This is a genomic window from Pseudoduganella sp. jia 9 (assembly GCF_055502615.1).
Window position 1 is genome coordinate 1 of the sequence record NZ_JBUPWE010000005.1, and the last position, 361,418, is coordinate 361,418.

The window sequence follows — 361,418 nt, forward strand, 5'->3', positions numbered from 1 at the left end:
CGGCGCAATTCATATCCAGAATGTGAACGGATGGCATAGCCGCTTCAAGACATGGCTGCGGCGATTCAACGGCGTCGCCAGCCGCTACCTGGCCAACTACACGGGTTGGCGACGGGTACTCGATGCCGCCGTGCTGACAATGCCCAGGGATTGGCTACGCGTTGCCGTGGCGAAAAATTAGGGGTAGGGCCCGACGCCCCGACAACAGCATATGGAAAAAGTTCCACACCGCTATGCAATGTCGAGCTAACGCGAACAGCGCCATAAAAAAAGCGGCATCGGCCGCTTTTCTTGCTGCTTTCGGATAGGGCCTACTTCAGCCAGCCCCGGTGCCGGAAGTACAGGAACGGCGCAATGGCGCTGGTGATCATCAGGCCCCATGCCCAGGGATAGCCGAACTTCCAGTTCAGTTCCGGCATGAAGTCGAAGTTCATGCCGTATACGCTGGCGATCAGGGTCGGCGGCAGGAACGCCACGCTGGCCACCGAGAAGATCTTGATGATCTTGTTCTGGTTGATGTTGATGAAGCCGACGGTAGCGTCCATCAGGAAGTTGATCTTGTCGAACAGAAACGAGGTGTGGCCGTCGAGCGATTCGATGTCGCGCAGGATTTGCCGGGCCTCCTCGAACTGCTCGGAATTGAGCAGGCGGCCGCGCATCAGGAAGCTGACAGCACGCCGCGTATCCATCATGTTGCGGCGGATGCGGCCGTTCAGGTCTTCCTCGTGGGCGATGGCCGACAGCGCATCGGCCGCGTCCTTGTCGGTGAATTCTTCCTGCAGCACGCGGAACGATACTTCTTCCAGGTTCTGGTAGATGCCTTCCAGCGCATCGGCCGAGTACTCGGCATCGGTGGCATAGAGGTCCAACAGCACGTCCATATAGTCGGCGATCGAGCCGGGGCGCGAGCGGGCGCGCATGCGCACCAGGCGGAACACGGGCAGGTCGTCGGTGTGGACGGAGAACAGCATCTTGCGCGCCAGGATGAACGCGACCGTGATGACGCGGGACGGGCCGTCGTCTTCTTCCAGCAGGAAATCGGTGCGCAGGTGCAGGTCGCCGTTTTCGGCTTCGTAATAGCGGGCCGAAGCCTCGATATCCTTGACTTCGTCCTCGCCCGGCAGGATCACGCCATAGATCGCCTTGACCCAGGCGCGTTCGTCATCGGTGGGGTCGGTCAGGTCGACCCATACCGGTGCCGCTCGTTCAAGGTCTTCGCGCGTTTCGATGGGAACCTGGTTCAGCCGGCCATTTTGTAGAACGAAGACATTAATCATAGGCACTCTCAGCCGGCTGGGATTCTGGATACTTGCAGGACGCAAAAAATAAAACAGCGCAAGTGTACAGGCAAAGCCCCGGCCGGGACCAGACCGAAGGACCACTTTTACCGGTGGATCTATTTAAATAGGCCGGTTTGTCGCTTTATTCATGGCAGCTCGGCCGAATTCATGCGCCGCAGGATGATCTGGGTGCGCCGGTTCAGGTAGCGTGTATCGCGGTGGGCATCGTAATAACGGGGATTGGGCAGCATCACGGCCAGCCGCGCTGCCTGCGCCGCGCCGAGTTTCGCCGCCGGCACCTTGTAATAATGCCGCGCCGCCGCTTCGGCGCCATAAATGCCGCGGCCGAATTCGACGACGTTCAGGTAGATCTCGAAGATGCGGCGCTTGTCCATCAGCGTTTCCAGCATGTACGCGATGATCAGTTCCTGGCCCTTGCGCAGGTAGCTGCGCGAGCCGGAAAGGAACAGGTTCTTCGCCAGCTGCTGCGTGATCGTGGATCCGCCGTGCGTGACCTTCCTGCGCTTTTCATTGCGTTCATAGGCCTTTTCCAGCGCTTCCCAGTCGACCCCGTCGTGATCGGAAAAATTGGCGTCTTCGGAGGCGATGACGGCGCGCTTCAGGTTGTTCGAGATGCGTTCGTATGGCACCCATTTCTGGACGATCTTCGCCTTTGGGTCCTTTTCCTGCATGACCGCCAATTGCTGGCGCATGAACGCCGTCATGCCGGGTTCATGGTCGCGCCACCACCAGATCTGCACGACGAAATACAGTTGCACCGCGACGAACAGGGCGATGGGAACGATGAACAGCCATTTGACGAAGGACCAGCGGCCCGGGGACTTGCGCGTTTTTTTCATTCTTTATGTATACGCAGGAGAAATCAGCAGATGCGTCGGCAGATGCGTTCAGCAGATACATTCATCAGATACGTTCGTCAACGCAGGTTCGCCAGCACCTCCGCCGTGCGCGGACGCACGCCGCGCCAGCCGTGAAATGCCTCGGCGGCCTGCTCCACCAGCATGCCCAGGCCATCGCGCACGCTGGCGCCATGGCTGGCGGCGAACCGCATGAAGACGGTCGGTTCTTTTCCGTACATCATATCCAATGCCAGCGTGCCTTGGTGGAATACCGATGGCGCCACGGGCGGCAGGTCGGCCTGCAGGCTGGCCGACGTGGCATTGACGACGATATCGAAGCTGCCGGCGATGCCGTCGAATCCGCATGCGGTAACGACGCCCGCGCCACCCAGCGGTGCAAACTGCTGCACCAGCGCTTCGGCGGTGGCCACGGTGCGGTTGGCGATCACCAGCGCGGCGGGGCGATGCTCGAGGATCGGCAGCACGGCGCCGCGCGCGGCGCCGCCGGCGCCCAGCAGCAGCACGCGCTTGCCGGCGATCGGCACGCCGGCATTGACGGTGATGTCGGCCACCAGGCCGGCACCGTCGGTGTTGTCGCCGGTGATGCCGTGTTCATCGAACAGCAGCGTGTTGACGGCGCCGGCGGCCTGCGCGCGTACCGTCAGCGCATTGGCCAGCCGGTAGGCTTCGAGCTTGAACGGCAACGTCACGTTGGCGCCCCTGCCGCCTTCGGCGATGAACGCGTGCACCGCCTGCGCGAACCCGTCCAGCGGGGCCTGCCGTCTTTCATACGTCAGCGGCTGGCCCGTGGCCGCGGCGAACGCGGCATGGATGTCGGGCGATTTGCTGTGGGCGATCGGATTGCCGAACACGCAGTATTTGTCCACGCGGTGAATCTCCATGGTTCAGTGTTTTTATCGTGCTCCACCCAGCTGGGCTTCGAGCTTTTGTTCGCGGGTGAATTTGAAGCGGGTGATGATGACCCACAGGTCGTCGCGGTCGTTCGACAGCATGTTCGGCGGGAACTTGCCGAACGGCGCCGCGCGGCGCACGATCGCGATCGCCGCCTGGTCCAGCGCCGGATTGCCGGAACTGGTCTGCACGGTGATGCCGCCTTCCTTCATGTACAGCGTGCCGTCCTGGAAGATCGGGATCGACAGCACCAGCTCGCCATACAGCTTGCGGCCGTTTTTCTGGGGGAAGTTCAGCGTACCCACCTCTTCCACCTTGCGCTGGAAGGTCTTGTAATACATCGCGTAACCCACCTGCTGCGTGCTGGGCGTGATGTAGGTGCGGCGCGGGCGCTTGTTCTGGTCCTCGATGGTTTGCGCGATCTCGGCGGCCATGCGGGCGATCGCCCGGCTGCTCTCGATCAGCTCGGCACCGGTGGGCGTGGGATCGGGCTTGCTGTTCTCGGTCACCGGCGCGGCGCGGTAAGGCGTGGTCTTCACCTGCGTCAGCAGCTTCTTCTGCACCTCTTCGAGCTGCTCGATGCGGCGCCGCGATGCTTCGATGCTGTCGCCGTCGGCCACCCGGCGCATGTCCGGCAGCGGCGACTTCGAGCGGCCCTGGTCGGCCATGCCGCCGCCGTCCAGGTTGGCCTGGGCCAGCGCCTCGGCCTTCAGCGGCCGGTTGGCGTGCTTGGCGTTGACGAGGATGACTTCCAGCGTCGGATCGGTGGGCGTCAGCTTGAATTCCTGGGGCGCCACGAAACGCACCGCCAGCAATGCCGCATGTGCGAGCACCGACAGGGCCAGGGCGATCGCGAGGAACCGGTTTTCTTGTAAATACTTCACGCAGAGGAAGGAAAAGCGTCGGCGAAAGGCATCATTCTACCGCCGGAAAACCGGTGGCGGAGCGGGGATTTCGTGGCGCATTGCTCCACACCCGCGTAGCAGCGATGACTTGCAGGCCATCTCCCCGTCCAGGCACCGTTTTTTTTCAGTGGCCGGCAGTCGGCGGGGCTTCTGCATCGGCTTCGTCGGCCGCTTCGGCCACTTCCACCTTCTCGTCGGCGGGCTGGTCAGGATCGGGTACCAGTTCCGGCACGGTTTCGCCGGCCAGCGCCTTGTCCTGATCCTGCCCTCCTCCTTCTTCCTCTTCTTCCTCGAAGTCGACGGCAGCCGGGGCGGCTTCCTCGATTTCCAGCAGGCGCGTCTCGATCGTCAGGTCGACTTCGTCCCAGCGGATCACGTCGAGCTTGACGGCGGCGCCGCGCGCGGCCGACGGCATGCCGGGCAGGCGGATCACCAGCGGGATGTCGGTCAGGCGCAGCACTTCATCCTTCAGTACCACGGCGTCGACCTGGTGCTTGTTTTCCTGGCCGAGCCAGCGCAGGCACCAGTAGCGTTCCATATTGGCCTGGAAGTCGGCATAGGCGGCATACGCGGCGTCGAACGCGGAGACGATGGCGAACAGGTTCGCATCCTTGTGCTTGAACGGCGCGACCAGCGGTGCCATCACGCCCTTCTCGGCGACGGCCAGGATCTGCCACTGGTTGACCAGGTCCGGGTAGCGGCGCAGCGGCGACGTGCTCCAGGCGTACTGGTCGACGCCGAGGCCTTCGTGCGGCGCGGCATGCGTCAGCATGCGCACCTGCATCTTGGCGTTCCAGCCGCCGACGCCGCGGCCCTGGCTGCGGTAGATGCCCGGCACGCCGTGGTCGTGCATCAGCTTGCCCCAGGTGCTGTTGGCGAAGATCATCAGCTCGGCCACGATCTTGTCCAGCGGCGCGCCGCGCTTGCGGCGCGTGATCGTGACGACATCGTCCTCGACATAGAAATTGAAGTCGACGCGGTTGTTCTGCTCCGGCTTCAGCCCGAAGGCCTCGCGCTTGACCATCCGGCCCGCTTCCAGGTGTTGGGCCCAGGCCCACAGCAAGGTCAGCTCGGCCTTGCGCGGATAGTCGCCCTCGCCGCTCGCGAGGGTTTCTTCATTCACGACGTCGTCGAGGTCGTTATGGCGCAGGTTGTTCGCGATCGGCACCATCTCGGCGCGCGTCTCGGTCGAGATCACGGTCCAGTCGGCAGTATCGAGCGTGGCGTACAGCGACAGCGCCGGGCAGGTCTTGCCCTCGGCCAGCGTGTAGGCATCGACCACCGAATCGGGCAGCATCGTGATCTTGTCGCCCGGCATATAGACGGTGGACAGGCGCGCGCGGGCGATCTTGTCGATCGCATCGTCCGGCCGGATGCCGAGGCCCGGCGCGGCGATGTGGATGCCGATGCGCACCTTGCCGCCGTCCAGGTGGACGATCGACATCGCATCGTCGATCTCGGTGGTCGTCACGTCGTCGATCGAGAACGCCTCGACGTCGGCGACCGGCAGGCCGGCCGGCGGCGGCGGCACCGCCACCTCCGGGAAGCCATGGCCGCGCGGGAACGACTCGAACAGGAAGCGGGCCATGTGCAGGTCCTTGGCCGAACCGATGCCGCCCACGGCCAGCATCAGGCGCGCCGGCGTGGTGTGCAGTTCGTTGCAGGCCGCTTCCAGCGCCTTGTATTCGATGGTGTTCTTGTCCGGCTTGAACAGCAGCTGGTGCACGATGCCGGCCATGGACGGCGGCAAGCGGTCTGCCTTCAGCTCGTCCACGTAGCCCTGCTGGACGATGGCCTGCTGCTTCTTCTTCTCGATGCCGGCCAGCGCCGCCTTCAGGGTCTGTTCCGGCGCGGCCTTGTAGCGTCCGCGGCCCTTCTTGTGGAAGTACACCGGCGCCGTGTGCAGCGCCAGGATCAGGCCGGCCGCCTCGGCGGGCAGCGGCGCATGGCCGAAATACTCGGCGCCCAGTTCCGCGAAACCGAATTCCTCCTGGCCGGCCACCTCCCACAGGAAATCCAGGTCGACATCGGCCGCCACCGCGCGCGCCTGCTCCAGCAGCTCCTCGGGCGCCGGCTTGTCGTACTGCAGCAGCACGTCCTTGGCTTTCACCTTGCTGCGCTTGCCGCTGGCCATCTCGACCTGGTAAGCCTCGCCGGCGGTGGACAGCACTTGTCCGACCTTGAAATCGCCGGATTCTTCAAAAAAGACATTCATGATTATCTCGAGTTGGAGGTTTTCGGCACCAGCGCCGCGACCTGGGGCAGGAACACCTCGGTCACCAGCAGCGTGCCCTGGCGCCGCCGGTACAGGCAGCGCCGTGCATACAGCAAAAGTTCGTCGGGGACGGCGATCCCCTGCGCCGCCAGCGCGGCGCGGGCCCTGCGCGCCAGCGGATGGCTGCCGCGCAGGCGCGCATATTCGAGCGGGCCGCGGTCCACCATGGGGTCGCCGAACAGCGTAGTGCCCAGCGACCGTTCGCCCAGCGCGGAAAACAGCGGCCAGTCGGCAGCGTCCGCGCTCATCGGCACCACGGTGTGCGCGAACACCACGGGCGTATTATCACACCGCAGCAGCACTTCCCGTTCCCAGCAGCGGCTGCGCACGTTGCCCATGCGGTGCAGGCCCAGGGCGGCCGATTCGTCCGCCAGGCACTGCGCGGGACGCTGGCGCAGCACCTGCACCCGGAAAGCACCGGCATGGGCTTTCAGCCTGGCCGTCAGCGATCCGCCGGACGTCAGCCAGCACGCCAGCGCCGCCGGCGCGTTCACCGCCAGCACATGCCGGTACCAGTTGGCCCGGCGCAGCGAGCGCTCCCTCATCCGGCCCCGATTCCGCAAAAATCCAGCACCTCGTCCACGTAGCCGGCGAATTCGGCGATGCCGTGGTCGGAACCGTCGATCACGTGCTGCCGGGCGCCCGGGTAATGGGCGACCATGGCGCGCCAGTCCAGCACCTCGTCGCCGGTGGCGGCCATCAGGTAATAGCGTTCCGGCCGCGTGATCGCCGGCACCGCCAGCTCGCCCAGCTCGGCGATGTATTCGCGCTTGAACTCGAACGGCTCGCCGCTGTGGAACATGGTTGTCATGCCGACGTATCGCTCGAGGCTTTGCAGCGGCGTGACGGCGGGATTGAGCAGCGCGGCGCGGCAGCCCAGCCGCTCGGCCATCCAGGTGGCGTAATAGCCGCCCAGCGAGGAGCCGACGATGGCCAGCTCATTGGCCACTTTATCGGGCGGCATGCCCGCCACCAGCGCCATCGCCTGTTCCATCGCCTGTTCCATCGCCAGTTTCGGCGACGCCGGCAACTGCGGCGCCACATACTCGGCGGCACGGCCCAGCTGCGCCATCCGCTCGCCCAGCAGCCGTCCCTTCATCGACAGCGGCGACGAGCGGAAGCCGTGCAGATACAGGATCACGCTCAGACCTTCAGTGCCTGCAATGCCTCGAGCAGCTTGGCATGCACGCCGCCGAAACCGCCGTTGCTCATGACGACGACATGGTCGCCCGGCCGCGCCTGGCCGACGATGGCCTTTACCATCAGGTCGATATCCTCGTACGCGGCAGCCTTCGAGCCCATCGGCGCCAGCGTGGTGGCCAGGCTCCAGCCCAGCGCTTTTTCGCTGCCGAAGCCGAACACGAAATCGGCATCCCCCAGGCTGGCCGGCAGCGCATCCTTCATCGCGCCCAGCTTCATCGTGTTCGAACGCGGTTCCAGCACGGCGAGGATGCGCGTATCGGTACCGAGCTTCTGGCGCAGGCCGCCCACCGTGGTGGCGATCGCGGTCGGATGGTGGGCGAAATCGTCGTACACCGTCACCCCGCTCACCACGCCGCGCACTTCCATGCGGCGCTTGACGCTCTCGAATGCTTCCAGCGCTTTCGCCGCCTGGGCGATCGGCACGCCGACGTTGCGCGCGGCGGCGATCGCGGCCAGCGCGTTGTAGCGGTTGTGGCGCCCGGTCAGCTTCCAGTTGATCAGCGCTTCGAACTTGCCGTTGAACAGCACGTCGAAGCTGCCGTCCGGGTGTTCCTTCAGCGTCCAGTTGGCATTGCCGTCGTTGCCAAAGCTTTCCTTCTCGCTCCAGCAACCGCGGCGAATCACGCGCAGCAAGGACTCCTCGTCGCCGTTGACGATGACGCGGCCGATGCCCGGCACCGTGCGCACCAGGTGGTGGAACTGGGTTTCGATGGCGCCGATATCGGGGAAGATGTCGGCATGATCGTATTCCAGGTTGTTCAGGATCGCCGTCTTCGCGTGGTAGTGCACGAACTTGCTGCGCTTGTCGAAGAAGGCGGTGTCGTACTCGTCGGCCTCGATCACGAAGAACTCGGATTCCTTGCCGGGGGCGGACAGGCGCGCCGAGATGCCGAAGTTCATCGGCACGCCGCCGATCAGGAAGCCCGGCGCATAGCCGGCATCTTCCAGGATCCAGGCCAGCATCGACGAGGTGGTGGTCTTGCCATGCGTGCCGGCCACCGCCAGCACCCATTTGTTGCGCAGGATGTGCTCGCCGATCCACTGCGGCCCGGAGACATACGGCAGGCTGCGGTTGAGGATCTCCTCGACCAGCGGATTGCCCCGCGAAACCACGTTGCCGATCACGTACAGGTCGGGGTTCAGCTTCACCTGGTCGGCGTCGAAGCCCTGGATCAGTTCGATGCCCTGGGCTTCCAGCTGGGTGCTCATCGGCGGGTAGACATTGGCGTCGCAGCCGGTCACCTTGTGGCCGGCTTCCTTGGCGAGTACCGCGAGGCCGCCCATGAAGGTGCCGCAAATGCCGAGGATGTGAATATGCATGGTGGATCGTGCTCCGTGGTGCTGCGTGGTCAAGGACGCGATTTTACCCGACGCGCTGGCTTTGGCCGGTTCAGAGTATCATTCCGGCCATGATGCCGAACCATGATGTCAACGACCAGGTAGCGCTCCTGCGCGCCGAAATCGCCGCCGCCGCGGCGCGGATGGTTGCGCAGGACGGCGCCGACTACGGCACCGCGAAGCGCAAGGCGGCCCGCCGCATCCTCGGCGACGCGCAGGCCAATTCGCTGCGCGACGCGCTGCCGGACGATGCGCAGATCGAGGAAGAGGTGCGCCAGTATCACGCCCTGTTCAATGCCGCCACGCAGCCGGCCCGCCTGCTGAAGCTGCGCACCATCGCGCTGGAAGTGATGGAGCGGCTGGCCGAGTACCAGCCCTTCCTGACCGGCCCGGTACTGAACGGCAGCGCCGGCGAACACGACGACATCCATCTGCAGCTGTTCGCCGACAGCGCGAAGGAAGTGCAGATCTTCCTGCTGAATAAGAACGTCGAGATCGAGATCTCGGAAAACGAGCATTTCAAGGGGCCGCGCCACGATCCGGTCGAGACCGTGAGCTTCCTGTGGCATGGCGAAGGCGTGCATGCGGAACTCTATGAGCAGCACGACTTGCGCGGTGCAAAGAAACAAAAGGCCGGCGACCGCCCGGTGCGGGCCGGCATCGCCGAGCTGCGCGCCCTGATCGCCGCTGAACATCCTGAACACGGAACCGAATGAAGACATCCCACCTGCTGGCCTGCGCCGGCATCGCCATTCTCTTTGGCGCCGTCGGCGCCTGGGTCGGCGTCAACAAGAAAGAACCTGCGCCACCGATCACCACCACCATCCCGCCCGAACAGGCCGCGGCCGGCAGCGCCGTCGTCAACGCCCTGCTGGCACGCACGATGGCCGATGCCCAGGGCACGCAACAGCCGCTGGCGCAGTGGAAAGGCAAGCCGCTGCTCGTCAATTTCTGGGCCACCTGGTGCGCACCGTGCGTCAAGGAGATGCCGGAACTGTCGGCGCTGCAGGCCAGCGGCAAGTACAAGGACCTGCAGGTGATCGGCATCGGCATCGACTCGCCGGCCAATATCGCCGAATTCACCAAAAAATTCCCGATCGCCTATCCCCTGTACGTGGATGGCGTGGCCGGCACGGAACTGTCGCGCCAGTTCGGCAACGCCCAGGGCGGCCTGCCATTTACCGTGCTGATCGGCGCCGACGGCCAGGTGAAGAAGACTTACCTGGGCCTGTTGAAGTTCGAGCAGCTGCACCGGGATCTGGCCGCGCTCTGAGCAACGGTGCCGCCGCCGGGGTGCCGTGCACCACCGCGCGGGTAACGACTCAATTTACTGTTTGGCAAGTTCTTTTTTCTTGCCAAATAGTCGCGTCAGGCGGCAAAATGCGGAACTTTCGCTGGACTTAGGTCACAACATGGCAAAACACCTGCTGCTGCTGAACGGCCCCAACCTGAACCTGTTGGGCACCCGCGAGCCCGGGATCTACGGGGCGACGACACTGGCACAGGTGGAACAGGCGGCACGGGACCAGGCCGCGGCGTCGGGCGCGCAGTTGCATGCTTTCCAGAGCAACCATGAAGGCGCACTGATCGACCGCATCCATGCCGCGCGCGACGAAGGGGTGGACTTCATCGTCATCAACCCCGGCGGTTATACGCACACCAGCGTCGCCTTGCGCGATGCGCTGGCCGGCGTGGCGATCCCGTTCGTCGAAGTCCATATATCGAATATTTATCAGCGCGAAAGCTTTCGCCACCACTCATATCTCAGCGCGATTGCCAAGGGAACGATTTGCGGCCTCGGCACCGAGGGATACCGCTTTGCCATCGACTTTGCATTAAAAAGCAGTTAATCTACGCGATCTGCGCGCTATTTACAGCGTAGTCGCTTATGTTCTCGTTCTCGATTGTATTCGTCCTCGATTAACATGGCAGCCGCGCCCAATTTCACAAAACAAGATTAGACGGGAGTCTCAGATGGATCTACGCAAGCTCAAGACTTTGATTGACTTGGTTGCCGAATCGGATATTGCAGAACTCGAAGTGACCGAAGGCGAGAGCAAGGTACGCATTGTCAAGTCGTCCGCCATGCCGCAGAACCAGGTCGTGATGATGCCGCAGGGAGGCGCCCCGGCCCATTACATGCCCGCCGCCGCGCCCGCACCGGCCGCTGCCGCCGCACCGGCCGTGCCGGCTGCCGCCGAGCCGACCGGCCATGTCGTCAAGTCGCCGATGGTCGGCACGTTCTACCGCTCCAACGCACCGGGCAATGCGCCGTTCGTCGAAGTCGGCGCGACGGTGAAGGAAGGCGATACGCTGTGCATCATCGAAGCGATGAAGCTGCTGAACGAGATCGATGCGGACAAATCCGGCACGATCACCCAGGTTCTCGTGGAGAACGGCCAGCCGGTGGAATTCGGCCAGCCGCTCTTCATTATCGGCTGATCACTCGCCGGCAAGTCATTCGTCGGCTGGAACCAGGGCCGATGAAACGAAGGCTGAATGCAAGCTGATTGAAAAAACGGCCCAAAGCGTGGCCATGCATGACCGGCAATAATGCGGTCCGGCGGCCCGCCGCCATGTTAGCTCCCTCTCCCAGGACACCCGGCAAGCCCGGGTGTTCGCAAACATAGAACTAGCCATGTTTGAAAAAATCCTCATTGCCAACCGTGGTGAAATCGCGCTGCGTATCCAGCGCGCCTGCCGCGAGATGGGCATCAAGACGGTCGTCGTGCACTCCGAAGCCGACAAGGACGCGAAATACGTCAAACTGGCCGATGAATCCGTCTGCATCGGCCCGGCCTCGTCGACCCTGTCGTACCTGAACATGCCAGCGATTATCAGCGCGGCCGAAGTGACCGATGCCGAAGCGATCCATCCGGGCTACGGCTTCCTGTCCGAAAACGCCGACTTCGCCGAACGTGTCGAAAAATCCGGCTTCGTGTTCATCGGCCCCCGTTCCGATTCGATCCGCCTGATGGGCGACAAGGTGTCGGCCAAGCAGGCGATGATCAAGGCCGGGGTGCCGTGCGTGCCCGGTTCCGACGGCGCGTTGCCGGACGATCCGAAGGCGATCGTGCAGATCGCCCGCAAGATCGGCTATCCGGTCATCATCAAGGCGGCCGGCGGCGGTGGCGGCCGCGGCATGCGCGTGGTGCATACCGAAGCGGCGCTGCTCAATGCCGTCACGATGACGAAGAGCGAAGCCGGCGCCGCGTTCGGCAATCCGGAAGTCTATATGGAGAAATACCTGGAGAATCCGCGCCACGTGGAAATCCAGATTCTCGCCGACGAGCACAAGAACGCCGTGTGGCTGGGCGAGCGCGACTGCTCGATGCAGCGCCGCCACCAGAAGGTGATCGAGGAAGCGCCGGCGCCCGGCATTCCAAGGAAGCTGATCGAGAAGATCGGCGACCGCTGCGCCGAGGCATGCCGCAAGATCGGCTACCGCGGTGCCGGCACGTTCGAATTCCTGTATGAGAACGGCGAGTTCTACTTCATCGAGATGAACACCCGCGTGCAGGTGGAGCACCCGGTGACGGAAATGATCACCGGCATCGACATCGTGCAGGAACAGATCCGCATCGCCTGCGGCGAGCGCCTGCGCTTCCGCCAGCGCGACGTGATGCTGTCCGGCCACGCGATCGAGTGCCGCATCAACGCCGAAGACCCGTTCAAGTTCACGCCTTCCCCCGGCCGCATCACGTCGTGGCACGCGCCGGGCGGCCCTGGCGTGCGCGTCGACTCCCATTCGTATGCGGGTTACTATGTACCGCCGCACTACGATTCGATGATCGGCAAGGTCATCACCTACGGCGCCACGCGCGAGCAGGCGATCCGCCGCATGCAGATCGCGCTGTCGGAAATGGTGGTCGAGGGCATCCTCACCAACATCCCGCTGCACCGCGAGCTGATGGTGGATGCCCGCTTCATCGAAGGCGGCACCAACATCCACTACCTGGAACAGAAACTGGCGGAAATGCCGAAGGCGGGTGCATGAGCTGGAATGAAATCGTCATCGAAGTCGCCCGCGAGCATGCCGAGGCGCTGTCGGACGCGCTGATGGAAGCGGGCGCGCTGTCCGTGTCCGTCGAGGATGCGGACGAAGGCACCGATGCGGAACAGCCGCTGTTCGGCGAGCCGGGCATGGAGCCGAAGGAAGCGGCGTGGGAACACAGCCGCGTGGTGGCCCTCGCCGACGTCGATGCCGATCACTCGTTCATCGTGGCCGCCGCGGCCCGGGCCGTCGGCCTGAAGTCGCTGCCCGCCTACACCACGCGCAGCGTGGCCGATGAAGACTGGGTGCGCCTGACGCAATCCCAGTTCGAGCCGATCCACATCGGCAAGAACATCTGGGTCGTGCCGAGCTGGCACGAGGCCCCCGATCCGTCCGCGCTGATCCTGGAACTGGACCCGGGCCTGGCATTCGGCACCGGCAGCCACCCGACCACCCGCCTGTGCATGGAGTGGCTGGAAGCCCATCCGGCGCCCGGCAAGACGGTGCTCGACTACGGCTGCGGTTCCGGCATCCTGGCGATGGTGGCGCGCAAGCTGGGCGCCAGCCCGGTCGCCGGCGTCGACATCGACCCGCAGGCGATCGAGTCGGCGCGCGACAATGCCGCGCGCAATAAGGTCGAGGACATCGCATACTTCGTGCCGGAAGACTTCGCGCAATCGACATATGCCACCGCGCAGTTCGACATCGTCGTGGCCAACATCCTGTCGTCGCCACTGAAACTGATGGCGCCGATGCTGTCCGGCCGCGTGGCCGACGGCGGCGCGCTGGTGCTGTCCGGCGTGCTGGCGCGCCAGGCCGAAGAAGTGGCGGCCGCGTATGCGCCGTTCATCAAGATGTCGGTCTGGGCCGAGCACGAAGGCTGGGTCGCCCTGTACGGCCGCAAGGGCGCCGATAGCGCTCCGCCTTCACGCCAAGGGTAACGACCTTCGCATGGCGCTCGCCACGAAATGCCCCCACTGCCATACCGTGTTCCGGGTCGCCCTGGACCAGTTGAAGCTGCGTGGGGGCATCGTGCGTTGTGGGGCCTGTAACGAGATTTTCGACGGCAATGCGGCACTGATGGAGCCGGCGGCGCCATTGGCCGTGGCGCCGGTCGCGCTTGCGCAGCCGACGCTGGATCTCGAGCTGGACCTCGATGAGGTGGCGGTCCAGGTGCGGGAAGTGCCGGCATCGGCACCGGTGCCAGACCGCGAGGATCCGGCGCCCGGCACCTCCCCTGTTGCCGGGCCCGCCGACGATACGCATGATGAAAACCATGCGCTGGCCGATGAGCCGGAAGCCGGGCAGGAAGCCGAACCTGAACCTGAACCTGAACCTGAACCTGAATCTGAGCCTGAGCCTGAACCTGAGCCTGCGCCTGAGCGCGAGCCTGAGCGCGAATCGGAACCCGAGCCGGCGCCCGCCGACAGCCACCGCCATGAACCCGCGTTCGACATGCCGTCCGAGCATATCGTGGCGGTCGCGCTGGATGACCTGCATCATTTCGACGACACCCCCGAACCGATCGTTCCCGCCGCGGAACCGAAGGACACCTCCGCACACGCCGCCAACGAAGCGGCCGAACGCGCTGCCGACGACGCTTCCGCCGCCGACCTGTTGACGGCCGCGCCGGAAAGCGCGCTGCTGGCGGCCGGTGCCGGTGCGGCTTCGTCCCATGCAGGCGCTGCCGAAGATACCGGCGTACAGGATGACGAGGAACCGGAATTCGTCCGCCAGGCCGCGCGCCGCGAGCGCACACGCCGGCATGTGCGCCTGGCGATGATGGCCGGCATCCCGTTGCTGCTCGTCGTGCTGCTGGGCCAGGGCGTCCATACGCTGGGCAACCGGCTGGCCGCCGACTACCCGGCCATGAAACCGGCGCTGCAGGCGCTGTGCGCTCCGCTGCGCTGCACGGTCGAGCTGCCGCGCCAGATCGATGCGCTGGCGATCGAACGGGGCGAGCTTCAGACGCTGGCCCCGGACACCTTCAGCTTCGTCACCGTGCTGCGCAACCAGTCGCGCTCGGTGCAGGCATGGCCGCACATCGAACTGGTGCTGAACGATGCCGCCGACAAACCGGTGCTGCGCCGCGTGTTCGCGCCGCGCGACTACCTGGGCAGGAACGCGGACGTGGCCGAAGGCTTCCGGCCCCGCAGCGAGCAGGCCGTCAAGCTGTATTTCCGGCTGGACCGGCTGCGCGCCTCCGGCTACCACATTGCGATTTTCCACCCCTGAACTGATCATCCTACATCCATGAACCAGACTTCCCTGATCTGTGGCTCGCTCGCCATCGACATCATCATGCAATACGAGGGCCGCTTCGGCGACACGCTGCTGGCCGACCAGCTGCACAAGGTGAACGTGTCGTTCCTGGTGCCGACGATGCGCACCGAGTTCGGCGGCTGCTCCGGCAACATCGCCTACAACCTGAAGCTGCTCGGCGGCGATCCACGCATCGTCGGCGTGATGGGGCAGGATTGCGCGGCCTACCTGGAGCGCCTGCAAACGCTCGGCATCAGCACGCAGAACATCCTGATCAAGAAGGATGCGTACAACGCCCAGTGCTTCGTCACGGCCGATTCGGACAACAACCAGATCAACGCCTTCCACCCGGGCGCCATGTCGTTCGCGCACGAGAACGACATCGAGGCGGCCGGCCCGGCACGCATCGCGATCATCTCGCCGGACGGCCACCTGGGCATGCTGAAGCATGCGGAAGACCTGGCGCGCCTGGGCATTCCCTTTGTTTTCGACCCGGGCCAGCAACTGCCGATGTTCACGCCCGAGCAGCTGGTGAAGTTCATCGACCAGGCCACCTACGTGACCTGCAACGACTACGAGATCGAACTGCTGATGGACCGCACCGGCCTGGCGCTGGAGGAGATCGCGGCACGCGTGGAAGCGCTGATCGTCACGCGCGGCGAAAAGGGTTCGGAAATCTATACCGGGGGCCAGCGCATCGACATCCCGGCCGTGGAAGCCGCCGTGCTCGACCCGACCGGTTGCGGCGATGCCTACCGCGCCGGCCTGCTGTACGGCCTGTCGCACGACCTGGGCTGGGAAACCACCGGCCGCCTGGCCAGCCTGCTGGGCGCGATCAAGATCGCCCACAAGGGCGCGCAGAATCACCTGTTTACCCGGGAAGAGATCGGCGACCGGTTCGAGCAGGCGTTCGGGTACCGGTTCTGAAGAGCTTGAGGCTCGTAGAGCAAGAGGTCGCGGACGGCGGCTGCGTACTGGGGTCTGTCCCCGGTAAGTGGCAGCACAAGCGCTTGCCAGCGGCGTGCTCAGGGGACTGACCCCGGTTTTCGCAGGCGCCGCCGAAACGCTGGCCAAAATCCGGGGTCAGTCCCCTGGATCAACGACTGCGGCTTCGCTCCCTGCCAACGACTGGCGGGGACAGACCCCTGACTATCGGCTGCCATCTGCGGCATCCAGCATCCCAAAAACAAAAAGGCGCCATCGGCGCCTTTTTTCGTTGAACCGTAATACCTCACCGGAACAGCATGTCCAGCACGAGCTGGGCGATCTGCAGCAGCACCAGCGCCACCAGCAGCGACAGGTCGAGGTTTCCGACCAGCGGCACCACGCGGCGCACCGGCTTGAGGATCGGCTCGTTCAGCGCGCGCACGAACGGTGCCAGCGGCGCGTGCGGGTTGACCCAGCTGAAGATCGCCTCGATCACCAGCAGGATCATGAAGCCATACAGGATCCACTGCAGGAAGCGGTGCAGCGCCATCAGCATGATGAGATCGAACGGGTAGCCGGCGAACCAGCGCACCGACGTGGCCAGCACCACGATCAGGAATGCGCCGAGCAGGCTGGCCCAGTCGTAGCCGCCCACGCCGGGCACCAGGCGGCGCATGGGCCGCACCAGCCAGTCGGACAGCTGAAACGTAAATTGCGCCACCGACGACGGCGGGCGCACGCGTATCGCCTGCATCCAGAACCGCAGCAGCAGCACCCCGCCGAGCAGGACGGCAACGGTATCGACGATCAGCATCACAATACTAAGCACGAGCATTCTCCATAAAAAAAACCGCCGTGCGATTGTCTCACACAGCGGTATTCGCGCCCATCAAGCCGCTAATCGGATCGCCAACCCGGATCGATGACCCGGATCGCGACCGCGATCGGCGGCCGGGATCACGACCGGGACGGGCGGCCGGCATGGCGCCGGTGCTCGCCCGTCGCCGCTCAGGAAGGACGGGTGCTGGTCGGGAACGGCCATGCGGCCGCCGGTGCCAGCGTGGTCTTCGCCGATGGCACGGAAGCGGCGGCCGGAGCCGCTGCCGGCGTTGCCGCCGGCGTATCCTTCTTCGCTGCCGAATCCTTCTTCGCTGCCGCCTTCTTCGGCGCAGCGGCTTTCTTCGCTACTGGTTGTTCCGCGGGCTTGTCGGCCGTAGTCGCTGCCGGGGCGGTGGCCGGCGCGGCCTCAGGCTTTTTTGCTGCGGCCTTTTTCGCTGCTGGCTTGGCGGCTGGCTTCGCTGCTGCTGCCGGAGCCGGCTTGGCTGCCGGCTTGGCTACAGCCTTGGCGGCTGCGGTCTTGGTCGCGGCAGGCTTGGCTACCGCCTTGGCGGCGGACTTGGTTGCCGCGCCCTTGGCTGCCGGCTTGGCTGCGGCGGTCTTGGTGGCGGCCTTTTTCGCTGCAGGCTTGGCTGCTGGCTTGGCTGCTGGTTTGGCAGTGGCGGTCTTGGTGGCGGCAGCCTTTTTCGCTGCCGGCTTGGCTGCAGCGGTCTTGGTGGCGGCCTTTTTCGCTGCAGGCTTGGCGGCCGGCTTGGCGGCCGGCTTGGCGGCGGTCTTGCCAGCGGCTTTCTTGGCTGCCGGCTTGGCTGCGGCGGTCTTGGTCGCGGCCTTCTTCGCTGCAGGCTTGGCTGCTGGCTTGGCAGCAGCGGTCTTGCCAGCGGCCTTCTTGGCTGCCGGCTTGGCTACAGCCTTGGTGGCGGCGGTCTTGGTCGCTGCTTTTTTCGCTGCAGGCTTGGCTGCCGGCTTGGCTACTGCCTTGGCGGCGGTGGTTTTGCCAGCGGCTTTCTTGGCTGCCGGCTTGGCTGCCGCCTTGGTTGCCGATTTCGCTGCCGGCTTGGCTACTGCCGTCGACTTCTTCGCTGCCGTCGACTTGGTTGCCGTCGACTTGGTTGCCGTCGACTTGGTTGCCGTTGCCGACTTCGCTGCCGTCGACTTCGCTGCCGTGGACCTGGTCGCCGTGGTCGACTTCTTCGCTGCGGCCGGCTTTGCTGCCGCCGTGGTCTTCTTCGCCGCCGCCGGCTTTGCAGCCGCCGTGGTCTTCTTCGCTGCAGCAGGCTTTGCCGCGGCCGTGGTCTTCTTCGCCGCAGCAGGCTTGGCAGCCGCGGTGGTTTTCTTCGCAGCGGCGGCCGGCTTGGCGGTCGCAGCTTTCTTGGCAGGAGCGGCAGCGGCCTTGGCGGCGGCTGGCTTCTTCGTATCGGTCTTCTTGGTGGCGGTAGCCATTTTATTTCTCCTTCATCCGGGATGAAAATACGCACATAGTTGAAACCCGTCCGGCATACCCGTCGGCATGGCGGGCGAATTATTCATCGGCACAAGCATTTCGATGTTTGCGCTAATGAATTCGGCACCCGGCTGAACTGCTGCAGCTCCTCACGACTGCAGCACTTCAGCCATTCGACCAACGCCACCGCCCGGTACTTTGTACGTCGTACCTGCTTCGTGCCTCATGCACGGGCGCGCGGCGCCGGTCTGAAAATTCTTGTTCTTTGTGTCTCCGGGTCGGGCGTGTACTCAGCGCCGAACCTTTGCCCCTGCTCACATCGTGTCCTGGCTCTCAAAGAAAAAACCGCCCGGCCTGACTATGTTCAGGCGAGGCGGCCTACCAGTTAACCGTGTGGTCGTCGTGCATATCTGTGCGAACTTTTGTCCTGTTGTTCTTGGCTGCTTTTCAGCCGTGCTTAGTGGCTGCGTTCTTGGCTGCATTCCTGGCTGCGTTCTTTGCTTTTCGCGGGAATCGCATACTTGAAAAAGAGTGCTTGCAAATACCCCTCTTTTCAAGCTCGTAAAGTACACGAAAACCTTTGTGAAGCGCAACCGGCACGCATGCTTTTCGCGCTCTTTTTTTACTGCGCTGCGCGAGGTAACGCACATAGCCGAGTGCCCCTTGCACGTCGCGCAGCCTTGCGCGGCTTGACCGCACAGCCATCGGCGCCGCATGCCGCTTCGCATAGCGCCTTTACCTAAAGGCGCTATGCGAAGCACCGCGACCGCTGCACATGCATGAGCCGGCATGCATGCGATGCGCGATCGCGTCGCCGGCATCGCGCGGCATGGATGACGCCGCACGAAAAAAAAGTCCGCGCCAATGCACACGCGATGGCGCGCGCTCCCCCGAAAGCGCCATGCGGCAGCGGTATCGCGCCCCGATGAAGACGGCCTGCGCGCTGCACATGCCGGGTCCGAAGACGGCATGCGCCGATGCGCCGCGGACCGGCTACACTGCCGCTTCACATATCGAAAGACGAACCATGCATATCGACGCCGCACGCCATCTCGTCACCCACGCACTGCTGCCGCGCTGGCCCGACGCCAGGGTGGCGATCATCGGCGGCTCGATCGCGCGCGGCGAAGCCACGCCGACTTCCGACATCGACCTGCTGCTCGTATTCGACCGCGTCGACCAGGCATGGCGCGACACGCTGAAGGTGGGCACTCAAACGGTCGAGCTGTTCGGCCACGATCCCGCCACGTTCGACTACTTCTGCCGCGAGATCGACCGGCCCGGTGGCCGCATGCCGCTGGCGAACATGGTGATCGACGGCGTGAGCGTGCTGCCCGACGTGCCGCCCTATCGCGCCGCCACTGCCTGGCTGCGCACTCATGCGCAGCGGCTGATCGATGGCGGTCCGCCACCGCTGACGCCGGCAATGCTGGCCAGCCGCCGCTACGAGATCACCACGCTGCTCGAGGACCTGATCGATGGCACCGAACCCGACGAAACGCTGGCCACCGCGGTCAAGCTGTACGACGCGCTGGCACAGTTCGCGCTGCGCGCATCCGGTGCCTGGACCGGTGTCGGCAAGCACCTGGCGCGCCGGCTGCGCGCCACCGATCCCCAACTGGCCGCCGGCCTCGTTGCCGCGATGAACGCGATCGCCTCGGAGCCGGCCACCGGCAAGGCGCTGTTCGACGCGGCGGTGCGGCGCACGCTGGCACCGCATGGCGGCTTGCTGCTGGAAGGCTTTGCGCTGCCGGCACCGGCGGCATGGCGCAGCGAAGGGGTCGCATTTCCCGCCACGCCAGGCGATATCCAACTGCATATGGATGAGCGCTAAAAATTGATTGGCTCCCGGCGGCCATTGGGGTTATGTTGGGCGCCCCGCCATTCACCGGATCCTGCCATGCCGACACTCCTCCCACTGCGGCTCGCCGCCGCGCTGGCCCTTTCTTCCACCCTGCTTGCCGCGCCCGCGCTGGCCCAGCATGAAGCGCGGCCCGCGCAAGGACTGTCGACCAAGACCTGGACGCCGGACAACGGCAACGGCACCTTCACGAACCCGCTGTTCTACGACGAGTTCTCCGACCCGGACATGATCCGCGTCGGCGACTACTTCTACCTCACCGGCACCACGATGCACGCGATGCCGGGCCTGCCGGTGCTGCGCTCGAAGGACCTGGTGAACTGGGAGTTCATGAGCTACGCCTCGCCGAAGCTCGACTTCGGCCCGCAGTTCCGCCTGGAAGACGGCAAGGCGATCTACGGCCAGGGCATCTGGGCGCCCAGTTTCCGCTTCCACGACGGCACCTTCTACATCTTCACCAACATCAACAAACGCAGCACGCAGATCTATACGGCCACCGACCCGAAAGGGCCCTGGACGCACCGCGAGATGAAGCGCAGCCTGCACGACCTGTCGGTGCTGTTCGACGACGACGGCAAGGTCTACGTGGTGTGGGACCACCAGGAAATGAAGATGGCCCAGCTCACCGCCGACCTGACCGACCTGGTGCCGGGCACCGAGAAGGTCATCTTCGCGAAGGACCAGGGCATGGGCGAAGGCGCCCACCTGCTGAAGATCGACGGCAAGTACTACATCCTCAGCGCGAACTACGCCGGCGGCTTCCGCATGCCGGCCGCACGCGCCGACCACCCGTTCGGCCCGTGGGAGGTGAACCACTCCATCAGCACCAACGAGGGCTTCGGCATGGCCCAGGGCAACCGGCTGAAGAAGAACACGCCGCCCTTCGACGTGGCGGCCGGCGATCCGAAGCGGCACGATGCCACCGCGATCCACCAGGGCGGGATCATCCTGACCCCAGCCGGCGAATGGTGGGGCTACTCGATGATGGACTACAACTCGGTGGGCCGCCTGCTGTCGCTGTCGCCGGTGACATGGAAGGATGGCTGGCCCTACTTCGGCCTGCCGGGCAACCTGGGCCGCAATCCACGCACGTGGGTCAAGCCGAAGACGGTCAAGCCAAAGACCGCCGGGCCGCAACCGGCGACTGAACAAATTCGTGTCCCCTTCGAACGCAGCGACGACTTCAGCGGCACATCATTGAAGCCGGTCTGGCAGTGGAACCACGTGCCGGTGGACGGCAAGTGGTCGCTGGCCGAACGGCCGGGCTACCTGCGGCTGCATGCGCTGCCGGCGAAGTCGTTCTGGGAAGCGAAGAACAGCCTGACGCAGCGCGCGATCGGGCCGAAGTCGTCGCCCACCGTCGCGCTGGACCTGGCGGGCCTGAAGGATGGCGACGTGGCCGGCCTGGCCCTGCTGAACCTGCCCTACGCGACCCTGGGCGTCGAGAAGACCGCCGCCGGGCTGTCGATCGCCATGTTCGACCAGGCGCGGAACGTGACGAAGCGCGTGCCGGTCAAGCCGGATGCCAATGCCGCGCGCGTGTGGCTGCGCGCCGATGCCGACTTCCTGACCGAGAAGGCGCGCTTCTCGTACTCCGTGGACGGCAAGAACTTCGTGCCGCTCGGCGACGAGTTCACGATGATCTTCCAGCTCGTGACGTTCCAGGGGGTGCGCTATGCCCTCTTCAATTACAACACGGCCGGTGTCGAAGGAGGCGTGGCCGACTTCGACAGCATCGACGTCTATCAGCCCTACCCGCACGGGCTGATGCGGGCGATCCCGTTCGGGAAATCGATCTCGCTGACCTCTTTTGGTGCAAAGACCGGTTTGAACGCCGGCGGCGCCCGCCTGTCGGTCGGCGTGCCTTCCCGGTTCGCCGTGCAGGACATGAAGCTGGGCCGGGTGGCGCTGCGTGCCGGCAGGCAGTACCTGACGGTGGGTGCGGATGGCGCCGTGTCGCTGGCCGATGGCGCACCGGGCGAGGCGCAGAGCTTCCAGTGGATCGAGACGCCGACCGGGGAGCTGGTGCTGATGTCGATCGCGAACAACCGCTTCCTGCGAGTGGATGCAGCCGCCGGGGCGGTGGCGGCGGATAGCCCGGGGCCGCTGACGGAAAGTGGGGATGGGACGCGGTTTATCTGGTCGCGGTGAGCTCGCGATCGCCTGGCGTCTAGATAAAGAATGCCAACCTGTCGGGTTGGCGTTCTTTGTAATGGCTCACCGTATTGCCGATGCTCTAGGCGCCATCTCCCTTGTTTGCAGACCGCTGCAGGGCACGGCGCAGCCGCCAGTTATCCGTGATCGTACCTATCAGCGTCGCGAGAACGAGGACGTCGAGCGCATCCTGCCCCAGGAAGTGCCAGAAGGCCCATGCCCCCGAGGCGCTTGCCAGCGCGGCGGCGATCAGCAGAACGCGGTCGTTCATCGCTGTGACGCCAAGCAGTACGCTGGCAGCACAAGCGCATCCATGCTCTCCTTGAAGTAGTGATCGAAGCCCGACATGCTTTCTCCTTGTTAAGTGAATGTCTGGGGATCGTATCGTTGGGAATGATCGGCAATTTGCGCTGCGACAGCCCCGCTTTTGTTTTGTACTTGGATTAAGGGTCAAGGACTAAGGGATAAGGGCGAGCTCCTGTTCAGCCTGCAATACCGATCGGTGGCGTCGACGGAGGGTGTGCTTCCCTCACCCAGGGTCCTAGCGGAGAATTTCGCCATCCCCCTGCTTTTTTCGACTCTTTGATGATGCTTTGCGCTTTCCAGCTTGTTCGAAGAAGCCGCGCAGCAGAAAGCAGCGCGTTCGAGTGTGAGTCCGCAGCGAATGGACGTACATCGATTGCGGGCGCTTACAGACGCCGGAGACCTTCAGGCTTCCTCGTAGTCTTCCCCCACCAGGAGGTTACGCCCCTTCCGGCGTTCCTCGCTGAAGGCCCGGCGCTCGCGCTCCTGTTCCGGCAATGCCGGCGGAATGAACCGCACTGGCGGTGCAGCCGCCGACACGGCCGATTCCGCCGCCAGCTTTTCCGCCCGCTTCAACTCGTTCATGCACACGCGGGCGATCTTCCAGAATTTCGCGCCGGGGAAAAGCAGGGCTACAGCATGCCAGGCGTTGCGCGGCGCGCCTGCGCAGGCCGCGGCAAACTGGTTGGGCGACACGCTCCGGCCGTCATGCAGGATCTCGTCGCCAACGACTTCGGCGATACAGGTTTGCAGGTGTGACGTCGTGCGCAACCTTGTGCCCGCCGGAAGAAACAGCTCCTTCCACTGGTAGCCATGAACCGGCGATGGCTCGCGCAGGGCGCCCGTGCCGCGAGCGACAAGCCAATCGCGGATCGCCTCGTCGGCCGCTTCCGATGGCTCCGCACCCGGGCGCCAGTCCAGGTGCCGTAACAGTGCAAGCATCGTCGTGCCGGATATTTCTATGCTAACTCTGGGTAACATACTCAATCCTCCTTCTTTTGATTAGAAATCCGCTCGATTGCGCTGTGGCGTCTATCTATTGGACAGAAAAAGCAAGGAAGAGTTCCAGAAAGCGGGATAGAGGATCCGTGTTGAGTAAATCTCCCCTATAGCGCTGGGCGGGGTAACCACCTCTGCACCGGTGCACCGAAGAGGCTGCCCACCATCAGGCGGCAGACGGCAAAAGCCTCGCAAGCCGCTTCTCCCCGGCCTTCGCGGTTCGCGCCGCCCACCAATGCAAAAGGCCCGTCTCTCGACAGGCCTCCATATAAAACGTACAGCTACAGGATTACATCAATCCCAGTTCAGCGCCCCACCCGTCTGGTACTCGGTCACGCGGGTCTCGAAGAAGTTGCGTTCCTTCTTCAAATCGATCATCTCGCTCATCCACGGGAACGGGTTCTCGTCCTGGTCGAACATCGGCTCCAGGCCGATCTGCACGGCGCGGCGGTTGGCGATGAAGCGCAGGTAGCCCTTGAACATGGCCGCGTTCAGGCCCAGCACGCCGCGCGGCATCGTGTCTTCGGCGTAGCGGTACTCCAGTTCCACGGCTTCCTGGAACAGCGCCTTGATCTCGTCGCGGAACTGCGGCGTCCACAGTTGCGGGTTTTCCAGCTTGATCGTGTTGATCAGGTCGATGCCGAAGTTGCAGTGCATCGATTCGTCGCGCAGGATGTACTGGTACTGCTCGGCGGCACCGGTCATCTTGTTCTGGCGGCCCAGCGCCAGGATCTGCGTGAAGCCCACGTAGAAGAACAGGCCTTCCATCAGGCAGGCGAACACGATCAGCGATTTCAGCAGCGTCTGGTCGCTTTCGGTCGTGCCGGTCGTGAAGGCCGGGTCGGTCAGCGTATCGATGAACGGGATCAGGAACTGGTCCTTGTCGCGGATCGACTTCACTTCGTTGTAGGCGTTGAAGATTTCCTGCTCGTCCAGGCCCAGCGATTCCACGATGTACTGGTAGGCGTGCGTGTGGATGGCTTCCTCGAAGGCCTGGCGCAGCAGGTACTGGCGGCATTCCGGCGCCGTGATGTGGCGGTAGGTGCCCAGCACGATGTTGTTGGCGGCCAGCGAGTCGGCCGTCACGAAGAAGCCCAGGTTGCGCTTGACCAGGCGGCGCTCGTCCTCGGACAGGCCGTTCGGGTTCTTCCACAGCTCGATATCGCGCTGCATGTTCACTTCCTGCGGCATCCAGTGGTTGGCGCAGCCGGCCAGGTACTTGTCCCAGGCCCACTTGTACTTGAACGGCACCAGCTGGTTGACGTCGGTCTTGCCGTTGATGATGCGCTTGTCGTCGGCGTTGACGCGGTGCGAGATCTGCTCGGCGGTGGTTTCCGGCTCGGCCGCCTGGACGGCTGCAGGCGCGACGGGCTTGGCCACGTCATCTTCCCAGTTCAACATATTGTTCTTCCTTTGATCGGTAACGGGACCGCCGCCATGTTCAGGCGGCCCCTGTTTATATTAGATGGCGACTCGGCAGCGCGGGGGCAAGGGCCCCCGGCTGGCTCGGCGGCAACCGGCGGCAGCCGGCGGTGCGGCTTACTGGCAGGCTTCGCACTCTTCGAAACCGGCGTCGCCCGGACGCAGGTAGCAGGCGGCGCCTTCTTCCACTTGCTGCACCGTATCCGGTGCGCTGTGCGTCGGCACTGCCGGCGCTGCCGATTGCTCGGCTGCCGCGCTCGAAGTTGCCGAGGAAGAGCCGATGGCGGCCGGCGACACGGCGTTCAGCGCGCCGGTCTTCGACGTGGATTTCTCCATGTGCGACGCGGCGATCGTGCGCAGGTAGTACGTGGTCTTCAGGCCGCGCAGCCATGCCAGCTTGTAGGTCTCGTCCAGCTTCTTGCCCGATGCGCCGGCCATGTAGATGTTCAGCGACTGGGCCTGGTCGATCCACTTCTGGCGGCGCGAGGCGGCTTCCACCAGCCAGCTCGGCGACACTTCGAAGGCCGTCGCGTAGATGTCGCGCAGGTCCTGCGGCACGCGGTCGATCTTGGTCAGCGAACCGTCGAAGTACTTCAGGTCGGCGATCATCACTTCATCCCACAGGTCGCGCGCCTTCAGGTCGCGCACCAGGTAGGAGTTGATCTCGGTAAATTCGCCGGACAGGTTCGACTTCACGTACAGGTTCTGGAACGTCGGTTCGATGCAGGCCGACACGCCGATGATGTTCGAAATGGTCGCGGTCGGAGCGATCGCCACGCAGTTCGAGTTGCGCATGCCGAACTGCTTGATGCGCTCGCGCAGCGGCGTCCAGTCCATCGACGACGACATGTCCTGCTCCAGGTAGCCGCCGCGTTCCTCGGCCAGCAGCTTCACGGAATCCTGCGGCAGGATGCCGCGGTCCCACAGCGAACCCTTGTACGACGCGTACTGGCCGCGCTCTTCGGCCAGCTCGGTCGACGCGTAGTAGGCGTAGTAGCACACCGCTTCCATCGACGTATCGGCGAAGTTCACCGCTTCCTGGGAAGCGTACGGCACGCGCATCATGTGCAGGCAGTCCTGGAAGCCCATCACGCCCATGCCCACCGGACGGTGGCGCATGTTGGCGTTGCGCGCCTTGTCGACGGCGTAGTAGTTGATGTCGATGACGTTGTCCAGCATGCGCATCGCGGTGCGGATCGTCTTCTGCAGCTTGACGTGGTCCAGCTTGCCCTCTTTCATGTGGGCCGGCAGGTTCACGGAACCCAGGTTGCAGACCGCGATCTCGTCCGGGCCGGTGTTCAGCGTGATCTCGGTGCACAGGTTCGAGCTGTGCACCACGCCCACGTGCTGCTGCGGCGAGCGGATGTTGCACGGATCCTTGAACGTGATCCACGGGTGGCCGGTCTCGAACAGCATCGACAGCATCTTGCGCCACAGGTCCAGCGCGGCGATCTTCTTGAACACGCGGATCTCGCCGCGCGCCGCCGCGGCTTCATAGCCGAGGTAGGCGGCTTCGAAGGCCTTGCCGACTTTATCGTGCAGGTCCGGCGTTTCGGACGGCGAGAACAGCGTCCATTCGCCCTTTTCCATCACGCGCTTCATGAACATGTCGGGAATCCAGTTCGCCGTGTTCATGTCGTGCGTGCGGCGGCGGTCGTCGCCGGTGTTCTTGCGCAGGTCGAGGAATTCCTCGATGTCCATGTGCCAGGTTTCCAGGTAGGCGCAGACGGCGCCCTTGCGCTTGCCGCCCTGGTTCACCGCCACGGCCGTGTCGTTGACCACTTTCAGGAACGGCACCACGCCCTGCGATTTGCCGTTGGTGCCCTTGATGTGGGCGCCCAGCGCGCGCACCGGCGTCCAGTCGTTGCCGAGGCCACCCGCGAATTTCGCCAGCAGCGCGTTTTCCTTGATGGCGTCGTAGATGCCTTCCAGGTCGTCGGACACGGTGGTCAGGTAGCACGACGACAGCTGCGAACGCAGCGTGCCCGAGTTGAACAGCGTGGGCGTCGACGACATGAAGTCGAACGAGGACAGCAGGTTGTAGAACTCGATCGCGCGCGCTTCGCGGTTTTCCTCGTTCAGCGCCAGGCCCATCGCCACGCGCATGTAGAACGCCTGCGGCATCTCGATGCGCACGTCGCGGATGTGCAGGAAGTAGCGGTCGTACAGCGTTTGCAGGCCGATGTAGCCGAACTGCAGGTCGCGGTCGGCAACCAGGGCCTTGGCCAGCTTCTGCAGGTCGAACTCGGCCAGCTTCGGGTCCAGCAGCTCGGCGGCGATGCCCTTGGCCACGTATTGCGGGAAGTACTCCACGTAGGCCGCGGCGGCTTGCGCCTGCGGGGTTTCCTTGCCGAAGACTTCCTTGCGGATCGTGTGCAGCAGGATGCGGGCGGTGACCTGCGAGTAGGCCGGGTCCTTTTCCATCAGGGCTCTAGCAGCCAGGATGGCGGACTTGTACAGCTCTTCGACGGGCACGCCGTCATACAGGTTGCGGAACGTTTCGGAGAGGATCGCGTCGGCATCGACATGCTTTTCCAGGCCGGAGCAGGCGGCGTCGATCAGGTCGCGCACTTCCTGCACCACCAGCAGGCGGCGCTGGCCGTTTTCGGTGACGTGCAGTTGCGGCTCGACCACGTCGCCGGCACCGGTGGCGGCCTTCTTGGCGCGGCGCTCTTCCATCTGCTTGGCGCGGTACAGCACGTAGGCCTTGGCCACGTCGTGCTCGCCGGAGCGCATCAGCGCCAGTTCCACCTGGTCCTGCACGTCTTCGATATGGAACGTGCCGCCGGAAGGCTGGCGGCGCACCAGGGCATTCACCACGTTGTTGGTCAGCTGCTCGGCCAGGTCGCGGATGCGCGCGGAGGCGGCACCGGGGCCACCCTGCACGGCCAGGAAGGCCTTGGTCATCGCGACGTTGATCTTCGATGGCTCGAAGGCAACGACGGCGCCGTTGCGGCGGATGATACGGTAGTCGCCCAGGGCGGCTGCCGTGGCCAGGCCGCTGGCCGGCTGCGCTGCGGCCGCTGGAACTTGCTGGGCCGGTTGAGTGGTGATGTCTTGGTTGGATTGCATGTGTCTTCAGCTCCCGATTAAGTGTTCGGAACAAATTCTTCGCCACAAAAAAACGGAATCGAAATGGCAATGCCGGGGCCCTCGAAACGGATGTTCGAATGACTCGCCGGCTGCCGGTTTCAACCCGGTGGCTCATGCGTGGTGCCGGCTAGGGCGCTATCGGGGAACGGCTGGCATCCGGGCAACCTGCGGCCAGGTGATCAACGCAGTTAGCAACGCAGTTATCAACTGGGTTATCAACGCAGTTATCAACGTAGTTATCAACCGGGTTATCAACCGATATCGGCAAGTTACCCACCAACTTATCCACCAAAGCACTAGATTTAGTGCACCACACAATCTACGACACTAATTGTAGTGAGCGCGATAGCCCACGACAAGCGCTACGGCCGGAAATTTTTTGCCAGAACGGCTAATAATTCTGTTGACTTTTGAAGCCTTCGATAAGAACAGGCGTTCTTGCGTAAGCACACGCTAACCTTGGAAATATGCTAGAACCGGGTGCCTGCCCAAGCATTCAGCAGGGTGCCCCGCAAAGCGCGCCCGAGTTGCCGTTTTGATACCGCAACGCGCACTTTCCGGCCCGCGGAGCATCTCAACGTTCACCCCTCCGGCTCCTGGATCCCCAGTTTCTGCATCTGGTAGCGCAGCTGCCGGAAACTGATGCCGAGCAGTTGCGCGGCCTGGGTGCGGTTGTATTGCGTCTGGTCGAGCGCGCGCACGATGATCTCGCGCTCCACCCGCTCCAGGTAGGCCGGCAGGTTCGAGGGCAGGACCGACAGGTCGGGCAATGGCGGCATCCGCTCGCCGGCCGGCGCAGCAGCTGGCGGTACGGCTACGGGCGGTACGGCTACGGGCGGTACGGCTACGGGCGGCACGGCTACGGCCGGCACGGCAGTGGCTGGCGCGGCGATCGCCGGCGCGGCGGCTGGCGGTGCGGCACCCGCCGCCAAAGGCCCGGCCGCCTCGGCCAGCCTGGCCCCCTTCAGCGCCAGGTCGGCCACGTCGATCACGCCGTCGTTGGAAAACGCCAGCGCCCGTTCCAGGATGTTTTCCAGCTCGCGTACGTTGCCGGGGAAACGGTAGCCGCGCAGCGCCTCCAGCACGCCCGGCCCCAGCGTGGCCGGCTGGCCGCCCGCGGCGCTCAGCCGGGCCAGGATCGCCCCGGTCAGCACCGGCAAATCGTCGAGCCGGTCGCGCAGCGGCGGCAGCGACAGCTCGATCACGTTCAGCCGGTAGAAAAGGTCCTGCCGGAACCGGCCCTGCTCCACGCAGCGCGCCAGGTCCTGGTGGGTGGCGCTGACGATGCGCACGTCGACCGCTTCCTCGGCGGTGGCGCCGATCTTGCGCACGCGCCGCTCCTGGATCGCGCGCAGCAGCTTGACCTGCATCGGCAACGGCAGGTCCGCCACTTCGTCGAGCATCAGCGTGCCGCCGTTGGCGGCCTGGAAGAAGCCGTCGCGCTCGTCCGCCGCGCCGGTGAAGGCGCCCTTGCGGTAGCCGAAGAATTCGGCTTCCATCAGCGCCTCGGGGATCGCGCCGCAGTTCACGGCAATGAACGGCTTGTCGGCGCGCGCGCCCTGCGCGTGGATCTCGCGGGCCGCTAGTTCCTTGCCGGAACCCGACTCGCCGGTGATGGCGATCGGCGCCATCGAACGGGCCAGCCGGGCGATCTGCGCGCGCAGCGCCTGCATCGCCGCCGATTGCCCTTTCAGGCGGCTGTCCACCGGTTCCGTGCCCGGCACCGCGGGGCCGGCCGGCATGGTCAGCTTCAATGCCGACTGCACCATCAGGCGCAGCTGGTCGAGCTGCACCGGCTTCGTCACGTAATCGAAGGCGCCGGCCTTCAGCGCCACCACGGCGTTTTCCGCGCTGCCGAAGGCGGTCACCACGGCCACCGGCAGGCTGCGGCCGCTGGCGGCGATCTCGCGCACTAGGTCGAGGCCCAGGCCGTCCGGCAGGCGCATGTCCGTCAGAACCAGGTCGTAGTCGTGCGCGGCCAGCAGCGCGCGGGCGCTTGCCAGGTCGGCGGCGCCATCCACGTCCAGGCCCATCTTGAGCAGCGTGATCTCCAGCAGGTCGCGCAGGTCGTCCTCATCGTCTACCACCAGCACGCGGGGAGAACTGCGGGGGGAGGAACTCATGCTGTATCGTCTCGTGACAGGTGTGCGAACGTGATGACGAACCGGCCGGATGACAGCGGCGCGGTCACCGGGCCGGCATCTAGGCGGTACTCGTAGTCCAGCATCGCCTCGTTGTTCAGGCACAGTTCCCGCGCCAGGTACAGGCCCAGGCCGGTGCCTTTCGACGAGGTAGTGTAGAACGGTTCGAACAGGTGGGCCCGCACGTCTGTGGAGATGCCGGGGCCGTCGTCCTGCACGTGCAGCTCCGGCGGGCGGCCCGGCACCCCCACCACGAACAGCCGGATCGACGCCGGCTGCCGGCTGGCATAGCGGATCGCATTGCCGAGCAGGTTGAGCAGCACCTCGCGCAGGTGCAGCGGGTCGAAACGCACGGTGACGCCGCTCACCCGTGAGATGTCGAGTACCCGCGGGTCGAGCCGGTGCGTTTCGTCGAACTCGGCTTTCAGCTCGGCCACCAGCGCGGCCAGCGCCAGCGGCTCGCCATGCACGTGCGCCTTGCGCGACAGCTGCAGGATGTCTTCCACCATGCGGTTCACGCGCGCCACGTTGTCGCCGATGATCTTCAGCAGCCGGGCATGCACCGGCGTTTGCAGGTCCTCGGCCAGCAGCGAATTGGCATGGCCGATCGCCGACAGCGGGTTGCGCACTTCGTGCGCGATGCTGGCGGTAAGGCGCCCCATCGATGCCAGCTTCAGTTGCTGCGCCTGGTTTTCGATCGCCGTCACGTCCTGCAGGAAGATCACATTGCGCTCGGTGCCCGGCTCGACGGTTTCGGCAGCGGCGAAGCGCACTTTCAGGTGCGCGGCCAGGTCGGTGCGCACGCTCCAGGCCGTGGTCAGGTCGCGCAGCGCCGGATCGGTGTAGGGCTTGATCGTGACATAGACGGTATGGCGGGCCGGGTTGGCGCGCCAGTCCTCGTAGGCCTGCGCGACCGGATGCAGCGACGGCATGGCCCCCAGCCGCAGGCCCAGTGCGCCGGACAGGCCCAGCATCTGGCGCGCCGCCGGGTTGCCGGCCAGCAGGTCGCCATTCGGCCCGACGACGACGATGCCGTCGCCCGCCTGCGACATCACGAGCCGGTTGACCGCTTGCTGCACGCCGATCTCGATGCCGCGCTGCACCGCCAGCGCTTCCTGGTTGATCAGCCGCGCCGCCATGCGGTTCACTACCAGCACCGCCGCGAAGAACGCCGCGCCATACAGGCCGGCCTGCAGCAGGGCCTTGTCGCCGCCGCCATCCAGGGCGCGCCAGGTGCTCTCGGCCAGCATGAACAGCGATGCCAGCGCGGCCCAGAACAGTGCCAGCACCAGCGGCGCGAGGATCGCGCAGCCGGCCAGCGGGAACAGGTACAGGATCGCCAGCCCGCTGCGCACCCCGCCGCTCGCTGTATACAACAGCGAGATGACGACGAGGTCGCAGGTGACCTGGGACAGCAGCTGCAGCATGAACCGGCGGCGCCACCAGGCGGCCGAGAGCGCGAACAGGATTGCCAGGAACAGGTAGGCGGCGCAGGTTTGCGCGTACAGGAAGTCGCCCGTGGAATGCAGGCCGCGGCTGTCGAGGCTCAGGTAGACCAGCAGCACCAGCGCAATGACGACGCGCGTGGCGTTCAGCGTTTGCAGCGAGCGCCAGAACGTGTCGCGGGCTGCGGGAGACAGCGCCGGCAGCGGGCCGGCCGCGTTCGATCCCGGCGTGCGTCCCGGCTCGAATCCCGGCTCGAATCCCGGCTCGAATCCCGGCTCGTATCCCGGCTCGTATCTTGAGTCGGTCACCGGTGTTCGAGCCGTTGCGCGGACCGCTGCGGCGTCATTTCAGCGGTGCGTGGGCGGGACTGCAGTAATCGCGCCCGTTGGCGGGCACGTTTTCCGAGGCCGGGAAATGCACGCCGCACTGGGCGCAGCGCAGCATTGCCTCGGGCGGCGCCACCTGGCGCGACGTCGATTGCGCCTGGCGCTGCTGCTCGCGCTGCTGCTGCTCCCACTGCTGCTGCTGCTTGCGCTGCGACTGCTTCAGCTTGGAACGGATGGCGAAATACACCAGCAGCGCGAGCGCCAGCCAGAACAGGATACGTGTCATGCGAAACCTCGGTGTAGCACTACTTCCAGAACGAAACGGCTGCCGACATAGGCCAGCAGCAGCGTGGCGAATCCCGCCAGCGTGAACGACAGCGCCGTCTTGCCGCGCCAGCCGCGGAAGTGACGGCCGGCCAGCAGCGCCGCGAACAGTATCCACGACAGCAGCGTGAACACGGATTTATGGTCCCATTTCAGTGCCTGGCCGAACAGCTGCTCGGAAAACACGATGCCGGAAAGGACGGTAAGGCTGAGCAGCGCGAAGCCGAAGCCGATCAGGCGGAACAGCAGCTTTTCCATCGTCAGCAGCGCCGGCAACTGGTCCAGTGCCGAGGACAGGAACGTGACCTGCTCGCTGCGGGTATGCAGCCGCGACTCCTGCAGTGCCATCAGCACGGCGTGGAACGCGGCGATCGTCAGCGTGCTGTAGGCCAGCGTGGCCACCGCGATATGCCAGCCGAACATCGGCGAGCGGCCTTCCAGCGCGATCAGCGCGCCCGGGAACAGCGCCTGCAGCGCGCAGGCGATGGCGGCGCACGGCATCACCATGCGGCGCAAGCCGTCGAGCGCGAAATTGCGGTTTTCGATCCAGTAGGCGCCCACCGAGATCCACAGCGCCGACGACAGCATCGCCGCGAAGCCGAGCCGCAGTGAGCCGGGCACCACGACATCCATCCAAAGGCCCGCGCCATGCACCAGCCAGGCCAGCGCCGTGGCCGCGGCAATCGGCCTCGCCTTCGCGGCAGGCAACAGGGCGCACACGATGTACAGCACCGCGGCGGCGATCAGGAGAATGGTCTGCATCCGCGCAGTTTACACTAACGCGGCCTTGCCGGCGGGAGGGCAATGTTTCCTAAAAAATGGGGACGGACCCTGTTTTTAGGGAAATTTCCTGAGAAACAGGGTCCGTCCCCATTTTTGTCCGACGTCCCGGTCCATCCCTATTTTCTGATTCGCGCAGCTAGTCCACCGCGGCCAGGCGCAGCTCGTCATGGTGATGGCGCTGCTGCTCTTCCATCACCAGCTGGCCCAGCTCGCGCTTGAGGGCGTTGAAGTCGGCGGCGGCGGGGTCGCGCAGCCGCGGCAGGTCGACCAGGATATCGCGCTTGATCGTGCCGGGGCGGTAGGTCATCACCACGATGCGGTCGGCCAGGTAGATCGCTTCCTCGATCGAGTGCGTGACGAAGATGATCGTCTTCCTCAGTTCGGACCAGATGCGCAGCAGCTCGTCCTGCAGGTTGCGGCGGGTGAGCGCGTCGAGCGCGCCGAACGGTTCGTCCATCAGCATGATCGGCGAATCGAGCGCCAGCACGCGGGCGATGGCGACGCGCTGGCGCATGCCGCCGGAAAGGTCCTTCGGGTAGCGCTGCCGGAAGTCCGCCAGCGACAGCATCGCCAGCAGCTTGTCGACCGTGGCGCGGACCTGCCCCTTCGGCTGGCCCTTGATTTCCAGGCCGAAGGCGATGTTGTCCTCGACCGTCATCCATGGGAACAGTGCGTATTCCTGGAACACCATGCCCCGCTCCGGGCCGGGTGCGGCGACCGGCTGGCCGTCGGCCACGATGGTGCCGGATGACGGCAGCGCGAAGCCGGCCACCGCGTTCAGCAAGGTCGACTTGCCGCAGCCGGAAGGCCCCAGCAGGCAGACGAACTGGCCGCGCGGGATCGCCAGGTCGATATCCTGCAAGGCCACGATCTCGCGCCCGCCGGTGGCGAACACCTTGCCGACACCCGAAACGATGATGTGGGGATCGCCCATGCCTGCGCTCATGTCAGTTCTCCAGGCCGCGGTGCCAGCGCAGCAGGTGATTGTTCAGGCGGTTCACGCCCACGTCGATGGCCAGGCCGAGCACGCCGATCGTGAACATGCCGGCGATGATCTTGTCGGACCAGAAGTACTCGCGCGCCTCGGTGATGCGGAACCCCAGCCCGTTGCTGACGGCGATCATCTCGGCCACGATGACGACAATGAACGCCGTGCCGATGCCGATGCGCACGCCCGACAGGATGTACGGCACGGCCGCCTGCAGGATCACGCGCACGAACAGCGTGCCGCCCGAAGCCCCCAGATTGCGCGCCGCGCGGATATAGATGCCATCGACCTGCCGCACCCCGGCGATGGTGTTCATCAGCACCGGGAAGAACGCCCCCAGCGCGATCAGGAACACGGCCGGCGGGTTGCCGAGTCCGAACCAGAGGATCGACAGCGGAATGTAGGCGATCGGCGGGATCGGCCGCAGCAGCTGCACCAGGGGGTTGAGCCAGGCATACACGCGCGGGCTGGCCCCCATCGACAGGCCGATCGGCAGGGCCAGCCCGGCGCCGATCAGGAATCCCACCACCACTCTATATAGAGAGCCGAGCGAATCGTGGATCAGCTCTCCGGAGAAGGCCCATGCCAGCCACGATTGCGTGGCCGGATCGTGCGGCTGCAGCGGCAGCAGGTATTCGACCCATTTCGTCACCACCGCCCACGGCGACGGCAGCACTTGGGGATTGACCCACCCCTGGCTGGACGCCAGCTGCCACACGGCGACCACGGCCACCGGCACGACCATGCCGATGCCCGCTTCGCGCCAGTCGATGCGCGCCATGCCGCCTCCTACTTGACGCCGAGGCTCTTGCGGGCCTGCTCCAGCAGGTCGGTGCGGACCCAGTCCTTCGCCACCGGCGGACGGCTCATGCGGCCGACGCCGGTCTTGACCATCACGTCCGTCGTGGTCTGGATATGCTCGACCGAGATGTCGTGCGCATACGGCGAATTGCCGATCGCGTCCTCGAAGTCATCCTTGGTGATCTGGCCCTTGAACACCACCTCGCGCACGTATTTTTCCGCCACCGCCTTGTTGTCGATGAAGGTACGCGTGGCTTCGACGAAGCAGCGCATGAACTTCTCGGCCACCGGCCGGCGCTCCTTGTAGAATTTTTCCGTCATCACCATCGTGCGCACCGGCTCGCCGATCGGCGTGTTGTACGGCTTCATGATCTCGTTGCCGAAGCCCTTGTTGATGGCCTGCGACGATTGGGGTTCGGACTGCATCATGGCGTCGATGTTCTTGCCCAGCAGCGCCTGGTTCAGGTCCGCGTAGGCCAGGAACACCAGACGCACGTCCTTGCCCGGCTGGTCGGAGGCGGTCAGTCCGGCCTGCTGCAGCTCGGCCAGCAGCAGCACTTCCTGGATGCCGCCGCGCGTGACGCCCACGCGCTTGCCCTTCAGGTCCCGGATCGATTTCATGGCCAGGTCGGTGCGGCCGACCAGCCTTGCGCCGCCCTTGGCGAAGCCGGCCACCACGTAGATCGGTGCGCCGCCGGCGCGCCCGGAGATGGCCGCCTCGGATGCGGTGGCACCCACGTCCAGTTCGCCGGCGATGATCGCCTGCATCACGTCCAGCCCCTTGGCGAAGACATGTTCCTCGACCTTGATGCCGCACTTCGGCGCGATCTCCTTGATATAGGAGACCGCCCCGTAATGGGCGAACTTCAGGTTGCCCAGCCTGACCACGTCCTGCGCCTGCGCGCCGTGGACCGTGCCGAGCGCCATCAATGCCATGACCACCATCGACTTCAGCTTCATCCGCGTCTCCCCGATTGTTTGACCAGCACGGCCATCATAGCAAGCCCGGCCATGCAAATGTCGGTTGTCGGTTAATTGCGCTGGCCGTGCTGCCGCACGCGCGCCAGCCGGTCGGCCGTATCGGGATGGCTGGACAGGTAGGCGGGCACCCGGACGCCTTCTTCTTCCAGTCCATGCAGCGCCGAAAACACCCGCTCCAGGTGCGCCAGCGGCATGCCGTTGCGCTCCAGCAGCGCGATCGCGTAATCGTCGGCCTCGCGTTCCGCTTCGCGCGAATGGCGCAGGTCCAGCGCCAGCGCCGGCAGGCCGGCCACCAGCGAGCTGGCGTCGCCATACAGCACCAGCGTGGCGGCGGCCACGATGGAGCCCTGCACCAGCCGCCGTGTCAGGTGCCGGCCATGCAGGTGGCCCAGTTCGTGCGCCAGCGTGGCCATCACGGCGCCGTCGTCTTCCAGCAGTTCGACCATTTCATCGGTCAGCACGATATGGCCGGACGGCAGCGCGAACGCGTTCGGCCCGATGCGGCTCTTGCGGAACACCAGCTGCCAGCCGGGTGCCGGCCCCTCCAGCGTTTCCGGCGGCACCAGCCGGGCGAAGCGCGCCGCCAGTTCGCCGCGCCGCGCTTCGGGCAGGCAGCTGGGCGAGAACACGTGCCGGTCCAGCAGCGCCAGCGTGCCCTGCCCCATCTGCCGCTCGACCGATACCGGCAGGTTGCGCGCCACCAGGTCGGCGCCGGCCGGCAGCACGAACAGGTAGCCCAGCACCAGCACGCCGGCCGTCACGCACAGCGCCGCGAGCGCGCCGCGCCAGCTTTGCTGCGCCCGCACCACCCTGCTGTCGCGGTGGCCGGTAGCGTGCAGCAGCGCATCGAGCGCCTCCTGGTCGTCCGCCTCGAACGTGGCGGCGTCGGGGAAGGTCAGCTTGCGCGGTGCGCGGGCGATGCGCTCGGCCACGCGCATCTGCGCCAGCGGCGCGCTGCGCTCCACGTCGCCCGTCACGTGCACTTCGCCATCGCGTACCGTCAGCGTGACGCGGTGCGCCCGCGACGTCAGGCCGTCGAAGTAGCTGCCGTCCAGTTGCCGGTCCATCGTCACAGCGCCAGGTCGAAGCCGCCCAGGTCGGCGGCGCCCTCGCCGATCGCGCCGATCTCGGCGCGCTGGCCCGCCGTGATGTCGTCCAGGCTGCCGTTTACCACCAGCGACGTGCACTCGAGGCGGTACTTCATCGCGCGCACGGTGGCGAACGGGATGTACAGGCCCAGCGTGAAGATGATCGCCAGCGTGTTGGTGAGGTAGATCGCGGCGATGCGCCCGGTCGCCATCGTCGAGCGGAAATGGTGCGCACCCAGTTGCGTGTGGTTCCAGATCAGGTTCTGCAGCGCGGCCATGAAGACCCACAGCACGCACAGCATGTAGGGGTAGAACACCACCACGCCGACGATGCTGCCCAGGGCGCCGGCCTGCTCTTTCGATGTCGCGGCGATGCCGACCGTCAGTGCGACGGCGGCCACCAGCATGCCGGCGCCCATCAGCATCAGGCCGAACAAGACCAGGTACCACTTGTAGAAACTGCCCACCGGCGCGTCGAACGTGAACGGCACGCTGCCGTAGCGGCTCTGCGTGTGCTGGAAGCGCTTGATGCGCTGGTGGACGAACGGGTACAGCAGGCCGAGGCTCAGCACGCCCAGCAGCGGCAGCAGCAGGTAATGGAAGTAGGCGCCCCTGGCGCTGCCGGCAAAGCCGAAGCGGATGCCGCGGTAGCTGCTGTTATACAGCGAGAACTGCAGGCTCTTCCAGATCAGCCAGGGCATCACGGCCATCACCAGCGCCAGCATCGCCAGGCCGGCGGTCAGCGATACCTGCAACGCCAGGTTATAGCCGCCGAACAGCGCGGCGGCCACGATGCGGCCCTTCAGGATCGCGCCCGGCGTGGCGTGGTACTCGAAACCGCCGCCGGCCAGCCGCGTATTGGCATAGAAATACTGGTTGCGCCGCACCTTGGCCCAGGCCGAATAGATGCCCAGCGTGACGACCGTCAGCAGCAGGTTGACGATCCAGATCCGGAAATACTCGCCGCCGGTCGCGGTGAAGACAAAGCCCTCTTCGCGGCTCGCCGGCTCCTCCTGCTGCAATGCACCGCCGCTATATATGCTGCTCATGATGCTCCCCAAGTTGGAAATGAACAAGCACGATGCAGGGCCTTGCAATTGTTGTCAATTGGAAATGACAAACGTTCTCATCGCGTGTGCACGACTGTGACAATTGGAGAGCATCGCCGCCCGCGACGATGAAACCGGCACTGCCACACTCATGTAAAATGGCACGATTCCGGGCACCGCCCGCCCCTCTTATCTGATCACCCGACATGCTAGACAATCTGACTCAACGCCTTGCCAAGGTCGTCAAGACCATGCGCGGCGAGGCCCGCCTGACCGAGACCAATACCGCCGAGATGCTGCGCGAAGTGCGCCTTGCGCTGCTCGAAGCCGACGTGGCGCTGCCCGCGGTGCGCGAATTCATCGCCAAGGTCAAGGAAAAAGCGCTGGGCGAGGAAGTGGTGGGTTCGCTGTCCCCGGGCCAGGCGCTGGTGGGCGTGGTGCAGCGCGAACTGGGCGCGCTGATGGGCGCCGACCTCGGCCCCGAAGCCGCGCAACTGAGCTTTGCGCAGCAGCCGCCGGCGATCATCCTGATGGCCGGCCTGCAGGGTGTGGGTAAAACCACCACCGTCGGCAAGCTGGCCAAGTACCTGCGCGAGCAGAAGAAGAAAAAAGTGCTGACCGTCTCGGCCGACGTGTACCGCCCGGCGGCCATCGCGCAGCTGCAGTCGGTCACCGGCCAGGCCGGCGCCGACTTCTTCCCGTCGACCGCGCAGGACAAGCCGGTGGACATCGCCCTGTCCGCGCTGGACTGGGCGAAGAAGCACTACCACGACGTGCTGATCATCGACACCGCCGGCCGCCTGGGCATCGACGAAGAGATGATGAAGGAAATCGCCGCCGTGCACGGCGCCGTCAAGCCGGTCGAGACACTGTTCGTCGTCGATGCGATGCTGGGCCAGGATGCGATCAATACCGCGAAGGCCTTCAACGACGCGCTGCCGCTGACCGGCATCGTGCTGACCAAGCTCGATGGCGATTCGCGCGGCGGCGCCGCGCTGTCGGTGCGCCACATCACCGGCAAGCCGATCAAGTTTGCCGGCGTGTCGGAAAAGCTCGATGGCCTCGAAGCGTTCGATCCGGCGCGGATGGCCAACCGTATCCTCGGCATGGGCGACATCCTGGCGCTGGTGGAAGAAGCACGCAAGGGCGTCGATGCCAAAGCGGCGGCGGACCTGGCCGCGAAGGTCAAGGCGGGCGGCAAGTTCGACATGAACGACTTCAAGGCCCAGCTGGGCCAGATGAAGAAGATGGGCGGCATGGCCGGCCTGGTCGACAAGCTGCCGGCCCAGTTCCAGCAGGCCGCCGGCAACGCCAACATGGACCAGGCGGAAAAGCAGGTACGCCGCATGGTCGGCATCATCGATTCGATGACGCCGGCCGAACGCGCCAAGCCGGACCTGATCAAGGCGGCCCGCAAGCGCCGTATCGCGGCCGGCGCCGGCGTGCAGGTGCAGGAAGTGAACCGCATGCTGAACCAGTTCGAGCAGATGCAGACCATGATGAAAAAACTGCAGGGCGGCGGCATGATGAAGATGATGCGCAGCATGAAGGGCATGATGCCGGGCCTGCGCTGAAACGCGGCCATGGCGGCGGCGCCGCGCCTTGCCCTGACCACGTTGCAGCACAGTCCTCAACGACTGTGTTCGGCGTTCGCAAAGCCTGCTGCCACAGGCGTTATTCCCTCGAAACCGCCCTGTGCGCAAGCCCAGCGGCGGTTTTTGTCATTATTAACCTTTCCTTACGTGCCGTTTCCCACAAATAAGACGAAAAACGCTTGCATCCTTGTAAAAAGCCCACCAATATTAGCCGTGCGATTGTAGTGCGCAAATTTCCATGTGTTTGTTAAGGAGGCTCGAATATGGCAACAGCCAAGAAATCCACGGCAGCACCTGCCAAGAAAGCCGCAACGAAAGCGGCTCCGGCAAAAAAGGCCGCCGCTCCAGCGAAAGCTGCAGCCAAGCCGGCAGCGAAAAAGGCAGAACCCGCAGCACGCAAGCCCAATGCAGCATTCATGAAAGAGATGACTCCGTCCGCAGAGCTGTCCCCGGTAGTAGGCGCCTCCCCGCTGCCGCGTACGGAAGTCACGAAGAAAGTCTGGGAATACATCAAGAAGCACAATCTGCAGGACGCCGCCAACCGCCGCATGATCAACGCAGACGACAAGCTGAAAGCTGTCTTCGGCGGCAAGGCCCAGGTATCCATGTTCGAAATGACGAAGCTGATTTCCGATCACCTGAGCTGACCATGCACCGGCCAGTCCGGTACCGAACACCATCCCCGGCGTGTCATGCGACCGGGGATTTTTTTTGGGGCGAACAATTGCGTGAACCGATGCTGCTGGCCGACGAACACCGGTGTCACACACCGGTGTTGCTACTTCCAGTTGTTCCAGGCTTTCAGCACCGCGTTCGGATAGGCCGGCTTGCCGCGGCTGCCGTTGTAGCGGCCCAGCGCGAGATAGAGATCGCCGCGCTCCATGTCCAGGTACATGCGCAGGATCGCGCAGCCATAGCGCAGGTTGGTCTGCATGTTGAACAGCTTGCGGCGGTCGCTGTCGCCGATCACGTTGGTCCAGAACGGCATCACCTGCATGTAGCCGCGCGCACCCACGATCGACACGGCGTACTTGCGATACGCCGATTCCACCTGGATCAGGCCCAGCACGAGCGACGGTTCGAGGCCGGCGCGGCGCGCTTCATACCACACCGTCTCGAGGAATTCGCGGCGGTGCAGTTCGTCCGGCAGCTTGCGTTTCAGGCGGCCGGACATCTCGGCCAGCCAGGCATCGTAGCGCGCCTGGTCGGCCGGATTGGTGAACACCGGCTTCGGCGCACGGGCGTCGAGGATCGCGTTGGACAGCGCCACCCGCACCGAGTCGGCCAGCGCTTCTTCCTTCTGGTTGCCGGCAAAGCCGAACGGCGCGCACAGCACGCCGGTGGCGAAGGCCAGCGTGTGCCACCAGCGCAAGGGGCGCGCCCACCAGCGGCGCCGTTCCCGGCCCGCCTGCATTACTGCTGCACTCGGGCCTTGATGAAGGCCACGATGTCCGCCAGCGGCACGTTGGTGGCCTCGGTATCGCGGCGGCCCTGGTATTCCAGGTTGCCTTCCTTCAGGCCACGGTCGCCGATCACCACGCGATGCGGCACGCCGATCAGTTCCCAGTCGGCGAACATCGCGCCCGGGCGCAGGCCGCGGTCGTCGACGATCACGTCGATGCCGGCCGCCAGCGCCGCCGCGTACAGCTTCTCGGTCTCTTCCTTCACCAGCTCGCTGCGGTCGTAACCCATCGGGCACAGCACCAGCTCGAACGGCGCGATCGAGGTCGGCCAGATGATGCCCTTGTCGTCGAAGTTCTGCTCGATCGCCGCGCCCAGGATGCGCGTGACGCCGATGCCGTAGCAGCCCATCTGCAGCGGCGCCGGCTTGCCGTTCTCGTCCAGGTAGGTGGCATTCATTGCAGCCGAGTACGCGGTCCCCAGCTGGAACACGTGGCCCACCTCGATGCCGCGCTCGATCGCCAGCACGCCCTTGCCGTCCGGCGAAGGATCGCCTTCGACCACGTTGCGCAGGTCGGCCGTCACGTGCGGCTCGGCCACGTCGCGGCCCCAGTTGGCGCCGGTGAAGTGGAAGTCTTCCTCGTTCGCGCCGGTGACGAAATCGGCCATGTTGGCCACGGTGCGGTCGGCCACGATGGTAACCGGCGCCTTCGTGCCGATCGGGCCCAGGTAGCCCGGCTTGCAGCCGTACACTTCCAGGATTTCCTCTTCGGTGGAGAAGCGGTACGCGCCCTGCAGGCCCGGTACCTTCGAGGCCTTGATCTCGTTCAGTTCATGGTCGCCGCGCAGCAGCAGCATGAAATACTGCTTGGCCAGTTTGCCGTCGGTTTCCGTTTCAACCGTCAGCGCCAGCGTCTTCAGCGTCTTCGACAGGTCGATGCCCAGCAGTTTCGCCACATCTTCGCACTTGGCGGCCTTCGGCGTGGCCGTCTTCACCAGCTCGGCGGACGGCGCCGGACGGGTGCCGCTCGGCACCGCCTCGGCCGCTTCCATATTGGCCGCGTAGTCGGACGTGGGGCAATACACCAGCGCATCCTCGCCGGTACTGGCGATCACGTGGAATTCATGCGAACCGGTGCCGCCGATGGCGCCGTTGTCGGCCGCCACGGCGCGGAACTTCAGGCCGAAGCGCGTGAAGATCTTCGTGTAGGCATCGAACATCACCTGGTAGGACTTTTGCATGCCTTCCAGGTCGCGGTCGAACGAGTACGCATCCTTCATCGTGAATTCACGGCCGCGCATCAGGCCGAAGCGGGGGCGGCGCTCGTCGCGGAACTTGGTCTGGATGTGGTAAAAATTCAACGGCAGCTGGCGGTACGACTTGATTTCGCTGCGCACGACATCCGTGATCACTTCCTCGGAGGTGGGCTGGATCGCGAATTCGCGGCCATGCCGGTCCTTCACGCGCATCAGTTCCGGCCCCATCTTGTCCCAGCGGCCGGTTTCCTGCCACAGCTCGGCCGGCTGGACCAGCGGCATCAGCAGCTCGATGGCACCGGCGCGGTTCATCTCCTCGCGCACGATCGCCTCGACCTTGCGGATCACTTTCAGGCCCATCGGCATGTACGTGTAGATGCCCGAACCGAGGCGCTTGATCATGCCGGCTCGCATCATCAGTTTGTGGCTGACGATTTCGGCGTCGGAAGGCGCCTCTTTAAGTGTGGAAATAAAAAACCGTGACGCACGCATATCTGTGAATTCTTTTCAAAAAGAGAGGGTTATAATCAACCTAATTTTAAAGGATTAGCTGGCTGATGCATCCATCATTTATACAACGCGTTCAACTGCGGCGTTCAACTGCGGGCTTGCTGGCCGCCTCCGTACCAGGGGGGCTGTGCCGATAGGCGCATTTGTGGGCAACAATGTAAGAAGATAGATGTATGAGGGCTGCGTCGGCACGCAGAAAGTTTGAGGTGCACTATGCTCGATCGGGAAGGGTTCCGCCCCAACGTCGGCATCATCCTGCTCAACTCGCATAACGAGGTGTGGTGGGGCAAGCGGGTGCGCGAGCACTCATGGCAATTTCCGCAAGGAGGGATCAAGTACGGCGAAACACCCGAGCAGGCCATGTATCGGGAGCTGCAGGAAGAAATCGGGCTGAAGCCGGAACACGTGAAAATCGTGGGCCGCACGCGCGACTGGCTGCGCTACGAGGTACCGGACCATTTCATCAAGCGCGAGATCCGCGGCCACTACCGTGGCCAGAAGCAGATCTGGTTCTTGCTGCGCATGTGTGCGCGCGACAATGAAGTGAACCTGCGCCTGACGGACCACCCCGAGTTCGACGCCTGGCGCTGGCACGAATACTGGGTGCCGCTGGACGTGGTCATCGAATTCAAGCGCGAGGTGTACCAGCGCGCGCTGCAGGAACTGTCGCGTTTCCTCACCTGGCCCGCGCACGGCGAACGCCGGCATTCGTCGCGCTACCTGCGCCAGCCGCACGGCCGCGGCCAGCAGGGGCAGCGTCCGCCGCAACAGGCCGCCGCGGCGCCGCCGCAGGAACTGGCCGGCTGCGACGGCGCGGCCCTGGCCGGTTCCGCCAAGCGCTGACGGGTTCGCTGGTATTCCGCTGGTGCCCGATGCACCGGTGTCGGTCATCCTGCCTCCGGCAGGGTGTCCGACACCGGTTCTCCCCTGCCGCTTCGTGCCGCCGCCCGGCACCGGCCAGCGTTTCTTTGTACAATGTGCGCCTCCCCGCACAATGCCCGCCTCCGCCAGCACATGTTCACCCCCTCTTCCCACGACGTACGCCGCTTCTTCTGCGAAGTGTTCCGCAAGGACCGCGCCCATGAAATCCTGACCCCGCTCGAAGCGATGGCGCTGGACTGGGTGCGCCTGCATCCCGAATACGACGAAGCGCTGACCGACGTGGACGCCGCGCTGGCGCGCGATTATTCCGTGGAGGGCGGCCAGGCCAATCCCTTCCTGCACCTGGCGATGCACCTGTCGATCTCCGAGCAGGTATCGATCGACTCGCCGCGCGGCATCCGCGCCGCCTACGAAGCGTTGTCGAAAAAGCGCGACTCCACGCACGAGGCGCAGCACGAAATAATGGAATGCCTGGGGGAAATGATCTGGAAGTCGCAGCGCAGCGGCCTGCCGCCGGACGGCGAAGCGTACATCGACGCCGTCAAGCGGCGCGTGCAGCAATAAAAAAAACTGGGGACGTACCCCTGTTTGGAGGAAATTTCCTCCAAACAGGGGTACGTCCCCAGTTTTGTTGTAGTGGAATTACCGCTTGACGACCATCGTGCCTGGCAGGCTGTGGAAATACGCGGCCAGGTCCTCGATATCCTTGTTCGACAGCGGCTTCACCAGCCCGCCCATGATCGGATTATTGCGGCCGTTCGGGCCGTCGCCGCGCTTGTAGGCGGTCAGCGCGTGGGCCAGGTAGTCCTTGTGCTGGCCGGCCAGCTTCGGATAGCTCGGGTCGATCGGCGAGTTGTAGTCCTTGCCATGGCAGGTGGCGCAGGCGTATTTGTCGGCCAGCGCCTTGCCGTTGTTGATGTTGCCGCCGGCGGCACAGGCGGCGGCGGAGGCGAGGCAGCAGGCCACGGCGAGCAGGGTTTTCTTCATCGTGGTCGTCCTCATTTCTGCTTGGCGTAATAGGCGGCGATGTCGGCGATGTCCTGGTCGGACAGGCTGACGGCGATGCCCTTCATCGAGGGGTGCTTGCGATCGCCTTTCTGGTAGGCCTTCAGCGCCGCTTCGATGTACCGGGCGTTCTGGCCGCCGATCTTCGGCACCTGGAACACTTCCGGGAAGGTGGCCTTGTAGCCGGGGATGGCATGGCAGCCGATGCACATTTCGATCTTGGCTGGCGCGGCGGCCGGGTTGCCGACGATGTCCGCGGCGACGGCGACCTGGGTTGCCTGCGTGGCGCCGGCAAGCAGGAACACTGCTATGAGTCTATTCATGGGTGGCTAGTCGAATCCAAAAGAGTAATTGGAGGGGACTCATTCTCATCGCGGTCTCCTTGTCCCCCTTGCTGCTTGCATAAAGACTTGCTTTTCGTGCTACCAGCGGCCGATTCTAGCGCAGCTGTTTCCGGTCGTCCACCACGATTCCAGTACGTTCTGGACTGCTCTGAACTACCGTATACTGGCCTTTTCCCCTCCGTTCCGGAAAGCTTTTCCATGACCGTTCCCCACCAGAACCCACGTTTCGAAGGCTCCGCGCACTACGTTGCCACCGCCGACCTGCAACTCGCCGTGAACGCGGCGCTCACGCTGCAGCGCCCGCTGCTGGTCAAGGGCGAGCCGGGCACCGGCAAGACCATGCTGGCCGAGGAAGTGGCCGCGGCGCTGGACCGGCCACTGTTGCAATGGCACGTCAAGTCGACCACCAAGGCGCAGCAGGGGCTGTACGAATACGACGCGGTGTCGCGCCTGCGCGATTCCCAGCTGGGCGACGAGCGTGTGCGCGACATCCACAACTACATCGTCAAGGGCGTGCTGTGGCAGGCATTCACCGCGCCGGAACCCGTGGTGCTGCTGATCGACGAGATCGACAAGGCCGACATCGAATTCCCCAACGACCTGCTGCGCGAACTGGACCGGATGGAGTTCTACGTCTATGAAACGCGCGAGATGGTGGTGGCGAAGCACCGCCCGCTGGTCATCATCACGTCGAACAACGAGAAGGAATTGCCGGATGCCTTCCTGCGCCGCTGCTTCTTCCACTACATCGCCTTCCCCGACAAGGATACGATGGAAGCCATCGTCAAGGTGCATTTCCCGCACCTGAAGCAGGAATTGCTGGCGCAGGCGCTGCAGACGTTCTACGAAGTGCGCGATGTCTCCGGCCTGAAGAAGAAGCCGTCCACGTCGGAATTCCTCGACTGGCTGAAACTGCTGCTGGCCGAGGATATCCCGCCCGAAGCACTGCGCAGCAAGGACAGCAAGGCGATCGTGCCGCCGCTGCACGGCGCGCTGCTGAAGAACGAGCAGGACGTGCACCTGTTCGAACGCCTGGTCTTCATGTCGAGGACCAACCGGTGATCGACGTCCAGCCCGTCACATTGGCGTTCAACGGCGTGCGCCTGGAGCCGCTGGGCCAGGAGCATGCCGACGGCCTGCGCGCCGCCGCCCGCGACGGCGAACTGTGGAAACTGCGCGTCACCTCCGTGCCCGAGCCGGAAAACGTGGCGGCGTACATCGCCACCGCGCTCGAGATGCGCCCCGGCCGCCTGGCCTTCGCCGTGCTGGATGCCGCCACCAGAGAGGTACTGGGCACCACCAGCTACCACGACATCGTGCCCGCCATCGGCCGCCTCGAGATCGGCTATACCTGGTATGCGAAAAGCCGCCAGCGCAGCCACGTGAACACCAGCTGCAAGCGCATGCTGCTGGCCCACGCGTTCGACACGCTGGGCTGCGCCGTCGTCGGCCTGCGCACCGACAACTTCAACCATGCCTCGCAGGCCGCCATCGAACGGCTCGGCGCGAAGAAGGACGGCATACTGCGCCACCACGCGATGCGGCGCGACGGCACCGTGCGCGACACCGTCATGTACAGCATCGTGCGCGGCGAATGGCCGGAAATCCGCGCCCATGTCGACGACCTTCTGCAACGTCCACGGCCATGCTGATCGACTTCTTCTTCACGCTGAAGGATGCGAAAATCCCCGTCACCATCAAGGAGTTCCTGACCTTGCTGGAAGCGATGGAACGCGGCGTCGTCACGCAGTCGCTCGACGATTTCTATTACCTGGCGCGCCTGGTGCTGGTGAAGGACGAAGCCCACTACGACCGTTTCGACCGCGCCTTCGCCCAGTACTTCAACGGCATCGACGGCGCGTTCGACGGCAAGGCCTCGATTCCCCTCGACTGGCTGCTGCAGCGGATGAAGCGCGAGCTGACCGACGAGCAACGGGCCGCGCTGGAGAAATTCGGCTACGACAAGCTGATGGACCGGCTGGCCGAACTGCTGAAGGAACAGAAGGAGCGCCACGAAGGCGGCGGCAAGTGGATCGGCACCGGCGGCACGTCGCCGTTCGGCAATGGCGGCACCAATCCGGAAGGCATCCGAATTGGGGGAAATGAGGGCGGAAAAGGCGGCAACCGCACGGCGGTCAAGGTGTGGGAGCAGCGCACCTACAAGGATTACGACGCCGCCAAGGAGCTGGGCACCCGCAACATCAAGGTGGCCCTGCGCCGCCTGCGCCGCTTCGCGCGCGACGGCGCCCACGAAGAGCTGGCGCTGGACCAGACCATCCGCGCCACCGCCAACAATGCCGGCTGGCTCGATATCCGCATGCAGCCGGAGCGCCGCAACAACGTCAAGGTACTGATGCTGTTCGACGTGGGCGGCACGATGGACGACCACGTCGAGCGCACCGAGGAACTGTTTTCCGCCGCGAAGTCGGAGTTCAAGAACATGGAGTTCTTCTACTTCCACAACTGCGTCTACGACTACCTGTGGAAAAACAACCGGCGCCGCAACGCCGAGCGCTTCTCCACCTGGGACGTGCTGCGCAAGTATCCGCCCGATACCAAGCTGATCTTCGTGGGCGACGCCACCATGAGCCCTTATGAAATCCTGCAGGCGGGCGGCTCGGTCGAATACAACAACGAGGAAGCCGGGGCCGAATGGCTGGCCCGCTTCACGCACTCCTTCCCGATGTTTGTCTGGCTCAATCCGGAACCGGAACAGTACTGGCAGTACCGGCAATCGATCGCCATCGTCCGGCAGATCGTCAACGGCCGCATGTTCCCCACCACGCTCGAGGGGCTGGAGCGGGCGATGCGGGTGCTGAGCAAGTAATAGGGTAAGGGAAACGGTTGACTGGTTCGCTGGGATTCAACGTTTGCGCAGCATTGGCGCGTTCGAAGCCATCCCTTATTCAGCCACGGTATCGGTCATGCCAATCCGATTCCCCAGCCGCGCTTTCGATAACGCCACTGCCTCGTGCAGCTTTTGCTCCAATACTTGCCTGGATGGCAAACCGATCAGATACTCGGCGACATGAATGCCGCTTTGATCGAGCTCCAGCAACTCGATCTGTTCACGATTTTTACCTGTACAAAGAATAATTCCCAGCGGCGGTGCCTCGCCCGGTTCTTGTTCATATTTGGCCAGCCATCGGAGGTAGAGCTCCATCTGGCCTTTGTCAGCCGCCTTGAATTCTCCAAGCTTGAGTTCAATGGCGACCAAGCGCCGCAAGCGGCGGTTATAGAACAGCAAGTCGATATAGAAGTCAGTATTGTCGATTTGCAGCCGCTTTTGGCGGGCTACGAAACTGAAGCCAGCCCCTAGCTCCAGCAGGAAATTCTCCAGTTCTCTCAGGATGGCATCTTCGAGGTCCTTTTCGAGGTAGCGATCATGTAGCCCGAGAAAATCCAGCACGTAGGGATCCTTCAGCACGAGGTTCGGCCCTATCACGCCCTGATCGCGCAGAGAGGTCAGCTCGTTCTCCAGCAGCTCATCGGGCTTGCGGGAAAGCGCTGTGCGCTCAAACAACATGGAATCGAGGCGCCCCTGCAAGGTACGGGTGCTCCAGCCTTCGCTGCGGCACATTTCCAAGTAAAAATCGCGTTTGAGGGGATCGTCTATGTAGATCAGACTGCGCAAATGAGTCCAGCTCAATTGTCTACTCAGTGAGTAGACAATTTCCTCAGTTTCGAACACTTCACCAAAACGCATCATGTGGCGCAAATTCTTGGCACCGAAGCCACGCCCATGATCAGCTTCCAATTGCCGAGCCAGCGAAACGACAATCTGTTCGCCATACCCTGCCCGTTCTCCATGGAGCACCTCTGCGCATATGCGCCGGCCAATACGCCAATAGAGCATCGTCAAGGCCGAGTTAACCGTAGCGGCCAGCCCTGCCCGTGCTTCACCGATCAGCACACGGATATCGCCAACCAGAGCGGGTGCAGCAGTCGCAGCTTGTACATTTTTCGGTTCCACAACTTGCTCCTCGATACAGGGAGTCGGCACGCATCTGTTGCCAACCACAATAATTATGCAACACATTGACGCGCCATATAAGCCCACAGCGAACGGCCGCTAGCCGCAGACGACAGGCCACATCAAGCGAGGCCTGCTGTCTCCAATATCCACATCTAACAATTCGCCACCAAGCATGGACGAAACGAACGATGATGGTGCTGTCGAATTAGCATTACGGCTTTTACACGGCGATTACACGAGCTCCCCTCTTCTTTACAGACCCGTCCAGGGCGTACTGCTATCGTGAATCCAGTCCAACTGCACAGCGATGGCCACCATGACCGATACCGTACCCTGCCCCACCCGGCTCCTCCAGATCACCGTCGACAGCGCCTGCATGCTCGACCTGCGCCGCCTCATCGTGCGCCATTGCGGCAGCATGCTGTCGTTCATGCGCATGCAGCCCATCGAGCATGCGACGAGGATGGTCGTGTGGCTGCGTGTCACCGAGCCGGCGATGCGCGCGCTGATGGCAGCGGTGATGCAATCACTGCCCTCCGCCCAGTTCGGCCGCATGGTGAAATCATGATCGTCACCGTCATCAGCGAGGGCGCCTGCGAAGCGAAGATGCTGCTGGCCGAACGGCTGGCCACCCAGCGCGGCCAGGCCGGCCGCAAGGTACTGTTGATGGACGCGGACTCGCAACCGCACCCCCCGCTGCCCTTGCCTGCGCGGACCGTCAACGGCAAGGGCGTGGGCGCGGAGCTGGAAAACCTCGGGCAGCGCTTCCAGGACATCGTCGTCGATGCCGACGGCCGCGATTCCCTGGGCAGCCGGGCCGCGCTGGTCGCCGCCCGCGTGGTCGTGATCCCCGCCGACAACCTGCAAGGCGACGCCGTCCGCGCCGCCCGGCTGGCCGAGCGAATCGACAACGCACGGCTGTTCAACCCGGGCCTGCGCATCGTCATCGTGCCCGGAGTATTGCCGATCTCCGCCACGCTGCGTGAGCGCCTGCCCGGTGCCGAAGTGACGGCGGGCGGCGACGCGCTGTATGCCTGCGTGTTCCGTAACTGACCCGTCAGCGAACGGTCAGAACACCTTCGACACCGTTACCACCACGCCATCCCGCCCCGTGAACTTGCCATTCACGGGCGACGCGTAGGCGGATTCACTGGCGTTGGTGCCAATATATGCCAGCGCCACGGCGACAACGCCGAAGTCCCCCGTCACGCCGGCCTTCCAGTCCGTGTAGCTGGCGGCATCGTGGTTGCGCACTTTCTGCCGGCCGGCGTGCAGGTTGATGGTCCAGCCGTTGCCCAGGTCCTGGTTGACCGAGGCATCCAGGTAGCCGCTGTGGCGGCTGTCCGCAAAACCGAACAGGTTTGTCGCCGCATGCGAATACTTCAGCGTGGCGGGGCCATAGCCCAGCTGGCCGTAGAGCTCCAGCGTATCGGCGTCCGGATGCAGGCCGTTCGACGGGTAGGCGTAGCCCAGTACTCCCACGTCATACGTGAAGCCGTTCGCGAACTCGCCGCGCTTGCCGGCATAGACGTCGATCTCCACGCTGCCGTCGCCGCCCGCATCCTTCGTCCACTTGATCGTCGAGGCCCAGGCGCCCACGTAGAAGCCATTGGCGGTCCAGTCGGCACCGCCCTGCAATGCCGGTTGCAGCCGGGTCTGCGAAATGCCCCGGTAGCGGTAGTCGGAGACGCCGGCCACGTTGTACGTGACCTGCGCCGAAGCGCCTGACGCAAACAGGAAGGCAAGGGAGAGGCCTGAAATCAGTCGTTTCATGATGGTCTTTCAAAATAGTGGGATGTACGGGGCCTTCGCCGTCGCGCGAAAGCGCACGGCGCAGCTGGCCCGGTGCTGCCTGGTAAAGACTTCTAGCCGGGTGCGAGCAGCAGCCGGTAGCCGACCGCCGTCTCGGTCAGCAGGTGCGCCGGCTGGGCGGGATCGCGTTCCAGCTTCTGGCGCAGGTGGCCCATGTAGATGCGCAGGTAGTGGCCGTTTTCGGCATTCGAAGGCCCCCATACCTCGCGCAGCAATTGCGGATTCGTCACGACCCGGTTGGCATTGTTGACCAGGACGGACAGCAGCCGGTACTCGGTCGGCGTCAGGTGCACCATCTGGCCGGTGCGGGTGACCATGCGTGCCGGCAGGTCGACCTTCACGTCGCCGAACTGCACCACGCCGGCGGTATCCTGTTCCGGCGCGCGCCGTCGGCGCTGCAGCGCCCGTACCCGGGCCAGCAACTCGCCCACGCCAAACGGTTTCGTCAGGTAGTCATCGGCGCCGGCGTCGAGCGCCCGGATCTTGTCTTCTTCGCTGACGCGGGCCGACAGCACGATCACCGGCACCGGGGACCATTTGCGCAGGTCGGCGATCAGGTCCACGCCATCGCCATCGGGCAGGCCCAGGTCGACGATCACCAGGTCGGGGCGGCGCGTGCCGGCATCTATCAGGCCGCGCTGCATGGTTGCCGCCTCCTGCACGTTCCAGCCCGCCTCCTCCAGCGCCAGCCGCACGAAGCGGCGGATCTGCGGTTCGTCTTCGACCAGCAAGGCGGTCGGCATCAGCTTGTCTGTCAACTTATCGGTCATCCAAAGATTCCTCCGGCAGCGCGGGCGGGGTGCCCAGCGGCAGCGCGAAGACCAGGGCCGCGCCGCCGCCGTCGCCGCGCCGCGCGGAGATCGCGCCGCCGTGTGCCTCGACGATCGCGCGGCAGATCGCCAGCCCCAGCCCGACGCCGGGCTTGGCCGACTCGCGTTCGCCGCGCGTGAATTTTTCAAAGATCGCTTCTTCCTGGCCGGCTGGCAGGCCCGGGCCGTCGTCGGCCACCGTCACTTCCAGTTTGCCGTCGCCGACCTGGGCGGACAGCGTGATCGTGCTGCCCGCCGGCGTGTACTTCGCCGCGTTCTCCAGCAGATTGCCGAGCACGCGTTCGACCAGCACGGCGTCATAGCGCACCAGCGGCAAGCCGGCCGGCAGTTGCGTCGCGATACGGTGCCCGGCCAGCAGCGCGCGGCTGGCGCGCAGTGCGCTGCCCACGGCTTCCTCGATCGACTGCCACTGCAGGTTCAGCCGCACGGCGCCACTTTCGATGCGCGCCATGTCGAGCAGATTGGCCACCAAGGTGCTCATGCGCACTGTTTCTTCCTGCAGCGCGCGCGCCAGGTCCATCTGCGCGGCGGACAGCGCCGGCTTCGACATCGCCAGCGATTCGGCCAGCCCCACCAGCGACGTCAGCGGCGTGCGCAGGTCGTGCGACAGCGCCGCCAGCAGCGAATTGCGCAGCCGTTCCGACTCCATCTGCACCAGCGCATGCTGCGCCACGTCAATGTAGTGCACGCGCTCCAGCGCGATCGCGGCCAGCGCGGCGAACGTGTCCAGCTGGCGGCGCTGCTCGGGAATCAGCAGCCAGCGGCGCTCTTCCGGTTGCAGCGCCAGCACGCCCCGGGTACGCATCGGCGCGACCAGCGGCAGGTAGAACAATGGCGAGGCCGGCAGCGTGCCGGTGCCGATGCCGGCCGGCTCGGCGTGGTCGAATGCCCATTGCGCGATGGCCGGGTCCGGGACGGCGGCACTGCCGTCACCATCGGCACCATTGGTACCATCGGCCGCCTCCGCCGGTTCCAGGCGGCCCCCGGCGTCCGGCAGCAACAAGGCCACGCGCGCGCGGAACGCCTGCGCCAGCGTGCGCTGCGTGATCTCGAGCACCTGCTCCGCCTGCAGCACGCCGGTCAGTTCACGCGCATATTCGTACAGTGCGCGCACGCGCTCTTCGCGGTGCGATGCCACCCTGGCCTGGAAGCGCAGGTTCGCCGTCAGGTGGCTCGTGATCAGGCCGACGACCAGCATCACGGCAAACGTGATCAGGTACTGCAAATCGCTGACGGCAAACGAGAACGCCGGCTGCACGAACAGGAAATCGAACGCCGCCACGCTGGCAAAGCTGCACAGCACGGCCGGCCCGCGGCCCAGGCGGAAGGCCACCACCAGTACGGCGAGCAGGAACAGCATCGCGATGTTGGTGATTTCCAGCGCCCCCGCCAGCGGCAGGCCCGCCAGCGCGACCGTGCCGCTGGCCGCCAGCGCCAGCAGGTAGGATTTCACGCCCGTTCCGTCCGGAATGTTTCCAAATAACTGGAGCCTGTCACCGGTTTTGCTAAATAACTGGAGCCTGTCAGCGGTTTTGCTGGAACTATTCTCGCTGGCAGCGACTTCGATGAGGTCCAGCGCCGGTGCGGCGGCGGCGATGCGGCGCAGGTGGGGTGTGCGCCACGGCCAGGTGGGCGCCGCGCGGCCCAGCACCACTTTTGCGATGTTCTGCGCCAGCGCGTAGCGGGCGATGGCGGCACCGATGTCGTCGCCGGCCAGCACCGCCGTCGTGGCGCCCAGGTCCTGCGCCAGCTTCAGCGTCTGCAGGATCCGCTCGCGGCGTTCCGCGGGCAGCCGTTGCAACGCCGGTGTCTCCACGTAGACGGCATGCCAGTCCGTATTCAGCTGGCTGGCCAGCCTGGCGGCGCTGCGCACCACCTGTTCGCCGCCGGGACGCGGGCCGACGCAGGCCAGCAGCGCGACACCCGATTTCCACAGCGGACGGATGGATTTTTCCACGCGGTAGGCCTGCACGTCGTCGCCGATGCGGTCGGCGGTGCGGCGCAGCGCCAGTTCGCGCAGCGCGATCAGGTTGCCCTTGCGGAAGAAGTTGCTGGCAGCGCGCCCGGCCTGTTCGCCCTGGTAGACCTTGCCTTCCTTCAGGCGGCCGAGCAGTTCATCGGCGGGCAGGTCCACCAGCACCACTTCGTCGGCGCGGTCGAACACCGTGTCCGGCAGCGTTTCGGCCACGCGGATGCCGGTGATGCCGCCAACCACATCGTTCAGGCTTTCCAGGTGCTGCACGTTCACCGTGGTGAACACGTCGATGCCCGCTTCGAGCAGTTCCTCGACATCCTGCCAGCGCTTCGGGTGGCGCGAGCCGGGCGCGTTGGAGTGCGCCAGCTCGTCCACCAGCACCAGGTCCGGCCGCCGTGCCAGCGCGCCATCGAGGTCGAACTCCGGCAGCGTCCTGCCGCGCCACGCCGTCCCCTTCAACGGCAGTACGTCGAGCCCGTCGAGCAGCGCGGCGGTATCGGCGCGGCCATGCGTCTCGACGATGCCCACCAGCGGCCGCACGCCCCCGGCCTGCAGCTTGCGCGCGGCCGACAGCATCGCGTACGTCTTGCCCACGCCGGCCGACGCACCGAAATAGATGCGCAGCCGGCCGCGTGCCTCGCGCTGCTCGCGGGCCTGCACCCGGGCCAGCAGGGCATCCGGGTCGGGGCGTTGGCTGTCGATGGGAATCATGCGGGGCAGTGTAGACGATTACCGCGCAGCGGGAGCGACCTGGTCGGGCGCCAGCCTGTCGAGAGCTAAATTCAGCGCCAGCACGTTCACCTTCGGCTCGCCGAGAAAGCCGAACGATGGCCGCTCGGCATGCCGTTCGACCAGGGCCTGCACGCGGGCCGGTGCGATGCCGCGGGCGCGCGCCACCCGGCCGGCCTGGTAATGCGCCGCGGCCAGGCTGATGTCCGGATCCAGGCCGCTGGCCGACGCGGTCACGAGGTCCACGGGCACCGGCGCGCTATTGCCCGGATCGGCCTCGCGCAATGCCGCGATGCGGCCCTTGACGGCGTCGAGCAGCGCCGGGTTCGCCGGGCCCTGATTCGAGCCGCCCGACCCGGCCGCGTTGTTCGGCGCCGGCGCCGTGGCCGACGGGCGTCCCCAGAAGTAGCGCGGCGACGCAAACGCCTGGCCGACCAGGCGCGAGCCGATCGCCTTGCCGTCACGGGTGGCAAGGCTGCCGGCGGCCTGGCCGGACCAGGCCAACTTGCCGAAGCCGGTCACGACATAGGGATAGACGACGCCGCACAGCAGCGTCAGCGTGGCGAAGATGGTTGCCGCGGGGCGGAGATGGGAAATCATGGTAGATCCTTTCAGACGAAATTCAGTGCGGCGAGCGCCATGTCGACCAGCTTGATGCCGACGAACGGCAGCAGCAGGCCGCCCAGGCCATACACCAGCATGTTCCGGCGCAGCAGCACGGCCGCGCCCAGCGCCCGGTACTTCACGCCCCTCAATGCCAGCGGGATCAGGAACACGATGATCAGCGCATTGAAGATCACGGCGGACAGGATCGCGGAATCGGGGCTGGCCAGGTGCATGACGTTCAAGGCGCCCAGCGCCGGATAGGTGCCGGTAAAGGCGGCCGGGATGATGGCGAAGTACTTGGCCACGTCGTTGGCGATCGAGAACGTGGTCAGCGCGCCGCGCGTCATCAGCATCTGCTTGCCGATTTCCACGATCTCCAGCAGCTTGGTCGGGTTCGAATCCAGGTCGACCATGTTGCCGGCCTCTTTTGCGGCCTGGGTACCGGTGTTCATCGCCACCGCCACGTCGGCCTGGGCCAGCGCCGGCGCGTCGTTGGTGCCGTCGCCCGTCATCGCCACCAGCCGCCCCTCGGCCTGCTGGCCGCGGATCAGCTTCAGCTTGTCCTCGGGCGTCGCTTCGGCGAGGAAGTCGTCGACGCCCGCCTCGGCGGCGATGGCCGCCGCCGTCAGCCGGTTGTCGCCGGTGATCATCACGGTGCGGATGCCCATCTGGCGCAGCTGGGCGAAGCGTTCGCGGATGCCGGCCTTGACGATGTCCTTCAGCTCGATCACGCCCATCGCCCGGCCATCGTCGACGACGACCAGCGGCGTGCTGCCGCGCCGCGCCGCATCGTCGGCCAGGCGCGCCACGTCGGCCGGCCAGCGCCCGCCCTGCCCTTCGAGGTACTTGCGCATCGTGTCGGCCGCGCCCTTGCGCACCTGCCGCGCGCCGACATCCACGCCGCTCATCCGGGTCTGCGCCGTGAATGCCACGAACGCGATCTCGTCGCCGCCATCGGCCAGCGCCAGCTGATGTTCTTTCTCGTCGATCCGCTGCTCGGCCGGAAACCGCTGGCGTGCCAGCACGGCGATGCTGCGCCCTTCCGGCGTTTCGTCGGCCAGCGACGCCAGCCGCGCCGAGCGGGCCAGCTGCTCTTCCGTCACGCCGGGCGCCGGCAGGAACGCCGCCGCCTGGCGATTGCCGTGCGTGATCGTGCCGGTCTTGTCGAGCAGCAGCACGTCGACGTCGCCGGCCGCTTCCACCGCCCGGCCGGACGTGGCGATCACGTTCGCCGCCATCATGCGGCTCATGCCGGCCACGCCGATGGCCGACAGCAGGCCGCCGATGGTCGTCGGGATCAGGCACACGAGCAGCGCGATCAGCACCGTCACCGTGACCGGCGTGCCGGCGCCGGCCGCGTTCACCGCGAACAGCGAGAACGGCAGCAGCGTCACCGTCACTACCAGGAACACGATCGTCAGCGCGACGAGCAGGATCGTCAGCGCGACTTCGTTCGGCGTTTTCTGCCGCTTCGCGCCTTCCACCATCGAGATCATCCGGTCGATGAACGCCTCGCCGGGGTTGACGGCGATGCGCACCACCAGCCAGTCCGACAGCACGCGGGTGCCGCCCGTGACGCTGGCGAAGTCGCCGCCCGATTCGCGGATCACCGGTGCCGATTCGCCGGTGATCGCGCTTTCGTCGACCGAAGCGGCGCCCTCGATCACTTCGCCGTCGGCGGGCACCACGTCGCCCGCTTCGACCAGCACCGTCATGCCCTTGCGCAGGTCGGATGCGGGCACCGGCAGCCATGGGGTGCCGTATGCCGGCGTGGCCAGCTTCTTCGCCGTGACCGTGGTTTTCAGCGCCCGCAGCGATGCCGCCTGGGCCTTGCTGCGTCCTTCGGCCAGCGCCTCGGCGAAGTTGGCGAACAGCACGGTGAACCACAGCCAGACGGCGATTGCCGCGGTGAAGCCGGCGTCGTCGCCGGCGGCGGCGGCCATCACGGCCAGCAGCGTGGTGGCGATGCTGCCGGCGTAGACGACGAACATGACGGGACTGCGCAGCTGCACGCGCGGGTGCAGCTTGCGGAAGGCGTCGCCCAGCGCGGGAACGGCCAGCCGCGCATCGAAAAGTGCCAGCGGAGTGCGTGACATGGAATCCTCTTACTGGAAAAGTTGCAGGTGTTCGACGATGGGACCGAGCGCCAGCGCCGGCACGTAGTTCAGCACCCCGACCAGCACGACGGTGCCGATCAGCAGGAACACGAACAGCGGGCCGTGCGTGGGCATCGTGCCGCCCGTGACGGGCAGGCGCTGCTTGCCGGCCAGCGCGCCGGCGATCGCCAGCACCGGCACGATCACGGCGAAGCGGCCGAACCACATGGCGATCGCCAGCATCGCGTTGTAGAAAGGCGTATTGGCGGAGAGGCCGGCGAATGCGCTGCCGTTGTTGTTGGCGGCCGAGCTGAACGCATACAGGATCTCGGAGAAGCCATGCGCACCCGGGTTGGCGATGCCCGCCGTGCCGGCGCCGGTCACGACCGCGATGGCGGTACCGCACAGCACCAGGGTCGGCGTGACGAGAATGGCGAGCGACGTCATCTTCATCTCGTAGGGGCCGATCTTCTTGCCCAGGTATTCCGGCGTGCGGCCGATCATCAGGCCGGCGATGAACACCGCCAGGATGGCGAACACCAGCATGCCGTACAGCCCGGAGCCCACGCCGCCGAAGATCACTTCGCCGAACTGCATCAGCAGCAGCGGCACGGCGCCGCCCAGCGGCATCAGCGAATCGTGCATCGCGTTCACGGCGCCGCAGGACGCGGCCGTGGTCACGGCCACGAACAGCGCCGACCCGTTGACCCCGAAGCGGGTTTCCTTGCCTTCCATATTGCCGCCAGACTGCAGCGCGCCGGCCGCCTGGTCCACGCCAAGTGCCTGCAGCGCGGGGTGCGCGGCCTGCTCGGCGGCGAACACCGCGAGCGTCATCAGCACGAATACCACCGTCATCGCCGCCAGCACGGCCCAGCCCTGGCGGATGTCGCCCACCATGCGGCCGAACGCAAAGCACAGCGCGGCGGGAATCAGGAAGATCGCGAGCAGCTCGATGAAATTGCTCAGCGCCGTCGGGTTCTCGAACGGGTGCGCGGAATTGGCATTGAAGAAGCCACCGCCATTGGTGCCCAGCAGCTTGATCGCCTCCTGCGAAGCGACCGGGCCCATGGCCAGCGTCTGCACGCCGCCTTCCAGCGTGGCGACGGCGCGGTAGGCGTCGAAGTTCTGGATCACGCCCTGGCTCATCAGCAGCACGGCCAGCAGCAGCGACAGCGGCAGCAGCACGTACAGCGTGGCGCGGGTGATGTCGACCCAGAAATTGCCCACCGATGCGCTCGACCGGGCCGCGAAGGCGCGCACCAGTGCGAACACGACGGCGATGCCGGTGGCCGCCGAGAAGAAATTCTGGCCGGCCAGCGCCACCATCTGCGTCAGGTAGCTCATCGTCTGCTCGCCCGCGTAGCCCTGCCAGTTGGTGTTGGAAACAAAGCTGACGGCCGTGTTGAACGACGAATCGGGGCTCACATTCGGCAGGTTCTGCGGATTCAGGGGCAGCCAGGCTTGCAGGCGCTGCATGGCGTAGACGAACAGCGTGCCCAGCGCATTGAAGACGACCAGCGCGACGGCATAGGTCTTCCAGCCCATCGCCCGGTCGGCGGGCAGGCCGGCGGCGCGGTACAGCGCGCCTTCGAGCCGGTACAGCCAGCCCAGGCCGCGGATTGCGCCGTCGCCCTCGCCCACCCGGGCCAGGAAGGCGCCCAGCGGCCAGGCGAGCAGGAACAACACCCCCAGGAAGGCAAAGAGAAGAAGTAGCGATGGGGTTGTCACAGGTCCTCCGCCTTCAGCAGCGCCACCAGCAGGTAGACCAGCAGGCCGACGGCGGTGACGGCGCCGGCTACATAGATGAGATCAGCGCTCATGGCTGCTGTCCCGCGCCGGTCCGCAGCCGGGCGCAGCCCGCTGTCATGCCGCATGCCAGCGCCGCGAACGCGCCGATCAGGGCCAAAAACACGATATCCATCGCTTTCCTTCCAGCTGTTGTAATGGAAGGCAGGTTATCGACGGGGGTCTAAAAACGGGGTAAAGACTTGCCGCCCCAGTGTAAACAAGGTATAAAAACGCCTTTTTACTGTATATTTATACAGATGTTTCGCGGGAGTACTTGCTTTCCCGCCCGGCCCCTCGGATAGAATGCCGGTCTAACCCAATCTGCACTTCTTGTGTCAATCACCACGTATGGCCACCAAAAAACCTGTTTCCGACTACAGCGAATCATCGATCCGCGTGCTGAAGGGCCTGGAGCCCGTCAAGCAGCGCCCCGGCATGTATACCCGCACGGAAAATCCGCTGCACATCATCCAGGAGGTGATCGACAACGCATCCGACGAAGCACTGGGCGGCCATTGCCGGAACATCGTCGTCACGCAGAACGCCGACGGCAGCATCACCGTCGAGGATGACGGCCGCGGCATCCCGGTCGGCCTGCACCCGGAAGAAAACGTGCCCACGGTGGAAATCGTGTTCACCCGGCTGCACGCCGGCGGCAAGTTCGACAAGGGCTCGGGCGGCGCGTACGCGTTTTCCGGCGGCCTGCACGGCGTCGGCGTGTCCGTCACCAACGCGCTGTCGAAGCGCCTGGAAATCAATGTCTGGCGCAAGGACGACAAGGGCAACGGCTACCACACCATCGCTTTTGAAAACGGCGACCTGGTCCAGCCCCTGACCTCCGGCCCTGCGCCCAAGGACGGCAAGAAATCCGGTACCCGCGTCACCGCGTGGCCGGATGCCAAGTATTTCGACTCGCCGCTGATTTCCCAGGTCGAACTGCAGCGCCTGCTGCGCTCGAAGGCCGTGCTGCTGCCGGGCGTGACCGTCACGCTGAAGAACGGCAAGACCGGCGACGTGCAGACCTGGCAGTACAACGACGGCCTGCGCGGCTACCTCACCGAAGCGCTGGCGCAGACGGGCAACGGCGAAACCTTCGTGCCGCTGTTCGAGGGCGAGCAGTTCGCGGGCCCGGACGCGGAAGGATTCGCCGAAGGCGAAGGCGCCTCATGGGTGGTGGCATGGACGGAAGAAGGCGCGATCATGCGCGAATCCTACGTCAACCTAATTCCCACGCCGAATGGCGGCACCCACGAATCGGGGCTGCGCGAAGGCCTGTTCGGGGCGATGAAGAACTTCGTCGAACTGCATTCATTGTTGCCTAAAGGCGTCAAACTCCTGCCCGAAGACGTCTTTGCGCGGGCGTCGTTCGTGTTGTCGGCCAAGGTGCTGGACCCGCAGTTCCAGGGCCAGATCAAGGAACGCCTGAACTCGCGCGACGCGGTGCGGCTGGTGTCCACGTACAGCAAGCCGGCACTGGAACTGTGGCTGAACCAGCACATCGACTGGGGCAAGAAGCTGGCCGAACTGGTCATCAAGCAGGCCCAGTCGCGCCTGCGCTCGGCGCAGAAGGTGGAAAAGAAAAAATCGTCCGGCGTGGCCGTGTTGCCGGGCAAGCTGACCGATTGCGAATCGAACGACGTGTCGCGCACCGAACTGTTCCTGGTCGAGGGCGACTCGGCGGGCGGCTCGGCGAAGATGGGCCGCGACAAGGAATTCCAGGCCATCCTGCCGCTGCGCGGCAAGGTGCTGAACTCGTGGGAAACCGACCGCGACCGCCTGTTCGCCAACAACGAGATCCACGATATCGCGGTGGCCATCGGCGTCGACCCGCACAGCTTCACCGATACGCCGGACCTGTCGAACCTGCGCTACGGCAAGATCTGCATCCTGTCGGACGCCGACGTCGACGGCTCGCACATCCAGGTGCTGCTGCTCACGCTGTTCTTCCGCCACTTCCCGGGGCTGATCCAGAACGGCAATATCTGCGTGGCGCGCCCGCCGCTGTACCGCGTGGATGCGCCGGCGCGCGGCAAGAAGCCGATCCAGAAGCTGTACGCGCTGGACGACGGCGAACTGACCGCGATCGAGGACAAGCTGCGCAAGGATGGCCTGAAGGATGGCAGCTGGAGCATTTCCCGCTTCAAGGGCCTGGGCGAGATGAACGCCGAGCAGCTGTGGGAAACCACGATGAACCCGGATACGCGGCGCCTGCTGCCGGTGGCGCTGGGCGACTTCGCGCACACCGAGGCGGCAGCCCGCTTCAACATGCTGATGGGCAAAGGCGAAGCCGCCGCCCGCCGCGCATGGATCGAGGAACACGGCAACGAAGTCGAAGCCGATATTTAATTGAACGAGCACCATGAGCCAAGCAAACCTCTTTGACGCGCCGCCGCCGGATGATCCGGCCAATGGCGCCAATAATGGCAACAGCGGCAACGGCGGCGACGGCGGCGAATCGCTGACGCTGTCCACCTTCGCCGAACGCGCCTACCTCGATTACGCGATTTCCGTCGTGAAGGGCCGCGCCCTGCCCGACGTGTGCGACGGCCAGAAGCCGGTGCAGCGCCGCATCCTGTATTCGATGAACGAACTGGGGCTGAACGCCACGGCGAAACCGCGCAAGTCGGCCACCGTGGTCGGCGACGTGCTGGGCAAACTGCACCCGCACGGCGACCAGTCGGTGTACGACGCGCTGGTGCGCATGGCGCAGGACTTTTCGCTGCGCTACCCGCTGATCGACGGCCAGGGCAACTTCGGCTCGCGCGACGGCGACGGCGCCGCGGCGATGCGTTACACGGAAGCGCGCCTGACGCCGATCGCCAAGCTGCTGCTGGACGAGATCGGCCAGGGTACCGTGGACTTCATCCCGAACTACGACGGTTCGACGGAAGAACCGGCGCTGCTGCCGGCGCGGCTGCCGATGGCGCTGCTGAACGGCGCCTCCGGCATCGCCGTCGGCATGGCCACCGAAATCCCGTCGCACAACCTGCGCGAAGTGGCCGCGGCCACCGTGGCGCTGATCCGCAATCCGAAACTGTCGCACGCCGAACTGATGGACATGATGCCGGGCCCGGACTTCCCGGGCGGCGGCCAGCTGATCACGCCGCAGGCGCAGATCGCCGACATGTACGCCTCCGGCCGCGGCAGCATGAAGGTGCGGGCGCGCTGGAAGATCGAGGAACTGGCGCGCGGCCAGTGGCAGGCGGTCGTCTACGAACTGCCGCCGGGCACGTCGGCGCAGAAGGTGCTGGAAGAAATCGAGGAACTGACCAATCCGAAGGTCAAGCTGGGCAAGAAGGCGCTGTCGCCGGAACAGCTGGCGCTGAAGCAGCAGATCCTCGGCGCGCTGGACACGATCCGCGACGAATCCGGCCGCGCCGCACCGGTGCGCCTGGTGTTCGAGCCGAAATCGAAGAACCAGGACCAGAACGAATTCATGCTGATGCTGCTGGCGCATACGTCGCTGGAAACGTCGGCGCCGATGAACCTGGTGATGATCGGCGGCGATGGCCGCCCGCGCCAGAAGGGCCTGACCGAAATCCTCACGGAGTGGATCGCCTTCCGCTTCGCCACCGTGACGCGCCGCACGCAGCACCGCCTGGCCAAGGTCGACGACCGCATCCATATCCTGGAAGGCCGCGAAACGATCCTGCTCAACATCGACGAGGTGATCCACATCATCCGCAATGCGGACGAACCGAAGCAGGCGCTGATCGCCCGCTTCAACCTGTCCGACCGGCAGGCCGAGGATATCCTGGAAATCAGGCTGCGCCAGCTGGCCCGCCTGGAAGCGATTAAGATCCAGCAGGAACTGGCCGAGCTGCGCAAGGAAAAAGGCACGCTGCAGGACCTGCTCGACAATCCTTCGTCGATGAAGCGCCTGATCATCCGCGAGATCGAGGCCGACGCCAAGCAGTATGGCGATGCGCGCCGTACGCTGATCGAGGAAGCGCAGCGCGCCACCGTCGAACAGAAGATCGTCGACGAACCGGTGACCGTGATCGTCTCGCAGAAAGGCTGGGTGCGCGCGCGCACCGGCATCGGCCATGACCGTGGCCAGTTCACGTTCAAGGCCGGCGATGCGCTGCACGACGCGATCGAATGCCGCACCGTCGACACCCTGCTCGGCTTCGGCGACAACGGCCGCGTGTACTCGGTGCCGGTGGCCGCGTTGCCGAACGCGCGCGGCGACGGCGTGCCGATCACCACGCTGGTCGACCTGTCCGGCGGCGCGCGCCTGCTGCACTACTTCGCCGGCCCCGCATCGACGCAGCTGCTGATGGCGTCCGACGCCGGCTTCGGCTTCATCACGAAGGCGGGCGACATGGTCAGCCGCCAGAAGAGCGGCAAGTCCTTCCTCACGCTGGACGACGGCGCGAAGCCGCTGGCGCCCACGGTGGTGCTGCCCGATGCCAGCGCGATCGCCGTGGTGTCCGAAAAGGCACGCCTGCTGGTGTTCGGCATGGACGAGATGAAGGTACTGGCGAACGGCGGCCGCGGCGTGACGCTGATGGAGCTGGAACCGAAGGAAAAACTGGTGGCCGCCTGCGCGATCACGCAGAAAGGCGTGACGGTGCTGGGCATCGGCAACGCCCAGAAGGCGAAGGAAGAACGCATGACGTCGCACGCGCTGGCCGAGGGCGAACACTTCGGCAAGCGCGCCAGGAAGGGCAAGCCGATGCCGACCCGGATCAAGCCGACGGGGTTGCTGCCGAACTGATTGTCGGGCGCGGTCTTCGCGCTGCCGATACGAAAAGCCCGGGTCGATCCCCGGGCTTTTTCTTTTACGCCGCCGACCGCAGCAGTGGGCGCGGCGCCGAACGCGCCAGGTATTGCTGCGCCGCCGCGTAGCCCGCCTCGTAGCGCTCGGCCACGCCGTGCTGCGAAAAATCGTGATCGCCGCCGGCCGGTGCCGGCGTGGCGGCAATCACGTGCAGGTTCTTCAGCGCGCGCAGGCGCATCAGCCAGGCAAATGCCGGCATCCCTTCGACAGCCGTGCCGGCCGCCACCGTCTCCAGTTTTTCAAGCATCGCCACGAAGCCGTCGAGCTTGCCATCGCCGCCATACTGATCCCAGAAACGGTTCTGGTATTGCAGCGCGATCGTGCGCGTCTGCACTTCCTGCATCGTGGCCGGCGTTGGCTGGCCATCGGCCGGGAACAGGTCGACGACGAAGATCGGCAACGAGCCGATTTCGTCCGGTTCCAGCAGGTTCAGCAGCGAATCGATCGGCGTGTTGGAAAACAGGCCGCCATCCCAGTAATCGGTGCCGTCGATGCGGGTGGCGGGAAAGCCCGGCGGCAGGCTGCCGCTGGCGACGACGTGCAACGGCGTGAGTTTCGTGCGCACCGCCCGGTGGTGGCAGCTGGCGGCGTGCGCGCCGTGGGCCACGTGGTTGGAAAACGTGGTTTGCCCGCCCGTGTGCAGGCTGGTGGCCGTCACGCCGAAGCGGATATGGCCGGGATCGTTGAGCTGCTCGAAATCCAGGTGGCCAGCCAGCGTGGCCAGCATCGGCGCCGTGGTGCAGAAGCTGGTCCAGCCAGCCATGTTCCAGTAATCGGTACGGGACAGCCAGAAGTTCGGATTGCCCAGCAATGACAGGTTGGCCTGCTTGTCCGCCGGCAGGAAGGGGATGGTCGGCAGCGTGATCGCCTGCCAGATCTTCTTCAGGCTGGCGGCGATATCGCCCTCCTTCGCGCCGGCGACCGACGCCGCGTTGATCGCACCGATCGACACGCCGGTGACCGCCTTCGGATACCAGCCCTCGTCGACCAGCGCCGTCACGACGCCATACTCGAACGCGCCCAGCGCGCCACCACCCTGCAGGATCAATGCCATCGGCCTTTTCATGACTCCTCCATATCGAACAGATCAAGAGAAGTTCCAGATTGCCGGGCGGAAGGTTAGCGGTATTGATCCGTATCAATGACTCACGGAAAGCAACAGCGGCGTAAAAACGGCTGGGGCCGTGTCTTTCAACACGGCCCCAGCCGTTCTCTACCGCGCGGCCAGCTTAGTGCTTGGCAGCTTCCTTCTTCACGTCGGCATTGGCCTTGGCGATGGCTTCGCTGGTCTTGGCAGCGGCCAGTGCTTTTTCCTTGTCGGCTTCGACCACTTCCTCGGCTACCTTGGCATCGGCCTTGGCGATCTTCTTGGCGGCCTTGGCATCGGCGGCGGCGATTTTCTTGTCGGCCTTGGCTTCCGCTTTCAGGCGGTCTTCCGGATCGGCATCGGCTACTTTTTCACCGGCCTTCAGGTGTTCCTTGTTGGCTTTCGCCTCGGCCTTGGCGACTTTTTCGTTTGCCTTGGACTGGGCTTTCGCTACGTCTTCATCCGCATTGGCCACTTTCTTGGCTTGTTTCTGCTGTGCCTTGGCGATGTCTTGCTGGGCTTCGGCCTGGGCCTTGGCGACGTCGTTCGACTGGGCATAGGCAGCGGTTGCAAAGACGCCGGCGATCAGGGTTGCGAGCAGTTTGTTCATGATTGACACCTTTCAAGTGGTTATTGACTACGTATCTGGATGCGTTTCGTTCTGACACGTGCTCAGATTAAAGTTTCCAAACGATATCCACTGTGCGGTACCGAACCTAGTAACATTTTGTTATCTTTCTTACTTTCCTCCCGGCCGCGAGTACAGGTCGATCGTGTGCCCCACCGCCTCGGCACACACGGCGCAGAACGCTTCGCTGCGGTCGAACATCAGGCACTGCTGCTGCGAACGGTAGTAACCCTTGGCTTCATAGTTCGCGCCTTCGAACGCGCCCACCGTGTGCGCATGCGGGGCCTTCGAGAACAGGCGCCCCGTCCACGCCAGGTCGTCGGCGAACAGCTTGCTCATCTCCGCCTCGGGCCGGTTGTCCTTGCGCAGTTGCGCGCGCACCTTCTGGTACTCGCGCGAATGGGCCTCGTATTCCGCTTTCGGCCACGGCGTCGGCAACGGCGTGCCCGGCTTCACGAAGTGCCGCCACTTCACGTTGGCGGGATCGTGCAGCGCCGTCACGTTCGGCTCCCACGGTTCCGGGCGCCCGGCGCTGGCCTGGTAAGCCACCGGCGACGTGTAGTACTCGTCCGCCAGTCCGGCGAAGTGGTGGCCGAACTCGTGCACGAACAGGTAGTTGGCCCAGTCGTTGTTCGCCGCGGCCGTGCTGAACTGGCCGTAGATGCCGCCGCCGCCGTAGGTATCGTTGTTGACGAGGATCTCGATGAATTCGTATGGCGCGTGCTGGGCGATGTCGCGCAGCGCGCGGTTATCCGTGGTCAGCACATAGCGTTCGCTGCCGAAGATGTCGTAGCGCGTGTTCAGCGCGGACGCATGATGCGTGTTCGTCGACGGGCGGCTGACGCCGGATTCCTCGGTCGGCACGGCCAGGCCCCACACATTGAAATCCTGCGCGCGCTCCTTGAACGGCGACACGGTGAACAGGTAGTCGGCCAGCCGCTTCGCGGTCTGCTCGAACTTGCCCAGTTCGGCGCGCGTATAGCCGTCGCCGAGGATCAGCAGGTCCACCTTTTGCGGCGACGCTCCGCTGACCCGGATGGGAACCGGCTTCGCCGGCGCCGGCGGCTGCCTGCGCACCACGTCGAGCGCATCGGTGTCGACGTCGGCCGTCCACACGATCGAGAACTGGTTGCGCTCGTCCCGTTTCAGGATGCGCACCTTGACCGGCGCATCCGGCTTGGGGAAGCGCACCGATTCGCCGAAGGCGCGCGTCGCCTTCGCCGCCTCGTCCGTCGTTTTCCACTCGCCGAAGATGGTGGAAAAGCCGCGCGAGTACAGCAGCCGGCCCGTCTTCGCATCGACCACTTCGACCTTGTTGATGCCGCGGTCGGTGTCGTCCAGCGTGCGCGTCATGTCGCCCGGCCAGGGCAGCGGTTCGATCACCACGCGGTCCATCGCGTAATGCTCCGACAGCGCATTGCCGCTGTGGATGTAGTCGACGCGCACGGTGGCGGGTTGGGCGGCAAAGGCCGTGCCGGCGCATGCGAGCCAGGCCAGGCCGGCGAAGGAAAACGCGCGCATAGGAGCTCCTGTGAACAAATGTGGCGGCCATTGTAACCGCGGCACCGGCCGTCCTTGCCCGGCCGGACAAAGCAGGATAACCTGCTGTTACCACCTGCCAGCGACCGAGCGCCGTGCCCTACGACACCCCGAAAGATCCGGAACACCTGCATGGTCTGCTGCTGGCCGCCGCCCGCCGCGACGCGCAGGCATTCCGCACGCTGTACGACGCCACCGCGCCAAGGCTGTTCGGCTTTGCCCTGCGCATCCTGCACAAGCGCGAACTGGCCGAGGAGGCGCTGCAGGATGGCTATGTGGCGATCTGGCACTCCGCCGGCACTTACCAGGCCGCGCTGGCCGCGCCGATGACATGGATGGCGACCATCGTGCGCAACAAGGCGCACGACATCCGGCGCCGCCAGGACACTGCCGTGGAAATCGACGCGGACGGTTTCGACAGCGACATCGTCGCCGCGCTGGCTACGCCCGGTCCCGGCCCGGAAGACGCGCTGCAACGCTCGGCCCAGGCGCAGGCCCTGGCGCGCTGCCTGGCCACGCTGGAACGCCGCCACCAGCAGGCCATCGGCCTGGCCTTCTTCCATGAGCTCACGCACGGCGAGGTGGCGCAGCAGCTGGCACTGCCGCTCGGCACGGTCAAGACCTGGATTCGCCGCGGCCTGGACCGGCTGAAGACATGCCTGGCACGCGGGGAGGCGCCATGAACCATCGCGACCATCCCGACCTGTGCGACCGCCTCGCCGCGGAATACGTGCTCGGCACGCTGCAGGGCGGCGCCCGGCGCCGCTTCGAAGGCTGGCTGCATGGCGACGCGGCGCTGCGCCGCACCGTGGCCGAATGGCGGGAGCGGCTCGTGCCGCTGGCCGAATTCGCGCCACCGCAGGATCCACCAGCCCGCGTGTGGCGCGGCATCGCCCGGCGGCTGCGGCTGGAAGGCGCCGCCGCGCAGCCGTGGTACCGCGAACCGCTGCAATGGTGGCGCATGCTGGCCGGCGCTGCCACGGCGGCGGCCGTGGCCCTGGCGGTGCTGCTCACCGTGCAGGAGCCGGCGCCGCGCATCGACACCTTCGCCGCGCTGACGGACGACGGCGCCCGCGCCGCGCTGCTGGTGACGGCGGACCGCCGCAACAACGTGATCGCCATCCGCACCACGAGCGGCACGCCGGTGCCTGGCGACCGCACGCTGCAGCTGTGGGCCATCACGCAGGCCGGCACGCCGCGCTCGCTGGGTATCCTCGACGAGCGGGGTACCGCCACGATCGCACTCAGCGACCGCGCGCTGGGCGCCGACGTCGCGGTGCTGGCCGTCAGCCTGGAACCGAAGGGCGGTTCGCCGAACCCCGCCGCGCCAACCGGGCCGGTGCTGTACAAGGGTGCCTGGGTACGGGTGCTGTGATCAGAATGCATGGCTGAGCGTCAGCCGCACCGTGCGCGGTTCGACCGGGTGGAAATGCACGTCGTCGCGCGCCGGTGTGCCGGCCCGCGCTTCGCCCGGTAGCCGCGATGCATAGTAATACTCGATGTCGCTGGCCCGGCGGTCGAACAGATTGAATACGTCCAGGGTGAGCCGGGTATGCCGGCCGAACCGGTAGCCGGCGCGTGCCGCGGCCAGCGTGGCGGCGCGCGAACGCACGCTGCCATCTTCGACCAGCGCACGCGGCCCCAGGTGCCGCACGTTGAAGCCGGCCGACCAGCGCGCGCCGGCGGGTGCATGGCTCACGTCCAGCGCCGCCATCCGTTCCAGCGCGCCGGGCACGCGGTCGCCTTCCTCCGCCTGCTGCCTGTAGCGGGCCCGCGAAACGGCCAGGTCAAGGTCGGCCCGCCATGGCCCGCGCGCCAGTTGCGTGTTCCACTCGATGCCGCGCCGCCGGCTGGCGCGGCTCGGCTCCGTGGTACCGGCATCGCCCACGTAGACCAGCTCCGAAGCGCTGGCCAGGCCCCATGCCGTCAGCGATGTCTCCAGCCCCGGCGCCAGCTCGCTGCGCACACCGGCCTCGATGCCGCGCGTGCGCACCAGTGGCGTCACGCCATCGACCACGCCGCGCGCATCGTTGCTGTGGAAGCCATGCCCGGCATTGAAGAACAGCTGCGTACCGCGCCATGGGCCCGCGATCACGGAAAGCTTCGGCGTGGCGATCGTGGCATCGGTGCTGTGCCCGTTCACGCTGAAGCGGTAGGCATCGCCGCGCAGCCCGGCCACGGTGCGCAGCCAGGGCAGCCACTGCACCGAGGTCTCGGCAAACACGCCGGCGCTGGTCTCGCGCACGCGGTCCTCGCGCACGGTGGCCGTGGTGCGGCGCGCCACGGTCGTGTACAGCCCGACCGGCGACAGCCGGTCGCCGCGCACCTGCACGCCGGCGCGGTTGTCCAGTTCCAGGCCGGCGAGCGTGCCGCGCCACGCATACGACGCATCGGCCCCCAGCATCAGGCGCCGCTCGCTCTGGCGGAACTGGTCGCCGTCCTCCGGCCGGTCCAGGGCATAGGTGAAATTGCTGTACAGGTCGAGCGTCGAGCGCACCGCCCAGGCGTTCAGTTCGACGCGGCCGCCGCCCCAGGGGCCTGTCCGCCCGGCGGACAGGCTGTAGCGCGAGGCACGGCCGCCGTCGCTGGCATCGAGGCTGCCGAAGCGGCCGACCTGCGCCACGGCGCGCTGCGGGATCTGGTCGGTTGCCTGCCAGCGGTTGCGGTAGGCCATGGCCGTCACGTGCCAGCCATCGCCGGCGCCGCCCCCCTCGCCGCCGCTCCAGCGCAGCACGCCGGAAAACCGGCGCACGTCTTCTGGAACCGTCCATGGCCCGTCGTTGCGCTGGACGTCGAGGCCATACAGCAGGCCGCCGGGGGTGGTGCCGGCCAGCAGCGCGCGCCGGTAGCCATGCCGGCCGGCCGTGACGCTGGCGGTATCCGGCACCGCGTCGGCCAGCGCCATGCGCGCGCTGCCGGCGGAAGCGAAATCGCCGTCGCCGGCGGCATACGGCCCCTTGCGGTAGTCGATGCGCCGCACCAGTTCCGGAATCACGAAGTTCAGGTCCGAATAGCCCTGGCCGTGCGCATGGCTGCGCATGTTGACGGGCATGCCATCGACGAAGGTGGCGAAATCGGTGCCGTGGTCGAGGTTATAGCCGCGCAGGAAGTACTGGTTGGCCTTGCCGTCGCCGCTGTGCTGGGTGACGGCCAGCCCCGGCACGAACTCCAGCAGCTCGCCGGTGCGCAGCAGCGGCCGGGCCGCGATCTCCGCCGCGCCCACGCTGCCGGCGCTGGCGGCATCGGTCGCGCCATCGCGCTGGCCAGTCACCTGGACAACGGCCATGCCGGGTTCGGCGGCGACGCAGGCCGCCGCCGCGAGCAGGCCGCCCGCGGTGAAGATGGTTCGCCACATGGTCAAGCTCCCGGAGAAAGGAAATTCGATGCGAGGAGATCGGCGGCGCGGACATCGAAGGCGCGCTCGCCCAGCCAGACCACGGCGACCAGGGCGATCGCCAGCGAGCCGGCCGGCAGCAATACGCGGCGGTAGGCGCGCGTGGCGCGCAGCGCGAACGCCAGCGGCAGGACAACGGCCACGATCGCCAGCTGGCCCAGTTCCACGCCGAGATTGAAGCCGGTCAGCGACGCCGCCAGTGCCCCGCGCGGCAAGCCCAGGTCGGCCAGCACGCCGGCAAAGCCGAAGCCGTGCACCAGCCCGAACAGGAATGCCGCCGCCCAGCGCGGCCCGGGAATCACGGGCCATACATTGTTCAGGGCCGCCACGGCAACGGAAGCGGCAATCGCCGACTCGACCCAGCGCGACGGCGGCGCAACCACGCCCAGCGCGGCCAGCGCCAGCGTCAGCGAATGGGCCAGCGTGAAGGCGGTTACCGTCTTCAGCACGTCGGTGGCGGCGCCGCGGAATGCCGGCACATGCCGCCAGCCGCCATCGCGCCGCACCAGCACGGCGGGCAGCAGCAGCGAGACGAGGAACAGCACGTGGTCGTAGCCGATCCAGATATGCCAGGCACCGTGCCGGAGGTAGGCCAGGAACTGGCCTGCCGCGTGTGACGCGGCGCCAGCCTGCGCCAGCGGTACCGTCTGCACCGGCCGTTCGCCGCCGAGAATGGCCGTGTGGTTTTCCCCGATACGCAGCAATCCGCGGTGCTGCGCATCGACATCGCCGAACAGGCGGTACGCGACGGTCAGTTCGGTTGGCGCCACGGCACAGGTACCCCGCAGCGGCAGCACCGTGTAGGCGCCGTCCGTATGCTCGTCGACCTGCTGGAGGCCGGCGGCCAGCGTGCACGGCGCGCCGCCGGCGGCAATGCTCAGCCGGGACAGCGCGTAGGCTTCGATCGCGCCGTGCCGGGCACGCAGCTCGTTCCACGTCAGCCGGCCGTCGCCGTCGCCATCGAGGCCGATGGCCAGGTCGAGGTCGCGCAGTGCGATGTCCCAGTGCCCTTCGATGCGGGCGCCGTCGACGCGCAACACCAGGTAACTGTCGCTGGGCTTGTGCGCGTGGGCCGGCAGCGCCAGCAGCAGAAGGAACAGCAGCGGGAGCGGTCGCAAGAGCGGCAGCAAGAGCGGGAGCGGGAGCGGGAACGGAGGCACGAAGCGGGCGAAGAGCGCTTTCACGATGCCTGCTCCGCCAGCCGCGCGACAACCACGTCCTGCAGCCCCTGCTCGCGGATCCAGCGCAGCACCGGCCGCAGCGCCGTCCGGTCGCCTGCCGCCAGGCCCGCCTCGAGCAGCAGGCGGGTATCGGCCAGCTCCTTCTGCACCTGCCAGTTGCGTTGCGCCAGCGCCAGGGCGCCACGGGCATCGCCGAGCAGGTGGAGCGTGAAGCGGCCCTGTTCGCGCAGGTGCACCGCGTCGCCGCGCAGCGCCGCGGCAGCAAATCGTGCCTGCAGCTCGGCCCGCACCGGCCCCAGCGCGTCCTGCCTGCCGAGTGCCCGTAGCGCCAGCGCGTGCCGCAGCAGCAGCGCGTCGTTGCGGTGATGGTCGCGCAGCAATGCCGGCACCTCGGCGGCGCGGCCCCGGTCCAGCAGGAAGTCGGCGTAGGCGCCCAGCAGGTAGCTGTCCGCGGGGGCGCCGCGCAGCGCGTCGATGAAGCGCTGCCGCGCCAGCGGCGCGTCGCTACGCCGTGCCGCGAATTCCGCCAGCATGGTCTGTGCCCAGGTCCTGATGTCCGGCGCGGCATCGCCTTCCCTCTCGAGGCCGAGCGCGAGCAGCCGCTCCGCGCCGCGCATCCGGCCCGTATTGGCACCGGCCACGGCCAGGCAGGCGAACGTCTCCAGCTGGCTGGCCAGCGACGACACCCGGCCGCAACTGGCGATGGCACCGGCGGCATCGCCCTGCACCGCCTGCACCGTCGCCAGCGTCAGCCAGGCCTGGACGGCGCCCGGATCGCCGGCGACGATCCGGCGCAGCTCGGCCTGCGCCGCGGTGAAATGGTGGCCGTTCTGCAGCAGCGTCGCGCGCAGCAGGCGCACGCCGTCCGGCGCATCGGCTTTGTCCCACCACGGCGCCAGCACCGCCTGGGCCTGCCCGTAGTAGCGCGGATCGGCGCTGGCGCGGCCCAGCGCCACGTAGCGCCGGGCCAGCGCCAGTGCCGGCACCGGGTCGCGCGGCGCCGCCGCCACGGCAACCCGCAATGCGCGCAGGCCGTCGTCCTGCCGCGGCAGCCCGGCAATCACTTCGGTGCCGGAACCCGGCGTGCGCGGCGCCGCCGCCCCCTGCACCAGGGGCAGCAGCGCCAGCGCCGCGGTCGCGATCATGCGTTTCACGGCGCCCCCGCTAGTTCACGGCCTGCGGTTCGAGGCCTTCGGCCGGGGTGCCCTCGCCCTCGACCGCCACCGGTTCGCCGTCGGCATCGCGGCCCAGCAGTGCCTGCACCCCGGAGAAAAACGCGTCGGCCATGGCCGCGGGAACCGGCGCCGGTGCCGGCGCGGGACCGGCCGCCCCGGCACCGGCGAACGAATCGCCGCCGCCGCCGCAACCGGCAAGCAGCAGGGCCGCCACGAAACAAGCCGTCTTCATGGTGCTCTCCCTACTGGCGCGACGCCACCGATTGCGGCGAACCCGGAATCGGCGTGGTCAGGTAGGGGAAGGCCGCGTCGAACGCGCCATCGTCGAGGTAGGCGCCATCGGTGAAGCGGATCGCGCCGGATGGGGCATTGGCCGGCGCGCAGCCCAGGTTCAGCGTGCACAGCTTGCCCATCGCCACGCGCAGTTCGATATCCACCACGTCGTCGCCGGGCCGGCGGCCGTTCGGGAAGCCGGCGTTGTCGCCATCGATCACGCCGAGGCGTTTCTGCCCGCCTTTCGGTACCGGCGCGATGGCCGTGTTCAGCCGCAGCATCTCGGACGGCGTCACCCTGGCCGGCTGGTTCAGGCCCGCCACGCCCGTCAGGAACACGGTCACCAGGTCGTTGCGGGGGAAGTTCGTGGGCGCCTTCACGCCGGCGCTCGCGAACAGCGTTTCCACCAGCGCGGGCAAGGTGGGATTGGTCACGTAGGGCAGGAACTGCGTGTCGCCGCTGGGGCGGCTGTGGTTGAAGCGGTCCTTGTCCTTCAGCCCGATCACCACTTCGTTCACCAGCGGCATGCCCAGGCGCGATACCTGCGTCCACGCGCCGCCCTCCTTCGCCGCATTGTTCGTGTTGGACGGCACCGGATTGACCAGCCGTGCCTGCGGCACGCTGGCCGTGGTCCAGCCGCCGATGACGGGATCGGCGCCGCCCGGCGCCACCAGGCAGCCGGCGGCCACTTCCAGCGCGATCGTCGTCACGTTCTTGTCGGCCAGGTCGTCGCGCGCGCTGCGCTCGGCGTTCGCATCGAACTCCACCGCCGGCGACTTGTAGTTGACCAGGTCGAACGTTTCGCCCAGGTTGACGGCGAACGGATCCTTGCGCTGGCCCACGAACATCCGCGCGGGCGTATCGCAACCCGGGATGCTCACTTCATACACGTGCCGCGCCGCATACCCGGCATAGTCGGGAATGGCCTTGTTGCCGATATTGTCGACCGGCTTGTCGAACATCTTCGCGCCGCTGGGATTGGCGATGCGCTCCCGCGCGCCGGTGCGGCGGTCGCCCCGCACCACGTTCACGATATAGGTTTCGCGCACGTTCAGGCCCGGCGGATTGACGTCATTGATCGCGCCGCCGTTGATGATCAGCGGAATCGGCACTTTCTTGCCGCCGACGGCGAACGTGTCATTCGCGTTCGTGTTCGTGAAGCGGAACTGGAACGTGATGTCTTCCCTGGCGTCGCCGTTGTTGTCGAGGTGGATCTCGTACAGCGCATTCGGGTCCAGCTGGAAATAGTTTGGCCCGCCATAGGCGTCCTGCAGCGGCAGGTAGTTGGCGACCAGCGTCACGAATTTCTCGCGGCCGGGCTCGTAGCTGCGGAACATGTAGAAATCCGTCGCGTCGGCGCGCGGCATGCCGGCGATGAACGGCGCCTCGCGATGGCTCGACGCCTGCACCGGCGACGACAGCAGCGCGAATGCGAACGGGAGTGCTGCGGGTAAGGAACGTTGAATCAGGTTGACCACGATATTCCCCTTTATGTTGTGGAGACAGCGTGGCCTTGTACGCACCGGCGCGCCGGGCGGATTCAATTATTTTAAATTTATTGTTTTATGCTCAGCAATATTCGCGAAACGCCATGCTCTCAGCGGTATTTATAGAGCGGACGGGGAATATCGATCGGCCGGATGTCCAGCCGCACGTTGAGCACCGAATACGCTTCGACGGTGCTGGAGATGTAGCCGACCGTTTCCGGTGTCTTGGTGAAGCGGAATTCGAAGCCCACTTCCGGCGTCGTCGAGCGGGGATTGCCGCTGGCGATGCCGATCGCCTCGTTCTGGTCGCTGTCGATCAGACGTTCCATGATGTTGACGACGGCGTTGTTGCCGAGGATATCGTTGGTGAACACGGCGCCGCGCAGCGCGGTACGGGCCGGGTCGAGCCGGCCGCCGGCCTTGTCCGGCGACGGCGTGTAGCTTTGCGTGATGATGTTGAACTTGTCGCCCCGGTCGAGGTAGCTGATACGCACGTTGCTGACGTTGAAATCGGGCTTGCTGGTATCCGTCACCGCCAGCGACAGGTCCATCAGCAGCGCCCCCGTGTAGCCGATGACTTCCACTTCGCGCTGGGCATTGATGACCATCGCGCTGTCCTCGTCCACGCCCAGGCCCAGCTTGTAGTTCTTGGCCAGCATGACCGGGATCATCCGCGCGAAGCGGCCGCGCACCAGCAGGTGCTGGTCGACGAACACGTCGTCGCCGATGAAGCCCAGGCCGGGCGCGATTTCCTGCCCGTCGCGAACGCCGCCGCGCAGCATCGCCAGGATCGCGTCGGGCCGGTAGAACATGGTGCTGCTCATGATGGCGGCGCCGGCGCTGGTGCCGGCCACCACGCCGCCGCGGCGGTACAGGTCCCAGATCGCCTCGAGTGCCCGCGTGCGCGTGCCGTTCTCGCGGATCAGCGCCTGCGTGATGCGGGCCTGGTCGCCGCCGGCGAAATACACGCCGTCGGCCTTGCGGATCTTTTCGGCCAGCGCCGCGTCGTCCGCCGCCTTGCGGTAGTCGCTGTTGGCGAGCCGCTGCGCCACCGGCACGGCGAACGGCTCGGCGCCGTATTTCTTCAGGTAGGCGATGCTGGTGGCCGCGGCGCGCTCGGGGGTGCCGGACGCCGAGGGAAACACGGCGATCCGCGCGCCCTTGCCGCCCGCCAGGCTGACGATCTTCTGCCACACGTCGGCATTGTCGGCCCGCAGGCCGCCGCCGATGATCACCAGCGAACCCTTGGCGGGAGGCAGTGGCGCGCGCGCCTCCGCCGGCTCCTCGGGATGGGTTGCAAGCGTCTGCGCCGTGGCTGCAAGGCCGGTCAGGGCAACGAACATGGTGAAAGTCGCGGCGAAGATCGGCTTGAACATCGGCTCTCCTTACTTGAAGGCGTAATTCACACTCGCATAGAAACGGCGGCCGCGCGGGTCCGTGTACGTGGGGTCGTAACCCGAAAGGAAGTGGTACGCCTGGTTCGAGTACGGCGGGCTGCGGTCGAACATATTCTGCACCCCTGCCCGCACTTTCAGCGCACGGCTCGCCTGCCAGGCGGCCGACATGTCCCACAGCGAATACGAAGTCACGCGATTCGGCTCCACCACGCTGCCGTCATCGGTGTTGATGGCCGAATTCTGGTCTTCGTACGACGACGAGAACGTGTTCGACAGGCTGGCCGAGAACGGTCCTTTGTCCCAGTCGAACGTGATCGTGTGGCGCCAGCGCTGCACCACGCCGTCGGTGACGAAGCGGCCAAGATTGCTGATGAACGGATCGCCGGGCGAGGTCTGGATCTTCGAATCGAGCACGTAGGTGCCGGTCAGCCGGCCGCCCAGGCGCCCGGCCGCGGTGTCGATGCCATGCAGGTCGACCACCAGGTCGATGCCGCTGGCGACCTGCGCGCCGCGGTTTTCCTTGAACAGGTCGATGTACTCGATTTCATTGTCTTCGTCGCGGTGCACCAGGTCGCCGTACTTGTCCAGGTTGGACAGGATGATGTCGTCGCCGATCTCGCTGATCAGGTTGGTGCGCTTGATCTTCCAGTAATCGATGCTGGTGGTGATATTGCGGGTCGGTTCCAGCACCGCGCCGATCGAGTACTGGCGGCTGCGCTCCGGCTTCAGGTTCGGATTGCTGTAGCGTCGCGTGTCCCAGTTGAGCGCGCAGTCGGCATAGTTGTAGTCGACCTCCGCGCACAGTACCGGGTCGGGCAGCGTGGCGGTGGCACTGTATACAGTGGGGCGGTGCAGGTCCGTCATCGACGGGGCGCGGAAGCCGCGGCCGGCCGAGGCGCGCAGCATCGCCCACTTCACCGGCGTGTACGACAGGCCGGCCTTCGGGCTGAAGGCGCGGCCTACCGCTTCGTAGTGATCGTAGCGCGCCGAGAGCTGCGCCTGCCAGTCCTTCGCGAACGGCGCCTGCAGCTCGCCGAACACGGCGGCCACCTTGCGGCTGTCGTGCGTGGCGCGCCCGCCTTCCGGCGCGAAGTCGTCGTTGATATTGTCCGACAGGAGAAGTTCGGATGGCGTGAAGTCGGTTTTCTCGCGGCGCCACTCGCCGCCCACGGCCATGGCCAGATCGCCGCCGGGCAGTGCCATCAGCGTGCGCGAGGCCTTGAAGTCGACCGAATCCATCACGCCCTTGGCATGGCGCACCACGTCGTTGACCTGGATGCTTTCCAGGTACGCGCGTCCTTCCGCGCTCGATGGACCGAAGGGATTGATCAGGCCCGCCGTGATGCCTTCGATCAGCTCGTTGTACAGCACATAGCCGTGGGTGTCCCGGTCCTTCACGGTGCTGACGCTGTGGTTGTACGCCACGTCGTAGTCCCACGCGCCGAACGTGCCGTTCACGCCCACCACGTAGCGCTGGCCGATGCTGGTCAGCTCACTGGTGCGGTTGCCAGCCTCGAACAGGCGCATGCGCAGCTGCAGCATGCGGTCGCCGTCTTCCGAGTTTTCCAGCCCCGTACCGGCCAGCGCCGGCACCAGGCTGTAATCGATGTCGCCGGTGACGCGGGTCGACGAGCCCACGTAGTTGCTGCGCGCGCGGCTCAGCATCACTTCGCCGTACAGCTGGTGGCCGCCACCCAGGTCCAGCACGCCGCGCGACAGGAAGCTCTGCTTGTTCGATTTCGGATACAGCTCCGTGTCGCCCATGTAATCGTAGGTGCACGCATCGATGCCGCCGGTGCCGGCCGGCAGGTACAGGTTGGCCGGCGGATTGCAGTTCGGGATCGACAGGTTGATCGTCTGGTTCGTCAGCGGGCGGCCGTTCAGCGTCCAGCCGATGGAGTTCAGGTAATCGCGCTGGTCCCCCGACAGGCGGATGTTCGCCGGCCCCGTATACCCGGACAGCAGGTGGCCCAGCCGCTCGGGAATGCGCAGCTCCTCGATGAACTTGCGCTGCGACGAGCGCAGGCCCTGGGTACCCTGCGCGTCGAACGTGGCAAACAGGTTGTAGCCATCCTTCTGCAGGTTGCCGATGCCGCCGCTGATCGTGGCCTGGCGCTTGGAGGCACCGCCTTCGTCGGTGCCGAGGCCGTAGGCATTGACTTCCACGCCCTGGAAATCCTTGCGCGTGATGAAGTTGATCACGCCGCCGATCGCGTCGGTGCCGTACAGCGCCGACGCGCCATCGAGCAGCACTTCCACGCGCGCCAGCGCCGCGGCCGGGATGTTGTTCAGGTCGACGCCGGTGTCGTCGCCTGGCGAGGCGAAGTTGGCCATGCGCCGGCCGTTCAGCAGCACCAGCGTCGACGACGTGCCGATGCCGCGCAGGTTGGCGCTGTTCATGCCGCGCTGGTCGACACCGCCGACATTGATCGACACACCGTCCGTCAGGCCGCCGACGTTGGCCGAGATGCGCGTCATCAGTTCGGCCGCCGTGGTCACGCCGGCCCGGTCGATCTCCGCGCGCGTCACGACCTGCACCGGCAGCGGGGTTTCCGATTCGATCTGCTTGATCGCCGAGCCGGTGATTTCAACGCGCGGCACCACCTGGGCGATGGCCGAATCCTGGGCCCAGGCGCCATGCACCGCCAATGCCATGACGGCACCCGCGGCGAAATGTCCGCGAACGGGACGACGAACTTTATTTTGTGTTTTTTGATGGTGACGCTTGCCCATGATCCCCGTGCTCCGATTTTCGAGTGTTATTTGCCAAAATGCCATTGCGTCCCAATGTACGCAGGTCGGCGGCAAAACTCAAACGTGCCAGGGGCGGGCGTGGTGCACAAGCGTCAAACATGCCATCGATGTTATTTTCGCCGGCGGCATCTCCGTGCCTATTTCAGATAGCGATCGGGCAGCGGATTGTGATCCGTTTCCGCCTGCCATACCAGGGACTGCACCCACCAGCGCCGGCCGTCGTTGACCAGCTGGATGCTGTTGATCCCGCGCTGGAACGGTTTCGCCTCCTCTTTCGCATGGCGCGATTCGTAGGTGGAGAACACGTGGGCGATCTGGCCGAACTGCTCGGTCCTGCGCGCCAGTTCCGACTCGAAGAAGCCCTCTTTCGCGAACAGCGGCGTGACACGGGCGATGTAATCGTCCACCGACAGCACGCGCGTCATGAACACGCCCTCCTTGTTCCTGCCATGGACGATCATCTTTCCATCGGCGCGGAACAATGCGCGCAGGCGGTTCCAGTCGCGCGGTTTGCCGGCCGGCCCGGAGATGGTGCCGTACAGGGCGGCGATCACGGCATCGATGCTGGCAGCGTCCGCAAGGGCCGTCGCCGCAGCCGGTTTGGCCGGTGCCTGCTGCGCAAATGCGCTTCCGGCCATGGCCGTCAACAACGCGAACATCGCAATCGACTTCTTCATCACGGGCTCCTGTCGTCAAAAACACAACAATAGCACCGGCAGGTAAAAGCCCGGCGGGGATGCAACGTTGGCTATAATCGCCGGATTACCTGGACCCTTCCCATCATGACTGAACAACTCTCCAAAAAAGGCGAGGCCTGGTCGGCCCGCTTCTCCGAACCCGTTTCCGATCTCGTCAAGCGCTACACCGCCTCGGTATTCTTCGACAAGCGCATGTGGAAGGCCGACATCGAAGGCTCGCTGGCCCACGCCGAGATGCTGGCCGCGCAGGGCATCATCCCAACCGCCGACCTGGACGCGATCCGCAGCGGCATGGCGCAGATCACCGCGGAGATCGAAGGCGGCCAGTTCGAATGGCTGCTGGACCTGGAAGACGTACACCTGAACATCGAGAAGCGCCTGACCGAACTGGCCGGCGACGCCGGCAAGCGCCTGCACACGGGCCGTTCGCGCAACGACCAGGTGGCCACCGACATCCGCCTGTACGTGCGTTCCGCCATCGACGACATCACCGGCCTGCTGACGCAACTGCGCAGCGCCCTGGTCGACCTGGCCGAGCAGCATGCCGATACCATCCTGCCGGGCTTCACGCACATGCAGGTGGCGCAGCCGATCACCTTCGGCCATCACATGCTGGCCTATGTCGAGATGTTCGGCCGCGATGCCGAGCGCATGGCCGACTGCCGCAAGCGCGTCAACCGGCTGCCGCTGGGCGCCGCCGCGCTGGCCGGCACCACGTTCCCGATCGACCGCCTGCGCGTGGCGCAGGGCCTGGGCTTCGACGACGTGTGCCACAACTCGCTCGACGCCGTGTCGGACCGCGACTTCGCCATCGAATTCACGGCCGCTGCCTCGCTGATCATGATGCACGTGTCGCGCATGTCGGAAGAACTGGTGATCTGGATGAGCCCGCGCGTCGGCTTCATCGACATCGCCGACCGGTTCTGCACCGGCTCGTCGATCATGCCGCAAAAGAAGAACCCGGACGTGCCGGAGCTGGCGCGCGGCAAGACCGGCCGCGTCTACGGCCACCTGATGGGCCTTCTCACCCTGATGAAAGGCCAGCCGCTGGCCTACAACAAGGACAACCAGGAAGACAAGGAACCGCTGTTCGACACCGTCGACACCGTGGTCGACACGCTGCGCATTTTCGCCGACATGGCCGGCGGCATCACCGTCAAGCCGGAAGCGATGCGCGCCGCCGCGCTGCAGGGCTATGCCACCGCGACCGACCTGGCCGACTACCTGGTCAAGAAGGGCCTGCCGTTCCGCGACGCGCACGAAGCCGTGGCGCACGCCGTGCGCACCTGCGTGGATGCGAACTGCGACCTGGCCGATCTGTCGCTGGAGCAGCTGCGCGCCTTCTCGCCGCTGGTTGGCGAGGACGTCTTCGAGGTGCTGACGCTGGAAGGCTCGGTGGCCGCGCGCGACCACGTGGGCGGCACCGCGCCGAACCAGGTGCGCGCCGCGATTGCCCGCGTGCGTGCCCAGCTGGGCGCGTAACCAGGCCTTTCACCGCACAGGAGCCCCCGCCATGTAAACCATCGCCCCGTCACCGCATCACCCACGCGATCCGGACGCCAGAGCAGCGTCCACTCAAAGGAAGCAAAGGAGACAACGATGTTGATGGCAATATCCCGGGCAATCGATGGACTGAACGACAGGATCGCGGCGGTGGTGGCCTGGGGGCTGCTCGTCGCGGTGCTGGTCTGCGCGGCCAATGCGCTGGTCCGCTACTCCCTGAACACCAGCTCGAATGCGTGGCTGGAAATCCAGTGGTACCTGTTCGCCGCGGTCTTCCTGCTCGCGGCTCCTCACACGCTGAGGCGCGACGAGCACGTTCGCATCGACGTGATCGTCGGCCGCTTCTCGCGCCGTACCCAGGTCTGGATCGACCTGTTCGGCTTCTTCCTCTTCCTGCTGCCGATCTGCTGCGTGATCCTGTATTACGGCATCCCGTTCGGACTGGAATCATTGCGCAGCGCCGAGATGTCCAGCAACTCCGGCGGCCTGATCGTCTGGCCGGCCAAGATCCTGGTACCGATCGGCTTCGCGCTGATGATCCTGCAGGGGCTTTCCGAAATCATCAAACGCATCGAATACCTGCGCGGGCGGCTCGACGAGAGTGCGTTCACGAAGCAGGCCTCCCCGGCGCGGCAGGAGATCGACGCCATCCGGCAAGCCAACCGCATCGATTGAGGGGAGACGGCACATGGAAGCATTCATCATCGCCAACATCGCGCCGATCATGTTCGGCACCCTCGTGCTGTTCCTGCTGTGCGGCTTCCCGGTGGCGTTCGCGCTGGCCGCCAACGGCCTGTTCTTCGGCATCGTCGGCATCGAACTGGGCCTGCTGAAGCCGGAACTGCTGCAGGCGCTGCCGAACCGCATCTTCGGCATCATGGCCAACGACACGCTGCTGGCCATCCCCTTCTTCACATTGATGGGCCTGATCCTGGAACGCTCCGGCATGGCCGAGGACCTGCTCGACACGATCGGCCAGCTGTTCGGGCCGATCCGCGGCGGCGTCGCGTTCGCGGTGATCTTCGTCGGCGCGCTGCTGGCGGCCACCACCGGCGTGGTCGCCGCCTCGGTGATCTCCATGGGGCTGATCTCGCTGCCCGTGATGCTGCGCTATGGCTACGACAAGCGGCTGGCATCCGGCGTGATCGCCGCCTCCGGCACGCTGGCGCAGATCATTCCGCCCTCGCTGGTGCTGATCGTGATGGCCGACCAGCTGGGCCGCTCGGTCGGCGACATGTACAAGGCCGCGTTCATTCCCGGCCTGCTGCTGACGGCGATGTATGCCGGCTACGTGATGGCGATCGCGATCTTCCAGCCGCACAAGGCGCCGGCACTGCCGCTGGAAGCGCGCAACCTGCGCGAACCGAACGGCGATTCCGGCGTGCGCTCGCTGCTGGTGCTGCTGGCGGTCACGGTGGCGGCATCGTATGCCTTCGCCTGGTGGTACGACGCGCGCCACCCGGACGCCCACCGCGACGAAGTGGGCATCTTCTCCGCCGCGCTGGGCATCGCCGGCGCGTTCCTGTTCGCGCTGGCCAACCGCCAGCTGAAACTGGGGCTGCTGTCGCGCATGGCCGAGAAAGTGGTGTTCGTGCTGATCCCGCCGCTGGCGCTGATCTTCCTCGTGCTGGGCACGATCTTCATCGGCCTGGCCACGCCCACCGAGGGCGGCGGCATGGGCGCGGTGGGCGCCATCGTGCTGGCGCTGCTGAACCGGCGCCTGACCTGGCCGCTGCTGACGCAGGCGATGATGTCGACCACGCGCCTGTCGTGCTTCGTGATCTTCATCCTGATCGGCTCCACCGTGTTCGCGCTGGTGTTTCGCGCCGTGAACGGCGATTTGTGGGTGGAGCACCTGCTGACCAGTCTTCCGGGCGGCTCGACCGGCTTCCTGATCGCCGTGAACATCCTGTTCTTCGTGCTGGCCTTCTTCCTCGACTTCTTCGAGCTGGCCTTCATCCTCGTGCCGCTGGTGGGCCCGGTGGCGGAAAAACTCGGCATCGACCTGATCTGGTTCGGCGTGCTGCTGGGCGTGAACATGCAGACCTCGTTCATGCACCCGCCGTTCGGCTTCGCACTGTTTTATTTGCGCTCGGTAGCGCCGAAGGCGGTAAAGACGTCGGATATCTACTGGGGCGCCATCCCGTTCGTCTGCATCCAGGTGGTGATGGTGGCGCTGATCATCGCGTTCCCGAACCTGGTCTCCGTGGAAACCCGCACCGACATGACCGAGGAGGTCGAGCTGAAGATCGACGCCCCGGCCGACTATGGCGCCCCAGCTGAAGATGGCACGCCGCAGCTTGACTTCTCCACCGACAACGACGAAAAAACGCCGGCCCGCTGACGTTTCTCCACAGCCGCCCCGGATCGATAATTTCCTCCCACCGGGGTCAGACCCCGAATTCAGGAAATATTTCCCGGAACCGGGGTCAGACCCCGGTTTTTGGAAACATTGCAAACTGGCACTGCTATTATTGCCGGTTTCGCATTCTGGAGGCAGCATGGGTATCGGCGGCAAGAGCATCGAACAGGCATTGGCAACGCTGTCGGACATGACGGCGGGGGCGGTGCCGATCGGGCGCGAGGAGCACCTGGCGCGCATCGCCAGGGCGCAGGCGTTCATGCGGGCGCAGGGCATCGCGGCGGTGTGGCTGAACGCGGGTACCAGCCTGCTGTACTTCACTGGCATGAAATGGCATGCCAGCGAGCGGATGGTGGGGGCGATCCTGCCGGCGGACGGCGGCCTGGCCTACCTCGCGCCAGCGTTCGAGGAAGCTACGCTGCGCGATTTCATGCTGGTCGATGCCCCGGTGCACACGTGGCACGAGCATGAGAACCCGTGCGCGCTGTTCGTCGACACGCTGAAGGTGCTAGGCATCGAGCCGGGCGCGCGCATCGGCGTCGACGAAAGCACGCCGTTCTTCACCGCCGACGGCATCCGCCAGCAGGCGCACGGCTACATGCTGGAGAACGCGAAGAGCGTGACGGCGCACTGCCGCACCCGCAAGTCGCCGGCCGAGATCGCGCTGATGCAGCGCGCCAAGGACATGACATTGGCAGTGCACGTCGCCACCGCCAGCATCCTGCGCGAAGGCATCACCACGGTGGAGGTGGCCGATTTCATCGACCGCGCGCACAGGAAAGTTGGTGCCCCGGCCGGTTCGTACTTCGTCATCGTGCTGTTCGGCGAAGCCACCGCTTTCCCGCACGGGGTGTCGTACGTGCAGACGCTGAAGGATGGCGACACGGTGCTGATCGACACCGGCTGCAAGCTGCACGACTATATCTCCGACATCACCCGCACCTACGTGTTCGGCACGCCGAGCGAACGCCAGCGCGCCGTGTGGAATGCGGAGAAGGCGGCGCAGCAGGCGGCATTCGATGCGGCGCAGCTGGGCGTGCCGTGCGAGGAAGTCGATGCGGCGGCGCGCCGCTCGCTGGAAGCGGCCGGCTTCGGCCCCGGCTACAGGCTGCCCGGCCTGCCCCACCGCACCGGCCACGGCATCGGCCTCGACATCCACGAGTGGCCGTACCTGGTGGGCGGCGACAAGACCCCGCTGGACGTCGGCATGTGCTTCTCGAACGAGCCGATGATCTGCGTGCCGGGCGAATTCGGCATCCGTCATGAAGATCACTTCTACATGACGGAAAACGGGCCGCGCTGGTTTACCCGGCCGGCCCGCTCGATTGACGATCCTTTCGGCCTGGCCGGCTAGGCCTTCTTGGAGACCAGCGTCAGGATGTCATAACTGGCCACCAGCTCCTCGTGCTGGTTGGTCACCTGCACGTCCCACGCCACCACGCCCTGCCCCACGCCCTTGTCGTCGCTGCGGTTGCGGTCGACCTTGCGCTTGCAGGTCAGCCGCGCGCGGATCGTGTCGCCGATGGCCACCGGCGTGATGAAACGCAGGTTGTCGAGGCCGTAGTTGGCCAGCACCGGGCCGGGCGCGGGCGAGACGAACAGCCCGGCCGCCGCCGACAGCACGAAGTAGCCGTGCGCGATGCGCTTGCCGAACTGCGTCTCCTTCGCGGCGATGTCGTCGAAGTGCATGTAGAAGTAATCGCCCGAGACGCCGCCGAAGTTGACGATGTCCGCCTCGCTGACGGTGCGGCGGTGCGTCAGCAGCGAGTCGCCCACCTGCAAATCCTCGAAGTGGCGCCGGAACGGGTGCACTTCGGATTCGCGTACCGCGCCACCGCGCACATATTCTCCGGTGATGGCGGACAGCATCGTCGGCGAGCCCTGCACCGCCGTGCGCTGCAGGAAGTGCTTGACGGCGCGGATGCCGCCCAGTTCCTCGCCGCCGCCGGCGCGGCCCGGACCGCCATGCTTCAACTGCGGCAGCGGCGAACCGTGGCCGGTCGAATCGACCGACGCCTCGCGCTCCAGCACCAGCACGCGGCCGTGATGCGATGCCGCCACCGGCACCGCGTACGCCGCGATACGGGGATCCTTCGTCACCAGCGTGGACACCAGGCTGCCCTTGCCCTTCGCCGCCAGCGCCAATGCTTCTTCAATGCCCTCATACGTCATCAAGGTGCTGACCGGCCCGAACGCTTCCACGTCATGCACGGCATCGTTGTCCATCGCATTGCGGCACAGGACCAGCGTGGGCGCGAAGAAGGCACCATCGTGCACGCCGTTGCCGACCAGTTCCAGTTCGCCGCCGTGCAGCAGCTCGTTGCCGGCCAGCAGGCGCTCGACCTGCGCCGCCACGTCGCGCTGCTGGTCCTTCGAGGCCAGCGCCCCCATGCGCACGCCGTCGACCGAGGGATCGCCGACCGTGATCTTCGCCAGCCGTTCGCGCAGCCGTTCGGCCACGGCGTCGGCCTGCGTGCGCGGCACGATGATGCGGCGGATCGCCGTGCACTTCTGCCCCGCCTTGCCGGTCATCTCGCGCGCCACTTCCTTGACGAACAAGTCGAACTCGACGTCGTCCGGCGTCACGTCCGGCGCCAGGATCGCGCAGTTGAGTGAATCGGCTTCGGCGGTGAACGGCACCGAGTTCGCGATCAGGTTGCGGTTGCTCCGCAGCTTTTGCGCCGTGTCGGCGGAGCCCGTGAAGGTCACCGCATCGAAGCCGGTCAGCCGGTCCAGCAGGTCGCCGGTGCTGCCGATCACCAGTTGCAGCGCGCCGTCCGGCAGCAGGCCGGATGCGTGCATCATCCGCACCAGCGCTTCGGTGAGGTAGCTGGTTGCGGTGGCCGGCTTGCCGATGCACGGCATCGCGGCCAGGAAGCTGGGGGCGAACTTTTCCAGCAAGCCCCAGATCGGAAAGTTGAAGGCATTGATGTGCACCGCCACGCCACCGCGCGGCACCAGGATGTGGGTTCCGGAAAAGCCACCGCGCTTGCCGAGCGCCATGGCCGGGCCTTCGTGCAGCACGTTCGACGACGGCAGTTCGCGGCTGCCGATGCTGGCGTAGGCGAACAGCGTGCCGATACCGCCTTCGACATCGACCCAGCTGTCCGGCCGCGTGGCGCCGGTGAAGCGGGAGATTTCGTACAGCTGCTCCTTGCGCTCCATCAGGTACACGGCGAGCGCCTTCAGCCGCGCGGCGCGCTGCTGGAAATCCAGCGTCATCAGCGCCGGGATGCCGGTCTTGCGGCCGTACTCCAGCACTTCGCCGAAGTCGATCGGCTCGGCGTGGGTGTGATAGATCAGGCTGTTGTTCAAGGCGCTGTGCAGCGGCTGGTGCGTTTCCTTTCCATGCCAGCGGCCGCCGATAAAACTCTGCAACGTTCCCATGTTCGTCTCCGTTCAGCGTGTATTCAGTTCGTTGTCTTGTGCACGTGCAGCGGCCCCACGCCCTCCCAGGCGATGCGGGGGCGGTCGGGCTCGGGCTCCGCGAACGCCTCGACTTCACGCATCGTCTCGCGCGAACGTACCGCAAGCTCGTGGTACTGCGCGGTACCGACGTTTTTCCACACGATCTCCGCATCCGTCACCTCGCGAACGACCCGCGCCGGCGTGCCCATCACCATGCTGCGCGGCGGAATCGCCATATTGGCCTTCACGAAGCTCATCGCCGCGACGATGCTTTCGGCGCCCACCACGGAGTTATCCATGACGACGGCGTTCATGCCCACCAGCGCATTGCGCCCGATCCGGCAACCGTGCAGCACGGCGCCGTGCCCGATATGGCCATCCGCCTCCACCACCGTGTCGGTATTCTCGAAGCCGTGCATCACGCAGCTGTCCTGCACGTTCGAACCTTCTTCCAGCACGATCCGGCCGAAGTCGCCGCGCAGCGATGCCAGCGGGCCCACATAGCAGCGCGGGCCGACGATCACGTCGCCGATCAGTACCGCCGTCGGGTGCACGTAGGCGGTCGGATGCACCACCGGCCGCACGCCATTGATTTCATAGACTTTCACCATGAACCTTCAGCTCCTCGGCCGTTTGTCGACCACGCGCCGGGCCTTGCCGGTCAGCGTACGTTCGATGCCGTCGGCGCCCACCACGCTGACGCGGGTGGTGACGCCGACATGGGTCTTGATGCAGTGTTCCAGCTCCCGCGCCAGCGCATCGGCTTCGCTGCCGGGCGTTTCCGGACGCAGCTCGGCGACGACGTCCAGCTTGTCCAGGTGGCCGTCGCGCGTGACGACCAGCTGGTACTGCGGCGCCAGCTTCGGCATGGCCAGGATCAGTTCCTCGATCTGCGTGGGAAACACGTTGACGCCGCGGATGATCAGCATGTCGTCCGAGCGGCCGGTGATCTTGTCCATCCGGCGCATCGCGCGGGAAGTCGGCGGCAGCAGCCGCGTCAGGTCGCGCGTCCGGTAGCGGATCACCGGCATCGCCTCCTTCGTCAGCGACGTGAATACCAGTTCGCCTTCGGCGCCGTCCGGCAGCACCTCGCCCGTTTCGGGGTCGATGATCTCCGGGTAGAAATGGTCTTCCCAGATCGTCGGGCCATCCTTGCTCTCGATGCATTCGCTGGCCACGCCGGGGCCCATCACTTCCGACAGCCCGTAGATGTCCACCGCATCGATGCCGGCGCGCGCCTCGATCTCGCGGCGCATCGCATCGGTCCACGGCTCGGCGCCGAAGATGCCCACCTTCAGCGAGGAGGCGGCCGGATCGATGCCCTGCCGGTGGAATTCCTCGATGATGTTCAGCATGTACGACGGCGTGACCATGATGATCGACGGCGCGAAGTCGCGGATCAGCTGCACCTGCTTCTCCGTCTGCCCGCCGGACATCGGGATCACCGTGCAGCCGAGCCGCTCGGCGCCGTAGTGCGCGCCCAGGCCGCCGGTGAACAGGCCATAGCCGTAGGAGATGTGCACCATGTCGCCGGCGCGGCCGCCGGCGGCGCGGATCGAGCGGGCCACGACATCGGCCCAGGTATCGATATCGCTGCGGGTGTAGCCCACCACCGTTGCCTTGCCGGTGGTGCCGCTCGACGCATGGATGCGCACCACCTGCTCGCGCGGCACGGCGAACATGCCGAACGGGTAGTTGTCGCGCAGGCTTTTCTTGTCCGTGAACGGGAATTTCGCCAGGTCGGCCAGCGTGCGCAGGTCTTCGGGATGCACGCCTTTCGCATCGAAGGCGGCGCGGTAGTGCGCCACGTTGTCGTACGCGTGCCGCAGCGTTTTCTTCAGGCGCTGCAGTTGCAGTGCCTGCAGTTCGTCGCGGCTGGCGCGCTCGATCGGTTCGAGGTCGCCGGGCGCGGGCGTGCGCGCGGTTGCAAATTCAGCCATTGTCTCCTCCAGTATTTCTTGAAACTCTCTTGAAACTCTCTTGAAACGTCAGGGCTCAGACCACCGTGCCCGCCACGCGGTGCGACTTGCCCCGGAACGTGGCGACCAGCCGGCCATCCTGGTCGGTCACGTCGACGTCGTAGATGCCGGTCTTGCCGGCCAGCGCCCGCTCGACCGCTTCAGCGGTGAGCAGGTCTCCCTCGCGGCCGGGTGCCAGGTAGTCGATCGTGCAGCCGGCGCCCACCGTGTTGTGGTTATGGCTGTTGCAGGCAAAGGCGAACGCGCTGTCCGCCAGCGTGAAGATGAAGCCGCCGTGGCAGCTGCGGTGGCCGTTCAGCATATCCTCGCGCACGCGCATCGACATGCGCGCATAGCCGGGGCGGATCTCGTCCAGCGTCATGCCCAGGCCGCGGCTGGCCGGATCGCGGCCGAACATCGCCGCGCCGGCCGCTTCGGCCAGCGCCTGCGCATCCGGGTGCATGGAATCATTCGGCATGGATCGGCTTTCGGCTGGCTTGCCGGCGGCGCAGCAGCGGCGACACGCGGTAGCGGCCGTCGCCATACGCGGCAGCCAGATTGTCGAGTACCTTGACGATATGGCCGGCGCCGATCGCATCCGCCCACGCCAGCGGACCGCGAGGGTAATTGACGCCGTTGCGCATCGCCGTGTCCACGGCCTGCGCGCTGCACACGCCCTGGTACACGGTGTCGGCCGCCTCGTTGGCCAGCATGGCCACGGTACGCATCACCGCCAGCCCGGGCACGTCGTCCAGCCGCGTCACCGCAAAGCCCGCGGCCTGGAACAGCCCGACGGCGGAGAGATAGGCCGCCTCGCTGCACTGGTCGGCGCGGGCCACGGCGATGCGCGCGGCATTGCCGGCGTCGAGCACCAGGTCGAAGACCACGGTGTCGTCATGCCGGTTGGTGCGGGCGCGGGCGGTGGCGGTGCGGCCGTCCGTCAGGTAGATCGCCGCGCCGTTGCAGTGGAATGCCGGGGCTTCGCCATGCTGGTGGCCTTCCGCCGAGGTGCGCCGTGTCACGTGCAGGCCATGCGCCTCGAAACGCGCCAGCATCGGCTCCGTCAGCGTGCCGCTGGCGCCCGCTTCCAGGCTGTAGCCCACGTATTCCGGCCGCGGGCAGTTCGGCTCGGATTGCGCCGCCGGCGGCACGGCACTCTCGGCATAGCGATAGAAGCCGCGGCCCGCCTTGCGGCCGAGGAAGCCGGCATCGACCATTTCGCGCTGCAGCACTGATGGCGTGAAGCGCGGATCGCCAAAATATGCGTCGAACACGGATCTGGTGACGGCGTAGTTGACGTCGTGCCCGATCAGGTCCATCAGTTCGAAAGGCCCCATGCGGAAGCCGCCGGCCTCGCGCATCACCGCGTCCAGCGTTGCGGCGTCGCCGGCGCCTTCGGCCAGCAGGCGCCACGCCTCGGCGTAATACGGCCGCGCAACGCGGTTGACGATGAAGCCGGGCGTGGAGCGCGCATGCACCGGGCTCTTGCCCCAGGCGGCGGCGGTGTCATGCACGGCTTGCGCGGCGGCGCGGTCCGTCGCCAGGCCGCTGACCACTTCCACCAGCGCCATCAGCGGTGCCGGATTGAAGAAATGCATGCCGACCAGGCGTTCCGGCCGGCGCAGCGGCGCGGCGATGGCTGTCACCGAGATCGACGAGGTGTTGGTGGCCAGGATCGCGTCATCGCCGACGATGCCTTCCAGTTCGGCGAACAGCGCGCGCTTGGCCTCCAGGTTCTCGGCGATCGCCTCGATGACGAGCGCGGCATCGGCCAGGTCGCCCAGCGACGCCGCCGCATGCAGCCGGCCGCGCGCCGCCTCCGCGTCGGCGGCGCCCATCCTGCCTTTCGCGGCCAGCTTGCCGAAGCTGCCGGCGATGTCGTCGATGGCCTTGTCCAGCGCTTCCGGGCGGGCATCGTACAGTTTTACCGTGTGGCCGGCGGCGGCGGCCACCTGGGCGATGCCGGCGCCCATGGCGCCGCTGCCGACGACGGCAACGATGGAATCAGGTGTCAGCGCGGCCATCATTCCCCCTTGAAGTGCGGCGTGCGCCTGGCCACGAAAGCGGCCACGCCTTCGTGGTAATCGTGGCTGTTGCCCAGTTCGCGCATCATGTCGGTCTCCAGTTTCAGCTGGGCGTGCAGGCCGTTGCAGGCGCTGAGCTGCATGGCCCGCTTCGTGAAGGCCAGGCCCTTGGTGGGCGCGCAGGCAAAGTGCTCGGCCATGGCCCTGGCTTCGGCCATCAGCGCGTCGTCCGGCAGCGCCTTCCAGATCAGGCCCCATTCCTCGGCGCGGTCGGCACTGAGCTTGTCGCCCAGCATGGCCAGCCCCATCGCCCGCGCCGGGCCGACCAGCCGCGGCAGGTGCCAGGTGCCGCCCGTGTCGGGGATCAGGCCCAGCTTGCAGAACGACTGGATGAACGATGCCGATTTCGCCGCCAGCACGATGTCGCAGGCCAGCGCCAGGTTGGCGCCGGCGCCGGCGGCCACGCCGTTGACGGCGCAGATCACCGGCATCGGCAAGTCCTTGATCGCCATGACCAGCGGCGCATAGTACTGTTCCACCGAGTCGCCCAGGTCGACGGGCGCGCCGCCCGGCGCCACGGCGCGGTCCGAGAGGTCCTGCCCGGCGCAGAAGCCGCGTCCGGCGCCGGTCAGCACCAGCACGCGCACGCCCTGGTCGGCGCGGATCCGCTCGAACGCATCGCGCACTTCGCGGTGCATGGCCTGCGTAAAACTGTTCAGTTTGTCGGGACGGTTCAGGGTCAGCGTCGCGACGCCGCCTTCGATACCGAACAGGATGTCTTGATAGCTCATTGGCTGTCTCCTCCGGTGAATGGTCATTCAGCCTGGTCGAAATCGATCACGACCCGGTCCGTGGCGGGAAAACTCTGGCAGCTCAGCACGAAGCCGCGGGCGATCTCGTAATCCTCCAGCGCATAGTTGACGTCCATGTCCACCTTGCCGTCGACGACCTTGCAGCGGCAGGTGGAACAGACGCCGCCCTTGCACGAGTAGCGCATGTCCAGCCCGGCGCGCAGGCCGGCGTCGAGGATCGATTCCTTGTCCTTTTCCATCGTGAACGTGGCGGCGTTGCCGTCCTGGATCACGGTGACTTCGGTGAGGTGCCGCGCCGCCTGCGCGTCGTGCTGGGCGCGCGGCTGGTGCTGGTGCTTCGGGATCGAGGCGGCGAAGAGTTCGATCCTGATGGCCGATTTCGGCATGCCCGCTTCCTGCAGCGCTTCGGAAACGCCGAGCATCATGTCTTCCGGGCCGCAGATGAAGGCGGTGTCGTAGTCGGCGATGTCGATCCACTGGCGCAGGAACTGCTGTGTCTTGTCCTTCGTGATGCGGCCGTTGAACAGTTCGATGTCCTGCTGTTCGCGGCTCATCACATAGACGATGTTCAGGCGTGCCAGGAACAGATCCTTCAGCTCCGCCAGTTCGCCGCGGAACATCATCGACGAGGACGAACGGTTGCCGTAGACGAGCGTGAAACGGCTGCGCGGCTCCGTCATCAGCGTGGTCTTGACGATCGACAGGATCGGCGTGATGCCGCTGCCGGCGGCAAAGGCCAGGTAATGGCGTTCGCTGTCGGCCTGCAGCGGCACGTTGAAGTGGCCCATCGGCGGCATCACCTCGAGCACGGCGCCGGCTTTCAGCGATTCGTTGGCCCAGCTGGAAAACATGCCGCCCGGCGTGCGCTTGATGGCCACGCGCAGCGCGCCGTCCTGCACGGCCGAGCAGATCGAGTAGGAGCGGCGCACGTCCTCGTCGCCGATCCTGGCGCGCAGCGTCAGGTGCTGGCCCTGCTGGTAGCGGAAATCGCCGGCCAGTTCGGGCGGCACGGCGAACGTGACGGCGATGCAGTCGCGCGTTTCGTTGACGACGCGGGCGACGGTCAGCGGATGGAATTTGCTCATCTCATTGGCTCATGTTGGAAACTGAGGTCAGTGGCACTTGAAGTAATCGAACGGCTCGCGGCAGGCGCGGCAGCGGTACAGCGCCTTGCAGGGCGTGGAGCCGAACTGGCTCGTGAGCTCGGTGTGCGGCGAACCGCAATGCGGGCAGGCGACGGCCGGTACGGCGCTGGACGCTCCCCCGGCGCGGCGCGAGACGGCCGCGGCCAGCCCGCCGCGCAAGCCGGAGATGTCGATCACCTGCTGCGCCGGCGGGGCGATGCCGTAGCCCTTCAGCTTTTGCCTGCCAGCTTCGCTGAGCCAGGCGGTGGTCCATGCCGGCGACAGTTGCGTGACGATGCGGACATCGTCCACGCCGTGCGCCTGCAGCGCCTCGCGCACGGCGGCCTCGATCACATGCGTGGCCGGGCAGCCGGAATACGTGGGCGTCAGCGTGACCGTGACGCTGTCGTCATCGACGCCGACGGAGCGCACGATGCCGAGGTCGACGACCGAGATCACGGGAATCTCCGGGTCGGCCACTTCGGCGAGCCACGTCCACACGGTGGCCTCGTCCAGCGCCGTCGTCATCGTCGCCGTCACCACGTTGCACCCGGATAGGCACGCTGCAGGAACTGCATCTCCGCCAGCAGGTAGCCGAGGTGCTCGCTGTGGCGGCCCGTCTTGCCGCCCTTCTGCATCCAGGCGTCCGGCGAGGGCATTCGCAGGGTTGCCTCGGCGAAGATATCGCCCACGTGGGCCAGCCATTGCGCGCGCAGCGTGGCGGCGGGCGGCGCGATGCCCGCCGCCACCATCTGTTCGTCGATGGCGTCGTAGTTGAATGCTTCGCCGGTGTACATCCACAGCTCGTCGGCGGCAGTCTGCGTGTACTCGTGGCTGAGCGCGGTGCCGTCGCCGAGGCGAACCACCAGGTCGCCGCTGCGGCGCAGGTGATACGTGACCTCTTTCAGCGCTTTCCCGGCGATGTCGGCGATGCGTGCGTCGGCCGACTGCACCAGCGCGCCGATCAGAAAGTAGTGCCACGTGTCGAAGTAGAACTGGCGCACCAGCGTGTGCGCGTAATTGCCGTTCGGCTGCTCGACCAGCAGCACGTTGTGGAAATCATGCGCGTCGCGCAGGTAGGCCAGCGCATCCTCGTCGCGGCCGCGGCCTTCGAGCTCGCCGGCGTAGGTAAACCACAGGCGCGCCTGGCCCAGCAGGTCGAGCGCCACGTTCGTCAGCGCCATGTCTTCTTCCAGCGCCGGGCCCTTGCCGCACAGTTCGGACAGGCGCTGGCTCAGCACCAGGGCGTTGTCGCCCAGGCGCAGCAGGTATTGAACTTTCGCATCCATGCGCGGCCTTTACAGGTTCTTCACTTCTTCCGGCATCGGGAAGAAAGTGGGGTGGCGGTAGACCTTGCTGTTGGCGGGCTCGAACAGGGCACCCTTGTCGAACGGGCTGCTGGCCACGATGTCCGCCGCGCGCACCACCCAGATCGACACGCCTTCGTTGCGCCGTGTATAGACGTCGCGGGCGTTATTGAGCGCCATTTCCGCATCCGGCGCATGCAGGCTGCCCACGTGCTTGTGGGCCAGGCCGTGCTGGCTGCGGATGAAGACTTCCCACAGGGGCCATTCCTTGCTCATTGCTGTCTCCTCAGGCTGCGTGTTTTTCGGCCGCCTTTTCCGCATGCGCGACGAGCGCGTCGCGGAACCATTGCCCGTCGTCCCAGGCCTTCACGCGGGTGCGCAGCCGCTCGCGGTTGCACGGGCCGTTGCCCTGCAAGACGGCGTGGAATTCGGCCCAGTCGATCTCGCCGAAGTCGTAGTGGCCCCGCCCGGCGTTCCATTTCAGGTCGGGATCGGGAATCGTCAGGCCGAGGAATTCGGCCTGCGGCACGGTCTGGTCGACCATGCGCTGGCGCAGTTCGTCGTTGGAGAACAGCTTGATGCGCCATTGCGTGGATTGCGCGCTGTTGACGGAGCTGGCATCCGACGGACCGAACATCATCAGCGACGGCCACCACCAGCGGTTCAGCGCATCCTGCGCCATCGCCTTCTGCTCGGCCGTGCCATTGCACAGCGCCAGCATGATGTCGTAGCCCTGGCGGGCGTGGAACGATTCTTCCTTGCAGACCCGGATCATGGCCCGGGAATACGGGCCGTACGAGCAGCGGCACAGCGGGATCTGGTTGATGATCGCCGAGCCGTCGACCAGCCAGCCGATGGCGCCCATGTCCGCCCACGACAGCGTGGGGTAATTGAAGATGCTCGAGTACTTGGCCTTGCCCGCGTGCAGGGCCTGCAGCAGTTCGTCGCGCGACACGCCCAGCGTTTCGGCGGCGCTGTACAGGTACAGGCCGTGGCCCGCTTCATCCTGGATCTTGGCCAGCAGGATCGACTTGCGCTTGAGCGTCGGTGCGCGCGTGACCCAGTTCCCTTCCGGCAACTGCCCAACGATTTCCGAGTGGGCGTGCTGCGAAATCTGCCGGATCAGCGTCTTGCGGTAGGCCTCGGGCATCCAGTCCTTCGGCTCGATCTTGATGCCGTCGTCGATGCGCTGCTGAAAGGCGCGCTCTTCGGCGCTCATGTCATCGACGGTGCGGACGTTCTTCAGCCCGGTCTCCACCATTTGTGCGTACATGCTCGTCTCCTCGTGTACCTGTGTTTGCACTCATAATACGATACACAATTTTAAATGCAAGCTGTTTTTGTGTGTCACATTGAAAGCCCGTATCTTGTCCGGCTCGGTACAATGCGGGGATGAACAATGATTTGAATGCCTGGATTACCGCCTTCCTGCAAGAGGACCCGCCCCGCTCGAAATCGCTGGTGATGACCGTCTTCGGCGATTCCATCGTGCCGCACGGCGGCCTGGCCTGGCTGGGCAGCCTGATCGACCTGCTGGCGCCGTTCGGCGTCAACGACCGGCTGCTGCGCACGTCCGTGTTCCGGCTGGCGCAGGAAGGCTGGCTGGTGTCGCAGCGCGATGGACGGCGCAGCCATTACACGATCACGCCGGAAGCGGCGCAGCGTTTCGCCCGCGCCTTCCGGCGTGTCTACGCGGCGCCCAGTGTGCACTGGCATGGCAGCTGGACATTCGTGCTGGGCACCAGCGGCCTGTCGACCGCGGAACGGGCGGCGCTGCGCAAGGAACTGCTGTGGGAGGGCTACAGCATGGTGGCGCAGGGCATCGCGGGCCATCCGGCCGGCGATGCCGAGGCGCTCGACGACCTGCTCGGCCGCCTGGACATGCGCGGCAAGGTGTACGTCGTGCAGGCCGCGCAACTGCCCGGCGTGCAGGGCAAGCCGCTGGCCGACCTGATCGCCGAAGGCTGGGATCTGCGGGAAGTGGCGGCAGGCTACGAGAAATTCATCGAAAGGTTTGCACCGTTGCGCGCCCTGCTTGCCGGCGGCGCCGCCCCGGAACGGGCATTTGTCGTGCGCACGCTGCTGATCCACGCCTACCGGCGGGTGCAGCTGCACGACCCGCAGCTGCCCGTCGAGCTGCTGCCCGAGCCGTGGCCCGGCGCCGCCGCCTATGCGCTGGCGCGCGAGCTGTACCTGTTGACGCATGCGCCTGCCGAAGAGCACGTGCTCGGCGCGCTGCGGCAGGAGCAGGCGGACGTGCCGGATGCCGGGCCGGCGTTCTTTGAACGCTTCGGCGGACTGGCCTAGACTGGAACGCGCCGGCTTATTTGCCGATCGGCTTGTTGAGCGAATCGTCGATCGGATCGCCGACCGGTATGACGAATGCCCTGAGCTCGGCCAGCTTGCCATCGCGCAGCCGCCACACGTCGCAGTAGGCGTTATGCAACGCATTGCCGGCTTCGTCCCGGCTGTCGATATCGCCGAGCGCGATGACATGGTCGCCCTCCGCCACCAGTTCGCGCACGGTGAACGCGGGCGGCTGCACGTACTCGGTTGCCATCCACGCGCGCACCGCCTCCTTGCCATGCAGCGTGTCGCCGCCCACGGTGGACCAGACCACATCGTCCACACAGAACGACAGGAAGCCTTCATTGTCGCCGGCGGTGACCGCCGCATTCGCCTGTTGCAGCACACGCTTGTTCGCATCGGACATTTGCATTCTCCTCGTGACGGTTCACCCTCGATTCGACCGGCCGGCTGGCCGGCCCCGAGGTTAGCAGACCCTCGCCGGGGGCGGCGCAGCTGTATTGCAGCTGAACTGCGGCGGCCCGCGGGCGGATCCCTATCCGAACACCAGCGACTGGTGCGCATGCACGCCGGCCAGGACGCCGGCCGCGGATGCCAGCGTCGCACTGTGCATCGGCGTTGCCGCGTCGCCGGCGGCGAAGACGCCGGGCACGGTGGTCTGCTTGCGCTCGTCGACGCGCAGGTACGGTCCGGTCGGCCCGTCATCGAACGCGCAGCCCAGCTGCCCGGCAAGCGGACTGGCCGGCACCGTCATCGGCGACACGAACAGCGCCCCCAGCGGCACCACGCGGCCGTCGGCCAGGCACGCCGCGTCGAGGCCGGGCGCGCTGCCCAGCAGCGCGACGATGGGCGTGCGCTCGATCGTCACGCCCCGCGCCGCCAGCAGCGCGGCCTGTTCCTCCGCCGGCTCTTCGCCGCCTTGCGTGAACAGCGTTGCCGGCCCCCAGTCCGGAATCATCGCCGCCTTGTGCGCGGCCATCGCATCGCCGCCCAGGATGCCCAGCGGCTGCCCCGCCACTTCATAGCCATGGCAATAAGGGCAGTGGATGACGGTTTGCCCCCAGCGCTCCGCCAGGCCCGGCAACGCGGGCAGTTCGTCGCGCACGCCGGTGGCCAGCACCAGGCGTGCGCCGCGCTCCTGGCGCTGGCGGCCTTCGCTGTCGATCGCGACGAGGAAGCCTCCTTCGGCACGGATGGCGGCGGTGGCCGCCCCGTCGGCGAACGTCACGGTGGGATAGCGGGCCAGCTGCTGCCGGGCTTCCGCGCGGATCTGCTGCGGCGGCTTGCCGTCATGCCCCAGGAAGCCGTGCGCGCTGGTGGCGAAACGGTTGCGCGGCTCGCCCGCGTCGACCAGCAGCACGCTGCGGCGCGCCCGCGCCAGTTGCAGCGCGGCCGACAGGCCGGCAAAGCTGCCGCCCACGATGATGGCATCGAACATGATCGCTCCTTATGTACTTTATGGAGTTACATGATAACGCAAAAAGCCCCATCAAGAAACTTCATTTGTTACTTGATCCGGGTTTGCTATGATCGCGCCATGAGACACGACAGCCGCCTTTCCCGCATGCTCCATGTACTGATCCACATGGACAGCCTCGACGTGCCCGCCACATCGGAAACGATCGCCGGCATGCTGGGCACCAATCCCGTTGTGGTGCGCCGGACGATGGCAGGCTTGCGCGAGCAGGGCTATGTGCAGTCGGGCAAGGGACATGGCGGAGGCTGGATGCTGACGCAGCCGCTCGACCGGATCACGCTGCTCGACATCCACCGCGCGCTGGGCGAACCGCCCGTCTTTGCAATCGGCACGACCAACGAACACGCGGATTGCCTGGTCGAACGCGCCGTCAATGCGGAGCTCGGGGAGGCGATGCGGGAAGCGGAGCGGATACTGCTGGAGCGCTTCGGCAGCGTCACGCTGGCCGACCTGGCAAAGGGTGTGAAGACGCACACGAAGGCGCTGACTCCGGCCGGCTAGCGGCGCCTGTGTGGCCGGGCTGGACAGCCTGACCGATGCAGGCCTGCGCCCTTATGGCCGGATCGGGGATTGCCGCACGTCGGTCACGATGACCGGCAAGGACCAGGCACCGCCCATGTCGATGCCCCGGCACATGCCCGTCGTGCCTTTCCTGGTCTGCACGAAGCGTTTGCCGTCCCACGTCCATTCGTCGATCTCCATGCAATCGAAACCGCTGGCCCGGTGCGAGGCGTCGATCTTCCCTTTCGAATATTCCGCGCCATTTGTCGTAACGATACTGGCCGCGAAGGGTGGTGCCGGGTTGATCGTCCAGTATGCTTCCGCGACGGCGGATGCCCCCGCCCAGCAAGTCGTCGAGGCCAAGAGCCTGGTGCGCGACAGACGGATCACGTGGATGGGATCGGGCTCCCGGGCAGGTTCGGCAAGGGCAGGACATTCGTCGCCGGCAGACGTGGCCAGGGCTTTGCGCAGGGCCGCCAGCTCCGGCGCGGAAAAATGGACGCGATCTTCATCGCCCGGCATGTCGGGGACGGCGATCACGGGCGCCGGCACGGCGGGCAACACATGGCGCTCGTCCTTGCCGCCCTTGGCCACCAGGGCTCCAGGCGTGCCGAGGCGCCCCTGGAACTCGTCCATCTTCAGCATCACCGCGGTGGCGCCCTTGTTCGACAGTTTCCACGTCCGCTTGCCATCCGTCCATTCGACGTTGCCGTGATGGGGAAGCGCCGCCAGCAGTGCAGCCGTTTGTCCAGGCGTCAGCCTCGCGGTCCAGTGCCCTTGCGCGAGCGCGACCTGGCCAAGCGGTGCCGTGTCGACCAGCATCGTCAACGATCGCTTCGCCGGATAGGTTTCCATCGTTTCCTCTCCGTAATGGCCGATCTGGAGCTCGCCCTGTACAGGCTGGTTCGGTCCGGCTTTCCGGGTCAGCAGAATGGATACCGGTAATCCCTCGCTGCCATGGTTACCATCGTCATCGTCGTTTGATTGGGGGTGATAGCCCGCGGCACGGCAGGTGCGCGTGTTATCGCAGGCAAGTTCCCAGTCGTGATGGGCGAACGCGATGCCTTGTGGCTTGCCAGCCATGACCGGGCTGCCCGATACGAGCAGGGCCAATGCCGCTACGGCGGCGCGGGCCGTTCCTGCTTTTCTCAAGGTCAGCTCTCAGCGTCGTAGTAAAACTCGCGCAGCTCCTGGGCACAGCGGCAGGCGGCGGCGAGCCTGGCCGCCCACTGGACGGCATCGGCCCTGGACGGCAGTTCCAGCACACAGAAGCCCCCATCGAACTCCCTGGTCTGGGGATAGGTCCCGGCCGCGCAGCTTCCGTCCGCCGACACCATTACCGGCGCGGCCTCGCTATTGATGCCGCCGCCGAACACGTAGGCCCCGGCAGCCTTGGCTTCCCGGATCACCGCGCGCGACGCTTCGCCGACGGCGGCCATGTCCTCGGCGGGAACATTCATCGCATTCGCGGGAAAGGAGACAAGAAACTTGGCCATGGTGCGATCCTCTATGGTGACGTTGGTGTTCAGCGCCGCCCGGCGGCGATCAGGTAATTCTGCATGGCCGCCTCGGCCACCGAAGCCCACTGGTTCTGGTCGTGCCGGAACTTCTTCCATGGCGCGTAGATCTTCCTGAACTTCGGGTTTTTCGCGGCTTCCTCTTCCATCACCGCGGTGGACTGCCGATACGCGGCATCCATCACGTCCTTGCTGAAATTGTGCAGCTTCGCGCCGTTGTTCAGCAGCCGGGCCAGCGCAGCGGGATTGCGGGCGTCGTAGCCGGCCTGCATGCGCACGTGGCATTCGTACGCGGCCGCTTCCAGCGCGGCCTGGTACTGTTTCGGCAGCTTGTCCCACCCCTTGCCGTTGACGTAGAACGACAGCTGCGGCCCGGTTTCCCACCAGCCCGGCGAGTAGTAGTGGGGCGCCACCCGCACCAGGCCGAGCTTTTCATCGTCGTACGGCCCCACCCATTCGGCGGCGTCGATCGTGCCCTTCTCCAGCGCGGCATACACGTCGCCGGCGGCGATCTGCTGCGGCACCACGCCCATGCGCTCCATCACGCGCCCGGCAAAGCCGGCCACGCGCATCTTGAGGCCCTTCATGTCGGCCACCGAGCGGATCTCCTTGCGGTACCAGCCGCCCATCTGCACGCCGGTATTGCCGCCCATGAAGTTGACGATGCCGTAGCCCCGGTAGAACTCGCGCAGCAGTTCGCGGCCCCCGCCCTGGTCGAACCACGCCGTCTGCTGGCGCGACGTGAGCCCGAAGGGCACCGCGCAGTCGAACGCAAAGGTGGGGTCCTTGCCGAAGTAATAGTAGGCCGGCGTGTGGCCCATCTCGACGGTGCCGGCTTGCACGGCATCCATTACCTGCAGGCCGGGCACGATTTCGCCGGCGGCGAACTGGCGGATCTGGAACTGGCCGCCGGTGAGCTGGGCCACCCGTTTCACGAAGTTCTCGGCCGCGCCGTAGATCGTGTCCAGCGTTTTCGGGAAGCTCGATGCCAGCCGCCAGCTGACGGCGGGCCGGGCCTGCGCGAAGGCCGGCGCGGCGATGCCCGTGGCGATGGTGGCGGTGCCGGCCACGGTGGCGGAGCTGGTCAGGAAGGAACGGCGCTGCATCGTCGGACTCCTTGGAATGGATGGGCCATTGTAGTACCGAAAATACAAAAGCCGTTATCATGTCGGCCTCGCGCCACACGGCGCTTCCCCTCATCACAGGACACACAATGTCTATCAAGATCAGCAGCCAGTTCGACGCTGGTGCCATCGAGTTCGTCAGCGCCACCAGCGTTGGCGACATCGACCTGAACATCCGCAAGGATTCCCACGCCGACATCACCCAGTGGTTTTATTTCCGCGTGCAGGGTGCTGGCGGCATGCCGCTGACGATCCGCTTCCTGAATGCCGGCCAGTCCGCCTACCCGGATGGCTGGAAGGATTACCAGGCGGTGGCCAGCTACGACCGCGACACGTGGTTCCGCGTGCCCACCAGCTTCGACGGCGAAGTGATGACCATCGAGCACGAACCGGAATACGACAGCGTGTACTACGCCTACTTCGAGCCGTATTCGTGGGAACGCCACCTGTCGCTGCTGGACAATGCCCAGCTGTCGCCGCTGGCCGAACTGGTCGACCTGGGTTCCACCGTGGATGGCCGTGACCTGAACATGCTGGTCATCGGCGACCCGGACGCGCCGAAAAAAGTATGGGTGATCGCGCGCCAGCATCCGGGCGAAACGATGGCCGAATGGTTCGTCGAAGGCATGGTCGAAGCGCTGCTCGACCCGGCCGATCCGTTCGCCAGCCAGTGCCTGAAACAGGCCGTGTTCTACGTGGTGCCGAACATGAACCCGGACGGCTCGGTGCGCGGCAACCTGCGCACCAACGCGGCCGGCGCCAACCTGAACCGCGAGTGGAACACGCCGACGATGGAGCGCAGCCCGGAAGTCTTCCTGGTCAAGCAGGCGATGCAGGAAACCGGCTGCGACCTGTGCCTCGACGTGCATGGCGACGAAGGCCTGCCCTATGTGTTCGTGGCCGGCAGCGATTCGCTGGAAAACTTCACGCCGGAGCAGAAGGCCGCGCAGGATGCCTTCATCGCCGACTTCAAGGTTGCCAGCCCCGACTTCCAGAGCGAGTTCGGCTACCCGGACGCGCCGTTCACGCCGGAAGTGCTGACGATGGGTTCGCCGCACATCACCCACCTGTTCGGCTGCCTGTCGCTGACGCTGGAGCTGCCGTTCAAGGACAACGCCAACGACCCGGACCCGGTCAACGGCTGGAACGGCGCCCGTTCGATGAAGCTGGGTGCCGCGGTGCTGCAGCCGGTGCTGGGCGCGCTGCGCCGGTAGTTTCCCCGCGCCGGAGCGCCGCGAAGGCCTCCGGCATCCACGGCCGCGCGGCCAGCAGGAACGTCACCGACTGCCGCGCCTCGTACGGCAACCGGGCATCGGCCTGGTGCTGCTGCGAAAAATCGTCCGCCACCTGGCGCAGCCGCTCCAGCAGCGCCACGGTGGACGATGGCGACAGCATCACGCTGACCAGCCGCAGGATCTCGCCTTCGCCGTCGAAGCGGGCATCGAGGTAGTCGCCCGCCGCCTCCCGCCGGAACCAGGTCTGGATCGGGCCGTTCGGAATCCAGTCGAACGTGCGCGCCACCAGCAGTTTTACGCGGTTGTTCGGCTTCAGCACGAGGAAGCCGATTTTATCCAGCCGCAGCAGGTGCTTCACCGCTTCGGCCTGCGTCAGCGCGAAGGTGGCCACCAGTTCGTCGACCGGCACGCCGTTCAGCGCCGCCACCGCCACCAGCAGCAGCTTCGGATCGCCGATCAGTTCCTCTTCCTGCGCATAGCTCAGTTGCGCGATCAGCCGTGGTGCCTCCAGCGCGGAGCGGGTCAGGTCGAGCAGGTCGATGCCGGCCGCCACCAGCACCTCGTCGAGCCGCTGCAAGGTAAACGTGCGCTGCGCGAACATGCGCTTCACGCTGGCCTCGGACATGCCGATGCGCCGCGCCAGCTCCGCATACGTGATGCCATGCGCCTTCAGTTCGCGCTTCAGGCCTTCCACCAGCATCATGCTGCTCGACATGGCTCACCTTTCATTAGTATCGTTATCCGATACTTTAACAGCAACCGTCCGCCACCATGGCCGGACTGCTTGCCCGCCGTTCCGCCACGGCCGATGATGCGTCCACCTTCACTTATACGGAACGAATCATGAAAAGCCTGCTGCTCGCCACCCTGCTCTCGCTGGCCTGCGTGAATGGCCACGCGGCCGATGCATCGAGCCCGTCGCAGGCGGTCGGCGAAGCGTCCGGGATCGTCGTCGCCGGCTCGCTGGTGACGGTGCTGGTCGGCGGCAGCGTCGTCGTGGTGGCGCTGGAAAAGGCCGGCGAAGGCGTCGACCTGCTGCTGCAAAGCGCGGCCGACGGCAGCCGCGCCACGGTGCGGCTGTCCGGCAAGGCGGCCGCGGGCCTGTCGGTGGCCGCCGGTAGCGCAGTGGACGTGTCGGCGACGGCCACCGGCCACCTGCTGGTCGCCTCGGGCAAGGCCATCGCCTTTATTCCCAATGAAGCCGGCAAGGCGCTGCTGCACAGCCGGAAGGTGAGCTGACATGCGCCTGTCGATCCGCCGGGTTCCGGCCCGGCAGCTGCTGACGCGGCGGCTGTGGACGCGGCGCCTGCTGCTGTGCGCGTGGCTGGGTGTCACGCTCTTCCTCGGCCTGTTCGCTTCGCTGCCCGCATGGGCCGGTCAGGCCTGCGAGGACAAGCCGCTGGCGGCGGCCGACGCGGCCCGCTCGCTGGACCTGGCGCAGCGCACCGTGCAGGCCCTCGAGGCCAGCGGCGCGCAGGTGGCGCTGGTGTCGCGCGCCGGCCAGGACCTGGGCAAGTACGGGCTGCGCTATTCGCACATGGGCATCGCGCTGCGCGACCACCCGGCCGGTCGCTGGACCGTCGTGCATGAACTCAACGAATGCGGTACCGCCTTTTCCGCGCTGTACGAGGAAGGCATGGGCAATTTTTTCCTGACGGACCTGGTGCGCCACGAAGCGCAGCTGGTCATTCCGGGACCGGTGGCGCAGGCCCGGCTGGCGCAACTGCTGGCCGGGCGCACGCCACGGCGCCTGCACGAGCCACGCTACAACATGCTGGCTTACGTGTTTGCGACGCAATACCAGAATTCCAACGGGTGGGTGCTGGAGAACTACGCGGCGGCCAGTGCGCCGGCGGGTGACGTGGCGACGCGCGAGGAAGCGCAGGCCTGGCTGAAAGGCGCCGGCTTCGCGCCGATCACGGTGCAGATCCCGTCAGCCACGCGGCTCGGCGCGCGGATGTTCCGCGCCAACGTGGCGTTCGACGATCACCCGTTCGAGCGGCGCATGGCGGGAAGGATCGATACGGTCAGCACGGATGCGGTGGTGCGGTTCGTGCAGCACTCTGATCACGCCGCAAAGGTGATCATCGTCCAATGACGGGCGACCGCATGTTGCCTTAGATCAGTACCGGCGGGCAAGGCGGACGGGATGATGGCGGCACCTCAACCCTGGAGAATCGCCATGAAACGCCTGCTCGTCCTGTCCATTGCCCTGTGCTTTTCCACCGCCGCCGTCCACACTGCGGCATTTGCCCAGTCCGGCCTGTCGCACTCGGCAGGAGAAATTTCCGGTGTTGTCGTCTTCGGTTCGCTGGTGGCCGGAAGCGTTATCGTCGCCGGGTCGGAGCGAGTCAGTGACGGCGTCGAACTGGTCGTCGAAAGCGTGGGCAATGCCAGCCGCTCGACGGTGCGCCTGTCCGGTGAGGCGGCAACCAGCCTGTCGATTGCGGCCGGCACGATGGTCGACATCGTTGCCATGTCCACGGGCCACGCGCTCGTCCTGTCGGGCAAGGTCATCGCCTTCATTCCGAACGAACTTGGCAAAGCACTGCTGCGCCGCGAAAAGGTGCCGCAATGAAGGCGGCGGTGCTGGTGGCGCTGGTATTGCACTCGCCGTTCGCGCTAGCCGGGCGCAGTTGCGAAGAAACCCCGCTATCGATCGAAGAAGTGGTGACGACGATGAACCTGGCACAGCGCACGCTGAAAGCGCTGGACGATAGCGGCGCAACCGTGGCGATGATTTCCCGCGCCGGACAGGACTTGAGCAAGTACGGCCTCACGTACTCGCATATGGCGTTCGTGGTGCGCAACCATGCCGCCGGCCGCTGGACCGTCGTGCATGAGCTGAACGACTGCGGCACGGCCGGCTCGGACTTGTGGAACGAAGGCGTCGGCAATTTCCTGCTGATCGGCCTGCACCGCCACTCGACGCACGTGCTGGTTCCGGCGCCGCAAGTGCAGGCACGGCTTGCCGCATTGCTCGCCTCGCGCACGCCGAGACGGCTGCACGAGCCGCACTACAACATGCTGGCGTATGCGTTTTCCACGCGCTACCAGAACTCGAACCAGTGGGTACTGGAGACTTACGCCGCCGCCAGCGCGCCAACGGGCAAGGTGGAAACGCGCGCCGAAGCGCAGGCCTGGTTGAAGGGTGCAGGCTTCACGCCGCTGACGATCGAGGTGCCGACGTTCACGCGGCTGGGTGGCCGGATGTTCCGTGCCAACGTGGCGTTCGACGATCATCCGTTCGAGCGGCGCATGGCGGGCCAGATCGACACCATCACCACCGACGCGATCGTGCGCTTCGTGCGCACGGCGGATAGCGCGGCGAAAGTGTTCGTCGTCGATTGACCGCATCCGTGCGCGTGGTTTGATCTGGCGCAAAAAGATTGGAGGCCGTCACGGTTTACGACAAAAAAAACCGGTGCAGGAAGGAGAGATGGCCTGCAGGCCATCTCCGCTACGCAGGCGCCGAGCGATGCTCCGCGAAACCCCTGCTCCGCCACCGGTTTTTTTCTTGCAACTGCTACGCCATCAATTACGCAGGTTGATACCGAACATCAGCTTGCGCCCAGCATACGCATAGTCGAGGATGCTCTGCGTGCCGTCCGCGAAGCGCGAATAAGCGCCCTGGCTGTTCGACGTGGTTTCCTTGCCCAGGTTGCGGGCTTCGGCGAACACCTCGATGTTGTCGTTGAAGCGGTACGCGACCTTGGCGTCGATGAACTTCGAGGCATCCTTGAAGTTCGGGGAGCCAGGGTTATAGGGCAGGAACGCGGTGCGGCCGCCGCCCGCGTTCGGGTAGTTGTTCACCGTATTCGCTCCACATGCGGCGATACAGGTGAAGTAGCCGGTATCGGCCTGCACGGCCACGCGGGCCGACAGCTTGCCGTCGTCGTACCACAGCGACCAGTTGTACGAGTACTTCGATTCCCGCACTGGCGGCAGTGCATCGCCGGTGATCAGGTCCACGACGTCGACCGCCGTGGTGGCCGAACGCACGCGGGTGTAGTTGATGTCCAGACCCGTGTAGCGCAGGTACCACGGCAGGAACGTGAACGCCGTCTTCGACGAGAACTCAAAGCCCTTTCGCGTGGAGGCGGCGCCGTTTTCCCACGTGTTATAGCTGAAGCCGACATCGTCGAGCGCCTGACCGGTGATCGGATCGACCAGGTTGGAACCCTGGAATACCTTCACGCCGCTGACGCCGGTGGTGCGCGACGGGCCGATCTTGCCGCGCTGGCGGAATCCAGCCAGCGAGAACTGCGTGTCGGCGTTCGGATACCATTCCAGCGTCAGGTTCTGGTTGATGTTCGTCTGCGGCCGCAGGGCAGGGTTGCCGACCGTGCCGGAGCAGCGCATGTCGGCATCGTCGCTATTGGAACTCAGCTGCGTCGCGTCGAACGTGCAATTGCCGGAAGGGATCAGATTGCCGACGGCTGGACGGGCCACCGCCTTGCCCTGGTTGTAGCGCAGCACCCACTCGTTTGGCACCACCCACAGCGCCAGGTTCCAGATCGGCAGGTAGTCGGTCTCGCTCGACTCCAGCGTGGTCAGCTTCGACACGGTGGCCGTCGTCCGGCCTGCCGGGGCGGACGGATTCGCTGGATCGAAGTTTGCGTTCGGAACGATCGACGTGAACTGCATGCGGCCCGTCGCTTCGACACGGGTATTCACGATGCGGTAACCCGCATTGCCTTCGAGCTCCATGCCGAACGGCAGCGGCCGCTCCGTGAACGGGATATGGTCGAGCGCGAAGTCGGTCATCAGGTAGCCGGACTTGGTGCGTTCGCGGAACGTGTTCACCGGCTGTGCATACATCTGGCCATCGCTGCCGACGCACTCCTTCACGCAGTTGAAGTTCACGTTCGGCAGGTTCGCCATGGCGAATACTTTCTCGACGTCGATCTCGGTCCAGCCGTTGATCAGCTCCGCCGGACGGTCCTTGGAGCCGTTGAAGAAGTTGGTGGTGGCCGTATGCATCGACTGGGCGATGATGTCCTGGAACTGGGCTGGCGTCAGCACCATCTGGCCGGACTGGTTCGTGGTGACACCATGGGTATTGCTTGGCACATAACCGTACTGGCAGGGCTTGCCGCCCGCGCCCAGCGACCCGGGCGTATCCTGGCAGCCGACGAAGGAGCTGCGCACGTTGGCCGATGGCACCATGATGGCGCGCTGGAAGCCCGGCTGGCCAAAGCTGCCTACTGCTGTCTGCGCCTCGAAGCCGCCGGCACCCCAGCTGCTGCCCTTGGTGTCGCGGAAGTTGAAGCCGGACTTCAAGCGGGTCAGGAACGGGATCGAGTCGGGCAGCGCATACGTCAGGTCCAGCTTGGCGGTGCGCTCGCCCGTTTCGTTGATCTTCGGCGTCCAGGTGATCTGTGGTGCCTGCGTCAGCAACGGCTGCTGGGCGATCGTATAGGCGGGCGAGCTGTTGATGGTCGTGGCATTCGCCGCCACCGCGTTCTGATTTACCGAGGCGGGACGCAGCGTTGCATACTGCGCCGCCGTGACGGCCGACGGACCGCCGCCTTGCGGGAATTGATACGTCCACAGGCCGTTCGGCAGCGCGGACATGGTGGCCGGGCCGTAGTTGTAGCTCCAGCTGGTGCGCTTGTCGCCGCGCGTGAAGTCGGACTTCGCGTCGCCCAGCAGGAATTCGGCGAACAAACCGCCCTTGCGGTAGCTGCCGCCCAGCTGCAGGTAGCGGGCCGAGGTTTCCATGACGTTGTGGATCTGGTCCGTGCCCACGTTGCCGTCGGCGATCGTGAACTTCGTCACGTGGTGGTTCGCATCGACCTCGACCGAGGCGGGATCGATGTTGACCACCGAGTTCGACCATGGGTAGTTACCTGAGCGGAACGACGGCGAAGCATAGCTGAAGTAGCCGGAACCGGGCACTGGCACCAGCCGGTTGTTGGCGACGTCTTCGGTGTAGGCCGCCCCGGCGTAGTTCGGGCCGGCAGTAGTTGCCGGGTTGATGGCCACGCCACCCAGGTTATAGGTGAGGAAGTTGTCGTCCACGCGGCGGCGCTGGTAGCTGCCCTTGCCGTACACGGTCAGTTCGTTGTTGACCTTGAAGTCCACGCGCAGGTCGAGCGAGCGGCGCTTGTCGATCTGGCGCTTCTGGATGTAACGGACCAGCGATGGCGTATAGTCGTTCCATTGGTTCAGGCACGACATCTGCTCGTTGCCGCGGTGGTTGATGGCCGCGGTGCGGGCATTGCCCGCGGTGATCGCATTGACCTGCGCTTCGGTCAGGTTCGGGAACGCCGCATAACAGTCCGCCTTGCTCTGCGCGGCCGCCGAGCGGGTCACCACATCGAGCGGCGAGGAGGCATCGAAGAAGCCGCCGGCGGACAGCGGGCTGCGCAGCGCCGGCTGCGTCGCGGTCGCATCCGTGGTGGAGACGGTGGAAGGATTATAGGCAAAGGTCTTTTCAGGCGAACCGTCGAAGTCGATGGCGCGGGCATAGCCCTGACTGGCGCTGGTTGCCACCTGTGCGAAATGGCCTTCGTTGCGCACCTGCGAAGCGGAGCCGTTCAGCACCACGCCCAGGCGGCCATCCATGAACTGGCGGGCGATCACCAGGTTGCCGTCCGGCGTCCAGTCCTTGTTCAGCGAGTTCTGCGCGCCCGACAGGCGCAGCGAGTAGAACGGCTTCTTGAAGTCGAGACCGGTACGGGTCTTGATGATGACGCTGCCGCCCAGGCCGCCTTCGGTGCCATCGGCGGTGGCGCCCTTGACGATGTCGACGCTCTTGATCAGGTCGGCGGAGATTTCACGCAACTCGACGCCGCGGCCGTTGCCGCCGCCGTTCAGGTCGGTACCGCCGCCGGCCTGCACGCCCTGGCCGTCGATCTCTACGCGGGTCAGGTCCGGGCCGTTGCCGCGCAGGGCGACGTTGACGCCCTCGCCGAAGTCGCCGCGGTCCACCGCGATACCGGCGATCCGCGAGATCGCTTCGGCCACGTTACGGTCGGGGAAGGCGCCGACGTCCTCGGCGACGATCGAATCGATCGCCGTGGCGGCATTCTTCTTGCGCTCGATGCCCGATTGCTGCGATGCGCGGGTGGCCACCACCTGCACCTTCTGGATGGGCGCCTCGGCCTCGGCGGCCGTTGCTGCCTGCTGCGCCATGACAGGCGCGCTGGCCGCCATCGACGCCAGCGCCAGCGATACCGCGGCACTCAGCGTACTGAGGCGCAGTGGTTGGAACTCGAACCGTTGCATTCTCTTCTCCACACTTTTTAATTGATTTATTTAATTAGATTCCCTGCAATGGAAATTTAATCGGCGGAGAGGCTTTTTAACTTTCGGCAATTTCAATGCTCAGCAAGTTGATCAAATAAAAAATGCCGTAGGTGCAGCAAAGGCTGCTGTGCTATGCACGCTACCACGCAGGGGAATGGACGCATGAAATCGATTTCACAATCATTTCGGTGATCTTTTCGCGGTAATCGATCAGATTCATGATTGAGAAATGCCTGCTGCAGTGCAGCAAAGAAAAGTGGTGCCAGAAAACTATCTGTTGTAAAAAGCCAAAAACATTTATCGATATCTGGCGCTTTGAATGGTTCTGAGGTATTCCAAATCATCAAAAATGTATATGAATTCGATATACATTCCAAAGATGGCTTTATCTCCCTGCGATAAAAAAGCCGGAACGGATGGCGAATCCGTTCCGGCTTTTTATGACTTCTGGCACACGCTGAATTATTTCCCGCGCCCGGCATTGATCAGGTAATTCTGGATCGGCGCCTCGGCCACCGACGCCCACTGGTTCTGGTCCTGCCTGAACCTTTTCCACGGGTCGTAGATCTTGCGGAATTTGGCGTTCTTCGAGGCTTCCTCTTCCATCACGGCCACGGACGTCTTGTAGCAGGCATCCATCGCGTCGCGCGGATAGGTGCGCAGCTTGACGCCGTTCTTCAGCAGCCGGGCCAGCGCAGTGGGGTTCTTCACGTCGTATTCGGCCTGCATCGTCACGTGCGCTTCGTAGCTGGCCACTTCGACGGCGGCCTGGTAATCCTTCGGCAGCTTTTCCCATTCCTTGATGTTCACATAGAACGTGAACGACGCCGACGGCTCCCACCAGCCCGGCGCATAGTAGAACGGCGCCACCTTGAAGAAGCCCAGCTTTTCATCGTCGTACGGGCCGACCCACTCGGCCGCGTCGATCGTGCCCTTTTCCAGCGCCGGATAGATGTCGCCGCCGGCCAGCTGCTGCGGCACCACGCCCAGCCGTTCCAGCACCTTGCCGGCGAAACCGGCCACGCGCATCTTGGTGCCCTTCAGGTCAGCCACCGACTTGATCTCCTTGCGGAACCAGCCGCCCATCTGCGTGCCGGAATTCCCGCCGAGGAAATTGACGATGTTGTAGTCCTTGAAGAACGCCCGCATCAGTTCGCGGCCGCCGCCCTGGTCGTACCAGGCGGTATGCTGCCGCGACGTGAGGCCGAACGGCACCGCGCAGTCGAACGAAAAGGTGGAGTCCTTGCCGAAGTAGTAGTAGGAGGCGCTGTGGCCGCATTCGACGGTGCCGGCCTGCACCGCATCGAGCACCTGCAGGCCCGGCACGATTTCGCCGGCCGCGAACGAGCGGATGGTGAATTTGCCGTTGGTGAGCTGTGCGATGCGCTTGGTGAAGGTGTCCGAAGCGCCGAAGATGGTGTCCAGCGATTTGGGGAAGCTGGAGGCGAGGCGCCAGCTGATGGTGGGCTGGGACTGCGCCAGCGCGGGAGCGGCGATGATGCCCGCACCAGCGCCCGCGGCAGCCTTCGCAATGAAGCGTCGACGTTCCATACGGTCTCCTGAGATTTTTTGTAACGTAAGGAAAAACGGCTACTGCTCAGGACAGTGTAGGGAAACGCCGATGGCGTGGCAACTGTTCAGTTGCCGGCGACGACCATCTTCTCGATCAGGATGGAACCCGTCTGTTTGGTGCCACGGATCAGCACGTCGTTGCCGATGCCGACGATCTGGCGGAACATTTCCTTCATGTTGCCGGCGATGGTGATTTCCTCGACCGGGTACTGGATGATGCCGTTCTCGACCCAGAAGCCGGACGCTCCGCGCGAGTAATCGCCGGTCACGTAGTTGGTGCCCTGCCCCATCAGTTCGGTGACCAGCAGGCCGGTGCCCATCTTCTTCAGCATGCCGGCGAAATCGTCTTCCGGCTGCGTGAGGCTCGACGTGAGCGACAGGTTGTGCGAGCCGCCGGCATTGCCGGTGGTTTGCATGCCCAGCTTGCGGGCCGTGTAGGTGGACAGGAAATACCCCTGCAGCACGCCATCCTTGACGACGTCGCGGTACTGCGTGCGCACGCCTTCCTCGTCGAACGGCGCCGAACCGATGCCGCCCGGGACATGCGGATCTTCGCTGACCTGGATGTGATCCGGGAACACCTGCTGGCCCAGCGTATCGAGCAGGAAGGTGGACTTGCGGTACAGCGCGCCACCGGAGGTGGCTTGCACGAAGGCCCCCAGCAGGCCGGCGGCCAGCGGCGCCTCGAACAGCACCGGGCAGGTGCGCGTGGTGATCTGGCGTGCGTGCAGCCGGGCCAGCGCGCGTTCCGCGGCGTAGCGGCCGATCGCTTCCGGCGTGGCCAGTTTCTTCGGATCGCGCACCGAGCTGTACCAGTCGTCGCGCTGCATATGGGCGCCCTTGCCGGCGATCGGCGTGGCCGAGATCGTGTGGCGCGAATACGGATAGCCGCCGATGAAGCCGCGCGAATTGGCCGCCACGAAGTGCGACTGCTGCACGTGCACGCCGGCGCCTTCGCTGTTGGTCACGCGCGGATCGACGGCGAAGCCCGCGGCCTCGGCGCGCTGCGCCAGCACCACCGCTTCCTCGGTGCTGATCGGCCATGGATAGAACAGTTCCAGGTCGCGCGGTTCGCGCTCGAGCAGGTGTTCCTCGGCCAGGCCGGCCGCTTCGTCGTCCGCCGTGAAGCGGGCGATGTTGTAGGCCGCTTCCACGGTGGCCTGCAGCGATGCGGTGGAAAAGTCCGACGTCGAGGCATTGCCGCGCTTCTGGCCGACGAAGACGGTGATGCCGAGGCCCTTGTCCTTGTTCTGTTCGATCGTTTCGATCTTGCCCTTGCGCACCGACACCGACAGCCCGCTACCTTCGCTGATCTCGACGGCGGCATCGGTGCCGCCGGTCTTGCGCGCGTAATCCAGTACATCTCGCGCGATCTGTTTCAACTGGTCCTGGCTGTGGGTGAAATGCGATTCGCTCATAGGGTGCTTTTAGTAGGCTAATCTTTAAAACAGTTATCATAGCAGCCGTTTACCGTTTTTACAGGCGCGCCTGAAGTGGCGCGTTCTTCATCATGCCAAATGCAAACCGCGGGGCCGTCGGCTTCGATTCCTCCGAATTCCAGGAAAAATACGAGCGCCCTTCCAAGACCGAAATGAAACGCCACTCCGACGCGCTGCAAGCCCTGGGCCTCGAACTGGTGGAACAGCCGCGCGACCGCGTGAAGCGCGTGCCGATGCCGGAGGATGTCAAGGATGCCATCCTGGAATGCCAGAACATCAAGAACCACGAAGGCCGCCGCCGCCAGCTGCAGTTCGTCGGCAAGAAGATGCGCACGCTGACCGAAGAGGAAGTGGCCATCATCCAGCGCACGATCGAAGGCTGGAAAGGCGCGTCGAAAGCCGATACGGCCGCGCTGCATGCGCTGGAACGCCGCCGCGACAAGCTGCTGGCCGACGACCAGGCGCTGACCGCGCTGCTGGCCGAACACCAGGAACTGGATGCGCAGCACCTGCGCACGCTGATCCGCAATGCGCGCAAGGAGCAGGCCGAGAACAAGCCGCCGAAGGCGTACCGCGAGATCTTCCAGCTGCTCAAGGAACTCGATGCCAAGACGCGCGGCGCGGCCAAGGCGGCGGCCGATGCCGACGCCGAGGGCGAGGACGACGAAGATGACGAACGCGACGAATAACGACGCCATCGCGGAACCACGGGAACTGGTGATCGGCCTGGTGTCGGTCTCCGACCGCGCCAGCGGCGGCGTCTACCAGGACCTCGGCATTCCCGCGCTGGAAGACTGGCTGAAGAGCGCGATCACCACGCCGTTCCGCGTGGAGACGCGGCTGATCCCGGACGACCGCGCCACCATCGAGGCAACGCTGGCGGAGCTGGTCGATACGGTGAAATGCCACCTGGTGCTGACCACCGGCGGCACCGGCCCGGCCCGCCGCGACGTGACGCCCGAAGCCACGCAGGCCATCGGCACAAAGGAAATGCCGGGCTTCGGCGAGCAGATGCGGCAGATCAGCCTGCGTTTCGTGCCGACCGCGATCCTGTCGCGGCAGGTGGCCGTGATCCGCGAGACGGACGGGGTATCGCCACCGCATGCTGCGCTGGTGATGAACCTGCCCGGCCAGCCGAAGTCCATCAAGGAAACGCTGGAAGGACTGAAGGACGACGCCGGCCACCAGGTCGCCGCCGGCATCTTCGCCGCCGTGCCCTACTGCATCGACCTGATCGGCGGCCCGTATATCGAGACCGATGCCGCCGTGTGCAAGGCATTCCGGCCGAAGTCCGCGCTGCGCAATCCACCCGACAACAAGGCGGCCGCCACGCCACTGCAATGACGAGGAATCCATGATCGACGTCTTACCGAATATCGAAGTTTCCACCAACGACGCTCCGCAGGTTGCGATCATCTGGATGCACGGCCTGGGCGCGGACGGCAACGACTTCGTGCCGTTCGTGAAGGAGCTGAACCTGTCCGGCCTGCCCGGCATCCGCTTCATCTTCCCGCACGCGAACACCATGCCGGTGACGATCAACGGCGGCTACACGATGCGCGCGTGGTACGACATCATCCATACCGACCTGGGCCGCCAGGAAGACGAGAAAGGCCTGCGCGCATCGCAGCTGCAGGTGGAAGCGCTGATCGAGCGCGAGAAATCGCGCGGCATCCCGGCCAGCCGGATCATCCTCGGCGGCTTCTCGCAGGGCTGTGCGATGACGCTGCAGACCGGCCTGCGCTACAAGGAAAAACTGGGCGGGCTGTTGTGCCTGTCCGGCTACGTGCCGCTGGCCGACAAGGTGGCCGCCGAGCGCAGCGCCGCCAACCAGGACACGCCGATCTTCCTCGTCCACGGCCGGCTCGACCCGGTGATCCCGCTGGCCCGCGCCACCGCCTCGCGCGACCTGCTGCAATCGCTGGGCTATAACGTCGAGTGGCACGACTACTACATGCAGCACTCCGTCTGCCCGGAAGAAGTCAGCGACATCTCCGGCTGGCTGAACAAAATCCTGAAGTAAGGCAAAACTGGGGACGTACCCCTGTTTTGAGGCAACACCAGCGTCCCGAATCGTCACGTCGGCGCAAGACGCAAACAAACTGGGGACGTACCCCTGTTTCGAGGAAATACTTGCATGACGCACCGTCACGTTTGTGACTGCGTTCACGCAATTAACTTTCCGCTAAACAGGGGTACGTCCCCAGTTTTATTCGCTAAGGCAAGAGATAGATCAATACCAGGGTGTTTCCTGCGGGCTACTGTCGTGCGAACGATCAACCACGACGAGGACATCATGACCCAAATGATCCACCGGAACCTGCGCCGGACACCCCCGACCGCCGTGTGCGCGTTCGGCATGTACCTGCGCGACAGCAATGGCAATACCTATCTCGATGCGAGCGGCGGCGCGGCGGTGTCGTCGCTGGGCCACAGCCACCCGGACGTGCTGGCCGCGATGGGCGCGCAAATGAAATCGACGGCCTATGCCCACTCGGGCTTCTTCACCACCGACGTCGCCGAGGAACTGGCGCAGCGCCTGGCCACCGATGCGCCGGGCGACCTGAACAACGTTTACCTGGTCTCCGGCGGTTCCGAGGCCATCGAATCGGCGCTGAAGATGGCGCGCCAGTATTTCGTCGAGAACGGCGAACACGAGCGCCGCGTGTTCATCTCCCGCCAGCAGAGCTACCACGGCAATACGCTGGGCGCGCTGGCCCTGGGCGGCAACGAGGCACGCCGCAAGCAGTTCGAACCATTGCTGATGGACGTGGCGCGCGTCTCGCCGTGCTATGAATACCGGCACCGCCCGGCCGGGCAGGATGTCAACGAGTACACCGCCGGCCTGCTCGACGAACTGGAACGGAAAATCCTCGACGTGGGCCCGCACAACATCATCGGCTTCTGCGCCGAGCCCGTGGTTGGCGCCACGCTCGGCGCCGTGCCGCCGACGCCCGGCTACTTCAAGGGCGTGCGTGCGCTGTGCAACAAGTACGGCATGCTGTTCATCGCGGACGAAGTCATGTGCGGCATGGGCCGCACCGGCACCTTGTACGCGATCGAGCAGGATGGCGTGGTGCCCGACCTGGTCGCACTGGGCAAAGGCCTGGCCGCCGGCTACCAGCCGATCGGCGCGGTGCTGGCGCGTGACCATGTGGTGGAGCGGCTGCGCAGCGGCAGCGGCGTGTTCCAGCACGGGCATACGTACAACGCGCACCCGGTTGCGGCGGCCGCCGCGCTGGCGGTGCAAAAAGTGATCAGGCGCGATTGCCTGCTGGGCGCGGCCACGGTGCGCGGCACCACCCTGCGGCGCATGCTGCGCGACGCGTTCGGCGCCCATCCCCATGTCGGCGACATTCGCGGCCGCGGCCTGCTGGTGGGGCTGGAACTGGTGCAGGACCGCGAGAGCAAGCGCCCGTTCGACCCGGACCTGAAACTGTTTGCGGCGGTGAAGGAAAAGGCGATGGACTGCGGCCTGATGGTGTACCCGATGGGCGGCACCGCGGACGGCAGGCGTGGCGATCATATCCTGCTGGCGCCGCCGTTCATCGCCACCGAGGCGGACCTGGCGCAGATCGTCAACCGGCTGTCCGATGCGATGGGGCGGGCACTCGAGGCGATCCGGCCGGCTTGATGGTACGTGCCGGGACGGTATTTCCTGAAAAACAGGGTCCGTCCCTATTTTTAGAACTGCTGGAACCCGATCACGTCCTGCTGCTGCTCGCCCAGCCCGGCGATGCCAAGCCGAAGGAAATCGCCTTTCTTCAGGAAGCGCTTGCGCGCCATGCCCACGCCGGGCGGCGTGCCGGTGCAGATGATGTCGCCCGGTTCCAGCGTCATGAACTGCGACAGGTACGCGACGATCTGCGGCACCTTGAAGATCATCGTCGACGTGTTCCCGGTCTGCATGCGCTTGCCGTTCAATTCCAGGTACAGGTCGAGGTCGTTGACGTCCCACACTTCGTCGCGCGTGACGAGCCAGGGGCCGACCGGGCCGAACGTGTCGCAGCCCTTGCCCTTGTCCCACTGGCCGCCACGTTCGAGCTGGAATTCGCGCTCGGAAACGTCGTTGACCACGCAATAGCCGGCCACGTATTTCTCGGCATCGGCTTCGCTGACATGGCGCGCACGGGTGCCGATGACGACGCCCAGCTCCACTTCCCAGTCCGTCTTCTTCGACCCCTTGGGCAGCATCACCGGATCGTCCGCGCCGGACAGGCTGGTGACCGCCTTCATGAACACGATCGGTTCCTTCGGCACCGGCAGGTTCGATTCGGCCGCGTGGTCGGCGTAATTGAGGCCGATGCCGATGAACTTGCCCACCTTCCCCACCGGCACGCCGAAGCGCGGATTGCCGCGCACCAGGGGCAGTGTGTCATACGGGATTTTGGCGATCTTCTTCAGCACCTTGTCCGCCAGGTTGGCGCCGGCGAGGTCGCCGATCACGCCCGACAGGTCGCGCAGCCTGCCTTCTTCATCGATCAGGCCAGGCTTTTCCTTGCCGACGCGGCCATAACGAACCAGTTTCATTTTCTCTCCTGCTTGTGATGCGGCGGAAGCCTGGCAAAAGCCCGCTTCCGGTCAAAGCGGAGATTCTACAGGGTTCGCGGGAAGCGGCCTGCGCCGGCGCCAGAAGAACCGGGCGATGCCTGGCAACTGCAGCAGCACCAGCACGAAAAACGCGGCCTGGTAAGCAGCGGCAGGATAGTGCTGCGCGGCGTCCGGCTGCCACAGGCCGACGATCATGCCGAAGCCCGCCTGCACGGCGAACGCGCCCAGGAAGATCAGCAGGTTCAGGCACGTGGATGCGCGTCCCGTGAGCGATGGCGGCATGGCCTGCGCCACGATCGTGTATTCGATGCCGGTGATCGTGCCCACCAGCGCGAACAGCACGGACAACGTCGCAAATCCAGGGAAGCCAGCGGGCTGCCAGCCCAGCACGAAGCCGCACTGCACGGCGACGAACAGCGCCACGCCCACGCCGGCCACGGTGATCGGTTCGGCGCCGCGCCGGCCGGCCCATTCGACCACCATGCCGACGGCGAGCGCGCCGGCGATCACGGCGCCCATGCCGATCGACAGCAGCCATGCCACGTCCTGTTCGGAGTAGTGCCCCACATCCGCCAGCCAGCGCCCGATCCACAGTCCCTGGATGCCGAAGAACACCGCGTGCGGCACCAGCACCAGTGACGCCGTTTCGCGGAACGCCGGGTGGCGCAACACCTCGGCGATGACCGCCACGCCGAACGGCTGCCTTGGCGCGGCCGCCTGCGTGGGCGCCACCAGCAGGATCAGCAGCGCCACCGCCACGCAGCACAGCGCCAGCAGCACGAACAGCACGCGCCAGTCGGCGTGTTGCAGGAAAAGGCCAACCGGCAGCGCGGACGATGCCGCGCCCAGGCCGCCCGCGGCGATCAGGCAGCCCTGCACCGACGGCATCCTGGCCGGCGGCACCCACGTGGAGATCGCCTTCACGGCCGCCATGAAGCAGCCGGCCAGGCCGAGGCCCATCACCGTGCGCGCAACGAGCAACTGCACGAAGCCGGTGCCGAACGCGAAAGCGAACGTGCCCGCTGCCGCCAGCAGCAGCATCGGCACCTGTACCGCGCGCGGGCCGAATCGGTCCAGCGCGATGCCGACCGGCAGCTGGGCCAGCGCGAATGCCAGGAAGTAGGCACTGGTGAGCAGCCCCAGGTCGCCCGGCGTCAGCGCCGCCGCATCCACCAGTTGCGGCGCCAGCACCGCGTTTACGGTGCGCAGCAGGCAAGACAGGTAATGCCCCAGCGCATAGGGCAGCAGCACGAGGCACAGCAAGGCCGGGCCGGAGAGCTGGCCCGGCCGTGCCCTGCGCCCGCCGGAGACGAAGCCGGCCAGCGATGCCGGTGCCGGTACGGCCGCTGCTGCCGTTGCCGGTACCGATGCCGGTGCGGGCGCCGGTGCGGATGCGGATGCCGATGCCGATGCCGATGCATCCATGCTCAGGCGGCGTTGCCCTGCGATGTGCACGAGCGCGCGCTGGTGATCGGAATGACCTTGCGCTGCTGCGGCAGGTGCAACGCTGGCGCGTCGTCGGTCTCGAAGAAGAATTTCTCCTTGCCGAAGGCGGGCTTCAGGTGGTCGAGCCAGGTCGCGTTCTCGTCGTATTTCGCGAAGAACGGCTTCCTCACCCAATCCGGGTTGCGGGCCTGCAGGAACTGCAGCGCGAACAGCTTCTCGCCATTGATCGTGACCACGCCATCGATCGCGACCTTACCGGGGAAGGCGCTCATCGACGGGCCGCGCACCGTGCGCGCCAGGCCGGACACCATCTGGTAAGCCTGCTGGAAGATTTCGTGCGCGCGCGCCAGCGGCAGCTGGAAGTACTCGCTCGGGCCGGTGTCGCGCTCGACGAACATGTAGTACGGGATCGCGCCCAGGCGCACGCCGGTGCTCCACAGTTCGGCCCAGCTGTGCGGATCTTCGTTGATGTGGCGGATCAGCGGGCCCTGCATGCGCAGCGTGGCGCCGGTGCCGACGATGCGCTTGACGGCCTTCTGCGCGATGTCCTGGCGCAGTTCGACGGCGTGGTTGTAGTGGCCCATGATCGCCAGGTTCTTGCCGCTTGCCACCACCTTCTCGAACAGGCGCAGCAGGTCGTCGGCATCCTTGTCGGTGACGAAGCGCTGCGGCCAATACGCCACGGACTTGGTGCCGATGCGGATGTTCTGGATATGCGCCAGTTCCGGCCCCAGCAGGGGTTCGATGAACTCGGCCAGCGAACGGGTATTCATGATCATCGGGTCGCCGCCGGTGATCAGCACGTCCGTCACTTCCGGATGGGTCTTCAGGTAGGAAACCAGTTCCGTGGTTTCCCTCGCATCGAATTTCATGTCGTCCATGCCGACGAACTGCGGCCAGCGGAAGCAGAACGTGCAGTAGGCGTGGCAGGTCTGGCCGGCGCTGGGGAAGAACAGCACCGTTTCCTTGTACTTGTGCTGCAGGCCTTTCAGCACGTGATCGTTCACGCGCGGCACGTTGTGCGTCATCTGGCCGGCCGGGTGCGGATTCATGCGCATGCGGATCTTGTGCACCATCGCGGCGATCGCCGCATCGTCCTGCTTCACCATTACCAGGTCGCGCAACTGGCGGTACTCATCCACCGGCAGCATGTCGCGGTGCGGGAACACCAGGCGGTAAATGGGATCGTCCGGCACGTTGCGCCAGTCGATCAGGTTCTCCAGCACGTATTCGTTGGTGCGGAAAGGCAACACGTGCGATATCACCTGCACGGCTTCCTGCTGGTCCGGCGGCAGCCATTGCCACTGGCGGGCCTGGCGAATGCTCTGGCAGGTGTACGGCTTGAATTTCTGCGGGGCGAAGTCGACGGTCATTTTAGTTTGCTCCTGAAAAAGGAATGCTCATCGTAGGCACCTGCCACGGCAGCGTGTTGCCAAACATCAATACCCACGTGGAAATTTTGCGTCGGTCTTCTTTACACCTTGCGCTAGCGCAATTTCCCACCGGCAGCACCGGAGCACAATGATTTGACCTTAACCAACCACGGGAGCTCCTCATGAAACAAGTACTGATCCGCAGCATGGCCTGCCTTGCCATTGCCAGTATCGGCGCCGCCGCATTGGCCGCCCAGCCGGCCCAGCCCACCGAAAAGGATGCGATCGCCATGGCCGAGCGCGGCGCCGCGTTCATGAAGGCAAACGGCAAGGAAGCACTGATGAAGAAGCTGGCCGTCAAGGATCCGGAATTCGTGCAGGGCGAGCTGTACGTGGACATGCGCGACATCAACACCGGCATCGTGATCGCGCACCCGATCAACCCGTCGATCGTGGGCAAGAACCTGACCGACGTGCCGGATGCCAGCGGCAAGGTGTACCGCCGCGAGATCATCGAGCTGGCCGCAAAGCAGGGCAAGGGCTGGGTCGACTATATGTACAAGAACCCGGTCAGCGGCAAGATCGAACCGAAGACCACGTACATCCTGCGCGTTGGCGACGTGGTGCTGGAAGCCGGCATCTACAGGAAATAACCCCCGTCACGCATCGCCACGCGTCGCTCGACAATTCACTCATCCATCATCCCTGGCGGGAGCAGTCATGCTGAACAAATTACGAATCGGTCCCAAACTGTTGCTGGCACCCAGCGTCGTGCTGGTCTTGCTGGTCGCCATCACGGCTTGCGCCTGGGTCGGCATGGTGCGTCAGAACGCATCGCTGGAAAACCTGGTGCAGGTGCACGCGGCGCGGCTGAAGGCCACGGCCGACATCGCGGGCGAAGCGAGGTTCGCCCATGCCAACATTTATCAATTGCTGGCGTGGGTCAACGGCAGCTTCGCGAAGACCCGGCTGGACGAGCTCACCAACCGGATCCATACCCGCCACCGCAGCATCGAACAGCAACTGGTGCAGCTGGCGCGGGTGTCGGACCAGGAAGAGCGCAAGCTGGTCGACACGTCCAGCCAGGCGCTGATCGCCTACCGCAAGGGCGTGCTGGAAACCATCGAGATGGCGCAGATGGACCAGTCGATCGCCACCAATTCGATGCAGAAGGCGGAGCGCCAGTTCGTGCTGCTCGAGCAGGACCTGCAGCGGCTTTCGGCGCGGGAGCAGGCGCTGTCGGCCGCGGCACACGCCGAGGCCAAGGCCGAGTTCCGCCAGCTGGGCATCGCCATGGCGGGCTTGTGCGTACTGTCGGTAGCGCTGTCATTGCTGGTCTCGATGCTGGTGCGTGCGGCGCTGCTGCGCGATATCCGCTCGATCGCCGACGTGGTGCGCAGCCTGGCCGCGGGCCGGCTGACGTCGGCGAAGCCGAATGACGGCCGCGACGAAATCGCCGAAACGGCCCGGGTGCTGGACCAGAGCATCGCCAACCTGAACCAGACACTGCGCACCATCCGCGGCGCGGTGCAGTCGATCGACACTGCTTCGCATGAGATCGCGGTGGGCAACCTGGACCTGTCCAGCCGTACCGAGCGCCAGGCCGGCTCGCTGGAAGAAACCGCCAGCGCGATGGCCAGCCTGACGAAGGCCGTGCGCCAGAACGCCGACAATGCCCGCGAGGCATGCCGGCTGGCGGCTACCGCCACGACGATGGCGGAAAAAGGCGGCAACGCCGTGTCCGAGGCCGTGACGACGATGGAATCGATCCGCGCCAGCTCGCGCAAGATCGTGGAAATCACCGGCGTGATCGACAGCATCTCGTTCCAGACCAATATCCTGGCGCTGAACGCGGCCGTGGAAGCGGCCCGGGCCGGCGAGCAGGGCCGCGGCTTCGCCGTGGTGGCCAGCGAGGTGCGCACGCTGGCGGCGCGCTCGGCCGCCGCCGCCCGGGAAATCAAGGAACTGATCGCCCAGTCGGTGGCCACGATCGACGATGGCGCCGCCTCCGTCAGCCTGGCGGGCCGCAGCATGGGCGACATCGTGTCGTCGGTGCAGCAGGTCGATCACATCATCGGCCGCATCAGCGCGGCCAGCGCGGAACAGGCGCAGGGCATCTCCGAAGTGAACCAGGCGGTCGGCCAGATCGACGACGTCACGCAACAGAACGCGGCCCTCGTCGAACAGGCCGCCGCCGCGGCCGAAAGCCTGCAGGAGCAGGCCGTGAGCCTGTCGCGCGCGGTGAACGTGTTCGAACTGGACGCCCTGGCCGAGCAGCCGGTCCATGCGCTGCACCATGCCGGCGCCGCCCACGGCGGCGAACGCCGCGCGGGGGACAGCGCGATGCGCGGACTGCGGCTGGGCGCGCCGGCCCATGACGGCGGCCGCGCCCAGCGCTGTGGCTGATTGCCTCGGCCGGTCAGTGTGCCTCGGCCGGTCGGTGGCCCATCAGCGGCCGGCCCGGCGGGTCACGGCCGGAACGGCTTGCTCAGGTAGGGCGAACGGGCCACGCCGAAGCGCCAGGGCGTTTCCATCGCCTTCGAGATGCCGATGCGGGGGCCGGCCGCCACCGTCAACTCCATGGCCGCGGCGTCACGCGGCAGCAGCTGGAACGGCGGCAGCGCCAGCGGCTTGCCGTTGTGCTCGCGCGTGATGCCCAGTGCCTGGCAAACCCGCCCCGGGCCCGAGCACAGCAGCCGCGGGTCCGTCAGGCTGCGGCGCACCGCCATCACATCCAGCCCGTGCAACGGTTCGATAGCGCGGATCAGCACGCCGGCACCGTGGCCTTCCTCGCGGCACACGAAGTTCAGGCACCAGTGGATGCCGTACGAGCGGTACACGTAGGCATGCGCGGGCGGGCCGAACATCGCGGCATTGCGTTCGGTGGGGCCGTTATACGTGTGCGAAGCGGGATCTTCGCGGTCGTAGGCCTCGGTTTCAACGATGCGGCCGCCCACGCCATCCACCAGCACCGTCACCCCGATCAGCAGCCGTGCCACCTCGTGCGATGGTGCGCTGAAGTCGATTCCTGCAAGAAAAGTCGTCATCCACGGATTGTAGCGCCGCCGCGCGCGGCCCAGCGCCGGGCTTGGCACCATTGCCTTTCCGGTAAACAATCTGTCTGTTTCGCTATCGAAACGGCGCGGATCGGCAACATCGGCCCCTCGTTCGTAACAAAAAAGAAGGTAAAGTGATATTGCCTTACCGAAACAAGCGATAATGGCGCGTTCGACGTTCCTCCTCACAACCATGACCACCGCCACCGCCCATGCCAGGGAAGCCACTGTAGAAGACGCGCTGCTGCGTTCGATCCGCATTCCGCCGCGGCCGAGCCTGCTGGTGGACCTGCAGGCCGAGCTGGCCGAGGACGACCCGTCGCCGCGCCGCATTGCCCGCATCATCGGCAACGACGTGGGCATGTCGGGCGCGCTGCTGAAACTGGCCAACTCGCCATTCTTCGGCGCGGCCCGCAAGGCCAAGTCGGTCGAACAGGCGATCAATTTCCTGGGTCTCAACCAGTGCGCGGCATTGCTGACGGGCCTGCTGGCGCGCCAGGCGATCGATGGCGGCAGCAATGCGTTGAACCAGTTCTGGGACACCAGCGCGCGGCGTGCCGAGTCGCTGGTATTCATCGCCCGCCGGCTGCGCATCGCCCCGCCGGACATTGCCCATACCTTCGGCCTGTTCTGCGACATCGGCGTGCCGCTGCTGATGGACCGCTTCGCCGATTACGCCGACACGCTGGCGATCGCCGGACAAGACACGCTGCGCCGTTTCACCGAAGTGGAAGATGCGCGCCACAGCACCAACCACGCCGCCATCGGCTGCCTGCTGGCCCGCAACTGGGGGTTGTCGCCGGACGTTTCCTGGGCGATCCTGCACCATCACGACTACGCGGTGCTGGACGACGACGCCACCGACGACGCGATCCGCTCCCTGGTGGCCGCCTCGGTGCTGGCTGAACGGGGCATTGCGCGCTACCATGGCAACCGCGATTCGCTGGAGTGGGAAAAAGGCGGTGAACCGGCCTGCCGCCACCTGGGCCTGGATGCCGAGGAAATGGAAGACCTGCTCGAGGAATTGCACGACACTTTCCACATCGATCACTGACGATGCCCTTCCGGGCCTCGAAACCCATGCCCAAGAATAAAAAGCCCGTTCCCCGCAAGTCCGCCATCCCCGCAGAAGAAAAAGAAGAAGTGCAGATCGCGGCACTGTGCGCGCTGGCGCTCGAGCTGGCAGAACAGGAGGACAGCGACACGCTCGGCGATGCGCTGCACCAGAAGGAAGCCGATTTCAACCGCCTGCTGCGGCGCTACCTGAACGGCAACCACGACGACGTGCTGTACGGCGCCATCGACCAGGCCAGCCACGAGGATATCGGCGCCTGGCGGCTGCTGCGCACCGCCGTCGAGGAAGCGGCGGCTTCGCTGCAGATCCGGCGCGAAAATGCGCCCGCGCTGGAAATCGATGTCTTTGCGATTCCCGTGTTCGTCGGCAGCACCGGCGGCCTCGTCGAGGCGGAGGGCTTCCAGGACGACGCGGCCTACGACGCGCTGCTCGAAAGCATGAAGAGCGCGGGCCTGGAAAGCCCCAGGGCCAAACTCGTGCTGGTGCGCCATGCGTACGATGCGGCCGAGGCCAGCCGCATTACCTACAGCCAGCTGCATGCGATGGCGCGCGAAGCGTCCGCCGTGCTGGGCAACAGGAAAGTCGCCGAGGCGCCGGCCCTGGAGCGCAGCATCACCGGCTGGACCGGCACCGCGTTCGGCCCGGACGATGCGGCGGTGGAGCTGCGCTTCCTGGTCGGCTTCTCGCAAAAGCACGCCGACGACCCGTTCTACGCGGTGCCGGAAGACGAAGAACGCGCCGAAGCATGGTTCGACGCGCGAACGGAACGCTTCCGCCGCTGGACCGAGGATGCCGCGCCCCTGGTGCGGCGCCTGTTCGCGCCGGCCGGCCGCGCCCTGCAACTGAACTTCCTGTACCAGGACCTGTTCTTCGGCGCCCGCGAGCAGGGCCTGGCGGAACAGGCGATGCTGGCGCTGATGGCCACGCTGGGCGCGGCGCTCGACGGGCATGCCGGTCCGGTCCGGGCCGTCGTCGGCCCGGACGACGTGCAAGGCGACATGGTGCTGCGCGTGCAGCTGCTTGGCGGCGACACGTTGCTCGCCACGGGCGAGCGGCCGCTTGCACTGGGCAGCGACCTGGCGGTGGAAGTGGACGACGTGCGCGACGCCCTGGCCACGCTCGGCATCGACGACGTGGCGGTGGCCGCGCGTTTCGATGCGCAGGGCAATCCAGTCGGCCAGCGCACGCTCTAGGGAGCGCTGGGGGCACGTTTCCACTTCGGCTACACTGCACGCTTCATGTGCCGACCGAAATAAGGAAACGATGTCCCGCCCCACCCTTACGCATACCAGCGCCCTCGCACTCTCCCTGTTCCTGGCCTTCGGCACCGCCCAGGCTGCCGGGCTGGCCGTCCACGACGACGAACCCGCTAAAAAGGAAGCCACAAGCGACCTGCGCGAGCGCTACACGAAGTACGAATTCCGCATTCCGATGCGCGATGGCGTCAAGCTGTTCACCGTGGTCTACGTGCCGAAGGACACCGGCCGCAGCTACCCGTTCCTGATGCAGCGCACGCCCTACAGCGCGGGCGTATACGCGGACGAGCAGCTGCGCTATGGCGTGGACTTCATGCCGAAGCATATCGGCCCGTCGAAGGAATTCGAGGACAGCGGCTACATCTTCGTCAAGCAGGATGTGCGGGGCCGTTTCATGTCGGAAGGCAAATGGCAGGAAATGACGCCGCACGTGAACGCGCAGCGCGTCGCCGGCGAAGGCAACGAATCGCAGGACATGCACGACACCGTGGAATGGCTGCTGAAGAACGTGCCGAACAATAATGGCAAGGTCGGCATCCTGGGGATCAGCTACCCCGGCTTTTACACGTCGGCCAGCATCATCGATTCGCACCCTGCCATCAAGGCCGCGTCGCCGCAGGCGCCGGTGACCGACCTGTACATGGGCGACGACGCCTACCACGGCGGCGCCTTCATGCTGGCCGCCAACTTCGACTTCTATGCCGCGTTCACCGAGGAACCGAACCCGACGCCGCTGCCGAAAACGTGGAGCGACTTCGACTACGGCGTGCCGGACGGCTACGATTACTTCCTGCAGCGGCTGACGCTGGCGAACATCGCGTCGAGCCTGTCGGACAAGCAGCAAAAGCTGTTCATGCCGATGATCGAGCACACCGCCTACGACGATTTCTGGAAGAGCCGCAATATCGCGCCGCACCTGAAGAACGTGAAGGCAGCCGTGCTGACGGTGGGCGGCTGGTACGACGCGGAAGACCTGCAGGGACCGTTCACCACCTACCACGCCATCAAGAAATACAACCCCGCCACCTTCAACGGCCTGGTGGTGGGCCCGTGGGTGCACGGCGGCTGGGCCGGCGGCGATGGCAAGAGCCTGGGCCGGGTGCAGTTCGATGCCAATACGGGCGACTACTTCCGCAAGCAGATCCAGTATCCGTTCTTCGAGCAGCACCTGAAGGGCAACAAGCCCGGCAAGCCGATCGCCGAGGTCACGGCATTTGAAACGGGCACCAATGTGTGGCGCCAGTACACCGCGTGGCCGCCGCAAGGGGCCAAGCCGCGCATCCTGTACTTCGGCGCAAACGGCGGGCTGGGCTGGCAGAAACCCGCCACGGCGGCCGACCGCGACAGCGGCTACGACGAATACGTGAGCGATCCCAAAAAGCCGGTGCCGTTCGTCGGCTACCCGGCCACCGGCGTGCCGAAGGAATACATGGTGTCCGACCAGCGCTTTGCCGCCACCCGTCCGGACGTGCTCGTCTACCAGACCGAACCGCTGGACGAGGACGTGACGATCGCCGGGCCGGTGACGCCGAAGCTGTTCGTCTCCACCAGCGGCACGGACGCCGACTGGGTGGTAAAGCTGATCGACGTCTACCCGAACGAGTATCCGTCCGGCGACGAGGAACGCGGGCGCGGCAAGGACGTGTCCGCACCGAAGCCGACGATGGCCGGCTACCAGCAACTGGTGCGCGGCAACCCGCTGCGTGGCAAGTTCCGCAATGGCTTCGAGCGGGCCGAAGCCTTCGTGCCGGGCAAGGTCGAAGCAGTGAATTTCCACCTGGGCGACGTGCATCACACCTTCCGCCGCGGGCACCGCATCATGGTGCAGGTGCAAAGTTCGTGGTTCCCGCTGATCGACCTGAATCCGCAGACGTTTACGGAGATCCCGCACGCCAAGCCGGAGGATTTCAGGAAGGCCACGCAGCGCGTGTACCACGCGCCGGAAACCCCTTCGGGCCTGCAGCTGCTGGTGCTGCCGTCCCGCTGACCACGCGTCTTTGACAAGCGAAACGGCGGGGAGGATACTGGCCCGATAGGAGGGTGCCATGTCCAGTTCCTCGCCTGTTTCCTTGCTTGTTTCCCTGCCGTTTTCGCTGCCCCCGCCCCTGTCCCTGCGGTGGCCCCTGCCCCTGCCCGTGCTCCGGGCCGCGCGGCTGGCATTGGCCCTGCTCCTGGCCTTCGCGCTGGCCGCACTGGGCGGCTGCGCCACGGCGCCGGCCCCGCAGGCGCCGCCCGGCGACCTGTTTGCCGATCACCTGTTCGCCCCCGCCAACGCCACGCTGAACGAAGCCGAGATCTTCGCGCTGACGCCGGCCATGCAGATCTATACACGCGAGGTGCAGCGCCACCGCCGCGGCCGGGAAATCCGGCGCGCGCTGTTCGAAGCGCTGTATCAGCGCGACGGCCTGCAGCTGGAATACGATTCCGCGATGACGCGCACGGCGGCGCAGGCCTTCGAGGCACGCCAGGGCAATTGCCTGTCGCTGGTGATCATGACGGCGGCGCTGGCAAACGAGCTGAACATCCCGGTCGTGTTCCAGGACGTTCCCGTCGAGGATACCTGGAGCCGCAGCGGCGACCTGTATTTCAACAGCGGCCACGTCAACCTGAAACTGGGCCGGATATTCCGCGACACGATGAACACCTACGACAGTGCCAGCTACATGGTCGTCGACTTCCAGCCGCCACCCGACGGCCGCATGAAGGAGGGCAATGTCATCGGCCGCCACACGGTGGTGGCGATGTTCATGAACAACCGCGCCGCCGAGGCGCTGGCGCGCGAGCGCTTCGACGATGCCTACTGGTGGGCGCGCCAGGCGATCGCCGCCGACCCGGCGCTGCTGTACGCGTACAACACGCTGGCCGTGGTGTACCGCCGCCACGGCGATGCGGCGCTGGCCGAGCGCACGCTGCGCTGGGCGCTGGAGCGCGAGCCGAAGAGCACGATGGTGTTGAACAACCTGGCACAGCTGCTCGACGCCGAAGGCCGCAAGGACGAAGCGGGCGTGCTGCGCGAACGGCTGGCGCGGCTGCAGCCGGTGGCGCCGTTCCATTACTTCAACCTGGGTCGCACCGCGATGACCATGGGCGACTGGAAACGCGCCCGCACGCTGTTCGAACGCGAATTGCAGCGCGACCCGGATTACCATGAATTCCATGCCTGGCTGGCCGCCGCCCTGCGGCAGCTGGGCGATCACCGCCGTGCCGACGAGCACATCAAACGGGCCCGCGACACCAGCACGACGCGCAACGATCACGCACTGTACGCGGCCAAGCTGGACCGTCTGCGCGCTCAGGCGGCACAACTGCCGCCGCATTAAAAAAGTTCAGTCTCCAGGCAAACCCCATAGCCGAAACGCAACAGAATGCGCGACGCCCGGCCCCGTTTGGCAGTAGACTGGGCTCATGAGTACATCACGAAAAGTCGCCGCCGCCGTAGGCGTGGTCGGTTTCCTTTGGGCGGGCATGATTTCCGCGATCGCGGCCGGCCAACGCAAGCTGCTGTTCAATCCCACGCTGGTGCGCGAAGTGCAAAGCCCGCGCAGCAGCGCGCACCGCACGCGCGCCGTGGTGCTGCGCGCGAACGACGGCACGCGCCTGGCGGGCTGGCTGATGACGCCGAACACGCCGGGGCCGCATCCGGCCGTGGTGTATTTCGGCGGCCGCTCGGAAGAAGTGTCGTGGGTGGTGCGCGATGCGGGCAACCTGTTTCCCGGCATGGCCGTGCTGGCGATGAACTACCGCGGCTACGGCGATTCGCGCGGCGAACCGGGCGAGGAACACATGGTCGAGGATGGCTGCATGCTGTTCGACTGGCTGTGCAGCCGCCGCAACGTCGACCGGCAGCGCGTGGCCGTGGTCGGCCGCAGCCTCGGTTCCGGCGTGGCGGTGCAGGTCGCGAAGGAGCGTCCGGCGCATTCGGTGGTGCTGATCACGCCTTACGACTCGATCCTGGCACTGGCCCAGCGCCGTTTCCGCGGCGTGCCCGTCAGCTACCTGCTGCGCCACCGCTTCGAATCGATCAAGTATGCATCGCTGCTGTCCGCCCCCACCTACGTGCTGCGCGCGGCGAGCGACGACGTGGTGCCGCACATGCACACCGATGTGCTGGTCTCGAAACTGTTACGCGTGCACATGGATGAAACGATTCCGGAATCGGATCACATGAACATTCCCTACCTGCCGGCCACCCAGCAGAAGATCGCGCAGTTCCTGACCACGCAGTTCACGCTCACCCCGCCGGTGCAGCCGGAGCCGGAGCCACAGGCGCAGCCGGAGCTGAAGCAACAGACGCAGCCGGACGATACGCCAACGGTGGCGTAGTCCGGCAGGAAGTTACTTGCGGAAGTATTCGGTTTGCCGGTGCGAGGTTATCGGTCGGACCGGCAGGCGATCTGGTCGCCATTGGCATGAAATATTCAGCCCAGGTGCCAGGCCTGCGCCGATTGGTACGTCCCTGAAGTCCGCTGAGGCGGGCCCGCAGGTGACGAACTGGTGATGCCGCTTGCTGTGCTGATGGCGTCGTGCTGATGCAGTCGTGCTGATGCAGTCGTGCTGATGCAGTCGCGCTGCTGAAATCGCGCTGTAAAGCGATCAGCGATCAGCGGTCAACGATCAACGGCGACGAGCCTGGTGCGTTGGCGCCGGGCCACGCTTTTCAATGTGACGGAACGTGATGCGACCCTTGTTCAGGTCGTAAGGCGACATTTCCAGCGTCACACGGTCACCCGCGATAATACGGATGTGGTTTTTCTTCATTTTGCCGGAGGTGTAGGCGATCAACTTGTGACCGTTGTCGAGATCGACGCGGAAACGCATTTCCGGCAGGATTTCCGTGACGAGACCGTTCATTTCGATGAGTTCTTCTTTAGCCATATTCCCTTTCGATGGTGCCCGCAGGCGCGGACGGATACTACAGTAATGGATGAGCAACAGTGAAGAGTGCGCTCGGTGGCAAGCGGGAAGTTACGCAGATGAGGGCGTAACGGGGAAAAAAAAGCCCGCTTGCTGCGGGCTTCGTTTCAATGTGCTGCCAATGCTTGTATCGCTGCTTCAGCCCACGCTATCTGCGTGGTGCGAAGCTCCGGGGCGCCCGTGCTATCTGCGCGGTGCGGCCGGTGTGTAAATCCGACAAAGTCTGGAACGACAACCCGGCAGGCGGTCTATGCGGTTTTTCAACCTCTCGCGTCACAGCTTTACACCTGCCTGTTCGCGCCGCCTGCTTCGGTCGATGCGAATAAACTCACCGACAAACAAAGTATAGCATAAGTCTTTGTGCGACGCACAAAATTATGCGAAGAAATTTTTAGTGCTTGTCGAATCGGCTGCGGCGGGGTCGCCGTCGAAGTCCGAACGATACATCCACATCACCCGCGCAATCGTGGGCGGCGACCTGAATTGCTGGTCGATCCCTGCTGGCGCATCGTCCAGGCATTCATAGTCCAGGCGTTCATAGCTTACCTGGTGCGACGCTGACCGCTTGTTTGAAGCACAATGCTTGTGTGCGATGTGCTGCCCGGGCTGTCCCCGCATGCCACCGCGTTCCCCTTCTGCGGAGGACATTGTGCCCATCAAAGAGATTGACAGCTACGAAGTCGAATTCACCGGCGAAGCGCTGGAGGGCACTGCGCAGTGGGGAGCATATGTCGTGATCACGGCCCCCTCCGCCAATCCGATGCACATGCATGTCATCGTCCCAAAGCGGCGCGTGTCGGCGGACCTGGTGTTGATGGACCAGGGTGCCGCCGAGGCCGAGGCGGAACGGGTCGCGATGACGATCCTGGAGGGATTGCGTTCCTAGCGGGCCACTGGCAGGGCCGCGGGACCTGACGCCCCACTTACTCACGAAAGACAAGCAAGGTAATGACAATCGAATTATTGCTGGCGGCAGCCAGGAGCTTTCTGTTCGTGCTGGTGACGATGCTGCCTATCCTCAACCCCGCCGCCACGGCGCCGATTTTCCTGAGCATGACCGAAGGTGCATCACCGGCGACGCGCACCCTGCTCGCGCGCCGTATCGCACGCAATATGTTCTGGCTGATGACAGGTTCGATGCTGATCGGTTCGTACGTGCTGGATTTCTTCGGCATTTCCTTGCCGATCGTCCGTGTCGGCGGCGGCCTGATCCTGGCTTCCGTCGCATGGCGCCTGCTCGGCGCGACACCTGCCATGCCAGACAGCCGGGCAGCCCTGGCGGAAGCTTTCACGCCGGACCACGCCCACCGCCAGGCTTTCTATCCACTGACCTTTCCGATCAGCTGTGGCCCGGCGTCGATCTCCGTGGCCATCACGGTAGGCGTTGCCCTGCACGACGTGAAGCTGGTGATCTCGCTGGCCCGCATGGGTGGTGCCCTGATGGCGCTGGCTGTCATCGGGGTACTGCTCTATCTTGCGTTTCGCTATGGGGAACATTTCCTGCGCCTGATCGGCGAAGCGGGGACCGCCGTTTTCCTGCGTCTTACCGCGTTCATCCTGCTGTGCCTTGGCGTGCAGATCGTATGGGATGGCGTGCGCGAGCTGCTGCTCGAGATTCCGCCTTACTCCACGGTCCGGACGACCGTTCAGGCCGCCTCTGACTTGACTGTGCATGGCTAATCCGAGGGCCGCGCTGCCAGCCCGTCATCGCTGCCGCCGTGCCCGTCAGCAGTTTGTCTTCAGCTGCTGCCAAGCCTGAAGCTTGTCATCGAAGGACATTGCCGCATGGGCGGGGGAACTGGACGGCAGGACCAGCGTCCGGTAGCCCTGCTCCGCAAATCGCGGCGCGAACTTTCCCGAAGCCTGGCCGTTGAAGCCAACCGTCGCCAGTTCAGGGCACAGGTGGCGCAGTCGCTCGAAGTCGTTGGCGGCCGGCTTGCGGATCGCGGAATCGAGGCTGCCTTCGCGCTCGCACGCGCCGAGCACATCCCACAGGCCGATGCGGTGCGCCAGGAGCCGCGGCAGCCGTTCGGCGTACGGCAAGGAAGCCAGGTCCTCGCCGACCAGCGCGGACACCAGCCGCCAGAAGCCGTTGCGCGGGTGCGCATAGTACTGCTGCGCCGCCAGCGATGCGGCGCCGGGAAAGCTGCCCAGTATCAGGATGCGGACGTGGGGATCGATCACCGGTGCGAGACCGGTCAGGAGCGTTTCGGATGCCATGCGCCGGATTATAGCGATGCCCGCCGTGGCTGCGCTGTGGTGTTCCGGCTTCGGTATGCGTCACAGCGGCGACACCAGCCGCAGGATGACCAGTTGCGACAACGCGCCCTCGGCGCACGTCGCGAGGAAGGCGGCCAGGGCGCCGATATAGCCCAGCAGCGTGATGACTTTCAGATGCAGCGTCCAGTTCATGATGGTGGTTCCTGGCCAGGTTGGTGTTCCATCGTAATTGCGCGTTTTGCAGCCTTATTGCCGTGTCGACTTCACTTGAGACGGCTCAAGTGGTACGGGCGTGACAGCAACATGCCGAAGCATAAGATGCTCTAGGGCAAGGACAGTCAAACACCCTATACTGGCGCAATGCCTACTCCCGTGCTTTTCGCTATCGCCTGCCTGATCTGGGGTTCCACGTTCTGGGCCATCACCCTGCAGCTCGGCGAGGTGCCGCCGGCCGTCTCTGTCGTGTATCGTTTTGCGCTGGCGTCGGCCGTGCTGTTCGCCTGGTGCAAGATGCGCGGCGACAGCCTGCGGCTTTCCTGGCGCGCGCAGCGCTGGACAATCGTGCAAGGCTGCGCCACGTTCGGCCTCAGCTACATCTGCACCTACACATCGGAGCAATATCTCGTCTCGGCGCTGGTCGCCGTGCTGTTTGCGCTGATGGTGTTCTGGAATCCGATCCTGAACCGCATGATCCTCGGCACGCCGCTGTCGTGGCGGACCTGGGCGGCGGGATCGGTTTCCGTGCTGGGCGTGATCCTGCTGTTCTGGCAGTCGATCGGCGGGGCCGTGCGCGAGATCCTGGCGGGCGGCGATGGCCATTTCCTGCTGGGACTGATCCTGGCGCTGGTTGCCACGGTCGCCAGTGCCGCCGGCAATGTGCTGGTGGTGAAAGTGCGCGAACACGATGACAACGTACTGCTGACGATGGCCTGGGGCATGCTGTGGGGCACGCTGCTGGTGGCGGCCTGGGTGGTGGCGACGGGCCAGCCCTTCGTGCTGCCGGCCACGGCCCGCTACTGGGGCGGGCTGCTGTACCTGTCGCTGTTCGGCTCCGTGATCGCGTTTGCCTGCTATTTCACGCTGATCCACCGGATCGGTTCCGGCAAGGCCGTGTACATCGGCGTCGTCACGCCGGTGATCTCGGTGCTGCTGTCGATCCGCCTCGAACATTTCCGCCCCGGCGTCGTCGAATGCCTAGGCATGCTGCTGTGCCTGGCCAGCGTGGCGTGGGCGCTGAAGGGGCCTGCCACGGCCCGTCCCCCGGCCCCGGCCGCCATCGAACCCGAACCCGCATTATTGAAGAAAGCCTCATGACCGCACTGCACATCCGCCCTGCCCGCCCCGCCGACGTGGCCCCGATCCTCGCGATGATCCGCGAACTGGCCGTATTCGAGAAACTGGAACACATGGTCATCGCCGACGAAGCGCTGCTGCACGATGCGCTGTTCGGCACGCGGCCGCCATGCGAGGCCATCGTGGGCGAAGCGCCGGGCGGCGACGTGGTCACCTTCGCGCTGTTCTTCCACAATTTTTCCACCTTCCTCGGCCGCAAGGGCCTGTACCTGGAAGACCTGTACGTCAAGCAAGATCGCCGCGGCCTCGGATACGGCAAGCGCATGCTGGCGGCGCTGGCGGCGCTGGCCGTCGAGCGCCAGTGCGGCCGCTTCGAATGGTCGGTGCTGGACTGGAACGCCAATGCGATCGCATTCTATGAAAAGATGGGCGCCGCCGTGCTGCCCGACTGGCGCATCTGCCGCGTCACCGGCGATGCGCTCACGGCGCTGGCGCAGCAAAGCTGAGGGACAGCTGAAGTACAGCTGAGGTACAGCTGAGGTACCGCTGAGATGCCGCCGAGATGCAACTGAGATGCGACCGACATAAAAAGAAGCCACGCGGCAATTGGCGGCGTGGCGTGAACCCAGGTGTCAGTTGGGAGGGGAGATGAATCAACGGGTTCAATATAGTCCCCCGCTCCCGGCCGTCGCCTGGGCTTTTACAAATGCTTACGACACCGGGTAAAACGATTACTTCCTGCGTGCAACGACAAAACGACGCTCGAGCAGTTCGAACAGCCCCTGCGTCAATAGCGCCAGCGCCGCGGCGGGCAAGGCGCCGGCCAGCAGCATCGTGTTGTCGTTCAGCGCCAGCCCGGTGGTGATCCGTTCGCCGTAGCCGCCGGCGCCGATGAAGGCGGCGATGGTGGCGGTGCCCACGCTCATCACGGCCGCGGTCTTCACACCCGCCAGGATCACCGGCAGCGCCAGCGGCAGGTCGACGTGCCACAGGCGCTGGCGCGGCGTCAATCCCAGGGCCAGCGCGGCTTGCCGCAGGCCGGGCGCGATGCCGAGGATGCCGGTGCACGTGTTGCGCACGATCGGCAGCAGCGCATACACGAACAGCGCCACCAGCGCCGGCACGATGCCGATCATGCCCAGCAGCGGAATCAGCATCGCCAGCAAGGCCAGCGAGGGCACCGTCTGCAGCATGCCCGTCAATGCCAGCACCGGTTGCCGCAGGCGCGGCCTGAAGGCGGCCAGCACGCCGAGCGGAATGCCGGCGATGGCGGCCAGCAGCACGGACAGCGCGACGAGCAGCACATGCTGCCCCGTCAGCCTGGCGAGGTCGGGGCCGAACAGCACCCCGGCCAGCGACCGCGGCGCAGCGGCCGATTGCGCCGCCGCCTGCCCCTGAGTGGCAGCGCCTTTGCCCGCTTCCTGCCGCGCCAGCCAGCGCCGCGCCACTTCCGCAAACGCCTGCCCTTCCAGCTCGGCGGCCGCGTTCATGCCGATCATGTCGCGTTCGGTGATCTTTCCTTCCAGCTTTTCGATGGCCCGCCAGGCCTGAGGAAAGCGCTGCGCGGCATCGAGCCGGTACAGCAGCACCGCGTCGTAGCGGGGGAAGTAGGCGCGGTCGTCGCGCAGCACCGTCAGGCCGTAACGGGCGATCTTGGCATCCGTGGAATAGATGTCGATCACATCCACCTGCCGCGCCGCCAGCGCTTCATAGGCGATGCCGTGATCGAGGCCGCGCGGCTGCTGCGGCAGGCCGTAGCGGCGCGCCAGGCCGGGCCAGCCGTCGGCGCGGCCGATGAATTCGTGGGAAAGGCCGAAGCGCAGGCCCGGCTGGCGCGCCAGCTCGGACAGCGTGCCGATGCCAGCATCGCCGCGCACCGCCAGCGCATAGGTATTGTTGAAGCCGAGCGGCACGGCGATGCCAAAGCCCATCTTCGCCAGCTCGCCGCGCATCTGCTCCAGGCTCGACGGTCGCTTGTCCCCGGTGCCGTGCTTGAGGATTTCCTGGTCGATCGTGCCCACGTATTCCGGGTACAGGTCGATGCTGCCGTTCTTCAGCGCCGCCAGCACGATGGCCGTATTGCCGAGCCCTTGCCGATGTTCGACTTTCACATGCGGGGCGGCCGTCTGCGCCACCACTTCGGCCAGGATGTACGATTCCGTAAAGCGCTTGGAGCCGACCCGCAGCGTGCCGCCATCGGCCCGGGCCAGCTGGGCGCACAGCAGCGCCAGGGCGGCCAGGCACGCAAGGAAAGCGCCCCTCACGCTGCCACTTGCGGCATGCGCCACACTCCGCCGTTGACGACCGCCGCGCAGGGATTGCCGCCGATCGCGTAGCACAGGTCCGCCGGGCGGGCGATGCGCCACAGCGCGAAGTCGGCGCGCTTGCCCACTTCCAGGGAGCCGGTGTCGCCATGCAGCCCAAGCGCGCGGGCGGCATGGATGGTGGCGCCGGCCAGCGCTTCGCGCGGCGTCAGCCGCCACAGCGTGCACGCCATGTTCAGCGCCAGCAACAGCGATGTCAGCGGCGACGTGCCGGGATTGCAGTCGGTGGCCACCGCCATCGGCACGCCGGCCGCGCGCAAGGCCGCCACCGGCGGCGGCGTGGTATCGCGCAGGAAGTAGTACGCGCCCGGCAGCAGCACGGCAACCGTGCCGCCGGCCGCCATCGCGGCGATGCCGGCCTCGCTCACGTGCTCCAGGTGATCGGCCGACAGGCCGCGATGGCGCGCCACCAGCGCGGCACCGCCCTGGTCCGACAATTGTTCGGCATGCAGCTTGACCGGCAGCCCCGCGCGGCGCGCCACCTCGAACACGCGTTCCGTCTGCGCCGCGGTAAAACCGATGCGCTCGCAGAAGGCATCCACCGCGTCGGCCAGCCCTGCGCCGGCCAGTTCGGGGATCATCGCGCACACCGCGTCGATGTAGTCGTCCGCCCGCCCCGCGTATTCCGGCGGCAGCGCGTGCGCGCCCAGGAAGGTGGTGGCGACGCGCACCGGCAGCGCCTGCGCCACGCGCCGCGCCACGCGCAGCATCTTCGCTTCGTTGTCCAGGTCGAGACCGTAGCCGGACTTGATCTCCAGCGTCGTCACGCCCTCGGCCAGCAGGTTGCGGATGCGCGGCAGGCTCTGCGCCAGCAGGGTTTCCTCATCCACGGCGCGGGTGGCGCGCACGGTGGCCATGATGCCGCCGCCGGCCCGCGCGATGTCTTCATAGGTGGCGCCGTTCAGGCGCGCTTCGAACTCGTCGCTGCGATTGCCGGCGTGGACGATGTGCGTGTGGCAGTCGATCAGGCCCGGCGTGAGCCAGCAGCCGTGGCCATCGCGCTCTTGCGCCGCGCTGCCGTGCCGGGCCGCCTCGGTGTACCGGCCAAGCCAGGCGATGCGGCCGTCGCGCACGGCGATCGCGCCGTCGCGGACGGTGCCATATTCGTCTGCCTGGCTTTCACCGCCGGCCAGCGTAGCGAGGTGGACATTGTGGATCAGCAGGTCCCATCCACTCATTGCAGCATATCCCCATCCGCTTCCGCTTCCGCTTCGGGAATGATGTCGACGATGTAGACGGTTGCCTGCGGTGCCTCCAGCACCCAGTTCTGCTCGCGGTCGAGCACCACGGCATCGTAGCGCACCATCGACATGCGTTCGCGCTCGCTGTGCACGGTCAGCAGGTCGCCCTCGGCCACGAACAGCACCGTCAGCGCGCTGCGCCGTTCCAGTTCGGAATAATCGCGGAACACGCGGCGCTCCACCTGGTGCGAGCAGCGCCCGCGCCGTGTCATCACATTGAAATCCACGGTGGGGCTGCCATCCACGGTGGCGGAAACCGGCACTTCGCCGGGAAAGGCCACCACCGGTTCGCGGTCGCTGAGCGCCACCTTGCGCTCGTTGCCCACGTCCAGCACCACGTTGCCGCCATCGACCAGCGACAGCGTGCGGTCGACGCCGGGGAAGGTGGAAAACGGACCGCTCTGGGCGATCGTCGCCAGGCTGATGCGGAAATCGAAATCGTCCAGCGTGGCGCCGGGCGGCGATGCCAGGATTTCGGTCGTGAATCCGGCGCCGTTCTTCCAGGGCGTGGGATGCAGGCTTGCATACTGTATCAGCGTCGTCATGATGGCAGCTCGCGCAGGTTGGCCAACGTTTCCTTGAAGCGCGCGGCGATGGCCGCCTGCGCCACGTGCTGCCGGCCGCGAACGACCCACTGTCCGCCGGCCAGCACATCCTTCACCAGGTTGTCGTTGCCGCTGAAAATGAAGCCATTCAGCAGCTCGGGCGGCGCGGCCACGTTCGGGTGCGCCTCGTCCAGTACCAGCAGGTCGGCGGCATGACCGGGCGCCAGCGCGCCTACCCGCCTTCCCGCCGCCTGCGAGCCCCCGGCCAGGGCGGCGCGCCACAGGCGATCGCCGACGCGGCGCTCATCCGTTGCCGCCGCGACGTTGCGCCGCTGCCCCGCCAGCCGCTGGCCGTATTCGAGCCAGCGCAGTTCTTCCACCGGGCTGGTGGACACGTGGCTGTCGCTGCCGATGCCGAACCGGCCGCCCCGCTCCAGGAACGGCGCCAGCGGGAACAGGCCGTCGCCCAGGTTCGCTTCCGTCGTCGGGCACAGCCCGGCCACGGCGCCGCTGGCGGCAATGGCCGCCACTTCGTCATCGGCCACGTGCGTGGCGTGAACGAGGCACCAGCGCTCATCGACCGGCAGATTATCGTACAGAAATTGCACGGGGCGGCGCCCGCTATGGTCGACACACTGCTGCACTTCGCCCCCCTGCTCGGCAATATGGATGTGCACCGGCCGCTCCGGCGGCAGTGCCGCCAGCAGCTCGCGGATCTGCGCCACCGAGGCGGCGCGCAGCGAATGCGGCGCCACCCCCACTTCGACCATCGTGCCGCGCAGCGGTTCCAGTGCCGCCACGATCGCCAGCACATCGGCCGGGCCGGCGCGGAACCGGCGCTGTTCGCTACGCAGCGCCGCGCCGCCGAAACCGGCATGCGCATAGAGCACCGGCAGCATGGTGATGCCGATGCCGGCGTGGCGCGCGGCGGCGATCACGCGCCGCGCGGTTTCCGCCGCGTCCGCATACAACGCGCCATCGGGTGCGCGGTGGACATAATGGAATTCGCAGATGGACGTGTAGCCGTGCCGCAGGCATTCGGCGAACAGCTGGGCGGCGATGGCTTCCATCTGCTCCGGCGCGATGCCGAGCGCGAAGCGGTACATCAGGTCGCGCCAGGTCCAGAAGCTGTCGGGACCGTCGCCGGCGATTTCCGCCAGGCCCGACAGCGCGCGCTGGAAGCTGTGCGAGTGCAGGTTGATCATGCCGGGCAGCACATAATCAACGGTTTCAATGCCGGCCGCTTCGATCCCGGCTGTTTCCATACCGGCCGTCGCGGTGGCATCCGCCGTCACCGCGGTGAAGCGGCCATCGGTGCCCCATTGCAGCAGCACGTCGCGCCGCCAGCCGTCCGGCAGCAGTGCGTGGCGTGCCAACAGGGCCGTCACGCCATGCCCCGCTTTCCGGCCCAGCCGGCGGCAGCGTCCAGCATGCGCCGCAGCAGCGGCTGCACCTGCCCTGCAAGGTCGGGGCGATAGCCGAACGGCGCGGTCTCATCCATATAGGTGCTCTGGCACATTTCCAGCTGCAAGGCGTGCACGCCCGCTTCCGGCCGGCCATGCAGGCGCGTGATGTGGCCGCCCTTGAAGCGGCCGTTGACGGCGATCGTGTAGCGGCCATCGTCCCGCGCGGCGGCGGTCACGACGTTCACCAGCGCCGGATCGCAGCTGGCGCCATCGGCGCTGCCGAAGTTCAGGTCGGGCAGCTTGCCCTCGAAAAAGCGCGGCACGACCGAGGCGATCGAATGCGCTTCCCACAGCACCACCCGGCCGTGCAGTTGCAATAGCCGATCGAGCTCGGCGCGCAGCTGGTCGTGGTACGGCTGCCAGTACAGGGCCAGGCGGCGCCGCACTTCCGCGTCGTCCGGCGCCCGGCCCGGCTGATACAGCGGTTCGCGGGCGAAGGTATCGAGCGGACACAGGCCGGTGGTGTCCTGCCCGGGATACAGGTTGGCATCGTCCGCCGGGCGGTTCAGGTCGATCACATAGCGCGACCAGTGCGCCGCCAGCGTCGACGCGCCGATATCCCGGGCGAAGCCGTACAGTTCGCGCAGGTGCCAGTCGGTATCTGCCTTCGGCAGCGCGGCCGGCGTCATCGCGGCGGCAATGTCTTCCGGGATGGCGGTGCCCACATGGGGCATCGACACCAGCAGCGGCAGCGTGCCCGCTTCGAAATGGAAATTCACTCCAGCCTCCTCAAGATTGCACCGCATCAAAACCGGTGACAGGCTCCGGTTCTTTTGAAACATTTCAAATTAATAGGTGCCTGTCACCGGTTTTCGGGTTGCGATGCGCGTTGTGTGTCACGGGTGCAGCGGCGTGAACAGCGGCCGGCAATCGGCCGACAGGTCGCCATGCATGACCATCTGTTTTGCCGCCTCGATATCGGGTGCGAAATAGCGGTCGGCATCGTAGAACGGCACCTGCCGCCGCAACTGGGCATGCACGTGTTCCAGGTGCGGCGATGTCTTCAGGGGCCGGTGGAAATCGATGCCCTGGGCGGCCGCCAGCAGCTCGATGCCGACGATGGCCGCGGTATTGTGCGCCATCTCGTCGAGCCGGCGCGCCGCGAACGTGGCCATGCTGACGTGGTCTTCCTGGTTGGCCGAGGTGGGCAGGCTGTCCACGCTGGCCGGATGCGCCAGCGACTTGTTTTCCGAGGCCAGCGCGGCGGCCGTCACGTGCGCGATCATGAAGCCGGAATTGACACCCGGTTCGCGCACCAGGAACGGCGGCAGGCCGGACAGCGTGGCGTCGATCAGCAGCGCGATGCGCCGTTCGGCGATGCTGCCGATTTCCGCGATGGCCAGCGCCAGCGTATCGGCCGCGAACGCCACCGGCTCGGCATGGAAGTTACCGCCCGAGACGATGGCCACGGCGTCGCCCGCATCGCCGCTTTCCTGGAACAGCAGCGGATTGTCGGTGACGGCGTTCGCCTCGATCAGCAGCGTGCGGGTGGCGTTGCCGATCAGGTCCATGCAGGCCCCCATCACCTGCGGCTGGCAGCGCAGGCAGTACGGGTCCTGTACGCGTTCGTCGCCCAGCAGATGCGAGGCGCGGATCGCGCTGCCCGCCACCAGCTGGCGGTAGATCGCCGCGGCGGCGATCTGGCCCGGCTGGCCGCGCACGTCGTGCACGCGGGCGTCGAACGGCGCATCGCTGCCCTTGGCGGCATCGAGCGACAGCGATCCGGTGACGATGCCCGCATCCAGCAGCCGCTCGGCCATGAACAGGCCGTGCAGGGCCAGCGCGGTGGAGGCCTGGGTGCCGTTGATCAGCGCCAGCCCTTCCTTCGGCGCCAGGGTCACGGGCGCGATACCGGCCGCGGCAAGCGCCGCGTTCGCGTCCATCAGCTCGCCCTTCACGCGCACCGGGCCCACGCCCAGCAGCGCCAGCGTCATGTGCGCCAGCGGCGCCAGGTCGCCGGAGGCGCCGACCGAACCTTTCACCGGGATGGCCGGCACGATGCCGGCGTTGTACAGGGCCACCAGCGTGTCGATGACGACCGCGCGAATGCCGGAGTAGCCGCGCGCCAGGCTGCCGATCTTCGTCAGCATCAGCAGGCGCACCACGTGGTCCGCCATCAGCTCGCCGGTGCCCACCGAATGGGACAGGATCAGGTTGCGCTGCAACTGTTCCAGCTGGTCGTCGGGGATGCGGGTCTTCGCCAGCAGGCCGAAGCCGGTGTTGATGCCGTAGGCGGCGTCGCCTTTTTGCACGATGGCCTGCACCGCCCGGGCGGAGGCGTCGATGCGGGCGTAGGCTTCGCGCGCCAGCGCAATGGGTGCGTGCGCCGTCCACGCGGCGCGCAGGTCGGCCAGCGTCAGCTTGCCGGGATTGAATGTCAGCGTCATTTACTTCACCATCGGCAGGTTGAGGGCATTGCGTTTCGCACAGGCGATTGCGGCGTCGTAGCCGGCATCGGCATGGCGCATCACGCCGGAACCGCTGTCGTTGACGAGCACGCGCGCCAGCCGGGCCGCGGCGGCGTCGGTGCCGTCGGCCACGATGACGACGCCGGCATGCTGCGAGTATCCCATGCCCACGCCGCCGCCGTGGTGCAGCGATACCCAGGTGGCGCCGCCGGCCGTGTTCAGCAGCGCGTTCAGCAGCGGCCAGTCGGACACGGCATCGCTGCCGTCCTTCATGCTTTCCGTTTCGCGGTTCGGGCTGGCGACCGAGCCGGTATCGAGGTGGTCGCGGCCGATCACGATGGGCGCCTTCAGTTCGCCGTTCCTGACCATCTCGTTGAAGGCCAGCCCGGCAATGTGGCGCTCGCCCAGGCCCAGCCAGCAGATCCGCGCGGGCAGGCCCTGGAAGGCGATGCGTTCGCGCGCCATGTCCAGCCAGCGGTGCACGTTGGCGTGGTGCGGAAACAGTTCCTTGATCTTGGCATCGGTTTTATGGATGTCTTCCGGATCGCCGGACAGCGCCACCCAGCGGAACGGCCCGCGCCCTTCGCAGAACTGCGGCCGGATGTAGGCCGGCACGAAGCCGGGGAAGCCGAATGCATTCTCCACGCCTTCGTCGAACGCCACCTGCCGGATGTTGTTGCCGTAGTCGACCACCCTGGCGCCCAGCGCCTGGAAGTCCAGCATCGCCTGCACGTGGACGGCGCACGATGCGGCGGCGGCGGCTTTCAATGCGGGGTGCCGCGCCGGCTCTGTCCGCGCGGCCTGCCAGTCGGCCACGCTCCAGCCCTGCGGCAGGTAGCCGTTGATCAGGTCGTGCGCCGACGTCTGGTCGGTGACGAGATCCGGCACCAGCCCGCCCTCCTTCGCGCGCCGCACCAGCTCGGGCAGCACGTCGGCCGCATTGCCCAGCAGGCCGATCGAGATCGCTTCGCCCTTGTCCCTGTAATGCCGCACCATGTCCAGCGCTTCGTCGATGCCGCCGGCCTGCCTGTCCAGGTAGCGCGTGCGCAGGCGGAAATCGATGCTGGCCTGCTGACACTCGACGGTCAGCGACACGGCGCCGGCCATGGTGGCGGCCAGCGGCTGCGCGCCGCCCATGCCGCCCAGGCCGGCGGTGAGGATCCACCTGCCTTTGAGATCGCCGCCGAAGTGCTGGCGGCCGGCTTCCGCGAACGTTTCGTAGGTGCCCTGCACGATGCCCTGCGTGCCGATATAGATCCAGCTGCCGGCCGTCATCTGGCCGTACATGAACAGGCCCTTGCGATCGAGCTCGTTGAAATGCTCCCAGTTCGCCCACTTCGGCACCAGGTTGGAATTGGCGATCAGCACGCGCGGCGCATCGGCATGGGTGCGGAACACGCCTACCGGCTTGCCGGACTGGACCAGCAGGGTTTCCTCTTCGCCCAATTCCTTCAGGGCGGCCAGGATCGCATCGAAACAGGCCCAGTCGCGGGCGGCGCGGCCGATGCCGCCGTATACCACCAGCGCCTGCGGATTCTCGGCCACTTCCTTGTCCAGGTTGTTCTGGATCATCCGGTACGCCGCCTCGGCGCCCCAGGTCTTGCACGTCTTGTCGGGACCGCGCGGGGCGCGGATATCGCGGGCGGGATCGAAGCGCGGGTCGCTCATGGCGTCTCCTCGGAAGGTGGCTGATCGTTACAGCATAGGTTGTCTATACAAGTGCAGTCAAATGATTTTTGGCGCTGTTCGCCTTAAGTCGGTGAACTTCCCGCTGGAATCACTGTCTGATCCCCTGTTGAGATACTTCATGTATATCAGGGGGAGTTATGGATACAGCGGAGCTCGGTGCGATTGTCGAGGCGCTCGGAAAACTCGGGCTGTCCGAGGAGGAGATCGCATTTTTGCAGGGCTTGCTCGGCAACCTCGTGCGCCCAGGCCAGTGTCTGCGCCTGATCGAGGAAGCAGCTGGAAAACCTTCGTGTCCCGCCTGTGGCGGTCAGCGCTGCCACCGCTGCGGCCACGCCAACGGCTTGCAACGCTATCGCTGCGTGGCGTGCCGGCGCAGTTTCAATGCCTTGACCGGCACGCCGCTCGCCCGCCTGCGATTGCGCGACAGGTGGCTGCCGTATCTACAGTGCCTGGTCGATTCGGCGACCGTGCGCGCCGCGGCAGAACGGGTCGCGGTCGCGAAGTCCACCAGCTTCCGGTGGCGCCACCGCTTTATCGCTGCCGTACGCCGCGAGCGGCGGCCGCACTTGTCCGGCATCGTCGAAGCGGACGAAACCTATCATCTCGAATCGCAGAAGGGTTCGCGGCACCTGAGCCGCCCGCCCCGCAGGCGTGGCGGCAAGGCCCGCCGTCGTGGTATCAGCAGCGAGTTCGACTGCATTCTCGTCGCCCGCGACCGCAACCGGCAAACCTGTGATTTCGTGACCGGCCGCGGCCCGGTCAGCGCAAGCCAGTTGGCGCAGCACCTGCAACCGGTGCTGGTACCGGACGTACTCCTGATCAGCGATGCCGCCATGGCTTACCACGCATTCGCGCGGCAGGCCGGCATCACGCACGAAGCAGTGAACGTCAAGGCGGGCATCCGCGCGCGCGGCGCAATTCATATCCAGAATGTGAACGGATGGCATAGCCGCTTCAAGACATGGCTGCGGCGCTTCAACGGCGTCGCCAGCCGCTACCTGGCCAACTACACGGGTTGGCGACGGGTGCTCGATGCCGCCGTGCTGACGGTACCAAGGGACTGGCTACGCGTTGCCGTGGCGAAAAATTAGCGGCAGGGCCCGCCGCCCACGACAACAGCACATGGAGAAAGTTCCACACTGCTATGCAATGTCGAGCTAACGCGAACAGCGCCTGATTTTTTGCCATCCCGTCGTCACGCGTCCCGGACGAAATCGATGAACGCCCGCAGCGGCGCGGGTACCAGGCGCCTTCCGGGGTAATACAGGAAAGGCCCGGAAAAGCTCAGCCACCATGGTTCCAGCACCGGTTCCAGTTCGCCGCGCGTGAAATATGGCTGCAGCCAGTCCTCGAACAGGTAGACGATGCCGGCGCCGGCCACCGCGGCGTGCACCGCCAGGTCTGCACCGGCCCCCAGCCGCACCCGCAGGGGCCCCTGCGGGTCGACGCGCACGGTCTCGCCGTCGCGCGCGAATTCCCATGGCGTGGCGGTGCCGCCGGCAAAGTAACCCGCCAGGCAGGCGTGCCGCAGCAGTTCCCCTGGATGCGCGGGGCGCCCCGCGCGGGCCAGGTACGCCGGCGCCGCGGCGGCGGCGAAGCGCTGCACGCGCGGGCCGATGGGCACGGCGATCATGTCCTGCTCGAGCCGCTCCTCGTAGCGGATGCCGGCGTCGAAGCCGGCGGCCAGCATGTCGACGAAGCTGTCCTCGACGGCGACATCGACCACGATGTCCGGATACGCCGCAAGGAAGCGCGGCAGGATCGACGGCAGCACCAGCCGCGCGGCCGCCAGCGGCACGTTCAGCCGCAGGGTGCCGGTCGGCCGGTCGCGGAAGGCGTTCACGACGTCGAGCGCACCCTGCACCTCGTCGAGTGCCGGCGCCAGGCGATCGAGCAGGCTGCGGCCGGCCTCGGTGGGCACCACGCTGCGCGTGCTGCGGTTCAGCAGGCGCACGCCGAGCCGCGCTTCCAGGCGCCGCACGGCTTCGCTCAGCCCGGAGGGGCTGACGCCGGACGCGCGCGCGGCATCGCGGAAGCCGCCGGCGCGCGCCACGGTCACGAACGCATTCAAATCACCGAGATCGACCTTCATTGCCATCCATTGTTCGATTTTTCGCACAACCCATGCACACTTTACCGGATTGTCGCGCAGCCGACGCGCTTTTATGCTCTGTCCATTACTACTGACGAAGGAGAACGGCATGTCGACTACCCAACACGCAACCTGGCAGCTGGGCGACCGCACGGTGAACCGGCTCGGCTACGGCGCCATGCAGCTGGCCGGGCCGGGCGTGTTCGGCCCGCCAAAAGATCCGCAAGCCGCGCGTGACGTGCTGCGCGCCGCGGTGGCGGGTGGCGTCGATCACATCGACACCTCGGATTTCTACGGCCCGCACGTGACCAACCAGCTGATCCGCGAAGCGCTGCATCCCTACCCGGCAAACCTGAGCATCGTGACCAAGATCGGCGCGCGGCGCGACGGCCAGGGCAACTGGCTGCCGGCGTTTTCAAAGGAGGAACTGACGGAAGCGGTGCACGACAACCTGCGCAACCTCGGCCTGGAATCGCTGGACGTGGTCAACCTGCGCGCCATGTTCGATGTGCACGGCCCGGCGGAAGGTTCGCTGGAAGCACCGCTGGCCGTGCTGGCCGGCCTGCGCGAGCAGGGCCTGGTGCGCCACATCGGCTTGTCGAACGTGACGGCGGCCCAGGTGCAGGAGGCACGCCGCATGGTGCCGATCGCCTGCGTGCAGAACCAGTACAACCTGGTCCACCGCGGCGACGATGCGCTGATCGACGCGCTGGCCGCCGACGGCATCGCCTACGTGCCGTTCTTCCCGCTGGGCGGTTTTTCGCCGCTGCAGTCGGACACGCTGTCGGCCGTGGCGGCGCGGCTCGATACCACGCCGATGGCGGTGGCGATCGCCTGGCTGCTGCAGCGGTCGCCGAACATCCTCGTGATTCCCGGCACTTCGTCGCTCGCTCATCTGCGCCAGAACCTCGCCGCGGCGGCGCTGGTGCTGCCGGCCGATGCGGTGGCGGAGCTGGACCGGATCGCGGCGATCGGCTGATCCCGCCGGCGCTCAGGCCGCGTCGTGGAAAATGATGCCCAGCGTATGCCGCCGCCCGCCGCGCAGGCGCGACACGCCATGCCGCATGGTGACGCGATACACGCCGCGCGTGCCGTTCACGGGGCGGTGGTGCACCGGGAAGATCACGCAATCGCCCTGCTCCAGCGGCACGACCTCGGCGCGCGACTGCATGCGCGGCCGCTGCTCTGTCAGCACGAATTCGCCGCCGGTGAAGTCGGCGCCGGGCCGCGACAGCAGCAAGGCCGCCTGCAGCGGAAAAACGTGCTCGCCATACAGGTCCTGGTGCAGGCAGTTGTAGTCGCCTTCGCCGTAGCGCAGCAGCAGCGGCGTGGGGCGGACCTGGCCGGCGGCATGGCAGCGTGCCAGGTAGTCCGCATGCCGCGGCGGGTAGCGTTCGTCGATGCCGAGCGCCGCATGCCAGCGGTTGGCGATCGCCGCCAGCGGGCCGTACAGCGCCGTGCGCAGCGCCTGCACGGGGTCCGGCAACGGGTAGCGGAAGTACTGGTACTCGCCGCGGCCGAAGCCATGCCGCGCCATCACGATGCGGCTGCGGAACAGGCCGGCGTCATCGTAGGCGGCCGCCAGCTGCGTGCACTGGTCCGGCGTCAGCAGGCCTGACACGCGCGCGCAGCCGAAGGCGTTCAGTTCCTCCTCCACGCATTGCCAGTCGACGCTCACTTCGCCCGCTCCCGCGCAACTTCGCGCTCAAGCTCCCGCTCCAGCAAGGCCTGCTTGCGTTCGACTCCCCAGCGGTAGCCGGACAGCGCGCCGTCGTTGCGCACCACGCGGTGGCAGGGAATCGCCACCGCGATCGCATTGGCGGCACAGGCGCCGGCGACCGCGCGCACGCTCTTCGGCGCGCCGACCATTGCCGCCAGCTCCGTGTAGCTGACCTTGCGGCCGGCCGGGATCGTGCGCAATGCCTGCCACACACGCTGCTGGAATGCCGTGCCGCGCACGTCCAGCGGCAGATCGAGCCCCGTTTCCGGCGCTTCGACCAGGCCGATCACCTGCGCCACCACGGCTTCGTAGTCGCGTTCGGCGCCCACCAGGTCGGCGTTCGGGAAGCGGTCCTGCAGCTCGCGCGCCAGCGCCTCGGGATCGTCGCCCATCAGGATCGCGCAGATGCCGACATCGGTACTGGCAACCAGGATGGCGCCCAGCGAACACTGGGCGATGGCGAAGCGGATCGTGGCGCCGCGGCCGCCGCGGCGGAACGCGGTGGGCGTCATGCCCAGCGCTTCGCGCGAGGTGGCGTAGAAGCGGCCGCTCGAGTTGTAGCCGGCCGCGTAGATCGCCTCCGTCACCGACGGCTGTTGCGCCGGGCCCGCCAGGTTGTCGCGCATGCGCTCCTTGCGCCGCGCTGCGGCGTAGGCTTTCGGCGTGATGCCGGTCTGCGCCTTGAAAATGCGGTGCAGGTGGAAGCGGCTGATGCCGCTGGCCGCGGCCAGCGTGGCGAGATCGGGTTCCTCGTCGGCCGCGTCGATCAGCCGGCACACCTCGGCCACCAGGGCGGCATGGCGTTCGGCCAGCGGCGGGCCGTCGGGCTTGCAGCGCAGGCAGGGCCGGAAGCCGGCCAGCTCGGCCTCGCGGGTACCGGCGTGGAAGGCGACATTCGTGCGCAGCGCCGGCCGCGCGCCGCACGACGGCCGGCAGTACACGCCGGTGGTGCGCACGGAATAGACAAAGCGGCCATCCGCGGCCGCGTCGCGCCCCTGCACGGCGGCCCAGCGCGCCTCGTCGGTATCGAAGGCCGGCGCCAGGGCGGTATCGAGGGTGGGGTTATCCATGGAAGGCTCCTTTCAGCATTGTATGCCGCCATGATAGGCAGCGGCGGCATGGCCGGCACCCTGCCGCTTGCTTTTGAATTCACTCTGGCTGCTAAAATGCCGCGACCATGGCGCAGAGGAGCAGGAACTTGGAAGCACGGCATGATGCAGCGGGCACGCCCATTTTCCAGCAGATCAAGGATTTCCTGATGGCGCAGATCGCCGCCGGGCACTGGAAGGAAGGCGACGTGATCCCGTCCGAACAGGCGCTGGTGAAGCAGTTCGGCGTGTCGCGGATGACCGTCAACCGCGCCGTGCGCGAGCTGACGGCCGAGGCCATCCTGACGCGCCGCCAGGGCTCGGGCACCTACGTGGCGCCGCAGAAGGTGCAGGCCACGCTGCTCGAGATCCGCAGCATCGCCGACGAGATCCGCGCGCGCGGCCACACGCACCGCAGCACGCTGCAGCGGCTCGACCAGGGCCCCGCCCACGAGTTGCTGGCCAAGGGTTTCGAACTGCCCGCCGGGCACACGCTGTTTCACTCGATCATCGTTCATTATGAAAACGGCGTGCCGATCCAGGTGGAGGACCGCTGGGTTAATCCGCAGGTGGCGCCTGATTACCTGGTGCAGGATTTCACGCGCATGACGCCCAGCGAATACCTGCTGGCGACGGCCCCGCTGCAGGCCGCCACCTACAGTCTCGAGGCACTGGCGGCGCCGCGCGACATTGCCGACATGCTGGCGATGGATGCGCGCCAGCCCTGCCTGGTGCTGCGCCGGCGCACGCGCTCGGCCGGCAAGGTGGCATCGCTGGTCACCATGTGGCATCCCGGCCACCGTTACCAGTTCGCCGGCAGCGTCGCCACCGGTGCGCACGCCTGAGCGCGCCGGTCGTTGTATATTCCATTGTTCGCTGAATACCGATCCGGCCGCGTTGGCCGACTTCACGAAAGGAAGCCGTTGCCGTCCCATCCTGTCCGCCCCGCACGCCGCCGCCTGCTGCACCTGGCCGCATTGCTGCTGTGCGCATGCGGCCCGGCATTCGGGCTGGAGCGGGTTACCGTCCAGCTGAAGTGGCGCCACCAGTTCCAGTTTGCCGGCTACTACGCCGCGCAGGACAAGGGTTATTACCGTGACGAAGGGCTCGACGTCACGCTGCTCGAGGCGCAGCCCGGCGAGGCTCCGGTGCGCGCCGTGCTGTCCGGCCAGGCCCAGTACGGCATCGGCAACAGCAGCCTGCTGCTGCACCGTGCCGCGGGCAAGCCGGTGGTGGTGCTCGCCTCGATCTTCCAGCACTCGGCGGCCGCGCTGATCGTGCGCCGTGCGCCGGACGGCACGCCAATCCATTGGACCGGCGCGCGCGTGATGCTGGCGCCGGGCAACGACGAATTGCAGGCCTACCTGCTGCGCCAGGGCGTCAAGCTGACCGACCTGAAACTGCAGACGCACAGCCAGCGGTTCGACGATCTGCTGGACGGCAAGGTCGATGCGATGTCGGGCTATATCACGGACGTGTCGTACACGCTGGGCCGCACAGGTGCGCGCTACGACGTGCTGTCGCCGCGCGCGGCCGGCATCGACTTCTACGGCGACAACCTGTTCACCACCGAGGAAGAACTGCGCGAGCATCCGGAACGGGCACGCGCGATGCGCGCCGCCACGCTGCGCGGCTGGCGTTACGCGATGGCGCACCCCGAAGAAATCGTCGACCTGATCCGCGCCCGCTACCCGCAGGGCCATTCGCGCGAGCACCTGATGCACGAGGCGCGCGAGACCGCCAAGCTGCTGGAGCAGGCGCTGGTCGAACCCGGCTACAGCAATCCGGTGCGCTGGCAGGCAATCGTCAATACCTATATTACGCTGGGCATGTTGCCGCGCAGCGTGCCGCTCGACGGTTTCCTGTACCGCGAACCCGCCCCGCGCCCGCCCTGGCCATGGATCGCGGCCGGCACGCTGGCGGCGCTGCTGGGTGGCGCGGCGCTCTGGCGCCTGCGCGGCACCCGCGCGCAGCCCCAGCTGGCACCTGCCGCGCCGGCCGCGGCACCGGCACCGCTGGCCGAGCGCGCGCTGGACGCCGCCTGCGAAGCCGTCTGGGAATGGCACCCGCAAAGCGATGAGGTGCGGCTGTCGCCCCGCGTCGGCGAGCTGCTCGGTTATGGCACCGATGGCTTCGCACCGCGCGACCGCGAAGCCTGGCTGCAGCATGTGCATCCGGACGACCGCCTGCAGCTGATACACGAGATGTCGCGCATCGGCCTCGATCCCGTCGACGACACGTTGCTGGTGCACGAATGCCGGATGCGCTGCCGCGACGGCAGTTTCCGCTGGACCGTGGTGCGCGGCCGCGTGACCGAACGCAGCGGCGTGCTTGCCGTGCTGGCGAGCGGCACGCTGGGGCCGGTGGGCGATCGCGCGGCGGCCGAGCGGGAACGCTTGTCCGCGGTGCTGGAGGCCATGCCCGGAGGCATCCTGGTGGCGGACCGCGCCGGCCGCGTGAAACAGGTGAATCGCGCCGCCGCCGGCTGCTTCGGTTACCAGGCCGGCGACATGGCCGGGCTGTCGATGGAGCTGCTGGTGCCGGAAGTGATGCGCAGCGCGCCCGGTCTGACGCGCGAGCTGTTCTCGCGCCCGAACCTGCCGGGCCGCGTGCTGACGGCGCGGCGCGCCGACGGCGCCCATTTCCCGGCCATGGTGCACCTGGCGCCGATCGAGATGGCGGGCCAGGGCCTGTCGGTGGTCTCGGTGCGCGACATGACCCAGCGCCAGCGCACCGAGCAGGCCCTGCACGCCAGTTCCGAGCGCTACCGCCTGATCGTGCAGACCGCCACCGAAGGCATCTGGATGCTGGACGCCGGCAATCGCACGTCGTTCGTCAACCCGACGATGGCGCGCATGCTGGGCTACGAGCCGGACGAGATGGTGGGCCGGCCGATGAACTCCTTCCTCGACGAGGAAAGCGTGGCCCAGCTGGTACGGCAGAACCAGCGCCGCCGGCCCGGCGAGGTGGAACAGGGCGATGCCCGCTTCTACCGCAAGGATGGCTCGTCGATGTGGGGCCTGGTGTCGACGACGCAGATCCATGCCGACGATGGCGAGTACGCCGGCACGCTGGCGATGATCTCCGACATCACCGACCGGCGCCTGGCCGAGGTGGCGCTGCGCAACTCGAGCCAGCGCATGGCCTCGGTGTTCAATGCCGTCACCAACGGCCTGGTGGTGCTGAACAGCGAAGGCGTGATCCTCGAATGCAATACGGCGGCGGGCCGCATGCTGGGGCCGGCGGCCGCCAGCGGCGCGCGGCTGTGGCCCGGCATGCACGAGGACGGCCGGCCGTTCGCCGCCGACCAGCATCCGGTGCTGCGCGCGCTGGCCAGCGGCCGCTCGGTGCGCGACGTGGTGATGGGGGTCACGGCCGACAACGGCAGCACCTGCTGGCTGTCGGTGAATGCGGAGCCGATGCGCGACGAACTGGGCGCCGCGACGATGGCGGTGGCCAGCCTGACCGACATCACCGAACGCAAGAACAGCGCCGACGCGCTGCGCCAGGGCGAGCAGCGGCTGCAGGAAATCATCCAGATGATGCCGATCGGCCTGTTCCTGAAAGGCCCGGATTGCCGCATGCTGCTGATGAATCCCGCCTGCGAGCGGCAGTTCGGCTACACGATGGCCGACCTGCACAACGGCACCTACGCGCACCTGCACACGCCGAAGGAGCTGGTGGAATTCGCCCGGCGCGACCGCGAGGCGTTTGCGCGCGGCGAGCAGATCGATTACGAGGAAACGCTGTTCAATCCGGCACTGCGCCAGCACCTGACGCTGCGCACGTTCAAGAAGCCCGTGTTCGACGAGCATGGCGAGCCGGTCTACCTGATCTGCATGTCGATCGACATCACCGAAGGCAAGCGGCAGGAACAGGCGCTGCGCGAGCTGAACGAGCACCTCGAGGAGCGCGTGGCGCAGCGCACCGAGCAGCTGGACCAGGCCAAGCAGGTCGCCGAGGAAGCCAGCCAGGCCAAGGGCCAGTTCCTGGCCAACATGAGCCATGAAATCCGCACGCCGATGAACGGCGTGATCGGCATGGCACACCTGGCGCTGAAGACCGATCTCGATCCGCGCCAGCGCGACTACCTGGAAAAGATCCGCTTTGCCGGCGAACACCTGCTGGGCATCATCGACGACATTCTCGATATTTCAAAGATCGAGGCGGGCATGCTGGAGATCGAGCAGACGGAGTTCGCGCTGGACCAGGTCATTGAAACGCTGACGACGCTGGTGGCGCCGAAGGCGACCGCGAAGGAACTGCGCCTCGACATCGCCATCGATGCCGATGTGCCGCCCAGGCTGCGCGGCGATCCTTTGCGGCTGGGCCAGGTGCTGATCAACTACGCCAACAACGCGATCAAGTTCAGCGAGCACGGCACGATCGGCCTGCGCGTGCGGCGGCTGGCCGGCGGCGACACGCATTGCCTGCTGCGCTTCGAAGTGAGCGACGAAGGCATCGGCATGACGGAACAGGAAATGAGCAGGCTGTTCCAGTCGTTCCAGCAGGCCGACCCCTCCACCACGCGCGCCTATGGCGGTACCGGTCTCGGCCTGGCCATCTGCAAGGAACTGGCGCAGCTGATGGGGGGCGAGGTCGGCGTCACGAGCACGCCCGGCGCCGGCAGCACGTTCTGGCTCACCGCCCAGCTGGGCATTCCCGGCGCGTCCGACGCGCTGCCGCCGGTGCCGGCCGCCGAACCGGCATCGCTGAAGGGCGCCCCGCTTCAGCATGCGCATATTTTGCTGGTCGAAGACAATGCCTTCAACCAGCAGATCGGCCTGGAGATGCTGGAGGAAGCGGGCGCCGCGGTACGGCTGGCCGGCAACGGCGCCGAGGCGCTGGCGGCACTGTCGGAATCGCGCTTCGACTGCGTGCTGATGGATGTGCAGATGCCGGTGATGGATGGCCTGGAAGCGACCCGCCGGATCCGCGCCGAGGCGCGCCTGGCCGGGCTGCGCGTGCTGGCAATGACGGCCACCGCCACCAGCGACGAACGGGAACGCTGCCTCACGGCCGGCATGGACGACTTCATCGCCAAGCCGATCCAGCCGGCGCTGCTGGTGCGCACGATCGCGTCGTGGCTGCCGGAGCGGCGCGTGCATGCCGCCCGCGGCGACGGGGATGAAAGCAACGGCGATGGCGATGGCGGCGAAGGCGGCGAAGGTGCCGCCCAGCGCCGGCCGCACGGCGCCCTGGCCGGCGACCCGGCGGTCGTCGACCTTTCCGTGCTGGCCCAGGTGCTGGGCTACCAGCCGGACAAGATCCGCAACTTCGCCTTCAAGTTCCTGCAGTCGGCCGAGGCGGGCCTGGCGGAACTGGACGAGGCGCTGGCCGCCGGCGACATCGGCCGCATCCGCGAGCTGGGCCATCGGCTGAAAGCGGCCGCCCGCACCGTGGGGGCGATCGGCATGGGCGACCTGTGCGAGCGCATGGAAGCGCTGCCGCCGGCCGGCCCGGCGGCGGAACGGAGCGCCTGGGCACTGATCGGACAATTCCGCCCGCTGCTGGGGCAGATCAGGGAATACATCATGAACCACACGACCATTGGCGAGACCCGATGAATTACGCGCTGCGCATCCTGCTGCTGGACGATGACGTCTTCATGCTGGAACTGCTGAAGGACATGATTGGCGGCCTGGGCTATTCCTGCGTGCGCGCCGACACCGAGGCGCGCAGCGCGCTGGCGGCACTGCCGGCGTTCCGGCCCGACCTGCTGGTCTGCGACCTGTCGCTGCCGGAAATGGATGGCATCGAGTTCCTGCGCGCCGTGGCCGAGCGGGGTTTCACCGGCAGCGTGATCCTGCTGTCGGGCATGGACAGCGGCATCCTGCGCGCGGCCCGCACGCTGGCGACGGCACAGGGATTGACGATCCTGGGTGCCTGCAGCAAGCCGCTGTCGCGCAGCGCGCTGGCCGGCCTGCTGGAGGCCGCCGGCGGCGGACCCGCCCTGCTACACGGCGACAGAAAATAGGTTATTATTTGATCCATCCCCGCTTGATTCCCTCTTGCAAGTCTCGTTATCCGCGCTGTGATTGACTGCGATTAACGATCTGACTTGACATGAGCTTGACATTGAATTGTTGCGCGACGGCTCCATCTCCCAGTCATGGGCTTGGCAGGCCGGCAGGTGGACCTCAGGGCAGAGGCACCGGGCGCGCCAGGCGAACTTAATCTGATCCCGAAAGGGGAAAACAACATGAGCGAAAACATCAAACACATCACCGACGCGTCGTTCGAAGCCGACGTGCTGAAATCCGACCGTCCCGTGCTGGTGGACTTCTGGGCCGAGTGGTGCGGTCCATGCAAGAGCATTGCCCCGATCCTGGAAGAAGTCGCCAAGGAATATGACGGCAAGCTGACCATCGCCAAGCTGGACGTGGATGCCAACCAGACCGTGCCGGGCAAGTTCGGCATCCGCGGCATTCCCACGCTGATCCTGTTCAAGAACGGCGTGCCGGCTGCCCAGAAAGTAGGCGCCATGGCGAAAGGCCAGCTGACCTCTTTCATCGACAGCAATATTTGAGTAATATAGGTGGTGTTGCGCCCGCAACACCACCTGCCTGGCCGGGACCGAGGCATCCGCCCCCCGAAAATTTATAGCCCACGCAGTTCCCTCCCCTACCTTACTTTCCCGTCACGGGACACTCAAACACCTATGCATCTATCTGAATTAAAGGCCTTGCACGTTTCGGCGTTGCTGGAAATGGCCATCAGTCTGGATATCGACAATGCGGCCCGCCTGCGCAAGCAGGAGCTGATGTTCGCGATCCTGAAGAAGCGCGCCAAGTCCGGCGAGCAGATCTTTGGCGATGGCGCCCTGGAAGTGCTGCCGGACGGCTTCGGCTTCCTGCGCTCGCCGGACGCCAGCTACATGGCGTCGACCGACGACATCTATATCTCGCCGTCGCAAATCCGGCGCTTCAACCTGCATACCGGTGACTCGATCGAGGGCGAGGTGCGCACGCCGAAGGATGGCGAACGCTACTTTGCACTGGTCAAGGTGGACAAGGTCAACGGCGAATCGCCGGAAGCCTCGAAGCACCGCATCCTGTTTGAGAACCTGACGCCGCTGCACCCGAACGAGCCGCTGCGCCTCGAGCGCGAGATGAACGGCGCCGAGAACATCACCGGCCGCATCGTCGACCTGATCGCGCCGATCGGCAAGGGCCAGCGCGGCCTGCTGGTGGCGTCGCCGAAATCCGGCAAATCCGTGATGCTGCAGCATATCGCGCACGCCATCACGGCCAATCACCCGGACGTGACGCTGATCGTGCTGCTGATCGACGAACGCCCGGAGGAAGTGACCGAAATGCAGCGCTCGGTGCGCGGCGAAGTCGTCGCTTCCACCTTCGACGAACCGGCCACCCGCCACGTGCAGGTTGCCGAGATGGTCATGGAAAAGGCCAAGCGCCTGGTCGAGATGAAGAAGGATGTGGTCATCCTGCTGGACTCGATCACCCGCCTGGCCCGCGCCTACAACACCGTGATCCCGGCCTCGGGCAAGGTGCTGACCGGCGGTGTGGACGCCAATGCGCTGCAGCGCCCGAAACGCTTCTTCGGCGCCGCCCGCAACATCGAGGAAGGCGGCTCGCTGACGATCATCGCCACCGCCCTGATCGAAACCGGCTCGCGCATGGATGACGTGATCTACGAGGAATTCAAGGGCACCGGCAACATGGAAGTGCACCTGGAGCGCCGCCTGGCCGAGAAGCGCGTCTACCCGGCGATCAACCTGAACAAATCCGGCACGCGCCGCGAGGAACTGCTGATCAAGCCGAACGAGCTGCAGAAGATCTGGATCCTGCGCAAGCTGCTGTACTCGATGGACGAGATCGAAGCGATGGAGTTCATCCTCGACAAGATGCGCGCCACGAAGACAAACACCGAGTTCTTCGACATGATGCGCCGCGGCGGCTAAACAAAAAGTTGCTGCAAAAATGGGGACGGACCCTGTTTTTCAGGAAATTTCTTGGAAAACAGGGTCCGTCCCCATTTTCATGGCAACGATTGGTGTATAATTTTCGGCTGTTTTTAACCCTGGCAAGTGATCGGCAATCGGGTCGAGAAGCGGTTGGACCGCCGAAGTGCCGTTTGGCTACCAAACTTTATAGAGAAGCATTATGAAGAACGAAATTCATCCGGATTACCGCGAAGTTGTTTTCCACGACCTGTCCTGCGACTTCAAGTTCGTGACCCGTTCCACGATCCAGACCCGCGACAAGATCACCCTCGACGGTAAAGAGTACCCGCTGGTCAAGATCGAAGTCTCGTCGGAATCGCACCCGTTCTTCACGGGCCAGCACAAGATCGTCGACACCGCCGGTCGCGTGGAAAAGTTCCGCCAGAAGTTCGGCAAAGTCGGTTCCAAGACCGCCGTCTCGCAGGGCTAATCGCCTCGCGCATGAAAAAAGGCAGCTGCGGCTGCCTTTTTTTATTGTTATCGCCGATACTCCTGTTTCCAACGTCAGCATGACCGATTAATGAAGCCAGTACGCCTTCCCGCCTCCGCCGTCCTTGCCCTGCCCCGCTGGGCGCTGTTTGCCCTGGCCATGCTGTACATCCTGCCGGGCCTGATCGGACGCGAACCGTGGAAGAACGACGATGCCGCCAGCTTCGGCATCATGTGGACGATGGCGCACGGCACCTGGCAGGACTGGCTGTGGCCGAACATCGCCGGCATGTCGGTGGCCGAGGAAGGCCCGCTGATGTTCTGGCTGGGTGCGCTGTGCATCAAGCTGTTCGGCGGCCTCGTCGGCGATGTGCTGGCGGCGCGCATCGCCACCATCGGGGTCTTCCTGCTGGGCGCGCTGTCGCTGTGGTATGCCACCTTCAACCTGGGCCGGCGCCCCGAAGCGCAGCCGCTGAAACTGGCCTTTGGCGGCCAGCCCGAGCCGGACGACTTCGGCCGCACGCTGGCCGATGCCGCGCTGCTGATCTACCTCGGCTGCCTGGGCTTCCTGCAGCACAGCCATGAAAGCACCTCCGAGCCGCTGCTGACGGCGCTGCTCGCGCTCACGCTGTACCGTTCGGTGCGCTACATGGAAAAGCCGTGCTGGCGCAATGCCGCGCTGATCGGCCTGGCCCTGGGCCTGATGACGCTGACACGCGGCTGGGTACCGCCCGTCTTCGTGCTGGTGGCACTGTTCATCTGCACGCGCTTCCTGTCGATCCCGGCCGGCAAGGCGCTGCCGCACCTGCTGGCCTCGCTCGGCGTGGCCTGCGCCGTCACGCTGCCCTGGCTGGTGCCGGCTCAGGCCACGCAGCCCTATGGCCAGTCGCCGCTGGCCGCCTGGAACACGTGGAACATGGCCCAGCTGGCGCTGCCGAGCCTGCGGCCGCTGCAGATTTTCTTCCGCGACGGCGTATGGTTCTTCTGGCCTGCCTGGCCGTTCGCGCTGTGGGCCGCCTATGCATGGCGCCGGCAGAACAACCTGCTGCACATCGTGGTGCCGACCACCTTCGTTGCCGTGTCGATGGTGATGCTGCTGATGCACCCGGCGCCGGAACATGCCCAGTTGCTGGTACTGCTGCCGCCGCTGGCGATCATGGCCGCGTTCGGCCTGCTGACGGTGCAGCGCGGCGCGATCAATGCGATCGACTGGTTCTCGGTGATGGTGCTGACGCTGTGCGCGGCCATGCTGTGGCTGTTCTGGTATGCCCAGCTGACGGGCTGGCCGCCGAAGCCGGCCCATAACGTGCTCCGGCTGGTGCCCGGCTACGTGCCGGAAGTGAACTGGCTGGCGCTGATCGTGGCCGGCGCGGCCACGTTGGGCTGGTTCCTGCTGGTGCAGTGGCGCGTTTCGCGCCGTCCATCGGTGCTGTGGCGCGCCGTGGTGCTGTCCTCGGGCGGGGTGATCCTGATCTGGATCCTGTGGATGACGCTGTTCCTGCCGCTGACCAATTACAACAAGAGCTACGCCACGGTGGCGCGCCAGGCCGCGGCGGTGCTGCCGCCGGATACCGATTGCGTGACCAGCAATGCCGGCCCGGCCCAACGCGCCTCGTTCGCCTATTTCGGCAAGCTGCCGTTCAACAGCGTGGATCGCGCGCAGTGCCGGTTGCTGCTGTGGCAGGACTACACGCGCGGTGTGCGGAGCGACCCGTCCGGCAACTGGACGCTGCTGTGGGAAGGCCGCCGCGTCAGCGAGCGCAGCGAGCGCTTCCGCCTGTTCCGCCGCGCCACGCCGTGACCACCCTGCGTTCCAGGATGGCCGCTGTCGCCCTGGCCACCCTGGCGGCTTTCACCGCCTCGGCACTTTTCGCCGCCCTGCCAGCCAGCGCCGCGGCCCCGGCGGCCAAGCCCGTTAGCGCGGCGCCGACGGCCTGGCCGCACCTCGTCATCACCGGCGAACACACGCCGCCGACCAGCATGCTCGTCGACGGCAAGCCCGCAGGGCGCCAGACCGACAAGGTGCGCCAGATGCTCGAGCGGGTGGGCGTGCCGCACACGATCGAACTGCTGCCCTGGAAACGCGCTTATATGAAGGCGCAGCGCGACGCGCATACCTGCGTGTATTCCACCACTCGCACCGCCGAGCGCGAAGGCGCCTTCAAATGGGTGGGCCCGCTCGTGCAATCGGACTGGGTGCTGATGGCGCGCGCCGACCGTTCGCTGCGGCTGCGCACGCTGGAAGATGCCCGCCCGCTGCGCATTGGCACCTATGCCGGCGACGCCCGCGACGAATTCCTGCGCAGCCGCGGCTTCAACGTGGAGGCGGTGCCGAACGATGCCGTCAATCCGGAAAAGCTGCTGCTGAACCGGATCGACCTGTGGGCCGTGGCCACACGGCCGGAAATCAACATGACGCATCAACTGAGCCGCAATGGCCAGCTCGTGCCGGTGCTGGTCTTCAACCGCGTCGGCCTGTACCTGGCCTGCCATCGCAGCGTGCCGGACCGGCTGGTGGAACGGATGAACGGGATGCTCGACACGATGCGCCGCGACGGCTCGCTGGAGCGTATCGACCGCCGCTACGATGCAGCGCAATCATCCTTGTAATTCAGGCTAGACAGACCGTAATTAACAGTTGCAAAACCTGTTGTGCATCCAGATTTTTTCTTCGGGAAACTAAAGACAAAGCTTGTGGAGCCCGGTATAGTCCACATATACGCTACGTTGCCGCTCGGCATTAAAGACCGCCTACAGGTCATCATATACAAGCTGCCGCCCAGGCAGCGCCCATGCCCCGCCCAACAACACTCCGGCAGTGCCACATTCGCGTGCCGGATCCCAGCTGGTGCAGATGCGCCCTACAACCGCGCATCGAGCTTCCCGCGAACGACCATCATCCGTGTATCTGTAATCGTTGAGTCTGCCACATGTTCAATCTCTATAAACTTCAGCTTGCGCTCAAGAACACCTGGGTGCGCCTCGCCCTGGTCGTGCTGGCTGTCGCAGCCGTGGTTTTCGCCGTCATCCGTACCGAAGTGGCGCAGGACACCAGCCCGGTGGTCCGCTCACAGAACATTTCGGAAATCACGGCCCTCGTGGGCCAGCGTGCACGGCTCGATTACCTGCTGATCGCCCGCCCGCTGTCGGATTCGCCGCGCTATATCTACAAATTCAAGGATTCGCCCCAGCTGCACGTGGTGAAGGTGCCCAGCACATCCCACCTGAGCCTGGAACGCGAAGTGCTGCTGCGTAACAGCCTGCCGTACGCGATCGCGAAAGAAGATTACCTGTCGAAGCACAAGGCCGTGCTCCTGGACGACGGCGGCACGATGGCCACCGTCGGCGCCTTCCTGAAGCGCCATGCATTCGACATCTTCCTGGTGACGCTGCTGCTGTTCGTGCTGAAGTTCGGCATTCCCGGCATGGGCGGCGCTTCCGCTGCGGTGATCACCCCGGACAAGCTGAAGGGTTCGATGGACGACCTGATCGGCATGGAAGACATCAAGCAGGAAGTGCTGCACCTGGAAGACATGATCCGCAACCGCGCGGTCTACAAGCAGCACAACATCGACAAGCCGTTCAACGTGATGCTGACCGGCCCCGCCGGTACGGGCAAGACCAAGCTGGCCGGCTACCTGGCCAAGCGCCTGGGCTACCCGCTGATCTCGGCTTCCGGTTCGGCACTGGAATCGGGCTACATCGGCGGCGGCTCCAAGTCGCTGAACGCGCTGTACCGCAAGGCAGCCGCACGCGGCAACTGCATCATCTTCCTCGACGAAGCGCAGGCGCTGTTCATGCCCCGCGGCCGTGGCGAGAAGAAGTGGGAAGACGATACCGCCAATACCCTGCTGGGCCTGCTGGACGGCGTGAAGAGCGACGAGGGCAAGGGCGTGATCTGGGTGGTGGCGTCGAACTTCGACGACAACAATTCGCAGATGGACGAAGCGATGCTGCGCCGCTTCTCGGTGAAGATCAACTTCCGCCTGCCGAACAAGCAGGAACGCAAGGAACTGCTGAACTCCTTCCTGAAGCGCAAGGAAGACGGCCTGGTGGACTGGAACGACATGAACCTGGACCAGGTTGCCGAGATCACCCAGAACCTCTCGCCGGCACTGCTGGAAACCGTGGTCGACCGCGCTTCGCTGCTGTCGATCCAGGACAAGGTGGTGATCAACACCGACCTGATGTTCCGCGCCTTCGAACGCGCCACGATCGGCCTGACCGACCGCGCCACGACGGCCGAGAAAACCCGCCAGCGCGAGCGTATCGCCTTGCACGAACTGGGCCACTTCTTCATGCAGATCGATCCCTACCTGCGTGCCGGCATGTCGCTGGATGAAGTAAAGGAAAAGTCGCACCTGCTGAAGATCAGCACGGAATCGGTGTCGAAGCTGAATGCGCTGGGCTATGTGCTGTCCGCCGGTGACGACATGTCCCTGCGCACGCTGGAAGAACTGGAACGCGATGTGATGCAGCTGTACGGCGGCGTCGCGGCGGAAGAGCTGTTCTACGGCGCCCGCGGCATCTCGGTGGGCAGCCAGAACGACATCCAGAAGGCGACCTCGATGCTGCACACGATGGTCAACAGCCTGTCGATGTATTCCCGTTCGAAGCTGGACTACAGCCAGTTCAAGAACGAGATGAGCGGCGAGCACACGCTGGTGCAGGTGGAAGCCAAGGCGGACGAGTTGTACAGCGAAACACTGAAATCGATCGGCGATTACCGCGCCGTGATGGAATCGCTGAAGGACGTGCTGATGGAGCGCTACGTTCTTACCAAGGACGACGTGTTCGCGCTGCTGCACGAACGCCTCGATCCGGCACCGCTGCGCCTGGCAGCGTAAGCGCCAGTCTCCAGGTACCAGATACGACAAGGCCCGCTGACGCGGGCCTTTTGTCGTGTGATGCTCATTGCATCAGCGACGCGCGATCATCTGCACATTCGTCTGGTTGGCGGCCACGCGGGCATCCGCCAGCCGCTCGAAGCCGTTGATCGTCACTTCGTCGCCCTGTTCGCGGAAGGTCAGCTCGGCACCGCTGTCTGTGACGAAAGCGCCGGGGCCGACCGCGCGCAGGCGGGTCGATGCAGATGGCTGGGCGCCGCGCTCTTCACGCTGCAGCTCGCGGTAGGTGCCTTTCAGCTGCACATAGTAATGGTTGCCGCGCTGGGTGAACTGGGCCACCTGGCCGTTACTCAGCGTGTAGGCATTGGCGAACTCGTTGAATTCGCTGGAACCCAGCGTGTACGACTGGCGCGGCGCCGTGACGGCAACGCTGGGCTGGTCAGCCGGGGCCGGGGCCTGGGCCTGTGCCGAGAACGGAGCCAGGATGCTGAGGACGACTGCTGCTGCGCCGATAAACGATTTGTTCATGTGAATCTCCGAAGTTGTTTGCCAAGGTGGTCACCGCCTCTTCTGTAATGTGCGGCGACGTATGCAAGGTAACAAAGACAACTCCGGGAGGGCAGCGGGAAGCGATGAAGCGTAGAAAACGCGGGATGAAATGCATGGCGCCCCGGATGGAACGCGCACTGCGCGAAAATGACGAGAACTTGTCTATATAAGCTGCAAGATGGGCGCTGGATCGAGGAAAAACGGCCTGGCGCACGGTGCTTCGTGGAGCTAACGCGCGGCTGCTAACGCCACGGATCAGCTCATGGCCAGCCGTACATGGAAGAAGGCATTGGCCGTCAGGCGTCCCGTGCGCGGATCGTTCACCATCAGTTCCGGGGTGTGCAGATCGCCTGAGTGAAACAGCCCGCCATTGTAGAAAATCGCCCGGTTGTAGCGCGGCGGTATCGTCAGTATTTTCTCGAAATAGCGGGTCGAACCGATCGCAAACGTGGGCGGCGCATCCGCGGCCGCCACCTTGCCGGATTGCTCCTGGCGCCTCAGCTCCTGCAGCATCGCCGTGATCTCCGGCATTGGCAGGCGCGGCTTGAAAAAGCTGGTGCCGCCGTGACGCTCATCCTTGAAGAGATACAGCACCATCGCCGCCCTTTCCTCGCCCACCGGCAGGCCCGCGGTGTCGCGGTGCGGCACGCGCTGGCCCGGCAGCACCTGGTCCGGGCGCTGCGTCACCAGCGACAGCCGGCTCAGCATGCCGACCACCCGCCGCACCTTGAGCGGCGCGCGGGCATGCAGGAGGAAACTGTCGTGAATGCGTGCCGCCAGGGCGCCGCCCAGCGGCAGCTCCGGGCCGGGGTAATAATTACCCGGCTGCTTCGCGAAAAACGCGTGGTTGCTTGCCGCGAAATCGACCAGTGCCTCGGGCTCGAGCATGAAGTCGTCGATGACGACGCACTGGTGCCCGTCGAAGATCGGCACGACGCTGACCTGCGGGTTCGGGTTGAGCAGGGGCAGCGGATCGCCGGCTGTACCGGGCGGTTGAGGCAGTGGCGATGCGGTCATGATGATGGGCTGGGCGGCGCGAAGGGGAAGACGTACTAGGGAAACTACCGGTAGTGACATGATACCTATCGAAGCCCCGCCGACATATGGGAAAGCCGGAAGATGTGGCAAGACTGCGTCGCACCTTCCAAGCGGTGCGCCATGACCTGGCAGCGCAGCGCATCGCTGGCGGTCATCTGATCGCATTCCATCCTCCCCTACTGCGCAGCCTGGGGAACATCTCCATCTGGGGGAGAGAGGCATGAATACTCGGCGCTAACACAGCGGCGTGCAGGGTTGCTCCTGCTCTGCAAATCAGTGATAATGCACGGCGCGTTGCCGGGATGGCGGAATAGGTAGACGCACGGGACTCAAAATCCCGCGCCGCAAGGCGTACCGGTTCGATTCCGGTTCCCGGCACCACCCACGAATTCGAAGCAGTCCAGCAGCATCCAGAAACCCGCATGCCTCCCAGGCATGGCGGGTTTTTTGTTGTCCAGCAGTCCAAGGCGGCGGCATGACAGCCCGCACGTCTCGCTTGCCAAAGTCTGGCCGACGCCAGCCCTGCCGCCAATATCCGGCGGCGACAGGAGCGATGCTCCGCGCCCGCCGGCGATCCTCCCCCAGATCAATCCCCCAAGCGATCCATGCGCATACGCTTGAACGCCCCGGTCGGCACTTCGCGGGGTACATCGCGCGTATCGATGTCGAGCTGCGTGACCGTGCCGGCGCCCGAGACCGGGTTGAGCAGTTGCACGCCGCCGAGGTAGCGCTTGCCCTGCTCCAGGCCGGTCCACTTGACGGCGACCCGGTACGAGCCGCCCTGTTGTACGGATGCCGGCAACGCGAGCTTTACGCTGCCCCGTGTATCGTTTGGAATGGCGGTGGCGTACGACAGCGTGAAGCTGGTGCTGCTGCCGTTCTTGAGCTGGAAGCCCAGTACGCAGATTTTCGCGACGCCCATGCCGGGCTTGACCAGCGTGACGCTCTCGTTCGAATCGGCATGCCCGCTGAAGCCGACCAGCTGGTTGTACTGGTCCAGCACGGCCAGGTCCAGGTCATTGTCGGCGCCGCCGTCAGTGTCGCGGTTCGAGATCTCGAAACGCGCGATAACGGTATTGTTCGGGATGCCGATCGACACCATCTTCACGCCGGGGCCGCGTGCCTTGCAGGCATTCACCACATCGGTCATCGAGTCGATCGAGCCGGCGGGTGCCTGCGTCACGGTCTGCGCCAGGCGCGTGTATTCGCGCATGCCTCCCCGCACCGCCGTCATCACACCGTCGAAGCCGGCCTGTACCTCGATCCGGCGGATGCCGCTGGTGCTGGTGGCGGAGACGATCGCCGGCGCTTCCACCCCGCTGTTATAGCGTGCCTGCAGCGGGCTGCGCACCTTGTGTTCGCCGTCGTCCCACACCAGTTCGCCCAGCTTCCAGGCGCCATGCGCGGCATCGGTGCGCGCCAGGCTGACGGCGTAGCTCCCGGTCTCGCCCGGCGCAAGCTGCAGCGTGGCCGGCGTGACCGTCACATCGAAGCCATCGAGGCTGGTGCTGGCGTTGTAGATCGCCGCCGTGTCGCCGACATTGGTGACACGGCGGGTGATGGTCTGGTTGCCGACGACGCCGGGCAGCGCGATGGATGCCAGGTTCAGCGCATAACCTGCCAGGCTGCCCTGGCCGCAGTCGGCGGTTTCGTCACTGGCGCCGCATACATACCGCTGGTAGTCGGCGGGGCTGATGTCATACACCAGGCCGGGGTTGGCGGCACCGTTCGGCACCACCAGGCCGGCGCCCTGGCCCCAGGGCAGCGTGCCGTCCAGGTCGCCTTCGAGCGAGGTCGGCAGCACGGTGCGGCCGCTGGTCATCAGCGCCGACTTGATGGCGGACGGCGACCAGTCGCCATGCCGCTGCTTCAGCAGCGCGGCGATGCCGGCCACGTGCGGTGCGGCCATCGAGGTGCCGGACAGGTATGCCGAGAGGCTGAGGGGCGGCGCGGTACCGGCCACGACGGCGCTGCGTTGTGCGGCGCTCAGGCCGGGTGCGATACCGGCAAGGATATCGACGCCGGGGGCGGCCATGTCGGGTTTCATCACGCCAGGATCGAAGACGTTCGGGCCGCGCGAGGAAAAATCGGCCAGTGCCGGGCCGTGCATCGGCGTCAGCTCGCTGGCCGACATCGCGGCGCGGGCGCCGGGCGTGGCCGCGTAGGCATGGATGGCCTCGCCGTCCACCTGGTTGACGTAGACCGTCGGCAAGCTGTACACGTTGAGCGACGGGCCGGAACCGTTGTCCAGCAGGATGACGCCGGCACCGCCGGCAGCCCTGACCGCGTCCACCTGCCTGACCGGATCGATATAGCCCGCCGAGCATGCCACGATGTTGCCGGCCACCTTCTCCGGGTCGAGCTGCACCGCGCCCGCTTCCACCGCGCCGAAGCATTGCTGGGCAAGCCAGCTGTCTCCTCCTGCGATGGCGGCGGCGCCGGCCTGGATGACCGGCATTGCCGGCAGCGCCCTGGCGTTGGGTGACACGCCCTGGAATACCTGGCCGCTACCCAGCGTCACCGCGGCGGTGCGCGTCCGGTCGTGCGTGGCGGCGGCCACCGTGGCAAGCCAGGGGCCCATGTGGTTCACGGTATTGCCGGGGCCGTAATTGCCGCCCGCGGCGGCCACGAACACGCCGGCGGCCACCGCCTGGCGGAACGCCTGTTCGGCGGGCTCCAGCGGGCTCATGCCGCCCGTGATCGAGTAGTTCAGCACATCCACGCCGTCCGTCACCGCCGCCTCGATGGCGGCGACGCTGTCGCTGTCGTAGCAGATATTGCCCACCTCGGCGCCGCCTGGCCGGAAACTCCAGCAGACCTTGTATGCGGCGATGCGTGCGCGCGGCGCCATGCCGCTGCGGACGGCCAGCACTTCCCCGTTCGGTGCGATGGCCGGCACGTTGGCGTTGCCTGCCGCCGTGGTCGACGTGTGGGTGCCGTGCCCGCCCATGCCCGACGGGCCGCCCAGGGAATCGCGCGGCGACTGGAATTCGCTCCAGTGCAAGGCATCGCCGCTCGCCCGGAACCCTTCATTGAAATAACGCGCACCGATCAGCTTGTTATTGCAGTGCTCTTGCGTGAATCCTTCGCCGGCCTGGCAGGCGCCCTTCCAGCGCGCAGGCGGCGCGCCATAGGCCAGCGTGGCCCCGCCGTCGAACGTGGGCCGGCCGTTGCTGTCGACCCGGTCGGCGTACGACAGGTTTTCCGGCCAGACCCCGGTGTCGATCACGCCGACGATGATGTCTTCGCCCGCCTGCTCCTTGCCGCCGAGCTGTTCCCACAGGCCGCCCGGCTGGTCGAGGCCGAGGAAGGTCGGGGTGTAGCTGGTGATCACGCGCTGGCGCTGGTCCGGCACGATGCGCAAAGTCTTGCCGCTGGCTTTCAGCGTTCGCACTTCGGCGTCGGTGAGGCGGGCGGCAAAGCCATTGAACACCACCTGGTACTGGTGCGTGATCGTGGCGGCGGGCAGGAGCGCCTTGACCTCGTCCTGCTTCCTGCCGAGGAAGCTTCGATACTGGCGAGCGTCCGTGCTGGACGCGTCCAGCCGCTTGCCGGGGGCGACGATGGTCGCGCGCAGGCCGCTGGCACCGCCCCGGTAACTGGCCACCGGCTGGTCAGCCAGCTGGACAATGTAGGCGCGGCGTACCTCGCCGGCATGAGCCGCATGGCCGCCCGCCAGCAGTGGTAGCGCTCCCATCAACACGTGAAAAAGACGGCGATATCGTAGATTGAAATTCCTCATTACAGCACTCTCCCCGTGTGGTTTGCGTTACTTCCTGAGCAATGGCAGCCAGTGAAATATAGCAATCCCGCCACATGAAAAGTGTGGAATTTTGCGCAAAATGATAATGCGTTAACGAATTCCAACAGAAAATGACGGACTTTTTCAGCCGATTTTCAGGAATCCGGACCGGCTTCCAGCATGCAATTTCACTCGGCAGGCGCGGCTGGAACGGCGGAGAAAAAGCAGAGTTTTTTTACCGTTTGTCAAAAATAAAAAAATCATAACGCTGTAGACAAACCGCACGCCGATCCGCATATTTGGCTTAATGACAACCCGAGGAGGTTCAATGAATTTTGTCGCTTTCCATGCGGCGGCCGCCGCTTTCCTGGCCTTGGCGGCCGGTCCCGCCCTTGCCGATGCGTTCAGCAGCCTGACCGTCGACAATGTCACCGTGACGGTGATCGACCTCGATCCGAACGATGGCATTGCCGCCAGTATCTCGTTCATGCCCGACCCGACGCGATACATGGGTGGCGCGCTGATCCGTGGCGAGGCGCTGAATTATCGCGACAGCATCAACGAACCTGGTGCGCAATACAAATCCTATTTCAACCGTGGCGCCTGGCCAGCCACCAATGTCGGCGGCAGCGTGCATACCGATCTGGCATCGCAGGCCGGCAACGTGACCGGCTCGGACGGCGGAGTCGGGTTCAGCGCTCTCAGCATGTCTGGTAGCGCTCTCAGCGGCGCCGACCAACGCTCGCATTTCTGGGGCTATGCCAGCATGCCGGGCAGCCCGAGCGGCTTGCTGGACTTCACGCTGTCCGCCAACACGAAAGTGGTGTTTTCGGTGGATGCGTCGATGAGCGCCAGCACCACCATCGCCACCCCGTGGCAGGGAACGAGCGAAAGCGCGTCGGTCATGATGATGCTGTTTGCCGGCGGCCTGGCGGCGGACGGCGTGACGCCGCTGGAAGACCTGGCGCAGCAGGGTATCAGCGTGCCGGGAGGCGGGTCCGACAGCTGGAGCGGCGTGCTGTCGGCCAGTTTCAGCAACCTCGGCAATGCCAGCACTCTCGGCGTGTTCGGCGCCAACGCCACGATCCAGGGCGACGCGGTGTTGTCCGCCGTGCCGGAACCGTCGACCTGGGGCATGCTGCTGGGCGGACTGGGGCTGATCGGCGTGCTCGGCCGCCGCCGCCGTGCCGGACAAGCAGCTTGAACTTTGCTCATCGAATTTGCTCACCGAACGCAGCTCACCGAATCTGCTCACCGAATGCAGCCCACTACCGGAGAATTCATGAAGCGCTTTGTATTGCACACCCTTGCCATGGCCTGCATGGCGGCCGCGGCCGGCCCGGCGCTGGCGGCTGCCAGCAGCAGCGCGACTTTCGGCAACCTGGTCATCACGCTGACCGACCTGGATACCGGCGACGGCATCGCACCTTCGCTGACCTTCAACCTGAACGGGCCCTCTTTCATCGACAGCCGGGCCGAGGGCTTCGGCGACATTTCGGAGAGCTACCAGTTCCAGAACTATGCACCGCAGCAGGGAGGCCTGTTCACCGGCGAAACGCACTCCGCGTGGTCGTCTTCCGTCGGCAGCATCATGACCGCGAATAATGTGGCGGGCTACACGTCGATGTCCGCCGCGGGCGCGGCGCACAGCGGTCTCGATGCCTATGGCACGTACCGCGCCGCGTCCATCGGCGCAACGCCCGACAATACATTCACGCTGTCCGCCAACACGGCGGTCACCTTCAGCGTCCTGGCGGACATGCGCGCCAGCACGACCATGGGCTACAACCTGGAAGCCGACATGGCCGAATACGCGACCAGCCATGCCCTGCTGAACGTCGGCGGGATGGTAAACGGCATATTTGTCTCGGATGCCCAGGAACGTTACATCGATGCCGGCTTCGACGTGCTCGACGATAACACCACGATCGGGGTCAGCAACAGCTGGAGCGGCCTGCTGTCGGCAAGCTTCTCCAACCTCAGCAGCGCCGAGGCCAGCGGCTTCCTCCAGACATTCGTCATCGTGGAAGGATATTCGGCGGTATGGGATGGCATAACGCCGGTGCCCGAACCGGGAACCTATGCAATGTTGCTGGGCGGTCTCGCACTGCTGGGCGTCGTGGGGCGTCGCCGCAAGGCCTGACCGGCCGCGCTCCCCGTTCCCCGGAAGACGCGGATCAGTCCGCAGACCCCGGCCGGCGCGCACTCGCCCCGAAGACAACCGTCCGCACCACATCGGCTTCGTCGGCCAGCAACAGCTCGGCGATCGCGGCGCCGATTTTCCGCCCGCCTTCGGACGAGGGCTCGATCGGCGATACTGCCGAGTAATCGCCGGCATGCGCGCAAACCAGGCGCAGGTCGAGCACCGGGATCGCGCGGATGACCGCTTCACGCAGGATCACGTCATTGAACAGGGCCAGCGCGCTGCGCAGTCCCGGCGACAGATTGGGGACGGCATCGTAGATGGTGCACACGGCGAACGGCATGCCGCAGGCCTGCACCTGCTGCAGCATGGCGCGGTAGTCGCGCCGGAAATCGGCCTGCCAGGCCGCCAGCATTTCCGCGGCGTCCAGCACCGACGCCACCGGCGACTGCATCGCGCCGACCAGGCCGAGCACGTCGTTGCCGCCACAGCTGATCACGAGGTGGCTTGGCGGCTCCCGCAACGCCGCCACCGCCGCGAACTGCGCCGGCATGTCGGCCAGGACGCTGCCGTCGCGTGCGCCGAGCGTCACCTTGTGCGCGTCGCCCAGGCACCGGCGCAACTGCGTTGCGACCTCGCAGCCTTCGGGAACATACCCGCCATTGTCGAAAATCGAATCTCCCAGCAATACCACGTGTGCCATCGTCGTGCCTCGCATCGGTAAAACTGCATCATGCCACTGTCCCGCGGCGTTTGACACCGTGCGCATCCGCCACCGTCAAGGCTGCCGCCGGTCCGGCGCCTTGATAGCGTGCCTGGACATCAGCCGGTACAGCGTCATGCGCGAGATGCCGAGCTCGCGGGCCAGCAGCGTGATGTTCTTGCCGGAACGCAGGCCCGCTTCGATCACGCCCCGTTCGGCCTGCATGCGCGCGCCGTTCAGGGGCAGCGATAATGCGCCGCCAGGCTCGGCAAGCCCAAGGTCTTCCGCGGTAATCAGCCGGCCCTCGGCCATCACCGAAGCGCGGCGCACACGGTTGAGCAGCTCGCGCACGTTGCCGGGCCAGTCATGCGCCCGCAGCGCGGCCAGGGCGCCAAGCGAAATGCCTTTCACGCCGGCGGCCCGTTCGCGGACATGCTGGTGGAAAAATGTCTCGGCCAGCAGCTGCACGTCCTCGATCCGGTCGCGCAATGCTGGTACCTCGAGTGCCAGGACGTTCAGGCGGTAGAACAGGTCTTCACGGAAGGTGCCGCGCGCCACCGCGTCCTCCAGGCGCACATGCGATGCCGCGACGACACGGACATCGACTGCCAGCGGCTGGGCGCCACCCAGCCGCTGGATGGTTTTCTCCTGCAGGAAGCGCAGCAGGCTTGCCTGCATCTCCAGCGGCAGATCGCCTATCTCGTCGAGGAAGACCGTGCCGCCTTTGGCCGACTCGAGCAATCCCACGCGCGCCTTGCCGGCGCCAGTGAACGCGCCGTGTTCATGGCCGAACAGTTCGGACTGGACCAGCGCTGCCGGGATGGCCCCGCAATTGATGGGCACGAACGGGCCGGCGCGGCGTGCGGAGTGCTCGTGCACGGCACGCGCCACCAGTTCCTTGCCGGTACCGCTCTCGCCCCAGATCAACACTGGCGCATCGGCGGCCGAGACCCTCAGCAGCTGGCGCCGCAGCGCTGTCGTCGCCGGACTCTGGCCGGTGATCTTCAAGTGCGCCGGACTGGCCTTTTGCGGAACGACCCCGGCCAGCAGGCCAAAGCCGTGGGCATGCCCCAGCGTATGGGCGAGCCTGGTGGCATCGACCGGGTAGGTGTGATAGTCGACGCAGTGATCGTGGATCAGCCGGCGCCAGCGTTCGTCCAGCAGGGTGCCGCCATGGCATGCCGCGATCCACCGCACCCAGGAATACTCCCGGAGGAACTGCTCGACAGGCTCGATGGCGGCGGCGCTTCCCACCTCGATCAGCCCGACGGAAATCGTGCGGCTGTGCAGCAGTTTGCGCGCCTCATCCAGGTCGCCGGCCACCCGGACGTCGAAATCGTGCGCGGCATCGCAGGCCGCCCGCGCCTCGCAGCTGTCGAAAGTAATGCCCAGAAATGTCTTCATGCCTGTGGTTTCCTGTCCAGCGTGATTTCGTTCCCGCCCAACGGTCGAGTACCCGTGCCGTCACGACACCGTCGGTTCGGCGGTGCCCACTTCGACTACGTGCGAGAAGCCGATCCGGATGCAGCGGGTGGTAAAAAACTTGCGTTGTCTGTCCTGCGCGGCAGCGGCGCCCGGGCCGGGAAACAGCCTGGCTTGTATCGGCATGTATCCGGTCGCGCCGCGGACACATCCGGCGTCGTGGCGCATACATGCCGACATGCCGCATACACATGGCGCTGGTCTACTGTGAGCACTCCCCCTCACAACGAAAGGAAACGCCATGAACACCCTCCGCTCCCTGATCGCCGGCTCCGCACTCCTGCTGGGTACCGCCCTGTCCATCGGTGCCCACGCACAGGTCGCCGGCCTGGGCCGCGTCGACCTCCTGAAGGAAAACCTCACGGTGCCCGGCAAGGAACTGGTGCAGGTGCGGGTCGACTTCGCCCCAGGCGTCAAGGCGCCGCGCCATTCGCATCCCGGCGAGGAAATCGCTTTTGTACTGGAAGGCACGCTGGAATATCAGATCGATGGCCAGCCGCCGGTCACGCTGACGGCGGGGCAGGCACTGTTCATCCCGGCCGGCGCCGTGCACTCGGCGCACAACGTGCATGGCGGAGAATCAAAGGAACTGGCCACGTATATCGTGGACAAGAGCAAGCCGCTGGTGAAGCTGGCGAAGTAATCATGCCGGTGGCGATGCCGGAAGACTGTGCCAGGCAGAGGTTTGGCGGTACAGTATCGGCTCGCTCTGCCGCGCCCCCCTGGCCAAGGCTGGCGATCGACAGGAGCCCGCCTTGACCATTACCCTGGAACCGATCACCCGCGCCAACTTCGAGACGGTGATGGATATCGAACTGCCGCCCGACCAGGCGCGCTACGTGGCATCGAATGCCTATTCGATCGCGCAGGCGCACTATTATCCGGAATTCCAGCCGCGTGCAATCTGCCTGGAGGGCAAGCCGGTGGGCTTCCTGCTGTTTGGCCTGCCCGAGCAGCATGCGCCGGGACACTATGGCATCTACCGGCTGATGGTCGATCCCGCGTGGCAGAACCGCGGTATCGGCCGCCGTGCAATGGAACTGTTGCTGGAGGAACTGCGCGCGCGGCCGGATGCGCAGCGGATCTGGATCTGCTACAAGCCGGACAATGCCGTGGGCCAGCGCTTTTACGCATCGCTGGGGTTCGTGGAAACAGGCCTGGACGGCGACGGCGAAATGATCGCCGAAATCAGGCTGGCTGCGCGCGGCTTCCGTTGATCAGCGGCTAGCCGGTTTCCCGGCCCGGCAGCATGGCGGCATGCGGCGGCCTTGCCACGATACCGCCATCGGTGCGCCTCAGCCGCGCGGCGATCCGGCAGGCCGATCGCAGCACCCAATAGAGTCGCCTTCGGGCGGCACCTCCGCCAGCGGCACCTCCGCCAGCGGCACCTCCGGCAGCGGCACCTCCGCCAGCGGCACCTCCGGCATCGGCACCTGACGTCAGCGCGCGCCTTCCGCCTGCCTGACCACCACCCGTGCATTCAGCGCGATGACCGCTCCGGCCAGCGACAGGATGCCCAGCGCCACCGCGATATTCGTGTGCGACGCCACCCAGCCGATCACGGGCGGCCCCATCAGGAAACCCGTGTAGCCGACCGTGGCCGCCGTGGCCACGCCGCCGCCGGCCGACATGCCCGGCGTGCGGGCCGCCGCCGCGAAGATCAGCGGCACCACGTTGGCGGCGCCGAGCCCGACCAGCGCGAAGCCCGCCGCCGCCACCGCGTAATGCGTGCCGAGCACGGCGATCAACAGGCCCAGCAGGATCGCCACGCCGCCGGACACCATCACGTTGGCGGCGCCGAAGCGTACCGTGAGACGGTCGCCGGCGAAGCGGCACGCGGCCATGGCGATCGAGAACGCCGAGTAGCCGATCGCCGCCGAGGCGGGCGTGGCACCGGCGCGCTCCGTCAGCAGCAGCGCGCTCCAGTCGACCAGGGCGCCCTCCACCGCCATGCACAGCAGGGCGAGCAAGCCGAGGAACAGGGCCGGGCCGCGCGGCAGCGCGAAATGGGAGGTATGCGCGGCCGATGCCGGGCCTGTCATCACGCGCGGCATGACCACCAGTGTGGTGGCGATGATCACGGCACTGGCCGCCAGCGCGCCGGAGCCATTGCCGAAGCCACCCTGGATCAGCAGCCCGCCCAGCGCCGCGCCCACCAAGCCGCCGAGGCTGAAGAAGGCATGGAACGACGACATCGTGGGAATGCCGCGGGCGATTTCCACCTCGCTGGCGTTGGCGTTCATCGACACGTCCAGCGCACCGTTGGTGGCGCCGAAGGCGAACGCCGCGAAGAACACGGCCACCGGGTGGCTGGTGCAGATCAGCACGGCCGTCATCGCGGCAAACGCAAACGCGGATGCCAGCGTGGCCGGCCGCGAGCCCCAGCGCGTCGACAGCCAGCCGGCCAGCGGCATCGATGCCATGGCGCCGGCGGCGATCGTCAGCAGCAGCATGCCCAGCATGCCTGTGTCGAGCCCGGCACGGGCCTGGACCACGGGCACATGCGCCGCCCACAGGCCGATGCCGGTACCGTTCAGCAGGAAAATCGTCGAGATGGCCCAGCGCGCCCGGGCGATGGTACGGTCGGTGTGATCATTCATGGATTATCTTCCGGCGAGGATAAGGTCGGGGCCGCCTTCGCGGCGCAGGTTGGCAAGCTGGTCGGCGGGAACGCCGGCTTCCAGGACGAGGTGATCCAGGTCGGCAGCACTGCCGATGGTGAATGGTGCCGAAGCGGTCAGGCGCTCGTTCAGCACGGCCGCGGCACGGCGCACGCTGCCGGCCAGCATGGCGCGCTTCAGCACGGCCTCTTCATCGTTGGTGGCACCGAGCCGGTCCGGCGCCAGGCTGCACAGGCCCACGATGCACAGGTCGGCACGCAGCGCCTGGATATCGGCCAGCGTGCGGGCACCAAGCACGGCGCCACAGTGGGCGGAGTAGGTGCCACCCAGCAGGATCACGCGGGTGCGCCGGAATTCGCCCAGTGCCAGTGCAATTTGCGGGCTGTTGGTGACGATCGCGGCCGCGCAGCCGTCGTCGAGCTGCCGGGCCAGCGCCAAGTTGGTCGAACCGGCGTCGATCAGGACGGTGTCGAGCGGTTTCAGCAACGGCCGCAATGCCTGCCCCAGCAGGGCCTTGCGCTGCTGGTCCGCGCCTTCGCGCTGGAGGAAGCTGGCTTCTCCGCTGCGCCGGACAGCCCCGCCGTGCACGCGCCGCAACAGGCCGGCCAGGTCGAGATCGCGCAAGTCGCGCCGGATCGTGTCTTCCGACGTATCGAAGCGGCTCGCCAGCTCTGCCGCCGATACTTTTCCTTCCGTGTCGACAGCTTCCAGTATCAGCCGCCGCCGTTCTTCTGCCAATTGCATGAATCCTCCGTGTTTTGCGTTATCTTAAACCAAAAACGCAAAAACACGTAAACAAACGCAAAAACCAGCATCGCAGTCTCAACGGTCCTTGTAAGGTGCGGCGCGCAAGGTACCGGCAGGACGCTCGGGAGGGCTGGGATCAATTTCGCACAACCACGACTGCGCATACTCGACAGTTTCCCCATGGCGATTGCGGATGCGCTCGAATCCCGTCAGCGTGAAGCGGTTGTCGCCGCACCACAGGATGCGCGGGTCGATCAGGGTTTCGCGGATCACTTGCGAATCGTGCTCCATCAACCTGGCCAGCTTGACCGGACGGCGCAGGCCCTGGTCATCCGTATCGAGGATGCGCAGGTCGCCGAAGCGCGGCGCGGCGCGATCTCCCAGCACGCGGCTGGGGAGCGACACACCGCCCATGCGCAATTTGACCATCTTGATTCTCATGCTTGCCCACCAGAAAATATACTGTGTTTTTATACAGTATATCAGGCGCGGGCTGCCATGCCGTCTTTTTGGCAACCGCCCGGGCACCAGGATCGCAAGGGCCGTGAACAGGTCTATTTCAAAGGTAGCGAAGCGTTGCAAGGTCATCATACAACCTCTCGGAAGCGGCAGCCGTGCTGGTATAATCGGCACTTCTCGAGGACACCCATGCGCATGATCGACACCGTCACCACACCCGCCGCGCCGAAAAAGCGCCACCGCAACCTTGCCCAGGGCGTGGTGGAAAGCATTGGTGCGAGCATCCGCGAAGGCGTGCTGAAACCCGGTGAAAAGTTGCCGACGGAATCGGTGATCATGGAGCTGCATGGCGTCAGCCGCACCGTGGTGCGCGAAGCGATTTCGCACCTGCAGGCCGCCGGCCTGGTGGAAACGCGCCACGGCATCGGCACCTTCGTGCTGGAACCGCCGGCGCCGGCCCTGCTGATCTCGCCGGACACCATCCGCACCATCGAAGACGTGCTGGCCATCCTGGAACTGCGCATCAGCCTGGAAACCGAGGCCGCCTGGCTGGCCGCGGCACGCCGCACCGAAGAGCAGGTGCGCGAGATGGGCGAAGCGCTGCAGCGCATCCTGCAGGGCGGCACGATCGAGGCGGACATGCAGTTCCACATGCTGATCGCGCAGGCGACCGGCAACCGCTATTTCGTCGATATCCTCACGCACCTGGGCACCACGATCATCCCGCGCGCGCGCCTCAACTCGGCGCAACTGTCGCACGACGAGCCGTCGACCTACCTGCAGCGCGTGAACCGCGAGCACGAGGATATCTTCCACGCCATCGAGCGCCGCGATCCGGAAGGCGCGCGCGCCGCAATGCGCACCCATCTTTCCAACAGCCGCGAACGGCTGCGCAAGGCGCAGGAAGAAAGCGCCGGCAGCTGAGGCTGGCGGGGGGCGAGGCGAGACGCGAGGCGGCTGGCCAGGCGCCCTCCCCTCTGTCGCGGAATATTTCCTGAAAAACAGGGTCCGTCCCCATTTTTCAAGCAACAGTGTGATTACCAAAACGCTTGCCCTGCTTTCGATATGGTTGTACGATGTCATACAACGATGGCGAGCCATCAGAACCCTTTACCTGTCGTTCCACTTATCAAAGAAGCGAGACACACATGCACCCGTTAGAAATCCAAAAAGTCCTGAACCATGGCCTGCTGTCGTTCCCGATCACCGACTTCGACCAGCAAGGTAACTTCCGCGCCGATACGTACGCGAAGCGCCTGGAATGGCTGGCTCCTTACGGTGCATCCGCCCTGTTCGCCGCTGGCGGCACGGGTGAATTCTTCTCGCTGACCCCGAACGAATACGGCGACGTCATCAAGACCGCTGTCGACACCTGCCGCGGCGTGGTGCCGATCCTGGCCGGCGCTGGCGGCCCGACCCGTCAAGCCATTGCCTACGCCCAGGAAGCGGAAAAAATCGGCGCGCAGGGCATCCTGCTGCTGCCGCACTACCTGACCGAAGCCAGCCAGGACGGCCTGGTGCGTCACGTCGAAGAAGTCTGCAAATCCGTCGATTTCGGCGTGGTCGTATACAACCGTGGCGCCTGCCGCCTGAACGCCGACTCGCTGGAGAAGCTGGCCGACCGTAACCCGAACCTGATCGGCTTCAAGGATGGCATCGGCGACATCGAACTGATGATGTCGATCTGGCGCCGCATGGGCGACCGCTTCAGCTACCTGGGCGGCCTGCCGACGGCGGAGATTTACGCCGCCGCGTACAAAGCTCTCGGAGTCCCTGTATACTCTTCCGCTGTCTTCAACTTCATGCCGAAGCTGGCGATGGACTTCTATCACGCAGTCGCCAACGACGACCGCGCGACCCAGAACCGTCTGATCGACGAATTCTTCCTGCCGTACCTGGAAATCCGCAACCGCAAAGCCGGTTACGCCGTGTCCATCGTGAAAGCTGGCGCGAAGATTGCAGGCTACGACGCCGGTCCGGTGCGCGCACCGCTGACCGACCTGAACGAAGAAGAAGTCGCAATGCTGGAAAAACTGATGCGAGCACAAGGCCCGCAGTAAAAGGAGAGCAAATGCAGCAGATTAAAGGTGAAATGATCATTGGCCGCTCGACCGTGAGCGGCAAGGAAGGCTCCGTCAAGGCCATCGATCCGTCTCGCAACGAGCAGATCGAGCCGGCTTTCGGCCTGGCTTCCCAGGCCGAGCTGGACCTGGCCTGCAAGCTGGCGTGGGAGGCGTTCGATCGCTACCGCGAAACGACGCCGGAACAGCGTGCCAAGTTCCTGGAAACGATCGCCGACCGCATCATGGGCCTGGGCGCAACCCTGGTCGAACGTGCGATGCAGGAAACGGGTCTGCCGCAGGCCCGCCTGGAAGGCGAGCGTGGCCGCACCTGCAATCAGCTGCGCCTGTTCGCAAAAGTCGTGCGCGACGGCCGCTACCTGAGCGCCACGCTGGACTCCGCGCTGCCGGACCGCGCACCGGCACCGCGTCCGGACATCCGCCTGCGCAAGATCGGCCTGGGCCCGGTTGCCGTGTTCGGCGCCAGCAACTTCCCGCTGGCATTCTCCGTGGCCGGTGGCGACACCGCGTCCGCGCTGGCAGCCGGCTGCCCGGTCATCGTCAAGGCGCACTCGGCTCACCTGGGTACGTCCGAGCTGGTGGCGAAAGCCGTGCAGCAGGCCGCCATCGAGTGCGACATGCCGGAAGGCGTGTTCTCGATGCTGATCGGCTCCGGCCAGACCATCGGCCAGAACCTGGTCAGCAACCCGGTCATCAAGGCCGTGGGCTTCACCGGTTCCCGCGCCGGCGGCGTGGCACTGATGAAGACCGCCGCTGCCCGTGAAGAGCCGATTCCCGTGTATGCGGAAATGAGCTCGATCAACCCGGTGTTCTTCCTGGAAGGCGCGCTGTCGTCCAACGAAAAGCTGTCGCAGCAATTCGCCGACTCGCTGACGCTGGGCGCAGGCCAGTTCTGCACCAACCCGGGCCTGCTGATCGCGATCGATTCGCCGGCGCTGGACAAGTTCCTCGAAGGCACCAAGGTGGCGCTGGCCGCCAAGGGCGCCGCCACGATGCTGACCCCGGGCATCCACTCCGCCTACAACAAGGGCGTGGCGCAACTGGCAGGCATCGAAGGCGTGAAGCTGGTCGCACAAGGCAAGACGAGCGAAGTGCCGTGCGGCGCGGTTGCTGCACTGTACGAAACCTCGGGCGAACACTTCCTGGCCAAGCCGGAACTGGAAGGCGAGATCTTTGGCCCGACGTCGCTGCTGATCCGCGTCAAAGACGAAGCCCAGCTGGTAGCGGTAGCAGAACACGTCGAAGGTCAGCTGACCGCCGCCGTGCATGCCACCGGCGCCGACATCGCCGTGGCGAAGAAACTGCTGCCAACGCTGGAACGCAAGGCTGGCCGCATCCTGTTCAACGGCTTCGGCACCGGCGTGGAAGTGTCGCACGCGATGGTGCACGGCGGCCCGTTCCCGTCCACGTCCGACAGCCGCTCCACCTCGGTGGGCGCGTCCGCGATCGACCGCTTCCTGCGTCCGGTCTCGTACCAGGACGTGCCGGCCGAGCTGCTGCCAGCGTCGCTGGACAGCGCCAACTCGCTGGGCATCCCGCGCGTTGTCGACGGCGAGCTGGTGCTGAAGTAATGGCAAACCCGTCGATCGAACGTATCGACGGCGTGCATTGCACGACGGGCGAAAGCCCGGCGTGGGATGCCGCTGCCCGGGCGTGGTACTGGGTCGACATTCCCGCGAAACGCGTCTGGCGGCTCGATGCCGCCGGCAAGGCGCGAGCGTGGGACCTGCCCGAGATGGCCGGCTGCGTGGCACCGCGTGCCCGTGGCGGCCTGATCGCCGGCATGGAAACGGGGATGTACGACGTCGACCTGTTCGACAACGGCACGGTGGCCACCACGCTGCTGGGCAAGCCGGCCGATCTCGGTGCGGGCATGCGCTTCAACGATGGCCGCACCGACCGGCAAGGCCGCTTCTGGAGCGGCACCATGTTCATGGACATGAGTGCCGCGAAGGACATCGGGCAGCTGTACCGCTACGATGGCAATGGCCTGTCGCAGCCGGTGGTGTCCGGGCTGCTGACGCAGAACGGCCTGTCGTGGTCGCCGGATGGCAAGACGATGTACCTGTCCGATTCGCATCCGAAGAGCCGCCTGGTCTGGGCCTTCGATTACGACGTCGAAACGGGCACGCCGTCGAACCGCCGGGTGTTCGCCAACCTGGCCGATCACGTGGGCCGTCCCGACGGCGCCGTGGTCGATGCCGACGGCTGCTACTGGATCTGCGCCAACGATGCCGGCGCCCTGCTGCGCTTCACGCCGCAGGGCAAGCTGGACCGCCGCATCGACGTGCCGTTCGCGAAACCGTCGATGTGCACGTTCGGCGGGCCCGACCTGCGGACGATGATCGTGACCTCGATCGTGTCCGGCAAGCCTGAGGATGCCGAATGGGGCGGCAGCGTCATCCTGCTCAATCCGGGTGTACAGGGATTGGCCGACGCTTCCTGCGCGTTCTGATTCAACCGCTTCAATGAAAAGCCCCGGTCCTGTGGACCGGGGCTTTTTTGCATCTCAAGGCAACTCGCAGGCCGGCTTCCCAGGCCGGCTTCTCAGGCCAACTTCTCAAGCCAACTTCTCAGGCCGACGCCCATTTCCCTTCATAGACCGGCCGCCCTTCGTCGAACTGCAGGGTGGCGCGGATCGAGCGCAGCGCGGTGACGGGTGCCAGCGCGCAGTCGATCTGCGCCAGCAGCGCCTTGCCGACGGCGTCCAGCAACGGTTGCGGCCGGCCGGGAGCAATGCGCAGCAGCAGATAGAGAAAGGCGCGGTCCTCGGCGCCATCGGCCACCGCCGCATAGGGCGCCGGATAGGCAAGCACGCGGGTGCCGGTGAGCGGGAAGACGGAATTGCCGGTGTCGTCCTGGAACTGCGTCAGGGTACGGCACAATACGTTGCACAAGGCCTGCATGTCGACGTGGCCGTCGAGGTTGCCGGTGTATTCGATTCTCAAGTGGGGCATGCCAGGGGTCTTCCGGTCAATTCCTGCTGATGGTGGAACCGCGCAGGATCAGCTGGGGCTCGATCAGCGTAAACGGGTCAGTGGGACGGCCGGCGATCGAGTCGAGCAGCTTTTCCATGGCCGCCACGCCCATGCGCTCGCTGTGCAGGTCGACGGTGGTCAGCGGCGGCGACGTGTAGTTGCCGTAGACGATATTGTCGACACCGGCCACGGAAATGTCGGCCGGGATGCGGAAGCCCAGCGTTTGCGCCGCCTTCATGAAGCCGAGTGCCATCAGGTCGTTGTAGCAGACCAGCGCATCCGGATGTTCGGCGCCCAGCATCATTTCCGCGCACAGCCGCTCCCCTTCCTGCGCGGAGGGCGTCACGGTATCGTAGACGGCCAGCTCCAGCCCGTGCGCGGCCAGGCATTCCCTGACGCCGCCCATGCGCTCCTCGTCGCGCCGCGATTTCGAGAACCCCATATAGGCAAAGCGCTTGTGGCCCTGGGTGACCAGGTGGCGCGTCATCATGTAGGCGCCGCGGTGGTCATCGCTGGCCACGGTGGGCAGCGTCAGGCGCGGCAGGCGGCCGAAGAAGACCAGGGGCTTGTCGAGGCCGGCCAGCCATTCCAGTTCGGCATCGGGCATGCGCGAGAAAATGATCAGGCCATCGACACGGCGCGACAGCGCTTCGAGCAGCGCCCGTTCGCGACCCGGATTTTCCTCGGTATCGACCAGCAGCACCGTGTAGCCATGTTCCTGCGCGACCCGGTTCGCCCCCTTGACGATGCTGGTGAAGTGAGGATTCGTCACATCCAGCACGGAAAGCCCGACGGTTTTCGTCTTGCCCGTGATCATCGACTGCGCCAGCGGGTTGGAACGGTAGCCCAGCTGGCCGATCACGTCGGCGATGCGGGCTTCCACCGCCGGCGAAAAGCGCTGCGTGCCGTTGATGAACTTCGAGATGGTGGCGGTCGAGACGCCGGCGGCGGCAGCCACGTCGCGAATGGTCGGGATGGGTTTTTTCATGTTCGGATCGCCAGGGGTGCCGGCGATCTTAACCCGCAGGCCAACAGGAAAGCAATCGGCGGGAATAGTTTTGTAAAACGTTTAACCTGGTTTTACAAAAAACCCGTGCCCGCGCGCTTTCCGGGCAACATCGGAAGCGCGCAGGCGCCATACTCGTCAGCCAGGGGACGCCGGCATGCAGGTGCCGGGCGCGGCGCCCTTCGGCACTGCCGAGAAGCGGAACGTCGTCGCCGACTTGAATACCTGCCCCGGATACAGCGCCGTGGTCGGGAACGAAGGCTGGTTCGGGCTGTCCGGCAGGTGCTGGGTCTCGAACGCGAAAGCGTCATGCTGCCGGTACGGCCGGCCGCTGCTGCCCCGTTCGGTACCGTTGAAGCCGTTCCCCGTATAGAACTGGGCGGAAGGTTCGGTGGTCAGGATTTCCAGCCGCCGCCCGCTGGCCGTTTCGTCGATCACGGCGGCCCGCGCCAGCTGGCCGGCCGGCTGGCCGAATACGTAACTGTGGTCGAAGCCGCGCGGCGGCGCCAGCGTGCCCGCCGGCTGCGCCAGCAATGGCGCGATATTCGTCGGGCGGCGCAGGTCGAGCGGCGTGCCGGCCACGCTGGCCAGTTCGCCGCTCGGCAGGCGCTGGTCGTCGGTCACCGCATAACGCTCGGCGGCGATGCAGAAACGGTGCGTCTGCAAGCCGCCGCTGCCGGCGCCGGCCAGGTTGAAGTAGCCGTGGTTGGTGAGATTGAGGACGGTGGGCTTGTCGGTGCGCGCCGCGTACTCGATCGAGAATTCGTCGCTGGCCCGCTGCAGGCGGTAGGTGACGTCGATCGTCAGCGTGCCGGGAAATTTCTGGTCGCCGTCCGGGCTGACCAGCGTGTAGACGGAACCGAGAGATGCCTCGTCGGCGAAATCGCGGCGCTTCCAGACCCGCTTCTCGTAGCCGTCCGGGCCACCGTGCACGGTCATGCCGCGGGCGTTCGGGATCAGTTCGACCGTCTTGCCATCGAGCGTATAGCGCGCGTTGGCGATGCGGCCGGCAAAGCGGCCGATGACCGCCGCGTGCTTCGACTTCGACCCCTCGTAGGTGGCGAGATCGGGCAGGTCGAGAATCACGTTGTCGCGCCGCCCGGTCCGGTCCGCCACGGTGGCGCCGGTGATCGTGGCGCCGTAGTCGATGTAGGACAGCGACATGCCGCGCCGGTTCGTCAGCGTGACCTGTTCGATCGCCTGGCCGGTGGCCAGAACGCCAAAGGGCCGCACCTGGATACCCGCATGACTGCCATGCCGGGCACCGGTGCGGCCCACCTCGGCCGCGCTGGCGCTGGTCAAGACCAGCGCCAGCGCGGCGGTTGTGATGGCTGGATGGATCACAGGTCGGTGATTTCCTTGTGCTGCGGTACCAGCGTCTTCATCAGGAACCAGGCCAGCAGGTAAGCCACCGCGCACAGCGTGAACATGATCATGTAGCCGGTGGACAGCTTGCCCAGCGCGCCGTAGTAATCGAACAGCCAGCCGCCCAGCTTCGACACCGCCACGCCGCCCAGGCCGCCGGCCATGCCGCCGATGCCGACCACGGAGGCCACGGTACGCTGCGGGAACATGTCGGACACGGTGGTGAACAGGTTGGCCGACCAGGCCTGGTGCGCCGAGGCGCCGATGCCGATCAGGATCACGGGCACCCAGAAGCTGATCGAGCCCAGCGGTTGCGCGGCCAGCACCACCAGCGGGAACAGCGCGATCACGAACATCGCCTTCATCCGGCCGTCATACGGCGTGTAGCCGCGGTTCATGAAATAGGCCGGGAAGTAGCCGCCGCCGATACTGCCGAACATCGTCATGCTGTACAGCACGGCCAGCGGGACCACGATGTCGCCCGGGCCCATCTGGTATTCGGACGCCAGGTATTTCGGCAGCCAGAACAGGAAGAACCACCAGATGCCGTCGGTCAGGAACTTGCCGCCGGCGAACGCCCAGGTCTGGCGGTACGTCAGCAGCTTGGTCCATGGCACCTTCTTGGCGCCCACCGGGGCGGCCGCGGTGGCGCCGGTACCGGAATCGCTGCGCACGTAGGCCAGTTCGGCCGGCGACAGCTTCTTCTCCGGCTCGTCGAACATCAGGTACCAGAAGATCATCCAGATGAAGCCGATGGCGCCGATGGCGATGAAGGCCGCTTGCCAGCCCCAGTAGATGGCGATCGGCGGCACCGTCAGCGGTGCCAGGATCGCGCCCACGTTGGCGCCGGAGTTGAAGATGCCGGTGGCGAAGGCGCGTTCCTTCTTTGGAAAGAACTCGGCGGTGGCCTTGATCGCGGCGGGGAAGTTGCCGGCCTCGCCGACCGCCAGCACGGCGCGCGAGATGATGAAGCCGACGATGGAAGCCGGTGCGGCCACCATGCCCAGCGCGCCCATCGCGGTGCCGACCGCATTGCCCATCGGTACCGAGTAGGCATGCAGGATGGCGCCGCCGGACCAGATGGCGATCGCCCACAGGTACGCTTTCTTGGTGCCGAGCTTGTCCACGATCGGGCCGGCGAACACCATCGACAGTGCATACACGAACTGGAACGCGGCGGTGATGTTGGCGTAGTCCGAGTTGGACCAGTTGAATTCCTGGGAAAGCTGCGGCGCCAGCAGCGAAAGTACCTGGCGGTCAAGATAGTTGACGGTGGTGGCAAAGAACAGCAGCGCGCAGATGGTCCACCGGTATCTACCGGCGGGTACGGCGGCGCGCTGGCCAGCGCCTTGCTGGCTTACGGGCTCGTTCAGCTTCATAGGGATCACTTGTGTAGGTTATCGTTTGATCTCTCTCGGTCTCCAGCGAGATCAGCAGCAGCACCAGGCGCAGGGCCTTAGTTGTATGTCATCGTACAACCTAACAGGACGTTAGGCAAGCAAAAATCCCGGCCTTTCGATCAGCCATCTGAGCAGTTCCCGGCCTGTTTTTTGCGGCCGGCCACGGCTGGCGCAGCAGGTTTCCGGCGTCTGTCGGAATGCACAACAGAAATTACTTATTTGCAAGCGAACCGGTAACAATAAAGCACCTGCATCGATAAAAGCAAGATAACGGCGTTGCCGATCTACAACAAGCAGCGTTCTTCTTCGCTTCAGAGAATGTCCCCACGCCGCGCAAGTCCTTAATTTCCAAGGGGAAAATATGCTACTGTAAGGAAACTCCTGTTTTCTCTCGCCATGAATTCCCCTGCGCTGAACACATTATTCTCGCCTTCGGACGACCCGTCGCTGCTCCACTACGGCATCTACGATCCCTGGCTGGTCGCACTGTCAGTATTGATTGCGATCTTTGCTTCGTGGATGGGCCTGTACATCGCCGGCCACCGGGGCGCTTCGCAGACCAGGGGCTTGCGGACCGCCGCGCTGCTGTCGGGCAGCCTGGCGCTCGGCGCCGGTATCTGGGCCATGCACTTCATCGGCATGCTGGCATTCGATGTCTGCACCGGGACCCAGTACGAACCGCTGCTGACCGGGCTGTCGCTGCTGCCGGGACTGGCGGCATCGGCCGTGGCGCTGTCGATCACGCGGCGCGACCACCTCACACGCGGCACGCTGCTGCTGGGCGGCGTGCTGGTCGGTGCGGGCATCGGCGCCATGCACTACAGCGGCATGGCAGCGATGCAAACAGCGCTGAGCCTGCACTATGACCCGCTGATGTTCGCCCTGTCGATCGTGGTCGCCGTCGTGCTGGCAACGGTCGCGCTGGGCGTGCGTTTCGGCCTGCGCGAGCGGGCGCGGCGCCTGTCGGCGCGCCAGCGGCTGGGGATCAGCGCGATCGTCATGGGTTGCGCCATCACCGGCATGCACTATACGGGCATGGCGGCGGCGCGCTTCGTCGGCACGCTACCCACGGTCGCCCTGCCCGACGACACGGACGAGGTGGCGCTTTCCGTGACCGTGATCACGGTGCTGTTCACGCTGGCCGTAATGGCCGTGCAGGGCCTGCTGCGCTACCGCGAGATGTACCTGAGCCTGCTGCAGAGCGAAAGCTCGATGCGCGCGCTGCTGACGACGACCGTCGACGGCGTCGTCACCATCGACCAGCAGGGCATCGTCCGCGATTTCAATGCGTCGGCCGAGCGCATCTTCGGCTGGCGGCGCGACGAGATCGTGGGCCAGCCCGCCAGCATGCTGATGGCCGATCCGGAAGCATCGGAGCGGCATGGCCTGCTGCGCTGCATCCGCACCGGCGACATGCACCTGGCGCGCGCCGGCGAGGAAGTGATGGGGCGCCGCAAGGACGGCTCGGAAGTGCCGATCCGCAAGGCGCTGGGCCATGCGAAGCTGATCAAGCACAACCTGTACGTGCTGTTCATTACCGACATCAGCGAGCGGCGCCAGATCATGCAGGCGCTGCGCGACAGCGAACAGCAGTTCCGCTCGCTGATCGGCAGCATTCCCGGCATTGCCTTCCGCTGCCGCGCGGAAAACGACTATCCGCTTGAATTCATCAGCCACGGTGTCGAATGGGTCACCGGCCACCCGGTGAGCGAGTTCGTGGGCCCGGGCAGCTTCCGCACGATGAACGACCTGGTGCTGCCGATCGACCTGCCGCGCGTGATGACCGTCTGCACGCTGTGCGCCGAAAACGGCTTGCCTTACACGGTCGAGTACCGGATCCGGCATGCCGACGGCACCGTGCGCTGGGTATGGGAACATGGCGCGATGGTGCGTGGCGACGATGGCAAGCCGCGCTGGTTCGACGGTGTGATCCTCGATACTACCGAGCGGCGCCAGATGGAGGAAGACCTGCGGCACGCGAAGGAAAAAGCGGAACAGGCGGCGGCGGCGCGCGCCACCTTCGTGGCCAACATGAGCCACGAGATCCGCACGCCGATGAATTCGATCCTGGGCTTCACCGACGTGCTGCTCGACTCCGAACTGAAGCCTGAGCAGCGCGGCCACCTGGACACGGTGCGCAATGCCGGCCGCGCGCTGTTGCGCCTGCTGAACGAGATCCTCGATACCGCCAAGCTGGAAAAAGGCGCGGTGGAGCTGGAACTGGCCGACTTCAACCTGGTCACGCTGATCGACGAACTGTCGTCGACCTATAACACGACGGCGCGCGCCAAGGGACTGTCGCTCAACATCGCGTTCGCGCCGGAGCTGTCGCCCTGGCTGCACGGCGACGAACTGCGCATGCGCCAGGTACTGACCAACCTGCTGGACAACGCGATCAAGTTCACCGCCGCCGGCAGTGTCACGCTGTCCGTCGCGCGGGATGGCGAAACATTGCGGATCGCCGTGCGCGATACCGGCATCGGCATTGCGCCGGACCGGCTCGCGGCGATCTTCGACCCGTTCACGCAGGCCGACGCGTCGATGACGCGCCGCTTCGGCGGCACCGGCCTGGGCACCACGATCAGCAAGCAGCTGGTGGAGCTGATGGGCGGACGCATCTGGGCCGACAGCGCGCTGGGCGAAGGCACCACCTTCCACGTGGAATTGCCGCTGGTACCAGCGCTGGCGCCGCAACAGGCGCTGGTGCCGCGCCAGCGCCAGCGCGTGGCCTGCGAACTGCCGCCGCTGCGCGTGCTGGCGGCGGACGACGTGGCGCAGAACCTCGAGCTGCTGACGCTGTTGATGGGCAAGCGCGGCCACACGGTGACGCCGGCGCACGACGGCGCCCACGCGGCCGAGCTGGCGGCGCGGCACGACTTCGACGTGATCCTGATGGACGTGCAGATGCCGAACGTGGACGGACTGGCCGCCACGCGGATGATCCGCGAGGAAGCCGCGCGCAGCGGCCGCCCGCGCGTGCCGGTGGTGGCGATGACGGCCAGCGTGCTGGAAGCACACCGCAAGGCCAGCACGGCGGCCGGCATGGACGGTTTCGCCTCCAAGCCGGTGGACTGGTATGCGCTGTCGCACGAGATTGCCCGCGTGCTGGGCCTGCACGTGGCGGGCGCGGCAGCGAGCAACCAGAAGGCCGGCGCCAAGCAGGTACTGGACCGCGTGGCCGGCGCCCAGCGCTGGGGCGGCAATGCCGGGCAATACCTGCTGGCGCTATGCCGTTTCGACACGGACCACGCGCTCAGCGCGCGCCAGTTGGCGGCGCTCCTCGACACCGGCGACCATGCCGGCCTTCAAGCCCAGGCACATCGGGTGCGCGGCGTGGCTGCCAACCTGGGGCTCGAACAGCTGGCCGCGACCCTGGCCGAGATCGAGAAAGCCGGCGCGGGCAGCCGCACTGCGGTGCCGGCACTGTTGACACGCTATACGGCGGAGCTGGACCTGGCGCTGGCCGCCATCCGCACGCAGGACTGCGCCGATACCATGGCGGCGCCCTGCGTTGCCGCACCCGATGCCGCGGCAATACCGTTCGATGCGGCCGCCGTGCGCGCGGCCGCGCAGGCGCTGCAGCTCTCGCTGGCGCGCGGCGCGCTCGACGATGCCGCGCTGGCCGGCCTGTCGCAGGCGCTGCACGGCCACGTACCGCCCGCCACGCTGGCACCGCTGCAGATGGCGATCGACGACTTCGACTTTACATTGGCCGGCACCAGGCTGGCGACGCTGCTGGAAACAGTCCTGGATACGGCGACGGAAACCACCCCATGAAACAGAATACCCACCTGCCGCTGATCCTCGCGGTGGACGACGAAGCCAGCAACCTGCAACTGCTGCGCCAGATCCTGCAGGACCAATACCGGCTGCTGTTCGCCAAGGATGGCGCGCGCGCGCTGGAACTGGCACGCCAGGAACACCCCGACCTGATCCTGCTCGACGTGATGATGCCGGGCATGACCGGCCACGAAGCCTGCCGCACGCTGAAGGCCGACCCCGCCACGGCGGCCATCCCGGTGATCTTCGTGACGGCGCTGACCGATCCCGACGACGAGGTGCGCGGCTTCGATGCCGGCGCGGTGGACTACATCACGAAACCCGTCAGCGCACCGATCGTGCGGGCCCGTGTGCGCACCCACCTGTCGCTGGTGCGGATGGACGAGCTGAAGGACAGCCGCCTGCAGATCGTGCAGCGCCTGGGCCTGGCGTCCGAATACAAGGACAACGAAACCGGCATGCACGTGATCCGCATGAGCCACTACGCACGCCTGCTGGGCATGGCGGCCGGCATGAGCGATGCGGAAGCCGACGACCTGCTGCACGCCGCGCCGATGCATGACGTGGGCAAGATCGGCATCCCCGACCGCATCCTGCAAAAGCCCGGCCCGCTGGATCCGGACGAATGGGAAATCATGAAATCGCACGCCACGATCGGCGCCGACATCATCGGCGAACACCCTCACGGCATGCTGAAGCTGGCGCGCAATATCGCCCTGTCGCACCACGAGAAATGGGATGGCAGCGGCTATCCGGGCGGCCTGGCCGGCGAGGCGATCCCGCTCGAAGGGCGCATCTGCGCGATTGCCGATGTGTTCGACGCGCTGACGTCGGAGCGTCCGTACAAGAAGGCCTGGCAGGTGCAGGACGCGGTGGAGTTCCTGCAAAAGCAGCGCGGCGTGCACTTCGACCCGCGCCTGGTGGACCTGTTCGTGGCACTGTTGCCGGAGATTTGCGCGATCAAGGAAAAGTGGGCGGAGACCCCAATGGCTGTCGCGGCCTGATCTTCGTGGAGGTCGCGGATGACGGTCGAGCCGCAGGGACTGTCCCGCATGGGGACTGTCCCCGGTTTTATGCACGCGTTCGACGAATCTGAAACCGGCGTCGGCCCCGCAAGGAAAACTGGTGAACTCCCACCATCGCCCCGTTGTTGCGCTGCACGTTCGGGAATTTGCAGACCGTGACGGTGGCAGGGAGTCCGGGATCCATATTAGCGGTGCATCAGCTTGCTGCTTTGATCCAAGTCAAACCACGTCCGACTAGGTTGAACTCTTTGCAACTTCACAATACAACTTTGCATAATCCGCGGCCATTTTTTCCGACGTAAACAAGGCACTATAGCGCTCGCTGGCGCGCTGCCCCATCGCGTGCGCGAGCGCCGGATCTTCCCACAGCGTGCGCAGTGCGTTGCCGAACGCCGCCGGATCGCTCGGCGGCACCACCAGGCCCGTCTCGCCGTCGATATTGATGTAACTGGTGCCGGTGCCGATCTCGCTGGAAATCATCGGCTTGCCGTACATCGCCCCTTCCAGCAAGGAAATGCCGAATGCCTCGGAGCGCAGGTGCGAAGGGAATGCCAGCGCATAGCACAGTGTCAGCAGCGCGACCTTGTCGCCCTCGTCGACGGCGCCGAGGAAGCGCACGTGTTTCAGGCCGAGGCGCCGCGCATGTTCCTTCAGCTCGTTTTCGATCGGCCCGGCACCGACGATGACCACCGGGTATTCGGTGCGCGCCAGCGCGTCGAGCAGGATATGCAGGCCCTTGTAGTAGCGCAGCACGCCGACGAACAGGAAGAAGCGTTCGCCCAGTTCGGCGCGCCAGTGCGCCAGCCGCTCGGGCGCCGGCTGCGGATAGGTGTTGCGGTCCAGCCCGAATGGAATCGCCCGCACCTTGTCGCCATAGCGGCGCAGCACGTCGGACGAGGCAAAGTAGTTCGGCGAAGTGGCGACGATGCCGTCGACGTCGGCAAGGAAGCGGTGCATCAGCGGCGAATACAGCTTCAGCAGGGTTTTCTGCCGCACGATATCCGAGTGGTAGGTGACCACCGACGGTTTCTTCACCCGCGCCAGGAAATGCGCCAGGTCGCCGAACGGCCACGGGAAGTGGTAATGCACCACGTCCGCCGTGCGCGCCAGGCGCGCCAGCGCGCGGATCGCGGCAAACGACATCGCGTTCGAGGCGATCTCGATATCCTGCGGCACGCGGTGTACCGCATGGCCGTCGATCTCCATGCGCGCCGGACCGCCGCTGCGCGTCAGCGTCAGCACGTCGTTGCTGATGCCGAGGCGTGCGGTGCCCACGCAGATCTGGCGGATCGCCTGCTCCACGCCGCCCCACGAGTCGGGGTAGTAGGTCTTGTAGAAATGGAGAACGCGCATCGTCAGCCCTTCAGCACCGCTTCATACAGGGCGGCAGTCTTGCGCGCCGTTTCCCGCCACGTCAACTGCACCGCGCGCGCCTTGCCGGCGGCAATGCAGCGCCGCCGCAGGGCTTCGTCGCGCGCCAGTTCGTGCATCGCCGCGCCGATCGCGGCGACCGACAGCGGGTCGACATCGAGCGCCGCACCGGCCGTCACTTCCGGCACCGACGTGGTGTTCGACGCCACCACCGGCACGCCGGATGCAAAGGCTTCCACCACCGGGATGCCGAAGCCCTCGTACAGCGTGGGGAATACGAAGACGCCGGCGCCCGCATACACGTAGCGCAGTTCTTCGGTGCTGGTCAGGCGGCTGAGCCACACGACGTTCTCGCCATGCTGCTGCGCGGCCTTGATCTGGTTGACGAGTTCCCCGCTGCGCGCGCCGGCCGCGCCCACGATCACCAGCTGGCGCCGGGCGCGCACGCTGGCCGGCAGGCCGAGATAGGCCTGCAGCAGCGCGCCGATGTTCTTGCGCGGCTGCAGCGTGCCGACGGTCAGGAAGTAGCCGGGCCGCAGGCCGTGCCGTGCCAGCGTGGCGGCGACCGTGGCCGGATCGGGCGCATCGAGCCATTCCTCGTCGACGCCGCACGGCACCACGCTGATGCGGCGCTCGTCGACGCCGAAGCACTGCACCAGTTCGGCGATCGTGTATCGGGTGTGGGCGATCACGTGATCGGCCTTGCGCGCCGCCCTGGCCTGCAGCCAGTTCTTCACGCCGCGCCATTTCGGGTTGCACCATTCCGGATGGGCGATCGGCAGCGCGTCGTGCAGGGTGGCGATGATCGGCCGGTCCATGCGCACGATGCGGTAGTCGGTGGCGTGGTACAGGTCCACGTCGAGGTGTTCGCGGGCGCCGGGCAACGAGCCGGGCAGCATCAGATCGCGCAGGGTCGCCAGCGGAAAGGAGCTCGGCATCGGGCGGCCGACCGAGAGCCGCGCCGCCGGGCCGAACGAGCGGGCGTCGACGGTTACGCCGGCACGCGGCAGCTCGCGCAGCAGCGCGCGGCTGTAGATGCCGATCCCGTCGAGGTGGCCGCCGGTGAGGGCGGGTTCGGTCGTCGTGGCGGAAATGCCGACTTTCAGTGTCACGCCTCGTACATCCAGCGCAAGGTCTGCTCCAGCGGCGGCGCATCGATCGTGCCGACGGCGGCCTGCAGGCGCGTGTTGTCGCCGGTCAGGCGCACCACTTCATTGGCGCGCACGAAGGCCGGGTTGACATGCACGTCGATCCGGTAGCCGGCGATCGCGCCCATCATGTCGAGTGCTTCGCCCAGCGAATACGCCTTGCCGGAGCAGATGTTGAAGGTCTTGCCGATGGCGGCCGGGCCGGCGGCGAGCAGGTGGCGGTAGCTGGCGGCAACCACGCGCACGTCGGAAAAATCGCGCCACACGTGCAGGTTGCCCAGTTCGATACGCGCTTCGCGCCGCTTGAAGTGGGCCACGATCTTCGGCAGCAGGAAGTTCTCGGCCTGGCCCACGCCGGTGTAATTGAACGGCCGCACGAAGATCAGGGGCAGCCGGTCCATCCACAGGCGGGCCATGTATTCCATCGCCAGCTTGCTGACGGCGTAATCGTTGGCGGGAGCGGCAGGTGACTCCTCGCCGATCACGCCGGCGTCGGCATTGCCGTAGATGTTGGCGGACGATGCCAGCAGCACGGCCGACGGCTTCTTCGGCGCCGTGGCCAGCGCTTCGAGCAGGTTGCGCGTGCCCATGACATTCACGCGGTAGATCTGTTCGACGTCGCTGTGCGCGACAAAGGCGATCGCGGCCAGGTGCACCACCATGTCAGGCTGCAGCGAATGCACGGCGGCCGCCAGCGCGGCGCGGTCGAGCAGGTCGACGGCGATCGTTTCCGGCCCGTGTTCGCCGCCCGGGCTGGCCAGGCCGAACACTTCGTAGCCGGCGGCGCGCAGTTCCTGCGCCACGTAGCGCCCCGTGAAGCCGGCGATGCCGGTCACCAGCGCGCGCTTGCCGGTGCCTTCGCGGGTGGCCGACAACAACGGTAACGACAACTGCGCCGCCGCGGTCATGTCAGAACGAGAAGCCGGCGGTGTTGCGGCGCAGGTCGGCCTCGACCATCATCTGGCACAGCTCTTCCAGCGTGGTCTTCGGTTCCCAGCCCAGTTCCGTTTTCGCCTTGGTGGCATCGCCGATCAGCAGGTCCACTTCGGCCGGGCGATAGAATTTCGGGCTGACGCGCACCAGCACCTTGCCGGTCTGCGCATCGTGGCCGGTTTCGCTTTCCGCGCTGCCCTGCCATTCGATCGCGATGTCCACGGCCTTGAAAGCCATCGTCACGAAATCGCGCACGGTCTCGGTGCGGTTGGTGGCCAGCACATAGGTATCCGGCTGGTCGGCCTGCAGGATGCGCCACATGCCTTCCACGTATTCCTTGGCAAAGCCCCAGTCGCGCTTCGCATCCAGGTTGCCCAGCTCGAGCACCTCGAGCTTGCCCAGCTTGATCTTGGCGACCGAGTCGGTGATCTTGCGGGTGACGAATTCACGGCCGCGCAGCGGCGATTCGTGGTTGAACAGGATGCCGGACGAGCCGAAGATGCCATACGACTCGCGATAATTGACCGTCATCCAGTGTGCATACAGCTTGGCGACGCCATACGGACTGCGCGGATAGAACGGCGTGTCTTCCTTCTGCGGAATCGCCTGCACCTTGCCGAACATTTCGGAAGTCGACGCCTGGTAGAAGCGGATCTTCGGATCGACGATGCGGATCGCTTCGAGCAGGTTGACGGCGCCGATGCCGGTGATTTCGGCCGTGGTGACCGGCTGCTCGAACGACACGCCGACGAAGCTCTGCGCCGCCAGGTTGTAGATCTCGTGGAACTGGCCCTTCTGCAGCAGGCGGATCGACGACGACAGGTCGGTGAGATCGTGCTCGACCAGGTTCAGGTTCGGATGGCTCTGGATACCCAGTTCTTCGATACGCCAGAAATTGACGGAACTGGTGCGGCGGAACGTGCCGGTGACTTCATAACCTTTCTCGAGCAACAGCTGCGCGAGGTAAGCGCCATCCTGACCGGAAATGCCCGTGACCAGGGCGCGTTTCGTGTTTTGCATAGTGATCGGGTGTTCGAGAAGGTTGAAAGAAGCCCGATATTGTAACAGAGGCATGACAAACACCCGCCGGCCCCGCCCGCTGGAATTACATCAATTACATCTTGTTACAGGGAAATAATGGCGTAACAATGTTGCAATAACCATATCGTTGGCATTTTGCCGGGCCGCTGCTTTCCAGGCCTCGGCTCACCCCAGGCCGATGCCCCGCGCCATGACGGCTGCGGCGATCGGGATCAGCGTGAACACGTGGATCTCGGCCAGCTTGTGTCGGCGCAGCACGGTGAGTTCGCCGGCATCGGGGACGAACGCGGCATCGGCCTTGCGCGATTTCTGCCAGGCGAGGATGCGCACGGTGGGCTTGATGGACAGGACGCCGACCACGCCGAATGCGCCCACTTTCACCCAGAAAACGGGATTGTCGAGGTAAAAGTCCGCCCCCTTCGCGCCATGGAACACGCGGCCGAAGCCAACGACCAGGATCGCCAGTGCCAGCAAGCCGTAGACCGTATCGAAGCGCCCCAGCAATTTCACCGTCTGCGGCGACATCGACGCGGGCCGCAGCAACGCCAGTTCCGCCGCCAGCACGGCGGCGATGCCGAACACGATCAGGTGGTGGACGATGGCAAGGATGAGGTCGCTCATGGTGGCGACAATGTAGCGCCTGGCCCGGCGATCTGTCAAAACCTCGACTGTGGCAAAAATGCCTTGCCTAAAATCGGGGTCAGACCCCGGTGCTGGGAAATATTTCCAAAAATCGGGGTCTGACCCCGGTGCTGGGAAATGTTGGGGCGAAAAAAAGCCGCCTTGCGGCGGCTTTGGCGGGGGATCCGGGAGGATCAGGTATTGCGCTGCGCGACCACGTCGACCACGCACAGCGCCGTCATGTTGACGATGCGGCGCACGGTCGCCGACGGGGTCAGGATGTGCACCGGGGCGGCGCAACCCAGCAGGATCGGGCCGATCGCAATGCCGTTGCCGGCGGCCGTTTTCACCAGGTTGTAGGCGATATTGGCCGATTCGATGTTCGGCGCCACCAGCAGGTTCGCGTCGCGCTGCAGGGTGGAATCCGGCATCAGCTTCTTGCGCAGCTTCGAGTCGAGCGCGGTGTCGCCGTGCATTTCGCCGTCCACTTCCAGGTCCGGCGCGCGTTCCTTGATCAGCGCCAGCGCGGCACGCATCTTTTGCGCGGACTCGTTGTTGGACGAGCCGAAGTTCGAGTGCGACAGCAGCGCGGCCGATGGCTGCAGGCCGAAGCGGCGCATCTCTTCGGCGGCCATGATCGTGATCTCGGCGAGCTGCTCGGCGGTCGGGTTTTCGTTGACGTGCGTATCGACCATCACCAGCTGCCGCTCCGGCAGCACCAGCACGTTCATCGCCGCATACACATTGGCGCCCGGGCGCTTGCCCAGTACCTGGTCGATGTAATGCAGGTGCAGCTGGGTCGTGCCGAAGGTGCCGCAGATCATGCCGTCGGCATCGCCCTTCTTGATCATCATCGCGCCGATCAGGCTATGGCGGCGGCGCATTTCCAGCTTGGCGTATTCCTCGGTCACGCCCTTGCGCTTGGCGAGGTCGTAGTAGGAGGTCCAGTAGTCGCGGTAGCGGTCGTCGTAGTCCGGGTTGATCACGTCGAAGTCCACGCCCTGCTTCAGGCGCAGGCCGAATTTCTGGATGCGCGATTCCAGCACGGCCGGGCGGCCCACCAGGATCGGGCGCGCCAGGCGCTCGTCGACCACGACCTGCACCGCACGCAGCACGCGCTCTTCCTCGCCTTCGGCGTAGACGATGCGCTTGGTTTCCGGATGCGTGATCTTGGCCTGCGCGAACAGCGGCTTCATGAACGTGCCGCTGCGGTAGACGAACTGCTGCAGGCTGTCGGCATACGCTTCCAGGTCCTTGATCGGACGCGTGGCGACACCGGAATCCTCGGCGGCCTTGGCCACCGCCGGCGCGATCTTGATCAGCAGGCGCGGATCGAACGGCATCGGGATCAGGTACTCGGGGCCGAACGACAGGTTGGTGAAGCCATACGTGGTGGCCACCACGTCGGACTGCTCGGCGTGCGCGAGGTCGGCGATCGCATGCACCACGGCGATTTCCATTTCGCGCGTGATCGTGCTGGCGCCGCAATCGAGCGCACCGCGGAAGATGTACGGGAAGCACAGCACGTTGTTGACCTGGTTCGGGTAATCCGAACGGCCGGTGCAGATGACGGCGTCTTCGCGCACGGCTTTCACGTCTTCCGGCAGGATTTCCGGATTCGGGTTGGCCAGTGCCAGGATGATCGGGCGCGCCGCCATCTGCTGCACCATGTGCTGCTTGAGCACGCCGCCGGCGGACAGGCCCAGGAAGATGTCCGCGCCGGCGATCACCTCGCCCAGCGTGCGGGCGGTGGTGTCGCGTGCGAAGCGTTCCTTGTCCGGGTCCATCAGTTCGGTGCGGCCCTGGTAGACCACGCCGGCCAGGTCGGTCACGAAGATGTTCTCGATCGGGAAGCCGAGGTCGACGATCAGGTCCAGGCAGGCCAGCGCGGCCGCGCCGGCGCCGGAGACGACCAGCTTGCATTCCTTGATGTTCTTGCCGACCAGGTTGATGCCGTTCAGGATCGCCGCGCCGACGATGATCGCGGTGCCATGCTGGTCGTCATGGAAGACGGGGATCTTCATTCGCTTGCGCAGTTCGCGCTCGATGTAGAAGCACTCGGGCGCCTTGATGTCTTCCAGGTTGACGCCGCCGAAGGTGGGTTCGAGCGCGGCGATCACGTCGATCAGCTTGTCCGGGTCCTGTTCGTTGATCTCGATATCGAACACGTCGATGCCGGCGAACTTCTTGAACAGCACGCCCTTGCCTTCCATCACCGGCTTGGATGCCAGCGCACCGATATTGCCCAGGCCCAGCACGGCGGTGCCGTTCGAGATCACGGCCACCAGGTTCCCGCGCGCCGTATATTTATACGCAGCCGCCGGGTCGACGACGATTTCCTCGCAGGGCGCGGCCACGCCCGGCGAATACGCCAGGGCCAGGTCGCGCTGGTTCGTCAGTTGCTTCGTCGGGGTCACGCTGATCTTGCCCGGCCGCGGATACTCGTGATACTCGAGCGCCGCCAGACGCAGTTGTTGCCGCAATTCTTCTTTCTTGTCAGATGACGAATCCATTGCCTGCTGCCTTCCTGTGCTGTCTGAAATCCTTTGATTCTAGCAGACCGCATTCCAGGCCAAAGTAGGTATTTTTACCAACAACTGGGCGGAGGCCGAATTTTCTATCGGAAAATGTTCTTTTATCCGGTTCCCCTATCAAAATGGCTCTGCAGGCCACTCCCGACGCGGTGCCAGGCCGGGAAAATCCATATCGACAGTATGTAAAGACATTATTTTTTGTATCGGCCGGCGCGGAATCGATCGGCGTCCCGATGGCAGCGGCTAGCAGGATGCACTTAACAGAGTTTTAATTATTTCTTTACATACATCAATTGCCCTTCTAGACTACGGGCAACTCAACATCTGGAAAGGCTGTCGGCATGCGTGCCACTTTCTGGCGTAGCTGCTCGCGTGTGGCGGGTGTGGTATTTCCCGTTGCCACGGTCGCCCTGTTTTTCACGCCGCAGAAATCCACATGGGAACTGGCCCTGTCGGCCACCGCCCTGACGGCCGGCGGCACCTGGCTCTATGCGCGTGGCCGCCCGCGCCGCATCCTGGCGCGCGCGCAACGCCGCCGCTGAGCCCGCACCTCGATGCCTTCGCCGAGGGGCATCCGTATGCCGTTACAATGACCGCATGCTTTCCGAATTCGACCTGATCAAAGAGTATTTCGTCCGCCCGGCCCGCCCGCCGTATTTGCATAACCGGGCCCAACTGGGCATCGGCGACGATTGCGCGCTGCTGGGCATCACGCCCGGCCGATCCTTCGCGATTTCGTCCGACATGCTGGTGGAAGGCCGCCATTTCTTTGCCGGCGAAGATCCGCGCCGCCTCGGCCATAAAAGCCTGGCCGTGAACCTGTCCGACCTGGCGGCGATGGGCGCGCGGCCGGTCGGCTTCACGCTGGCACTGGCCCTGCCCAGCGCCGACCGCGACTGGCTGGCCGGCTTCTCCGCCGGGCTGTTCGCGCTGGCCGATGCACACGACTGCGAACTGATCGGCGGCGATACCACGAAGGGCCCGCTCACCATCTGCATTACCGTGTTCGGCGAAGTGGTCCAGGGGCAGGCGCTGCGGCGCGATGCGGCCCAGCCGGGAGACGATATCTGGATCTCCGGCACGCTTGGCGATGCCCGCCTGGCCCTGGCCGGCATGCGCGGCGAAGTGGGACTGGCAGCCGATGCGCAACGGCTGGCCGAGCAGCGCCTGCACTTGCCGACACCGCGTGTGGCGCTGGGCCGGCTGCTGGCCGAACAGGGCCTGGCACGGGCCGCGATCGATATCTCCGACGGCCTGGTGGGCGACCTCGATCACATTCTCGAACGCTCGGGCGTCGGCGCCACGCTGGACATCGATACGCTGCCTGCCGGCCCGGTACTGGCAGCCTTCGACGCTGCGCTGCGCCGCGCCTATGCGGCCGCCGGCGGCGACGACTACGAGCTGTGCTTCACCGCCGCGCCGGAGCAGCGCGCGGCCATCCAGGCCGCCGCCGCCGCCTGCGATACCCCGGTCACCCGCGTCGGCCGCATCGACGCGGCCCCCGGCCTGCAATTGACGGATGGCCAGGGCGCACCGCTCGAATTGCGGCTGGCCGGCTTCGACCACTTCGGCAACGGGTAAGCGCCGTCAGCGGCCGGGCAATGCCGTGTGGTCCTCGCCCGGCTGGCCGGCCTGCTTGCCGCTGCCGTGCATCAGCCAGTAATGGTGGAAGGCCAGGCGGATGTTGTCGCGCAGCTGCACGTCGTCCCATGGCTTGGTGTAAAAGCGGTAGATCGCTCCGCGGTTGATCGAATCGAGCATCGCTTCGAGCCCCGTGTAACCCGAGAGGATGATGCGGATGGTGTCCGGGTACATGTCCTTCACCTTGCTGAGGAATTCCGTGCCGCTCATCACCGGCATGCGCTGGTCGCACACGATCACCTGTACCGGGTGCAGCGCCAGCAGGTCGAAACCCTCGGTGGGCGAGGAAGCCGTCAGGATGCGGTAGCCGTCGCGCCGGAACAGCCGGTGCAGCGACGACAGCACGTTGACGTCGTCATCGACGATCAGCAGCGTCTGCGGCGGCTCGGTCGCCAGGTTAGGGTCCGGCGGCAGCGACTTGCCGCCCTCCACCAGCTGGCTGAACGCCTCCACGTTCAGCCCGCGGCTGAAGAAGAAGCCCTGCACCTCGTCGCAGCGGTTGCGGCGCAGGAACTCGAGCTGCGGACGCGTCTCCACCCCTTCCGCCACCACGCGCAGCTTCAGGCTGTGCGCCATGCTGATGATGGCCAGCGCGATCGCCGCATCGTTCGGGTTGGTGACGATATTGCGCACGAAGGCGATGTCGATCTTCAGCTTGTCGATCGGGAAGCGCTGCAGGTAGGCCAGCGATGAATAGCCGGTGCCGAAATCGTCGATCGCGACCTTCACGCCGAGCAGGCGCAGCTTGGTCAGCACGTCGATCGTGCGCTCGGCGTTCGACATCAGCGCCGTTTCCGTCAACTCCAGCTCCAGCAGGTCCGGCGGCACGCCATGGCGCTGCAGGGCTTGCTTCACTTCCTGTTCCAGGTCGCCCTCGATGAACTGGCGCGAGGCGACATTGACCGCCACGTGCACCGGCCCCACCGGCGACGCCATCCAGGCAGCGATCTGCCGGCATGCCGCATCGATGATCCAGTTGCCGGTGCGGACGATCAGGCCGGTATCTTCCAGCACGCCGACGAATTCGGCCGGATACACGGTGCCGTGCCCGGGCCGGTTCCAGCGCAGCAGCGCTTCCGCGCCGGACACCCGCCCCGTCAGCAGGTTCACCTTCGGCTGGTAGTGCAGTTCGAGCTCGTCCTGGTCGAGCGCGCGGCGCAGCGCCATTTCCAGGTCGAGCCGCGCCAGCACCTGCACGTTCATGCCCGCCGTGAAGAAGCGGTAGGCATCGCTGCCGGCTTCCTTGGCCTGGCTCATTGCCGTGTTGGCATACTTCACCAGCGTTTCGGGGTCGGCCGCATCGTCCGGATACACGGCGATGCCGATCGAAGCCGTCATCGTGGCCTGGTGGCCGCCCAGCTGGAACGGCGAGCGCAAGGCCTCGCGCACTTCGTTCGCCACCAGCACGGCATCCTGCTGGTCGCGCTGCATCGTCAGGATCAGGCCGAACTCGTCGCCGCCCAGCCGGCCCACGGTATCGCGGATGCGCGCCGACTGCACCAGACGCCCGGCGAATTCGCGCAGCAGTTCGTCGCCCATCGCGGCGCCCAGCGAATCGTTGATGTTCTTGAAGCGGTCCAGGCCGATGAACAGCACCACGATGCGCCATTCCTTGTCGCGCGCCAGGTCGATCGCATCGCCCAGCGTACGGTAGAACAGCGTGCGGTTGGGCAGGCCCGTGAGGCTGTCGTAGTGGGCCGCATGCCGCAGCCGCTCCTCGGCCACGCGGCGCTCGGAAATATCGCGCGCCACGCAGATCAGCGTGCGCTGGATCTCGCGCGCCTGCGCCGGTTCCCTGGTGTGCCCCTGCACGCCTGCCAGTGCGATGTCCTGCGCTTTTTCGTGCACTTTCTCATGCGGATTGTGCTGCACCTGCCAGTAGAGCTCCACCGGCACCGTCGCATGGTCGTGCCGCAGCAGTTCGGCTTCGAGCAGCATCGGCGCGCGCGCTTCCGCGTCGGCACCGGGCGCCGCGTCGGCATGCAGCCGCAGCGACTCCAGGCTGCCCAGGCCGATGCGTGCCGGCTCCTGTGCCATCAGCTGCTGGCGCGAGAAACCCAGCATGCGGGCGGCACCGTCGTTGACGTCGACGAAGCGCATCGACTGCGGATCGATCAGGAAGATCGCATCGGCCGTGGCATCCATGGCGGTGCGGAAGCGCTGCAGGTCGGCGGTACGCTCGCGCACCGTGCGCTCCAGCACGATGTTGTGGAATTTGGCTTCGCGCTGCATCAGCCGCACTTCGATCAGGTTGCGGATCCGTGTCAGCACTTCGACCGGATCGAACGGCTTGCTGACGAAGTCGCGCGCACCGGCATCCAGCGCGGCCTGCTTCTTGTCCGGCTCGGCGGTTACCACCAGCACCGGCAGGTAGCCTTCCGGTTCCAGCGGACGCAGCGCCGCCATCACGGCAAAGCCATCCATGCCCGGCATCTGCAGGTCGAGGATGATGATGTCGTAGTTGTATTGTTCGTGCCATGCCGCCACCACGCGCGGGTCGGTCGTGGAACTGACGTGCGTGTACCCCGTCGATTGCAGCAGGTATTCCAGCAATTGCACGTTCACGGGCTGGTCGTCGACGATCAGGATGCTCGCGTTCTGGATATCGGCCCGGCTGATCATGACTCCTCCCTCTTCTCCGCCAGCAGCTGGGCCTGCCGCTCGCCGGTAGCACTGCCATTGCCGTTGTCGTCGCTGTTACTGTTGTTATTGACGTTATTGCCGGTGCCGCCGCTCCTGTCAACCGCGCCGGCCATATCGATCGTGCTGTTGATCGCTTCGGTGAACTCGTCGATATTGATCGGCTTGATCAGGTAACGGAAGAATCCTGCCGCAATTCCCCGTTCCACGTCGCGCGGCATCGCGTTGGCCGTCAGTGCGATGGCCGGGATGCCGGCGGTGCGCGGGTCGGAGCGCAACTGGCGCAGCACGTCGAACCCGCTCATGCCCGGCAGGTTGATGTCGAGCAGGATCACGTCCGGCAGGTGGGCACGCGCCAGTTCCAGGCCCAGCTGGCCATCGGGCGCCGACAACAGCCGCAGTTCGGGCCGGAAGCGGATGATTTCCTGTACCAGTTTCAGGTTGGCAGGATTGTCTTCCACGTACAGCAGCGTGACGCTGTCCTGCACCGGCGCCGCCATGCCGGGCGCCGGCGCGGCCGGGACGAGGGCCGCCGGCACCGGTACCGGTTCGGTGGTCTTCAGCTCGACCCAGAACATGCTGCCCACGCCGGGACTGCTGGTGACGCCGATCGTGCCGCCCATCAGTTCGACGAGGCGCTTGGTGACGACCAGGCCGATACCGCTGCCCTCTTCCGCGCCGGCTTCCTGGCCGAGCCGGTTGAACGGCTGGAACAGCATGCGCACCTGTTCCGGCCGCAGGCCCACGCCCGTATCCTGCACCGACACGCGCAACAGGCCCGGGCCGGAGGGCGCGCAGTCGAGCACCACGGCGCCGCCCGCGCGGTTGTACTTGATCGCATTCGAGAGCAGGTTCAGCAGTACCTGCTTGAGCCGCGTGCGGTCGGCCGTCACGTTCGCCGTGCAGCGTTCCGGGAACAGCAGCCGGATACCGCGTCCGGTGGCCAGCGGCGCCATCATCGCTTCGCATTCGCGCAGCATTTCCGGCAGTGCCACCGGCTCCATCGACAGCGCCACCGCGCCGGATTCGATCTTGGCCAGGTCGAGGATCTCGTTGATCAGCGTGAGCAGGTGCCGGCCCGACTTCAGGATGTGCTGGGCGAACTCCTTCTTTTGCGCCAGCGTCGACGGCAGCTTGTCGGAGGTGAGTATCTGCGCGAAGCCCAGGATCGCGTTCAGCGGCGTGCGCAGCTCGTGGCTCATCGACGACAGGAAGGCCGACTTGGCCTGGTTCGCGCTCTTCGCTTCTTCCATTGCCAGCGCCAGCTCGCGGTTGGCCATTTCCAGCTGCAGCGTGCGTTCGTGCACGCGCTGTTCCAGTTCCTGGTTCAGCCGCATGACTTCCTGCTGCGCCTCGCGCCGGCGCTCGGATTCGCGGGCGATTTCCCGGTTCGAGGTTTCCAGCTCGCGCTTGCGGCTCTCGATATCGGCCAGCATCTGGTTGAACGAGCCGGCCAGCTCGGCCACTTCATCCTGGCCCAGCCGCTCGGCGCGGCGCGACACGTCGCCGGTGGCGATCACGTCGCGCGCCACGTCCGCGATCGACAGGATCGGCCGCGTGATCACGTCGTTCAGCCGCCGGGTGACGAGCCAGGCGCAGAGCAGCGCCAGCACGCCGGCGACGATGCCGATCACGATGTAGTCGAGGAAGCGCGCCAGCACTTCGTAGTCGGCACGCAGGTAGACGGTGCCCAGTACCTCGCCATTGTCCGCGATGGGCTGGAACAGGTACAGCTTGCCTTCCTCGATGCGAAAGCCTTCCGGCCCCGGCGCGGCCGGCACGCCGTCCTGCTGGCCCGGCGCCGCGTAGCGCGCCACCAGCCGGCCGCGCGCGTCGTAGATGGCGCCGGCATCGACCTTCGGCCGCAACCGCAGCAACGCCAGGTTTTCGTGCGCCAGCCGGTCATCGTCGAACGACAGCGCCGGCGCGCTCATATGGCCGATCAGCTCGGCCTGGGTGGTCATGTCGTCGGTGATCGTCTGTTCATAGACGTGCAGGTCGTAGGCGACGATGGTGCCGATCGATACCAGCACGGCCGGCAGCATCACCAGCGCGATCACGCCGAGCAGCTTGGTGCGCAGCGAGCGCAGCCTGATCATGATGCCGCTCCCGGGTGCGCATGGTGTTGCACATGAGCCTGCCCATGAGTTTGCACATGAGTTTGCACATGAGCCTGCACATGAGCCTGCCCACGATCCTGCACCCGATAGGCCGCCGCCAGCAGTCGCGCGCTGATGCGCAGCTGTGCCGCGGCGGCGGCCTTCAGCGAGACTTCGAAGCGCACGCGCTGGTCGGCCACCAGGAAATTGATGATGCTGCCCATGCCGTGGACATGATCGCTGTCCGACACCGTCAGGATCGGCCGTTCGCGGCAGCCGTCGAGCATGCCTTGCGCCGAGGTCCGGTCGCGCGCGCCGACGAAAGCGATGTGCGGCGCGCGCTCGCCGCCCATCGCGCCGTCCTTCTTTAATTTCACGACCTGCAGCGCGCGGCCCTGGAGGGTGCGGCCGGCCACCGTGCGCTCCAGCGGCGCGGCCAGCTCGTCCGCGCCATGCAGGCCGATCACGAACGGGCTGTCGGCACCTGCGAACGCCTGCGCCGGCCATTCGACGAAGCCGCCGAACCGGTACAGGAACGCCGCCTTGACCTGGCGCTCCAGCTCGCCTTCCGCACGTGCCGCGGGCATCGCCGCGGCCAGCGCGCCGGCCAGCCATTGCCTCCGGGTGAACTTTCCAGATTCCACGTTACCGCGCCCGCGTGATTGATTGCCCCTATTCTATCGTTCAGTTCCGGGCCGCGCCGCATCTTTGTCCGGCGCGGCCGGCTGCAAACACGGGCCCGACAATTTTTTCCCGCACGCGTGGCCGGCAGCCGATGCAGCGCGCTAGAATGGACCCGGACATTCTTTGCCGAAGGAGCTACAAGTGAGTACGGACATCAACGAACTGGCCGCCCAGGTGGGCCGTGCCTTGCAGGACAAGGAATTGCTTCTGGCCACGGCCGAATCGTGCACCGGCGGCGGCGTGTCGCAGGCGATCACCGAGATCGCCGGCTCGACCGGCTGGTTCGATTGTGGTTTCGTCTGCTATTCGAATGCGTCGAAGACGGAATTGCTGGAAGTGCCGGCCGCGCTGATCGCGCAGTTCGGCAGCGTCAGCGAGGAAGTCGCGGCCGCGATGGCGCAAGGCGCGCTTGCCAACAGCAATGCCCACCTGGCCGTTTCCACCACCGGCATCGCCGGCCCCACCGGCGCGGTGCCAGGCAAGCCGGTCGGCACCGTCTGTTTCGGCTGGGCCAACGGCGATACCGTGCATACCGAGCGCCTGGTGTTTTCCGGCGACCGCCGCGCGGTGCGCGAGCAGACCGTGATCCACGCGCTGCAGGGTTTGCTGCGGTTTGTAAACTGAGTTCGCGACCGCCACCCGGCACGTAGAACCCTCACCCGCCGGCGCGCCGGCCAACTGCGCGATCCGCGTCAGCTCGCCGGCGGAAACCGGCGCATCCGCCCACCGACACATCGATCAGCAGGCGATCGGCAGCGCGGCCGCCGATCCATTCCGCTGGACTACATACTCTTCTGATAAGCAACCGGAGCCCAACGGCTGCCGTGGTGACTTGCGCCGTGGTAAATATCGGACGCGGGTTGCGCCGTTGCGCTCATACGACTAATATATGAACATCTATTCACATGTTAGCGATGAGATGAACCTGGCCTCCATTCATGAGGAGTCGGTTGCCCAACTGGCCGACCTGTTCCACCTGCTGGGCGATCCGACCCGCCTGCGCATCGTGCTGGCCTGCGCGGCCGCACCGATCGCCGTCAGCGAGATCGCCGCCACGCTGGCGCTTTCCAGCTCGCTCGTCAGCCACCACCTGCGCCTGCTGCGGGCCGCCCGCATCGTCAAGGCCGAGCGCCAGGGCAAGCAGGTGTTTTATTCGACCGCCGATGCGCACATCAGCGGTGTCCTGCGCGATATGTTCGAGCATATCGCCGAACCTTCCACCGGAAACGACGTATGAGCGGCCACCACCACCACCATCATGACCACGGGCACGGTCACCATCACCACCACGGCGACCCGACGGACCATGGCCGCGCATTCGCGATCGCGATCACGCTGAACGCGATCTTCGTTGCCGTGGAATTCGGCTATGGCTTCCTGGCCAATTCCACGGCGCTGATGGCCGATGCCGGGCATAACCTGTCCGACGTGCTGGGCCTGATGCTGGCCTGGGGCGCGGCCATCCTGGCCAAGCGGGAACCATCGCGCCGTTTTACCTACGGCCTGCGCAGCAGTTCGATGCTGGCCGCGCTGTTCAACGGCATGCTGCTGATGGTTGCCTGCGGCGCCATCGCATGGGAAGCCGTACTGCAATTGATCGATCCCGTGCCGGTACACGGCCCGACCGTATCGGTCGTGGCCGGCATCGGCATCCTCGTCAACGGTATCTCGGCCTGGCTGTTCATGAAGGGCAGCAAGGACGACCTGAACATCCGCGGCGCCTACCTGCACCTGGCCGCCGATGCCGCGATTTCGCTGGGCGTGCTGGTTTCCGGCCTGCTCGTGATGTTTACCGGCTGGATCCGGCTCGACCCGCTGGTCAGCCTCGGCATCGTGGTGATGATCGTGGCAGGCACCTGGTCGCTGCTGAAGGAATCGCTGCGGATGATGATGGCGGCCGTGCCGGACAACGTCGATTCACGGAAAGTGGAGCAGTTCCTGCGTGCCCGGCCCGGCGTGACGGAGGTACACGACCTGCATATCTGGTCGATGAGCACGACGGAAACGGCCCTGACCGCGCACCTCGTCATGCCGGCCGGCTATCCCGGTGACGTGGCGATGGACGACATCGCCCGCGGCTTGCGCGAGCAGTTCGCGATTCATCACAGCACCTTGCAGACGGAGCTGGGCACGACCGAACATGCCTGCTGCCTGGGACCAAATGGGCAGGCGCACGGGGATGGCGCTCACGACCATGATCACGACCATGAACATCAGCATGGGCATGGGCACGGCCATGCCCACCATCACTGATCGGCCAGCCCCGCAAACAACGGCGTGCTCAGGTAGCGTTCGCCGAACGAGGGAATGATCGTCACGATCAGCTTGCCCTCGTTCTCCGGCCGGCGCGCCACCTGCACGGCGGCCCACAGCGCGGCACCGGCCGATATGCCCACCAGCAGGCCTTCCTCGCGCGCGGCCCGGCGCGCATAGTCGAATGCGTCGTCGTTCTTGACGGCGACCACTTCGCTGTAGATGTGCGTGTTCAGTACCGCCGGCACGAAGCCGGCGCCGATGCCCTGCAGCGGGTGCGGCCCCTTGGTGCCTTTCGACAGGATCGGCGACGCTTCCGGTTCCACGGCGACGCACTGGAACGATGGCTTGCGCTCCTTGATCACCTCGCCCACGCCGGTGATCGTGCCGCCGGTCCCCACGCCGGCCACGAGGATGTCGATGCCGCCATCCGTGTCGCGCCAGATTTCCTCGGCGGTGGTGCGGCGGTGAATGTCGGGATTGGCCGGATTGTTGAACTGCTGCGGCATCAGGTAGCGCGGATCCGAGTGGGCCATTTCCTCGGCCCGGCGGATCGCTCCAGCCATGCCTTCGCTGCCGGGCGTGAGTACCAGTTCGGCGCCATAGGCGCGCAGCAGCATGCGGCGTTCACGGCTCATCGTTTCGGGCATCACCAGCGTGCACTGGTAGCCGCGCGCCGCGCAGACCATCGCCAGCGCGATGCCGGTGTTGCCGCTGGTGGGTTCGAGGATGACCGTATCGGGCCTGATCAGGCCGGCCTGCTCGGCCGCCGCGATCATCGACAGCCCGATGCGGTCCTTCACGCTGTGCGCAGGATTGTAGAACTCCAGCTTGGCCAGGATCTGCGCGGGCGCGCCCTGGGCCAATCGGTTGATGCGCACCAGCGGCGTATTGCCGATCAGCGCAGTGACATCGTTCGCAACGTTCATCGAGGGCCTCCGCACGAAGAATGGGAGGCCAGTGTAACGCCGCGGCTTACTTCACGTCGAGCAGTTCGACGTCGAAGATCAGTGCCGAGTTGGCCGGGATGCCCGGCATGCTGCGCGCACCATAGGCCAGGTTCGACGGAATGATCAGCGTGCGCTTGCCGCCGATCTTCATGCCGGCAACACCCTGTTCCCAGCCCTTGATGACCTGGCCGGCGCCGAGGCGGAATTCGAGCGGTTCGCCGCGGTCGCGCGAGGAATCGAACTTGCGGCCCTTGTGGCCGCGCGCCATCGGACGGTACAGCCAGCCCGTGTAATGCACGGACACGGTGCCGCCGGTCACGGCTTCGCGGCCGGTGCCGACCTTGCTGTCGGTAACGATCAGCTGCTCGGCGGCGGGGCCGATCGTGGCGGAGCCGGGCACCACGGGCGCGGCCGGCGCTTCCTGGGCGGCGGGCTGCGCTGGCGCTTCCTGGGCGGCGGCCGGCTGTGCCGGGGTTTCTTGCCCTGCGGGCGGGGTCTGTGCATGCGCGAACGAGGCGGCGCACAGCAGGACGGACAGCACTGGAGCGGACAGACGGGTCATCATGTATTCTTTCTGTACTGGGTTTTGAGGCGGCAACATGATAGCAAATGAACCTGAAGAACAGCCAAATGCCGGGCCCACCCGCAAGATTTTCTTTGCGCTATGGCCGGACGGCACCACGCGCGACGCGCTGGCCGCCCTGCAGGCGCCCGTCGTCGGAAGGCTGACACCGCCGGCGAAGCTGCACCTGACGCTGGCCTTCCTCGGCGACGTGGCTGCCGATGCGGTGCCGGCCCTGCTCGCGATACGCGACCGGCTCCAGGTGCCGCCGCTGCGGCTGGTGATCGACTGCTACGGTTACTTCGCGCGGCCGCGCATCGCCTGGGCCGGCATGAAGCAGGTGCCGGCCGGGCTCGTGACATTGCACGAAGAACTGGCAAGGAAGCTGGAAGCGGCCGGTTTTTCCGCCGCCACGCACGGCGCGTTCAAACCGCACGTCACACTGGCGCGGGAAGCGAAACAGGCACCGCCCGAGGCACCGGACACGCCGGTCGTGTGGACCGCGGACCGGGCCGTGCTGGTGGAATCGCTGGCCGATGGGCGGTATGTGCCGGTGGATTCCGGTTCAGGACACTAGCCGGCCGCCGCTTCGGGAGCGGCTTCTTCCGCCAGCTTGCGCAGCACATGCCCGGCGGCCACCATGCCGAACGTGGCCGTGACCACCATTGCCGAGCCGAAGCCCGCGCAGTTGATACCGGTGAGACCCGCCTTCACGGGCGGCGCGTCGTCCGGATCGATCTCGCACACGTCGCCCGTTTCGGGAAACTTCAGCGGTTCCATCGAGAACACGGCATCCACGCCCAGCTTGTTCTTGCCGTTCGGCGGATAGTTGAACTGGCTGCGCAGCCGCCGGCGCACCTTCTTCAGCAGGGGTTCCTGCTCCGTCCTGGCGAGGTCGCGCACCTCGATCTTCGTGGGGTCGGTCTGGCCGCCGGCGCTGCCGATCATGACCAGGCGGATGCCGCGCGTGCGGCAGTAGTGCACCAGTGCCGTCTTGGCGCGCGCGCTGTCCATCGCGTCGATCACGTAATCGTAGTCGTGCCCGCCGATCATCTCGTCGAGGTTGTCGGGCGTGACGAAATCCTCGATCTCGGTGACCTGGCAATACGGATTGATCTGGGCAATGCGCTGGCGCAGCGCGGTCACCTTGGCCATGCCGACGGTATCGGTCAGCGCCTGGATCTGGCGGTTGATGTTCGATTCGGCCACGTTGTCCAGGTCGATCAGCGTGAGACGGCCGACGGCGCTGCGCGCCAGCGCCTCGACGATCCACGAACCGACGCCGCCGACACCGATCACGCAGACGTGCGCGGCGCGGTAGCGCGCCAGGGCCGGCGCGCCGTACAGCCGGGCGATGCCGCCGAAGCGGCGGTCGAAGTCGATGTCGTGCGCTTCGCCTTGGGAAGATGGGATGATGTCGTTCATGGGGCCATTTTAACGGACGCGGCCCGAAGGATTATTCTACAATCCGTGGTTCAGAGCCAAGGATGCCGCCATGACAGATTTCCTCCCCGCCCCCGCCCCCGGGTTCGACCAGCCGATCGCCGTGCTGAAACATTGCCACGACAAGATCCGCAAGCAGCTGGCCACGTTGCACAACCTGCTGACGCACCTGCCGCGGCACGGTGCCGACGCGGCGGCGCAACAGGCCGCCCAGGCAGTGCAAAAATATTTCAACACGGCGGCCCACCTGCACCACGCCGACGAGGAAGTCGACCTGCTGCCGATGCTGGACGCGACAGCCACCGGCACCGACCTGGAAACGGTGCGCCGCCTGCACCCCGAAATACTTGCACAGCACAAGCAAATGGACGAGGCCTGGCATATACTCGATGGACAGCTCGACAAGGTTGCCAACGGCTCCGCCGCCGAGCTTTCGGCCGATGCCGTGAACACCTTTGTTTCCATGTACACGGCACACATGGAAACGGAAGAAGGCCACATCGCGCCGATGGCGAAGCGCCTGTTCAACCCGGCCCAGATGGCGGTGCTGGGCGAATCGATGCGGCGCCGGCGCGGTATCGACGTGCCCGCCGGCATCGATGGCAGTGGCAACATTGATAACGGCGGCAATGGCGGCCGCACGGCGGGTGGCATTGCGCTGGCCGATCTGCGCATGGATTACGGGCGCGCCAGCCTTTCCGAAGAAGACACGCTGGCCGACCCGGTGGCGCAATTCGGCAAGTGGTTCGAGGAGGCCATGAAGGCGCAGGTGAACGAGCCCAATGCGATGAGCGTGGCCACGGTGGGCAGCGACGGCAAGCCGTCGTCGCGCATCGTGCTGATCAAGCAGTTCGATGCGCGCGGCTTCACCTGGTACACCAACTACGAGAGCCAGAAAGGCCGCCAGCTGGCGCAGAATCCGCATGCCGCCCTGCTGTTCTTCTGGCCCGAACTGGAGCGCCAGGTAAGGATCGAGGGCCGCGTCGATCGGACGACGGCCGCGGAAAGCGACACGTATTTCTACAGCCGCCCGTTGAAGAGCCAGCTGGCGGCGATCGCCTCGGTCCAGAGCGCGCCGATCGGCAGCCGGGCCGACATGGAAGCGAACTATGCGGCCGTGGAGCGCAGCTTGCAGGCCGGTGAAGGCAAGCCGCAACGGCCGGCGCACTGGGGCGGTTATCGCCTGGTGCCCGAGCGTATCGAGTTCTGGCAGGGGCGCGCCTCGCGCTTCCATGACCGGATCGTGTTCACGCTGCAGGCGGACGGGAACTGGGCCAAGGAGAGAATCCAGCCTTAGCCAGGCCGCCCCGGCAGCACAGTCGAATTGTCGCGGCCCCGGAGGTTATCGTGTTCGTACAGACTCCTTTGAATGTGCAGCACCGCCTGAGCACCTGGGTGGAAGGCGTTACCAGCCAGGTCAAGCTGCCGCTCCGGCTGGAACTGTGGAACGGACAGAGAATCGATTTTTCCGCCGACGCGCCGCGCGTGACGATCCGCCTGCCCCAGGCGTCGGCCGCGCGCTACCTGCTGACGCCGTCGCTGTCGAACCTCGGCACCGCCTATGTCGAAGGCGCCATCGAGGTAAGAGGTGCCGCGCGGGACATGATCGACGTCGTCAACGCGCTGGCCCGCAGCTCGCTGAAACCCGCCGGCAAGCTGGCGCGCATCGTGCGGACCTTCACGCACGACCGCCACAAGGATGCGGAATCGATCCGCTACCACTACGACGTTTCCAACGAGTTCTACCAGCAATTCCTCGATCCGGCCATGGTGTACTCGTGCGCCTATTTCGAGAACGGCAACGAGGACCTGGCCACCGCCCAGCTGAAGAAGATCGACCACATCCTCGCCAAGATCCGCGTGCAGCCTGGCCACACGCTGCTGGACATCGGCTGCGGCTGGGGCGCGCTGGCGATCCGCGCGGCACAGCGGTTCGGGGCGCACTGCGTGGGCATCACGCTGTCCGAAAACCAGCATGCGCTGGCGCTGGAACGGGTCAGGGCCGCCGGCCTGGCGGACCGCGTCGAGATCCGGCTGCAGGATTACCGCGACGTGCGCGGCACCTTCGACCGCATCACCAGCGTGGGCATGTTCGAGCACGTGGGCATCCGGCACTTGCCGGAGTATTTCGGCATCATCGGCCGGCTGCTGGCCGACGATGGCGTGGCGATGAACCACGGCATCACCTCCACCGATCCGGACAATGGCGAAACGCCCTATGGCGGTGGCGAATTCATCCAGAAGTACGTGTTTCCGCACGGCGAGCTGGCCCATCTCGGCGAAGTGCTGAAGGCGATGCAGCAGGGCAACCTCGAAGCCTACGACGTGGAAAACCTGCGCCGCCATTACGCACGCACACTGGCGATCTGGACGGAAAATTTCGAAGCAAGGGCCGAACGGGTCAAGGAGCTGGCCGGCGAGAAACGCTTCCGGATCTGGCATGTGTACCTGGCCGGCTGCTCGTATGCGTTCGACCAGGACTGGATCAGTCTTTACCAGATCGTGTGCGGCAAGGCCGGGCGGCATCCGCGTGCCCTGCCATGGTCGAGGAACTACATGTACGGGAAAACACCGCGCTCAGGCTGAGAACGGCTTATGAAGTATCGCCGGGGCGCCGCGGCGGCGCCCCGTTCAAGGTCCTGTTACTTCAGCCGTGCGCTGTGCATCTTGCGGAACTTGACCACCTTCGGTTCCACCACGAACGCGCAATAGCCCTGCAGCGGATGCTGGGCAAAGTAATTCTGGTGATAGTCCTCGGCCTTGTAGTAAGGCTGCGCCGGCGACAGCTCGGTCACGATCGGCGCATCCCAGACGTGCGCCATTTCAGCGATCACCTGGCGCGCGGTCGCTTCCTGTTCCGGCGACTGGAAATAGATCACCGAGCGGTATTGCGTGCCCGTGTCGTTGCCCTGGCGGTTGAGCGTGGTGGGGTCGTGGATCGTGAAGAAGATCTCCAGGATGTCGCGGTAGCTGATCACCTCCGGATCGAACTCCAGGCGCACCACTTCCGCGTGGCCGGTCGTGCCCGAACACACCTGCTCATACGTCGGGTCCGGCTGCTGGCCGCCCGTGTAGCCCGACTCGACCTTGTTGACACCCTTCACCTCGAGGTACACGGCTTCCGTGCACCAGAAACACCCGCCGCCCAGCACGGCGATTTCGCTCTGCGCCATACGATCCTCACTGTTCAATGATGCCTACTGTAACGCAATTGGCAAAACGCCGCCGCCCGCAGGAAATATTTCCCTAAACCGGGGTCTGACCCCGGTTTAGGGAAATATCTTGCAATCGTGCAATCGCTTTCCGGCGCCGCGCTCGGCTTGCGCAAACTTTGGCATAATGCCCGGATGAATACCAGTTCCCCCCGCGCCGCCACGCCCGCTTTCGACAGTGGGCATTTCCGGCAGGCGCTGTCGCAATTCGCCACCGGCGTTACCGTCATCACTACCCGGCTGGCGGACGGTACCTTTCGCGGCCTGACGGCCAGTTCGTTCAATTCGGTGTCGCTCGATCCGCCGCTGGTGCTGTGGAGCCTGAAGTCGCAGGCGTCCAGCATGCCGGTCTTTTCAGGCAATTCGCACTACGTGATCAATATCCTGGCGGCCGACCAGGCGCACCTGGCCAAGCTGTTCTCGACCCGCACGGAAGATCCGTTCGGCCAGGTCGAGTTCGATCTGTCGCGGACCGGCCATCCGGTGCTGAAGGGGTGCACGGCCTGGTTCGAGTGCCACAACCGCAGCCGCTACCCGGAAGGCGATCACGTGATCTTCGTCGGCGAAGTGGAGCATTGCGAAGTCAACCCGCGCGAACCGCTGGTGTTCCATGCCGGCCGCCTGGGCGGCCTGCACATGCCGGCCTGACTCAGGCCCGCTGCTTCACCCGCGCTACTGCGTGGCCAGCCGCGCCAGGATCGCGTACAGCGCCTTCGGGTGGACCGGCTTGACGAGGTGTTCGTCGAAACCGGCTTCCAGTGCCCGCGCACGATCCTGTGGCGTGCCGTAGCCTGTGATGGCGACGATGCAGGCCCTGGCCGTTTCGGGCAGCTGGCGCAGGCGGCGCACCAGTTCGTAGCCATCCATGCCCGGCAGCCCGATATCGACGAACAGCAGTGCCGGCGGGCTCGCCACCACTGTGCCCAGCGCCTGCCGGGCATCGCCGCACACCGCCACCGAGTGCCCGGCCGTTTCCAGCAGCAGCGCCAGCATCTGCGCCGCGTCGGCATTGTCGTCCACCACCATCAGGTGGCGCCGCCTGGCACCGCGTGCTTCCTCGCCATCGCCATCGCCAGCGCCTGGCCCGGCCCCTTCCGGCCGCTCCACGCGCGGCAGGCAGACCGTGAAGCGGCTGCCCTGCCCGGCACCGGCGCTGTACGCCGTCACGTGGCCGCCCTGCAATTCGATCAGCGTCTTCGCCAGGGCAAGTCCCAGGCCAAGGCCGCCCTGGGAGCGGTCCGGCGAGCGCTCGGCCTGCGTAAACAGGTCGAACACGTGCGGCAGCAGGCCGGGGGCGATGCCGATGCCGTTGTCTTCGACGGTGGCACGCACTTCCCGCTCATCCGTTGTCACCCGCACGGCCACGTCGCCCCCTTCCGGCGTGTAGCGCGCGGCGTTGTTGAGCAGGTTCGACAACACCTGGATCAGGCGCGTGCGGTCGCCGTTGACCCATGGCCGTGCATCCGGCAGCTCGACGGTCACGCGGTGCCGCCTGGCCTGCATCAGCGTGCCCGCCTGCTCCACGGCGTCGGCCACCACGGCACCGAAGTCGAGCGTTTCACGCCGCAGCGTCACCAGGCCGCGGGTCACGCGCGACACGTCGAGCAGGTCGTCGACCAGCTTGGTCATGTGCTCGACCTGCCGCGTGATGACGGCGCTGGTCTTGGCGATGCGCGCGGCGTCCGGCGTGCCGAGCCGCAGCAGTTCGGCGGCGGCGCCGATCGGCGCCAGCGGGTTGCGCAGTTCGTGCGCCAGCATGGCCAGGAATTCGTCCTTGCGCGAGTTCGCCTCCCGCAGCGCACGCATCGCCAGCACGGCGGCGGTGACGTCGCTGCCTTCGACGAAGATGCCGTAGACAGCGCCGCGATGGTCGCGGATCGGCTGGTAGATGAAGTTGACGAAGCGCTCTTCGAGTTCGGTGTCCGGCCGCCGCCGCAGCAGTACCGGCATCTCATGCCCGACATGCGGCTCGCCGGTGCGGTAGACCTGGTCCAGCAGCTCGATGAACCCCTGGTCGCGCACCTCCGGCAGTACTTCGGCAACGGCGTGCCCGACGATGTCGCCGCGCCCCACCAGCCGCAGGTAGGCATCGTTGGCGATCTCGAACACGTGGTGCGGTCCCAGCACGACCGCGAGAATGCCGGGCGCCTGCTGGAACAGCAGCCGCATCCGCCCGATTTCCTCGGCACGGTGGCGCTCCGACAAGACCTGTTCGGTAGTCTCGGTGCAAGCGCAGAACACCCCGGCCACGCTGCCATCCTCGTCGCGCATCGGCGAATACGAGAACGTAAACCACGTATCCTCGTCGTAGCCCTTGCGGTGCATCTTCAGGAGCAGGTTCTCGTGGTAGGTGGCGCGGCCCGCCATCGCTTCGTCCACGATCGGCGAGATATCGTGCCAGATATCGGCCCACACCTGGCAAAACGGCCGACCCAGTGCCTGCGGGTGCTTGCGGCCGAGAATATCCACGTACGCGTCGTTGTACAGGAATGCCAGCTGCGGCCCCCAGGCCGCGAACATGGGGAACTTAGAGTTCAGCATCAGGCTGACCACGGTACGCAGCGCCAGCGGCCAGCGTTCCGGTGGCCCGAGCGGCGACATCGACCAGTCATGGCCGCGCATCAATGCGCCCACCATGCCGCCCTCGGTGAGGAACGCTGCGGGATTGCGGGGCATGCGGGGGACTCTCCTGTCGATACTTGTTTGCGGCAAGTATAGCGAAGGGGGCGTCGGCATGGCGCCGCCATTCCCGGAATGCAAAAAAACCGGCGCGAGGCCGGCTTCCAGGTGGGGCCAACGGACGCGTCAGAACCTGAATGTGACGCCCAGGTTGACGGCCACCGGATCCAGCTTCATTGCCTGCGTCTGGCCGGTCGAATAGGTGGCCGTGGTGCGCAGCCTCGTCTTGATCACGCCGCCGTCGAGCGACCAGCGTTCGCTCAGGCGGAAGCTGGCGCCGAGCTGCGCGCTTGCCGCCCATTTCGATTCCAGCGAGAACGTGGAGGACGGCCCGCCCGTGTTCAGGATCGCCGTCAGCTGCGCCGATCCGCGCTCGCGGCGGAAGTACGCGTAAGTCACGCCCAGGCCCACGTACGGCCGGAACACGGCGTCCGGCCCGAAGAAACGGTATTGCGCGAACAGCGTGGGCGGCAGCACGTCCACCGTGCCCAGCTGGCCGGTACCGGCGATCGCATCGGCGCCGAACAGCGTGTGGCGGTAGGGCGCCCCCAGGTCCAGCTCGGCCGCGACATGGTCGGTGATGAAATAGGCCAGGTTCAGGATCGGCTTCGTGTCCGAGTTGACGTCCGCCTTCGTGTTCGGCAGTGCCGGTGCCGACACGTTGCCACTTTCCACCTTTGGCGTGATCCTGTTGACGCCGACCTTCACGGTCCAGTCGCCCTTTGCCTGCGCCGCGGCGCCGCCAGCGCCGGCAAGCATGGTGGCCAGGGTGGCGGAAAGGGCGAGCAGCTTCACAACGGTGCTGGTATTTTTCATGTTTTTTCTCCGTTTGCTCACAGCCAGCCCTTGGTCACCAGCGCCTTCGAAACGAAGCGCGCCAGCAGCAGGTTGTTGAATGGCGTGGGGTGCACTTCATCGGCGAACGAGTAATGGCTCACGTCGCCCGACTTCAGGCTGGCAGCCGTGCAACCCAGCGAGCTGGCCAGCGGATTCTTCGCCGAGGCCAGGTCGCAGGCCGGTTCGGACACGTTGGTCAGGCCATACGGTCCCGGATTGGTCGCCTGGTCGTGGCTGACGGCATACACGTCGACGATCAGCACCTTGCTCTCGGACGCCAGCGCGGACGTCAGCTGCGCATTGAACGCCTGCACCATCGTATCGATCAGCGCGCGCACATTGGCGTCGCGCGAGCGGCCGGCCGGCGTGCTGGCCACATCCGGCAGGTTGTTGACGACCACGTAATTGGCACCGTTGCCCAGCAGTTGGGACTTGACCAGCGCGGCCAGTTCGGCACCGGCGGTACCCAGTGCGGCCACCATGGCCGGCGCCTGCGCCGTCACGTAATCGGCACCGGCCTTCGCCCCGGCCGTGGAGGCCGCGGTCGTGGCCGTGCCGACGATGGCGGCGATGCTGGCCGGTGCCGTCGTGTTGCCGGCCTGGACCGCCGCAACGACGGCCGCCTGCACGATCGACGCCTGCGTGCTGCCACTGCGCGCGCTCTCGGTGGCGATGGCCAGGCCGATCGCCGGCGCGGCGCTGGCAGGATTCGTGGCGCCGGCCGCCAGTTGCGTGGCAAGGCTGGTGCCGAATGCCTGCTGGCCAGCCGTGGTGCCGGCTGCCGTGGCACCGGCGGACAGCTGGGCCAGGTTGACGAGCACGTCGTTCCCGCCGGCCATCACGAACACCACTTCATCGCCCTTGAACTTGCCGCCCGTCTTCGCCAGGTGGTTCTGCACCTGCGTGACGACGGGCACCGTCAGCGCGCCGAGCGGGCTGCCGGTCAGTTTGTGGCCGGCGCCGACCGGGTTGGTGACGCGGGCGCCACCCTGCGCATAGCTGAAACACCCGGCATGGTTGACGACCGGGACCGAGAAGCCGCGGGCGGCGTCGCCATCGAGGCCGGTCTGGGCCGGGCACGGCGCCGGCAGGCCGAACTGCGCCGCCATCAATTCCGTCCAGTTCTTGCCTGTCAGGGCCGGGTTGACCGAGGTGCTGTCGCCGTTGACGGTGTACTTGCCGCCGCCCAGCGCCTTGACGGTGCCGACGCTGTAGCTGCCCACGTCGGACAGGCTGTCGCCGAAGCTGACCTGCGACGCGAACTTGACCCTGTTGACCTGGGCGCCAGGCTGGGGATCGCCGCTGCCGCCGCCGCAGGCGGCCAGGATGGCGCCGGCCACTACGGCCAGCGCGAATTTCATTTGGCGCATCATGTCTCCTGGTTTGATGTTATTTTTTTAATAGTACGCATGTACTATTGTGCCCCGCCAATATGCCAGCCGGGGCCGTCGCAGCACAAGGAGAAATTGGCGAAAACAACACTGCTGGCGTGCTACCGATGCCTGGCGGCCCGGCGCTGGAGCATGCCCGCGGGCATGCCGCGGCTGCAGGTCAGCCGGCCAGGAAGCGGTCGACGATGCCGGCCGAGCCGAAGGCGGCGCGGCGCAGGCGGTCGTTGATGCCGAGCCAGGCGTCGTGCTGCGGCGGGGTCTCGACGAGGATCAGTTCCACGCCGGCACGGTCCATCGTGCGCAGCGCGGCGTACAGGCCGAAGGCGTAGCCGGCCGGATCGCCCGGCAGCAGTTCCTGCGCGCTGGCCTGCACCAGCATCGGCGAATAGCGGATCACGGCGACACGTCGACCACGGCCGGCCAGGGTCGTCAGCAGCCCCGGCAGCCGGCCCGTGTCGGCCAGGGCGACGGGAGCCTTCGGCGCGTAATGCGATTCCAGCGTGCCCGATGCGCGCGGCGCGGCGGCATCCGGCGCGGCGGGCATGGCGCCGATGACGGCGGCGATCTCGGCGGCGCCGATATGGCCGGGCCGCAGCAGCACCGGGCCATGCGTGGCCAGGCGCGACAGGTCGACGATCGTCGATTCGATGCCGACCTGGCTGGAGCCGCCATCGAGCACGGCGATGGCACCGGCGCCAACCTCCTGATGGAACTCGTCCCGCACGTGCTGTGCGGTGGTCGGGCTGACGTTGCCGAATTTATTGGCCGACGGCGCGGCGACCCCACCCTTGCCGCCCTTGAAGGCGGTCAGCAGCGCCATCGCCACCGGATGCGACGGGCAGCGGATGCCCACCGTGTCCTGCCCGCCGGAGACGGCATCGGGAATGTGGGCGTTGCGCCGGACGATCATCGTCAGCGGACCGGGCCAGAAAGCCTGCGCCAGTTTTCTCGCCTCGTCCGGCAGATCTGCCGCCCAGTAATCGAGATCGGCGCCGGGCGCCACATGCACGATCACCGGATGGTCCTGCGGCCGGCCCTTCGCCGCGTAGATGGCGGCAACCGCGGCCGGGTTTTCCGCGTCGGCACCGAGGCCGTACACGGTCTCGGTGGGAAACGCCACCAGCTCGCCCGCTTGCAGGCGCGCGGCGGCGTCGAGGATCGCCTGCTCCGTCACGGCGCGATACCCAGGATGGCGCAGGCGGCAACGAGCTGCTGCCGGGCTTCCGCCAGCGTGGGCGCGACGAACGTGATGTGGCCCATCTTGCGGCCCGGACGCGGATCGTCCTTGCCGTACAGGTGCAGGCAGGCGCCCGGCAACGCGACGATCCTGTCCCACGCCGGTTCGCTCTGGCTCTCGCCGTCGAACCACACGTCGCCCAGGATGTTCAGCATCACGGCCGGCGAATGCTGGCGCACGTCGCCCAGCGGCAGCTTCGCCATCGCCCGCACCTGCTGCGCGAACTGGCTCGTCACGCACGCGTCGATCGTGTAGTGCCCGCTGTTGTGCGGCCGCGGCGCCATTTCGTTGACGACCAGGGTGCCGTCGGCAAGCACGAAGAACTCGATGCACAGCACGCCGACGTAGCCCAGCTCGGCCACGATCGCGCGCGCCGCGTCCTGCGCCTTGCGAGCGCTATCGGCGGACACGTTCGGCCCCGGCACCGTGGTGGTGAACAGGATGCCGTCGCGGTGCACGTTCTCGGCGATCGGGTAGACCACCGATTCGCCGTCGGCGCCGCGCGCCGTCAGCACGGAGACTTCATACGCCAGCGGCAGCATCTTCTCGAGCAGGCAGGTCACCTGCCCCATGCCCTCGAACGCGGCACGCACTTCGTCGCGCGACTTCACGCGCACCTGGCCCTTGCCGTCGTACCCCATGCGCACAGTTTTCAGGATGCCGGGCAGCAGGTCATCGGCGATCGCCTCGATGTCTTCCAGCGATGCGATTACCTTGTGCGGCGCCGGCATCACGCCGGATTTCGGTGCGCACGACACGAAGAACGACTTCTCGGCGATACGGTCCTGCGCGACGGAGACACCATGCGCGTCGGGTGCCACGAACACGGCTTGCGCCAGGCGCGACAGGCTGTCCGCCGGCACGTTCTCGAACTCGGTGGTGACGGCTACGCATTGCGCGGCCAGCGCATCGAGGCCGGCGGCATCTTCATAGGCCGCGTTGACCAGCCGCTGGGCGACCTGCCCGGCCGGGCAATCGTCAGCCGGTTCCAGCACCGCCACCTGGTAGCCCATGCTCTGGGCGGCTTGCGCAAACATGCGGCCCAGCTGGCCGCCGCCCATCACGCCCAGCCAGGACTGCGGGGATGCAGTGGGCAAGGCGGGGGAAAATTCAGACTTCACATTACTCATTGACGGGCAGGATCATGGCTTTCGCGGCGGCCGTCTGCTGGGCGCGGAACGCTTCCAGCCGGGCAGCCAGGGCATCGTCGGTGGTGGCGATGATGGCGATGGCGGTCAGGGCGGCGTTGGCGGCACCCGCCTCGCCGATGGCGAACGTGGACACGGGCACGCCTTTCGGCATCTGCACGATCGACAGCAGCGAATCCTCGCCGCGCAGGTACTTCGACGGCACCGGCACGCCCAGCACGGGCACCACGGTTTTCGCCGCGACCATGCCCGGCAGGTGGGCGGCGCCGCCGGCACCGGCGATGATCGCGCGCAGGCCGCGCGAACGGGCCGTTTCGGCATAGGTGAACATCTCGTCCGGCATGCGGTGCGCGGAAATCACCTGCGCTTCGAACGGGATATCGAATTGCTTGAGCATCGACACGGCATGCTGCATCACGTCCCAGTCCGACGAGGAACCCATGATGACGCCGACCAGCGGCTTGGAGTTCGTATCGGCCATCACGCGACCTTCAGCTTCTCGCCCGTCAGGCGCTCGATGGCTTCGAAGTATTTCGCCTGGGTTTTCTCGATGACCTCGGCCGGCAGCGCCGGCGCCGGCGGCGTCTTCTTCCATTCCGTCAGCGTTTCCAGGTAATCGCGCACGAACTGCTTGTCGTACGACGGCGGCGACATGCCCGGCGCATACGAATCGGCCGGCCAGAAGCGCGACGAATCGGCCGTCAGCACTTCATCCATCAGGTGCAGCACGCCGTTCTCGTCCAGGCCGAATTCAAACTTGGTGTCGGCGATGATGATGCCGCGCGTTGCCGCGTAATCGGCAGCGGTTTTATACAGTTCGATGGAGATATCGCGCATTTTCGCGGCCAGTTCGGCGCCGATACGCTCTTCCATCTCGGCAAAACTGATGTTTTCGTCATGCTCGCCCAGGTCGGCCTTGGCGGCCGGCGTAAACAGCGGCTCGGCCAGCTTGTCGGCCTGGCGCAGGCCGGCCGGCAGTTCGATGCCGCAGACGCTGCCGGTCGCCTGGTAATCCTTCCAGCCCGAACCGATGATGTAGCCGCGCACCACGGCTTCCACCAGGATCGGCTTCAGGCGCTTGGCGACGACCGCGCGCCCCTTCACCTGCTCCACTTCCTCCGGGGCCACCACCGATTCCGGCGCCACGCCGGTCAGGTGGTTCGGCACGATGTGGCCGAGCTTCTCGAACCAGAAGTCGCTCATCTGGTTCAGCACCATGCCCTTGCCGGGAATCGGCTCGTTCATCACGACGTCGAAGGCGGACAGGCGGTCGGTGGTAACGATGAGGATCTTGTCGTCGCCAACGGCATAGTTATCGCGGACCTTGCCGTGGCCGAGCAATGGCAGGGAGGAAATGGAGGTCTGGTAGAGGCTTTTCATAGGGGCGATCTTGAATAATTGCCAAGTAATCGGCAATCAATAAGCTATAAAGCAAAACCGGCGGGGAGGAGAAATCTCCCGCCCGCCGATCGAGAGTCTCCGGATCCGAAAATCCGAAAGACAGGATTTTACTTCACTATTTGCGCGAGTTCACCGGCCTTGTAGCGTTCCGCCATCTTTTCCAGCGGGATCGGCTTGATTTGCGAGGCGCGGCCTTCGCAGCCGAATGCCAGGAAACGGGCCTTCACGACTTCTTCCGCAGCCAGGCGTGCCGGCTTCAGGTAGTCGCGCGGATCGAACTTCGACGGGTTCTGGAACAGGTACTTGCGGATCGCCGCCGTCATCGCCAGGCGGATGTCCGTGTCGATGTTGATCTTGCGAACGCCGTGACGGATGCCTTCCTGGATTTCCTCGACGGGCACGCCGTAGGTTTCCTTCATGTCGCCGCCGAATTCGCGGATGATCGCCAGCAGTTCCTGCGGTACCGACGAGGAACCGTGCATCACCAGGTGCGTATTCGGGATGCGCGCGTGGATTTCCTTGATGCGGTCGATCGCCAGGATGTCGCCGGTCGGCTTGCGGGTGAACTTGTAGGCGCCGTGCGAGGTGCCGATGGCGATGGCCAGCGCGTCGCACTGGGTGCGCTGGACGAAGTCGGCGGCCTGGGCCACGTCCGTCAGCAACTGCTCGCGGGTCATCGTGCCGTCCGCGCCGTGGCCGTCTTCCTTGTCGCCCTTCATCGTTTCGAGCGAACCCAGCACGCCCAGCTCCGCTTCGACGGTCACGCCGATCGAGTGCGCGAATTTCACCACTTCACGCGACACGTCCACGTTGTATTCATAGGACGCGACCGACTTGCCGTCCGCTTCCAGCGAACCGTCCATCATGACGGACGAGAAGCCGGAACGGATCGCGGCCATGCAGACCGCCGGCGACTGGCCGTGATCCTGGTGCATCACCACAGGGATGTGCGGGTAGGCTTCGATGGCCGCGTCGATCAGGTGGCGCAGGAAGGCTTCGCCGGCATATTTACGGGCGCCGGCCGAGGCCTGCATGATCACCGGGCTGTTGACGGCATCGGCGGCAGCCATGATGGCCTGCACCTGCTCCAGGTTGTTGACGTTGAATGCCGGAAGGCCATAGCCGTTTTCGGCGGCATGGTCCAGCAGCTGACGCATGGATACGAGAGACATGGTAATACTCCAAACAAATAAAAACCTGTGTGGAGAGACGGGAGGACCGCGGGGAGGACTGCGCGCGCTGGGGGGCAATCCTGGCTGCTGCCTGGCGTCTCTCCTGAATTCTTTAGGAGAACTCTCCTACTTTGACGATCTTCAGTGCATTGGTGCCGCCCACCTGGCCCATCGGCTCGCCCCAGGTGACGACGATCATGTCGCCCTTCTTGGCGATGCCGTATTCGACCAGCAGTTCCTCGGCCTGTTTCAGCACTTCGCTGCTGGTGCCCTGCTGCAGCAGATAGTGCGCGCGCACGTTGCGGAAGATCGACACCTTGCGCTGCGTGGTCACGCTCGGCGTCAGCGCGAAGATCGGCGTATCGATATTGTGGCGGCTCATCCACAGCGGCGTGGAGCCCGACTCGGTCAGCGCCACGATCGCCTTCACGCGCAGGTGGTGCGCGGTGAACAGCGCGCCGTAGGCGATCGACTGGTCGATGCGGGAAAAACGCACGTTCAGGAAATCGGCATCGAGCTTATTGTATTCGGACTGCTCGGCGTCCACGCACACGGCGGCCATCATCTCGACGGTCTCGACCGGGTAGCGGCCGGAAGCCGTTTCGGCGGAGGTCATCACCGCATCGGTGCCGTCCAGCACGGCATTGGCCACGTCCGACACTTCGGCGCGGGTCGGCACGGCGTTGAAGATCATCGATTCCATCATCTGCGTGGCGGTGATGGCGAACTTGTTCGACTCGCGCGCCATGCGGATCATGCGCTTCTGCAGCGCCGGCACGGCGGCATTGCCCACTTCCACGGCCAGGTCGCCACGGGCGACCATGATGCCGTCGGAAGCATTGAGGATTTCCTGCAGCGCCGGAATCGCTTCGGCGCGCTCGATCTTGGCGATCATCTGCGGCTTGTGGCCGTACGGCTCGCCGGCGATATTGGCCAACTGGCGCGCCATCGCCATGTCGGTGGCGCTTTTCGGGAACGAGATGGCCAGGTAGTCGGCCTGGAAGCTCATCGCGGTCTTGATGTCTTCCATGTCCTTCGCGGTCAGCGCCGGCGCCGTCAGGCCGCCGCCCTGGCGATTGATGCCCTTGTTGTTCGACAGTTCGCCGCCGATCTTGACCGTGGTGTGGATCTCGTGGCCATGGATGCGGTCGACCACCAGCACGATCAGGCCGTCGTTCAGCAGCAGCACGTCATTGCCGCGCAGGTCGTTCGGCAGCGCCTTGTAGTCGAGGCCCACGCGTTCCTGGTTGCCCAGCTCGCCGTTCTCGCCCCATTTCGCGTCGAGGATGAACTTGTCGCCGTTGACCAGGTCGATCTTGCCGCCTTCGAACTTGCCGACACGGATCTTCGGGCCCTGCATGTCCGCCATGATCGCGACTTCCCGGCCGCATTCCGCTGCGGCCTGGCGCACGAGGTTGGCGCGATCGATGTGATCCTGGGCCTTGCCGTGCGAGAAGTTCAGCCGCACCACGTCCACGCCTGCCCGGATCATCCGGATCAGAACGTTCAGGTCGGTGGAAGCGGGGCCGATGGTTGCGACGATTTTGGTGCCACGAGACATTGCGGATTCCTCGAAGAATGGGTCGATCAGGTGTAGGTCGATCGAGTGGGGACCGATCGGTTCAAGTCGTTCAAAGTGAAAAGCGCAGCGACGGTGCGCTGCGCTTCTTCATTTACTTGCTGCCTTGCTCGGCTGAGCGAGACGCCAGGATTTCCACCGCCGGGAGGGTTTTGCCTTCGAGGAATTCCAGGAAGGCGCCGCCGCCGGTGGAGATATAACCAATTTTATCGGTAATGGCGTATTTTGCAATCGCCGCCAGCGTATCGCCGCCGCCGGCGATCGAGAAGGCCTTCGAACCGGCGATCGCCAGCGCCAGCGTTTTCGTGCCTTCGCCGAACTGGTCGAATTCGAACACGCCGACCGGACCGTTCCAGACGATGGTGCCGGCCGCGGCGATCTGCCCGGCCAGCATCTGGGCCGTTTTCGGGCCGATATCGAGGATCATGTCGTCGTCCGCCACGTCCGCCACGTCCTTGACGGTGGCGGCGGCGGTCGGCGAGAACTCCTTGGCGCACACCACGTCGACGGGAATCGGCACCTGCGCGCCGCGCTTGGCCATCATGTCGATGATGGCCCTGGCTTCTTCCACCAGGTCGGGCTCGGCCAGCGACTTGCCGATCTTCAGGCCGGCGGCCAGCATGAACGTGTTGGCGATGCCGCCGCCCACGACCAGGTTGTCGACCTTGTCGGCCAGCGATTTCAGGATCGACAGCTTGGACGAGACCTTCGAGCCGGCAACGATCGCCAGCAGCGGCCGGGCCGGCGCACCCAGCGCCTTGCCCAGTGCATCGAGTTCGGCGGCCAGCAGCGGGCCGGCAGCGGCGACCGGTGCGAACTTGGCGATGCCGTGCGTGGAAGCCTCGGCGCGGTGGGCGGTGCCGAAGGCGTCGTTCACGTAGACGTCGCACAGCTTCGCCATCTTCTGCGCCAGTTCGTCGGCGTTTTTCTTTTCGCCCTTGTTGACGCGCACGTTCTCCAGCAGCACGACCTGGCCATCCTGCAGGTTCTCCAGGCCGGTACCGTCGACCCAGCCCTGCTTCAGTTCGACCGGCTGGCCGAGCAGCTCGGCCAGGCGCGCGGCGACCGGCGCCAGGCTGTCTTCCTGCTTGAACTCGCCTTCGGTCGGACGACCCAGGTGGGACGTGACCATGACCTTCGCGCCAGCCTTGACGGCGGCCTGGATCGCCGGAACGGAAGCGCGGATGCGCGTATCTTCGGTGATATTGCCGGCATCATCCTGCGGCACGTTGAGGTCGGCGCGAATGAACACCCGCTTGCCTTGCAGCGCGTTTTGCGCGATCAGATCCTGGAGACGAATGAAGGACATGGCTTCCAAAGGGACAGTGGTAGAAAGAACACTATTTTACCGCATGCCCGGGGTGGCAAGACCTTATTAGGATAAATGTAACAACCGTAGAGCGGTGAAGAACAGCATGCCGACCACGATCGTCTCGAGCATGCGGCGGCGCCAGGCGAACCACGCCACCGAAGCGATGCCGGCTACGAGCCTGGCATTGCCGGGGTCGAGATGGACGACGCCGGCGCCATCGAGCAGCAGGTCCGGCGCGATGATGGCCGCCAGCGCGCACGACGGCGCATAGCGCAGCATTTCCTGCACCCGCGGCGGGATCGTGACCTTGTGGCCCACCAGCCAGAAGCCGCTGCGCGTCAGCGCGGTGGCGATCGCCAGCGAGACGATGACGATCCAGATTTCCAGGTCAGACATGGTTGGCCTCGCTGCTTTCCTTGCGTTTTGCCCGGCGCCTGTCACCGGTTTCCTCGACCACCATCGCGGTCACCATCCCCACCACCACCGCGGCGAGCAAGCCCAGCTTGTAAGGCAGGCCGGTCGCCAGCACGGAGACGGCGGCGGCCACCAGCACGCCGCACAGCGCTGGCTTGCTGGCAACCATCGGCACCAGGATGCAGACAATCGCCAGCGTGCCGGCAAATCCCAGGCCCCACTCGGTGGGCACGGCATTGCCGAGGAAAATGCCGACGATCGAGCCGATCTGCCACGCCGCGCAATTCGGGTACAGCAAGCCCTTCAGGAACGACACCTTGCCGGGCGCGGGGTCGGGATCGGGATAGCGCTGCAGGTACAGGGCCACCGAGATGTCGCCCGACACGAAGCCGAGGCCCAGGCGCTTGTGCCAGGGCAGCGAGGCGAAGTGCGGGGCGAGCAATACCGAAAAGATGACGAAGCGCAGGTTGATCACCAGCGCAGTCACGAAGATCACCCAGACCGGCGCGTTGGCGGCGATCAGCGGCAGCGCCGCCAGCTGGGCGGAACCGGCAAACACCAGCAGGGTCATGCCCAGGGCCTGCGGGATCGTCAGGCCGGACTTGATCATCGCCACGCCGACCACCACGCCCCACGCTGCGATGCCGAACAGGGTCGGCAGGCCGGTGCGGAAACCGTCGCGCCAGGCAGCGGCGTCGTGGGTGGCGAAGTCCTGGTTGCTCATGTGGTGTAATCGCCACACATTGCAAACTTGCTGGCGGCCCGGGCTTTGATTGGATGGAAGATACTCTGGAATAAGCGCGACATTGTACTGGCGATTCTTCCGGCACGCCCGAATCCGTTAAAATCGTGCTTTTTGAACTCCGGAGCACCAGAAGATGACCCAAGCCACCACGCCAGTCGAACTCGAAGGTAAGGACCTGCCGGCATACTGCCCGAACCCGGCCATGCCGCTGTGGTCCTCGCACCCGCGCGTGTTCCTGGATTTCGCCAAGAACCAGGAAGCGAAGTGCCCCTATTGCGGCACCACGTATCGCCTGAAGCCCGGCACGGTCGTCGGTCACCACTAAGATAACCATTTCATTCGGGGCGGAGGCGCCATGAAGAAAAAGCAGCATAACGGCAGCCCCGCCGAGGTCGAAGCGGCCTTCTACGACGCGCTGAACCGGGCCGACGTGGATGCGCTGATGGCGCTGTGGGCGGACGACGAGGAAATCGTCTGCGTTCACCCGAACGGCACCCGGCTGCTCGGCCACCGCGCCATCCGTGCATCGTGGGAAGTCCTGCTGGAACACGGCGGCCTGCATATCCTGCCTTCGCAACTGCACGAAATGCACAACCTGATGAGCGCCGTGCACACCGTCGTCGAAGGCGCCACCGCCGCCACCGGCGAGCCGCAACACCTGGTGGCCACCAACGTCTACGTGAAAACGCCGAAAGGCTGGCGCATGGCCGTCCACCACGTCTCGGTTGCTCCCGGCCCCGTGCCGACCGACGCGCCCAGCCAGGTCTTGCACTAACAAAAAACTGGGGACGTACCCCTGTTTTCAGGAAATTTTTACCTGGACCGGACCGCGCGCTCTGCGTCGAGCCGCCCTTTTCCTGCAAACAAGGGTACGTCCCCAGTTTTGCCTGCAAACAAGGGTACGTCCCCAGTTTTGTCACGATGAACTATTCCGCGCCCTTCTGGCTGCCCAACGGCCACTTCCAGACGATCTACCCGGCCAAGTGCATCCCGAAGCCGGCGGTGCGGTTTCGCCGCGAGCGCTGGGAGACGCCGGATGGCGATTTCATCGATGTCGATTTCGTCGACGGCGCCCCCGGCCAGCCGTTCGTCGTGCTGTTCCACGGCCTGGAAGGCTCGTCCGACAGCCATTATTGCCGCGCGCTCGGCAAGGAACTGATGGACCGCGGCTGGTCTGGCGCCATCCCCCACTTCCGCGGCTGCTCGGGCGAGGCCAACCTGGCCCCGCGCTTCTACCACTCCGGCGATGCGGCCGAGGTGGACTGGGTGCTGCGCCGCCTGCACCAGCGCGCGACCGGCAGGTTCTACGCTTGCGGCGTGTCGCTGGGCGGCAATGCGCTGCTGCGCTGGCTGGGCGAATCGCAGCACGCGGCGGAATTCGTCGAAGCCGCGGTGGCCGTCTCCGCGCCGCTCGACCTGGCGCGCGGCGGCGAGGCACTGGGACGCGGCTTCAACCGCCTCTACCAGCGCATGTTCCTGCAGACGCTGAAACCGAAATGCGCGGCCAAGCTGGCGCATTTCCCCGGCCTGTTCGACCTCGATGCGATGCATGCCGCGCGCGACCTCTACACATTCGACAACGTGGTCACCGCGCCGCTGCACGGCTACCGCGATACCGACGATTACTGGAACCGCGCCAGCGCGAAGCACGTGCTGGGCGACATCACCGTGCCCACGCTCGTGCTGAACGCGCTGAACGATCCTTTCCTGCCCGGCATCCACCTGCCGCGCCGGGCGTCGACACACGTGGTGCTCGACTACCCCGAAGAAGGCGGCCACGTGGGCTTTGCCACCGGCCGCCTGCCCGGTTCGCTGATGTGGCTGCCGCGCCGGATGATGCATTTCCTCGAGGGCGGCCACAGCATCGGCGCGCCGCAAACGGCCCCGTTGTGCGAAGCTTGAGACATGGATGATATTGTCAAACAGGCCATGGTCAAATGGCCGAACGTGCCGCACTGCTACGGCTGGCTGGCGCTGGACGCGCGCGGCAACTGGCGCATGCGCGACGACAACGCGCAGCGCCTCGGGCTGCCCGGCGACAAGCTGGCGAATGCCGCGCTGGTCGGCTTCATAGCCCGCAATTACCAGCGCGATGAACGGGGTTGCTGGTATTTCCAGAACGGCCCGCAGCGCGTGTACGTGAACCTGGAAACCACGCCGTTCGTTGCCCGCACCGATCCCGCCCACGGCTTCGTGCTGCACACGGGTGCGCCCCTGGACAACATCGAGGCGGCATTCATCACCGAGGCGGGCGAGCTGATCCTGCAAGCCGGGGACATCGTCGCCCAGCTGGACGACCGGGACGTCGCCCAGGCGCTGGGTGCCGTCCAGGCGGCCGGCGAACCGCTTGGCGATGACGCGCTATTGGCCTGGCTGGAAGGCGGCTCGCTGGCCGCCCCGGCCGCATTGCAGGTCAGCGGCAGTTGCGTGCCGTTGCAGAAAACGGATCGCGACGCTGTAGCGGATCGGTTCGGCTTCCGGAAAGTGCCCACGCCGGCCGGGTAACGGGGCAGTCTTCGTCGGCCTTGTCCGCGCCGTTGCGGCCGAACGGATCGTCCCTGGCAGTGCCAGTACCCGTGCCAGTACCCGTGCCAGTGCCGGCGGCGCCGGCGCTGACGCGGAACGATGCGCTGCCGAAGTCCTTGTCCTTCTTCTCGCCCATCGCCTCGCGCCGCCGGGCCTGCCATTCGCGCTCGCGCGCATCGATCACCGCGTGTTCATAGAACGACGCATCGGCCGACTTGCGCGCCAGTTGCAGCTGGTCGAGCGCGGCCATCGTGCCGCCCAGCAGCGCATACGATTCGGCCAGCGCGATGTGCTGCAGCGCGATCTTGCCCATCTTCGAATACGCCTGCGCCAGCAGGTCCTGCAGTTCCGGCTCGCTGCGGTATTGCTGGAGCTGGTCGCGCAGGAAGCGCTCGGCCTGCTCCGGCTTGCCGCCCTTGATCAGCGCATCCGCATATTGCCAGACGATGCCGCGCGATAGCGGGTACCTGGCATGTGCTTCCTCGCCTTCGGCGATGGCCTGGGCCAGCACGGCGGGGTTCTTTTCCTGGTCGACCTTGATTTCCAGCGAGGTGTACGCAAGGATACTTGCCGAGATGCCCTTCGGCAGTGGCGAGCTGAAGGCGCCGGGCGCGGGCGGGCGCTCGACCGTCGCGCGGGCCTTGTCGAGCCAGTCCTCGGCGCCCTTGTAGTCGTCGCGCTGCAATGCCAGGAACGCCATGCCGTACTGGCCGGCGGCGATCTCGTGGCGGCTTTGCTGCGCCATCTGGTTGCGGAAGAATTCCTCCGACTGCGCATAGCCCTTGGTCGACTGGTCCTGCAGCACGCGGGCGCGCGAGCGGACGAGGAAGAAATCGAGCGCATCGACCCGCTGCCGGTAAGGCGCTTCGCGGATGCGGGCCTGGATGTCGGCGATCCGCTCGGTCGTCAGCGGGTGGCTCATCAGCCATGGCATCGAGGTGTCGTACATCTTCGTCGCATTCTGCATGCGCTGGAAGAAAGCCACCATGCCGGTGGTCTCGTAGCCAGCCGCGCCCATGATCTGGAAGCCCACGCGGTCCGCCTCGCGCTCCGCCTCGCGGCCGAAGTTCAGCTGGCGCTGGATCGCCACGCCCTGCCCGCCCATCATCACGCCCATCGCCGCATCCGGACTGTCCTTGGCGACCAGCGCGGCCAGGATCATTGCGGCCAGCGGGATCAGCGCATCGGTTTTCTGCTCGCCCAGCTGCCGGGCGATGTGCCGCTGCGCCACGTGACCGATCTCGTGCGACAGCACCGAGGCCAGCTCCGATTCCGACTGCGCGGCCAGCAGCAGCGCCGAGTGCACGCCGATGAAGCCGCCCGGCAGCGCGAACGCGTTCTGCATCGGATCGCGCACGGCGAAGAAGAAGTAATCGTAGTTCGCTTCGCCGCGCGCACCCGGCCGGGCCGATACCAGCGTATTGCCCAGGTTGTTCAGGTAATCGATGATCGGCGGATCGGCGAGATAATCGCGGTTGAAGCGGATATCGCGCATGATCTCCTCGCCCAGCTTGCGCTCGATGACCGGCGACAGGGCCTCGCGCGACGTGTCGCCCAGGCTTGGCAGGCTCGGCACGTTGGTCGGCGATTGGGCCTGCGCGGCGGGAACGATGGACGACACTGCAAGCGAAACAGCGAGGGACAGCAGGAAACGGCGGGGGAATCGAATGGCATTCACGGTGCTATGATACCTGTTCTATATAAGTAACTCGGTTCTCCGCATGTCCGAACTCACCCATTTCGATACCGCCGGCCAGGCCCATATGGTCGACGTCGGCGCCAAGGCCGAAACCCACCGCATCGCTGTCGCTACCGGCAGTATCCGGATGAAACCGGAAACGCTGGCCATCATTCTATCGGGAACCGCGAAGAAAGGTGACGTCCTCGGCATCGCCCGCATTGCCGCCATCATGGGCGCCAAGCGTACCAGCGACCTGGTGCCGCTGTGCCACCCACTGGCGCTGACCCGCGTGACCGTGGATTTTGAAACCGACGAAGCCGCTTCGACGGTGCATTGCCGGGCGCAGGTGGAAACCTACGGCAAGACCGGCGTCGAGATGGAGGCGCTGACCGCCGTGCAGGTGGGGCTGTTGACCGTGTACGACATGTGCAAGGCAGTCGACCGGGGCATGGTGATGACGGAAATCCGCGTGCGGGAAAAGCATGGCGGCAAGTCGGGCGATTGGTCTTCCACGAGTTAACTGCCGAACCACCGCCGTGTATTAATACGGGCCCATGCATGCCTTGAATAGTTCGAGGTAAATCGCGATCCCCGGTTGTTGCAGTGCGTTCTCTGGACAGGTCCCGGAATGCTTGATCGCTTATCGTTCGTCCGGTATTCTTATTGAAAAGCCAATACCAAGAACCATAAGCGACACCACCAGGAAGACAATGACCGAGCTAACCGATCTCGCCGGCTTCGCCGAGCCTGCCAAAATCCTGATTGAAAAGCTGTCGAACGCGGTGGGAATAATTTTTGAACCCCGGCGAATTACGCGCAAGGCATTGGCGGAGGCCACCGCTGCCGAGACCAAGGCACGCAGCGATATCGCGATTCGCGAAATGCACCTGACGGCGCTTGAAAAAAGGACGATGCAACGGCTATTGTTGCAGGAGACGAGAAAGCAGCAGAACATGGAAGACATCGCTGCCATCGCCGTGGAAGAATTGCCGGCGAACGCCGATCCTTCGACACTGGATGAGGATTGGCTGGCACATCTGTTCGACCGTTGCAGCGGCGTGTCCGAGGAGAAGATGCAGAGAGCTTGGGCCAACCTTCTGGCCCGGGAAGCGACGATCCCAGGATCCTTTTCACGGCAAACGGTCAATATCCTTGCAACATTCGAAAAGGAAGATGCTGAAGTTTTCAGGCGGCTGTCACAGCTCGTCTGGACGGTAAACGGCGATCCTGTCGTCCTCATGTACGACGCCGAGGAAGAGGTGTATTCAAGCGTCGGAATATCGTATGAGCAACTCCTGCGTCTGGAAGAACTGGGCGTGATCGCATACGAGCCTGCATCACCGCGCGGCTTTCGCTTCGAGATGCCTTCTCGCCGCATCACTGTCTCTTATTTCGGCAGCTCGGTGAGTCTGCAACTTCCAGAGGATCGGGAAATTCTTGTTGGACCGGTATCGCTCTCGCGAGCGGGTGAAGAGCTGCTATCCATATGCAAGGCTGACAGAAACGACGATTTTCACCGATACATACTCAGCCATTGGGAATTCCTGGGTTATGCGCCACGGGAACTCGATTAAGGCGTCGAGCTTCGGTGCATCCGTACGCGGCCACTGACTTTGCAATACATTCGTCCGGTGCGAGCCAGGGAGTGATTGCAAAATGAAAATATTTAGGTCATTGCTTGCCGTGAGTGGTATTTAAGGTTTTATAATCGCCGGTAAATTTCCACTTGGAAAATCCATGGCCGGCATTCCATCCTCCGAGACTTCGCCTCAGCAGTACACATTCGAACAAATGAATCTGCAAGTCGGCATGCGGCTGCAGGTCATCACCCATCGTGCGCTGCGTCCGGCGCAGAACTTTTCCAGCGTGATCGGCTGGGTAAAGGATGAATACGTAATCATCAAGATCCCGTTCGAACAGGGGGCGCCGATCGCCTTGTACGAAGGCGACAAGGTGACGCTGCGGGTGTTCTCCGGCGTGAACGTGTGCTCGTTCGACGCCATCGTCGAGCGCATTTTCGGCCGGCCGCTGCTGTATGCCCACATCACATTTCCCAAGCAGATCCATGGTACCAGCCTGCGCATGGCGATGCGGGTCAAGGTGGACATCCCGGCGCAGGTCAAGACTGCCGGAGGGCACGAGCAAGTGGGATTCCTGGTGAACCTCAGTGTTTCCGGCGCGCTGATGAATACGCGGCGGCCGATTCCCGAGGAAGCAGAACCCGTGGTCGTGCAATTCACGCTGCTGACGGAGCCGGACAAGCGGCAGGTGATCATTACCGTCAAGGCATCGGTGCGCAATGTCAGCGCCGCGCATCCGGCAGCCGATGGCCGGCCGACGTATGGCTATGGGATGCAGTTCATCGATGTCGATCCGGCGCACTACATGATGCTGCAGAATTTGACGTACCAGGCGATGATCACGGATCGGCAGAAGATCGTTTGATGCAGGCGTAAAAAAACCGGGCCGAGGCCCGGTTTCGCCATCAGGACCCGGTTTAAGGGGTGGTGCTGGCAGGCGGGGTTACGCTGTTCTTCTTGATTGCCTCAGCCGCGGCGGTGTTACCCACGGTAGTGTCGATCGCCCACGTCATGGCCGAGCCATTTGCGGCCAAGGCCGGCGTGAACGTGATCGTCTCGCCATTGACATCGGTGCCCAGGCCATCTGCGAGCGTCAACACAATCTCACCATCGGTCACGGTTGCGGAAGCCACTTCCTTGGTTGCAGTGAATGCAGTCGTGGCCGGGATACCGCCGCTACCGTTGTCGCACTCGTCCACCGAACCGCCGGCTTCCTGGGCGCACACGGCAACTGCGGTCTTCAGCGAGTCGGCAGCGGAAACGGCATTGGCCATCTTGGCCTTGACGGTGTAGTCGCTGTACGCCGGAATCGCCACCGCTGCCAGGATGCCGATGATCGCCACGACGATCATCAGTTCGATCAGGGTGAAACCGGCTTGGGCTTTCTGGTTCATGGATTTCATGGTGTTGCTCCTTCAGGTAATAAACGAAACGGGTTGGGATGATTGATGTAGAGCAATCCCCGTGCCAGCCCGGTTTGCGCTATTTCCACGCCGAAAATCGCCATCCGTGGCAGTTCCTGCTGGAAATAGTGACAAATTTCGTCAGTATGATGTGCGTAGATTGTCAGTTGCAAGTAGCATCAGCTGACGAATTTTGTCAGCCCAGCCGAAATGCCATGCGCGTGCCCGAAAGCTCCAGCACGTCGCCATCGGCCAGCGCTTGCGGCAGCTTGCCGAGCGGCATGCCGTTCAGCAGCGGCACGCGGTCGCCGTCGGCATGCACGGCGGCGTAGCCGGCTTCGGTGCGGTTGACGGTCACGACCTGCACGCCGGCGCGGCCGAGGCTGGTTTGCGGCTTGTTCAGCTCCAGCAGGCGGCCGGCATTGCTGCCGTTCAGCACTTCGATGCGGGCCGGCGGAATGGGTACCGGCATGGCGGGAATGCCGCTGATCGGCCGGATGCCGTCGGCCACGAAGTCGATCCGGTACCTGGCCAGCTTGAGGATGTCGCCGGGCTGCAGGAAGTGCTTGCCGACACGGTGGCCGTTGACGAAGGTACCGTTGGTCGACTGCAGGTCTTCCAGGAACGAATCGTCGAGGATGGTGGTAATGGCCGCGTGTTCGCCGCTCACGGTCTGGTGTTCGAGCACGATGTCGTTGTGGCCGTGCCGGCCGATCGTCATGCGCTCTTTCGTCAGCTGCACGGTTCTTTCCAGCACGCCGTCGCGCGAGATCAGGATCTTTGCCAACGCATTTCCTCCGAACGTCTTCACCAAAAAACAACGGGGGCCGCAGCCCCCGTCATTATGGAACAACTTGCTGCAATTACAGCATTGCCTTCAGCAGCTTGGCCATCTCGGACGGGTTCTTCGTCACGGTGATGCCGCACTCTTCCATGATTGCCAGCTTGGCTTCGGCGGTGTCGGCACCGCCGGAGATCAGCGCGCCGGCGTGGCCCATGCGCTTGCCCGGAGGAGCGGTAACACCGGCGATGAAGCCGACGACCGGCTTCTTCATGTTGTCCTTGATCCAGCGTGCGGCGTTGGCTTCGTCAGGACCGCCGATTTCGCCGATCATGATGACCGCGTCGGTGTCCGGATCGTCGTTGAACATGCGCATCACGTCGATGTGCTTCAGGCCGTTGATCGGGTCACCGCCGATGCCCACGGCCGACGACTGGCCCAGGCCCAGCGCGGTCAGCTGGCCAACGGCTTCGTACGTCAGCGTGCCCGAACGGGACACGACGCCGATACGGCCTTTCTTGTGGATGTGGCCCGGCATGATGCCGATCTTGATTTCGTCAGGGGTGATCAGGCCTGGGCAGTTCGGGCCCAGCAGCAGGGTCTTCGAACCGGCCTTTGCCATGCGATCCTTGATTTCCATCATGTCGCGGACAGGAATGCCTTCGGTGATGCAAATCGCCAGTTCCAGCTCGGCTTCGACGGCTTCCCAGATCGCGGCGGCGGCGCCTGCCGGCGGCACGTAGATCACGGAAACGGTTGCACCGGTTTCCGAAGCAGCTTCCTTCACGGAACCAAAGATAGGAATGCCTTCGAAGTCTTCGCCGGCTTTCTTCGGGTTCACGCCTGCCACGAAGGCGTTCTTGCCGTTCGCGTAGTCGCGGCACATGCGGGTGTGGAACTGGCCGGTCTTGCCGGTGATGCCCTGGGTGATGACTTTGGTGTCTTTATTGATCAGAATAGACATGTTGGTTCCTTAATTAAGCTTGACCGGCAGCAGCGGCAACAACGCTCTTCGCTGCGTCTTCCATGGTGTCGGCGGCAATGATCGGCAGGCCGGAGTCGGCCAGCATCTTCTTGCCCAGGTCTTCGTTGGTGCCCTTCATGCGGACGACCAGCGGTACCTGCAGCTGCACTGCCTTCGATGCGGTGATCACGCCTTCGGCGATCACGTCGCAACGCATGATGCCGCCGAAGATGTTCACCAGGATCGCCTTCAGGCCCGGGTTCTTCAGCATGATCTTGAATGCTTCGGTCACTTTCTCGGCCGTAGCACCACCGCCCACGTCCAGGAAGTTGGCCGGCTCGCCGCCGAACAGCTTGATCGTGTCCATCGTGGCCATGGCCAGGCCGGCGCCGTTCACCAGGCAGCCGATATTGCCGTCCAGGGAGATGTATGCCAGGTCGAACTTGGATGCTTCGACTTCGGCCGGATCTTCTTCGTCCAGGTCGCGGTAGGCGACGATTTCCGGGTGACGGAACAGGGCGTTCGAATCGAAGTTGAACTTCGCGTCCAGGGCGATCACTTTGCCGTCGCCGGTCAGGATCAGCGGGTTGATTTCAGCCAGCGATGCATCGGTGTCCCAGTAGGCTTTGTACAGGCCTTGCAGGTTCGCGCGAGCGTCGGCAATCGAGCCTTCCGGCACGCCGATCTTGCGGGCGACGTCGTCGGCATCCGCGTCGGTCAGGCCCACGGCCGGATCGATGATCACGTTGTGGATCTTTTCCGGGTGCGATTCGGCCACTTCTTCGATGTCCATGCCGCCTTCGGAGGAAGCCATCAGCACCACGCGCTGCGAAACACGGTCGGTCACCAGCGAAACGTACAGTTCCTTCTTGATGTCGGCGCCTTCTTCGATCATCAGGCGGCGAACTTTCTGGCCTTCCGGGCCGGTCTGGTGGGTCACCAGCTGCATGCCCATGATCTGTTCGGAGTATTCCTTGACCTGCTCCAGCGACTTGGCGACTTTCACGCCACCGCCTTTGCCACGGCCACCGGCGTGGATCTGCGCCTTGACCACCCAGACCGGGCCGCCCAGCGTTTCGGCAGCTTTCACTGCTTCTTCCACGGACATGCACGGAATGCCGCGCGGAACCGTCACTCCGAACTTCCGGAGGATTTCTTTGCCTTGATACTCATGGATTTTCATGCTGGCTTCCCTTCTGATGCTGAATATGAAATGGGTTTAAAAGTTGCTGCTGCTTCAGTCGTGCGGCACCTGGGCCGAAGAGGCGGCATGAGCCCCCCAGCGTGGTTCGAGACCGGAAAAGTGGCGCGTCATCCCTGCGGATGGCGTGACAGTGTTCAGGTTGAAACGATTTCTTTGCGGGTGCGTGGCGCTGGCGGCAACCGGAACCTTGGAAGCCAGCAGGGTGTCGTCGACTGAGATGACGATGGAATGGGTGCCGAAATCCCATGGTGCGTTCCCGGGCGCGAACGCCAGGAGGTCCATGGAGCGCAGTGGGGAAGGCGCACTCTTCAGAGGATTTGACAGAGACATAACACCGATGCCGCTCGCGCGGCCAAATTAGTAAGCAGCCATGTACTGATTTCGTACGTTGCCGCAGCTTCTACGGACAACCACCGCACCCGCGGTGCTGCATAAAACCACAAAAGTGTAGCACACCGGGCAGGCACTGGATAGCAACGTGATCGTACAACTTCGAGCCGTCGAGGGCGCCACGGCGGCGCGCCACAGATGAGAACTGGTGACAGGCACCGGTTTTCCAGGAACATTGCCTGGAAAATAGGGTCCGTCCCCATTTTTCAGGCAACAAAAAAGCAGCCGGGGGCTGCTCTACGTGGCATGAATATCAGATATTCCCAAACTCGTCATCCGGGTCGTAGCCCTTCATGGCCGCGCGCACGGCTTTTTGCGAAAAGCCGCGGCCGATGAGGAAGCGCATCTGCTTGGCGCGGCCTTCGGCATCCTCGGCAACCTTGCCGTGGTACTTGCGGCGCCAGACCTCGCAGCAGCGCGCCACTTCGTCTTCGACGAGACCGGCTTTCAGTTCCTGCAGCGCTTCGCCCTTGACGCCGTGGCTTTGCAGTTCGGCCAGGATGCGGCTGTTGCCGTAGCGCGCCGAGCGGCGATGGATCAGCGACTCGGAAAAGCGCTCTTCCGACAACCACTTGTTTTTCTCGAGCCAGTCGAGCAAGGCATCGACGTCGTCGCCCTCCTCGGCATGGCGGGCCAGCTTGCGGGCCAGTTCCATGCGGCTGTGCTCGCGGGTGGACAGCAGGCGCAGGGCGCGGGCTTTCAGGCTGGGGGGGGGTGCACGCATCGGGAGTCGGCGGTGGGAGAAGAAAAAGCGGCCAGTATAAAAAACATCGCCACCGCCGCAAAGCGGTCGGTGGCGATGAAGAGCTTCAACAAGCCCAGGATCAGTGACATTGCGGGACCGAAGACCGGAGCCTCCAGCCCGCCGCCATCAGTCGACGGCCTTCAGCTTTGGTGCCGGTGCATCGCCCTCGGTCGGCGGCAGTTCGCGCACGCCCAGCGAAGCGCGGACCTTGTTCTCGATCTCGCGGGCCAGTGCCGGCCGTTCGCGCAGGAAGGTGCGGGCATTGTCCTTGCCTTGACCGATGCGCTCGCCGCCGTAGCTGTACCACGAGCCGGACTTCTCGACGATCTTTGCTTCCACGCCCAGGTCGATGATCTCGCCTTCGCGGGAGGTGCCTTCGCCATACAGGATGTCGAAGTGCGCTTCCTTGAACGGCGGCGCGATCTTGTTCTTGACGACCTTGACCTTCGTTTCGTTACCGATCACCTCGTCGCCGGACTTGATCGAGCCGGTGCGGCGGATATCCAGGCGCACGGACGCGTAGAACTTCAGCGCGTTACCGCCGGTGGTGGTTTCAGGCGAACCGAACATCACGCCGATCTTCATGCGGATCTGGTTGATGAAGATGACCAGCGTGTTGGTGCGGTTGATCGTGCCGGTCAGCTTGCGCAGCGCCTGGGACATCAGGCGTGCCTGCAGGCCCGGCAGCGAATCGCCCATGTCGCCTTCGATCTCGGCACGCGGCGTCAGCGCCGCCACGGAGTCGATGACGATCATGTCGACGGAACCGGAACGCACCAGCGCGTCGCAGATTTCCAGCGCCTGTTCGCCCGTGTCCGGCTGCGAAATCAGCAGCTCGTGCAGGTTCACGCCCAGCTTTTGCGCATACGTCACGTCCAGCGCGTGCTCGGCGTCGATGAATGCGCAGGTGCCGCCGAGTTTTTGCATTTCGGCGATCGTCTGCAAGGTCAGCGTGGTTTTACCGGACGATTCCGGGCCGTAGATCTCGACCACGCGGCCGCGCGGCAGGCCGCCGACGCCGAGGGCGATATCCAGGCCCAGCGAGCCCGTGGAGACGGTCTGGACTTCTTCCAGCGGGGCGGACGAATCCATCCGCATGACGGAACCCTTGCCGAACTGCTTTTCAATCTGAGCCAGCGCCGCGGCAAGCGCTTTGGCTTTTTCGGAGGCAGGTACTGCCGCTTTCTTGTCGTCCATGATTTCTCTTAACCTTTAACTGTTCAATGATTCCGAAATATTCCTGGGTACAACGTGGTACAAGCAGTACTGTATATGTATCCAGTGGTTTATGCAAGCGGAATCCAGTGCTTTTTCCATCCGTCGTCACACATTGAGTACAATGAAATTGCCTCAATGCCCGATTGCCAACATGCGTATTTTACTAGCCGAAGATGACAGCGTCCTGGCGGACGGACTAACGCGCTCGCTGCGCCAGTCCGGCTATGCCATCGACTGCGTGAAGAACGGGCAGGAAGCCGATACTGCCCTGTCCACGCAGGAGTTCGACCTGCTGATCCTGGATCTCGGCCTGCCGAAGCTGCCGGGCCTCGAAGTGCTGCGCCGGCTGCGTTCGCGCGGCTCGCTGCTGCCGGTGCTGATCCTCACGGCGGCCGATTCCGTCGAACAGCGCGTCACGGGCCTGGACCTGGGCGCCGATGACTACATGGCCAAGCCGTTCGCGCTGTCGGAACTGGAAGCGCGCGTGCGCGCCCTCACGCGCCGCGGCCAGGGCGGCGGTTCCGCCATCGTCAAGCACGGCCCGCTTACATATGACCAGGTGGGCCGCAGCGCCTACATCAACGACCAGATGCTCGACCTGTCGGCGCGCGAACTGGGCCTGCTGGAAGTGCTGCTGGCCCGCACCGGCCGCCTCGTCTCGAAGGAGCAGCTGGTGGACCACCTGTGCGAATGGGGCGAGGAAGTCAGCAACAACGCCATCGAGGTCTACGTGCACCGCCTGCGCAAGAAGATCGAGGTGGGCGGCGTGCGCATCGCCACCGTGCGCGGCCTCGGCTACTGTCTCGAGAAATTCTCCAGCGCCGCCGCGGATACCAAGTGAATTCGCCGGCCGACCGGTCCGATGCGGCGTGGAGCCCCGCCCTCGAGGAAGAAGAGGAAATCCAGCACTCGCTGTTCGGCGAAATCCTCGACTGGATGCTGGCCCCGCTGCTGCTGCTGTGGCCGATGAGCATCGCCATTACCTACCTGGTGGCCAAGTCGATCGCCAACCAGCCGTTCGACCACGCGCTGGAAGATGCCGTCACCGTGCTGTCGCAGCAGGTGCGCGAAGTGAACGGCACCGTGGAACATCGCCTCCCCGGCGCGGCGCGCGACATCCTGCGCGCCGACGACGTCGACAGCGTTTACTTCCAGATCCTGGGCCCGCAGGGCCGCCATCTCGACGGCGACCGCGACCTGCCCCGCCCCGAGCCGGAGCCGGACGAAGAGATGACGCCTCCCGGCGCCGTGCGCTTCCGCAACGCCAACCTGCACGGCACGCCCATCCGCGTCGCCTACGCCTACGTGAACCTGGAAGAGCACCGCGAACGCCCGCCCCGCCTGGCGCTGGTGCAGATGGCCGAAACGCTGGAAAAGCGCGCCAGGCTCGCCAACGAGATCATCAAGGGCGTGATCCTGCCCCAGTTCATCATCCTGCCGGTGGTGCTGGCACTTGTCTGGTTTGCCCTGTCGCGCGGGCTGCTGCCGCTGGCCGAGCTGCAGGAACGCATCCGCGCACGCCCGATCGACGACCTGTCGCCGATCGCGCCGAACCAGGTGCCGGAAGAGATCACGCCGCTGGTCCGTTCCCTCAACGAGATGCTGGCGCGGCTGTCGCAATCGATCGAGATGCAGAAGCGCTTCATCGCCGATGCGGCGCACCAGATGAAGACACCGCTGGCCGGCATGCGCATGCAGTCGGAGCTGGCGCTGCGCCAGACCGACCAGGCCGAAATCCACCGCTCGCTGGAGCAGCTGGCGAAAAGCTCGGAGGCGGCCACCCGCCTCGTCAACCAGCTGCTGGCGCTGGCGCGGGCGGAAAACCAGCCGCAGGCCGGCAGCGCGTTCGCATCGCTCGACCTGGCCGAGGTGGCGCGCAATGCCGTGCGCGACTGGGTACCGGCATCGTTCAACTACCGCATCGACCTGGGCTTCGAGGCGCCGGATGCACCGGTGCTCATCGAAGGCAATGCCGTGATGCTGCGCGAGCTGTTGTCGAACCTGATCGACAATGCCTTGCGCTATACGCCGCAAGGCGGCAGCGTCACGGTGCGCGTCAATGAAGGCTCATCGCCGGTGCTGGAAATCGAGGATACCGGTCCCGGCATCCCGTCGGCCGAGCGGCTGCACGTGTTCGAACGCTTCTACCGGATCCTGGGCAGCAGCGCCGAAGGCAGCGGCCTGGGGCTGGCCATCGTGCGCGAGATCGCCCAGCAGCATGGCGTCGAGGTCGACATCTTCAGCAACCCGCGCGCCACCCACCCGAAATATCCCGGCAGCCTGTTCCGGCTGACATTCCCGGCGCGGCCCGCCGAGACGGCCGACGAAGAAGAGACGCCGCCGTACTATGGTTGAACACATGGCTGAATACATGGCTGAATATATGGCTGAATGCATGGCTGACGATTTGGCGGGCTTCATGGCCGACTTCATGGCTGACCTGCATGGCTGACCGCGACGACGACTACTGGCGCGCCACGCGCCGCCTGACCGCGATCCTGCTGCTGGCCTGGATCGCCACCGGCTTCCTTGCCGTGTTCTTCGCCCGCGAACTGGCCGACCTGACGATCTTCGGCTGGCCGCTGTCGTTCTACCTGGCGGCGCAGGGCGCGTCGCTGGTTTACCTCGCCATCATCGGCATCTACGCCTGGCGCATGCGCCGGCTCGATCGCCGCCACCGGGAACAGACTTGAAGCGCACCTTCAGACAGCGCCTGTCGCGCTACTACCTGGTCTTCACCTCGTGCTTCGCCGCGTTCCTGCTGTCGCTGGCCATGCTGGAAAGCGAAGGCATGCCGCGCGTGTGGATCGGCTACATGTTCATGTTCGCCACCATCGTGCTGTACGCATCGATCGGCCTGGTATCGCGCACCTCGAACGTGGCCGAATACTATGTGGCCGGGCGGCGCGTGCCGGCGCTGTTCAACGGCATGGCCACGGCGGCCGACTGGATCTCGGCCGCCAGCTTCATCAGCCTGGCCGGCACGCTGTACCTGAACGGCTTCGACGGACTGGCCTTCGTGATGGGCTGGACCGGCGGCTACTGCCTGGTGGCGCTGCTGATCGCGCCCTACCTGCGCAAGTTCGGCCAGTACACGATTCCCGATTTCCTGGCCGAGCGCTATGGCGGCCCGGCCAACGGCCGCGCGGTGCGGCTGTGCGCGGTGGCCGCCACCATCCTCATCTCGTTTACGTACGTGGTGGCGCAGATCTACGCGGTAGGCCTGATCGCTTCACGCTTCACCGGCGTCGATTTCTCGGTCGGCATCTTCCTTGGCCTGGCCAGCGTGCTGGTCTGCTCGTTCCTGGGCGGCATGCGGGCCATCACGTGGACCCAGGTGGCGCAATACATCATCATCGTTGCCGCCTTCCTGATCCCGGCGATGTGGCTGTCCGCGAAGCACAGCGGCAATCCGATCCCGCAGGTGGCCTACGGCAAGCTGCTGCCGCAACTGTCGGCGCGCGAGGCGGCACTGGCCGCGGACGACAAGGAAACCGCCGTGCGGGCCGTGTTCCGCGACCGCGCCACGCAATACCAGCAGCGCCTGGACGGCCTGCCCACCTCGTGGGAAAGCGGCCGCGCCGAACTGCAGCATTACCTGGACAGCGTACGCCTGCGCAACGCCTCGCTGCTGGAAATCCGCGCCGCCGAACGCGCGCTGATCGCCTATCCAAAGAATGCCGAGGATGCCGTGGCCATCTGGAGCGCGGCGCGCGACGAGAACCTGCGGCGCGCCCGGCCGCTGACGCCGCACGCGGTACCGTTCCCCGGCGCCACGCAGGAACAGTCGGACATCAAGCGCCGCAATTTCATCGCGCTGGCGTTCTGCCTGATGCTGGGCACCGCCGCGCTGCCGCACATCCTGATGCGCTCGTACACCACGCCGTCGGTCGACGAAACCCGCGTCTCCGTGTTCTGGACGCTGTTCTTCGTATTGCTGATCTACCTGACGATCCCCGCGCTGGCGGTGCTCGTCAAGTACGACATCTACAGCGCACTGGTCGGCAGTCATTTCTCCGAGCTGCCCACGTGGGTGTCGTACTGGGCCAGCGTGGACCGCGCCAATCCGCTGATCAGCATCGTCGACATCAATGGCGACGGCATCGTGCAGCTGGCCGAGATCGCGATCGACGGCGACGTGCTGGTACTGGCCACGCCGGAAATCGCCGGCCTGCCCTACGTGATTTCCGGCCTGGTGGCGGCCGGCGGCCTGGCGGCGGCCCTGTCCACGGCGGACGGCCTGCTGCTGGCCATTTCGAACGCGCTGTCGCACGACGTGTATTTCAAGATCGTTGACCCCAAGGCCTCCACGCAAAAGCGCGTGACGATCTCGAAGCTGATCCTGCTGGGCGTGGCCTTCGTTGCCGCCTATTCCGCTTCGTCGAAACCCGGCGACATCCTGTCCCTGGTGGGCGCCGCTTTTTCGCTGGCCGCGTCCACGCTGTTCCCGGCACTGGTGATGGGCGTGTTCTGGCGCCGCGCCAATCACTGGGGCGCGCTGGCCGGCATGGCGACCGGCTTCCTGGTCTGCCAGTTCTACATGGTACGCACCAATCCCACGCTGGGCGGCAGCGCGGCGGCGCAGTGGTTCGACATCGCGCCGATCTCGGCCGCCGTGTTCGGCCTGCCGGCCGGGCTGGCCGCGCTGGCGATCGTCAGCCTGCTGACGCCGCCGCCGGCACCCCGGCAGGCGGCGCTGGTGCGCCACATCCGCACGCCCGGGATGAACGAGACGAAGCAAGACGTTAAATAAACAGTGATCATGTGATATTTGGTGAGAAAACCGGGCCGGGGTGCATGGTAATTTGACAGCCTTCTGTTTCCTGCCGAGCCACCCCGATGCCTGCTTTCCTGACCGCGCTCCTGCTGGCCGCCACCGTGCTGCTGCCAGTCCCCCTGCTGGCCGCGCCGCCGCCGGTGCAAGACTTCTTCAGCAATGCCGAGTTCGGCGGCGCGCAACTGTCGCCGAACGGGCGCTACCTGGCGGCCAAGGTCAGTTCGGCAGGCAGCCGCGACCGCCTTGCGGTGGTCGACCTGACGACACTCGACGCGACCGTGGTGGCATCGTTCGCGGGCGGCGACGTCGGCAATTTCCAGTGGATCAGCGACAAGCGCCTGCTGCTCGACAGCACCGACAAGGATCTCGCGCCGGGCGCAGTGAACGCCGCGCCGGGCCTGTATGCGGTGGACCGGGACGGCAAGCATTTCCGCCAGCTGGCCGAGCGCCGCGGCAGCTTCGTGCGTTCCGGCGAAAGCGACCAGCTGCTGCCCTGGCATACCTTCATGCTGCCGCACCCCGGCGCCCAGGATTCCGACACGGTGTACGTGCGCAGCGTGCACTTCGAAACCGCTGGCAGCGTGCGTGCGATCGAACTGTTGCGGCTCGATACCCGCACTGGCCGCACCAGCAGCGTGACGGAACCCGGCAACGTCCAGCAATGGGTACTCGATGCGCGCGGCGAGCCGCGCATGGCGATCACGCTGGAAGACGGCAAGAGCACGGCCTGGCTGCTGGAAAAAGACAGGTGGCGCGCGCTCATCAGCTACGATGCCTATGCCGACCTGAACGCCTTCACGCCGCTCCAGTTCGCCGACGATGGCCAGCTGTACGTGGCCGCGCGCAGCAACGGCGACCGCACGGCCGTGTACACGTTCGACACGGCGGCCGGCAAGCTGGCTCCCCGGCCGCTGTTCGCGCTGGAGCGCCATGATTTCTCCGGCTGGCTGATCAACCACGGCGGCAAGCTGGCCGGCATTCGCTACATGGGCGATGCGCAGGATACCCTGTGGCTGGACGGGGAGCTGAAGGCATTGCAGCAGGCCATCGACGACAGGTTGCCAGGCAGGGTGAACCTGCTTGAATTGCCGCGCCGGCCCGAAACCCCGTTCGTGCTGGTCAGCACGTATTCGGACCGGCAGCCGCCGGTCTACCTGCTGTACAACCGCGAGACGGCGAAATTCACGCCGGTCGGCAAATCCCACCCGCGCATCGATCCGCGTGCCATGGGCAAGCAGGAAAACGTCAGCTACCCCGCTCGCGACGGCCTGCCGATCCCGGCACTGCTGACATTGCCACCCGGCGCCACCCGCCACGACAAGCTGCCGACGGTAGTGCTGGTGCATGGCGGGCCATGGATGCGCGGCACGGCCTGGGGCTGGTCGGCCGACGCCCAGTTCCTTGCCTCGCGCGGCTACGCCGTGCTGCAACCGGAATTCCGCGGCAGCACCGGCTATGGTATCCGGCACTTCAACGCCGGCCTGAAACAGTGGGGCCTGGCAATGCAGGACGACGTGGCCGATGGCGCGCGCTGGGCGATCGCGCAAGGGATCGCCGATCCAGATCGCCTCTGCATCGCCGGCGCCAGCTATGGCGGCTATGCCACGCTGATGGGTTTGATCCGCGATCCCGACCTGTACCGCTGCGGTATCGCCTGGGCCGGCGTTTCCGACATCCGGCTGATGTACGGCAGCTGGCTCCACGGTTCCGACATGCCGGCGCAATACATCCGCTACGGCATGCCGCAACTGATCGGCGACCTGGAAAAGGATGCCGCGCAGCTGACGGCCACTTCGCCTGTCGAGCAGGCGGCGCGGCTGCGCCAGCCGCTGCTGCTGGCCCATGGCAGCGCGGACCGGCGCGTGCCGCGCGCGCACGGCCTGCGCTTCCGCGACGCGGTCGCCGCCACCAACAAGCAGGTCGAATGGGTCGAGTACGAAGACGAGGGCCACGGCTGGACGCTGCCGAAGAACCGCTTCGACTTCTGGACCCGCGTCGAGAAATTCCTCGACCGGCAGATCGGCCCAGGCTCCGTGAAATAGGCATTGGTGAGATTCGGAGAGAAAGCAACGCCGCCTGCCATGATAAGTTGGCGGTCCTGCAAACTTCCCCACGCATCATGTCGCCGAGCCTTCGCCGTTCCCCGTTGTTCTTCGTGCTGTCACTGGTCGCCGGCCTGCTGGGCAGCGCCCACGCGGCGCCTGCCGCGCCACCGCCGGTCGCCGACTTCTTCGGCCCTTCCGCGTTCGGCGGCGCGCAACTGTCGCCCAATGGCCAGTACGTGGCCGCCAAGGTCCCCGGCCCCAGCGGCCGCGACCGCCTGGCCGTCGTCGAACTGGCGACATCGAAGGCGCAGGTGGTTGCCGAGTTCTCCGATGGCGACGTCGGCGACTTCCAATGGGTCAATGACGGCCGGCTGCTGTTCGACAGCACCGACAAGGACGTGGGCGTGGGCGACGTCAACGCCTCGCCGGGCCTGTTCGCGGTGGACCGCGACGGCAGGAATTTCCGCCAGCTGGCCCAGCGCCGCTCCAGCTTCATCACCACGCCGGCCGCGGCGCGGCTGCTGCCCTGGCATACCTACATGCTGCCGCAGCGCGGCGCGCAGGATTCCGATTCCGTCTACGTGCGCAGCGTGAGCTTCGAGCCGGGCGGCAGCGTGCGGTCGACGCAACTGCTGCGGCTGGACACCCGCACCGGCCGCAGCACCGGCGTGCCGCAGCCCGGCAACGTGCAGCGCTGGGTGCTCGATGCGCGCGGCGAACCGCGCATGGCCACCACGCGGGAAGACGGCAAGAGCACGATCTGGCTGCGCGAGAATGACAAAATGAGCGACAAGTGGCGCGCCATCACCACGTTCGACGCCTGGGTGGCGAATGCCGGCGGCTTCGCGCCGCTCGACTTCGATGCCGACGGCCGCCTGTACGTGACGGCGCGCCACGACAGCGACAAGACCGCCATCCACACGTTCGACCTGGCCGCCGGCAAGGTCGACCCGGTACCGCGCTTCGCCATCCAGCGCTACGATTTCTCGGGCCGCCTGATCCGCAGCGGCGACAAGCTGGTCGGCGTGCGCTACCTGGGCGACACGCACGCCACCGAGTGGCTCGACGCCGACATGAAGGCGCTGCAGGAAAAGGTGGATGCGCAGCTGCCCGGCCTGGTGAACCTGATCTCATTGCCGCGCCGGCCCGAGGCCCCCTTCGTGCTGGTGACCACGTATTCGGACATGCAGCCGCGCACCTATTTCATCTACAACCGCGATACCGGCACGCTGAAACTGCTCGGCCAGTCGCAGCCCAAACTCGATGCCACGAAGATGGGCCGGCAGCAGCTCGTCACCTATGCGGCGCGCGACGGCTTGCCGATCCAGGCGCTGCTGACACTGCCGAACGGCGCAAAGAGCACCGACAGGCTGCCGATGGTGGTGCTGGTGCACGGCGGGCCGTGGTCGCGGGCGGCGATCTGGGAATGGTCCGCCGATACCCAGTTCCTCGCCTCGCGCGGCTACGCGGTGCTGGAACCGGACTTCCGCGGCAGCACGGGGTATGGCACGAAGCATCTGACCGCAGGCTTCAGGCAGTGGGGCCGCGCCATGCAGGACGACGTGGCCGACGGCACACGCTGGGCCATCGAGCAGGGCGTGGCCGATCCGCAGCGCATCTGCATCGCCGGTGCCAGCTACGGCGGGTATGCCACGCTGATGGGCCTGATCAACGACCCCGACCTGTACCGCTGCGGCATCAACTGGGCAGGCGTCACCGACATCAAGCTGATGTATGGCGGCAGCTGGTTCCATTCGTCCGACCTGCCGGCGCAGTACATCCGCTACGGCATGCCGAAACTGATCGGCGACCTGGAAACGGAAGCGGACCGGCTGATGGCCGTCTCGCCCGTCGAGCAGGCCGGCCGGCTGCACCAGCCGCTGCTGATGGCCTACGGCGGCGCCGACCGCCGCGTGCCGCGCGCCCACGGCACGCGCTTCCGCGATGCCGTCAGCGCCACCAACAAGAACGTCGAGTGGGTCGAATATCCGGAAGAAGGCCATGGCTGGCGGCTGCCGAAGAACCGCATCGATTTCTGGACGCGGGTGGAGAAATTCCTGGACCGGAATATCGGACCGGCGGCACGGTAACGGGCAAGGCGAAGGACTGCGGCACCATCGCCCGGCCCGTAGCCATCAACGGAACAGGAAGCGACATGGGAACCTGGGTACAAGCCATCATCGACCGTGAAACCGCCACGCCGGAGCAGGCGCGAGAACTGGGCGCCGCGATGCTGGCCTGGCTGGTGGACAGGCGCATTCTCGAAGGCCGGCAGTGCGATGCCGACTTCCGGGGCAACCCCGGCTATCCGGCAGGCAGCGCCTTCCGGCTGGTCTGCAACGGCGAGGGTGCCGACCGCGACAGTGACGGCAGCCATTCGTCGATGCGCATGTACCTCGTGACGCAACGCCATTTCCTGCACTCTCCGCACGCCCGTTTCACCACGCTCCCCTGCCCCGCGTGCGGCGCGGACGTCGACTCCCAGCCTTACATCGATGCGGGCTTCGCCTGGATGCTCGAGGACGGACCCGATGCACTGGCCTGCTCCCGGTGCGGCACGGCGAGCCCGTTGCGCGAATGGGAAGATCCGGAGTCCGGTTTCGTGATGCTGGGGTTCGAGTTCGAGGACTGGCCATCGTTTTCGCCGGAATTCGTGGACGAATTCTCGCGCAGGCTGGGGCATCGCGTCACGCATATCGAAGGCAAGCGGTAGCGCCACGACGGACCGTTGACCGTGCACCGCATCGTCAGGACCGGGCGGGATCGCGCCGCCGATGGCGGCGCTGGCCTGAACATTTTTCACGCTTGCCTGCCTGCGCATTTGCCAGCCTTCTTCCCCACTTATTTCCCGGTGATCACCTGCTTCTTCAGCGCCGGATCGGCGGCAATTTCCGCAGCCGTGAACGGCAGGGCGATCCATTCGCGCCGCGAGAAGCGTTGCGTCTGGTCCGCATGGTGCGGCGAGGCGGGATCGGCCGACTGCGAATAGGCCAGCAGCGCCTGGGCGCGCGGACCGTTGCTGTCGAAGCCCACCACCTGCACATAGGTGGTGCCGCCGCTCACCTCGAAGCGGCCATCCTGCGGTTCGGCCATGACGTCGATCGTGTTGAAGATGCCCAGCGCGCCTTCGCCGCCATGGATCGGTACTGCCGGCCCACCGCGCCGGCTCACCTGGAAATCCCGCAGCCTGGCATCGGTGGGAATACCCGCGCTCTCGAATTGCAGGACCGCGCCGGCCAGGCTGTCGGCCAGTTGCTGCGCAATGGACGGATCGCGATAGTTCAGGCCGCGCGGCGTGTGCAGCGGATCGGCCGGATCGAATGGCACGGTCCACGCACCGGGGCTCGAGAGTGTATCGAGCATCATTGCCGTGAAATACGGCAGGCCGACGCCTGCATCCAGGCTCGCATCCCCCGTCCATGCAGCGAGGCCGGCGCAACCGCTGGCCAGTTCCGCCGTGGCACCTGCCGTGCCGCACCACGCGCGCAAATCGGGAAGCAGCAGCGGCGCCAGGTAGACCTTGTCGTCGAGCGCCATGTCGCGCAGGTCGCCGGGCGTCAGCTTGCCCTTGGCCAGCCGTGCCGCCAGTTCGGTCAGGGCCAGCCGCGTGCGGGCGCCCTGCTCCTCGCTGTCGCGCGATACCAGTGCCGGATAGCCCGTCAGCGGCGCGGCGGCATTGCTGAGCCATGCGCTGTCGTTCGCGTTCTGCACATAATCGCGGCGCTCCAGCACGGGCAGCCGGCTGGCCGGCACCGTGCCGGGTTGCGCGGCGCCCGGCTCGTTGCGCCAGGCGCAGGCGGAGCGGCTGCCATCGAGCACGTACAGGCCACCCTGCGCCAGCTCGGCCAGCTCGGGCACCATGCAGCCGGCCAGCGCATCGTCCGGCAGGTTGGCGATCGGCGACACGTTCATCATCAGCGTATTGCCGGAGCGGTCGGCGGCGATCGTGTTATTCCATGGATTGCCTACCAGCCGCAGGTTGGCTTCCTTCAGTTCGGCCAGCGATGTCGCCAGGTTCATCCGGTACCACTGTTCCACCACGCGGTGGTTGGCGGCATTGGCATCGCGCAGTGCATAGGCGGTGCTGCTGGTCCACGCCATGCCCTCCGGGTGCGAGAGCACTGGCCCGTCCCCGGTGCTGTACAGCGTGCGGCTGCGCATGCCCACGCTGCCATCGGGATTTTTCACCGGCACGCTGATCGTGCGCCGCAGCATCGGCCGCGACTGGCCGTCGACGATGTAGCGGGTGGGATCCTGCCCGTCCAGTTGCAAGGCATGGACGGTGGCGTGCGCCGAGGTGTCCGTGGTGTGCGTCCACGCGAAGTCGCGCGTGAAGCCGATGCCGACGGCGGGCACGCCGGGCAGTGTCGCGCCCATCACGTCCATCCTGCCCGGTATCGTCAGGTGCATCTGGTAGAAGCGCTGCGCTTCGCCCCAGGGCAGGTGTGGCTGGCCCAGCAGCATGCCGCCGCCATCGGTGCTGGCTTCGCGGCCGACGGCAACGGCATTGCTGGCGGTCAGGCGCGGCCGCGGAAACGGAGCTGCCTGCCGCGTTCGCGCCGCTGCCGGCGCGGCAGTGGTTCCCGGCCCGGGCGGCTGGGTGGCGCCGATATGCCCGATCCATGCCATGGCCGTCGTGCCGATGCGGCGCATCAGCCGGATCATGTCCAGCTCCGTCATCGGCCGCACCCAGCTACCATTGCGGCATTCCTTCGGCAAGCCGGCCGCGCCGCGCTCCGCCAGGTAGTGGTTGTAGCCGGCCGCGTAGCCGCGCATCAGCGCCTGCACTTCGGCGGGCTGCGCCTGCCAGGCTTCCTGCACGATCTCGTCGTTGTTCCACTGCCGGAAGAAGAAATCCGAATCAAGGTTGTTGACGGCGAGTTCCGGATTTTCCGACGACTCCAGGTCCGGCCCGAAGTGGCGCGAACGCTCGCCGCTCACCGTGGCGATTTCACCTGCCATCAGGCACACATTGTCCTGGGCGTATGCATAGCCGATGCCGAAGCCCAGCCCGGCCTCGTCCTTCGCTTCGATATGGGGGATGCCGTAAGACGTGCGCTGGATGGTGGCCTGGTAGCGCGGCTGCGCGGCCGGATGGTGGTTGCCGCCGCCGCCGCAGGCCGCCAGCAGGGACAGGGCGGCCAGCGCCGCCACGTTCGGTTTGCAAGTCATGGATATCTCCGCTCGATGATGGTGCGGGTACTGTGCCGGGCGTACATGAACGCCGCCTGATGAGCAGGTGAAGATTCGATGAAGAAGTACAAAAACACAACAACAGGAGTAAGCTCTCGGCTGCGGTTTCATTCAACGAGGAGAAGGCTGTATGGGCTTGTGGGTGGATACCATTCTCGACCGCGAGGTCGACACGCTGGAACAGGCGCAGGAAGCGGCCGCGCGCATCGTGGCCTGGCTGGTCGACAGGCGTATCGTCGAGGACCGGCAATGCAAGGGCTGTGTCGGCGATGGACCGTGCTACGCGGCGGGTCCGAATATCAGGCAGGTCGGTCAATCCGCTTCGGGCGATACGACTGCAAGCGACACCGAGACCTACCACGCCGCCATGCGCGTGGTAACAGGACGCGAATTCATGTTCGCCCTTTCAGGCAGTTTCGACAAGATCGCCTGCCCCAGGTGCTGCAAGGAAGTCGACTGGGCAGCCTACTTCGACGCAGGCAGCGCGTGGCTTGAAGGTGGCCCCGACAGCATGACTTGCCCCGACTGCGGCGCAAGCAGCCGGTTGCGTGAATGGGAACACGCGGAATCTGGCTTCGTCATGCTGGGATTCGAGTTCTTCGGCTGCCCCGAATTTTCGCCCGACTTCATCGCCGAGTTCTCGCGCAGGCTCGGGCACCGCATCACCTATTACAACGAAAAGCGGTAATGTCCTGAATCAGAAGTTCGTTGGTTATAAATTTGACGAAATCGTCTCGAGGCAAGGCGGAAATGCCCGGTAAGGCCGGGGCCTTTCCGGGCATTTCCAACGCAGCATCGGGGCGATTCTCGTCGGATTTATTCAACGAATCTCTGATTCGGGACACTATTACCGGCGTTCCGTCACGGCTTGCGTCACCGGCGGGTGCGGCGGGATCGGAGGCGACGAACGGGCTGCCGGATGGCGTATGCTGGCAGTTCTCATCCGACAGGGAGGTTGGCTATGGGTTCCGGCAAGATTCTAGTGGCACAGGGAGGCGGCCCCACCGCCGTCATCAACCAGTCGCTGGTGGGCGTGGCGCTGGAGGCGCGGCGCTTTCGCGACGTGACGCGGGTGTATGGCGCTCTGCACGGCGTGCGCGGCATCGTCGACGAACAGTTCGTCGACCTCACGCAGGAAACCAGCCATAACCTGGAGCTGGTGGCGGCCACGCCATCGTCGGCGCTCGGCTCCACGCGCGACAAGCCGGACGCGAAGTACTGCGCCGAAATCTTCAACGTGCTGCGCGCGCACGAGATCGAACATTTCTTCTACATCGGCGGCAACGATTCGTCGGACACGGTGCGCATCGTCAGCGAGCAGGCGCGCGCCGCCGGCTACCCGCTGCGCGCGATCCACATCCCGAAGACCATCGACAACGACCTGGTGGGCAGCGATCACACGCCCGGCTTCCCTTCCGCCGCACGCTTCGTGGCGCAGGCATTCGCCGGTGCGAACCTGGACAACGCCTCGCTGCCCGGCGTGTACGTGGGCGTGGTGATGGGCCGCCATGCGGGCTTTCTCACCGCCGCATCGGCACTGGGCAAGAAGTTCCCCGACGACGGGCCGCACCTGATCTACCTGCCCGAGCGCACCTTCTCCATCGAATCCTTCCTGGCGGACGTGAAGGCCACGTACGAGCGGCATGGCCGCTGCGTGATTGCCGTCTCCGAAGGCATCCACGATGCCAGCGGCGAGCCGATCGCCACGCTGCTGGCCAAGGAAGTGGAGAAGGATGCGCACGGCAACGTCCAGCTGTCCGGCACCGGCGCGCTGGCCGACCTGCTGTGCGACGAGATCCGCGCGAAGCTGGGGATAAAACGCGTGCGCGGCGACACGTTCGGCTACCTGCAACGCTCGTTCATCGGCTGCGTGTCCGACGTGGACCAGCGCGAAGCCCGCGAGGTGGGCGAAAAGGCGGTGCAGTACGCGTTCTGGGGTGAGCGCGACGGCTCGGTGGCGATCCGCCGCACCGGCTTCTATTCTGCCGACTACGCGCTGCTGCCGCTTTCCGACGTGGCCGGCAAGACGCGCACGATGGAAGACGAATTCATCGCCCCGTCCGGCACCGATGTCACCGATGCGTTCCGGCTGTACCTGCGGCCTTTGCTGGGATCGGGGATGCCGGATGCGTTCCGGCTGCGCTGCGCAAGGGTGGAAAAGATCCTGAAACCTTAGAAAGCCGGTAACAGAAGACTGGGATAGCGGACCGGAATAGTGGACCGGGATAGCGCGCGGGGGCGCAGTAAAGTACCGGTCAGCCAGCGGATGAATGGCCCAGCATCCGGCTGGTAAAGGTGAGGAAATCGTCGAGATGATCGCGGATGACAGCTACCGTGATCGGCAATTGCAGAGCCTGGTAGTCATGTACCACGATATTGCGAAAGCCGACCATCTTCTGCATCGTGCCGGACAAGGCTGGATCGATCCAGCCACCGTCCGCGAGCAGACGAAACACATCGCGCGAGCTCTGCGGAATGCCGAGCCGCTCGCGCCTGATCACATGCTGGCCACAATCCAGCGCGGCTTCGCACGCGCGCTGGATGTTCAGGATCGCCGCATCCTGGCGAGTGAAGTCCGTGGAGAACGTTGTCGGATCCTTTGCATACTCGTCCCGAGCACGTGCCACGCAGCGCTCGATCGTTGCAGCCTTGTTCAGGATGACGTCATCTGGACTTGCCATAAACCCTTCCTTCGCGACGGATATCCGCCAGCAGCCCGGCGCGCGCCGTATCGAGTTCCGTCTTGTCGCTGAGGATCGCGCTTTCGTACAGGATGCCTTGCGCATCCTTCTGCCACAGCAAGCGGCCTTCCGTGATCACCTGGTACTGCATGACCGTCGATGCAACGCGCAGATCCAGCAGATCCACGTCCCTGTCCGTTACCGCTGCCAGTTTCTGGCCGATATTCCACAGCTGCAAAGGGTCGGCACGGCCTGCAACGAGCACGGCGAGATCGACATCACTGTGCACATTTGCATGGCCATTGGCCTGGCTGCCGAACAGCCACACGCCGAGCAGCCCGGGCAGTTCCGCCTGCAACAAGGCGACGATGCGCTCTTCCTGCAGGCGGGCATTCATCGTGTTACACCACGATCGTCTGGTGCTCGCCCTTGTTGCGGGCGCGGATCGTGCCGATGCGCGACACGGTTTCGCCGGCGGCAGTCAGCTGGGCGATCGCCGCGTCGGCATTCTCGGCGGAGACGATTACGGTCATGCCGATCCCGCAGTTGAACACGCGGTGCATCTCGGCGTCGGCCACGCCGCCGTGCTGCTGCAGCCACTGGAACAGCGGCGGCATCGTCCACGAGGAAGCCTGCAATTCGGCCGTGAGGTGATCCTGCAGCACGCGCGGGATGTTTTCCACCAGGCCGCCGCCGGTGATGTGCACCAGGCCCTTCACTTCCATCGATTCCATCAGCGCCAGCAGCGGCTTGACGTAGATGCGGGTCGGCGCCATCAGCACGTCGGCCAGCTTGCGGCCGTGGAAGTCGGCTTCCAGGTCCGGCTTGGCCACTTCGATGATCTTGCGCACCAGCGAGTAACCATTCGAGTGCGCGCCCGACGAGGCCAGGCCCAGCACCACGTCGCCCGCGGCGATCCTGGTGCCGTCGATCAGCTTCGATTTTTCCACCGCGCCGACGGCAAAGCCGGCCAGGTCGTATTCGCCGGCCGGGTACATGCTCGGCATCTCGGCCGTTTCACCGCCGATCAGCGCGCAGCCGGCCTGCTCGCAGCCTTGCGCGATGCCCTTGATGACGTCGGTCGCGATCGGCACGTCCAGCTTGCCGCAGGCGAAGTAGTCGAGGAAGAACAGCGGCTCGGCACCCTGCACCAGGATGTCGTTGACGCTCATGGCGACCAGGTCGATGCCCACCGTGTCATGGCGGTTCAGCTCGAAAGCCAGCTTCAGCTTGGTGCCCACGCCATCCGTGCCGGACACCAGCACCGGTTCCTTGTACTTCTTGCTGATCTCGAACAGCGCGCCGAAACCGCCGATGCCGCCCATCACGCCTTCGCGCAGGGTACGCTTGGCGAACGGCTTGATGGCTTCGACTAAGGCATCACCGGCATCGATATCGACGCCGGCGTCACGGTAGGACAGGGATACATTGGAAGGTTGGCTCATGGTGTAATTCGCGGCGGAGGCGGTAGAATAGATAGGATGCGTAGAAAGCTGCGTACAAGACGATGCGGCATTTTCGCCATCAAGTCCGCGAATTTGCCATCAAGTCCGCTATTTTAGCAAAACGTTCCCGCCCAATCCCATATTTCGCCTCCATGCCCCTCGCCCCGACCGCACAACGAGAACAACCGGTATCCCGGGCGGCGGCATGGCAGGAAGCGATTGCCCCCTCCGGCTTTACCGCGCACTTTTCGCACTTTTATATAATGCCGGGTGTGATAAGCGAAAACGTTATGGAAATGATCAGGAATCCGGGGCGGCAGCCATGAAACAGCTGGTGCTGGACCTCGGGGCCGAGCCGGTCCACACGCTCGAATCGTTCGAGGTGGGCCGCAATGCCGAGGTGGCCGCGCTGATGCGCCAGTTCGCCGGCCGCAGCTCGCGCGAGCATTTCGCTTACCTGTGGGGCGAAATGGGGGCCGGCAAGACCCACCTGCTGAGGGCCCTGGCCGCCACCGAGCGGGCGCGCTATATTTCGCCGTTCTCCATCGAATCCGAATTCCTGTACTCCCCCGACGTCGACCTGTACCTGCTGGACGATTGCGAAAAGCTGTCGCCGGTGGCGCAGATCGATGCGTTCGCGCTGTTCAACGAGATCCGTGCCAACGATGCTTACATGGTGTGCAGCGGCGCCGTGCCGCCGGCCGTGCTGCCGGTGCGCGAAGACTTGCGCACGCGGATGGGTTGGGGCCTGATCTACCAGTTGCACGGCCTGACCGACGACGAGAAGGTGGCCGCGCTGTCCCAGGCGGCGGCGAGCCGCGGCTTGACGCTGTCGCCGGGCGTGTTACCCTATTTGCTGTCCCATTTCAGGCGCGACATGCGCTCGCTGTCCTCGATGCTGGACTCGCTCGACCAATATTCCCTGGAAACCCAACGTCCGATCACCCTGCCGCTGCTGCGCGAGTGGCTGCAGGCGGAAAAAGATTGATAGCCCCATGAACCTGGCCCTGTTCGACCTCGACCACACCCTGCTGCCCATCGACTCCGATTACGAATGGGGCCAGTTCCTGTGCCGCCAGGGCGCCGTCGATGCCGCCGCCTTTGCCCGCCGCAACGACGAATTCTTTGCCCAGTACCAGGCCGGCACGCTGGACCCGGTCGAATACCTGGAGTTCGCGCTCGGCACGCTGGCCACGTTCGACCCAGAGCGGCTGGCCGCCCTGCAGCAGCAGTTCATGGCCGACGTCATCGAACCGAACATCCTGCCGGCGGCACGCGCGCTGCTGCAGCGGCATCTCGATGCCGGCGACATGGTGGCCATCGTCACGGCGACCAATCATTTCGTCACCGCGCCGATCGCCAAAGCGTTCGGCGTGGATCACCTGATCGCGGCCATGCCGGAAATCGTCGATGGCCGCATCACCGGCCGCCTTTCCGGCAAGCCGACCCAGGGCGAAGGCAAGATCCTGCATACCAGGGCGTGGCTGGAACAGATGGGGAAAACGCTCGAGCACTTCGACAGCGTGTACTTCTACAGCGACTCGCACAACGACCTGCCGCTGCTGTCGATCGTCTCGCATCCGGTCGCCACCAACCCGAATGCCGTCCTGACCCGCCACGCCAACGAGCGCGGCTGGGCTTTACTCCAACTATTCAATGATTAAGAAATTCATCCGCAAGATCCTGGGCGTCAAGGATGCCCGCAGCAACAGCGAACCCGAAATCCTCAGCCCGGAGCAGCACGGCATCGATCCGAAGATGGTGTCATCGAACGCGGTCCGCGTGACTTCCACGCTGCAGGAAGCGGGCTTCGAAGCGTTCGTCGTCGGCGGCGCCGTGCGCGACCTGCTGCTCGGCGTGAAGCCGAAGGATTTCGACATCGCCACCAACGCCACGCCCGAGCAGGTCAAGAAGCTGTTCCGCCGCGCGTTCATCATCGGCCGCCGCTTCCAGATCGTGCACGTGATGTTCGGCCAGGACCTGCTGGAAGTGACCACCTTCCGCGGCACCACCACCGACAACGCCCCGAAGGACGAACACGGCCGCGTGCTGCGCGATAACACCTTCGGCAGCCAGGCCGAGGATGCGGAACGCCGCGACTTCACCATCAACGCGATGTACTACAACCCGGCCAACCAGCAGGTGCTCGATTACCACGGCGGCATGCGCGACATGCGCGCGAAGCTGCTGCGCATCATCGGCCAGCCAGAAACACGCTACCGCGAAGACCCGGTGCGCATGCTGCGCGTGGTGCGCTTCGCCGCCAAGCTGAGGTTCGACATCGAGCCGACCACCGCAGCGCCGATCGCCGTGATGGCGCCGCTGATCAACAACGTGCCGGCCGCCCGCGTGTTCGACGAGATGCTCAAGCTGCTGATGAGCGGCAGCGCCCTCGCCTGCCTGCTGCAGCTGCGCAAGGCCGGCCTGCACCATGGCCTGCTGCCGCTGCTGGACGTGGTGCTCGAGCAGCCGCTGGGCTTCAAGTTCGTGACGCTGGCGCTCGAATCGACGGACAAGCGCATCGCCTCCGGCAAGACCGTGTCGCCGGGCTTCCTGTTTGCATCGCTGCTGTGGCACCAGGTGCTGGAAAAGTGGAACGCCTACCAGGCCTCCGGTGAATTCCCGATCCCGGCGCTGCACCTGGCGGCGGACGAAGTGCTCGAATCGCAGACCGAAAAGCTGGCGCTGCAGCGCAAGATCGGCTCCGACATGCGCGACATCTGGGCCATGCAACCGCGCTTCGAGCGCCGCAACGGCAAGAATCCGTACAAGCTGCTGGAACACGTGCGCTTCCGCGCCGGCTACGATTTCCTGCTGCTGCGCTGCTCTTCCGGCGAAATCGAGCAGGAACTGGGCGACTGGTGGAGCGCCTTCTACGAAGCCGACGAAACGATCCGCGCTGAGATGGTGTCGGCCATCTCGAGCGGCGCCGCCGCCGGCAAGCGCAAACGTCCGCCGCGCCGCGGCACGCGCCTTGAGGAAGGCGGCGAAGCCGCCGAACATGCTGCGGAACAGGCAGGCGACGACGACTTCGAAGGCGATGAACTGCACGCCGAGGGCGAAGGCGAATACGGCACCCCGGCGGCACCGAAACGCCGCCGCCGCGGACCGCGCCGCAAGCGCAGCGGCGAGGGCGACGCGCCGGAAACGACGACGACACCGACCATCGACTGATGGAAGCCTTCGTCGGCATCGGCGCCAATCTCGGCGACGCGCGCGCCAACGCGCTCGATGCGGTCGCGCGGCTGCGGCGCGTGCCCGGCATCGCCGTCACCGCCGTTTCCAGCCTGTACCGCACGGCGCCGATCGACTCTTCCGGCGACGATTACATCAACGCCGTGGCCCGCATCGATACCACGCTGGCGCCGCATGCGCTGCTGGAGGCGCTGTTCGCGATCGAGCGGGAACACGGCCGCGAACGCCCTTACCGCAACGCGCCTCGCACGCTGGACCTCGATTTGCTTCTGTACGGCGATGAGGTCATCGATACCGCCACGCTGGCGGTGCCGCACCCGCGCCTGACGCAGCGCGCGTTCGTACTGGTACCACTTCTGGAAATCGCGCCGGACATTGCCGTGCCCGGCCTCGGCGCTGCCGCATCGTTCGCCCCGGATGTGGCCGATCAACGCATCGAACCCATCGCCTGACCCATGCAGATTCCCGTCATCGTGCAGACCGTTGGCCTGCTGACCCTGTCGAACGTCTTCATGACGGTGGCCTGGTACGGCCACCTGAAGAACTTCTCCACCAAGGCCTGGTATGTCGCGGCATTCGCCAGCTGGGGCATCGCGCTGTTCGAATACCTGCTGCAGGTACCCGCCAACCGGATCGGCTACACGCAATACAGCCTGGCGCAACTGAAGATCATGCAGGAAGTGATCACGCTTTCCGTATTCGTGCCGTTCGCGATGATCTACATGAACGAGCCGTTCAAGACCGATTACATCTGGGCAGGGTTGTGCCTCATCGGCGCGGTCTACTTCATCTTCCGGTCCTGATCCCGGACTGACTTCTGCACGGTCGTTCGCCGGGGTTTAGAATACGCGCCGTAACGATTTTATTAGAGGACTTCCATGTCTGGTTATCTGCAGGGTAAAGAGATGTCCGCGGCTACTCCCACGACGAGCGGCACGCCGGCACCGGCAAAAGCGGTGGCGAACAAGGCCGTCACGCTTCCGTCGCTGACCGCGCTGCGCGCGGCCGGCGAAAAGATCTCCATGCTGACGTGCTATGACGCCAGTTTTGCCGCGCTGATGGACAAGAGCGGCGTTGAAATCCTGCTGATCGGCGATTCGCTGGGCATGGTGTGCAACGGCCACTCGTCCACGCTGCCCGTCACCGTACAGGAAGTGGCGTACCACACGGCCGCCGTCGCGCGCGGCGCGAAATCGGCGATGATCATGGCCGACCTGCCTTTCGGCAGCTACGGCACGCCCGAGCAGGCGCTGGCCAGCTGCGTGCAGCTGATGCAGGCCGGCGCCCACATCGTCAAGATCGAAGGCGCCGGCTGGCTGGCCGACACGGTGCGCTTCCTCGTCGAGCGCGGCGTGCCCGTCTGCGCCCACATCGGCCTGACGCCGCAATTCGTCCACCAGCTGGGCGGCTACAAGGTGCAGGGCAAGACCGTGGAAAGCGCCGATGCGCTGAAGGCCGACGCGCTGAAGCTGCAGGCCGCCGGCGCCTCGATCGTGCTGCTGGAAGCCGTGCCGTCCACCGTCGGCAAGGCGGTCACCGAGGCCCTGTCGATCCCCACCATCGGCATCGGCGCCGGCCCCGACTGCTCCGGCCAGGTACTGGTGATGCACGACCTGCTGGGCGTCTTCCCCGGCCGCAAGGCGCGCTTCGTGAAGAACTTCATGGATGGCCAGCCGACCATCGAAGCAGCCTTCGGCGCCTATGTCGCCGCCGTCAAGGACGGCAGCTTCCCCGCCGCCGAACACTGCTTCTAAAAAATCCGGGACGGACCCTGTTTTTCAGGAAATTTCTTTAAAAACAGGGTCCGTCCCCATTTTTTTAACCCGGTTTTTGTCTTATGGGGTGAACACGACGCGGGCGCCGTCCGGAGCGGGCGCTGACCAGGCCTGCTCCACGTCGCTGAGCGGCCTGGCGTGCGCGTCGATGCGGAACGTGCCGCTGGCGATCTCCCTTGCGAGCGCGGGCAGTTCGCCGAGGATCGCGCGGTCCGATACCGAGCCCAGCCCGCTCCCCACGATCTCGACATTGGCGCCACGCAGCAGCGCCCCCGGGATCGGCGCCACATCGCCGGCCATCGAGCCGACATGTATCCACGTGAAGGGCGCGCTGCGGTCGCTGCGCTGGCGGATGACCGTCTCCATGATGCGCACGGCAGCCTCGCCCCAGAGGAAATCAAGCACGACATCCACTTCGCACGCGAGGGCTCCCAGCCTGGCATCGCCCAGGGTCACCGTCTCGGTGGCGCCGAGTTCGCGCAACCTGGCGAGCTTGCGCTCGTCGCGCCCCGCTGCGATCACCTGCACGGCGCCGAGGTGCCGCGCGACCTGCACCGCCATGCGTCCCGAACTGCCCGTGGCCCCGAGCACGAGCACGTTCTGCACCGTCTGAAACGGTACGCGGCAACGCAGCGCCAGCCAGGACGCCATCGCCGGATTCATCGCCGCGGCAAGCGTGACCGGGTCACTGTCTCCCGGCAATTCGATACTGCGCCGCAGTTCGATGACGGTCCTGTCGGCCATCGTGCCGAGCTGGTCCGGGGCCTGGACGAAGTAGCGCAGCTTGCCATCCGCACCGCGCCCCACCCCGTCGACGCCGGCGACGAGCGGGGGCCGGCCCGTGCTCGAATAATGGGCCCCCGAGGCACGCCCGCGGGTGATGTGGTGCAGGCCGGCGGCCAGCACGTCCACCAGCATTTCCCCGTGCATTTCGGGCACGGGCTCGCCGATGTCGGTATAGCGCGGCGGTTTCTCGAACGATGTGATGACGGCAGCTTTCATGGTGTTCTCCTCAATGGACGATGCGGCACGAGAAAGTTCGTACTACGATCCATTATTGATACGTAGTGCGAACTATGTCAAGATGCGATCACGATGAAAAAACAAGAACCCGCGACTCCTGTCCCAATGGCCGGCGAAGGCCTGGCCGATGCGCTGGTGCCCGCCGCCTTCGCCACCATGGCCGTGCTCAACAAGATCGGTGCCGAAAACGACCTGTCCCTTACGCTGATGCGCGTGCTGGGGATCCTGCGGGACCGGCGCCCGCGAATGGTCGAGCTGGCCGATTACCTGGGATTGGAAAAGCAGACGATGTCGGGGCTGATCGCGCGGGCCGAAAAGCGCGGCCTGGTGGCGCGCGCGCCGAACGTGGAAGATGGCAGGGCGACCGACGTTTTCCTGACCGGCGAAGGCGTCAGGCTGTTCGACCAGCTGCACGGGCAGATGCGGCAGGCGCTGGCGCCGCTCACCGAAGGGCTGGGCGCAACGGACCAGAAACTGCTGCAGGACCTGCTCGAGCGCATGCTCGCATCCCGGCGGCGTTGAAGGCCGGCGCTGCGCCGGCGTGGGTTGATCGCTGGCGTCGCACCAGCCGGGCGCCGCGCCGTCCGGCCTGCGCCGCGGCGGGCCAGGCTTACACCTGGATCCAGGTCGTCTTCAGCTCCGTGTACTTGTCGAACGCGTGCAGCGATTTGTCGCGGCCGTTGCCGGATTGCTTGTAGCCGCCGAACGGCACCGTGATGTCGTCGTTATCGTACTGGTTCACGTGCACGGTGCCGGCGCGCAGCGCGCGCGAGGTCCTGATGGCTTTCGACAGATCCGCCGTCCACACGGCAGCGTGCAGACCGTACGGCGTGGCATTGGCCTGCCGTACGGCTTCATCGAGCGACGTGAAGCCCAGCACGGACAGTACCGGTCCGAAGATTTCCTCTCGGGCGATGCTCATGCCGGCATCGACGTTGTCGAAGATCGTCGGCGCCACGTAGTAGCCGCCGCTATCGAGGCGTACGCGCTCGCCGCCGGCCAGCAGCCGCGCGCCCGCGGCCTTGCCTTCGCCGATGTATTTCATCACCGTGGCCAGCTGGGTTTCGTCGACGATCGCGCCCATCACCGTGTTCGCATCGAGCGGATCGCCCGGTGCGAAGCCCGGCACCATGGCCAGCGCCTTCTCGATGAAACGCCCGCGTATCGATTCTTCCACGAACAGCCGCGATGGCGCATTGCAGCTTTCTCCCTGGTTGAAGAAGATCGATCCGATCGATGCCGCCACCGCCGCATCGAGGTCCGGGCAATCGGCGCAGACGATGTTGGCCGACTTGCCGCCCAGTTCTGTCCACGCCCGCTTCAGGTTCGACTGCCCCGCCATCTGCACGATCTGCTTGCCCACGCGCGTGGAACCGGTGAAGGCGATGCAGTCGACATCCATGTGCAGCGCCAGCGCGCTTCCCGCCTCGTTGCCATAGCCGGGCAGCACATTGAACACGCCGGGTGGAATGCCCGCTTCCAGCGCCAGCTCGGCCAGCCGCAATGCCGTCAATGGCGACTTTTCCGACGGTTTCAGCACCACGCTGTTGCCCGCCGCGAGTGCCGGAGCGATCTTCCATGAGGCCATCAGCATCGGGTAGTTCCACGGCACGATCGCGCCCACCACGCCGACCGGCTCGCGCGTGATCAGCGCCAGGCTGTCGCCAGCCGTCGGCGCGATCTCGCCATACACCTTGTCGATTGCTTCGCCATACCAGCGGATGCAGTTCGCCGCGCCGGCCAGGTCGACGGCCAGGCTGTACTTGACCGGCTTGCCCATGTCGAGCGTCTCCAGCAGCGCCAGTTCGTCGCGGTGCTGCTGCATCAGGTCGGCGAATGCCACGAGGATGCGCTTGCGCTTCGCCGGCGCCAGGCTGGCCCAGCGGCCGTCCTCGAACGCGGCACGCGCTGCCGCCACGGCCAGTTCCACATCCTCGGCGCCGCAGCGGGCCACCGGGCCAAGCGCGCGGCCGTCGATCGGCGAGCGGTTGTCGAACTGCTGCCCGGTGCACGACCAGGTGCGCTGGCCGCCGATGAAGGCGCGGCCGTCGATGTTCAGCGCATGGGCGCGCTCGTGCCAGCTGGCGAAATCGTTCATGGCGGTCTCCTGTGGATGTCCGCCGATTCTACCGCCGGCTTGTCGATCAGTTATTACTATCAAATCGATAGTTACAATGAATTTCCATAATGGAAGCTCCAGAAATAGTATAAGCCTTCCTTAAACATTGTTTTCGATAGGTAGAATATATGGAGTTCATGGCTTCCAAGCCGGGCCGCGCACTGCTGTGCGCCATGGCCATCGTATCCGCGCTGACGTCGATGTCGACCGGCGCCCATGCGCAGACCCTGACCAAGGATAACGGCGCCCCCGTCGGCGACAACCAGAACAGCCAGACCGCCGGTCCCGGCGGCCCCACGCTGCTGCAGGACGTGCACCTGGTGCAAAAGCTGCAGCGCTTTGACCGCGAGCGCATCCCGGAGCGCGTGGTGCACGCGACCGGCACCGGCGCCCATGGCACGTTCACGACGACCGACGACCTGTCCGATGTCACCAAGGCAAAGCTGTTCGCCAAGGGCGCCGTCACGCCCGTGTTCGTGCGCTTCTCCACCGTGATCCCGGGCCGTTCGGGCGCCGAGACCACGCGCGATCCGCGCGGCTTCGCCACCAAGTTCTATACGCAGGAAGGCAACTGGGACCTGATCGGCAACAACCTGCCGATCTTCTTCATCCGCGACGCGATCAAGTTCCCGGACATGATCCATGCGCTGAAACCGGACCCCGTGACCAATGTGCAGGAACCGGAACGCGTGTTCGACTTTTTCTCGCACGTTCCGGAAGCAACCGCGATGCTGACCCGCGTGTACTCGAACTGGGGCACGCCGGCCAACTACCGCCAGATGAACGGCAGCAGCGTGCACGCGCTGAAGCTGGTCAATGCCAAGGGCGACTACGTGTACGCGAAGTTCGCCTGGAAGTCGCGCCAGGGCGAACGCAACCTGCGCCCGCAGGAGATTCCCGCCATCCAGGGCAAGAGCACCAGCCACGCCACGGTGGACCTGTATGAGTCGATCAACGCCGGCAAGTTCCCGACCTGGGACCTGACGGTGCAGATCCTGAAACCGCAAGACCTCGACAAGTTCGATTTCGATCCGCTCGATGCCACCAAGACCTGGCCTGGCATCGCCGAGCGCAAAGTGGGCACGATGGTGCTGAACAAGGTACCGGACAACTTCTTCGAGGCCACCGAGCAGGTCGCGATGGCGCCGGGTAACCTGGTGCCGGGCATCGAAGCTTCCGAAGACCGCATGCTGCAGGGACGCCTGTTCTCGTACGTCGACACGCAATTCCACCGCCTGGGCGCGAACTTCCAGTCGCTGCCGATCAACAAGCCGCTGGTCCCGGTGCGCAACCACCAGCAGGATGGCGCGATGAACATCGATGGCCGCAAGGGCACCGTGAACTACCAGCCAAGCCGCATCGCCAACCTGGCCGAAGACCCGAATGCCCGCGGCAGCAAGCTTCCGCTGGCCGGCACCACGCAGCAGCAGCGCATCGCCAGGACGCTGAACTTCCAGCAGGCCGGCGACTACTACCGTGCCCTGTCGGCACAGGACAAGGACGACCTGATCGCCAATCTCTCCGGCGACCTGAAGCGCGTAAAGAACCAGGTCAATCTGTACACGATGCTGTCGCACTTCCATAAAGCCGATGCCGACTATGGCAAGCGGCTGGTGAAGGCGGTGGGCGCCGATGGCGCCAGGGTGGCCGAACTGGCGGCCGCGCTGAAGGAGTAAATCGCGCCGATCGCCTGAAACGGGCCACGCCGGGCAACCGACACGCTAAACACCGTCGATTGCCCGGCGCCGCCCCGTCGATGCCGCGGCATCACATCGCCGGCCGTCTCGTCCGCAGTACGGCCGCCACGGCGAGCCCGGCGATTGCCAGCAACGGCAGGCTGCCGGGCTCCGGCAGCTCCAGGTTGAAACGCTGCGAGAAAACCACCAGCGCAGCCGTATCCGCACGGTCGACCGCCCATACCAGCACGTTCTTGCCGGCCCATATCCCGGCCTGCGGCGCAAAACCGGCCAGGTCCACCACCCGGAATGGCTGGATGGGGAAATTCCACAGCAGTTCCCCCGCTTCATTGCCCCCGCGATCGCTGCCGGGGTCCCTCGCCAGATAATCGGCAATGTGGACGCCATGGCCCGGCTGCCGCAGGTCGAGCGTGCCGGCATCCATCGTCACCGCTGCGCCCATGGCAGGGTGCGCCGGGTCGAGCGTGGAGACGCGGAAGCGCATTTGCAGGCCGACAAAGGCGAAAACGCCGTCGCCCTGTACCGACAACTCATTGCCGCGCACATCGAACCTCAGCCTCGCGCCGGCCGGCGCCTCGCCGGTGAGCGCGGTCACGTCGATATTGGCGGCATTGAAGGCCCGCAGGGGATCCGAGGCGACATGGCTGGCACTGAAGTCGGTGAATGCCAGGCCGCCCGCGTTCAGCGTACCGCCGGCAAGCAAACTGGACAGCGGTATCGCCTGGGCGCTGCCGGCAATGGCGGCGGACAGCATCGTGGCCCTGATCGATCGCCGGCACTGCCTTGTCCAGAACTCCTTCAGCCAGAACTCCTTCAGCCAGAACTTTTTTAGCCAGAACCTCTTTAGCCAGAACTGTTTCAGCCAGAACTTTTTCATGATGCGCTCCTTTGGCAACTTGCACCGGCGGCGCGTCGGCTGCGCAGCTGGCATGCGTGCTTTCGTTCGTTACATCGATCTCGCATAAGCCATGCCAAGCCCACCACGCCCCGCGCAGCGCGCGCCCCCTCCGCAGCACGTCAAGTTTGCCGACGAGCGGCCACAGCCGGTTGTCCGGGCTTGCAACATCCGGCGATAAATCGCCTGTAAAGTTGCTCCAGCGGCCGCATCCTGCCTTTATAATCCGGAATTTTCCGCCCGCTAATTTCCGCTCCCGAAAGCTTGCATGAACACCACCCTGATCATCTTCGTCGTGCTGTATCTCCTGGGGACGCTGGGCCTCGGCATGTGGGCGGGCACGCGGATCAAGAACACGAGCGACTTCGCCGTCGCCGGCCGCAGCCTGCCGTTGATCATGGTCATCACGACAACGTTCGCCACCTGGTTCGGTGCCGAGACCGTGATGGGGGTGCCGGCGAAATTCGTGCAGGGCGGCCTGAATGCCGTGATCGAGGACCCGTTCGGGGCTGGCACCTGCCTGATCCTCGTCGGTCTTTTCTTCGCCACCAAACTGTATAAATTGAACCTGCTGACGATTGGCGACTACTACCGCCAGCGCTACGGCAAGGGCATCGAAGTATTCTGCTCGGTGGCGATCATCCTCAGCTACCTGGGCTGGGTGGCGGCGCAGATCACCGCGCTGGGCCTGGTGTTCACGGTGCTGACGAACGGCGCGCTGGCGCCGGCGGCCGGCATGGTGATCGGCACGCTGGCCGTGCTGATCTACGTCGTCGTCGGCGGCTTCCTGGCCGTGGCGATTACCGATTTCATCCAGATGATCGTGCTGGTGGTGGGCATGACGGTCATCGCGTTTTTCGCGGCCGACCTGGCCGGCGGCGCCGGCAACGTGCTGGACATGGCGCAGCGTGCCGACCTGTGGCGCCTGCTGCCGGAACCCACGTTCACCGACATCATGTTCTTTTTTGCCGCGGCCATCACCATGATGTTCGGCAGCATTCCGCAGCAGGACGTGTTCCAGCGCGTGATGTCGGCCAAGGATGCTCCCACCGCGCGCACCGGCGCGGTGATCGGCGGCGCCAGCTACATCATCTTCGGTTTCGTGCCGATGTTCATCGTGGCCGCGGCCGTGGTCGTGATGGGCGACAGCGCGATGGAACTGGCCAAGAACGACTACCAGCGCCTGCTGCCCACGTTCGTGATGACGAAGATGCCGCTGATCATGCAGATCCTGTTCTTCGGCGCGCTGCTCTCGGCGATCAAGAGCACCTCGTCGGCCACGCTGCTGGCGCCGTCCACCAGCTTCGTCGAGAACATCCTGAAGAACCTGCGCCCGGGCATGAGCGACAAGCAGCAACTGCTGGCGATGCGCGTGACGATCGTGATCTTCGCCGCGCTGGTGCTGGCGTACGCGATCGCGATGCAGGGCACGTCGATCTACGAGCTGGTGTCGTCCGCCTACCAGGTGACGCTGGTGGGCGCCTTCATTCCGCTGGTGATGGGCCTGTACTGGCGGCGCGCCACCACGCAGGGCGCGATCCTGTCGATCGGCGCCGGCATCTTCGTGTGGGTGCTGTTCTTCCCGCAGATCTCCGATCTGGGTGAAGCATTCCCCGGCCAGCTGGCCGGCCTGCTGGCCGCACTGGTTGGCATGATCGCAGGCTCGCTGGCACCGCAGGTGCTGAAGAACCGGCAGGAACAGCCGCAGCACATCGCCGGCGCCAAGGCATAAGGCGGCTGCGCTCCGGTTTCCGCGCCGCGGAACCCGGGCGCCAGGGCCAGCGCGGGGACCGCCCGGCCCGCCTTCAGCTCAGCCAGCCACGCTCCATCACGTCCGCCAGCGCCAGGTCGAGGCAGAAGCGGATCTTCTGGATCATCTCGTCTACCTGGTCGCGCGTCATGACCAGCGGCGGCGCGATGATCATCCGGTCGCCTACCGCGCGCATGATGACGCCGTTCTCGAACATGTGCGCGCGGCACAGCATGCCCACGCCCAGCGCCGGATCGAACTTCACCTGGTGATGCACGTTGGCGGCCTTGCGCCGCACCAGCGACAGCCCGGCCACGAAGCCGAAGCTCTCGGCCGTGCCGACCAGCGGGTGCGCCGCCAGGCTGGCGAAACGCTGCTGCAGGTATGGGCCGGTATCGCGCGCCACCCGTTCCACCAGGCCTTCTTCCTCGAGGATGCGGATGTTTTCCAGCGCGGCCGCGCAGGCTACCGGGTGCCCCGAATACGTGAAGCCGTGGTTGAAGTCGCCGCCGGCCACCAGCACCTGCGCCACCCGGTCTCCCACCAGCACGCCGCCCAGCGGCACATAGCCCGAGGTGACGCCTTTCGCGAACGTGATCAGGTCGGGCCGCATGCCGTACAGGTCCGATGCGAACCAGGTGCCCAGCCGGCCGAAGCCGGTGATCACTTCGTCCGCGATCAGCAGCACATCGTACTTGTCGCAGATGCGGCGGATCTCGGGCCAGTAAGTGGACGGTGGAATGATGACGCCGCCGGCACCCTGGATCGGCTCACCGATGAACGCGGCCACCTTGTCCGGCCCCAGTTCCCTGATCCGCTCTTCCAGCCAGCCCGCCGCATGGATGCCGAATTCCTCCGGCGTCATGCCGGCGCCGTGGTCCGCATAGTAGGGTTGTTCGATGTGCACGATGCCGGGAATCGGCAGCCCGCCCTGCACGTGCATGCCGCTCATGCCGCCCAGCGACGCCCCGGCCATCGTGCTGCCGTGGTAGGCATTGTGGCGGCTGATGATCACCGTGCGTTCGGGCTGCCCGGCCAGGTCCCAGTAGCGGCGCACCATGCGCACATTGGTGTCGTTCGCCTCCGAACCGGAACCCGTGAAGAACACGTGGTTGAAGCCGGCGGGCGCGATCTGCGCCAGCTTGGCGGCCAGCTGCACGGCGGGAATCGTGGTGGTGTTGAAGAAGCTGTTGTAGAACGGCAGCGTATCCATCTGCCGCGCCACTGCCTCGGTGATGCTGCGGCGGCCATACCCGACGTTGACGCACCACAGGCCGGACATCGCGTCGAGCACCTTGCGCCCGTCCGAATCCCACAAATAGATGCCATCGCCGCGCACCATCACGCGCGCGCCCTTCTCCGCCAGCGCCGCGTGGTCTGTAAACGGGTGCAGGTAGTGTGCGGCGTCGAGCCGCTGCAAGCCCTCGGTGTCCGGCAGTTCCGGCACGATCGGGGTGGTAGTCATGTTTGCCTCCAGGGGAAGGCGCGGTCACGCGGGCCACGCGACAGCCGGCCAGGCGGCCGGCAAAAAATTCATCTCGCAAATACAGTATAAACCGTTTACACAGGACGGGTTCGGGCCTGCCGGGCCTGCCCCGGCCCGGCCGATGCGAGGATCGTCAGACGTGAAGCAGCAGGTGTTCCCGTTCCCACGGGCTGATGACGGTCATGAACTCCTGGTGTTCGAGATCCTTGATGGCAGCATACACGTCGATGAAGCGCTCGCCCAGCACCCCGCGCAGCTTCTCTTCCTTGCGCAGCAGGCCCAGTGCTTCCGGCAGCCCTTGCGGCAGCTCGTACTTCATCTCGTAGGCACTGCCATGGGTGATCTCGGTGGGGTCGAGCCCCTCGGTCATGCCGAGGTAGCCGGCGGCGAGCGTGACGGCCAGTGCCAGGTAGGGATTGGCGTCCGAGCCGATGATGCGGTTTTCCACGCGGCGGTCCTGGATGCCCGATTCGGGCACCCGGAAGCCCACGGTGCGGTTGTCCACGCCCCACTGGATGTTGATCGGTGCCGCCGTATGGCGCACCAGCCGGCGATACGAATTCACGTACGGCGCCACGATCGCCAGCGCGCAAGGCATGTAGCGCTGCAGGCCGCCGATGTAGTGCTTGAACAGCTGCGACGGCGAGCCGTCCTCGTTCGAGAAGATGTTCCAGCCCGATTTCGCATCGACGATGCTCTGGTGGATGTGCATTGCCGAACCGGGCTCGCCGGCCATCGGCTTGGCCATGAAGGTGGCGTACATATTGTGTTTCAGCGCCGCTTCGCGCAATGTGCGCTTGAAGAAGAACACCTTGTCGGCCAGGCCGAGCGGCTCGCCGTGCAGGAAGTTGATCTCCATCTGGCCGGCGCCGATCTCGTGGATCAGCGTGTCCACGTCCAGCCCCATCAGGTCGCAGTAATCGTAGATGTCCTCGAACAGGGGGTCGAACTCATTCACGGCATCGATGCTGTAGACCTGGCGCGACGTTTCGGCGCGGCCGCTGCGGCCCACCGGCGCCTTCAGCGGCAGGTCGGGATCCGAAATCTTGGCGGTCAGGTAGAACTCCAGTTCGGGCGCCACCACCGGCTTCCAGCCCTTGTCCTCGTACAGTTTCAGCACGCGGCGCAGCACCGAGCGCGGCGCGAAATCGACCAGGCGCCCGTCGGCGAAATAGCAGTCGTGGATCACCTGCGCGGTGGGGTCGGTGGCCCACGGCACCATCGTGATCGTGCCGGGATCGGCCTTCAGGATCATGTCCCGGTCGGTCTGCGAGATCGCCCGGTCGTAGGCCGGGTCGTCGGTGGGGGAATTGCCGGTAACCGTCATGCCCAGCACGGCCTCCGGAATGCGCATGCCGCGCTCCTGGGTGAACTTCCCGCGCGGCAGGATTTTGCCGCGGGCGACGCCGGTCAGGTCCGGCACCAGGCATTCGATTTCGGTGACCCGTTTTTCATTGAGCCACTCGTCCATGTCGGTATAACTGAAATTCTCGCGGATTGCCATGGGTCTGTTCCCTTTCTCGCTCCAGTAAGTCAATGTGCGCGGCCCGCTGCGGGCCGCGTCCCTCGAACTTCACTTGGAAGCACAGCTATGGGATCCTGCCCGCCCAGGCCTCGTAAGTAGTCATCAGCCCCGATCCTGCCGGTTCGCCTGGTATTCTCGGCACGCATTGCCGAACGCCAGGAACATCTTCATGGAATCGGGGTTTTCCGTGATGCGCCATTCGGGGTGCCATTGCACCGCCAGCGTGAAGCCATGCGCGGCATCCACGGTATATGCTTCCACCAGCCCGTCGTGCGCCACCGCTTCCACGGTGACGCCGGGAGCCAGCCGGTCGATACCCTGGCCATGCAGGGAATTGACGGTGATCTCCTCGGGATTGCCCAGCATTTCGGCAAACTTGCCCCCCTTGGTCAGGTAGATCGGGTGAGCGGGGCCGTACTGCACTTCCAGTGAATCGTCTTCCCGGTCGCGGTGGTCCATCATGCCCGGCAATTCCTGCACCGCCTGGTGCAGCGTGCCGCCCAGCGCCACGTTGATCTCCTGGAAGCCGCGGCAGATGCCCAGCAACGGAATGCCGCGCTTGACGGCCGCGCGGATCAGCGGCAGCGTGGTGGCATCGCGTGCCGCGTCGAGCGGCAGGTCGGGATTGCGGATCGGCTGGCCATACAGGTCGGAATGCACGTTCGACGCCGAACCGGTCAGCATGATCCCGTCCGCCACGTGCAGCACCGCTTCCATGTCCGTCAGCTCGGCCAGCGCAGGCAGGACCAGCGGCATGCAACGCGCGCCGAGCACGACGGCATTCACATACTTGTTCTGGGCGGCATGATTCGGGAAATGCCCGATCTGCCGGGTACATGCTGGAACGAGGACGATAGGACGGCGCATATGCGACTCCGCAAACGTTGACGACCGATGTTTTTAATGTAACACAAAGTGAAATATTCGATTGTTCGGTCGCGTACACAATCGTGGCACTTTCATTGGCAAACCCGCGGCAAGTCCGATGTCAAATCCGGGTGACATGCCCGGCCAGACCGCTGCCGGGCCGCTCAACCGTGCAGCTCGTCCAGCAGTTCGGGATGCCGGTCCAGCAGTTGCAGCAGCTTGATCGTCGAGGGATGCGGGGTGGCCTTGCCCGCTTCGTAGCTGGCGAAGGCACCGGCCTCGGTGCCGAACAGCTCGTCGGCTTCGGGCGGATCGAGCCGCAGCCTGCGGCGCACGGCCGCGATGGTGCCGGGATCGACCAGTTCGCCATCGACGCGGCGCTGGAAGCGGCCTACCAGCTCGTCGAAACGTTCCACCGCCGCGCGATCGAGCGCCACGCCGCCGCACTGGATGCAGTGGTAGCCGCTGACCGAGGGAATCGTGGTGTGGCGGTCCTTGTAGGTGTAGGACACGCTGTGCGTATCGTGCACCGGGTCCGGTGCACCGCATTCGGGGCATTTCTCCATGATCGCCATTTCCTGGAAAGCTTGTCAGTCCAGGCGATTCTAGCGCCGCCAGCCCCGAAGGGCTGGCACCGGAGAACCCACGGCTTCAGGCCGGCACGCGCATCTGCGCCAGCAACTGGCGGATCTCAGGCACGCACGAGCCGCAGTTGCCGCCCGCCTTCACGCAGGCGGTGACCTCGGCCGTGGTCTTCAGGTCCTTGTCGCGGATGGCGTTGCAGATCGTGTTGCGGCCCACGCCGAAGCACGAGCATACGGTCGGGCCGGTGTCGGCGCCCTGCTTCAGCGGACGGCCGGCCAGCACGCCGGCGCGCTCGGCATCGGCCAGCGCTTCGGTCGAGAACAGCCCGGCCAGCCAGGCCCGCTCGGGCAGGTCGGGCCGCGGCGACACGAAGATGCACTGGGCGATGCGGTCGTCTTCGATGTGCACGGCGCGGTACACGCCGGCGCTGCGGTCCGCGTACTCGAGCCAGTCGGCATCCTCGTCGGCGATGCCCAGCAGTTCCCGTGCCCAGGCGCCGAAGTCCGTGATGCGGTTGCGCCCGGCCATTTCATAACGGGTGAAACCGGCGCCCTGCGCACGGGTCCAGTACGCCACCTTGTCCAGGTCCAGCGCCGTGCGCGACAGCACGAAGCCGTGCCACTGCACGGGGAAGCGGTCGACCATGACCGGCGTATGCTTGAATTCCGGTTCGCCGGAGACGGGATCGACGACCGGGTTCACGACCGCGCCGACGCGGGCGTCGGAAGCGGTCTGGGCGTTCCAGTGGATCGGCACGAACACGCTGCCGCGGGCAATGCCGCCGCCGTGCCGCACGCGCGCCACCATGCTGCCCCATTGCGACGAAATGCGCGCCAGCTCGCCGTCGCGCACGCCGCACAGCAGCGCGTCCTGCGGGTGCAGGTCGACGAACGATTCCGGCGTGTGCTCGGCCAGCTTCGGTGCGCGGCCGGTGCGCGTCATGGTGTGCCACTGGTCGCGCACGCGGCCGGTGTTCAGCACCAGCGGATACTCGCCGCCGGCGGTGTTGACCGGCAGGCGCGGCACGGTCGGCACGAAGCGCGCGCGCCCGTCCGGGAAGGAGAAACGGCGATCGGCGAACACGCGGCGTCCGATCGGCCACTGCACCGGCTGCAAGCCGTCGTAGCCGGCACGGTCGAGCGATGCCAATGCGCTGATGTCGAACAGGCGCGGCAGCGCATCGGGTGCATTGCGCCATGCCGAGAGGCGCGCATGTTCGGCGAAGATTTCGGACTGGTGCGTGAAGTCGAAGCCGGCGTAGCCGAGCCGCCGGGCGAACTCGCACAGGATCTGCCAGTCGCCCTTTGCGTCGCCGGGTGCCGGCAGGAACGCCCGCTGGCGCGAGATGCGGCGTTCGGAATTGGTCACCGTGCCATCCTTCTCGGCCCACGCCAGCGCGGGCAGCAGCACGTGCGCAAAGGCGTTGGTGTCGGTGTCCTGCACCACGTCCGATGCGATCACCAGCTCGGCTTTCGACAGCGCGCGGCGCACCTGGTCGGCATCCGGCAGGCTGACCATCGGATTCGTGGCGATGATCCACACCGCTTTCACCTTGCCGGACTCGATGGCCTGGAACAGGTCCACCGCCTTCAGGCCGGGCTTGTCGGCGATGCGCGGCGAATCCCAGAATTCGCGCACGGCGGCGCGGTGCTCCGGCTTGTCGAGATCCAGGTGCGCGGCCAGCATGTTGGCCAGGCCGCCCACTTCGCGCCCGCCCATCGCGTTCGGCTGGCCGGTGATCGAGAACGGGCCCATGCCCGGCTTGCCGATGCGGCCCGTGACGAGATGGCAGTTGATGATCGCGTTGACCTTGTCGGTGCCGGCGGACGACTGGTTCACGCCCATCGAGAAGCCGGTGATCACCTTCGCCGTGGCGGCAAACGACTGGTAGAACGCCAGCACGTCTTCCAGGGGCAGCCGGCATGCCTGCGCCACTGCTTCGGGCGTGAGGTCGGCCGCTTCCAGCGCTTCGTTCAGGCCGCGCGTGTGGTTGGCGATGAACGCCGCATCCACCGCTTCGCCGCGCGACAGGTAAGCCAGCAGGCCGTTGAACAGCCACACATCGGTGCCCGGCTTGACCGGCAGGTGCAGGTCGGCCAGTTCGCAGGTGGCGGTACGGCGCGGGTCGATGACGACGAGCTTCAGCTCCGGCCGGGCTTCCTTCGCGCGCGTGATGCGCTGGAACAGGATCGGGTGGCACCAGGCCAGGTTCGAACCGACCAGCACGATCATGTCGGCGTTTTCCAGGTCGTCGTAGTTGACCGGCACCAGGTCTTCGCCGAATGCGCGCTTGTGGCCGGCCACGGCGGACGACATGCACAGCCGCGAATTGGTATCGATGTTGGCGCTGCCGACGTAGCCCTTCATCAGTTTATTGGCAACGTAATAATCTTCCGTCAGCAACTGGCCGGACACGTACAGCGCCACCGAATCCGGCCCATGCTCGTCGACGATCGCGCGCCATTGGCCGGCGGCGCGGTCCAGCGCTTCGTCCCAGGATACCTGCCGCAGGTTTCCATCCTCGCGAACCTGCGGATGCAGCAGCCGCCCTTCCAGGCCCAGTGTTTCGCCCAGCGCCGCGCCCTTCACACACAGCCGGCCGAAGTTCGACGGGTGATCCGCATCGCCGGACACGGTGGCGGATTGCGGCCCCTGCGGCACGGCCTTGACGCCGCAGCCGACGCCGCAATAAGGACAGGTGGTGGCGATGGACAGATGTTGCTGGGACAGGTTCACGATGGTTCCAATGCTGGACAGTAACTGGGGTTTATGCGGCGAGCGCGGGACCGAACAGCAGGTGGTGGCGCATGGCGCTGATGTCGGCGCCGCGCTGGATCAGGTCGAAGTACCACGGCCCATCCTGCACGTCGCCATACAGCACGGCGCCGACCAGGCATGGCCCGTCCAGCACCAGCCGCTTGTAGACGCCGCGGCGCGCATCGCGCAGCACCAGGTCTTCGCTGCCTTCGGCGCCGATGAAGTCGCCGACCGAGTACAGCTCGATGCCGGTCACCTTCAGCCGCGTGGGCGAAGCCTGCTGCACATAGCGGCGGTGGCCGGCGCCGGCCAGGTGGGCGGCGCACACCTTGGCCTGCTCCCAGATCGGCGCGACCAGGCCGAACGTGGCGCGGCGGTGCTGCACGCATTCGCCGACGGCGTACACCCGAGGGTCGTACGATTGCAGCGTGTCGTCGACCACGATGGCGCGCTCGCAATGCAGGCCGGCCGCTTTCGCCAGTTCGATGTTCGGGCGCACGCCGGCGGTCATCACGACGAGGTCGGCCGGAATTTCCGTGCCATCCTTGAACCGCACGGCCGTCACGCGGTCCGGGCCGACGATCCCGGCGGTCTGCGCTTCCAGCATGAACTTCAGGCCGCGCGCTTCCAGTGCGCGCTGCAGCAGCTGCGCGGCCGGTTTGTCGAGTTGCTGGTTCATCAGCGCATCGGTCACGTGCACCACCGTGACTTCCATGCCCTGCTTCAGCAGGCCGTTGGCCGCCTCCAGCCCCAGCAGGCCACCGCCGATCACGACCGCATGCTTGTGGTCGCGGGAAGCTGAGAGCATGCTTTCGACGTCGGCAATGTCGCGGAACGCCAGCACGCCGGGCAGCTCGTGGCCCGGCACGGGAATGATGAACGGTTTCGAACCGGTGGCGATCAGCAGGCGGTCGTAGCGCACTTCATGGCCGGACTGGGCGCGCACGATGCGGCGGCGGCGGTCGATGTGCACCACCGGGTCGCCGGCGTGCAGCGTGATGCCGTTCGCCTCGTACCATTCGCGCGTGTTGAGCATGATGTCGTCGACCGACTTTTCGCCGGCCAGCACGGGCGACAGCAGGATGCGGTTGTAGTTACCGTGCGGTTCGGCACCGAACACGGTGATGTCGTACAGGCCGGGCGCCAGCGCGAGCAGCTCCTCGACCGTGCGCATGCCGGCCATGCCGTTGCCGATGACGACCAGGGCGGGTTTCATGGTTGTTTCCTCAAGCCCCGACCCACACCTTGCCGGCTTCGATCCGTGCCGGCCAGGTCGGCACCGAGTTTTCCGGGGCTTCCAGGCATTCACCCGTCTGCAGGTCGAAATGGTGCTTGTAGATCGGCGAGGCGACGACGAGGCGCTCGCCCAGGCTGCCCACCAGGCCACGCGACAGCACCGAGGCTTCCGAATTCGGATCGTAGTTGCCGATCGCGAACACGCGCGTATCGGTGCCGTCGTTCAGGCGGAATACGGCAACCTGCTCGTTGTTCAGCAGGGCGCACACGCCGGTGTTCGGCACGATGTCTTCCACACCGCAGATCGCGGTCCAGTTGGCGGCTTCGTTCTCACGTTTCATGTTGGCTCCTAGTCAGCTGTTCAAGAGATTGTTCAGGCGGCTTTGATGGGGATGACGCGTTTCTTTTCCTGCACGGTGGCCGGCCGGATCTGGCCACGCTCTTCGATGAACACCACGTTCTCGTCCTTCTTCTCGCTGTTGACGAAGTGGCGGAAGCGGGCGCGCGTTTCCGGGTTGTTCACGGCTTCCTTCCACTCGCAAATGTAGGTATCGACGACGCGCTGCATGTCCGCTTCCAGTTCGGCGGCCAGTTCGAGCTTGTCGTTGATGACCACGTCCTGCAGGTACTCCAGGCCGCCTTCCAGGTTGTCGCGCCAGGTGCTGGTGCGCTGCAGGCGGTCGGCCGTGCGGCTGTAGAACATCAGGAAGCGGTCGACGTACTTGATCAGCGTTGCCTTGTCGAGATCGGAGGCGAACAGTTCGGCGTGGCGCGGCTTCATGCCGCCGTTGCCGCACACGTACAGGTTCCAGCCCTTCTCGGTGGCGATGATGCCGACGTCCTTGCCCTGCGCTTCGGCGCACTCGCGGGTGCAGCCGGACACGCCGAACTTGATCTTGTGCGGCGTGCGCAGGCCCTTGTAGCGGTTCTCCAGCTCGATGGCCAGGCCCACGCTGTCGTCCACGCCGTAACGGCACCAGGTCGAGCCCACGCACGACTTCACGGTACGCAGCGACTTGCCGTACGCATGGCCGGTCTCGAAACCGGCGGCGATCAGTTCCTCCCAGATCGACGGCAGTTCGTCGACACGGGCACCGAACAGGTCGACGCGCTGGCCGCCGGTGATCTTGGTGTACAGGCCGTATTTCTTGGCGACCTGGCCGACTGCGATCAGGCCGTCCGGCGTCACTTCGCCGCCCGGCATGCGCGGCACCACCGAATACGTGCCGTCCTTCTGGATGTTGCCCAGGTAGTAGTCGTTGGTGTCCTGCAGGCTGGCGTGTTCCTTCTTCAGCACGAAATCGTTCCAGCACGTGGCCAGGATCGAGCCGGCCAGCGGCTTGCAAACGTCGCAGCCCAGGCCCTTGCCGTGCTGGGCCAGCAGTTCGTCGAAGGTCTTGATATTGCCGGCGCGGATGATGTGGAACAGTTCCTGGCGCGAGTGCGGGAAGTGTTCGCAGACATGGTTGTTGACGTCCATGCCCTGCTTCTTCATCTCGGCCTTCATCACCTGCGTGACCAGCGGCACGCAGCCGCCGCACGAGGTGCCGGCATTGGTGCAGCTCTTCAGCGCGCCGATCGACGTGGCGCCATCGGCCACCGCGGCGCAGATCGCGCCCTTAGTCACGTTGTTGCACGAGCAGATCTGCGCGGCGTCCGGCAGCGAATCCACGCCCAGGCCAGGCCTGGCCTTGCCGTCGGATTGCGGCAGGATCAGGAATTCCGGCGATTCCGGCAGCTCGATGCGGTTCAGCATCATCTGCAGCAGCGTGCCGTATTCGCCGGCATCGCCGACCATCACGCCGCCCAGCAGGTACTTGCCGCAGTCGGAGACGACGATCTTCTTGTAGACCTGTTTGCGCTCGTCGGTGAACTGGTAGCTGCGCGCGCCTTCCACCTTGCCGTGCGGGTCGCCGATGGACGCCACGTCCACGCCCATCAGTTTCAGCTTGGTGCTCATGTCGGCGCCGTTGAAGTCGGCGGACTGACCGCCCAGCTGTTTCGCCACCACGCGGGCCATGTCGTAGCCCGGTGCGACGAGGCCGTAGATCATGCCGTTCCACAGCGCGCATTCGCCGATCGCGAACACGTGCGGATCGGAGGTGCGGCACTGGTTGTCGATCGTGATGCCGCCGCGCGGGCCGATGGCCAGGCCGGCTTCCTTCGCCAGCTGGTCGCGCGGGCGGATCCCGGCACTAAAGACGATCATGTCCACGTCGAGGTGCGTGCCGTCGGCAAACTGCATGCGGTGCGCACCTTCTTCGCCGTCGACGATGGCGGTGGTGTTCTTGCCGGTATGGACCGTCACGCCCAGCTCGGCGATCTTGTTGCGCAGGATGCGGCCGCCGCCATCATCGACCTGCACCGCCATCAGGCGAGGCGCGAATTCGACCACGTGGGTGATCAGGCCCATGTCGCGCAGCGCCTTCGCGCATTCCAGGCCCAGCAGGCCGCCGCCGATGACGACGCCGGTCTTCAGGCGGGCGCCCGCTTCGGCCATGCCTTCCAGGTCTTCGATGGTGCGGTAGACGAAGCAGTCCTTGCGGTCGCGGCCATCGATCGGCGGCACAAATGGATAAGAACCAGTCGCGAGCACCAGCTTGTCGTAAGACAGAATGTCACCGGTGCTGGCGGTGACCGTCTTCGCCGCCAGGTCGATCGACTCGGCACGCGCATTCAGGCGCAGCACCATGTCGGAGCGGTCGAAGAAGCCCGGCTTCACCAGCGACAGGTCGTCCGCGCTCTTGCCGCTGAAGAATTCCGACAGGTGCACGCGGTCGTAGGCCGGGCGTGGTTCTTCGCACAGCACCGTGACCTGCATGCCGGCGACGGGGTTGTCCGCCAGGCTTTCGAGGAATTTGTGGCCAACCATGCCATGACCGATGACGACGATTTTCATGTTCTGCTCCGTGACTCAGTAATCAGTATTCAAAACTTGCGATGCAAATCAGGCGGCGGCGCGGGCCAGCGCATGTTCTTCGTTGGTGGCGGCCGAGAACCGCAGCGCGATCGCGCAGGCCGCGGAAATCAGCACCAGGAAGCCCAGGATCGACAGCGTCTGCTGCGTGCTGCCCACGCCCTTCATCAGGAAACCGGCGGCGACCGCACCGACGTTGCCGCCGGCGCCGATGATGCCGGTGACGCCGCCCAGTGCGCGCTTGTCGATGAACGGCACCAGCGCGTAGGTAGCGCCGCAAGCCATGTGCACGCACATGCCGAACGACAGCATGGCGAAGATGGCAACCGTGGCGGTATCGGCCTTGGCGAACCAGATCAGGCCAGCGCCTTCGCCCAGCATCAGGATGAACAGCAGCGTGACGCGGGCATTCAGGCTGCCGCGCAGGGCCATCTTGTCGGACACGAAGCCGCCCAGGGCACGGGCAAACAGCGCCAGCAGGCCGAAGCTGCCGGCGGCCAGGCCAGCCTGTTTCAGCGACATGTCGAACTGGTCGACGTAGTAGGTGGCGGCCACGTTATGGATGAACAGTTCCACGCCGAAGCAGGCGCCGTAGGTGATGAACAGCAGCCATACGCGGTAGTTCGCGGCGGCCAGCTTGAAGCTGTCCCAGCCGCCTTTCTTGCCGCCTTCGATCTCGATGCCGGCCTTGCGCAGCTCGGCGTAGTTGCCTTGCGGGCAGTCCTGCGTGAATTTCCAGTACAGCGCGCCGACGATGATCATCAGCACGCCCGGCACGATCAAGGCCAGGCGCCAGCCCATGGTTTCCGACACGCCCAGCATCAGGATCGCGGCCATGATCAGCGGCATGGTTGCCTGCGTGACGCCGCCGCCGGCATTGCCCCAGCCGGCCGTGGCCGCGTTGGCGGTACCGACCACGCGCGGGCCGAACATCACCGACGTGTGGTACTGCGTGATGACGAAGCTGGCGCCGATCGCGCCGATCAGCATGCGGAAGAACAGGAAGCTCTCATAGCTTTGCGAAGCGGCCACGCCGAACACGGGAATCGAGCCGAACACCAGCAGCGCGGTGTGCGCCTTGCGCGGGCCGTAGCGGTCGCACATCGGACCGATGATCATGCGCACCAGGATCGTGATCGCCACCGCGGCGATGTTGATGTTGGCGATCTGCCCTGCCGTCAGGTTGAATTCGCCCTTGATCACGGGCATCAGCGGTGCGCAGGCGAACCAGGCGAAGAAGCAGGCGAAGAATGCCAGCCACGCCAGGTGGAATGCGCGCATCTGCGGCGTGGCTAGCGAGAAGAGCTTGATGCTGTCAGCTTTGCGGGTCACGTTGCTGGTCATTTTTTCATCCCTGTTATCGGAAGCTACAAGCAAAAAAAAGGCGCCCGGGCAGAATCGCGGAAACGTGTTTCGTGAAACAAGTTTCGTGAGTCTGCCCGGACGCCGTTGTCCTGATGCCGCCCCGCCATTGGGACGGCTATGCAATGTTCAGGAGATCGCCATTGACCTCTTGCCCTGTACTTTGCAAGAGGCGTGCCAGCTTTGTTTGGGCTTCGTCAGGGGGAGAGCAGGTGCCGCGCCGTGCGCTGGAGCGGAAAAAGCAGGGCGGCATGCAAGTTGGCGGTGCAGTGCCGCCCGCTTATGGTGCAATGCAGCGTTCAGCGCTGGTGGATCGGGAACGAGGCTGCGTAGCGGGCCGGGTCGGCGCCATCCCACATGCGGCCGTCGACCAGTGTCGAGCTGCGCAGCAGGTCCGCGGGTACCGGCACGCCGGCCATTTCGGCCGCCTCGCGGTACAGGCGCAACTGGGTGACCGACTGCGCCACCGCCAGGTAATCGGGGTCGGTTTTCAGCAGGCCCCAGCGGCGGAACTGGGTCATGAACCACATGCCGTCCGACAGCCACGGGTAGCTCGCCTGCCCGTCCTGGTGGAAGCGCATCGGGTGGCCGTCCTGCCATGCGTGTCCGGTGCCATCGTCGTAGCGGCCCAGCATGCGCGGCAGGATCGCCGCCTTGTCGGTGTTCACGTAGGGTACGGCGGCGATGATTTCAGCGGTGGCGCGGCGATTTTCTTCACTGGCATCGATCCACCGGCCGGCCTCCAGCACGGCCGCGATCAGTGCCCGGCATGTGTTCGGATGGGCGTGCACGAATTCCAGGGAGGCGCCCAGCACTTTTTCTGGATGGTCGGGCCAGATGCGCTGGCTGGTCGCGACGGTGACGCCGACGCCGTCGATCACTGCCTGGCTGCCCCACGGTTCTCCGGCGCAGAAGCCATCCATGTAGCCCTCGACCAGGTTGTAGACCATCTGTGACGGCGGCACGGTGATCGCCCGCACGTCCTTCAGCGGGTGGATGCCGTGGGCAGCCAGCCAGTAATACAGCCACATCGCATGGGTGCCGGTCGGGAAGGTCTGGGCGAAGACATACTGCCTTGGCTCGCGGGCCATCAGGGCGGCCAGCGAGGCACCGTCCGTGGCGCCCTGCTCCGCCAGCCGGCGCGACAGCGTGATGGCCTGGCCATTGCGGTTCAGGTTCATCAGCACGGCCATGTCGCGCGGCTGCGCGCCGATGCCCAGCTGGGTGCCGTAGACCAGGCCATACAGCGCGTGAGCGGCATCGAGCTCGCCGGTCATCAGCTTGTCGCGCACGCCGGCCCACGAGGTTTCGCGCGACAGCACGATGCGGATGCCGTGCTTCTCGTCGAAGCCCAGCATGGCCGCCATGACGACCGAGGCGCAGTCGGTCAGCGGGTTGAATCCTATGTTGACAGTTGTTTTTTCGATATGCATGACTGCTCCGGCCGGGCCGCACGATAAGTGCATCAACCCAGCAAGTCCTCCACGTCCAGTATCCGCTGGGCGATGTCGGCCAGCTTCAGGTTCTTGTTCATTGCCATCGTCCGCAGCCGCTGGTAGGCCTGGTCCTCGGTCATGCCATGGCGGCTCATCAGCAAGCCCTTGGCGCGGTCGACCACCTTGCGCTCGGCCAGCCTCAGTTTCGTGTCCTGCAGCTCGTCCAGCAGCTTCTGCTCCTTGCGGAAGCGCGCCAGCGCCACGGAGAGCACCGGCTTGATGCGTTCCGGCTTCAGACCGGCCACGATGTAGGCCGACACGCCCGCGTCGATCGCCGCATCCATCGAGGACTGGTTGTCGTCCTCGGTAAACATGACGATCGGGCGGCGCTCGTCGCGGGTGGCCACGACGATGTACTCCAGCACGTCGCGCGCGTCCGATTCCGCATCGACGATGATCATGTCCGGCTGCAGGCGGGCGATCTCTTCCGGCAAATGAAAATCGGCCGGCAGCGACGCCACCAGCTCGTAACCGGCCTCGATCAGGCCCGCGTGCAGCGCGGTGGCGCGCAGCGACGCGTCACTTTCGTGGGGAGGGTGAACTAAAACGATGCGGAGATGGCGGCTCATGCCCTATTGCAGAGCAATAATTGTGCCAGATTGGTGAGCAACTCAGCCGTTGGATCGCATTCCCCAGCGTTGCACGGTGCTGCGCTCCAGCGCGGCAAACAGCAGGTGTTCGACGGCCAGCCCGATCAGGATCACGGCGGCGAGGCCTGCAAAGACCTTGTCGGTATACAGTTCGTTGCGGTTCTGGAAGATGTACCAGCCCAAACCGCCCTTGCCGGACGATGCGCCGAACACCAGCTCGGCGGCGATCAGCGTGCGCCACGCAAAGGCCCAGCCGATCTTCAGGCCGGAAACGATCGCCGGCAACGCGGCGGGCACCAGGATCTGGACGACGAACGGCAGCCCGGCCAGCCCGTAGTTGCGCCCGGCCATCCGCAGCGTGGCCGGTACCGACTGGAAGCCGGCATAGGTCCCCAGTGCCAGCGGCCACAGCACCGCATGGACGATGACGAACACCAGGCTGGCATTGCCGAGTCCCAGCCACAGCATGGCCAGCGGCAGCAGCGCGATGGCCGGCAGGGGATTGAACATGGCGACCAGCGTTTCCAGCAGGTCGCGGCCCAGGCGCGTGGAGACGGCCAGCGCCGTCAGCACGAAGGCCAGCGCAATGCCGGCGACATAGCCCTGCACCAGCACGGCCAGCGATACCTGGATTTTCTCGGCCAGCTCGCCGCTGGCGATGCCTTCGGCAAAGGCGCGCGCCGTCTGCAGGAACGTCGGCAGCAGCAGGTCGTTGTCCTGCCAGCGCGCGGCCAGCTCCCACAGCAGCGCCAGCACGGCCAGCAGTACCGTCTTGCGCAGCCAGCCCTGCTGCCACAGGCGTTGCGTGGCCGGCAGCCGCCGTTGCAGCGACGCCGGCGCGGCGGGCGCCAGCTCGTACTGGAATTCCTGGCGGATCGGCGGGATCGATGGACTCGCAGGGTTCACAGTGCGATCCTTTCGTGTTCATCGGCAGTCCCGGCCAGCGATGGCGCGCCGAACAGCAGGTGGTGGATGCGCTGCGCGGCCTGCTGGAAATCGGCACTGCCGGCGCTGTGCAGGCCGAACTGGTGGCTGTTCAGTTCCGCGCGCACGCGGCCCGGATGGGGCGACAGCAGCAGGATGCGGTTGCCGACCACCAGCGCTTCCTCGATCGAGTGGGTGACGAACAGCAACGTGAACGGCGCATCCTCCCATAGTGTCGTCAGTTCTTCCTGCATGGTGCGCCGCGTGAGGGCGTCGAGCGCGGCGAACGGCTCGTCCATCAGCAGCACGGCCGGCTGCATCGCCAGTGCGCGGGCGATCGCCACGCGCTGCTTCATGCCGCCGGACAGCGTGTGCGGATAGGCGTTCTCGAAGCGGTCCAGTCCCACGCGGGCGATCCAGTGCCGCGCCCGTTCCCTGGCTTCGGCGCGCCCGCAGCTTTTCGAGGCCAGCAAGGGAAAGGCCACGTTTTCCAGCACGGTCTTCCATGGCGGCAGCTGGTCGAATTCCTGGAACACGCAGATGCGGTCCGGGCCGGGCTGCGTGACCGGCTTGCCGCCCAGCGTGATCGTACCGGCGGCCGGCGCGATGAATCCGCCGACAGCCTTGAGCAGCGACGACTTGCCGCAACCGGAAGGGCCCAGCAGCACGAAGCGGTCGCCGCCGAAGACGTCGAAATCGACGTCCTGCGTGGCGCGCACGGCATTGCCGCCGCTGCGGTATTCGAGCGTGACGCCGCGGGCGCTCAACAGTGCTCCGGCGGGCGACGACGGGCGGACAACCTGCAGCGGTGCCATGTCAGCTCCCCTTCGCCACCAGCGGCTCGTCAAAGAAGTAATCGCGCCAGGTGGCCGGCCGGTTTTTCACGGCACCCACGCGGTGCATGAACTGCGCCAGCTTCAGCGTATTCTGCGGCGCGATATTGAACTGCACTTCGGGATTCCGGAAGATCTTCACCAGCAGCGCGCGGTCGACCTTGCTCTTGTTGACCTTCAGGTAGATGTCGGCCGCGCCTTCCGGGTTCTTCGACGCATAATCCGCCGCCTGGGCCAGCGCCTGCACGAACGCGCGCAGCGTTTTCGGGCTGGCCTTGCGATATTTTTCGGTGGCGTACAACAGCGTGGCTGAAGCCGGGCCGCCCAGCACTTCGTACGACTTCAGGATCACACGCGCGTTCGGATTCTGCGCCAGCTCCTGCTCCTGGAACGGCGGCGTGGCGAAATGGGTCGTGATCTCGGTGCCGTTCGAGATGATGGCGGTGGTGGCATCCGGATGCGGCAGCGTTTGCGTGAGCTTGTCGAGCCGCGCGAATTCCTTGTCGCCCCATTTTTGCGCCGCCGCCAGCTGCAGGATGCGCGACTGCACGGAGACCGTGACCGCGGGCAGCGCGATGCGGTCCTGGTCGGTGAAGTCGGCGATCGATTTCACTTTCGGGTTATTGGTGACGAGGTAGTACGGAAAGCTGCCCAGCGATGCCACGCCACGCACGTTCTGGCGGCCCTTCGTGCGGTCCCACACGGTGATCAGCGGGCCGACGCCGGCGCCGGCGATATCGATGCTTCCGGCCAGCAGCGCGTCGTTGATGGCGGCACCGCCGGACAGCTGCTTCCATTCGACCTTCACGTCCACGCCATTCTGCCTGCCGTATTTCTCGATGAGCTTTTGCTCCTGCGCGATGTTCAACAGCAGGAAAGGAATGCCGAACTGCTGGGCGATGCGGATGGTGCCTTCGGCATGGACGCCGGTGGCGAGTACGAGCGCGAGGGCGCCGGCGGCGATCTTCAGTGGTTTCATTGTCTCTGTCCGGTGGAATCAGTAAGGCACGTCGCCTTCGATGGTGGTGCGGTACAGCTTGCGGCGCTGGTCGGCCGGACAGCCGGCGGCCAGGTGCATCAGCGAGCGGTTATCCCAGAACACCATGTCGTGCGGCTGCCAGCGGTGGCGGTAGACGTGCCGCGGCTTCACGCTGTGGGCGAACAGTTCCTTCAGCAGCGCGGCACTCTCGTCGTCGGGAAGGCCGACGATGCGGGTCGTGAAATGCTCGCTGACGAACAGCGCCTGCCGTCCCGTTTCCGGGTGCGTGCGCACCACCGGATGCACCACCGGCTTGACTTCGTCGATCTGCGCCTGCGTGAGGTTGGGGCGCCACGGACTGCGGCGCTGCAGTTCGGCATACTGTTTCAGGTAGCTGTGCTCGGCCCTGGCGTAGCGGATCTGCCGCTTCACCGCTTCCGGCAGCGTGTCGTAGGCCAGGTGCATGTTGGCGAACAGCGTGTCGCCCCCTTCGGCCGGCAGTTCCTGGGCATGCAGCAGCGAGCCCAGGCTGGGCCTTTCCTTGTACGACAGGTCGGAATGCCAGAAATGGCCGGCGTCGCCAAGCCCGATCGGCTTGCCGCCTTCGACGATGTTCGATACGACGAGGACTTCCGGATACCCCGCCAGCTGGAAATTCCTCAGCACATGGATTTGCAAGGGACCGAACAGGCGCGAAAAATTCACCTGCTGCTGCGGCGTGATGCGCTGGTCCCGGAACACCAGTACGTGGTGTTCCAGGTGGGCGGCATGCAGCTGCAACAAGGCCTTGCGGGAGAGCGGCCGTGCCAGGTCGAGGCCAATCACTTCAGCGCCAAGGGGACCTTCGAACGGGCGAATGCGCAGCTCTGTTTTGAGGGGAACTGCGGCACGCGTTACGGCTTCGCTCAATACTGCGGACATGTGATGCGCTCCATCTGGCGGGGTCGGAAGCTCGCCAGGCGCCGCGCTTTCCACGGCCACGGCACCAGTCGAGTGAAACCAGTCTATGCCGCCCGCATCATGATGAAAACGAATGCTTTTTGCTATCGATATGCGGTTTGCGTCAGCCTGTCGCCGGCCCGCCGGCCAGCTGCTGCGCCGTCTTCAGCGCTTCGACGATCGCCGCGAACGCCGCCTGGCGCGATTCCCGGTCGGGTACCCGCAGTGCATAGGCGGGGTGGTAGGTGACGACAACCCAGCGCCCTTCATGCTCGAACGGCGCGCCCATGTAGTCCTTCATCGTTGCGCTGCCGGTCTGCAGGATCGATTTCAATGCCGTGCTGCCGAGGGCCACCAGCACCTGCGGTGCGACCGTTTCGAGTTCCGCCTCGAGCCAGTAGTGGCAGGCCATCACTTCCTTCTGCGCGGGCGTCTTGTGCAGGCGCCGCTTGCCGCGCGGTTCCCACTTGAAGTGCTTGACCGCGTTGGTGACATAGACGGTGCGGCGATCCAGGGCCGCTTCATCCATCGCCTTGTCCAGCAGGTCGCCGGCCGGGCCGACGAAGGGTTTGCCGGCCAGATCTTCCTGGTCGCCCGGCTGCTCGCCTACCAGCATGATCCTGGCGCGGCGCGCGCCCTGCCCCGCCACGGCCTGCGTGGCGTTCTGCCACAGGTCGCAGCGGCGGCAATCGTCCAGTGAACTGGGTTGCTGGCGTTCGGGCGCCGCCTTGTCCGGCGCGATGGGGATCGTGGTGCCGCCGCGCTTGCCGACGGTATCGAGCTGGCCCACCTTGCGGGCACCGGCCGCAGCCTGCGTGACCATGTGCGGCACCACGGCCGCTTCCGGCAGGTTCTTCCAGAACCGCTGCCGGATATGGCCGTGCATGATGTCCGCATTGAGGCGGGCGGGATTGAAGATGCTGCGGTAGTAAGTGAGCCACAGCGCTTCGCCGGCATCGTCGAAGTCCGCCGCGCTGCGCGCCAGGGCCGCGCCGGTGTGCAAAGTGGCGCCATCCCACAGCACGGTGGCTTCGGGTGTGGCGATCATCCAGCTGGTCTTGCCCATGCGTTTTGCGAAGTGCTGCGCGACTTGCGGCAGGACGTCGTGCGCCGGCTCGAACCACGCGACGAAACGCGGCGCGCCCGCTTCTTCGGGACGCTCGCGAAAACGCAGGTAGGCATGCATGTCGTGTTCTTCGTGCCGCACCGCCCGTACCATGTGGTGGAGGCGCGCGCCGTCTTCATCCGCCATCGATATGACCTCGTGTTCGCCACCATGCCAGCGCCACAGCACACGGTACAGGAAGGCCCAGCGGTCGTGGGCGCGATAGCAGGCGGCGCCTTGCAGCATCTCCATCAGCTTGCGGGAGACACGCGGCTGCACGCCTGGTGAAGGATTCGGGGGCGGCGGGTCCGATCGCTCATCGGGGTTATGAGTTTCCTCACTGGCCAACTTGCTTGCCAAACTGCTTGCTGGTGCCGACTCGGTTACTGCCTTGCTGCGAACTACACCTTCTACTTCACTTGCTGCTTCACTTGCTACTTCACTTGCTACTTCAGCTACTGCCTTGCTGCGTACTTCAACTGCGGCTACTTCAACTGCTGCTTCATTTACTGCCTTGCTACCCGAGTCGAGAGCCAGCTCACCTACAGCCATGGGAGGCATTGCACTCAGCAGGTCTCCGCCGCCATCCTGCAGAACCCATTGTACGTATTCGGGCCGAATGCGGCGCACGATCAAATCCCGCGCAGCGGCGCGCCACTCGCCGAACGATGCGACCACGACGGGCTGGCCGGACAGCGCCCGCGCCACGGCGTCGGCTGTCATGCAGCCTGCAGTTCGGGGAACAGGGCCATCTGCTGCGGTACGTCGGCCATGGCACGGCGCAGCGTGTCGGACGGCGTGGTGTCGCGCGCCGGCCGGTAGTCGGCGGTCACGATGAACGGTGCCACCTTCTTCATGCTGCAGCGCAGGCGGGTGAGATCGGCCCAGCGCACCTGGCGCATGCGGCGCAGCTCGACGATGCGCTGCGCATTGCGGATGCCGATGCCGGGAATGCGCGCGATCATCTGCGGCTCGGCGCGGTTCAGGTCCATCGGGAAGTGCTCGCGGTGCGTCAGCGCCCAGGCCAGCTTCGGGTCGATGTCGAGCGACAGGTTGCCCGATGCGGGCAGCAGTTCCTTCGCCTGGAAGCCGTAGCTGCGCAACAGGAAGTCCGCCTGGTACAGCCGGTGCTCGCGCAGCAGCGGCGGCGGCGCCAGCGGCACGCTCTTCGGGCTTTCCGGGATCGGGCTGAACGCGCTGTAGTACACGCGCTTCAGCTTGTAGCTGCCGTACAGCGTTTCCGCGGTGGTGAGGATGCGCGCATCGTCGCTGGCATCGGCGCCCACGATCATTTGCGTACTCTGTCCCGCCGGTGCGAACTTCGGTGCCTTCGGCTCGCCTTCCTTCTCGTCCAGCTTCAAGCGGATATTGCCCATCGCCAGCTTGATCGTGTGGACGTTCTTTTCAGGCGCGAGTCTCTGCACGCTGTCCTGCGTGGGCAGTTCGATGTTGACGGACAGCCCGTCGGCATAGCGGCCGGCCGCGTCGATCAGCGCCGGGTCGGCATCGGGAATCGTCTTCAAATGGATATAGCCGCGGAACTGGTGCACTTCGCGCAACTCGCGCGCGACGGCAACCAGCTGTTCCATCGTGTAGTCGGCGGACTGGATGATGCCGGAGCTGAGGAACAGGCCGTCGATGTAGTTGCGCAGGTAAAAGTCGACGGTGAGTTTGACGACTTCCTGCACGGTGAAACGGGCGCGCGGCACGTTCGACGTGCGGCGGTTCACGCAATACTGGCAATCGTAGATGCAGAAATTCGTCAGCAGGATCTTGAGCAGCGAAACGCAGCGGCCATCCGGCGTATAGCTGTGGCAGATGCCCATGCCGTTGGTGGCACCCAGGCCGTCCTTGCCCTCGGAGGAACGCTTCGGCGCACCACTGCTGGCGCAGGAAGCATCGTACTTCGCCGCATCGGCCAGGATTTCAAGTTTGTCGTTCAGCTCCATTTTCGGCACCTAACTGTACAGATATACAGTATACCGAAGTCCTGTTCAGGACACCGCAGGAGCGCATGGAAAACCGGGTCAGTTACGGTTCGAAAAAAACAGGGGACATACCCCTGTTTCCAGGCAACTATCGGCTTGCGGGGTGCCAGGACATGTCGCACGAACGTGCAGCGACAATCATGATCTTTCCTGAGAACAGGGGTACGTCCCCAGTTTCTAGATCTTTCCTCAAAACAGGGGTACGTCCCCAGTTTTGCAGTTTTGGTCAGGCGGCGCTGTAGTTGTTGGTGAGGCGGTCTTTCAGTTTCTCCTGCAGTTCGGAGAATTGCGTGATCGTCATGCCCAGGTCGTGCAGGTGGCCGTCGTTGATGCCGTACACCCAGCCATGCACGGTGACCTGCTGGCCGCGGTCCCAGGCGTCGCGCAGGATGGTGGTCGAGCTGACGTTGACCACTTGCTCGACCACGTTCAGTTCCACCAGTTTTTCGCTGCGCACGCGCTCGTCGAGCACGGTGCCCAGGTAGCGTTCGTGTTTCTGGCTGACGTCGGCCACGTGGCGCAGCCAGTTGTCGACCAGGCCGACGCGGGCGCCGGTCAGCGCGGCGTGCACGCCCTTGCAGCCGTAGTGGCCGACGATGATCACGTGCTTCACTTTCAGCACTTCGATCGCGAACTGCAGCACGGACAGGCAGTTCAGGTCGGAGTGGACGACGACGTTGGCGATGTTACGGTGCACGAACACGTCGCCTGGCAACAGGCCGAGCAGTTCGTTGGCGGGCACCCGGCTGTCCGAGCAGCCGATCCACAGGTATTCGGGGGAAGCCTGGTTTGCCAGGCGCTGGAAGAATTCCGGGTCGCGCTCGACCATCGAATCGGCCCAGCGGCGGTTGTTGTTCAGCAGTTCCCGCAGGTCGGAAGGCTTGGTATCGTTCATGATTTCCTTTCAGACGTGACAAGGCCGCCGGTTGCAGGCCTCACAACGCGGCGGCCGTAGATACAATGGCCAGTTTACCCGATTAATGTCCGGTCGGCCGAACGTACTTTTTTGGTAGCGGTCTCCTGGAACGGGCTGCCGCCCGTCCCGGGCAATCACTCGAAGAAGTCCTTGACCTTGTCCATCCAGGTCTTCGACTGCGGGCTGTGCTTCGCGCCGCCTTCGCTGGTGGCGCGTTCGAACTCACGCAGCAGTTCCTTCTGCTTGTCGGTCAGCTTGACCGGCGTTTCGACAGCCACGTGGCAGAACAGGTCGCCCGGATAGCCGGAGCGCACGCCCTTCACGCCCTTGCCCTTCAGGCGGAACGTCTTGCCGGACTGGGTTCCCTCAGGCACGGTGAACGACACCTTGCCGGACAGCGTAGGCACTTCGATTTCGCCGCCCAGTGCCGCTTTCGCGAACGAGATCGGCATTTCGCAGTGCAGGTCGTCGCCTTCGCGCTGGAACACCGCGTGCGCCTTGATGTGGATTTCCACGTACAGGTCGCCCGGCGGCCCGCCATTGGTACCCGGTTCGCCGTTGCCCGACGAGCGGATGCGCATGCCGTTGTCGATGCCCGCCGGGATCTTCACTTCCAGCGTCTTGTTGCGCTTGATGCGGCCGGCGCCCGAGCACGCGGGGCACGGTTCCGGAATGATCTTGCCGGTGCCGTGGCACTTCGGGCAGGTCTGCTGGATGCTGAAGAAGCCCTGCTGCATGCGTACCTGGCCGTGGCCGCCGCACGTGGAACAGGTTACCGGCGACGTGCCCGGCTTGGCGCCCGAGCCGTGGCAAGAATCGCACTTGTCCCAGGCCGGCACGCGGATCGTCGTGTCGAAGCCATGCGCGGCCTGCTCCAGCGTGATCTCGAGGTTGTAGCGCAGGTCGGCACCGCGGTAGACCTGGGGTCCGCCGCCGCGCCGGCCGCCGCCGCCGCCGAAGATATCGCCGAAGATGTCGCCGAATGCATCGCCGAAGCCGCCAGCGCCACCGAAGCCGCCACCGCCCATGTTCGGATCCACGCCGGCGTGACCATAGCGGTCATACGCCTCGCGCTTCTCCGGATTGGTCAGCATCTCGTAGGCTTCCTTGACTTCCTTGAACTTTTCTTCCGCCTCTTTGTTGTCCGGGTTGCGGTCCGGATGGTACTTCATCGCAAGCTTGCGATAAGCCTTCTTGATCTCTTCTTCGGAGGCATTTTTTGCCAGGCCGAGAATCTCGTAAAAATCACGCTTTGCCATATGCAGGCACCTAACTGAACTGAATAGAAGGGAGACTGTAACAGGACGCCGGGGTTGCGACCACCTGCGCCGCCGCTTGCCGCCGTAGCCCGGTGAACCGGGCGAGGTTGGCGTTGTGAAACAACCTCAAAATCCTGCCGATTATGCAAAAGCCGAGCGGGCCACCGTGCTACGGCCGCTCCGCTCGGCTAGGTCAGGCTCGCCATGAGCCTGACTTGACTGCTGGCCGTTGCCACGGCTGCGGGTTACTTGTTGTCTTTGACTTCCTTGAAGTCGGCATCGACAACGTCATCCTGCTGCGCGCGGTTGTCTGCGCCGCCGGCCTGCTGGCCCGCACCGGCACCGGCGTCCGCACCGCCGCCGGCCGCTGCCTGCTGCGCCTGCATGTCGGCGTACATCTTCTCGCCCAGCTTCTGCGCAGCTTCGGTCAGCGCGGCCACCTTGGAATCGATGGTGGCCTTGTCGCCGGACTTGATCTCGCCTTCCAGGTCGGTGATCGCCGCTTCGATCTTCGCCTTCTCGTCGGCACCCAGCTTGTCGCCATATTCGGTCAGCGACTTGCGGGTGGAGTGCACCAGCGCGTCGGCCTGGTTGCGCGACTCGGCCAGTTCCTTCACTTTCTTGTCTTCTTCCGCGTTCAGCTCGGCATCCTTCACCATCTTCTGGATTTCCTCTTCCGACAGACCGGAATTGGCCTTGATGGTGATCTTGTTTTCCTTGCCGGTGGCCTTGTCCTTGGCGCCCACGTGCAGGATGCCGTTGGCGTCGATGTCGAAGGTCACTTCGATCTGCGGCGTGCCGCGCGATGCCGGCGGAATGCCTTCCAGGTTGAACTCGCCCAGCGCCTTGTTGCCGGCGGCGATTTCACGCTCGCCCTGGTAGACCTTGATGGTCACCGCAGGCTGGTTGTCGTCGGCGGTCGAGAACACCTGCGCGAACTTGGTCGGGATCGTGGTGTTCTTGTGGATCATCTTCGTCATCACGCCGCCCAGCGTTTCGATACCCAGCGACAGCGGGGTCACGTCCAGCAGCAGCAGGTCCTTGCGCTCGCCCGACAGCACGGAACCCTGGATCGCGGCGCCCACGGCCACGGCTTCATCCGGGTTGACGTCCTTGCGCGGATCCTTGCCGAAGAATTCCTTCACTTTTTCCTGCACCTTCGGCATGCGGGTCATGCCGCCGACCAGGATGATGTCGTCGATGTCGGAAACCTTCACGCCGGCATCCTTGATGGCGATACGGCATGGCTCGATCGTCGCGGCGACCAGTTCCTCGACCAGCGATTCCAGCTTGGCGCGGGTGATCTTCAGGTTCAGGTGGACCGGCGCGCCATTCGCCATGGCGATGTACGGCTCGTTGATCTCGGTCTGCTGCGACGACGACAGTTCGATCTTCGCGCGCTCGGCCGAAGCCTTGATGCGCTGCAGGGCGATCGGATCCTTCTTCAGGTCCAGGCCGTTGATCTTCTTGAATTCTTCGATGATGTAGTCGATCACGCGCTGGTCGAAGTCTTCGCCGCCCAGGAAGGTGTCGCCGTTGGTCGACAGCACTTCGAACTGCTTCTCGCCATCCACGTCGGCGATCTCGATGATCGAGACGTCGAACGTGCCGCCGCCCAGGTCATACACGGCGATCTTGCGGTCGCCCTTGTCGGTCTTGTCCAGGCCGAACGCCAGCGCAGCCGCGGTCGGCTCGTTGATGATGCGCTTCACGTCCAGGCCGGCGATACGGCCGGCATCCTTGGTGGCCTGGCGCTGCGAGTCGTTGAAGTAAGCCGGCACGGTGATCACGGCTTCGGTGACTTCCTCGCCCAGGTAGTCCTCGGCGGTCTTCTTCATCTTGCGCAGCACTTCAGCGGAGATCTGCGGCGGCGCCAGTTTCTTGTCGCGCACGCTGATCCAGGCATCGCCGTTGTCGGCCTTGTTGATCGAGTAAGGCATCAGGCCGATGTCCTTCTGCACTTCTTTCTCGTCGAACTTGCGGCCGATCAGGCGCTTCACGGCGAACAGCGTGTTCTTCGGGTTGGTGACCGCCTGGCGCTTGGCCGGCGCACCAACCAGGATCTCGCCGTCTTCCTGGTAAGCGATGATGGAAGGCGTGGTACGCGCGCCTTCGGCGTTCTCGATGACCTTCGGCTGGCCATTTTCCATGATGGCGACGCAGGAGTTGGTGGTGCCCAGGTCGATACCGATCATTTTGCCCATGGTTTGTTCTTCCTCGTAACGGATTAGTTTCTGAATAAGTCTTATATGCGGAAAAGCTTCTTGCTTTTCAAGTGCTTAGGAAGCGCTGATGAATAAACAACGCTTCCACGGATCACTTCGGCTGGGCAGCCGTGACGATGGCGGGACGCAGCAGGCGGTCCGCGATCGTGTAACCCTTTTGCAGAACGGCGACGACAGTATTGGCTTCCTGCTCGGCGGGCACCATGGCCACCGCCTGGTGGCGGTTTGGATCCAGCTTGTCGCCGGCAGCGGGCACCACTTCGAGCAGCTTGTTGCGTTCGAACGCGGAGGTCAGCTGCTTCAGCGTCATTTCCACGCCTTCCTTCAGCGACTCGACGGACGGCGTCTCCACCTTCAGTGCCATCTCCAGGCTGTCCTTCACCGGCAGCAAGGCCTCGGCGAAGCTCTCGACGGCGAATTTATGGGCCTTGGCCACGTCATCCTGGGCACGGCGGCGGATATTGTCGCCTTCGGCCTTGGCACGCATGAAGGCATCCTGCATTTCGGCCAGCTTGGCTTCCGTGGCGGACAGCTGCTCTTCCAGGCTGGGATTGGCTGCGGCCTCGAAGACTGGCTGCTGGGCCGGCTGCTCCTGCGGAGCCGCTTGCTGCTGCGCCTGGTTTGCCTGCTGCGCGTCCTCGGGATTCTGACTGGCCTGGTTTTCCTGGTCTTGCATCGTGTGACTCCTGAAAATCGTGTTTGTTTGACATTGCTCTTGCTGCACTGGCCGAATCTGGGGCTATCCCCTACCTTTTCAAGGGGTTTTATGAAGCTCGGTTCGGACAGCGCTTGACAAACGACTGGCAGATCATGGCCGGGAGCCCCCCGGCCGACCTGTTATTTTAACAGGCTGGCACTCGTCGACGGCAAGTGCTAACAGCCTGCACCCGGGCTGACAGCCGGGCAATGTTGCGCGATTGCAGCGCGGCGGGAAGCTTACTCTGCGGCACCCAGCGCGATGGCGCGGTCGCGTCCAATGGCGGCGTCATGCTGGCGCATGGCGCGCTGCGACGGCGACACCATCGCCGGCCAGCCGATCATGTGCTGCTCGGCGATCTGGGCCAGCGCGGCGATCCATGCCGGGCTTTCGTTCAGGCAGGGGATGTAGTGGAATTCCTTGCCGCCGGCGGAGAGGAAGTCGTGCCGCACCTCCATGGCGATTTCCTCCAGCGTTTCCAGGCAGTCGCTGGTAAAGCCGGGGCAGATCACGTCGATGCTGCGCACGCCCTCGCGCGCCAGCTTCTGCACCGTGGGCGCGGTGTACGGTTGCAGCCATTCGGCCTTGCCGAAGCGGGACTGGAATGTGACGATGTAATCGTCGTCGCGCAGCTTCAATGCCGCGGCCAGCAGGCGCGCCGTCTTGTGGCACTCGCAGTGGTAGGGGTCGCCCAGCAGCAGAGTGCGCTTGGGCACGCCGTGGAAACTCATCACGAGCTTCTTCGCGCGGCCGTGGTGCTCCCAGTGCGACAGCACGTTCTGGCGCAGCGCCTCGATGTAGGCTTCGTGGTCGTGGTAGTTCTTCACCAGCCGCAGCTCGGGGATGTTGCGGATCTTGCGGTAGTGCCGGAACACGGCATCCCAGATCGAACCGGTCGTGGTGCCGGAGTATTGCGGGTAGGCGGGCAGCACGACGATGCGGTCGCAGCCATCGGCTTTCAGGCGGGCCAGCACGTCGGGCAGCGCCGGCGTGCCGTAGCGCATCGCCATGGCCACCGTCACGTCCTGGTGGCCGCGCGCCTGCAGTGCCTCGTGCAGCAGCATCGCCTGGTTTTGCGTGTGGATGCGCAGCGGCGAGCCGTCTTCCGTCCAGATCGACGCGTACTTCTTGGCCGACTGGCCGGAACGGAACGGCAGGATCACGCCGTGCAGGATGAACCACCACAGCGCTTTCGGGATCTCGACCACGCGCGGGTCGGACAAAAACTGCTTCAGGTAACGGCGCACCGCGCCCCGGGTGGGAGCATCGGGCGTGCCGAGGTTGACCAGCACGACCGCGCTGCCGCTGACGGCGCCGTGCTGGTGGGGTGGTTCTTTCGCGAAAGCCATGGAGTCGTTATATCAATCAGGGTAGACCCTGATTATATGCGGCCCGCCGCGCCGCCGCTTTGCTCATGTGTGCCGATGCTCATGTGCGCCGATGGCCCGGCGCGTGCCCGCCGTGCGGGGTGCTCAGGAGGCCAGCAACTCGCGCGCGTGCTTGCGGGTGGTGGCCGTGATCTCGAGGCCGCCCAGCATGCGGGCCACTTCCTCGACGCGGGCCTTGGCATCGAGCACTTCGATGCGCGACGCCGTCTTGCCGTTGGCCAGCGTGCTCTTCGCCACCTGGAAGTGGCTGTTGCCCTGGCTGGCCACCTGCGGAAGGTGGGTCACGCACAGCACCTGCCGCTCCTGGCCCAGGCGCTTCAACAGCCGGCCCACCACTTCGGCGACGCCGCCGCCGATGCCGCTGTCGACCTCGTCGAAGATCAGCGTGGGCACGGTGGTGGCGTTCGACGTGATGACGGAAATGGCCAGCGAGATGCGCGCCAGTTCGCCGCCGGAGGCCACCTTGGCCAGCGGCCGCGGCACCACGCCGGCATGGCCGGCCACCATGAACTCGACCTGCTCGAGGCCCTTGGCGGAAGGCTCGCACGAATGCAGCGCCACTTCGAAGCGCCCGCCCGTCATGTTCAGGTCCTGCATCGCCCTGGTGACCGCGTCGCCCAATGCCTTCGCCGCGGCGGCGCGGCTGGCGGACAGCTGCCGGGCCACCGCCAGGTACTCGTCCTTCAGCCTTGCCTCCTGCTTGCGCAGGCCTTCGAGGTCGGTCGCATCCGCCAGCTGGTTCAACTGCGCGGCCAGCCGCGCGTGCTCGGCCGGCAGCTCGTCAGGATCGACGCGGAACTTGCGGGCCGACGAGTGCAGCGCTTCCATCCGCGCATCCACTTCGCGCAGGCGGTCCGGATCGAGCTCCACGCGATCGAGGTAGGTGTTCAGCGCATACGCCGATTCCTGCAGCTGGATGCGCGCCGATTCGATCAGGTCGACGATCGGCTGCATTTCCGCGTCCACCGACACCAGCTTGGCCAGCTTCTGGTTCAGCGACGACAGCTGCGACACGATCGGCTGCTCGTCCGACTCGGAAATGACGGCAAGCGCTTCCTGGGCGCCTTCCAGCAGGCTGGCGGCGTGCGACAGGCGGCTGTGCTCATTGCCGATCTCGGCCCACTCGCCCGGCTTCGGCGCCAGTTTATCCAGCTCGCCGACCTGCCATTCCAGGCGCTCGCGTTCGAGCAGCACGTTGGCGGCGTTGGTCTCGAATTCCCCCAGCTGCTTCGCCAGCGCGCGCCAGGCCTTGTAGGCGATGGCGACCTCCTTGCCATTGGCCGCGGCCTGGCTGTCGAGCAGTTCGCGCTGAGCGTCGGTCTTGAGCAGCGACTGGTGGGCATGCTGGCCATGGATGTCCACCAGCAGGTCGCCCAGCTCGCGCAGCTGGCCGGCGGTGGCGGCGATGCCGTTGATGTAGGCCTTCGAGCGGCCGGCATTGTCGATCACGCGGCGCAGCAGCGCGCCGCCATCCTCGGAGGCACATTCGTTCGCTTCCAGCCATTGCCGCGCCGCGTCGGTGATGGCGAAATCGGCCGTGATGTCGGCCTTCGCCGCACCCTCGCGCACCACGCTCGCATCGCCCCGCCCGCCCAGCGCCAGCGTGAGCGCATCGATCAGGATCGATTTACCGGCGCCCGTTTCGCCCGTGAACACCGTGAAGCCGGCGGAAAATTCCAGTTCGATGGAATCGACAATGACGAAATCGCGGATGGACAGTGTTCGCAGCATAGGTCTCGCAGAAGGCCTTCTCGTTAGATTATTCCGTCCGTGGACGGGTACTCGTTCCAGTGCAGTTTTTCGCGCAGCGTGTTGTAGTAGCTCCAGCCTTCCGGGTGCAGGAAGGTGATCGCGTGCGGCGAACGACGGATATGGATGCGGTCTTGCGGCATCAGGCTGGCGAACGTCTGCATGTCGAAGTTCACCGTGATGTCGCGCCCGCGATTGATCTCGATGACGATCTCGCTCGAATCGGGCAGCACGATCGGTCGGTTCGACAGCGCATGCGGCGCGATCGGCACCAGTACGATGCCGCCCAGCGTGGGGTGCAGCAATGGCCCGCCGGCCGACAGCGCATAAGCGGTGGACCCGGTGGGCGTGGAGACGATCAGGCCGTCCGAGCGCTGGTTGTACATGAAATGATCGTCGACATCGACGCGCAGTTCCACCATGCCGGCACCGGCGCCGCGCGCCACGACCACGTCGTTGACGGCCAGGCCCACGTGGATCGCACGGCCGTCGCGCAGCACGCGCCCTTCCAGCAAGGTGCGGCGCTCGGCCTTGTGCGTGCCGGACAGGATGCGGGCCAGCACGGGCAGCATGCCTTCCAGCGGGATATCGGTCATGAAGCCCAGCCGGCCCTGGTTGATGCCGATCAGCGGCACCTCGAACGGCGCGAGCTGGCGGGCAATGCCCAGCATCGTGCCGTCGCCGCCCATCACGATCGCGCAATCGCATTTCTCGCCGATGCCCTGCGCGCTCATCGCGGGGATCTCGGGCATGTTCAGGTGGGCGGCCGTGTCCGTTTCAAACACGACGCTGTAGCCGCCCTCGCGCAGGAAGGCGAGAACGTCGCGCACGGAATCTTCGATGCCGGCCGTATTGGGCCGGACGACCAGCGCGATCGTGTTGTACATGGCAGGAGTGGCGGGCATAAGGAGCTCTTCGATGAGGCGGACGGGACAAGGTTGCGCACGCAGCTTCTACATCATTGCGCGCACGGCGAAGGGTACCCTATTTCGATCCCCGTTCGCCATGCAAGCCCGTTTGCAAGGCCATTGCAAGGCCATTGCAAGGCCATTTTCCCGCTATCAGCCGCAAACAAAAACGCTCACGATTACTGTATATTTAACCAGTATAAGCTGCACTGATCACTTGTGCAAGATCAGTGCGACATTGCCACCCCCAGGAACATCGCGCCCATGATCGCAGCCGCCATCGACAGCAGGTGCAACACCATCAGCACCGCCCAGCGCCAGGCGGTGCCGAACCAGCCCTTCCGGTACACCCGCTGCATGGCCCAGGGCAGGTAGCCGATCAGCCAGCAGAACAGCACGAACTTGAGGAACCCGTCCGGCATCAGCAGGAAGACGGCGAACAGCGCATAGGCGAACGCGTTCGCGTGCAGCGCGAACAGCACGTGTTCGCCATAGCGCCGGCCGGTGCCCAGGTACAGGCCCTTCAGGTAGAGGGCAAACACGGGCATCAGGCAGAACATCGCATACGGCGCGTAGCGGAAGAAGCCCTCTTTCAGCACGCTTGCCTTGTCCTTCGAGCTGAGCGCATCGAACCGGTCGGCGGTGTGCCGCACGGCGGGCGCCCAGCGACCCACGTCCGCCCCCAGCACATCGCCCAGCCGTATGTTTTCGTCGTCCTTGTCGCCGCCCGCTGCCTGGGCCTGCACGACCGCGGGGCCGGCCGTGGCCGGGACATCGTCGTCGTTATAGATGTTCACACCCGATATCTTGACCAGCGCAAAGAACAGGATCGACAGCGTCAGGTAGACCCGCAGCGGCTCCACGTAACGCTTGCGCCGGCCGGCCAGGTATTCATTGGTCAGCGCGCCCGGCCGGAACAGCAGGCGGCTGAAGGTACCCCACAGCTTGCCTTCCAGCGCCACGTAGTGGGTGATGAATTCGTGGACGAACTCGGTCAGGCTCGGCATGTGCAGCCTGGTTTCCTGGCCGCAGTGGGCGCAATAATTGCCGGACACGGCGGTGCCGCAGTTGCGGCAATCCGCCGGCATGGCGTGATGATCGTGTTCGCGATTCGGGACAGGTTTCAAGCGATGGCTTTCGGTGACGGTTCCAGCCCTCCATGCTAACGATTCCATGCAGGAAATGCACTGGATATGCACTACAGCAATGGTTGTATTGCAACACCCTGGTGGGTTATCCAAGCGGGCGACCGTGATTGAAAGTAGCCGATAAGATGAGATTCAGTTAAGAAATTGGAGAATTGCATCATGAACGAATCAAGGGAACCGAATACAAAGGACCGCCAGGTCAACACCAACGTGCACATCGAGGGCGATGCCGGCAAGCGCCTGCCGCACGAGCGCGACCAGTCTCCCGAAGGGGTGCAGCACCAGAAGGAGCGCACGCGCATCGAGCAGGCCGCGCGCGATATCGACGAAGGCCTGGTCGATACCGACGAGTACGGGCGCGATGCCGGCATCCAGAAGCCGCCGCCCGCCGGCGAATCGCCGGAAGCGGACCCGCTGCCGGTGATCAAGCGCGACTGAGCAAGCTCGGCTGTTTCGACTCACTGCCCAAAGAACAACCATGAAACCGATCCTTGTCCTCGGCGCCCTGCTGGCCAGCGGTGCCGCGCTGGCCCAGAATGCCCAGTATCCGGCCGGCTGGGGCCCGAATCCCGCGTTGCCGGCACCGGAAAAGTCGCTGATCCCGACCGTGAACGTGGCACCCACGGACGTGTGGCAAGGGGACGAAAAACCGGTGGCCGCGGCCGGCTTCACGGTCACGGCCTATGCCCGCAACCTGGACCATCCGCGCTGGCTGTACGTGCTGCCGAATGGCGACGTGCTGGTGGCCGAAACCAATGCGCCGCCGAAGCCCGAGGACAGCAAGGGCGTCAAGGGCGCGATCATGAAGCACATGCAGAAGAAGGCAGGCGCCGTGACGCCGTCGGCCAACCGCATCACGCTGCTGCGCGGCGTCGATGCGAACGGCGTCGCGCAGCAGCGCCATGTCTTCCTGAAGAACCTGAGCTCGCCGTTCGGCATGGTACTGGTGAACAAGGACTTCTACGTGGCGAACTCGGATGCCGTGATGCGCTTCCCCTACGAGGAAGGCAAGACGACGATCGCGGCCACCGGCGTGAAGGTGATGAGCCTGCCGGCCGGCCCGCTGAACCACCACTGGACCAAGAACATCACCGCCAGCCCGGACGGCAAGTTCCTGTACATGACGGTCGGCTCGAACTCGAACGTGGCGGAAAACGGCATCGACAAGGAAGTAGGCCGCGCCGCGATCTGGCAGCTCGAGCGCGCCACCGGCAAATCGCGCCTGTTCGCCACCGGCTTGCGCAACCCGAACGGCATGGCGTGGGAACCGAAGACGAAAACGCTGTGGACCGTCGTCAACGAACGCGACGAACTGGGCAACGACCTGGTGCCCGATTACCTGACCTCGGTGCAGGATGGCGGCTTCTACGGCTGGCCGTACAGCTGGTTCGGCCAGCACGTCGATACCCGCGTCGAGGAGCAGCGGCCGGACCTGGTGGCGAAGGCCATCGTGCCCGATTACGCGCTGGGCAGCCATACGGCCTCGCTGGGCCTGGAGTTCTATACGGGCAAGCTGTTCCCGGCCAGCTACCAGGGCGGCGCCTTCATCGGCCAGCATGGCTCGTGGAACCGGAAACCGCACAGCGGCTACAAGGTGGTGTTCGTGCCGTTTGCGGACGGCAAGCCATCCGGCCCGCCCCAGGACATCCTGACCGGCTTCCTCAGCAAGGACGAACGCGCCAAGGGCCGCCCGGTCGGCGTGGCGGTAGCGAAAGATGGCGCGCTGCTGGTCGCGGACGACGTGGGCAACACGATCTGGCGCGTGGCACCCGCCGGGAAATAACAGATCCCCCGCCGGCGCGCGTCGGCGAACATCGGCGAAAACCCCTACAATCGCAGTTTTTCGCAACAAGGAAGAACGGCAATGCGCATCCTGCACACCATGCTGCGGGTCGGTGACCTGCAGCGCTCCATCGACTTCTACACCAAGGTGCTCGGCATGAAACTGCTGCGCACCAGCGACAACCCGGAGTACAAGTACACGCTGGCCTTCGTCGGCTACGGCAACAATCCGGATCACGCGGAACTGGAACTGACGTACAACTACGGCGTCGACAGCTACGACCTGGGCAATGCCTATGGCCACATCGCGATCTCCACCGAGAACATCGTCGAGGCCTGCAATGCGGCCAGGGCCAGCGGCGGCAACGTCACGCGCGAGCCGGGCCCGGTCAAGGGCGGCACGACCGTGATCGCGTTCATCACCGACCCGGATGGCTACAAGGTCGAGCTGATCGAGCGCTCGTTCGACGCCGAAGGCGGCGGGCTGCGCTAAGCGCTTGCTTCCGAATGAAAAACGCCGGCCGTGCAATGCACGGGCCGGCGTTTTTTTTCGCTGGCGATGCGGTCAGTTCGTCAGCAGCGCATTGATGGGCGCCAGGTCATCGGGCTTCAGCGTGCCCGCCGCCGCCTTCAGCCGCAGGCCGTTCATGATCGTGTCGTAGCGCGCTTTCGACAGGTCGCGCTGCGTGGAGTACAGCTGGCGCTGCGCGTTCAGCACGTCGATATTGATCCGCACGCCCACCTGGTAACCCAGCTTGTTCGATTCCAGCGCGGACTGGCTCGACACTTCCGCCGCTTCCAGCGCCCTCACCTGCGCCAGGCCGCTGTTCACGCCCAGGAATGCCTGCCGGGCGCTTTGCGCGGCGGCGCGCCGGTTGGCTTCCAGGTCGTTGCGGGCACGCTCTTCCAGCGCGATGGTTTCGCGCACCTTGCTGGTGACGGCAAAGCCGTTGAAGATCGGCACCGTCCACGTCACGCCGATCGTGTTGCCGCGGTCGATACCGATGTTGGGCTGGCTGGTGCGGGTTGCATTCGCCGTCAGGTCCACCGTCGGCAGGTGGCCAGCGCGGTTGCGGGAGATCTCGCGCTTGGCGATTTCCACGTTCAGCCGCTGTACCGCCACGTTGAAATTGTCCGCTTCGGCGGCCGAGATCCACGGTTCGATCGTGGCCGGTTGCGGCGGCGCGATCGTCACGCCGGCGCGCAGCGTGGACAGCGTTGCCGGCGCGGTGCCGATAATCTGCTGCAATGCCGTGCGCGCCACTTCCAGCGCATTGATGGCGGCGAATTCCTGCGCCACCACCAGGTCATAGGCGGCCTGCGCTTCGTGCGTGTCGGTGATCGTCTGCGTGCCCACTTCGAAGTTGCGCTTGGCCGATGCCAGCTGCTCGGTGGTGGCGGACTTCTGCGCCTGGATCGAGGCCAGGTTGTCCTGCGCCGTCAGTACGTCGAAATAGGCCTGCGCCACCCGCACGATCAGGTCCTGCTGCGCCTGGGCGAACTGCACCTCGGCCTGGGCCTGCGACAGCTTGCTCTGTTCGTACGACTGCCATGCCGCGTAGTCGAACAGCGGCTGCGACAGCGACAGCTGATAGGAATTGCGGTGCGAGTCGCCATCGGACTTGATACCGCCCGGCGGCGTGACCGAGCCGTAAGTGCGCGAGTGGTTGCCCTGGAACGATACGCCGGGCAACAGCATGGAACGCCCCTGGGTGATCCGCTCCTGGCCAGCCGTCAGCGTATTGCGCGCGCTGGCGTACGTGGCGTCGTTCGCCAGCGCCTGCTGGTAGACTTGGATAAGATCGGCCGCCTGTGTCTGTCCGGTAAGCGTCAATGCGCTGGCGATCAGCACGGCGATAAGGGGTCTCTGCATTGCATTCTCCGCTTTGAAAAAAGTCGCGTGGTAAAGTCGAGTGGTAAGTCGACTGGTAAAGTCGAGTTAAAAAACACCGAGTGGTAAAAAACCAGTCGTCAAGTCTTTGTATTGGCCTTGCTGCTTCGCTTGGCCTTATTGCTTTTCCCGGCCGCCGCTCCTGGTACCAGCTACTCCTCAGTACTTCGGCATCGATTCATCCACCTGCAATGCCCAGGCGTGCACGCCGCCCGTCAGATTCGTCACCTTTGCAAAGCCATGCCGCTCCAGGAACGCGGCCACCTGCAGGCTGCGCGCGCCGTGGTGGCAGATGCAGACGATTTCCGCCTCTTCGTCCAGGTCGTCGATGCGGGCCGGGATGGTCTGCATCGGCATCAGGGTCGCACCTTCGATATGGCAGGTGTCGAATTCCCAGTTCTCGCGCACGTCCAGCAGGAACGGGCGCGCGCGCTTTTCATCGGCCAGCCAGGCGGCCAGCTCCGGAGCGGTAATCTGTTGCATCGCCGGCTTTCAGAAAGTGAAGTGCGACGGCGTGACGGCAGCCTGCAACGGCTTCACGTCGGTTTCAAACAGCTTCTTCGTGTCGTAGCTGGTCTCGCCGGTGCGGGTGATCAGGTGCGCGGACATGACCGGCGATTCGCCGATGATGGCCAGGATGCGGCCTTCAGGTTTGATCTGCTGCAGCACGGTTTCCGGCAGCACCGGCAGTGCGCCGGCAAACACGATCACGTCGAACGGTGCGCCGTTGCTCCAGCCCTGGGCGCCGTTGCCCAGTTCCACGGTCACGTTGGTGATGCCGGCGGCAGCCAGGTTCTTCTGCGCCATGTCTTTCAGTTCCGGATCGATCTCCACGGCCGTCACGTGGCGGGCGCGGTGCGCCAGCAGCGCGGTCAGGTAGCCGCTGCCCGCGCCGACCAGCAGCACGTTCTCATGCTTCTTCACGTGCACGTCCTGGGCGATGCGCGCTTCGATCTTCGGGTTCAGCATTGCCGAGCCGCCCGGCAGCGGAATGGAAGTGTCGACGAAAGCCAGCTTGCGGTAGGCTTCCGGCACGAAATTCTCGCGTTTAACGACCATCAACAGATCGAGGATATCGGTGTCCAGCACGTCCCAGGGACGAATCTGCTGTTCGATCATATTGAATCGGGCTTGTTCGATATTCATCTTTTAGACTTTGGTGAAGGAATAAGAATCCGTCATTTTATCGTTGAACTGGTCTGGACGGGATATTAACGATAGGGACGGTATAAGGCAGGAAATTGCGACAGTCTGCAGTTTGGCGGGGTTGAAGCTACGAAAACATTGCTGTTTCAGGCAGGGCGCGCCATGCCGCGCTCGACCAGGCCAAGGTACGCATCCATGAATGCTTCGGGATCGACCGGGCTGCAGCAGGGGTCGAAGCTGTGTGCCCACAGCATCAGCATCGTGACGGGGGCCGTCAGCACGCGTGTCATGATGGCGGCATCGACCGGCACGAATTCGCCCCGCTCCACGCCGCGCTGGACGATCGACGTGATCAGCGCCGAACCGCGTTCGATGACTTCCTCATTATAGAACCGGGCGATTTCAGGAAAATTGCCGGCTTCGGCGACCATCAGCTTGGCCAGCCCGGAGGCCCGCGTGGACGTGACATCGGCCCACCAGCGCCGCAGCATGACGCGCAGCAGTTCGCCGCAGGAAGTGCTGTCGGCGGCGGCAAAATCGCTTTCCGCCTTGCCGATCACTTCCACGATGTTCTGGCGGACCACCGCCTTGAACAGTTCTTCCTTGTTTTCAAAATAGAGATACAGCGTGCCTTTCGACACGCCGGCGCGGCGGGCCACGTCTTCCAGGCGGGTGGCGGCGTAGCCGCGATCCACGAACAGGTCCAGCGCGGCGGCCAGCAATTCCTGCGGCCGGGCGTCCTTGCGGCGCTCCCAGCGCGGTTTCGGGTCGGATTGCATATGAGGCGGTGATTGAACTGCTTGCGTAACTACTCGCGTTACTGCGTGCTACTTACTTTCGGGTCATTAAATGATAGACCTGCACTTTAGCAACGTCAAGACGCGGCACCTGGCCTCAAGGGCGATGGGTGATCCGGCTGCGCTGTGGGTTGGCGGAAAACTCGGCGCCGCGGCGCACCGTTTCCAGCTGGCCGGACGGGAATTCCTGCTCGTGTTCGCCTTCGTCATCGTTCCAGCGGCAGACGATCGCGTCGCCGCGTACCGCGATGACGATCATCTGCTGGTGCCAGCCTATCGGCCGCACCGCGTCGCCTGCTTTCGGTCGTTCGCGATCCATGATCCCCTCCCGTCATGACCTCCTGGAATGCGTGCATGGTAATCCAGGGCGCCGCATCGTGACGTACCGAACGGTATTGCCACGCGGGGCCGACGTATCATCGACCCCTGTCTTTTGCCGGGAGAACAGTGTTGCCGTCCAGGGATCCGCTCACACGGCTGCGGCGCATCCGCCGCATCGCCACCTGCCTGCTCGCCGCGATGGCCGGCGTATTCGTGGCCGCCCGGCTGCTGCAACCCGACTATCCGTGGCTGGGCTTCGTGGCGGCGTTTGCCGAAGCGGCGATGGTGGGCGGCCTGGCCGACTGGTTCGCCGTTACCGCCTTGTTCCGCCACCCGCTCGGCCTGCCGATCCCCCATACGGCGATCATCCCCCGCAACAAGGACCGGATCGGCGCCAACATCGCCGAATTCCTCGAACATAACTTCATCACGCCGGAAGTGGTGCGAAACGAGCTGAAGGACGTCGACCTGTCCGGCATCTGCGCGCGCTGGCTGGCGGACGACGCCAACAACCGCGCGGTGGCCGAGCGCATCGTCGGCACCATTCCGGCCGTGCTGAACATGATCGAAGACCGCGACGCGGCCACGTTCGTCGGCGGCACGCTGGCGTCGAGCCTGAAGGACGTGAAGCTGGCGCCGCTGGCGGGCCAGGTCCTGTCCGTGCTGGTGGCGAACGGCCAGCACGTGCGGCTGCTGCAGAAGGTGCTCGGGCTCGTCGCCAGCGCACTGGAAGAGAATCGCGGCTATATCCGGCAAAAGGTGCACGAGCACAGCCCGAAATGGATCCCGAAGATGGTCGATGAAAAGTTCTACGAGCGGCTGATGGACGGCATCCAGAGCATTCTCGACGACATGGCCGACGAACAGGGCGAATGGCGCGAGCGCTTCCACGTGGCGGTCACGGAGCTGATCGCCAGGCTGGAGGAATCGCCCGAGTACGAAGCAAAATTGCGCGGCCTGCTGGCGCGCGGCCTGACGCACCCGCTGTTCCGCGAATACGTGTCCGGCGTGTGGAGCGAATTGCGCACCCGGCTCTTGGCCGCCAGCGAATCGCCGGAATCGCGCCTGCTGCTGCGCACGCAGGGCGCGCTGCGCATCTTCAGCACGGCGCTGGCCCAGAACGAGGCGGTGCGGACAAAACTGAACGACTGGCTGAAAAGCTTCGCCGCCGAAGCGATCGTCGAGCGGCGCAGCCTGATCGTGGCCGTGGTGCAGAAGGTGATCGACAAGTGGGATGCCGAGACGATCTCGCAGAAGCTGGAGACGCAGGTGGGCAGCGACCTGCAGTTCATCCGCATCAACGGCACGCTGGTCGGCGGTGTGGTGGGGGTGCTGCTGTATGCCATTTCACTGCTGCTGGGCGGGCATTGAGCGGGGTACAATAGCCGGCTTGCCTTCCCTGCTCTTGCCCGCCGATGAACTGCCGCGACCATTGCGGTGCCTGCTGCACCGCGCCCTCCATCACCAGCCCGATCCCCGGCATGCCGAATGGCAAACCGGCCGGCGTGCGCTGCGTGCAGCTCGACGACGATAATCGCTGCCGCGTGTTCGGCAAGCCGGAACGGCCGGCGTTCTGCGGCGGCTTGCAGCCATCCGTTGAGATGTGCGGAGAAAACCGCGAGCAGGCGATGGTATGGCTGGCGGAGCTGGAGCGGGCCACCGCTCCAGCGTAAGACCGTTACGTGGTCGCCCGCTCCACGATCGTAAACCCCACGTCGCGCACGGGCTCCGCCACCACCAGCCCCTCGGCGCGCTGCATGATGTACTGCGCGGCGGTATGCCCGATCAGCGTGCCGTCGACCCGCACGGAAGTCAGTGCCGGATGCAGCTCGCGCGACATGGCGAGGTCGCCCAGCCCGATGATGGCCAGCTGCTCGGGAACGCGGATGCCCTGCGCCTGCGCTTCCGTCAGCACGCCGAGCGCCACCATGTCGGAGCTGCAGAAGATCGCGTCCAGCGTGGCATCCTTGGCAAGCAGCGCGCGCAGGCCCTCGCGGCCGCTGGCAACGGAGCTGGGAGCCGGCACGACGTGCGTCGGCACCACGCCCGCGCCCAGCGCCTGCGCCGCGCTGGCGAAGGCATTGTTGCGCCGGATCGCGCGTTCGTCGTTGGCGCTGATGCAGGCCATCTTGCGGCGGCCTCGCGCGTGCAGGAACTGCGCCACGGCGCTCCCCACCTTGTCATGCGAGAAGCCGACCAGCATGTCGACCGGCGTGGGCGTCAGGTCCCAGGTCTCGACGACGGGAATGCCGCTGGCCACCAGCCGGCGCCGCGCCAGCGTGGAGTGCATGATGCCGGTGAGGATCACGCCATCCGGGCGGCGCCCGATGATGGTTTCCAGCAGCGCATCCTCGCGCGAGCCGTGGTAGCCGGACTGGCCCAGCATCATCTGGTAGCCGTTGGCCGCCAGTGTCTCGGTCAGCGCCTGCACGGTTTCCAGGAACACCGAGCCGGTAATCGTCGGCACCACGGCGGCCACCAGCCGCGAGCGGCGCGACGCGAGGCCGCCGGCCAGCAGGTTCGGCACGTAGCCGGTGCGCTCGACCGCATCTTTTACGCGCCGCAGGATTTCGTCCGACACCGCGTCCGGCGTGTTCAGCGCGCGCGACGCGGTGATCGGTGCCACGTTGGCCAGCCGCGCCACGTCGCGCAGCGTCAGCCCGAGGCCCTTGCGGCGCCGGCGCTTGCCGGCCGCGTTGTCGGCGTCCTTGTCCTTCTCCCTTTCGTCGGCCATCAGCGCACCAGGCACGGGCGTTTGCTGTCGAACTGCCAGCCGGGAATCAGGAACTGCATCGCCGCCGCGTCGTTGCGCGCGCCCAGGCCCATGCCCAGGTAGCGCTGGTGCGCCGCTTCCACTTCATCCATGTCCAGCTCCACGCCCAGGCCGGGCTTCTTCGGCACGTCGACCAGGCCCCCGACGATCTGCAGCGGCTGTTTCGTCAGGCGCTGGCCATCCTGCCAGATCCAGTGCGTATCGATCGCCGTGATGTTGCCCGGCGCCGCCGCGGCCACGTGCGTGAACATCGCCAGCGACACGTCGAAGTGATTGTTCGAATGCGAGCCCCACGTCAGGCCGAACGCCTGGCAAAGCTGGGCCACGCGCACGGAACCCTGCATCGTCCAGAAATGCGGATCGGCCAGCGGGATCGTCACCGATTGCAGCGCGATCGCATGGCTCATCTCGCGCCAGTCCGTGGCGATCATGTTGGTCGCCGTCGGCAGGCCGGTGGCGCGGCGGAACTCGGCCATCACTTCGCGGCCCGAATAGCCGTTTTCCGGGCCGCACGGGTCTTCGGCATAGGCCAGCACGTCGCCTTGATCGCGGCACAGCCGGATCGCATCCTTCAGCAGCCAGCCACCGTTCGGATCGAGCGTGATGCGCGCTTCGGGGAAGCGTTCGGCCAGCGCGGTGACCGCCTCGATCTCCTCCTCGCCGCGCAGTACGCCGCCCTTCAGCTTGAAGTCGCGGAAGCCGTAGCGTTCGTACGCCGCTTCGGCCAGCGCCACCACCGATTCCGGCGTCAACGCTTCTTCGTGGCGCAGACGGCTCCACGCGTCCGGCGCATCCGGTTCGCTGGCATACGGCAGGTCGGTCTTGTGCTTGTCGCCGATGTAGAACAGGTAGCCCAGCATCGGCACCTGGTCGCGCTGCTGGCCCTCGCCCAGCAGCGCCGCCACCGGCACGCCGAGGAACTGGCCCAGCAAGTCGAGCATCGCGCATTCGATCGCCGTGACCGCGTGGATCGCCACGCGCAGGTCGAAGGTCTGCACGCCGCGGCCGCCCGCGTCGCGGCTGGCGAACGCCGTGCGGGCCGCATTCAGTACCGCGTTGTAGTCGCCGATCGCGCGGCCGACGATCAGCGCCTGCGCATCTTCCAGGGTCTTGCGGATCGCTTCGCCACCCGGCACTTCGCCGACGCCCTGCCTGCCTGCGCTGTCGGTAAGGATCAGCAGGTTGCGGGTGAAGAACGGCGCATGGGCACCGGAGAGGTTCAGCAGCATGCTGTCGCGCCCCGCCACGGGAATGACGCGGACGGAGGTAATGACGGGGGTATCGCTCATGTTTTCTTTCATTGCAGGTGTAAAGTGGTTTCCAGTCGGATGTCGTCCGAGGCGCTGCCGACCATCAGCTTGAATTCGCCTGCTTCGGCGCCCCATTTCAGTTCATTGTTGAAGAACGACAGCGTGTCGCGGTCGATGGTGAACGTGACGCGGCGCCGCTCGCCCGGTTGCAGGTGGACCTTGGTAAAGCCTTTCAGTTCCTTGAGCGGACGAACGACCGAGGCCACGGTATCGCGGATGTACAGCTGCGCGATCTCGGTGCCGGCGACCTTGCCCTTGTTCTGCAGCTCGAACGACAGCGTGGCCGTCTGGCCCGGCCGCAGGATCGTGCGGTCCAGCTGCACGCCCGAGTAGCCGAATTCCGTGTAGCTCTTGCCGTGGCCGAACGCATAGCGCGGCGTGTTGGGCGAATCGATGTAGGCGGAGCGGTAGACGATGTCTTTCTCGTCGGTGACCGGACGGCCCGTGTTGTACTGCGCGTACGAGATCGGGATCTGGCCCAGGTTGCGCGGGAACGTGGCGGGCAGCTTGCCGGACGGGTTGTAGTCGCCGAACAGCACGTCGGCCACCGCGTTGCCGCCCTCGGAACCGGGGAACCAGGCGTACAGGATGGCATCGGCATGATCGGCGATTTCATTGAAGATCATCGGCCGTCCGGCCAGCAGCACGGCGACGACCGGCTTGCCGGTGGCCTTCAGCCGCTGGAACAATTCGGTCTGCCGGCCGGGCAGGCCGATATCGGTGCGCGACTTGGCTTCGCCGCTCAGGTCCCAGGTTTCGCCGATGGCCAGCACGATCACGTCGGCCTTGCTGGCGGTGGCGACCGCGGCATCGAATCCCTCGGCGGACGGGCAGCCCGGCGCGCAGGCGCTGGAGTAGCTGATCTGCGCGCCTTGCGCATGGTTGCGAATGCCGTCGACGATGGAGACCACTTCGCCGCGCACGTCCGACACCACCCAGCCGCCTTCCAGGTCGCGGCGCGAATCGGCCAGCGGGCCGATGACGGCGATGCTCCTTGCATTCTTCGCCAGCGGCAGTACATTGCCGTCATTCTTCAGCAGCACCAGCGACTTGCGCGCCACGTCGCGCGCGATGGCGCGGTGCCGCGGATCGGCCAGCACGGCCTGTTCGCGCTGCGCGTCCGAGAACCGGTACGGATCGTCGAACAGCCCCATCTCGAATTTCTTGCGCAGGATGCGGCGCACCGCATCGTCGACGTTCTTCTGCGGCACCTTGCCATCCTTGACGGCCTGCGCCAGGTGGGCGATGAAGGCTTCGCCTTCCATGTCCATGTCGCTGCCGGCATTGATCGCCTTCACGGCCGCGTCGGACAGGTCCTTTGCATAACCATGCATCACCATCTCTTTTACCGAAGCCCAGTCGGACACCACGAAGCCTTTGTACTTCCACGCGCCTTTCAGGATATCGCGCTGCAGCATCGCGTTGCCGGTGGCAGGTATGCCGTTCAGCGTGTTGAACGAGTTCATGAATGTGGCCACGCCCGCATCGACGGAAGCCTTGAACGGCGGGAGGTAGACTTCGTGGAGCTGCTGCAGGCTCATGTCCACCGCGTTGTAGTCGCGGCCGGCAACCGCGGCCCCGTAGGCGGCGAAGTGCTTGGCGGTGGCCATCACGCGGTCGGTGGCGCCCAGCTTCGCGCCCTGGAAACCGCGCACCCGGGCCGTGGCGATCTTCGATCCCAGGTAGGTATCCTCGCCGGCGCCTTCCATCACCCGGCCCCAGCGCGGGTCGCGGCTGACATCGACCATCGGCGCGAACGTCCAGTGGATACCGGCCGATGCCGCCTCGCGCGCGGCGACCTGCGCCGACTGCTCGATCGCTTCCAGGTCCCACGACGCCGCTTCGCCGATCGGCACCGGGAACACGGTCTTGTAGCCGTGGATGACGTCCAGCCCGAACAGCAGCGGGATCTTCAGCCGCGACTGCAGCGCCAGCGCCTGCGCTTCGCGCGTGTCCTTCGCGCCCTTGATGTTGAGCATCGAGCCGACATTGCCGGCCCGGATCTCCGTGTTCTGGCTGGCGCGCTTGGCCGCTTCCGGCCCGGTGGCCTCGGCGCCGGACAGCTGGTGCAACTGGCCCACTTTTTCCTGCAGCGTCATCTGCTTGAGCAGGGCGTCCACCTTGCGGTCGATTGCATCCTGGGCAAACGCGGGTGCCGATAACGGAATCAATGCAGCGATCAGCGATGCGGCAAGCGCGATGGGTCGTAACGTCATCGACGGTTCTCCTGTTGATATTGTTGGTATTGTTGCTGCTTCTTGTCGTAGTACGCCTTCAGCGTATGGAAGGCCTGCTTGCGCTTGCCCGTCTGCGAGATCAGGCCCTTGCGGTTCCAGAAGTCCTGGAAATACGGATGCGGGCGGCGCGGCGAGCGGAAGTCCACCAGCACCCATGGGGTGATACCGCGCAGGCCGGGAATCGCCTCGAGCATCCTGAACTGGTTTTTGTACAGCTGGTCCTGGTACTCCTCGCTCCAGCGCGTATCGGCATCGCCATGGAAGCCGCCCAGCGCATCGGCGCCGAACTCGGTGATCATCACCGGCTTGTCGTACGGGATGTTGAAGTGGAAATCCAGCATGTCCTTGTTGCTGGCCCAGTACCAGCCGGCGTATTCGTTGAAGCTGGCCAGATCGAGCTTTTCCGCCAGCGGGTCTTCCACCGTCACTTCCTTGCCGTTGCGGTGTACTTCCAGCGCGGCGCCCACCAGGCGCGTGTCGTCCAGCGCGCGCACGGTGTCGGCCAGCGTGAACATGAAGGCATTGCGCGGCTCGCTGACCGGCGTTTCGTTGCCGATCGACCAGACCACGACGCTGGCGCGGTTCTTGTCGCGCACGACCAGGTCTGTCAGCTGCTGCCGGGCGTTGCGCAGGGTGGCCGGGTTTTGCCAGGAGATCGTCCAGTAGACGGGCACCTCGGCCCAGACCATCAGCCCCATCTCGTCGGCCAGGCGGATCATTTCCTCGCTGTGCGGGTAATGCGCCAGCCGCACGTAGTTGCAGTTCATGTCCTTGGCCCACTGCAGCAGCATGCGCATGTCGCCGGCACCGCGCAGCCGGCCCGGGATCAGCGGGTTTTCATCGTGGATCGAGACGCCGCGCCAGAACGTCGACTTGCCGTTGAGGAGGATGTCCTTGCCCCTCGTCTCGATGGTGCGGAAACCGATGCGGTCGCTGATCCTGTCGCTGCCGGCGGCGATCGTCACGCCGTACAGCTTGGGGTCTTCCGGCGACCAGTAGCGCAATGTGCCGACGGGGATGCGGAGCGCGGCGCGGCCGTTCGCATCGGTGCGCACCGTCGCCGACAGGTTCGCTTCGGGGATGGTGACGGTGATTTCCTGGTCTTTCCGGTTGCCGTCGAGCTGCACGTATCCCTCGATGCGGCGCGCATCGCCCTTCGCCAGCTGCACCTTGTAGTCGGCGATGTAGGTGGCTGGCACCTCGGCCAGCAGCACGTCGCGCGTGATGCCGCCGTAGTTCCACCAGTCGGTGGAGACGGTGGGAATCTCGTCCTGGTGGCGCTTGTTGTCGGCCTTCACGACGACCGTGTTGGCGCCCGCGGCCAGCTTGCCGGTGACTTCGAACTGGAACGGCGTGAAGCCGCCCTTGTGGCTGCCCAGCTTCTTGCCGTTCAGGTAGACGTGCGCTTCGTAGTTGACGGCGCCGAAATACAGGAAGTAGCGCTTGCCGCCCTTCGGCGCGGCGGTGAACTTCTGCCGCATCCACACGGTGCCTTCGTAGAATTCCAGTCTGGCGTCCTGCGAGTTCCAGTCGCCCGGGATGGCCAGCGTGGGCGAGCCGTCGAAGCTGTACTCGACAATGTCGCCCTTGTCCTTCGGCTGCCGGTCGTCGTAGTAGCCGCCAGTTCCCTTCCCGGATTCGTCGTACGGCTTGCGCCGGTAGTCGTAGTAGCCCGTCTCGTAGGGATCGACGATGTAGTGCCAGCGGCCGTCCAGGTTCTGGTGGGTGCGACCGTAGATGTTTTGTAACGTCTGGTGCTGCAAAGTCTGGTTCTGCGGCGCCGGAGCCGGCGGGGCGGGATCGGCAAACGCCAGGCAATGCCATGCCAGCGCGGCCACTGCGACAGCGGAAAAACGGTTCAGCATCGGGTCTCCATTATTTTGTTATTGGACGCTTTTCGGAACGCTTCTGTGACGCACTCGTGGTACCGCTACCAATTTTTGTGAAAATAGTAAGCTGGGCGGTGCTGAAAGTCAAAGCAAAAAACGCGCGTGATCGCAATGCATGCAATCGCGCGCGCTGGCGGCTTGAACGGGAGAATATGCGCCCGATGCAATGGCGGGAAACGCTTGCGGCGCCAGCTATTTTGCCGCCATCGGGAATCCGGGCAGCGCCAGCGACGCGCCGCGGCCGTTCCACCCCAGCCAGCAGTATGAAATCAGCTGGATGGCCACCAGGGTGCCGAGCGGCACGGCCAGCAACGCGGGGAATGCCAGCACAAGCGTCAACACGCGAGCCCAGTTTTTCGCCTGCGCGGCGCCCCACCCCATCACTGCATGCGCGGCCGACAGCGCCGCAGCGCTTGCCGGAAGCTGCCAGCCGATCTCGATGCCGAGCAGTGGCCCGGCAACGAGCAGTGCAACACACGGCAACGCATAGCAGCCGGCGAAAATGAAGTGAGCGCGCGCCGCCTTGGTGTGGTTTTTCATGGTTGCCTCCTGGAGAAGATGGAAGGTCATCTTTATCCAGAAGGAAATTTTATTTATTGATTTATAACATTATTGCCAACTGTATATTGTTGAAGTACGACAGCACACCACGAAGATGGCCGGCGGAGGCAGGCAAGACTTAGCAAGGACTTAATTCCATCGGGTATCCGGGCGGCGCCCACTGGAAAGGCCGAGCTCCATATGTTGTCGAGGTCGCAACGTGTTAAGCTTCGGCGCGCGCGCTTTTGCACATCTTTCCTGCGCCTTTCCCACTACCCTCCTTGCTACACACATGGATATCGTTCTCGCGTTGAAGGCCCTGATCATGGGCCTGGTCGAAGGTTTTACCGAATTTCTGCCCATCTCATCCACTGGTCACCTGATCCTGACGGCAAGCCTGCTGGACTTCACCGGCCAGAAAGTAAAAGTATTCGAGATCGCGATACAGGGCGGTGCGATGCTGTCGGTGATCTGGGAATACCGGGTGCGCATCGGCACCGTGCTGGCCGGCCTGGCCTCCGATCCGAAGGCGCGGCGCTTCATGATGAACGTGGTCATCGGCTTCTTCCCGGCCGCGCTGCTGGGCCTGTTCTTCAGCGGCCTGATCAAGGAAAACCTGTTCGCGCCGGTGCCGGTGGCCGCCGCGTTCATCGTCGGCGGCCTGGTGATCCTGTGGGTCGAGCGCCGCGCCCGGAACAACCCGGTCTCCGTGCGCATCCACTCGGTCGACGACATGACGATGGCCGATGCGTTGAAGGTGGGCTGTGCCCAGGCATTCGCGCTGATTCCCGGTACCAGCCGCTCGGGCGCCACCATCATCGGCGGCATGATGCTGGGCCTGTCGCGCAAGGCGGCAACTGAATTCTCTTTCTTCCTCGCCATTCCCACGCTGCTGGGCGCCACGTTTTATTCCTTGTACAAGGAACGCGCACTGCTGTCGGCGGCCGACCTGCCGCTGTTCGGCATCGGCTCGATTTCCGCGTTCGTTTCCGCCTTCCTGTGCGTGCGCTGGCTGCTGCGTTATATCAGCACGCATGACTTCACCATCTTTGCGTGGTACCGTATAGTGTTCGGCATCGTGGTTCTCGCCACCGCCTATACCGGTACCGTTGCCTGGGTCGACTAGATTCCCTAGACGCTGGCAGCAAACCCGGGCCGAATCTCATCCCGGGTTTTAAAGCATATCAATGGATCAACTGGACATTTCCCAACGCGCCCTTCACCTGCTCGAATCGGTCTTCGGCTATTCGGCCTTCCGCGGCCAGCAGGCAGAAATCGTCGAACAGGTCGCCAACGGCGGCGATGCACTGGTGCTGATGCCCACCGGCGGCGGCAAGTCGCTGTGCTACCAGATTCCCGCGCTGCTGCGCGACGGCGTGGGCGTCGTGATTTCGCCGCTGATCGCACTGATGCAGGACCAGGTGGATGCGCTGGCCGAAGTGGGCGTGCGCGCCGCTTTCCTCAATTCCACGCAAACGTGGGAAGAAACCGCCCGCATCGAGCGCATGGTGCGCACCGGCCAGCTCGACCTGGTCTACGTGGCGCCGGAACGGCTGATGACGCAGCGCTGTTTCGACCTGCTGCAGGATTCGCAGATCGCGCTGTTCGCGATCGACGAGGCGCACTGCGTGTCGCAATGGGGCCATGATTTCCGGCCCGAGTACATCAAGCTGTCGGTACTGCACGAGCAGTTCCCCGGCGTGCCGCGCATCGCGCTCACGGCCACGGCGGACCAGCAGACCCGCGCCGAGATCGCGCACCGCCTCGATCTCACCAACGCCGCGCAGTTCGTTTCCTCGTTCGACCGCCCCAACATCCGTTATTCGATTGTCGAAAAGACCAATGGCCGCAAGCAGCTGCTGGACTTCATCGGCGGCGAACACACGGGCGATTCGGGCATCGTGTATTGCCTGTCGCGCAAGAAGGTCGAGGAAACGGCCGAGATGCTGAACGAGAACGGCATCCGTGCGCTGGCTTATCACGCCGGCATGGACCATGCGAAGCGGGCGGCCAACCAGGCCCGCTTCCTGCGCGAGGAAAACATCGTGATGGTGGCGACGATCGCGTTCGGCATGGGTATCGACAAGCCGGACGTGCGCTTCGTGGCCCACCTCGACCTGCCGAAAAGCATCGAAGGCTATTACCAGGAGACCGGCCGCGCGGGCCGCGACGGCATGCCGGCCAGCGCCTGGATGGCCTACGGCCTGCAGGACGTGGTGCTGCAGCGCCGGATGATCGACGAATCCGAGGCGGACGAGGATTTCAAGCGCGTGCTGGGCGGGAAACTCGACGCGATGCTGGGCCTGTGCGAAACGCTGTCCTGCCGGCGCGTGCGGCTGCTGGATTATTTCGGCGAGGCGTCGTCGCCATGCGGTAACTGCGATACCTGCCTGATCCCGCCCGTGTCGTTCGACGGCACGGTGCCGGTGCAGAAGCTGCTGTCGACGATCTACCGCGTCGACCAGCGCTTTGCCGCCACCCACGTGATCGAAGTGCTGCGCGGTGCGGAAACGGAACGCATCAAGACGTGGCGCCACGACCAGCTGTCGGTATTCGGCGTCGGCGCCGACCGCAGCGAGCAGGAATGGCGCGCCATCCTGCGGCAGGTGATCGCGCTGGGCCTGGTCACCGTCGACCACGACCAGTACATGTCGCTGAAACTGACCGACGCCGCGCGCCCGGTGCTGAAGGGTGGCCAGAAAGTACAGCTGCGGCAATACCAGAAACCGGTGAAGGTCAAGCGCGGCTCTGCACCGAAGGGCTACGTGGAGACGGATCTCGATTCGGCGGAACAGATGATCTTCGAACGCCTGCGCGCCTGGCGGATGGGCGCCGCGCGCGAGCACAACGTGCCGGCCTACGTGATCTTCGTCGACGCCACGCTGCGCGAGATCGCCAAGGCAAAGCCCATGTCGCTGGACGACCTGCGCGGCGTTTCCGGCGTGGGCGAGAAAAAACTTGCCTCGTACGGCGAAGAAATCGTTCGCCTGATCGGCGACCTTACCTGATCAGCATCTGAGCGCACTGCGCCACAGCCCCGGCGGCACGCCCGTGGCGGCGCGGAAGCGGTGGCTGAAGTGGGACACATCGGCATACCCGCATGCATCGGCCACCTGCTGCAATGGCAGCGTGCCCGTCTTCAGCAGCACCTTCGCGCGGTCGATCCGGCGTGCCGCGATCCAGGCGGAAGGCGGCATGCCGAACGACCTGCGGAACATCCGCGCCAGGTGGAATTCCGACAGGCAGGCCAGGTCGGCCAGCCGGCCAAGCGTGATGGCCTCGTGCAGGTGCGTCTCGATCCAGTCCGCCAGGCGGCGCCGCAGGTAAGGCGCCAGCCCGCCTTTCAGCCGCAGGTCCGGGCGCACAGTGGCCTGGTCGCGCAACAGCTGCGACAGCGCCTCGTGCGTGATCTCGTTGGCGCGCAGCAGTCCGTCGCCACCCAGCCAGGGCGCTTCGAGCAGCGATTCGCACAGGCGCGCCAGCGCCGGGTTGTCGAAATAGGTACGGTCCTGCAGCATCAGCTCGCGCGGTTCGCGGTCCAGTTCGACCACGGCGCGGCGCGTGAAATGCTCGGGCATGAAATAGATGTGCATCAGCCGCAGCGAATCGCGCACCATCCAGCGCGACTCGTGCCAGTCCGGCAGCGAACATAAACGATGCGGTGCCCCGAACTGCCCCGGCGCATCATTGCGCTCGACGCTATAGCCGCCGGTCAGGTAGCACGACAGCGTATGGTGGCCGGGCTCGCTGTACACGGTGAGCTGCTCGTCCGTATGGCGCTCCCACACGGCCGCCGCCAACCCATCGCCCAGCCACGCAAAGCGCTCCAGCCTGGCGTCGGTGCCGCTCATCGTGCGAAACACCGCATGCCCCATCGCATCGCGCGGCGCCGCCGCCAGCGCCGCCCGCGCCGCGGGAGCCAGGCGGCTGTCGTCGATCGGGCCGGCAAGTAGAGAGTCGAGATTCATGGGGAAAAGTCTAGCACCCTCAGGCGCTCCGCCAACCACCCGGCCTGCCAAATGCGCAAGACCAGACAACCAGCCTCCGATCCCACCGCGCAATATTGCCCAAAACCGGGGTCAGACCCCGAATTTTGGAAACTTTTTTGGATGTGGACATGAATGCTCTTCTATACGTAACAACAGTACTGATCTGGGGTACCACCTGGATCGCGATCAAGCTGCAGCTGGGCGAGGTGCCGGCGCCGGTGTCGATCGCGTGGCGGTTCTGGCTGGCGGCGGCGGTGCTGCTGCTGATCCTGGTGGTGACGAGAAAGCCCGTCTGGCCGCCGCGCCGCGCGTGGCGCTATCTGGTGGCGCAGGGCGTGGCGCTGTTCTGCTGCAATTTCCTGTGTTTTTACTATGCCAGCGCGCACGTGCCGAGCGGCCTGGTGGCCGTGGTGTTTTCCACCGCGCCGGTGTGGAATGCGATCAACGGCCGGCTGTTCCTGAAGCGACCGATCCGTGGCACGGTGATGGGTGGCGCGGCGCTGGGCCTGGGCGGCATCGCCCTGCTGTTCCTGCCGCAGATGCAGGGCCACTGGAACGACGGCAATATGCTGGCGGGAATGGCGCTGGCGCTGCTGGGCACGCTGTGCTTTTCGGCGGGAAACCTGCTGTCGTCGCAAATGCAGGCGCTGGGATTGACACCGTGGCTGACGAACACGTGGGCCATGTTCATCGGTGCCGCCGTCCTCACGCTGGGCGCGCTGGCGCTGGGCATGCCGTTCCGTGTCGAGTCGACGCCGCAGTACGTGGGCTCGCTGCTGTACCTGGCGATTCCCGGCTCGGTGATCGGCTTCACGGCTTACCTGCTGCTGGTGGGGAGGCTGGGGCCGGACCGCGCCGCTTACTGCACGGTGCTGTTCCCGGTGGTGGCGCTGACTGTGTCGTCGGTCTACGAGGATTACCGGTGGAGCGCCATGGCCCTTGCCGGGCTGGCGCTCGTCATCGCCGGCAACCTGCTGGCATTCCTGCCGGCGAAAACAAAAGCGCCGGCCGCCGCGGGAGCGGTGCCGGCGCGATCATGACAGCGATCCGACTTACTTCTTCGTAAACACCAGGTCCCACACGCCGTGGCCCAGCTTCAGGCCGCGGTTCTCGAACTTGGTCAGCGGGCGGTAGGCCGGCTGCGGCGCGTAGCTGTCGGCCGTGTTCCGCAGGCCTTCTTCGGCGGACAGCACTTCCAGCATCTGCACCGCGTAGTCTTCCCAGTCGGTCGCCAGGTGCAGGTAGCCGCCCGGCTGCAGGCGGTCGACCAGCAGCTTCACGAACGGTGCCTGGATCAGCCGCCGCTTATTGTGGCGGGCCTTGTGCCACGGATCGGGGAAGAACACGTGCACGCCGGCCAGCGTGCCGGCCGGGATCATGTTGTTCAGCACCTCGACCGCATCGTGCTGGATCACGCGCAGGTTCGCGATGCCTTCCTCGCCGATCAGTTTCAGCAGGCTGCCCACGCCCGGCGTATGCACTTCGACGCCGATGAAATCCTTATCCGGCATGTGTTTCGCGATGTGCGCGGTGGTCTGGCCCATGCCGAAACCGATTTCCAGCACGACCGGCGCCGTGCGGCCGAATGCGGCCGCGGTATCCAGCGGCGCCTTGGCATACTCGATCATGAATTGCGGCCCCAGGTCGTTCAGCGCGCGCTCCTGCGCGGTGGACAGGCGGCCGGCGCGCGTCACGAAGCTCTTGATGCGGCGTTCGGTCGGGTCGTACAACATGGACCGCGCGGGGCCCTTCGGTGGGGTTTCGGAAGACATGGAACTTTGCTGAAAAAAAGGGCGATTATAGCAGTTGCGCCCCTGCCGGACGCACCCCTTGGTCTGCTACACTTTCCTTCCAAACACCTTTTCGGGACGAACATGACGCAAGCATGGCCGCCGCCGGTCCAGGCAGTCCAGGCACTGTCATGCGTACCGGATATTCTCTCCGTCATGGCCGAAATGACGGGCCTGCGCTTCGTCTGCGTGGCGCACGTGACGCCGACCAGCTGGACCACCTGCGCGGTGCTCGACCAGCTCGGCTTCGGCCTGCAGCCGGGCGATCCGCTCGATGTCACGACCACGCTGTGCGACAGCGTGCGCAAGGCCGATGCCGTGATCGTGATCGACCATGTCAGCCAGGACGACCTGTTCCGCAACCACCCCTGCCCGCGCCAGTACGGCTTCGAAAGCTATATCTCGATTCCCATCTACGACGTCGGCGGGCAGTTCTTCGGCACGCTGTGCGGCCTGGATCCGCGGCCGCTGGTGCTGTCGGATCCGAAGACGGTGAAATCGCTGCAGCTGTTCGCGCAGCTGATCTCGAAACAGCTGGAAGCGGAACGGCGCCACGCCGGCCGGATTTCCGAGCTGACTGATGAAAAAGCCACCGCCCTGCTGCGCGAGGGCTTCATCGCCGTGCTGGGGCACGATATCCGCACGCCGCTGTCGTCGATCCTGCACGGTGCGCAGATCCTGCAGCGGCGTGGCGGCGACGACACCACGCTGACGATCGCCCGCACCATCCAGCGCAGCGGCCAGCGCATCGGCCGCATGATCGAAGACGTGCTTGATTTCGCCCGCGGCCGGCTGGGCGGCGGCATCGCGCTGGAGCTGGAGCCGGTGACCGACCTGGCCGATGCGCTGGCGCACGCCGTCGTCGAATGCCAGAGCGAAAACCCGCAGCGCGCGATCGCCAGCGATATCGCCATCCCGTGCACGGTGTGGTGCAACCGCGACCGCGTGGCGCAACTGCTGTCGAACCTGCTGGCGAACGCGCTGCGCTATGGCGAGGCCGGCACGCCGGTCCGCGTGACCGCCCGCGTGGAAGACGGCAAGTTCCGGCTGGCCGTGGCCAACGAAGGCGAGACGATCGCGCCGGAAAAACTGGGCAAGCTGTTCCAGCCCTACTGGCGCGACGACGACAGCCAGCCACGGCGCGGCCTCGGCCTGGGGCTGTACATCGCGTCCGAAATCGCCCATGCCCATGGCGGCATGCTGCACGTGGTCTCGCGCGACCGCCATACCGAATTCACTTATTCGGCGCCGGCCGGGCTGCGATAATAGCGGCCCGCCCATTTCCGGACCGATCCGTGCAACAAGCCCTCAACATTGCAATCATTCTCGTGGCGCTGCTGGCGCTGTATTTCCTGCTGAAGGGGCGCCCGAAGCCGGCAGCCTGGCAGGGGCATCCCACCGGCGGCTCCTACACGCCGGTACCGGATGGCGAACCGGTGCGGCACTGGTCCGACGGCGGCCGCTTCGAGCTCGAAGTAGTCGGCGAATCACGCTACCGCGACACGATCCGCGCGCTGGCCGGCGAGCATGGCGATGCCAGGGCGGATGCGCGCCACCCGGCGCTGCTGCTGCCGGACGACGCCAATCCCTACGAGGACAAGGCGGTGGCAGTGTTCCTGTCCGGCAGCATGGTGGGCTACCTGGCGCCGAAGGATGCGCTGGCGTTCCGCCAGATGCTGGCGCGCCACGAGATCGACGGCAAGCCGACGTCCACCGACGCCGCGGTACGCGGCGGCGGCACGTGGGAAGGCAAGCGCCTTGCCTATTCGGTATGGCTGGATGTATCGCTGACCGGCTGAGCAGCGGCCTGCGCGAGTGGCTGAACGAGAGGCTGGGGAGCCGGGAGCGTCCCATCCTGCCGGACGGCGGCAATGCGTTCCTCGAGATGGCCGCCATCGATCAGTTCGCGTGCCAGCGCCCGCGCTTCGATCTCGGCAGCATGCTCGCGCTTGAACAGCGCCGGCGTGTCGATGACGATGGACGGCTCGAACGTGCGGCCCGTGTAACGGTGCGCCTTGATGTGGATGCGGCCGCGATAGCGCCCGGCCTCTTCGGCCACCTCGACGCTGTAGACGTAACCCTTTACCCAGATATCTTCGGTCATGCTACTTCGACAAAGTGAAAGCGCGGATGCTAGCACGCACGACCGGGGCCGCGCGCACGCTTGCTGTGGGGATAGCTACTGTCAAGCAGGTTTGCCCAGGTGCTCGCGCACCGCCTTGACGCTGGGGCCGGCATTCTTGACGGCCTGGCGCAACTCGTCCTCGGACAGGCCCAGCTCCTTCGTCCAGTACCGCAGCTCCCACTCTTCGTTGACGTTGATGCGGCTGCGATCTTGCGGGCCGCGATCCTGCAGGTTGTCCGACATGATGTTCTCCTTTCGTCCATGAAACTCACGACAAACGTCGTTCATGAAAGGATCACGTGCGGTGCATTACCGGTCGGTTAGATGACGCACCTTGGGGCAAGTCCGGTTCAAGCAATTTATCGCTCCAGCGGGCGAATATGCAGGCGGAATTCCTGCTGGTCCGGGTAAGCGCGCAGCAATTCCAGCGGTGCGCGGCGGCACCGGGCCCATTCGCGCACCAGATCTTCCGACTCCTGCGATGCGCTCGCGCCCAGCACGATGCCCGTCAGGGCTTCCGGCGCGAACTCCACCGGACCCGGCCCGTCGTAGCGGATCGCCCGCCACTCGCCTTCGTACAGCCAGTGCCGGCTCTTCATCAGGAAGGTCTTGGCCGCCATGTCCTCGTCGCGATCGCGGAATGGATTGATCAGCTCGCGGCGCGGCTCGTAGCCGATCGGCCGCGCGTCGCGCAGGAATGCCGCGCGGGCATCGAAGCGCAGGCAGATGCCGCGATGGCAGTCGGCATAGTGCGACCACATGAGGATATGGTCGCGCTCCGTGGACAGGCACAGCACGCCCACCTCCTCGGCCAGGATTCTCGAATGAAGCTGCTGTATCTTTTGCTGCCCCTGCGGCGAGCGCAGGTCGGTGGCGGGATCGGCCAGGATCTTTTCCAGCTCTTCCTCGCAGGCCCGCTCGGTCAGCTGCGGCATCTGCTTGCTGCACATGCGGCGGTAGTACGCCTTCATCTCGTCGAACGGCGCTTCGAAGGTAAACGCGGGCCGCGAGTCGAACGGATCGTTGAACGTGCACGGCGGCGCGAAGTAGATCGTGTTGCCGCACACGATCTGCCGCGCGAACTCGATGTCGCATTCGCTGGTGAATGGCCGGTATTTGTACAGGTGCTGCGGGGCCACGATTTTCCTTCCGCCGGGATGCCGAACGCTGATGACGAAATCTTAGCGAAACGGGCAGGACGGCGCGCACGGCCCCGCGGCTGGCGTGCTGTAACGAACGCTAGGGACTCCGGCGTAACCGAGAATCGGGCACCATCAGAACTTCGCGCGCACGCCGAACACGATGCCGCGGCCGGCCAGCGGCGCGATATCCTTCAGCACCGAGGTCGATACGCGGATCTCATCGTTCAGCAGGTTCTTCGCCAGCAGGAAATACGTCAGGTCGTAGGTGCCGGCCTTTTGCGTGTACGACAGGTTGGCGTTAAGCTGGTTGTAGCTGTCCGTCGGTGCGCCTTCGAACGACGCCAGCCGGTCCTGCCCGCGCGCATGCACCAGCGACAAACCGGCGCGCAGCGCATCCATCTTGTAGGCCAGCGAAGCACCGATGCGGTCGGCCGGCTGCAGCGGCAGGCTGCCGCCGGCATCGAGCTTGCCGCGCGACGTGTCGGCAAACAGCCGGCCGGACCAGCCGGCGCCATGCTCGTTATAGGTCAGCTCGGCCTCGGCGCCACGGATGGTGGCATTGGCCTGCTCGAAGATGCGCTCGCGCAGTTCCTCGCCGGGATTACCTTCCTCATCGACCAGCCTCCCGGTGACGTTACCGTAGATAAAATCGTCGACCTTGTTGCGGTACAGGTTCGCCTTCCACCGCACCAGCCCGCTCGTCTTCTGCACCGACAGCTCGACATTGCGCGACACCTCTTTTTCAAAGTCGGGATTGCCGATGTCGAACGTGACCGTGGCATCGTGCGGGCCATGCGAATACAGCTCCTCGGTGGCCGGCGCGCGCTGCGCATACGAGAACACGAGGCCGGCGGCATAGCCCTGCATGAACGGCCACTGCGCGCCGACCGAGCCGGACTTCAGGTCGAACGAACGGTCCAGCCCCGTGATGGGCTGGCGCTTCACGTGCTCGAGGCGGCCACCGGCGGACAGGCGCACCGGGCCCAGGTCCTTTTCCTCGACAAGGAAGCCGGCCTGCGACGTGGAGCGCGTGACGGGCACCGTGTCCGGACCGCCTTCCGCCGACAGCGCCGAAAAATGCGTGTTCTCGGTTTGCAGGCCGAACGTGCCGCGCCAGCCCGCCAACGGCAGGTGCGACAGTTCGACGCGGGTTTCGGTCGAGCGGTTGTCGAACACGACTTCGGGTGCATCGTCCTCGCCCAGTTCGGCGTGTTCGTAGGAGGTATGGCCGGCCTTGAACTTCAGGTTCTCGAACCCGGCGAACGGCGCCCTGACCAGGCCTTCGATGTCGTAGCGGGTCTGCTCCTGGTCGATGCGCGAGCCTTCGGCGCTGGGGATGCCGTACAGGTTCGTCAGGTGCGACACCGAGGTGCCGACATAACCCCAGTCGTCGACATACGATGCGCCGATGCCGGCATTGCGCTCGCGTGTAAAGGAGTTGGCGAGGCGGCCGGAACCCGAGTCCGGCTCGCCGATCGCGCGCGTGCCGGGGATCCTGTAGTCATCCGCGTTGCGCCAGTTGCCGTCCGCGTGCAGCGCGAACTTGCCGACCGAACCGTCCAGCGTGCCGGAAGCGTTCTTGCCCGTGTCGACACTGCTGTAGCGCGCCTCGGCCTGGCCGGTAAGCTTCGGCTCCAGCGTGGTGGGAATGCGTTCGTTGACGACGTTGACCAGCCCGCCGATCGCGCCGGAACCGTACAGCAGCGCCGCCGGGCCGCGCAGGATCTCGATCTGGCGCGCCACGGCGCCTTCGGCGGCCACCGCGTGATCGTTGGACAGGCCGGAGACGTCCGACACGGCCATGCCGTTCTCCAGCATTTTTACGCGCGGGCCTTCCATGCCGCGGATGATCGGGCGCGAGGCGCCGGCGCCGAACGCGGAAGCGGACACGCCCAGTTCCTGCGACAAGGTCTCGCCCAGCGAGCTGCCGGCCTTGTCGCGCAGCTCGTCGCCCTGCAGCACCTTGGCCGGGGTGAGGATCTGGTCGCCTTCGGCGCTACGGAAAGGATTGGCGGTGACGACGACCTGCTGGACCTGGCCGGTGCCTTGGGCGTCCGCCCCCTGCATGCCGGCGTTATCGGCGACAGCGGAAGATGAAATGGCGGCCAGGACGGCGCTGGCCAGCAGCGTTTTTTTCGTGCTCTTTGGGGTGTTCTTTGGAGTGTTCATGTGATGCGTACCTCGGGTATATGGAATGACGAGCCGCCGCCGCGCAAGTGCATGCGCGGCGGTTCAAGCGTGTAGTGACTTGTGCTGGTCAGGCCCGGGGCGGGGCGCGCGGCTGGAAGGCGCGAACGGCTTTGGCGATGGCCGGCCGCGCGGAGGCTTCCGGCGATGGCAGGTAGCCATTGCCGGGGACCTTGAAGTGATAATCGGGAACGCCGAGCCCATATGCCAGCTGGTCGGCCGAGAGGCACTGCGCGCACAGGCCATCCGCGGCGGGCGTCTGCTGTCCACCGTCATCGCTGCCCTGCAGTTGCTCCGTGCCGATGCGCTGCACGTGCGTATAGCCGTGCCCCAGCGCCAGCTGCTGGGAAACCAGGAGCAGCAGGGAAAGCAGCAATTGAATGACGACGCGCGAGGACATGCGGGTGTTCGGAAGGCTTTCGGTTGGCTGGCCCGCGGCTGGATATCTGGCCTGCGGGCTGGCTGCGAACATCGTGGATCTGATCTGGATGCGAATCTGGAGCGGGTGAAGGGGATCGAACCCTCGTCTTAAGCTTGGGAAGCTCCTGCTCTACCATTGAGCTACACCCGCGTCAGCAGCATTCTACGCGGCATCGCGGGCGGTTGACAACTTGCCGCGGGCGCGGCGGCGGCACCGGGTACCTCAGGCGCGCTTGCGCCGCCATTCGCCGGCGCGCAGCGACAGTGCCGATGCTAGGAAGTAGAACGCGCCGAAGCCGGCGTAGCCCACGAGGGACGCCACCGACGGCTCCGCCGGCATCTGCGCCTGGTAGATGAAGAACGCTCCCGCCAGCGCCGACTGCGCGCCGCTCAGGGCCATTGCCCACTGAGCCCCATGGTTTTTCCAGCGGCGCAGCGCAGTGCCGAGCTGCAGCAGCCCGGACAGGATGGCCCAGGCACCGAACACGCCCAGTACGCCATGCATGTCCGGCCACGTCACGGCGAGCATCAGCGCCACCACAATACTAACGACCACGTTCAGCAACTGCGTGCGGTTCGCCGCCAGCCCGCCGCTGCGCTTGCTGTCGATATAGTTGGCAACGGCATCCCAGGCGGGATAGCCGACGAGCAAGACCGCGCCCGCCGCGGCCGAGGCCTGCGCGACTGTGAGAACCGCGATGATCCATGCAATGGAAAACGCCGCGCGCATCAGGTAGTAGCGCTTCAGCCAGCTTTCAGGTGCCGCCTGGACGGATCCGGTGTGTTGTCGGGTCATGATATTTCTCCATTCGCAGAAGTTCAGTTATATACCTACTAGTTGGTAGGCAAGTTTACAAATCAAATCGCGTTTCCCTGGAAACGCGACGTCCAGCCCAGGCAACACCGGCAGCGTTCGCTTTTCACTGCCATAAAATGCGCTGTATCCACCGCTACGGCTGCGGCAGGTAACGGTCCAGCTGGCTTTCCGCCACCGTTGCAAACACGGCCACATCGCCATACGCCCGCGCCGACAGCATCGCGCCGTGGATCGTGGCCATGAAAATCTCCGCCTCGGTTTCCGGAGCATGCGTGCAGCGTATCTTTCCTTCGGACGCCCCTTGCCGGAACGCCGAGGCCATCCATCCCGACAGGAACCGGAAATAGGAACGCACCTCTACCGCGACCTCCTCGGGAAGGACCGGCAACTCGCCGGCCAGCAGCGCGCACACGCAAAACGGCGCACTCAGGTCGCCGATGCATCGCTCCCAGTGCCCGACATAGGCACGCAACTGTTCCAGCGGATCGGGAATGGCGTGCCGGAGATTGCCGAGCCCTTCTTCGGTAGCCTGGCGATGCTGCACGACCAGGGCCTTCACCAGGTCGACCTTGTTGGGGAAATGGTGATGGATGCTCGCCTTGCGGATGCCGACGACGCCGGCGATATCGGCATAGCTGAATGCGTTATAGCCGCCCGCGACGATCAGCGTGCGCGCGCAGGACAGGATTTCATCGGCAGTGTTGGACAGCTTGTTCATGCACACAGCCTACCTTCTAGTAGGTTGAGTGTCAAGCGCCGATTTTGCGCCGGTATGCACGGGTCGGCAAGCAAGAGCATTCACGCCTGCGGAATCAGAACGAAACCCCGGCCCGGGCATCGAACGCCCAGGCAGCCGGCACCGCGGCCAGGGTTCGTGCCGCACTTCAGTCCGGCTGCTCCACCGTATACCCCTTGCCCTGCAATTCGGCCAGGTAGCCATCCTTGGCAAGAATGTGCTTGATCGACAGCACGGCAAAGGTGGTCTTGTTGGCCGCCAGCGCCTTCTCGGCGGCGCCCAGCCAGGATGCGCGCATCTTGCCATCGATGCCGCCCAGTCCCTGTTCCTGCATGACCTTGCTGTTCTGGACTGCGTTCAGGCAGGCCGCCTCCTGTTCGGAAAAGTCGAGCGCGCGGATTGCCTCGATATCGCCTTTCGACCAGGCGTTGGCGCGGGCGCGCAGCGAGTCGAGGTCGGTTTCCAGCCGGTCGATGGTTTTCGTGAAGCAGGCCACGTCCTCGAGCGGGGTTTTCTTGAATTCGCGAAGGGCCTTGACGGGGCTGTCCAGTTCCATCCTGACCGTGGCCGACGTGACCTTCACCTTGTTCTGCTCGGCGATCCTGACCAGCTTGGCGGTCAGGTCCATGCGCTTCGACAGCCCGGCGGCGGCGCTGGCCTTGTTCGACAGCTCGCCGGCCGCGAACAGCGGGCGCTTGCGCTCGAAATCGTCGTCGTCCTTCAGGTACTTCTTGCGCAATGCCAGCCAGCGCTCGTGCGTTTCCTTCGGCACCAGGTCGCTCAGCACCTTGCCGTCCGGGTTGTCTTCCATGCCATACATGAACGGCAGCAGGGTCAGGCTGCGCAGCCAGCCCACGCCCAGGTTGGCACTGGCATCGGTAATCAGTTCCTGCGACTGCGCGATGATCCGTTCCACCTGCTGCGAGCGCCATTCCATGTCCTTCGGCAGCGGGCCGTAAGTGCCGAACACCCACAGCACGTGATCGTCCTTCGAGACCTTCCACAAGCCAGGGCCGGGTTTCTGGCCGACCACGAGGATCTGCTCCGGCGGCGTCTCAAGCACGGCGGCGGTTTCGCTCGAAGCCTCGGCGGCGGGCTGCGGCGATCCGGTCTGGGCCCAGGCCGACGCGGTCAGCAGGGAAAGGCAAAGTACGGGAACGGCAGCGGAAATGGCACGACGGGACATGGAGGACTCCTTGGTCTTGTTGTTGGCAAACCGGGCGCTTTCGTCGCGATGCGAAAGCTGGCTCATCGTATTGCAATTTCACAAAGGAATCCAGCATGGCAAAATGCACCCAGGCCGATGCCAACTACACCATGGAGACCGAATGACAAAGCACCGCCGCACCGCCCTGTTGTCCGCACTGTTGTCCATTCAGCTGGCGGCCACCGCCCAGGACTACGAAGCACCCGGCATCGAACACAATATGCCCGTCTTCGCCCCAGCCCTGAAGGCAAAAATGACCTACCCGATGGCCTGGTCGCCGGACGTGAAGGACCTGAAAGCCTGGCGCGAGAAAGGCCGTGCCAAGGTGTGGGAAGCCACGCTGCAGCAACCAGACAAGACACCGTTCAAGCCTCAAGTGATCGCCGAGGAGGACCGCGGCAGCTACGTGGCACGCCAGGTGGTGTTCAACCTCACCGGCATGAGCCGCGTGCGGGCGCTGCTGCTGGTGCCGAAGGCCGCCGGCAGGCATCCGGCGATGCTGATGCTGCACGATCATGGCGGCAAGTTCGACATCGGCAAGGAAAAGATGATCGAGCCTTTCGGCACGGTCAACGCGGCGGACGCGGCGAAGCATGCTTCCGCCAAGGCATGGGCCGACAAGCATTTCTCCGGCCGCTGGCCCGGCGATGCGCTGGCCGCGCGCGGCTACGTGGTGCTGTGCGCGGACGCGGTGGGCTGGGGCGACCGTGGCCCGCTGACGGGCGAGCAGCAGCAGGCGCTGGCATCGAACTTCTTCAACCTGGGCAGCTCGATGTCCGGCAACATGGCGCTCGAGGATGTGCGCGCGGCCGAGTTCCTCGCCTCGCTGCCGGAAGTCGACACGAAGCGCGTGGCGGCGCTGGGCTTCTCGATGGGCGCCTTCCGCGCCTGGCAGGTGGGCGCGCTGTCGGACGCGGTCACGGCCGTCATCGCATCGAACTGGATGGCGACGACGGAAGGCCTGATGGTCCCCGGCAGCAACCAGCTGCGCGGCTCGTCCGCCTTCCAGATGATGCATCCCGGCCTGCTGCGCTACCTCGATCATCCGGACGTGGCCAGCCTGGCAGCGCCGAAGCCCACGCTATTTTTCGCCGGCGAGACGGACAAGCTGTTCCCCGTGGCCGCGGTACGCGCGGCGTACGCGAAGATGGGCAAGGTATGGCAGGCCTACGGCGCGGCGGACAGGTTCGAGGCGATCGTGCGGCCGGGCGGCCATGAATTCCCGAAGGAGGCACAGGACTACGCGTACGACTGGCTGGACCGCCACTTCAAGCGCTGAGCGGCTCAGCGCAGCAGCTGCAGGATCATCCTCGGCATCGAGTTCGCCTGCGCCAGCATCGCAAAGCCGGCCTGCTGCAGGATCTGCGCGCGCGTCAGCTTCGAGGCTTCGGCGGCATAGTCGGTATCCATGATGCGAGAACGCGCCGCGGCCAGGTTTTCGGACGCCATCATCGCGTTGCTGTAGGCGTACGTAAAACGGTTCTGCATCGCACCTAGGCTGGCACGCTGCTGGTTGATGGCCTCGAGCTTCCTGTCGAGGTACTGCAGTGCCGAGGTGGCGCCGGCATGGCTGCTCATGTCGATGTCGGCATCCTCGCGGGTGACGGCGGCGCCGATCGTGAAATCGATGGTGTCGCCGGCACGGTCGCTGGCCTGGATCGCGCCGGAGTACGAGCCATCGAGCAGCGCGATGCCGTTGAAGCGCGTCTCGGCAACGATGCGGCGGTTCTCCAGGATCAGCTGGTTGGCTTCGATCTGGATCGCCAGGCGGTCGCTGGCATTGTTGGTGTCGTTGGCGGCCTGCACGGCCAGTTCGCGGATGCGCTGGTAGTTGTTGCCCAGCTCGCCAATGGCGCCCTCGGCCGTCTGCGCCACCGAGATGCCGTCATTCAGGTTGCGGCCGGCCTGGCTGAGGCCGCGCAGCTGCGCCGACATGCGCTGCGCGATGGCCAGCCCTGCCGGGTCGTCCCTTGCCGAATTGATGCGCAGCCCGCTGGACAGGCGCTGTATCGCCGTCGTTGCCTCGGCAGTCGAGCGCGCCAGCGCCCGCTGCACGAACAGCGAATCCACGTTGGTGTTCAAAATCATTGCCATGCCGGCACCAATTGTCTTTCGGGAACTGAAATTTCCCCTACTCATCAATTACGGCATAGAAACGTCAAACTTCATCGCTAATTGTCACACGGCATCAATTAATTACCGAGGTCTCAGTGGAGACGGATGTAGCCAGCCGCGCTCCGGCTTCGCGCACGTAGCGGGCGGCACCGGGTTCGCCATTGCGTTCGGCCAGCTGGAGCCATTGCAGGGCCTGGGCCATGTCGGCCGGCGTGCCCTGGCCGGCAAAGTACATCAGGCCCACGTTCATCTGGGCGCGGGCATGGCCCTGCAGCGCAGCCTTGCGGTACCAGTCGAAAGCAAGGGCAAAGTCACGCGGCATGCCCAGCCCGTTGTCGTAGCGGAGCGCGAGCGCGAACTGGGCCAGCGTGTGGCCCTGCGCGGCAGCCTTGGCGTACCAGGCGGTTGCCTGCATCACATCCGGCGCGGGACTGTCGTCGCGGTCGTGCAGCGCGCCGAGGTTGTACTGGGCGGCGGCGTAGTCCTGCTCGGCCGCGCGGCCATACCAGTGCATCGCTTCCGGCAGGTCACGCGCAATGCCCTGCCCTGTTTCGTAGCGCAGGCCCAGGTCGAACTGGGCACGCACGTGCCCCTGGCCGGCCGCCTTGCGGTACCAGGCGATCGCCGCGTCGATATCGCGCGACACGCCGCTGCCCTCGCCGGCGCCGGTCTCGTGCAGCTGGCCCAGGTGGTACTGCGCGGCCGGGAAGCCCTGTTCGGCCGCCTTGCGGTACCAGTGCGCGGCTTCGGCCAGGTCGCGCGGCACGCCCTGCCCCAGTTCGTAGCGCTGGCCCAGGTTGTCCTGCGCGGCGGCGTGTCCCAGCGCGGCGGCGCGCCGGTACCAGTCGAGCGCCTGCCGCTCGTCGCGCGGAACGCCCAGGCCGTTGTCATGGATCAGGGCCAGGTTGAACTGGGAACTGACATGGTTCTGCTCCGCCGCCGCGCGGTACCAGTGCACGGCTTCGGCCATGTTCCTGCCCGCGCCGTCGCTGTCGCCCGCTTCATGGTGCAGCGCCAGATTGAACTGCGCCGACGCGTGGCCCTGCGCGGCCGCCTTGCGGTACCAGCCGATGGCCGCGGCCACATCGCGCGCCACGCCCTGCCCGCTCTCGTAGCGCTGGCCCAGGTTGAACTGGGCGCGCGCATAGCCCTGCTCGGCCGCCTTGCGGTACCAGGCAATCGCCTGCGCGTAGTCCTGCGGCACGCCCTTGCCGGTGTCGTACATCATGCCGAGGTTGTTCTGGGCACCGGGATCGCCCTGCTCGGCGGCCTTGCCGAACCAGTGGCGCGCCTGCTCGGTATCCTGAGCGATGCCGTGGCCCTTGGCATACATCCAGCCCAGGTTGTACTGCGCGGCGGGATAGCCCTGTTCCGCGGCGAGGCGGTACCAGCGCGCCGCTTCCGCGAGGTCGATGTCGACGCCCTGGCCTTTCTGGTACATCACGCCGAGGTTGTACTGGGCCTGCTCGAGCCCCGCGTTGGCGGCCTGCCGGTACCATGCCAGCGCCATCTCATGGCTTTGCGGAACGCCGTCGCCGTTGAAGTACCGGAAACCCAGCGCATGCTGGGCATGCGCAACGCCTTCTTCCGCCAGCGCCCGGATGTGCGCGAGATCGCCCATCCGCGGGTCAGGCCTGCAGGGCCAGCGGCAGCGGGCCCTGTTCCGGCAACGGCTGCCGCCCCTCCAGCACGCCGATGAACGTCGCCAGCGATACCGGCCGGTAGTACAGGTAGCCCTGCATCGTGGTGCAGCCGTTGGCCTGCAGGTAGCGTGCCTGCGCGTCCGTTTCCACGCCTTCGGCCACCAGGTGCAGCCCGAGGCCGCGCGCGATCGAGATGATCGCCAGGATCACCGGGTAATGCCCGCCCTCGTCGTGGATCTCCTTGACGAAGCTCTGGTCGATCTTGATCGTGTGGATCGGGAACCGGTGCAGGTACGCCAGCGACGAATAGCCGGTGCCGAAATCGTCGATCGCCACCGACACGCCCAGCTGGCACAGCTTGTTGAGCTGTTCGATCGCGTACTGCGGATTGCGGATACAGATGTTCTCGGTGATCTCCACCTCGATCTGCGCCGGCGATATGCTGTCGCGCGCCAGCGCGCCGCGCATCTTCTCGAAGAAGTCGCCCCGGTCCAGGTATTGCGGCGACAGGTTCAGCGACAGCCGCAGATGGTCGCCGCCGGCAGCGTTCCACGCCAGCAGGTCGCGGCACAGTGCGCCCAGCATCCAGTCCGACAGCGGCAGCATCAGCCCGTTTTCTTCCGCGAACGGCAGGAATTCGCCGGCCGCCAGCAGGCCACGCTCCGGGTGGTTCCACCGCATCAGCCCTTCGGCGCCGACGATGCGGCCGGTGATCACGTCCACCTGCGGCTGGTAATACATTTCCAGCTCGCCGTTCTCCAGCGCGCGGCGCAGCGCCTGTTCCAGCGCGATCTTCTGGTGCGACATGTCCAGCATCGACGGGTGGTAGAAGCTGTGGCCGTTCTTGCCCAGCGCCTTGACCTGGTACATGGCGATGTCGGCGTGCCGCAGCAGTTCGTCGATCGTTTCGCCGTCGTTCGGATAGACCGCGATGCCGATCGATGCCGAGATGTGCACCACGTGGCCGTCGAGGTCGAACGGCTTTTGCAGCGCTTCGAGGAATTTCTCGGCGACCGCCTTGGCGTCGTCGCGCTCGCGCAACTCGGGCAGCACGATGGTGAATTCGTCGCCCCCCTGGCGCGCCAGCGTATCGCCGCGGCGCAGGCAGCTTTTCAGCCGCGCGGCGGCCTGCTGCAGCAGTTCGTCGCCTTTCACGTGCCCCAGCGTGTCGTTGACCAGCTTGAAGCGGTCCAGGTCGATGAACATCACGGCCAGTTCCGTCAGCTTGCGCTTGGCCTGGATCACGGCCAGGCCCAGGCGGTCCTTGAACAGCATCCGGTTCGGCAGGTCGGTCAGGATGTCGTGGTAGGCCTGGTACGAGATCATTTCCTCGGCGCGCTTGCGGTCCGTGATGTCGCGCGCCACGCCGTAGGTGCCGAAGAACTCGCGCTGCCGTCCGCCGCGGAAGACGTCGTCCGGCACGTGCATGCCGATCGCGTTCAGCGAGATCGTCATCAGCGTATTGTTGAAGGTGCGCTCGCCATTGGCGGCGCCATGCGCCGTATTGCACTTGAGCCGCAATTCCACGTTGCGCGACGCGCGCTCGTCCACACGGCGCTCGTTGAACACGTAGCGCGCGCGGTCCAGGTCTTCATCGTGCACCACGAACGAGTAATGGCGGCCTATCAGTTCTTCGCGCGTAAAACCCAGCAGCTGGTAGGCGCGGTCGTTGACGAAAGTGAAGCGGCCTTCGTGATCGAGCGTATAGATGATGTCCGGCGAGCTGTCCACCAGGTAGCGGTACATCTTTTCGGACGTTTCCAGCCGCTGCGCGATGCGCAGGTTGTCGCCGGCCAGGCGGCGCTTCTGCAGCGCGTTCTCCACCGTCTTCAGCAACTCCTCGCGGCTGTACGGCTTGCGCAGGTAGTCGTAGGCGCCGCGCTTGAGCGCGCCGATCGCGGCGTCGATGCCCACCTCGCCGCTCATCACGATCACGTCGCAGTCGTAGCCGCGCTTGTTGATCACGTCCATGATCTGGTGCCCGCCGATGTCGGGCAGGCGCAGGTCGAGCAGTACCAGGTCGAAGCGCATGGCATCCAGGTGCACCAGCGCCTCGCTGCCGCTGGCGGCGGTGACCAGGCGATAGTCGCGTTCGCGCAGCAGCTCGTACAGGGAGGACAGCAGGCGCGGCTCGTCGTCGACGAGCAGCAGGCGGGGCAGGCAATCGGCGACGCCGCCCTGGCCCAGGTCGTCGTTCACGTTCATTCTTGCATCGGGTCCATGGGGCGCGCGGGCAGTGCCGCGGGCCGGGTATTGCCGCCGCGCGCCGGCAGCAGGATTTCAAAGCTGGTGCCGGCCGCGCCGCTGCGGCAGGCGATCAGCCCGTTCAGTTTCTGCACCAGGCCGTGCACGATCGACAGTCCCAGGCCATGATGCCGGCCCGCCTTGGCGCTCTTCACTTCCGAGAACAGGTTGGCCAGGACCTCCGGCGGCAGGCCCGGCCCGGTGTCGGCCACGGCCAGCTCCACGTACAGGCGGCGCTCGCGCACCACGTGCCCGCGGTTGGCGATCTCGATCCGCCCGCCGTCCGGCATGGCCTCGACCGCGTTCTTCACGAGGTTGATGAGGATCTGCTTCAGCACGTCCGCGTCGCCTTCGATCTCGTTCGGATCATCCTGCATGCGCGCCAGTACCTGCACGGAAGCCGGGATGAAGCCGGTGGCGCGGAACACGCGGAGCACGTCGTCGACCACGCGCGCAACATCGACTGGACCAGCGGCGACGGGACCAGCGGCGGCGGGACCAGCGGCGAGGGCGCCGGCAGCGGCCGGACCGGCGGCGAGACCGGCGGTAACGGCAGCCACGCCGCCCGCCGCGGACGGCGCCATTTCGGTGAGGCCGCCGACCAGCTGGCCGACACGGTCGATCTCTTCGTTCAGCACCGACAACTCGGCCACCACCGGTTCGCGGCGGGCCAGTTTGTCGTCGAGCACGGACAGGTAATTCTTGATGATCGACAGCGGGTTGTTCACCTCGTGCACCACGCGGCGCGACGCTTCGCGGTATTCCTGGGTCACGTGGGCAATCTGGCGCCGTGCCTCGCCCTGTTCCGCGCCTGCCGCCTCGAGCGCGGCGGCGGCCTGGCCACCGAAGGACAGCAGGAAGCGCTCGCGCTTCTGCAGCGCCGGCAACTGCCAGGCCGACACCCCGCCGAGCAGAACGCCGGCGCAGCGGTTGCCGAGCGCCAGCGGCACGCACACCATCGCCTCGGTGCCGAAAATGCGCAGCAACTGTTCCTCGGCGATGCCCAGCGGCTGGACGCCGTGCGCCAGCAGCGCGACCTGCCCTGCCGCGGCGGCACCGGCGATCGGGCCGCCCCGGTCCAGTGGAATCGAGAAGCCGGCAAGGCGTCCCTGCTGCTCGCCGGCGGCCACGCCGACCAGCGCCTGCCCGGCCGAATCCCGCAGCAGCACGATGGTGGTGCCCAGGTCGAACAGGATGCGCGCCGAGCGCGTGACCGCTTCCAGCAAGGCCGCTTCGCCCTGCTGGCGCGAGAATGTCTGGCCCATCTCGGCAACCAGCATCCGGTTGCGCATCTCTTCCTGCAGGCGCGCCTGTACCGGGTCCACCGGCGGCTGCGGAAGTACCGCCGGCAGCGCGGGAATGTCGTCCGCTCCCGCCAGGTCGATGCCCAGGTAATCGGCCGCCTTCTGCACCTGGCGCGCCGCGCCCTTCAGGATGGCATCGAGGTCGCGCGTGTCGATGCCGCAGTAGCCGGCCATGGCGGCGGTCGCGCCGGCCGCTTCCGGGTGGTGCACCAGCAGGTGCGCCAGCCGCACGATGCGGATCAGCGCGTGCGCCGGCGCCAGCCGCTCGACCGGCTCGTGGTGATACAGCACGCTGTCGGCCAGGAACGAATCGAGGTTCCAGCGCTCGATCAGCCATGCGCCCGCCTCGGTGTGCGTGATCTGCAGCGTGCGCTGTTCGACGGCGCACAGGTCGGCGTCGTCGCGCGCCATGAAGTTGACACTGTATTCGCGCGGCGCGGCGGCCAGCAGCGCCAGCCGGCCGACGTTGTGCAGCAGGCCCGCCAGGTAGGCTTCTTCCACGTGCGGATAGGCGGTGGCGCGGGCGATGTCCCGTGCCACCACGGCGGCGCCCAGCGCATGCTTCCAGAACCCGCGCAGGTCGGCGCTGCCGGAGTGCGGAAAGCTGTTGAAGGTCTGGAACACGGATTCGCTGATCACCAGCGTCTTGATCATGTCCGTACCGAGCGATACGAGGGACTGCTCCAGCCCCGGAGCGCGGCTGGCGCGATGGTAGGCGGAGCTGTTCGCCACGGCAAGGATCTTGCCCGTCATCCCCGCATCCTTGGCGATCAGCGCAGCCAGTTCGGGAATGCCGGCGTCGTCCGCCTGCAACATCTCGATCAGCTTGATCAGGATCTGCGGCATGGCCGGCAGCCGCGCGAGCATCAGGCGGTTGCGAATATCGTGGTCTGGTGGATGCATCGTGGCACTACCGCAGTGAGCGTTTTCCCCGGAAAAAGGCGGTCCTGCCTCAACCGGCATGCCACCTTCATAACTTTCTTATAGTTTTATGATCGTCAAGCAAGTTGCCAAATATTTACTACATGCAACATCGGTTTATCGTAGCATAGTTTGCTACTCACTTGCATGAAAACAACTAGAAACGACCGTTCGTTTCGCCTACTGTTGCTCTACGGTAGCAGATGGCAAGGCCCGGCGCATCGCGCGGGCAACCAGCCACAGGCCCAGCGCCGACGACGTGAAGGCCAGCTGGCCAATGGCCAGCCACAGCACCGAGCCAGCCAGTGCCGGTGCCACGACGCCGGCCACGATCGCGCCGGCCAGCGTGGTTTCAAACGACTGGCAGGATGCCACGGTGCCGCGGATGTGCGGGAACAGGTCGAGCGCCATCAGCGTGGCGGCCGGCCCCACCACCGACATGCCGAACGTGTAGAAGAACAGCGGCAGCACGCTCCACGGCACCGACGGCGGCATGAACAGGTGATAAAGGACGTTCGCGCCGGCCGCGGCGAGCAGGAATGAAAAGCCGATGGCGATCTGCCGTTCGAACGTGATCTTGCCGGCCAGCCGGTTGGCAAACAGCGCACCGGTAAAAATGCCGGAGACCGAGGGAATGAACAGCCACCCGAACTGGTCCGGCCCCAGGTGCAGCTGCTTCGGCAGGAATTCCGGCGCGGCCGTGATGAAGACGAACAGGCCGGCGAAATTCAGCGCCACGATCAGCGATTTCAGGTGGAACAGCGGCGAGCCGAGGATCTGCCGGTAGCTGCCCCACAGGAAACGCGGGTTGAACGGCTGGCGCTTGTGCAGCGGCAGCGTTTCCGGCAGCCGCCGCCAGCAGACGATGAACAGTCCGACCGAGAACACGAACAGCACGAGGAAGATCGCGCGCCAGTCGAAGTACTTGACGATGTAGCCGCCCATGATCGGCGCCAGCGCGGGCGCGATGGCGAAGATCATCGTGACGAGCGACAGCAGCCGGGCCGCCTCGGCATCGTGGTACAGGTCGCGGATGATGGCCCGTCCGACGACAACGCCGGCGCCGGCCGAGATACCCTGCAGGATGCGGAAGAACCACAGGTACTGCACGCTGTGGACGGCGGCGCAGCCGACCGTGCCGATCGCGAACAGGATCAGCGATACGAGGATCACGTTGCGGCGGCCGAAGGCATCGGACAGCGCGCCGTGCCACAGCACCATGCCGGCGAACGCCAGCATGTAGGCCGTCAGGCTCTGCTGCACCTCGATCGGCGTGGCGCCCAGCGACTGGCCGATCTCGGGGAATGCGGGCAGGTAGGCATCGATGCAGAACGGCCCCAGCATCGACAGCGCGGCCAGCACGATCGCCAGCCCGGCATGGCTCAGCGGACGGGTGTGCGACTTCTTGCGTGGCGGGACGGGAGGGACCGGGTCGGGCGGGAGATTGACAGGGGTGTCGGGGAGCATGGGGTCAGTGTACTTTTTTGTTTGGTAACGCGTACTTCCCCCGACGCAGCAACGGGGTCAGGCCAGGGCCCGACCCCGGCATGCGCATCCGGGGTTGCATCCAGCAGCACCGGCATGCCAGCCAGTCATGCTTACTCTTCGCTTTTCGGCTTCGCTTCCTCGCGCCGGTTGAAGCCGGCCACCATGTCGAAGCGGAACAGCCGGCATTCCAGCGCGCCGTTGAAGAACGGGGTCTTGCGCGATTCCTTCAGGCGCAGCAGCTTCGGCAGGTTCAGGTCGGCCGTGAACAGGTAGGCCGTCCAGCCGGCGAAGCGCTGTTTCAGCGTCTTCGACAGGTCGGCATAGAACGACTTCGCCAGTTCGTCTTCTTCCAGGGTGCTGTCGCCGCGCACGCCGATCCGCTCGCCATAGGGAGGATTCGTCAGCAGGATGCCGGCACCGTATTGCTCGACCGATACCGGCGGCTGCACCTGCTGCGCCTCGATCTGCTTCAGCGGCACTTCGAACAGGATACCGGCGCTCTTCAGATTGTGGCGCGTCATTGCCACCATGTCGCCGGAAATGTCGGAACCGAAGATCGTCGGTTCGGCCGGCAGCGGGTTCGGCTTGATGGCCGCCTTCATTTCCTGCCACGGGGCGGGATCGAAGTCGTGGAAATTCTCGAACGCAAAGCGGCGCCGCGCGCCGGGCGGCACGCCCTGCACCATCTGCGCCGCTTCGCACAGGATCGTGCCGGAACCGCACATGGGGTCGAACAGCGGCATGCCCGGCTTCCAGCCGGATACGCGCAGCAGGCCGGCGGCCAGGTTCTCGCGCAGCGGCGCGTCGCCCGTCTCGGTACGCCAGCCGCGCTTGAACAGCGCTTCGCCCGAAGTGTCGAGGTAGATGGTGAACTGGCGCTGGTCGAGGAAGCCGGCGATGCGCATGTCCGGCTCGCGGGTGTTGACCGACGGGCGCTTGTTGTACATGTCGCGGAAGCGGTCGCACACGGCGTCCTTGATCTTCAGCGTGATGAACTCGATGCTTTTCAGCGGCGACTTGATCGCCGTGACATCCACGCGGATCGTGTGCTCCACGCCGAACCACTCTTCCCAAGCCTGCGCGAGCACGAGGTCGTAGATGTCGTTTTCGTTCTGGTAATGGCACACGCCCATGCGCATCAGCACGCGCGAAGCGATGCGCGAATGCAGGTTGATGCGGTAGGCGTCATACAGGTCGCCCGAGCAGTGCACGCCGCCAGGCACCTGGTTGTGCACCTTCAGCGTCGGGCTGTTCGTGGTTTGCGCGATCTCGAGGAGTTCCTCGGCCAGCGCCGCTTCCATGCCGCGCGGGCATGGGCAGAAATAAGAAGTGGTCATGGGGTACCCTTTGTCCGTGGTAAAAAAGTTTCTTCAAAAATGGGGACGGACCCTGTTTTTGAGGCAATTGAATAACAATTTCCGCGCCTGAGCCAGAGGCTGCGAAATGGTACTGCTCAGAAAATGGCGGCCGCCGGCAGCGCTGGACCGGCCATTTTCTGTTTCCTCAAAAACAGGGTCCGTCCCTATTTTTTGAATTAGAACGGCTTGACGACTACCAGGATCACGATCGCCACGAGCAGCAGCACGGGCACTTCGTTGAACCAGCGGTAGAACACATGGCCGCGCTTGTTGACGCCGCGCTCGAATTTCTTCAGCAGCGAGCCGCAGGCGTGGTGGTAGCCCAGCACGAGCACCACGAAGGTCAGCTTGGCGTGCAGCCAGCCGGGCAGCTTCATGCCGTCCGGCGACCGGTATTGCATCCAGGTGAGGATCAGGCCGAACACCAGCGCGGCCACCGCCAGCATCGTCATGAACCGGTACAGCTTGCGCGCCATCAGCAGCAGGCGCTCGGTCGTCGGACCCGGCGTTTCCTGCGCCAGGTTGACGAAGATGCGCGGCAGGTAGAACAGGCCGGCGAACCAGGAGGTGATGAAGATGATGTGCAGCGCCTTGATCCAGAGCATGGGGTTCCTTTGAGATGAGGGGACAGGTCCCCTGTCCGAGATTTACTTGCGAGTCTCGCCGTGGCCGAACACCACGTACTTCAGCGACGTCAGCCCTTCCAGCCCGACCGGGCCGCGCGCGTGCAGCTTGTCGTTGGAGATGCCGATCTCGGCGCCCAGCCCGTATTCGAAGCCGTCGGCGAAGCGGGTCGATGCGTTGACCATCACCGATGCGGAATCGACTTCGCGCAGGAAGCGCATCGCGGCGCTGTAGTCCTCGGTGACGATTGCCTCGGTATGCTTGGACGACCAGGTGTTGATGTGATCCATCGCCGCATCGATGCCGTCGACCACGCGCACGGCCAGGATCGGTGCCAGGTATTCGGTGGCCCAGTCCTGCTCCGTCGCCTGTGCCAGGTGCGGATAGGCGGCAGCGCTCAATATCGCGAATGCTTCGCCGTCGGCGCGCAGCTCGACCTTCTCGGCCAGGTACAGCTTCGCCAGCTCCGGCAGCACGGCCGGCGCGACGGTGCGCTCGACCAGCAGCGTTTCCATCGTGTTGCAGGTGCCGTAGCGGTGGCACTTGGCGTTGAAGCCGATGTCCAGCGCCTTTTGCAGGTCGGCTTTGGCGTCGATGTACACGTGGCAGATGCCGTCCAGGTGCTTGATCATCGGCACGGTGGCTTCTTCCATCAGCCGGGCGATCAGGCCCTTGCCGCCGCGTGGCACGATCACGTCCACGTATTGCGGCATCGTGATCAGCGCGCCGACCGCCGCGCGGTCGGTCGTGTCGACCACCTGCACGCCGTCTTCCGGCAAGCCGGCATCGATCAGGCCCTGCTTGACGATCTTCGCCAGCGCGCGGTTGCAGTGGATCGCCTCGGAACCGCCGCGCAGGATCGTCGCGTTGCCGCTCTTGATGCACAGGCCGGCCGCATCCACCGTCACGTTCGGCCGTGCTTCGTAGATGATGCCGATGACGCCCAGCGGCACGCGCATCTGCCCGACCTGGATGCCGGTCGGGCGCGTTTTCATGTTCGAGATCTCGCCCACCGGGTCCGGCAGCGCGACGATCTGGCGCAGCCCTTCGACCATCGTGGCGATCGCCTTGTCCGACAGCGTGAGGCGGTCGACCATCGCCGGCGCCAGTCCGTTGGCGCGGGCCGCGTCCAGGTCCAGCGCATTGGCGGCGCGCAGCGCTTCGGCGTCGCGTTCGATCGCATCGGCGATCAGCGACAGCGCCCTGTTGCGGGTGGCGCTGTCGGCGCGCGCCATCGCGCGCGAGGCGGCGCGGGCCCGCTGGCCCAGCGCTTCCATGTACTCTTTGACGTCGGTGCTCATGTGCTCATCCTCGTGCGAATCCTCGTACTATCCTCGTGCCACCTTCAATGCCAGCTGCAGCATGGCGTCCCACTGGTCGCCGGCATACGCCCTGGAGCGCAAACCCTTGACCATCCTGTCGACCTGGGCGGCCTGCCGCAGCGCGTCTTCCAGCGTTGCCAGCGAAACGCGGCGCAGTGCCGGTTCCATCATCCGCTCGCGCGGCCCCCAGATACGGTATTCCTTCAGCAGTGCCGCCAGCGGCCGGCCCTGGGCCATCCCTGCCTTCAATTTTAGCAGCGTGCGGATTTCTTCCGAGACCGCCCACAGCACCAGCGGCAGCGCCTCGCCCTCGCCTTTCAGGCCTTCCAGCATGCGCACCAGCCGGGCCGGGTCGCCCAGCAGCATCGCTTCGGACAGCTTGAACACGTCGTAGCGCGCCACGTTCAGCACGGCGTCGTGCACCTGCTCGTACGTCAGTTTTCCGGGCTCGTGCAGCAGGCCCAGTTTCTGGATTTCCTGGTGCGCCGCCAGCAGGTTGCCCTCGACGCGGTCGGCAATGAAATCCAGGCTTTGCCGGTCCGCGCCCTGCCCCTGCATGGACAGGCGCAGCGAAATCCAGTTCGGCAACTGGGCACGCTCGATGTTCGGGATCTCGATATAGACCGCCGCCGCTTGCAGTGCCGCCACCCAGGCCGCCTTCGCGGTCTGCCAGTCCAGCTTCGGCAGCGTGATCAGCGTGAGATTGTCCGGCGACAGGCTTTTGACGTACGCCTGCAGCGCGGCGCCGCCATCCTTGCCCGGCTTGCCGGTGGGGATGCGCAGCTCGATCAGCTTCTTGTCGCCGAACAGCGAGAGTTCCTGGTTGGCGGCCAGCAGCTCGCCCCACTTGAAGCTGCGCTCCACCGTCAGCACGTCGCGCTCCGAAAAACCCTGCGCGCGGGCGGTGCGGCGGATCTTGTCCGCCGCTTCCAGCGCCAGCAGGTGCTCGTCGCTGGTGATCACGTACAGCGGCGCCAGGGACTTGGCCAGGTGGCCGTCCAGCGCGTCAGGCCGCAGCTGCATGCTATTCCTGGCGTGTCGGCAGGGCCGGCTCGACGACTGGTTCGGTGGCCCGCTCCGCCGGTGCGGACGACGGCTGCAGCGTCGACGGCGTGGCCGGCGTGGCCACCGAGCCCGGCGACACGACGCCCGGCAGCGTCAGCGGGCTGACGGTGCTGGTCGGCGTGGGGTCCGGATTCGACGGCTTGATGGCCGCCATCCGGCGCATCATCTGCTGCACCAGGTCCTTCTGCATGTCGCGGTACAGCTGCGCCTCTTCCTGCTCTTTCGCCAGCAGCTGCGTTTCGCTGAACGTGATCGGGCGGGTCAGCGTGATCTGCGTGGGGCCCAGCAGTTCGCGGCCGGTCTTGTCCTTCACGCGGAACACGATGTTGTACGCCAGCAGGTATTCGCTGACGCGGCCCGCGCTGTTCAGCGACAGGATCGACTTGCTGCGCGTCTTTTCCGGGTCGGTGATGACCTCGATCGTGGCATCCGCCGACAGCGGATCGTTCGAGACCGTGGTGTTGCCGTTCACACGGATATTGCGCTTCAGGTCGATGGCCAGCGGCGACGACTCCGGCAGGCCGACATACATCGACGCGAACGGCAGCGTGTAGTTGCCGCCCGAGCCGCGCAGGTGGAAGCCGCAGGCAGTCACGCAACCGGCCAGCGCGGCCGCCAGCACCGTATTGCGGAGGAATCCCTTCAGAGTCGTCATATGCTTTACACCACGATGTTGACCAGCTTGCCCGGCACCACGATGACCTTCTTCGGCGTGCCTTCGATGAATTTCTGCACGCTTTCCTCGGCCAGCGCGGCGGCTTCGATGGCCGCCTTGTCGGCCGCCTTCGGCACCTTCACGGAACCGCGCAGCTTGCCGTTCACCTGGATCATCATCTCGATCTCGGACTGCTCCAGCGCGGCCGGGTCGACCTGCGGCCAGGCGGTATCGAGGATGTCCTTGCTGGCGGCGGCATAGCCCAGCTCCGACCACAGCGCATGCGTGATGTGCGGCGCCACCGGGTTCAGCAGGCGCAGGAAGATCGACAGGCCTTCGGAGATCACGGCCGACGATTCAGCCGAGTCGTCCAGCTTGGCCGATTCCAGCGTGTTCAGCATCTTCATGCAGGCCGACACCACGGTGTTGTACTGGATGCGCTTCAGGTCGTAGTCGGCCTGCTGCAGCACCTTGTGCAGCTCGCGGCGCAGCGTCTTGCCGGCATCGGTGCTGGCCGTGGCGGTGAGCACGGCGCCGGCGGCGGCCACGCGGTCCTTCTGCGCGTAGGCGTAAGCCCAGACCCGGCGCAGGAAGCGGTTGGCGCCTTCCACGCCGCTGCCCGACCATTCCAGCGTCTGCTCCGGTGGCGAGGCGAACATCGTGAACAGGCGTGCCGTATCGGCGCCATACTGCTCGATCTGCGCCTGCGGGTCGATGCCGTTGTTCTTCGACTTCGACATCTTCTCGGTACCGCCGATCTGCACCGGCTGGCCGTCTTCCTTCAGCAGCGCGGACACTGGGCGGCCCTTGTCGTCGGTGGTCAGTTCCACGTCGGCCGGATTGAACCAGATCTTCTTGCCGTTCGCTTCCTCACGGTAGTAGGTCTCGTTCAGCACCATGCCCTGGGTCAGCAGGTTGACGAACGGTTCGTCGAACTTCACCAGGCCGAAGTCGCGCATCACCTTGGTCCAGAAGCGCGCGTACAGCAGGTGCAGCACGGCGTGCTCGATGCCGCCGATGTATTGATCCATCGGCATCCAGTAATCGTTGCGGGAATCGACCATCGACTCGGAACCGGGCGACGTGTATTTCATGTAATACCACGACGAATCGACGAAGGTATCCATCGTGTCCGTCTCGCGGCGCGCCGGCTTGCCGCACTGCGGGCAGTCGCACTTCAGGAAGGCTTCATGCTTGTTCAGCGGGTTGCCCGTGCCGTCCGGCACGCAGTCTTCCGGCAGCACCACCGGCAGGTCTTTTTCCGGCACCGGCACGGCGCCGCAGTCGGCGCAGTTGATCATCGGGATCGGCGTGCCCCAGTAGCGCTGGCGCGAAATGCCCCAGTCGCGCAGGCGGAACGTGACTTTCTTCTCGCCCAGGCCCAGCGCGGCCAGGTCGGCGGCGACGGCTTCGACGGCATCGGCATATTTCAGGCCGTCATACTTGCCGGAGTTGGTGACGATCGAAACGGCCTTGTCGCCGTACCATTCCTGCCATTCGGCGGTCGAGTACGCGTGATTGTCGGCGGTCGTAATGACCTGCTTGATCGGCAGGTTGTACTTGTTGGCAAACGCGAAGTCGCGCTCGTCGTGCGCCGGCACGCCCATCACGGCGCCGTCGCCGTAGGTGATCAGCACGTAGTTGCCGACCCAGACTTCCACCTGTTCATTGGTCAGCGGATGGGTGACGAACAGGCCGGTCGGCATGCCCTTCTTTTCCATCGTGGCCATGTCGGCCTCGATCACGGAGCCCATCTTGCACTCGGCGATGAAGGCTTGCAGTTCCGGGTTGTTCTTCGCTGCATGCGTCGCCAGCGGGTGCTCGGCCGCGACCGCGCAGAACGTCACGCCCATGATCGTGTCCGGCCGCGTGGTGAAGACGTACATCTTGCCGTCGCCGATCAGCTGGCCATCGTCGCCCGCGATCGTGTGCGGGAAGGCAAAGCGCACGCCGGTCGACTTGCCGATCCAGTTCGACTGCATGATGCGCACGCGCTCGGGCCAGCCGGGCAGCTTGTTGTCGACGAAGTCGAGCAGCTCTTCGGCGTAGTCGGTGATGCGCGCGTAGTACATCGGGATCTCGCGCTTTTCGATCAGCGCGCCGGAACGCCAGCCGCGGCCGTCGACCACCTGTTCGTTGGCCAGCACGGTCTGGTCGACCGGGTCCCAGTTCACCGTGCCGGTTTTCTTGTAGATGATGCCCTTCTCGAGCATCTTCAGGAACATCCACTGGTTCCACTTGTAGTACTCGGGCTTGCAGGCCGTCATTTCACGCGACCAGTCGATGGCCAGGCCCATCATTTCCATCTGCGAGCGCATGTGGGCGATGTTCGAATACGTCCATTGCGCCGGCGGCACGTTGTTCGCCATGGCCGCGTTTTCCGCCGGCATGCCGAACGCATCCCAGCCCATCGGCATCAGCACGTTGTAGCCGTTCATCCGCAGGTAGCGGTACATCACATCGTTGATCGTATAGTTGCGCACGTGGCCCATGTGCAGCTTGCCCGACGGGTAAGGCAGCATCGAGCAGGCGTAGTACTTGCCTTTCGGGAAACGCGGGTCGTTTTCCACGGCTTTGTAGGCGTCGATGGCTTTCCAGTGCGCTTGCGCGGCTTTTTCTACGTCGGCGGGACTATATTTGTCTTGCATGATGGATGCAGATTGAGATGATTGGTGAAATGGATATGAACCGGACATTATACAAGCTCAAGATGCCCGGCCTGACGATGTGCAAGCGGATGTGCAAGCCGATGTGCAAGCGGAGGCGCAGGCGGCCGCGCGGCGGCCACGGGAGCGCCGCGCGTTGATCTACCGGGAGTATCCGCCGCATCCGGCCTTGCGGGCGCACGTGGCGTGCCTGTGGACGGCCCGCGTGGCGGCGCCCGTATCGGCCGCGGCCCCGCACGTGCACCGCGTCCTGCCGGACAATTGCGTGGACATCCTGTGGCAGGACGATGGCCGGCAAGCCTATGCGGTCGGCATGATGAGCACCTCGATCCTGGTCCCGGCTGCCCGGCCGGTGCGCACGGTGGCCGTGCGGTTCAGGCCCGGGGCGGCAGGCGCTTTTCTCGGCATCCCGCTGCACCCGCTCACCGATGCCCGGGCCGGCCTGGCCGAACTGTGGGGCCGCTCCCTGGCCGACCGGCTCGACGACGCACTGTGGACCGACGATCTGGCCGACGCGCAGCGGCTGGGGCTCATCGAGAAGGCCTTGCTGGGGCGGCTGGCCGACATGGCCACCGCGACCGGCCACATGCCCGCGGGTCCGCTCGGGATGCGCGCGGTGGCGGCCATCGAAGCCTCGCACGGCGCGGTAACCGTCGAGGCGCTGGCGGATAGCCTGCGCGTCTCGCGCCAGCATCTCGCCCTGCAATTCCGCCAGCAGGTGGGCATCCCGCCAAAACTGTTTGCCCGGATCTGCCGGTTCCGCCGCGCCACCGCACTGCTGCGCGATCCGCGGCACTGCGGCGACCTGGCGGCGCTGGCCGCCGAATGCGGGTATTTCGACCAGTCGCACCTGATCCGGGACTTCCGCGATTTTGCCGATGGCACGCCGGGCAGCTTGTGACCTTCCATTTTTACAATCCACCGCCCGGCGCCGGTGGCATGATGGCGCGATCGACAACCCGAAGGAGAGCATCATGATCAACGGCCTGCGCACCGCCATCTATCCCGTATCCGACCTGGCCGCCGCGAAAGCCTGGTACACCGAGGTGTTCGGCACCGCGCCCTATTTCGACCAGCCGTTCTACGTCGGCTATGCGATCGGTGGCTTCGAACTGGGGCTGACGCCGAAGAGCGAGCCCGGCAAGACTGGCGTAGAGGTCTACTGGGGCGTGGACGATATCGACGCCGAGGTACAGCGCATCATCGCATTGGGCGCGACGACGCATTCGGCCATCCAGGACGTCGGCGACGGCATCAAGGTCGCCGAACTGGCCGATCCGTTCGGCAATGTCCTCGGCCTGATCCACAACCCGCACTTCGACGCACAAGCCGTGCGCTGATACGCCTGTCCCTCGGGCCGATACGTTCGATATACGAAACGTATATCGATTGCTCAAGCTGTGCTAATATACGCTCCATATATAGAACGTATATTAAGGACAACATGGGTATCGTTAAAATCTCCGACCAGATGCATGAAAACCTGCGCATCGCCAGCGGCGCGCTGAGCCGCTCGATCAATGCGCAGGCCGAGCACTGGCTGCGCATCGGCCTGCTGGCCGAAACCAATCCCGACCTGAACTACAGCGAACTGTGCCAGCTGCTGCTGCGCGGCGATACGGGCCAGGGCCCGCTGCGGCTGACGCCCGTGAAAGGGGAGGCGCTGCACGATGCGTAAGAAGAACAGCGACGCCATCCTGATCAAGTCGCCGGAACAGGTCGAACGCTCCCGCATCGCCGGCCAGCTGGCGGCGGACGTGCTGACGATGATCGGCCCGCACGTGAAGCCGGGCGTGAGCACCGAAGACCTGGACAAGCTGTGCAACGACTACATCGTCAACGTGCTGCAGGTGATCCCGGCCAACGTAGGCTATGCCGGCTTCACCAAGACGGTCTGCACCTCCGTCAACGAAGTGGTCTGCCACGGCATTCCGTCGCCGAAGAAGGTGCTGAAGGATGGCGACATCATCAACATCGACGTAGCCGTGATCAAGGATGGCTGGTTCGGCGACACCAGCCGCATGTACTACGTGGGCAATGTCAGCAAGGCGGCCCGCAAGCTGTGCGAAGTGACGTACGACGCCATGTGGGCCGGCATCCGCGCCGTGAAGCCGGGCGCCACGATGGGCGACGTGGGCCATGCGATCCAGTCGCTGGCCGAAAGCGCCGGATTTTCCGTCGTGCGCGACTACTGCGGCCATGGTATCGGCATGGTGTACCACGAAGACCCGCAGGTGCTGCACTATGGGCGCCCTGGCATGGGGCTGAAGCTGGAACCGGGCATGATCTTCACGATCGAGCCGATGATTAACGCCGGCAAGCACCAGACCCGCTCCCTGCCGGACGGCTGGACCGTGGTGACCGCGGACCGCTCGCTGTCGGCGCAGTGGGAGCACATGGTGACCGTGACGGCGACCGGCTTCGACGTGCTGACCCTGGCGCCCGGGGAAAAGGCGCAGTAAGCGTCACGCACCGCCGGTGCAGCACATCTTCCCGCTCAGCGAAAAGCGTGCTGCACCAGGGCTCTACTTCAGCACCAGCTTCAGCGCCGGCTTCTCGCCATAGTCCTCGTAGCGCTCGTTGATGCCGCCGATGCAGAACGCGATCTCTTCCAGCAAGTCCGGCACCGCCGCCTTCATCGCGGCGGCGTTCGCGACGACGATCTCCAGCACTTCGTTCGGCTTGAGCCGGAATTTCGTCATGCCTTCGTCGTCGCGCAGATAGGACAGCGCGTCGATCCATGAATCCATCGTGGCGGCCACGTGGTCGTTGAAACCGAATGCCGCGCGGCTGGCGGCATGAAAATCTTCTTCGGCGCGGATCGCCGCGCCATCCAGGAGTACGCTGGCCATTATCGTTGTTCCTTTGCTTCTTCTTTCGGGTCGGTGACGAAGACCAGCTTCGTCAAGCCTTCCTGCTGCGCCGCCGCCATCAGTTGTGCCACCGCTTCGTAGCGGGTGGCGCGGTCGGCGCGCAATTGCAGTTCGGGTTGCGGCTCGCGCCGCGCCGCCGCGGCCAGGCGCTGCGCCAATTCCTCGGGCCGCACTGCTTCATCGTTCCAGAACACGGTGCCGGCGGCATCGATCGAGATCTTCACGGCGTCGGCCGGCTGCGGCGCGCCGGAGGCCTGCGCCTTCGGCAGGTCGAGCTTCACCGCATGGGTAAACATCGGCGCGGCCAGGATGAAGATCACCAGCAGCACCAGCATCACGTCCACCATCGGCGTGACGTTGATGTCGGCCATCGCTTCCTTTTGCCGGTGATGGTTGAAGGCGCCGAATGCCATCTCAGGTCTTCGTCAGGTAGGCGTGCAGGTCGTGGGCGAACGCGTCGAGCTCGGAGAGCGTCAGGCGGTTGACGCGGTTGAAGCCGTTATAGGCCAGCACGGCGGGGATCGCCACCATGAGGCCCACGCCCGTCATGATCAGTGCTTCGCCGACGGGACCGGCCACCTTGTCGATCTCCACGCTGCCGGACGACGACACGGCCGCCAGCGCATGGTAGATGCCCCACACGGTGCCCAGCAGGCCGACGAACGGCGCGGTGGAGGCGATCGACGCCAGCAGCGTCAGGCCCGACTCCAGCCGCACGGTGGAGCGGTGGATCGCATCGCGCAACAGCCGCGTGACCTGTTCGGAACGGCCGACCGAGGTGCCGAGCGAACCGGCTTTCCCTTGCTCCCTGCCTTGCAGTGCCGGCACCGCGCCCTGCTCGGCCAGCGCCAGGTAGATGCCTTCCGGGTCGCCCGCCGATACCACGGCCACGCCATCGGCCAGCGTGGGCGCATCCCAGAAGCGCTGCACCACGTGCGCGCTGCGGCGCACCCGCCATGCCATCACCCCTTTCGACAGGATGAAGAACCAGCTTGCCAGCGACATTGCCAGCAGCAGCCAGGCGATCGCGTGACTGATCGCATCGCCCCGTTCCCAGTACCCAGCGAACGTGAAGTGCTCCATGTCAGCTGCGCGACATCAGCCGTTGAGGCCCAGCACGTCGTACATGTCGAACATGCCGGTCTGTTTGTCGGCCAGGAAGCGCGAGGCGCGCAGCGAGCCTTGCGCGTAGCCGGCGCGGCTGCTGGACTTGTGGCTGATCTCGATGCGCTCGCCGGTGCCGGCGAACAGCACGGTATGGTCGCCGATGATGTCGCCGCCGCGGATCGTCGCGAAGCCGATCGTCGACGGATCGCGCTCGCCGGTCACGCCTTCGCGGCCGTACACGGCGCATTCCTTCAGGTCGCGGCCCAGCGCATCGGCGATCACTTCGCCCATCTTCAGCGCGGTGCCGGACGGCGCATCGACCTTGTGACGGTGGTGCGCCTCGATGATTTCGATGTCGTAGCCGGTGGACAGGCTTTTCGCGGCCAGTTCCAGCAGCTTCAGCGTGACGTTGACGCCCACGCTCATGTTCGGTGCGAACACGATCGCGGTCTTGTCCGCGGCGGCCTTCAGCGCGGCCTTGCCCGCATCGTCGAAGCCGGTGGTGCCGATGACCAGCTTGATGCCGTGCGCGGCGCAGTATTCGGCGTGCTGCAGCGTGCCTTCGGGGCGGGTGAAGTCGATCAGCACGTCCGCGCCCTGCAGGCCTTCGGCCAGGTCGGCGGTGACGATCGCGCCGGATGCCTTGCCGAGGAACGCCGCGGCATCCTGGCCCAGGCCGTCGCTGCCGGCAATGCCGAGCGCGCCGGACAGGCGCAGGTCGTCGGCGTTCAGCACGGCTTCCACCAGCATGCGGCCCATGCGGCCGCCGGCACCGGCGATGGCGATGTTCAGAGTGGTCATATGTAAATCCTGTTGTTCTTGTGGTTCGTTCGATCCGTGCCCCGGTGGGCTTACTGGCCGGCTGGCGGCGTGCTGACTTCGACCGGGTTGCGGTTGCCGGAATCCTGGCCGCTCGGCAGCGGCGCGCGCTGGGCGGCCGGCTGGTTTTCGCTGTTGCGCTTCTCGTCCTTCTGGAATTGCCGGATCGGGCCGGCGATGCGGGCGATGTATTCGCGTTCCGTCGGCAGTTCGCCGCCTTCGAAGCGTTCCAGCTTGCCTTCCTTGTCGAAATGCAAGACGACGCTGCTCGTCGTCAGTTCGCCGTCGCCGCGGGCAAAGCGGAACGGATAGTCCCAGCGGTTCTCGTGGAAGATATCGTTCAGCAGCGGCGAGCCCATGATGAAGCGCACCTGGTCGCGCGTCATGCCGGGTTTCAGTTGCGCCAACATTTCCTTCGAAACAAAGTTGCCTTGCTGAATATCCGGACGGTATGGCGAGAAGAACCACATGAAGCGCTGGATCTGCGATGCCTTGGTGGTCACCGCGCCCTGCGCCGGATCGACTACGGGATTGGCCTGCTCCGCCACCTGCGCGCCTTCCTTGGGCCCCAGCACGGTCTTGCCGGCACAGCCGCCCAGTGCGAGTGCCACGCAGGCCGCCGCAAACAGGGGCACGCGGGACTTCCGCTGTTTCATTACTGGCAAGACAGCAGGCAGGACAGACGACGGTGACGCTTGGGTGACGCGCATAAGTGACCTCAAATCGATTGAGCGGAAGTGCCGAAACGCTATATCATAAAGCACTCTAGCCTAAACCGACCACCGAACATGAGTAACAGCCCTACCGACCTGAAGGCCAGCGGCCTGAAGGCGACCCTGCCGCGCCTGAAGATTCTCGACATCTTCCAGAACAGTGCCGTGCGCCACCTGACGGCCGAAGATGTCTACAAGATCCTCCTGGCCGACAATATGGACGTCGGTCTCGCCACCGTCTATCGCGTGCTGACGCAGTTCGAACAGGCAGGCCTGTTGAACCGCAATCACTTCGAAAGCGGCAAGGCGATCTTCGAACTGAACGAGGGTTCCCACCACGATCACCTCGTGTGCCTCGATTGCGGCCGCGTCGAGGAATTCGTCGATGAGGAAATCGAAGCGCGCCAGCAGCGCATCGCCGCCGAACGCGGCTTCAAGATCGCCGAGCATGCGCTGGCGATCTACGGCAGTTGCACGAAGGACAAGTGCCCGCACCGGCACTGAACGCCTGAAAGCAAACGGCCCGCAAGGGCCGTTTTTTCATCCCTGGCTCAAGGCGTTCGACAGCAGCCGCGACGTGATGTCCACGATCGGGATCACCCGTTCGTACGCCATCCGGGTCGGCCCGATCACGCCGAGCGTGCCGACGATGCGCCCATTGGCTTCGTACGGCGCGGTGACCACGCTCATCTCGTCCAGCGGCACCAGGGTCGATTCGCCGCCGATGAAGATCTGCACGCCGGACGCTTTCGACGACACGTCCAGCAACTGCATCAGGCCGGTCTTCTGCTCGAACATGTCGAACATCTGGCGCAGCGACGTCATGTTCGATGACAGGTCGCTGACCGACAGCAGATTGCGTTCGCCGGAAATCACCATGTCCTCGCCGGTATCGGCCATCGCTTCGCTGCCCGCCTCCACCGCCGCCTGCATCAGGCGGCCCATGTCGTCGCGCAGCTGGCGCAGTTCGCCCTGCATGCGGGTGCGCACTTCGTCGAAGGCCAGGCCGCTGTAGTGCTGGTTGATGAAGTTGGCCGACTGCTGCAGCTGCGACGGCGTGTAGTCGACGTCCGTCAGCAGCAGCCGGTTCTGCACGTCGCCGCCGGGTGCGACGATCACGAGCAGGATGCGTTTCTCGCCCAGGCGCAGGAATTCGATCTGCCGGAACACCGATTCGCGGCGCGGGCTCATCACCACGCCGGCGAACTGCGACAGCGACGACAGCATCTGCGCCGCATTGGCGATCAGTTTCTGCGGCGGCTGCGACTGCCCGCGCAGTTTGGACTCGACGGCGCGTTCGTCCATCGGCTGCACGGTCAGCAGCGTGTCGACGAAGATGCGGTAGCCGCGCGGCGTGGGTACGCGGCCGGCGGAGGTGTGGGGACTGGCGACATAGCCGAGCTCTTCCAGGTCGGCCATGATGTTGCGGATCGTGGCCGGCGACAGGTCAAGGCCGGAAATCTTCGACAGCGCACGCGAGCCGACGGGCTGGCCGTCGGCGATGTAGCGCTCTACGAGGGCTTTGAGCAGGGTTTGGGCACGGGTATCGAGTTGCATGATCGGTTCACAGCACAGGCTAGGGACTCATTATGCACCGCCGGGAGCGCGCCGGGAATTCAATCGGCTAACTGTTGTTCCAGCCACGCAATCAGCTCGCCCACATCGCGGCAAATCGCATCGGGAACGATGCCCGCTTCCAGGTGCGCGGTGCTGCCGGTGCGGTTCATCCACACCGCCTTCAGGCCCGCCTTTTGCGCGCCTTCCACGTCGAGGCGCAGGTCGTCGCCCACGTACACGGTTTCGTGCGGCGCCACGCCGAGCGCTTCGCACGCCGCCAGGAAGATGCCGGGATCCGGTTTCGCCTTGCCGAAACGGCTGGCTGCCAGCGATACCTTGAAATGGTGGGCGAGACCGATGACTTCAAGATCGGCATTGCCGTTCGAGACCGATCCCAGCGTGACCTTTTCGGCCAGCCGCTGCAGGCCGGGCAGCACGTCGTGGTACAGGTTCACCGTATTGCGCGCCGCCGTGAAATGCGTGATCGCCCCGTCGAGCCGGGCCAGGTCTTCGCCCACGTGGTTGAATGCGGCTTCCAGTGCGGCGCGGCGCAGGCCGATCAGGTCCAGGTGATGCTCGGGCTTTTCGGCCAGCAGCGCCATGCGGCGTTCCCGCAATTCTTCGATCGTGAAGGTCTGCGCCACCTTCGGCGCGTGCTCGGCGAGCCAGGCGTGCAGGGCCAGTTCCGCTTCGGCGATCACCGGGCCGATCGGCCACAGCGTATCGTCCAGGTCGAACAGGATGGCTTTGGGTCGTGCGATGTCGTTCATGGCGTCATTGTCGCATGGCCGGGCCCGAAAGGCCGGCCTGCTATCGCATCGGTATTTGGATGGTGCTAAATTAGCGGACTGTCATCGTTCAGGGGTCATCATGCGTCTCAACCCTTCATGCTTCGCGCGTCCAGTGTTCACTTCCTGCACGCTGCTGGCAGCCGCCATCCTGGCCGGCTGCGCCACCGCGCCGCTGCCGCCGGACGTTCTGTCGACCTGGGTAGTGCTGGGCGAGGATGGTGCGGCGACGGCGCGCGTGATCACCGCGGCCACGGCCTGCCCCACGCTGGACATCGATGGCAGGCCGGTACCGATGGCGGTACGCGCCGCGCCCGCCACGATTGCGCAACGGCCTACCGCGTCGAGCCCGGCGGATTCGAAGCCGTCGGCCTTCCCGGTGCTGGCATGCGAAGCGCCGCTGCCGGCCGGCACGCAGAAAGCCGCATTGGCCGGCATCGAACTGCCGTTGCCAGGGCACGAGGCGCGGCGCATCGTCGTCATCGGCGACACCGGCTGCCGGCTGAAGAAGGCCGACCATGCCTGGCAAGCCTGCAACGACCCCGAGCAGTTCCCGTTCGCCAGCGTGACGGCGGCCGCGGCCCGCTGGCAGCCGGATCTCGTGATCCATGTGGGCGACTACCACTACCGGGAAAATCCTTGCCCGGACGGCAATGCCGGCTGCGCTGGCAGCCCGTGGGGCTATGGCTGGGATACGTGGCGCGAGGACTTCTTCCGTCCCGCCGAACCGCTGCTGCGCGCCGCGCCATGGGTCATGGTGCGGGGCAACCATGAAAGCTGCGCGCGGGCCGGCCAGGGCTGGTGGCGCTTCCTCGATCCCCGCCCGCTGCAGGCAGGACGCGACTGCAATGCGCAGGCCGACGACGCCATCGGCGACTACAGCGATCCGTATGCGGTGCCGCTGGGCGGCGATGCGCAACTGATCGTGGTGGATACGGCGGCCACGTCATGGCGCGGCCTGAAGCCCGGCGACACCGGCTTTGCCCGCTATCGCGACGCCTACCTGCAGAGCGAGGCGCTGTCGCGGCGCAGTACCTGGAACCTGCTGGCGAACCACCATCCGGTGCTGGGCTTCGGCGCCGGCCTCGACAAGGCCAGCCAGTTGCGGCTGGAACTGGGCGACGCCGGGCTGCAGCAAAGCTTCGGCTCCGTCAACCCGATGCTGCTGCCGCCGCGCGTGCAGGCGCTGCTGTCCGGCCACGTGCATATGTGGCAACAGCTCAGCTTCAGGACCGATCATCCAAGCCAGTTCGTGGCCGGCTTTTCCGGCACGCTGGAAGATGTGGTGCCGCTGCCGGAAGAGGTCTCCGCCGTGCAGCCGGCACCCGGCGCCGAGATCGCGCACTTCAGCGTGTGGCAAGGCGGCTTCGGCTTCATGACGATGGAACGCACGGGGCCGGATGCCTGGCAGGTGGAAGTCCATGACCGCGACGGCAACGTCCGCAACCGCTGCCACCTGCAGGGACGCATCTCGACCTGCGCCATCGCGCGCGTGCCTTGAATGCGCGGCCATGGCACGGGCCTGACACAGGTCGTTACAAGGATTTTGCGCGCCGGGGCTTGCCAAATGCACTAAAATAGGCGCCGCTTCCGGCTCAGTACACGCCGCTTCCGGCCCAGCTGCATCACCCGTCGGCCCGGCCCCGAAGCTGCCGGTTCAGCCGCCGCCCGGCATTCGCCCCGATCAATTTGGAGATGGTTATTGTTATGAAGAGTATGTATGCGCGCGCAACCGCAGGCGCGCTGTGCGCCGCGATGCTGGCCGGCTGCGGCGGCGACGACAACGGCAACCTGACGCTGCTGGTCACCGTGAACGGCCTGACCAAGCCAGGCCTGGTGCTGAAGAACGGCGACCAGACCGTGGAAGTGTCCCTGGGCAGTACGCAGGTGTATTTCCCGAACCTGATCGCCGAGGATTCCACGATCAACATCGAAGTCGTGACGCAGCCGACGGCTGCCGTCTGCCGCGTGGACGAAGCTTCCGGCAAGAATGTCAAGGCCAACTACTACAGCGCGCTGCGGGCACAGGTCTATTGCGAAACCAACAGCTACAAGCTGGGTGGCACCGTCAGCGGCCTGACGCAGGACCAGCTGGTACTAGCCCTGGGCAACATGACCGTGACGATCCGTCCCGAGACCGGCACGAACTTTGTCTTCCCCGGCAACGTGTACGACGGCGCCGCCTACGGCGTGACGGTGCTGCAGCAGCCCGAAGGCCTGGCCTGCACCGTGGACAATCCTACCGGCATCATGCCGTCCGGCGACAAGTTGAACCTCGCGGTCGCGTGCGTTCCACGCGCGTCCTGAACACCGCCCTATTTGGAGAATTAGATGAAAGCAACATACCTTGGCACGGCGGTGCTGGCGGCTGCACTGGCACTGGCTGGCTGCGGCGGCAAGTCGGAATTCACGATCACCGGCGGCCTCTATGACTCGGTGGGCAATCCCGAGCCCCTGAAAAATCCGGGCCTGGTCCTGGCCAATGGCGACGACGAGATTTCCATCCCGGTCGGCGCCACCACGTTCAGCTTCCCGAAAACCGTCGAATACGGCAGCAACTACAACGTGGTGGTGAAGACCCAGCCGCAGTTCATGACCTGCAACCCGCAGAGCTCGGCAGGCGTCGCCGGCCGCATGGAATCGGTCGCCGTCGCGCTGCGCTGCACGCAGAATGTGCGCTCGGTCGTGGTGGTCGTCAAGGGCCTGACCGAAGCAGCGGCCACCGATGCCAGGTTGCAGCTCATTAACGGTTCGACTGTCCAGGAAGTGACCGCCGCCGCGGCGGGAACCAGTTTCTCGGGCATTCCTGTGGGCTCGTCTTACGGCATTACGGTCTTCCAGCAGCCGCTCAACCAGACCTGCACGGTGACCAATGGCGCCGGCATCATGGGCGATGCCGACCGGGCCGACACCGTGGTCAATTGCGTCAAGAATCCGTGATATTCACAAGTGGAATGATGGGCATTCTTAAAATAAAGTAGATCAATATGCGGCAGCGCATCATAATCACTCCCGTCTCCTCCACTTCTTTCTGAGAATTGGATTTAGCCGGCTCCCTGGAGCCGGCTTTTTTTTCGCCTGAAAAATGGTCAGGTGGCTCTGCCGTGTGGCGAGTTGCTGCACCGGTGTTGCGCGCATGCATCCCTGGGCAGGAAAGAAGCTCGCAATTCTTTCCTCTTGGCAATTGTCAATATTGATGAGCCAAAAGAATGGAACTCTCGTCCTCAGCGAAATCACTGAGGGAGGCATGTATGAGGTTCCAGCGGACCGAATTTGGAGTCGAGGCACGGCGCGGCCTGACAATCCTGGCGATCGTCGCGGCCGTACCGTCGCACGCGCAAACCGTTACGTCGTACAGTGAGCAGAACAAGCTGATTCGCGCGCCGAACGCCGTCATCAGGCTCGGTGACGACCTGTTCGGCGACAAGGTCAATCTTTATACGGGGACGCTCGAGTTCTCCCAGACTGACGTCAGCCTCCCCGGAAACAGCACGATTCCGGTGTCCGTCGGACGTCGCTTGGTGGCAGGGCAGGAAGCGAAGACGGGCACCTTGTTTGGCGGTTGGGATCTCGAAATTCCGCATCTGCACGGCATATTTTCATCGGCAAAAGGCTGGACCAATCCCCACGGGACCGGCGCTCGCTGCTCGAGTTTCGGCGTTCCGCCAACGATTTCCACGCCCGCAAGCGGCGGCACCGCTTCCTGGATTGGCACCGAATACTGGCACGGCAGTTTCCTCTACATCCCCGGCCAGGGCGACCAGGAAATGCTGGTGCGTACGGCGTCCTACATTGCCGCACCCGCCGGTAATCCCACCGCCGCATATCCGCTCGTGACACGCAATAACTGGCAGATCCGCTGCCTGCCCTCGCTGGCCGCCAGCAATGGCGCCACGGGAGAGGGTTTCGTTGCCGTCTCCCCCGACGGCACGCAGTACCAGTTCGACTGGCTGGCGACGCGCTCGCTGCCCGCGATGCAGAAATCGTCACTGGCGCCGAGTATGGGCATGGCACCCGACCCGCAAGGCGATGCCAGTGCCGGAATCGATACCAACCTGCCACAGGAAATAGTCGCAAGCCCGCAACTGAACCGCGTGGAAGTCTGGATCCTGCCAACGGTCATCACGGATCGTTTCGGCAACAAGGTCAGCTATACCTATGACACGGCGAACAAATGGCAGCTCAAGTCCATTGTGGGAACCGATGCAGCGGGCAGCCCAAGGACGCTGACATTGACGTACGTCAGTCCTGGCTCGACCAATCCTGCCGTGAAAAGCGTGTCCGACGGTACGCGAACCTGGACCTACAGCTACAGCGGCTCCGGCCTCGCAGCCCGGCTCAATACCGTTACGTTACCGGACGGCTCGGCATGGCAGCTTGCCGGAGCAAGCCCGCTCGCCGTCGGGCTTGCGTACCAGGGAGACGGCAACTGTGACGGCCCCGGGATCGTTTATGACACCGCCGCAAGCGGATCCATGCGGCACCCTTCCGGGGCAACCGGCACATTTACATTGACCCCGACCCGCCACGGCCGTGCCGGCGTACAAAACAATTGCCGATTCGATGTGATGGCGCAAACGTACACGGCCACGTACCCACGCTTGTTCGACACCTATGCGCTGACGAGCAAGCAACTGGGCGGACCCGGTCTCGATACGCTGACATGGACCACGCAGTATCCGGAGGCGAAGTCGAGCTGGGCACCATGCAGCGCCTGCCTAGCCGAGAAAACCGTCCGCGTCACCAACCCCGGCGGAGACATTACCGAGCACACGTTCGGCACCCTGTCCCGCGAAACCGAAGGCCAGCTGCAAAAAAAGGAAGTGGCCAGCGGTTCCGGCGACGTTCTCCGCTCGATCACGATGCACTATCGCGCCGCAGTCGCCCCTTTCGGGGTGAGCCTGCAGCCGCGCGGCGATGGCTACCTGTCGGCCCAGGTCATGGAGGTGGACCGGCGGGTCACCTCGCAGCAAGGCGAGGAGTTCACCTGGGAGGCGAGCACCTTCGATGCATTCGCTCATCCGACCGAAGTGACCAGATCGAGCAGCCTGGGTTTCTCGCGCAAGGAAAAGACCACCTACGACAACAACCTGTCGAAGTGGGTGATCGGGCAGGTCGGGGAGGTGACGGTGGAGGGCAAGCCGATGACCAGGCATACCTACGATCCCGCCACGGCCGCGCTCTCCAGCGTCAGCAGCTTCGGCAGCCTGCAACGGTCGATGACCTATCATGCCGACGGCACATTGCAAACGCTGTCGGATGGCGCCCGGCAGACAACCACGTTCAGCAACTACAAGCGCGGCATCGCCCAGAACATCGGCTATGCGGACGGCAGGAGCGAGAGTGCCGTGGTGAACAACCTGGGCCGGATAACGTCGCTGACCAACGAGGCCGGATCGACGACGGCCTTTGGCTACGATGCGATGGGGCGTATCGCATCGATTACCTATCCTGCGGGCGATACGGTAGCCTGGGCCGCCACGGGCATCTCGTTCACCCGCGCCACCAGCAGCCAGAACGGCTTGCCGGCCGGCCATTGGCAGCAGCTGGTCTCGACCGGCAACGGACATGCCAGGACCTACTTCGACGCACTATGGCGCCCTGTGTTCGTCGAGCGCTGGGACAGCGGCGACAAGGCAAATACCTTCCGCATCACGCGCCAGCGCCACGACCACGCGGGCCGCACCACGTTCGAATCGTATCCGCAGCGCAGCCATGAAACGCTGGGCGGCGGGATATCGACTTCCTACGATGGCCTGGGCCGCATTACCGGCACGACAGCCGACAGCGAGCTTGGCAGCCTGTACACCAGCAATTCCTACGATGCCGGTTTCAGGACCACGAAGATCGATGCCCGCGGCAACCAGACTACCCATGAATACCAGGCCTTCGACGATCCCGACGACGGCGCCCTGGCCAGGCTTGCCATGCCGGAGAACGTGACGGTCGCCATCGCGCGCGATCTGTTCGGCAAGGCGAAGACCATCGTTCGCAGCGGCGCCAATTCGAGCGTCACGCGCAGCTATGTGTACGACGCCAATGAGCGCCTGTGCAAGACCATCGAGCCGGAAGCCGGCGCAACGGTGCAGGCCTACGATGCCGCGAACAACATCGAGTGGCGCGTGACCGGCGCGGCCCTGGCTTCGGCGGGCAGTTGTGACACGGCCACGGCGAAAGCCATGACCGCATCGCGCACCACCTTCGGCTATGACAAGCGCAACCGCATGACGGCATCGACGTTCGGCGACGGCAGCCCGCCGGTCACGCGGACCTGGACGGCCGACGGCCTGCCGGAAACGATCACGTCGAACGGCGCGAAATGGACCTATACCTACAACAAGCGCCGCCTGCTCGAACGGGAGAGCCTGGCCTATGGCGCGCGCGTGTACGACATCGACCGCGGATACGACGCCAACGGCTCGGCCGCGAAACTGGCGTATCCCGCCAACAGCCTCACCATCGATACGCGCCCAATGCGCTCGGCGAACCGACCAGGGTGGGGAGCTACGCTACCAACGTCACGTATCACCCGAGCGGGGCGATCGCCGGTTTCGTCTACGGTAACAATATCGTCCGCAGGCTCACGCAAAACACGCGCGGCCTGCCGCTCGCGGCAAGCGATGGCGCGGTGTTGAAGGACACCTATTCATATGACGGGAACGGCAATGTCAGCGGCATTGCCGATGGGGCGGGAGCAAATACCAGCCGCACCATGCAGTATGACGGCCTGGACCGGCTGAAAAGCGTGACCGCGTCCAGCCTGTGGGGAACCGCCACCTACCGCTATGACGCGCAGGACAACCTGACCGCCGTATCGGTGTCGGCCGGCGCCAATGCGCGCAATACGCTGCTGGCCATCGATGCCGGCACCAACCGGCTCAAAGCCGTCAGCGGTGGGCCGGCGAAATTCACTTTCGCCTATGGCTACGATGCCCGCGGCAACATCACCGCGCGTGGCGCGCAGGTCTACACGTTCGACCTCGCCAACCGCATGACGGCTGCGAAGAATCTCGCCACGTACCAGTACGACGGCCTGGGACGACGCGTCAGCATTGTCGGCACGGACGGCCATAACCGCGTGCAGGTCTACAGCCAGGCCGGTCAATTGCTGTATTCGACGGTTGGCACGCAATCGGCCACCCGCTACGTCTATCTGCACAACCACGCGATCGCGGAGGTGAAATGATGCGCGCGCCCCAATCCCGCCGCGCCGACGCCGGCGCGGGCCACTCGACGTGGCTCGAATTCGTGCTTGGCCTGCTGATGGCACTCATGCTGTGCGTGGCGGTAGGGGGCGGCGCCACTGCCCAGGCGCAAACGCTGCCTGCGCCGAACGTGCAGGCGCCGCCGGGCGAAGGCGACGATCCCTACGACGATGCGGCGGTGACCAGTTACTCGGTCCCATCCAGCATGGAGGCCGGAAAGTGGTATGACGTGTCGGTCACGATGAAAAACACCGGCAACACGAGCTGGCGCCAGGCCGCCGTCCAGCCCTACCGGCTCGGCTACCTTGCTGCCGGCAACCAGTTCGGTGTCGGCCGGATCGACCTGGGCGGCCGCACGATCGCGCCGGGGGCCAGTTTCACCTTCGCCTTCAGCGTCAAGGCTCCCGCCACCCCCGGCAATTACGATTTCGTCTACCAGATGCTGGTGGAGCACGTACGCTGGTTTGGCCAGACGTTTCGACGAACCGTTGCCGTCGTGGTACCGGCCCCCATCCACAATGCGCAGATCACGGCGCTTTCCGTGCCCACCTCGATGGTGGCCGGGAAGAGCTACGGCACATCGGTCACGCTGAAGAATACCGGGAACATCACCTGGGTCAAGGCCGATGGCTACCGGCTGGGCACGTCGAGTCCCATCGACAACACCATCTGGGGTATGGGGCGGATCGAAATGGGCGCTGCCACGGTGGCTCCCGGCGCCAGCACCACCGTCAGCTTCAACGTCACCGCGCCGGCCACCACCGGTACCCATGCATACGACTGGGGCATGCTGTGGGAGCGTCACCTGCGCTTCGGGGCGACGACGAAGACGATGGTCACGGTCACCGCCCCGGCAGCGACACCGAAACCGAAACCGACGATTTCGGTGTCGCTGCCGGCAATGACCGCTGGCCAGGCGGTGACCCTGGCATGGTCGACGTCCAACGCGACATCGCTGTCGCGCGTGTGCACGGCGTCCGGCACCGGTTATGCGGTGAACGAAACGGTGGCGGTTAATGGCTCACGCACGGTGACGCCGCAGGCCGCCTGGGTCAATTACCCGTCGAACTGCACCTGGAAGGCGACAGGCGCCAGCGGCACGACGACCTACACCCACACGATGACGACGGCGGCGGCACCGACGCCGCCAACGACGCCAACGACACCGCTTCCCACCATCAGCGTTACCCGGCCGGCGCTCGTCGTCGGCCAGGCCGTGACCATGAAATGGTCCACGACCAATGCCACGTCGCTGTCACGCGTGTGCACGGCATCGGGGACCGGTTACCAGGTCAACGAAACGATGGCGCTCAGCGGCTCGCGCTCGATAACGCCGCTGGCGGCCTGGGTAGGCTATCCGTCGAACTGCACCTGGACGGCAAGCGGTGCCGGCGGGAAGACGGCCCATGCCGATCCCATGACGACCGCCGCGAATGTCAACGTCACGTATATCCACACCGATGCGCTGGGCAGTCCGGTGGCCCGGACGGACGGCACGGGCAATCTCATCAGCCGGACTGCCTACGAACCCTACGGCTATACCGCTGCGGGCGTGGTGCCGACGCTGGGGTTCACGGGGCATGTGAACGACTGGGACAGCGG

326 protein-coding genes, 2 tRNA genes and 1 pseudogene are annotated in these 361,418 nt (G+C 65.5%); 129 read left to right on the forward strand and 200 right to left on the reverse strand.

What is annotated here, in order from left to right; genetic code table 11:
- Window positions 1-181, forward strand: a pseudogene (locus tag ACY34H_RS06420) (IS1595 family transposase); the annotation flags it as partial.
- A gap of 130 nt (window positions 182-311) precedes the next feature.
- Here the strand turns inward: ACY34H_RS06420 and corA are convergent.
- From corA to mpl, 8 genes are all read right to left on the reverse strand, one after another.
- A complete protein-coding gene (gene corA / locus ACY34H_RS06425; protein WP_464976662.1) occupies window positions 312-1,277 on the reverse strand; it encodes a magnesium/cobalt transporter CorA in 966 nt (321 codons plus the stop codon).
- 149 nt (window positions 1,278-1,426) lie between these two features.
- Window positions 1,427-2,140, reverse strand: a complete 714-nt coding sequence (gene mtgA / locus ACY34H_RS06430) for a monofunctional biosynthetic peptidoglycan transglycosylase (RefSeq protein ID WP_464976663.1) — start codon at window positions 2,138-2,140, stop codon at window positions 1,427-1,429.
- 77 nt (window positions 2,141-2,217) lie between these two features.
- Complete coding sequence (aroE, locus tag ACY34H_RS06435; protein ID WP_464976664.1) at window positions 2,218-3,027, reverse strand: shikimate dehydrogenase; 810 nt, start codon at window positions 3,025-3,027, stop codon at window positions 2,218-2,220.
- Between the two features lie 27 nt (window positions 3,028-3,054).
- Window positions 3,055-3,936: a TonB family protein gene (locus ACY34H_RS06440; RefSeq protein WP_464976665.1), complete on the reverse strand. Its 882-nt coding sequence runs from the start codon at window positions 3,934-3,936 to the stop codon at window positions 3,055-3,057.
- A 145-nt stretch (window positions 3,937-4,081) separates the two neighbouring features.
- On the reverse strand, window positions 4,082-6,172 hold the full coding sequence (locus ACY34H_RS06445) for a ribonuclease catalytic domain-containing protein (RefSeq protein WP_464976666.1): 2,091 nt from the start codon (window positions 6,170-6,172) through the stop codon (window positions 4,082-4,084).
- 2 nt (window positions 6,173-6,174) lie between these two features.
- Entirely contained in the window at window positions 6,175-6,777 is a 603-nt protein-coding gene (locus ACY34H_RS06450) for a chorismate--pyruvate lyase family protein (RefSeq protein ID WP_464976667.1), read from the reverse strand.
- Window positions 6,774-7,373 carry a YqiA/YcfP family alpha/beta fold hydrolase gene (locus ACY34H_RS06455; protein WP_464976668.1) on the reverse strand — a complete coding sequence of 200 codons (600 nt, stop codon included), beginning with the start codon at window positions 7,371-7,373 and terminating at the stop codon, window positions 6,774-6,776. Before ACY34H_RS06455 ends, ACY34H_RS06450 begins: the two co-directional genes overlap by 4 nt.
- Window positions 7,374-7,375: 2 nt before the next feature.
- Entirely contained in the window at window positions 7,376-8,755 is a 1,380-nt protein-coding gene (mpl, locus tag ACY34H_RS06460; RefSeq protein ID WP_464976669.1) for a UDP-N-acetylmuramate:L-alanyl-gamma-D-glutamyl-meso-diaminopimelate ligase, read from the reverse strand.
- Between the two features lie 89 nt (window positions 8,756-8,844).
- Here mpl and ACY34H_RS06465 point away from each other — a divergent pair, with 89 nt between their 5' ends.
- The 8 genes from ACY34H_RS06465 to ACY34H_RS06500 all read left to right on the forward strand — a co-directional run bounded on the left by ACY34H_RS06465 (window position 8,845) and on the right by ACY34H_RS06500 (window position 15,956).
- A complete protein-coding gene (locus ACY34H_RS06465; RefSeq protein ID WP_464976670.1) occupies window positions 8,845-9,489 on the forward strand; it encodes a hypothetical protein in 645 nt (214 codons plus the stop codon).
- Window positions 9,486-10,046 (forward strand): TlpA family protein disulfide reductase, encoded by a 561-nt coding sequence (locus ACY34H_RS06470; RefSeq protein ID WP_464976671.1) that lies wholly within the window; start codon window positions 9,486-9,488, stop codon window positions 10,044-10,046. Before ACY34H_RS06465 ends, ACY34H_RS06470 begins: the two co-directional genes overlap by 4 nt.
- A gap of 139 nt (window positions 10,047-10,185) precedes the next feature.
- Entirely contained in the window at window positions 10,186-10,623 is a 438-nt protein-coding gene (gene aroQ, locus ACY34H_RS06475; RefSeq protein ID WP_464976672.1) for a type II 3-dehydroquinate dehydratase, read from the forward strand.
- Window positions 10,624-10,747: 124 nt separating this feature from the next.
- On the forward strand, window positions 10,748-11,215 hold the full coding sequence (accB, locus tag ACY34H_RS06480; protein ID WP_464976673.1) for an acetyl-CoA carboxylase biotin carboxyl carrier protein: 468 nt from the start codon (window positions 10,748-10,750) through the stop codon (window positions 11,213-11,215).
- 196 nt (window positions 11,216-11,411) lie between these two features.
- Window positions 11,412-12,770, forward strand: a complete 1,359-nt coding sequence (gene accC, locus ACY34H_RS06485; RefSeq protein ID WP_464976674.1) for an acetyl-CoA carboxylase biotin carboxylase subunit — start codon at window positions 11,412-11,414, stop codon at window positions 12,768-12,770.
- Window positions 12,767-13,708, forward strand: coding sequence for a 50S ribosomal protein L11 methyltransferase (gene prmA, locus ACY34H_RS06490; protein WP_464976675.1), 942 nt, complete (start codon window positions 12,767-12,769; stop codon window positions 13,706-13,708). The genes accC and prmA overlap by 4 nt, the downstream gene beginning before the upstream one ends.
- 10 nt (window positions 13,709-13,718) lie before the next feature.
- Entirely contained in the window at window positions 13,719-15,002 is a 1,284-nt protein-coding gene (locus ACY34H_RS06495; RefSeq protein ID WP_464976676.1) for a DUF3426 domain-containing protein, read from the forward strand.
- 18 nt (window positions 15,003-15,020) lie between these two features.
- The gene (locus ACY34H_RS06500; protein WP_464976677.1) at window positions 15,021-15,956 is read left to right on the forward strand and encodes a carbohydrate kinase family protein; all 936 of its coding nucleotides are present in this window, start codon (window positions 15,021-15,023) and stop codon (window positions 15,954-15,956) included.
- A 304-nt stretch (window positions 15,957-16,260) separates the two neighbouring features.
- Here the strand turns inward: ACY34H_RS06500 and ACY34H_RS06505 are convergent, their stop codons facing one another.
- A complete protein-coding gene (locus ACY34H_RS06505) occupies window positions 16,261-16,770 on the reverse strand; it encodes a YggT family protein (protein WP_464976966.1) in 510 nt (169 codons plus the stop codon).
- A gap of 194 nt (window positions 16,771-16,964) precedes the next feature.
- A complete protein-coding gene (locus ACY34H_RS06510) occupies window positions 16,965-18,233 on the reverse strand; it encodes a transcriptional regulator (RefSeq protein WP_464976678.1) in 1,269 nt (422 codons plus the stop codon).
- Window positions 18,234-19,261: 1,028 nt separating this feature from the next.
- On the opposite strand from ACY34H_RS06510, the gene ACY34H_RS06515 reads away from it, so the two are divergent.
- Both ACY34H_RS06515 and ACY34H_RS06520 read left to right on the forward strand, forming a co-directional pair.
- Entirely contained in the window at window positions 19,262-20,068 is an 807-nt protein-coding gene (locus tag ACY34H_RS06515) for a nucleotidyltransferase domain-containing protein (protein WP_464976679.1), read from the forward strand.
- Window positions 20,069-20,134: 66 nt separating this feature from the next.
- Window positions 20,135-22,246 carry a family 43 glycosylhydrolase gene (locus ACY34H_RS06520; RefSeq protein ID WP_464976680.1) on the forward strand — a complete coding sequence of 704 codons (2,112 nt, stop codon included), beginning with the start codon at window positions 20,135-20,137 and terminating at the stop codon, window positions 22,244-22,246.
- 85 nt (window positions 22,247-22,331) lie between these two features.
- Here ACY34H_RS06520 and ACY34H_RS06525 read toward each other — a convergent pair whose 3' ends face one another.
- The 13 genes from ACY34H_RS06525 to ACY34H_RS06585 all read right to left on the reverse strand — a co-directional run bounded on the left by ACY34H_RS06525 (window position 22,332) and on the right by ACY34H_RS06585 (window position 37,993).
- Window positions 22,332-22,520, reverse strand: a complete 189-nt coding sequence (locus ACY34H_RS06525) for a hypothetical protein (protein ID WP_464976681.1) — start codon at window positions 22,518-22,520, stop codon at window positions 22,332-22,334.
- 437 nt (window positions 22,521-22,957) lie between these two features.
- On the reverse strand, window positions 22,958-23,539 hold the full coding sequence (locus tag ACY34H_RS06530; protein WP_464976682.1) for a hypothetical protein: 582 nt from the start codon (window positions 23,537-23,539) through the stop codon (window positions 22,958-22,960).
- Window positions 23,540-23,845: 306 nt separating this feature from the next.
- Complete coding sequence (locus ACY34H_RS06535; RefSeq protein WP_464976683.1) at window positions 23,846-24,952, reverse strand: ribonucleotide-diphosphate reductase subunit beta; 1,107 nt, start codon at window positions 24,950-24,952, stop codon at window positions 23,846-23,848.
- 138 nt (window positions 24,953-25,090) lie between these two features.
- Entirely contained in the window at window positions 25,091-28,045 is a 2,955-nt protein-coding gene (locus tag ACY34H_RS06540) for a ribonucleoside-diphosphate reductase subunit alpha (RefSeq protein ID WP_464976684.1), read from the reverse strand.
- Window positions 28,046-28,647: 602 nt separating this feature from the next.
- A complete protein-coding gene (locus ACY34H_RS06545; protein WP_464976685.1) occupies window positions 28,648-30,189 on the reverse strand; it encodes a sigma-54-dependent transcriptional regulator in 1,542 nt (513 codons plus the stop codon).
- A complete protein-coding gene (locus tag ACY34H_RS06550) occupies window positions 30,186-31,856 on the reverse strand; it encodes a two-component system sensor histidine kinase NtrB (RefSeq protein WP_464976967.1) in 1,671 nt (556 codons plus the stop codon). Before ACY34H_RS06550 ends, ACY34H_RS06545 begins: the two co-directional genes overlap by 4 nt.
- A 139-nt stretch (window positions 31,857-31,995) precedes the next feature.
- Complete coding sequence (locus ACY34H_RS06555; RefSeq protein ID WP_464976686.1) at window positions 31,996-32,265, reverse strand: PP0621 family protein; 270 nt, start codon at window positions 32,263-32,265, stop codon at window positions 31,996-31,998.
- On the reverse strand, window positions 32,262-33,065 hold the full coding sequence (locus tag ACY34H_RS06560) for a cytochrome C assembly family protein (protein ID WP_464976687.1): 804 nt from the start codon (window positions 33,063-33,065) through the stop codon (window positions 32,262-32,264). The genes ACY34H_RS06555 and ACY34H_RS06560 overlap by 4 nt, the downstream gene beginning before the upstream one ends.
- Before the next feature lie 157 nt (window positions 33,066-33,222).
- The gene (locus tag ACY34H_RS06565; protein WP_464976968.1) at window positions 33,223-34,020 is read right to left on the reverse strand and encodes an ABC transporter ATP-binding protein; all 798 of its coding nucleotides are present in this window, start codon (window positions 34,018-34,020) and stop codon (window positions 33,223-33,225) included.
- Window positions 34,021-34,033: 13 nt separating this feature from the next.
- Window positions 34,034-34,855, reverse strand: coding sequence for an ABC transporter permease (locus ACY34H_RS06570; RefSeq protein ID WP_464976688.1), 822 nt, complete (start codon window positions 34,853-34,855; stop codon window positions 34,034-34,036).
- Between the two features lie 8 nt (window positions 34,856-34,863).
- Entirely contained in the window at window positions 34,864-35,835 is a 972-nt protein-coding gene (locus ACY34H_RS06575; protein ID WP_464976689.1) for an ABC transporter substrate-binding protein, read from the reverse strand.
- Window positions 35,836-35,906: 71 nt separating this feature from the next.
- A complete protein-coding gene (locus ACY34H_RS06580) occupies window positions 35,907-36,923 on the reverse strand; it encodes a M48 family metallopeptidase (RefSeq protein WP_464976690.1) in 1,017 nt (338 codons plus the stop codon).
- A 2-nt stretch (window positions 36,924-36,925) separates the two neighbouring features.
- The gene (locus ACY34H_RS06585; protein ID WP_464976691.1) at window positions 36,926-37,993 is read right to left on the reverse strand and encodes a YjgN family protein; all 1,068 of its coding nucleotides are present in this window, start codon (window positions 37,991-37,993) and stop codon (window positions 36,926-36,928) included.
- Window positions 37,994-38,199: 206 nt separating this feature from the next.
- Between ACY34H_RS06585 and ffh the strand changes: the two genes are divergently transcribed.
- Complete coding sequence (gene ffh / locus ACY34H_RS06590; RefSeq protein ID WP_464976692.1) at window positions 38,200-39,567, forward strand: signal recognition particle protein; 1,368 nt, start codon at window positions 38,200-38,202, stop codon at window positions 39,565-39,567.
- Between the two features lie 284 nt (window positions 39,568-39,851).
- Window positions 39,852-40,235, forward strand: coding sequence for an SWIB/MDM2 domain-containing protein (locus ACY34H_RS06595; protein ID WP_137314685.1), 384 nt, complete (start codon window positions 39,852-39,854; stop codon window positions 40,233-40,235).
- Window positions 40,236-40,366: 131 nt separating this feature from the next.
- Here ACY34H_RS06595 and ACY34H_RS06600 read toward each other — a convergent pair whose 3' ends face one another.
- Entirely contained in the window at window positions 40,367-41,002 is a 636-nt protein-coding gene (locus ACY34H_RS06600) for a lytic transglycosylase domain-containing protein (protein WP_464976693.1), read from the reverse strand.
- Window positions 41,002-42,738: a proline--tRNA ligase gene (locus ACY34H_RS06605; protein WP_464976694.1), complete on the reverse strand. Its 1,737-nt coding sequence runs from the start codon at window positions 42,736-42,738 to the stop codon at window positions 41,002-41,004. Before ACY34H_RS06605 ends, ACY34H_RS06600 begins: the two co-directional genes overlap by 1 nt.
- Before the next feature lie 231 nt (window positions 42,739-42,969).
- Here ACY34H_RS06605 and ACY34H_RS06610 point away from each other — a divergent pair, with 231 nt between their 5' ends.
- The gene (locus tag ACY34H_RS06610; protein WP_464976695.1) at window positions 42,970-43,599 is read left to right on the forward strand and encodes an RNA pyrophosphohydrolase; all 630 of its coding nucleotides are present in this window, start codon (window positions 42,970-42,972) and stop codon (window positions 43,597-43,599) included.
- Window positions 43,600-43,770: 171 nt separating this feature from the next.
- Complete coding sequence (locus tag ACY34H_RS06615; RefSeq protein WP_464976696.1) at window positions 43,771-44,202, forward strand: DUF1841 family protein; 432 nt, start codon at window positions 43,771-43,773, stop codon at window positions 44,200-44,202.
- A 78-nt stretch (window positions 44,203-44,280) separates the two neighbouring features.
- Here ACY34H_RS06615 and ACY34H_RS06620 read toward each other — a convergent pair whose 3' ends face one another.
- Entirely contained in the window at window positions 44,281-44,625 is a 345-nt protein-coding gene (locus tag ACY34H_RS06620) for a c-type cytochrome (RefSeq protein ID WP_464976697.1), read from the reverse strand.
- A gap of 11 nt (window positions 44,626-44,636) precedes the next feature.
- Entirely contained in the window at window positions 44,637-44,966 is a 330-nt protein-coding gene (locus ACY34H_RS06625) for a c-type cytochrome (protein ID WP_464976698.1), read from the reverse strand.
- A gap of 219 nt (window positions 44,967-45,185) precedes the next feature.
- Between ACY34H_RS06625 and ACY34H_RS06630 the strand changes: the two genes are divergently transcribed.
- From ACY34H_RS06630 to ACY34H_RS06640, 3 genes are read left to right on the forward strand one after another with little or no spacing between them, the layout of a single operon-like run.
- The gene (locus ACY34H_RS06630; RefSeq protein WP_464976699.1) at window positions 45,186-46,049 is read left to right on the forward strand and encodes an AAA family ATPase; all 864 of its coding nucleotides are present in this window, start codon (window positions 45,186-45,188) and stop codon (window positions 46,047-46,049) included.
- Window positions 46,046-46,639, forward strand: a complete 594-nt coding sequence (locus tag ACY34H_RS06635) for a GNAT family N-acetyltransferase (RefSeq protein WP_464976700.1) — start codon at window positions 46,046-46,048, stop codon at window positions 46,637-46,639. Before ACY34H_RS06630 ends, ACY34H_RS06635 begins: the two co-directional genes overlap by 4 nt.
- A complete protein-coding gene (locus tag ACY34H_RS06640; protein ID WP_464976701.1) occupies window positions 46,633-47,814 on the forward strand; it encodes a vWA domain-containing protein in 1,182 nt (393 codons plus the stop codon). The genes ACY34H_RS06635 and ACY34H_RS06640 overlap by 7 nt, the downstream gene beginning before the upstream one ends.
- A 75-nt stretch (window positions 47,815-47,889) precedes the next feature.
- On the opposite strand, the gene ACY34H_RS06645 is transcribed toward ACY34H_RS06640, so the two are convergent.
- Window positions 47,890-48,960, reverse strand: coding sequence for a PDDEXK nuclease domain-containing protein (locus tag ACY34H_RS06645; RefSeq protein ID WP_464976702.1), 1,071 nt, complete (start codon window positions 48,958-48,960; stop codon window positions 47,890-47,892).
- A 319-nt stretch (window positions 48,961-49,279) separates the two neighbouring features.
- On the opposite strand from ACY34H_RS06645, the gene ACY34H_RS06650 reads away from it, so the two are divergent.
- Together ACY34H_RS06650 and ACY34H_RS06655 are read left to right on the forward strand one after the other, a co-directional pair.
- Window positions 49,280-49,531, forward strand: coding sequence for a hypothetical protein (locus ACY34H_RS06650; protein WP_464976703.1), 252 nt, complete (start codon window positions 49,280-49,282; stop codon window positions 49,529-49,531).
- A complete protein-coding gene (locus ACY34H_RS06655; protein WP_464976704.1) occupies window positions 49,528-50,016 on the forward strand; it encodes a cobyrinic acid ac-diamide synthase in 489 nt (162 codons plus the stop codon). Before ACY34H_RS06650 ends, ACY34H_RS06655 begins: the two co-directional genes overlap by 4 nt.
- A gap of 15 nt (window positions 50,017-50,031) precedes the next feature.
- On the opposite strand, the gene ACY34H_RS06660 is transcribed toward ACY34H_RS06655, so the two are convergent.
- The 7 genes from ACY34H_RS06660 to kdpF all read right to left on the reverse strand — a co-directional run bounded on the left by ACY34H_RS06660 (window position 50,032) and on the right by kdpF (window position 58,831).
- A complete protein-coding gene (locus ACY34H_RS06660) occupies window positions 50,032-50,736 on the reverse strand; it encodes a TorF family putative porin (RefSeq protein ID WP_464976705.1) in 705 nt (234 codons plus the stop codon).
- A 92-nt stretch (window positions 50,737-50,828) separates the two neighbouring features.
- Window positions 50,829-51,545, reverse strand: a complete 717-nt coding sequence (gene kdpE / locus ACY34H_RS06665; protein ID WP_464976706.1) for a two-component system response regulator KdpE — start codon at window positions 51,543-51,545, stop codon at window positions 50,829-50,831.
- Window positions 51,535-54,291: a DUF4118 domain-containing protein gene (locus ACY34H_RS06670; RefSeq protein ID WP_464976707.1), complete on the reverse strand. Its 2,757-nt coding sequence runs from the start codon at window positions 54,289-54,291 to the stop codon at window positions 51,535-51,537. The genes kdpE and ACY34H_RS06670 overlap by 11 nt, the downstream gene beginning before the upstream one ends.
- Before the next feature lie 18 nt (window positions 54,292-54,309).
- Window positions 54,310-54,909: a potassium-transporting ATPase subunit KdpC gene (gene kdpC, locus ACY34H_RS06675; RefSeq protein WP_464976708.1), complete on the reverse strand. Its 600-nt coding sequence runs from the start codon at window positions 54,907-54,909 to the stop codon at window positions 54,310-54,312.
- A gap of 11 nt (window positions 54,910-54,920) precedes the next feature.
- Window positions 54,921-57,011: a potassium-transporting ATPase subunit KdpB gene (gene kdpB, locus ACY34H_RS06680; RefSeq protein WP_464976709.1), complete on the reverse strand. Its 2,091-nt coding sequence runs from the start codon at window positions 57,009-57,011 to the stop codon at window positions 54,921-54,923.
- A 9-nt stretch (window positions 57,012-57,020) separates the two neighbouring features.
- The gene (kdpA, locus tag ACY34H_RS06685) at window positions 57,021-58,739 is read right to left on the reverse strand and encodes a potassium-transporting ATPase subunit KdpA (RefSeq protein WP_464976710.1); all 1,719 of its coding nucleotides are present in this window, start codon (window positions 58,737-58,739) and stop codon (window positions 57,021-57,023) included.
- Entirely contained in the window at window positions 58,736-58,831 is a 96-nt protein-coding gene (gene kdpF / locus ACY34H_RS06690) for a K(+)-transporting ATPase subunit F (RefSeq protein ID WP_464976711.1), read from the reverse strand. The genes kdpA and kdpF overlap by 4 nt, the downstream gene beginning before the upstream one ends.
- Before the next feature lie 316 nt (window positions 58,832-59,147).
- Here kdpF and ACY34H_RS06695 point away from each other — a divergent pair, with 316 nt between their 5' ends.
- Together ACY34H_RS06695 and parC are read left to right on the forward strand one after the other, a co-directional pair.
- On the forward strand, window positions 59,148-61,145 hold the full coding sequence (locus ACY34H_RS06695) for a DNA topoisomerase IV subunit B (protein WP_464976712.1): 1,998 nt from the start codon (window positions 59,148-59,150) through the stop codon (window positions 61,143-61,145).
- 13 nt (window positions 61,146-61,158) lie between these two features.
- Complete coding sequence (gene parC, locus ACY34H_RS06700) at window positions 61,159-63,519, forward strand: DNA topoisomerase IV subunit A (protein WP_464976713.1); 2,361 nt, start codon at window positions 61,159-61,161, stop codon at window positions 63,517-63,519.
- Window positions 63,520-63,583: 64 nt separating this feature from the next.
- Here the strand turns inward: parC and ACY34H_RS06705 are convergent, their stop codons facing one another.
- The 3 genes from ACY34H_RS06705 to ACY34H_RS06715 all read right to left on the reverse strand — a co-directional run bounded on the left by ACY34H_RS06705 (window position 63,584) and on the right by ACY34H_RS06715 (window position 66,818).
- Window positions 63,584-64,648 (reverse strand): patatin-like phospholipase family protein, encoded by a 1,065-nt coding sequence (locus ACY34H_RS06705; protein ID WP_464976714.1) that lies wholly within the window; start codon window positions 64,646-64,648, stop codon window positions 63,584-63,586.
- A gap of 163 nt (window positions 64,649-64,811) precedes the next feature.
- Window positions 64,812-65,279, reverse strand: coding sequence for a hypothetical protein (locus tag ACY34H_RS06710; RefSeq protein ID WP_464976715.1), 468 nt, complete (start codon window positions 65,277-65,279; stop codon window positions 64,812-64,814).
- Between the two features lie 129 nt (window positions 65,280-65,408).
- Entirely contained in the window at window positions 65,409-66,818 is a 1,410-nt protein-coding gene (locus ACY34H_RS06715; protein WP_464976716.1) for an IgA Peptidase M64, read from the reverse strand.
- Window positions 66,819-66,931: 113 nt separating this feature from the next.
- Between ACY34H_RS06715 and ACY34H_RS06720 the strand changes: the two genes are divergently transcribed.
- Window positions 66,932-67,519, forward strand: a complete 588-nt coding sequence (locus tag ACY34H_RS06720) for a sigma-70 family RNA polymerase sigma factor (RefSeq protein WP_464976717.1) — start codon at window positions 66,932-66,934, stop codon at window positions 67,517-67,519.
- The gene (locus ACY34H_RS06725; RefSeq protein WP_464976718.1) at window positions 67,516-68,211 is read left to right on the forward strand and encodes an anti-sigma factor; all 696 of its coding nucleotides are present in this window, start codon (window positions 67,516-67,518) and stop codon (window positions 68,209-68,211) included. Before ACY34H_RS06720 ends, ACY34H_RS06725 begins: the two co-directional genes overlap by 4 nt.
- Here ACY34H_RS06725 and ACY34H_RS06730 read toward each other — a convergent pair whose 3' ends face one another.
- The 8 genes from ACY34H_RS06730 to ACY34H_RS06765 all read right to left on the reverse strand — a co-directional run bounded on the left by ACY34H_RS06730 (window position 68,212) and on the right by ACY34H_RS06765 (window position 79,174).
- Window positions 68,212-70,191: a TonB-dependent receptor gene (locus ACY34H_RS06730; protein WP_464976719.1), complete on the reverse strand. Its 1,980-nt coding sequence runs from the start codon at window positions 70,189-70,191 to the stop codon at window positions 68,212-68,214.
- 2 nt (window positions 70,192-70,193) lie between these two features.
- Window positions 70,194-71,414 carry a HupE/UreJ family protein gene (locus tag ACY34H_RS06735; RefSeq protein WP_464976720.1) on the reverse strand — a complete coding sequence of 407 codons (1,221 nt, stop codon included), beginning with the start codon at window positions 71,412-71,414 and terminating at the stop codon, window positions 70,194-70,196.
- Window positions 71,411-72,556 (reverse strand): tetratricopeptide repeat protein, encoded by a 1,146-nt coding sequence (locus ACY34H_RS06740; RefSeq protein WP_464976969.1) that lies wholly within the window; start codon window positions 72,554-72,556, stop codon window positions 71,411-71,413. The genes ACY34H_RS06735 and ACY34H_RS06740 overlap by 4 nt, the downstream gene beginning before the upstream one ends.
- A gap of 19 nt (window positions 72,557-72,575) precedes the next feature.
- The gene (locus tag ACY34H_RS06745; RefSeq protein WP_464976721.1) at window positions 72,576-72,818 is read right to left on the reverse strand and encodes a hypothetical protein; all 243 of its coding nucleotides are present in this window, start codon (window positions 72,816-72,818) and stop codon (window positions 72,576-72,578) included.
- Window positions 72,819-72,828: 10 nt separating this feature from the next.
- Window positions 72,829-74,283 (reverse strand): DUF4331 domain-containing protein, encoded by a 1,455-nt coding sequence (locus ACY34H_RS06750; RefSeq protein WP_464976970.1) that lies wholly within the window; start codon window positions 74,281-74,283, stop codon window positions 72,829-72,831.
- A 173-nt stretch (window positions 74,284-74,456) separates the two neighbouring features.
- Complete coding sequence (locus ACY34H_RS06755; protein WP_464976722.1) at window positions 74,457-75,722, reverse strand: cyanophycinase; 1,266 nt, start codon at window positions 75,720-75,722, stop codon at window positions 74,457-74,459.
- Window positions 75,723-75,731: 9 nt separating this feature from the next.
- Complete coding sequence (locus ACY34H_RS06760; RefSeq protein ID WP_464976723.1) at window positions 75,732-78,398, reverse strand: TonB-dependent receptor; 2,667 nt, start codon at window positions 78,396-78,398, stop codon at window positions 75,732-75,734.
- Window positions 78,399-78,634: 236 nt separating this feature from the next.
- Window positions 78,635-79,174, reverse strand: coding sequence for a hypothetical protein (locus ACY34H_RS06765; protein WP_464976724.1), 540 nt, complete (start codon window positions 79,172-79,174; stop codon window positions 78,635-78,637).
- A 105-nt stretch (window positions 79,175-79,279) separates the two neighbouring features.
- Between ACY34H_RS06765 and argH the strand changes: the two genes are divergently transcribed.
- The 4 genes from argH to ACY34H_RS06785 all read left to right on the forward strand — a co-directional run bounded on the left by argH (window position 79,280) and on the right by ACY34H_RS06785 (window position 84,414).
- Window positions 79,280-80,677: an argininosuccinate lyase gene (argH, locus tag ACY34H_RS06770; protein WP_464976725.1), complete on the forward strand. Its 1,398-nt coding sequence runs from the start codon at window positions 79,280-79,282 to the stop codon at window positions 80,675-80,677.
- Between the two features lie 117 nt (window positions 80,678-80,794).
- Window positions 80,795-81,373, forward strand: a complete 579-nt coding sequence (locus tag ACY34H_RS06775; protein WP_464976726.1) for a TRAP transporter small permease subunit — start codon at window positions 80,795-80,797, stop codon at window positions 81,371-81,373.
- 13 nt (window positions 81,374-81,386) lie between these two features.
- Window positions 81,387-83,042, forward strand: coding sequence for a TRAP transporter large permease (locus tag ACY34H_RS06780; protein WP_464976727.1), 1,656 nt, complete (start codon window positions 81,387-81,389; stop codon window positions 83,040-83,042).
- A gap of 157 nt (window positions 83,043-83,199) precedes the next feature.
- A complete protein-coding gene (locus ACY34H_RS06785) occupies window positions 83,200-84,414 on the forward strand; it encodes a M24 family metallopeptidase (RefSeq protein WP_464976728.1) in 1,215 nt (404 codons plus the stop codon).
- Here ACY34H_RS06785 and paaZ read toward each other — a convergent pair.
- From paaZ to paaA, 11 genes are read right to left on the reverse strand one after another with little or no spacing between them, the layout of a single operon-like run.
- Window positions 84,411-86,447, reverse strand: a complete 2,037-nt coding sequence (paaZ, locus tag ACY34H_RS06790) for a phenylacetic acid degradation bifunctional protein PaaZ (RefSeq protein WP_464976729.1) — start codon at window positions 86,445-86,447, stop codon at window positions 84,411-84,413. The genes ACY34H_RS06785 and paaZ overlap by 4 nt on opposite strands.
- Window positions 86,448-86,470: 23 nt before the next feature.
- Window positions 86,471-87,079 carry a phenylacetic acid degradation protein PaaY gene (locus ACY34H_RS06795; RefSeq protein WP_464976730.1) on the reverse strand — a complete coding sequence of 203 codons (609 nt, stop codon included), beginning with the start codon at window positions 87,077-87,079 and terminating at the stop codon, window positions 86,471-86,473.
- 6 nt (window positions 87,080-87,085) lie between these two features.
- Window positions 87,086-88,408 carry a phenylacetate--CoA ligase PaaK gene (paaK, locus tag ACY34H_RS06800; RefSeq protein WP_464976731.1) on the reverse strand — a complete coding sequence of 441 codons (1,323 nt, stop codon included), beginning with the start codon at window positions 88,406-88,408 and terminating at the stop codon, window positions 87,086-87,088.
- A gap of 55 nt (window positions 88,409-88,463) precedes the next feature.
- On the reverse strand, window positions 88,464-88,904 hold the full coding sequence (paaI, locus tag ACY34H_RS06805; RefSeq protein ID WP_464976732.1) for a hydroxyphenylacetyl-CoA thioesterase PaaI: 441 nt from the start codon (window positions 88,902-88,904) through the stop codon (window positions 88,464-88,466).
- Window positions 88,894-90,450 (reverse strand): 3-hydroxyacyl-CoA dehydrogenase PaaH, encoded by a 1,557-nt coding sequence (gene paaH, locus ACY34H_RS06810; protein ID WP_464976733.1) that lies wholly within the window; start codon window positions 90,448-90,450, stop codon window positions 88,894-88,896. Before paaH ends, paaI begins: the two co-directional genes overlap by 11 nt.
- Complete coding sequence (gene paaG, locus ACY34H_RS06815; RefSeq protein ID WP_464976734.1) at window positions 90,450-91,241, reverse strand: 2-(1,2-epoxy-1,2-dihydrophenyl)acetyl-CoA isomerase PaaG; 792 nt, start codon at window positions 91,239-91,241, stop codon at window positions 90,450-90,452. The genes paaH and paaG overlap by 1 nt, the downstream gene beginning before the upstream one ends.
- Before the next feature lie 23 nt (window positions 91,242-91,264).
- Window positions 91,265-92,347, reverse strand: coding sequence for a 1,2-phenylacetyl-CoA epoxidase subunit PaaE (gene paaE, locus ACY34H_RS06820; RefSeq protein WP_464976735.1), 1,083 nt, complete (start codon window positions 92,345-92,347; stop codon window positions 91,265-91,267).
- A 27-nt stretch (window positions 92,348-92,374) separates the two neighbouring features.
- Window positions 92,375-92,914: a 1,2-phenylacetyl-CoA epoxidase subunit PaaD gene (paaD, locus tag ACY34H_RS06825; protein ID WP_464976736.1), complete on the reverse strand. Its 540-nt coding sequence runs from the start codon at window positions 92,912-92,914 to the stop codon at window positions 92,375-92,377.
- Between the two features lie 8 nt (window positions 92,915-92,922).
- Window positions 92,923-93,675, reverse strand: a complete 753-nt coding sequence (gene paaC / locus ACY34H_RS06830; protein WP_464976737.1) for a 1,2-phenylacetyl-CoA epoxidase subunit PaaC — start codon at window positions 93,673-93,675, stop codon at window positions 92,923-92,925.
- A gap of 9 nt (window positions 93,676-93,684) precedes the next feature.
- Window positions 93,685-93,969 (reverse strand): 1,2-phenylacetyl-CoA epoxidase subunit PaaB, encoded by a 285-nt coding sequence (gene paaB, locus ACY34H_RS06835; RefSeq protein WP_464976738.1) that lies wholly within the window; start codon window positions 93,967-93,969, stop codon window positions 93,685-93,687.
- A gap of 10 nt (window positions 93,970-93,979) precedes the next feature.
- Window positions 93,980-94,966: a 1,2-phenylacetyl-CoA epoxidase subunit PaaA gene (gene paaA, locus ACY34H_RS06840; protein WP_464976739.1), complete on the reverse strand. Its 987-nt coding sequence runs from the start codon at window positions 94,964-94,966 to the stop codon at window positions 93,980-93,982.
- A 119-nt stretch (window positions 94,967-95,085) separates the two neighbouring features.
- Between paaA and paaX the strand changes: the two genes are divergently transcribed.
- Entirely contained in the window at window positions 95,086-96,000 is a 915-nt protein-coding gene (gene paaX / locus ACY34H_RS06845; RefSeq protein WP_464976740.1) for a phenylacetic acid degradation operon negative regulatory protein PaaX, read from the forward strand.
- 16 nt (window positions 96,001-96,016) lie between these two features.
- Here paaX and ACY34H_RS06850 read toward each other — a convergent pair whose 3' ends face one another.
- Window positions 96,017-96,406, reverse strand: coding sequence for a nuclear transport factor 2 family protein (locus tag ACY34H_RS06850; protein WP_464976741.1), 390 nt, complete (start codon window positions 96,404-96,406; stop codon window positions 96,017-96,019).
- Between the two features lie 129 nt (window positions 96,407-96,535).
- On the reverse strand, window positions 96,536-97,441 hold the full coding sequence (locus ACY34H_RS06855; RefSeq protein ID WP_464976971.1) for an NAD(P)/FAD-dependent oxidoreductase: 906 nt from the start codon (window positions 97,439-97,441) through the stop codon (window positions 96,536-96,538).
- Window positions 97,442-97,537: 96 nt separating this feature from the next.
- Here ACY34H_RS06855 and ACY34H_RS06860 point away from each other — a divergent pair, with 96 nt between their 5' ends.
- Complete coding sequence (locus ACY34H_RS06860) at window positions 97,538-97,978, forward strand: Rrf2 family transcriptional regulator (protein ID WP_464976742.1); 441 nt, start codon at window positions 97,538-97,540, stop codon at window positions 97,976-97,978.
- A gap of 51 nt (window positions 97,979-98,029) precedes the next feature.
- On the opposite strand, the gene ACY34H_RS06865 is transcribed toward ACY34H_RS06860, so the two are convergent.
- From ACY34H_RS06865 to ACY34H_RS06875, 3 genes are read right to left on the reverse strand one after another with little or no spacing between them, the layout of a single operon-like run.
- The gene (locus ACY34H_RS06865) at window positions 98,030-99,130 is read right to left on the reverse strand and encodes a DUF1176 domain-containing protein (protein ID WP_464976743.1); all 1,101 of its coding nucleotides are present in this window, start codon (window positions 99,128-99,130) and stop codon (window positions 98,030-98,032) included.
- Window positions 99,131-99,132: 2 nt separating this feature from the next.
- On the reverse strand, window positions 99,133-99,474 hold the full coding sequence (locus ACY34H_RS06870; protein WP_464976744.1) for a YciI family protein: 342 nt from the start codon (window positions 99,472-99,474) through the stop codon (window positions 99,133-99,135).
- 29 nt (window positions 99,475-99,503) lie between these two features.
- Window positions 99,504-100,601 carry a TRAP transporter substrate-binding protein gene (locus ACY34H_RS06875; RefSeq protein ID WP_464976745.1) on the reverse strand — a complete coding sequence of 366 codons (1,098 nt, stop codon included), beginning with the start codon at window positions 100,599-100,601 and terminating at the stop codon, window positions 99,504-99,506.
- A 107-nt stretch (window positions 100,602-100,708) separates the two neighbouring features.
- Between ACY34H_RS06875 and ACY34H_RS06880 the strand changes: the two genes are divergently transcribed.
- Window positions 100,709-101,833: a M14 family metallopeptidase gene (locus tag ACY34H_RS06880; protein ID WP_464976746.1), complete on the forward strand. Its 1,125-nt coding sequence runs from the start codon at window positions 100,709-100,711 to the stop codon at window positions 101,831-101,833.
- Here the strand turns inward: ACY34H_RS06880 and ACY34H_RS06885 are convergent.
- On the reverse strand, window positions 101,754-102,569 hold the full coding sequence (locus tag ACY34H_RS06885) for a helix-turn-helix domain-containing protein (protein WP_464976747.1): 816 nt from the start codon (window positions 102,567-102,569) through the stop codon (window positions 101,754-101,756). The genes ACY34H_RS06880 and ACY34H_RS06885 overlap by 80 nt on opposite strands.
- Before the next feature lie 128 nt (window positions 102,570-102,697).
- Between ACY34H_RS06885 and ACY34H_RS06890 the strand changes: the two genes are divergently transcribed.
- The 4 genes from ACY34H_RS06890 to ACY34H_RS06905 all read left to right on the forward strand — a co-directional run bounded on the left by ACY34H_RS06890 (window position 102,698) and on the right by ACY34H_RS06905 (window position 105,205).
- Entirely contained in the window at window positions 102,698-103,093 is a 396-nt protein-coding gene (locus ACY34H_RS06890; protein ID WP_464976748.1) for a hypothetical protein, read from the forward strand.
- 1 nt (window position 103,094) lies between these two features.
- Window positions 103,095-103,952 carry a DUF2145 domain-containing protein gene (locus ACY34H_RS06895; protein ID WP_464976749.1) on the forward strand — a complete coding sequence of 286 codons (858 nt, stop codon included), beginning with the start codon at window positions 103,095-103,097 and terminating at the stop codon, window positions 103,950-103,952.
- Between the two features lie 84 nt (window positions 103,953-104,036).
- A complete protein-coding gene (locus tag ACY34H_RS06900; RefSeq protein ID WP_464976750.1) occupies window positions 104,037-104,432 on the forward strand; it encodes a hypothetical protein in 396 nt (131 codons plus the stop codon).
- The gene (locus ACY34H_RS06905) at window positions 104,429-105,205 is read left to right on the forward strand and encodes a DUF2145 domain-containing protein (RefSeq protein ID WP_464976751.1); all 777 of its coding nucleotides are present in this window, start codon (window positions 104,429-104,431) and stop codon (window positions 105,203-105,205) included. The genes ACY34H_RS06900 and ACY34H_RS06905 overlap by 4 nt, the downstream gene beginning before the upstream one ends.
- A gap of 183 nt (window positions 105,206-105,388) precedes the next feature.
- On the opposite strand, the gene ACY34H_RS06910 is transcribed toward ACY34H_RS06905, so the two are convergent.
- The 3 genes from ACY34H_RS06910 to pmbA all read right to left on the reverse strand — a co-directional run bounded on the left by ACY34H_RS06910 (window position 105,389) and on the right by pmbA (window position 112,098).
- Complete coding sequence (locus ACY34H_RS06910; RefSeq protein WP_464976752.1) at window positions 105,389-109,087, reverse strand: TonB-dependent receptor; 3,699 nt, start codon at window positions 109,085-109,087, stop codon at window positions 105,389-105,391.
- A gap of 483 nt (window positions 109,088-109,570) precedes the next feature.
- Window positions 109,571-110,659, reverse strand: coding sequence for a TRAP transporter substrate-binding protein (locus ACY34H_RS06915; protein ID WP_464976753.1), 1,089 nt, complete (start codon window positions 110,657-110,659; stop codon window positions 109,571-109,573).
- Between the two features lie 86 nt (window positions 110,660-110,745).
- On the reverse strand, window positions 110,746-112,098 hold the full coding sequence (pmbA, locus tag ACY34H_RS06920) for a metalloprotease PmbA (RefSeq protein WP_464976754.1): 1,353 nt from the start codon (window positions 112,096-112,098) through the stop codon (window positions 110,746-110,748).
- A 92-nt stretch (window positions 112,099-112,190) separates the two neighbouring features.
- Between pmbA and yjgA the strand changes: the two genes are divergently transcribed.
- The 4 genes from yjgA (at window position 112,191) to ACY34H_RS06940 (ending at window position 115,753) form a co-directional block, all read left to right on the forward strand.
- Window positions 112,191-112,808: a ribosome biogenesis factor YjgA gene (yjgA, locus tag ACY34H_RS06925; protein ID WP_464976755.1), complete on the forward strand. Its 618-nt coding sequence runs from the start codon at window positions 112,191-112,193 to the stop codon at window positions 112,806-112,808.
- Window positions 112,789-113,463, forward strand: coding sequence for a molybdopterin adenylyltransferase (gene mog, locus ACY34H_RS06930; protein ID WP_464976756.1), 675 nt, complete (start codon window positions 112,789-112,791; stop codon window positions 113,461-113,463). Before yjgA ends, mog begins: the two co-directional genes overlap by 20 nt.
- Before the next feature lie 10 nt (window positions 113,464-113,473).
- The gene (locus ACY34H_RS06935) at window positions 113,474-114,142 is read left to right on the forward strand and encodes an alpha/beta hydrolase (RefSeq protein ID WP_464976757.1); all 669 of its coding nucleotides are present in this window, start codon (window positions 113,474-113,476) and stop codon (window positions 114,140-114,142) included.
- A 273-nt stretch (window positions 114,143-114,415) separates the two neighbouring features.
- The gene (locus tag ACY34H_RS06940; protein WP_464976758.1) at window positions 114,416-115,753 is read left to right on the forward strand and encodes an aspartate aminotransferase family protein; all 1,338 of its coding nucleotides are present in this window, start codon (window positions 114,416-114,418) and stop codon (window positions 115,751-115,753) included.
- Window positions 115,754-115,803: 50 nt separating this feature from the next.
- Here the strand turns inward: ACY34H_RS06940 and ACY34H_RS06945 are convergent, their stop codons facing one another.
- The 3 genes from ACY34H_RS06945 to ACY34H_RS06955 are packed head-to-tail and all read right to left on the reverse strand — an operon-like array spanning window position 115,804 to window position 119,489.
- A complete protein-coding gene (locus tag ACY34H_RS06945) occupies window positions 115,804-116,649 on the reverse strand; it encodes a fumarylacetoacetate hydrolase family protein (protein ID WP_464976759.1) in 846 nt (281 codons plus the stop codon).
- A gap of 51 nt (window positions 116,650-116,700) precedes the next feature.
- The gene (locus ACY34H_RS06950; protein ID WP_464976760.1) at window positions 116,701-118,095 is read right to left on the reverse strand and encodes an MFS transporter; all 1,395 of its coding nucleotides are present in this window, start codon (window positions 118,093-118,095) and stop codon (window positions 116,701-116,703) included.
- Window positions 118,096-118,097: 2 nt separating this feature from the next.
- Window positions 118,098-119,489: a KamA family radical SAM protein gene (locus tag ACY34H_RS06955; protein WP_464976761.1), complete on the reverse strand. Its 1,392-nt coding sequence runs from the start codon at window positions 119,487-119,489 to the stop codon at window positions 118,098-118,100.
- A 182-nt stretch (window positions 119,490-119,671) separates the two neighbouring features.
- Between ACY34H_RS06955 and ACY34H_RS06960 the strand changes: the two genes are divergently transcribed.
- Window positions 119,672-120,142 carry a cache domain-containing protein gene (locus tag ACY34H_RS06960; RefSeq protein ID WP_464976762.1) on the forward strand — a complete coding sequence of 157 codons (471 nt, stop codon included), beginning with the start codon at window positions 119,672-119,674 and terminating at the stop codon, window positions 120,140-120,142.
- A gap of 67 nt (window positions 120,143-120,209) precedes the next feature.
- Window positions 120,210-121,895 carry a methyl-accepting chemotaxis protein gene (locus ACY34H_RS06965; protein WP_464976763.1) on the forward strand — a complete coding sequence of 562 codons (1,686 nt, stop codon included), beginning with the start codon at window positions 120,210-120,212 and terminating at the stop codon, window positions 121,893-121,895.
- 62 nt (window positions 121,896-121,957) lie between these two features.
- On the opposite strand, the gene ACY34H_RS06970 is transcribed toward ACY34H_RS06965, so the two are convergent.
- A complete protein-coding gene (locus ACY34H_RS06970; RefSeq protein WP_464976972.1) occupies window positions 121,958-122,536 on the reverse strand; it encodes a DNA-3-methyladenine glycosylase in 579 nt (192 codons plus the stop codon).
- Between the two features lie 202 nt (window positions 122,537-122,738).
- Between ACY34H_RS06970 and ACY34H_RS06975 the strand changes: the two genes are divergently transcribed.
- The 5 genes from ACY34H_RS06975 (at window position 122,739) to ACY34H_RS06995 (ending at window position 129,199) form a co-directional block, all read left to right on the forward strand.
- Window positions 122,739-123,599, forward strand: a complete 861-nt coding sequence (locus ACY34H_RS06975) for an HDOD domain-containing protein (RefSeq protein WP_464976764.1) — start codon at window positions 122,739-122,741, stop codon at window positions 123,597-123,599.
- A 26-nt stretch (window positions 123,600-123,625) separates the two neighbouring features.
- Window positions 123,626-124,813: a hypothetical protein gene (locus ACY34H_RS06980; RefSeq protein ID WP_464976765.1), complete on the forward strand. Its 1,188-nt coding sequence runs from the start codon at window positions 123,626-123,628 to the stop codon at window positions 124,811-124,813.
- A 70-nt stretch (window positions 124,814-124,883) separates the two neighbouring features.
- On the forward strand, window positions 124,884-126,863 hold the full coding sequence (locus tag ACY34H_RS06985) for a CocE/NonD family hydrolase (protein WP_464976766.1): 1,980 nt from the start codon (window positions 124,884-124,886) through the stop codon (window positions 126,861-126,863).
- 58 nt (window positions 126,864-126,921) lie between these two features.
- Window positions 126,922-128,196 carry a tetratricopeptide repeat protein gene (locus ACY34H_RS06990; protein WP_464976767.1) on the forward strand — a complete coding sequence of 425 codons (1,275 nt, stop codon included), beginning with the start codon at window positions 126,922-126,924 and terminating at the stop codon, window positions 128,194-128,196.
- A gap of 85 nt (window positions 128,197-128,281) precedes the next feature.
- Entirely contained in the window at window positions 128,282-129,199 is a 918-nt protein-coding gene (locus ACY34H_RS06995) for an alpha/beta hydrolase (RefSeq protein ID WP_464976768.1), read from the forward strand.
- A gap of 291 nt (window positions 129,200-129,490) precedes the next feature.
- On the opposite strand, the gene infA is transcribed toward ACY34H_RS06995, so the two are convergent.
- Window positions 129,491-129,751 carry a translation initiation factor IF-1 gene (infA, locus tag ACY34H_RS07000; RefSeq protein ID WP_131143826.1) on the reverse strand — a complete coding sequence of 87 codons (261 nt, stop codon included), beginning with the start codon at window positions 129,749-129,751 and terminating at the stop codon, window positions 129,491-129,493.
- 688 nt (window positions 129,752-130,439) lie between these two features.
- On the opposite strand from infA, the gene ACY34H_RS07005 reads away from it, so the two are divergent.
- Both ACY34H_RS07005 and ACY34H_RS07010 read left to right on the forward strand, forming a co-directional pair.
- A complete protein-coding gene (locus ACY34H_RS07005; protein ID WP_464976769.1) occupies window positions 130,440-130,676 on the forward strand; it encodes a hypothetical protein in 237 nt (78 codons plus the stop codon).
- A 62-nt stretch (window positions 130,677-130,738) separates the two neighbouring features.
- The gene (locus ACY34H_RS07010) at window positions 130,739-131,470 is read left to right on the forward strand and encodes a MarC family protein (protein WP_464976770.1); all 732 of its coding nucleotides are present in this window, start codon (window positions 130,739-130,741) and stop codon (window positions 131,468-131,470) included.
- 45 nt (window positions 131,471-131,515) lie between these two features.
- Here the strand turns inward: ACY34H_RS07010 and ACY34H_RS07015 are convergent, their stop codons facing one another.
- Together ACY34H_RS07015 and ACY34H_RS07020 are read right to left on the reverse strand one after the other, a co-directional pair.
- Entirely contained in the window at window positions 131,516-132,010 is a 495-nt protein-coding gene (locus ACY34H_RS07015; protein ID WP_464976771.1) for a DNA-deoxyinosine glycosylase, read from the reverse strand.
- A gap of 60 nt (window positions 132,011-132,070) precedes the next feature.
- Window positions 132,071-132,202, reverse strand: a complete 132-nt coding sequence (locus tag ACY34H_RS07020) for a hypothetical protein (protein WP_464976772.1) — start codon at window positions 132,200-132,202, stop codon at window positions 132,071-132,073.
- A 168-nt stretch (window positions 132,203-132,370) separates the two neighbouring features.
- Here ACY34H_RS07020 and ACY34H_RS07025 point away from each other — a divergent pair, with 168 nt between their 5' ends.
- Together ACY34H_RS07025 and ACY34H_RS07030 are read left to right on the forward strand one after the other, a co-directional pair.
- The gene (locus tag ACY34H_RS07025; protein ID WP_464976773.1) at window positions 132,371-133,324 is read left to right on the forward strand and encodes a DMT family transporter; all 954 of its coding nucleotides are present in this window, start codon (window positions 132,371-132,373) and stop codon (window positions 133,322-133,324) included.
- Window positions 133,321-133,809 carry an N-acetyltransferase family protein gene (locus tag ACY34H_RS07030; protein WP_464976774.1) on the forward strand — a complete coding sequence of 163 codons (489 nt, stop codon included), beginning with the start codon at window positions 133,321-133,323 and terminating at the stop codon, window positions 133,807-133,809. The genes ACY34H_RS07025 and ACY34H_RS07030 overlap by 4 nt, the downstream gene beginning before the upstream one ends.
- Before the next feature lie 225 nt (window positions 133,810-134,034).
- Here ACY34H_RS07030 and ACY34H_RS07035 read toward each other — a convergent pair whose 3' ends face one another.
- From ACY34H_RS07035 to hutU, 7 genes are all read right to left on the reverse strand, one after another.
- Complete coding sequence (locus ACY34H_RS07035; RefSeq protein WP_464976775.1) at window positions 134,035-135,567, reverse strand: ABC transporter permease/substrate-binding protein; 1,533 nt, start codon at window positions 135,565-135,567, stop codon at window positions 134,035-134,037.
- Window positions 135,564-136,805: an imidazolonepropionase gene (hutI, locus tag ACY34H_RS07040; RefSeq protein ID WP_464976776.1), complete on the reverse strand. Its 1,242-nt coding sequence runs from the start codon at window positions 136,803-136,805 to the stop codon at window positions 135,564-135,566. Before hutI ends, ACY34H_RS07035 begins: the two co-directional genes overlap by 4 nt.
- Window positions 136,802-137,413, reverse strand: a complete 612-nt coding sequence (locus ACY34H_RS07045) for a HutD/Ves family protein (RefSeq protein ID WP_464976777.1) — start codon at window positions 137,411-137,413, stop codon at window positions 136,802-136,804. The genes hutI and ACY34H_RS07045 overlap by 4 nt, the downstream gene beginning before the upstream one ends.
- Window positions 137,410-138,801, reverse strand: coding sequence for a formimidoylglutamate deiminase (locus tag ACY34H_RS07050; protein WP_464976778.1), 1,392 nt, complete (start codon window positions 138,799-138,801; stop codon window positions 137,410-137,412). The genes ACY34H_RS07045 and ACY34H_RS07050 overlap by 4 nt, the downstream gene beginning before the upstream one ends.
- Entirely contained in the window at window positions 138,798-139,598 is an 801-nt protein-coding gene (gene hutG, locus ACY34H_RS07055) for an N-formylglutamate deformylase (protein ID WP_464976779.1), read from the reverse strand. The genes ACY34H_RS07050 and hutG overlap by 4 nt, the downstream gene beginning before the upstream one ends.
- Before the next feature lie 117 nt (window positions 139,599-139,715).
- Entirely contained in the window at window positions 139,716-141,266 is a 1,551-nt protein-coding gene (gene hutH, locus ACY34H_RS07060; RefSeq protein WP_464976780.1) for a histidine ammonia-lyase, read from the reverse strand.
- The gene (gene hutU / locus ACY34H_RS07065; protein ID WP_464976781.1) at window positions 141,267-142,955 is read right to left on the reverse strand and encodes a urocanate hydratase; all 1,689 of its coding nucleotides are present in this window, start codon (window positions 142,953-142,955) and stop codon (window positions 141,267-141,269) included.
- Between the two features lie 158 nt (window positions 142,956-143,113).
- Between hutU and ACY34H_RS07070 the strand changes: the two genes are divergently transcribed.
- Window positions 143,114-144,067, forward strand: coding sequence for an IS1595 family transposase (locus ACY34H_RS07070; protein ID WP_464976782.1), 954 nt, complete (start codon window positions 143,114-143,116; stop codon window positions 144,065-144,067).
- A gap of 104 nt (window positions 144,068-144,171) precedes the next feature.
- Here the strand turns inward: ACY34H_RS07070 and ACY34H_RS07075 are convergent, their stop codons facing one another.
- Complete coding sequence (locus tag ACY34H_RS07075) at window positions 144,172-145,068, reverse strand: LysR family transcriptional regulator (RefSeq protein ID WP_464976783.1); 897 nt, start codon at window positions 145,066-145,068, stop codon at window positions 144,172-144,174.
- Window positions 145,069-145,177: 109 nt separating this feature from the next.
- Between ACY34H_RS07075 and ACY34H_RS07080 the strand changes: the two genes are divergently transcribed.
- The gene (locus tag ACY34H_RS07080) at window positions 145,178-146,047 is read left to right on the forward strand and encodes an aldo/keto reductase family oxidoreductase (RefSeq protein ID WP_464976784.1); all 870 of its coding nucleotides are present in this window, start codon (window positions 145,178-145,180) and stop codon (window positions 146,045-146,047) included.
- Between the two features lie 12 nt (window positions 146,048-146,059).
- Here ACY34H_RS07080 and ACY34H_RS07085 read toward each other — a convergent pair whose 3' ends face one another.
- Together ACY34H_RS07085 and ada are read right to left on the reverse strand one after the other, a co-directional pair.
- A complete protein-coding gene (locus tag ACY34H_RS07085) occupies window positions 146,060-146,746 on the reverse strand; it encodes a 2OG-Fe(II) oxygenase (RefSeq protein ID WP_464976785.1) in 687 nt (228 codons plus the stop codon).
- Window positions 146,743-147,858: a bifunctional DNA-binding transcriptional regulator/O6-methylguanine-DNA methyltransferase Ada gene (ada, locus tag ACY34H_RS07090; RefSeq protein WP_464976786.1), complete on the reverse strand. Its 1,116-nt coding sequence runs from the start codon at window positions 147,856-147,858 to the stop codon at window positions 146,743-146,745. The genes ACY34H_RS07085 and ada overlap by 4 nt, the downstream gene beginning before the upstream one ends.
- Before the next feature lie 128 nt (window positions 147,859-147,986).
- Between ada and hutC the strand changes: the two genes are divergently transcribed.
- The 9 genes from hutC to ACY34H_RS07135 all read left to right on the forward strand — a co-directional run bounded on the left by hutC (window position 147,987) and on the right by ACY34H_RS07135 (window position 161,118).
- Window positions 147,987-148,721 (forward strand): histidine utilization repressor, encoded by a 735-nt coding sequence (hutC, locus tag ACY34H_RS07095; protein ID WP_464976787.1) that lies wholly within the window; start codon window positions 147,987-147,989, stop codon window positions 148,719-148,721.
- A 78-nt stretch (window positions 148,722-148,799) separates the two neighbouring features.
- The gene (locus ACY34H_RS07100) at window positions 148,800-153,443 is read left to right on the forward strand and encodes a PAS domain S-box protein (protein ID WP_464976788.1); all 4,644 of its coding nucleotides are present in this window, start codon (window positions 148,800-148,802) and stop codon (window positions 153,441-153,443) included.
- Complete coding sequence (locus ACY34H_RS07105) at window positions 153,440-153,853, forward strand: response regulator (protein WP_464976789.1); 414 nt, start codon at window positions 153,440-153,442, stop codon at window positions 153,851-153,853. The genes ACY34H_RS07100 and ACY34H_RS07105 overlap by 4 nt, the downstream gene beginning before the upstream one ends.
- Before the next feature lie 225 nt (window positions 153,854-154,078).
- Window positions 154,079-154,405 (forward strand): thioredoxin TrxA, encoded by a 327-nt coding sequence (gene trxA / locus ACY34H_RS07110; RefSeq protein WP_107140476.1) that lies wholly within the window; start codon window positions 154,079-154,081, stop codon window positions 154,403-154,405.
- Between the two features lie 132 nt (window positions 154,406-154,537).
- On the forward strand, window positions 154,538-155,800 hold the full coding sequence (gene rho / locus ACY34H_RS07115) for a transcription termination factor Rho (RefSeq protein WP_130187463.1): 1,263 nt from the start codon (window positions 154,538-154,540) through the stop codon (window positions 155,798-155,800).
- Between the two features lie 202 nt (window positions 155,801-156,002).
- Window positions 156,003-156,272 carry a type B 50S ribosomal protein L31 gene (locus ACY34H_RS07120; protein WP_464976790.1) on the forward strand — a complete coding sequence of 90 codons (270 nt, stop codon included), beginning with the start codon at window positions 156,003-156,005 and terminating at the stop codon, window positions 156,270-156,272.
- Window positions 156,273-156,362: 90 nt separating this feature from the next.
- Window positions 156,363-158,072, forward strand: a complete 1,710-nt coding sequence (locus ACY34H_RS07125; RefSeq protein ID WP_464976791.1) for an ArnT family glycosyltransferase — start codon at window positions 156,363-156,365, stop codon at window positions 158,070-158,072.
- The gene (locus ACY34H_RS07130) at window positions 158,069-158,881 is read left to right on the forward strand and encodes a substrate-binding periplasmic protein (RefSeq protein ID WP_464976792.1); all 813 of its coding nucleotides are present in this window, start codon (window positions 158,069-158,071) and stop codon (window positions 158,879-158,881) included. The genes ACY34H_RS07125 and ACY34H_RS07130 overlap by 4 nt, the downstream gene beginning before the upstream one ends.
- Window positions 158,882-159,201: 320 nt before the next feature.
- A complete protein-coding gene (locus ACY34H_RS07135; RefSeq protein ID WP_464976793.1) occupies window positions 159,202-161,118 on the forward strand; it encodes an AAA family ATPase in 1,917 nt (638 codons plus the stop codon).
- A gap of 72 nt (window positions 161,119-161,190) precedes the next feature.
- Here the strand turns inward: ACY34H_RS07135 and ACY34H_RS07140 are convergent, their stop codons facing one another.
- Window positions 161,191-161,646 carry a hypothetical protein gene (locus ACY34H_RS07140; protein ID WP_464976794.1) on the reverse strand — a complete coding sequence of 152 codons (456 nt, stop codon included), beginning with the start codon at window positions 161,644-161,646 and terminating at the stop codon, window positions 161,191-161,193.
- Window positions 161,647-161,922: 276 nt separating this feature from the next.
- Entirely contained in the window at window positions 161,923-162,684 is a 762-nt protein-coding gene (locus ACY34H_RS07145) for a DUF6445 family protein (protein WP_464976795.1), read from the reverse strand.
- Window positions 162,685-163,001: 317 nt separating this feature from the next.
- Between ACY34H_RS07145 and ACY34H_RS07150 the strand changes: the two genes are divergently transcribed.
- Window positions 163,002-163,086 (forward strand) — tRNA-Leu (locus tag ACY34H_RS07150).
- Between the two features lie 205 nt (window positions 163,087-163,291).
- Here the strand turns inward: ACY34H_RS07150 and ACY34H_RS07155 are convergent.
- A complete protein-coding gene (locus tag ACY34H_RS07155) occupies window positions 163,292-166,402 on the reverse strand; it encodes a S8 family serine peptidase (RefSeq protein ID WP_464976796.1) in 3,111 nt (1,036 codons plus the stop codon).
- A 373-nt stretch (window positions 166,403-166,775) separates the two neighbouring features.
- Between ACY34H_RS07155 and ACY34H_RS07160 the strand changes: the two genes are divergently transcribed.
- Together ACY34H_RS07160 and ACY34H_RS07165 are read left to right on the forward strand one after the other, a co-directional pair.
- Window positions 166,776-167,651: a PEPxxWA-CTERM sorting domain-containing protein gene (locus tag ACY34H_RS07160; protein WP_464976797.1), complete on the forward strand. Its 876-nt coding sequence runs from the start codon at window positions 166,776-166,778 to the stop codon at window positions 167,649-167,651.
- Window positions 167,652-167,729: 78 nt separating this feature from the next.
- Entirely contained in the window at window positions 167,730-168,590 is an 861-nt protein-coding gene (locus ACY34H_RS07165) for a PEP-CTERM sorting domain-containing protein (protein ID WP_464976798.1), read from the forward strand.
- A 34-nt stretch (window positions 168,591-168,624) separates the two neighbouring features.
- On the opposite strand, the gene ACY34H_RS07170 is transcribed toward ACY34H_RS07165, so the two are convergent.
- Together ACY34H_RS07170 and ACY34H_RS07175 are read right to left on the reverse strand one after the other, a co-directional pair.
- Complete coding sequence (locus tag ACY34H_RS07170) at window positions 168,625-169,293, reverse strand: SGNH/GDSL hydrolase family protein (protein WP_464976799.1); 669 nt, start codon at window positions 169,291-169,293, stop codon at window positions 168,625-168,627.
- Window positions 169,294-169,368: 75 nt separating this feature from the next.
- Complete coding sequence (locus ACY34H_RS07175) at window positions 169,369-170,697, reverse strand: sigma-54 dependent transcriptional regulator (protein WP_464976800.1); 1,329 nt, start codon at window positions 170,695-170,697, stop codon at window positions 169,369-169,371.
- 319 nt (window positions 170,698-171,016) lie between these two features.
- Between ACY34H_RS07175 and ACY34H_RS07180 the strand changes: the two genes are divergently transcribed.
- The 3 genes from ACY34H_RS07180 (at window position 171,017) to ACY34H_RS07190 (ending at window position 172,212) form a co-directional block, all read left to right on the forward strand.
- The gene (locus ACY34H_RS07180; protein WP_464976801.1) at window positions 171,017-171,418 is read left to right on the forward strand and encodes a cupin domain-containing protein; all 402 of its coding nucleotides are present in this window, start codon (window positions 171,017-171,019) and stop codon (window positions 171,416-171,418) included.
- 112 nt (window positions 171,419-171,530) lie between these two features.
- Window positions 171,531-171,992, forward strand: a complete 462-nt coding sequence (locus ACY34H_RS07185; protein ID WP_464976802.1) for a GNAT family N-acetyltransferase — start codon at window positions 171,531-171,533, stop codon at window positions 171,990-171,992.
- 40 nt (window positions 171,993-172,032) lie between these two features.
- Window positions 172,033-172,212, forward strand: a complete 180-nt coding sequence (locus tag ACY34H_RS07190; RefSeq protein ID WP_464976803.1) for a hypothetical protein — start codon at window positions 172,033-172,035, stop codon at window positions 172,210-172,212.
- A gap of 2 nt (window positions 172,213-172,214) precedes the next feature.
- On the opposite strand, the gene ACY34H_RS07195 is transcribed toward ACY34H_RS07190, so the two are convergent.
- From ACY34H_RS07195 to ACY34H_RS07205, 3 genes are all read right to left on the reverse strand, one after another.
- The gene (locus tag ACY34H_RS07195) at window positions 172,215-173,375 is read right to left on the reverse strand and encodes an MFS transporter (RefSeq protein ID WP_464976804.1); all 1,161 of its coding nucleotides are present in this window, start codon (window positions 173,373-173,375) and stop codon (window positions 172,215-172,217) included.
- A gap of 3 nt (window positions 173,376-173,378) precedes the next feature.
- Window positions 173,379-174,140 (reverse strand): DeoR/GlpR family DNA-binding transcription regulator, encoded by a 762-nt coding sequence (locus ACY34H_RS07200; protein WP_464976805.1) that lies wholly within the window; start codon window positions 174,138-174,140, stop codon window positions 173,379-173,381.
- A gap of 78 nt (window positions 174,141-174,218) precedes the next feature.
- Entirely contained in the window at window positions 174,219-174,734 is a 516-nt protein-coding gene (locus ACY34H_RS07205) for a hypothetical protein (RefSeq protein ID WP_464976806.1), read from the reverse strand.
- A gap of 57 nt (window positions 174,735-174,791) precedes the next feature.
- On the opposite strand from ACY34H_RS07205, the gene ACY34H_RS07210 reads away from it, so the two are divergent.
- The 4 genes from ACY34H_RS07210 (at window position 174,792) to ACY34H_RS07225 (ending at window position 179,138) form a co-directional block, all read left to right on the forward strand.
- Window positions 174,792-175,526: a FadR/GntR family transcriptional regulator gene (locus tag ACY34H_RS07210; RefSeq protein ID WP_464976807.1), complete on the forward strand. Its 735-nt coding sequence runs from the start codon at window positions 174,792-174,794 to the stop codon at window positions 175,524-175,526.
- A 224-nt stretch (window positions 175,527-175,750) separates the two neighbouring features.
- Window positions 175,751-176,662 (forward strand): 5-dehydro-4-deoxyglucarate dehydratase, encoded by a 912-nt coding sequence (gene kdgD, locus ACY34H_RS07215; RefSeq protein WP_464976808.1) that lies wholly within the window; start codon window positions 175,751-175,753, stop codon window positions 176,660-176,662.
- A gap of 11 nt (window positions 176,663-176,673) precedes the next feature.
- On the forward strand, window positions 176,674-178,254 hold the full coding sequence (locus ACY34H_RS07220; protein ID WP_464976809.1) for an aldehyde dehydrogenase (NADP(+)): 1,581 nt from the start codon (window positions 176,674-176,676) through the stop codon (window positions 178,252-178,254).
- Complete coding sequence (locus ACY34H_RS07225; RefSeq protein ID WP_464976810.1) at window positions 178,254-179,138, forward strand: SMP-30/gluconolactonase/LRE family protein; 885 nt, start codon at window positions 178,254-178,256, stop codon at window positions 179,136-179,138. The genes ACY34H_RS07220 and ACY34H_RS07225 overlap by 1 nt, the downstream gene beginning before the upstream one ends.
- Window positions 179,139-179,256: 118 nt before the next feature.
- On the opposite strand, the gene ACY34H_RS07230 is transcribed toward ACY34H_RS07225, so the two are convergent.
- The 4 genes from ACY34H_RS07230 to ACY34H_RS07245 all read right to left on the reverse strand — a co-directional run bounded on the left by ACY34H_RS07230 (window position 179,257) and on the right by ACY34H_RS07245 (window position 183,411).
- Window positions 179,257-179,640, reverse strand: coding sequence for a 5-carboxymethyl-2-hydroxymuconate isomerase (locus ACY34H_RS07230; RefSeq protein ID WP_464976811.1), 384 nt, complete (start codon window positions 179,638-179,640; stop codon window positions 179,257-179,259).
- A 16-nt stretch (window positions 179,641-179,656) separates the two neighbouring features.
- A complete protein-coding gene (locus tag ACY34H_RS07235) occupies window positions 179,657-180,649 on the reverse strand; it encodes a LacI family DNA-binding transcriptional regulator (RefSeq protein WP_464976812.1) in 993 nt (330 codons plus the stop codon).
- Between the two features lie 156 nt (window positions 180,650-180,805).
- Complete coding sequence (locus tag ACY34H_RS07240; RefSeq protein ID WP_464976813.1) at window positions 180,806-182,011, reverse strand: aldose epimerase family protein; 1,206 nt, start codon at window positions 182,009-182,011, stop codon at window positions 180,806-180,808.
- A complete protein-coding gene (locus ACY34H_RS07245) occupies window positions 182,008-183,411 on the reverse strand; it encodes an MFS transporter (protein ID WP_464976814.1) in 1,404 nt (467 codons plus the stop codon). Before ACY34H_RS07245 ends, ACY34H_RS07240 begins: the two co-directional genes overlap by 4 nt.
- A 417-nt stretch (window positions 183,412-183,828) precedes the next feature.
- Between ACY34H_RS07245 and ACY34H_RS07250 the strand changes: the two genes are divergently transcribed.
- Window positions 183,829-187,209: an MHYT domain-containing protein gene (locus ACY34H_RS07250; RefSeq protein WP_464976815.1), complete on the forward strand. Its 3,381-nt coding sequence runs from the start codon at window positions 183,829-183,831 to the stop codon at window positions 187,207-187,209.
- The gene (locus ACY34H_RS07255) at window positions 187,206-188,216 is read left to right on the forward strand and encodes a response regulator (RefSeq protein ID WP_464976816.1); all 1,011 of its coding nucleotides are present in this window, start codon (window positions 187,206-187,208) and stop codon (window positions 188,214-188,216) included. The genes ACY34H_RS07250 and ACY34H_RS07255 overlap by 4 nt, the downstream gene beginning before the upstream one ends.
- Before the next feature lie 255 nt (window positions 188,217-188,471).
- Here ACY34H_RS07255 and ACY34H_RS07260 read toward each other — a convergent pair whose 3' ends face one another.
- From ACY34H_RS07260 to ACY34H_RS07285, 6 genes are all read right to left on the reverse strand, one after another.
- The gene (locus tag ACY34H_RS07260) at window positions 188,472-189,590 is read right to left on the reverse strand and encodes a glycosyltransferase family 4 protein (RefSeq protein WP_464976817.1); all 1,119 of its coding nucleotides are present in this window, start codon (window positions 189,588-189,590) and stop codon (window positions 188,472-188,474) included.
- 2 nt (window positions 189,591-189,592) lie between these two features.
- Window positions 189,593-190,720 (reverse strand): glycosyltransferase family 4 protein, encoded by a 1,128-nt coding sequence (locus ACY34H_RS07265; RefSeq protein WP_464976818.1) that lies wholly within the window; start codon window positions 190,718-190,720, stop codon window positions 189,593-189,595.
- The gene (locus ACY34H_RS07270) at window positions 190,717-191,631 is read right to left on the reverse strand and encodes an NAD-dependent epimerase/dehydratase family protein (protein WP_464976973.1); all 915 of its coding nucleotides are present in this window, start codon (window positions 191,629-191,631) and stop codon (window positions 190,717-190,719) included. The genes ACY34H_RS07265 and ACY34H_RS07270 overlap by 4 nt, the downstream gene beginning before the upstream one ends.
- 34 nt (window positions 191,632-191,665) lie before the next feature.
- Window positions 191,666-192,709 (reverse strand): GDP-mannose 4,6-dehydratase, encoded by a 1,044-nt coding sequence (gene gmd / locus ACY34H_RS07275; RefSeq protein ID WP_464976819.1) that lies wholly within the window; start codon window positions 192,707-192,709, stop codon window positions 191,666-191,668.
- A gap of 186 nt (window positions 192,710-192,895) precedes the next feature.
- Entirely contained in the window at window positions 192,896-193,351 is a 456-nt protein-coding gene (locus ACY34H_RS07280; RefSeq protein ID WP_464976820.1) for a DUF2214 family protein, read from the reverse strand.
- 194 nt (window positions 193,352-193,545) lie between these two features.
- Window positions 193,546-195,864 carry an NADP-dependent malic enzyme gene (locus ACY34H_RS07285; protein ID WP_464976821.1) on the reverse strand — a complete coding sequence of 773 codons (2,319 nt, stop codon included), beginning with the start codon at window positions 195,862-195,864 and terminating at the stop codon, window positions 193,546-193,548.
- A gap of 362 nt (window positions 195,865-196,226) precedes the next feature.
- On the opposite strand from ACY34H_RS07285, the gene ACY34H_RS07290 reads away from it, so the two are divergent.
- Together ACY34H_RS07290 and thiL are read left to right on the forward strand one after the other, a co-directional pair.
- On the forward strand, window positions 196,227-196,427 hold the full coding sequence (locus tag ACY34H_RS07290) for a hypothetical protein (RefSeq protein WP_464976822.1): 201 nt from the start codon (window positions 196,227-196,229) through the stop codon (window positions 196,425-196,427).
- Between the two features lie 55 nt (window positions 196,428-196,482).
- Entirely contained in the window at window positions 196,483-197,466 is a 984-nt protein-coding gene (thiL, locus tag ACY34H_RS07295; RefSeq protein WP_464976823.1) for a thiamine-phosphate kinase, read from the forward strand.
- Window positions 197,467-197,472: 6 nt separating this feature from the next.
- On the opposite strand, the gene ACY34H_RS07300 is transcribed toward thiL, so the two are convergent.
- From ACY34H_RS07300 to ACY34H_RS07310, 3 genes are read right to left on the reverse strand one after another with little or no spacing between them, the layout of a single operon-like run.
- The gene (locus tag ACY34H_RS07300; RefSeq protein WP_464976824.1) at window positions 197,473-200,148 is read right to left on the reverse strand and encodes an EAL domain-containing protein; all 2,676 of its coding nucleotides are present in this window, start codon (window positions 200,146-200,148) and stop codon (window positions 197,473-197,475) included.
- The gene (locus ACY34H_RS07305; RefSeq protein ID WP_464976825.1) at window positions 200,145-202,265 is read right to left on the reverse strand and encodes a sensor histidine kinase, YfiR-like protein-associated; all 2,121 of its coding nucleotides are present in this window, start codon (window positions 202,263-202,265) and stop codon (window positions 200,145-200,147) included. Before ACY34H_RS07305 ends, ACY34H_RS07300 begins: the two co-directional genes overlap by 4 nt.
- Window positions 202,262-202,909, reverse strand: a complete 648-nt coding sequence (locus ACY34H_RS07310; protein ID WP_464976826.1) for a TOL_0243 family YfiR-like periplasmic protein — start codon at window positions 202,907-202,909, stop codon at window positions 202,262-202,264. The genes ACY34H_RS07305 and ACY34H_RS07310 overlap by 4 nt, the downstream gene beginning before the upstream one ends.
- A gap of 181 nt (window positions 202,910-203,090) precedes the next feature.
- Between ACY34H_RS07310 and ACY34H_RS07315 the strand changes: the two genes are divergently transcribed.
- The 3 genes from ACY34H_RS07315 to ACY34H_RS07325 all read left to right on the forward strand — a co-directional run bounded on the left by ACY34H_RS07315 (window position 203,091) and on the right by ACY34H_RS07325 (window position 205,202).
- Window positions 203,091-203,573: a CinA family protein gene (locus ACY34H_RS07315; protein ID WP_464976827.1), complete on the forward strand. Its 483-nt coding sequence runs from the start codon at window positions 203,091-203,093 to the stop codon at window positions 203,571-203,573.
- Window positions 203,574-203,868: 295 nt separating this feature from the next.
- A complete protein-coding gene (locus ACY34H_RS07320; RefSeq protein WP_464976828.1) occupies window positions 203,869-204,186 on the forward strand; it encodes an ArsR/SmtB family transcription factor in 318 nt (105 codons plus the stop codon).
- Window positions 204,183-205,202 carry a cation diffusion facilitator family transporter gene (locus tag ACY34H_RS07325; RefSeq protein ID WP_464976829.1) on the forward strand — a complete coding sequence of 340 codons (1,020 nt, stop codon included), beginning with the start codon at window positions 204,183-204,185 and terminating at the stop codon, window positions 205,200-205,202. Before ACY34H_RS07320 ends, ACY34H_RS07325 begins: the two co-directional genes overlap by 4 nt.
- Here the strand turns inward: ACY34H_RS07325 and cysK are convergent.
- Together cysK and ACY34H_RS07335 are read right to left on the reverse strand one after the other, a co-directional pair.
- Window positions 205,196-206,131, reverse strand: a complete 936-nt coding sequence (gene cysK, locus ACY34H_RS07330; protein WP_464976830.1) for a cysteine synthase A — start codon at window positions 206,129-206,131, stop codon at window positions 205,196-205,198. The genes ACY34H_RS07325 and cysK overlap by 7 nt on opposite strands.
- 46 nt (window positions 206,132-206,177) lie before the next feature.
- Window positions 206,178-206,717, reverse strand: a complete 540-nt coding sequence (locus ACY34H_RS07335; RefSeq protein ID WP_464976831.1) for an FKBP-type peptidyl-prolyl cis-trans isomerase — start codon at window positions 206,715-206,717, stop codon at window positions 206,178-206,180.
- A gap of 34 nt (window positions 206,718-206,751) precedes the next feature.
- Here ACY34H_RS07335 and thpR point away from each other — a divergent pair, with 34 nt between their 5' ends.
- The gene (gene thpR, locus ACY34H_RS07340) at window positions 206,752-207,291 is read left to right on the forward strand and encodes an RNA 2',3'-cyclic phosphodiesterase (RefSeq protein ID WP_464976832.1); all 540 of its coding nucleotides are present in this window, start codon (window positions 206,752-206,754) and stop codon (window positions 207,289-207,291) included.
- On the opposite strand, the gene tcdA is transcribed toward thpR, so the two are convergent.
- Window positions 207,288-208,139, reverse strand: a complete 852-nt coding sequence (gene tcdA / locus ACY34H_RS07345; RefSeq protein WP_464976833.1) for a tRNA cyclic N6-threonylcarbamoyladenosine(37) synthase TcdA — start codon at window positions 208,137-208,139, stop codon at window positions 207,288-207,290. The two genes, thpR and tcdA, sit on opposite strands and share 4 nt — an antisense overlap.
- A 70-nt stretch (window positions 208,140-208,209) precedes the next feature.
- Here tcdA and pdxH point away from each other — a divergent pair, with 70 nt between their 5' ends.
- The gene (gene pdxH, locus ACY34H_RS07350; protein WP_464976834.1) at window positions 208,210-209,454 is read left to right on the forward strand and encodes a pyridoxamine 5'-phosphate oxidase; all 1,245 of its coding nucleotides are present in this window, start codon (window positions 208,210-208,212) and stop codon (window positions 209,452-209,454) included.
- Between the two features lie 68 nt (window positions 209,455-209,522).
- Window positions 209,523-210,743, forward strand: coding sequence for a class I SAM-dependent methyltransferase (locus ACY34H_RS07355; RefSeq protein ID WP_464976974.1), 1,221 nt, complete (start codon window positions 209,523-209,525; stop codon window positions 210,741-210,743).
- A gap of 56 nt (window positions 210,744-210,799) precedes the next feature.
- On the opposite strand, the gene msrA is transcribed toward ACY34H_RS07355, so the two are convergent.
- Entirely contained in the window at window positions 210,800-211,330 is a 531-nt protein-coding gene (msrA, locus tag ACY34H_RS07360) for a peptide-methionine (S)-S-oxide reductase MsrA (RefSeq protein ID WP_464976835.1), read from the reverse strand.
- A gap of 174 nt (window positions 211,331-211,504) precedes the next feature.
- Between msrA and ACY34H_RS07365 the strand changes: the two genes are divergently transcribed.
- Window positions 211,505-212,017 (forward strand): flavin reductase family protein, encoded by a 513-nt coding sequence (locus ACY34H_RS07365; RefSeq protein ID WP_464976836.1) that lies wholly within the window; start codon window positions 211,505-211,507, stop codon window positions 212,015-212,017.
- A gap of 24 nt (window positions 212,018-212,041) precedes the next feature.
- Here the strand turns inward: ACY34H_RS07365 and ACY34H_RS07370 are convergent, their stop codons facing one another.
- The 12 genes from ACY34H_RS07370 to ACY34H_RS07425 all read right to left on the reverse strand — a co-directional run bounded on the left by ACY34H_RS07370 (window position 212,042) and on the right by ACY34H_RS07425 (window position 225,263).
- Entirely contained in the window at window positions 212,042-214,045 is a 2,004-nt protein-coding gene (locus tag ACY34H_RS07370) for a PAS domain-containing hybrid sensor histidine kinase/response regulator (RefSeq protein ID WP_464976837.1), read from the reverse strand.
- A gap of 129 nt (window positions 214,046-214,174) precedes the next feature.
- Window positions 214,175-214,864: an OmpW/AlkL family protein gene (locus tag ACY34H_RS07375; RefSeq protein ID WP_464976838.1), complete on the reverse strand. Its 690-nt coding sequence runs from the start codon at window positions 214,862-214,864 to the stop codon at window positions 214,175-214,177.
- A gap of 17 nt (window positions 214,865-214,881) precedes the next feature.
- Entirely contained in the window at window positions 214,882-216,258 is a 1,377-nt protein-coding gene (locus ACY34H_RS07380) for an SGNH/GDSL hydrolase family protein (protein ID WP_464976839.1), read from the reverse strand.
- Between the two features lie 178 nt (window positions 216,259-216,436).
- Window positions 216,437-217,450: an L-threonylcarbamoyladenylate synthase gene (locus ACY34H_RS07385; RefSeq protein WP_464976840.1), complete on the reverse strand. Its 1,014-nt coding sequence runs from the start codon at window positions 217,448-217,450 to the stop codon at window positions 216,437-216,439.
- The gene (locus ACY34H_RS07390) at window positions 217,447-218,574 is read right to left on the reverse strand and encodes a 5-(carboxyamino)imidazole ribonucleotide synthase (protein ID WP_464976975.1); all 1,128 of its coding nucleotides are present in this window, start codon (window positions 218,572-218,574) and stop codon (window positions 217,447-217,449) included. The genes ACY34H_RS07385 and ACY34H_RS07390 overlap by 4 nt, the downstream gene beginning before the upstream one ends.
- Before the next feature lie 61 nt (window positions 218,575-218,635).
- The gene (gene purE, locus ACY34H_RS07395; RefSeq protein ID WP_464976841.1) at window positions 218,636-219,142 is read right to left on the reverse strand and encodes a 5-(carboxyamino)imidazole ribonucleotide mutase; all 507 of its coding nucleotides are present in this window, start codon (window positions 219,140-219,142) and stop codon (window positions 218,636-218,638) included.
- Entirely contained in the window at window positions 219,142-220,041 is a 900-nt protein-coding gene (locus ACY34H_RS07400) for a phosphoribosylaminoimidazolesuccinocarboxamide synthase (protein ID WP_464976842.1), read from the reverse strand. Before ACY34H_RS07400 ends, purE begins: the two co-directional genes overlap by 1 nt.
- A gap of 128 nt (window positions 220,042-220,169) precedes the next feature.
- Window positions 220,170-221,234, reverse strand: coding sequence for a class II fructose-bisphosphate aldolase (gene fba / locus ACY34H_RS07405; protein ID WP_464976843.1), 1,065 nt, complete (start codon window positions 221,232-221,234; stop codon window positions 220,170-220,172).
- A gap of 112 nt (window positions 221,235-221,346) precedes the next feature.
- Window positions 221,347-222,795 (reverse strand): pyruvate kinase, encoded by a 1,449-nt coding sequence (gene pyk / locus ACY34H_RS07410; protein ID WP_464976844.1) that lies wholly within the window; start codon window positions 222,793-222,795, stop codon window positions 221,347-221,349.
- A 112-nt stretch (window positions 222,796-222,907) separates the two neighbouring features.
- Window positions 222,908-224,122 (reverse strand): phosphoglycerate kinase, encoded by a 1,215-nt coding sequence (locus tag ACY34H_RS07415; RefSeq protein WP_464976845.1) that lies wholly within the window; start codon window positions 224,120-224,122, stop codon window positions 222,908-222,910.
- A gap of 66 nt (window positions 224,123-224,188) precedes the next feature.
- Window positions 224,189-224,521 (reverse strand): AzlD domain-containing protein, encoded by a 333-nt coding sequence (locus ACY34H_RS07420; RefSeq protein WP_464976846.1) that lies wholly within the window; start codon window positions 224,519-224,521, stop codon window positions 224,189-224,191.
- Window positions 224,514-225,263, reverse strand: a complete 750-nt coding sequence (locus ACY34H_RS07425) for an AzlC family ABC transporter permease (RefSeq protein ID WP_464976847.1) — start codon at window positions 225,261-225,263, stop codon at window positions 224,514-224,516. The genes ACY34H_RS07420 and ACY34H_RS07425 overlap by 8 nt, the downstream gene beginning before the upstream one ends.
- A gap of 154 nt (window positions 225,264-225,417) precedes the next feature.
- On the opposite strand from ACY34H_RS07425, the gene ACY34H_RS07430 reads away from it, so the two are divergent.
- The 4 genes from ACY34H_RS07430 (at window position 225,418) to ACY34H_RS07445 (ending at window position 227,789) form a co-directional block, all read left to right on the forward strand.
- Window positions 225,418-225,609 carry a zinc-finger domain-containing protein gene (locus tag ACY34H_RS07430; RefSeq protein ID WP_130187406.1) on the forward strand — a complete coding sequence of 64 codons (192 nt, stop codon included), beginning with the start codon at window positions 225,418-225,420 and terminating at the stop codon, window positions 225,607-225,609.
- A 30-nt stretch (window positions 225,610-225,639) separates the two neighbouring features.
- Window positions 225,640-226,059 carry a YybH family protein gene (locus ACY34H_RS07435; protein WP_464976848.1) on the forward strand — a complete coding sequence of 140 codons (420 nt, stop codon included), beginning with the start codon at window positions 225,640-225,642 and terminating at the stop codon, window positions 226,057-226,059.
- 146 nt (window positions 226,060-226,205) lie between these two features.
- Complete coding sequence (locus ACY34H_RS07440) at window positions 226,206-227,186, forward strand: YheT family hydrolase (protein WP_464976849.1); 981 nt, start codon at window positions 226,206-226,208, stop codon at window positions 227,184-227,186.
- Window positions 227,187-227,189: 3 nt separating this feature from the next.
- Window positions 227,190-227,789 (forward strand): DUF2946 family protein, encoded by a 600-nt coding sequence (locus ACY34H_RS07445; RefSeq protein WP_464976850.1) that lies wholly within the window; start codon window positions 227,190-227,192, stop codon window positions 227,787-227,789.
- Here ACY34H_RS07445 and ACY34H_RS07450 read toward each other — a convergent pair.
- Complete coding sequence (locus ACY34H_RS07450; RefSeq protein WP_464976851.1) at window positions 227,698-229,488, reverse strand: beta-barrel assembly-enhancing protease; 1,791 nt, start codon at window positions 229,486-229,488, stop codon at window positions 227,698-227,700. The two genes, ACY34H_RS07445 and ACY34H_RS07450, sit on opposite strands and share 92 nt — an antisense overlap.
- Window positions 229,489-229,531: 43 nt before the next feature.
- On the opposite strand from ACY34H_RS07450, the gene moaC reads away from it, so the two are divergent.
- From moaC to ACY34H_RS07465, 3 genes are all read left to right on the forward strand, one after another.
- A complete protein-coding gene (moaC, locus tag ACY34H_RS07455; protein ID WP_464976852.1) occupies window positions 229,532-230,011 on the forward strand; it encodes a cyclic pyranopterin monophosphate synthase MoaC in 480 nt (159 codons plus the stop codon).
- Window positions 230,012-230,201: 190 nt separating this feature from the next.
- Window positions 230,202-231,065 (forward strand): DUF2806 domain-containing protein, encoded by an 864-nt coding sequence (locus ACY34H_RS07460; protein WP_464976853.1) that lies wholly within the window; start codon window positions 230,202-230,204, stop codon window positions 231,063-231,065.
- Window positions 231,066-231,282: 217 nt separating this feature from the next.
- A complete protein-coding gene (locus ACY34H_RS07465) occupies window positions 231,283-231,936 on the forward strand; it encodes a flagellar brake protein (RefSeq protein ID WP_464976854.1) in 654 nt (217 codons plus the stop codon).
- 52 nt (window positions 231,937-231,988) lie between these two features.
- Here the strand turns inward: ACY34H_RS07465 and ACY34H_RS07470 are convergent, their stop codons facing one another.
- From ACY34H_RS07470 to recA, 8 genes are all read right to left on the reverse strand, one after another.
- Entirely contained in the window at window positions 231,989-232,465 is a 477-nt protein-coding gene (locus ACY34H_RS07470; protein ID WP_464976976.1) for a pilin, read from the reverse strand.
- 5 nt (window positions 232,466-232,470) lie between these two features.
- Window positions 232,471-232,647, reverse strand: a complete 177-nt coding sequence (locus tag ACY34H_RS07475; RefSeq protein WP_464976855.1) for a hypothetical protein — start codon at window positions 232,645-232,647, stop codon at window positions 232,471-232,473.
- Between the two features lie 23 nt (window positions 232,648-232,670).
- Window positions 232,671-233,261 carry an FHA domain-containing protein gene (locus tag ACY34H_RS07480; RefSeq protein WP_464976856.1) on the reverse strand — a complete coding sequence of 197 codons (591 nt, stop codon included), beginning with the start codon at window positions 233,259-233,261 and terminating at the stop codon, window positions 232,671-232,673.
- A 76-nt stretch (window positions 233,262-233,337) separates the two neighbouring features.
- Window positions 233,338-234,219 carry a succinate--CoA ligase subunit alpha gene (gene sucD, locus ACY34H_RS07485; protein ID WP_131143733.1) on the reverse strand — a complete coding sequence of 294 codons (882 nt, stop codon included), beginning with the start codon at window positions 234,217-234,219 and terminating at the stop codon, window positions 233,338-233,340.
- A 13-nt stretch (window positions 234,220-234,232) separates the two neighbouring features.
- Window positions 234,233-235,402 carry an ADP-forming succinate--CoA ligase subunit beta gene (sucC, locus tag ACY34H_RS07490; RefSeq protein WP_464976857.1) on the reverse strand — a complete coding sequence of 390 codons (1,170 nt, stop codon included), beginning with the start codon at window positions 235,400-235,402 and terminating at the stop codon, window positions 234,233-234,235.
- 54 nt (window positions 235,403-235,456) lie between these two features.
- Window positions 235,457-235,705, reverse strand: coding sequence for a hypothetical protein (locus ACY34H_RS07495; protein ID WP_464976858.1), 249 nt, complete (start codon window positions 235,703-235,705; stop codon window positions 235,457-235,459).
- Between the two features lie 361 nt (window positions 235,706-236,066).
- Window positions 236,067-236,537 carry a recombination regulator RecX gene (recX, locus tag ACY34H_RS07500; protein ID WP_464976859.1) on the reverse strand — a complete coding sequence of 157 codons (471 nt, stop codon included), beginning with the start codon at window positions 236,535-236,537 and terminating at the stop codon, window positions 236,067-236,069.
- A gap of 147 nt (window positions 236,538-236,684) precedes the next feature.
- Window positions 236,685-237,755, reverse strand: a complete 1,071-nt coding sequence (gene recA / locus ACY34H_RS07505) for a recombinase RecA (protein ID WP_464976860.1) — start codon at window positions 237,753-237,755, stop codon at window positions 236,685-236,687.
- A gap of 172 nt (window positions 237,756-237,927) precedes the next feature.
- On the opposite strand from recA, the gene ACY34H_RS07510 reads away from it, so the two are divergent.
- From ACY34H_RS07510 to ACY34H_RS07540, 7 genes are all read left to right on the forward strand, one after another.
- Window positions 237,928-238,617 (forward strand): response regulator, encoded by a 690-nt coding sequence (locus ACY34H_RS07510; protein ID WP_464976861.1) that lies wholly within the window; start codon window positions 237,928-237,930, stop codon window positions 238,615-238,617.
- A complete protein-coding gene (locus ACY34H_RS07515; RefSeq protein ID WP_464976862.1) occupies window positions 238,614-240,131 on the forward strand; it encodes a sensor histidine kinase N-terminal domain-containing protein in 1,518 nt (505 codons plus the stop codon). The genes ACY34H_RS07510 and ACY34H_RS07515 overlap by 4 nt, the downstream gene beginning before the upstream one ends.
- A gap of 89 nt (window positions 240,132-240,220) precedes the next feature.
- Window positions 240,221-240,469 (forward strand): DUF4212 domain-containing protein, encoded by a 249-nt coding sequence (locus ACY34H_RS07520; protein ID WP_464976863.1) that lies wholly within the window; start codon window positions 240,221-240,223, stop codon window positions 240,467-240,469.
- A complete protein-coding gene (locus tag ACY34H_RS07525) occupies window positions 240,466-242,529 on the forward strand; it encodes a sodium:solute symporter family protein (RefSeq protein ID WP_464976864.1) in 2,064 nt (687 codons plus the stop codon). Before ACY34H_RS07520 ends, ACY34H_RS07525 begins: the two co-directional genes overlap by 4 nt.
- A gap of 86 nt (window positions 242,530-242,615) precedes the next feature.
- Window positions 242,616-244,595: an alpha/beta hydrolase family protein gene (locus tag ACY34H_RS07530; protein ID WP_464976865.1), complete on the forward strand. Its 1,980-nt coding sequence runs from the start codon at window positions 242,616-242,618 to the stop codon at window positions 244,593-244,595.
- Window positions 244,596-244,672: 77 nt separating this feature from the next.
- Complete coding sequence (locus ACY34H_RS07535) at window positions 244,673-246,688, forward strand: alpha/beta hydrolase family protein (RefSeq protein WP_464976866.1); 2,016 nt, start codon at window positions 244,673-244,675, stop codon at window positions 246,686-246,688.
- 65 nt (window positions 246,689-246,753) lie between these two features.
- The gene (locus ACY34H_RS07540; RefSeq protein ID WP_464976867.1) at window positions 246,754-247,311 is read left to right on the forward strand and encodes a hypothetical protein; all 558 of its coding nucleotides are present in this window, start codon (window positions 246,754-246,756) and stop codon (window positions 247,309-247,311) included.
- 128 nt (window positions 247,312-247,439) lie between these two features.
- On the opposite strand, the gene ACY34H_RS07545 is transcribed toward ACY34H_RS07540, so the two are convergent.
- Window positions 247,440-249,770, reverse strand: coding sequence for a penicillin acylase family protein (locus tag ACY34H_RS07545; protein ID WP_464976868.1), 2,331 nt, complete (start codon window positions 249,768-249,770; stop codon window positions 247,440-247,442).
- 151 nt (window positions 249,771-249,921) lie between these two features.
- Here ACY34H_RS07545 and ACY34H_RS07550 point away from each other — a divergent pair, with 151 nt between their 5' ends.
- Window positions 249,922-250,479, forward strand: coding sequence for a hypothetical protein (locus tag ACY34H_RS07550; RefSeq protein WP_464976869.1), 558 nt, complete (start codon window positions 249,922-249,924; stop codon window positions 250,477-250,479).
- 273 nt (window positions 250,480-250,752) lie between these two features.
- Entirely contained in the window at window positions 250,753-251,967 is a 1,215-nt protein-coding gene (locus ACY34H_RS07555) for a 6-phosphofructokinase (RefSeq protein ID WP_464976870.1), read from the forward strand.
- Window positions 251,968-252,046: 79 nt separating this feature from the next.
- Here ACY34H_RS07555 and hepT read toward each other — a convergent pair whose 3' ends face one another.
- The 3 genes from hepT to purM are packed head-to-tail and all read right to left on the reverse strand — an operon-like array spanning window position 252,047 to window position 253,917.
- Complete coding sequence (gene hepT, locus ACY34H_RS07560; RefSeq protein ID WP_464976871.1) at window positions 252,047-252,472, reverse strand: type VII toxin-antitoxin system HepT family RNase toxin; 426 nt, start codon at window positions 252,470-252,472, stop codon at window positions 252,047-252,049.
- Entirely contained in the window at window positions 252,456-252,869 is a 414-nt protein-coding gene (mntA, locus tag ACY34H_RS07565; RefSeq protein ID WP_464976872.1) for a type VII toxin-antitoxin system MntA family adenylyltransferase antitoxin, read from the reverse strand. The genes hepT and mntA overlap by 17 nt, the downstream gene beginning before the upstream one ends.
- A gap of 4 nt (window positions 252,870-252,873) precedes the next feature.
- Window positions 252,874-253,917: a phosphoribosylformylglycinamidine cyclo-ligase gene (purM, locus tag ACY34H_RS07570; RefSeq protein WP_464976873.1), complete on the reverse strand. Its 1,044-nt coding sequence runs from the start codon at window positions 253,915-253,917 to the stop codon at window positions 252,874-252,876.
- 322 nt (window positions 253,918-254,239) lie between these two features.
- Here purM and hda point away from each other — a divergent pair, with 322 nt between their 5' ends.
- From hda to panB, 6 genes are all read left to right on the forward strand, one after another.
- On the forward strand, window positions 254,240-254,905 hold the full coding sequence (gene hda / locus ACY34H_RS07575; protein ID WP_464976874.1) for a DnaA regulatory inactivator Hda: 666 nt from the start codon (window positions 254,240-254,242) through the stop codon (window positions 254,903-254,905).
- A gap of 7 nt (window positions 254,906-254,912) precedes the next feature.
- Window positions 254,913-255,581, forward strand: coding sequence for a histidinol-phosphatase (locus tag ACY34H_RS07580; RefSeq protein ID WP_464976875.1), 669 nt, complete (start codon window positions 254,913-254,915; stop codon window positions 255,579-255,581).
- Window positions 255,574-257,091, forward strand: coding sequence for a polynucleotide adenylyltransferase PcnB (pcnB, locus tag ACY34H_RS07585; RefSeq protein WP_464976876.1), 1,518 nt, complete (start codon window positions 255,574-255,576; stop codon window positions 257,089-257,091). Before ACY34H_RS07580 ends, pcnB begins: the two co-directional genes overlap by 8 nt.
- Window positions 257,091-257,564, forward strand: coding sequence for a 2-amino-4-hydroxy-6-hydroxymethyldihydropteridine diphosphokinase (folK, locus tag ACY34H_RS07590; protein WP_464976877.1), 474 nt, complete (start codon window positions 257,091-257,093; stop codon window positions 257,562-257,564). The genes pcnB and folK overlap by 1 nt, the downstream gene beginning before the upstream one ends.
- Before the next feature lie 3 nt (window positions 257,565-257,567).
- Window positions 257,568-257,915 carry a DMT family protein gene (locus tag ACY34H_RS07595; protein WP_464976878.1) on the forward strand — a complete coding sequence of 116 codons (348 nt, stop codon included), beginning with the start codon at window positions 257,568-257,570 and terminating at the stop codon, window positions 257,913-257,915.
- Between the two features lie 102 nt (window positions 257,916-258,017).
- Entirely contained in the window at window positions 258,018-258,866 is an 849-nt protein-coding gene (panB, locus tag ACY34H_RS07600; protein ID WP_464976879.1) for a 3-methyl-2-oxobutanoate hydroxymethyltransferase, read from the forward strand.
- Between the two features lie 81 nt (window positions 258,867-258,947).
- On the opposite strand, the gene ACY34H_RS07605 is transcribed toward panB, so the two are convergent.
- Window positions 258,948-259,889: a zinc-binding dehydrogenase gene (locus ACY34H_RS07605; protein WP_464976880.1), complete on the reverse strand. Its 942-nt coding sequence runs from the start codon at window positions 259,887-259,889 to the stop codon at window positions 258,948-258,950.
- A gap of 93 nt (window positions 259,890-259,982) precedes the next feature.
- Between ACY34H_RS07605 and ACY34H_RS07610 the strand changes: the two genes are divergently transcribed.
- Window positions 259,983-260,432, forward strand: coding sequence for a MarR family winged helix-turn-helix transcriptional regulator (locus tag ACY34H_RS07610; protein WP_464976881.1), 450 nt, complete (start codon window positions 259,983-259,985; stop codon window positions 260,430-260,432).
- Between the two features lie 88 nt (window positions 260,433-260,520).
- Here ACY34H_RS07610 and ACY34H_RS07615 read toward each other — a convergent pair whose 3' ends face one another.
- Window positions 260,521-262,008 carry an aldehyde dehydrogenase gene (locus ACY34H_RS07615; RefSeq protein WP_464976882.1) on the reverse strand — a complete coding sequence of 496 codons (1,488 nt, stop codon included), beginning with the start codon at window positions 262,006-262,008 and terminating at the stop codon, window positions 260,521-260,523.
- A gap of 194 nt (window positions 262,009-262,202) precedes the next feature.
- Between ACY34H_RS07615 and ACY34H_RS07620 the strand changes: the two genes are divergently transcribed.
- Entirely contained in the window at window positions 262,203-263,705 is a 1,503-nt protein-coding gene (locus ACY34H_RS07620; protein WP_464976977.1) for a catalase, read from the forward strand.
- 91 nt (window positions 263,706-263,796) lie between these two features.
- Here ACY34H_RS07620 and ACY34H_RS07625 read toward each other — a convergent pair whose 3' ends face one another.
- Window positions 263,797-264,603, reverse strand: coding sequence for a hypothetical protein (locus tag ACY34H_RS07625; protein WP_464976883.1), 807 nt, complete (start codon window positions 264,601-264,603; stop codon window positions 263,797-263,799).
- A gap of 286 nt (window positions 264,604-264,889) precedes the next feature.
- Between ACY34H_RS07625 and ACY34H_RS07630 the strand changes: the two genes are divergently transcribed.
- Window positions 264,890-266,353, forward strand: coding sequence for a high affinity choline transporter 1 (locus tag ACY34H_RS07630; protein WP_464976884.1), 1,464 nt, complete (start codon window positions 264,890-264,892; stop codon window positions 266,351-266,353).
- A gap of 73 nt (window positions 266,354-266,426) precedes the next feature.
- Here ACY34H_RS07630 and ACY34H_RS07635 read toward each other — a convergent pair whose 3' ends face one another.
- The 25 genes from ACY34H_RS07635 to ACY34H_RS07755 form a co-directional block, all read right to left on the reverse strand.
- Window positions 266,427-267,836 (reverse strand): aspartate aminotransferase family protein, encoded by a 1,410-nt coding sequence (locus ACY34H_RS07635; RefSeq protein WP_464976885.1) that lies wholly within the window; start codon window positions 267,834-267,836, stop codon window positions 266,427-266,429.
- 154 nt (window positions 267,837-267,990) lie between these two features.
- The gene (locus ACY34H_RS07640) at window positions 267,991-269,361 is read right to left on the reverse strand and encodes a glutamine synthetase family protein (RefSeq protein ID WP_464976886.1); all 1,371 of its coding nucleotides are present in this window, start codon (window positions 269,359-269,361) and stop codon (window positions 267,991-267,993) included.
- Between the two features lie 123 nt (window positions 269,362-269,484).
- Complete coding sequence (locus ACY34H_RS07645; RefSeq protein WP_464976887.1) at window positions 269,485-270,249, reverse strand: gamma-glutamyl-gamma-aminobutyrate hydrolase family protein; 765 nt, start codon at window positions 270,247-270,249, stop codon at window positions 269,485-269,487.
- 164 nt (window positions 270,250-270,413) lie between these two features.
- The gene (locus ACY34H_RS07650) at window positions 270,414-270,815 is read right to left on the reverse strand and encodes a type II TA system antitoxin MqsA family protein (protein WP_464976888.1); all 402 of its coding nucleotides are present in this window, start codon (window positions 270,813-270,815) and stop codon (window positions 270,414-270,416) included.
- Between the two features lie 85 nt (window positions 270,816-270,900).
- The gene (locus ACY34H_RS07655; protein WP_464976889.1) at window positions 270,901-273,570 is read right to left on the reverse strand and encodes a molybdopterin-dependent oxidoreductase; all 2,670 of its coding nucleotides are present in this window, start codon (window positions 273,568-273,570) and stop codon (window positions 270,901-270,903) included.
- A gap of 31 nt (window positions 273,571-273,601) precedes the next feature.
- Window positions 273,602-274,807: an NAD(P)/FAD-dependent oxidoreductase gene (locus tag ACY34H_RS07660; RefSeq protein ID WP_464976890.1), complete on the reverse strand. Its 1,206-nt coding sequence runs from the start codon at window positions 274,805-274,807 to the stop codon at window positions 273,602-273,604.
- Window positions 274,808-274,817: 10 nt separating this feature from the next.
- On the reverse strand, window positions 274,818-275,168 hold the full coding sequence (gene nirD, locus ACY34H_RS07665; protein ID WP_464976891.1) for a nitrite reductase small subunit NirD: 351 nt from the start codon (window positions 275,166-275,168) through the stop codon (window positions 274,818-274,820).
- A 32-nt stretch (window positions 275,169-275,200) separates the two neighbouring features.
- Window positions 275,201-277,726 carry a nitrite reductase large subunit NirB gene (nirB, locus tag ACY34H_RS07670; RefSeq protein ID WP_464976892.1) on the reverse strand — a complete coding sequence of 842 codons (2,526 nt, stop codon included), beginning with the start codon at window positions 277,724-277,726 and terminating at the stop codon, window positions 275,201-275,203.
- A gap of 48 nt (window positions 277,727-277,774) precedes the next feature.
- The gene (locus tag ACY34H_RS07675; RefSeq protein WP_464976893.1) at window positions 277,775-279,088 is read right to left on the reverse strand and encodes an MFS transporter; all 1,314 of its coding nucleotides are present in this window, start codon (window positions 279,086-279,088) and stop codon (window positions 277,775-277,777) included.
- A gap of 317 nt (window positions 279,089-279,405) precedes the next feature.
- Window positions 279,406-280,572: a CmpA/NrtA family ABC transporter substrate-binding protein gene (locus ACY34H_RS07680; protein WP_464976978.1), complete on the reverse strand. Its 1,167-nt coding sequence runs from the start codon at window positions 280,570-280,572 to the stop codon at window positions 279,406-279,408.
- The gene (locus ACY34H_RS07685) at window positions 280,572-281,171 is read right to left on the reverse strand and encodes an ANTAR domain-containing response regulator (RefSeq protein ID WP_464976894.1); all 600 of its coding nucleotides are present in this window, start codon (window positions 281,169-281,171) and stop codon (window positions 280,572-280,574) included. The genes ACY34H_RS07680 and ACY34H_RS07685 overlap by 1 nt, the downstream gene beginning before the upstream one ends.
- 42 nt (window positions 281,172-281,213) lie before the next feature.
- Window positions 281,214-282,098, reverse strand: a complete 885-nt coding sequence (locus tag ACY34H_RS07690; RefSeq protein WP_464976895.1) for an ABC transporter permease — start codon at window positions 282,096-282,098, stop codon at window positions 281,214-281,216.
- Window positions 282,095-282,931 (reverse strand): ABC transporter ATP-binding protein, encoded by an 837-nt coding sequence (locus ACY34H_RS07695; RefSeq protein WP_464976896.1) that lies wholly within the window; start codon window positions 282,929-282,931, stop codon window positions 282,095-282,097. Before ACY34H_RS07695 ends, ACY34H_RS07690 begins: the two co-directional genes overlap by 4 nt.
- A 1-nt stretch (window position 282,932) precedes the next feature.
- Entirely contained in the window at window positions 282,933-283,928 is a 996-nt protein-coding gene (locus tag ACY34H_RS07700; RefSeq protein ID WP_464976897.1) for an ABC transporter substrate-binding protein, read from the reverse strand.
- A gap of 18 nt (window positions 283,929-283,946) precedes the next feature.
- On the reverse strand, window positions 283,947-284,849 hold the full coding sequence (locus ACY34H_RS07705; protein ID WP_464976898.1) for a TauD/TfdA dioxygenase family protein: 903 nt from the start codon (window positions 284,847-284,849) through the stop codon (window positions 283,947-283,949).
- Between the two features lie 142 nt (window positions 284,850-284,991).
- On the reverse strand, window positions 284,992-286,332 hold the full coding sequence (locus tag ACY34H_RS07710; RefSeq protein WP_464976899.1) for a UdgX family uracil-DNA binding protein: 1,341 nt from the start codon (window positions 286,330-286,332) through the stop codon (window positions 284,992-284,994).
- Between the two features lie 359 nt (window positions 286,333-286,691).
- On the reverse strand, window positions 286,692-287,921 hold the full coding sequence (locus ACY34H_RS07715; protein ID WP_464976900.1) for a putative DNA modification/repair radical SAM protein: 1,230 nt from the start codon (window positions 287,919-287,921) through the stop codon (window positions 286,692-286,694).
- Window positions 287,922-288,186: 265 nt separating this feature from the next.
- On the reverse strand, window positions 288,187-288,855 hold the full coding sequence (can, locus tag ACY34H_RS07720; RefSeq protein ID WP_464976901.1) for a carbonate dehydratase: 669 nt from the start codon (window positions 288,853-288,855) through the stop codon (window positions 288,187-288,189).
- A 155-nt stretch (window positions 288,856-289,010) separates the two neighbouring features.
- Window positions 289,011-290,135: a molecular chaperone DnaJ gene (gene dnaJ, locus ACY34H_RS07725; RefSeq protein ID WP_464976902.1), complete on the reverse strand. Its 1,125-nt coding sequence runs from the start codon at window positions 290,133-290,135 to the stop codon at window positions 289,011-289,013.
- A 245-nt stretch (window positions 290,136-290,380) separates the two neighbouring features.
- A complete protein-coding gene (dnaK, locus tag ACY34H_RS07730) occupies window positions 290,381-292,339 on the reverse strand; it encodes a molecular chaperone DnaK (RefSeq protein WP_464976903.1) in 1,959 nt (652 codons plus the stop codon).
- A 112-nt stretch (window positions 292,340-292,451) separates the two neighbouring features.
- Entirely contained in the window at window positions 292,452-293,036 is a 585-nt protein-coding gene (gene grpE / locus ACY34H_RS07735; protein WP_464976904.1) for a nucleotide exchange factor GrpE, read from the reverse strand.
- Window positions 293,037-293,296: 260 nt separating this feature from the next.
- Window positions 293,297-294,406, reverse strand: coding sequence for a ferrochelatase (hemH, locus tag ACY34H_RS07740; protein WP_464976905.1), 1,110 nt, complete (start codon window positions 294,404-294,406; stop codon window positions 293,297-293,299).
- Between the two features lie 123 nt (window positions 294,407-294,529).
- Entirely contained in the window at window positions 294,530-296,176 is a 1,647-nt protein-coding gene (gene recN / locus ACY34H_RS07745) for a DNA repair protein RecN (protein WP_464976906.1), read from the reverse strand.
- Window positions 296,177-296,199: 23 nt separating this feature from the next.
- The gene (locus tag ACY34H_RS07750; RefSeq protein ID WP_464976907.1) at window positions 296,200-297,099 is read right to left on the reverse strand and encodes an NAD kinase; all 900 of its coding nucleotides are present in this window, start codon (window positions 297,097-297,099) and stop codon (window positions 296,200-296,202) included.
- A gap of 230 nt (window positions 297,100-297,329) precedes the next feature.
- Window positions 297,330-298,229, reverse strand: coding sequence for a DUF3667 domain-containing protein (locus ACY34H_RS07755; RefSeq protein ID WP_464976908.1), 900 nt, complete (start codon window positions 298,227-298,229; stop codon window positions 297,330-297,332).
- 180 nt (window positions 298,230-298,409) lie between these two features.
- Here ACY34H_RS07755 and ACY34H_RS07760 point away from each other — a divergent pair, with 180 nt between their 5' ends.
- From ACY34H_RS07760 to gloA, 3 genes are all read left to right on the forward strand, one after another.
- On the forward strand, window positions 298,410-298,688 hold the full coding sequence (locus ACY34H_RS07760) for a hypothetical protein (RefSeq protein WP_464976909.1): 279 nt from the start codon (window positions 298,410-298,412) through the stop codon (window positions 298,686-298,688).
- Between the two features lie 40 nt (window positions 298,689-298,728).
- Entirely contained in the window at window positions 298,729-300,033 is a 1,305-nt protein-coding gene (locus tag ACY34H_RS07765) for a PQQ-dependent sugar dehydrogenase (RefSeq protein WP_464976910.1), read from the forward strand.
- An 81-nt stretch (window positions 300,034-300,114) separates the two neighbouring features.
- The gene (gene gloA, locus ACY34H_RS07770) at window positions 300,115-300,525 is read left to right on the forward strand and encodes a lactoylglutathione lyase (protein ID WP_464976911.1); all 411 of its coding nucleotides are present in this window, start codon (window positions 300,115-300,117) and stop codon (window positions 300,523-300,525) included.
- A 72-nt stretch (window positions 300,526-300,597) separates the two neighbouring features.
- On the opposite strand, the gene ACY34H_RS07775 is transcribed toward gloA, so the two are convergent.
- The 5 genes from ACY34H_RS07775 to ACY34H_RS07795 all read right to left on the reverse strand — a co-directional run bounded on the left by ACY34H_RS07775 (window position 300,598) and on the right by ACY34H_RS07795 (window position 304,185).
- Window positions 300,598-301,905 carry a TolC family outer membrane protein gene (locus ACY34H_RS07775; protein WP_464976912.1) on the reverse strand — a complete coding sequence of 436 codons (1,308 nt, stop codon included), beginning with the start codon at window positions 301,903-301,905 and terminating at the stop codon, window positions 300,598-300,600.
- 177 nt (window positions 301,906-302,082) lie between these two features.
- Window positions 302,083-302,406: a rhodanese-like domain-containing protein gene (locus tag ACY34H_RS07780; RefSeq protein ID WP_464976913.1), complete on the reverse strand. Its 324-nt coding sequence runs from the start codon at window positions 302,404-302,406 to the stop codon at window positions 302,083-302,085.
- Window positions 302,407-302,415: 9 nt separating this feature from the next.
- Entirely contained in the window at window positions 302,416-303,069 is a 654-nt protein-coding gene (locus ACY34H_RS07785; protein ID WP_464976914.1) for a protein-L-isoaspartate O-methyltransferase family protein, read from the reverse strand.
- Window positions 303,070-303,215: 146 nt separating this feature from the next.
- On the reverse strand, window positions 303,216-303,848 hold the full coding sequence (locus tag ACY34H_RS07790) for a TetR/AcrR family transcriptional regulator (RefSeq protein ID WP_464976915.1): 633 nt from the start codon (window positions 303,846-303,848) through the stop codon (window positions 303,216-303,218).
- 115 nt (window positions 303,849-303,963) lie between these two features.
- Window positions 303,964-304,185, reverse strand: coding sequence for a hypothetical protein (locus ACY34H_RS07795; protein ID WP_464976916.1), 222 nt, complete (start codon window positions 304,183-304,185; stop codon window positions 303,964-303,966).
- 128 nt (window positions 304,186-304,313) lie between these two features.
- On the opposite strand from ACY34H_RS07795, the gene ACY34H_RS07800 reads away from it, so the two are divergent.
- Window positions 304,314-305,558, forward strand: coding sequence for a DUF445 domain-containing protein (locus ACY34H_RS07800; RefSeq protein ID WP_464976917.1), 1,245 nt, complete (start codon window positions 304,314-304,316; stop codon window positions 305,556-305,558).
- 44 nt (window positions 305,559-305,602) lie between these two features.
- Window positions 305,603-305,860 carry a YkgJ family cysteine cluster protein gene (locus tag ACY34H_RS07805; protein WP_464976918.1) on the forward strand — a complete coding sequence of 86 codons (258 nt, stop codon included), beginning with the start codon at window positions 305,603-305,605 and terminating at the stop codon, window positions 305,858-305,860.
- A gap of 5 nt (window positions 305,861-305,865) precedes the next feature.
- Here ACY34H_RS07805 and ACY34H_RS07810 read toward each other — a convergent pair whose 3' ends face one another.
- The 5 genes from ACY34H_RS07810 to ACY34H_RS07830 form a co-directional block, all read right to left on the reverse strand.
- Window positions 305,866-306,921 (reverse strand): LacI family DNA-binding transcriptional regulator, encoded by a 1,056-nt coding sequence (locus ACY34H_RS07810; protein WP_464976919.1) that lies wholly within the window; start codon window positions 306,919-306,921, stop codon window positions 305,866-305,868.
- Window positions 306,921-308,249 carry a glucarate dehydratase gene (gudD, locus tag ACY34H_RS07815; protein ID WP_464976920.1) on the reverse strand — a complete coding sequence of 443 codons (1,329 nt, stop codon included), beginning with the start codon at window positions 308,247-308,249 and terminating at the stop codon, window positions 306,921-306,923. The genes ACY34H_RS07810 and gudD overlap by 1 nt, the downstream gene beginning before the upstream one ends.
- An 8-nt stretch (window positions 308,250-308,257) precedes the next feature.
- On the reverse strand, window positions 308,258-310,486 hold the full coding sequence (locus ACY34H_RS07820; RefSeq protein WP_464976921.1) for a glycoside hydrolase family 3 N-terminal domain-containing protein: 2,229 nt from the start codon (window positions 310,484-310,486) through the stop codon (window positions 308,258-308,260).
- Window positions 310,483-312,372: a glycoside hydrolase family 2 protein gene (locus ACY34H_RS07825; RefSeq protein WP_464976922.1), complete on the reverse strand. Its 1,890-nt coding sequence runs from the start codon at window positions 312,370-312,372 to the stop codon at window positions 310,483-310,485. Before ACY34H_RS07825 ends, ACY34H_RS07820 begins: the two co-directional genes overlap by 4 nt.
- 216 nt (window positions 312,373-312,588) lie before the next feature.
- Window positions 312,589-312,936 (reverse strand): hypothetical protein, encoded by a 348-nt coding sequence (locus ACY34H_RS07830; RefSeq protein WP_464976923.1) that lies wholly within the window; start codon window positions 312,934-312,936, stop codon window positions 312,589-312,591.
- Window positions 312,937-313,228: 292 nt separating this feature from the next.
- On the opposite strand from ACY34H_RS07830, the gene ACY34H_RS07835 reads away from it, so the two are divergent.
- Both ACY34H_RS07835 and recQ read left to right on the forward strand, forming a co-directional pair.
- A complete protein-coding gene (locus ACY34H_RS07835) occupies window positions 313,229-314,062 on the forward strand; it encodes an undecaprenyl-diphosphate phosphatase (protein WP_464976924.1) in 834 nt (277 codons plus the stop codon).
- 61 nt (window positions 314,063-314,123) lie between these two features.
- Window positions 314,124-315,944, forward strand: a complete 1,821-nt coding sequence (recQ, locus tag ACY34H_RS07840; RefSeq protein ID WP_464976925.1) for a DNA helicase RecQ — start codon at window positions 314,124-314,126, stop codon at window positions 315,942-315,944.
- On the opposite strand, the gene ACY34H_RS07845 is transcribed toward recQ, so the two are convergent.
- Complete coding sequence (locus tag ACY34H_RS07845) at window positions 315,945-316,904, reverse strand: helix-turn-helix domain-containing protein (RefSeq protein ID WP_464976926.1); 960 nt, start codon at window positions 316,902-316,904, stop codon at window positions 315,945-315,947. It abuts the gene before it with no gap.
- 149 nt (window positions 316,905-317,053) lie between these two features.
- Here ACY34H_RS07845 and ACY34H_RS07850 point away from each other — a divergent pair, with 149 nt between their 5' ends.
- Window positions 317,054-317,965 (forward strand): DMT family transporter, encoded by a 912-nt coding sequence (locus ACY34H_RS07850; protein ID WP_464976927.1) that lies wholly within the window; start codon window positions 317,054-317,056, stop codon window positions 317,963-317,965.
- 12 nt (window positions 317,966-317,977) lie between these two features.
- On the opposite strand, the gene trmB is transcribed toward ACY34H_RS07850, so the two are convergent.
- The gene (gene trmB, locus ACY34H_RS07855; protein ID WP_464976979.1) at window positions 317,978-318,658 is read right to left on the reverse strand and encodes a tRNA (guanosine(46)-N7)-methyltransferase TrmB; all 681 of its coding nucleotides are present in this window, start codon (window positions 318,656-318,658) and stop codon (window positions 317,978-317,980) included.
- Between the two features lie 141 nt (window positions 318,659-318,799).
- On the opposite strand from trmB, the gene ACY34H_RS07860 reads away from it, so the two are divergent.
- Both ACY34H_RS07860 and ACY34H_RS07865 read left to right on the forward strand, forming a co-directional pair.
- Window positions 318,800-319,981, forward strand: a complete 1,182-nt coding sequence (locus ACY34H_RS07860) for a GAF domain-containing sensor histidine kinase (protein WP_464976928.1) — start codon at window positions 318,800-318,802, stop codon at window positions 319,979-319,981.
- A gap of 29 nt (window positions 319,982-320,010) precedes the next feature.
- The gene (locus tag ACY34H_RS07865) at window positions 320,011-320,514 is read left to right on the forward strand and encodes a hypothetical protein (RefSeq protein WP_464976929.1); all 504 of its coding nucleotides are present in this window, start codon (window positions 320,011-320,013) and stop codon (window positions 320,512-320,514) included.
- On the opposite strand, the gene ACY34H_RS07870 is transcribed toward ACY34H_RS07865, so the two are convergent.
- From ACY34H_RS07870 to ACY34H_RS07910, 9 genes are all read right to left on the reverse strand, one after another.
- Complete coding sequence (locus tag ACY34H_RS07870) at window positions 320,478-320,819, reverse strand: hypothetical protein (protein WP_464976930.1); 342 nt, start codon at window positions 320,817-320,819, stop codon at window positions 320,478-320,480. The two genes, ACY34H_RS07865 and ACY34H_RS07870, sit on opposite strands and share 37 nt — an antisense overlap.
- Before the next feature lie 81 nt (window positions 320,820-320,900).
- Complete coding sequence (locus tag ACY34H_RS07875; RefSeq protein WP_464976931.1) at window positions 320,901-321,083, reverse strand: DUF3606 domain-containing protein; 183 nt, start codon at window positions 321,081-321,083, stop codon at window positions 320,901-320,903.
- A gap of 116 nt (window positions 321,084-321,199) precedes the next feature.
- Window positions 321,200-321,979 carry a DUF2971 domain-containing protein gene (locus tag ACY34H_RS07880; protein WP_464976932.1) on the reverse strand — a complete coding sequence of 260 codons (780 nt, stop codon included), beginning with the start codon at window positions 321,977-321,979 and terminating at the stop codon, window positions 321,200-321,202.
- A gap of 135 nt (window positions 321,980-322,114) precedes the next feature.
- On the reverse strand, window positions 322,115-324,151 hold the full coding sequence (locus ACY34H_RS07885) for a TonB-dependent receptor (RefSeq protein ID WP_464976933.1): 2,037 nt from the start codon (window positions 324,149-324,151) through the stop codon (window positions 322,115-322,117).
- 88 nt (window positions 324,152-324,239) lie between these two features.
- A complete protein-coding gene (locus ACY34H_RS07890) occupies window positions 324,240-324,569 on the reverse strand; it encodes a hypothetical protein (protein ID WP_464976934.1) in 330 nt (109 codons plus the stop codon).
- A gap of 97 nt (window positions 324,570-324,666) precedes the next feature.
- A tRNA-Gly gene (locus ACY34H_RS07895) sits at window positions 324,667-324,740 on the reverse strand.
- Between the two features lie 72 nt (window positions 324,741-324,812).
- Window positions 324,813-325,385: a DUF308 domain-containing protein gene (locus ACY34H_RS07900; RefSeq protein WP_464976935.1), complete on the reverse strand. Its 573-nt coding sequence runs from the start codon at window positions 325,383-325,385 to the stop codon at window positions 324,813-324,815.
- Between the two features lie 154 nt (window positions 325,386-325,539).
- Window positions 325,540-326,124, reverse strand: a complete 585-nt coding sequence (locus tag ACY34H_RS07905; RefSeq protein ID WP_464976936.1) for a TetR/AcrR family transcriptional regulator — start codon at window positions 326,122-326,124, stop codon at window positions 325,540-325,542.
- 166 nt (window positions 326,125-326,290) lie between these two features.
- Entirely contained in the window at window positions 326,291-327,328 is a 1,038-nt protein-coding gene (locus ACY34H_RS07910) for a TraB/GumN family protein (protein WP_464976937.1), read from the reverse strand.
- Between the two features lie 142 nt (window positions 327,329-327,470).
- Between ACY34H_RS07910 and ACY34H_RS07915 the strand changes: the two genes are divergently transcribed.
- Window positions 327,471-328,628 (forward strand): dienelactone hydrolase family protein, encoded by a 1,158-nt coding sequence (locus tag ACY34H_RS07915; RefSeq protein ID WP_464976938.1) that lies wholly within the window; start codon window positions 327,471-327,473, stop codon window positions 328,626-328,628.
- Between the two features lie 5 nt (window positions 328,629-328,633).
- Here the strand turns inward: ACY34H_RS07915 and ACY34H_RS07920 are convergent, their stop codons facing one another.
- The 11 genes from ACY34H_RS07920 to leuS form a co-directional block, all read right to left on the reverse strand.
- Window positions 328,634-329,443: a flagellin N-terminal helical domain-containing protein gene (locus ACY34H_RS07920; RefSeq protein ID WP_464976939.1), complete on the reverse strand. Its 810-nt coding sequence runs from the start codon at window positions 329,441-329,443 to the stop codon at window positions 328,634-328,636.
- Window positions 329,444-329,537: 94 nt separating this feature from the next.
- Entirely contained in the window at window positions 329,538-331,085 is a 1,548-nt protein-coding gene (locus tag ACY34H_RS07925; RefSeq protein ID WP_464976940.1) for a tetratricopeptide repeat protein, read from the reverse strand.
- A gap of 7 nt (window positions 331,086-331,092) precedes the next feature.
- On the reverse strand, window positions 331,093-333,312 hold the full coding sequence (locus tag ACY34H_RS07930; protein ID WP_464976941.1) for a putative bifunctional diguanylate cyclase/phosphodiesterase: 2,220 nt from the start codon (window positions 333,310-333,312) through the stop codon (window positions 331,093-331,095).
- Complete coding sequence (locus ACY34H_RS07935; protein WP_464976942.1) at window positions 333,309-335,558, reverse strand: HDOD domain-containing protein; 2,250 nt, start codon at window positions 335,556-335,558, stop codon at window positions 333,309-333,311. The genes ACY34H_RS07930 and ACY34H_RS07935 overlap by 4 nt, the downstream gene beginning before the upstream one ends.
- A 198-nt stretch (window positions 335,559-335,756) precedes the next feature.
- Entirely contained in the window at window positions 335,757-337,043 is a 1,287-nt protein-coding gene (locus tag ACY34H_RS07940; RefSeq protein WP_464976943.1) for a multidrug effflux MFS transporter, read from the reverse strand.
- Window positions 337,044-337,174: 131 nt separating this feature from the next.
- Window positions 337,175-338,401: a THUMP domain-containing class I SAM-dependent RNA methyltransferase gene (locus ACY34H_RS07945; RefSeq protein WP_464976944.1), complete on the reverse strand. Its 1,227-nt coding sequence runs from the start codon at window positions 338,399-338,401 to the stop codon at window positions 337,175-337,177.
- Between the two features lie 197 nt (window positions 338,402-338,598).
- The gene (locus ACY34H_RS07950) at window positions 338,599-339,027 is read right to left on the reverse strand and encodes a CopD family protein (RefSeq protein ID WP_464976945.1); all 429 of its coding nucleotides are present in this window, start codon (window positions 339,025-339,027) and stop codon (window positions 338,599-338,601) included.
- A 42-nt stretch (window positions 339,028-339,069) separates the two neighbouring features.
- Window positions 339,070-340,347, reverse strand: a complete 1,278-nt coding sequence (locus ACY34H_RS07955) for a glutamate-5-semialdehyde dehydrogenase (RefSeq protein WP_464976946.1) — start codon at window positions 340,345-340,347, stop codon at window positions 339,070-339,072.
- A 27-nt stretch (window positions 340,348-340,374) separates the two neighbouring features.
- Complete coding sequence (gene holA, locus ACY34H_RS07960) at window positions 340,375-341,391, reverse strand: DNA polymerase III subunit delta (protein ID WP_464976947.1); 1,017 nt, start codon at window positions 341,389-341,391, stop codon at window positions 340,375-340,377.
- 1 nt (window position 341,392) lies between these two features.
- On the reverse strand, window positions 341,393-342,088 hold the full coding sequence (locus ACY34H_RS07965) for an LPS-assembly lipoprotein LptE (RefSeq protein WP_464976948.1): 696 nt from the start codon (window positions 342,086-342,088) through the stop codon (window positions 341,393-341,395).
- Window positions 342,089-342,093: 5 nt separating this feature from the next.
- The gene (gene leuS, locus ACY34H_RS07970) at window positions 342,094-344,736 is read right to left on the reverse strand and encodes a leucine--tRNA ligase (protein WP_464976949.1); all 2,643 of its coding nucleotides are present in this window, start codon (window positions 344,734-344,736) and stop codon (window positions 342,094-342,096) included.
- 91 nt (window positions 344,737-344,827) lie between these two features.
- On the opposite strand from leuS, the gene ACY34H_RS07975 reads away from it, so the two are divergent.
- The 4 genes from ACY34H_RS07975 to map all read left to right on the forward strand — a co-directional run bounded on the left by ACY34H_RS07975 (window position 344,828) and on the right by map (window position 347,216).
- Entirely contained in the window at window positions 344,828-345,655 is an 828-nt protein-coding gene (locus ACY34H_RS07975; RefSeq protein ID WP_464976950.1) for a DUF6597 domain-containing transcriptional factor, read from the forward strand.
- Between the two features lie 73 nt (window positions 345,656-345,728).
- Entirely contained in the window at window positions 345,729-346,094 is a 366-nt protein-coding gene (locus ACY34H_RS07980) for a VOC family protein (protein ID WP_464976951.1), read from the forward strand.
- 104 nt (window positions 346,095-346,198) lie between these two features.
- Window positions 346,199-346,432: a ParD-like family protein gene (locus ACY34H_RS07985; RefSeq protein WP_137314947.1), complete on the forward strand. Its 234-nt coding sequence runs from the start codon at window positions 346,199-346,201 to the stop codon at window positions 346,430-346,432.
- A complete protein-coding gene (gene map, locus ACY34H_RS07990) occupies window positions 346,425-347,216 on the forward strand; it encodes a type I methionyl aminopeptidase (protein WP_464976952.1) in 792 nt (263 codons plus the stop codon). Before ACY34H_RS07985 ends, map begins: the two co-directional genes overlap by 8 nt.
- 63 nt (window positions 347,217-347,279) lie before the next feature.
- Here the strand turns inward: map and ACY34H_RS07995 are convergent, their stop codons facing one another.
- From ACY34H_RS07995 to ACY34H_RS08015, 5 genes are read right to left on the reverse strand one after another with little or no spacing between them, the layout of a single operon-like run.
- Window positions 347,280-347,606 (reverse strand): barstar family protein, encoded by a 327-nt coding sequence (locus tag ACY34H_RS07995; RefSeq protein WP_464976953.1) that lies wholly within the window; start codon window positions 347,604-347,606, stop codon window positions 347,280-347,282.
- Window positions 347,606-348,040 carry an ExbD/TolR family protein gene (locus tag ACY34H_RS08000; RefSeq protein ID WP_464976954.1) on the reverse strand — a complete coding sequence of 145 codons (435 nt, stop codon included), beginning with the start codon at window positions 348,038-348,040 and terminating at the stop codon, window positions 347,606-347,608. Before ACY34H_RS08000 ends, ACY34H_RS07995 begins: the two co-directional genes overlap by 1 nt.
- 1 nt (window position 348,041) lies before the next feature.
- A complete protein-coding gene (locus tag ACY34H_RS08005; RefSeq protein ID WP_464976955.1) occupies window positions 348,042-348,710 on the reverse strand; it encodes a MotA/TolQ/ExbB proton channel family protein in 669 nt (222 codons plus the stop codon).
- Between the two features lie 15 nt (window positions 348,711-348,725).
- Window positions 348,726-349,535, reverse strand: coding sequence for a 4-hydroxy-tetrahydrodipicolinate reductase (dapB, locus tag ACY34H_RS08010; protein ID WP_464976956.1), 810 nt, complete (start codon window positions 349,533-349,535; stop codon window positions 348,726-348,728).
- 50 nt (window positions 349,536-349,585) lie between these two features.
- Window positions 349,586-350,188 (reverse strand): outer membrane protein assembly factor BamE, encoded by a 603-nt coding sequence (locus ACY34H_RS08015; RefSeq protein ID WP_464976957.1) that lies wholly within the window; start codon window positions 350,186-350,188, stop codon window positions 349,586-349,588.
- 153 nt (window positions 350,189-350,341) lie between these two features.
- Here ACY34H_RS08015 and fur point away from each other — a divergent pair, with 153 nt between their 5' ends.
- Window positions 350,342-350,770, forward strand: a complete 429-nt coding sequence (gene fur, locus ACY34H_RS08020; protein WP_464976958.1) for a ferric iron uptake transcriptional regulator — start codon at window positions 350,342-350,344, stop codon at window positions 350,768-350,770.
- A gap of 36 nt (window positions 350,771-350,806) precedes the next feature.
- Here fur and hrcA read toward each other — a convergent pair whose 3' ends face one another.
- On the reverse strand, window positions 350,807-351,823 hold the full coding sequence (gene hrcA / locus ACY34H_RS08025) for a heat-inducible transcriptional repressor HrcA (protein WP_464976959.1): 1,017 nt from the start codon (window positions 351,821-351,823) through the stop codon (window positions 350,807-350,809).
- Window positions 351,824-351,882: 59 nt separating this feature from the next.
- Window positions 351,883-352,593: an HAD family hydrolase gene (locus ACY34H_RS08030; RefSeq protein WP_464976960.1), complete on the reverse strand. Its 711-nt coding sequence runs from the start codon at window positions 352,591-352,593 to the stop codon at window positions 351,883-351,885.
- Between the two features lie 100 nt (window positions 352,594-352,693).
- Here ACY34H_RS08030 and ACY34H_RS08035 point away from each other — a divergent pair, with 100 nt between their 5' ends.
- The 6 genes from ACY34H_RS08035 to ACY34H_RS08060 all read left to right on the forward strand — a co-directional run.
- The gene (locus tag ACY34H_RS08035) at window positions 352,694-354,112 is read left to right on the forward strand and encodes a metallophosphoesterase family protein (RefSeq protein WP_464976961.1); all 1,419 of its coding nucleotides are present in this window, start codon (window positions 352,694-352,696) and stop codon (window positions 354,110-354,112) included.
- Between the two features lie 206 nt (window positions 354,113-354,318).
- Window positions 354,319-354,918: a hypothetical protein gene (locus ACY34H_RS08040; RefSeq protein WP_464976962.1), complete on the forward strand. Its 600-nt coding sequence runs from the start codon at window positions 354,319-354,321 to the stop codon at window positions 354,916-354,918.
- A gap of 24 nt (window positions 354,919-354,942) precedes the next feature.
- The gene (locus tag ACY34H_RS08045) at window positions 354,943-355,551 is read left to right on the forward strand and encodes a hypothetical protein (protein WP_464976963.1); all 609 of its coding nucleotides are present in this window, start codon (window positions 354,943-354,945) and stop codon (window positions 355,549-355,551) included.
- Between the two features lie 311 nt (window positions 355,552-355,862).
- Window positions 355,863-359,246 (forward strand): RHS repeat domain-containing protein, encoded by a 3,384-nt coding sequence (locus tag ACY34H_RS08050; protein WP_464976964.1) that lies wholly within the window; start codon window positions 355,863-355,865, stop codon window positions 359,244-359,246.
- Window positions 359,243-359,797 (forward strand): hypothetical protein, encoded by a 555-nt coding sequence (locus ACY34H_RS08055; protein ID WP_464976649.1) that lies wholly within the window; start codon window positions 359,243-359,245, stop codon window positions 359,795-359,797. Before ACY34H_RS08050 ends, ACY34H_RS08055 begins: the two co-directional genes overlap by 4 nt.
- On the forward strand, window positions 359,794-361,418 hold a 1,625-nt coding region (locus tag ACY34H_RS08060; RefSeq protein ID WP_464976965.1), incomplete at its 3' end, for a COG1361 family protein. The genes ACY34H_RS08055 and ACY34H_RS08060, both read left to right, overlap by 4 nt.

Coding starts and splice junctions, on each gene's coding strand:
- ACY34H_RS07430 (WP_130187406.1), top strand. CDS start 225,418: ATGACCCAAGCCACCACGCCAGTCGAACTCGAAGGTAAGGACCTGCCG.
- ACY34H_RS07175 (WP_464976800.1), bottom strand. CDS start 170,697: ATGAAGACATTTCTGGGCATTACTTTCGACAGCTGCGAGGCGCGGGCG.
- ACY34H_RS07210 (WP_464976807.1), top strand. CDS start 174,792: ATGCGCATGATCGACACCGTCACCACACCCGCCGCGCCGAAAAAGCGC.
- ACY34H_RS07625 (WP_464976883.1), bottom strand. CDS start 264,603: ATGAAAAAGTTCTGGCTGAAACAGTTCTGGCTAAAGAGGTTCTGGCTA.
- ACY34H_RS06495 (WP_464976676.1), top strand. CDS start 13,719: ATGGCGCTCGCCACGAAATGCCCCCACTGCCATACCGTGTTCCGGGTC.
- ACY34H_RS06965 (WP_464976763.1), top strand. CDS start 120,210: ATGCTGAACAAATTACGAATCGGTCCCAAACTGTTGCTGGCACCCAGC.
- accC (WP_464976674.1), top strand. CDS start 11,412: ATGTTTGAAAAAATCCTCATTGCCAACCGTGGTGAAATCGCGCTGCGT.
- ACY34H_RS07400 (WP_464976842.1), bottom strand. CDS start 220,041: ATGAAAAGCCTCTACCAGACCTCCATTTCCTCCCTGCCATTGCTCGGC.
- ACY34H_RS07235 (WP_464976812.1), bottom strand. CDS start 180,649: ATGAAAAAACCCATCCCGACCATTCGCGACGTGGCTGCCGCCGCCGGC.
- hutU (WP_464976781.1), bottom strand. CDS start 142,955: ATGAGCGACCCGCGCTTCGATCCCGCCCGCGATATCCGCGCCCCGCGC.
- ACY34H_RS07795 (WP_464976916.1), bottom strand. CDS start 304,185: ATGGATCGCGAACGACCGAAAGCAGGCGACGCGGTGCGGCCGATAGGC.
- ACY34H_RS06600 (WP_464976693.1), bottom strand. CDS start 41,002: ATGCAGGCGGGCCGGGAACGGCGCCGCTGGTGGGCGCGCCCCTTGCGC.
- ACY34H_RS07435 (WP_464976848.1), top strand. CDS start 225,640: ATGAAGAAAAAGCAGCATAACGGCAGCCCCGCCGAGGTCGAAGCGGCC.
- ACY34H_RS07765 (WP_464976910.1), top strand. CDS start 298,729: ATGAAACCGATCCTTGTCCTCGGCGCCCTGCTGGCCAGCGGTGCCGCG.
- ACY34H_RS07335 (WP_464976831.1), bottom strand. CDS start 206,717: ATGATGACCCGTCTGTCCGCTCCAGTGCTGTCCGTCCTGCTGTGCGCC.
- ACY34H_RS07170 (WP_464976799.1), bottom strand. CDS start 169,293: ATGGCACACGTGGTATTGCTGGGAGATTCGATTTTCGACAATGGCGGG.
- map (WP_464976952.1), top strand. CDS start 346,425: ATGCGTAAGAAGAACAGCGACGCCATCCTGATCAAGTCGCCGGAACAG.
- ACY34H_RS06655 (WP_464976704.1), top strand. CDS start 49,528: ATGATCGTCACCGTCATCAGCGAGGGCGCCTGCGAAGCGAAGATGCTG.
- recA (WP_464976860.1), bottom strand. CDS start 237,755: ATGGACGACAAGAAAGCGGCAGTACCTGCCTCCGAAAAAGCCAAAGCG.
- ACY34H_RS07660 (WP_464976890.1), bottom strand. CDS start 274,807: ATGAAACCCGCCCTGGTCGTCATCGGCAACGGCATGGCCGGCATGCGC.
- hutI (WP_464976776.1), bottom strand. CDS start 136,805: ATGAGTGGATGGGACCTGCTGATCCACAATGTCCACCTCGCTACGCTG.
- ACY34H_RS07075 (WP_464976783.1), bottom strand. CDS start 145,068: ATGAAGGTCGATCTCGGTGATTTGAATGCGTTCGTGACCGTGGCGCGC.
- pdxH (WP_464976834.1), top strand. CDS start 208,210: ATGACAGATTTCCTCCCCGCCCCCGCCCCCGGGTTCGACCAGCCGATC.
- ACY34H_RS07635 (WP_464976885.1), bottom strand. CDS start 267,836: ATGACTACCACCCCGATCGTGCCGGAACTGCCGGACACCGAGGGCTTG.
- ACY34H_RS07535 (WP_464976866.1), top strand. CDS start 244,673: ATGTCGCCGAGCCTTCGCCGTTCCCCGTTGTTCTTCGTGCTGTCACTG.
- ACY34H_RS06450 (WP_464976667.1), bottom strand. CDS start 6,777: ATGAGGGAGCGCTCGCTGCGCCGGGCCAACTGGTACCGGCATGTGCTG.
- ACY34H_RS06755 (WP_464976722.1), bottom strand. CDS start 75,722: ATGTTCAAGCCGATCTTCGCCGCGACTTTCACCATGTTCGTTGCCCTG.
- ACY34H_RS07195 (WP_464976804.1), bottom strand. CDS start 173,375: ATGAATGATCACACCGACCGTACCATCGCCCGGGCGCGCTGGGCCATC.
- cysK (WP_464976830.1), bottom strand. CDS start 206,131: ATGAACGTTGCGAACGATGTCACTGCGCTGATCGGCAATACGCCGCTG.
- ACY34H_RS07805 (WP_464976918.1), top strand. CDS start 305,603: ATGAACTGCCGCGACCATTGCGGTGCCTGCTGCACCGCGCCCTCCATC.
- ACY34H_RS06540 (WP_464976684.1), bottom strand. CDS start 28,045: ATGCAATCCAACCAAGACATCACCACTCAACCGGCCCAGCAAGTTCCA.
- mtgA (WP_464976663.1), bottom strand. CDS start 2,140: ATGAAAAAAACGCGCAAGTCCCCGGGCCGCTGGTCCTTCGTCAAATGG.
- ACY34H_RS07230 (WP_464976811.1), bottom strand. CDS start 179,640: ATGCCCCACTTGAGAATCGAATACACCGGCAACCTCGACGGCCACGTC.
- ACY34H_RS07220 (WP_464976809.1), top strand. CDS start 176,674: ATGCAGCAGATTAAAGGTGAAATGATCATTGGCCGCTCGACCGTGAGC.
- ACY34H_RS07860 (WP_464976928.1), top strand. CDS start 318,800: ATGACGCAAGCATGGCCGCCGCCGGTCCAGGCAGTCCAGGCACTGTCA.
- ACY34H_RS06990 (WP_464976767.1), top strand. CDS start 126,922: ATGTCCAGTTCCTCGCCTGTTTCCTTGCTTGTTTCCCTGCCGTTTTCG.
- paaA (WP_464976739.1), bottom strand. CDS start 94,966: ATGTACGCACAAATGGTGGAGACCGGGCTGAAGAACGTCCGCACCGTC.
- nirB (WP_464976892.1), bottom strand. CDS start 277,726: ATGAAAATCGTCGTCATCGGTCATGGCATGGTTGGCCACAAATTCCTC.
- ACY34H_RS07640 (WP_464976886.1), bottom strand. CDS start 269,361: ATGGCAATCCGCGAGAATTTCAGTTATACCGACATGGACGAGTGGCTC.
- ACY34H_RS06765 (WP_464976724.1), bottom strand. CDS start 79,174: ATGAAGAAGTCGATTGCGATGTTCGCGTTGTTGACGGCCATGGCCGGA.
- ACY34H_RS06595 (WP_137314685.1), top strand. CDS start 39,852: ATGGCAACAGCCAAGAAATCCACGGCAGCACCTGCCAAGAAAGCCGCA.
- argH (WP_464976725.1), top strand. CDS start 79,280: ATGACTGAACAACTCTCCAAAAAAGGCGAGGCCTGGTCGGCCCGCTTC.
- gudD (WP_464976920.1), bottom strand. CDS start 308,249: ATGAGCGATACCCCCGTCATTACCTCCGTCCGCGTCATTCCCGTGGCG.
- ACY34H_RS06960 (WP_464976762.1), top strand. CDS start 119,672: ATGAAACAAGTACTGATCCGCAGCATGGCCTGCCTTGCCATTGCCAGT.
- folK (WP_464976877.1), top strand. CDS start 257,091: ATGGAAGCCTTCGTCGGCATCGGCGCCAATCTCGGCGACGCGCGCGCC.
- ACY34H_RS07305 (WP_464976825.1), bottom strand. CDS start 202,265: ATGATCAGGCTGCGCTCGCTGCGCACCAAGCTGCTCGGCGTGATCGCG.
- ACY34H_RS06780 (WP_464976727.1), top strand. CDS start 81,387: ATGGAAGCATTCATCATCGCCAACATCGCGCCGATCATGTTCGGCACC.
- ffh (WP_464976692.1), top strand. CDS start 38,200: ATGCTAGACAATCTGACTCAACGCCTTGCCAAGGTCGTCAAGACCATG.
- paaE (WP_464976735.1), bottom strand. CDS start 92,347: ATGAGCAAATTCCATCCGCTGACCGTCGCCCGCGTCGTCAACGAAACG.
- ACY34H_RS07930 (WP_464976941.1), bottom strand. CDS start 333,312: ATGAACGTGAACGACGACCTGGGCCAGGGCGGCGTCGCCGATTGCCTG.
- ACY34H_RS07695 (WP_464976896.1), bottom strand. CDS start 282,931: ATGGCACCGCTGCAGGTTGTCCGCCCGTCGTCGCCCGCCGGAGCACTG.
- ACY34H_RS07620 (WP_464976977.1), top strand. CDS start 262,203: ATGGCCATCGTATCCGCGCTGACGTCGATGTCGACCGGCGCCCATGCG.
- prmA (WP_464976675.1), top strand. CDS start 12,767: ATGAGCTGGAATGAAATCGTCATCGAAGTCGCCCGCGAGCATGCCGAG.
- holA (WP_464976947.1), bottom strand. CDS start 341,391: ATGCAGCTGCGGCCTGACGCGCTGGACGGCCACCTGGCCAAGTCCCTG.
- ACY34H_RS06905 (WP_464976751.1), top strand. CDS start 104,429: ATGAAGGCGGCGGTGCTGGTGGCGCTGGTATTGCACTCGCCGTTCGCG.
- ACY34H_RS07775 (WP_464976912.1), bottom strand. CDS start 301,905: ATGCAGAGACCCCTTATCGCCGTGCTGATCGCCAGCGCATTGACGCTT.
- ACY34H_RS06545 (WP_464976685.1), bottom strand. CDS start 30,189: ATGAGTTCCTCCCCCCGCAGTTCTCCCCGCGTGCTGGTGGTAGACGAT.
- purE (WP_464976841.1), bottom strand. CDS start 219,142: ATGGCCGATACGAACTCCAAGCCGCTGGTCGGCGTCATCATGGGTTCC.
- kdpF (WP_464976711.1), bottom strand. CDS start 58,831: ATGAGCGCTGATCTCATCTATGTAGCCGGCGCCGTCACCGCCGTCGGC.
- ACY34H_RS07615 (WP_464976882.1), bottom strand. CDS start 262,008: ATGAACGATTTCGCCAGCTGGCACGAGCGCGCCCATGCGCTGAACATC.
- ACY34H_RS06910 (WP_464976752.1), bottom strand. CDS start 109,087: ATGCAACGGTTCGAGTTCCAACCACTGCGCCTCAGTACGCTGAGTGCC.
- ACY34H_RS07680 (WP_464976978.1), bottom strand. CDS start 280,572: ATGCACTTATCGTGCGGCCCGGCCGGAGCAGTCATGCATATCGAAAAA.
- ACY34H_RS07245 (WP_464976814.1), bottom strand. CDS start 183,411: ATGAAGCTGAACGAGCCCGTAAGCCAGCAAGGCGCTGGCCAGCGCGCC.
- ACY34H_RS07850 (WP_464976927.1), top strand. CDS start 317,054: ATGAATGCTCTTCTATACGTAACAACAGTACTGATCTGGGGTACCACC.
- ACY34H_RS08050 (WP_464976964.1), top strand. CDS start 355,863: ATGAGGTTCCAGCGGACCGAATTTGGAGTCGAGGCACGGCGCGGCCTG.
- ACY34H_RS07810 (WP_464976919.1), bottom strand. CDS start 306,921: ATGGCCGACGAAAGGGAGAAGGACAAGGACGCCGACAACGCGGCCGGC.
- ACY34H_RS07780 (WP_464976913.1), bottom strand. CDS start 302,406: ATGCAACAGATTACCGCTCCGGAGCTGGCCGCCTGGCTGGCCGATGAA.
- ACY34H_RS07830 (WP_464976923.1), bottom strand. CDS start 312,936: ATGAAAAACCACACCAAGGCGGCGCGCGCTCACTTCATTTTCGCCGGC.
- infA (WP_131143826.1), bottom strand. CDS start 129,751: ATGGCTAAAGAAGAACTCATCGAAATGAACGGTCTCGTCACGGAAATC.
- ACY34H_RS07835 (WP_464976924.1), top strand. CDS start 313,229: ATGGATATCGTTCTCGCGTTGAAGGCCCTGATCATGGGCCTGGTCGAA.
- tcdA (WP_464976833.1), bottom strand. CDS start 208,139: ATGAACGACATCATCCCATCTTCCCAAGGCGAAGCGCACGACATCGAC.
- moaC (WP_464976852.1), top strand. CDS start 229,532: ATGTCCGAACTCACCCATTTCGATACCGCCGGCCAGGCCCATATGGTC.
- paaB (WP_464976738.1), bottom strand. CDS start 93,969: ATGAGCAAGGAATGGCCCCTGTGGGAAGTCTTCATCCGCAGCCAGCAC.
- ACY34H_RS07415 (WP_464976845.1), bottom strand. CDS start 224,122: ATGTCCTTCATTCGTCTCCAGGATCTGATCGCGCAAAACGCGCTGCAA.
- hda (WP_464976874.1), top strand. CDS start 254,240: ATGAAACAGCTGGTGCTGGACCTCGGGGCCGAGCCGGTCCACACGCTC.
- aroQ (WP_464976672.1), top strand. CDS start 10,186: ATGGCAAAACACCTGCTGCTGCTGAACGGCCCCAACCTGAACCTGTTG.
- ACY34H_RS07015 (WP_464976771.1), bottom strand. CDS start 132,010: ATGGCATCCGAAACGCTCCTGACCGGTCTCGCACCGGTGATCGATCCC.
- paaD (WP_464976736.1), bottom strand. CDS start 92,914: ATGACGACGGCGCTGGACGAGGCCACCGTGTGGACGTGGCTCGCCGAA.
- recN (WP_464976906.1), bottom strand. CDS start 296,176: ATGCTGCGAACACTGTCCATCCGCGATTTCGTCATTGTCGATTCCATC.
- recQ (WP_464976925.1), top strand. CDS start 314,124: ATGGATCAACTGGACATTTCCCAACGCGCCCTTCACCTGCTCGAATCG.
- ACY34H_RS07940 (WP_464976943.1), bottom strand. CDS start 337,043: ATGCTCCCCGACACCCCTGTCAATCTCCCGCCCGACCCGGTCCCTCCC.
- ACY34H_RS08045 (WP_464976963.1), top strand. CDS start 354,943: ATGAAAGCAACATACCTTGGCACGGCGGTGCTGGCGGCTGCACTGGCA.
- thpR (WP_464976832.1), top strand. CDS start 206,752: ATGATAGCAAATGAACCTGAAGAACAGCCAAATGCCGGGCCCACCCGC.
- sucC (WP_464976857.1), bottom strand. CDS start 235,402: ATGAAAATCCATGAGTATCAAGGCAAAGAAATCCTCCGGAAGTTCGGA.
- ACY34H_RS06850 (WP_464976741.1), bottom strand. CDS start 96,406: ATGTCCGATGCGAACAAGCGTGTGCTGCAACAGGCGAATGCGGCGGTC.
- ACY34H_RS06500 (WP_464976677.1), top strand. CDS start 15,021: ATGAACCAGACTTCCCTGATCTGTGGCTCGCTCGCCATCGACATCATC.
- ACY34H_RS07715 (WP_464976900.1), bottom strand. CDS start 287,921: ATGGAGCTGAACGACAAACTTGAAATCCTGGCCGATGCGGCGAAGTAC.
- ACY34H_RS07945 (WP_464976944.1), bottom strand. CDS start 338,401: ATGACCACTTCTTATTTCTGCCCATGCCCGCGCGGCATGGAAGCGGCG.
- ACY34H_RS07135 (WP_464976793.1), top strand. CDS start 159,202: ATGTTCAATCTCTATAAACTTCAGCTTGCGCTCAAGAACACCTGGGTG.
- ACY34H_RS07900 (WP_464976935.1), bottom strand. CDS start 325,385: ATGACCCGACAACACACCGGATCCGTCCAGGCGGCACCTGAAAGCTGG.
- ACY34H_RS07545 (WP_464976868.1), bottom strand. CDS start 249,770: ATGACTTGCAAACCGAACGTGGCGGCGCTGGCCGCCCTGTCCCTGCTG.
- ACY34H_RS06760 (WP_464976723.1), bottom strand. CDS start 78,398: ATGGCATTGGCGGTGCATGGCGCCTGGGCCCAGGATTCGGCCATCGCC.
- ACY34H_RS07910 (WP_464976937.1), bottom strand. CDS start 327,328: ATGTCCCGTCGTGCCATTTCCGCTGCCGTTCCCGTACTTTGCCTTTCC.
- ACY34H_RS07705 (WP_464976898.1), bottom strand. CDS start 284,849: ATGTCCGCAGTATTGAGCGAAGCCGTAACGCGTGCCGCAGTTCCCCTC.
- ACY34H_RS06730 (WP_464976719.1), bottom strand. CDS start 70,191: ATGTGGCGAACCATCTTCACCGCGGGCGGCCTGCTCGCGGCGGCGGCC.
- ACY34H_RS06670 (WP_464976707.1), bottom strand. CDS start 54,291: ATGATTCCCATCGACAGCCAACGCCCCGACCCGGATGCCCTGCTGGCC.
- parC (WP_464976713.1), top strand. CDS start 61,159: ATGAGCCAAGCAAACCTCTTTGACGCGCCGCCGCCGGATGATCCGGCC.
- ACY34H_RS06580 (WP_464976690.1), bottom strand. CDS start 36,923: ATGGACCGGCAACTGGACGGCAGCTACTTCGACGGCCTGACGTCGCGG.
- ACY34H_RS07630 (WP_464976884.1), top strand. CDS start 264,890: ATGAACACCACCCTGATCATCTTCGTCGTGCTGTATCTCCTGGGGACG.
- ACY34H_RS06585 (WP_464976691.1), bottom strand. CDS start 37,993: ATGAGCAGCATATATAGCGGCGGTGCATTGCAGCAGGAGGAGCCGGCG.
- ACY34H_RS06560 (WP_464976687.1), bottom strand. CDS start 33,065: ATGCAGACCATTCTCCTGATCGCCGCCGCGGTGCTGTACATCGTGTGC.
- ACY34H_RS07650 (WP_464976888.1), bottom strand. CDS start 270,815: ATGGAGAAATGCCCCGAATGCGGTGCACCGGACCCGGTGCACGATACG.
- ACY34H_RS07915 (WP_464976938.1), top strand. CDS start 327,471: ATGACAAAGCACCGCCGCACCGCCCTGTTGTCCGCACTGTTGTCCATT.
- grpE (WP_464976904.1), bottom strand. CDS start 293,036: ATGCAAGACCAGGAAAACCAGGCCAGTCAGAATCCCGAGGACGCGCAG.
- ACY34H_RS06985 (WP_464976766.1), top strand. CDS start 124,884: ATGTCCCGCCCCACCCTTACGCATACCAGCGCCCTCGCACTCTCCCTG.
- ACY34H_RS06520 (WP_464976680.1), top strand. CDS start 20,135: ATGCCGACACTCCTCCCACTGCGGCTCGCCGCCGCGCTGGCCCTTTCT.
- ACY34H_RS07370 (WP_464976837.1), bottom strand. CDS start 214,045: ATGCCCCGCAATCCCGCAGCGTTCCTCACCGAGGGCGGCATGGTGGGC.
- ACY34H_RS06980 (WP_464976765.1), top strand. CDS start 123,626: ATGCCCAAGAATAAAAAGCCCGTTCCCCGCAAGTCCGCCATCCCCGCA.
- ACY34H_RS07530 (WP_464976865.1), top strand. CDS start 242,616: ATGCCTGCTTTCCTGACCGCGCTCCTGCTGGCCGCCACCGTGCTGCTG.
- ACY34H_RS07285 (WP_464976821.1), bottom strand. CDS start 195,864: ATGGATTCGTCATCTGACAAGAAAGAAGAATTGCGGCAACAACTGCGT.
- ACY34H_RS06995 (WP_464976768.1), top strand. CDS start 128,282: ATGAGTACATCACGAAAAGTCGCCGCCGCCGTAGGCGTGGTCGGTTTC.
- ACY34H_RS07420 (WP_464976846.1), bottom strand. CDS start 224,521: ATGTCTGACCTGGAAATCTGGATCGTCATCGTCTCGCTGGCGATCGCC.
- kdpB (WP_464976709.1), bottom strand. CDS start 57,011: ATGTCACGCACTCCGCTGGCACTTTTCGATGCGCGGCTGGCCGTTCCC.
- ACY34H_RS07125 (WP_464976791.1), top strand. CDS start 156,363: ATGAAGCCAGTACGCCTTCCCGCCTCCGCCGTCCTTGCCCTGCCCCGC.
- ACY34H_RS07790 (WP_464976915.1), bottom strand. CDS start 303,848: ATGCAATCCGACCCGAAACCGCGCTGGGAGCGCCGCAAGGACGCCCGG.
- dnaJ (WP_464976902.1), bottom strand. CDS start 290,135: ATGGCAAAGCGTGATTTTTACGAGATTCTCGGCCTGGCAAAAAATGCC.
- ACY34H_RS06975 (WP_464976764.1), top strand. CDS start 122,739: ATGACCACCGCCACCGCCCATGCCAGGGAAGCCACTGTAGAAGACGCG.
- ACY34H_RS06445 (WP_464976666.1), bottom strand. CDS start 6,172: ATGAATGTCTTTTTTGAAGAATCCGGCGATTTCAAGGTCGGACAAGTG.
- ACY34H_RS06650 (WP_464976703.1), top strand. CDS start 49,280: ATGACCGATACCGTACCCTGCCCCACCCGGCTCCTCCAGATCACCGTC.
- hepT (WP_464976871.1), bottom strand. CDS start 252,472: ATGGCAAGTCCAGATGACGTCATCCTGAACAAGGCTGCAACGATCGAG.
- ACY34H_RS07160 (WP_464976797.1), top strand. CDS start 166,776: ATGAATTTTGTCGCTTTCCATGCGGCGGCCGCCGCTTTCCTGGCCTTG.
- ACY34H_RS06660 (WP_464976705.1), bottom strand. CDS start 50,736: ATGAAACGACTGATTTCAGGCCTCTCCCTTGCCTTCCTGTTTGCGTCA.
- ACY34H_RS06625 (WP_464976698.1), bottom strand. CDS start 44,966: ATGAATAGACTCATAGCAGTGTTCCTGCTTGCCGGCGCCACGCAGGCA.
- ACY34H_RS06605 (WP_464976694.1), bottom strand. CDS start 42,738: ATGCGTGCGTCACGGTTTTTTATTTCCACACTTAAAGAGGCGCCTTCC.
- ACY34H_RS07550 (WP_464976869.1), top strand. CDS start 249,922: ATGGGCTTGTGGGTGGATACCATTCTCGACCGCGAGGTCGACACGCTG.
- leuS (WP_464976949.1), bottom strand. CDS start 344,736: ATGCAAGACAAATATAGTCCCGCCGACGTAGAAAAAGCCGCGCAAGCG.
- yjgA (WP_464976755.1), top strand. CDS start 112,191: ATGCCAAATGCAAACCGCGGGGCCGTCGGCTTCGATTCCTCCGAATTC.
- ACY34H_RS07760 (WP_464976909.1), top strand. CDS start 298,410: ATGAACGAATCAAGGGAACCGAATACAAAGGACCGCCAGGTCAACACC.
- ACY34H_RS07120 (WP_464976790.1), top strand. CDS start 156,003: ATGAAGAACGAAATTCATCCGGATTACCGCGAAGTTGTTTTCCACGAC.
- ACY34H_RS07105 (WP_464976789.1), top strand. CDS start 153,440: ATGAATTACGCGCTGCGCATCCTGCTGCTGGACGATGACGTCTTCATG.
- ACY34H_RS06880 (WP_464976746.1), top strand. CDS start 100,709: ATGTCTATCAAGATCAGCAGCCAGTTCGACGCTGGTGCCATCGAGTTC.
- ACY34H_RS07030 (WP_464976774.1), top strand. CDS start 133,321: ATGACCGCACTGCACATCCGCCCTGCCCGCCCCGCCGACGTGGCCCCG.
- ACY34H_RS07965 (WP_464976948.1), bottom strand. CDS start 342,088: ATGACGACTCTGAAGGGATTCCTCCGCAATACGGTGCTGGCGGCCGCG.
- ACY34H_RS06970 (WP_464976972.1), bottom strand. CDS start 122,536: ATGACGACTTTTCTTGCAGGAATCGACTTCAGCGCACCATCGCACGAG.
- dnaK (WP_464976903.1), bottom strand. CDS start 292,339: ATGGGCAAAATGATCGGTATCGACCTGGGCACCACCAACTCCTGCGTC.
- ACY34H_RS06715 (WP_464976716.1), bottom strand. CDS start 66,818: ATGCGCGCGTTTTCCTTCGCCGGCCTGGCCTGGCTCGCATGCGCCGGC.
- ACY34H_RS06710 (WP_464976715.1), bottom strand. CDS start 65,279: ATGAACAAACTGCTCGCAACCCTGATCGCCGGCGTCTTTGCAACCGCT.
- ACY34H_RS07260 (WP_464976817.1), bottom strand. CDS start 189,590: ATGCGCGTTCTCCATTTCTACAAGACCTACTACCCCGACTCGTGGGGC.
- trmB (WP_464976979.1), bottom strand. CDS start 318,658: ATGTTGTACGACCCGACCGAACGCCGCATCAAGAGCTTCGTGACGCGC.
- ACY34H_RS07025 (WP_464976773.1), top strand. CDS start 132,371: ATGCCTACTCCCGTGCTTTTCGCTATCGCCTGCCTGATCTGGGGTTCC.
- ACY34H_RS07845 (WP_464976926.1), bottom strand. CDS start 316,904: ATGAATCTCGACTCTCTACTTGCCGGCCCGATCGACGACAGCCGCCTG.
- ACY34H_RS07470 (WP_464976976.1), bottom strand. CDS start 232,465: ATGAACCAGAAAGCCCAAGCCGGTTTCACCCTGATCGAACTGATGATC.
- ACY34H_RS07875 (WP_464976931.1), bottom strand. CDS start 321,083: ATGTCGGACAACCTGCAGGATCGCGGCCCGCAAGATCGCAGCCGCATC.
- mog (WP_464976756.1), top strand. CDS start 112,789: ATGACGAACGCGACGAATAACGACGCCATCGCGGAACCACGGGAACTG.
- ACY34H_RS07520 (WP_464976863.1), top strand. CDS start 240,221: ATGGCTGACCGCGACGACGACTACTGGCGCGCCACGCGCCGCCTGACC.
- ACY34H_RS07200 (WP_464976805.1), bottom strand. CDS start 174,140: ATGCAATTGGCAGAAGAACGGCGGCGGCTGATACTGGAAGCTGTCGAC.
- ACY34H_RS07325 (WP_464976829.1), top strand. CDS start 204,183: ATGAGCGGCCACCACCACCACCATCATGACCACGGGCACGGTCACCAT.
- ACY34H_RS07465 (WP_464976854.1), top strand. CDS start 231,283: ATGAATCTGCAAGTCGGCATGCGGCTGCAGGTCATCACCCATCGTGCG.
- ACY34H_RS07390 (WP_464976975.1), bottom strand. CDS start 218,574: ATGGGCGGCGGCCAGCTGGGCCGCATGTTTGCGCAAGCCGCCCAGAGC.
- ACY34H_RS07905 (WP_464976936.1), bottom strand. CDS start 326,124: ATGAACAAGCTGTCCAACACTGCCGATGAAATCCTGTCCTGCGCGCGC.
- ACY34H_RS07255 (WP_464976816.1), top strand. CDS start 187,206: ATGAAACAGAATACCCACCTGCCGCTGATCCTCGCGGTGGACGACGAA.
- ACY34H_RS06525 (WP_464976681.1), bottom strand. CDS start 22,520: ATGAACGACCGCGTTCTGCTGATCGCCGCCGCGCTGGCAAGCGCCTCG.
- ACY34H_RS07980 (WP_464976951.1), top strand. CDS start 345,729: ATGATCAACGGCCTGCGCACCGCCATCTATCCCGTATCCGACCTGGCC.
- ACY34H_RS06705 (WP_464976714.1), bottom strand. CDS start 64,648: ATGAAAAGGCCGATGGCATTGATCCTGCAGGGTGGTGGCGCGCTGGGC.
- msrA (WP_464976835.1), bottom strand. CDS start 211,330: ATGGCGCAGAGCGAAATCGCCGTGCTGGGCGGCGGGTGTTTCTGGTGC.
- ACY34H_RS06775 (WP_464976726.1), top strand. CDS start 80,795: ATGTTGATGGCAATATCCCGGGCAATCGATGGACTGAACGACAGGATC.
- ACY34H_RS07825 (WP_464976922.1), bottom strand. CDS start 312,372: ATGCTGAACCGTTTTTCCGCTGTCGCAGTGGCCGCGCTGGCATGGCAT.
- ACY34H_RS06535 (WP_464976683.1), bottom strand. CDS start 24,952: ATGTTGAACTGGGAAGATGACGTGGCCAAGCCCGTCGCGCCTGCAGCC.
- ACY34H_RS07870 (WP_464976930.1), bottom strand. CDS start 320,819: ATGACCGAAGATATCTGGGTAAAGGGTTACGTCTACAGCGTCGAGGTG.
- ACY34H_RS07785 (WP_464976914.1), bottom strand. CDS start 303,069: ATGAATATCGAACAAGCCCGATTCAATATGATCGAACAGCAGATTCGT.
- gloA (WP_464976911.1), top strand. CDS start 300,115: ATGCGCATCCTGCACACCATGCTGCGGGTCGGTGACCTGCAGCGCTCC.
- fur (WP_464976958.1), top strand. CDS start 350,342: ATGAGTAACAGCCCTACCGACCTGAAGGCCAGCGGCCTGAAGGCGACC.
- ACY34H_RS07985 (WP_137314947.1), top strand. CDS start 346,199: ATGGGTATCGTTAAAATCTCCGACCAGATGCATGAAAACCTGCGCATC.
- paaH (WP_464976733.1), bottom strand. CDS start 90,450: ATGGCCGCGCTGACACCTGATTCCATCGTTGCCGTCGTCGGCAGCGGC.
- ACY34H_RS07605 (WP_464976880.1), bottom strand. CDS start 259,889: ATGAAAGCTGCCGTCATCACATCGTTCGAGAAACCGCCGCGCTATACC.
- thiL (WP_464976823.1), top strand. CDS start 196,483: ATGCTTTCCGAATTCGACCTGATCAAAGAGTATTTCGTCCGCCCGGCC.
- ACY34H_RS06555 (WP_464976686.1), bottom strand. CDS start 32,265: ATGACACGTATCCTGTTCTGGCTGGCGCTCGCGCTGCTGGTGTATTTC.
- ACY34H_RS06950 (WP_464976760.1), bottom strand. CDS start 118,095: ATGGATGCATCGGCATCGGCATCGGCATCCGCATCCGCACCGGCGCCC.
- ACY34H_RS07885 (WP_464976933.1), bottom strand. CDS start 324,151: ATGAACACTCCAAAGAACACCCCAAAGAGCACGAAAAAAACGCTGCTG.
- ACY34H_RS06620 (WP_464976697.1), bottom strand. CDS start 44,625: ATGAAGAAAACCCTGCTCGCCGTGGCCTGCTGCCTCGCCTCCGCCGCC.
- ACY34H_RS07280 (WP_464976820.1), bottom strand. CDS start 193,351: ATGAGCGACCTCATCCTTGCCATCGTCCACCACCTGATCGTGTTCGGC.
- hutH (WP_464976780.1), bottom strand. CDS start 141,266: ATGACGCTGACATTCAATCCCGGCAAGCTGACGCTGGCCGACCTGCGC.
- ACY34H_RS07290 (WP_464976822.1), top strand. CDS start 196,227: ATGCGTGCCACTTTCTGGCGTAGCTGCTCGCGTGTGGCGGGTGTGGTA.
- gmd (WP_464976819.1), bottom strand. CDS start 192,709: ATGCAAAACACGAAACGCGCCCTGGTCACGGGCATTTCCGGTCAGGAT.
- ACY34H_RS07925 (WP_464976940.1), bottom strand. CDS start 331,085: ATGGGCGATCTCGCGCACATCCGGGCGCTGGCGGAAGAAGGCGTTGCG.
- ACY34H_RS06615 (WP_464976696.1), top strand. CDS start 43,771: ATGTTCACCCCCTCTTCCCACGACGTACGCCGCTTCTTCTGCGAAGTG.
- ACY34H_RS06890 (WP_464976748.1), top strand. CDS start 102,698: ATGAAAAGCCTGCTGCTCGCCACCCTGCTCTCGCTGGCCTGCGTGAAT.
- ACY34H_RS06915 (WP_464976753.1), bottom strand. CDS start 110,659: ATGGAACGTCGACGCTTCATTGCGAAGGCTGCCGCGGGCGCTGGTGCG.
- corA (WP_464976662.1), bottom strand. CDS start 1,277: ATGATTAATGTCTTCGTTCTACAAAATGGCCGGCTGAACCAGGTTCCC.
- ACY34H_RS06885 (WP_464976747.1), bottom strand. CDS start 102,569: ATGTCGAGCAGCATGATGCTGGTGGAAGGCCTGAAGCGCGAACTGAAG.
- pyk (WP_464976844.1), bottom strand. CDS start 222,795: ATGTCTCGTGGCACCAAAATCGTCGCAACCATCGGCCCCGCTTCCACC.
- ACY34H_RS06640 (WP_464976701.1), top strand. CDS start 46,633: ATGCTGATCGACTTCTTCTTCACGCTGAAGGATGCGAAAATCCCCGTC.
- ACY34H_RS07180 (WP_464976801.1), top strand. CDS start 171,017: ATGAACACCCTCCGCTCCCTGATCGCCGGCTCCGCACTCCTGCTGGGT.
- ACY34H_RS06870 (WP_464976744.1), bottom strand. CDS start 99,474: ATGGCCAAGTTTCTTGTCTCCTTTCCCGCGAATGCGATGAATGTTCCC.
- ACY34H_RS07610 (WP_464976881.1), top strand. CDS start 259,983: ATGAAAAAACAAGAACCCGCGACTCCTGTCCCAATGGCCGGCGAAGGC.
- ACY34H_RS07045 (WP_464976777.1), bottom strand. CDS start 137,413: ATGACGACGCTGATACAGTATGCAAGCCTGCATCCCACGCCCTGGAAG.
- paaK (WP_464976731.1), bottom strand. CDS start 88,408: ATGGCTGAATTTGCAACCGCGCGCACGCCCGCGCCCGGCGACCTCGAA.
- ACY34H_RS06575 (WP_464976689.1), bottom strand. CDS start 35,835: ATGAAGCTGAAGTCGATGGTGGTCATGGCATTGATGGCGCTCGGCACG.
- ACY34H_RS06945 (WP_464976759.1), bottom strand. CDS start 116,649: ATGAAACTGGTTCGTTATGGCCGCGTCGGCAAGGAAAAGCCTGGCCTG.
- ACY34H_RS06940 (WP_464976758.1), top strand. CDS start 114,416: ATGACCCAAATGATCCACCGGAACCTGCGCCGGACACCCCCGACCGCC.
- ACY34H_RS07540 (WP_464976867.1), top strand. CDS start 246,754: ATGGGAACCTGGGTACAAGCCATCATCGACCGTGAAACCGCCACGCCG.
- ACY34H_RS08005 (WP_464976955.1), bottom strand. CDS start 348,710: ATGGAGCACTTCACGTTCGCTGGGTACTGGGAACGGGGCGATGCGATC.
- ACY34H_RS06900 (WP_464976750.1), top strand. CDS start 104,037: ATGAAACGCCTGCTCGTCCTGTCCATTGCCCTGTGCTTTTCCACCGCC.
- recX (WP_464976859.1), bottom strand. CDS start 236,537: ATGCGTGCACCCCCCCCCAGCCTGAAAGCCCGCGCCCTGCGCCTGCTG.
- ACY34H_RS06510 (WP_464976678.1), bottom strand. CDS start 18,233: ATGGCTACCGCCACCAAGAAGACCGATACGAAGAAGCCAGCCGCCGCC.
- ACY34H_RS07445 (WP_464976850.1), top strand. CDS start 227,190: ATGGATGATATTGTCAAACAGGCCATGGTCAAATGGCCGAACGTGCCG.
- ACY34H_RS06875 (WP_464976745.1), bottom strand. CDS start 100,601: ATGCAGCGCCGTTCCTTCCTGACCAGCTCCGCCACCGTGGCCGGCACC.
- ACY34H_RS07010 (WP_464976770.1), top strand. CDS start 130,739: ATGACAATCGAATTATTGCTGGCGGCAGCCAGGAGCTTTCTGTTCGTG.
- ACY34H_RS06465 (WP_464976670.1), top strand. CDS start 8,845: ATGATGCCGAACCATGATGTCAACGACCAGGTAGCGCTCCTGCGCGCC.
- ACY34H_RS07645 (WP_464976887.1), bottom strand. CDS start 270,249: ATGCGCCGTCCTATCGTCCTCGTTCCAGCATGTACCCGGCAGATCGGG.
- ACY34H_RS07995 (WP_464976953.1), bottom strand. CDS start 347,606: ATGGCCAGCGTACTCCTGGATGGCGCGGCGATCCGCGCCGAAGAAGAT.
- ACY34H_RS06860 (WP_464976742.1), top strand. CDS start 97,538: ATGAGACACGACAGCCGCCTTTCCCGCATGCTCCATGTACTGATCCAC.
- rho (WP_130187463.1), top strand. CDS start 154,538: ATGCATCTATCTGAATTAAAGGCCTTGCACGTTTCGGCGTTGCTGGAA.
- ACY34H_RS07440 (WP_464976849.1), top strand. CDS start 226,206: ATGAACTATTCCGCGCCCTTCTGGCTGCCCAACGGCCACTTCCAGACG.
- ACY34H_RS07250 (WP_464976815.1), top strand. CDS start 183,829: ATGAATTCCCCTGCGCTGAACACATTATTCTCGCCTTCGGACGACCCG.
- ACY34H_RS06785 (WP_464976728.1), top strand. CDS start 83,200: ATGGGTATCGGCGGCAAGAGCATCGAACAGGCATTGGCAACGCTGTCG.
- paaX (WP_464976740.1), top strand. CDS start 95,086: ATGAACAATGATTTGAATGCCTGGATTACCGCCTTCCTGCAAGAGGAC.
- hrcA (WP_464976959.1), bottom strand. CDS start 351,823: ATGCAACTCGATACCCGTGCCCAAACCCTGCTCAAAGCCCTCGTAGAG.
- kdgD (WP_464976808.1), top strand. CDS start 175,751: ATGCACCCGTTAGAAATCCAAAAAGTCCTGAACCATGGCCTGCTGTCG.
- ACY34H_RS08030 (WP_464976960.1), bottom strand. CDS start 352,593: ATGAACGACATCGCACGACCCAAAGCCATCCTGTTCGACCTGGACGAT.
- ACY34H_RS07380 (WP_464976839.1), bottom strand. CDS start 216,258: ATGATGCGCCAAATGAAATTCGCGCTGGCCGTAGTGGCCGGCGCCATC.
- purM (WP_464976873.1), bottom strand. CDS start 253,917: ATGAGCCAACCTTCCAATGTATCCCTGTCCTACCGTGACGCCGGCGTC.
- paaZ (WP_464976729.1), bottom strand. CDS start 86,447: ATGGGAACGTTGCAGAGTTTTATCGGCGGCCGCTGGCATGGAAAGGAA.
- ada (WP_464976786.1), bottom strand. CDS start 147,858: ATGGATAACCCCACCCTCGATACCGCCCTGGCGCCGGCCTTCGATACC.
- ACY34H_RS06895 (WP_464976749.1), top strand. CDS start 103,095: ATGCGCCTGTCGATCCGCCGGGTTCCGGCCCGGCAGCTGCTGACGCGG.
- ACY34H_RS08040 (WP_464976962.1), top strand. CDS start 354,319: ATGAAGAGTATGTATGCGCGCGCAACCGCAGGCGCGCTGTGCGCCGCG.
- ACY34H_RS07595 (WP_464976878.1), top strand. CDS start 257,568: ATGCAGATTCCCGTCATCGTGCAGACCGTTGGCCTGCTGACCCTGTCG.
- ACY34H_RS07190 (WP_464976803.1), top strand. CDS start 172,033: ATGCGGCGGCCTTGCCACGATACCGCCATCGGTGCGCCTCAGCCGCGC.
- panB (WP_464976879.1), top strand. CDS start 258,018: ATGTCCGCGGCTACTCCCACGACGAGCGGCACGCCGGCACCGGCAAAA.
- ACY34H_RS06745 (WP_464976721.1), bottom strand. CDS start 72,818: ATGAAGACGGCTTGTTTCGTGGCGGCCCTGCTGCTTGCCGGTTGCGGC.
- ACY34H_RS07375 (WP_464976838.1), bottom strand. CDS start 214,864: ATGAAAAATACCAGCACCGTTGTGAAGCTGCTCGCCCTTTCCGCCACC.
- pcnB (WP_464976876.1), top strand. CDS start 255,574: ATGATTAAGAAATTCATCCGCAAGATCCTGGGCGTCAAGGATGCCCGC.
- ACY34H_RS07700 (WP_464976897.1), bottom strand. CDS start 283,928: ATGAAACCACTGAAGATCGCCGCCGGCGCCCTCGCGCTCGTACTCGCC.
- ACY34H_RS07425 (WP_464976847.1), bottom strand. CDS start 225,263: ATGAGCAACCAGGACTTCGCCACCCACGACGCCGCTGCCTGGCGCGAC.
- ACY34H_RS06935 (WP_464976757.1), top strand. CDS start 113,474: ATGATCGACGTCTTACCGAATATCGAAGTTTCCACCAACGACGCTCCG.
- ACY34H_RS07225 (WP_464976810.1), top strand. CDS start 178,254: ATGGCAAACCCGTCGATCGAACGTATCGACGGCGTGCATTGCACGACG.
- ACY34H_RS06515 (WP_464976679.1), top strand. CDS start 19,262: ATGCATATCGACGCCGCACGCCATCTCGTCACCCACGCACTGCTGCCG.
- ACY34H_RS08035 (WP_464976961.1), top strand. CDS start 352,694: ATGCGTCTCAACCCTTCATGCTTCGCGCGTCCAGTGTTCACTTCCTGC.
- ACY34H_RS07155 (WP_464976796.1), bottom strand. CDS start 166,402: ATGGGAGCGCTACCACTGCTGGCGGGCGGCCATGCGGCTCATGCCGGC.
- ACY34H_RS07365 (WP_464976836.1), top strand. CDS start 211,505: ATGAATACCAGTTCCCCCCGCGCCGCCACGCCCGCTTTCGACAGTGGG.
- mpl (WP_464976669.1), bottom strand. CDS start 8,755: ATGCATATTCACATCCTCGGCATTTGCGGCACCTTCATGGGCGGCCTC.
- ACY34H_RS07950 (WP_464976945.1), bottom strand. CDS start 339,027: ATGCTCTGGATCAAGGCGCTGCACATCATCTTCATCACCTCCTGGTTC.
- ACY34H_RS06740 (WP_464976969.1), bottom strand. CDS start 72,556: ATGATCGCGACCGCGGCGCTGGCGCTGCTGCCCCTGGTGCAGGGGGCG.
- paaI (WP_464976732.1), bottom strand. CDS start 88,904: ATGCCGAATGATTCCATGCACCCGGATGCGCAGGCGCTGGCCGAAGCG.
- can (WP_464976901.1), bottom strand. CDS start 288,855: ATGAACGATACCAAGCCTTCCGACCTGCGGGAACTGCTGAACAACAAC.
- ACY34H_RS07675 (WP_464976893.1), bottom strand. CDS start 279,088: ATGACCAGCAACGTGACCCGCAAAGCTGACAGCATCAAGCTCTTCTCG.
- ACY34H_RS06795 (WP_464976730.1), bottom strand. CDS start 87,079: ATGGTGAAAGTCTATGAAATCAATGGCGTGCGGCCGGTGGTGCATCCG.
- ACY34H_RS07205 (WP_464976806.1), bottom strand. CDS start 174,734: ATGATGACCTTGCAACGCTTCGCTACCTTTGAAATAGACCTGTTCACG.
- ACY34H_RS07920 (WP_464976939.1), bottom strand. CDS start 329,443: ATGGCAATGATTTTGAACACCAACGTGGATTCGCTGTTCGTGCAGCGG.
- ACY34H_RS07935 (WP_464976942.1), bottom strand. CDS start 335,558: ATGCATCCACCAGACCACGATATTCGCAACCGCCTGATGCTCGCGCGG.
- ACY34H_RS07070 (WP_464976782.1), top strand. CDS start 143,114: ATGGATACAGCGGAGCTCGGTGCGATTGTCGAGGCGCTCGGAAAACTC.
- ACY34H_RS07145 (WP_464976795.1), bottom strand. CDS start 162,684: ATGACCGCATCGCCACTGCCTCAACCGCCCGGTACAGCCGGCGATCCG.
- ACY34H_RS07020 (WP_464976772.1), bottom strand. CDS start 132,202: ATGAACTGGACGCTGCATCTGAAAGTCATCACGCTGCTGGGCTATATC.
- nirD (WP_464976891.1), bottom strand. CDS start 275,168: ATGAAACGTGAGAACGAAGCCGCCAACTGGACCGCGATCTGCGGTGTG.
- ACY34H_RS08000 (WP_464976954.1), bottom strand. CDS start 348,040: ATGGCATTCGGCGCCTTCAACCATCACCGGCAAAAGGAAGCGATGGCC.
- ACY34H_RS07510 (WP_464976861.1), top strand. CDS start 237,928: ATGCGTATTTTACTAGCCGAAGATGACAGCGTCCTGGCGGACGGACTA.
- ACY34H_RS07140 (WP_464976794.1), bottom strand. CDS start 161,646: ATGAACAAATCGTTTATCGGCGCAGCAGCAGTCGTCCTCAGCATCCTG.
- mntA (WP_464976872.1), bottom strand. CDS start 252,869: ATGAATGCCCGCCTGCAGGAAGAGCGCATCGTCGCCTTGTTGCAGGCG.
- ACY34H_RS07495 (WP_464976858.1), bottom strand. CDS start 235,705: ATGGACCTCCTGGCGTTCGCGCCCGGGAACGCACCATGGGATTTCGGC.
- ACY34H_RS06610 (WP_464976695.1), top strand. CDS start 42,970: ATGCTCGATCGGGAAGGGTTCCGCCCCAACGTCGGCATCATCCTGCTC.
- ACY34H_RS06725 (WP_464976718.1), top strand. CDS start 67,516: ATGAACCATCGCGACCATCCCGACCTGTGCGACCGCCTCGCCGCGGAA.
- ACY34H_RS07685 (WP_464976894.1), bottom strand. CDS start 281,171: ATGAGCCGCCATCTCCGCATCGTTTTAGTTCACCCTCCCCACGAAAGT.
- ACY34H_RS07320 (WP_464976828.1), top strand. CDS start 203,869: ATGAACCTGGCCTCCATTCATGAGGAGTCGGTTGCCCAACTGGCCGAC.
- sucD (WP_131143733.1), bottom strand. CDS start 234,219: ATGTCTATTCTGATCAATAAAGACACCAAAGTCATCACCCAGGGCATC.
- ACY34H_RS07555 (WP_464976870.1), top strand. CDS start 250,753: ATGGGTTCCGGCAAGATTCTAGTGGCACAGGGAGGCGGCCCCACCGCC.
- ACY34H_RS06565 (WP_464976968.1), bottom strand. CDS start 34,020: ATGGGCGATCCCCACATCATCGTTTCGGGTGTCGGCAAGGTGTTCGCC.
- ACY34H_RS07460 (WP_464976853.1), top strand. CDS start 230,202: ATGACCGAGCTAACCGATCTCGCCGGCTTCGCCGAGCCTGCCAAAATC.
- kdpC (WP_464976708.1), bottom strand. CDS start 54,909: ATGATTTCCCATCTCCGCCCCGCGGCAACCATCTTCGCCACGCTGACG.
- ACY34H_RS07580 (WP_464976875.1), top strand. CDS start 254,913: ATGAACCTGGCCCTGTTCGACCTCGACCACACCCTGCTGCCCATCGAC.
- ACY34H_RS07165 (WP_464976798.1), top strand. CDS start 167,730: ATGAAGCGCTTTGTATTGCACACCCTTGCCATGGCCTGCATGGCGGCC.
- fba (WP_464976843.1), bottom strand. CDS start 221,234: ATGTCTCTCGTATCCATGCGTCAGCTGCTGGACCATGCCGCCGAAAAC.
- ACY34H_RS07300 (WP_464976824.1), bottom strand. CDS start 200,148: ATGATCAGCCGGGCCGATATCCAGAACGCGAGCATCCTGATCGTCGAC.
- ACY34H_RS06470 (WP_464976671.1), top strand. CDS start 9,486: ATGAAGACATCCCACCTGCTGGCCTGCGCCGGCATCGCCATTCTCTTT.
- ACY34H_RS06695 (WP_464976712.1), top strand. CDS start 59,148: ATGGCCACCAAAAAACCTGTTTCCGACTACAGCGAATCATCGATCCGC.
- ACY34H_RS06630 (WP_464976699.1), top strand. CDS start 45,186: ATGACCGTTCCCCACCAGAACCCACGTTTCGAAGGCTCCGCGCACTAC.
- ACY34H_RS07750 (WP_464976907.1), bottom strand. CDS start 297,099: ATGCCCGCCACTCCTGCCATGTACAACACGATCGCGCTGGTCGTCCGG.
- ACY34H_RS07820 (WP_464976921.1), bottom strand. CDS start 310,486: ATGACGTTACGACCCATCGCGCTTGCCGCATCGCTGATCGCTGCATTG.
- ACY34H_RS07890 (WP_464976934.1), bottom strand. CDS start 324,569: ATGTCCTCGCGCGTCGTCATTCAATTGCTGCTTTCCCTGCTGCTCCTG.
- hemH (WP_464976905.1), bottom strand. CDS start 294,406: ATGGCTTTCGCGAAAGAACCACCCCACCAGCACGGCGCCGTCAGCGGC.
- ACY34H_RS06570 (WP_464976688.1), bottom strand. CDS start 34,855: ATGGCGCGCATCGACTGGCGCGAAGCGGGCATCGGCATGGTCGTGCCG.
- paaG (WP_464976734.1), bottom strand. CDS start 91,241: ATGAGCTATCAAGACATCCTGTTCGGTATCGAAGGCGGCGTCGCGACG.
- ACY34H_RS07955 (WP_464976946.1), bottom strand. CDS start 340,347: ATGAGCACCGACGTCAAAGAGTACATGGAAGCGCTGGGCCAGCGGGCC.
- paaC (WP_464976737.1), bottom strand. CDS start 93,675: ATGGATGCGAAAGTTCAATACCTGCTGCGCCTGGGCGACAACGCCCTG.
- ACY34H_RS06955 (WP_464976761.1), bottom strand. CDS start 119,489: ATGACCGTCGACTTCGCCCCGCAGAAATTCAAGCCGTACACCTGCCAG.
- dapB (WP_464976956.1), bottom strand. CDS start 349,535: ATGACCACTCTGAACATCGCCATCGCCGGTGCCGGCGGCCGCATGGGC.
- ACY34H_RS06505 (WP_464976966.1), bottom strand. CDS start 16,770: ATGCTGATCGTCGATACCGTTGCCGTCCTGCTCGGCGGGGTGCTGCTG.
- ACY34H_RS07080 (WP_464976784.1), top strand. CDS start 145,178: ATGTCGACTACCCAACACGCAACCTGGCAGCTGGGCGACCGCACGGTG.
- trxA (WP_107140476.1), top strand. CDS start 154,079: ATGAGCGAAAACATCAAACACATCACCGACGCGTCGTTCGAAGCCGAC.
- pmbA (WP_464976754.1), bottom strand. CDS start 112,098: ATGAGCGAATCGCATTTCACCCACAGCCAGGACCAGTTGAAACAGATC.
- accB (WP_464976673.1), top strand. CDS start 10,748: ATGGATCTACGCAAGCTCAAGACTTTGATTGACTTGGTTGCCGAATCG.
- kdpE (WP_464976706.1), bottom strand. CDS start 51,545: ATGACCGATAAGTTGACAGACAAGCTGATGCCGACCGCCTTGCTGGTC.